Here is a 455853-nt window from a genome sequence, read left to right on the forward strand (position 1 = left end):
ACATCTGATCATCCTGCAGAAGTGCACCAGGCCCACCAGGCTCGTGGACGTGGCGGCCGAGCTGGGCCTGCCCATCGGCGTGGTCAGGGTCCTGGTCGGAGACCTGCACGCGCAGCAGCTCGTGCAGGTCGAGCACCCGCCACCCGCACCCGACGCGAAGGTGCTGCTGGAGGTCATCAGCGGGCTCAAGGCACTGTGACCGCCCTGCGGTTGAGCCGCCCGTACACGGCCGCGAACGCCGCGGCCACGGCGCCGGCCAGGGCGGCCACCGCGAACACCAGCTGGTAGCCCGCCATGCCGGGCTGGGCGGCGAGGATGGCGGCGATGGCCGCGCCCGCCGTGCTGCCGCCCACGATGCGGACGAGGGCGTTCACGCCCGCCGCGAGCGCCGTCTTGCCGGGGTCGACGTGCTCGACGGCCATGGTGCCCAGCGCCGCGTAGCCGACGCCGAGGCCGATGCCCATCAGCGAGGTCGCCACGTACACGTGGGCCGGGCTGTCGTGCTGGACCACCAGCCAGAGGCCGGACAGCCCGGTGATCGCCGAGCCCGCCGCCACCATGGACGAGGCCGCGAATCGGCGCATGATCCGGCCGGCGAACAGGGAGATCACCAGCATGAACAGGGTGCTCGGCAGCAGGTAGAGCCCGACCTCCAGGGTGGTCGCGCCGAAACCGTAGCCGGTCCGCTCCGGCACCTGGGCGAAGCTGGAGATGCCGGTCATCAGGGTGAAGAACGTGAACCCGAGCAGCATCGAGGCCACGGTGGCGCCGATCGTGCCCCGGTGCACCAGCATCGCCATCTCGACCAGCGGCTCGGCGACCCTGCGCTCGACCAGCACCCAGGCGGCCGCCAGGGCCACCGCGGCGGCGAACAGGCCGAGCACGCCCGGCGAGGTCCAGCCCCACGAGCCGCCCTCGCTGACGGCCAGCAGGAGCGCCACGAGCCAGGCTGCCAGCAGGGCCGCGCCGATCAGGTCGGGGCGGCCCCTGCCGGCCGGGGCATCGTCGCGTACGAGGAAGGCCACGATCACGAGCGCCACCAGCGAGATGCCGCCGGTGATCCAGAAGACCAGGTGGAAGTCGCCGGACGCGAGCCCGGCCAGGATCATCCCGCCACCGCTGCCGAAGCCCATCGTCGCGCTGATCACCCCGATGCCGGTCGCCAGCTGGTCCCTGGGCAGCAGGCCGCGCGCCACCCCGATGGACAGCGGCACCAGCGCGGACACCGCTCCCTGCAGCACCCTCGCCACGATCAACCAGGTCAGCGAGGTCGCCAGCGCCGCCATGACCGAGCCGACCACCAGGAGGGCCAGGGCGCCGAGGATCATGGGGCGCCTGCCGTACATGTCGCCGAAGCGGGCCAGCAACGGCGTGGCGACCGCCGCCACCAGCAGGCTCAGCGTGAGCGTCCAGGTGACGGCGGAGAGCGAGGCGTGCAGCTCGCGCTGGAGCACGGGAAGCAAGGGGACCACCGCGGTGTTCTGCAAGGCGGCGATGGATGCGGCGAAGGCCAGGGAGATCACCGCGGGCCAGGGGTTTCGAGTGGACGTCTCGCGTGGTGCGGACGCGACCACTGTCGCCATGACGGCTCCTTTAGATAACTTGGGTAAGTAAACGAGTCACGATGATACATACTTAAGTTAGGTAAGCAAATCGGATGGACGAAGATCTCCAGAGGACGGTTGTGGCGTTCCGCAGGCTGGTGACCACGCTCAACCGCGCCAAGACGCACGATCGGCTCACCGAGGCCGCGGGCGTCCGGCTCGACCGGCCGGACGTGCAGATCCTCGTCCATCTGCTGGACGCGGGCGAGCCGCGCAGGATCGGCGCGATCGCCGAAGGCCTGCAGGTGGAGAGCCCTCACGTCACCAGGCACGTCACCTCGCTGGAGCAGCGCGACCTGGTCCGGCGCGTACGCGACCCCGATGACGGCAGGGCCTGGCGGGTCACGCTCACCGAGGAGGGGGCCGAGGTCGCGGGCCGGTGCCGGCGGGTCACCACCGACTGGTTCGAGGGCGCGCTCGCCGAGTGGTCCGAAGAGGATCGAGCGGACCTGTCCAGGTTGATGGCGAAGCTGTCCGACGACCTCTGCTCACACCTTCAGCCCCTCGTCAGGTGAGGACCTCCTCCGCCCGATGGCAGGCGGCCTGACGGCCGCCCAGGTCCCGGAGCGCGGGCGGGCGCTCGCACTCCGGCGCGGCCAGCGGGCAGCGCAGCCTGTACGGGCACCCGCTCGGCGCCGGCACGGCCTCGGTCCTGCCCCTGGCCTCGGGCGGGGCGCCGCCCAGCCTCGGCACGGCGTCGCGCAGGGCCTTCGTGTACGGGTGGGCCGGCGCGGCGAGCAGGTCGGCCGTGGGGCCCGACTCCACCACGCGGCCCGCGAAGAGCACGTGCGAGGTGCGGCAGAGCCGCTCCACGACGGCGAGGTTGTGGGTGATGAGCAGGCGCTCGGTGTCGAGGGAGGCCAGCAGGTCGAGGATCCTGGCCTGGACGGTGACGTCGAGCGCGCTGGTCGGCTCGTCCAGGATGAGCAGGCGGGGGCCGACGGCCAGGGCCCTGGCGATGACGACGCGCTGGCGCTGGCCGCCGGAGAGCTGGTGCGGCCTGCGGGCGGCCAGGTCCGGGTCCAGGCCGACCTGTTCCAGCAGCTCCCCCACTCGTGATCGGGCGCTTCTGGGCAGCCCTTCCGCGATGGAGGTGCCGATGCGCATCCTGGGGTCGAGGGCCTCGGCCTGGAAGACGGGCTGGACGTCCTTCCGGAACTTCCTCAGGTCCGCCTTTTTCAGGGTTTGGTCGCCGTACCAGATATTTCCGGACATGGGGGTGAGGAGGCCCAGGAACGCGCGTGCCAGCGTCGTCTTGCCCGAGCCGCTCTCCCCGATCAGTCCGACACCGCCCTCGGTGATGTCCAGGGTCACGTCGTGCACGACCGCGCGCCGGCCGTACCCGAGCGTCACCCGCTCGGCCCTGAGCATGGTCACGGCAGCGCCTCCAGCAGCTCGCGCGTGTACGGATGGGACGGCTCGGCCAGCACCCGAGCGGCCGGCCCCGACTCCACCACCGCGCCGTCCTTCATGACCAGCACCCGGTCGGCGATCGTCGAGACCAGGGCCAGGTCATGGGAGACCAGCAGCAGCGCGAGACCGCGCTCCTCGCGCAGCCCGCGCAGCACGGCGACCACCTCGGCCTGCACGGTCACGTCGAGCGCGCTCGTGGGCTCGTCGGCCAGGATCACCTCGGCGCCCAGGGCGATGGCCAGCGCGATGGCGAAGCGCTGCGCCTGGCCGCCGGAGATCTCGTGGGGGTAGCGGCGGAGGATTTCACGGTCGAGCATGACCGCCTCCACGGCCCTGTCCATGATCTCGTCCGGCGTCCCCCCGGCTGATGGGGCGGTGCCGACGCCGTGGAGTTTGAGCGCCCGGCGCATCAGGACGCCGAGGCGGGTGGCGGGGCTGAGGGCGGCCTGGGGTGACTGCATGACGAGAGCCGCCCTGGCGCCCCTGATCTCGCGGAGGCGGCGCGGCGAGGCGGTCAGGACGTCCACCCCGCACACCCGTACATGTCCTGAAATTTCGGCATCTTGGGTGAGGCCGAGCAGGGAGAGCAGCGTGGTCGACTTGCCCGAACCGCTCTCCCCCACGATCGCGACGCACTCCCCCTCCCCCACGTCCAGCTCGGGCACGTCGGCCACGACCCGCGCGCCGTAGCGCACCTTGAGATCACGCACCTCGATCACTTGACCACCCTCGCGGCCGCTTCTGCACTCGCCGGCTCCGCCCTCTCCCGCCGAGCTCCTCCACTGCGGTGGTCGAGCGCGTTGCGCAGCCCCTCGCCCAGCACGTTGAACGCGAACGCCGTCACCATGATCGCCAGGCCGGGGAACATGGCCACCCACCAGTTCGTGGTGAAGAGCGTCTGCCCCTCCTGCACCATCAGCCCCCACTCCGCCGTCGGCTCCTGCGCCCCCAGCCCGAGGTACGACAGCGCCGCCGAGATCAGGAGCACGCCGCCCGCGTCCAGGGAGAGCTGGACCAGGACGGGGGTGAGGGAGTTCGGGAGCACGTGCCGCAGCACGATCCGCGGCGCCGGCACGCCCAGGCAGCGGGCGGCGTCCACGTAACCGCGGGTGGCGATCGAGGCGGCCGAGGCGGCGGCGAGCCGGGCGTACCAGGGCCACCACGTCACCGCGAGGGCCAGGATCACGGTGTTCACGCTGGGCTGCAGCACCATGGCCAGGGCGAGTGAGAGCAGCAGCGCGGGGAAGGCCAGGAACACGTCCGTGATCCGCATGATCACGTCCCTGACCCAGCCGCCGGCGTACCCGGCGACCACGCCGAGCGTGACCCCGACCGCCGACGACGCGGCGAGGACCGCGACCGCGATGAACAGCGAGGTGCGCCCGCCGTACAGGACCCTCGTGAGGACGTCGCGGCCGACCTGGTCGGTCCCGAACCAGTGCGCGCCGCTCGGCGGCCGCACCGCCTCCACCGGGTTGAGCTGGTCCGCCGGGTACGGGGCCAGCCACGGCGCGAAGATCGCGGCCAGGACGATGAGCACGATGAGGACCGCGCCGAGCGCGGCGAACCGGTCGGGGATCCTGGGCAGGGTGCGGCGCAGGCGGACCTCTGCCGGGGCTGCTTCGGTCATCGTGCCCTCGTTCGCGGGTCGACGAAGCCCTGGAGGATGTCCACGACCAGGTTGGCCAGCACGTACATCACGGCCACCAGCAGCGTGACGCCCGCGATGGCCGGGGTGTCCAGGGAGCGGATGGAGTCGGCGGCGTAACGGCCGAGGCCCGGCCAGTTGAAGATGGCCTCGACCAGGAAGCCGTTGACGAGGGAGTAGGCGAAGACCAGGGCGATCAGCGACAGGACCGGGTTGAGCGCGGGTCTCAGGGCGAACCTGGTCAGGATGGACGTCTCGCCGAAGCCGAGCGCGCGTTCCAGCCTGGTGTGGTCCTGGCCGCCCTCCTCGATGAGCGCGGCCCTGGTCATCTGGGCGATCACGCCCGTCGGGTACGCGGCCACGACCAGCGCGGGCAGCACCAGGTGGTGGAGGGTGCTGGTGAAGATGGGCCAGTTGCCGGTGATGAGGGCGTCGACGATGGTGATGTTGGTCCAGAGGGTGAGCGGGCTGGTGGTGTCGAGCTCGCCGTCGTACTCGCCCGCGATCGGGAACCAGTCGAGGGTGCTGGCGAAGACCAGTTGCAGGGCCAGGGCCAGCCAGAAGACCGGGATGGAGACGGCCAGCACGCTGCCGAGCCGTACCCCGATATCCGGAAATTTCGTCTTGAAGCGGGCGGCGAGCACTCCGACCGGGATGCCCACGACGACCGCGATGACCAGAGCCGTACCGACCAGCTCCAGAGAGGCGGGGAACGCGAGGTAGAGGTCGTCGCGCACCGGTTGCTTGGTGTGCAGGCTGATGCCCCAGTCCCCGGAGAGCAGGTCGCGCACGTAGTCGAGCAGCTGCACGGGGATCGGGTCGTCGAGCCCGAACCGCCGGTGCGCGGCGGCCAGCTCCTCGGGCGTGGCCTTCGGCCCCGTGAACGCGACCGCCGGATCCCCCGGCACCAGCCGCATGATGACGAACGTGAGCACCACCACGCCGGCCACGACCAGGAGGGCCTGGCCGAGCCGGCGGATCAGGTAGCGCAGCATGGGTCAGCTTTTACGCTTGAGGTCGTAGAAGAAGACCACGTTGGGATAGGCGGGATTGTCCACGTATCCCTCGACGTCCGCCGTGAGGGCGCGGGAGTATTTCTGCACGTACGGCACCGCGACCGCCGCCTGCTCCTGGATGATCTCCTTCTGCAGGTCCTGGTAGGCCTGGTCGGCCTTGAGCTGGTCGGTGGCCGTGAGCTCCGGCAGCGAGTCGATCTGCGCGTCGATGCCGGAGTCCTTCAGGTACGACAGGTTGAACTGCGGCTCGTCCTCGCTCTTGAAGACGTTGAGGAACCAGGAGTAGGCATCCGGATAGTCCGGATACCAGTACATGACGAAGATGTCCTGACCCTGCTTCTTGCCCAGGTCCCACTGCGCGCCCCACGACATGGGCTTGGCCTGCAGCGTCACGTTCACGCCCTTGAGCGCCGAGCTGAGCAGCGTGACGAGCAGCTTCTGGTCCTCGTCGCCCTGGGCGTAGGTGAGCGTGAGCTTCAGCTCGGGGTTGTCGGGGCCGTACCCGGCCTCGGCCAGCAGCTCCTGCGCCTTGGGCAGGTCCTGCTTGGGCTCCATGCCGGAGACGTGGCCGAGCAGGCCCTCCGGCACCAGGCCGCTGGCCTTCTGGCCGGAGCCCTTCAGCGCCGCCACCAGGCCGTCGTAGTCGATCGCGTACTGCAGCGCCTGCCGGATCCTGGCGTCCTTCAGCGGGCCCTTGGCGGTGTTGAACAGGACCAGCAGGTTCTGGAACGACGGCGAGGAGGCCGTCTGGACGTCGGGGGTCGCCCCGGCCTGCTCGAAGAGCTGCGGGTTCAGGCGCTGGACGAAGTTGACCTCGCCCTTCTGCAGGAGCTGCCAGGCCGTGGTGATCTCCGGGGTGACGCGGAAGGCGACCTTCTTGTACTGCTCCGGCTTCCAGCCGCCCCAGTAGTCCTCGTACGCCTTCAGCGTGAGCTCGGTCTCCTTGCCCTTCTGCCAGGAGTCGATCGTGTACGGGCCGGTGCCCGCGTCCGACTTGCCGTCCTTGTCCACGGCGTCCACGTCGTAGATGTAGGCGGCGTAGGCGGAGGAGGCGACGAGGTCGAGCGGCGTGGGGTACTTGAGGGTGAACTTCAGCGTGGACGGGTCCACCGCCTCGATCGTCTTGACCGAGTCCCAGATGTAGGCCGCGCCGCCCTTCTTGTCGATGGTCCGCTCGATGGCCTTCTTGGCGGCCTCGGCGTCGAGCTTGGCACCGGAGTGGAACGTGACGTCCTGCCGCAGCTTGAACGTCCACTCCTTGCCGCCGTCCGCCGAGGTCCACTCGGTGGCGAGGCGCGGCACGGCCTTGCGCTCCTGCGAGTCGTACCTGGTCAGGCCCTCGTAGATGTTCTGCAGGGCGACGAGTTCGTTGGAGTAGGAGGTCGCCGGGTCCCAGTCGGTGACGACGTCCAGGTTGGGGGCGTAGACGAACGTGCTGTCGTTGGCCTGCGCGGCCGGCGTGGCCGCCGGCTGACCGCCGCTGCTCGCCGCCGGTTCCGGGGTCCCGCCGGCGCCCCGCACCTGGCCGCCCGCGCACGCGGATGCGGTCAGGGCCAAGGCACCGGTGACCCCGGCGACGAGCAGACGCTTGTGCCAGCGCATGGTGGGGGGATCCTTTCGATCTTTCACCGGGCGAGGGGTCCGGCTGCTTTGACGTGTATCCGCACGGCGGGCTCGGAGAGGTAGCTCAGCGGCACCTCGATGAGGTCCACGATCTCGACGCCGGAGGGATCGGCCCCCGCCGCCACGGCCCGCGCCGCCGCCTCCTCCTTGGCCCTTTCGATCGCATCTGTCCGGCTATCTCCCGTAGGCAAGATCGTATCCACTCTGCCGCTCGCGAGTGCGATGGCGGCGCCCACGGCGTTGGCGACCTCGGCGTGCTCGGGGCGGACGACCCGGCTCGCGCCGGGGATGTCGTCGGGTAGCAGGAAGGCCCCGCCACCCACCGCGACCAGGGGCCGGTCGGTCCTGCCGAGGGCCATCCGGTCCACCGCGTCGATGACCATCTCGTCCGCGACGGCCACCGCCCTCTTCAGGGTGCTCTCCGGCACGTCGCCCGCCTCGACGGCCGTTCGCAGGCGCTCGTGCCAACCGTCCGCCTCGCGCGGGCTCCGTCCCGCCGCCACGGCGGCGTCGGTCATCGTCGCCGTGGACCCGCCGAACACGAGCGCCTCCCCGGCGATGCGGTAGCCGACCGAGTCGGGGCCGACGCCGCCGCTCCGCACCACCGTCCCGCCGCCGAGCGCGATGGCCAGGATGTCGGGCATCCGGAAGTTGGTCAGCACCCCGCCGATCTCGACCGCCGCCGCCGACTCCCTCGGGAAGCCGCCGGCCAGCACGCCGAGGTCGGTGGACGTGCCGCCCACGTCCACCACGATCGCGTCCCGCACGCCTGACAGGTACGCGGCCCCGCGCAGGGAGTTGGCCGGGCCCGAGCCGATCGTGGAGACCGGCAGGCGCGCGGCGTGCTCCAGCGTCATGAGGGTGCCGTCGTTCTGCGCCAGGTACGGCCGGGCGCCCAGGCCCCGTTCGGCCAGCGCGGTGACCAGGGCCTCGGTCACGTGGGCGGCGACGCCGTACAGGGCGGCGTTGAGTACGGTGGCGTTCTCGCGTTCGAGCAGGCCGAGCGAGCCGATCTCGTGGCTCACCGAGACCGGCAGGCCGTACTCCGCCTTGACCAGCTCTTCCACGGCCCGCTCGTGCTCGCCGCTGGCGGGGCTGAACACGCTGGTGACGGCCACGGCGTCGGCCGCGGCCGCGTTCAGGGCGGCGTCCAGGAAGCGGCGTACGGCGTCGAGCCCGGGCGGGCCGATCTCGCGGCCGTCGACGTAGTGGCCTCCGGGCACGATCGCCTCGCCCGCCGAGACGGCCGCGCGCAGGTCGTCCGGCCAGCCCGACAGCGGGGGCACGGAGGTGGTGGCGGGCGCGCCGAGCCGGAGCACGGCGACGCGGCCGAGGTTCCTGCGCTCCAGGATCGCGTTGGTGGCGTGCGTGGTGCCGAGCATGACCCGTCCGACCCGGTCCTGTCCCTGGCCCAGCTCGGCGAGCACCGCGTCGAGCGCCGCCCGCAGGCCCTCGGTCACGTCAGGGGTGGTCGGGCGCTTGGCCTTGGCGACCACCCGGCCCTCGGCGTCGAGCGCGACCGCGTCGGTGTTCGTGCCGCCGACGTCGATGCCGATCCGCAGGTCCGGCAGGTCAGCCATGGGCGATCAGCTCCTCGACGGGTACGTAGTCCAGGTCGTAGCCGAAGGCCCGCGGCCCGGCCGTCTCCAGGCCCTTGGGGGTGCGCCAGAGCGGGTCGCACGGCCAGGCGAGCACCGTGACGCGCTGGCCGTACCTGAGGGCCTCGGTCTGGATGGCGGCGGCCGTCTCGGTGTCCACGACGGTGATGAGGTCGGGAACCATGGCCCGCACCCGGCCGTCCTCCAGGGCGACGAGGTTCTCGTTCTGCAGCTCCAGGGTGAGGCGGCGGCCCCGCTCGGCCCCGGTGCCCTCGATCGTGGCCGTCCCCCTGACGAAGCCGCCCGTGGTGCGCCGTTCCACGTCCGTCAGCTTGCCGGTGATCAGGCGGGCGGCGCCGAGCCGGTCCTGGAGCGCGCCGAGCGGGTCGGCCGCGCCCTCCGTGGCCCTGCCGACCTCGATCGCGCGGGTGACCGTACCCTCGATGACCGCGCCCCTGGCCCGTGCGGCGGTGAGGACGTAGTCGGCCATCAGCGCGGACGAGCCCGCCGCCACGCACACCGCGCGGGCGAGGCGCTCCGACCAGAGGCCGTCGATCGGGCGGATGGTCACCACGTTTCCCACGATGTCCGACATGATCACCAGGTCGGCCGGGAGCCCCGCCACGTACATGGACACCATCTGGACCTCGGGGAACGCCCGGCCCATGCCGTCGGCGTCGAGCAGCGGCAACCCGAGCTGGGCGGCCCAGGCGACGGGGATCACGCCGTTCGAGCCGCCGATCTCGGAGGACATGATCGCGCTGGGGGGCCGGCCGAAGAGGCGCTCGATCTCCTCGGCGATGCGCTTGGGCTCGTCGGCGCTGTGGATCATCTCGTGGCTGACCGTCGGGGCGCCGATGCCGGACAGCGGCACGATCAGCGCGTCGTCGGACAGGTCGTCCAGGTGGACCAGCGGCACCTCGCCGTGCTCGCGGATGGCCCCGATCGCCGCCAGGGAGCCCGTACGCACGTCACCGCCGCCTCCGGTGCCCAGAACGGCACAACCCCGGGCAAGAGCGGGTATATCGCTTACATCGATGCTCATATGGCGACTCAACCAAGCACATTTCATCCCGTCTCGCCACTCCAGGACCGCTGCTGGTACACCTGGAGATCGGAACGGGAGGTCGCATGCGGATATCGGTGGCCGCCGACAGCACGGACGGCGTGGCGGCACGGGTCGTGGCGGAGCTGCGCAGGAGAGGGCACGAGGTCGTGACGCACGGGGCCCTCAGCCCCGACGAGCGCGCCGACTGGGCGTGGGCCTGCGAGCTGGCCGCCCGCGACGTGAGCGAGGGCCGGGCCGACCAGGCGGTGGTCTGCTGCTGGACCGGCACGGGAGCGTCGATCGCCGCCAACAAGGTGCCCGGCGTCCGCGCGGCGCTGTGCGTCGACGCCTACACCGCCGACGGGGCACGGAAGTGGAACGACGCCAACGTGCTGGCGCTCAGCCTCCGGCTCACGTCCGACGTGGTGCTCGACGAGATCCTCGACGCCTGGCTGGAGGGACGGCCGAGCACCGACGCCGCCGACGTGGCGAACGTCTCCCATCTCGACGAGATCTGACTACCCTGTACGGCCATGCCGAATTTACACTGCACGCACTGCGGCCAGGAGGGGTTGGAGATCGGGTTCATCATGGAGACGGGCCCGAGTTCCTCGGGGTTCGCCAGGTGGGTCGAGGGCGCGCTGGAGCGCGGGACCTTCTTCGGGGGTGCCAAGCTGGTGGGCCGGCCGAAGTGGCAAATCGACGCCTATCGCTGCCGACACTGCTACCACCTGGAGCTTTTCGCGGGCCGCCCGGCGTAGCCCCCTTCCCCAAGGCCCCCGCACCTTTCACGGGGCTTGTTACGGGCATGTGCCTTTCGCGGGGCTTGTCGCGGGCATGCGCCTTTCGCCGGGCCGCGCGCGTAACGCGTCGCCTCGGGTGAGCACGACCCATCCTCGCCGGTCAGCGGAAAACGTCGGTGCCGCCGTTTAGGGTGCTTGCCATGACCGACGTGCTGCTCCGCGGCGGGCTCCCCTGGGGGCTCGACGCCCCCGCCGACCTCCTGGTCCGCGACGGGCGGATCCACCTCGTCCGCCAGGGCATCGACGCGCCCGGCGCCCAGGTCGTCGACATCGCGGGGCAGCTCGTGCTGCCCGGCCTCGTCGAGGCGCACTGCCACCTCGACAAGACCCTCTACGGCGGCCCCTGGGTGCCCCATTCGGCCGACGACACGCTGGCCGGGCGCATCGGCAACGACCTCGGTCGCCGCGCGGAGCTGGGCGTGCCGAGCCCCGAGCGGATCCGCGCGCTGCTGGAGCGCATGAGCGCGGCGGGCACGTCCCACGTCCGCACCCACACCGACATCGACCCCGAGGTGGGGTTGCGCGGCGTGGAGGCCGTGCTCGAAGCCGCCGCGGCCGTCCCCGTCGAGGTGCGCCAGGTGGCCTTCCCCCAGCACGGCGTCCTGATCAATCCCGGCACGGCCGAGCTGCTCGAAGAGGCGCTGAAGGGCGGCGTGGAGGCGGTCGGCGGTCTCGACCCGGCGGGCATCGACCGCGACCCCGTACGCCACCTCGACCTGGTCTTCGGCCTGGCCGAGCGCTACGACGCCCATCTCGACCTGCACCTGCACGACGGCGGCACGTTAGGCGGGTGGGAGCTCGAGCTGATCACCGAGCGCACCAGGGCGCTGGGGCTGGGCGGCCGGGTGACAGTAAGCCACGCCTACGCGCTGGGCCAGCTCGACGACACCCACCAGGGCCGCCTGATCGAGGGCTTCGCCGAGGCGGGCGTCGCCATCGCGACAGCGGCCGTCTACAGCTTCCCCGTGCCGCCGATCAAGCGGCTGCGGGCGGCCGGGGTCACGGTCGCCTGCGGCCACGACGGCATCCGCGACCTGTGGGGCCCCTACGGCAGCGGCGACATGCTGGAGCGGGCGATGCACGTCGCCTACCGCAGCACGTTCCGCAGGGATGAGGACATCGAGCTGGCGCTGGAGGCCGCCACCTACGGCGGGGCCCGCGCGCTCGGGCTGGAGTCGTACGGCCTGTCCCCGGGCGACCGGGCCGACCTGGTCGTCGTGCCGTGCGGCGGCGCGGCGGAGGCGGTGGTCGTTCACCCTTCGCGGACTCTGGTCATGAAAGACGGCGTCGTCCTGCACAATTGACCGGCGGGACCATCGAAAGGCAGGCAAGTGCTCTCTATTCACCAGCGGATCGCGGCGGAGCTCGGGGTGCGCGACGGCCAGGTGCAGGCGGCGGTCGAGCTGCTCGACGGCGGCGCGACCGTGCCGTTCATCGCGCGATACCGCAAGGAGGCCACCGGCGCCCTCGACGACGCGCAGCTGCGCACGCTCGAAGAGCGCCTGCGCTACCTGCGCGAGCTGGAGGAGCGCAGGGCGGCGATCCTCGAGTCGATCGAGTCTCAGGGCAAGCTCGACGACGAGCTGCGCGAGCAGATCATGGCGGCCGAGACCAAGGCCAGGCTCGAGGACATCTACCTGCCCTACAAGCCCAAGCGGCGCACCAAGGCGCAGATCGCCCGCGAGCTCGGTCTGGAGCCGCTGGCCGACCAGCTGCTCGCCGACCCGACGCTCGACCCCGCCGCCACGGCCGAGGGCTTCGTCACCGAGGGCGTGGCCGACGCGGGCGCCGCGCTCGAGGGCGCCAGGGCGATCCTCATCGAGCGGTTCGCCGAAGACGCCGACCTGATCGGCGGGCTGCGCGAGCAGCTGTGGAACCGCGGGCGGCTGGTGTCGAAGGTCCGCGAGGGCAAGGAGGAGGCGGGGGCCAAGTTCTCCGACTACTTCGAGTTCGGCGAGCCGTTCACGAAGCTGCCCTCGCACCGGATCCTCGCGATGTTCAGGGGCGAGAAGGAGGAGGTGCTGTCGGTCACGCTGGAGCCCGACGACAGCCCCGACTACGAGCTGCGCGTCGCCTCCCGCTTCGGCATCTCCGACCAGGGCCGCCCGGCCGACAAGTGGCTGGCCGAGACCGTGCGCTGGGCCTGGCGCACCCGCATCCTCGTGCATCTCGGCATCGACCTGCGGATGCGGCTCTGGCAGGCGGCCGAGGACGAGGCGGTGCGGGTGTTCGCGGCCAACCTGCGCGACCTGCTGCTCGCCGCGCCCGCCGGCAGCCGTCCCACCATGGGCCTCGACCCGGGCCTGCGCACGGGCGTGAAGGTCGCCGTGGTCGACGCCACGGGCAAGGTCGTCGAGACCGCGACGATCTATCCCCACGAGCCCAAGCGGCAGTGGGACCAGTCGCTGGCCGTCCTCGGCGCGCTCGCACAGCGCCACGGGGTCGAGCTGATCGCCATCGGCAACGGCACCGCCTCGCGCGAGACCGACCGGCTGGCCGCCGAGCTGGTCAAGCACATGCCGTCGATCACCAAGATCGTCGTCTCGGAGGCCGGGGCGTCCGTCTACTCCGCGTCGCCGTACGCGTCGCAGGAGCTGCCCGAGCTCGACGTGTCCCTGCGCGGCGCCGTGTCCATCGCCCGCAGGCTCCAGGACCCGCTGGCCGAGCTCGTCAAGATCGACCCCAAGTCGATCGGCGTCGGCCAATACCAGCACGACCTGGCCGAGTCCAAGCTGTCCCGCTCGCTCGACGCGGTGGTCGAAGACTGCGTCAACGCCGTCGGGGTCGACGTCAACACCGCGTCGGCGCCGCTGCTCACCCGCGTGTCCGGCATCGGCTCCACGCTGGCCGAGAGCATCGTCCGCCACCGCGACGCCAACGGCCCCTTCCGGACACGGGGCGCGCTCAAGAGCGTCCCCCGGCTGGGTCCCAAGGCGTTCGAGCAGTGCGCGGGCTTCCTGCGCATCCGCGGGGGCGACGACCCGCTCGACGTGTCGAGCGTGCACCCGGAGGCCTACCCGGTGGTCCGCCGCATCCTCACGGCGGCCAAGGCCGACCTCAAGTCCCTGATCGGCAACACCGCGGCGCTGCGCGCCATGAAGCCGGAGGCCTTCACGGACGACACCTTCGGCCTGCCGACGGTCACCGACATCCTGCGGGAGCTGGAGAAGCCCGGCCGCGACCCGCGGCCCGCCTTCAAGACCGCCACCTTCAAGGAGGGGGTCGAGAAGATCTCCGACCTGAGCTCGGGCATGATCCTGGAGGGCGTGGTCACCAACGTGGCCGCCTTCGGTGCCTTCGTGGACGTCGGCGTCCACCAGGACGGCCTGGTCCACGTCTCGGCCATGTCCCGCAATTTCGTGAAGGATCCGCGCGACGTGGTCAAGCCGGGCGACATCGTCCGCGTCAAGGTCCTCGACGTCGACATCCCCCGCAAGCGCATCTCCCTGACCCTGCGCCTGGAGGACGAGACGACGGCCCGCACGCAGGGCGACGGCCCCCGGAGGGGCGCGGGCCGAGGCGACGGCCCTCGCGGCGACGGGTCCGGCAACGGCCCTCGCACCTCCGGCCGCCGCAACGGCGACGGGCGCGGCGGCGACACCCGCAGTGGCGAGGGCGGGCGCGGCGGCGAGGGCCGGCGCGGAGACGGCGGCCCGGGCGGCAACGGCCGAGGCGACGGCAACAGCCGGGGCGGCAACGGCGGTCGCGGCGGCGAGGGCCGAGGTGACGGCGGCCGCGGCGGCTACGGTCGCGGGGGCGACGGAGGCAGGGGCGGCGACGGCGGCCAGCGCGGCCGGGGCGACGGCCAGCGCGGCGGGCGCCGCCAGGACCGCCCGGCACCCACGGGCGCCATGGCCGAAGCCCTCCGCAAGGCGGGCCTGACCGGCAACAACTAGCCCCGCAACGGCCCCGTTCATCGCGGGGAGCCTTGTCGGCGCACGCTCACACGATGTGCTGGCCGCGTGACCCACCCACGCGGCCACCGCACCACCCGGGGTGCGCGCCGCAGAGGCCTCGGACAGATGCCACAGGCGCCGAGCAAGGGCCGCACGGATGCCGCGCGAGTGCTGGACGAGCACCCCGGGCGGGTGCCACGGGCGCCGGGCAAGCGCCGCACGAGCACCGGGCGAGTGTCGGACGTGCGGCCGGGCGGGTGGTGCCGGATGAGCGCGCAAGGGTGGGTGGCGGACAGGGGGCACGCGTCGGCCGGTGTCCGTGGCGGGTGGGAACGGTACGGTCGAATGGTGAGCACGACAGCGTTTACCACGGTGATCAGCCAGGCCCGTGACCTCCTCAGGTGGCGGTCGCCGCTGCGGACCGAGTTGTGGGCGGCGCGGCTCATGGCCGGCCTTGAGCAGGGCGAAGTGGAGCCGTTCCTGCGGCGACTCGCCGAGGACGGCGGCACTGAGGCACGTCTCACTCTCGCCGCCCTGGCCGCGGTCAAGGGCGCGGGCGCGGAGACGGAGGCCGGGGCGGGCGCCCATGCAGCCACCGGTGAAGGGGCGGCGCCTGGAGAGCCGGTGGATGACGCGCTCTTCGCGCGTGCCGCGGACGGCGTGCTGGAGACGCTCCCCGGGTGGGTGCGGCGCATGGGGCGGGTGACGTGCGAGGGCGCCTGGTACGGCCCCGCCGACCCGTACGGCGAGCAGACCCTCGCCGCCCTGTCCTTCCGCTACGAGAACGGCAAGGAGCCGCACCTCCTCGTCGTCGGGATCGACCAGGTGAACGGCGGGCTGGCCGTCGACGCGGTGGTCGAGGAGGTGAAGTTCCTCGACGACCTGAACCTGCGGGCCGAGGAGCCGGGGACGGTCGCGGGGCGGGTGCTGGACGCGTTCGAGCTGGGCGATCGGATCATGGGCGCGCTGGTGGCGGACACGCTGCCCGCCGTCCGGCCCATCGCGCTCTCGCGGGCCCGCGCGGTGCCCGACCTCGTACGGCCGGCGCCCGACGACGCGGTGAGCCGGTTCCAGGAGCTGCCGGAGCTGCCCGGCGCGCGGGAGGCGTTCGGGAAGCTGGTCGAGTTCGTCGGCGATCGTCCTCTGTGGTGGAGCCCGGCGAGGGCCGCCCAGTTCCTGACCTCGTGGTTGCCGAGGGAGGCCATCCTGTCGGAGGCCGGGATCGCGGCGATGCCGGAGGTGCTCCGGGCGTGGACCCGGTTCCTGGGCGGGCAGCCGGCTGTGCTCCGCCAGATCGACGCGGACGCCCCGAGCCTGCCGGCGCTCATGGCCGACGAATCCCTCGCCGGCCTGGGCAAACGCCTCGCCCAGAAGCACCCAGAATCAATGTAGAACTTGAGTTATAATAAGCGTAGTTCTATATTTGGCGAGTGTCCCTGGTCAAGCCGCCGGAAATCTTCGATCGCGAGGCCGAATGGGCCGAGTTGGTCAACTTCATCCAAGACGACTCACCGTTCCCCACACTCGGCGTCGTCTCAGGAAGGCGACGCCAAGGGAAGACGTTGTTGCTGGGTTCGCTGTGCGAGGCGACCGGCGGCGTTTACATCGAGGGCACCGAGGCCGTTCCGGCCGAGCATTTCCACCTGATCGGCGAGCTCCTGGCCGCCAGAGTCGGCAGCCCGGCGCCGCTGCGCTTCACCTCATGGCGTGCGATCATCGACGCGATTCTCGATCTGGAGACCTCAACACCCCTTCCTGTAGTGATCGACGAGTTTCCCTATCTCGTCAAAGGCTCGCGTGAGCTGCCCTCCATACTCCAGGCCGCCCTGGACTTGCGTCGGCGCAGAGGAGGATCGCCGATTCGCCTGATTCTGTGCGGTTCTGCACTGTCGTTCATGGGTTCGCTACTGTCGGGTGACGCCCCCTTGCGCGGCAGGGCGGGGCTCGAGCTGGTCGTGCCCACTCTGGACTACCAGGTGGCCGCCGAGTTCTGGCAGATCAGCGATCCCCGGCTCGCACTGCTGACACATGCCGTCGTCGGCGGCACCCCCGCATACCGTCGGGAGTACGTACGCGATGACGCTCCCCGTTCACTTGCCGACTTCGATGACTGGGTCGAGCGCGCGGTGCTGAATCCCGCACGTCCCCTCTTCCGGGAGGCCCGCTATCTCCTGGCGGAGGAGCCGGACCTACGTGACTCCGCCCTCTACCACTCCGTCCTGGCGGCGGTGGCCGAGGGCAATGCGTCACGTGGCGGCATCGCCGGCTACATCGGCCGCAAGGCCACCGAGATCAGCCACCCCTTGACCGTCCTGGAAGACGCGGGTTTGCTGGCCAAGTCCCCTGACATGCTGCGGGCGGCCCGACCGCTCTATCGCGTCACGGAACCATTGGTCACCTTTTATCACACGATCATGCGACCGGCCTGGCGAGAGCTCGAACGTAGGCGAGCGGACCGGGTGTGGGCCCGGAGCAAGGGTCGATTCATGAGTGGGGTGGTCGGCCCGCATTTCGAGGAGATCTGCCGAACATGGGCCGCGGATTTCGCCGATGCTGAGATGTTCGGCGACATTCCCGGCGAAGTCGGTCACGGCGTGGTCAATGATCAAGAGCGCCGGACCAGCCACGAGATCGACGTGGTGGTCCTGGCTCAACCCGATGGAGGGCCGCGGCGAGTGCTCTGTCTGGGAGAGGCGAAGTGGGGCGAGGTCATGGGGTCGGGGCACGTGGAACGGCTGCGCCGCGTCCGCGATCTTCTGTCGCAGCGGGGATATGACACGCGATCGACCCGTCTAGCCTGTTTCAGCACCGCGGGCTTCACCCCGGACCTCCTTGCCTCGAGCCGCGACGAGGTGATCCTGGCCGGCCCCGAGCTCCTCTACTCCTGAGCACACGACCGAACCGGCGTGGCGGATCGGAAACGCCGGCGTGACGTGGCGATCAGTAGCCCGACGGGCGGACCAGGCCCGTTTCGTAGGCGAAGACCACCGCCTGGGTACGGTCGCGCAGCCCGAGTTTGAGGAGGATCCTGCTCACGTGGGTCTTGACGGTCTGCTCGGCGATCACCAGGCCCTCGGCGATCTCCGCGTTCGACAGGCCCTGCGCGACCAGCGAAAGGACCTCGGTCTCGCGCTCCGTGAGGTCGCCCACGCGCTCCTTCAGCGGGGCGCGCGGCGCGCCGCTCATCCGGGAGAACTCGGTGATGAGGCGCTTGGTGACGTTCGGCGAGAGCAGGGCGTCCCCCGCCGCCACGACCCGGACCGCGTGGGCGAGCTCGGCCGCCGACGCGTCCTTGAGCAGGAAGCCGGACGCGCCCGCGCGCAGCGCCTCGTAGACGTAGTCGTCGAGGTCGAACGTGGTCAGGACGAGCACCCGTACGGTCGCGTCCGGCTGCCCGGTGATGCGGCGGGTCGCCTCGATGCCTCCCAGCTCGGGCATCCGCACGTCCATGAGCACCACGTCGGGGTTCAGCTCGGCGACCTTGGCGACGGCGTCGAGGCCGTTCACGGCCTGGCCGACGACCTCGATGCCGGGCTCGGCGTTGAGCAGCACGGCGAAGCCCTGGCGGACCATCACCTGGTCGTCGGCGATGAGGACGCGGACACTGGTCATGAGGTGGCTTCGATGCCTTTCTGCGAGTCGACGGGCAGGAACACGCTCACTTCGTAGCCGCCGTCCGGCGTGGGGCCGGTGGCGAGGTCGCCGCCCAGCATGGCCGCGCGTTCCCGCATCCCGAGCAGCCCGTGGCCGGCGCCGGGCGAGGGCGGCGGCGGGGCGCCGGGGGCGGCGTTGACGACCCTGATGGTGAGGGCGTCGGGCCGGTAGCGCAGCCGGACCGTCACGGGCGCGCCGGGCGCGTGGCGCATGGCGTTGCTGAGCGCCTCCTGCACGATCCTGTACGCCGACAGCTCCACTCCCGGCGACAGCGGGCGCGGCTCGCCCGCGATCTCGGCGGTGAGCGCGACGCCCGCCCCGCGCACGTTCGCGAGCAGTTCGTCGAGCCGGTCGAGCGTGGGCTGAGGCGCGTCCCCGAGCGAGTACCCGAGCGCGTCACGGCCCACGACATTCACGGCCCCGGTCCCGTTCCCGGCTCCGGGTCTCGGTCCGGCCCCGGTCCCGACTCCAGTCCCCGCCCCGGCCCTGTGAGCGTCCTCCGGGGTGTCACGGGCGCGCAGCAGGCCGAGGACGCGGCGCAGCTCGGTCAGCGCCTCCACGGCGTTCTGCCGGATGCCCGCCAGGTTCTCCCTGAGCTCGTCGGACGGGTCGTCCACCAGGTGCGGCGCGACCTGCGCCTGGATGGAGATCACCGACATGTGGTGCGCGACCACGTCGTGCAGCTCTCGGGCGATCCTGTTGCGCTCCTCCAGCACCGTACGGCGGGCCCGTTCCTCGGCGGTCAGCTCCTGCTGGGCCTCCAGCCGGGTACGGGTCGTCCTGAGCATGCGCACCCCGGCCCCGACCGCGACGGCGAACGCGTAGACCGGCAGGGCCGTCACCGGATGACCGGAGCTGTACTCCGGGAGGAACACCACGCACATGACCGCCACCAGGGTGGTGATCAGCAGTGTCTCGACGGCGACGCGGGGACGCACCCGGAGTGCCAGCAGGAAGAGCACTCCGGCCTGCAGGGCCATGCCGGAGCCCGTCCATGGGAACGCCACCACCTCGTTGATCACGTATCTCGGGTGAGGTGCCCCTGGGAGCGGCGCCTCCGGCACCATCCAGGGGAAGGTCTGGGCCTCCCCGAGATAGGTCAGCCCCGTCCTGGCGCCGATGATCATGATGACGATCGAGGCCCACCAGGCGGGCAACGGGCGGAACATCGCGATCACGAGGACGGCCGCGCTCATCATGGCCAGCATGGGGACCGTGGGATCCATGCCCTCGCTGCTCGGGAAAATACCCATGATCAGCGCGTACAGGACGACGAGGGTGTGCGGGAGCCGCGACAGCGCGCGCGGGCGCGACATGCGGGGCAGCGGGTCGGCGGCCGGGTTCCACAGGTCCGCGCGCACGGTGCGAAGGATGCTCCGGGGCCTGCCCATTCAGCCCTCGCCCTCCGTCCCGCGCGCCCTCACGCTCGTCCAGCCTAACGGCGTCATGTAACGGCCCCTGGACCGTGGCCGTCCCCGCTCGTGCACGTGGAACGTGGCGCAGCACACCAGCAGCGCCACCGCGAACGCCGGGAGCCAGGCCACCCGGGCGAGCACCCACCCGGCCCCGTCGGGTGGGGTGTGCAGGCCGGGCAGCGTCCCGCCCGCGTCCCCGGACCACGGCGGGCCCGCCACGAGCAGGCCGATCGAGGTGACCGCGATCATGGCGGTCTGGTGCCAGAGGAAGACGGTCATCGAGGCGAGGTTCACCAGGGCGACCGGGGCCCAGGCCGCCGGGCGGCGCAGCAGCCGCCGCAGCGGGCCGAGCAGCAGCAGCGCCGCGCCGCACTGGGCGAGGCCCCAGCTCACGGCGGCGAGGGAGGGCGGGTCGAGGTTCGACACCGGCGCCCCTGGCACGCCGACCATGGTGCCGGGGTAGCCGCCCCAGGTGACGAGCGCGCCGGCGGTGGCCGAGCCGCCGAGCAGCAGCGCCCAGCCGGTCGCGCGCCCCCGCAGGCGGCCACGGGCCCAGGCCGCCCCCAGGCAGTACGGCACCAGCCACCCGGCCGCCACGTTGACCAGCCGGGCCAGGTCCCCGGCCGCCACGTCCACCAGCCCGGCCACGTCTCCGACCAGATCCCAGGCCGCGTCCCCGGCCGCCTCCGCATGACCGGGCAGCACTCCCCCGCCGAACCTGACCAGGTCGGCGCAGGCGACGGCGGCGAGCGGCCACACCGGATGGAGCCTCGACACGAGCGGGGTCGCCGCCGTCAGCACCGCGAAGACCAGCAGGAACCACATCGGCGACAGCACCAGCTTGGCGAGCGCCCGCACGCTCTCCAGGCCCGCCCCGCCGGCCAGCATCGCCAGGGCCACGACGCCCCACAGCGCCACCACGGCGACCACCGGCCGGAACAGCCGGCCGGCGCGCCCCGCGATCCACCGCCCGTACGGTACGCCCTCCGCCCGTGCCCGGAGGTGCCCGCGCGTCCCCACCAGCCCGCCCACCAGGAAGAAGAGCGCGAGTGTCTGGAACACCCAGGAGAGCGGGGCCAGCTCCGGCAGGTGGCGCAGCGGGCTGGCCACCCGGAGCCTGCCGCTGTCCACCACGAGCGCCGTCACCAGCCAGTGACCGGCGACCACGCCGAGAATGGCCAGCGCGCGCAGGGCGTCCAGGGCGCGGTCACGGCCGGGCGGCGTCGCGGCGTCGAGCCGGGCAGCGAGCTGGCGAAAGCCGCGAACGGCATGAACGGTTCGCAGAACACGGGGACCACGCCGCTCACGCATCGCCGTCCGCCTGTCCTGACACGATCCGGGCGATGCTCGCCAGCGCCCTCGACCCGCTCGCCAGGTAGTCGCTGTGCCCGCCCCCGCCCGCGTCGAAGATCCGGGCCCCGAACTCCGGCGACACCGGATCCGCGCCCAGCCCCACCGTCACGGACGACAGCTCGATCGACGCGTGCGGCAGGCGCCCCACCCAGTCCCCCGCCGTGCGCCCGGCCCACACCTCGGCGGGGCCGCGCATCGCCGCGGCGTCGGCCACGCCCGCGCCGGCGCTGCCGAACAGGACGATGTCGGCGACGTCCAGCCCCGGCGCGGCCCGGCCGCACACCACGGAGCCGTACGAGTGGCACAGGAGCGTGAGGCGGGCGCCCGGCAGGACCGCGCGTAAGCGCGCCACGAAGGCCCGCAGGCGGGGTACGGCCACGTCGGCGGCGTCGGGGGTGGCCACCCGGAGGCTCACGCTGCTCGGCGTCGCGTACCCGAGCCAGGCGATCACGGCCGACCGGTCGTCCAGCGCGGCCTTCAGCCTCAGCGAGCGGCCCCGCAGGAGTCCGTACTTGTCCAGGTTGATGCCCGCGCCGGGGACGAGCACGGCGATCCGCTCGGCACGGGAGAGTTCCCCGAGGACCTCGACCGCGCGACCGCCGTCGCGCCCGTCGAAGGACAGGAAGTGCCGGGCGGGATCGGCCATCTCGTCCAGCCGCGCGGCGCGCCAGTGGTGGCCGTACCGGACCGTCACCCGCGCGGCCGCCTGGATCTCCGCGCGGCCGGCCGCGTACCGATGGGCGAGGGCGGCCGGCGTCGCGGCGGTCAGCGGCGGCACGGGGGCGGGCACGGGCGCGGGCACCGCTTCCGGCCGGGTCGTGCCCGTGACGGGCCCTGCCAGCGCGGCGGCGATGAGCGCCGCGGACAGGATGCGGTGCGGGCGGCTGCCACGCGAGCGGGTCGCCATTGACGGTGTCCTCCATAACGTGAAATGCCTGGAATCGGTGCTCAGGCATCGACGGTATGGATCACCGCCCGTAGTCCACGTCCCCCTGGGGAGCGCACGTCGTGGCGTAGCTCCGAAGTATCACGAGTCCCGGCCGAGCTGCGCGGACGCGCTCGACAGCAGCATGTCGAGGGCCGCCGGGTAGGCGCTGTCGTTCATCTGGGCGACCAGCAGCGGCGCCGTCGCGGCGATGTTCGGATGGGTACGGGCGGGCAGCCGCGCGTACGTGTCGCGCCACACCTCCTCGTCGGCCTCCCGCGCCGCCTTCGGCAGGGCCAGCGTGGCGGCGTCCAGGATGGCGAAGGCCAGGCACTGGTCGATGAAGGCGTGATAGATCCGCACCGCGTCCGGGTCGGCGAACCCGGCGCCGCGCAGGATGCCGAGGATGGTCTCATCGCCGCCCACCTCGTTGGGACGGCCGGTCACGCGGCTCGCGGTCAGCAGCGCGGCCTGCGGGTGGGCCAGGTAAGCGTGGTGGATGCGCAGGCCCAGGTCGCGCAGGTCGGCGCGCCAGTCGCCGGCGGGCCGCCAGCCGGCCATCGCGGTGCCGTACACCTCGTCGGCGATCGCCAGGATCAGGTCGTCCATGCCGCGGAAGTAGCGGTAGACCGTGCTGGCGTCGGCGCCGAGGGCGAGGCCGAGGCGGCGGGCGCTCAGCCCGGCGGCCCCGTGCTCGCGCAGCATGCGCAGCGCGGTCTCCACGATGAGGCCGTGCGTGAGGACCTGCCCCTGCTTGGTGGGACGCCGCCGCCTGCGTGCCGACTCGGGCACCACCCGCTTGGCCATCCGCGCGCCTTATGCCAACGCCATTGACGTTGACGAGTATACCGGGGTTGAATCCACCAAAACCTCCTCAAAAGGGACGTATTGTCATGCGCATCCTCCTCGTCGGAGCCGGCGGCGTGGGAACCGCCATCACCCGCATCGCCGCCCGCCGCCCGTACTTCGACCACCTCGTCGTCGCCGACTACGACCTCCCCCGCGCCGAGGCGGCCGTCGCCGCGCTGGGCGAGCGGGCCGCCAGGTTCACCGCGGCCGAAGTCGACGCCGCCGACCGGGCCGCCGTCACCGCCCTGCTGCGCGAGCACCGGTGCGACGTGCTGCTGAACGCCACCGACCCGCGTTTCGTGCTGCCGCTGTTCGACGCCGCGCTCGCGGCCGGCGCCGACTACCTCGACATGGCGATGTCGATGTCGAGGCCGCACCCGGAGCGCCCGTACGAGGAGGTGGGGGTCAAGCTGGGCGACGATCAGTTCGCCCGCGCGGAGGAGTGGACCGCGCGGGACCGGCTGGCGCTGGTCGGCATGGGCGTGGAGCCGGGCCTGGCCGACGTCTTCGCGCGGTACGCCGCCGACGAGCTGTTCGACGAGATCGAGGAGGTCGGGGTCAGGGACGGCGCCAACCTGACCGTCGAGGGGTACGATTTCGCGCCGTCGTTCTCCATCTGGACCACCATCGAGGAGTGCCTCAACCCGCCGGTCGTCTACGAGCGGGAGCGCGGCTGGTACACCACGGAGCCGTTCAGCGAGCCCGAGGTCTTCGACTTCCCCGCCGGGATCGGCCCGGTGGAGTGCGTGAACGTCGAACATGAGGAGGTGGTGCTCGTCCCGAGGTGGATCCCGGCGCGGCGGGTCACCTTCAAGTACGGCCTCGGCGAGGACTTCATCGGCAAGCTGCGGACCCTGCACGAGCTCGGCGTCGACAGCACCGAGCCGGTCTCCGTCAGGACCGAGCACGGCACCGCCCGGGTCGCCCCGCGTGACGTGGTCGCCGCCGTGCTGCCCGACCCGGCCGGCCTGGGCGAGCGCATGAGCGGCAAGACGTGCGCCGGCACCTGGGTCAAGGGCGTCAAGGACGGCCGGCCGCGCGAGGTGTACCTCTATCACGTGGTCGACAACCAGTGGTCGATGCGCGAGTACGGCTCCCAGGCCGTGCTCTGGCAGACCGCCGTGAACCCGGTCGCCGCCCTCGAACTGCTGGCGAGCGGGGTCTGGAAGGGCGCCGGCGTGCTGGGGCCCGAGGCGTTCGAGCCGCGCCCGTTCCTGGACCTGCTGGTCGAGTACGGCTCACCCTGGCAGATGCGCGAGCAGTAGGACGCGGAATCATGGTGGAGCCAACAACCGCACGACGAAGGACTGCGCCTTGAGCATCGCCGACGATCCGGACCGCGCACCGGCCCGCTCGCACCTGTACGCCATGGGCTGGTCGGAGGAGGAGATGCGCCGCCCCGTGGTCGGCATCGCCTCCACCTGGACCGGCACCATGCCCTGCAACCTCACCCACCGCGAGCTGGCCGCGCACGTCGCCGAGGGGGTGCGGGCGGCGGGCGGCACGCCGATGGAGTTCAACACGATCGCCGTCTCCGACAACCTCACCATGCACACCCCCGGCATGCGCGCCTCGCTGGTCAGCCGCGAGGTCATCGCCGACTCGATCGAGCTGATGGGCCGCGCGCACGAGTTCGACGCCCTCGTGGTCATCGTGGGCTGCGACAAGACCGTGCCCGCCGGGATCATGGCGCTGGCCCGGCTGGACGTGCCGTCCGTCGTCCTCTACAGCGGCAGCATGATGCCCGGCCGGTGGCGTGGCCGGGACGTGACCATCCAGGACATGTGGGAGGCGCTGGGCGAGCGCGCCGTCGGCCGCCTCGACCAGTCCGACCTGGACGACCTGGCCAGGCACGCCTGTCCGGGCGCGGGCACCTGCGCCGCCCAGTACACCGCCAACACCATGGGCGGCGTCGCCGACTTCCTGGGCCTGGCGCCGTTCGGCGTGGGCGACATCCCCGCGGTGGCCGAGGACAAGAACGCCGCGGCCCGGCGGGTCGGCGAGATCGCCATGCAGGCGCTGGCCCGCGACGCGCGCCCCTCGCGGGTGCTCACCGCGGACGCCCTGCACAACGCGATCGTGTCGGTCGCGGCCATGGGCGGCTCCACCAACGCCGTCCTGCACCTGCTGGCCATCGCCCGCGAGGCCGGCCTGCCCCTGGAGATCGACGAGATCGGCGAGGTCTGCCGCCGCACCCCGATCATCACCGGGCTCAAGCCGAGCGGCGGCGAGCACACCGCCCTGGATCTGTGGCGGGCCGGCGGCACGTCGCTGGTGGTGCGCCGGCTGCTGGAGGCCGGCCTGCTGCGCGAGAACGTCACGCTGGTCGACGGCCGCACGCTCGCCGACGTCGCCGCCGACGCCCAGGAGAGGCCGGGGCAGCAGGTGGTGGCGAGCGTCGAGCAGCCGTTCAAGCCGCGCGGCGCGCTGGCGATCCTGCGCGGCTCGCTCGCGCCCGACGGCTGCGTGCTCAAGCTGGGCGGCAAGGACGACTTCCGGCACGAGGGCCCGGCCAAGGTGTTCGACTCCGAGAACGACTGCTACCTCGCCATCGAGCAGGACCGCATCGTCGCCGGCGACGTCATCGTCGTGCGGTACGAGGGCCCGGCGGGCGGTCCCGGCATGCGCGAGATGCTCTCGATCACCGGCCCGCTCGTCGGGCGCGGCCTCGGCAGCTCGGTGGCGCTGGTGACCGACGGCCGGTTCAGCGGCGTCTCGCACGGCCGGGTCATCGGGCACGTGGCGCCCGAGGCGTACCACGGCGGGCCGATCGCGCTGGTCCGCGACGGCGACACGGTCATCATCGACAGCGCGGCGGGGACGATCGAGCTGGCGGTGCCGGAGGAGGAGCTGGAGCGGCGGCGGGCCGCGTGGCGGCGGCCCGAGCGGGAGGTCGAGCGCGGCGTGCTGACCAAGTACGCCGCGACCGTCGGCTCGGCCTCGGACGGAGCGGTCACGGCCTGAGCCGGTCGGGCCGGGATCCGGTCCGGACGGAGCGAGTCGCGGCCTGAGCGGATCGGGCAGGTCACCGGGGCCGCTACACTGCGCAGTGACGTCCGCCCGATCCGCAGAAGGAGACTTACGCGATGTACAAGGAGTTCGCTGTCGAGGCCGTGATGTGGCTCGTCCCGGTCGCGGTGCTGATCGGGGTGGCACTCCTCGTCACCGCGTGAGCCAGGGGCCTGCCGGGGGTCGGTCAGGCCCCTGGCGGTCACTCAGCGGTAATACCTGTACGACACGTTCGTGTGCGCGTAGCGGTTGAAGCTGGCGTATCCGTCGAGCCAGTTGTTGTACATCCTGTCCAGCGTCCTGGTGCGGACCGTGCAGGAGGCCCAGCGGGTCTTGCGGGCACGGATGGTCCCGATGTAGTCGTAGCAGGTCCCGGCCTTCCTGCCGTTGACCTTGAGACTGGCGTTGAGCTTCACGTTGTAGAGGTTCTTGTACGAGACGTTCCTGACCCTCACCTTGATCCGGCAGGTGTCCTTGCACCGGCCGAAGTAGACCTTGGTGCGGATCAGTTGCGCACTGGCCGCGGCAGCCGCGGTCGTGGACGTGCTGGTGGACGCCGACGCGCCGGCGGGCGCCGCCAGGACCGAGGTTGCGGCAGCCGCCACTAAGACCGTGCCGGCAAGGCGCTTGATCATGTTGCCCCCTGATGTGGAGAACAGTCGCTTCCCCCTGTGGCAGCGACTGGTACTTGCTTGACTACTATCAGGAAACCCGGAATCCCAACATTTCACCAAGAAGATCCGATACGAAACGGTTATCCGCTTATATCGGGCTTATCTTCGGGGTAGCCGTCGGTGTCGTTCAGTTCCGCGATGGCCAGCTCCGCCGTGGTGCGGATGTCGAAGAACTTGTCGAGGGCCGTGATCGCGAACAGGTGCTTGCACCTGCCGTTCAGCCCCGCCAGCAGCAGCCGCCCGCCCGAGGCGGTGACCGCTTTGTGCAGGTAGACCAGCACCGACAGGCCGGAGGAGTCGCAGACGCTGACGGCCTGCATGTCGATCACGAGCATCGGAGGCTGGGTCAGGTCGAGGGCCTTGGTCACCCGGTCCCGGACCTCGGCCGCTGACCCGAAGTCGAAATCCCCTGTCAGCCGCGCGATGACGCAGGGTCCCTGGAGTCCGAGGCTTATCGACAAGGCCTGCTCCGAAGTCACCCAGCTCCACCTACCTGCGTTGCTCGTCCGAGACGCTTTCCACCTGCTTGTGGACCACTTTACGAGAAGTAGCGCTTCGGGTTGAACACCAGCATCTGCTCGATCTGCTCATCCGTGACACCCGAGTCAAGCAGGGCGGCCAGGACGTCGTCGTGAATGTGATCGTAGCGCCAGTTCGGCGCGAGCGTTGAGAGGGCCTCGTCCCAGGCGCCACCGAAGTAGTCCATGAAGCAGGCCGTGTCGTGGCTGAGGACCATGCGGTCGGCGTACCCGCGCCGGCAGAGCGCCGCCACCGTGGCCACCCGCTGAACGGTCGGGTTGTAGGCGTCGAGGCCGAACCGGTCCATCCCCAGCGTCGCTCCCGTGTCGGCCAGCCGCATGAGGTAGTCGAGGTCGTTGCTGTCGCCGGCGTGCCCGACGACCACCTTCTCCAGGTTGACGCCCTCCTCGGCGAACAGGTCGAGCGCGAGCAGGCCGCTCCGCGTGAAGGAGTTCGTGTGGACGGTGATCGGCGCGCCGGTGAGCACGTGCGCCCGGGCGACGGCCCGGCAGATGCGCTCCACGCCGGGCGTCAGCCCCTTCTTCTCGACCACGCACTTCAGGAACGCCGCCTTCACCCCCGTGTCGGCGATGCCCTCGGTGAGGTCGCGCACGAAGTCGTCGATCATCGGGTCCGGCATGTCGAGGAACAGGCCGGGGCCGCGGCTCTCGTACTGGTGCGGCAGCTCCTCGAAGGCGTAGACGCCGGTGGCGGCGATGATGTTCAGCTGGGGCACCTGCTCGGCGACGCGCTGGATGCGCGGGATGTACCGGCCGAGGCCCCACACCGTCGGGTCGACGATCGTCCGCACCCCCTTCGCGGCCACCGCGCCCAGCTTGGCCACCGCGTCCGCCACGCGGTGCTCCTCGTCCCACCAGGCGCCTCTGCCGTAGTTGTCGAGGTGCTCGGTGGACAGGACGAACACGTGCTCGTGCATGAGCGTCTGCCCGAGCCGCTCCACGTCCACGGGCCCGCGGACGGTCTGGACGGTCGGCATGGGGCCTCCATACATACCGGTCGGTCAGTGGGCGCCAACCTAGGCGCCCGCCCCACCACCGTCAACCATGCGCCCCCGCCGGGGCGAGCCGTCCGAACAGGGGCTCGGGCCTCGGCAGCCGCTCCCCGCCCACCGCCGCGGCCACGCGCGCCGCCGCCGTCGGCAGGAACGGCTCCAGGTGTACGGCCAGCTCCCGGCACGCGGCCACCAGCGTCCCCAGGGACGCCTCCTGACCGGCCCGTGACTGCTTCCACGGGCGGGTGCGCTCGACGTACCGGTTGGCCTCCTCGACGATCCGCCACACCTCGCCCGCCGCCCGCCGGAAGTCGAACGCGTCCAGCGCCTCGTCCACCCGCACCTCGACCAGCCTCTCCCCCGCCGGGGGCACGTGGCCGTCGAGGAAGCGGTGCACCATGGTGGCCACCCGGTTGACCAGGTTGCCGAGCCCGTTGGCCAGGTCCTCGTCGGCCCTGGCGACCAGCCGTTCCTCGGTGAAGTCGACGTCGCCCACGCGCGGCACCTCGCGCAGCAGCCACCACCGCACCGCGTCCACGCCGTACGCGTCCACCAGCGCCACCGGGTCGGCGCCGCCGCCCGCCGACTTGCTGATCTTGCGACCGCCCGCCGTCACGTAGTCGTGCACGAAGATCTCCGTCGGCAGCGGCTCACCCGCCGACAGCAGCATCGCCGGCCAGTACACCGCGTGGAACCGGATCACGCCCTTGCCCATCACGTGCACCTTGCGCGGCTCGTCGACCCACCAGCGGTCGTAGTCGCCGCCTTCGAGCGCGGTGATGTAGTTGGCCAGCGCGTCCCACCACACGTACACCACCTGGCTCGGGTCGCCGGGCACCGGGATGCCCCACCCCCGCGCCCGGGCGGCGGACCGCGAGACGCTGATGTCCTCCAGCCCGGCCTCGACGAACGCCAGCACCTCGTTCCGCCTGGCCGCCGGCTCGATCCTGAGCCGGCCGGAGCGGATGAGGTCGCTCAAGGCGTCCTGGTACGTCGAGAGGCGGAAGAACCAGTTCTCCTCCGACACGTGCTGCAACGGCGCCGCGTGACCGTCAGGGCAGGGGCCCTGCGGGTAGAACTGCTCGCAGCCCACGCAGTACAGCCCTTCGTAGTGCCGCCGGTAGAGGTCATGACCGACGGCCTGCCAGATCCGCTCGACCCCGGCGCGGTGGCGGGGCTGGGCGCTCGTCCGGACGAACGAGTCGAACGACAGGTCCAGCGTCTCGCGCAGGCCCTCGAACGCGGCGGCGTTCCTGTCGACCAGCTCCCGCACCGGCACCCCCTCCGCCTCGGCGGCCAGCACGCTCTTCAGCGAGTTGTCGTCGGTGCCCGTCTGGAACCGCACCGGCTCGCCGCGCCGACGGTGATGCCTGGCCAGCACGTCGGCCTGCACCAGCTCCAGGGCGTAACCGAGGTGGGGGCGGGCGTTGACGTAGGCGATGGTGGTCGTGATGTACATCGGTGCCTCCAAGGGGCCCCGAACACGACGAGAGGCCCCGGGTCGCAGGGCCTCAGCAAGACGTCGCCGGTGAAACCCCCTAGGGGGCCATCATCACCGGGCACGTCGTCATGGCCGCCATGCTAACGCCCTCCGCCGGTGCTCGACCACCGAGAACCCGCCGAGCCGCCGCCGGCCCCGCGTGGCGGATCAGCCGTTTCCCGGGCGGCCGATGCGGCGGCGTACGAGCCGGATGGCCAGGCCCGCCGCGAAGACGGCCAGCCCCGCGAGGACCGACCCCAGCGGCAGCGTCGCCGCCAGCAGCGCGCACAGGAGCAGGCCGAGAACGGGGACGGGCCGCGGCGGCGCGCCCTCGTCCGGGCGGAGGGTGAGCGCGCACGCGTTGGCGATGCCGTAGTAGACCAGCACGCCGAACGACGAGAACCCGATCGCCTCCCGCAGGTCGGCGACCAGCAGCAGCACGATCACCGCGCCCCCGACCACGAGCTCGGCCCGCCGGGGCGCCTGCCGCGCCGGGTCCACGGCGGCCAGCACGCCGGGCAGGTCGCGCTCGCGCGCCATGGCCAGCACCGTGCGGGAGACGCCGAGCAGCAGCGCCAGGAGCGCTCCCAGAGCCGCCACCGCGGCCCCCGCGCGCACGACGGGCGCCAGCCACTCCGCCCCGGCCACCGTGACGACCTCGGCCAGCGGCGCCGGTGACCTGGCCAGTAAGGACGGCCCGAGCACGCGCAGCGCGGCGAGCGCGACCAGCGCGTAGACGACCAGCGTGATCGCGAGTGCCACGCCCACCGCCCTGGGGATGGTGCGGGCCGGGTCACGCACCTCCTCGCCGAGCGTCGCGATCCTGGCGTAGCCGGCGAAGGCGAAGAACAGCAGCCCGGCCGCCTGCAGCACCGCCCACCCGCCGACGGCGCCCGCCGGATCCGGCCGGCCCGCCACGAGGTGAACGGCGTCCAGAGCGGACGGCCCTCCCGCGAGCAGCGGGTGGGCGGACAGGCCAGAGGCGGGCGTGCCGTCGCTGAGCAGACCCGTGACGACCACCGCGGCCAGCACGGCCAGGACGAATGCCACGATCACCCGCGCCACCCCGGCCGTGCGGCGCACGCCGTAGACGTTGAGCGCCGTCAGCGCGGCGACCGCGCCGACGGCCAGGGGCCTGGCCAGGCCGGGGGCGACGTACGCGCCGAACGTGAGCGCCATCGCCGCGCACGAGGCGGTCTTGCCGATCGTGAAGCCCCAGCCCGCCAGGTAGCCCCACAGCGGGCCGAGCCGGCGCCGGCCGTAGACGTAGGTGCCGCCGGACTCGGGGTAGAGGGCGGCCAGCCGGGCCGAGGAGGTGGCGTTGCAGTAGGCCACGACGGCGGCGAGCGCGAGGGAGGCGACCAGCCAGTGACCGGCGGCGGCCGCGGCGGGCGCGAAGGCGGCGAACACCCCGGCGCCGATCATCGCGCTCAGCCCCACGACGATCGCGTCGATGGTGCCGAGCCGCCGCGACAGCTCCTCGGGCATGTCCGCGCCTCCCTCTTCCGCTCGGAAGGCTCACTCTGCCGTATCCCGCCGACAATCCCGGCGACCGCCGGATGAACATTCGCCCCGGCCGCCGCGCCGGCAACCGTGCCGCATCCGCAACCGCGTCAGGTGTCCTTCTCCGGGGCGGGGACCACCAGCACCGGGCGGCCCGCGTGGTGCAGCACCCGGTCGGACGTGCTGCCCAGCAGCAGCGAGCGCACCCCGCCCAGCCCCCGGGTGCCGGTCACGATGAGCTTGGCGTCGACCTCGTTCGCCACGTCGACGATGGTCGCCCAGACCGCCAGCGAGTTCGCCTCGCACCGGGGAACGGCGTCCAGCCCCGCCTCGTGGGCCAGGTCGGCGCCGTGCCTGGCGAGCTGCCTCATCGACTCCTCGATGGCCTCGTCCTCCTGCCCCGTCTGGTCGATCGTCATCATCATCCCGGCGGACGCCCGGGCCGAGGCCATGGCGAGCCGCTCCCACACCGTCAGCACGATCGCGGATTCGCCCGGCATCGCCTGCCCCACGAAGGCGATCGCCGCCTTGGCGTCGTCCGAACCGTCGTACGCGATCAAAATGGTCATCGCAGTCACTCCCTGGTGCTCGGGGCCCTACCTCTTTCCCGAGCCGCCGGTTTCACGCCTGTTCCGGGCGGGGGCGGTGACTACGCCAGGACGGCGGCGGAGCCCGCCCGGGCGTGGCGGGCCGACGGCTTCAGCATCGACAACCCGGTCAGAGCCAGCACGCCGAGCTCGGTGATGACCACCGCCCGCTGGGTCAGCCCGGCCGGGATCTGGTCGTTGGTCAGCGGGACGCCGAACATCCGCACCACGTACGGGACCACGACCAGCACCAGAGCTCCCAGCGCCAGCCCGCTGAGGACGCGCACCGCCCTGGCGTACCGGATCCTCGCCCTGGCCAGCAGCAGGCCCGCCACGGGCATCACGACAAAAGCGGCGAAGGCGGCGTACCGGTGGATGCCGCCGGACAGCGACAGCGGCACGCCGGGCCGGTCGGTGGGGAAGGCGCCGATCAGGAACATGCTCGCCCCCCACGCCAGCAGCAGCGCGACGGCCCAGCGGCTCGCCCCCGCCCGGCGCAGCGCCTCGGCGAACAGCGCCGAGCCCACCGCGAACAATGTCAGCGAGGCGGGCAGCAGCCAGCCGGCCGCCTGGAAGGCGTACTCGCTGATGACGCTGTGCATCGGGTCGAGGTCGGATTCGGCGTGGAGGGTGAGCATGGCGGCGCTCCCGGCGCCGATGGTCGCGAATCCACTGACAAGCAATCCCTTCATGCCTCCAAGCTCGTGGAACGCGCGTTCGCGGAGTATCGGAGATCGGCCCGAAGCGGCCCTGAACGATCCCCTATTGCCGCGGTCCGGACCACCCCTAGAGGCCTCCGGTCACCTGCGGGAACACGACCCTGGGTAGGGTCTGCCCCCTCAGGGTGGGTACGGGGGACATGACCCGATCTGTGGCCGGGCCCCGGCCGTCAGCGGGGGAGGTCGAAGTAGGCGCGGACGGTGGTCGCGCCCGCGCGGGTGTGGACGCGTACGAGGTCGCTCAGCAGGTTGACGATCAGCAGCCCCCGCGACCCCGAGTGGCGCGGGTCCACCGGCCGCCGACCGGCCAGCGGGTCGGTGATGTGTCCCGAGTCGCCCACCTCGCACACCATCCGCCCGTCCTCGGCCCACACCCGGATGACGCCGGAGCCGCCGCCGTGGTCGAGGCTGTTGGCCCCCAGCTCGGCCGCCGTCAGCCGGATGTCGTCGAGCCGGTCGCCGGAGAAGCCCAGCTCGGCGGCCCGCCGCGCTGCCAGCCCGCGTGCCGCGGACAGGTTGGTGCGGTCGAAGCGCAGCGAGACGAACTCGGCGGGCTCCCCGAGCGCCCGGTTGTGCCCGGAGACCACCCGTTCGGGCGCGTAGGTGGTGCTGGGCCACTCGCGGGTGGCGTCGCGCAGCACGGGGTGGGTGCGGGCCGCCTCCTCGATGACCTCGGGCGCGAGCCGCTCGACGTCGTACGGGCACAGGATGGTGGCCGGCCGCCCGGCGAAGGACAGGTTGATCAGCGCCTCGTGCTGCGCGGCGGCGCCGTACTCGGCCTCGGTGCGCCCGGGCCAGATCGGCTCGCCGACGATGCGGACGTGGCAGCCGGGATGCCGGTCGGCGAAGTCGAGCAGCACGGCGGGCAGGATGCGCCCCGGGTTGCGCCCGGCCTCCTCCATGTCGAGCAGGAGCACGGAGCCCGCGTCGGCGCCCAGCCCGGCCTCGATCAGCGCGAGTCTCGCAGCGGGGACGGCGACCGCGACGGGCTCGCCCGCGGCCAGGCCGGCCCGGACGAACGCGGTGGTGGCAGCCACGTACTCCCGGTCGCCCCGGTAGAGGAGCGCGGGGTGCACGAAGGGGTCCGCCAGCATCAGACTTCACGCTACCCAAGGTTGATGACTTCGGGGCAATCCGTTGGGTACCTAATACGGTGTGAAGAGGAGAGTGCAACTCATCCGCCGTCCCCGTCCGGCGAGCAGGCCGCTCCCGCTGGACCTTCGTACCCCTTCCGGCCGCCGTCTCCCGTTCTGAGCCCTGTCACCCTATGCTCAGGACATGTCGGAATTGCAGATGCGGGTCTCCGACCACGACCGGGAGCGCACCGCCCAACAACTGCAGCGCGCTTTCAGCGAGGGCCGCCTCAACCAGCTGGAGCTCGAAGACCGCCTCGAGATCGCCCTGACCGCCAAGACCTACGCCGACCTACTCGGGCTGATCGACGATCTCCCCGTCGAGCAGCCACAGGTCAACGACGTGGTCGAGCTCGAGTCCAAGAACGGCCACCTCAAGCGCTCCGGCGACTGGGCCGTCCCCCGGAGACTGCGGGTGACCTCCAAGTACGGCAGCGCCGAGCTCGACCTGTCCGAGGCCGTGATCGCCCACCAGGTCGTCGACATCGAGCTCGACCTGACGTACGGCTCCGCCAAGATCATCCTGCCGGAGGGCGGGGTCGCGAACATCGACGCGTTCCACAGCGACTGGGGCCACGTCACGACCGCCGACGTGCCGAGCCGGCCCCGCCCCGGCGCCGTCCACGTCGTGGTGACCGGCCGGACGAAGTACGGGAGCCTGACCGTCCGCTATCCGCGCAAGCGCTGGTTCACCCACTGATGGAAGAGCGAGATGTGGTGCTCGCTGGGCACGAGCACCCCGCCCTCGCGGTACGCGCGTGACGACATGCCGGGCTGGGTCCGCTCGCAGGCGTCGAAGTCCTGCTCGTTGACCCGGTGGAACAACTCGACCGACGCCGTCAGGTCGGCGCCGGAGGCCACCACGTCGGGGTGGTAGAGCCAGTCGCACTCGACCACGGTCCTGTCGACCGCCAGCGGGAACATCCGGTGCAGGATCACGTGGTCGGGCACCAGGTTGACGAACACCTGCGGCCGTACGGTGATGGCGTAGTAGCGGCGGTCCTGCTCGGGTGACACGTCCGGCAGCCTGCCGAAACCGGCGCTGCCGTCGACCGTGAATCCCTCCACCCGCCTGGCGAACTCCGCCCCGTGGCCCACGTAGTACTGCGCCGCGAAGCCGCCCGCGAACTCCGGCAGCACCGCCACCAGTTCGGGGTGGATGGTGGCGCAGTGGTAGCACTCCATGAAGTTCTCGACGATCAGCTTCCAGTTGGCCTTCACGTCGTAGACGATCCTGCGGCCGAGCGCGAGCTCGTCCACGTGGTAGTGCTCGATGGCGGCCGGGTCGCCGAGGCGCTCGGTGGCCGCGTACGTCACCGTCTCCTCGAACGAGGGCGGCTGCGCGGCCAGGCACACCCAGGCGTAGCCCAGCCATTCGCGCAGGTGCACGGGCACCAGGCCGTACGCGACGCGGTCGATGTCCGGCATCCTGGCCAGGTTGGGCGCGGCGGCGAGGCGGCCGTCGAGGTCGTAGGACCAGGCGTGGTACGCGCACCTGATCGTCCTCCTGACCGCCCCCTCCGGCTCCAGGCAGAGGCGGGCGCCCCGGTGCCGGCAGACGTTGAGGAAGGCGCGCAGCCGCTGGTCGCGACCGCGTACGACGATGACGTTCTCCCTGCCGACCTGGACCGTCCTGAACGCGCCCGGCGTGGCCAGATCCGCGCCCCTGACCGCGCAGAACCAGAGGCTCTCGAAGATCCTGGCCTGCTCCTCGGCGAACACCTCGGGGTCGGTGTACGAGCCACCGGGAAGCGTGGTGATCAAACTGGTCAACCGGCCACTCCTTGTTGCGCATTACGCACCGAGTTGCTCTATTTGCGACACCTAGCCGTCATCGTGAGACCGCGCCAGGAGGCTGTCAAGAGGTAGTTGCCGGCCCCGCGCAACCACGCCGTGTACATCCCGGGCCGGACGAGATCGTGCGGATCCTCCCGCACGGCTTTACGCCCGCTTGATACCTGGGGTGTTAGCGGGGTGCAAGTGACGGTCAAGGAGCTGTCCATAACGTTCACCTTCGTTCGTCAAACCTACGAAGGGTACGGAAATGACTCCCCCTCGTCGTCGCCTGGCCATCGCGGCCGCGACGCTGACCCTTGCCGTTCTCAGCACCGCCTGTGGCGCGGTGGGCCAGGCCGTCGACTGCAACACGGCCGCCAGCGAGGCAAGCAAGATCGCTTCCGAGTGGAGCTCGGCCATGAGCAGCGATCCCACGAACACCGAGGCCCTCGGCAAGGCCTCGAAGACCGCGGCGGACAAGACCAAGGACCTGGCCGCCAAGTACGACGGTGACGTGGCCGCCGCGCTGAACGACATGGCCGCGGGCTTCCAGACCATGGAGAAGGGCGACCTGAACAGCGTGACGGAGTTCAGCAGCAAGATGCAGGGCTTCACGACCAAGATCACGGCCGCCTGCTCCTGATGTGAGACGCGCGGTCGCCGTTCCGCCTGTGGGGGGCAGGTCGGGCGGCGGCCGCGTCCACGTCCGGGCGGATTCGTTCTAGTCTTGCTGCCCGTGACTGATGAGGCTGTGGCGGCGCGGCAGGGGGAGCCCGCCGCCGTCCCCTCGTGGCGCCCCCACCCGCCCGGCCATCCCGTGCGCGTGGGGGCGCTGGCGCTGGTCTCCGCGGCGGTCTACGCCCTGCTGGGGCTGGTCAAGGTGGCCACGTTCCGGGCCACCACGTTCGACCTGGTGATCATCGACCAGGCGGTGCGCAACTACGCCGCCCTCCGCCCGCCGTACGTCCCGGTGCGCGGCATGTTCTCCGACCGGGGCATGGACTACCTCCAGCTCTCCGACCACTTCTCCCCGATCTACGCGGTGCTGTCGCCGTTCTACTGGATCCACGACGGGCCGGAGACCCTGATCGTGGCGCAGGCGGCGCTGTTCGCGGCGGCGATCCCGTTCCTGTGGCGCTACACGCGGCGCGTGCTGGGCGTCGCGCCGGCCTACCTGGTGTCCGTGGCGTACGCGCTGTCGTGGCCGGTGGCGCAGGCGGTCGCGTTCGACGTGCACGAGGTGATGTTCGTCCCGCTGCTCACCGCGATCATGATCGAGCGCTACCACGCGGGCCGGATGGCGCCCGCCCTCCTCGCGACGCTCGGCCTCCTCCTCGTCAAGGAGGACATGGGGCTCATGGTGGCCGGGGCGGGGCTGTGCCTGGTCGTCATGGGCGACCGGTGGCGCGGCGCCTTCTGCGTCTTGCTGGGCCTCGGCGCGGTGCTGGTCGTGCGCGGCCTGACCGTCTCGGTCCTCGGGGGCGACGCCTCCGACTACTGGGCCTACGGACACCTCGGCGCCGACCTGCCCGGCGCGGTCCTCGGCATCCTGGGCGACCCGCTCTCGACCCTCAAGCTGCTGGTCAGCGAGGAGGCCAAGGTCGACACGCTGCTCCTGCTGGGCTGGCCGACGCTGATGGTGTGCCTGCTGTCGCCGCTGTCGCTGATCGCGCTGCCCCACGTGCTCGTGCGGCTGCTGTCCGACCGGCCCCAGTGGTGGCAGGCCGACTTCCACTACAGCGCGTTCACGGTCGTCATCCTGTTCTGCGCCGGCGTGGACGGCCTGGCCAGGCTGCTGCGCCGGGTCAGGAGCTCGCACGGCGCGGGAGACCTCGAGGCGGGCGCGTCCGCCCGCGACCACGAAACCCACGACCACGAAACCCACGACCACGAAACCCGCGGCGACGGAGCCCGCGTCCACGGGCACGCCTCGCTGAAGCTGGCGTGGGCGGCGGCGGCCTGCGCGGTCGCGCTCACCCTCGTGCCCAAGTTCCAGCTGGACCAGTTCTACCACCCGGCCTTCTACGACGAGCCCAAGGCGGCCGCCGCCGCGGCGGCCGTGAGCCAGGTACCGTCGGGTGTCACCGTCGAGGCCGTCAACTCGACCGGCCCGGCCCTGACGTCCAGGACCACCGTGCTGCTGTGGACGGCGAAGTCCCACGGCGCGCCGTGGGTGGTGGCCGACACCTCGCGCTGGGAGTTCCCCTTCGCCTCCGCCGACGACCAGCGCGCCGCCGTGGACCGGTTGCTCGCCGGCGGGTACACGCAGGTCTTCGAGCGCGACGGCTACGTGGTGCTGCGGCGGAACTGACCGCGGCCGGCCATCGTGCCCCCTCGGACCGGCTACAGGGTGCCGCCCCGCGACCGACGCGCCTCCTCGGGCGGGTTTACGCGGTGCCGCGCCGCGAACGACGGGACTCCCCGGACGGGTTACGCGGTGCCGCGCCGCGACCGACGCGCCTCCTCGTACGCCCGCTCGAACCCCGCCAGGACCGTGGGCCACGAGCCCGCCGACGGCGGCGTCGCGCGGTTGTGCGCGGCGATCGACTCGCGCAGCCCCGGGTCCACACACAGGCGCGCGACCGCGCGGGCGAGGTCGCCGAGCGTGCGCCCGAGCAGCCCCTCCGTGCCGTCGCCGACGAAGTCGGCCACCCCGCTCTGCGTCCTCGCCACCACGGGCAGCCCCGCGGCCCGCGCCTCCAGCGCCGCGATGCCGAACGACTCGCGCGGCGCGGGCGCCACGAACACGTCGGCCGACTCCAGCACCTTCGCGATCTGCTCGCGCGTGTAGCGGCCGGGCAGGGACACCCACTCGGCCATGCCGTGCCTGGCCAGGAAGCGTTCCATCTGGCCGCGAGCGGGGCCGTCGCCGACGATCGTGGCGCGCATGGGGATCCGGGCGGGCACCCGCGCCCTGGCCGCCCGCAGCAGCCTCAGCAGGCGTACGGGCTGCTTGCGCGGCGCCAGCCGACCCACGGCGACGATGTGGACGTCGGGGCGCCGGTCGGGGACGCCGGGAGGCGGCGCCCAGCCCGACAGGTCGAGGCCGTTGGAGACCACTCGCACCGGCACCTCGGGCCCGGCCACGGCCCGGATCGGGGCCGCGGCGGCGTTGCTCACCGTGGTCGCCACGAGCCGCCACCGCTGCCAGCCGAACGCCAGCCGCAGCAGCCGGTAGAGCGCCCGCGTGAGCGGATCCCACATGCTGTGCACGGTCACCACGCACGGCACCCCGGCCCGCGCGGCGGCCCGCACCCCCATCCAGGCGAACGGCGAGACCGCGCCCGCGTGCACGTGCACCACGTCGGGCCGGAGCGTGGTGATGCCGCGCGTCAGGCGCCCCACCCCGAACGGGTGCACCGGCAGGTCGAACGGCATCCTGGCGACCACCCGGTGGACGCCGGGCAGCGCCTCGCCCCGGGTCGCCGTCGCCACGGACACGTCGTGCCCGGCCTGTCGCTGCATCCGCACGAGATCGGCCACCTGGACCTCGATCCCTCCGAGTCTCGGCAGGTAACAGTCACTCACGTGAAAGATCCGCACCCCTCCCAGACTAATCTGGGCGTGTGCCTCCACGTACCGCTGTGTTCTTCCACGCCCATCCCGACGACGAGGCCCTGCTGACGGCGGGGACCATGGCGATGCTCGCGGCCGAGGGGCACCGCGTGGTGCTCGTGGTGGCCACCGCGGGCGAGCGCGGGCTGGCCGAGATGGAGCCGGGCGAGGCGCTCGGCGAGACCAGGCTCAGGGAGCTCTACGAGTCCGCGGCGCTGCTCGGCTGCGCCCGCGTGGAGTGCCTGGGCTACGGCGACTCGGGGCTGAGCCCCAAGGGCGGCATCGCCGAGGAGCGCCCCGACAACGCCTTCATCGACGCCGACACCGAGGCGGCGGCCAAGGCGCTGGCGGCGATCCTGCAGGAGGAGGAGGCCGACCTGCTGGCGATCTACGACCCGGCGGGCGGCTACGGCCATCCCGACCACGTCCAGGTGCACCGGGTGGGCAAGCGGGCGGCCAGGCTCGCCGGCACGGAGATCGTCCTGGAGGCGACGGTCAACCGCGACCCGCTGCTCAGGCTGCTGCGGCTGGCCGGGCGGTTCTACCGGTTCCCGCCGGAGTTCGACGTACGCACGTTCGAGAGCGCCTACTCGCCGGGCGAGACGATCACCCACCGGGTGAACGTCAGGAAATACGCCAGGCAGAAGCGCGCGTCCATGGCCGCGCACGCCTCGCAGGCCAGCGGCGGCGACAGCGACCGCACGCTCGCCGTCATGCTGAAGGTCCCGCGCCCTCTCTACCGCTTCGTCTTCGGCACGGAGTGGTACGTCCGCCGCGACCTGCCGCCCGGCACGAGGCTCACGCATCCCTTCGAGATGATGAGCGGGAAATAGTCCGCCAGAAGGAGAAGGCAGGTCCGGCGACCCGTCAGACTGGACCCCGATGAAGAACAAGTGGCTCCAGACCGCCCTGTCCGTGCTGTCGCTCGGGCTGGCCGTGCTGCTCGTGGTCTACCTGCCGGAGATCGTGCGCACGCTCACCGGCAAGCCCGTCTCCTGGCGCGAGATCGGGGCCGTCTTCGGCACGCTCGGGGCCGGCGAGATCGCGGGCATGAGCGTGCTGTGGCTGCTGAGCCTGCTGGCGTACACGTTCGTGCTGACCAGTTCCCTGCCCGGCCTGAACAACCTGCAGGGCCTGACCCTCAACGCGGCGGGCAGCGCGGTCAGCAACCTGCTGCCGTTCGGCGGGGCGGTCGGCGTGGCCGTGTCGTTCGCGATGACCAAGGGCTGGGGCTTCACGAGCCGGTCGTTCGTGGTGATGACGCTGGTCAGCGGCATCTGGAACACGATGTTCAGGTTCATCCTGCCGGCCGTCGGCATCATCGCGCTGCTGGCGGCGGGCGAGGCGCCCAACGCGACCGTGGCCAGGGCCGGCTGGACGGGCGCGATCTCCATCCTCGTGCTCTGCCTGGTCGTGGCCGTCGCCCTCTACTGGGACCGCGCCGCCGTCCTGCTCGGCCGGGCGCTCGACGGGCTCACCCGGCTGCTGCGGCTGAAGGTGCACGCCTCGGAGGCGTTCCACCGGCTGCGCGCCGACACCGCCGGCGTGGTGCGGACCCGCTGGCCAGGCCTGTCGCTCGGCATGGTGTTCTTCCTCGGGTTCCAGTGGGCCATCATGGCGGTGTGCCTCCAGGTGACGGGCGCCTGGCCGGGGCTCGCCCAGTCGATCGCCGTCTTCGCCCTGTCGCGGGTGCTCACCAGCGTGCTGATCACGCCCAGCGGAGCGGGGATCATGGAGGGCGGCGTGGTGCTGCTCCTCACCGAGGGATTCGGCGTCGGGGTGGCCCCGGCGACCGCCACCGCACTGCTTTTCGGCTTCTGGACTTACACTATCGAGATCCCGTTCGGCGGCCTGGCACTGGGCGCATGGGCGCTGCTGCGCAGGCGCAACGGCCGGTCCGCCGGCGCTGAGCCCCCGTCCGCGATCTCGAAGGCCCCACAGTGACAATCCCAAACCCATCAAAGACCTTGTGCGTGATTCCCAGGCCCGCATAGCGTGGCGGCTGACATGGTGGCGTTCCGAGTTCTGGGGCCAGTCGAGGCGTACGAACACGACGAACTCGACCTCGGCGGGTTGCGGCAGAGGGCCGTCCTCGCCCGGCTACTCGTGGCCAGAGGTCAGGTCGTTCCGGTTGACACGCTTCTTTACGATCTGTGGGACGACGACGCGGCCAAGGGCGCGCAGTCGGGCCTGCAGGTCTACATCTCGCGCCTGCGCCGGGTGCTGGAGCCCGGCCGCCCGCGCGGAGGGCCCAACCGGCTGCTGGTGACGGTCGCGTCCGGCTACGCGTTGCGGGTGGCCTCCGACCAGGTGGACGCGCTCAGGTTCGAGCAGCTCGTACGCGCGGCGGGCGAGCATCTCGAAGAGGGCGATCCGCAGTCCGCGCGCGGCCGCCTGGAGAAGGCGCTCGGCCTGTGGCGCGGCACCCCCTACTCCGACTTCGCCGACCAGTCGTGGGCGGAGGCCGAGGTCAACCGCCTGGCGGAGCTGCGTCTGGTGACGCGCGAGCGGCACGCCGACACGGGGCTGCGGCTCGGCCTGCACGCCGAGACCGTGCCCGACCTGGAGGCGCTGACCACCGAGCACCCGCTGCGCGAGGAGGGCTGGCGGCTGCTGGCGCTCGGCCTCTACCGCTGCGGCCGGCAGGGCGACGCGCTGGCGGCGCTGCGCCGGGCCAGGAACATCCTGGCCGACGAGCTGGGCATCGACCCGGGGCCCGCGCTGCGCAAGCTGGAGTCCGACATCCTGGCCCAGTCGCCCGAGCTGGAGCTGGCCGTCCCGGCCCGGCCCGCGCGGCCCGCGCCGGTCACCGACACCTGGCCGCCCAGGCCGGCCGCCACCGTCGAGCCGCCGCCGCTGGAGCCCGAGCCGTTCGTGGGCCGCGACGCCGAGCTGGCGAGGCTGACCACGGCCGCCTCGCGCACCGGCAGGTTCCAGGTCGCGATCGTGACCGGGGTCGCGGGCGCGGGCAAGACGACGCTGCTGCGCCAGCTGGAGGGCAGGCTCGCCACCGACGGCTGGATCACCGCGTCCGGCGCCTGCCCCGACTCCAGCGCCACCCCGCCCGGCTGGGCGTGGGTGGAGATCCTGCGCACGCTCACCGGCACGACCGGCGCGGGCGAATACGCGCAGCTGCTCGCCCCGTTGCTCGACGACTCCGCCCCCGACCCCGACGAGGACGAGGTGTCCGGCGGTTTCCGGCTGCACCGCGCGGTCGGCGGCTACCTCGCCGGCGTCGCGCGGCGCTCGCCGGTGCTGCTGACGCTCGAAGACCTCCACTGGGCCGACGACCAGACGCTCGCGCTGCTGCGCGCGCTGCCCAGCCTGCTGGCGACCAGCCGGGTGCTGCTCGTGGTGACGTGCAGGGAGAGCGAGCTCGACGACGCCCAGTCCGACGTGCTGGCCGCGCTGGCGAGGCTCGGCCCGGTCCGCGTGGGCCTGTCGGGGCTCGACCCCAAGGCCGTGGCCGAGCTGGTCAGGGCGACGTGCGTACGCGAGATCGACGAGGACGCGGTCGAGTCGATCGTCGAGCGCACGGGCGGCAACCCGTTCTTCGTCCGCGAGACCGTGCGCCTGCTCGACTCCGAGGCCGCGGCCGACCGGGCGAGCGCGACCGAGGTGCTCTCGCGGGTGCCGTCCGGCGTGCGCGACGTGCTGCGGCGGCGCATCTCCCGGCTGCCCTCGGGCGCGCAGCAGATCCTCCTCCAGGCCGCCGTGATCGGCCGCGACGTCGACCTCGACGTGCTGATCGCCGTGGCGGGCGACGAGGACGCGGTGATCGAGGCCGTCGAGGCGGCGCTGCTGGCCGGGCTGGTGACCGAGCCGGGGCCGGGGCTGCTCAGGTTCGACCACGACCTGGTGCGCGACACCATCTACTCCGACGCCTCCCGGCTGCGCCGCACCAGGCTGCACGCGGCGGTGGCGGCGGTCATCGAGCGGCGCACGCCGTCCGACGTGGCGGCGCTGGCCCACCACTACTTCCTGGCCGACGCGGCCGGCAAGGCCGTCCACTACGCCGGGCTCGCGGCCGAGCAGGCCGAGCGGCGCTTCGCCCACCGCGAGGCGGCCACGCTGTGGGAGCAGGCCATCGCCGCGTTCGACCGCTCGCGCAACGACGAGCAGAGCGGCGAGCAGTCGCCGGAGCGCGCCAAGGAGCGCCTGCGGCTCATGCTGCGCCAGATCAGGGCGCTGGCCCTGTGCGGCGACATGACGGCGGCCAGGACGCTGCGCCGCCAGGCCATGGACGCCGCGCTGCCGCTGGGCGACCTGGAGATCACCGCGAAGGTGGCGGCGTCGCTGGCCGTGCCGCACAAGGGCATCGCCCGCGACTTCACCCGCACCGCGTGGGAGATCGTGGACGTCACCGAGAAGGCGCTCATGGAGCTGCCGGAGGGCGAGCAGCGGCTGCGCGCCAGCCTGCTCACCACGCTCGCGCTGGAGCTGGAGGGCTCCTCATCGCCCGAGCGCGGGCGGCAGGCCTCGCTGGAGGCGCTGGAGCTGGCCCGGCAGAGCGGCGACCCCGCGCTGATCGCGGCGGCGCTGAGCGGGCGGCTGCGGCAGTCCTACGACATCCCCGCCGTGGACACCCGCGAGAGCATCGGCAGGGAGCTGCTGGAGGTGGCGCAGCGCTCGGGGCAGATGGCCACGCAGGCGCTGGCCCACCTGGTGCTGCTGGAGTGCGCGGCGGCCAGGGGCGAGTTCGCGGTCGCCGACCAGCACGCCGCCGCGGCCGACAAGCTGGCCAAGCAGTACGACCTGTCGGCCCCCGCCGCGGTCGTGGTGTGGTACTCCGGGCAGCGGCTGATGATCTCCGGCGACTACGCGGGCGCCGAGCGCGCTTACCGCGAGGCGGCCAGGATGACCGCGCGGGCCGGCATGCTGGAGGGCCGCCAGGACCTCCCGCTGATCACGATGTTCTGCCTGCACCTGGTCGACGGCCGGGCCGCCGAGATGGTGGACCTGCTCGGCGAGAAGCACCAGCGCGGCGCCAAGTGGACGCTCGACGCGTACGCGCTGGCCCTGGCCTCGGCCGGGCACCTCCAGGACGCCAAGGCCGTGGCCGCCACCCGCCCGCCGGTGCGGCCCGACTTCCTCTACGAGCTGGCGATGACCTGGCGGGCGCTCGCCGGGATGCTGCTCGACGACCGGGAGCGGATGGTCGACTGCTACGACAAGCTCAAGCCGTTCGCCGACCGGGTGGCGGGAGCGGGCACCGGCGTGGTGGCTCTGTGGCCGGTCGCGCTCACGCTCGGCGACCTCGCCATCCGCCTGGGTCAGCCCGACGCCGCGCGCGACCACTACGAGAAGGCGCTGGAGGTGGCCGAACGCGTCGGCGTGCCGCGCTGGGTGGAGGCGGCGCGGCGCTCGGTGGCCGACTCGCCCGGCCACGGCTGACGGGAGCGTCGCGCGAGCCCGGCCCCCGTCACCAGCCCCTTTGCCGCGCCCATAGAGTGAGGCGAGGGGGCTGAGCCCCGGCCACCGGCCGGTCTCGGGATGGCACAAGCCCGCGACCTGAACTAAGGTAAGCCTGACCTAAGGCTTGGGGAGGGGTGGGTGGATGGACGGCCTGGCCGATCCCATGAAGCCGTCCGTGTTCGGCCTGCCGTTCTGGCTGGTCGGGGCCGTGCTCATCGTCGCCCTGTTCGGAGCGTTCCAGGTCTACTACTGGGTCGGCCGCAGGCTGGGCGAGAAGCTGTACGAGTCGCGCGTGGGCGTCCGCCTCGGCCGCGAGCGGATCGCGAAGATCGAGCGGGTCGTCGAGAAATGGGGCGCCCTGGCCGTCTACGGCTGCTTCTGGGTGCCCATGTTGCGGCACACGCTGCCCTGGGTGGCGGGCGCGCTGCGGGTCTCCTATCCGTGGTACGTCGTCGCGAGCGCGCTGGGCTGCCTCACCTGGGCGCCGATCTGGTGGTTCGGCGCGGCGGCGCTCGTGTGGGGGTGGCTGGAGCTGGCCGCGCGCTCACCCGTCACGGCCGGGGTCGTGGCCGTGCTCGCCGTGGCCGCGATCGCCTGGCTCGTGGTGCGGCGCAGGAGGAAGCGGCGCGCCGCCGCGTCAGAGGCCCTGGTCTCCTAGGGTCGCGGTCTTCGTCCGGTCGTCGATGACGGCCTCCGGGGCGTTCCTGCGTACGGTCTCGATGCCGTTCACGCAGGCGACCTTGGTCGGGTAGCCGCCGCCGACCGCGAGGGTCTGCCCGTTGTTCGCCACGAGCGCGAAGCGGAAACCGCCCTGCTCGTCCTCACTGATGATGAACCTGCCCGCCACGGCCACCCCTTTCCGATCTAGCTGGGATTTACCCGCAACTGATCGGGCTTTATGGCGTAGTTCGGCAAACGAACCCTTGATCTCCTGCCAACATGATTGCCATGCGTATTGGGGGTTTCCTGGTCTCTGCCGTGCTCGCTCTGCTTCTGGGGGTGGTCGCGCCGGCGGCCCCGGCCGCCGCCGCGGCTCGCGTGCCGAAGGTCGTGGCCACGTCGGCGTACGTGGTGGACTCGACGGGAACGATCCACTACGGCAAGCGCGAGACCCGCCGGATGCCGGTGGCCAGCCTGGTCAAGGTCATGACGGCGTACGTCGTGCTGCGCGAGGCCCGGCTGAGCGACACGGTCACGATCACCTCGTCCGACATCTCGCACGCGATCCGCAACGGCGCCGCCACGGCGGGGCTGCGCAAGGGCGAGCGGCTCACGGTCAGGGACCTGCTGTACGGCCTGCTGCTGCCGTCGGGGGCGGACGCGGCCAGCGCCCTGGCCAGGCGCTACGGCCCCGGCAAGGCGGCGTTCGTCGCCAAGATGAACCGCACCGCCCGCGAGCTCGGCCTGACCCGCACCCGCTACACCAACCCCGACGGGCTGCCCACGCCCGGCAACGGCGGCTACTCGACGGCGGCCGACCAGGTCAGGCTGGCGATGTGGGCGCTGGACGACGACACCTTCGCGCGGGTCGTGGAGACCAAGGTGCACAAGGTCGCCCGGACGAAAGTGCACAACCCGCATACCTGGCGCAACCTGAACAAGCTGCTCTGGCAAGCCGGCGACGTGCTCGGCGTGAAGACCGGCTACACCAGCGCCGCCGGGCACTGCCTGCTCTTCGCCGGGGAGCGCGGCGGCCGTCAGGTGGTGGGCGCGCTGCTGCACGGCGGGAGCGAGAGCCGCTTCACGACGGCGGAGCGGCTCCTGGACTACGCGGGCGCCCAGATCTCCGCCGACGAGGGGCTGTAGCGCGGTCTCATCGGACGGCACGCACGTCACAGGTCGTAGGTGCGGCCCTCCACCCCCCACTCGCCGAACAGCGGCCGCTCGCCCCGGTCGATCGCCCGGATGGAGGGCCGTCCGATGTGGGCGAACACCAGCCGTGCCACCTGCAGGTCGCGGGCCCGCCGCGCGACCTGCAGCACGCTCGCGTGGCCGCCCACGCCACCGGCGAAGCGGATCGGTCGGTCCCAGCCCGCGGCGTCGGCGAACATCAGGTCCACGCCGGCCGCCCAGACGGGGAACGCCCAGAACTCCGGCGCCCAGGCGGCCTGCGCGCGTTCCGTCCTGATCAGGTAGCCGTACGTCGGGTGCGAGGTGTGGGTGACCGGCAGCGGCACGATCTCCACGCCCTCGGCCTCGTACGCGGCCACCCCGGCGGTCATCCCGAGCGCCCGCGCGGCGCGCCGGATCCGGGGCATCAGCTCGGCCCGCTCGTCGCTGACCAGCCACCCGTCGAGCCGCGCCCCTCCCCGGACCGCCCATCCCCCGGCCGCCCCTCCCCCGGCGGCGCCGCCGTCGCCGGATCGCGCGCCGCCCGTGGCGTCGCCGCCCCCGTCGAGCAGGACGCGATGGCCGCGCCAGCCGGCCAGCAGCCCGGCGGGGCGGTAGCGCGGGGAGTTCATCGCCCCCACCCCCACCAGGCGGAGCCGCACGCCCGTCATCCGGCGGTCCAGCTCACGCCCTCGCGCGCGCCCAGCACGTGCTCGGCCACCGGCATCGGCAGGGCCTGGGGCATCGGGTACGTCGTGCGCACCCGCGACCACTCGCCGACCTCGGCCGCGCGCCTCTGGAGTTCGGTTCCCGTGCCTCTCATGGCACCACACAGGTGCCCGCAGGACGGCCGATCTCACCTGCGCCCTCGGCCGAAGGTGCCGCCACCTCCGTCTCAGGCGGGCCGGCAGGCCGGGTCGAGGCGGTCGGCCGTCCACCTGAGCGAGTGCGCCAGGCGTACCCGAACCCTGCCCCCGACCCTGGCCCTCGGACGGTGCGGCAGGCGCGGCGCGTCCGGGAGGGCCTCACTCAGCGAGGCGCGATAGCCCATGGCCGTCTGGTGCGCGAGGACCTGCATAGCCTCCATGACATCCTCCTTAATCAATTAAGAGCTTAATTGATTAAGAACGGCCCGGCAAGCCCTTCGGTACGGTGGGACGATGGCGAGGGTGACACTGCAGACGATCGCCGACCGGCTGGGCGTGTCCCGGGCCACCGTGTCCTACGCGTTCTCCCGGCCCGACCAGCTCAGCGACGGGCTGCGGCGGCGCATCCTCGAGGTGGCCGACGAACTCGGCTACGCGGGGCCCAACCCGACGGCGCGCTCCCTGCGGCTCGGGCGGGCGGGCGCGCTCGGGATGATCTTCAGCGAGACGCTGGCGTACGCCTTCGCCGACCCGTACGCGGTCGGCTTCTTCCAGGGCCTGGCCACGGCGGCGGAGGACGCCGGGGTGGGGCTGTGCATCCTGCCCCTGCCGCACGGCGACAGGCGCAGCGAGACGGTCAGGGACGCGGTGGTCGACTCGTTCTGCGTGATGTCGCTGCCGGACGGGCATCCGGCGCTGGCCGAGGTGTTCGCGCGGAAGCTGCCCGTCGTGATGGTGGACGAGCCGTACGTGCCGGGTCACCCGTTCGTGGGGACGGACGAGCCCACCGCCGCGGCCACCGCCGCGCGTCACGTTCTGGAGCTCGGGCACCGGCGGGTGGGCGTGGCCATGGTGGGGCTGCACGACGACGGCTACACCGGCTGGGCCTCTCAGGAGCGGCAGGAGAGCGCCCTGTTCGAAGCCATGCGGCGACGGCGGGGCGGCTACCAGCGGGCCTTCGAGGAGGCGGGGGTCGACTGGTCTGGGGTGCCGTTCTACGAGGTGGCGCGCAACACGCGCGCGGCCGGCAAGAAGGCGGGCCACGCGCTCCTGGGGTGCGACCCGCGGCCCACCGCGATCCTCACCAACACGGACGTGCTGGCGCTCGGCGTGCTCGACGCCGCCTCCGACCTGGGGCTCGACGTGCCCGGCGAGCTCTCGGTGGTGGGCTTCTCCGACAGCGCGGCCGAGGACGCGGGGCTCACCACGATCAGGCAGGCCAAGCGGGAGATGGGCGAGGCGACCGGGCGGCTGCTGCTGTCGGGGGCCGCGGCGAAGCCGGAGCGCCTGATCTTCCCGCACGAGCTGATCGTCCGCACCTCCACCGCTCCCCCGCCTCGGTCCCCGCGGCGATAGCGCCCACCGGCGTCACCCAAGGAGCAGCAGCGCGAGGGCCGTGGCGACGGAGACCACGGCGGTGCCGCCGTGCATGGCGTACGAGAGGGCGGGGTGGCCGCCGCGCCTGGCCACGATGGCGGCGTCGCCGATGGGGATGACCGCCATGGCGAGGATCACCCAGCCGAGCGCCTGCGCGTCCTGAAGGGCGATCAGCACGAAGATCGCCAGAGCGGTGGCCAGGTCGCGGATGGCCTTGACGGAGAAGTACGCGCCGGTGTCGGCACCGGAGGCCGTGCCCGGCACGCCGAACGCCTTGGCGGCGGCCTCGGGAACGAAGAAGAAGCGGAGGGCGACCGTGACGAGGGCGACGCCGACCAGGGCCGCGATCACGTAAGCGGCGACAAGCATGGAGCACTCCAGGCGTGAGTCATTACTAGAACCGCTAGCAACGCTAGCCTAGCGATGGTTCTTTGTCTAGCAGCGCTAGCAGGATGGCCGCCCGCAGCACGTCCACTGATCCAGAAAGCGGTTACCCGACGGCGTCCCCTGGATAGGCTGGATCCCGCACCCTCCAGGAGGACACCTCCCATGACGGAATTCATCGAGGTCCGCACCACGGTCGAGGGCGACGAAAGGGCGGCCGCCCTGGCGCACGGGATTCTCGGCGCGGGTCTCGCGACCTCCATCGACATCGCGGAAGTGCCGTCGGAGCGTCCCGGCGAGATCGCCTGGGAGCTCACCCTCGTCACGACGGACCAGCACGCCGCCACGATCGAACGGCGACTGCGGCAGGCCGGCGCGGGAGTCGTCACCGCGCCGGTCGCCCACGACGCCGACGCCTACCCCGACTGGCTGACCGGCGAGCGCCCCTGAGGCGCTACTCCCAGTCCCAGCGGGGCACCTCGCGCAGGGGGTGGAGCTGGTCATCGGTCTCGGCGTGGGAGTTCTGGACGGCCACCTCCGTGCCGAACTCCACGTGGGAGCGGAGCGCCGCCCGGAACGGCTCGTCGTCGGGGAGCCCGGCGAGGTCGGCCGCCGCCATGTAGAGCTCGACGAAGCGCCGCCGCTGGTCCTCCCTGATGCGCAGGCCCCGGTGGGCGTCGATGAGCAGCGGGAACCCGCCCATCTCCGTGGAGAAGGTGTCGGGGCCGCCGAAGGTCTCCACCGTGAAGGCGGTCAGGTTGTCGATGTGGCTCGGCCGGCCCTCGCCGAAGAGCGGCTGGAGCAGCGGGTCGGCGAGCAGGCTGCGGTAGAAGATCTCGATGAAGGCGCGCAGGCCCTCCTCGCCGCCCGCGTGCTCGAACAAGGTCTTCACGATGGCATCACCCCTCTTCGTCCGGTCACCTCACGCGCATCAAACCATGGCAGGCGATGGCCGCCGCGGCCACCACGTTGAGCGAGTCGACCCCCGTGGCCATCGCCGCCGCGCTCATCGGGATGCAGACCGCCTCGTCGGCCTCCTCCAGCCAGTGCGACGACAGCCCGTCGCCCTCGGCTCCGAGGAGGAGTGCCACGCGGTCGCCCAGCTCGACGGAGTCCAGGGGGACGGCGCTCTGGTCGGGGGTCAGGGCGAGCGTCAGGAAGCCGGCCTCCCGCAGCCGTGCCAGCCCCTCGAACCAGTGGTCCATCCGCGCGTACGGGATCGAGAACACCGCTCCCATCGACACCTTCACGGCCCGCCGGTAGAGCGGGTCGGCGCAGCGGGGCGAGAGCAGGATGCCGTCCACGCCGAGGGCGGCGGCGCAGCGGAAGATGGCGCCGACGTTGGAGTGGTCGACCAGGTCCTCCAGGACGAGCAGCCGCCGCACGCCGCCCTTCACGAGCGTCTCGGCGGCGGGCAGGGGCAGGCGCTCCATCGAGGCGAGGGCGCCGCGGTGCACCTGGAAACCGGCGATGCCGGACATGATCTCGTCGCTCACCACGTAGACCAGCGCGTCGCCGAGGACGTCCTCCAGCGGGGCCAGCCAGCGGCGCGTGGTCAGGACCGAGCGGATCGGGTAGCCGGCGCCGATGGCCCGCCTGATGACCTTCTCCCCCTCGGCGAGGAAGAGCCCGCGCTCGGCCTCCAGGCTCTTGCGCAGCTCCACGTCCCTGAGCCGGGTGTAGTCGGACAGGCGGGGGTCGTCGGCGTCGGTGACGTACTCAAGCACCTTCTGATACTGCCATGCGCCGCCTGACCTGCCAGACCACCGCGTAACAGGTCAGCACCAGGCACAGGCCGATCACGGTGCCCGCGCCCGTCTTGGTGATCACGCTGGGCAGGCCGAGCGCCGGCGACGGCTCGTCCACGAGGGGCCACAGGAGCGCCCCCGCGACCGTGCCGGCCGCGCACAGCCCCAAGACGGCCGCCCGCACGCGCGGGGCGATCCGCAACGCGCCGGGCACGGGCACGGGCGGCATCGCGGACAGGCCGCGCCACCCCCACCACGCCACGAGGGCCAGCCCGACGACGGACGAGGTGTACTGCAGCAGCCGGAAGAGCGGGATCACGCCGAGGACCGTGACCGACAGCCACGGCCCCCACTCCACGACGCCCCTGGAGTGGGTGAAGGAGTCCCACAGGAGGTGGGAGGCGGCCCCCACGATCGCTCCAGCGACCATGGGCAGGAACGGCAGCCGCGCGGGGGCCAGCGCGGCGGCCCGGCCGGCCAGCGACTGCGGGAGCAGCGAGATCAGGGGATCCCTGAAGACCCAGTGGAAGAGCGGCAGCAGCACCAGCACGGCGAGCAGGTCGATGGTGACCACGCCGCGCCAGGAGTGCCAGTCGGTGTAGTCGGGCAGGATGGGCAGGAAGATCGGCAGGTCGGGCACCATGGCGCCCAGCGCCAGCGCCCACGGGTCGGCGAACCTGCGCACGCGCTCCGACGAGATCAGCGGCACCACCGCGGCGATGTGACTGGGCGTGAACGGCAAGCGGCTCCCCCTCCGTGGCGATCACGGTCATTATGCGGGCAACCTTGACCATTCTTTGCCACCACGAAACTGCGTTACGGTGAGTAGTGGGTACGTAACACATCGCTGTCGACGGCCGGATAGCCGGGGAGTGCGGAGGGTCATGGTGCCTGACCAGCGGATTCATGCGCATCCGGCCGCTTCAGCCGACTGGTTGCGCGCTGCCCGCGCGGCCCGTTCGCTCTCCGTGGCCACGCTGGCCTGGCTGGGCGTGGAAAGCACGCTCGGCCTGGCCGCCGGCTTCTCCTCCCATTCGCTGGCACTGATCGGGTGGGGGCTGTCGGCGTTCGTGGAGGCGGCGGCGAGCCTGATCGTGGTCTGGCGGTTCACCGGCGCGCGCACGCTCTCGCCCAGCGCGGAGAGCACCGCACGACGCGCGGTCGCGGTGAGCTTCTGGCTGCTCGCCCCCTACCTCGTCCTGCATGTGGCCTACGACCTGGACGCCGGGCAACGGGCCGCGCCGAGCGCGCTGGGGATCGTGGTGACGGCGTTCAGCCTGGTCAGCATGCCGGTGCTGGGGCTGGCCAAGCGGCGGCTCGGCGCCCGGCTGGCGTCGGGGGCCACGTCGGGCGAGGGCACGCAGAACCTCATCTGCGCGGCGATGGCGGCCGGGGTGCTGGTCAGCCTGCGGCTCAACACGCTGGGCTGGTGGTGGGTCGATCCGGTCGTCGCGGTGGTGCTGGCGGGGGTCGCCGTGCGCGAGGGCGCGCGGGCCTGGCGCGGCCACGCCTGCTGCCACTGAAGGCGCTACCAGGGTGGTACGGCGGCGGGTGCACAGCACGATTCCGTGGCAACGCTGGGTAATCATCGCACCAAAGGGGCTGTTTTCCCACAGCAACCACACCGAGTATCGTTCCCCGAGTATTGCGGAGCAACTCCCGCTAGGGTCTCCGGAAGGTCGCAAGCACACCTAAGAGGACATTGTGGGACGACACCGCACAGACGAGCTCGACGGCGGATTCCAGGCGCCCGAACCCCCACCGCGCCGGCGCTCCCGGAGCGGTCGCGGGCGCGTCCTCGTGCCGCTGGCCGGCGCCGTCGCGCTGGCCGTGCTCTTCGGTGTCGCCGCATTCGTGATCTTCAACCGCGACCACGACTGCTCGGCGGGCAAGCTGCCGCTGCGGGTCGTCGCCTCCCCCGACATCGAGCCCGCCCTGGAGAAGATCGCGGGCAACTACAACAAGGCCATGCACTCGATCGACAGCAAGTGCGTCGAGGTGACGGTGGCCAGGGAGTCCTCCGCCCGGACGGCGAACGCGGTGGCCGCCGGCAAGTCCCAGGCCGACTTCTGGGTGGCCGACTCCAGCCTGCTGATGGAGAGCCTGCGCGGCACCCCGGCCGGCAAGGCGCTGCCGCAGGTGGAGGGCTCGATCGCGACCTCGCCGGTGGTGCTGGCGGCGGGCAGGTCGTTCGCGCCGAAGCTGAGCGGCACGCTCCAGCCGAGCTGGGCGGCCATGATCTCCGCGGCGAACGTGGCGAACGTGGAGGGCCCCGGCAGGAAGGTCCGGGTGCTCGCCCTCGACCCGCAGAAGAACTCCGCCGGGCTGGCGGGGCTGCTGGCCGCCGCCGGCGTGGCGAAGGAGGCCAAGCTGGACAAGGCGCTGGTGGGCGCGCTGAAGGAGCTGTCGGGCCAGCTCGCGGCCGACCCGGCGGCGCTGCTGGCCAGCCTGACCGTGAAGTCCGGCAGCCGGGTGCCCGTCGGCGTCGCCTCCGAGCAGGCGGTCTACGCCCACAACGCCAAGAAGCCCGAGGCGCCGGTGGTCGCGCTCTATCCCAAGGAGGGCACGCTCAGCCTCGACTACCCGGTCACGATCCTCACCAAGGACCCCGAGGTGCTCAAGGCCGCCGAGGACTTCAAGCAGGACCTCGCCACGGAGAAGTCCAAGAAGACCCTGCGCAACGCGGGCTTCCGCGACACCGAGGGCAAGGCGGGCGACGTGCTGTCGAAGGACGCCGGGTTCGCGTCCGAGTCGCCGGCGGCGCTGGAGCCGCCGGACGGCGCGACCGTGTCGAGGATGGTGCAGATCTGGTCCAGGCTCAACCTGGGAACCCGCCTGCTCACGCTGCTCGACGTGTCCGGCACGATGGCGCTGCCCGTCCCCGGCACGGGCATGACCCGCATGCAGGCCATCAACAAGATCGCCACCGAGGGCCTGGGCCTCTTTCCCGCCGACTCCGAGCTGGGCCTGTGGTCGTTCTCCACGCACATGGACGGCCAGGGCAAGGACTGGAAGGAGCTCGTCTCCATCGGCCCGGTCAGCGAGTCGGTCGACGGCACGCTCCGCAAGGACCTGCTGGGCCGGGCGTTCGCCTCGATCAAGGCCAATCCCACGGGCGACACCGGGCTGAACGACACGATCAAGGCGGCCTACACGCAGCTGACGAAGTCGTACCAGGGCGACAAGATCAACACGCTGCTGATCCTCACGGACGGCGCCGGCAACGACGACCCGGACGGCGGGGTCACGAACAGCCAGATCCTGCGGTTCCTGGAGAAGACCTACAACCCGAAGCGGCCGATCAGCATCCTGCTCATCGCGTTCGGCCCGGAGGCCGAGCAGGGCAAGCAGCAGATGAACGCCCTGGCCAAGGCGACGGGCGGCGAGGCGTACATCGCCAAGGACATCCTCCAGGTGCGCGACTTCTTCCTCCAGGGCATGGAGCGCCGGATCTGCGCACCTCAGTGCGACAACAGCTGATCCGCCCCCGGAAGCCGGGCGGCCGCAATCATGCCCGTTGGGCATAGCGGGCGAACCGCCCCGAACCAGGCCGCGTCCTCTCCGCGTGGGGCCGAGCGCCCGTTCTACCCGCGGGGAGGGGATCCGTGCCTGGATGGCCGTCCGTCGATCGCGCCGAGGATCACGAGCTGGTCGAGGCTCTGCGGCGCGCGGACTCCGACGCTCCCGCCAAGCTGTACGACTCCTACGCCGAGCGGCTGCACGACTACGCCGCCTCCTTCTCCAGGGACCTGGCCGCGGACGCCGTGCACGACGCCCTGGTCACCGCGCAGGGGTGCGTGCACCGGCTGAAGGAGCCGGCCAGGCTGCGGGCCTGGCTGTACGCGCTGACCAAGTTCCAGGTACGGGCCAGGCTGGCGCACCGCGACACCTCCGTGAGCCTGCCGCCGCCGCTGCCCGAGGAGCAGGACGACCCCGAACTGGCCGACCTCGTCCACGAGGCGCTGGGCGAGCTGAAAGGGATCCGGCGCGAGATCCTGGAGCTGTCGCTGCGCCACGGCCTGACCCCGGCCGAGGTCGGCGCGGTGCTCGGGCTGACCTCGCGGCAGGCGACGAGCCGGCTGGCCAGGGCCCGCGACCACCTGGAGAACGCCGCCGCGGCGGTGGTGCTGGCCAGGATCGGGCGGGCGCACTGCCCCGACCTGTCGGCGATGCTCGACTCGTGGGAGGGGCCGCTCACCCCGCTGCTGCGGCGCCGGCTGTCGGGGCACATCGGCAGGTGCGAGGTCTGCACCGAGGGCCGGCACCGGCAGGTCTCGGCGGCTCGGCTGCTGGACATGGTGCCGGTCGCGTTCCCGCCGATCTCGCTGCGCCGCCGGGTGATCGACACGTGCGTCGACCCGGGGCTTGACCAGACCCGCACGCTGATCACCGATCGCGGGGACGACTTCGACCGGGCCGGCTTCCCCGTGGCCGCGGAGCGGGGCGCGCGGCGGCGCGGGCCGCGCCGCCTCGCGCCGGTGCTGCTGGCGGGCGCGTGCGTGCTGGCCGCGACGGGCGCGGTGGTCGCGATCAACGGCGGCGGCGCCTCCGACGACACGCCCCTGCGGGCCGCCGCCCCCTCGCCCACCCCCTCGCTGGAGGAGACCTTCCTGGAGAGCCCGGAGCCGGATCCGGAGGAGGACGAGCTCACGCCCGTCTCCACGCCCACGCCGAGCCGCACGCCGTCGCGCCGGGCCACCCCGGCGGCCGAGCGGCCGCGCGCCCGCCAGGCGCCTGAGCCGCGGACGCCCACCCGCGGGCGCGCGCCCGCGGCCCGGCTGCGCACGTCGTGCCCGAAGGCCGTCGAGGGCGCGGCCAAGGTCCGGCTCGCCGCCAGGGGCGCCACCGTCTCGTGGACGGCGACCGGCTCCACGGGGCTGGACGTGTTCCCGGCGAGCGGGTCGATCAAGGCGGGCCGGTCCGTGGCGATCTGGGTCACGGTCCTCGACCCGGGCGAGGCCGGACGGGGCCGCGTCACGTTCACCTCGAACGGCGGCGGCGGGTCCTGCGCGCTGTCGTGGGACGCTCAAACGCCGCGGCCGCAGGAGCCGACCGGCGAGCCGACGCCCCCCGCCGAGCCGACCGCGCTGCCCCCTTCCCAGAACGGCCCCGAAAACGGCCCAGGGAACGGCGCAGGGAACAGTGCCGGGAACGACGCGGGGAACGCTCCAGCTGACGCCGCCGGGTCCCGCGATGCCAATACCGACGCCAACCAGGAGTAGATCAACATTTATTGCCGACAAACCCGGATAAATCGGACCCTGGCTCGAAGTTGCCCGGCCAGATAGGGCATCCTGGTGTGCTTGGAGGTCGCTTCCGGACCGGCGCCCACTTGACCGTGTGTTGAAAGTCACACGAGAAATCTTTGCCTGCCGGTAAACCAAGGCGCACCGCCAAGCGTCGGCATTGACGTGTCCTGGCGCGGATTGGTCCCATGAACTGCGATCAATCGTGCTTTTACCAGCAAGAGCAGGAGAGACAAGGGAGATGCTCAAGCAGCACCGCAGAGCGCTGGCCTGGCTGGTGGCGCTCGCCTGCATAGCGGGAGCGGTCGTCGCGCTGTTCGACATAGAAACACCGCTGCGCCCGTTTTTGATCTCTCTGTTCCTTCTGGTCGTTCCAGGCGCGGCGGTCGTGGGACTGTTGCGTGATCGTGACCCGCTCGCCGCCCTATCAGTAGGCGCTGCGGCAAGTCTCGTACTGAACGTCCTCCTCGCCCAGGCCATGCTGCTCTTCGGCGCATGGTCACCCCGCGCAGGCGTCGCGACGGTCGCCGTGCTCGGAGGGTTCATGTACGTGCTTCGCGTGTTGTACCGGGGGAAGAGCATGCAGACCCAACAGGGGGCCAGGTGAACATCCAGGTAGTTCGGCCGCGAGAGCTCGGAGAGGCCGAGCGGACACGATGGCGGGAGTTGCAGAAGGCCGACCCGAGTCTGGACAACCCGTTCCTGTCGGTTGAGTTCGCCGTGGCGATGGACCGTTTGCGCGACTACGTGAGGGTGGCGGTCATCTCCGACGCGGGCGGCATCGCGGGGTTCTTCCCGTACGAGCGGCACAGCTTCGGCATCGGCAAGCCGCTCGGCGGCTTCCTGACCACGTGCCACGGGTTGATCGCGACCCCGGACCTGCGGCTCGACGCCAAGGCCCTGCTGCGGGCCTGCAAGCTCAGCGTGTTCGACTTCGACCACATGGTGGCGGGGCAGCCCACGTTCGCCCCTTTCGAGCAGGACGTCCGCCCCGCGCCGATCATGGACTTCACCTCCGGCTTCGACGCCTGGATCGACCAGGTCAAGTCCAACTCCCCGAAGAACCTCAAGACCGTCCGCTACAAGGAGCGCAAGCTCGGCAGGGAGCAGGGCGAGCTGCGCTTCGAGTGGGCCTCGGCCGACCCCGAGGTGCTGCGCACGCTGCTGACCTGGAAGTCCGACCAGTATCGGAGAACCGGCCGGGTGGACAGGTTCGCGCAGCCGTGGATCGTCGAATTGACGGACATGATGCATGCCGAACGGACATCGGACTTCGCGGGTGTCCTGACCATGCTCTATGCCGGAGACGTACCGGTAGCCGGTCATTTCGGCCTCCGTACGGCCACGACGCTTGTAGGGTGGTTCCCCGCCTACGACACCGAGTTCGGCCGCTACTCGCCGGGCATCGTCCACCACCTCCAGATGGCCGAGGCCGCCGCGAACGACGGGCTGCACATGGTCGACATGGGCAAGGGCGGCAAGGAGTACAAGGACTGGCTCAAGAGCGGCACTTTGTACGTCTCCGAAGGCCGGATCTCGAGACCGTCCGCGACGGCGGCCGTCCACTGGGTCGGCCGAACTCCTCTCAACAAGGCCCGAACAATCGTCATGGATCGACCGTCTCTTTATAAGGCGGCCGATCGTGTCCTGAAGGGCTTCGGTCGGGTGCGCACCTCGATGCAGCAGCAGGAGTCGTCCAACGGAGTAGCGAAAGAACCAACCGGAGCACGCTGAGCGCTCCTCATCCCAGCAGCACACCCTCACAGCACAGGACCCTTCAATGCACCGTTCACCGGCTTCGCCATTCCCTCAGCACCCGGGAGTGGCCGCGTCCGGACCGCAGCAGGGCGGGGTCCCGGAAGGATTTCCCTCGCCATGAGTCCCGAGATAGGCAAGCACAACGGCAAGCTGCAATCGTCGCCCTTGAGGTCGATGCCGCCCCCCTCGAGCTTCACGCCGGTCACGCCCCACCTGGCCATTTCCCCGACGGTGAGCGTCGTCGTACCGGCGATGAACGAGGCCGAGAACCTGCCCCACGTCTTCGCCACGATCCCGCAGTGGGTCGACGAGATCGTCCTCGTCGACGGCAACTCCGTCGACGACACCGTGGCCGTGGCCAAGCGGCTGCGGCCCAACGTGAAAGTGGTCACCCAGACCGGCAAGGGCAAGGGCGACGCCCTGTCCGCCGGCTTCGCGGCGTGCACCAGCGACATCATCGTGATGATCGACGCCGACGGCTCCACCGACGGCCGCGAGATCATCAACTTCGTGGGCGCGCTGGTGACCGGCGCCGACTTCGTCAAGGGCTCGCGCTACGCCTCCGGCGGCGGCAGCGACGACCTGACGCTCAACCGCCGGCTGGGCAACAAGGTCCTCACCGGCATGGTCAACGTGATGTACAACACCAAGTACACCGACCTGTGCTACGGCTACAACGCCTTCTGGGCCCGCCACCTCGACGTGCTCAACCTCGACTGCGACGGCTTCGAGGTGGAGACGCTGATGAACGTGCGGGCGGCCAAGGCCGGGTTGAAGGTGTACGAGGTGCCGAGCCACGAGCGCAACCGCATTCACGGCGAGAGCAACCTGCACGCCGTACGAGATGGCTTCCGCGTGCTCAAGACCATCCTGAAGGAGTGGCGTCGCCAGCCCGCTCCGCCTCAGCCTGAGCCGACCGCCACTCCCGCCGCTGACCGAGGCGTCGCATAAAGGAATCGCCCGTGAACACGTCTGTTGTCATCTGCGTCTACACCGAGGAGCGGTGGGAGGACATCAGGCAGGCAGTCGAGTCGGTCGAGAGCCAGACACGCCCGGCATACGAGCTGATCCTGGTGGTCGACTACAACCCCGACCTGCACCTCAAGCTCAAGCGTGCCTATCCGCAGGCCATTGTGGTGGAGAACACGCACGCCAAGGGGCTGTCGGGAGGCAAGAACACCGGCGTGGCCACGGCCGGCGGTGAGATTGTCGCGTTCCTCGACGACGACGCGGTCGCCGATCCCGGGTGGCTGGAGGCACTGGAGGAGGGCTTCCAGGACCAGGGTGTGGTGGGTGTCGGGGGACGCACCGAACCACTGTGGGCGTCGGGGAGGCGCCCGCGGTGGTTCCCGTACGAGTTCGACTGGACGGTCGGCTGCAGCTACCGCGGCATGCCCGAGGTGCGCGCGCCGATCCGCAACGTGATGGGCGGCAACGCCGCCTTCCTGCGCGACGTCGTGTCCGAGGTGGGCGGCTTCCACAGCGGCATCGGGCGCAGCGTGCAGGGCCGCAAGTCGCGCCCGCTGGGGTGCGAGGAGACGGAGTTCTGCATCCGGCTGAGCCAGCGCAAGCCCGGCTCGGTCATGTTGTTCGAGCCGCGCGCCGTGATCGGGCACAAGGTGTCCGATCAGCGCGAGCGGTTCGCCTACTTCAGGTCCAGGTGCTACGCGGAGGGGCTGTCGAAGGCCCTGGTGACGCGGGAGGTCGGCACCCAGGACGGGCTGGCCAGCGAGCGCGCCCACGCGCTCAAGGCGCTGCCGCTCGGCGCACTGCGCGGCGTCGGCGAGGCGCTGCGGGGCGACGCGGGCGGGCTCGGCCGCGCGGGCGCGATCGTGGTCGGGCTGGCCTGGACGACCTGGGGTTACGTGGTGGGTTCCGCACGGCTAAGGTGGGCACGCTCATGACCCGGATCCCGATCCTGATGTACCACTCGGTCACCGACGCGCCCAACGACGAGACCAGGCCGCACTCGGTGCGGCCCGGCGACCTGGCCGAGCAGCTGGCCTACCTGTCGGAGAGCGGTTTCACCCCGCTCACGCTGGGTGACCTGGTCGCCTCGCTCAACAAGAACAACGGCCGCTCGATGCCCGCCAAGCCGATCGTGGTGACCTTCGACGACGGCTACGCCGACTTCCACAGCAACGCGCTGCCGCTGCTCGAGCGCTACAACTTCCCCGCCACGGTCTTCCTGACCAGCGGCTGGGTGGCCGACGCCGGCAATGACGCGGCCGGCCGGCCTCTCGACGAGATGCTGACCTGGGGCCAGGCCCGCGAGGCCGCGCAGACCGGCATCGAGATCGGCGGCCACAGCCACAGCCACCCCCAGCTCGACCAGCTCCGCACCGACGAGTTGCGGCAGGAGCTGCGCAGGAACAAGGGCCTGCTGGAGGAGAAGATCGGCGCGCCGGTCGCCACCATGGCCTACCCCTACGGTTACTCCAGCGCCCGCGTGCGCCGCGAAGTGCGCAAGGCCGGCTATTTCGCAGCCTGCGCCGTGAGCAACACGATCGCCGCGGACCGGCACGACATGCTCGCCATCCCCCGGTTGACGGTCGGCAAGGGCACGACCATCAACATGTTCAAGCGCGCCGTCGAAGGCAACGCCGTACCCCTCATCTACCTGCGCGAACGCATCCTCACCAAGGGCTACGCGGTCGTGCGCAGGACGCGGTACGGGCTGCAGCGGGTGCGCGGCAATGTCTAGGGTCTGGGGGAGGATCCTACGCGACCTTCGTAACCCGCTGTTCCGGCAGGGTTACGCGCTGATGGCCAACACGGTCGTCACCGGCGTGCTCGGCATGGGCTACTGGCTGCTCGCCGCCCACTTCTACTCGCCCGAGGAGTTCGGCCGCGGGCAGGCGGTGATCACGGCGATGCGGCTGTTCGCGTCGCTGACGGCGCTCGGGTTCGTGGGCGCGCTGGCCCGCTTCCTGCCGGTGGCCGGCCGCCGCACGCCCGAGCTCATCCTGCGCGGGTACGGCCTGGCCGCCGCGACCGGCGGCGTCGCCGCGCTCGGCTTCCTGCTGACGCTGCCGATGTGGGGCAAGACGTACTCGGTGCTGGCCGGCTTCGGGCCGGGCCTGTTCTTCCTGGCGTCCGTGGTCGTGTGGGCCGTGTTCACCCTCCAGGACGTCGTGCTCACCGGGCTGCGCCGGGCGCCCTTCGTGCCGCTCAACAACCTGGTCTTCGGCCTGGTCAAGATGGGGCTGCTGGTCGCCCTGGCCGGCGCGCTGCCCTCCGGCGGCGTCTTCACCTCGTGGGTGATCCCGACCGCCCTCGCGCTGATCCCGGTCAACTGGCTGATCTTCGGCGTGGTCGTCCCCCGCCACCTCAAGCGGGCCACGCCCGTCGAGGACCCTCCCCGGCTGCGCGAAATTGGAAGGTTCCTGGCGGGCGACTTCCCCGGGACGCTGTCCATCCTCGCGATCGTCTACCTCGTGCCGGTGGTCATCGCCACGCAGGTCGGCGAGGCCACGTTCGGGCGCTTCTCGATGGCGCACACCCTCGCCAGCATGATCGAACTGCTGGCCATGAACATGGCGGTGTCGCTGACCGTCGAGGGTTCGATGGACCGCGCCAAACTGGCCGAGAACTGCCGGAGGGCGCTGCGGCGGGCCTTCATGATCGTCATCCCGATCATCGCGGTGGCGTTCCTCGGGGCGCCGCTGATCCTGCGTATCTTCGGCTCCCAGTTCGCCGAGGAGGGCACGACGTTGCTGCGGCTGATGTCGCTGGCGGTGTTGCCCCGGGTGCTGATCGAGGTCTACCTGAGCGCGCTGCGGGCGCAGTCGCGGGCGCGCATGCTGGCCACCGTCCAGATCGGGCTGGCCGCGCTCGTGCTGGTCTCCACCGTCACGCTGTTCCCGTACGCGGGGGTGAACGCGGTGGGGTACGGGCTGCTCTTCAGCGAGCTGCTCATGGCTCTCTTGATCTTCGGTAATCTGCGTAAAATTCTCAGGTTCGGCGATTCGAGTGCGCCGCTTGTCACCCGGGAGTCCTCTGGGGCCTCATGATGGTCAACGTGAGGCAACGGGACGGCGACGGCATTGCAAGCTCCTCGGGCGTACGCGGGGACAAGGAGGAGTCAGACGTGCCCTTCGATCCGGAGGCGACCGGGGTCATCCCGAAGCTGACGTTCGAGCCCGCTTCCTCGGAGAGCTCGGCTGCTTCTGAGGGCTCGGCTTCCTCGGAGAGCTCGGCTCCGGCCGCGAAGGGCTCCGCGGCTCCCGCCGAGGACACGGCCTCCCCTGGTACGGGCGGGGATCCGGACGCCACGGGGACGGTCGTCACGCCCGTACAGCGTGGCAACCGGGCGCAGGGCGGGACGACTCCCCGAACCGGCGCGACCCCCGGTGCCGGTTCTGGTGCGACGCCGGGCTCCGGCGCGACGGGCGGTCCGGGCGCGGCTTCACGTGCGGCGGGCAGGCCGGCGAATGCGGGCGGGCCCACGCAGGCGCCCCAGCAGGCTCAGTCCCAGCGGACCGCGCCCCCGCAGGGCGCGTCCTCGCGAGCCTCGTCCCAGCCGGGCACGCCATCACCGGCCAAGCCGGCCCAGGGCAGCCCGCCGAAGGGCGCATCGCCGCGGGGCGCATCATCGCAAGCCGCCCCAGGGCAGGGAGCGCCGTCACAGGGCGCGCCATCACAGGGGGCACCGTCTCAGGGCGGGCAGCCGCCGGGGGCGCGGTCTCGGGGGCCTGGTCCGCAGGGCGGGGCGGCTCCTGGCTCGCCCGGGTCGTCGGGACACGCATCCGCGACTGCGCCCGCGCCTTCGCAGGGACCGCACCCGCAGGTGGGCCTCCAGCAGAACGCGCCACCCCAGACGGCACCACCACAGACGGCACCAGCACAGCCAGCATCACCGCAGGCCGCACCTCCGCAGGCCGCGCCCCCGCAGGTGGCGCCTCAGGCCTCACCGGCACTGGCCCCGGGTTCCGCCGGGACGTCGAACCAGGGCAAGCCGCGCACGTTGGGTGGCCGGGTCGGCGCGCTGATCGCCAGTGCCCCCAAGTGGCTGCCCGTGCTGCTGGTCCTCGAGGGCCTGGTCATGTACATCCTCGCCCTCAAGGTCCCCCCGGGCCCGCTGCGGGGCGTGAATCCGGAGGACATCGACGGCCTGGGCCTGATCTCGGCCCTCCCGACGACGGCGTTCGTCGCCATCCTCATCATGATCGTGTCGTTCTTCGTCACGGTCGCCCAGAGCACCGACCGCAAGTTCCTGCTGCTGTTCCAGATCGCCGCCATCACGTTCGCCCTGCACGGCGCCGGATCCCTGGTGGCGTCCGAGCCGCGCTTCCCCACGGCGTACATCCACGCGGGTTTCGTCGAGTTCATCAGCAGGACCGGCGAGAGCGCCATCAGCATCGACGCCCGCATGGGCTGGCCGGGCTTCTTCGCGTTGTTCGCCTTCGTGACGAAGGCGGCGGGGATCACCGACCTGACGACGATCCTGCAGTGGACGCCGCTCGTCACGAACCTGCTCTACCTGATCCCGTTCGTGCTGATCCTGCGCCAGGTCGTGGCCACCACGCGGGCGCGGTGGTTCGCGGCGCTGCTGTTCGTGCTGGTGCAGTGGATCGGGCAGGACTACTTCTCACCACAGGGCTTCACCTTCGCGCTGTATCTGGCGTTCGTGGCGATCCTGCTCAGATGGTTCGGACGGGTGGAGCCCCGGACGAAGCCGATTCCGCCCAAGGGCCTGCGCAAGCTGATCGGCAAGCTGGGGTCGATGACGCCGGGCGAGCTGGCCAACACCGGCACGTACCGGGCCGACAAGCTGCTCATGCTGATGCTGCTGATGGCGGTGTTCATCGCGTCGGTGGCCTCGCACCAGATCACGCCGTTCATGATGCTCGGGGTGCTGACGGCGTTCCTGATCTTCAAGCGGACCTCGCTGACGTGGGCGCTGCCGTTCTTCCTCGGCCTCGCGGTGCTGGCCTGGATCAGCTACCTGACGGTGGGCTTCTGGTCCAACCAGATCGACGCGATCTTCGGCGGCCTCGGCCGCATCCTGCAGAACATCGGCAACAGCACCGGCGACCGGATCGAGGGCAGCGACCCCGCGCACGCGATGGTGCTGCAGGCGCGGCTCGGCATCCTGGTGGTCATCCTCAGCCTGGCGGCGACGGGGCTGTTCAGGCGGTTGCGGCGCGGGGTGTTCGACCGGTGCGCGCTGATCCTGCTCTGCGTGCCGGTGCTGGCGCTGGGGTTGCAGAGCTACGGCGGCGAGATCGGGCTGCGGATCTACATGTTCGCGCTGCCCGGCGCCTGCCTGCTCGCCGCGTACGCGTTCTTCCCCAACCTGCCGGCCGACAGCGCGGACGTGCGCGAGGAGACGGTGCCGCTGCGCAAGCGCAACGTGCGCTTCAACCCGCAGCTCACCAAGAAGATCTCGGTGGTGCTGGCGGCGTGCTTCGCGGTGCTGTTCGCCTTCGCGTTCCTGATGGCGAGGTACGGCAACGAGAAGTTCGAGCGGGTCACCACCGGCGAGGTGGCGGCGCTGCACTACGTCTACGAGCACGACAAGCCGAGCGCGAAGGTGCTCTACCTGGTGCCCAAGCTGGGTCCCGAGGTCACGCCGACCCTGCCGTGGGGCGAGCGGGACGTCGAACTGGTCAGCTTCAACGTGCAGGCTCTCGTGCACAAGGATCCGACGCAGGTCGCGGACGCGATCAAGGCGCTCAAGGCGGAGCCGCGCAACTCGTACCTGATGGTGAGCCGCGGGCAGGTCAGCTACCTGCAGCTCAACGAGGGCTACGCCGACGACTGGGGGGCGAAGTTCCGCGCGGCGCTGGACGCCTCGCCTGATCTGAAGCGGGTGTTCGCCAACGAGGACGCGGCGCTCTACACCTGGAAGAAGTTCGTCAGGGGCACCGAGATCCCCGAGCCGCAGCCCTACAAGGGGCGGGGTGATCCGACCTCGCCGTGGACGCCGGTGGGCATCGGCGCGCTGGGGGTGACCTGGGTGGCGCTCTTCGCGTACGAGATCATCCGCCTGAACGGCCCGAACCGGGCGCGCAAGACCCGCAAACGCCTGCTATTCCTGGCGGTCCCCGCGTTCGTGGTGGCCATAGCAGTGATCGTCGAGAGATTCATCTATATCGCGCAAATTACCTGAATTCCCAGGAAACACTCAGGTTGTGCGGGATGATGTCCTCCTTATGAGGACACAGGAGACACATCCCGCTACGCCCGGCACACAGCTCGCCGCCGCGAGGATCGCTTCTGTGGACGCCTTACGGGGCTTCGCGCTCCTCGGCATCCTCGTGGTCAACATCGCCTTCCTGGCCTCCGGCTACCGGATGGCCGGGATGGCCGAGCCCGCGTTCCAGTCGACGCTGGACTGGGGCGTGCGGTCGGCCGTGACGATGCTCGTGGAGAACAAGTTCTACCTGCTGTTCTCCTTCCTGTTCGGCTACAGCTTCACGCTCCAGGTCGACTCGTCGGTGCGGCGGGGCCTGCCGTTCGTGCCGATGTTCCTGCGCCGGCTGGCCGGGCTGCTGCTGCTCGGGCTGGCGCACGCCGTGCTGCTGTTCCCCGGGGACATCCTGACGACGTACGCCGCCGTCGGGCTGGCCCTGCTGATCTTCCGCCGGATCAGCCCCAGGACCGCGGTGGCGCTGGCCGTCGTGCTGACCTCGCTGCTGGCGCTCGGCTTCGTGCTGCTGGCCCTGCTGGCCACGGTCGGCCTCGACACGGCGGGCACGGTGGCGGACACGTCCACGCAGGCCGCCCAGTCGGACACCGCTCTGGTGGCCTCCGTGTGGCAGATCGTCTCGGAGCACCTCAGGAAGCTGTCGCTGATCATCCTGTTGCGCGTCTTCTTCCAGGGACCCGCCGTACTGGCCGCCTGCCTGATCGGCCTGGCGGTCGGCAAGCTGGGCGCCCTGCGCGACATCTCCCCCCACATAGGGACACTACGCAAGCTGCAGTGGGCGGGGTTCACGGTCGGGCTCGGCGGCGCGTTCGTCTCCACGCTGGCGGCGTGGCACGGCACGATGCACAAGTTCTGGGGCGAGGCCGTGGACCTGGTGACGGCCCCGCTGCTGGCGGCGGCGTACGCGGCGACGTTCCTGCGGCTGCTGCCGTACCTGCCGCGCCTGGCGCGCACCCTCGCGGCGCCCGGCCGCATGGCGCTGTCCAACTACCTCGCGCAGTCGCTGATCTGCGCCCTGATCTTCACGGGGTACGGGCTGGCGCTCGTGGACCGGGTCAGTCCGCTGCTCGAAGTGCTGATCGCCATCGGCGTCTTCGCCGTCCAGGTCGTCTACAGCCGCTGGTGGCTCAGGAACCATCGCTACGGGCCGGTGGAGTGGCTGCTGCGCTACCTCACGTACTGGCGCAGACCGTCCCGGGCACCTCTTTGACGGAATGCTCCGGTATGCGCCGTTAATGGGATGCTCCGGTAGACGGCGCCCAGGACAATGGCGGGTATGCGCCACTGGCCCGTACTCAACCTGCGCCTGACCACGCCCCGCCTGGAGCTGCGGCTGCCCTCCCTCGACGATCTCGACGAGCTGGCCGACCGGGCCCTGGAGGGCGTCCACGACCCGGACCTGATGCCGTTCGGAGTGCCGTGGACCGACGCCCCCGCCGACGAACTGCCCGGCAACGTCGTCCGCTACCAGCTCGGGCTCATGGCGCGGTGGCAGCCCGGCAACTGGTGCTGCAACTTCGTCGTCGTCCACGAGGGCCGGGTGATCGGCACGCAGGATTTGACCGCGCGCAGCTTCCCCGTCACCCGCGAAGTACACACGGGCTCGTGGCTGGGCCGCGCCCACCAGGGCCAGGGCCTGGGCACGGAGATGCGGGCCGCCGTCCTGCACCTCGCCTTCGAGGGTCTCGCCGCCCGCACGGCCGTCTCCAGCGCGTTCCTGGACAACCCCGCCTCGCTGGCCGTCTCACGCAAGCTCGGCTACCGTCCCGACGGTATGGAGGTCCACCAGGTACGCGGCCGGCGGGCGGTCCAGCAGCGCCTGCGCCTCGACCGGTCCGCCTTCATCGCTCCCGTCCCGGTGAAGATCCATGGCCTGGAGCCTTGCCTGCCGCACTTCGGCCTCTCCGACTCCGCGCCATCGTCGCCCGGGCCCGCCTGACCGCGCTCCTCCTCATCGCCCAGCGTGAGCTCGGCCGCCCGAGGCCGGTGTCGCGACTGCGGCTCTGCCGTGCGCTCTCCAGGTCAGGCCATGGCGGTCTCTCTCCAGGAGTCGCTGTCAGGCCAGGTCGTGGAACAGCTCCTGAAGGTTCTGGGCCGTGGCCGCTCGCGTGAGCCAGGTTTCGAGTTGCGACAGGTCGGTGCAGGCGGTGATGCGGGCACGGATGTCGTCGGGGACGTCGAAGCGGCGGGCCGCCAACACGAGCAGTACGGACTTGGCGGCTTCTTCTGCCTTGCCTTCCGCCTTGCCTTCCGCCTTCCCTTCCGCCTTTCCCTTGGTCTCGCCTCGGTTGAACTGTTCGCGCAGGAAAGGACTGTGCGGCAGCCGGGTGGTGGACGTCATGATCTCCTCCATGAGGCGGCGAATCTCGGGGGCGGCCATGCTGTATGCGTAATCATAGTAATCCGAAGCGTGGTCATCGTCAGTGACGGTCAGCGCTGTGGCGAAGGCCTCGACGACCTTGCGGTCGCGGCCGTGCGCCATGATCGACATGGCTGCCATGTCCAGGTGCTTGACGGCCTGCCGGGGATCCGTGATGGCCGGAATGGCGTCCGGACCCAGCACACAGGGCCGCAACCGGTAGCCGGTCAGCCCTGACTCGACCGGCTGCGCGTAGTAGTCGGCGACGTTGCGGTTGGGACAGATGACCAGGACGGTGACGTCGCAGCCCAGCATCAGCCACAGGGCGGCGGCGTAGCGAGCGAGTTGCCGGGGATGCTTGGACTTGTCCTGCTGGATCTCCACGATGATGGCGTGTGCGGGGTCGCGAGGTGGCCCCAGGACGAGGACCAGGTCGGCTTCGATGTCATCGGAGGGACGGGTGTTGAAGGTGCTGTCCTCCACCTGGGTCAACGCGGTGTCGGGCAGTTCCACTTCCATGAGGTCGCGCAGGATGTCGACGGCCAGTTGAGGCCGATCTTTGAACAGCCGGATGAGGGCGTCATGTCGGGGGGACGGCATGATGCTTATTGTTACAGGTACAACACGGAACGTGATGGTGATTCGCGGATCGTTTCGTGGCAGTGCGTCGGCGGGTCAGCGGCGGCGGGGCGTGTAGGGGGCCAGCGCGGTGAGGTCCACGTCCGTGTCCGGCCAGCGGCGGCGTACGGCCTCGGACAGGTGGCGGCACAGACCGGCCACGTGCGGCAGTGCCCGGTGGGTTGCGGCCGTGTGGGCGGCGGCCTCCAGGATCGCGACGAGTTGCGTACGGCTGTCGTCACCCGCAGGGCGGGTCTCCAGCGCGGGCAGGCGCCGCAGGCGGCCCAGGGCGAACAGGACGCACGCCACCGCCAGCGCACGCCCGTAACGCCGCTCGTCCTCCGCCTCCGGGACTCCGGCGGCCAGAGCGTGCCGATACGTCCCGGCCAGGTCCGGCAGTGGCGCGAAGCCGGGCGCCGCGCTCACCGTCATCCAGGCCGGGCCGGGGACGTGCAGGCAGACGGCGTCGTGCAGGGCGTGGGTGAAGCCGGCGAACTCGAAGTCGATCAGCCTCGCGTCCGGCGGGCCGCCGTCGTGGACCAGGACGTTGTTGGCCTCCGGATCGCCGTTGCTGAGGGTGAGAAAGGGCCCGGGATCGGACAGCTCCTCCGCCACCTCGGCGAGCTCGCGCTCGACCGCGCCGGTGACCGGCACCCCCAGGGTCTCGGCGTGCGGAGCGCCCTCCATACGGAGCCAGGTGACGCGCCGCAGCCGGTCAGACTCCGGATCGACCGGGCCGAGGCCGGACCGGCGCCGGTAGTACGGCTCCGCGCGGCCGGCGGTGAGCGCGCCTAACTCACCGCGAGCACGGGCGAACGCCACCAGCCGTTCCGCGTGCGCGCCGGCCCCGTCTCGGCGCAGCAGCCCGTCGAGCGCGGCCCGCGGCGCGAGGTCCTCCAGCACCACGCGGCCCGCGGGCAGGTCCTCCGCCAGCACGCGGGGAGCCAGGTCTACTCCCAGGTCCTCGGACAGGAACCGGAGCGCGGCCACCTCCGTGCGCAGCCGCCACGCCTCACTGTGCGTACGCGCGGCGTGGGGGCCCATCCACTTGACGATCATCGTCTCGTCGCGGTCGGTGCGGGCGCGAGCGACCCGCCACGGCTCGAGTCTGGTCCATTCGACCACGTTGATCACTGCCACAGCCTACGTGACGGCGTGTGGGTGATCAGGTGTCACGTCGTCGACTCCACGTCGTGGAGAAGGGGCAAGGCGTGGGTGTCGGCTCGCCAAGGCGTGGTGAGCGGGCACCCGGATCTGTCTGGTGCCGGTCGGCGAGCCACCGGCCGACGAGGTCCGCCACGATCGCGCCGCCGCGGTCGCTCAGATGGATGTGGTCGACGAGCAGGTCGCGCCCGCCCGCCCGGGCGATCTCGTCCCAGCTGCGCCCGAGAAGGTAGTGCTGGGCCGCGGTCTCCTGGATCGCGGCGTTGTACGCGGTGAGCCTGTGGTTGATCTCGGTGTTCAGGTCCTCACCGAGCGGCGGCAGGGACATCAGCGCGATCCGGGCGGTGGTACGGGCCCTGACGTGGTCCACGATGGCGCGGAGGTCGGCGCGGAACCGCGGCAGCGGGACGCCGTTGCGGACGTCGTTGGTGCCGATGAGGAGCGTGACCGCGGCCGGACCGCAGGCCACGATGTCGCTGTCGACCCGTTGCCGCAGGTCGGCCGTGGTGCTGCCGTTGACGCCCGCGTTGACGAATTCCCGGCCGTGGAACTCGGGCCGGGCGCGCAGCGTGGCCACCCGGTCCGCGCCGGGCGAGCCCTGCGTCATGCTGGCGCCGGCGGCGACCACCCGGGGCCGTTGCCCCGGTCCGTCGGTGCGGGCGTCGGCGGGCGGGTTGCCGGCCGGGCGCAGGAAGGTCAGGTAGCCGACGGCGCCGGTGAGACCGAGCGCAGCGGTCAGCAGCAGGCACAGGCCGATGACGATGCGTCTCTTCACGGTCAGTACCCCAGGGAGATGCTGTGGCCGATGGCGGCCGGGTCGGGGAGCGCCGCGAGGATGGCGTGCGCGAGGTCGGCGCGGGCGATCGTGATGCCGCCCCGGACGTTGCGGTCGATCGAGGTGCGGTACGGCCGGCGCCCGCCGTCGGTCAGCCGGGGCGGCCGCATGATCGTCCACTGCAGCCCGCTGGCGCGGACGATCTCGTCCGTACGGGCGAAGTCGGCGAACCCCTCGCGGAGGAGGCGCCGCAACAGCGGCTTGACCACCAGGCGGCTGGCCGGCCCGTCTCCCTCGTCGACGATGTGGCCGCTGGCGGTGACGACGACGAGCCGGCGGCTTCCGGCGGCGCGCATCGCGGCGATGATCGCACGGGCCCCGTCGGCGCAGACCGGCCCGCCGGCCCCGGGACGAGGGCCCAGGGCCGACACCACAGCGTCCCGGCCGGTCACGGCGGCGGCGAGCCCATCGGGATCCATCGCGTCGGCGACCACCGGTTCGAGCCGCGGGCGACGATGGGCGCCAGGGACGTGATCCTCGACGCGGCGGCGACGGTCATGGCCGAACGCGGCCTGGCCAACGTGACGACCCGCCAGATCGCGCAGGCCGCCGGGTTCACCGAGGCGGCCCTCTACAAGCACTTCGCCAACAAGGCCGACCTGCTCGTGGCCGTGATGAGGGAACGCTCACCCGGCTTCTCGCAGCTGGCGCGGGCGCTCGACGGCAGGGCCGGCACGGGAACCCTCGTGGACAACCTCACCGCCGTGGCGCGGGCCGCGATCGCCTTCTACGGCGAGGGCTTCCCGATGCTCGCCTCGATGTTCGCCGACCCGGCCACCCTCGCGGCCCACAAGGAGGAACTACGGCAGCAGGGCGCCGGCCCGCACAAGGCCAACGAGGCCGTCGCCGCGTACCTGCGGGCCGAGCAGGAGCTCGGACGGTTGCGCGCGGAAGCCGACGTCAGGGCCGCGGCGGGGCTGCTCCTCGGCGCCTGCTTCCAGTACGCGTTCCTGAGCCACATGTCACCGTCCGGCGACCGTGACGACGGCGAGGCCGCGGCGTCCTTCGCCCGCACCCTCCTGCAGGAGCTCGCCTCGTGAGGTGCGACCGGCGTCCCGCACGTCAAGCGGCGGGAACTGGGGCGCTGCCCGCCGATCCCCGTCTCAGGTGCCGCGGCCCGACCATTTGATCTCGTAGGGACGCAGGGTCACGCGGCGGCCGTCGACCGTCGCCGTGACGTCCCTGTCGGACGTGTTCACCATGACCACCTGGCGTTCCTGGGCGAGCGCCTTGACCTTGGCGTCCGAGGTGTTCACCTGCTCCACCCGCACCCCCGAGGGGAACCACTTCGTGAAGCCGCTCAGCAGACCGGCCATGGGCATCTCCCCGCCCACCTTCGGGGCCCACAGGCAGCCGGTGCATTCGCCCGCGTCCTTGAGTTGCGGGTTCCAGTAGAGGGCCGTCGTGACGCCGCTCCTCGCGAACTCCATCAGCGCCGTGGCCTGCACCGCCGTGCGCTTGGCCTCCGTCCAGCCGGAGTTCTCCGGCTCGACGTACCACTCCGCCCACCACACCGGCAGGTCGTCGCTCTTCTGCCGCAGCCACGTCGTGATGGCGCCGAACTTGGCCTGGGCCGCGAAGTCGTTGGGGACGTTCCCGCGGTCGTTCGTCATGGAGGCACCGTCCACGACGATGAAGTCGGCGCCCTTCTTGTGGGCCAGCCAGTACTCGATCGCGTCGAGTGCCCGCTGGTCGATGGTGCCCCAGGGGCCGCTCAGCTCGGACGGGCCGCCGCGGGCGTTGCTCTCGATGGGGACGTACGGGCCGCCGATCTTGATGTTCTTGTCGACCTTCTTCAGCGCCGTGTAGACCTTGTTGTACATCTCGGTGTACGCCTCGGCGTCCCAGCGGTTGGTGCTCGGGTCCCAGAAGCCCTTGAACTCGTTCCACACCATGTAGTGCTTGACCGTCGGGTACTGCCTGGCCACCCGGACGGCCAGCTCGGCGAAGTCGTCGAAGTGCTCGCGTTTGGGGGCGACCGTGTGGTTCTTGTTCCAGTCCGTACGCCCCGCCTGCCCGCCCTTCATCCAGTCGGGCGCGCAGCACAGCGTGATCACCGGCACCGCCCGCGACGACGCCATGAACTTCAGCCGCCGGTCCAGGTCGCGGAAGTTGTACTGCCCGGGGCTGGGCTCGGGGTTGCCGACGCCCCAGCCCATGATGTGCTGGTTCTGGAGCATCGGGACCCGGCCGAGCACGCCTCTGGCCTGGTCGGCGACCTGCTGCGGCTCGTTGTCGGCGCTGTACTGGGTGTGGGTGATGCCCCAGCGCGGCCAGTTGTCGAGCGCCGGCGGCTCCTCCAGCTCGGGCGCGGGCTCGGTGGGCACGACCGTGGCGACGTCGCCGCCCTTGAAGACGCTGCGGGCCTGGCCGCGGAGCGAGGCGTACACCATGATGCCCGCCACCAGCACGACGGCGAGAATGCCTGCTCCGAGGGCGATCGGCCATGGCGATCGCCGGCGCGCATGCCGGCCGTCGGTCGGAATCACTGGACGCTCCTCATGCCGGGGGCAAACTACAAGGACTCACGAACCTACAAGGGTTCCGGCGCATGAAGGTTCGCGAATGGACGCAACGAACGAGGGCCGGGGATCGTCCCCGGCCCTGATTACGTTAATCGCCCCGCTTGCAAGCCGCTTGCCCCCCGGCTGTTCAGAGCTCGGGCGGGCGCTGCCCGGTCGCCGGGCCGGGCACCCCGGCGTAGCGGTACGGCACCGGCTGCCGGCCGGGCTGCACGATCAGCAGCGTGCCGGGAGTGTCGGCGTAGAAGGCGGTCTCGACGGCGGCGGCCACGTCGTCCGCGGTGAGGAGGGGGAATCCGGCGTTGACGAACATCTCCCGCGCGTCGGCCACCAGCGGCGTGTCGGTGAAGCCCGGGCAGACGGCGCTGATCCGGATGTTCCGCGCGGCCAGCGGCTCGGCGAGCGCCCTGACCAGGCCGACCACGGCGTGCTTGGTCATGGTGTAGACGGGGTCGCCGGAGAAGCCCACGAGCCCGGCCAGCGACGAGGTCGCCACGATGGCGCCCCCGCCGGAGCGGGCGAGCAGCGGCACGCTGGCCCGCACCCCGAACACGACGCCGTCCATGTTGACCCCGACCACCTGGCGGTATCGCGCGAGGTCGAAGTCGGCGAGGTCCACCCCGCCCGAGATGCCGGCGTTGAGGTGGACCAGGTCGAGCCGGCCGTAGCGCCGCTCGGCCAGCGCCACCGCCTCCTGGGAGGCTTCGGGGTTGCTGACGTCGGCGGCCAGCCACGCGCCGTTGAGCTCCTTGGCCAGCCGCTCGACGCCTTCGCCGTCGAGGTCGACGAGGACGCATTTGACGCCGCCCGCCGACAGCCGCCGTGCGACGGCGGCCCCGATGCCGCTGGCGGCTCCGGTGATGAGTGCGACAGTGCTCATGGCGCTCCTTGAGGGCTGAGGTCGGGGGATGCCCGGGTCGGGGACGTCCGGTCAAGCGCCCCGTACGGTCAGGGCTGGTCGAGCAGGCGGTGCGCGCGGGAGATCAGCGTGGGCACCGCGAAGCCGATGCGGTCGAATCCCTCCCCAACCGTCTTACCTTGCCGGAATCGCGCATGAATACCCTCAATGATGACCGCGAGCTTGAAGGTGCCGAAAGCGACGTAGAACCCGAGATCCGAAATATCGCGGCCTGACACCTTGGCGTAGTGCGCCGCGAACTCCGCCGCGTTCATGAACCCCGGCGCCGCCGTCACGTCCCCCGCCACCGGGAGTGCCGCCCGCTCCGCGTCCCCCCGGTCGTGCCAGTACGTCAACGTCATCCCCAGGTCGGCCAGCGGGTCGCCCAGCGTGGACATCTCCCAGTCGACCACCGCCATGATCTCCAGCGAGTCCCCGAGCCGCAGCAGCGTGTTGTCCAGCCGGTAGTCGCCGTGCACCAGCGTGCTGCCGGACGACGCGGGCAGCCGCTCCCGCAGCCGCTCGACCAGCCGGTCGTAGTCGGGCAGCTCCGCCGTCTTCGACCGCTCCCACTGCTGCCCCCACCGCTCCAGCTGCCTGGCCATGTATCCCTCGGGCCGCCCGAAGTCGCCGAGCCCCACCTCGCGGTAGTCCACCGCGTGGATGGCCGCCAGCACCTCGGCCAGCCGCTCCGACAGCCGGCGCGTCCGCTCGGGCGAAGGGCAAGGGGAGCCCAGATCCTCCTGGTTCCGTACGGCGGCGCCCTCCACGTACCCCATGAGATAGAACGGCGCCCCGATGACCGACTCGTCCCCGCAGAAGGCGACCGGCTCGGGCACCGGCACGGGCGTGGGCGCGAGGGCCGAGATCACCCGCCACTCGCGTCGCATGTCGTGGGCGGTGGGCAGGACGTGACCGAGCGGCGGCCGGCGCAGCACCAGGCGGCGGTCGCGGGCCTCGACCAGATAGGTCAGGTTGGACCTGCCGCCCGCGATCAGCGAGACGGACTGCGGCTCGCCCGCGTCGGGCACGTTCCGGCCCATCCACGCAACCAGAGCGGGCTGGTCAATGCCAGGTACGGTCATGAGAACACATTAGAACTCTATTCGGTCCTGAACACCAGCTGGGAGTTCTGTAACGTTCCGGACCTGCGATAACGACGGAACCGGTAACAGCCTTTACCCTGGCCGTAGAGGTTCCGCTCAAGCCGGAACTTCAGTGGCATGCCGACGGTAGGAGCCCATGCGCGTCACCCTTGCCCTGCCCCGCGAGCTGGGGCAGCCCGAACTGAGCCGTTGGCGCGAGCTGCAGGAGGCCGACCCCTCGCTCGACAGTCCCTTCCTGTCGCCGGAGTTCACCGTCACGGTGGGCGAGCTGCGCGATGTCGTACGCGTCGCCGTCATCCACGACGGCCCCGACATCGTCGGCTTCTTCCCCTTCGAGCGCCATCCCCTGGGCATCGGCAAGCCGGTCGCCGCCGGGCTGACCGACGCGCAGGGGCTGATCCGGGCCAAGGACTTCGAGCTCGACCCCCGCGCCCTGATCAGGGCCTGCGGGCTGGCGGTGTACGAGTTCGACCATCTGGTGGCGGGCCAGCCCCTGCTGGACGAGCGGCACGAGCGGCACCCGTCGCCGATCATCGACCTGCGCGACGGCTGGGACCACTACACCGAGGAGCTCAGGAAACACTCCGGCAAGACGTACAAGTCCACCCTGGCCAAGTCCCGCAAGCTCCAGCGTGAGGCCGGGACGGTCCGCCACGACTACGCCACCACCGACCTGGAGCCGCTCCGCGCCCTGCTGGGCTGGAAGACCGACCAGTACCGCCGCACGGGGCGCACCGACAGGTTCGCGCAGCGGTGGATCGTGGAGCTGGTCGAGCGCCTGCTCGCGACCCGGTCGGAGAGCTTCGCCGGGGTGCTGGACATGGTCTACGCGGACGAGCGGCCGGTGGCCGGGCATTTCGGTCTGCGCACGCGTACGACGCTCGCCGGGTGGTTCCCCGCCTACGACCCGCACTTCGCCAAGTACTCCCCCGGCCTCATCCACCACCTGGCGATGGCCGAGCGGGCCGCCGAGCAGGGCATCCAGGTGATCGACATGGGCCGGGGCGAGAAGGAGTACAAGGACAAGCTGAAGACGGGCCAGCTGGAGGTGGCCGAGGGGCGGGTGGCCAGGATCGGCCCCGCGGCGGCCGTCCACTGGGTGATGCGGGTGCCGGCGCGCAAGACCCGCGCCACGGTGCTGGCCAACCCGCTGCTGCACAAGACCGCCGACAAGGCACTGAAGACGTACGGACGGCTCCGCACCGTCCTCCAGGGGTGAGGCCGATCCAGGAGCGCACGGGCCGGCTGTGCCTGCCGCTCCCCTCCAACCGGCTGGGCCTCTACCTGGCGCTGCGCCACTGGTGCGAGCCGGGCGGGCGGCTGCTGATGTCGCCGATCTCGGCCGACGAGATCCTGTTCCTGGTGCTCGCGGCCGGTCTGCGCCCGGTGATCGCGCCGCTCTCGCCGCGCGACGGCAACATCGACGTCTCGCGGGTCGACCTCTCCGCGGTGGACGCCGTCCTGACCACCAACCTGTACGGGCTCCCTGACGACGCACCCAGCTTGTCCGGAAAAATCCTGATCGAGGATGTGGCGCACGCCATGGAGACCGACCTCGGCGGCCGGCCGCTGGGGACGTTCGGCCAGGCCGGGGTGTTCAGCCTGTCCAAGCACCCGGCGGCGGGCTCCGGCGGCGTCCTGGCGGTGGAGCGCGAGTCCGACCTGCGCGCGCTCCAAAGCGCCCGCGACGCCCTCCTGGCCCCCGGCTCGCCGCTGGCCGACCTGGTGGGCGTGGCCACCTCGATGGCCCGCCAGGCGGCTCTCAGGCTCGATCTCGTACGCCCGGCGCTGCGGCTCATGCGCGCCCTCGGCATGCAGGAGGAGCGCGAGGGCTACCGCATCCCGCTCGACGTGGAGGCCCTGAAGCAGGCGCTCGACCAGGTCCCCGAGCTGCCGCCCTTCGACCCGTGGGTCCGCGCCGACCTGCACGACTACCGCGCGCGCCGCGGCCCGGTCGCCCGCTGGTACCAGTCCAGGCGCCTGGCCAGGGTGCCCGCCGACCGCGAACGGCGGCTGGCGGGGGTCGCGGTCCTCGCCGAGCTGCCCTCGGTCGCCCCCGCCGTGCGCGACGACGTGCGCAGGCCGCTGTTCCGCGTGCCGCTGCTGGTGCGCGACCGCGACGCGGCCATCGCCGAGCTGGAGCGGCGGGGGGTGGCCACAGGCTACCTGTACGACCCGCCGTACGACGACTACGCGCCCGCCTTCACCGAGCCGTCGCCCGACCCGGCACCGGCGCGCTGGTGGGCGCGGCACGTGCTGCCGGTCGACCCGCTGTACGCCTCCCGCGCCCTGCCGATCCTGCGCACCCTGGAACCCGCGACCGCCCTCTGACAGGGCTGAGGCCGGCCTCCGGCACGCCGTGCTCGGCGCGGGTCCTCTGAGAGAGGACGGCGAGGTGGCACCGCCAATGTGTTGACGTGCCACGCTCAAATGATTACGGTCGGGACCAATATCGAGCATTATTGAGCACCCCGGAGGTGCAGCGTGCCTCGTAAGCTTCTGGCACTGCTAACGGTCCTGACCGCTTTATCGCTCCCCGGCCTGTCCACCCCCGCGGCCGCGCAGGTGACATCCGCGCCCCGCTGCGACACCCCGGCCGTCACCACGTACGGCCCCGCCACCGTCACCGGCGCGATCGTCGGCGCCGCCGTCCACGACGGCCATGCCTACGTGGTCTCCCGCGGGCCGAAGCCGCCGGTCGTCGCCGAGATCGACCTGGCCACCCGCAAGGTGACGCGTACCGCGACCCTGCCGGACGGCCCCTCGGCGGGCGAGCCGGAGGGCGGCTGGGCCACCGCCGTCGCCGGCGGCAAGCTGTACATCGGCACCTACCCCGTCCCCGACCTCTACAGCTACGACCTGGCCACGGGCCAGGTGGCGCACCTGCACTCCTTCGGCGCGAGCAACACCTTCGTGTGGAGCATGGCCGCCGCGCCCGACGGCACCCTCTACCTCGGCACCTCCTCCGACGGCAGGCTCTGGGAGTACGTCCCCTCGACCGGCGCCGTCCGCAGGTACGACGTGCTGGTGAAGGGCGAGCACTACGTCCGGGCGGTCGCCGTCGACGAGACCACCGTCTACGCCGGCCTGCTGGAGAAGGCCAAGCTGATGGCCGTCGACCGGGTCAGCGGCGCCGTCAGGGAGCTGGCCCAGGGACCCATGGCCGTGGGCACGGTCTCGCTCTACGGCGACCGGGTGCTCGCGGCGAGCGGGAGCACGCTGATCGACGTGCGCAAGGACGGCACGGACCTGCGGCAGTTCGAGGCCGGCGTGGGCATCATCGACGCGTTCGAGGTGGCTCCCGACGGCACGGTCTACCTCACCTCGCGCCCCGACGGCGCCGTCTACAGCTACCGCATCGGGCAGGACGCGGTGACCAAGGTCGCCGACCCGCCCTCGCCGGGCGAGGAGACCCGGGCGCTGAAGCTGATCGGGCAGCAGCTCGTCGGCTTCGCCGGCAGCGGCGGAATCTGGTGGCTGGACCTCGCGAGCAGGACCGCCGAGTTCGTCGACCTCATCGACGCGGGCTTCCCGGCCGGCGCCGAGCGCACCCAGAGCATGCTCCTCGTGCCGAACCGGGCCCTGTACATCGGCGGCCACTTCGCCGTGCAGGTGCGTGACCTGCGGACCGGGAAGCAGCGCAGGATCCGCGTGGTAGGTGAGCCGAAGGCCATGGTGCGGCGGGGGAACCAGATCTACGCCGCGCTGTACCCGAGCGGGCAGATCATCTCCATCGACATGCGCACCGACGAGGTACGCAGCTACGGCTACATCGGGCACGACCAATCACGGCCGTGGGACATCGAGCACGACCCCGTCACCGACACCATCCTGGTGGCCTCCGCACCGACCGGCGCGAAGCTGCAGGGAGCCCTGACGGTCCTCGACCCCGACACCGGGAAGATGGACGTCTACGCGGGCGTCATCCCCGACCAGAGCCTGATGAGCCTGAGCGTCCACCCCGGGCGCGGCCTCGTCTACCTGGGCGGCGACGTGCTCGGCGGAGGCGGCACCCCGCCGACCAGGACGACGGCCTCGATCGCCGCCTTCGACCTCAGGAAGCGCGAGGTGGTGTGGCAGATCGACCCGCTGCCGGACCATCGCACCTTCCAGGACCTCAAAGTGCACGACGGCCTGCTGTACGCGGTGTACAAGCGCGTGCTGGGCGCCTGGATCGCCCTGGACCTCGACACCCGCACCATCACGTACCAGGGCGTGCTGTCAGGACACGGCGAGCTGCAGGTCCACCGGGGCCGGGTGTTCACCTCCACCTTCTTCGGCGGCGGCAACGCCTACGAGCTGGGGTCGGAGGCCAAGCTGCTGGCGACCGGGCTGGGCGACGAGTGGCACACCAATCCGCAGCTGCAGTTCGAGCCCGGCTCCTTCGACGCCTGGACGATCGTCGGCCGGGACCTGGCGAAGGTGCGGCTCGACCCCCGCTGCCCGCCCGTGACGATCCCGGCGCCGGAGAGCTAGGAGGGCCCTGAGGGCGGGCGGGTCTCCCGGATCAGGTCGGCCAGGATGCGGCAGCCGCGCCGGACGTCCGCCAGCGACGCCGACCCGTACCCGATCACCAGCCCGTGCAGGTGCTCCCTGCCGTGGTGGTGGCGGGCGGTGGAGTCGAGCAGGACGCCGCGCTCCCCCGCCCGCGCCACCACGTCAGGCGCGACGGAGGCCGGCAGCTCGGCCAGGACGTGCAGCCCGGCCGTGTCGCCGCGCAGGCGGCAGACCGGGCCCAGGATGTCGACGACCACGGCGCGGCGGCGCGCGTACTCCAGGCGCATCCTGCGCAGGTGCCTGTCGAGGTCGCCGCCCTCCAGCAGGGTGATGACGGCCTGCTGGACGGGGCCGCTGGTGCGGTCGCCGACGTCGCGGCGCAGGCCGCCGATCGTGGCGACCAGCTCCGGGTCGCCGACCAGCCAGCCGACGCCCACGTCGGGCGCGAGGCTCTTGGACAGCGTGCCGAGGAGCACCACGCGCGCGGGGTCCAGGCCGTAGAGGGCGGGCAGCGGCGCCACGTCGTAACGGAACTCGGCGTCGTAGTCGTCCTCGACGATCGTCGCGCCCGTGCTCCGCGCCCAGGCCAGCAGCCGCTCCCTGCGCGGGATGGGCAGCCGGCCGCCCAGCGGGTACTGGTGCGCGGGGGTCGTGTAGAGCACGCGGAGGTCTTCGGGGAGCCCGTCCACGATCACGCCGTCCTCGTCCACGGGGCACGGCACCACCTCGGCGCCCCGCGCCGCGAACACCGTGCGCGCCACGTGGTAGCCCGGGTCCTCGACGCCGGCCCGCACGACGCCGCCGGACCCGCCGCCATGCCCGCCGCCGCCTCCGCTGCCAGGCCCACCGTCGCGCCCACCACGGGGCCCGCCGCCGAGCAGCGCCAGGGCGCACAGGTCGAGGCCGTTGCCGGTGCCCCGGGTGACGAGGATGTTCTCCGGGCCGACGGCCACGCCCCTGGCCCGCCTGAGGTGGTCGGCCAGCAGCTCCCTGAGCCGGGGCAGCCCGTACGGGTCGGGCGAGGCGCCCGGCGGCAGGTCGGCGGCCTTGCGCCAGGCCCGCCTCCAGGCCGCCCGGTCGTAGTCGCGCACCCAGGGCTGCCCCGGCGTGAGGTCGATCGCGCCGGGCGGGTGCGGCGGGGGCTGGGGCGCGCGGGCCGGCTTCGGAGGCCGCGGCCTGGACACCTCCATCTCCGCCACGAACGTCCCTGATCCGTGCCGGCCGTCCAGCCAGCCCTCGGCGTACAGCTGCTGGTACGCCTCCGTGACCACGGTCCTGCTCACCGCGAGCTGCGCCGCCAGGGACCGCGTGGACGGCAGCCGCTCGCCGGGGGCGAGCGCGCCGTCCAGCATGGCCCGCCGCAGCCACTCTGCGAGCTGGACGGTCAGGGGCGCGCCCGAGTCGCGCGTGAGGGAGACGGGCAGGTCAACATGGGTACGCACGCAAGTGGTCTCCGGGAAGGGCTCGATAGTGGCCCTACAGGATAGGTCCACTTCGTGCTTACGGTCGAATCATGCTCTCCACCACCGCACGCACCACGCTCGGCCGCTCGAAGGAGCGGGGCAGCACCGACAGGAACGACCTGTACGACGTGCTCGACACCGGGCTCATCTGCCACCTCGGCGTGGTCGTGAACGGCCATCCCATGGTCGTCCCCACGGGGTACGGCCGCATCGGCGACACCCTCTACCTGCACGGCTCCACCGGCGCCACGTCCCTGCGCGGCGGCGGCGAGAGCGAGGTGTGCGTCACGGTCACGCACCTGGACGGCATCGTGCTGGCCCGCTCGATCTTCCACCACTCCGTCAACTACCGTTCGGCGATCATCTACGGGCGCGCCCGGCCGGTGACGGACCCGGAGGAGCGGCTGGCGGGGCTGCGGGCGGTGTCCGAGCAGCTCGCGCCCGGCCAGTGGGACTACGTCAGGCCGCCCTCGCGCAAGGAGCTGGCCGCCACGGCGGTGGTGGCGCTGTCGCTGGAGGAGGCCTCGGTCAAGATCAGGCGCGGGGCGCCCAAGGACGAGGAGGAGGACTACGGGCTGCCGGTGTGGGCCGGCGTGTTGCCGCTGGTCACGTCGTGGGGCGCGCCCGAGCCGGATCCGTTGCTCCCAGAAGGTATCGATCCGCCCGTTCACATCCTCCGTCGGGAGTAGTTCCATAGCAGGCACCACCTGCTCCTGATGGGAGACGGCGATGGAGTGGAGCGCTCCCGGATACACCGAGATCAGGCAGCTCGGGGCGGGCGCCAGCGGGCGCGTGACGCTGGCCGTGCACGACGAGACCGGCGTCAAGGTCGCGATCAAGTACCTGTCCGCCCGGCTGCGGCGCGACCCCGCGGCGCTGGCCCGCTTCCAGTCGGAGGCGCGGCTGCTGACCACGCTCCGCGATCCGAACATCGCCACGATCTGGGAGTACATCCAGGACGCCGACGGTGCCTGCATCGTGATGGAGCTGGTCGACGGCGTGTCGCTGCGGGCGCTGCTGCGCGAGAACGGCGCCACGGAGCCCGAGGCGGCGCTGGTCGTGCTGAAGGGCTCGCTGCTCGGGCTGGCCAGGGCGCACGACGCCGGGCTGGTGCACAAGGACTACAAGCCGGAGAACGTGCTCGTCCGGGGTGACGGGGTCAGCAAGCTGGTCGACTTCGGCATCGCGGTACGCCAGGGCACGGTGGCGCGGCCCGAGGGCACGCCGCCGTACATGGCGCCCGAGCTGTGGGAGGGCCTGCCCGCCTCCCCCGCCACCGACGTGTACGCGGCCACAGCGGTCTTCTTCGAGTGCCTGACCGGGCACCGGCCGTACCGGTCGACCGAGCCGAGCGTGCTCGGATACCAGCACCTGCACGCGCCCGTGCCGGTCCACGACGCGCCGGTTCCGGTGCGCGGGCTGATCGAGCGCGGCCTGGCCAAGGACCCCGCGCGGCGGCCGGCCGGGGCGCGGGCTTTCGTGGCGGAGCTGGAGGCCACGGCCAGGGCGGCGTACGGGGAGGACTGGGAGGAACGGGGCAGGCGGCGGCTGGCGGCGCTCGTGGCCCTGCTCGCGTTCCTGCTGCCGTCGGCCGAGGCGCCGCCTCCCGAGGCGACGACCTCGCTGGCCAGGACGGTGTTCCGCGGCCTGCACGCGAACGCGCGGCGCGTGGCCATGGGCGGCGCGCTGGCCACGGCGGCGGCCGTGGCGGTGGTGGTGGTCGTGCTGGCCGCCCGGCAGTCGCCGCCGCCCGCGGAGCCCATCGGCGCCGCGGCGGCCGTCCCGCCGTCGCAGGCCGTCACGCCGGGCACCCCGGACACGCCGGCTCCCTCCGGCACGCCCGGCACGCCGACCGCACCCGAGGAGACGCCGGCGCAGACGCCCGCGAACACGCGGGAGGCGGCGGCCACGCCACCGGTGACGCCCCTGCGGACACCCCTGAGGACACCCCTGAGGACGCCGCTCAAGACGCCCGTGAAGACCCCGAGCAGGAGCCCGGCGACAACGCCCGCGAGAACGCCGGGGAAGACACCCGTGAAGACCCCGGCGAAAACGCCCGTGAAGACGCCGGCGAAGACTCCGGGGCAGAGCCCGAGGCCGACCGTGGAGGTCACGCCGACCCCCACCCCCACGACCGCGCCCGTGACCCGGGTGCTCGGGGTGAGCGTGGGCGGCCTCACGGTGGGCGAGAGCGGCGTCGCCAGGGCCACGGTCACCGTGCGCACCAGCGGCACCGCCGCCGTCACCGCCACCGCCTCCTGGACCGTGACCGGCGCGGACGGCCGCACCGAGCGCCTGCGCCTGTCCGGCGCCCGGTCCTACACCCGCGCTCTCACCTGGTCCATGCGCGAGCGCCCGTGCGGCGCCACGGTCACGCTGACCGTCACCACCTCCCCGGCCGCCCCGGGCGGCGCGCGGTCGGCCTCGCTCGCCGTGCCGCCCTGCCCCACGCGCGTCACCGGGCTCCGCGTCTCGCTGAGTCTGCCGGACGCGCCGGGCCGTACGGCCACCGCCCAGGTCAGGGTGGCCACGAGCGGCACCGGCGAGGTTCCCGTCCAGGCGCGGTTCGCGGTCGGCGGCGACGCGGTCGGCACCCGTACCGCGAGCCTGTCGGGCCGCACCTCCTACGCGCGGTCGTTCACCCACACGTTCAGGTCCCGTCCCTGCGGCGCGACGGTGTCGGTCCGGGTGACGGCGGGCGGCAGGACCGCCACCGCGCGGGCCTCGGTGCCGTGCCCGCCGCGCGTGCGGCAGGTCTCGATCGTCAGGGCCGCGTACGGCGACGGCGTGATCGTCGCGACGGTGGCGGTGACCACGTCGGACACCCGGCCGGTACGGCTCGTCGTGTCGTTCGCGGCCGGGGAAGGCGGGGGTTCGGAGTCGGTCACGCTGTCCGGGCGCACCTCGTACACCACGACCCTGCGGCAGGCCGTCAAGGCGTCGTGCGGCGCCCGGTGGTCCGTGACGGCCGCCACCGATCCGGCGGCGGCGGGCGGGAGCGACAGCGCGGGGGGCCGTACCGAGGAGTGTCCGAAGGCGGAGGAGCCGGACAGGACACCGAGTCCTCGCTCAGATGACACCATCAGGTGACATTAGCGACTAATAGTGATTCCAGTAGCGGGAAAGCGGTTCCCTCTGGTTAAGCTACGGCCGATTGATGAGGGTGGGGGCCCGGAGTTCTCAGAGGGGAACCGTTATGTACGGTGATGGGCAGTGGGGGGTCCCCGGCTACACCGAGGTCCGCGAGCTGGGCTCGGGAGCCGCCGGCCGGGTGGTCCTGGCCACGCGCGACTACGACGGCGTCGAGGTCGCCATCAAATACCTCAGTGACGAGTTACGGTCCGACGTGGGGTTCGTCGCCCGCTTCCGGCACGAGGCGAGGCTGCTCGGCACGCTCCAGAGCCAGTACCACGCCCGGCTGATCGACTACGTCGAGAGCGGCCAGGGCGCGGCCATCGTCATGGAGCTGATCAACGGGGTGTCGCTGCGCGAGATCCTCAGGTCCGAGGGCCCGACGGGTCCCGAGGCGGCGCTGACCGTGCTCAAGGGCTCGCTCCAGGGTCTGGCCTCGGCGCACGCGATCGGCGTCGTGCACCGCGACTTCAAGCCCGAGAACGTGATGGTCGAGGGCGACGGCACCAGCAAGCTCGTGGACTTCGGCATCGCGGTCAGGACGGGCGAGGGGGCGAGCGTCGCCGGCACGCCGCCGTACATGGCGCCCGAGCAGTGGTCGGGCGAGCGCCCGTCGCCCGCGACCGACGTGTACGCGGCCACCGTCGTGTTCTTCGAGTGCCTGACCGGCACCCGGCCCTTCCGCGCGTCGAACCTCGCGGCGCTGGCCCGCCAGCACCAGAGCGCGCAACCCCCGGTGGACGAGGTGCCGGAGCCGCTCCAGGGCCTGGTCGAGCGCGGCCTGGCCAAGGACCCCGCCGACCGGCCGCCGACCGCGGAGGCGTTCCTGACGGAGCTGGAGGCGGTCGCAGCCGAGGCGTACGGGGACGACTGGGAGGAGCGCGGGCGCCGCCGCCTGGCCGCGCTGGCGGGCCTGCTGGTCCTGCTCTTCCCCAGCTCGCTCAGTGAGCCCGCCCAGGTGCAGACCTCGCTCGCCGAGACCCGCTTCCACGAGCCGGTCCGCGCTCTCAGCAGGCTGCCCGCCAAGCTCGCGCTCGGTGCCGGCGCCGTCGGCGTGCTGGTCGCCGTGGCCGTGGTCATCGCCAACGTCGCGGCCGACAAGCCGGCGCTGCGGGCGCAGACCAGCACGGTCGCGCCCACCACGGCCGTCCCCGCCACGCCGGAGCCGGCGGAGCTTGAGGAGACGGAGGAGCCCGAGGAGCCGACGCCGGCCCCCGAGGAGAGCACGCCGGAGGAGAGCACGCCGGAGCCGGCGCCCACGGAGAGCGCCGCGCCGCCGCCGGTCCGGCCGACCGCGAGCGCGCGGCCCACCCGGAACCGGACGCCCACGCCCACGCCGGTGAAGACGCCCGTGAAAACGCCGGCGAAGACCCCGGTGAAGACCCCGACGCCTCCCCCGGACCAGCCCAAGGTCCTCCACTCGGCCGACGTGCCCAGGGGCAACCGGCCGCCGTCCTCGTCCGCTCCCGCGCCGACGCCCACGCGCACGGTGCCCACGACCCGGCCCACCCGCCCCACGACCCGGCCCACCGAGCCGACGACCGAGCCGACCAAGCCCACGCAGCAGCCGAGCGAGACCTCCGGCACCGGTGAGGACCCCCGCACGGGCGAACCGACGGGAGACGTACCGGGAGACCCTGAGCAGCCGCCGCGCATCAACCGCGCGAACGAGCCCAGCGCCGCCGCTCTGATCGCCTTCGGGCTGATGACGTCCGGCGCGGTTCCGGTCACACTGGCGGTGAGACGCCGCAGGGCGGGACGCCACAGAAGCCAGCGCTGACACGCACCGGGGGGGACGGCGATGAGCAACCCTGGACACGGTATCGCCGGATTCCGGCTCACCGAGCACACCTGGGTGACCGAGCTCGGCAACTGGATCGACGCCATCTCACCCGACGGCCGCAGGGCGGGCGCGCTGCTGTTCGATCCGCAGATCATCGGCCTGCCCGGCGTGCGCGACCGCGTGGTGCACGCGGTCATGACCGACCAGCGGCTCGTGCTGGGCGGGCTGACCGGGCTGATCCCGGTGGCGGACGTGGTGGCGGCGGGCGATCAGGTGTGGCTGCTCACCGGGCAGGCGGTCAGCCCGACCCTGTCCGAGGTGCTGGCCGCCGGGCCGATCGACCCGGCCGGCGCGGTCTCCGTGCTGCTGCAGACCGCTCAGACGCTGCTCGCGCTGCACGCGTCCGGGGTGACGCACGGCTCCGTGCATCCGGGCACGGTGGTGATCACGGCGGAGGGGGCCGCGCTGCTGTCCGAGCGCGGGCTGTCCGACGCCATCCGCGGCCGCTCCTCGCCGCGCGAGCGGGACGCGGCCGGCTGGGCCTCCCTGGCACGCGGCCTGGCCGCCTCCTTCGGGCACGAGCAGCGCGGGCGGGCCGAGGTGCTGGAACGCGCCGCGGCCATGTCCGGGACCCTGGGGCTCGCCGCGGCCCGTGACCTGCTGGCCGGCGAGCCGGCCGCGCGCGACGGGCTGGCGCGGGCCGCCCGGGGACGCTCGGCGTTCGCGCAGGCGCGGGCGCACGCGCAGCCGTCCGTGCCCCCGCCCAGGGACGAGGGCGACATCGTCACGCTGCTGCACGTCCCCGGCCACTCCTCGCAGCCCGGGCCGCCCGTGCAGTTCGGGCCCGGGATCGGCACGCGGGAGCAGCAACCGGAGACCACGGCCGAGCGGATCTGGCGCTCCGGGCGCGACCAGGCCGCCACCGCCCACCGCCCCGGCGACAGGCTGGTCAAGGCGGCCCGGTCGCGGCGGCGGCGCACCATCCTGTCGTCGGTCGTCTTCGCCGCCGTCATGGCGGGGGCGGTCCTGGCCTGGCTCTACGCGGGCGACTCCCCGGACCTGGCGGTCATGTCGGTCGACGTGGCGGCGCCCAAGAAGACCCAGGGGTGCGGCAAGTCCGTCCTGATCACCGGCACCGTCGTCACCAACGGGGCGCCCGGCCAGATCACGTACGAGTGGCGCAAGAACCTGGACAAGGGTGTCATCAAGGGCACTCTTCGCACGAAGCCGGACCAGACGACGTACCAGGTGCCGTTCCGGTGGACGTTGCAGGGCAAGAGCAGCGTCAAGGCGACCGCCACGCTGCGGATCCTCACGCCGGGCCCGGCACGCTCGGCCAAGGCGAGCTTCACGTACAAGTGTTGATGCCTGCCCAGCAATGCATAACAAAGCGGTTCTTACTAATCTGGCGAGCATGAGCACGCAGACCCCCGCGGGCTGGTACCCGGACCCCTACGGAGAGCCCCAGCTCCGCTGGTGGGACGGCGACCAGTGGACCGACGCCGTGCACGCGCAGCAGCCGGGCTCCGCTCCCCAGCCCCAGCAACCGGGCTCCGGCCCGCAGCCGCAGTCGAGCCCCGACTGGTCGGCGACGCCCGCGAACCCCACGCTCCAGTACGGCCAGCCGACGTTCGGCCAGCCGGCCTACGGCCCGCCCGGAGCGTCCGGACAGCAGGGGCCGTCCTCGCCGCAGGGGCCGTCCCCCCAGTGGGGCGGTCCGGGCGGTCCTGGCCAGGGCTTCGGCGCACCGCCGCCGCCCAAGCAGGGCAACCCGCTGCCGTGGGTGTTCGGCGGGCTGGCCGCGCTGGTGGTGATCGCGCTCATCGTGGTCGGCGGGATCTTCGTGGTCAACAGGTCCGGCTCCGGCACCGCCGCGCAGCCGACGGACACGTACGAGGAGCAGCAGCCGCCTGGCAACGACCCGCCGACGGACCAGCCGCCCGGCCAGAGCACGTTCAAGCCGCCGCAGCCGGTGGACGGCCGCCTCACCGACGCGCGGGCCGGGGTCTCGTTCGAGGTGCCCAACGGCTGGACGGTGGCGCCGCCCGGCGACATGTACGGCTCGAGCCCGGTCCAGCAGCTGTGGTCGGGCGGGGTGCAGGCCACCGCGCAGGAGAACTACAACGGCCAGGGCGACTGGATAGGCAACGTCTACACCGGCGTGCTCAGCGAGCTCTATCCCTATGCGGGCGCCTCGGGGCTGGGAGAGACGGCCAAGACGGTCCTCGTCGACTTCTCCACCAAGTACTACCAGCTCGCCCACACGACCAAGGTCGTGCAGGACAAGGCGATGAAGCTCGGCGACAAGGACGCCTGGGTGCTGCAGTTCGAGCTCGACTTCTCGAAGGTCTCGGAGGAGAAGGGCTACAAGTGGAAGAAGGAGAACGGCGCGGTCGTGCTCATCGATCGTGGTGAGGGCCGGCGGCCGGCCATCGTGTACGCCTCCGTACCCGACAATCTGGGCACAGACGTGCTGAGCAAGGTTCTCAGCTCGCTCAAGCCCGCCTGATCGGTGGCACTAGGCTGGTGGAGTAACAAGCGGGCGGATTGCTCCGAGCCGCTGGGCGAGGAGATCGTATGAGTGATTTGCTGGTCTGGATCGACTGCGAGATGACCGGGCTCGACCTGAGCCGCGACGCGCTCGTCGAGGTGGCGTGCGTCATCACCGACAGCGAGCTCCATCAGCTGGACGAGGGCGTCGACGTGGTCATCAAGCCCCCGCCGGAGTCGGTGGAGCAGATGTCCGACGTGGTGCGCGAGATGCACACCGCCTCGGGGCTGCTGCCAGAGCTGGCCGGGGGGGTGACGCTGGCGGAGGCCGAGTCGCTGGTGCTCGACTACATCCGCCGGCACATCCCCGAGGCGAAGAAGGCGCCGCTGTGCGGCAACTCGATCGGCACCGACCGCACCTTCATCGCGCGCGACATGCCCGGGGTCGACGGCTATCTGCATTACCGCATGGTCGACGTGTCGTCGATCAAGGAGCTGGTCCGCCGCTGGTATCCCCGGGTCTACTTCGCCGCGCCCGAGAAGCAGGGCGGGCACCGGGCTCTGGCGGACATCACGGAGAGCATCAGGGAGCTGCGCTACTACCGCGCGGCCGTGTTCGTGGAGCAGCCGGGGCCCGATTCGGCGACCGCGAGATCGCTCGCCGAGCGTGTCAGCGGCTAAAGGAGTGGCGTAAAGACTCCCGAACCCCGCTACACTTTTCCTGTGCCGTCACGCGGGGGCGGCTCATGGTGGGTGTAGCTCAGTTGGCAGAGCGCCAGGTTGTGGTCCTGGATGTCGAGGGTTCAAGTCCCTTCACTCACCCCAAGGCGAACGGCCGGTCCTTCTGGACCGGCCGTTGTCGTTTCTCTCGACGATCGCCGCAAACACTTCTCCCGACAACCGCCCCAAAACACGACATTGCGGGTTATGCTCGCTGTCTACCGCTAACGCCGGAAGCACGGGGGCCATCGGCGATCTGACCGTCTGCGCGCCCCCGGAGGCCGGATGAGAGTCGACGACGCAGCGTTCGATAGCGTGTTCACGTCGCTGAGCAAGCGAGAAGCCGAGGTCATGGACCTGATAGCGACCGGCCAGTCCAACGGCCAGATCGCGCGGCGGCTGTTTCTCAGCGAGAAGACCGTCAAGAACCACGTCAACCGCATCTACGCCAAGCTGGGCGTGGACTCGCGGGTGACGGCGATCGGGCTGTGGCTGTCGCGCCAGGAGTGAGCCGGGTCAGCCGAACCAGCGTTCCAGGGCCGCCTGGAGGGCCTTGAGCTCGTCGGGGCCGGGCCGGGGCGAGGACGACGCCCAGGCCACGTAGGAGTCGGGCCGCAGGAGCAGGGCGGTGGCCGCGGGAGCCGGCGACTCGGGGCAGGCCGTGACGAGGTCCACCGCGGACGCGTGCCGTCCCGCGAGCGCGCCGGTCAGGGCCGCGTCCTCGGTCAGGTCCAGGAGCAGGGGGCGCGCGGTCCGCGTCAGCTCGGCCAGCCGTACGGGCCCGTCCGGCGTCCGCAACGTCAGGTCCGGCGCGAACAGGCCGGCCAGCGGGTGGGCGCCTGGCTCGCCCATGTCGTAGCGGACGTCGGCGCCCGCGACGAGGCCGGCGAGGTGCCGCACGGTGTCCGGGTAGCCGAGCAGCTCGGCGAACAGCTCGCGCAGCGCGGTGACGTCCTCGCCCGGCCCGATCAGCGCGGCCTGCGCCTGGGAGCTGACGATCACGCGGCGGGCGGCCTGCCGGCGCTCGGTCTCGTAGCTGTCCAGGAGCCCCGCCGGTGCGTCGCCCCGCAGCTCGGCGGCGAGCTTCCAGCCGAGGTTGACGGCGTCCTGCAGCCCGAGGTTGAGTCCAGGCCCGCCGGAGGACGCGCCGTACACGTGGGCGGCGTCCCCGACCAGGAACACGCGCCCGGCGGAGAACCGGTCGGCCACCCGGGTGTTGCCGCCGGTCAGCCGGCGCAGCACGTGGGGCCCCTCGCCGGGCGGCGGGCCGAGCGGCACGTCGGCGCCGAGCACCCGGGCGGCGCTCTCGCGCAGCTCGTCCAGGCTCATCGGGGCGTCGATCGGGGGCTGGTCCCACTCGGTGGTGCTGATCAGCGGCGGCCGGCCGGGGAAGGGGGCGTACGCGAACCCGCCCCGGTCGGTGCGGTGCGGCAGGAACGGCGGGACGGCGCCGTAGCCGGGCACGTCCAGCGCGCCGCTGACCGGATCCACCCACTCCTCCGGAACGGTCGCGTGCGCGCTCCGCACGGTCGTCCGGTCGTACGTGGTGCCGGGGAAGCCGATGCCGCACGCCTTGCGGGTGACGCTGTGCGCCCCGTCCGCGCCGACGAGGTAGCGGGCACGCAGCCGGTACGCCCCGTCCGGGCCGGCGACGTCCACGCCGACCGACTCGTCGTCCTGGGCCAGGCCGGTCACCTCGTGCCCGCGCCGGATCTCCACGCCCAGCTCGCGGGCGCGCTCCTCCAGCACCTCCACGATGCGGGCCTGCGGCACCGCCAGGCCGTGGACCGGGCTGTCCTCCAGGAGGCTCAGGTCCATGCTCATCGCGGCGAACATGAAGTACGCGGAGTTGGGGCGCGGCGGCTCCGGGCTGCCGGACAGGCGCTCGTGCAGGCCCCGGTGGTCGGCCATCCGCACGACCTGGCCGAGCAGGCCGTTCGCCTTGGGCTCGGCGCTGGGCGCGGCCAGGCGCTCCAGCACGACGGCGCGGACCCCGGCCAGGCTCAGCTCGCAGGCCAGCATGAGCCCGTTGGGGCCGCCGCCGGAGATGACGACGTCAATGACCACTGTTCTCTCCTGATTCGGTGGGAAGGGGAAGGCCCGCCGCGAGCCGCCCGAACACCTCGCGCAGCACCGGGCCGAGCGGGGTGGGCGACTCGGCGTGCAGGCAGTGCTCGATGGCCACGGTGCTGCCGGCGCCGATCACCGCGGCGACCAGTTTGGGGTAGATGTCGTGCTCGGGATCGGTGCCCGTGCGGTCGGCGACGGCCCTGGCCAGCTCGTCCTGGGCGGACGCGTTGGCCTTGAGCAGCTCGCCCTGGAGCGCCGGCTCGGCGAAGAGCAGCCGCACGCCGTCCCGCCAGCGCCCGAACTCCTCCTCCCCGGCGTCGGCGCTCCCGGCAGGGGCGAAGTTGGCCTGCACCGCGTGCACGATCGACGTCCACAGGGGCTCGCCGGCCGGGGCGGCACGGATGTCGTCCGCGATCCGCAGCGTGCGCTCGACGTGGCCGGCGGCGATGGCCTCGGCCTTGCCGGCGAAGTAGTTGCGGAACGTGCGCACGGACACGTTGGCCGCGGCGGCGATGTCCTCGATGGTGACGTTGTCCCAGCCGCGTTCGAGGCACAGGCCGATCGTGGCGAGGCTGAGCGCGGCGCGCGTCTGCCGCTTCTTGCGTTCGCGCAGCCCTGAGCTGTTCGGCATGGCAGCACCGTAGCAAATTCTGCCGAAAAGGCAAAAATACCTTTCCGGCAAGAAAGTCGGGCTGTGGTTTAAGTGCCGCCGCCGGGGCCAGGGACCTGACATGGTGCAGAGACCGCGAGTCGTGGTGGTGGGGGCCGGGTTCGCCGGGCTGGCCGCCACCAAGGAGCTGGCCAGGACGGGGGCGCTGGTGGCCCTCGTCGACCGCAACCCGTACGCGACGTTCCAGCCGCTCCTCTACCAGGTGGCCACCGCCGGGATGGGCACGGCCGACGTGTCGTACCCCATCCGGACGTTCGCCGCCAGGTGGCCCAACGTGCGGGCCCGCCGGGCCACGCTGAGCAAGATCCTGCCGGCCGAGCGGCGGGTGGTGTTCGACGACGGCAGCGGGCTCGACTACGACTACCTCGTGCTGGCCACCGGCGTCACCACCAACTGGCTCGGCATCGACGGCGCGCGGGACAACGCGCTGCCGATCTACTCGCTCGCCGACGCGGCGGCGCTGCGCCGCCGGCTCCAGCACCACCTGGAGGACACCGCGGCGGGCCGTCGCAAGAGCACGCACGTCGTGGTGGTCGGCGCGGGGGCGACCGGCGTCGAGATGGCGGGGACGCTGGCCGAGCTGCGCCGGCGCACGCTGCCGCTGACGCATCCCGAGATCACGGCGGGGCAGACCAGCGTGACGCTGGTGGAGCGGTTCGACTTCGTGCTCTCGCCGTACAAGCCGAGGTTGCGGGACGCGGCGGCGCGGGCGCTGCGCAAGAGAGGCGTGCAGCTGCGGCTCGGCGCCACGGTGGCCTCCGTCGAGCCGGACGCGGTGGTGCTGACGGACGGCACGCGGCTGCCGAGCGACATGACCGTGTGGGCGCTCGGCGTCACCGCGCCCGACCAGGTGGGCGACTGGGGGCTGCCGCAGGGCAGGGGCGGCCGGATCACGCTCACCGAGGCGCTCAACGTGCCAGGACATCCCGAGATCTTCGTGGCCGGGGACCTGGCGGGGCAGCCCGACGCGCTGCCCCAGCTCGCCCAGCCGGCGATCCAGATGGGCGAGCACGTGGCCAGGCAGATCATCGCCGCCGCGCAGGGCAGGCCGGCGGAGGCGTTCTCGTACCACGACCCGGGCATCATGGCCACCGTCGGCAAGGCGGAGGCCGTGCTCCAGCTGTCCAACGGGCTGACCATGCGCGGGCTGCCCGCCTGGCTGGTGTGGATCTTCGTGCACGTGGCCTACCTGCTGGGCGGGCGCAACCGCGTGAGCGTGCTGCTCAACTTCTTCTGGCGCTACATCGGCCCGCGCCGCACGGCGACCAGCGTCACGCAGTAAGCGCCTCCGACAGCGCCTGGAGGCCGTGCTCGACATCGGCCTCCGGGATGTTCAGGGCCGGGCGCAGGCGTACGGAGCGCGGGCCGCAGGGCAGCACCAGCACGCCGTGCTCCTCCCGCAGCCGGGTCACCAGCGCGTCGCGGGCGGCCTGGTCGGGCAGGTCGAACGCGCACATCAGGCCCCTGCCGCGGACGTTGGCCATGGTCTCGGGACGCTCGGCCTCCAGCTTGGTGAGGCCTTCGAGCAGCGCGTCGCCGACCACGCCGGCGCGCGCGATCAGGCCGTCACGCTCGACGATCTCCAGAATGCCGCGGCTGCGCACCATGTCGACCAGCCCGCCGCCCCACGTGGAGTTGATGCGGCCGCTCTGCTGGAACACGTTGTCGGTCACGAGGTCGACCCTGCGCCCCGCCATGATGCCGCCCACCTGGACCTTCTTCGCGAAGGCCACCACGTCGGGGGCCAGGCCGAGCTGCTGGTACGCCCACGGCGTGCCGGTCGTGCCGCCGCCGGTCTGCACCTCGTCGAGGATGAACAGGGCGTCGTACTCGTGGCACATGGCCTGCATCGCCCGCAGGAACTCGGGCCGCATGTGGTTGTCGCCGCCCTCGCCCTGGATGGGCTCGGCGATGAAGCACGCGATGTCGTACGGGTGCCGCTCGAACGCCTCGCGCGCCTGCGCCAGCGCCCGCTCCTCGGCCGCCTCCACGTCGCCGAAGTGGATGGCCGGCACGTCGATCCGCGGCCAGTCGAACTTCGGGAAGCGGTCCGTCTTGCCCGGCTCGGTATTGGTCAGGCTCAGGGTGTAGCCGCTGCGGCCGTGGAAGGCCCTGGTCAGGTGCATGACCTGGGTGCCGAGGTCGCGGGAGCGCCCGGCGGCCTCGTTGCGGCGGCTCTTCCAGTCGAAGGCGGTCTTGAGCGCGTTCTCGACGGCCAGGGCGCCGCCCTCGACGAAGAACAGGTGCGGCAGGTCCGGGTCGCCGAGCACCCGGGCGAAGGTGTCGACGAAGTCGGCCAGGTGCTCGGTGTAGATGTCGGGGTTGGCGGGCTTGTTCCTCGCGACCTGGCCGAGCAGCTCCGCGAAGTCGGGGTCGAAGGGCGGGTTGACGCCGAGCGGCGCGGAGGCGAAGAACGTGTAGAAGTCCAGGTAGCGGCGGCCGTTTCGGGCGTCGACGAGCCACGAGCCGCGGCTGAGCTCGAGATCGAGCACGAGGCGGTATCCGTCGACGAGCAGGTGGCGGGCAAGGCGGGCGTGTACGTCCATGGAGGCTCCACGTGCGTCGGCTGGCGTAGGTTCCTTTGTCTGAGGTGGGCATCTACAAAAAATTTACGGGATACCTACCCCGGAAGTGAAGTTCTTCACGTGGAACGCCGGACCGATCTCAGCGAAGTCACCCATGCCGGTCTCTTTCCGCTCAGCGCCCGGAAAGAGACCAGCGCGCGGTCAAATGTGCGAATAGACCACGATCGACACCGCGATGTACTGCACCAGGTACGCGGCGACGGTGAACGCGTGGAAGACCTCGTGGAAGCCGAACCAGCGGGGCGACGGGTCCGGGCGGCGCAGGCCGTACACGACGGCTCCGGTCGAGTAGAAGACGCCGCCGACGGCCACCAGCACGACGGCGGCCACGCCGGCGCCCGCGAGCAGTTGCGGCATCACGAAGATCGCCGTCCAGCCCAGCGCCAGGTAGAGCACGGTGTAGAGCCAGCGCGGCGCGCCCATCCAGAACACCCGGAACAGCACCCCGGCCAGCGCCCCGCCCCAGATGACCGACAGCACCGCGACCCGGGCCGCCCCGTCGAGCGCCAGCAGGGCGAACGGGGTGTAGGTGCCGGCGATGATCAAGTAGATGTTGGCGTGGTCGAACCTGCGCAGGGCCTCCGCCAGCCGCGGCCCCAGCGTGCCCCGGTGGTAGGTGGCCGAGATCCCGAACAACAGGCCCGAGGTGACGGCGTAGACGGCGGCGGCCAGGCGCGCCTGCAGGGTCGGGCCGAGCGCCACGAGCACGAACCCGGCGACCAGGGCCACGGGCAGCGCTCCGGTGTGCAACCAGCCGCGCAATCTGGGCTTCACGGTGATGGCTGTCATGAAACCTACGGTACCGTAGGTTAGCGACGAGCCCCTTGCGGCGGGGGGTCAGAGGCCGTTGAGCAGGCGTTCCGCGATGGGCACCGCCGCCTGGCGGCCCGAGCCGCCATGCCGGACGAACACGCAGAAGGCGAGGTCGTCGCGGTAGCCGATGAACCACGCGTGCGACTGCTCGCCCTCCACCTCGGCCGTGCCCGTCTTGCCGGCCACGCCCGCCGGCAGCCCCATGTCCGCCGCCGTGCCATGGTCCACCACGGCGGCCATCATGCCCCTGAGCGCCTCCACGACCTGCGCGTCCATCGGCACGTCCTTGAACGGGAGGCCGTCGATGCGGCGTACCTCCGCCTCCGACAGCAGCCTGGGCGAGCGCCACGTGCCGCTCTGCACGGCGGCGGCGACCGCGGCCATGCACAGCGGCGTGGCGACGACCTGCCCCTGGCCGATGGCGTCCGCGCCGAACATGTCCGGATCGTCCGTGTCGGGCATGGTGCCGCAGGAGCCGCCGATACCGGTCGTGATCGGGCGGCCGAAGCCCCACGTGTCTGCCGTCTCCCGCAGCTGGTCCGCGGTGAGCCTGGTGGTGGCCTGCTCGACGAACGTCGTGTTGCAGGAGTAGGCGTACGCGTCGGCGAAGCTGACCAGGCCGCGGTCCACCTCGCCGTCGTTGTGGAAGGGCCGGTGGAAGGGGATCGTGTACGTCCCGGGGCACCGCACCTGCGCCGCCGGGTCGAGCCCGTTGCGCAGCAGCGCCGCCGCCGTGATCGTCTTGAAGACGGACCCGGGCGGGAAGACGTCGCGCACGGCGCTGTAGTTGTCCTCGAGGCGGTCGGCCAGCGCGAGGATCTCGCCGGTGCTCGGCCGGATGACGACGACCGCGGAGTCCTCGACCCCGTCCAGCGCCCTGGCGGCGGCGGCCTGCACGTGGCGTGAGAGCGTCGTGCGCTCGACGTTGGCCTCCGGCCGGTGGACCAGCAGCTGCCTGGCGGGCTGCCCCGGCACCTTCGAGACCAGCTCCCAGCCGTGGCGGACCCGCGCGAACTCGGGTTCGAGCGCTTTGAGATAGGACTCCGCGTAGCTGTCGTGGGGGATCTTGTCACCCTCGCTGGTGACCAGCTCGGCCCCCGAGACGTCGACCTCGTCCAGCTCCAGCGTGCCGCCGTCCTTGAGCAGCGGGTGCAGCGTCTCGGGCGCCCATAACACCTTCCAGGCCCGGTCCCGCACGCCGAGCCGCAACGTGCCGGCGAACGGCCAGTCCCCCAGCTCGGTGAGCCGGCGCACCCCCGCGAACGGCACCTCGGCGGCCTCCTCCCCCGTGCTCCGCAACCGTCCGGGGGTCAGCGTGACGGACTCGACGTGCAGCTCCTCCGTCAGCCCGTGGTGCCTGGCGGCGAAGTCGTGCGGCGGCCGGTAGACCAGGCGCGCCATGCCCCCCACGTCGCCCCTGCGCCACGCCTCGAAATACGCCGCGGCCGTCCCGGACGCGCTGCCCTTGACCCGGTAGGACACCAGAACGGCGAAAGCGCCCGCCCCAACTACCGCGACAAGTGCGATAACGAGCACAATCAGCCTTCGTCGTCGCATACGGTTTCTCCCAGGAGGGGATCAGCGTGGCACGTGGACAGCGGGAACCGATGCCCGGCCGGTACCCGGTGACGTTCGGCGAGGTCGAGCTGCTCCGGGACCTGGACCGGCAGGACGGCTGGGTGCTGTCCAAGGATGGCGTACCTCAGTCGTACGTTGATCTACAAGACCCGACATTTCTGGAATTTGAGTATGTACGACTCATGGCGGATGTGATCGACCTTCTGCCGGAAGGGCCGCTCAGCTGTGTCCACGTCGGCGGGGGCGCCTGCACCATCCCCCGCTACGTCGCCGCCACCCGCCCAGGCTCCCGCCACATCGTCATCGAGCCCGACGGCCTCCTGGTCAACCTGATACGCGAGCAGCTCGACCTGCGCTCGGTGCCCAAGCTGAAGGTCATCGTGGCGGGCGGCAGGGAGGGCACCGCCAGGGTCTGGGACGCCTCGGCCGACCTGGTGGTGCTGGACGCCTTCACCGGGGCCACGATGCCCGTCGAACTGGCCACGGCCGAGTACATGGGAGACCTCGCCAGGGTCCTCCGGCCGTCCGGCACCCTGCTGATCAACCTGGCCGACGGCAAGGGCCTCGCCTTCGCCAGGCGCCTGCTCGCCACCGTGACGGGGACGTTCGGACACGTGGCCCTGCTCGCGGAGCCGGGTGTGATGCGCGGCCGCCGCTTCGGCAACCTCATCGTGGCGGCCTCCCGTACGAGCCTGCCCGTGGACCTGCTGACGCGGCGCGCGGCGGGCGGCCTCACGCAGGCCAGGTGCGTGCACGGAGAGGCGCTGACGAACTTCGTCGCGGGCGCCACCCCCATCAGCGACGGCGACCCCGTCCTCGCCCCGGTCCCCCCGCCGGCCGTCTTCGGCTGATCCGGGATCCCCTCGCGGTCCTCACCTCTTCCCGCTGTGCGCAAAAAGTGATATCACTTTGCTAGCACACCATATCGGGGAGAGAGGACGAAGCCATGACGGAGACATCGGGCGGGGTCGCGTTCGAGGGGACCGTCGTTGACATGCCCGCGCCGCACACCAGCGAGCGGCCCATCAGGGCCGCCAACGGGTGGGCCATGCTGGGGATCGCGACGGTGCTGGTCCTGGGCGGTCTCGCGGTGCTCGTCTGGGGCATCGCCGGGCAGGGCCTCTGGGTGGTCGCGCTGGGCTGCCTGGCGATCCTCGTCGGGCTGGCGCTGCTGCCGGGGCTCACGGCGGTGGCGCCGGGCGAGGCGCGGGTGGCGCAGCTGCTCGGCCGGTACGTCGGCACCCTGCGCACCCCCGGCTTCCAGTGGGTCAACCCGATCACCGCGCGGCGGCGGGTCTCCACGAGGATCCGCAACCACGAGACGGACGTGACGAAGGTCAACGACGCGGACGGCAACCCCATCCAGATCGCGACCGTGGTGGTCTGGCAGGTGCGGGACACCGCGCAGGCGGTGTTCGAGGTGGACGACTTCGTGGAGTTCGTGGCCATCCAGGCGGAGACCGCCGTGCGGCACATCGCGGGCAGCTATCCGTACGACGCGCACGGCGAGCCGAGGCTGTCGCTGCGGGACAACGCCGACGAGATCAACGAGCGGCTCTCGGCGGAGATCGGGGCGCGGGTGGCTCCCGCCGGGGTGAAGGTGATCGAGTCCCGCATCGTCCACCTGGCGTACGCGCCGGAGATCGCCCAGGCGATGCTGCGCCGCCAGCAGGCCGGAGCAGTGGTCGCGGCCCGGCAGCGGATCGTCGAGGGCGCGGTCGGGATGGTCGAGTCGGCCCTGGCCAAGCTCGCCGAGGACGACGTGGTCGAGCTGGACGAGGAGCGCAAGGCGGCCATGGTCAGCAACCTGCTCGTGGTGCTGGTCGGCGACCGCGACACCCAGCCGGTGATCAACGCCGGCACCCTTTACCAGTAACAGCCGTGGAGCGGAAGAAGATCCTGCTGCGGCTCGACCCGGTGGTCCATGACGCGCTCGCCAGGTGGGCGTCCGACGAGCTGCGCAGCACGAACTCGCAGATCGAGTTCCTGCTGCGCAGGGCGCTCTCCGAGGCCGGCCGCCTGCCCGACGGCGTGGGGCGGATGCGCCCGCGCGGGCGGCCGAGGAAGGAGCCCGGCGAATCAGCCGGGAACGGCGGCGACGAAGAGGAGGCGACAGGTGAATCCGGATGAGTCCCTGCCGAGGGCGGCCTTCCTGCTGGCCTTCGACCTGCGTAAAGAGCGGCTGACCGACCGCGGCGGGCTGGGCTGCCTGCTGCGGGCGGCGGCGCTCGCCGAGCTGGTGATGCGTGGCAACCTGGCCGACCAGGCCGGCTGCCCGCGGGCGCTCCACCCACCGGCCGATCCCGGCCCGCTGCAGGCGGCCCTGTGGGAGCAGGTCGCCGGCTCGCCGCCGCGGTCGTGGCGGCACTGGATCCGCAAGGACCGCTCGCGCGCGTTCCGCCTGGTCCGTGACGAGCTGGAGGCGGCCCACCTGATCCGCGTGGAGCGGCGGCGGCTGCTGCTGTTCACGGTCGAGCGGATCACGCCGTGCCGGCCGTACCTGTCGCGCAGGCTCGCCGAACGGGTCGGGCGGGCGGTCAGTGGCGGGCGGCCCGGGGGCCGTCTGGGCGAGGACGTGCGCGTCCTGGCCGCGCTGGCCACGGCGGCCCGGCTCGACGTGGCCATGCCCAAGCCGGAGTGGCACGACCACCCGCGCGGGGCCGCGGCGCTGACCGAGCCGGTCGAGCCGGTCGCCACGTCGCTGCGCAGGAACCTCGACGCCGCCGCGATGGCCGCCACCGAGGGCTTACGGCCGCCCTACAGGTCCTTGGCGTAGCAGCGGACCAGCGGCTGCCCGACGTACCTGCCGTAGGGCTCGGTCAGCTGGTAGCCGGAGCTCTCGTAGAGGGCGATGGCCTCGGGCTGGCGCAGGCCGGTGGCCAGCCGCATCCGTTCGTACCCGAGCCCGGCCGCGAACTCCTCCAATGCCTTCAGCAGCGACCTCGCGACGCCGCGCCCCCGGTGCCCCGGGAGCACGAACATGCGCTTGAGCTCGCTGGTCCCGCCCTCGCCCGGCTGCACGGCGGCGCAGCCGGCGGCGACCTCGTCGATCACGGCCACCAGGAACCTGGCGTCGGGGTGCACGCTGGAGCGGCCATCGGGGCCGTACCTGGCGACCAGTTCGGCGAAGGCCGCGTCGAGCAGGGCGGCGAGCTCGGCGTCGGCAGGGGCGCGTTCGACAATCAGCATGGCGGCAAGCGTAGAACGCCGCCTGGATCAGGGTCCGTCCGGGCCGAGGTAGGCGAGGACGGCGGCCACCCGCCGGTGCACGTCCCCGCTGTTCTCCAGGCTGAGCTTGGTGAAGATGGAGTTGACGTTCTTCTCCACCGACGAGATCGACAGGTGCAGGGCCCTGGCGATGGCCGAGTTGGAGCGGCCGTGCGCCATCTCCCTGAGCACGTCGCGCTCGCGTCCGGTCAGCTCCTCCCGCTGTCCCCGCACGTCGCGCCGGGCCAGCAGCCCCTCCACCACCTTGGGGTCGATGACCGAGCCGCCCGAGGCGACCGCCCTGATCGCGCCCAGCAGCTCGTCCAGGTCGCCCACGCGGTCCTTGAGCAGGTACGCGTACCCCTCGGTGCCGTGCTTGAACAGCTCGAACGCGAACAGCGCGTCCGAGAACTGCGACAGGACGACGACCCCGACCGCCGGGTGGGCGGCGCGGATGCGGTGGGCCGCGTCGATGCCCTCGAAGCCGGGCCGCCAGTCGCCGCCGGGCATGCGGATGTCGGTGATCACGACGTCGGGTGCGAGGCGGCGTACGGCGTCGAGCAGCTCGTCGGCGTCGCCCACCGCGCCCACGACGCTCACCTCGCCCGACGTGTCGAGCAGCCGGCGGGTGCCCTCGCGGACGAGGTAGTGGTCGTCCGCCACCACTGTGCGGATCGGTGGGCGAATGGGCGCGTGCTCAGGCATCGGCCGGCACCCACGCGGTCACGCGCGTCCCGTTCCCCGGCGAGCTGTCCACGGCCAGGCCGCCGCCGAGGGCGCTCAGCCGGTCGGACAGCATCGCCAGCCCCCTGCGGCCCGTGACGGCCGGGTCGAAGCCCTTGCCGTCGTCGGCGACGGTGGCGCGCAGGCGGCCGCCGTCCTGCGCCAGGCGCACGTCGATGGCGGCGGCGCCCGCGTGCTTGAGCGCGTTGGCGACCGCCTCGCTCACGGTGAAGTACATGGCTCCTTCGATCTCGTCGGGGAAGCGCGTGGACCGCAGGGCGGCGGGAGCGCTCACCGTGGTGTGGACGGGCAGGCGGGAGCAGCGCTCCTCCACGGCCTCCACCAGGCCGCCCTGGCTCAGTACGGACGGGTGGATGCCGGCCGCCAGCTCGCGCAGGTCGGCGAGCGTCTGGCGGGCCTGGTCGCGCAGCTGGGCGAGCGCGTCGGGGCCGGCGCCCGTGGCGCGGGCCAGCTCCAGCCCGGCGATGAGGGCGACGAGCTGCTGCTGCACGCCGTCGTGGAGGTTGCGTTCGAGGCGGCGGCGCTCGGCCTCCTGGGCGTTGACCAGGCGGGTGACCAGGCCGGCGCTCTGGATGGCCAGCCCGGCGGGCACGGCCAGGGCTTCGAGGAGCCGCCGGTCCTCGTTGGTCAGCGAGCGGGTCAGGGAGCGAGCCGGCGAGCCGGCGGCCAGCGGCGGGCCGCACTCGATCCGGCCGAGGCCGCCGCGTACCGGCACCTCCAGCACCGCCGCGCCCTCCTCCCGGCCGGCGACCACGCGCCGGCCGTCGGCCAGCGCCACCGCCGCCCACCTGACCTCCAGCCCGGCGCGTACGGCCGCAGCCAGCCGCCCGAGCAGCTCGACGGGCTCGGGGCCGTCGTCGAGCGCCGTGCCGAGGTCGGACAGCACCTCGTCGACCGTCGGCCGCACGTCGAACACCAGGAGCAGCCGCGACCCCCGGATTCCGACCCTGACGTCGAACAGGCGATGCCGCACCACCGCCACCGCGATGGCCGTCGGCAGCGACCCGATCATCGCCAGCCCGCCCAGACCTCCGACGGCCGTGGGGAGCGGCCCGGCCGTCGCCAGGCTCCCGCTCGTCATCCCCGCGCCGATGAGCGCGAGGATCATCACGCCTCCCGCGCCGGACGCGGCCACGCCCCCGACCATCCAGGCGTACTGGCCGCGCTGCGCCGGAGCGCTGCGCCGCCACCGGACCACGAGCCCGGCGAACACGATCAACGCCATGATCCAGGTGGTGAGCTGCCCGACGGCGGACATGAGCATGCCCGGCAGCGAGGTGAACCGCAGGTCGTACATGCTGCCGGTGATCGTGGCGCTCCCGGCGGCGTGCAGGGCGACGGCGACGCCCGAGATCCACGCGACGGGCCGCCAGCGGCGCGAGGGCAGGTGCCCGTCGGGGAAGAGCAGCGGCACGAAGATCCAGCTCAGGCCGTAGAACACGGCGAGGACGGGCGCGACGCAGGCGATCAGGAACTCCGGGAGGTCGGTCAGCGAGAGCCCCGCCCCCAGCGTGCTGAGACCGAGGCACAGCCCGTTGACCAGCAGCAGCCAGGCGTAGCGGTCTCCAGGGCGGCGCACCGCCAGCAGCCCGCCCAGCACGGGCAGGATCAGGCAGAGCGCGATGAACACCCACTGCCCGGCCGGGGTCGACCCTCCGCCGATCAGCACCGTGCCGGCCACGGTGCCCGCGATCGCCGCCGTCGCCAGCAGGCCGGCCACCAGCCTGGAACTCATAGACCCCCATCGTCGCGACCGTTCCGGAGAGCGTCTATGAGGTTATCCGCATATTTCCGGCGGTCTTCCTCACCTGCGAGAACGGTGGCCCGCTTGGTGGTGGGCGCCCCCTGGAGAGCGGTTCGCTTGGGGGACCAGAAGCCGAGTTCAGGAGGAATCTTCCATGTCGAAGCCCGCCCGCCTGCTGGCCGCGGCCCCGCTGGCGGTCACGGTGGCGGTCACCATGACGGCCTGCGTGAGCCGGCCAGGTACGGCCGAGGCCGCCGCCACGCCCGCCCCCGCGGCCACGTCCGCCGCCGCATCCGCCACCCCCACGCAGGTCGCCCCCACCCGCACCGCTGCCGCGCCCGAGATCCCCGACACGCCCGCGGGCCGGCAGCTGCGCTGGCTGCTCGACGCCCTCACCCGCGCGCCCGTCCCGGACAGCGAGCTGGCCGGGCACTTCACCGCCACCTTCCTGGAGAACATCCCGCCCGAGCAGATGAACCAGGTGCTGGTGGCCTTCAAGGGCCTGCGGCTGGAGCAGATCACGAAGTCGCAGGATCGGGAACTCGTGGCCCTGGGCACCGCGGGCGGCGCGCCGTACGAGATCTCGCTCTCCGTGGACGCCACCGGCCTGATCGACTACCTGCGCTTCGGCACGCCGAAGGCGCCGGCGCCCACGAGCTGGGCCGAGCTGGACGAGCGGCTGGCCAAGGTGGCGCCGGAGACCGGTTTCCTGGCGGCCGAGGTGACCGGGCACGGCACCTGCCGCCCGGTGCACGGCGTCGCCCGCCGCACGGCCCGCCCGCTCGGGTCGATGTTCAAGCTGTACGTGCTGGGCGCCGTGGCCGAGCGCATCCGCGGGGGCGCGTTCGGCTGGGACACCGAGCTCACGATCACGCCCGAGCTGAAGAGCCTGCCGTCCGGGGAGCTCCAGGACCGCCCGGACGGCAGCAAGGTCACCGTCCTGGAGGCCGCCAAGCTGATGATCTCCATCAGCGACAACACCGCCACCGACCTGCTGATCCACAAGGTGGGCCGCAGGGCGGTCGAGCGCACGATGCGGGCGTGGGGCGGGCACGACAGGCGCAACGTGCCCTTCCTGACGACGAGGGAGCTGTTCGTGCTCAAGGGCGCCGACTACCCCCGTTACGCCAAGCGCTACCTGTCCATGAGGACGCCGCAGCGCCGCGCGTATCTGGACAAGGTCGTCGGCAAGGTGCCGCTCTCCGACATCACGCCCTGGACCTCGCCGCGCGCGCTGGACACGCTCGAATGGTACGGCTCCCCCACCGACGTCTGCGAGGCGTACGCCCACCTCGCCAAGCTGCCCGACGAGCACGTCGGCGAGGTGCTGTCCATCAACGACGCCGGGCTCGGGCTGGACAGGGGCCAGTGGCCGGCGGTCTGGCACAAGGGCGGCTCGGAGCCGGGCGTGTTCGACATGAGCTTCCTCGCCCGCTCCTCGAACGGCAGGACGTACGTCGTCACGGCGATGGCCGGCGACCCGGCCAAGCCGCTGGACCAGACGCGTCTGGGCCCGGAGCTGCTCGGCCTGGTCCGCGGCGCGTTCACCCTCGTCAAGACGCGCTGACCCGCGGCGGGAGCTACGACGCCTTCTTCAGCGTCAGACAGGCCACCCTGGCCCCGGCCTCGCCCACCTGCGGCCCCGCGGTCTTGGTGGCCTTGGCGTGGATGACGAGCGAGCGGGGCAGCTCGCCCGGGTCGAGCGCCCAGTCGTTGCGCGCGGTCGCGCGGCCCGCCCCCTCGCCGTTGGTGGTGAGGTCGAGCCAGACCTCGCTCTTCGGGCTGACCTCGCCGGGAACGTGCTGGTAGTGCGGGCCGGCCGCGTCGGGCTTCGTGCCGCAGGGCTTCTTGTGGAGATGGGCGCCGTAGTGGTGGTTGGGGAGCATGCCCTCGACCACCAGGGAGGTGCGGGTCGTGTTGTCGGACGACTCGACGGTGGCGCTGGCCTGGGCGCCCTTCGGGGCCAGCTTGCGGTCGTAGACGATGGCGGAGGTGTCGGAGGTGGTGAACTCCCCCGAGCCGGACAGCTTGATCCCCCCGGTCGGCGGGGCCTCGCTGGGGTCGGCGGCGAAGCCCTGCGGCGAGGCGGGCGGGCCGCCCGCGCAGGCCGCGGTGAGCATGATGAGCAGGAGTGCGGGCACGCGCATGAAACCCTCCATGGTTCGAGCCCCTACGGCATGCGGGCTCAGGAAGGCCACCCACTCTAACGAGTAACCGTGCTACTACGCTGCGTATTCGGAACTCAGGCGCCGTGTCTCGCGGCGATGTCGTCGATGACGGCCGCCAGCGTGAAGTCGAGGTCGGTCAGGCCGCCCGCGTCGTGCGTGGTGAGGGTCAGGTGCAGCGTGCGCCAGCGGATGTCGATGTCGGGATGGTGGTTGAGCTCCTCGGCCCGTACCGCGATCTCGTCGACGATGCGGATGGCGGTGGGGAAGTCGGGCGCGGTGACCGTGCGCCGGAGCTCGTCGCCCTCCCGCCGCCACTCGGGCAGATTGGTGTCCATGACGTCACGCTACTTCAGCGCCCCCGCGCCGAGCCCCGACTGGATCTGGCGCTGGAAGATGATGTAGACGACCATGACCGGCAGGATCGTCATGCTCAGCGCCGCGAACAATCCCGGCCAGTCGGCCTCGTATCCCGCCAGCGTGGAGATGCGGGCGATGCCCTGGGTGAGCACCCACTTGTCCGGGTCGCCGGCCAGGAGCACCAGCGGCAGGAGGTACTGGTTCCACTGGCCGAGCACGTTGAAGATCGTGATGCTGACCAGGCCCGGCTTGGCCATGGGGACCATGATCTGGAAGAACGTGCGGGTGTGCGAGGCGCCGTCGATCCGGGCGGCCTCGGCCACCGTCTCCGGCAGTGTCCGGAAAAATGCTGCTAAGAAGAACACCGTGAACGGGAGCGAATAGGCGATGTAGACGAGGATGAGGCCGATGTGCGAGTCGAGCAGCCCGAACTGCTTGACCACGAAGAAGAGCGGCCCGAGCGCCAGGAACACCGGGAAGGCCAGCCCGGCCACGAAGTAGTAGTAGATCAGCCGGTTCCCGGCGAACCGGTAGCGCGCCAGCACGTACGCCGCCATCGACCCGAACACCATCGTGCCCGCCGTCCCGAAGAAGACCACGATGACGGTGTTGAACATGTAGCGGCCGATGTGCGCCTTGTCCCAGGCCCTCCCCCAGGAGTCCAGCCGCAGCGCGCCGGGCAGCTGCAGCGGGTCGCCGAAGATCTCGGTGTTGCTCTTGAACGACGCCAGGAACGTCCACAGCAGCGGCAGGATGATCAGCAGCGCCCAGACGGCCAGCGCGATGTGCGAGAGCCCGGCCAGCACGCTCCGGCGCGGGGGGTCGTTTCTGGCCATCTCTACAGCTCAACCCTCTCACGCCTGGTCGTACGCAAGGTCAGCACGGCGAACGTCACGGTCAGGAAGAACAGCGCCACGCCCATCGCGCAGGCGTACCCGACCTTGTTGTAGGCGAAGGCCGTCTTGTAGATGGTGACGGGCAGGATGGTCGTCGCGCCGTCGGGCTCGCCCTTGTCGCCGGCCAGCACCTGCACCAGCGCGAACCCGTCGAAGGCGGCGATCCCCAGGTAGATCCAGCCGACCTGCACGGTGTCGCGCAGCAGCGGCAGCGTGATCGCGAAGAACAGCCGCACCCGCCCGGCACCGTCCAGCGCCGCGGCCTCGAAGTAGTCCTTGGGGATGGCCGCCATGCCCGCCGAGAACAGCACCACGTAGAAGCCGACGCCCTGCCAGATCATCACCGCGATGAGCGACCAGAGCGCCAGGCCCGGCTCGGTGAGCCAGCCGACCGGCTCGACGCCGAACCGGGCGAGCACGCCGTTGATGACGCCGTCCGCGTCGGGCCGGTAGACCGCCTGGAAGAGCACGCCCACCACGGCGACGGCCAGGACCTGGGGGAAGAAGAACACCACCCGGTAGAAGGTGGACCCCCAGACCCCGCGCATGCCCGCGCCGCGCGGGCCGCCGCCCAGGTTCAGCAGGAACGACAGGAACAGCGCGATGGCGATCGTCACGATCGGCAGCACGAGCAGGATGACCCCGTGGTTGCGCAGCGCCTGCCAGAACACCTCGTCGCCGAAGAGCCGGCCGAAGTTGTCCAGCCCCACGTACTGGACGATCGAGCTGTATCCGTTCCAGCTCGTCAGGGAGAGCTGGAACGCCTGGACGTACGGGCTGATGACGAAGACCGAGTAGAGGACGAGCGGGACGGCGAGGAAGCCGGCGACGAACCCGTACTTGCGCAGCCGCTCCATCGGCTCACTGGCTCCGCGTCTGCTTGGCGACGGCGTCGTCCTTCTTGACGGCGTCGGCCTTCTTCTGCATCTTCGCGCAGAAATCCTCCGGCGTGATCCGCCCGGCCATCACCACGTTGATCTGCTGGGTGCCGTAGTCGAACAGCTCCTTGTACCAGCCCTCGAAGCGCGCGTCGGTGATGATGTTCTCGCCGGCCGCGTCCTGGGCCCTGGCGGCGCTGCGCAGCCCGGCGGGCAGGTCGAGGCCCTCGGCGGCGCCGTTCACCACCGTGAGGTTCTCGGTCTTCTCGGTGAAGCCGCGCGCGCCCTCCTTGGAGAGCATGATGCGCAGGTATTCGAGGCCGCCCTGGGGGTTCTTGCCCTTGGCCGCGACCACGAAGTTCTCGCCGACGCCGACCTGGATGGCGCCGTACGGCATCGCGTCGGCGGCGGTGACGTCGGGGATGGGGGCGATGGCGTACTCGAAGTCGTCGGGGATCTCCTTGGCCATCTCGTTCTCGATCCAGGAGCCGACCGGGTAGAAGAGCAGCTTGTTCTGGAGCTGCTTGATCTGGGTCTGGGTGTGGTCGAGGCCGAAGTACGCTTTGTCGCCATATTTCGCCTGGACATCCACCCAGGCCGTGACCGCCTGCTTCATCGGCTCGGCGTTCCAGGCGTTGTCGACCAGGTTGTCGATGTCGATGAGGACCTGGTTCCCACCGATCTTGGCGGCCGTGTAGAGGACGTTCCAGAGCTGGTAGTACGGGCCCTTCTGCCCCGGGTACGCGAACAGCAGGATGTCCTCCTGCTTGGCCGTGTCGCCCAGCGCAGTGAACTCGGCCCAGGTCTTCGGCAGCTGCCATCCCCTGGCCGCGAACAGCTTGGCGTTGTACCAGAGCGCCCGGTGCGAGACCGTGTAGTTGAGCACCAGGTCCTTGCCGTCGATCTTGGCGTTGTCGAGCACGGCGGGCGTGACGGTGTCGCGCACCTTCTTGGCCGGGTCGTCGATGGACGGCGCGTCGAACAGCACGCTCAGGTCGGCCAGGTGCCCCTCGGCGGCCAGCGCGGCCAGGTCCATCGACTCGGGGCCGGAGTTGTTGAGCACGTCGGGCACGTCGCCGCTGATGAAGCGGGGGCGCAGCTGGGTGCCGATCGCCTGCGTGGCGTTGTGCTTGACCGTGACACCGGGGAACTCCTTCTTGTAGAGCTCCTCGTGCAGGTCCTTGGCGTACGCGTCGCCGTACCCGCCGCTGAAGATGACCACTTCGAGCGGCTTCTTCGGATCGACGCCGAACGGGTTCTTCGCGTCGGCGGAGGCGCTGATGGTCGGCGCGGCCGACGGCTCCCCTCCTCCGCCGCCGGTGGCGCAGGCGCTCAGGAGGCCCGCGCCGGGGCCGGCGACGAACGCGGTCATGCCGATGCGGCGCAGCAGCTGGCGCCGAGTGATCTCGCCCGGGTAAGTCATGGGGGGCTCCCGTGGGGAATTAGGAAAGTTTCCTAAACGTTCCCGCAACGTACGAACGGCCCCCGACACCCGTCAAGGGGGCGCAATCGATACGTGACCTTGCCGTGATCCCCCCGCCTGCGAGGTCAGACCGGTTCGTCCGGGAGGAGCGCCCTCTCGTCGGGCTTGTGCACGAGCACGTTGTTCACGTACGACTTGACCGCCTCCGCCAGCCCCACGTCGGCGCCGCCCTCCTCCGACAGGAACCAGCGGTGGTCGAGGATCTCGTGGAAGAGCTGCGCGGGCTCCAGCTTGCCGCGCAGCTCGGCGGGGATGGCCTCCACCGTCGGCTGGAACACCTCCGCCAGCCAGCGGTGCGCCACGATGGCCTCGTCCTCGTGCCGCAGCCCCTTGGCCACCCGGAACCCGTCGAGGTCGTTGAGCAGCCTGCGCGCCTGGTTCTCCTCGACGTCGAGGCCGGTCAGCCGGAGCAGCCGCCGCTGGTGGTGGCCGGCGTCCACGACCTTGGGCCGGACGATGAGCCGCCCGGTGCCGACCTTGCGCCGCACCATCATCTCGGCCACGTCGAAGCCGAGCTGGTTCAGCCGCCGGATGCGCTGCTCGACCCGGTGCCAGTCGACCTCGTCGATGATCTCGCTCTGGTTGATCTCGTCCCACAGGCGGTGGTAGCGGACGACGACGTCCTCGGCGGTGTCCATGGGGTCGATGGACGGATGCAGCAGCCCGCCGGCCTCCAGGTCGAGCATCTCGCCGAAGATGTTCGTGTGGGCGGCGTCGATGTCGGCCAGCCGCTGGCCCTCGCTGATCATGGGGTGCATCTCGCCGGTCTCGGCGTCCACCAGGTAGGCCGCGAACGCCCCCGCGTCCCTGCGGAACAGCGTGTTGGACAGCGAGCAGTCGCCCCAGTAGAAGCCGTTCAGGTGCAGCCGCACCAGCAGCACCGCCAGCGCGTCCAGCAGCCGGGTGAGGGTGTCGGGCCGCAGCGTGCCCGACATGACCGCCCGGTAGGGCAGGGAGAACTGCAGGTGCCGGGTGATCAGCGCGGCGTCCAGCCCCTCGTCGCGGCCGGTGACGTACGCGACCGGCTCCACGGCGGGGGCGTCCAGCCGGGCGAGGTCCCACAGCAGCTGGTATTCGCGCTTGGCGTACCGCTCGCTGATCTCCTTGATCGCGTACACCTTGCCGGAGAGCCTTGCGAACCGCACCACGTGCCGCGATATGCCGCGCGGGAGATCGACGAGGTGGTGCTGGGGCCAGTCTTGCAGCGGCACCTCCCAGGGGAGGCGAATCAGGTCAGGGTCACCTAGCGCGCCAGTGATCTGCAGGGGCATTTGCTCAGGATAAGGTGCACCGGTGGACGAGTTTCTCAAGTGGTACTTTTCCGACCGTCCCGTCGTGGCCAGCTCGCTGGGGGCCGACGGTTACGATCACACCCTCGGTGACTTCACCGCCTCCGCCTGGGCCGCCCGCGAGCGCGAGGAGGCCCGCTGGCTCGAACGCCTGTCAGCCGCCGAGACCGCTTCCCCCGACGACGCGATCGACCGCGACCTGGTCGTCTCCCAGCTGAGAGGATCGATCGCCCTCGCGTCCTGGCCGGAGTGGCGGCGCGACCCCGCCGTCTACCTCGGGCCGATCTTCACCTCGATGTACGCGCCGTTCCAGCGGCGGCTCAAGCCCGAGCCCGAACTGGTCGCGTCGGCGATCCTCCGGCTGGCCGAGGTGCCCGGCGTGCTGGCCGCCTGCCAGGCCAACCTCGACCCGGGCCTCGCCGCGCCGCTGCTGGTCAAGCGCGGGCTCGGCCAGGCGCGCACCGGCCGCAACTTCCTCACCCGGACGATCCCGTCGATGGTCGAGGACCCCGCGCTCGCCGCCAAGCTCGCGGAGGCCGCCGAGCCGGCCGCGCGGGCGTTCGACGAGCTCGTCACGTTCCTCGAGGGGTTCGAGTGCGGCGGCACGTGGCGGATGGGCGAGCGGCTCTACTCCACGCTGCTGCGCGAGAAGGAGATGCTCGGGTACGGCGCCGCCGAGCTGCACGAGAAGGGCAGGGCCGCCTGGGCCGAGCTGGACGCGCGGATGCGCGAGGTGGCGGTCCGGGTCAACGGCGGCGACGACTGGCGGGCGGCGATGGAGTTCCTCATGGACGACCATCCGCCGACCCTGGCCGACATGCGCGCCGAGTACGCGGCCGAGACCGCGCGGGCCAGGGAGTTCGTACGCGAGCGCGACCTGGTCACGTTCGCCGACGGCGAGGAGTGCGACGTGCTCCCCTCGGCGGAGTACACCCGTCCCGTCCTGTCCGTCGCCCACTATCTCGCGCCCCCGCCGCTCAGCAGCTCGCGCAAGGGCATCTTCTTCGTGCCGTACACGCCTGACGACTTCACCCCCGAGCAGGTGCGGCAGCGGCTGCGGACGAACTCGCGGGCCCAGATGCCGTCGATCGCCGTGCACGAGGCCTATCCGGGGCATCACTGGCACCTGTCGTACATGGCGGGCAACCCGCGTACCGTTCGGAAGGTCTTCCGCACCCCGTACTTCACCGAGGGGTGGGCCCTGTACGTCGAGAAGATGCTGCACGAGCAGGGCTACTTCGACACCCCGGCGACCGAGCTGGCGCACCTCGACTGCCGGATCTTCCGCGCCGCCCGGATCGTCGTGGACACCGCGCTGCACTGCGAGGACATGTCGATCGAGGAGGCGGAGACGTTCATGGCGACCAAGGCGTCGCTGTCGCCCGGCACCGCGCAGGGCGAGGTGAACCGCTACTGCGCCTGGCCGACGCAGGCGCCGTCCTATCTCACGGGCGCGATCGAGATCGACCGGATCCGGGAGTCGTTCCAGGGCTCGCTCAAGGAGTTCCACGACCGGATCGCCGGGTCGGGCGGGCTGCCCCTGGGGCTGGCGGAGCAGGTGGCCCTGTCCTGAGCCGCGGGCTCATGGGCGGCGGGCTCAGGGGCGCCGGGCTCAGGGGCGGCGAGGTCAGGGGCGGCGAGGTCAGGGGCGGCGGGGGAACTCGGGCGGGTTGAACGAGCGCTCGACCACCGCGGCGAGCTGCTCGTCCGTGAGGACGGTGGGCTTGCCGACGCCGAGCCCCCGCACGTAGACCTCGCACAGCCACTCCAGGAGCCGGGTGGCCTCGAACGCCTCCTCCAGCGTCGCCCCGATGGTCACCCCGCCGTGGTTGGCCATCAGGGCGGCGCGCTTGCCCTCCATCGCCGCCCGCACGTTGGCCGCCAGCTCGGGGGTGCCGTAGGTGGCGTAGGGCGCCACCTTCACGGTGCCGCCGAGCAGCAGCGCGTTGTAGTGGACGGGCGGCAGCTCGGTCATCGTGGTGGCCACGACCGTCCCGAACACCGAGTGCGTGTGCACGATGGCCCTGGCGTCCGTGGCCTGGTAGACGGCCAGGTGCATGGGGGTCTCGCTGGACGGCTGGAGCTCCCCCTCCACGAGGTGGCCCTCGACGTCGACGACCGGGCAGGTCTCCGGGGTCAGCCTGTCGAGCGCGACCCCGGAGGGCGTGACCGCGACGAGCTCTCCCTCGCGCACGCTCAGGTTGCCCGACGTGCCGATGACCAGGCCCAGCTCGACGGCGCGGCGGCCGTACTCGCACAACTGCTCGCGCAGGCTCCTCATGGGTGGCGAATCTAGTCGGTCGTCCGAATAACGGCAATCAGCTCGCTCGCAGGCGGTCGAGCGCCTGGAGCATGAGGCGCTCGACGTCGACGCGGCTGAGCCGCCCCGGGTAGAGGAGCAGGTGCAGGCTGAGGCCGTCGACCAGGGCGAGGAGGTGCTCGGCCAGGTCGTCCAGGTTGTCGTCCGCGCCCAGCTCGCCCGCCGCGCGGGCCTGCCCCAGCAGGTCGCGTACGGCGGCGCGCAGCTCGGCGGCCTCCGCGCGCTGCACCTCGGCCAGGCGCTCCGAGGCGAGGCTGCGGCTCCAGAAGCTGACCTCCAGCCGGGTCTCCTGGGTGCGCTCTGCGTCCAGCGGCAGGTTGTCCAGCAGCAGCTCGCGCAGCGCGGCGAGGCCGCTGACGCCCTCGACCTTGCGGGTGAGCCGGTCGCGGATGCGCTGGTGCGACTGTCGCAGCGCGGAGAGCAGGATCTCGTCCTTGTCGGCGAAGTAGTGGGCGAGCACCCCGTTGGAGTAGCCGGCCTCCTTGGCGATGGCCCGGGTGGTGGCGGCGTCGATGCCGTCCCTGACGATCACCCGGCGGGCGGCTGCCAGGACCTCGCGCCGGCGCTCGTCGTGATCGACGATCTTGGGCATCGGCTCCTCCATTGACTTTTTATTCGGACGTCTGTCTATTTAGACTATGACCGTCGCCACCGTCGGCGTCCACATCGTCGACATCCTCGCCAGGCCCGTCGATCACATCCCCGAGGGCCAGGACACCGTGCTGGTGGACCAGATCCGCCTCACCGCCGCGGGCGCCGCCGCAGGGACGGCGGTGGACCTCGTCAAGCTGGGCAACCCCGTGGTCACCATGGGGGCCGTCGGCGACGACGAGCTGGGCGACTTCCTGCTGGCGGTGCTGACCAGGCACGGCGTGGACGTCTCGCGCCTGGTCCGCAGGGCCGGGGAGCAGACGGCCGCCTCGATCCTGCCCATCAGGCCGGACGGCGGGCGGCCCAGCTTCCACGTGCCGGGGGCGAACCTCTCGGTGACGTACGCCGACCTCGACGCCGACGCGCTGCGCGCGGCGCGGGGCATCCACCTGGGCGGGATGGACGTCACGTTCGGCCTGGGAGACCCGTCCTTCTTCGCCCTGCTGGACGCGGTGCGCGCGAACGGCACCGTCGTCACCATGGACCTCCTCTCCGAGATGCCGGACCTGCTGGGAATGGCCCGCGCGTTCCTGCCGCACGTCGACTACGTGCTGCCGAACGAGTCGCAGGCGCTCCTCATGACCGGCTGCTCCGACGTCCGCGAGGCGGCGCGGGCCCTGCTCGCGGACGGGCCGCGCGGCGTGATCGTCACGCTCGGCGCCTCCGGCAGCCTCGTGGCCACCAAGGACGGGCTTGAGGAGGTGCCCGCCCTCAAGGTGGACGTCTCGGACACGACCGGCTGCGGGGACGCGTACTGCGCCGGATTCCTGACCGGGCTCCTGCATGGGCAGGACGTGCCCGTCGCGGCCCGCTGGGGCACGGCCGCCGCCGCCCGCGTGGCCACGGGGCTCGGCTCGGACGCCGGCCTCACCGACCTCGACTCGACTCTAAGGATGCTCGCATGACCGACGCAGAACTCCGCCAGAGGGCCTTGAAGGTCGTGCCCGGCGGCATGTACGGGCACCTCAACGCCGCGCTCTTCGCCCCCGGCTTCCCGCAGTTCTTCGCCAGGGGCGAGGGCTGCCGCCAGTGGGACGTGGACGGGCGCGCGTACATCGACTTCATGTGCAGCTGGGGCCCGGTCGTGCTCGGGCACCGGCACCCGCGCGTGGAGGAGGCCGTCGCCCGGCAGTCCGCGCTCGGCGACTGCCTCAACGGCCCCGGGCCGATCATGGTGGAGCTGGCCGAGCTGCTCGTGGACACCGTGCCCAGCGCCGACTGGGCGATGTTCTCCAAGAACGGCACCGACGCCACCACCCAGGCGCTCATGGTGGCCAGGGCCGCCACCGGCCGGACCAAGGTCCTGATGGCCCACGGCGCCTACCACGGCGCGGACCCCTGGTGCACGCCGTCGCTGTCCGGCACGACGCCGAACGAGCGGGCGGACCTGGTGGAGTTCACCTACAACTCCCTGGAGTCGCTGGAGGCCGCGGCGGCGACCGTGGAGGGGGACGTGGCGGCGATCATCGTGACGCCGTTCCGGCACGACTCGTTCGAGGACCAGGAGCTGGTGGAGCCCGCGTTCGCGCGGGGCGCCCGCGCGCTGGCCGACCGGCTCGGGGCGGCGCTGGTGATCGACGACGTGCGGGCCGGGTTCCGGATCGACCTGCGCGGGTCCTGGGAGCCGTACGGCGTGCGGCCCGACCTGACGGCCTGGTCGAAGGCCATGGCCAACGGCTATCCGATCGCGGCCGTCACCGGCACGGACGCGCTGCGCGGCCCGGCGCAGACGCTCTACTCCACGGGCTCGTTCTGGTTCTCGGCGATCGCCATGGCGGCGGCCAAGGCCACCATCGAGACGCTGCGCGACACCGACGGCATCGCCGCCATGGAGCGGGCCGGGACGCACCTGCGCGAGGGGCTGTACGCGCAGGCCAAGTCCCACGGGTTCGTGGTGAACCAGACGGGACCGGTGACGATCCCGTGGCTCAGCTTCGACGGCGACGCCGACCTCTCGGTCGCGATGTGGTGGAGTGACGCCTGCCTGCGCCACGGCGTCTATCTGCATCCGTGGCACAACTGGTTCATGTCGGCCGCCCACACCGAGGCCGACGTGGCCGCCGCCCTGGAGGGCACGGACCAGGCGTTCGCCGAGACCCGTGCCCACTTCGGCTAGCCGGTCGTGAGCTTGGCGATCTCCTCCACGAACGACGGCCAGAGCTCGCGCGGCAGGTCGTGCCCCATGCCGGGGTAGGTGACGAGGCGGGCGCCGGGGACGGCCGCTGCCGTGGCCCGGCCACCCTCGATCGGGACGAGCGGGTCCGCCTCGCCGTGCAGCACCAGGGTGGGCACCCGCACCCCGGCGAGCAGTTCCGTACGGTCGCCCGAGGCCATGATCGCGGCGAGCTGCCGGGCGGTGCCGTCGGGGTCGAAGCACCGGTCGTACGCCAGCGCGGCCCGCTCGGCGATCTTCTCCGGGTCCGGCGCGAAGCCGGGCGAGCCGATGATCGACCAGTTCCGCACCGCCTGGGCCAGCGCGGCCTCGCGGTCGGGCGCGGCCCTCGTCATGAGCACGGCCAGGGCGGCCTCCGTCGGCGGCGCCACGGACGGCCCGGGCGTGGACATGATCGAGGTGAGGGTCAGCACCCGATCGGGGTGGCGGATGGCCAGGGCCTGGGCGATCATGCCGCCCATCGAGGCGCCGACCACGTGGGCGGCTTGCCAGCCGAGGGCGTCCATGAGCCCGGCCGTGTCGTCGGCCAGGTCGTCCAGCAGGTACGCCGAGGGCGCCCCCCTCGCGGGAACGCCCTGGTCGTGGAGGTGCGTGGACAGGCCCGAGTCGCGGTTGTCGAACCGTACGACGTGGTGTCCCTGCTCGGCCAGCAGTTGGCAGAACTCCTCGTCCCACTGGATGAGCTGCGCGCCCAGCCCCATGATCAGGAGGAGGGGACGGCCCTCGTGCGAGCCGAAGCTGTCATAGGCGATGTGGATGCCGTTCGCGGCTACGCGGGTGGTCACGATGACCAGAATGTCATTCTGTTCACGGGTCGTAAAGCCGCCATCCGGCTTCTCGTGGCCGCGGGCTCAGCGCCCGGTGTCGGCCACGGCACTGGCCACGACGGCGCCCGTGGTGAGCGTGCTGCCCGTCTCGTTCACGACCGGTGCGGGCACGGCCTTCCCCGCCGCCGGAGGCTCGGCCGGGTTGTTGTCCCGCTCGCCCCACGCGCCGGTCGAGAACGGCACCGGGTGGTTCTTCTTGCCCGGCCCGTCGCCCCACTTGGTGATGACGTAGTCGACCTTGATGTGCCCCTGGCCGCCGACGCCGTCGACGCCCAGCGTGTCGGAGTTGAACGTGCCGCCGGTGAGCTCGGCGAAGGTCTTGGCGTCCAGGTCCAGCATGACCCCGCGACTGGAGGGCTCTCCCGGCCCGCGGTCGCCGACGAAGAAGGGCATCTTCTTGCCCTTGTAGATGACGTAGCCCTCGGTCAGGAGCGGCCAGCTGGGGCTGGCGACCATGCCCTTCTGCATGGGCCTGCCACTGGCCGGCATGCCGGTGTCACCGGCGCGGCCCGAGCCGTCGTCCCAGAAGTACGAGGCCGTGGTGGAGCCCTTGAGCAGGATCTTCTCGTCGGAGGGGGAGTCGGCGTGCGCAGCGGTGCCGGCGATGGTGATCGCGCCGAGCGTGCAGGCGGTGAGCACAGCGAGGGAACGCAGGCCAGAACATGCAGACATGAAAGTAAAGTCCTTCGCGAGGGGGCGGGGAGCGCGCGCTCACGTGCATGCGCAGCAGGGCATGAACACCTGACGGGGGGCGGGCTACGCGGAGCGCGAAACGAACCTGGGGAAGGGTCCGCTCAGGATGCGGCGGCCATCATGCTGCCGGGGGGTGCGACACGATCATCAGGTCGGTCATATGTCCTCTCCATCTCGCCTACCGGGTTAGCTGACGGGTTCGGGCGTGGAGATGCCCTACCGACACGCGGTCGGATTCACCCCATTTGGGTGGGTCCCCGGTTCCCGATCGCTCGGGATTCGGCGCCAGCCGGCTGTTCCTCCTGGATGAGGTCCACGCCACCGGCTGTGAATTGGGCAACACTCTAACCACGTATTCCGGACATACGCAAACACTTCACCATGAAACGGGCAGAAGATCTACCTACCCTCACAAAGCAAAAGGGGGCCCGGCAATGCCGTGCCCCCCGGGGGAAGGAACCTGGTCTCAGCCGCCGCTCTTGCGCCTGAACGATCTCTTGTTCGCAGCCGGACCGTGCGTCCCGTGGATCTTCGACGGGTCGCCGCCCCTGCCACCGGCGCCCGAGCCCGCATGCTGGTTGCGCTTGCGCTCCAGCGCCTCGCGGAACTTGCGCTTCATCTCGTCCTCGGGAGTCTCGCTGACTTCCGGCTCCGGTGTTTCCGCCATGAGGACCTCCATGGTGTTGGGGACAGTCCCAGCTTCGCATGACGCCGCTTACGACGCGAAACCGGCTTCGGCCTGTTCGCGAGGAGCGTTGCGGGTGACAGCGGTGAACGGGTCACCGGCGAGTGAACGCCACCAGGCGGAAGACCGGGTTCGAGCCGACCGGACCCGGACCGGTCGGACGGCTCGGGACGCCCTCCCGGGCCGTGCGCGGCACGCTTGTCGACCGTCGTGACGAACACTCCCCCTCGCCGCAGCACCCGCGCGGCCTCGGCGATCATCGGGCGGGCGTCGTCGAGCAGGTGCAGCAGCCAGATCGTGCTCACCGCGTCCACCGAGCCGTCCCGTACGGGCAGCGCCCGGCCGTCGCCCAGCACCACGTCCACGCGCCCGGCGGCGATTCGCGCCATCCCCGCGGAGGCGTCCACGCCCAGCACCCGCAGCCCGCGCCCGGCCAGCTCCCCCGTCACCAGCCCGGTGCCGCACGCGACGTCGAGCAGCGTGCCGCCGCCGGGCACGAGGCGGCACACGGCGTCGGCGGCCGCCCTGGCACGCGGCAGCCCGCCCCTGGTCTCGTCGTAGTGTCCGGCCTCAAGGTCGTAGTCCAGCACGGCGTGCCTCCCTAAGGACGAATGCCGCAGATCAACATACCTGGGTAAAAGTGAACCGTTCGGATCGTGGTGTTGGCTTGGAGCGGCTCCGGAAATAGACCCGACCATGAGTCTCCTGGGCCGCGACCTGGCGATCGACCTCGGAGGCGCGAGCACGCGGATCTACGCCAGGGGCAGGGGCATCGTGCTCGACGAGCCCTCGGCGGTCACCCTCGACGACCGGACCGGCAAGGTCATCGCGTACGGCGCCGACGTGACGTCCGGGCCGACGTGCCGGCCGGTCAGCGGCGGCCTGCCCGCCGACGGCGAGCTCACCCGGCTCATGGTCAGGCACTTCCTGGGCAAGGTGCACCGGGTCCCGCTCGCCCGGCCACGCCTGGTCATGGCCCTGCCCGACGGCTCCAGCCCGATCGAGCGCACCGCGCTGAGCGACGTGGCGTTCGAGGCGGACGCCCGGCGGATCGAGCTGATCCCGCACTCGTTCGCCGCCGCGCTCGGGGCGGGCCTGCCGCTCGGCGACTGCGCCGGCCACATGGTGATCGACGTCGGACGCGACTCGACCAGGATCGCCGTGCTCTCGTCCGGGGCCGCCGTGAGCACGACCGCCGTGCCGGGCGGCGGCGAGGCCGTCAACCGGTGCATCGTGCGCCTGGTCGACCGCGAGCACGGCCTCGTCCTCGACGAGAGCGAGGCGGAGGCGGCCAAGCGCGCGGCGGGCACCGAGTGGAAACCGCTGAACCGGCACGTGACCGTGCGCGCCCGCGACCCCGGGACCGGCCGCGAGCACGAGGTGCGGCTCCCCGTGCAGGAGATGTACGAGGCGTCCAGGCAGCCGATCGAGGCGATCGTCCGGGCCGCGATGGAGGCCGTCGAGCAGTGCCCGGCCGAGCTCGCCGCGGACCTCGGGGAGCGCGGCGCGGTGCTGATGGGCGGCGGCGCGCTGCTGCGGGGGCTCGCGCGGCGGTTGCGGGCGTCGCTCGGCATGCCGGTGCGGCGGGTGGAGCGGCCGCTGGAGTGCGTGGCCCTCGGCCTGGGGCGGTGCGTGGACGATCTCGGCCTCGTCTCCCGGCTCCGCGTCACAGCAGGCCCGTAGGGGTGCTTGCCGGGCGGCCTGGACGATTCCGGATGGCGTACGGAACGTCCGCACCCGCCCACCACCACCGTCGCCCGCGCCGCGCGCATGAGGCGCATGGCGGGCGAGGGTGGTGGCGGCACGGCGCCTCGGCCCCGGGACCATCGGCACGCGCCGAGACCCTGGAGCCCTCCGGCACGCGCGGAGGTCAGGGCGCGGACAGGGCCTCCGTCGGCGACAGGCGGGAGGCGCGGATGGCCGGGTAGAGCCCCGCCGCGGCGCCGATGACCAGGGTCGCCACCAGGCCGCCGACCGTGGCCCAGGCGGGCACGACCGAGGGCCAGCCGCTGTAGAGCGCGTACCCCATCGTGACGCCCGTCCCCAGCAGGATCCCCCCGCCCCCGCCGAGGGCCGACAGCAGCAGCGACTCGGCGAGGAACTGGGTGCGGATCTGCCCGCGCGTGGCCCCGAGCGAGCGGCGCAGACCGATCTCCGCGCGCCGCTCCAGCACCGAGATGACCATCGTGTTGGCCACCCCGACCCCGCCCACGAGCAGCGCCACCGCGCCGACCCCCAGCAGCAGGTTGGCGAACGCCTGGCTCGTCGCCTGCTTGGCGGCCAGGGCGTCGGACGGCCGGGAGACGTCGACCTCGTTGGGCGCCTCCGGGTTGGCGGTCGCGGCCAGCACCTGGCGTACGGACTCCAGCCTGGCCTCGTCCGAGCGGGTGTAGAGCGTGGTGGGGTGCCCGTCGAAGCCGAGCCTCGACTCCGCGACCGGCCAGCCCACCAGGACGCCCGCGTCGAGGTCGGTGGCCAGCGCCACCGGGTTCAGTACGCCGACGACCGTGAACCGCATGCCCCCGACGACGACCTGCGTGTCGGGCGAGACCGCGCCCACGCCGAGCCGCTGGGCGGCGGAGGAGCCGAGCACGGCGGCCGGGTAGCGCTCGGTGGCGGCGTTGAGCCAGGTGCCGTCGCGCAGGGTCGCGCCCACGGTGGCGGGCAGGTCGAGGCGGGCGGCGTACGTGGCGATGCCGCCGGTCTGGGCCTCGGGGATCTGCTCCGACCGGTAGACCTTGACGTCTCCCATGCGCCCGATCGACGAGACCGCCTCGACGGGGCCGATGCGCTCGATCATCGCCTCGGCGTCCTTCGGCATCTGCGCGGCCTCGCCCATGAGCGTGGTGCCGGACGAGACCGTGAGCAGGTTGGTGCCGAGCGCGGAGAGCGTACGGTCGAGTTCGGCGCCCGACGAGGACGACAGCCCGACCACGCCCACCATGGCGGCGATGCCGATGGCGATGCCCAGCGCCGACAGGAACGCCCGCAGCGGCCGGGTGCGCAGGCCCACCGCCCCGACGCGCATCACGTCGCGCGGCCGCATCCTGGCGGGTGACAGCTTCGGCCGCGCCACCTCCACGAGGCTCATCCCGGCACCCCCACCTCCGCTCCTGGCACTCGCGGCTCCGTCCATCCCGGCACCTCTGCCGCTCATCCCGGCACTCCCGTCTCGGCGGGCCAGGACGGCTCGGGTGCCACGGCGGTGGTGTCGGAGATGATCGTGCCGTCGCGCATCCGTACCTGCCTGGGCAGGCCGGCGGCGATCTCCCGGTCGTGCGTGATGATCACGATGGTGGTGCCGCTCGCGTTCAGCTCGCGCAGCAGCTCCATCACGCCCGCCCCGGACACCGAGTCCAGCGCCCCGGTCGGCTCGTCGGCCAGGAGCAGGCGCGGGTCGCCCGCCACCGCCCTGGCGATGGCCACGCGCTGGCGCTCGCCGCCGGACAGCTCGTGCGGCTCGTGGTCCATGCGGTGCCCGAGCCCGACCCGTTCGAGGGCCCCGGCCGCGCGGCGGCGGCGCTCCGCCCTGCCGAGGCCGGTGTAGATGAGGCCGTCGGCGACGTTGTCCAGCGCGGGGACCTTCGGGGCGAGGTGGAACGACTGGAACACGAACCCGATCGTGGTGGCCCGCAGCGCCGACAGCCGGTTGTCCGACAGCTTCGACACGTCGTACCCGTCGATGTGGATGGTCCCGGACGTGGGGCGGTCGAGGGTGCCGACGACGTTCAGCATCGTCGACTTGCCCGACCCGGACGGGCCGACGATGGCGACCAGCTCGCCGTGCTCGATCCGCAGCGACACCGACGCCAGCGCCGCCACGCCACCCGGGTACGTCCTGGACACGTCCGTCAGGGCGATCATGGGGTACGTCAACTCGGCACCCCCACGGTCATGCCCTCGGTGAGCCCGTCCCCGCTGACCTCGACCCGGCCCCCGGCGAACAGACCCGTCTCAACACCTATATATCGGGACTTGCCGCCTTCGATGACCTCCAGGCCGAACCCGCCCTCACGCAGCGCCACCAGCGCCGCCACCGGCACGGTCAGCACGTCCTCACGCTTCGAGGCCGTGAACGTCACGTCCACCGCCGCCTTGTCGAGCCCCTTGGCCGACGCGGAGCTCCCGATCGAGACGAGCGCCTCGACGCGGGTCTGCGGCTCGGAGTCCTGGCCCTCCCCCGGCTCGATGACCGTGGCCACCTCGGTCACCTTGCCCTTCACGCTCTTGCCGTCGGGCAGCGTGACCTCGACCTTGGCCCCCTTCTTGGCCATGCGCTGGTCCTCGGTCTCCAGGGTGACCGTGACGACCTTGGACGTGCCGGTATAGGTCAGGACGCCCTTGCCCGGGGCGGTCGGCTGGCCCTCCTCGGTCTGCGTGCTCTCCACCCGCACCTTGCCGGGCGCGAACACGACCCGGCCCAGCTCCACCACGCCCGTCTCGTCCAGCCCGCGGTCGTCCTGCCACTCCCTGACCGCCTCGGCCGTGGCATAGGTGTACTCGTCGTCGACCGTGAACCCGTCGTAGCCGAGCTTGCTGAGGTTGCGCTCCAGGCTCTCGACGTCCTTGCCCTCCACCCCGACCTTGAGATCGCGGTACGCGGGCGTCGTGCCGTACATGAGCATGACCGGCTGGTTGTCCACCCGGTACAGCGACCTGCCGCGGGTGATCTGCGCGCCGCTGTCGGGCAGCCAGGTGATCGTGCCGGGCTTCCTGCTCACCGCCGTGGTCACCGGCCCGTAGCCGAGCTCGCCGTCGGCGTCCATGGTGTCGTTCAGGGTCTGCCTGGTCACCGTGGTCGTCGCCGGGGGCAGCACCGCGGCCGACCGCGTCGGGGCGGCGCCGCCTTCGAGCAGGCCCGCGCTGTTGACCGCGACGAACCCGCCGCCGGCCACCGCCACCACGACCAGCAGCACGGCGGCCGCCCTGCCCCGGCGGCGGCGGCGCGGGCGGGAGGGCGTCGCGTCCGGCTCCGCCTTTCCGTCAAGCGTGGCCATCCCGCTCATCCCATGCCCGCCTCGGCCATCTCCTTCTGGCACTTCTCCTGGGCGGACTTGAAGTCGGGGTCCTGGCCCACCTCGGGGGTGATGCGGATCATGTTGCCCTCGGGGTCCGGGTACTTCTCCACGCCGTTGTCACGCATGCACTGCGCGACCTTGCGGATCGCCTCCGCCCGCTTGGGGTCGCCCTGACCGCCCTGCTCGCCGCTCGGGGCGTACTGCTTGCACGCCTCCTGCGCCTTCTCGACCTTCTCCCTCGGTACGCTCCCGTCGAACTTCATCCTGATGCCCTTGCCCGGCTCCGGGTCGTCCATCTGCACGCCGTTCTCGCGCATGCACTGGGCGAACTTGAGCATCTTCTGCTGCGGATCCTCACTCGGCGCCGCACTGGCCGCGGCCTGGCCGCCGGTGCCGCTGACCGACGCCACGTCGGCTCCGCCGCCGTCGTCCGCGCCGCATCCCGTCAGGAACAGCGCGGAAGCCGCCAGCACGCCGAGGACTCGTCCTCGCATGAGATCTCTCCTCTGTTGGAAGAACACCGTTGAACGGACACCACCGGACGGGCACCGCCGCACAGATGTCGTTTCGAGGGGAGATGCAATAGCGGCGCGTGTTTCCTCAGCGTTTCCATCCACCGCTTATCTCGAGCAAATGCCGGCTCCTCCACACTCAGCTCTGTAAGCGGACGAAAGGTACGCCATGCGGGTGCTGGTGGTGGAGGACGAGCGGCTGCTCGCCGACGCGATCGCCGAGTGGCTGCGTGAAGAGACCCACGCGGTCGACCTGGCGCACGACGGCGAGGCCGCGCTGGAACGCATCGCGGTCAACGACTACGACGTGGTCGTGCTGGACCGCGACCTGCCACGCGTGCACGGCGACGAGGTGTGCAGGGAACTGGTCGAGTCGGAACGGGACGCGCGGGTGCTGATGCTGACCGCCGCCGCCCAGCTCGACGACCGGGTGACCGGGCTGTCCATGGGGGCCGACGACTACCTGACCAAGCCGTTCGCGTTCCCCGAGCTGGCCGCCCGCGTGCTCGCCCTGGGGCGGCGCTCGCGCCCGGCCGCGCCGCCCGTGCTGCGGCGGGCCGGGATCACGCTGGATCCGGCACGCAGGGAGGTGTTCCGGAACGGGCGGTTCGTACCGCTGTCGAAGAAGGAGTTCGCGGTGCTGGCCGAGCTGATGCGGGCCGACGGGAACGTCGTCTCGGCCGAGCAGCTGCTGGAGAAGGCGTGGGACGAGAACGCCGACCCCTTCACCGGCGCGGTCCGGCTCACCGTGCTCAAGCTGCGCCGCAAGCTCGCCGACCCGCCGGTCGTGGAGACCGTGCCGGGGGTCGGGTACCGGATCGCATGAGCCTCCGGTTGCGGCTCACGCTGATGTACGGAGCCGTCTTCCTGGTCGCCGGGCTGACCTTGCTCGGCGTCACGTACCTGCTGTTCGACCAGCAGCTCAACCAGTCGTTCGAGAACCGGGTGGCGCCCGAGCCCGGCCGGGTGAAGAACCTGTTCTTCGCGAAGGACGGCGTCGTGCTCTCCGGCGACGCCGCCGTGGAGTGGCTGCGGCAGCAGGAGGCGGAGCTGCGCGGCGCGGCCGTCACGTCACTGATCACGCAGGGCGTCATCGCGCTCATCGTGGTCGGCGGCGCGGCCGTCGGGCTCGGCTGGATCGTCGCCGGCCGCGCCCTCGCCCCGCTGAACCGGGTCACCGACACGGCCGCCAGGATCGCCGCCGCCCCCATGGCCGAGCGCGGCCTGCACGAGCGGATCGCCCTGGAGGGGCCGTCGGACGAGGTCAAGCGGCTGGCCGACACGTTCGACACCATGGTGGAGCGGCTGGACCACTCCTTCGACGGGCAGCGCCGGTTCGTCGCCAACGCCTCGCACGAGCTGCGCACACCGCTGACCCTTAACCGGGCGCTGGTCGAGCTGGCCATGCACCGCCGCGCCGCCCCGCCCGAGGTCAAGGAGCTGGGCGAGAGCCTGCTGGAGATCAACGCCCGCCACGAACGGCTCATCTCCGGCCTGCTCCTGCTGGCCAGGTCCGACCAGGAGATCACCGACCGGTCGCCGGTGGACCTGGCGGACGTGGTCACCCACGTCGTCGCCCAGACGGCCGGGGACGCCCACGAGGCCAAGGTCACGGTGTACGAGGTCGTCGCGCCGGCTCCCACCACCGGGGACGCGCTGCTCCTCGAACGGCTCGTGCACAACCTGGTCGAGAACGGCATCCGGCACAACCTGGCCGACGGGAGCGGGTGGGTACGGGTGGTGAGCCGCACCGTGTCCGGCACCTCCTCCTCTGGCAAGGTGGAGGTCGAGGTCAGCAACACCGGGCCGAGCGTGCCGCCGTACGACATCCCCCTGCTGTTCAAGCCGTTCCACCGGCACGGGGCCGAACGCACGGTCACGGCCCGGAGCGCCGGCCTCGGGCTGTCGATCGTGCGGTCGGTGGCGGTGGCGCACGGCGGGGACGTCAGGGCACGCCCGCGCGAGGACGGCGGGCTCGTCGTGACGGCCTGGCTACCTCGCGCCTGACCTCCTCCGGGGCCCGTCGCCTCCTCCGAGGGTCCATGGCCTCCTCCGGGGTCAGGCGCGGAGAGCGTCGCGGCCTCCTCCCGGGGGCAGGTGCGGAGAGCGTCACGCCCTCCTCCCAAAGGCAGGTCCGCGGAGCGTCGTGGCCTCCTTCGGATGTCAGCGCCGGGAGTGAGTTGCGGAGCCCGTCACGAGACCGGCGCTGCCGATCGAGGGGGTAAGTGCGGCGCGTCAGGAGTCGAGGTGGGGTCGGTGCCGGCTCGGATGCGCCACACCGCCGGCACCAGCAGGGTGCCCGCCGTGACGAGCACCGCAACCACCGCGCCCAGCACGAGCACCGGACGGGTGCCCAGCCAGCCCGCCGCAGGACCCGCCAGCCCCATGCCGATCGGGGCCGCCACGAGAGCGCCGAGCATCGTGACGGAGGTGGCCCGCGCGACGAACGGCTCAGGCAGGTTGCGCTGGATCGCGGTGGTCTGGAGGACGTTGTACACGACCAGTTGCATGCCGGCCGCCACTCCCGCGGGCGCGAGCAGCCAGACCCCGGCGGGGATCGCCAGCAGCGCCGGCAGCGGGGCCATCAGGAGGAAGAAGAGCAGCGCGGCGACCATGGGCCGCGACGGTCTCCAGCGGGCGCTGACGAAACCTCCGGCGAGGCCGCCGACCGCGTAACCGATGCCGATCGCCGACCAGGCCGGCGCGCCGCCGAGATGCTCGTCCGCGACGTACGGCCCCAGCACCATGATCGGGGAGATCACGACCGCGTTCGTGAGCGCGACGTGGATGGTCCACGTCCACAGCCAGGGCCGCCGGGCCACCTCCGCCATCCCCCCGGTGATGCCGGCCGGCAGCCCACCGCCCGGCCGCGGCGGTGCCGTGGTGGCGGGCAGCCGGCGCAGAAAGGCCGCGCTCGCCAGGAACGTCAGCGCGTCGATCGCGACGGCCCATCCTGGCCCGACCAGCGCCACGAGGGCCCCGGCGGTGCCGAGAGCCAGCATCGACGCGGCGCTCCTGGACAGCGAGACCAGGGAGTTGGCCGCTTGCAGGTGCTCCCTGCCCGCCAGCGAGGCGACCAGGCCCACGGCGGTCGGGTTGAAGAAGGCGGACCCGGCGCCCGCGACGAGCTGCAGGACCACCAGCGCCCAGAGGCTCGCGGTGCCGGTGAGCAGCAGCACCGCCGTCGCGCCGTGCGCCGCGAACCGGACGAGGTCGGCGAGCAGCATCACCGTCCTGCGGGGGAAGCGGTCGCCGACCGCGCCGCCCACCAGGGTCAGGACGATGACGGGCAGCCTGGTGCTCAGCACCACGATCCCGAGGTCCACGGGTGATCCGGTGAGATGCAGCACGGCGAACGCCATCGCCAGCGGGGTCAGGGAGTCTCCGAACGCGGATGTGGTCTGGCCCAGGTAATAACGTCTGAAGCCCTTGATGGCCAACGGCGCGAACATCGACCGAGTGCGAGACTGTGTCACGGCGCTTGCGGGGTCGGCGCGCGTGGATGTGGCGGCGCCCGTCTCGCCCTCGGCGGCGCTCCGGATGGTGCGATCGGACAACGTGCCCCCCAACGGTCCCGTGACGTCGGCCCCCGAACGGGCCGGTGCGGGCCGAAGATCCGTGGATACCTTGCCAGGCGCCACCGACAATTCAGGGACAGGCTCGGGACGGAGGGCGTCCGACCGTGGCGGTGGGAGCGGTGATCGGTCGGCGGCCGGAAGGTTTTCGACAGCTCCGGAACATCACTACAAATCCGAACTTAAGTCGCTATGGTACGTAAAGATCGCTCGCCCCCGTCTCAGGAGTCGCTTCTCTCATGGCGCATGTCGAACCGCTGCGAGAGGACGACCCGGCGGCGGTAGGCCCGTACCGCCTGCTCGGCCGGCTGGGCGCGGGCGGCCAGGGGACGGTCTACCTCGGGCAGGCGCCCGAGGGCCCGCACGTGGCGGTCAAGGTGCTGCGCGAGGGCGCGGGCCACGACGACAGGCTGGCGAAGGAGATCGCGGCGGCGCGGCGGGTGGAGCCGTTCTGCATCGCGCAGGTGCTGGACGTCTCGCTGGGCGCGCGGCCGTACATCGTCACCGAGTACGTCGAAGGCCCCTCCCTCCAGCAGGCGGGTCGCCACAGCGGGGCCGACCTGCAACGGCTGGCGGTCGCGACGGCCACCGCGCTGGCCGCCATCCACCAGGCCGGCATCGTGCACCGGGACTTCAAGCCCGCCAACGTGCTCCTCGGACCCGGCGGGCCGCGCGTCATCGACTTCGGCATCGCCCGTGCCATGGACGACGCCCTCACCCACACCAGCAGCATCGTGGGCACGCCCGCGTACATGGCGCCCGAGCAGCTGGCGGGGCAGCCGGTCGGGCCGCCCGCGGACGTGTTCGCCTGGGCGTCGGTGATGGCGTGGGCGGCCAACGGGACGCCGCCGTTCGGGCAGGACACGCTGCCTGCCATCGTCAACCGGATCCTGCACAACGAGCCGCAGCTCGGCGAGCTTCCCCATGTGTTGCGGTCGATCGTGTACGACTGCCTGGCCAAGGACCCGCTTGCCCGGCCGACCATGCGGGACGTGATCCTGCGGCTGTTGAGCGGCCAGAACGCGTCGACGGCCCCGGAGCCGCGCCGGCCGGACGACGTTCACGCGCAGGCCCAGGACTGGAGGCAGGGTCCGGGGCCGGTGCTTGGCCACGGGCCGATGCCCACGCCCGGGTCTGGTCACGGGCCGATGCCGGCGCCGGGACACGGACCTGTGTCAGGGCAGGGGTATGAGCCGATGCCAGGCCATGGGCCAGTGCCAGGCCATGGGCCGGTGCCAGCGCACGGGCCGATGCCTGGGCACGGGGCGGCGCAAGGGCCGATGGCGGGGTACGGGCCGGGGCAAGGGCAAGGGCATGGGGCCGGGCACGGGCCGGGGCCGAGGGGGCGGAGGGCGGCGGGGCGGCGGATCGGGGTGCCGGTGGCCGTGGGCGTGTCGGGTGTCATGGTGGCGGCGCTCGTCGGCGGTGTCCTCTGGCTCGCCCCCGGATCCGACACCCCCATCTCGGCATCCCTGGTCACCGCGTCCTCGAGCCCTTCCCTGACCCCGTCCCCGAGCCAGAGCCAGAGCAAGAAGCGCCCGGCCACGACGCCGCCCCCGCGGAAAACCCGCAGGACCACTCATAAGCCCGCCACACCGAAGCAGACCACGGCGGCGCCCACCACGGCCTCCTCCAAGACGGCGCCGCCGACGAGGACCCCGACGCCCACCCGCAGCACCAAGAAGCCGGCCGGGAGCGCCAGGGTCAGCATCCTGGCGATCGACCTGTCCGGCGGCCCCGGTCAGAGCGACGCGGGCGGCTGTTACATGCCGCCGGTGCACTTCCAGAGCAAGGTGGAGGCGACCCGGTCGGAGGTGTGGGTCTCGTACGCGTGGCTGGTCGACGGCAAGTCGGTCCTGCGTACCAGGTCGTGGGTGTCGGAGGGCGAATACACCGCGTTCGTGACCTCCGGCCAGTACATGCTCCCGGCCGGACGCCACACCGTCACCCTCAAGGTCACCTCGCCTTCCGCGACGCAGAAGAGCGTCTCGTTCGGCGTCTGCGCGCTGGAAACCTGGTGACGCCGGAGTTCGTCGGCCCGTACCGGGTCGTCAGGCAGCTCGGCGAGGGCGGCCAGGGCATGGTCTACCTGGCGACCGCCCCGGACGGTACGCCGGTCGCGGTCAAGGTGCTGCGCGAGGGGGTGCCCGGTGACGGCCGGTTCGCGAAGGAGATCGCGGCGGCGCGGCGGGTGGAGCCGTTCTGCATCGCGCAGGTGCTGGACGCGTCGCTGGGCGCGCGGCCGTACATCGTCACCGAGTACGTGGACGGCCCGTCGCTCCAGCAGGCCGGCCTGCACGCCGGGGCGGACCTGCAACGGCTGGCGGTCGCGACGGCCACCGCGCTGGCCGCCATCCACCGCGCCGGGGTCGTGCACCGGGACTTCAAGCCCGCCAACGTCCTGCTCGGGCGGGACGGGCCGCGCGTCATCGACTTCGGCATCGCGCGGGCCATGGACGCCGCGCTGACCCGTACCAGCAGCATCGTGGGGACGCCCGCGTACATGGCGCCCGAGCAGTTCATGGGCGCGCCGGCCGGCCCGGCCGTGGACGTGTTCGCGTGGGGCTCGGTCATGGTGTACGCGGCCACGGGCGCCCCGCCGTTCGGCAACGACTCCCTGCCGGCGGTGCTCAGGAGGATCCAGTACGAGGAGCCGCGCCTGGACGGGGTGCCCGAGCCGCTGCGCTCCATCGTGTACGCGTGCCTGGCCAAGAACCCCGCCGCCCGCCCGGCCATGCAGGACGTTCTCTTCAGGCTCATCGGCGGTCAGGCACCGGCGCCCGCCCCCGCCCCGCCCCAGGCGGCACCCCCGGCACCGGGCGCCCCAGCGCAGACCGGGTTCCCGGGGCAGCCGCCGGGCCGGCCGGTCGCCCACCTCCACACCGTGCCCCCGAAAGCGGGCTCGGGGCGGGTGACGGCGCTCCTGGCCGCGGGTACGGCGGTGGTCGTGGCCGGGGTGGGGACGGCGGCGTGGCTCTGGCTGCCCATCTGGCCCGGCCGGACCACCACCGCCACCGCCGTCACGGCCCCGACCCCCGCGGCCGGCTCGAAGGAGACCGCCGGCACCCGACATCCCACCGACCCTCCGCCGCGGAAGACCCGCAAGGCCACCAAGAGCCGCCGGCCCGCCACGTCCGGCCCGACCGGGCGCCCCACGACGAGCCCTACAACGAGGCCCACGACGGGGTCCACGGGCGGAACCGGGAAGCCGAGCACGAGGCCCACCACGAAACCCACGACCGCGAAGCCCACGACGAAGGCCCCCACCTCCACGGTCCGGTCGGTGTCCTTCAGCTACGAGGGCTACCAGGTGGGCGACTGCTGGCGCAACGACACGAACATCTGGGCCAAGGTCTCGGCCACGGGCACCTACAGCTACCGGTGGCTGGTCAACGGCCAGAACCAGGGCAGGCAGCAGGGCACGCCGACGTCGAAGCCGCTGCTCCCGTCCATCACGTGGAAGGGCGGCGGCACGTACGCCGTCGTCTTCGAGGTGATCACCCCCACGAGCCTCAGGAAGAGCGCCAGCGTCAAGATCTGCAGCAACAGCGAGAGCTGGGGCGAGGGCTGGTAGGGCCGGGCCCGAATGGGTAATGATCACCCAAAACGGACGGGAGCAAAAACCGACATGTCAGCATCACCACCCTCGATCCCCCGGTTCCACCTGGCCATGCCCGTCGACGACCTGGACGCGGCCCGCCGCTTCTACGGCGACCTCATCGGCTGCGCCCAGGGCCGCAGCTCCGACACCTGGATCGACTGGAACCTGCACGGCCACCAGTTCGTCACCCACCTCGCGCCCGCCCCCTCGAAGCGGGTGCACAACCCCGTGGACGGCCACGACGTCCCTGTGCCCCACTTCGGGCTCATCCTCTCGATCCCCGAGTTCCACAAGCTGGCGGACCGCTTCCGCGAGGCGGACACGGAGTTCGTCATCGAGCCGTACCTCCGCTTCGAGGGGCTGCCGGGCGAGCAGTGGACGATGTTCCTGCTCGACCCGGCGGGCAACGCCCTGGAGTTCAAGGCGTTCGCCGACGACTCGCAGGTGTTCGCCGTCTGATCCGCGGCACTGTCAACCCGACTCCGCGGCACTGTCAACCCGGTGTCCGGGTGCCACGTCTCCTCATGTGCCACATTCGTAGCAAAGGAGGCGCCGTGCGCGTTCTGCTGCTCGTCCCAGCCGCCGCCCTGCTGCTCCAGCCCGCCGCCGCCCAGGCCGAGGTCGTGGAGTACGCGTGCACCGTCACGGCCACGGGCGAGGTGCAGGACGTCAAGGTCGAGGTGGAGCTGACGGTGCCCACGGACGCCGAGGTGGACGTGCAGATGTCCATCGGCTGGCGCGGCTCGTACGTCGAGGGCTCGGAGTTACGCGCCCCCGCCACCGGGCTGGCGGGCGAGGTCAAGCTGTACGCCTACGCGGGCATCAGCGGCATCACGGGGCTGACGTCGGCCACCGGGGTCGCCCCTATCTCCACGATCGTCGCGGGAGAGCCCATCCCGCTCCCCACGACGACGGTCGAGATCAAGACGACGCCCAACCGGGAGGGCAGCGGGACCGTACGCGCGGCCTCTCTCAACTTCGGGACCAGCCCCAGCGACCGCCTGATCGAGTGCGAGCCCAAGAACGAGAACGCCTTGACGAAGCACCCGCTCACGATCCCCGGAGCGGGCGGGACGACGACCAGCCCGAGCCCCACCCCGGAGCCGAGCACAGAGCCCACCACAGAGCCCACCTCGGAGCCGACCACCGAGCCCACCACCGAGCCCACCACGAAGGCCCCCACGAAGACCCCGTCGGGAGCCGCCGACACGGGCGGTGGCGGGGCGGCCGGGCCCGACGGGCGGGTGCTGGTGGGAGCCGGCTCCCTGCTCGTCCTCGCCGCCACCACCGGCCTCTTCCTGCGCCGCCGCGGGCGCGTGCCCACGCTGTAGCCGCTGCGCGGGACCGCGAGGAGTACATCCCTTGCCGATCGTTTGGGCAACCGCCGACCATGCCCGGTCTAGGTTGATGTCATGGGATATCTGCCGATCGGCGAGCACGGGCTGATCGGTGACCTGCGTACGGTCGCCCTGGTGGGCACGGACGGCACGATCGACTGGTACTGCTGTCCGCGCTTCGACGCGCCCAGCGTCTTCGGCTCGATCCTCGACGACGAGCAGGGCGGGGCATGGGAGCTGGCCGCCGACCTGCCCGTGCGGACCAAGCAGTTCTACGTCCCCGACACGAACGTGCTCGTCACCCGGTTCTTCGCCGACGAGGGCGTGGCCGAGGTGCAGGACTTCATGCCGATCGCCGAGGAGGACTCGCTGGAGGCCGACCGGCACCGGCTGATCAGGCGGGTGCTGTGCGTACGGGGCGAGCTGCCGTTCCGCGTGCTGGTCGCGCCCCGGTTCTGCTACGGCGCGCAGCCGCACACCGTCCACGTGGGCGACGGCCACGCCACGTTCACGTCGGCCGACTTCGCGCTGACCCTGACCTCCACCGTGCCGCTGGAGAGCGACGGGCGGGACGTGCGGTCGTTCTTCACGCTGGGTGAGGGCGAGCAGGCCGTCTTCGCCCTGGACCGGGCGGCCGAGGGGATCGTGCCGCGCTCGTGCGCGCTGGCCGAGGCCGAGCAGGCGTACGGCGACACGGTGCGCTACTGGCGCCGGTGGCTGTCCGCCTCCCGCTACCGCGGCCGCTGGCGGGAGATGGTGCACCGCTCGGCGCTGACGCTGAAGCTGCTCACGTACGCGCCGACCGGCGGCATCGTCGCGGCGCCCACCACGAGCCTGCCGGAGCAGATCGGCGGCGGCCGCAACTGGGACTACCGCTACGTGTGGGTGCGCGACGCGGCGTTCTGCGTGTACGCGCTGCTGCGGCTGGGCTTCACCGAGGAGGCCGAGGCGTTCATGAGCTTCCTGTCGGAGCACGTCACGCTCGGCCGCAGCCAGCCGTCGGGGCCGCTGCAGATCATGTACGGCATCGACGGCCGTACCGAGTTCCCCGAGCAGGAGCTCACGCACCTCGAGGGCTACCGCGGGTCGGCTCCCGTACGGGTCGGCAACGCCGCCGCCGGGCAGCTGCAGCTGGACATCTACGGCGCGCTCATCGACTCCATCTACCTGTACAACAAATGGGGCAAGCCGATCTCCAGCGAGCGCTGGGACGAGCTGTGCGTGCTGGTCGAATGGGTCTGCGACAACTGGGACCAGCCCGACGAGGGCATCTGGGAGACCAGGGGCGGACGCAAGAAGTTCGTCTACTCGCGGCTCATGTGCTGGGTCGCCGTGGAACGCGCCATGCGCGTGGCCATCCAGCGCGGGCTGCCGGCCGACCTGGCCCACTGGCGGGAGGCCCGCGACGCGATCTACCGCGAGATCATGCGGCACGGCTGGTCGCCCCGGCTGCAGGCGTTCATCCAGCACTTCGACGACGACGTGCTGGACGCGTCGGTGCTGATGATGCCGCTGGCCAAGTTCGTCTCGCCCACCGACCCCAAGTGGCTGACCACGCTGGACGCCCTGGCCGAGGGGCTGGTCTCCGACACGCTGGTCTACCGCTACGACCCCAAGCTGAGCCCCGACGGGATGCAGGGCGAGGAGGGCACGTTCTCGATCTGCACCTTCTGGTACGTCGAGGCGCTGGCCAGGGCGGGCCGCGTGGAGGAGGCCCGCCGGGTCTTCGACAACATCCTCAGCTACGCCAACCACGTGGGCCTGTACGCCGAGGAGATCGGGCGCTCCGGCGAGCAGATCGGCAACTTCCCGCAGGCCTTCACCCACCTGGCGCTGATCAGTGCCGCCTTCAATCTCGACCACGCCCTGGGCTGACGAGCGCCCCACAAGCCGCCCTGAGAAGCGGCGGTCAAACGATTGATTTCCGACGGATACGGGGTTACGGTCCCTTGTAATATTTTATCGATTTAAGTCACAGATGAGGGACATGATGCGACTCCACAGCGTGATGATCGCCTCCCTGGTCGCGGCCCTGCCTGCGACCGCCGCCACAGAGGCGTCCGCGTTATCCGCCGCCCCCACCGTGTACGTGTCACAGGACGGCAGAGCCGATGCCACCGGCACCGAGCAGGACCCGTTCGCGACCGTCGAGCAGGCCCGTGACGCCCTGGCCGGACGGACCGGCGCTCACAAGCGGGGCACCGTCTACATCAGGGGCGGCGTCTACCAGGCCGCCACGGGCATCCGGCTGAGCGGCGCGCGGAACTCGTACGTCACCTACGCCGCCTACCCGGGCGAGCAGGTCGAGTTCGCCGGGGTCACCACGCTCGACCCGGGCAAGTTCCGCAGGCTGAGCGACGTGCCGGCGGACGACGCCAAATGGTCGTCGAAGTCGCGGATCCAGGAGGCCGCGGCCGGCCACGTCTACGTCTACGACCTGGCCGCCGAGGGCATCCCCACCGGGCAGATCTACAAGAACGGCTTCAACTGGAAGCCGCAACCGTACGCGCCCGAGCTGATCACCGACGACGTGGCGCAGACGCTGGCGCAGTACCCGAACGGCACCGAGAAGCTGGACCGCACCCACATCACCGTCAAGGAGGCGCCCAAGGGCGCCCGCGACTACTTCTCGGACAAGACCGCCGACGGCACTACCATGCCGTACGAGGACATGCTGGAACTGCCCGGCCCGGTCTACACCGCCGTCGACCCCGCGCTCAAGGAGCGCGCCGCCACGTGGGCGCCGGCCGATGGGACCGCCGACAACACCCGGTACGAGACCGACGGCTGGCTGTCCGGCTACTTCGGCAACAACTACGCCAACGACCGCGTCCGCATCGACGCCGTCAGCGGGGACGAGCTCAGGACCCGCTACCCCACGATGTACGCCGCCACGGACAAGTGGACCTCGTTCGTGGCCCAGAACGTGCTGAGCGAGCTGGACGCCGAGGGCGAATACTACATCGACCGCCACGACGGCGCAGGCACGCTCTACTACTACCCGCCGGGCGGGACGGTCGAGGGCAAGGAGATCAGCCTCACCTCGTTCGACGAGCCGTTCTTCACGCTGGAGAACGTCAGGGGCGTGACGCTCAAGGGCCTGAAGCTGAACGGCAGCACGGGCACCGGCGTGCGCCTGCTCGACGCGGAGTCGTGCACCCTCGACGGCCTGGAGATCCTCAACGTCAGCATGGACGCGGTCGCCATCGGCGAGGCCAACGACGCGATCACGGCGATCGCCGAGTACCGCACGAGCCGGGGCGGGCACCGCAACAAGGTGATCAACAGCAGGCTGCACGACCTGGGCGGCGGCGGGGTCTTCACGGCCGGCGGCGACCGCGACTCGCTGGAGCGCGGCGACCACGTGGTCGAGCACAACGAGATCTACGACTTCTCGAAGCTGGCCACCTACACCCCCGCCGGCTACATGTACGGGGTCGGCAACACGTTCCGCTACAACCACGTCCACGACGCCCCGCACATGGCGATCCAGATCATGGGCAACGACATGGAGATCAGCCACAACAGGTTCGAGAACCTCGTGACGCACGCCTCCGACCAGGGGGTCATCTACGCGGGCCGCGACTACACGTACCTGAACAACGTGATCGCCTACAACCTCTTCAAGGACGTCGGCCCGGACGGCAACCAGGCCGTCTACATGGACGACGGGATGTCGGGGATGGTGATCCACCACAACGTCTTCGACACCGCCCAGCACGGCCTGTTCTACCAGTCGGGGCACAGCAACGTCGCGCGGGACAACGTGTTCGTGGACGTGACGTACGTCGGCCACGACAAGCTCTACCACGAGGGCGGCCAGCGGCTCCCGGTGCCCAACTCGAAGGTCGTGGTCGAGCGCTTCAACGACATGCTGAAGGTCGGTGACGGCACCGGCTTCACCAACACGGCCGGGAACGTCGAGAAGTGGTACCGCCACTACGGCCGGCAGTACCCCAACATCCGCTCGTGGTACGTCCCCGTCGACTCCGGCGGGGCGATCTGCACCCAGGTCGGCACCACGGAGTGCACGGAGGAGTACGTGTGGCGCGACCCCGACTCGCTGTACGTGCCCTCCCACAACGTGCTGACCCGGTCGGTGAGCATCGCCTCGGGCGGCTTCGCCTACACCGACGACGCCGGCGGGCTGAGCGTCAAGACGTTCAACCCGGACTTCGACTCCTTCGACGTCAAGGCGGGCACCGCCGCCGAGATCGGCTTCGACCCCGCCACCGGCACGTTCGACGCGGCCACCACGCCGCTGAACACCGCCGATGGATTCGGGCGCAAGTGGGTAAAGGACTGGAACAGACACTTCTCCCTGGAGGGCATCGGGCCTGAGTGAGTCGTAACACGGTGTGGATGGCCGCCGCGGGGTGCCTGATCGCCACCCCGGTGGCCGTCTGGTGGCTGGTGGGCGACCTGAGCGCGGCGGCGCGCCCGGGCACCGCGCTCGACCGGGCGATCCGCCCGCCGGCCATCGACCCGTGGGCCGAGCGCGCCGCCGGCATCGCGGCCGTGCTGGTGGTGGCCGGCACGGCGGCGCTGCTCGTCCGGGCCTCCCACCGCCGCCGCTTCGACCGCCGCTGGTGGGCGGCGCTCCTGCCGGCGCTGGCCGCGGGCGCCCTCGCCGGGGCCGGCTGGCGGGTGATGACGGCGGGCACCCTCGGCGCCAACATCGGCGCCGGGCTGACGATCATCCTGGGCGGCCCGCTCGTGGCCCTGCTCCTGCTCTGGTCACTGGGCTGGTCCGCCCATCTCCTGCGGTCGCGCTGACTTCGCCCGCTTACAGAAAGCCGGGCGGTTGTAAAGACCGATCCTGCGCCAAGCCTGCGTTGGGAATTGAGCAACATGTGCTTCCTGCGCTCGCCGCCGATTCGGGTCATCGTGAGGACGTGCACCCGACCCCCCAGCGCTAGGAGCAGGTTCTCATGGCCAGACGATCCCGAGCCGCACTCGCCTCCGTCGCCCTCGCCCTGATCGCCGTACTCGGGCTGGCTTTACCGGCCCACGCGGTCACGCTGGAGCAGAAACTCGCCGCGCTCTCCGCGTTCTCGCAGCCCACCTCCACCAGCGCCGCCTCGTGGCGCTCCGCCTGGGAGAACCAGGGGGCGTGGGCCGACTACGCCTTCGACTGGTCGACCGACCTGTGCTCCAGCAGCCCCGACAAGCCGCTCGGCTTCGACTTCAGGATGCCGTGCAGGCGGCACGACTTCGGCTACCGCAACTACAAGGACGTGAGCCAGTTCCCGGCGAACAAGTCACGCATCGACGACTCGTTCTACTTCGACCTGAAGCAGGTGTGCAGGCAGTATTCGGGGATCTCCAAGTCGACCTGTGACGGGCTGGCCTGGACGTACTACCAGGCGGTCAAGGAGTTCGGGAACCTGGTGGTGACGGACGACCAGATCCAGCAGGTGCAGCAGCAGGCGCTCAGCGCCGCCGCGACCACCGACGCCTGAAAGCGCGCTGGGCGGGGCCGCCACGGCGGACCCCGCCCGGCGACGCCGGTTCGACGAGCGAGTGGTGAGTTGGGCGAGCATGCGGATCGTACGCGAGGGTGCGGTATCGGGCGGCATCTAATTAGCATGGGCCGGTTGCAGAGTCTGCTGTGGGATGGAGATAGTGGAGCTACCGTCGCAGTTGGTGAGCGTGCACAAGCTCGTGAAGGACGTGGCGCCGTTCGGCCTGCCGGACGAGCAGGAGCGCCTGCAGTCTGCTCGTTCCTTGGTTGATTTCGGTCTTGAGCTGCGTACGGCTTCCGGCGAGATCGAGCCGGCCGCGCGGCATGTGTTCGCGGCCAACAAGGGCAGTGACGTCGCGGCATTCCAGGTCCAGTGGGAAGGGGAGAAAGGACCGAGACGTCAACTTGTGGCGGGTAGCGACGGCGCGCTGCTCACCGGCCTGGGAACCATGGCGATCGTGGTCGTCCGGATCGCGTGGAAAGCATTCGTCATCTATGTCCTCGCCTACCTGGCGGTCTGCCTGCTTGCGGCTCTCATGGCCGGTCCGGCCAGGGAATTCGTCCGGCTCGCGCGGATCATGGGGGCGCGTCGCGCGCTGGCGTTGATGCGGAAAAAGCTTTCACGACTGGTTGAGACAGTCATTCGCGACTCGCTCCACAGAGCCAGGAAGTTGTCCGGTGTATCTGCTGCTCTGTACGCGATACCCATGGCGACGTGGGCTGGTGGGCTGTCTACTGATTTCCGGACGTTCCGGTCGGACGAGGAGGCACGGCGAATCACCGAGGACGTGCTTCGCGAGACGCCTGCGGGCAGGCAAGCACTCGCCTGGGCGAAGGAGCACAGAATCACTGTGCTGTACCAGCAGGGCTCCCCTGATGACGTCTCAGGGGCGTACTACGACGACATGAACGTGTTGCGCATCTTTGTGGGAGGCCAGACAGCCGAGGAGCTCGCCGCGACCTTCGTCCATGAGGTGAACCATGCACGCAACGAAGGCAAACCGAATCCTCTGTCGATGGGACGTGAGGAGTACATCAGGGCGGCCATCGAGGAAGAGGTCGATGGCGAGGTCAAGGCACACGAGATGCGGGTACAGCTAGCAGCCGCCCGCGGTGTGGACTGGGGGTGGGCCAGTACCTATGGAATGGCGTACAGGGACGCCGTCAGCATGGAGGCCGACAGGCGGCGGCAGCAGGGCCTGCCCGAACTGTCGGCGAACGAGATACGGCGGATCGGGGACGAAGCCGGTCGCGACGCACTCCGCGAGCATCGGTTTCTCGGCTACCCGGAAAGATTCGAGCAGGAATGGATCAGCAGTCGATCGCTCCCGTCGCGGGTCATGAACACCGTCCTGCCCGGTCAGTGATCTACGCTCGCGCGCCCATGTGACGATCGCCAGTGTCATCCGCCTGAAACTCGTCGGCAGTATCTTGCGAGGGATTCGAGGATGTTGCGGATGAGCCGGTCGGTCAGGTAGCCGAACCCAGGCGGATGACACTAGCCTTCACGGGTGACTCATGTGCAGGGGAATCCGTATGGGGAGCGGCAGGAGGTCGATCACACAAGCCTCCGATCCGCCTCGGACGATATCCACAGGGTGGCCGGGCACCTCGACGATCTCGCCAAGCAGACGTTCATGAGTGCCGGCAGACACCCCTTGAGCAACGCCGGAGAACCGGGTGCCGAGTTCGACGCCGAGTACGCGGACCTGATGCGCGTGATGCCGCAGGCGTACGCGTCGCGCATCGAGCAGCTGTACCGCGTGGCCAACGGCGTCATCGAACACTCGGGCAACCACCAACATGCTGAGCAGGCCAATGAAACGGTTGTCAACCCGACCGGCAGCTGAGCAACACGCCGAGAACAATTGCGGCCAGAGCCACTCGAAAACCAAGAAGCCCCAGCTCAATGCTCTGAGCTGGGGCTTCTACGCGGTGCGCCGCCAGGGACTCGAACCCCGGACCCGCTGATTAAGAGTCAGCTGCTCTGACCAACTGAGCTAGCGGCGCTTGCAGAGAGGAATATACCGGTGATCCGCATCCTGGTCGAATCGGTATCAAGCGCTTCCGTCTGGCTAGAATAAAGTTCGGCCAGCAGACAGGAGCATCGATGTTCGACTCGCCCGCCGACGTGACGGAGCGGCTCGCCGCCGTGGACTATCTCTCCGACGACGCCATCTCCACCTCGGTGTTCCTGGCCGCGGCGCTGGGCAAGCCGCTGCTGGTCGAGGGCCCCGCCGGGGTGGGCAAGACGCAGCTCGCCAAGGCGGTGGCCCTGGCGACCGGGGCCGACCTGGTCAGGCTGCAGTGTTACGAGGGGCTCGACGAGGCCAGGGCCCTGTACGAGTGGAACTACAAGAAGCAGCTGCTCAGGATCCAGGCCACGAGCGCCGACGACGACATCTTCTCCGAGGAGTTCCTGCTGGAGCGGCCGCTGCTCAAGGCGATCAGGGCCGCCGGGCCGACCGTGCTGCTCATCGACGAGACCGACAAGGCCGACGTCGAGGTCGAGGGGCTGCTGCTGGAGCTGCTGTCCGACTTCCAGATCACGATCCCGGAGCTGGGCACGATCGCCGCCACGCGCCGGCCGTACGTGGTGCTGACCTCCAACGCCACCCGCGAGCTGTCGGAGGCGCTCAAGCGGCGCTGCCTCTACCTGCACCTCGAATACCCCACCCCCGAGCGGGAGCGCGACATCGTGCTCAGCCAGGTGCCGGGCATCCGGGCCGACCTGGCCGAGCGGCTGGCCGCGACGGTGGCGACGCTGCGGGCGCTGGAGCTGAAGAAGGCGCCGTCGGTCGCCGAGACCGTCGACTGGGCGAACACGCTGCTGGCGCTCGGGCGCGAGGACCTCGACGAGGCCACCGTGGCGGGCACGCTCGGCGTGGTGCTCAAGCACGCCTCCGACCAGGCGCGGGCGGTCAAGGAGCTGGGGCTGCCGGATGTCGCTGGTCGATAGGCACGTCGGGTTCGTCCAGGCGCTTCGTGAGGCGGGCATCCCGGTCTCGGTCGCCGAGGGGCTGGACGCCGCGCAGGCGCTGCGGGTGATCGAGCTGGGCGACCGGGAGTCGCTGCGGGCCGCTTACGCGGCCACGCTGGTCAAGAAGCCGGCGTACCGGCCGGGGTTCGACGTGCTGTTCGACCTCTGGTTCCCGGCGTCGACCACCGGCCGGTACGCCGAGCGCCCCCGGACCCGGATGGACCCGGACACGGCGACGGTCGAGCAGCTCCGCGACCACCTCGCCCACCTCCTGACCGGCGGCACGGACCAGGAGATCCGCGAGTTCGCCCAGGCCATGGTCGGCCGCTTCGGCCGCCAGCCCACGACGAGCCCCGGCCGCCAGAACTGGTTCTCCTACAGCGTCATGCGCGCCCTGTCCCCCGAGACGCTGATGGCCCGCATCCTCCAGAACGTCCTGGCCGGGCAGGAGCGCGGCGGCCTGGCCGAGCGGAACGCCCGCCGGCGCGTCCACGACAACACCAGGCGCTTCGAGGAGGCGGTGGCCACCGACGTGCGCCGCCGCATCGCCGAGGACTCCGGCATCGAGCGCATCGCCCGCTCCGCCGTACGCCCGCCGCTCGACCAGATCGACTTCCTGCGCATCACCAAGGCGGATCTGGCCCGGCTGCGCCGCGAGGTCCATCCGCTGGCCAGGCGCCTGGCCACGCGTCTGACGATCAAGCAGCGCAAGGGCAGGAGGGGCCGGCTCGACTTCCGCAGGACGGTGCGGGGCTCGCTGCAGAGCGGCGGCGTGCCGCTGACCACGCACTTCCGGCCGCCGCGCCCCCACAAGCCCGAGCTGGTCATCCTCTGCGACACCAGCGACTCGGTCTCGTCGTTCGCCCACTTCACGCTGCTGCTCACGTACGCGCTGAGGGAGCAGTTCACCAAGGTGCGGGCGTTCGGGTTCGTGGACACGGTGGACGAGATCACCCGCTTCTTCGTGCCCGGCGCCGACGTGGTGGAGGCCATGACGAAGCTGGCGAACGAGGCCGACATGGTGCGTTTCGGGCGCACCAACTACGGGCACGCGCTGGAGCGCTTCGCCGAGCGGTACGGTGACGCCATCGGCCCCAAGACCTCGCTGCTGATCCTGGGCGACGCCCGCTCCAACTACCAGCCGCCCGCCCTCGACGTGCTCAGGTCGCTGGCGGCGGGGGCGCGGCACGCGTACTGGCTCAATCCGGAGCCCAGGGCGCAGTGGGACACGGGCGACTCGCTCGCGGGCGACTACGGAGCGGTCGTGCCCATGCACGAGTGCCGCAACGTCGCCCAGCTCACGGCCTTCATCGAGACGCTCGCCTGAATCGCGCCCGTCGAGGCCCCCGGCCCGAGCCTCAGGTGCGCTGGAGCTCCCTCGCCGCGGTGCGGGCGATCAGCTCGATCTGCTCGTCGCTCAGCACGACGTCCTCGGCCGCCCTGATCACCTTGGCCGCGAGCCGCGGCTTGAGCAGCGTGACGCCCTCGGCGACCACGATGCCGCCCTTGGGCAGCAGCCCGCAGTGCACGGCGAGCATGGGCGCGATCGTCACCGGGACGCGCGTCTCGCGGCTGAGCAGCTCGGCGAACTTCTCGGCGGTCTCGACCAGCGCCTTGGCGGTCTTGCTGCCGTACTTCTCGCCGAAGAACAGCCGCCCGCCGTAGCAGGCGACCTCGGTGTCGGGGCTCCAGGACTCGTTGTCGATGATCCACACGCCGCCCGGGCCGATCACCAGGTGGTCGATGGAGGCCTGCCCGCGGATGGCGCGGCCGTCCAGCACGTGGTAGCCGAGCCGGCCCAGCGACTTGCGCAGCATCCTGCCGGTGATCGCCTCACCGCGCCGCGCGCCGCGCCAGACCGCCGTCGCGTGGAAGGAGCGCCAGTCGAGATACCAGTCGACCCCGGCCACGATGCCGCCCAGGAGCAGGCCGCAGAACGGGGAGGCGGTGGTGAGCCCGAACCGGAGCGCCAGGGCGACCCCGATCACGAACCCCACGCCGGCCTTGACGTACCTCATCCTGCGCCGGTTGGGGGCGTCCTCGCGCCAGAACTTCTCGTACCACCACTGCGGAGAAGACCCTGTGTACTTCTCGTTGGGTTGTACGTAGATAGATCCACCGGGCACGGCAATCTCCCCGAGTGCGTAGATGTGTTGCAGGATCTGCCACGCCGAAGATCCCTCGCCGATCAAGAGATACCCGGCTGCCAACCAAGGCGAGCCTAAGGTGACGTAATTAGTACCCGCAAGACCAGCAAATGACCTCGACCGACCAGTCGGTATGCTAATGAGGGTGACAAAGGGGGACCATGTGAAAGAAGAACCGGTCAGACGGCGGCTGCTCGCCGAGGCGACCCGCCTGTTCGCCGAGCGCGGCTTCGAGGGCACCTCCGTCCAGGAGATCGTGGTGGCGGCCGGCGTCACCAAGGGAGCGATGTACCACTACTTCGACTCCAAGGACGACCTGCTGCACGAGATCTACGCGCGGGTCCTCCGCATGCAGATGGACCGGCTGACGCGGATCGCCGACGGCCCCGGCGACGTACGGCAGCGCCTGCACGGCGCCGCGGCCGACGTCGTGGAGACGACGGCCGCGAACCTGGACGACTCCAAGATCTTCTTCAGGTCGATGCACCTGCTGGCCCCGGAGACGCAGAAGACCGTGCGCGCCGAGCGCCGCCGCTACCACGAGCGCTTCCGCGCGCTGGTGGCCGAGGGCCAGCGCCAGGGCGTGTTCAGCGACCGCGTCCCGGCCGAGCTGGTCGTCGACTTCTTCTTCGGCTCGGTGCACCACCTGGGCACGTGGTTCCACGCGGAGGGGCCGCTGACCGGCGCCCAGGTGGGCAGGCACTTCGCCGACCTGCTGCTCACCTCACTCGGGGCCGGGCACGTCGACGAGTGAGGCCAGCGCCGCGCGGTGGTCGCCCGGCGTGCCGAGGGCGATCTCGGAGGCTTTCGCGCGCTTGAGATAGAGGTGTACGGGGTGCTCCCAGGTCATCCCGATCCCTCCGTGCAGTTGCAGCGCCTCCTCGGCCGCGTGCACGGCCACGCCGGCGTTCCACGACTGCGCCACGGCCACGGAGACGGGGGAACCGTCGGTCGCGGCGCTCCTGGCGGCGGCCCTGGCCCTGACCACGTCCAGCCACAGGTCGGCCAGCCGGTGCTTGATCGCCTGGAAGGACCCGACGGGCCGAGCGAACTGGTGGCGCTCCTTGACGTAGGCGAGCGTCGTGTCGAGGCACCATCCGGCCACCCCGAGCTGCTCGGAGGCCAGCAGCCCCGCCCCGAACGCGAGCACCTCCCCCAGGTCGCACGCCCCCACCTCCCTGGCCGGGACCCCGTCGAACGTGACGGTCGCGACCGGCCTGGTCAGGTCGAGCGACGGCACCACCTGGACGGCCGCCCCCTCTTCCACGGCGTGGAGCCTGCCGCCGGCCGGCACCAGCAGCACGTCGGCCACGTCGGCCCCGGCCACGCCGGTGACGGTCCCGGTCAGCCGCCCGCCCTCGGCGCGTACCCCGTCGGCGGGTCTGTACGGGTTCGCCGCGAACGGCACGACGAGCGCGGCGGTCCTCCTGCCCTCGGCCAGCTCGCCCAGCAGCGCGTCGCCGGTCGGCAGCAGCGCCCGCGTGGCCAGCACGGCGCTGGTGAGGAACGGCACCGGCGCCACTCCCCTGCCGAGCTCCTCCAGCACGACCGCCGCCTCGCTGGCCGACGCGCCCGCGCCACCGTGCTCCTCGGGCACGAGCAGCCCGGCCACGCCGATCTCGCCGGCCAGCGTCTTCCACAGGTCCAGGTCGTAGGGCTCGGACTCGATCCGCTTCAGCACGGCGGCGGGCGGGCAGCGGTCGGCGAGCAGCCCGCGCACCGCGGCCCGCAGCTCCTCCTCGACCTCGGAATAGAGCAGCGTCATCGCGGCAGGTCCTTCCAGGGCACGTCCTTGTCGACACGGGGCTCCGAGGGCAGGCCGAGCACCCGTTCGGAGATGATGTTGCGCAGGATCTCGGACGTGCCGCCCTCGATCGAGTTGCCCTTGGCCCGCAGGTAGCGATAGCCGGGGCCGCGGCCGTAGAAGTCGACGTCCTCAGAGCGGCGGAACGTCCAGTCGTCGTAGCCCAGCTCGCGCCCGAACTCCATCTCGAAGCCCGTCAGCGCCTGGTTGAGCCGGGCGAACGACAGCTTCAGCCCGGACCCCTCGGGCCCGGGCTGGCCCGCGGCGAGCTGCTCGCGCAGCCGCGCCCCCGACAGGCGGGTGACCTCGGACTCGACCCACAGCGACAGCAGCCGCTGGTGCAGGTCGTGGGTGCGCAGCTCGGGCCGGGCGCGCCAGGCGTCGAGCACCACCCCGACCATGCCGCCGCCCCGCCGTACGGGGGCGCCGCCGATGGCGACCCGCTCGTTCATCAGCGTGGTCTGCGCGACCCGCCAGCCGTCGCCGACCTCGCCGAGCCGCAGGTCGTCGGGGAGCCGCACGCCGGTCAGGAAGACCTCGTTGAACTCGGCCTCGCCGGTGATCTGCCGCAGCGGCCGCACCTCGACGCCCGGCGCGTGCATGTCGCACACGAAGTACGTCAGGCCGCGGTGTTTCGGCACGTCAGGGTCGGTACGCGCGACGAGGATGGCCCATCTGGCGTGATGGGCGCCGGACGTCCACACCTTCTGCCCGTCGACGACCCATTCGTCCCCGTCCCTGACAGCGCGGGTGGCGAGCGTGGCCAGGTCGGAGCCCGCGCCCGGCTCGCTGAAGAGCTGGCACCAGATCTCCTCCCCCGTCCACAGCGGCCGGAGGAAGCGGCGTTTCTGGTCCTCCGTACCGAACGTCAGGATCGTCGGGGCGGCCATCCCCAGCCCGATCCCCTGGACGCCGGAGTTGATCTGCGGCGTGCCGGCCAGCTCCCGCTCCACGACCTGCTGCAGCTCACGCGGCGCGCCCAGCCCGCCGAGCCCCTGGGGGAACCACACCCAGGCCAGCCCGGCGTCGAACCTCGCCCGCAGGAACTCCAGGCGGTCCCCGTCCGGGTCGTGCTCCGCGAGGAACGCGGCGACCCGCTCCTTGATGGTCACATCCACTTCTTCAGCTCCCGGTGGGCAAGAGACCGCTTGTGCACCTCGTCGGGGCCGTCCGCCAGGCGCAGCGAGCGCGCGCCCGCCCAGAGCCCCGCGAGGGGGAAGTCCTGGGAGACGCCGCCCGCGCCGTGCACCTGGATGGCCTTGTCGAGGATCCACTCCACGGTCTGGGGGGTGGAGATCTTGATGGCCTGGATCTCGGTGTGGGCGCCCTGGTTGCCCACGGTGTCCATGAGCCAGGCGGTCTTGAGCACGAGCAGGCGCGACTGCTCGATCCTGATGCGCGACTCGGCGATCCAGTCCTGGACGACGCCCTGCTGCGCGACGGGCTTGCCGAACGTGGTCCTGTCCAGCGCGCGCCGGCACATGAGCTCCACCGCGCGCTCGGCCATGCCGATCAGGCGCATGCAGTGGTGGATGCGGCCGGGGCCGAGCCTGGCCTGCGCGATGGCGAACCCCCCGCCCTCCTCGCCGATCAGGTTCTCCACCGGCACGCGGACGTCCTCGAACACGATCTCCGCGTGGCCGCCGTGGTGGGCGTCGCTGTAGCCGAAGACGTGCATGCCGCGCTTGATGTGCAGCCCCGGCGTGTCGCGCGGCACCAGGATCATGCTCTGCTGGCGGTGCTTGGGTGCGTCGGGGTTGGTCTTGCCCATGACGATGAAGATCTTGCAGCCGGGGTTCATCGCGCCGGAGGTGAACCACTTGCGGCCGTTGATCACGTACTCGGCGCCGTCGCGGACGATGGACGTGGCGATGTTCGTGGCGTCGGAGGAGGCCACCTCGGGCTCGGTCATCGCGAACGCCGACCGGATCTCCCCGTCGAGCAGCGGGCGCAGCCACTCCTTGCGCTGCCACTCGCTGCCGAACATGGACAGGACCTCCATGTTGCCGGTGTCCGGCGCGGCGCAGTTGGTGGCCGTCGGGGCGATGCTGGGGCTCCTGCCCATGATCTCGGCCAGCGGCGCGTACTGGAGGTTGGTCAGCCCGGCGCCGTGCTCGTTCGGGAGGAACAGGTTCCACAGGCCGCGCTTCCTGGCCTCGTCCTTCAGGTCGGCCATCAGCGGCGGCGGGCTCCAGCCGCTGCTCGCCACCTGCTCCTCGAAGGCCGGCTCGGCGGGGTAGACGCATTCGTCCATGAAGGTCAGCAGTCGTTCGCGCAGGTCCTCGGTGACCGTGTCGAAGGCGAAGTCCATGCCAGCGAGCCTACCGACCGGCCGGTATGAGTGTCGACAGGTGGTTCCCGTAAAGCAGGTGGTTCCCCGTAAAAAGCGCCAGGTGGCCATCATCGTGACCGCGCGCCGCTCCTAGAGTTGCCGCCATGACCGCGAAGCTGCCCTCACCTGTGGTGCTCGAGAACGACGCCGTACGGCTCGAGCCCCTCTCCCTCGACCACGTCCCCGACCTGTTCGCCGCCGCCGGTGGCGACGACGACGTCTGGCGCTGGATGCCCGTCGCCACGCCGGCGTCGGAGGCGGAGCTGGCGAAGGTGGCCGCGCGGCTGATCTCCGATGACGTGCACGTGCCGTTCGCCGTGGTCGCCGGCGGGCGGGCCGTCGGCTGGACCACGTACGCCGACGTGCCGGGCTTCGACGAGAGCGTCGAGATCGGCTGGACGTGGTACGGCCGCGCGATGTGGCGTACGGCGGTGAACACCGCCTGCAAGGTGCTGCTCATCGACCACGCCTTCGGGCTCGGTCACAACCGGGTCCTGCTCAAGACCGACTGCCTCAACCTCAGGTCGCAGAACGCGATCAAGCGCATCGGCGGGGTGCACGAGGGCACGCTGCGGCGCCACCGCAGGCGGCCGGACGGCACCTGGCGCGACACGGTCTACTTCGGCATCCTCGACGACGAGTGGCCGGCCCACCGGAGCCGCCTGACCTCCCCGCGCGCTCAGCTCCCGGGGCCGGCCGGAGCCTGAGGCGGGCGCAGCATCCCGGCGAGCAGATCCCTGACCGCCTCGGCCAGCTCGTCCCGGGTGGGCATGGCCCCCGCCCCCGCGATGGCGTCGAACATGAGCCCCTCCCCGAACGCCACCAGCTGGCGCGCGTGGCGTGCCGGGTCGCGCGAGCCCGCGGCCGCCAGCAGCGCGACGGAGGGGTCGCGGAAGCGGCGGCCGGCCCGGTCGTAGATCTCCCGCAGCTCCGGCCGCCGCGTGGCCTCCAGCGCGAGCTCGTATCGGGCCAGCGTCCGCCGCCGGTCCATGAGCTGGACGTGCAGCGCCTCCGCGATCCGGGCGGGCATGTCCTCCGGCCGGGACGGGTCGATCTCGTACGCCGGCGCCAGGGCGCGCATCTCCAGCTCCGAGAGCCGTGACAGCGTCAGCTCCAGCAGGGCGGCGCGGGTGCGCGCCAAGTTGGACGTGGAGCCGGGCGGCAGGCCGGCCGCCTCGTCGACGGCCCGGTGGGTGAGGCCGCGCATGCCGCGTTCGGCCAGCAGGGTGATGGCCGCGTCCGCGACGGTCTCCGAGCGTTTCACGGCACCCGATCCTACAGCAGGCTCACTACAGGCGTAGTATGGTGAAACTACAGGCGTAGTGACAGGAGGTGGCGTCATGCCGCGAGCGGTAGTGATCGGTGGCGGGATCGGCGGGCTGACCAGCGGGATCGCCCTGCGCCGCGCGGGATGGGAGGTGACCGTGCTGGAACGGGCCCCCAGGATCGACCCCGTCGGCTCGGGCCTCGCCATCGCGGCCAACGCCCTCAAGGCGCTCGACACGATCGACCTCGGCGACTCCGTGCGCAAGCTCTCCCGGCTGCAGGGGGAGGCGGGCATCCGCAGGCCGGACGGACGGTGGCTGGCGCGCACCTCCTCGGACGACGCGGAGGCCCGCTTCGGGGACTCCGTGGTGGTCATGTTGCGCTCGACCCTGATGGACCTGCTCGCGGACGCCCTCGGCGCCGACCGGCTGCGGCCGGGCACGGAGGTCGCCGGGGTGGACGCCGAGCGCGGCGTGGTACGCACAAGCGACGGCGAGCTGGAGGCCGACCTGGTGGTGGCCGCCGACGGCATCCGTTCCAGGACGCGGCAGGCGCTCTTCCCGGACCACCCCGGCCCGGCGTACGCGGGGGTGACGGCCTGGCGCGGCCTCATCCCGCGGGGCGAGCTGGCGATCCGGAGCTCGGAGAGCTGGGGCAGGGGTCTCGTGTTCGGCATCCACCTGGTGGCCGACGACCTGGTGTACGTGTACGCGACCGACGCGATGCCGGCGGGCACGGTGTCCGGGAACGAACTGGAGGAGCTGAAGCGGCGTTTCGGGCACTGGCACGAGCCCATCCCCGCCCTGCTGCGCGCGGCCGACCCGGCGTCGATCATCCGGAACGACGTCCACCACCTCGCCACGCCGCTGCCCGCGTACCACCAGGGAAGGGTGGCGCTCGTGGGCGACGCCGCCCACGCGATGACCCCCAACCTGGGCCAGGGCGCCTGCCAGGCGATCGAGGACGCGGTCACCCTCGCCCACCACGCCGGCGGCGACCTCGCCGCCTACACCGCCGCCCGCCTCGACCGCACCACGAAGGTGGTGCGGCGCTCGATGTCGATGTGCAGGCTGACCCGGCTGCGCAACCCGGCGGCGGTGTGGCTGCGCGACACGGCGATGTCGCTGGCGGACCGGCTGGGCCCCGACCTCGTGCTGCGCTCCATGGACGACCTGCTGAGCTGGGAGCCTCCGGCCCGTCCCGCCTGATCGAGCCGGGCAGGAGAACCGCGCCGCGTACCTGACAGAAGATGACAGGCATGGCTGGAAGGCTGGTCCGCATGACGACGAAAGCGCGGCTCCTGGCGGTCACCCTCGACTGTGCCGAGCCCAAGAAGCTGGCCGAGTTCTACCACGAGATCACGGGATGGGACGTCCAATACGCGGAGGACGAGTACGCGGCCGTCGGCGACGGCACGACGAGCATCTACTTCGGGCGGGTCCCCGAGCGCAGGCCGGCGGCGTGGCCTGGCCCGGACAAGCAGTTCCACCTGGACTTCCGGGTGCCGGACGTCGAGAAGGCGGTGGAGGAGTACATCGCGCTGGGGGCGGTCAAGCCCGAGTTCCAGCCCGGGATCACGGAGGAGGGCGTCGGCTGGGTGGTCATGCAGGATCCCGAGGGGCACCTCTTCTGCGTCTGTCCTGAACGTTCCTGATCTCGTCTCTGGGCAGGTTAGGTACGGCGTTCCGCCTAAAGGATGATTCGCCCCACCTGGCAGGCCCCATAAGCTAGAGCAATGCTCTTGGAAGGATCCATGCCCCTGCGCGGGCCGCGATGACCTGGGCCGGCCTGGCAGTCGCCCTCGTGGGAGCGCTCGGATACGCGCTCGGCGCGGCCCTGCAACAGTACGAGGCCGTGGCCGAGGGCGCCTCCCTCAAGCTGGTCAGGCGGCCTCGCTGGTGGATCGGCGGCGTCATCGGTTTCACCGGCGCGTGCCTGCACGCCGTGGCGCTCAGCCTCGCCCCGCTGGTGGTCGTCCAGCCGATCAGCGTCGCGACGCTGGTGTTCGCCGTGCCGCTGGCCGCGTTCATGTACGGGCGCAGGCCGTACAAGGCCGAGATCCTCGGCTCCATCGCGGTGGCCGTGGGCCTGCTCTGGCTCATGCTCCTGGTCCCGCAGCACAACGTGACGCCCAGGCTGGGCGACGGCGCGGCGATCGGGTTCGTGGCCGTGATCGGGGTGATCGTCCTGGTCACCCAGCTGGCCGCGGCCCGCGCGCGGGGCCCGAACCGGGCGCTGCTGCTGGCGGTCGGCGCGGGCGTGGTGACGGCGAGCGTGTCCACGTTCGTCCGGGTGGTCGGCGGCGGCATGCAGGGCGACTGGGGGCGGCTGGTGCACTGGTTCACGCTGGCCGTGCCGGTGCTGCTGGTCTGCGCGGTGGTGCTGCTGCAGCGCTCGTACGCCGTGGGCTACTTCGGCATCGCGTACGCCGGCGTCCAGGTCATCGACCCCATCACCTCGGTCCTCGCGGGCGCGATCCTGCTCGGCGAGCCCCTGCCGGCCAGCCCCTCCACCGCGATCCCGGCGGTCCTCGCCGCCGCGCTCACCATCGGCGGCACGATCACCCTCGGGCGCCTCACCCCCGACCACTCCCGCCCGGCCCCGGCGCCGGTCGAGCAGCCGCAGCAACCGGTCCCGGCGACCACCGCCGAGTGAGGAAGGTCAGCCGCGCCGGGTGGCCGTCTTGACCCGCTTGAGGATGCGGTCCCACTCCGTGCCGAACGGGTTGTCCTGCACCAGGTAGGTCCACGTCGCCGTCGGCCGCCGCAGGTCCGGCTCCGGCGCCTCGAACGACTCCAGCGAGCGCCGCTCCACCTCCGCCAGCAGCGATTTGTACTCCGCCACCGCCTCCCGGTGGAACTCGTCGATCGGGCTCATCCGGCCCAGCGCCCGCAGGTGGATGCCCTCGCGCAGGTCCGTCAGGAACGCCAGGTGCTCGGTCCAGCAGCGGTCGATGGCGTGCAGGACGATCTGGCGGGCCGTCTCGTCGCGGGTGTCCTCCGGCAGGGCCTCCCAGCGCTCGGGGTCGGCGGCGGCCAGGGCCTTGCCGGCGGCGTCGCCGTGCAGGACCTTGTCGCGCCACTCCAGGATGAGCTCCCGCTGGTGCTCCAGCAGGCGGGTGTAGCGCCAGGTGTTGCGGTGGATCTCCAGGTTGACGCCCTCGGCGACGCGCTGGGCGTGGCCGACGATGTACGCGCCGCGCCGGTGGCGGACGACGCCGTCGGCGTCGGCGGCGGGAGGCCGCTCGTCCGGCACGAACTGGGTGATCAGGTCGTCCTGCATGCTGACGAAGAAGACCGAGCCGCCGGGGTCGCCCTGGCGGCCGGCGCGGCCCCGGAGCTGGTCGTCGAGGCGGCTGCTGGCGTGGCGGCCGGAGCCGATCACGTACAGGCCGCCCAGCTCGGCGACGCCCTCCCCGAGGCGGATGTCGGTGCCGCGCCCGGCCATCTGGGTGGAGACGGTGATCGCGTCGCGCTCGCCGGCCCTGGCGATGATCGCGGCCTCTTCCGCGTCGTTCTTGGCGTTGAGCACGACCGGCTCCAGGCCGCGGCGCTGGAGGAGCTTGGCGAGGTTCTCCGATTCGGCGACGTCGAGCGTGCCGATGAGCAGGGGCCGGCCGGTGGTGTGGATCTCCTGGATCTCCTCGACGAGGGCGGCGTCCTTGTCGGGCACGGTCGGGTAGACGCGGTCGGGCTCGTCCTCGCGCACGCAGGGCCGGTTGGGCGGGATGACGGCGACCTTGAGGCCGTAGAACTCGCCCAGCTGCTCGCTGACGGCCACGGCGGTGCCGGTCATGCCGCAGATCTGCGGGTAGCGGCGGATCAGCCCCTGAACGGTGATCGAGTCGAGGATCTCGCCCTTCTCGCTGGGCGGCAGCGCCTCCTTGGCCTCCACGGCCGCCTGCAGCCCGTCGGGCCAGCGCTGGAGCAGCGCCACCCGGCCCCGCGACGGGTTGATCAGCTGGACCTTGCCGTCGCGCACGATGTAGTCGACGTCGCGGGTGAGCAGCGCGTGGGCGTGCAGGGCCAGGTTGAGCTCGATGAGCGTGCCCGGCTCGTGCTCGTCGTAGAGCTCGACGCCGAGAAGGTTCTCGACGCTGTCGGCGCCCTTGGGGGTGAGGTAGACGTTGCGGGCCTGCTCGTCGATCTCGTAGTGGTAGCCCCGGACGAGCTGCCTGACCAGCGCCGCCATCTCCGGCACGGCGCTGCCGGGGTCGGTCGACCCGGCCATCACGAGCGGCACGCGGGCCTCGTCGACCAGCACGGAGTCGGCTTCGTCGACCAGGGCGACCTCAGGCGCGGGCACGATGATCTCGGCGGCGTCGGTGCGCAGCCGGTCGCGCAGCACGTCGAACCCGATCTCGCTGACCGGCCCGTACGTGACGTCCTTGGCGTACGCCTCGCGCCGCTCGTCGGGTGAGGAGTTCTGGCCGACCCAGCCCACGCTGACGCCGAGCGCCTCGTAGAACGGCCCCATCCACTCGGCGTCGCGCCTGGCCAGATAGTCGTTGACGGAGATCACGTGGACCCGCTTGCCCTGCAACGCGTAGCCGGCCGCCGCCATGGCGCCGGAGAGCGTCTTGCCCTCGCCGGTGGCCATCTCGGCGACCTTCCCGTCGAGGAGGGCGAGCGTCCCTAGCAACTGCACGTCGTACGGCCGCAGGCTCAGCGTCCTGTCGGCGGCCTCCCGCGCGACGGCGCAGAACTCGGCCAGGTCGTCCATCGCGGGCCTCGGCAGCTCGTCGAGCCCGCGGATGCGCTCGGCCCGGTCACCGGCCGCCTTGACGATCTTCAGGTAGGGAGTCAGCGGCACCCCACCTGGACGATCCAGGAGGTTCCTGAGAATTCCCTTGAGTGAGGCCACAGTTCCTCCAACGCACGCTCCGCCGACACCGTTCCCCTCTCGCCCTCTGCCAGGCCCGGGGAGCGGAGCGACGATACGGCAAGCGTCGCCGTACGGACCCTAACCCATCCGGCGTGCTGCGCCGTCACATCGCTCCGCGCCCGCGTCACCCCGATTCGGCCCGCACGGCGAGCACCGCGACGGCGGCCAGCAGCAGCGCGCACCCCGCCCACGCGAGAGGCGTGAGCCGCTCGCCGAACAGCGCCACGCCGAGCAGCGCCGCGCCCACGGCCTCGCCGAGCGAGATGATCGACACCGTGGTGGCGCGCAGCGCGGTCAGCGCGCTGAAGAACAGCCCGTAGGCCAGGGCGGTCGGCACCGCGCCCAGGTAGAGCAGCAGCGACACCGAGGCCGCGCTCACGTCCGGCACGACGCCTTCCACCAGCGCGAACGGTGCCAGGCAGGCCGCGCCGACGACGAACCCGCCGATGGCCGTGGCGCGCGGGTCGCCGCCCTTGTGCCGCCGGGACAGCAGCGTGACCCCGGCGTACCCCGCCGCCGAGGCCAGCGCGAAGCCGATGCCCGCGACGGAGGCGCCGGACGACCGCAGCGCGGTCTCGCCGGTGAGCAGGACCAGCCCGGCCAGGGCGGCGGCCAGAGCCGTGAGCGAAGCGCGGCCGAGCGGCTCGCGGATCAGGAAGCGGCTGCCGAGGGCGGTGAAGACGGGGGTGGCGCCCATCGTCACCACGGTCGCGACGGCCACGCCGGACTGGGCGATCGCGGCGAAGTACGCGGCCTGGTAGACGGCCATCCCGGCGCCGACCAGCAGGATCCGCCCGCTCACCGCGACCGGGCCGCGGGCGAGGACGAGGAGGAAGGCGGCGCCGAGGAGGTAGCGCCACAGGGAGACGCCGGCGGGGCCGAGGCCGCCGATCAGGAAGAGCAGCGAGCCGGCGGCGCCGCCGGTGCCCCAGGCGGTCGCGGCCACGGACACGTAGAGGGCGCCCCGCCGGGCGGAGACATGGGTCATGACAGGAGTTCCCCGGATGGAGTGGTTGGAATGGGCCCGTCAGGCGGGCAGCAACCACCCCCGGATCGGTCAGACCCGGAATGTCATGAATCGCCGCCCGCTACAGGGCGGCGGGCGGGGAACAGATCAACCGTCGCGGCACGCGACCCACCCTAACGCGGCCAGGCCCCCACCGGCTCGAGGTTTACGGCACCGTACCGGGGTAGCGGTGATCTGCCCGAGGAAGACGGAAGAAGAGAGGGAGAGAGCCCCCATGGAGCTCTGGAACTATCGACCTGACGTCTACGACCGCGGTCATCCCCTGGACCTTCAGGGCTACCACGTCCAGGCGACCGACGGGAAGATCGGGTCCGTCGACGAGGCGACGTACGAGGTCGGCGAGAGCTATCTGATCGTCGACACCGGTCCCTGGATCTTCGGCAAGCGGGTCCTGCTCCCGGCACAGGTCATCACGAGCATCGATCCGCAGGAGCGCAACGTGTACGTGGCGCGCACCAAGGCCGAGATCAAGGACGCGCCCGAGTTCGACGAGGGCACGTTCAAGGAGCCCGAGTACCGGTCGCGGCTGGGCGACTACTACGGCCGCCTCCCCCGGTAATCCCCCTCGTGCCCGAGAAGGAGGGCCGCGCTCCGCCGGGAGCCCGGCCCTTCCCCTTCTCGCGGGCGCGTCTCAGGGCCACTTCGGGTCGCCCAGCGGCTCGACCGGCCCTTTCAGGACGTGCAGCCGTTCCAGGAGCGTGATGAACGTCATCGCGTACGGCGAGTCCTGGAGCACCGCGGCCACCCGCGGCCAGTCGACCTGCTCGCGCAGCGCGCGCACCTGAGCCAGCAGCGCCCCGTAGTCGCAGGCGTGCTCCGACAGCGGCAGCAGCCACGAGATGACCAGGTCGGTGGCCTCCAGCACGGGCACGATCACCGCGGACGCCTTCAGCGGCTCGGCCCGGTCGAGCAGCTCGTCGGTGATCGGCAGGTCGGACACCCGGTAGATGAGGTCGACCAGTCGCCCCTCGTCGTACGCCTTGACCAGCCAGTCCTCAGGCGGCTTGGCCGTCTGGAAGCCGATGGCGCGCAGCGCCTCCAGCGCGGCGGGCACGTCGTGCTCCGTGAGCACGAAGTCCACGTCGTGCAGGGACGGCGCGGCCCCTCTGGCGTACGCGGCGCACCCGCCGGCCAGCGCGAACTTCACGCCGGCATCCTTCAGCCCGGAGCTGGCACGCTTGAGCGTGTCGAGGATGGCGTCGGTGACCGCGTGGCCGTGACTGGTCATGTTCTCGGGCTACCCAAACGATCGTCAACTAGACGTTGGACCACGGTGCTCGGGGGTAGCGCCAGGAGCTATGACCGAAATCCTCGACAAGACCGAACAGAACTACGAGGGCGGGCAGGACCGGCCGCTCGGCGGGTACGTCCGGATCCTCGCGGCCTACGGCGGCACGGTCGCGGTGGCCGCCGCCGCGACGATGCTCGCCGGGCGGCGCGTCCCCGAGCGCGTCGGGGTGATGGACATCCTGCTCATGGCGGCGTGCACGCACAAGATGTCGCGGCGGCTGTCCAAGGACCCCGTCACCAGCCCGCTGCGCGCGCCGTTCACCCGGTACGAGGGCAACGGCGGCCCCGCCGAGGTGAAGGAGGAGCCGCGCGGCGCGGTCGGCGAGCTGCTCGCCTGCCCGTTCTGCCTGTCCCAGTGGGTGGCCACCGGGTACGCGGCGGGACTCGTACTGGCCCCCCGGGTCACCCGGCTGGTGGGCGCGACGATGACCGCGGTGGCGATCTCGGACTGGCTGCAGCTCGCCTACGCCAAGCTGATGAAGTCGGCCGGCTAGCGGACCCTCGGCAGGACCTCGCGCTCGTAGAAGGTGAAGAACGCGTCCTGCTCCTCCCCGATCTGGTTCACGTAGACCTCGTCGAAGCCGGCGTCCACGTACTGCCGGATGGCCTGGGCGTGGACCTCGGGGTCGGGGCCGACCGGACTGCCGTTCACCGCCTCGTCCTCGCTCACCATCTGCGCGAGCTGCTCGAAGTGGCGCGGCAGCGGCAGCAGTTGCGAGGCCTCCCCCTTGATGCCCTGCGTGGGCCAGAGCCGGTGCACGGTCTTGCGGGCCGACTGCTCGTCGGCCGCGTAACAGGCCTTGAGCCCGCCGAGCACCGGTTTGCCCGCCCCGCCGGCGGCGCGGAAGGCGCTGACGGCGTCGGCGTCCGGCATGGTCGTGACGTACCCGTCCGCGATGCGCGCGGCCAGGTCGATCGACTTCCGGCCGAACCCCGACATGTAGATGGGCGCGGGCTCCCGGGGCAGCGTGTAGAGCCGGGCGGTGTCCACGGTGTAGTGGCGGCCCCGGTGCGTGACGAGTTTGCCGGTGAACAGCTCGCGGATCACCCCGACCGCCTCTTCCAGCATCTCCAGCCGCTCGCTGACCGGCGGCCAGCGCGGGTCGACGACGTGCTCGTTGAGCGCCTCGCCGGTGCCCACGCCGAGCCGGAAGCGCCCGTCGCTCAGCGCGGCCGTGGTGGCCGCGGCCTGGGCGACGACCGCGGGATGGGTGCGGACCAGCGGGCACGTCACGGCGGTGGTGATCGGCAGGGACGTGGCCTCGGCCAGGGCCCCGATGACGGACCAGACGAACGGGGCCTGGCCCTGCTCGTCGAGCCACGGGTGGAAGTGGTCGGATATCCAGAGGGCCTCGAAGCCGGCGCGCTCGGCGGCCCTGGCCTGGCGGACCAGCTCTTTCGGGCCGTGCTCCTCGCAGGAGAGGAAATAGCCGAAGGTCGTCATGATAAATCCCCTGCGGGGAAAAACATGTTATGGAACTGCCCCTGAGGGCAGTTGTCGGCTCATGGCTACTTTGCTCTGGATCATCGCGGTAATACTCGTCATCGCCGGGATCTACGTGATCCTGGCCAGGCGCGAGCTCCTTTGGGGCATCGTGCTCATCGTCCTCGGATTCCTGGTCGGCCCCGGAGGTGTCAGCATCTTCAATGTGTAGGGTCGCCGCTTCCCGGCGTGGGGAGCGTGCGAGCGAACAATCGCCGTTCAGCCGCTACGAATCGGGCGCGGCCTCGGCGGGAGAACAGAAAAGACTGGCGTAGCACAGCTGTGGACTTCCGCGTCCTGGCCGCCGACCGGCCGGCCAGGACCGTCCCGGCGTTCCAGGACCGTCCCGGCGTTCGTTGTCTAGAGCCCGCCCTCGCAGTCGAGGCAGTAGACGGCGTAGGCCCGCCCCAGCACCGGCAGCGCCACGTTGCGCACCCTGATGCCACCCGGCGTCATGCCCTTCTCACTGCCCTTGTGCGCGTGCCCGTGCAGGATCAGGTCGGCCCCGGCCGTGTCGACGGCCTCCGCCAGCAGGTAGCTGCCGAGGAAGGGGTAGATCTCGGGCGGCTCGCCCTCCAGCGTCTCCTTGATGGGGGAGTAGTGCGACAGCACCACGCGCTCCTCGGCCACGATCTCCTTGAGCGCCACCTTCCACGACTCGGCGATGTAGCGGGTGTGGGCCACGAAGTTCTTGATCTCTCGCTCGCCGAACTCGCTGGCGCACTTGCCCGCGAAGCCGCCGCCGAACCCCTTCCCGCCGACCACGCCCAGTTTCCTGTCGCCGCACTGGATGACGGTGCCGTCGTCGTCCAGCACGACGACGCCGGCGTCACGTAGCTCGCCGGCGATCTCGTACTGCAGGTCGGAGTGGTAATCATGATTGCCGAGCACCGCGACGACGGGGATCGGCAGGCCGCGTAGCTCGTCGGCCACCACCTGCCCCTCCTCCATGGTGCCGTGCCTGGTCAGGTCGCCCGCCACCATCAGCACGTCCGCGCGGTCCTCGATGCCCTCCAGCTTCTTGCGGTACCGGCCTCTGTCGTCCTCCCCCAGGTGGATGTCGCCGACGGCCGCTATGCGCAAGTCAGTCAAGATGCTCATCCTCCCCCGGCTCGCCGGCCTCGACGACCTGGATCTCGTTGTGCAGGTGCAGCTCGGGCGCGGCCTCGTGCGCCACCTGGCCGAGCCGCTCGCGCTGTCCTGGCCCGCTCACCTGGCCGCGCAGGAACAACTGGTCACCTCGGATGTCGACGCGGATGCCGAGCTCGTGCGTTCGTCCGTCCTCGGCCATCGCCTGCTGGACGCGGGCCGCGACGTACTGCGGAGCTTCCATCGCTCGCCTCCTTCTCCTGTCGCCGCATGCCCATGGCATAACGGCTCAAACGGCCCGGATGACCTCAATGACCGCCCGCTCCACCGTGCCCGCCGTGGCCAGCTGCCCGAAGTCGACGTCCGCGCCCAGCTCGGTCAGCACGGGCGCGATGGTCCTGCCCTGGTCGTACGCCTCGACCACGCGCGGGTCCACGTACGAGGCCCTGGCCACGGTGGGGGTGTTGCCCAGGTACTCGGAGACCTCGCGCATGACCCGGGCGACCGCCCGCTTCTTCTGCCCGGCCGGCTTGGACACCGCGAGGCCCACGGCGGCCAGGACGGTGGCGTGCCAGGTGCGGAAGTCCTTGGCGGTGACCTCGTACCCGATGGTCTCCCGCAGGTAGCCGTTGATGTCCTCGCTCCTGATGTCGGCCCAGCCGTCGCGGCCGCGGTATCTCAGCAGCTCGCCGTCCACGCCGAGCCCCTTGAGCGCCCTGAGCACCCTGCACGCCCCCGGGTCGGCCACCTCGACCTCCCGCAGGACGTCGCCCTTGGCCTGGTAGCAGCAGGTGACGGTGCCGCGGGCGCAGGTGACGTGCTCCATCCTGAGCGTGGCGAGACCGTACGTGTCGTAGCTCTCCCCGCCGATGCGGAAGAAGCCGATGTCGAGCAGCCGGGCGGCGGCGGCCAGCACCCGTTCCCTGGTCAGGCCGCGCCCTTCCAGCTGGTCGTCCACGGCCTTGCGGAACGCCGGCAGCCGCTCGGCCACCTCCAGCACCCGGTCGAACTTGGCCTGGTCCTGCTGCTCGCGCCACAGGTCGTGGTAGCGGTACTGCCTGCGCCCCGCCGCGTCCGTGCCCACGGCCTGCAGATGGCCGCGGGGTGAGCGGCAGATCCACACGTCGGTCCAGGCCGGAGGGATGGCGAGGGCCCTGATCCGCTCCAGCGTGGCGCGGTCGCGCACGGGACGCCCGTCAGGCCCCTGGTAGCCGAACCCCCGCCCGCGACGCCTGCGCACGATCCCCGGCTCGCTCTGGTCACTGGGATGCAGCTTGGGCACGGGACCGCCGCTACCCCCGACGTTAGGCGGCAAACAGCACGGGCAGGTGAGGCGCATGCATGAGAAGCCGGACAGGGAGCCGGACCACGGAGAGTGGCACGAGGAGGGAGATGCCAGGGGGCACCCCATGGTGCCCGCGACGCCGCGCGACGTGGTGCACATCAGAGTGGGCTCGTTCCTGCTGGTGTTCCTCTTCGCGTTCGCGGTGCTCGGGCTCATCGCCCGGGCACCGGTCATGACGGGGATCGCGATCGTGCTGGCCATCGTCACGGTGATCGACATCGTGCTGGCCGTACGGCGCCAGAAGGCACGACACAACGGAGAGGCGGGCTGATTTCGGCATGGCACCACTACACGGGCGGGTCGTCGTGGTGACGGGCGCGAGCGGCGGCGTCGGGCGCGCGGTCGTCCGCCGGCTCGGGCAGCAAGGGGCCAGGGTGGCGCTGATCGCCAGGGGCACGGCCGGGCTGGGCGCGGCGGCCGTGGACGTCGGCGTGGAAGGAGGCACGGCGCAGGTCTTCGAGGCCGACATGGCCGACTACGACCAGGTGCGGCGGGCCGCCGAACGCGTCGAGCAGGAGATGGGGCCGATCTCGGTCTGGATCAACACCGCGTTCTCCTCCGTCTTCGCCAGATTCACCGACATCTCCCCCGACGAGTACGAACGCACCACCGCGGTGACGTACCTCGGCTTCGTCTGGGGCACCAGGGTGGCGCTGGACCTCATGAGGCCGCGCGGCGAGGGCACCATCGTCCAGACCGGCTCGGCTCTGTCGCAGCGCGGCATCCCCCTGCAGTCGGCGTACTGCGGCGCCAAGCACGCGATCAAGGGCTTCACGGAGTCCGTGCGCACCGAGCTGCTGGCCGACCGGAGCGGCATCCACATCACCATGGTGCAGTTGCCGGCCGTCAACACCCCGCAGTTCGACTGGGTGCTGTCCAAGCTCCGCCGCCACCCCCAGCCCGTCCCCCCGATCTACCAGCCGGAGGTGGCGGCCCGCGCCATCGTGCACGCGGCCGAGCACCCCGAGCGCAAGGAGTACTGGGCGGGCACCAGCACGGTCGCCACCCTCCTGGCGCAGCGCGTGGCCCCGGCGCTGGTGGACCGCTACCTCGCGAGGACCGGCGTGAAGTCCCAGCTGACGGACGAGAAGCCGCCGACCGGCGTGTCCAACCTGTGGGAGCCGGCCGACGAGAAGGAGGACCACGGCGCGCACGGCTCGTTCGACCGCCGGGCCCACGCCCACAGCCCCCAGCTCTGGATGTCGCAGCACCGCCGCCCGGTCCTGATCGCCCTGGCAGGAGGCGCCGCCACCGCCGCCGCCCTCACCGCCCTGGCCCGCCGAGGGGGTTAACCGGGCCTGGCCGGGTAGGCGGCGGGAAATCCTTTCCGAGGGAGGCCATGATGCCCGAGCGCGATCTTCAGTACCTGACCGAACTGGCCGCGCAACTCCGTGTCGACTCCGTACGGGCGGCCGCGGAGGCCGGGTCCGGCCACCCCACCTCCTCCATGTCGGCGGCCGACCTGATGGCCGTGCTCTTCGCCTGCCATCTGCGCTACGACTTCGAGCACCCCGGCAACCCCGCCAACGACCACTTGATCTTCTCGAAGGGGCACGCGTCCCCCCTCCTCTACGCGCTTCTCAAGGCGGCGGGGGCCATCGACGACAAGGAGCTGCTGACGTTCAGGAAGCGCGGCAGCCGGTTGGAGGGCCATCCGACGCCCCGCCTGCCCTGGGTGGACGTGGCGACCGGGTCGCTGGGCCAGGGGTTGCCCGTGGGCGTGGGGGTGGCCATGGCCGGACGGCTCGAACGGCTGCCGTACCGGGTGTGGGTGCTCTGCGGCGACAGCGAGCTGGCCGAGGGGTCGATCTGGGAGGCGGCCGAGCACGCCGGCTCCGAGGGGCTGGCCAACCTGACCGCCATCGTGGACGTGAACCGGCTCGGGCAGCGCGGCCCCACCCGGCACGGCTGGGACACCGGCGCGTACGCGCGCAGGTTCGGCGCGTTCGGATGGCACACCATCGAGATCGACGGGCATGACCCCGGGCAGATCGACTACGCGCTGGGCGACGCCCGCAACACGCGAAGACGGCCGACCGTGATCCTGGCCAAGACGCGCAAGGGCGAGGGCGCGCTGGAGGTCGAGAACCGCGAGGGCGCCCACGGCAAGCCGCTGAAGGAGCCCGACAAGGCCGTCGAGGAGCTGGGCGGCTACCGCGAGGCGCGGGTCGAGGTGCACGAGCCGGACGAGGCCCCCGCGCCGTACCGGTTCGAGGGCGGGCCGATGAGCCTGCCCGCGTACGAGGTGGGCGACAAGGTGGCCACGCGGGCGGCCTTCGGCGAGGCGCTGGCGGCACTCGGCGCGGCGCGCGGCGACGTCGTCGCGCTGGACGGCGAGGTGGCCGACTCGACCAAGGCCGAGGCGTTCGCCAAGGAGTTCCCCGAGCGGTTCTTCGAGATGTACATCGCCGAGCAGCAGCTCGTCGCCGCCGCCGTCGGGCTGCAGGTGCGCGGCTGGGTGCCGTACGCGGCCACGTTCGCGGCGTTCCTCACCAGGGCGTACGACTTCATCAGGATGGCGGGCGTGAGCCGGGCGTCCATCCGGCTGGTCGGATCCCACGCGGGGGTCTCGATCGGCGAGGACGGGCCGTCGCAGATGGGCCTGGAGGACCTGGCGATGCTGCGGGCCGTCTACGGCAGCACCGTGCTCTACCCGTGCGACGCCAACCAGGCCGCCGCGCTGACCGCCGAGATGGCCGACATCGACGGCGTGTCCTACCTGCGCACCACGCGCGGGTCCACGCCGGTGATCTACCCGCCCGGCGAGCGGTTCCCCGTGGGCGGCTCACGCGTGCTGCGGCAGTCGCACGAGGACCGGGCCACGATCGTGGCGGCCGGCGTGACCGTGCACGAGGCGCTGGCGGCGGCCGACGAGCTGCGCGACGCCGGGGTGCCGGTGGGGGTGATCGACCTGTACTCGGTCAAGCCCGTCGACATCGCGGCCCTCGCCGAGGCGGCCACCACCACGGGCAACCTGATCACGGTGGAGGACCACCGGATGGAGGGCGGGCTCGGCGACGCGGTGATGGACGCGGTCAGCGAGCTGGGGCCGCGGGTGGTGAAGCTGGCCGTGACCGGTCTGCCCGCGTCGGCGACCCCGGAGGAGCAGCTGGCCCTGGCCCGTATCGACCGCCACGCGATCGCCGACGCGGTCAAGCGGCTGCTGTGACTCTCGTCCCCCGGGGACCCGTCAATGCGTGAGGGCCGGTGGCGTGTGCGCCACCGGCCCTCCGCTGGACGGCCCCCGATCAGCGGGCCTTCGCCGTCGCCCGCCTGTTGGCCTTCTTGATGGCATTGACCAGCTCCTGCTTGGTCATCTTGGACCGGCCGTGCACGTCCAGCTCGGCCGCCACCTTCTGCAGGTGCTCCTTGCTGGCGTTGGCGTTGACGCCCTCGGCCGTCCTGCCGGACCGGTCCGTCGCGCCCTTGTCGGAAGGGCCCTTCTGCGACTTCGGCTCCCAGTGGTCGCCGACCTTCTCGAAGGAGTGCTTCAGCGCGGCGAACGCGGTCATGTGAGCACGCCTGCCCTCGCCGTACTCCTTCACGGCGTTGTCGTGCGCCTTGATCCACGTGTTCTGGGCCTTCTTCGGCGAACGTCTGATGGTCGACGGCAGCTCTTCGACGGCTGGCATGTCGATTCACCTCCTACAGCGGTGGTTCGTCGTAGTTGCGGCGTTCCTCGTACACGGTGGTCCTGCGAGCCTCGGGCTCCTCGTAGATTTCGTGGCGGTGCACCGGCTCGTCGATCGGTCCGACCGCCCGCCGTGTGACGCTGATCCGGTACAGACCGAACCCGAGTCCGACGAGGCCTCCGAGCATGAGGATGACCCCGACGACGTTGATGTCGAGGCCGGCGAGGTCGAACTCGACGGCCCAGGTGAGGATCGCCCCGAGCATGATGAGGATGATGCTTCCGGCGATGGTCATCAGATTTACCTCCTTGACACGAAGGAACTTCTATCCACATGTCGAAAAACAAACCAGTCGTAGTGATAGGGCTCATGGGGTCTGGCAAGACGACGGCCGGCCTGCTGATCGCCGAGGCGCTGGGGCTGCCGTTCAGCGACAGCGACCTGTTCCTCGAGGCTCGGCACGGCGGGACGGCGGCGCAGATCGCCGAGCGTGAGGGCGCCGACGCCCTGCACCGGTACGAATCCGAGCACGTGCTGAAGGAGCTGGACGGTGAGCCCGAGGTGATCGCGGCGGCGGCCAGCACGGTCGAGGACCCGGAGGTGCGCGCCGCGCTCGCGAGGGCGCTCGTGGTCTGGGTGGACGCCTCCGACGAGGTGCTGGCCGAGCGCATGAAGTCGAGCGACCACCGTCCCGGCTTCGACCCGGCCGAGATGCGGGCCCGGCGCGAGCCGTACTTCCGTGCCGTCGCGGACTTGCGATGCGACGTCGGCGAGCTCCGCCCCGACCAGGTCAGGGACGCGACGCTGCGGGCGTTGGGGTTGCCCGCGGTGCCGCGTGACTGACGGCCGCGCGCGGATGCCCGCGAGCATGTTCGCCGAGAAACCCACACTGGCCGGCGAGCGGGTGACGCTCCGCCCGGTGGGCCCCGAGCACGTCGACGACCTCGTCGCGCTGGTCTCCGACCCGGAGGTGCGCCGGCTGACGGGCTCCCGCGGCACGATCGGCCTCGAACCGGCCCGGCGGTGGTGCGCCACCAGGAAGGACCACTCCGACCGGCTCGACCTGGCCATCCACGCGGAGCCCGGCGAGGACTACGTGGGCGAGATCGTGCTCAACGAGCTCGACCCGTACAACCTCTCGTGCAACCTGCGCATAGCGCTCGCCGGCGAGCGGGCGGTCGGCAGGGGCTACGGCACCGAGGCGATCAGGCTGGTCCTCGACCACGCCTTCGCCACGACGCCGCTGCACCGGATCGGGCTCGGCGTCTACGCCTTCAACGAGCGGGCCCGCCACGTGTACAAGAAGGTCGGATTCGTGGAGGAGGGCGTGCGGCGTGACGCCCTGCTGTGGGACGGTGAGCGGCACGACGAGGTGCTCATGTCCGTGCTCCGTCACGAGTGGCGTGCAAGATCCGGAAGCCTGGCATAATGATCATGACGCATGGGTCCCCCGAGGCGCGCGGGGGACCTGTGGCGTCGTCAGGGCAACCATTGGGCGGTGTCGTGCATCTAAGCATCAGTGACGATGCGCTTGGTGCCTGGTGACCCCGAGAGGCTCGGCGGCTTCTGGCTGGCGGCCAGGCTCGGCGCGGGCGGGCGCGGCGTCGTCTACGACGCGTACGACGACGAGGGGCGCCGCTTCGCCGTCACGGTGCCGCGAGGCTCGCTGAAGCGGAACGGGCACGGGTTCGAGCGCGTGGGCTGTCCCCATCTGGCCGAGGTGGTGGCCGTGGGGACCGACGCGGGCGTTCCGTACGTGGTGAGCGAATACGTCGACGGGCCCGACCTGCGGCGGGCGGTGGAGCTGCACGGGCCGTACACGGGTGACGAGCTGATGGCGCTGGCCGGGGCGCTGGCGTCCGCGCTGGCCGCGCTGCACGAGGCGGGGCTGACGCATCGGGGCTTCGACCCCGAGTGCGTGCTGCTGGCCACCGGCGGCCCGAAGGTGATCGAGCTGGGCGTGCCCGCCGGCGGGGCGTACACGTACACCGCTCCCGAGGTCCTGACCGGGAAGGAGGCCGGCGCGGCGGCCGACGTGTTCGCGTGGGGCGCGGTCGTGCTGTTCGCCGCCACCGGGCACGATCCGTTCAGCGGCGAGAGCCTGGGCGGGGTCATGCACCGGCTGCTGACCCTCGACCCCGACCTCGGCGCGCTGCCGGAGCCGCTGCGCGAGCAGGTCGGGCGGGCGCTGGCCAAGGATCCCGCCGACCGGCCCGCCGCGGGTGAGCTGAGCGTCGAGAGCACGGTCCGGATACACCGGCCGGAGGGCCACGCGGGGCCGCGGGCGCTCGGCGAGGTGGCCGAGGAGGCGTACCTGGCGCTCACGCCCCGGCAGCAGTCGGAGGTGCCGGGGCTGCTGCTGCGGCTGCTCGACGGCGACAGCCCGCACGACGAGGGCGAGGTGCTCGGCCCGCTCATGGACGCCGGCCTCGTGGTGCGCCGCAGCGTGCGCGTGCCGCCGGCCGAGACGCCCGTGGGCAAGCTGGTCGCCGTCAGCGACCACCGGGTCGCCCCCGCGAGCGCCGCCCTCTACCGGGCCTGGCCCCGCCTTCGCGACTGGGTGGCCGACGAGCGCGACAGCCTGCCCGTGCACCGCACGATCCGCGAGTCCGCCCAGCGCTGGTCGGAGCACCGGCGCGGCAGGGGCCACCTCCTGCGCGGCCCGGCGCTCGGCACCGCGCTCGCCTGGGCCGCGACCAAGCGCCGCCATATACGGCTCAACCAGCTCGAACGCGACTTCATCAACGACAGCGTGGCCCTGTCCAGGCAGCGCGGGAAACTTCTCACGCCCGCGCTGACGGCGGTCTGCGTGGTGCTGGCCGTCGCGGTGACCCTGTCGGTGGTGTCCGTGCACGGGCAGAGCCGGCTGCGCGGCGAGCTCATGGAGGCCAACGCGCGGGCCGTGGCCGCCAGGGCGGAGGCGCTGCGCTCGTCCGACCCGCGCACGGCGATGCGGCTGAGCGTGGCGGCCTGGAACCTGTCGCCGGTGTTCGAGGCGCGGGCGGCGCTGCAGGCCTCGCTCGTGCAGCCGGAGCTCGGGGTGTTCACCGACCCGGCCGCCGACCTGCGGGCCCGCTACCTGCTCCATGGGGACGAGCTGGTCAAATGGGGCGCCGGCTCGGTCACCGTCTGGGACGTCGAGCGCGAGCGGATGCTGGCCTCGTACCCGCTGGCGGCGGGCGGGGTGGTGAGCGACGACGGGCGGTTCGCGGAGGGGGCCGACGGCAGGCCCTTCGAGGTGGCCACGGGCCGGCCGCCCGCGACCGACGCCACGTACACGGTCACGCAGGGGAACGTGACGCGGGTGTACCGGGGCGGGCGGCTGCTGTTCGACGTCGCCGACCGCCGGGTGGCGATCTCCCCGGACGGGAGCGCGGCGGCGCTGTCCGGCCTGGACGGGCGGGTGGAGGTCCGCTCGCTCGTCGGACTGGACGAGCGGGCCGCGCGGGCCGGAACGGACGACCGGGCCGGGTCGGACGATCAGGCCGGCCGGACCGGAGCGAACGACCGGACCGGGCAGGACGAGTCGGCCGGACGAGGCGAGCGGACCGGACAGGACGAAAAGACCGGCCAGGACGGCAAGACCGATCAGGACGGCCGGGCCGGACAGGACGGCCGGGCCGGACAGGACGGCAAGACCGGCCAGGACGAGTCGGCCGGGCAAGCGGGACGGGCCGAGAACGGGCGGGCCGAGCACGGGCGGGCCGGGCAGGACGAGCCGGCCACGGTGGGCGGCCGGGCCGGTCGGAAGACGCTGGCGGTCGAGGTCCGGCCGCTGACGGGCGCCGACGCCGCCGCGCCGGCGGTGGCGTTCAGCCCGGACGGGGCGACGCTGGCGGTGGCGGGCCGCGACGGGGTCACGCTGGTGCCGACCAAGCAGGAGGGCACCGTACGAGGGCAGAACCCCCAGCCGTCCGCCCCCAGCACCTCGGGCCCGGCGACCCCCGCCCCGGACCGGCGATCGGCGACCGCGATCCCGGCCCCAGGGTCGGCCCCACCCACCGCCACCACCCCCTCCAGCGGCCCCGCGAACACGGCGTCCCCCGGCCGGCCCGCCGACGCGGCATCGCCCAGCCACCCCGTGAACGCCGCCTCTCCCAGCCGGCCGGCGGACGCCACATCCCCCGGCCCGACGCCCCCTGGCGCCACCGCACTTGACCGGCCGCTGAGCGCCACGGCACCCGGCCGCCCCGCCGCCGCGAACCCTCCGGACCGCACGGCACCCGGCCGCCCCGTGGCCGCGGCCCCTCCCGGCCCCACGGCACCCGCCCAACCACCCCCTGCCGCGACCGTCCCCGGGACATCAGGCCCCACGCCACCCGATCGGTCTGCAAGAGCAGGGGTACCCGGCGATCCCACGGAGGCCGCGTCACCGGCCCCGTCCTCCAGCCGTCACCCGGACGTGCGCTCGGACGTGCGCCCGGACGTGCGCTCCGACGGCCAGGACACCCGGCAGGCAGGCCAGGACGGCGCGGCCGCCACCACGAAGTCGTCCACCTCCACCCCGCGCGGCACGGACGTCCTCGGGCCTGACGTCCTGGGAGCGAACACGCTCGGGGTGAACGCGTTCGGCGTCGACGAGAGCTGGCACGTCTCCGCGGACCCGCCCGCCTTCAGCCCCGACGGCCGGCTCCTCGCCCTGCCCGGCGACGGCGAGGTGCGGATCTGGAACGTGGCCGAGCACCGCCTCACGGGCGCCTACCCGCTCAGGAACCCGGAGCGCGGCCTGGCCTTCTCCGCCGACGGGCGCGCGCTGCGCTACCTCAGCGGCACCGGCTCGGTCGTCACGCTCGACGTCTCGGGCTTGCCCGTACCGTCGAAGGAGAGCCAGAGCGCCGCCTTCTCCGGCAACGGCCGGGTCGCCGCCAAGGAAGTGGGCGACTCGATCGAGCTCACCGACGCCGTGGAACGCAGGCCGCTCGGCCGCATCGCCGCCGCCGGCGACCTGGCCTTCGACGCGGACGGCCGGCTGCTCGCCGTCGCGGGCGACCCGGTGACGGTGTGGGAGGTGGCCGGTGGGCGGCAGCTGACCACCATCGACGCGGGCGGGGACGTACCCGCCGTCGCCCTCTCCCCCACCGGCGACACGCTGGCCACCGCGCGCGGCAGGACGCTGGAGACGTGGGACGTGCGCGCGGGGCGGCGGATCAGGGTGTACGAGGGGGCGGGGGACCTGGCGCTGGCCTTCAGCCCCGACGGCTCCAGGCTGGCCGCCGGCGCCAAGCTCCTCGACCTGGAGACCGGCGAGATCACCCCCCTCCGCCTCACCCGGTCGGCTGGCGGCTCCCCGGCCCCGACCGCGCTCGCCTTCTCCCCCGACGGGCGCACGCTGGCCTTCGGGCTGGAGGGCGGCCGGGTGCTGCTCTGGGACGTCCGTGAGGAGCGATCGAGGGGCACGCTCCAGACCGGCCCCGCTCCGGTGGACGAGCTGCGCTTCTCCCCCGACGGCGCGCTGCTGGCGATCGACACCACCCGCACCTCGCTCTGGGACGCGACCACGATGCGCGAGGTCGGCCAGGCGGGCTCGTGGGCCGCGGGGCCTGCCTTCACCCAGGACGGGAAGCTGCTGCGCGGGGTGGCGCTGGACGGCACCGTACGCGAGAGCCCGGTCGATCCCGCGCTGGCGGCCAAGGAGGTGTGCGCCAGGGCGAGCGGGCCGTTGAGCAGGGCGGAGTGGGGCCGGCTGATCCCGGAGAGCGGCTACCAGACCGGCTGCTGACGTCGGGAGGCACCTCGCCGAGTCAGGCGCTCCTGGCCAGTTCCTCCGCCTCGACCCCGTGCAGGAACGGCACACCCTGCGCGTACCTGGCGAGCTCGTCGACGGCCAGGTGGGCGATGCGCGGCAGCTCGCCACCGAGCGATCCGGCGATGTGCGGGGTGAGCAGGACGTTCGGCAGGTCGTAGAGGGGCGAGTCGGCGGGCAGCAGGTCGGGCTCCGTCACGTCGATCACCGCGTACAGCCGCCCCCGTGCCAGCTCGGCGATGAGCGCGTCCTGGTCGACGAGCGCGCCACGCGCCGTGTTGATCAGCGTCGCGCCGTCACGCATGCGCGCGAGGCGGCCCGCGTCCACGAGGTGCCTGGTCTCGGGGAGCGACGGCGCGTGCAGGCTGATCACGTCGCACCGCTCGAACAGCTCGTCCAGCTCGACGTGCGGCACCCCCAGGTCATCCGTCAGGTACGGGTCCGCGACGAGGACGTCCAGCTCGAACGGCCGCAGCAACTCGATCACCCGCCGGCCGATCCTCGACGCGCCGACGATGCCCACCGTACGCCGGTAGTTCCCGAACCCGGGGAAGCGCACGTCCAGCTCCAGGGGCGCCCGGTGCTCGCGGTAGAGGCGGGCGATGTCGAGCACCCGCTTGTTCGCGAAGAGGATGGAGGCCAGCGTGTACTCGGCGACCGGTTCGGCGTTGGCCGCCGCGGCCGAGGAGACGAGGATGCCGCGCTGCCAGCACGCCTCGGTGATGTGGTGCTTCACGGAACCGGCCGCGTGCACGACCGCGCGCAGTCCGGGCGCCTTGTCCAGCACGTCGTGGGTGATGGGCGGGCACCACCAGCTCGTGTAGAGCACCTCCGCCCCGGCCAGCGCCTCGGCCACGGCCGGGCCGGCGAAGTCGTCGATCACCAGGTCGGGGTCGATGTCGGCGACGGCGACCAGCCGTTCGCGTACGTCGTCGGTGACGAGCCGCTTCGCCACCGCCCGCCCCATGGCGAGCAGGGTCTTCGGCCGTGGCTTGGTCATGTGGCTCCCCCGCAGTCAATTCGATCGAATCGATCATAACGAAAGGGTCATGCACGACTCGGAGGCCCCCAGCGGCAAGCCGCACGCCGAAGCACGCAGGCGGAACTCACCGGACCGGAACGCCGGACGGGCGACACGGCGGCGAGGAAGAACCCGCGGCCCCGCCCCGGGCAGGGACGCCGCGCGCCGGCCGGATCACGGCGAGGGTGGCGCGGTGGACTCGCGGGCTCTCAGCTCGGGCAGCAGCGCCAGGTGCCGGCCGGGTGCGGTGGAGCCGCGGGTGAGGCGGGTGATCAGCAGGTCCACCGCGCAGCGCCCCACCTCCTCCTTGGGCGGCGCCACGGCCGTGAGCGAGGGCGAGCAGAACGCGGCCACCTCGTCGTCGTACGCCACCAGCGACACCTCGCCCGGGATGTCGACGCCCTCCGCGCTCAGCTGCCCCACCAGCGACAGCGCGTCCTCGTCGTTGTGCACGAGCAGCCCCGTCACGCCCTCGTCGCGGACCAGCCGCAGCACGCCGGACACGAGCTCGTCCGTCCGCCCCCGGTCGATGACGATCTCCTCGGCGACCGTCACGGCCGACGAGGAGGCGGCCGCCACCAGCCCCACCCGGACCCTGGGCGTGGTCGGGCTGGGGGAGGCCACGAGCGCGAGCCTGCGGTGGCCGAGTTCGGCGAGGTGGCGTACGGCGAGGTAGGCGCCGTGGGCGTGGTCGGAGGCGACCGCGTCGGCCATGGACGCCGGGCTCGCCAGGTCGGCCCTGCGCTCCACGAGCACCGCCGGGACGCGCAGCCCCGCCAGCCACTCCTCGTGGGAGTCGCCGAGCTGCCTGCTCGGCGTGAGCAGCAGGCCGTCGGCCCCGCCCTCGACGAGCCGGCGCACCTGCGCGCGGTCCTCCGCCTCGTCGTACCGGGAGATGCCCAGCACCAGGCGCGCCCCCGCGCCGGCCGCCCGCTCCTGGGCGCCCTTGATCACGGCCGGATAGTAGTAGTGGGCCGTGGGGACCAGCATGCCGATGGTCAGGCCCGAGGCGGGCGGGACGGGGGCGGCGGGGTCGCGCGGGAGCGTGACGCCGCCGTGCACCCTGGTGAGCAGGCCGCGGGTGGCCAGCTGCTCGACGTCCCTGCGCAGGGTGACGGCCGAGACGCCCAGCGCCTCGGCCAGGTCGGCCACGCGCGCTGAGCCCCGGTCGCGGACCTGCCGGAGGATGAGCCTGTGGCGCTGCTCGACGGACACGGCGACTCCTTCACGGACGAGGTCTCGATCCTATTGGCTTTCGTTATGAGCGTTCGAGTTTCGTACGATCGTGCCTGTTCGGCTGCTGGAGTTCCTGGACGCAAGGCGACGACGCGAAGGGGCGCTCTCCGACGGTCCCTCCAGACCGTGACACTAGGCTTCATCCATGCACGAACTGGTGACCTTCGGTGAGACCATGGCGCTCTTCGCCGCCCGCCGCACCGGCCCCCTGCGCTTCGCCCGCGACTTCGACCTGGGCCTGGGCGGCGCAGAGTCGAACGTCGCGATCGGCGTCGCCCGGCTGGGCCACCGCGTGGTCTGGGTCGGCAGGGTGGGGGCCGACGAGTTCGGCGACCTCATCCGTGCCACGCTGGCGGGCGAGGGCGTGGACGCGCGGGCCATCCCCGACCCGGACGCGCCGACCGGGCTGATGATCAAGGGCCGGCGCACGGCCGACCTCATCGACGTGCGCTACTACCGCAAGGGCAGCGCGGGCTCCCGCCTGTGCGCCGCCGACCTCGACCCGGAGCTCATCAGGTCCGCCAGGGTGCTGCACGTCTCCGCGATCACGCCCGCGCTGTCGGAGGAGGCCCGCGAGGCCGTACGGCATGCCGTCGCCGTGGCCCGGGGCGCCGGGGTGCTGGTCTCGCTGGACGTCAACTACCGCAGGGCGCTGTGGACGCCGGAGGAGGCGGGCGCGTGGCTGCGGGACATGGCGGCGGACGTGGACGTGCTGTTCGCGACGGAGGAGGAGGGCCGGCTGATCGCCGACGTGGAGGGCGCCGAGAAGCTGGCCAGCGCGCTGGCGGAGCTCGGCCCGCGGCACGTGCTGATCAAGCTGGGCGCCCGGGGCGCGATGGAGCTGTCCGACGGGGTGTTGCTGCGGTCGGAGCCGTACCGGGTGACGGAGGTCGACTCCGTGGGGGCCGGTGACGCGTTCGCGGCCGGCTGGCTGGCCGACTGGCTGGCCGGGGCGGACCCCGCGGAACGCCTCAGCACGGCGTGCGCGGCGGGGGCGTTCGCGGTGACCTCCCAGGGCGACTGGGAGAGCCTGCCGCGCCGCTCCGACCTGGGCCTGCTGCGGCACTCCGGCGACGGCGTGAGCAGGTGACCCCTCGGCGGCCGGCGAGCAGGTGACCCCCGCTGGACGTCCGGGGTCGTGAGGAGAGACCCTCGAAGGTAGGGAGGTGGTCCTCCATGGATTACAAGCAGTGGAACGTCCAGATATGGATCAGTGAGGACGATGACGACGCCGTGACCACGGCCACGGCGGTGCTGTTCACGGCTGACGGCAAACGGCACGAGAGCGTGGCCCACGCCCGGCGCAATCCCAGCGACCGGCCGATCCCCGGCATCGGGGACGAGCTGGCCGCCGGGCGGGCGCTGTCGAACCTGGCCTCGAAGTTGATCGAGGACGGTGCGGAGGACGTGGCCCAGCTCGCCGGGACCGCCTAGCTCAGAGCAGCCCGGCGGCGGCCAGCAGCTTGCCGATCCGCCCGACCTCGTCGTCGTTGAGCGGGATCTGCGGGAGCGCCGTGATCGAGCAGTCGATGACGCCGCGCAGGTGGAGTGCGGCCTTGAAGGCTCCGAGGCCGGACGAGCTGCCGCCCATGCGGGTGCCGCCCACGCGGACGATCTCGAACAGCCTGACCAGGCGCTCCTGCTGTGCCCTGGCCGCCTCCCAGTCGCCTCGGACGGCGCAGCGGTAGAGCTCGGCGTACCCCTCCGGGTCCACGTTGCCGAGCCCGGGGACCACGCCGTCGGCGCCCATCCACAGCGCCGAGTCGACGGTCACCTCCGAGCCGGTGAGCACGCTGAACGGCGCCTCGCGGCCCAGGATGACCGCGCGCAGCCCGCCGTCGTCGCCGCTGGAGTCCTTCACGCCGGCCAGCGCCCCTTCGGCCGCGAGCCCGAGGAGCAGGTCGGCGCCGAGCTTGGTGTGCACGGAGACCGGCAGGTCATAGGCGTAGACGGGCAGCCCGCCGCGCGCGGCGACGGTCCGGAAGTGGCGGCGGATCTCGTCCGGATGCGTACGGGTGTAGAACGGCGCGGTCGCCACCACCCCCGACACCCCGGCCTCGACGGCGACCCGCACGTGTTCCAGCACGCGCGGCGTCGTCATGTCGATCACCCCCGCCAGCACCGGCACCTGCCCGCCCACGTGGCCGGTCACGGTGTCGAGCACCACCCGCCGCTGCGCGTCCGTCAGGTACGCCACCTCGGAGGTCGAGCCGAGCACGAACAGCCCGTCGACGCCTCCTCCCAGCAGGTGGTCGACCAGCCGGACGAGCGAGGTGGCATCCACCTCGCCGTCAGGGGTCAACGGGGTGCAGACCGGGGGAATGACGCCTTTCAACCTCATGCACGCTCCTGGTTGTAGAACATGGGACATCCTACGTCCCATGTCTAGCGTACGATGGACGGTAGGTGCTGTCAGGGATTGGGGTCAACTGAAGAATTCTGGAATGTTGCCTGCGACGAAAGGACTTCTCATGGCCACAGTCCCGCGCCCGGCGCGGCCCAGCCGTGCCGCCGAGGCCCAGGAGGGCGTCAAGGACCTGATCGTCCGGCGCGGGCTGGTGGCGGGCGACCCGCTGCCCACGGAGTCGGAGCTCATGGAGGAGCTGCGGGTCAGCCGCAACTCGATCAGGGAGGCGCTCAAGGCCCTGCAGGCGGTCGGCATCGTGGACATCCGCCACGGTTTCGGGATGTTCGTGGGCCGGATGTCGCTGGCGGGCCTGGTGGACGAGCTGGCCTTCCACAGCCGCATCACCCTGCAGGACGGCAAGAGCCACCTGGCGCACCTCGTCGAGATCCGCGAGATCCTGGAGTGCGGCCTCGTGGAGCGCCTCATCGAGCTGGGGCCGGAGGCCGACCCGGCGCCGGTCGCCGACGTCATCGCCAGGATGGAGGCCGAGGCGCAGGCCGGCCCCGTCTCCCCCGAGACCGACCGCCTCTTCCACGACCTCCTCTACCGGCCGCTCGGCAACCCCCTGGTGAGCCAGCTCCTCGGCGCGTTCTGGGACGTCTACTACCAGCTCCGCGACGAGCTGGGGGCGCCCGACGAGCCGCCGGGCGACGTGGTCAGGCGCCACCGCGACATCTCCACCGCCGTGCTGGCCGGCGACCGGGCCGCCGCCGTCGCCGCCGTGCACGCCCACTTCGAGGGGGTTCGCAACCGCGTGGCCAGGATCGGCGAGTGAAAAGGACCTAAGCTGGCGGCATGACCGAGATCGCCGTTCCTGACGGTTCGTGGACGTTCGACGGCGAGCTCCTGCGCATCGTCCCGGGCGGCGACAAGGACGTGCACGAGCTGCGCAGGACGCTGGGCGAGGTGATCGTGCCGCTGGAGGCGATCGCGAGCGTGGCGTTCGAGCGGTCGCGCAAGGGCGGCCACGTCCGGCTGCGCCTGCGCGAAGGGGCCGATCCGCTGTCCGACGCGGTGGCCGGGTCGCTGGGGCCGCCCGCCGACCCGTACCGGCTGGCCGTCCCGAAGAACCGCGCGGGCGCGGCCGAGTACTTCGCCGACGAGGTCCGCGACACGCTGCTCATCTCGCAGACGCCGAGCACCCCGTGCGACGGCTACCTCCTGCCCGGCCCGTCCGTGCCCATCTCGGCCACGGCCGGAGACGGCACGGCGCACTTCGACGGTGAGCGGGTGCGCCTGGAGTGGACGGGGTTCGCCAATTCCGACAAGGAGCGGGCGGGGCCGCAGGAGTTCCCGCTGTCCGAGGTGGCCGGGGTGGAGTGGAAGCCGCAGTCGGGCCTCGGCTACGGCACGCTGCGCTTCCGCGTCAAGGGCGACGGGCCCGCGCCGCCGCCGCAGAAGGACCGTCGCTGCGTGTCGTGGGGCATCCAGCGCTTCGGCGGCGCCACCGCCCTGGTCGCCGCGGCGGTGCTGGCCCGGCTGCCCCGGGAGCCCGAGCTGCCGCCCGCGCCGCCCGCCTCCGACGACGTGCACGACGCGGTGCTGCGCCGCCTGGCCGAGCTCGGGGAGCTGCACCGGTCTGGCGTGCTGACCGGCGAGGAGTTCGCGGCGGCCAAGCAGGCCATGATCCGCCGCCTCCAGGAGTCCTGACGCGCCTCCGGGGGGAAACCCATAGGGGACCATCCGCACATCGGAGGAGTGAGCGTGACCCGCGACGAAGAGAGACTTCTGCGCCGCGCCATCGAGCTGGCCGCGCAGGCCCGCGCCGGCGGCAACCCGCCGTTCGGCTCGCTGCTGGCGGCCCAGGACGGCACGGTCCTGGCCGAGGAGCGCAACAGCACGCTCACCGACCGCGACATCACCGCGCATCCCGAGCTGAAGCTCGCCCGCTGGGCGGCCCGCGAGCTCGACCCGGCCACGGCCGCCGCGACCACGATGTACACGAGCTGCCAGCCGTGCGGGATGTGCGCGGAGGCGATCGCCCGCTCGGGGCTGGGGCGCGTCGTCTACGCGCTGTCCGGGGCGCAGCTCGACGGCCTCAAGCCGCCGGGCAGCGCCTTCGTGGCCCCTCCCGCCGAAGGCCCGGCCCTGTACGACGAGGCCAGCCTCCCGGTCAAGGGCTACTACACCTGACCCGCGGCGGTTGACGGCCCATCAACCGTTCGGGGGATGCCGGTGGACTCGGGCATGCATGACTCTCGATACATGACAGTCATCGAGATCGACGGCATGACGAAGAGCTACCGAGGCAACCAGGTCCTGAACGGCGTGTCGCTCACGGTCGAGCGGGGCGAGATCTTCGGGATCGCCGGCCCCAACGGCGCCGGCAAGACCACCACCGTGGAGTGCGCCTCCGGCCTGCGCGAGCGCGACGGCGGCGTCCTGCGCGTGCTCGGCCTCGACCCGCGGGCCGACCGGCGCAGGCTGCTCCCCCGCATCGGCGTCCAGTTACAGGAGGCGGCGCTGCCGGACGCGATCAAGGTGGGCGAGGCGCTGAAGCTGTACGCGTCCTTCTACGACGCGCCGGCCGACTGGCGGGCGCTCATGGAGGAGTGGGGGCTCGCGGAGCGGCGGCGCATCAGCTACTCCAGCCTGTCGGGCGGCTGGAAGCAGCGCCTGTTCATCGCCCTGGCCCTGGTCGGCAACCCGGAAGTGGTCTTCCTCGACGAGCTGACCACCGGGCTCGACCCCTCCGCCCGCCGCATGACGTGGAGCCTGATCCGCGACATCCGCGACCGCGGCGTGACGGTCGTGCTGGTCACCCACTTCATGGACGAGGCCGAGGCGCTGTGCGACCGCATCGCGATCGTCGACCACGGCCGGGTCGTCACGCACGGCACGCCGGGCGAGCTGATCGCCCAGGCGCACACCGATTCGCTGGAGGACGCGTACTTCGCGCTCACGGGAGGGCAGGCGGCATGAAGGGCATCACCCAGGTCATCGCGGTCGAACTCAAGCTCGTCGTACGGGATCCGATGTCGGCGTTCTTCGCCCTGGCCTTCCCCCTGATCATGCTCTGGGTCAAGCTGCGCAGCGGCAAGCCCCTCCCCGGCGGGCTGCCGGCGGTGGACGCCACGGTGCCGATGCTGAGCGTCTTCGTCATCGGCCTGGCCGCCCTGGTCGTCCTGCCGGCCACCATGGCGGGCTACCGGGAGCGCCGGGTGCTCAAGCGGATGCGCGCCACCCCCGCCGCCCCCGGCATGCTGTTCGGCGCCCAGTGGGCCGCCCACATGCTGCTGGCCGTGCTCGGCACCGTGCTGCTGGTCGCACTGGGCCTGGTCGCGTACGACCTGTCGGCCCCCGCCCAGCCGGGCGTCGTGGTCCTGGCCTGGCTGCTGGCCGCGCTGAGCCTCAGCGCCATCGGCCTGCTGCTCGGGGCCGTCGTGCCCTCCGGCCGCACCGCGACGGTGTTCGGGCTGAGCCTGTTCTTCCCGATGGTCTTCATCTCGGGCGCGGTGATCCCGCGCGAGACCATGGGTCAGGGGATGCGGGCGCTCGGCGACCTGATGCCCATGGCCCCGGCCGTCCAGGCGATCCGCGGCGGCTGGGAGGGCCACGCGGTCTCCCCGGTGTCGCTGCTCGTCCTGGTCGCGATCACGCTGGTCGCCGGCGGCCTGGCCGTGAAGGCCTTCCGGTGGTGAGCAGGACCGGCCGCGAGGGGCCGGGACCGGTGGCGGGCGCCGCCGGTCCCGGCTCCTCGCGCTGGGACCGGGTCGCGCCCGTCCTGCCCTACCTGTTCATCGTGCTCCCGGCCGGCGCGTCCCTGCTGCAGGGCTGGCGGGCGGACACGTTCGCGCTGTCGCTGTTCGCGGTGGCCTGGCACTGGTTCATGGTCAGCGCCCATCCGGAGTGGACCCGGCGCCCCGTGGTGGCGCTCGCGTACTTCGTGGTCCTGCTGGCCGCCCTGGGGGCGCTGGTCAGCATCGACTCGCTCTTCACGGTGGCCGGGCCGGCGGCGTTCATCCAGGCGTTCGCGCTGCTGCCCCGCTGGTGGGCCTACGCGGGGGTGGCCGCGACCGCCGGGGTGCTGGTCTCCATGCGGCCCGACCCGGGGCGCTCCGCGGGCCAGATGCTCTTCTCCTTCCTGGTCGCGGCGCTGATCGCGTCCGCGATCGGCCTGGTCGTCCAGACCATCTCCGACCAGAACGAGGGCCGCAAGGTGATGATCGCCCAGCTCCAGGAGAGCGGCGCGAAGCTGGCCGCGCTCGCCGAAGAGAACGCGAACCTGCAGGCCCAGCTGCTGAGCCGGGCCCGCGAGGCGGGGGTGCTCGGGGAGCGGCAGCGGATGGCCAGGGAGATCCACGACACGATCGCGCAGGGGCTGGCTGCCATCGTCACCCAGGTCGAGGCAGCCGACGAGGCGCTCGACGACGTCACCGCCGCCCGCGCCAGGCTCGACACCGTGCGCACCCTGGCCAGGGACAGCCTCAAGGAGGCCCGCAGGTCCGTACGCGCCCTGCGCCCGGCGCCGCTGGCCGAGTCGCAGCTGCCGGCCGCCCTCCAGGAGGTCGCCGCCAAGTGGTCGGAGGCCGCCGGCGTCCCCTGCTCGGTGGAGGTCACGGGCGAGGCCGGGCCGCTGCACGCGGAGGTGGAGATCACGCTGCTGCGGGTGGCGCAGGAGGCGCTGGCCAACGTCGCCAAGCACGCCGGGGCCGGGCGGGTTGCCCTGACCCTGTCGTACATGGAGGATGTCGTGGTGCTGGACGTACGTGACGACGGAGCCGGGTTCGTGCCCGCGCCACCCGGCCTCGCGCCCGCGCCCGGCTCCGAGGCGGGCGGTTTCGGCCTGCTGTCCATGCGCCAGCGCGTGACCAGGCTGGCCGGCGACTTCCAGATCGAGTCGGCCCCCGGCGAGGGCGCCGGCATCTCCGCCACCGTGCCCGCCATCCCCGCCGACACCCTCGATGCCGTCGACACCGTCAACACCGTCGCCGAGCCGTCCGGCGACCGCCCGGGAAGCGCGGAGTGAGCCATGCCGATCCGGCTGATCATCGTGGACGACCATCCGATCGTGCGCGACGGGCTGCGCGGGATCTTCACCGACGACGAGTTCGAGGTGGTCGGGGAGGCGGGCGACGGGCTGGAGGCGCTGGCCGTGGTCGGGCGCACCAGGCCCGACGTCGTGCTGACCGACCTGCGCATGCCGAGGATGGCCGGCGCCGAGCTCATCCGGCGGCTGCGCGAGCAGGCGCCCGGCGTCCGCGTGCTGGTGCTGACCACGTTCGACAACGACGCCGACGTGCTGCCCGCCATCGAGGAGGGCGCGACCGGCTACCTGCTCAAGGACACCCCGCGCGTGGAGCTGCGCCGGGCCGTGCGGGCGGCGGCCCGCGGCGAGACCGTGCTGTCGCCGTCCGTGGCGGGCCTGCTGACGCAGCGCATCCGCGCCCCGCGCCCGCAGCGCCTCAGCCGCCGCGAGCTGGAGGTCCTCTCGCTCATCTCCCGGGGCGCCACCAACCGTGAGGTCGCCAGGAAGCTGTTCATCACCGAGGCCACCGTGAAGACGCACCTGCTGCACGTCTTCGCCAAGCTCGACGTGAAGGACCGCGCCGCCGCCGTGGCCGCCGCCTACGAGTCGGGCCTGCTGCGCCCCGGCACCGACGACTGACCCGGGATCAGTCGCTCCGCACGGTGCCCTGGCCGCTGCAGCGCCGGCATGCCTCCCACACCCGCCGCTGCTCCTCCGTGCCGTCCTTCTTCTTCAACGTGATCGTCTTGTGCCGGCCGCACGTCCCGTTGCACTTCGGGCAGACCATGGTCGGCATGCGGGCTCCTGGAGCGGGATCACAGGTGGAGGTGGATCGCGGTCAGAGCAGGATCACGGTCCCCTGCCCGTGGCAGCGGCGGCACTTGGCCCACTGCCCGTCGACGTACGCGCCGCAGGTGCTCGTGCACTGCGGGCACGTGCCGTGCGCCAGCTGCCGCACCTCGAACTCCGTCGGAGGGCGGAAGGTGTGGCCACGGGCCGTCTCGATGTGACCGAGCATCGCGGCGACCTCGGGGGCCAGATCACCGGGCACGGGATCGGGCAGGGTGGTGAACCGGTCGATCGTGATGGTGACCCCGCCGGGGGCGGGAAGGGTGAGCGTTTCCCCTCGGCTGAGCCGGAAGGCGATGATCCGCTGCAAGCAGTCAACACGAGAGGCAGTCATGCGAGCGATCCTAGGGGCGCCCGCCGACCGCTGTCAGGAGAAGTCAGGGGAGGCGGGAACGCCACAGGGCGCCCACCGTGACCGGTGGACGCCCTGCTCATCGAGGTGCGCCGCCAGGGACTCGAACCCCGGACCCGCTGATTAAGAGTCAGCTGCTCTGACCAACTGAGCTAGCGGCGCAACAGAGGTAACTGTATCAGCCGCCGAGCACTGCCCGCACACCATCATCCGAGCCGCTGGGCCAGCCGTTCGTACGCTCCCAGCACCAGGTCCCAGAACCCCTTGACGTCCATCGCCGTGGCCACCAGCGCGTTCGCCTCCGCCGGGTCCACCCGGAAGTCCGTCACCGTCATGCCCCGCGTGAACTGCCCGGCGGTCTCCACGTTCACCACGGCCGGCACGCAGGTGAACAGGGCGGGATCGAGCACGTACGCCACCGCGCACGCGTCGTGGATGGCCGGCCCGCCCTCGGCCGTCACCACCCCGTAGAACTGCGCGGCCGGCACCAGCAGGTCGGCCAGCCGGCCGAGGGGCCGCATGCGGTCCAGCACGCCGGAGGTGATCGTGGCGGTCAGCGTCACGTCCAGGCCGAGCATCCGCACCGTCCACCCGGCGCCGAACACGATGGCGGCCGCCTCGGGGTCGGCCAGCATGTTGAACTCGGCCGCCGGGTTGTGGTTGCCGCGCGTGTAGGAGCCGCCCATGATGACCAGCTCGCGGGCCCACTCGACGACGCGCGGTTCGCGGCGTACGGCGAGGGCGATGTTGGTCAGGGGGCCGACGGCGACCAGCGTGATCTCGCCCGGGGCGGACTTCAGCGCGTCCACGATGAAGTCGACCGCGTGCCCGTCGGCGGGGCCGAGGACCGGCGCGGGCAGGACCACGTCGCCGAGCCCTGTCGTGCCGTGCACGCGGGTGGCGCGCACGGTCTCGCGCATCAGGGCCCCGGCGCTGCCGGGCGTCACGGGCACGTCGCCCAGCTCCAGGAACTCGCGCAGCGCCAGCGCATTGGCCGTGGTCAGGGGGAGATCGACGTTGCCGCCCACCGTGGTCACGCCCACGATGTCGAGGGAGGGGGATCCGGCGGCCAGCGCCAGGGCGAGCGCGTCATCGATGCCGGGGTCGCAGTCAATGAGAACTTTCTTCACGAAACCGGAGGATACGCATAGATCGGGCCGGGCAGTTCCCCCAAAGCTGCCCGGCCCGATCGGCGGCGGTCCAGGCCGGTGTCTTCCCCCAAAAACACCGGCGGTCCCGCACTGGCGAACCGCGGTCCCCCTCCGCGTCCGCTTCGGTGAAGGTTCGCTGGTCTCTTGACCTGCTACAACGCTACCGAGACGAATGCAACGGTCGCGTCATAACGGGGTCGAATATCTGTTTAATCCGACTCCGGAACCTCCAGCCGAACCTCTGTTCCTTCCTGCAACGATCTGCTCACCGTGCAGTACTTCTCGTGAACCCGCTCCGCGACCGCCCTGAACACCTCCCCGGCGTCCTCCGAGGGCAGCTCCACGTCGTACGTCACGGTCACCGGACCGAGCTTGCTCGGCTCCACCTTCTCCGCCTGCACCGTCATCGCCAGGCGCACCAAGCGGTGACCGCGCTTGGCGGTCAGCGGCTCGACGGTCACGATGTTGCACCCGCCCACGGCGGCCAGCAGCAACTCGACGGGGGTGAACACCCCGTCCTCGGCGCCGCCTATCCTCACCTCGGCGCCGCGGGCGTTGGTGGCCCGGAATCCGCCGTCCTCTGTTCGCTCGACACGCACGTTAGCCATGTCTCAGACCCTACTCAGAAACCTTTAATGTTCATTCAGCATGGTGAAGGCATGGCTAGCGAGGCGAATGCGAACCACGGTCCCGTCCTCTTCTGGTGCGGTGTCGCGGTAGCCGAGTTCGGCGCGATCCAGCCCGGTTTCGGCTACCCGTGGCGGCCCACCGCGTACGCCGCGGCGGCGCTGCTCGTCGCGCTCGGCTTCCTCACCGTCAAGGCCGCCGACTACCTCCGCACCGAGGAGGCCAGGCAGCGGCTGCGGCTCGGCGGCTATCTGGCCGGCGCGCTGCTGGTGGCCCATCAGTTCAGCTCCACGGCGTACGTGACCGGGCTCAGCCGCGCCGGCTCGCTCATCCTGTACGCGATGGCGGCCGTCATGGCGATCCAGAGCCACCACGTCGCCGGCGCGCCCAGGCCGAGCCTGCTGATCGCCACGGGTCTCGACCCGTCCGCCCTGCGGGCCCGCCTGGAGGGCGCGGGCGACACCGTGGCCGTCTACCGGACCGAGCGCGCCACCGACGAGCTGCGCGACCTGGCCGCCCGCCACGGTGTCATCCTGGTCGAGGGAGCCGAGCACGATCCGCGCGCCAAGGAGCGCCTGAGCGCCTCCGGGCTCGGCCGGGAGATCCCCGACATCGCCGAGCGCGAGGTGGTGGTGGCCGGTCCGAGGCCGTTCAAGCGGTACGTCAGCGGGGCGTTGTCACGCCTCGCGGTGCCAAGATCACAGATCCATTTCAAATCCCAGCAAAGGGTTTAACCTCGCATTACGCGCCATGTGCGACGGTGGCTGCGGACAAGGAGGCAAAGGTGACGACTTTCCCCGGAAGCGCCCGTACTGAGATGGTCATGGGCCTGCCCGTCAGCGTTGACATCCGCACCGCCCTCCCGGCACGCGAGATGGTGCCCCTGCTGGACAACGCGTTCGCCTGGCTGAGATGGGTGGCCGACACCTTCAGCCCCGCCAGGGAGGACAGCCAGATCTCCCGGCTCAACCGCGGCCTGACGCTCAGGCAGGTCCCCGAACTCGTCGAGGTCCTCCACCGCTGCGACGAGCTCAGCGAGGCCACCGGCGGCTACTTCGAGACCCGCATGGACGGGGTCGTCGACCCGTCCGGCTACATCAAGGGCTGGGCCCTGGAGCGGCTCTCGCGCGCCCTGGTCAACGCCGGCGCCGGTGACCACCGCATCAGCGCGGGCGGCGACATCCGGGTCCGCGGCTCGGCCGCCCCCGGCAAGCGCTGGCGTATCGGCGTGCGCGACCCGCGCAGGGACATCGTGCGCAAGGTCGTCTTCGCCCACGATCTCGGCATCGCCACCTCGGGCGGCTCGCCCGTCGTCAACCCGCGCACGGGGAAGGTCGAGGAGGGCCTGGGCTCCGTCACCGTGCTGGGCCCCGACCTCGGCGTGGCCGACGCGTACGCCACCGCCATCTACGCCATGGGCCCCATCCTGGCCAGGCGCTACGCGGCCGACCTGGCGGCGGCCGGGCCGTACCAGACGATGATCGTCACCCGCGACGGGCAGGAGGTCACCACGCCCGGCTTCGCCGCCTACAGCGGCGCGGACGCCCGCCTGGCCGGCTGAGCCCCCGGGTCAGGCGTCGGGGTGCTTGCGCAGATACTCGATGTAGATCGGGCGCAGCGCCTCGCCCAGCCGCCCCTCGCCGGAGGCGATGGCGTCGCTGAGCAGCGCCGAGACCCTGCTGAGGTCGTTGGCGGTAGCCGTGTCGTGACCGCTCGCGGCCTCGGCGGCCGGGATGATCTTCAGCAGGTCCCAGAGAAACGCCAGGTCTCCGTGGCGTACGGCGTAGCGCACCGCACGATCGTGCAACTCGTCGGCCGGCAACGACTCGAGCCCGTTCGCGTCCATCTCGCTCCCTCCCCCGACGCCCTCTGCCCGAGTTGGGCCGCCGATAACCGGTGACTACGCCCGGTAGCCGCGCACAATCGGGGAGCCTGCGCCACTATCGAAGTGCCGAGACCAAGTGGGAGGATCAAGCAGCGTGAGATTCATCATCAGAACCATTGCGGCGGCGGTGGCCCTCTGGGTCGCCGTCCAGCTCGTGCCCGGCATCGAGGTCGGCACCGCCACCAACTCGGCCAAGTACTGGGGCGTCCTGCTGATCGTGGCGCTGATCTTCGGCCTCGTGAACGCGATCGTCAAGCCGATCGTCAAGGCGCTCGGGTGCGCGATCATCGTCTTGACCCTCGGCCTGTTCCTCCTCGTCATCAACGCGGCCATGCTGCTGCTGACCAGCTGGATCGCGGGCCAGGTGGACATCCCCTTCCACGTCGACAACTTCTACCCGGCCGCCTTCTGGGGCGCGATCATCGTCAGCGTCGTGAGCTGGCTGCTGGGCCTGGTCATCCCCGACGGCGACTGAACCCTCCATGGAGCTCGACGGTGCCGGCCTGACCTGCGCGCAGGTCCACGAGGCCGCGTACGGCGGGGTCCGGGTCACGATCGCCTCCCTCGATCGGGCCCGGGCCGCCTGGGCCACCGCCCAGGAGCTGAAAGGCCCCGTGTACGGCCGCAGCACCGGCGTCGGCGCCAACCGCGGCGTCGTCGTCAAGGAGCCGGGGCTCGACCTGCTCCGCAGCCACGCGTGCGGCGCCGGCCCGCTCGTCCCTCCCGCCCGCGCCCGGGCCATGCTCGTGGTCCGGCTCAACCAGCTCCTGGCGGGCGGCTCCGGCGTCGACCCGGCCGTGCTGCCGGTGCTGGCCGAGGCGATCAACGGCGGCTTCACCCCGCCGGTCCGCACGTACGGCGCCATCGGCACCGGCGACCTCACCGCCCTCGCCACCACCGCGCTGTGCCTGCTGGGCGAGCTCCCCTGGCGCCACGACCACCCACTCCCCGCGGGGGCGGGCCCCCGCCATCCCCTCACCTCCGGCGACTCCCTGCCGTTCATCAGCTCCGGTGCCGCCACGCTGGCCGACGCCGCCATCGCCTGCCACCGCGTGCGCCTGCTCCTGGAGGCGGCCGTGGACGCCGCCGCCCTGTCGTTCGCCGCCGTGGACGCCTCCGCCGAGCCGCTGGCCGCCGCCGTGCAGGAGGCCCGGCCGCACCCCGGTCAGGCCGCCGTGGCGGCGCGCCTGCGCGGCCTGCTCACCCACGAACTGGCGACCCGCGTGCAGGACCCGTACGCCTACCGCGCCTTCGCCCAGGTGCACGGCGCCGCCATGGACGTGCTCGACCGGGCGGCCGCGGCCGTCGAGACCGACCTCAACGCCGCCGCCGAGAACCCCCTCATCTCCGGCTCCCTGGCCTGGCACAACGGCAACTTCCACTCGGCCCCCGTGGCGCTGGCGCTCGACGCGCTGCGGGCCGCGCTCGTGCAGACGGCCCAGCTCAGCGCCGCCCGCCTGGCCACCCTCATGGACCCCGCCTACACCGGCCACCACCCGTTCCTCGCCGACCGGCCGGGCGCCTCGGGGGCGCTGATCCTCGAGTACGTGGCCCAGGACGCCCTGGCCGAGCTCCGCCACCTCGCCGGCCCGGTGACGACGGGCACGGCGGTGATCTCGCTGGGGACGGAGGACCACGCGGGCTTCGCCACCCAGGCCGCCCGCCACACCCTGCGCTGCCTGGAGCCGCTGGAGATCGTCCTGGCCTGCGAGCACGCCGCCGCCGGCCGCGCGCTCCGGGGCCCCGGCCCCGACCGTCCCCTCACCGACGACCTCGACGCCTCCCGCCGCGCGATCAACCCCCACCCAGTGTGATCGTGATCTGGTCCGGCGCCGCGTCCAGGAGGATCAGCACTCCGGCGATCCCGACGATCCACCGCAGCGCGCCGCGCGACCCGGAGGAGAACCTGGCCCGCCATCGCTCGAACCGCTCGCGCGTCCGCTCGCCCAGCGCGGCCCAGGCGGCGAGGAGCAGGAGGCCGGGCAGCACCATGATCGTCACGTAGCCGCCGAGGAGCGGCGCCCACTGGATGGCGGACAGGCCGGCCGAGGTCATGATGCCGATCGCGGCGAAGTACGGAACGGCGGTGGCGAACTCGAACAGCCACGTCCCCAGCCCCAGCAGCAGCATCGCGCGCACGGTGAAGGACCGCGCCTCGACGGACGCGCGCTCGGGATCCTTGTCGGGGATGAAGTAGCTGCCCACGATGAGCGCCAGGCCGAAGGCGGCCTGCGCCCAGGCCCACACGGTGTCGTCGACGGCGGGCACGAGAGCGCCCAGGCCGAGCATGAGCAGCACGCCCAGGGCGAAGTACGCGACCGCGACCGACCCGAGGTAGACGCCGAGCAGCCCGCCCATCCGGCGGGGCCTGGCCAGCAGCAGGTAGAGGCTCACCCCGATCACGGTGGGACTCAGCGTGTCGAGCAGGGCCAGGCCGAACACCGCCCCGATCGTCGCGATCGACATGCCCGTCCCTTCCGGAGGCCAAGGAGCCGTAATAACACGCCCGTGTTAGTTATGCTAGCACAGGCGTGTTAGCATGTGGGCGTGCCGCGACTCGTTGACCATGACCAGCGACGAGCCGAGCTGGGCGAGGCCGCCATCCGGGTGATCCTGCGCGAAGGGCTCGCCGGCGTGACCGTCCGCGGGGTCGCCGCCGAGGCCGGCTGGTCCACCGGGTCACTGCGCCACTACTTCGGCAACCAGCACGAGCTGCAGGCCTACGTCGTCAGGGCCACCACCGACGCCCTCCGCCGGCGGGTCCTCCCGCGCGTCCAGCGGCCCCGCACCGAGGGATCGGTGGTCGAGCAGGTCGCCTCGATCGTGGAGGAGCTGCTGCCGCTCGATGCCGAGCGGCGCGAGGAGTACGCGCTGTGGTCGGCGATCGTGGCCTGGGAGCGCCGGCACCCGCCGGAAGGCGGCTCCGTGACGTGGAACGACCAGCGGGCGCTGCACCGCCAATGCGTCGCCGCCCTGCTCGGGCACGAGCCGGTCCGCGACGCGGGGCAGGCCACGGCCCCGCATCCCGACGCCGAGGTGGAGGTCTGGGCCGCGCTGCTGCACACGTTCGTCGACGGGCTCGCCTCCCAGCTCACGAACACGCCCGGCGAGGTGTCTCCCGCCACCGCCGGGCGGCTGCTGCGCTCGCTGCTGCACGCCGTGCCTCGCGGGCCCTCGGATCAGCGGGCCCCCGACCACCGGACGTGAAGCCCGGCACTCCCCCTCAACCGAGCAAGACCACCGGGCCCCTTCAGCCGGGCAAGGCCACTGGACGCGAGGCTCCGAGCCCTTCAGCCGGGCGAGGCCGCCGGACGCCCAGTCGCGAGCCCCCTGCCCGGCATGGCCACCGGACGGGAAGCCCCGTGCGGCCGGTCAGCTGAGCCGGGCCACCGAGCCGCGCTCGCGGAGGGTCGGGGCCTGGACGACGCGCCGGCGGCGGGTGCCGCCGTCCGTGGCCGCCGAGATGAGCCGCACCGCCGCCCGCACGATCCCGTCGATGTCCCAGTCGACGGTGGTGAGCCCCGGCGAGAGCAGCCCCGACATCGGGTGGTCGTCATATCCCATGACCGACACGTCGCCGGGAACGGACAGCCCGAGCTCCTGCGCGGCGGCGTAGACCCCGTAGGCGATGGAGTCGGCGAAGCAGAACACCGCGGTCGGCCGGCGGCCGGCCAGGACGTCGCGGGCGGCCGAGGTGGCGCCGGCCAGCCCGTGGGGCGCGGTGACGACCTCGATGTCGAGCCCGAGCCGGTCGGCCTCGGCCGTGACGTGGACGTCGGCGGGCCGGTCGGGCGTGCTGGCCCGGGTGGAGGTGAGGACGGCGAGGCGCCGGTGGCCGAGGTCGCGCAGGTGCTCAAGGGCCATGGTGACGCCGCGCCGGTTGTCGAAGACGACCTCGCCGGCCGTGCCCGCGATGGAGTCGCCGATCGCGACCACCGGCAGCGACTCGCACAGCTCGGCCCAGAACGCCGCCGCCGGGTCGATCGGCTGGACGATCAGGCCGTCGACCCGCTGGTCGCGCAGGCGCTGGGCGAAGGCCCGCTCGCGGGCGGGGTCGCCGACGGCGTCGAGGATCAGGGCGTAGCGGTCTTTCTCCCGCAGACCCCTGCTGATGCCGACCGCCAGGGACTGCTGCCACAGATCCTCCAGCGAGCCGCACAGCAGGCCGATCATGCCGGTGCGCCCGCTGGCCAGGGCCCTGGCGATGGGGTCGGCCTCGTAGCCGAGCTCGGCCGCCGCGGCGCGCACCCGCTCCATGGTCTCCTCGGACACCTGCAGTCCGCGCAGCGCGTAGGAGACCGCCGCGGGCGAGAGTCCTGTCGCCTGGGCGACCTCACGGATCGTGGCTCTCTTTCGAGGCATTCAGCCAGCCTATTGGGTGGCGGCGACAGAACCCATCTTCCGCCGCCGGGTCGCTCGCGCGCGCCCCTGCGGAACGGGCTTCGCGACCGTTGACAAGGGGTCTGTGAAGCGGTTCACTGAACCGTATCACTGAAACGCTTCACGAGTGTCGCGCCGCAGCACAGCCGGATTTACATGTAATGTGGGTAGGGAATTAGGGGAGGAGGAGCCGTGAGCGTCGACGTGCACCTGCATGTGTGGACGCATGCGTTCGTCGACGCGCTGCGCGCCCGCACCTCGCCGCCGCGCGTCGACGGCTGGACGCTGCTCCTCGACGGCGAGCCGCCGTACGAGATCGACCCCGAGGACCGCAGGGACACCACCGGGCTGGAGCTGGCGCTGGTGTCCATGTCGAGCCCGCTCGGCGTCGAGCTGCTGCCGCCCGAGGAGGCCTGGCCGCTGATCGACGCCTATCACGAGGGCGCGCTCGCGCTCGGCGAGCCGTTCGGCGCCTGGGCCTCCACGTGCCTCGGCGAGCCCGACCCCGATCGCCTGGCCAAGGACCTCGACCGGGGGCTCGCCGGGTTGCAGGTCCCCGCGACCGTCCTGCCCGACGACCGGCTGCTGGAGGTGCTGACGGCCAGGGATCTCCCCCTGTTCGTCCACCCCGGCCCCGCCGTCCAGCACCCGGGCGCCCCACCGTGGTGGGCCGCCGTGGTGCCGTACGTGCAGCAGCTGCACGCCGCCTGGCACCACTTCCACGCCGTGGTCCGCCCCCGGCACCCCGATCTGCGCGTCTGCTTCGCGGCGCTCGCCGGCCTGGCCCCGCTGCACTCCGAGCGCCTGATCGCCCGGGGCGGCGGCAGCCGCGGCCTCGTCGACCCCGGCTGCTTCGTGGAGACCTCCTCCTACGGCCCGCGCGCGATCGACGCCATCGTCCGCGAGCTGGGCATCGACGTCGTCGTCAACGGCTCCGACGCCCCCTACGCCAAGGCTCCCGAACCCGGCCTGGGCGCGGCCGCCGGCCACGCCATCCGGGTCGTCAACCCCCGTCGTCTGCTGAACAGAAAGGAGACTCGTACGTGAGCACCAACCAGATCCAGGACGGGGGCACCTGTGCCCGGCTCCCCGAGCGCGCGCTCGACCGCCGAGAGCTGCGCGAGCTGGTGGACGAGCTGGCCTCCCGCCCTGAGGAGTGGCGCGACCAGGTGGCCTTCCCCGAAGGGGGCGGCAGGCACTACGCCTCGCTCTACCGCGACGCGTACGTGGACGTCTGGCTGCTCTGCTGGCGCCCGGAGGACGACACGGGCTGGCACGACCACGACACCTCCTCGGGAGCCGTCCACGTGGTGCGCGGGGTGCTGCTGGAGTGCAACCCGCGCATCGGCGGCGAGCACCTGGAGACCGTGGTGTCGGAGGGGCAGTCGTTCTCGTTCGGCCCCGACCACATCCACCGGCTCAGCGGCGCGATCGACACCAGCGTCTCCATCCACGCCTACTCGCCGCCGCTGTGGCGGCTCGGCCAGTACTCGATCGACGGCACCGGCGTCATGCGCCGGGTGTCGGTGAGCTACGCCGACGAGCTCAGGCCGCTGGACGGCGCTGTCGTGGCCTGAGCACGCAGCAGCTTCCGCAGGGCTCGGCATCGGGCAGTGCGATCCACAGGCAGCAGGTCCTGCGGAAGTAGCCGTCGCCGGCGGGCTCGACCAGCCCGTCGACCGGCGCGCCGATCTCCGCCAGCAGGCGCAGGTAGTCGCCGGGCACGATCGAGGTCAGCGGGTGGGCGAACGCCTCCGCCGTGGAGCCCCACAGCGTGCGCTCGCCCACCTTCGCGATGGAGCCGATCACCCGCACCAGCGGCGCCTGCGACTCGGCGAGCGCCTCGCGGATCGCCCCGGCGCCGGCGGACCAGCTCACGCGCGTCGCCGCGACGCTCACGCCCGCCTCCGACGCCTTCACGTACGTCTCCGGCAGCCGCATGACCGGCACCCGTCCGTCGAGTGCCCACCCGAGCGCCATGGGCAGCGTGTGCCAGTAGGTGTAGGTCTTCCAGAACAGCGCGGCGCCGACGTGGCGTGGCGCGTTCCAGCGCGCCGCCGTCGCGTCGATCAGCTCGACGAGCGGCGCGTACGGCTCCCGCAGCAGCTCCGTGACCGGTGTCCAGCTCGCGTCGGGCTCGATGACCAGGCCGGGCTCGACCCCGAGCACCCCGCCGCGCCCGTCGGCGACCCGCTGGAGCGTCTCGGTGAGCATGCCGGCCCCTTCCCTATAGGTTAGCCTTACCTAATGTAGCAGGCCGTCCGGCGAACCAGCCGGCCACGAGCTGCACCACCAGCACCCCCAGCCCCGCGGCCAGCGGCACCGTCCAGCCCCCGGAAACCTGCCGGAGCAGCCCGAACAGCAGCGGCCCGAGCGCCGCGATCACGTATCCCACCGACTGGGCCACGGCCGACAGCGCGGTCACGGCGTCCGGATCGGCGGGCCGCAGCGCGATGATCAGCAGCGCCAGCGCGAACGAGGCGCCCTGGCCGATCCCGAGCACGATCATCGACGCCCACGGCGCGGTCGCCGGCGCCAGCAGCACGCCGAGGTAGCCGAGCACGGTCAGCACGCCGGCCCCCATCACGTACGGCACCTGCGACTCCCGCCTGCCGGCCAGCACGGGGACGGCGAGCGAGGTGGCCACCTGGACCAGGTTCGTCAGGCTCAGCAGGTATCCGGCCTGGTCGGCGGGGAGGCCGGCCTCCAGGAAGATGGTCGGCAGCCAGGCCAGCATGACGTAGAAGGTGAGCGACTGCAGGCCCATGAGGGCGGTGACGTACCAGGTCACGCGGCTCCTGAGCACCGCGGCGAACGGCCGGGGACCGTTGGCCGCCGCGCCCCGCCCGCGCAGCGCCTGGGGCAGCCAGAACAGCGCGGCCAGCAGCGCCGGCACGGCGAGCAGCGCGGAGACGCCGCGCCAGCCGTACCCGGTGGCGCGCTCGACGGGGATGACCACGGCGGAGGCGAGGGTCGCGCCGGCCACCACCGCGGAGACGTACACGCCGGTCATGAGGTTGACCCGGCCGGGGAAGTGCTGCTTGACGACGGCGGGCATGGAGACGTTCATGACCGCGATCGCGATGGCGGCCAGGGCCGAGCCGAGGTAGAGCACGGGCGCGCCGTCGAGGCCGCGCAGCGTCACGCCCGCCGCGATGACGAGCAGGCCGGCCAGCAGCGTGCGGTCGAGCCCGATGCGCCGGGCGAGCACCGGGGTGAGCGGGCCGAACACGCCCAGGCAGACCACCATGACCGTGGTGACCGCCCCGCCGCCGGCGGGTGAGAGCCCCACGTCGCTCATGATCTCATCGAGCAGCGGGGAGACGCCCGCGATGGCGGGACGCAGGTTGAGCGCGGCCAGCACGAACCCGGCGACCAGCACGGCAGATCTCAACGACATAGGGGACCACTCTCGCATAAGCCCTTGACAACGTTGTCTACCAGGCCGGGTTGAGCAATGATCCTGGCGTGAGACCGACGATGAAGGACGTCGCCTCGGCCGCGGGCGTGGCGCTCAAGACCGTCTCGCGGGTCGTGAACGGCGAGCCCGGCGTCCACCCGGTCACGGCCGAGCGGGTGCGGGCGGCCATCGACCGGCTGGGCTACAGCCGCAACGAGAGCGCGCGCATGCTGCGCAGGGGCAGGACCGCCACGATCGGGCTGGTCATCGGGGACGTCGCAGACCCGTTCTACTCGGGCCTGAGCCGGGCGGTGGAGGACATCGTCATCGAGCACGGGTGCCTGCTGCTGAGCGGCTCGTCCGGCGAGGAGCCCGGCAGGGAACGGGAGCTGGTCGAGACGTTCTGCGCGCGGCGGGTGGACGGGCTGATCGTGGTGCCGGCCGGGGAGGACCACACCTACCTGCGGCCGGAGCTGGAGGCGGGCACGCCCGTGATCTTCGCGGACCGGCCGCCCGGCGCGGGGATCGACGTCGACACGGTGCTGGCCGACAACGTGGGCGGCGCGGTGCGAGCGGTCCGCCACCTCATGGGCCACGGCCACCACAGGATCGCCTTCCTCGGGGACGCCCCGGAGATCTTCACCGCCGCCGAGCGGCTGAAGGGCTACCGGGAGGCGATGGGCGGGCTGTACGACGAGCGGCTGGTGTCGATGCGGCCGCCCTCGCTGGAGGGGGTGCGCGCGGCCCTCGCCCGCATGGCCGCGCTGGACGGCCCGCCGTCGGCGCTGTTCACCGGCAACGGCCGCTACACCGTGACCGCGCTGCGGGCGCTGGCGGGGCGGCGGGTGGCCCTGGTGGGGTTCGACGACTTCGAGCTGGCCGATCTGCTCGACCCGAAGGTGAGCGTGGTGGCGCAGGACCCGGCGTCGATGGGGCGGGTGGCGGCCGAGCTGCTCTTCCGCCGCCTGCGCGGCGACGCGGGCCCGCCGCAGCACGTCGAACTGCCCGTACGGCTGGTCGCCCGCGGCTCGGGCGAGCTCCCCCCGCCCGCCTGACCGCTCGCAGACGACGAGCGCCGGACCTCTCAGGCGCGCCGCTCCTCCACGTCGACGCCGCCCACGCCGCCGGTGACGGTGCCGCCGCAGCGCCCCTGGGACATGCCCTGCGCGCCGGGCGGCAGCGTCACCCAGTCGCCCCGCACGTCGAGCGCCCGCCCGCAGACCACCACGGCGCGGAACTGCCAGGTCTCGTCCGTGGGGTTGGTGCACGCCGCGATGCCCAGCTCGCGATCGCGCAGGTGCACGAGGCCGTCGCAGGTGAGGACGGTGGACTCCGCGGGAGTGGACGGCGCCGTGCCCGCGACCACGAGACCGAAGGCAGCCGCGATCAGGATCCCCCTCGACATTGCCCCTCCCACACCGGCGCCTGGGCACTACTTTACGCATCCGATCATACGCGGAGCGTGGTCGTCACGCCCAGGGAATGCTCCCGGACGGCCCGGCCGACCGCTAGCCTTGCCAACTGGACCGCCGGACACGGCCCCGCCTATAGTCGTTGGCGCATCGGTTCAGAAAAAATGTTCACAGGAGCGTCCGCATGAATGCCGCCGACGTCGCACCCGAGACGCAGGGCAGGTTCCCTCTCGAGCTGATGTACGCGGCGGCGCAGCAGTACTACGTCGAGGAGGCCACCCAGGGCGACATCGCCCAGCGGCTCGGCGTCTCCAGGGCGACGGTGAGCCGGCTGCTCACCGAGGCGCGCAGGCAGGGCATCGTCGAGATCAGGGTGCACCGGCCCGCCACGCTGGAGGACGGCCCGCTGGCCGCCGAGGTGGCGCGGGCGCTGCGGTTGCGGCACGTCTACCTGGTGCCCAAGGTCAGCGGGCCGGCGCTCGGCCCGTGGCTGGCACCGGCCGTGACCCGCGCGCTGGCCGCCGTCGGGCTGGAGTCCGGCGACGTCGTGCTGGTCTCGTCGGGCACCACGGTCTACGAGTGCGCCCGCGAGGGCCTCGGCCACTACCCGGGGGTCACGATCGCGCCGGCGGTGGGCGGCCAGGAGGAGCCGCAGCCCTGGTTCCAGACCAACGAGACCACCCGCATCCTGGCCGAACGCGTCGGCGGCGTGCCCGCCTACCTCTACGCGCCCGCGCTGCCCGGCCCCGAGCTGTTCTACTCGCTCCAGCACGAGCCGTCCGTGCGCCGCGTCATGGACCTGTGGGCACACGCCAAGTGCGCCGTCGTCGGCGTCGGCTCGGCCCCGCTGATGCGGCAGATGACGCCCTCCCTCATGCCGCGCGACGCCGAGAGCCTGCGCCGGGCCGTGGGCGACGTGTGCATGCGGGTCTACGACCGCGACGGGGAGCCGGTCACGTACCCGGGCAGCGAGCGCCTGGTCGCCCCCGGCCCTGAGGAGCTGCGCCGCATCCCGGCCACCATCGCGGTCGCGGTGGGCGCCGAGAAGGTGCTGTCCATCGTCGCGGGCGCCAGGGGCGGCTACTTCAACCGGCTCGTCACGGACGTCCCCACGGCGGAGGGCCTGGTCGCCGCCGCCCGCCAGCTCTGAACATTGTTGCTGGACAAAGTTTCAGGCCGCACGCTACCGTGAGCCGCACCACAGGATGCGCCCTGTTGTGAGGGCTTGTCCTGTTTCGGGGGAAATGCGGCATTATTCCCGGTAGCAAGTGAGGAACGAACCCGTGAACAGAGCGAAGACGCGGATCTCCGCGGCGGCGGTGGCAGTGCTCGCAGGCTCGGTGCTGGCCGCGTGCGGCTCCGGCTCCGGCGGCGGGGACGCCGGTGGCGGCAGCGGCGGCGGCACCGAGAACGCCAAGGTGGCCTTCCTCATGCCCGACCTCGCCTCCACCCGGTACGAGCTGCAGGACAAGCCGCTCTTCGAGGCCAAGATGAAGCAGCTCTGCCCGACCTGCGAGGTCATCTACCAGAACGCCGACTCCGACGCCGCCAAGCAGCAGCAGCAGGTCAACTCCGCGCTCGCCCAGGGCGTCAAGGCCATCGTGATCGACCCGGTCGACTCCGCCGCCGCGGCCACGTTCGTCAAGTCGGCCCAGTCGCAGCAGGTGCCGATCATCGCCTACGACCGGCCGATCCCGGCCACGCCCGCCGACTACTACATCTCGTTCGACAACGAGAAGATCGGCCAGATGATCGCCCAGTCCCTCGTCGACCACCTCAAGAAGGAGAACGCCGAGGGCGGGATCCTCCAGGTCAACGGCTCGCCCACGGACGCGGCGGCCGGGCTGATCAAGAAGGGCATCCACAGCGCGGTCGACCCGAGCGGGTTCAAGCTGCTGGCCGAGTACGACACGCCCGACTGGCAGCCGGAGAAGGCGCAGACCTGGGTGAGCGGCCAGATCACGCAGTTCAAGGACCAGATCGTGGGCGTCGTCGCGGCCAACGACGGCACCGGCGGCGGGTCGATCGCCGCGTTCAAGGCCGCAGGAGTGAAGGTGCCCCCGGTCACCGGCAACGACGCCGAGATCGCCGCCGCACAGCGGATCATCGCGGGCGACCAGTACAACACCATCTCCAAGCCGATCAAGATCGTGGCCGAGGCCGCGGCGAACACGGCCTGGGAGTTCATGCAGGGCAAGAAGCCCGCCGGCAAGGCCACGCTCTACGACACGCCGTCCGAGCTGTTCGTCCCCACGGTCGTGACCAAGGAGAACATCAAGGAAGTGCTGTTCGACAGCGGCATCATGAAGGCGGCCGACGTCTGCTCCGGCGAGTACGCCAAGGGCTGCGAAGAGCTCGGCATCAAGTAGGAGAGCGCCGATGACCGTCCTGTCCCTGCGCGGGATCAGCAAGACCTTCGGCGCGGTCGCCGCGCTCACCGACATCGAGCTCGACGTGGCCGCCGGCCAGGTGGTCGCCGTCGTGGGAGACAACGGCGCGGGCAAGTCGACGCTGGTCAAGATCCTCTCCGGCGTGCACCCGCCGGACGCGGGCACGATCACGTTCGGCGGGAACGCGGTCGAGATCCCCACCCCTGCCGCCGCCCACCGGCTCGGCATCGCCACGGTCTTCCAGGACCTGGCGCTCTGCGAGAACCTCAACGTGATCCAGAACCTGTTCCTCGGCCAGGAGATCCGCCCGCTGCGCCTCAACGACGTGGCCATGGAGACCCGCTCGTGGGAGCTGCTCCGCCAGCTCTCCGCCAAGATCCCGAGCGTGCGGGTGCCGGTCGCGGCGCTGTCGGGCGGCCAGCGGCAGACGGTGGCCATCGCCAGGTCGCTGCTCGGGGACCCGAAGGTGATCATCCTGGACGAGCCCACCGCCGCGCTCGGGGTGGCGCAGACGGCCGAGGTGCTCAACCTGGTCGAGCGGCTGCGCGAGAACGGCCTGGGCGTCATCATGATCAGCCACAACATGGCGGACGTGAAGGCGGTCGCCGACACCGTCGCGGTGCTGCGGCTCGGCCGCAACAACGGAGTGTTCGACGTGGACCAGGTCTCCACCGAGGACATCATCGCCGCCATCACCGGCGCCACCGACAACGCCGTGTCCCGACGTGTTCAAAAAGGAGCCAGGTCGTGAGCACCTTGACGACGGATCGCCAGGACGAGCGGCTCCAGAACCGCGACGGGCTGCGCGGCGTGCTCGCCGACGTGCTCGAACGGGCCCGCGGCGGCGACCTCGGCGTCATCCCGGTCGTGGTCGGCCTCGTGGTCATCTGGACGGTCCTGCAGATCCTCAACCCGATCTTCCTGTCCAGCGCGAACCTGGTGAACCTCACCTTGGAGTCCGCCGCCGTCGGCATCATCGCGCTCGGCATCGTGTGCGTGCTGCTCGTCGGCGAGATCGACCTGTCCGTCGGCTCGGTCAGCGGCCTGTCGGGCGCGGTGCTCGCGGTCCTGTTCGTGGGCCAGGGGCTGCCGGTCTGGCTGGCCATCGCGGCCTCCGTGATCATGGGCGCGGTCGTCGGCTGGCTGTACGGGCAGCTGTTCAACAGGTTCGGGGTGCCGAGCTTCGTGATCACGCTGGCCGGCCTGCTGGCCTTCCTCGGGCTCCAGCTGTACGTGCTGGGCACCAAGGGCTCGATCAACCTGCCGTTCGACTCGGGCCTGGTGAACTTCGCGCAGCTCGACTTCGTACCGGCGTGGTTGTCGTACACGTTCGCGGTGGTCGCGGCCGCGTGGCTGTTCGCCAGCGGCTACCTGCACGCCCGGGAGCGGCGCAGGGCCGGACTGTCGGCGAAGGGCGTGCCGATGCTGGCCGCGCGGAGCGTGGCGCTGCTGGCGGTGCTGGCGTTCGTCGTCTGGTATCTCGGCCAGACGCGCGGCGTGGGCTGGATGTTCGTCTTCTTCGTCGCGCTGGTGCTGGTCATGCACTACCTGCTGTCGCGGACGAAGTGGGGCAGGTCCGTCTACGCCGTGGGCGGCAACGTGGAGGCCGCGCGCCGGGCCGGCATCAACGTCAGGGCCGTCTACACCTCGGTGTTCGTGCTCTGCTCGACGTTCGCGGCGGTCGGCGGCATCCTGGCCGCTGCCAGGCTCGCGGCGGCCAACCAGTCCAGCGGCGCGGGCGACGTCAACCTCAACGCCATCGCGGCGGCCGTGATCGGCGGCACGAGCCTGTTCGGCGGGCGCGGCACGGCGTTCGGCGCGCTGCTCGGCATCATCGTGATCCAGTCCATCTCCAGCGGCCTGACCCTGCTCAACCTCGACTCGTCGATCAGATTCGTCGTCACCGGAGCGGTGCTGCTGCTCGCGGTGGTCGTCGACTCCGTGTCGCGCCGGTCGAGGACCTCCCACGGCAGGGCCTGATGGCGATCATCTGCGTGGACGCGGGCACCACGGTCATCAAGGCGGTCGCGTACGACGACGAGGGCGCGGAGGCGTTCGTCGCCCGGCGCGAGACCACCGTCCTCCGGCCCGCACCCGGCCACGCCGAGCAGGACATGGACGCCGTCTGGGACGCGGTCGCCGCCACCGTGCGGGAGGTCGCCGCCCGGACCGGCGAGGTGGACCTCGTGGCCGTGACGGCACAGGGCGACGGCTGCTGGCTGGTCGACGCGGAGGGCGAGCCGACCGGGCCCGCGATCCTGTGGAACGACGCCAGGGCCGCCGCCACCGTGGACGCCTGGACCCGATCGGGGACGGCGGCCGAGGCCTTCCGGCTGAACGGCTCCTCGGCCGCCTCCGGGCTGCCGCACGCGATCCTGACCTGGCTGGTCGCGAACGACCCCGACCGGCTGGACCGGTCGGCCGCCCTGCTCACCTGCGGCGGCTGGATCTTCTCCAGGATGACCGGGGAGCTGGTCGCCGACGAGTCCGACGCCTCGGCGCCGTTCATGGACCTGCGGGAGCGGGCGTACTCACCGGCGCTCATGAGCCTGTTCGGGCTGGAGCAGGCCGAACGGCTGCTGCCGCCGATCCGGCCCTGCCCGGTCGCCGGACTCGCCTCCGGCGCCGCGCGGGCGCTCGGCCTGCGCGCCGGGATCCCGGTCGTGATGGCCCCGTACGACATCGCCGCCACGGCGCTGGGCGCGGGCGCGGTCACCGCCGAGCAGGCGTGCGCCATCCTCGGCACCACGCTGTGCACCGAGGTCATCGTGGACTCCCCCGCGCTCGACGGCGACCCGACCGGCATCACGATCGCGCTGCCCGGCGGCTACCTGCGGGCCTTCCCCACGTTCGCGGGCACGGAGGTGGTGCAGTGGACGTGCCGCCTGCTGGGCCTGCGCGGCCCCGACGAGCTGGGCGAGCTGGCCGGGCGGAGCGGGCCGGGCGCGGGCGGGCTGGCGTTCCTGCCGTACCTGTCGCCCGCCGGCGAGCGGGCGCCCTTCTCCGACCCCCTGGCCCGCGGCGCGCTGCTGGGCCTGTCGTTCGAGCACGGCCGGGAGGACGTGGCCAGGGCCGCGCTCGAAGGGCTGACCATGGTCATCAAGGACTGCCTGGCCGCCACCGGGGCGGCGCCGACGGAGCTGCGCGTGTGCGGGGGCGGCTCGAACAGCGTCACCTGGCTGGGCCTGATCGCCGACATCACCGGGCTGCCCGTGCGCCGCTCGGCCGACGCCGAGGTGGGGGCGCGCGGCGCGTACCTGGTGGGGCTGGCCGCCACCGGCGCCGCGCCGTCCATCGCCGCCGCCGCTGACCGGCACGTACGGCTGCGCGACGCGGTCGAGCCCGACCCGGCCCGGCAGGCGGCGTACGCGCGGCTGTTCGGCGACTTCCTGACGCTGCGCGGCACGAACGCGGCGTCGTGGCCGCTGCTGGGCGAGCTGCGGTCGAGGGGGCGTACGGCGTGAGCGTGTGGATCGGCATCGACCTCGGGACGCAGAGCGTGCGCGCGCTGGCCGTCACCGGCGACGGCGAGGTGCTCGGCTCGGCGAGCCGCCCGCTGACCAGCCGCCGCGACGGGCCCCGGCACGAGCAGGACCCCGAGCAGTGGTGGCGCGAGCTGGCCGCCGCCACCCGGGAGGCGCTGCGCGACGTGCCGCCCGCGCTGGTCGCCGGGGTGGCGGTGGACGCGACCTCTGGAACGATCCTGCTCGCCGACGCCGGAGGGCGGGCGCTGACCCCCGCCCTCATGTACGACGACCGGCGCGCCTCGGCCGACCGGGTCAACGAGGCGGGCGCGGCCGTGTGGGATCGGCTCGGCTACCGGCGCATGCAGCCCAACTGGGGGCTGCCGAAGCTGCTGTGGCTGCTGAAGGACGCCCCGGCCGGAGCCCGCCTGGCCCACCAGAGCGACTTCGTGAACCGCCGGCTCGTCGGGCACGACGTGGCCACCGACCTCAGCAACGCGCTCAAGACCGGCGTGGACCTCATCGAGGAGCGCTGGCCTTCCGAGGTGATGGACGCGCTGGGGGTGCCCCCGGAGGCCCTGCCCGGGGTCGTCCGGCCCGGCACCCGGCTGGGCGTGGTCTGCGCGGCGGCCGCCGAGGAGACGGGCCTGCCGGCCGGCACGCCCGTGATCGCCGGCACCACCGACGGGTGCGCCGCCCAGCTCGGCGCCGGCGCCCTGCGGGCCGGGAGCTGGAACTCGGTGCTGGGCACCACGCTGGTGCTCAAAGGCGTGACGGAGGAGCTGATCCACGACCCGCTCGGCGTGGTCTACTCCCACCGGGCCCCCGACGGATCGTGGCTGCCCGGCGGCGCGTCGAGCACCGGCGCCGGCACGCTCACCCGCGACCTGCCCGGCCGTGATCTCGACGCGCTCAGCGCCCGGGCCGAGGCGCGCTACGCCGGGCACCTGCCGGGCGCCGGGGCCGGACGCCTGCCGCCCGCGGTCACCTATCCGCTGGTCTCGCGCGGCGAGCGGTTCCCGTTCGCCGCTCCCGAGGCCGAGAGCTTCACCCTCGGCGACCCGGCCGACGACGTGGAGCGCTACGCGGCGATCCTGCTGGGCGCGGCCTTCGTCGAGCGCCTCTGCTTCGACTACCTCGACCTGCTCGGCGCCCCCGTGGACGGCGAGATCGTGCTGACCGGCGGCGCCACCCGCAGCGCGTACTGGACCCGGTTGCGGGCGGACGTCCTGGGACGTCCCGTGACGCTGCGCGAGAACGCCGAGCCCGCGCTCGGCATGGCCGTGCTGGCGGGCGGCGACCCCGACCGGATGATCAGGACCCGCGCCGTGGTCGAGCCGTCGGGAGCCGGCTCGCGCGAGGCGTACCTGCGCTTCGTGGCCGAGCTGGAAGGCCGCGGCTGGCTCGACGCGAGCGCCGCACGACACGCCCGCGAGAGGACAGGAGCCTCATGACCGACCTCGTGCTCGTCCGCCACGGCGAGACCGTCTGGCACGCCGAGAACCGCTACGCGGGCCTCAGCGACGTGGAGCTGACCCCGCGCGGGCACGACCAGGCCGCCCTGCTGGCCGGCTGGGCGGTGGGGGCGGGCCTCGACGGCGTCTGGGCCTCCACGCTGGGCCGCGCCCGTGTCACGGCCGCGGCCGCCGCCGGGAAGGCGGGCCTCGACCTGCGCACCGACGCCCGGCTGCGCGAGCTGGACTTCGGCCAGGGCGAGGGCCTGACCTCGGCCGAGATGGCGGCCCGCTTCCCCGAGGCGCGGGCCGCGTTCGAGTCCGACCCGGCCGCGCACCCGCTGCCCGGGGGCGAGGACCCGCGCGAGGCCGCCGAGCGGTTCGTGGCCGCGCTCCACGACATCGCCGCCGCCCATGAGGGCCGGGTGCTGGTGGTCGCCCACACGACCGCCATCAGGCTCGCGCTGTGCCGGCTGATCGGCGTGCCGCTCGGCGAGTACCGGCGGCTGTTCCCGCGCCTGGACAACTGCGCGCTGACCGAACTGCGCCTTCGCGAGGGGCGGCGGGCCGCGCTGCTGCAGTACAACTCCCCGATTGGAGCCGTTCGTTGACCATCCGAGTCCTTGCCGCAGGCGACCACTTCGTCCAGAACCGCCTGCTCGTCGACGCGCTCAGGCGCGAGGTCCCCGGCGAGGTGGACATCCGCGAGCTGACGCTGCCCTGGCCGGTCGAGCCGTTCGGCCGGGTGGGCGAGGTGGACGAGGCCTCGGACGTGGAGGAGGAGCTGATCGAGGCGCTGCGCGGCGTGGAGGTGTGCGTGACGCAGATGGCGCCCCTGACCAAGCGGGTCCTGGACGCCTCCCCCGACCTGCGGCTGTTCTGCGTGAGCCGGGGCGGCCCCGTCAACGCCAACCTGGAGGCGGCGGCGCGGGCGGGGGTGGCGGTGACCTACGCGCCGGGCCGCAACGCGGTGGCCACCGCCGAGCACACCCTGGCCATGCTGCTGGCCGCCACCCGCAGGATCCCCCAGACGCACGCCGACCTGGCCGGTGGCGTGTGGCGCGGCGACTACTACACCTACGACCGGGTCGGACCGGAGCTGGAGGGCAACACGGTCGGCCTGGTCGGCTACGGCGCCATCGGCCGCCGCGTGGCCCGCATGCTGGAGGGCTTCGGCGCCACCGTGCTCGTGCACGACCCGTACGTGGACGTGCCAGGAAAGGTGCCGCTCGACGAGCTGCTGGGCCGCTCCTCCTTCGTCTCGCTGCACGCCCGCGCCACCCCCGAGACCGCCGGCATGATCGGCGCGGCCGAGATCGCCGCCATGCCCCGGGGCTCGGTGCTGGTCAACTGCGCCAGGGGCGCGCTGCTCGACTACGACGCCGTGTGCGACGCGCTGGAGTCGGGCCACCTGTTCGGGGCGGCGATGGACGTCTTCCCCGAGGAGCCCATCCCGCCCGGCTCGCGCCTGCTCACCACGCCCAACCTGATCATGACGCCGCACCTGGCCGGGGCCAGCAAGCAGACGGCCATGAAGGCGGCCTCGATCGTGGCCGCCGACGTGGCCCGCTACGTGCGCGGCGAGCCGCTGGCCCACGTCGCCACGCCGTGAGCGCTATCCCTTGAGCGCCCCCGCCATCAGCCCGCGCATGAAGAACCGGCCCAGCAGCACGTAGATCAGCATGGTCGGGATCGAGGCCAGGATCGCCGCCGCCATCTGCTGGCTGTACGGGGTGGCCTGCGCGCCCGCGATGTTGTTCAGCATCACGGTCGTGGGCCAGCTCGTCGGCCCGGTCAGGAACACGGCGAACAGGAAGTCGTTCCAGAGCGAGGTGAACTGCCAGATGATGACGACAGCGATCGCGGGCCCCGACACCGGCAGCACCACCGACCAGTACGCCCGCAGCATCCCGGCCCCGTCCACCCGCGACGCCTCGATCAGCTCGTCGGGGATCGTGACGTAGTAGTTGCGGAAGATCAGCGTGCAGATCGGGATGCCGTACACGACGTGGGCCAGCACCAGCCCCGGGATGCCGCCGTAGAAGACGCCCTGCAGCCCGGTCAGCTCGTTGAGCCCGACGAGCAGCTGCACCAGCGGGATCATCACCCCCTGGTACGGGATGAACATGCCGAACAGGAACAGCGTGAACAGCACGTCCGCCCCGGGGAAGCGCCACTTGGACAGCACGTAGCCGTTCATGGAGCCCAGCGCGCACGACAGCAGCGAGCCGGGCACGGCCAGCAGCACGCTGTTCCACAGGCCGGGGGCGAGCTTCTCCCAGGCCACCCGCCACGCCTCGGTCGTCCACGTGCGCGGCAGGTTCCACGCCTGTCCCGGATCGGCCTCCGTGAGCGGCTTGAAGCTGGTGGCCAGCAGGACGTAGATCGGGATGAGCACGATCAGCACGAAGAAGACCAGCAGCCCGAACCGCACCCAGGTCGCGCCCGCCCGGCGCCCGGCGACCGCCGTCATGAACGCCGCTCCTTACGAACCGACCAGATGAGGTACGGGATCACGAAGATCGCCACGCTGACCACGATGTACGACGCGATCGTGGCCCCCTTGGCCGGATCGTGCGAGTCGAACACCGCCACCCACATGAACACGGCGGGCACGTCGGTGATGATCTGCTTGCCCGACACCGCCACGATCAGGTCGAACACCTTGAGCGATATGTGCCCCAGGATGATCAGCGCCGACAGGGTGACCGGCCGCAGCAGGGGCAGCACCACGTACCGGTAGACGCCCCACTCGTTGCAGCCGTCCACCCGCGCCGCCTCGCGCAGCTCCTCGGGGACGCCCCGGAAACCCGCCAAGAACAAAGCCATGACATATCCGGACATCTGCCAGATGGCCGGGAGCGCCATCGCGGCCATCCCCCAGTCCGGATCCCTGAACCACTGCCACTGGGGCAGCCCGATCCAGTCGAAGAGCCGGTTCAGGCCGACCGCCCGCTCCTCCGTCCCCGAGTTCATCAGCCACCGCCACACGATGCCGGTCGCGACGAACGAGATGGCCATCGGGAACAGGTAGATCGCCCGGAACGTCCCCTCGCCCTTAATCCCCTTCTCCATGAGGAACGCCAGCAGCCAGCCCAGCAGCAGCGCCCCCAGCACGAACACGACCGTGAAGACGATCGCGTGGTTCACCGACAGATGCCAGCGCGGCTGGTCCCAGATGTCGACGAAGTTCTGCAGCCCCACGAACTCCCCCTCGGACACCTCGTCGTGCTTGTCGGTCATGGCCAGCCGGACGTTCCAGCCGAGCATGCCGTACACGAAGACGCCGATCAGGATGATCGACGGAGTGACGAGGAGGAGGCCGGGCAGCCACGTGCGTGCCCGCCTCACAAGCATTCCCTCCCGGGGGCGCGGCGGGCGGCCTCCCGCCCGCCGCGCCTCATAAGTGCTCCTTGAGTGTTGGACCTACTGGGCGTTGGACGTGGCGGCGTCGGCCAGCCCCTGCTGCAGGGCCTTGACGTCCTTGCCGGCGATGTAGAGGCCGACCGCCTCGTTGATCGCCGCCAGCCACGGCTGGTTCACCGAGACGCCGTGCTGGATGGAGCCGGCGAGCTTGTTGCTCGACCAGTCCTTCAGCGCGTCGGCCAGGTAGTCCTTGTAGAGCGACTGGTCGGCGTCCTTGCGGGCCGGGATGGAGCCCTTCAACGGGTTGAAGGCGTCCTGGCCCTCCTTGCCGGCCGCGACCTTGAGCCAGGCGATGGCCCCGTCACGGTTCTTCGCGCCCTTGGGGAGGGTGAAGCTGTCGGACAGCCAGAGGTACGTGCCCTCGGTCCCGGGAGCGGGCGCCCAGTCGAAGTCCTTCTTCGACGTCTTGCCCAGGCCGCCCTCCGGCGGGTTGTGGAAGTACCCGTACGCCCAGTCGCCCATGATGTTGAACGCGGCCTCGCCGTCGGCCACCTGCTTGGCGGCCGGCTGCCAGTCGTCCTGCGGGTCGCCCGCGTACGTCATGATCTTGGCGAAGTTCTGCAGGGCGGTGGTCACCTGCGGGCTGTTCCAGTCGGCGCCCGGCTTGAACAGCGCGTTGTAGGCGTCGGTGCCGAGCGTGCCGAGCAGCACGTTCTCCAGCAGGTGGGTGGCGGTCCACTCCGAGCCGATGGACAGCGGGATCTTGCCCGTGGCCTTGACCTTCTCCAGGTCCGCGATGAACTCCTCGACGGTCTTGGGCGCGGCGGCCACGCCCGCCTCCTTCAGCACGGCCGGGTTGTACCACAGCACGTTGGACCTGTGGATGTTCACCGGCACGGAGTAGATCTTGCCGTCGACGCTGATCTGGTCGATGAGCTGGGAGGGGAAGACGTCCTTCAGCTTCAGCTCGTCGTACAGGAAGGTCAGGTCCTCCAGGTCGCCGGCCTTGATGTAGCCCTGCAACTCGGCGCCCGCGTGGCCCTGGAAGGTGTCGGGCGGGGTGTCGGCCTGGAGCTTCGACGCGAGCAGCGCCTTGGCCTTGTCGCCGGAGCCGCCCGCCACGGCGGCGTCGAAGAACGTGTAGTCGGGATTCTGCTGTTCGAAGATCTTCTTCATTGCCTGGAGGCCGTCGGCCTCGCCGGGGCCGGTCCACCAGGAGAAGACCTCAACCTGTTTCTTGCCGCCGTCGGCGGCCGGCGCCTGTGACGCCTGCCCGTCGCCGCCGCCACCGCAGGCCACCAGGCCGAGCACACTCACGATCGAGATCGAGACGGTCGCTAACCACCGTCGCATCGCACACCATCCCTTCGAAGCCCCCCGAAGTAGGTGATTTGACAACGTTGTCAATCAACCCACTTCCCGGCGCGCGCCGTCAAGGGATGGTCAGATAACAGCTCCGCATATTCAGCGGACCCGCTCCAGCGCGCCTTTCGGCCCCGTCACCACCGTGACGCTGAAGTCGTAGCTGGTGCCCTGGTGGTCACCGCCCGCGGCGACCACCAGGGCCCCTTTCGACAGCACCAGCCCGACCAGCGCGACCAGGTCGGCGCCGCCGTCGGGCGGCCACGTGCTGAGCACCACGTCGGACTCGGCCAGGCGCACCGGCAGGTCCAGCTCGGCCATCCTGGCGAGCAGGCCGGCGTGGGAGAGCCGGCCGCCGTCCGCCGTCACCAGCGCGTCCTGGCGCTTGGCGTCGAGCGCGGGCAGCGCGGTGGGCTCCAGCGTGAGCAGGCCGCGGAAGTCGATCGTGTCGAGCGCCGCGCCCAGCGAGACGACCTGGCGCACCCGGGACTCGTCGGCCGCCCGCACCGCGCGCTCCGCCAGGTCGGGCGTGGTGATCAGGGTGCGCGCGTCGCACTTCCGCAGCCACTCGGCCATCTCGCCGCCGTCGAGCCTGGGGTCGATCGGCGCCGCCACCCCGCCCGCCGCCAGGACCGTGTGCACGGCCAGCGTCTGCGCGCCGGCCGTCGAGACGTGCACCCCCACGACCTGATCGCGCCGCGCCCCCCTGCGTACGAGCCCGGAGGCCGCCCGGGTCACCTCGGTCACCAGCCTGCGGTAGCCGTAGACGTGACCGCCGCGCAGATCGACGAGGGCCGGCCGCTCGCCGCGCTCGTAAGCCCGGCGGAACACCTCGTGGATCACGGTGCCGGTGGTCGAGGCGGTGGGCTTCATATGCGCCAACGTACGACTGGCCGGGTGTGACCGGCATCCACCGATCTATGTAAGCAGATGTGCATTCGTGTGGGCGGGCCCGAGCCCTGCGCGGCTCGAGCCCGCTGTCACGCGCCCGGAGCCGGGCCCCCACCCCTCCAGGGAGGCCCAGCCCCGTACGGGACGCGTGACGTCCCCGCCGACCGGCCCTTGTCCGAGCGGCCGATCACACATGGCAACGGTAGGCGTGCGCACCGGCGTGGCACATGCGCTGACATGGCCATAAGGAGGTGTAAGCGGGAAGCCCTCGGGATGTGTAGAGACGTGTGCGGATCAGCGGCTCTCGATCACCCATGCGGCGATCTGTGTACGCGTGGAGAAGCCCAGCTTGGACAGGATGTTGGCCACGTGCCGGGCGGCGGTCGCGGGGCTGATCACCAGCTCGTCGGCGATGCCGCGGTTGCTCAGCCCTCTCGCGATCAGCTCGGCGATCTCGCGCTCCCTGGCCGTGAGCCGGCTGTCCTGGCACGTCGGGACGGCCGGCTGGGCGGGCCGCTCCGGCAGCGCCCCGTCGAGCGCGCAGGACACGGCCTGCTCGACGGTCATGCCCCAGCCCGCGGTCCAGAGCAGGTCCACCTTCACCTCGCCCAGGGCCGAGCGGGCTGGCCGCAGGATGTCCTCGGTACGCGCGTCGGGCTGGCGGTCGCGCAGCGCCACCGAGGCGGCGACCAGCTGGACCGCGAATGTGTGGTCACCCTCGGCGGCGAGCAGGGCCGCCCACTCCTCCAGCCGCCTGGCGATGCCGGCGCGCAGCCCCGCGTCGCGGCTGAGCACCATCGCCTCGGTCAGCCTGGCCCTGGCCTCCGCCAGGTCACCGCGGTCGAGCGCCACCTTGCCCAGACCGGCCAGGCAGCTGACCACCTGCTGACGGGCGTCGACGTGCCGCACCAGGGCCAGCCCCGACTCGAAGTGCTCCTTGGCCGCCTCGAGATCGCCCGAGCGCCTGGCCACCTGGGCCAGCCCGATGTGGGCGAAGGACCGGCCGACGTGGTTGTCGAGCTCCACGCCGATCTTCAGCACCGCCTCGAACCCGCGCCGCGCCTCGCGCAGGCGGCCGTGCTGCAGCCCGTAGTGCGCCCCGACACCGTGGGCCAGCGCCTGCAGGATGAGGTCGCCGGCCTGCTCGGCCAGCTCCAGTGCCCGCGCCAGGCCGTCGTGCTCGCCGGTGGCCTGGGCCAGCACGATGAGGCCGATGGCCTCGCCGAAGCCGTCGTCCGCCGATCGGCAGAGCTCGAGACCGGCGCGGGTGCAGCTGGTGGCCAGCTCCCGGTCGCCCGCGGCCAGCGCCAGCTCTCCGCGCAGGATCGTGGCCTGCCCGCGCAGCGCCGGCCCCACCTGCGGGCCGTCCAGCTCCAGCAGCCGGTCCAGGCGCTCGGCCATGTCGAGCTTCCTGCCGCTGCCGACCAGCAGGAAGCGCACGTCGGTCAGCAGGCGGAGCGCGGTCTCCGGCTGCCCGGTGGTGACCGCCCAGTCGCAGGCCGAGCCGAACTCCACCTTGAGCGCGTCGAAGAGGTTGACGTGGCGCTCCATCACCGGCCACGGCGTGTGCCTGCCCGGCGCGATCGTCTCCCTGAACCTGTCGCCCATCGCGGCCAGCGCCGCCAGGTGCCGGTGCCGCAGCTCGCGTTCCTCGCCGGACTCGGCCAGCTGCTCCAGCGCGTAGTCGCGCACCGTCTCCAGCAGGCGGTAGCGGGCCTGCCCGGCGATCTCGCCGTCGAGCACGATCAGCGACTTGTCGACCAGGTCGCAGAGCCTGAGCAGCACCTCCTCCTCCGCCAGCCCCTCACCGGCGCAGACGCCCTCGGCCAGGTCGAGCGTCCACGAGGAGCGGAAGACGGCCGCGCGGCGCAGCAGCAGCCGCTCCTGCGGGGTGAGCAGCCGGTAGCTCCAGTCGACGGTGGCCCGGAGCGTGCGGTGCCGGGCCGGAGCCGTACGGGCTCCTCCGGCCAGCAGCCTGAACCGGTCGTCGAGCCGCTCGACGAGCTGGGCGACCGAGAGCACCCTGACCATCGCCGCGGCCAGCTCGATCGCCAGCGGCAGCCCGTCGAGCGCCTGGCACAGCTCCACGACCTGCGGCCGGGTCTCGTCGGTCAGCTCGAAGTCCGGCCTGGCCGCGGTGGCCCTGGCGACGAACAGCCGCACGGCCTCGCTCTGGTCGCCGGTCACCGCCAGCGGCGGCACCCGCCACACCGTCTCGCCGGGCACGCGCAGCGGCTCCCTGCTGGTGGCCAGCACCGACAGCCCCGGGCAGCCGCCGAGCAGGTCGCGGCAGAGCTCCGCGCACTCGCCGATCACCGGCTCGCAGTTGTCGAGCAGCAGGAGCGCGCGCCGGCCGCCGATCGTCGCGGCCAGGTCGCCCGCGATGCCGAGCGAGGCGGCCACATAGCCCCTCAGCTCGCCCTTCTCCAGGTCGGCCAGCTCGATCAGCCACACGCCGCCCGGGTGGTCGCGGGCGATCCGCTCCGCCAGCCGCAGGGCCAGGCGGGTCTTCCCGATGCCGCCGGCGCCGCACAGGGTCACGGCCCGCGAGACGCGCATCAGGTGAGTGAGCTCGTCAACGTCTGACTCCCGGCCAACGAACGCGTTGGGCTCGGCCGGCAGCTTGCTGAAGTCGGCAGATCGCAGCATCACTGTGAGTGTGTCACCAACTACGCCGCGCGCCCAGACGTAATCGCAGACGTAATCACGGATAACTTTTTACGGAGAGGTTCCCCGGGGGAGCGATCAGGGCGAGAGCCTGGTCGTTCACTCCAGCGCCGCCAGGATGACCTGGTGGACGATCGCGCTCACCGCGTCGGCCCGCGATCCCGGACGCTCCAGCACCACCCCCACCGCCACCTCGGGCGCGTCCGCCGGCGCGAAGGCGGTGATGAGCGCGTGGTCGTCGATGCCCGGGGCGACCTTCGAGTCGGCGGTGCGCGCGGCCTCCGGAACGAACGGCGAGCCGCCGGAGGACCCGGGGCGCGGCACCGCCGTCATCATGGTCGCCAGGTCCTTGGCCACGGCGGGCGAGAGCGCCTTGCGGTAGACGACCGGGTCGGCGCGGTCGACCACCGACCCGTCCGGCAGCCGCACCTCCGCCACCAGGTACGGCCGCATCAGCACCCCGCTGTCGGCCACCGCCGCCGACAGCATGGCGACCATCAGCGGCGTCACCCGGCTGTCGTGGTGCCCGATCGCCGACAGGGCGGTCTGCGGCCTGTCCATGGTGCGCGGATAGCGGCTCGCGGTCGCGACCAGCGGGATCGCCAGGTCCGGCGCGTTGAACCCGAACGCCTCCGCCTGGTCCCTGAGCAGGTCCTGCCCGAGCTGGAGCCCGATGTTGGCGAACGCCGTGTTGCACGACACCTGGAACGCGTACGTCAGCGTCGGCCGCGCGTCCCCGCACCCCAGGCCGCCCGCGTTCCGCAGCACCGTACGGGTCCCGGGCAGGCGCAGCCGGGTGGGGGCGTCCACCAGCGCGGACGGGGTGTACTCGCCGGAGGCCAGCGCCGCCGCCGCCGTCACCAGCTTGAACGTGGACCCGGGCGGATACAGCTGGTTCAGCGCCCGGTTCAGCAGGGGCTGCGAGGGGTCACGCGCGAGCCGCTCCGAGGTCTCGGCGAGCTGCTCGGCGTCGAAGGTGGTCAGGGCGTTCGGGTCGTACGACGGATAGCTGGCCAGCGCCAGGACCGCCCCCGTCGCCGGGTCGATCGCGACCACCGCACCCGCCAGCCCGGTGGCCCTGAGCGCCTCGTACGCGGCCCGCTGCACCCGGTCCCTGATCGTCAGCCGGACGTCCGCGCCCTCCACCTCGCCGTCCCTGACCAGCGACCGCACCTTGACCTTGGGGTCCTCGCCGGACAGCACCGCGTCGCGCGCCTGCTCGATCCCGGTGGAGCGGTGGAGCGACATGTGCCCGGTGACGGCCGCGTACACCTCGCCGTCCGGGTAGACCCGCCGGTACAGGTACGGGCCCCCGCCGGTCGGGCGGCTGGTGGCGATCGGCGTGCCGTCGTAGGTCAGGATGTCGCCGCGCTGATGGTCGAACCTGGTGATCAGCCGGCGCTCGTTCCTGCGGTCGGCGTTCAGGGTCTGCGAGCCGAACGCCTGGACGAGCGTGATGTGCCCCAGCACCAGGAACAGCATCGCCGCGCACAGCCTGGAGACCCGGCGCAGCGGCCCGTCGATCCGCTCCGCCCTCGATCCGGCCATGGATCTTGGTTTAACAGCCGGACCGCAAAGCCGGGGCTACAGGAGGCTGCGGTAGTAGGAAATCTTGTTGTGGATGTAGCGCTGCCGCTCCGCGAGGTTGTCGATCTGCCCGCGGACCTGGTGGTCGTGCTCCTCCAGCAGCTTGATCCGGTCGGGGATCGTGTGGTCCCCGGCGCGGACGAGCTCGGCGAAGCGGAGCATCTGGGCGATGGGCATGCCCGTGTCGCGCAGGCACCGGACCATGCCGAGCCAGCCGATGTCCTCCTCGCTGAACCTGCGCTGCCCGGCCGCGTTGCGGTCGACGCGCTCCAGGAGGCCGATCTTCTCGTAGTAACGCAGGGTGTCGAGGCTGAAGCCGGTCTCCTCGACCACTTCCGCCGGCGTGTAGACGCTCATGCGACCTCCCTCGTCGGTCGCATGAGCGTCAGACGGCTGTGTTCATTGGTTCGCTCGCTGCGCTCACTCACGGCCCCTAGCATCCCACCTGGAGTCCACTCCAGGTCAACGGGCTTGACATGGAGTGCGCTCCAGCTCGCACAGTCGGGCTCATGAACATCGCACTCGGCACTATTCCGTTCGGCACGACCGTCGACCTGCGGGACACCTTCGCCATCCTCGACCGGTTCCACGAGGCCGGCGGCACGATGCTCGACACGGCCAACAACTACCCGTTCTGGGTGGAGGGCCGGTCGGGCGACGAGAGCGAGCTGGCCATCGGCGCCTGGCTGGCCGCGCGCGGCAACCGCGACGAGATCTTCATCAGCACCAAGGGCGGCGCCCGGCCCACCGTCCCCGGCGACACGACGCTGGGCTCGGCCGAGGGCCTGTCCGCGGCCGCCGTCGCCAGGGCCGCCGAGGGCAGCCTGAAGCGGCTGGGGACCGACCGCATCGACCTGTACTGGTCGCACATCGAGGACCGTTCCGTCCCGCTGGAGGAGACCCTGGGGGCGCTGGACGAGCTCGCCCGGCAGGGCACGATCCGCCGCGCCGGGGCCAGCAACATGGCGGCCTGGCGGCTCGAACGGGCCAGGAACGTCTCGGCCGCGCACGGCTGGATCGCGTACACCCACCTGCAGCTGCGCCACACCTACCTGCGGCCGCGGCCGCACACCCGGCTCGCGGAGTCGGGGCACACGCTGGCCTCCGACGAGACCCTCGACTACCTGGCCGCCGAGCCGGACCTGACGCTGTGGGCGTACAACACGCTGATGTTCGGCGCGTACACGCGGGCCGACCGGCCGATGCCCGAGATCTACGACCACCCGGGGACCGAGCGCCGGCTGGCGGTGCTGCGCGAGGTCGCCGGCGAGCTGGGCGCGACCCCGAACCAGGTGGTGCTGGCCTGGCTGGTGGCCGGGGGCGTCGTGCCGATCGTGGGCGTCTCGACGCTCGCCCAGCTGGAGGAGGCCATCGGCGCGGCCGAGCTCACGCTCGACCCGGAGCTCCGCGCCCGCCTCGACTCCGCCGCCTGACCCGCCCCACCGGCCCGGCGGGGCTCGACCGCGGGCGGGTCAGGGGAGGTGGTCGGCGAGGTAGCGGCGGACGAGCTGCTTGCACTCGGCGATCAGCGCCGCGTCGCCCAGGGGATCGGCGCGGAAGGCCAGCTTGAGCACCGCGTCCGTCGCCTCCACCGCCACCAGCAGCGCCCGGTCGAGCCCCGGCCCCACGGGCGCGCCCAGGAGCTCCAGGGTGAGGCCGCGCAGCCGCTCGGCCACCACCGCGTTGTTGTCGTGCGCCCCGTCGAGCGACTGCCTGCTGCCCTCGACGGCGGGGCCGCCGGGCCGCAGGAGGATCTCGCCGAAGTCCACCACCGCGAACCCCGGGGTGGTGCGCTTCATGTCGACGAACTCGTCGATGGCCAGGTCGACCAGCTCCGTCCAGTGCGCGAGGTCGGCCTCGGGGATGCGCTCGGTGATCCGGGCGAGGAACGCCTCGAGGTTGCGCATCGCCAGCGCCCGCACCAGGCCCTGCTTGTCGTGGAAGAACTGGTAGAAGGTGCCGATGGGAACCTGGGCCCGGCGGGCCACTTCCTTGGTCGTCAGCGCCTCGTAGCCGACCTCGTCGAGCAGGATCGCGCACTCGTCGAGCATCCGCCCCACCCGCTCCATACTCCGGCGCTGGGCGGGACGGCGGCGCAAGGTACTCGTCATGCCCCCATCCTGATCCATTACCCATAGGTAGAGTTCCGCTCCAAGAGGCGAAAAGGGAGGAGCAGGGATGTTCCTGTGGGGTACGGCCACGGCCGCGTACCAGATCGAGGGGGCCGTCAAGGAGGACGGCAGGGGCGCCTCCATCTGGGACACCTTCGCCCACGAGCCCGGCCGCACCAGGGACGGGCACACCGGGGACGTGGCGTGCGACCACTACCACCGCTGGCGCGAGGACGTCGAGCTGATGTCCGGCCTCGGGGTGAACGCCTACCGCTTCTCGATCTCCTGGCCGCGCGTGCGGCCCGAGGGAGACGGTCCGGTCAACGCGAAGGGGCTCGACTTCTACGAACGGCTCGTGGACGGCCTGCTGGAGCGCGGCATCCGGCCGGCGCCGACGCTCTTCCACTGGGACCTGCCGCAGGCGCTGCAGGACCGCGGCGGGTGGATGAATCGCGATATTTCCGAGATTTTCGCGGAGTACGCCGCCACGGTGGCCGAAAGGCTGGCCGACCGCATCCCGCTCTGGATCACCTTGAACGAGCCGTTCGTCCACATGGCCTACGGCCACGCCCTGGGCGTGCACGCCCCCGGCCAGGCGCTGCTCACCGGCGCCCTCCCGGTCGCGCACCACCAGCTCCTCGCCCACGGCCTGGCCACCCGGGCGCTGCGAGCGGCGGGGGCGCGCCAGGTGGCGATCACCAACAACTGCACCCCGGTCTGGCCCGCCTCGGAGCGGGAGGCCGACCTCAAGGCGGCGGACGCGTACGACATCCTGCACAACCGCCTGTTCAACGACCCCGTGCTCCTCGGCCGGTATCCGGACCTGTCGGCGTACACCACCGGCCTGGACGCCGTCCGGGACGGCGACCTCGACATCATCGCCACGCCCCTCGACGCCCTGGGCGTCAACTACTACAACCCCACCCGCATAGCCGCCCCGGTGGACGACGCGCTGCCGTTCTCGGACGCGGGCGTCACCGGCCACCCGACCACCGCGTTCGGCTGGCCGGTCGTCCCCGACGGCCTGCGCGAGCTGCTGACCGGCCTCAAGGCCAGGTACGGCGCGGCACTCCCGCCCGTCCTCATCACCGAGAACGGCTGCTCCACCGAGGACACGCTCGACGACGGCGACCGCGTCGCGTTCCTGGAGGGGCACATCGCGGCGATGCGCCGGGCCATGGCCGAGGGCGTGGACGTGCGGGGCTACTTCGTCTGGTCGCTGCTGGACAACTTCGAGTGGGCGGAGGGCTACCACCAGCGCTTCGGCCTCGTGCGGGTGGACTTCGAGACGCGGAGCCGCACCCCGAGGGCGTCCTACCGGTGGCTGCGCGACTTCCTGCGGGCCGAGAAGCGGGCCCAGAAGCAAACCCAGAAGCAGGCCCGGAAGCAGGCCCAGGAGCAGGCTCAGAACACCGAGACGTGAACGTGGTCGTAGTGGTTGGCCGTGACGCCGCCGCGGTCGGACATGGGGTCCCAGCCGCCCCCTGAGCGGATGTCGTAGTAGCGCTGCTTCCAGATGATGTACATGACGCCGAGCCGGGCGCCGTTCTTGATCAGGTAGTCGGCCAGGGCGTCGCCGCGGGCCTCGTCTGACCCGGCGGCCATGGTGCCGCCCCTTGACATCATGAAGTCGCAGGCCCGGCCCTTGCCGTGCTCGCCGGGGTCGCCGGGGCGCAGGCAGCCGACGCCGTACTTCATGGGGAAGTTGCGCATGATGTCGGCGCGTACCGAGATCATGCGCGGCGTCAGGCCCTCGGAGCCGCCGGGCTGCTGGAAGCCGTACTTGGCGAGCAGGCGCTCGACGTCGCGCTGCTTGCTCTGGAGCTTCTTGATCTCCTTCTTCAGCTTCTCGATCTTGTCGTTGGCGGCGATCTTCGCCTGCTTCGACTTCTCGATCAGCTTCTGGACGTTCTCGACGCGCTTGGTCCGCTCGTCGGCCATGTAGGTCATGTTGGCCGCCTGCCCGAGCAGGACGTACGGCTCGATGTCGGGCGCGAGGAGCTGGACGGTGGTCAGCGGACCCACCATGTAGGAGGTCTGGGCGATGCGCGCCGCCTCCGCCTGGGCCGTTCGCAGCTGGGCCTGCAGGGTGCTGGACGTGGTGGTCGCCCGCTTCACCTGGAGCTTGATGTCCTCCAGGCTCTGGATCTGGCCGCGGTAGCGCTTCTCCAGTTCCTCGGCCTGCTTGGTGAGCTTGCGCAGAGAGGCGGGGCTGGGATCGGCCGCGGCGGGCGGTGGCACGGGGAGTCCGAGCAGTCCGGCGAGGACGGCGACGAGAACGGCGGTCCGCCAGATTGTCACACCCGTCCCCTCCCCTCGCAGACGGACCGAAACTATAGAAGATGATCTTGATCTCTGTCACCCGAACGCCCGAACTGCCGCACCTTTGGCGAAGTTTCTGGTGATTTGGAGGGAGTTGCCGGAGTTAAGGTCGGGCTAAAGATTGGGCCTTGTCGGCATCGCTCCGACGATCTGAGATGGCGATCGAACTCGTCTCTGCGAAGGGGCAGGCCGTGTCTCGATCATTGACCCTCGCCGCCGCCGTCATCCTCGGCTTAGGCACCTCCATCGTGGCCACGACCGCGCAGGCGTCCGTGGACCCGTTACCCGCCGGCGACCGCATCGAGCTCTACCAGCTCGACAGCCCGCCGGGCACCGCCCAGAAGCTCAGGGAGAAGGGCTTCGACGTCGTCCAGCAGCAGGTCGCGGGCGGCAAGGAGCACATCGAGGTGACCGCCGCCCAGACGGAGCTGGCGGCGCTGCGCAAGCTCGGTCACGAACCCGAGCCCGTACGCAACCCGCAGGGCCAGACCCAGCTCGAGGCCGCGAAGGCACAGGCGGCGGGCGGCTACGCGGTCTACCGGTCCTACTCCGAGCCCGGCGGCATCGCCGACCAGCTCAGGGACATCGCTGAAGAGAACAGGGACATCGTCAAGCTGGAGTCGATCGGCAAGACCCTGAAGGGCCAGGACATCCTGGCCGTCAAGGTCACCACGGGGGCCCGGCTGCTGCCCGACGGCATCAAGCCTTCGACGCTCTACTCCGCCACGCAGCACGCCCGCGAGTGGATCGCCACCGAGGTGGACATGCGGCTGCTGAAGTACGTGATCGCGAACAGGGCCGGGCTGCGGGACCTGCTCAACAGGACCGAGCTGTGGTTCGTGCCGGTGGCCAACCCCGACGGGTACGACTTCACGTTCACCGAGGGCAACCGCCTGTGGCGCAAGAACCTGCGCGACAACGACGGCGACGGCGCGATCGCGAACGGCGACGGCGTCGACATCAACCGGAACTTCCCCACGAACTTCCACTACGACGAGGAGGGCTCGTCCAGCATCCCGAGCAGCGAGACCTACCGCGGCGCCGGCCCGGCCAGCGAGCCGGAGACGAAGGCCATGGTCGGCCTGATGCGCCGGGTCAGGTTCGAGATGCAGCTCAACTACCACTCGTTCGGCCCGCTGCTGCTCTACCCGATGGGCGTCCAGATCGCCACGGAGACGGCCGACAACCCGATCTACGAAGCGATCACGGGGAACGACGCCGAGCCCGCCATCCCCGGCTTCGACCCCGATCTCGGCGCCGAGCTGTACACCACCAACGGCGACACCAACGACCACGCCCACGCCGAGTACGGCACGCTGTCCTGGACGCCCGAGCTGGACGAGGGCTGCGACGGCTGCGGGTTCGTCTTCCCCGACGACGAGGCGCTGGTGCAGGCGGAGTTCGAGAAGGGCCTGCCGTTCGCGCTCGACGTCGCCAGGTCCGCGGTCAACCCCGTCGAGCCGGTGAACCACCTGGGCAACACGACTCCCGACTTCGAGATCGACCCGTTCGAGGTCAGCTACGGCAGGACCCAGGTCGTCCAGGTCAACGCCAAGCGCAAGCTCGGCCCGGTCCTGCTGCGCTACCAGGTCAACGGCGGCCGTACGAGGACGGCGCCGACCTCCGAGTGGAAGGGCGGCGAGCGCTACGGCAGGGGCTACGACCGCTACTACCACCGCCTGCGCGGCAAGATCACCGGCACCGGGCCGGGTGACGAGGTGAAGGTCTGGTTCGCCTCGCTCGGCAGGAAGAGCGCCGACTTCACCTACACCGTCGCCGACGACATCGGCGGCAAGGTGCTCATCCTGGCCGCCGAGGACGTCACCGGCCTCAGCCCCTCGCAGGGCGTCACCGAGGCGAAGTACGCCGACGAGTACGCCGCCGCGCTCAAGGCGGCCGGCTACAGCTCGGACGTGTACGACATGGACGCGATGGGCCGCAGGGCGCCGCACCCGCTCGGCGTGCTGAGCCACTACAAGGCCGTGGTCTGGGAGACGGGCGACGACATCATCCCGAGGTCGGACGGCCAGGTGGCGGGCACGACCTCCAAGGGCGGCGTGGACACCGAGCTGGCGATCCGCGACTACCTGAACGAGGGCGGCAAGCTGCTGCACGCCGGCAAGTTCCCCTCGTACGCGGCCAACGCCAACGGCGCCTACTACTACCAGCCCGACCAGCCGGCGCAGCCCGAGTGCACGGTCCCGGACGACCCGCCGTGCATCCCGGTGTTCAACGACTTCCAGCAGTACTGGCTGGGCGCGTACGTCTACTTCGACGACACGGGCACCGACCAGGGCACGGGGCAGCCGTTCCCGCTGCGCGGCCAGGGAGGCGCGTTCGAGGGCCTCGACGCCGTGATCGAGCCTGGCCACACCAACTCGTTCGTGGCCACCTCCGCCATCCTGCCCGCCGACCGCTTCCCGATGTTCGCGAGCTCGGCGCAGGTCAAGTGGGCCCGTCCGGGCGGCCCGTTCGACCCGCACACGGGGGCGTGGGACGTCTACAGCGGCATCAGTGACGTCTCGTGGAAGCGGCTGACGAGGACGATCGACCTGACCGGGAAGAGCGGCGGCGACCTGTCGTTCTGGACGTCGTACGACACCGAGGGGTCGTGGGACTTCCTGACGGTCGAGGCGCACACGGTGGGCGGCGACGACTGGACCACGCTTCCGGACGCCAACGGGCACACCACGCAGGAGACCGGCAGCAGCTGCGACCCGCCGAGCGGCGGCGCGGGCTGGCGCGAGATCCACCCGTTCACGCAGCACTACCAGGGGCCGGACTGCGAGCCGACCGGCACCACCGGCGCGTGGCACGCGGCCTCCGGCAACTCGGGCGGCTGGCAGCAGTGGAAGGTCGACCTGACCCCGTACGCCGGCAAACAGGTCGAGGTGTCGGTCTCCTACATCAGCGACTGGGGCACCCAGGGCGCCGGCGTCTTCCTCGACGACTTCGCGGTCACGCTGGACGGCGCGGCGGCCGGGCAGACCTCGTTCGAGGAGGACCTGGGCGGCTGGAGCGCCGGGCCGCCGCCCGAGGGCACCCCGCCCTCGATCAACACCTGGTTCAGGACGGACCAGGTGTTCGAGGAGGGCGCGGGGATCGTCACCGAGGACACGGTCTACCTCGGCTTCGGCGTCGAGAGCGTGACCGACCCGGCCACGCGCGCCGACCTGGTCAAGCGCTCGATGCGGCACCTGCTCGGCTAGCGGTTCCGCCGGTGACGTGAGGGGCGCGGCGGCACGTGCCGCGCCCCTCTTGCGCGTCCGGACAGAACATGGTTCGGTCGCCTTGAGGCGTCACTGAAGCAAGCAAGCATTCGGTCAAGCGGGAGGCTCACGACATGCGCCAGCACGACACGCTGTTCATCGGGGGCGAATGGGTGGCCCCGGCGGGCACCGGCACCATAGACGTCGTCTCCCCGCACACCGAGGAGGTGGTCGGCCGGGTTCCCGACGGCACGGCCGCCGACATGGACCGCGCGGTCGCGGCGGCCAGGCAGGCGTTCGACCACGGGCCGTGGCCGCGGATGACGTTCGCCGAGCGGGCCGAGGTGATCGGGCGGCTGGCCGCGATCTACAACGAGCGGCAGGGCGAGATGGCCGCCCTGATCACGGAGGAGATGGGCTCGCCCATCACCTTCTCCAACCTGGCGCAGGCGCCCCAGCCGCTGGGCATGCTGCAGTTCTACGCCGAGCTGGGCAGGACGTTCGAGCAGGAGGAGCAGCGGCCGGGGCTGTTCGGCCCGCTGACCGTGCGCAGGGAGCCCGTGGGCGTGGTGGCGGCCGTGGTGCCGTGGAACGTGCCGCAGTTCGTCACGATGACCAAGCTCGCGCCCGCGCTGCTGGCCGGCTGCGCCGTGGTGCTCAAGCCGGCGCCCGAGACGCCGCTGGACGCGTACCTGCTGGCCGAGTGGGCGGCCGAGGCGGGCGTCCCGGCCGGCGTGCTCAACATCGTGGCCGCGGGCCGCGAGGCCGGCGAGCACCTGGTCTCCCACCCCGGCGTGGACAAGGTGGCCTTCACCGGATCGACGGCCGCCGGCCGGCGCATCGCGTCCATCTGCGGCGAGCAGCTCAAGCGGGTCAGCCTGGAGCTGGGCGGCAAGTCCGCCGCCATCGTCCTCGACGACGCCGACCTGGCCGCGAGCATGGGCTTCCTGTCCATGGCCGCCCTCATGAACAACGGCCAGGCGTGCGTGGCCCAGACCCGCATCCTGGCCTCGCGCAACCGCTACGACGAGGTCGTGGAGGCCGTCGCGGCCATGGTCAACGCCCAGCCCGTCGGCGACCCCGCCGACCCGTCGACCGGCATCGGCCCGCTGGTGGCCAGGCGGCAGCAGGACCGCGTGGAGGGCTACATCAGGATCGGCATGGAGGAGGGCGCCAAGGTCGTCACCGGCGGCCTCGACCGGCCCTACGACCGCGGCTGGTACGTCTCCCCCACCGTCTTCGCCGGCGTCAGCAACGACATGCGCATCGCCCGCGAGGAGATCTTCGGCCCGGTCCTGGCGGTGATCCCGTACGAGGACGAGGCGGACGCCGTACGCATCGCCAACGACAGCGACTACGGCCTGGCCGGCACCGTCTGGACGGCCGACACCGAGCACGGCATGGACGTGGCCCGCCAGGTCCGCACCGGCACGTACGGCGTCAACTGCTTCATGCTGGAGACCAACGCGCCGTTCGGCGGGTACAAGGCCAGCGGCATCGGCAGGGAGCTGGGCCCCGAGGGGCTCAACAGCTACCTGGAGTACAAGACGATCGCGCGGCTCGGCTGAAAGGTTCCCGTGACTGCGAAGGGCCTCGTGGCGGTGCCACGAGGCCCTTCCGGTGCAGGACGTGCACCCAGCGCGCCCCCGCGACGCTGGGACACCGCCTGACTACAAGAAGTATGTCCCACGTCCACCGCGTCGGCGGTTTCCTTCCCCAGGGACTTTCTCCCGGCGGTTTCCTTCCATCCGCCCTAGGTAGACGCATTTAACTCAGGAAAAGTTCGAAGAGATCCATTTGCCGATTTTTCGGACCAGTTCGGGGGTGGCGGCGGACTCGGCGTGGCCGTACCCCGGCTCGATCCAGAGCTCCTTGGGCTCGCGCGCCCCCTCGTACAGCTGGTGCGCGTGGTCGAGCGGGAAGAACGGGTCGGCGTCGCCGTGCACGACCAGCAGCGGCACCGGCGCGATCAGCCCGGCGGCCTCGTGCGGCGGCATCGGGACCGGGTCCCACCGGCCGCTGGAGATCCTCGTGCGCTTGCCCACCCGGGCCGCCCAGCGGCCGAGCGGGCGCTCGATGGCCCAGTGGACCTGCCGCATCGGCCTGGTGCCCCGGTAGTACCAGCGGGCCGGGCCGCTCACCGCCACCACCGCGTCCACGCCACCGACCAGCCCCGCGTGCCGCACGGCCACCGCCGCGCCCATAGAGAAGCCCACGACCGCGATCTTCGAGTAGCCGGTCACGCGGGCGTGCCCGACGGCGGCCGCCACGTCGAGGATCTCCAGGTCGCCGACCGTCGTCCGGCCGCCGGAGCGCCCGTGGCCGCGGAAGTCGAAGGCGAGCACGCCGCCGTACGCGCTGAGCACGTGCACGATGCGGCGCGCCGCCCGCTCCCGCCACGACCCGGTGAAGCCGTGCGCGACCACGATCCCCGTGTCGGAGGAGGTCGTGCCGGGAGTGTGGGCGGCGTCGATGCGGACCCCGTCGTCGGTCCTGAGCATGACGGGGAAGCTGGGCGCGAAAGGCATGGATCCGAGCTTATGTCGGCCCCTTCGCGCCCTCGCGGTCAGAGCGCCAGCGAGCTCACGATCGCCCGCTCGTCCACGACCCGCAGGACGGGATCGCCCAGCAGCCGCTTGGCCAGGTCGTACGGGGCCACCACCATGGTGGCCCGGCGCTCGGCGGCCAGCACGCGGCAGCCCACCAGGCTCGGCCCGTGGGCGACGACGACGTGGGCGCCCGCCGTCATCGCCAGGTCGATCAGCCTGAGCCCCCTGAACGGCTCGCTCACCGCGCTGATCACCACGTCGTCCTTGCCGATCACCAGACGGGAGGCGATCTTGCGCAGGTCGTTGGCGAGCGTGTCGTGGTCGAACGTGCGACCGTTGAAGGTGATCGCGCTGCCCGCCAGCGGGCCGAACTCGACGCCGCGCTCCCCGATCAGCTCGTGGAACGGCTTGGCGCCCGGGGCCGGCTCGAACGAGAAGACCTGCTCGACCTTCACCGCGGCCGGGTCGTAGTGGCGTTGTGTGATCATGAAGCGGGCCTGGCCCGAGGCCGCCAGCACCGCGGTGCCGCCCGCCCAGGCCACGGCGTGCACCGCCACGGGCAGCTTCGCGCCGAGGGGCACGTTGACGATGACGCGATCGCCGAACCGCAGCCCTTGGCGGAGAAGGCCGAGCGCGGCACGGGTCACGCGTTTCGCAAAGGCGGCATAGGTCAGCACCTCACCGGTCCTGATGTCGGTCACCGCCGGCTGGTCCCCCCGGGTCGGCACTGCCGCCAGCACCAGCTCTGTCCACGTCATGCCGACAATCTAGGGATACGCAGCCCGCTTGCCATGAGCACAAATGTGCAACCAGCTATGTATGTTTGGTTGTCCTGTGTAGTCCGGAGCCCGGGTTATGTACGCCATCCCCGGGTCGCGCTCGCATCAGAGGGGATCAACTAGACTTATATGGCCGCGAATTCGCGCGGCCGCCCTCACCACACACAGAGCGAGACGTCATCATGCCTTTGAACAGCCGCGACGACCTGCGGAACATCGCGATCATCGCGCACGTCGACCACGGCAAGACCACTCTGGTCGATGCGATGCTCTGGCAGTCCGGGGCCTTCCGCGCGAACCAGGACGTCGACGACCGCGTCATGGACTCCAACGACCTCGAACGCGAGAAGGGCATCACCATTCTCGCGAAGAACACCGCCGTCAAGCACGGCGGGATGACCATCAACATCATCGACACGCCCGGCCACGCCGACTTCGGCGGCGAGGTCGAGCGCGGCCTGTCGATGGTCGACGGCGTCGTGCTGCTGGTCGACGCCTCCGAGGGGCCGCTGCCGCAGACCCGTTTCGTGCTGCGCAAGGCGCTGGCCGCCAAGATGCCGGTCATCCTCTGCATCAACAAGGTCGACCGGCCCGACGCCCGCATCAAGGACGTCGTGGACGAGGTCTACGAGCTCTTCATGGACCTCGACGCCACCGAGGAGCAGATCGACTTCCCGATCGTCTACGCCTCCGCCAAGGCCGGCCGGGCCTCCATGGAGCGCCCCGACGACGGCGGCATGCCCGACTCGCCCGACCTGGAGCCGCTGTTCGACATCATCAAGTCGACCATCCCGGCGCCGACCTACGACCCCAACGCGCCGCTCCAGGCCCACGTCACCAACCTCGACGCCTCCTCCTACCTCGGCCGCATCGCGCTCTGCCGGATCCACCAGGGCGTCATGCGCAAGGGCCAGCAGGTGGCCTGGTGCCGCACCGACGGCACGATCCAGCGGGTCAAGGTGACCGAGCTGCTCATGACCGAGGCCCTTGAGCGCAAGCCGGCCGAGGAGGCCGGGCCCGGCGACATCATCGCCCTCGCCGGCATCCCCGAGATCATGATCGGCGAGACGCTCGCCGACCCCGACGACCCCCGCCCGCTGCCGCTGATCACGGTGGACGAGCCGGCCATCTCCATGACCATCGGCACCAACACCTCGCCGCTGGTCGGCAAGGTCAAGGGCTCGAAGGTCACCGCCCGCATGGTCAAGGACCGCCTCGACAAGGAGCTGGTCGGCAACGTGTCGCTGCGCGTGCTGCCGACCGACCGGCCCGACTCCTGGGAGGTGCAGGGCCGCGGCGAGCTGGCGCTGGCCATCCTGGTCGAGCAGATGCGCCGCGAGGGCTACGAGCTGACCGTGGGCAAGCCGCAGGTGGTCACCAAGACCATCGACGGCAAGGTGCACGAGCCGGTCGAGCGCCTCACGGTCGACTGCCCCGAGGAATACCTCGGCGCCGTCACCCAGCTCCTGGCCGTGCGCAAGGGCCGCATGGAGCACATGACCAACCACGGCACCGGCTGGATCCGGATGGAGTTCGTGGTCCCGGCGCGCGGCCTGATCGGGTTCCGCACGGAGTTCCTGACCGAGACCCGCGGCACCGGCCTGGTCCACCACGTGTTCGACGCCTACGAGCCCTGGTTCGGCGAGCTGCGCACCCGCAACAACGGCTCGCTCGTGGCCGACCGGTCCGGCCCCGTGACCGCGTTCGCGATGCTCAACCTGCAGGAGCGCGGCACCCTGTTCGTCTCGCCCGGCACCGAGGTCTACGAAGGCATGATCATCGGCGAGAACTCCCGGTCCGACGACATGGACGTGAACATCACCAAGGAGAAGAAGCTCACCAACATGCGCTCCTCCACCAGCGAGGAGACGGAGAAGGTGATCCCGCCGCGGGTGCTCTCGCTGGAGCAGGCGCTCGAGTTCATCCGCGAGGACGAGTGCGTGGAGATCACGCCGGACGCCGTGCGCATCCGCAAGGTCGTGCTCGACGCGCCCACGCGCGGCCGGGCCGCCGCCCGCGCCAAGCGCGCCTGAGCACGGGGCGCTGCCGGGGCGGCCGGTGGCTCGTCAGGCCCGTGGCTTGTCAGGCCCGTGGCTTGTCAGGCCGGCGCCCCGCGTCCTCAGCGCCGGGGCAGTTCGCTGCCCCGGACGTGGGTGCACAGCCAGTCGACCAGCGGGCCGTAGGCGCGCCACGTGCGCGCCACCCGCGTCAGCACCTCCGCCGTGTGCACCCACGGCTCCGGCTCGAAGCTCGTGCCCGCGTAGAGCGACCGGTGTCGCAGCAGCGAGATGCGCGGGTGGTCCTCGGAGAAGCCGCGCGGTCTGGTCTTGAGCCGGTCGCCGTGCAGCGTGTAGCCGTCGGCCTCGAGCGCGGACGTGATCGACTCCAGGGGCTTGCCCGACAGGTCCTCGTCCACGGCCTCCCGGTAGCGGGCCACCTGGTCGGAGGCGTGCGTGTAGCAGCCGCCCGCCGTGAACACCCCCGCCGCGCTCACCTCCACGTAGAGCCCGATGCCGGGCTGGAAGTCGATGAAGGCTCCCTGATGGGTCTTGTACGGCGACTTGTCCTTGGCGAAGCGCACGTCCCGGTAGGGCCGGAAGAGCTGCGCCGCCCCGAACTCGGGGGCCAGCTCGTCCGTGAGCGCGAGCATCGGCTCGCGCACCGCCTGCTCGTAGAGGTGCTTGTGCCGGGTGAAGTACGTCTTGGAGTTGTCCGCCTCGAGCCCCTCGTAGAACAGGAACGCGTCGTCGGGGAAGCCGCTGAAACCCATCCTCCCAGGGTGCCACGGCCCACCGGCGCCTCAGCGCTCGGTGTAGGTCCGGCCGGGCACCGGCGGCGCCTTCTTGCCGTACAGCTCCGAGACGGTGACGAACGTGTAGCCCTTCTTGGCGAAGGTGTCGAGCACGGCGGGCACGGCCTTGATGGTGGTCGGGTGGATGTCGTGCATCAGGACGATCGCGCCGGGTTTGGCGGCGCAGGCGCGTTTGATCACGAGGGCGGGCACCCGGTCGCGCCAGTCGAGCGTGTCGACGCTCCAGAGGATCTGCGCCAGGCCCTCGCGGCGCGTCTCGGCGGCGACCTCGGCGTCCGTCGACCCGTACGGCGGCCGCATCACCCTCATCCGCACCCCGGTCAGCTTCTCCACCAGGTCCTCCGTCCGCCCCAGCTGCCGCTGGACCTGCTCGCGCGACAGCCCGGCGAGCGGCGGATGGCTCCACGAGTGGTTGCCGATCTCGTGGCCCTCCTCCACGATGCGCCGCGTGAGCAGGCCGCCCTTGTCGGCCGCCACCATCTCACCGAGGACGAAGAACGTGGCCCTGACGCCGCGGTCACGCAGCAGGTCGAGCAGCCGGCCGGTGTACTCGCCCGGCCCGTCGTCGAAGGTCAGGGCCACGCACTTCAGCTTCGAGCAGTCGAAGTTGCGGCTGCGCGGCCAGCCGGCCTGGATCGACGCCAGCCGCTTGGCCAGGGCCGCCGGATCGACGACGGCCGGCTTGTACGGCGCGATCGGCGTGACGGTCTGCTGGCGGCGCGCCACCGAGTAGGTCACGCACGCGCCCACGACGAGCAGGGCCAGCGGCAAAGCCCATCCGCGCATGGTCCCCCCCGAAACGCCGCGCGCGGGGGCTCACCTCATGGATAGTCCTGGACCGGTTTCCCCCGCAGTTCCCTGGCCAGGTCGTCCCACCAGAGTGGGATATCTGCCTGCAGTTCCTTGTAGCGGCGCGCCACACGCATGGCGCATCCAACCGGATCCGTACCCAAATGCCGACGTTTCACCGACCCTTCCTGCCATCGGTAGAAACCGTCCCGATAACGGACGACCAGCCCTATCCACACCGAGATGGTCATCCCATCGCAGACCTCGTACGCGCTGGTGACGCCCAGACCATGGAGCTCCGCGTGGAGCTTCTCCGCCGCCGCTCGGGCCTCAGTCACCCGCCACCCCCTGCCGACGTTCGCCGCACACCAGGGATGTACCCAGCCACGCGCGTGAAGCGTCGTCATCCGTGCGCCATCGGTATGGCCGTGGCCATGCGAGTGGCGGGTCAGTGGTCCTGGGTGTCACGGGGCTCGGCGACGACCATCACGAACCTGAGCTCCTCCGTGCCGCCGTTGGCGTAGCGGTGGGGCCTGTCGGCGGTGAACAGCACCGCGTCGTCCTTGCCGATCAGGTGGCTCCTGCCGTACACGGTGAGGGTCAGCTCGCCGTCGAGCACGGTCAGCATCTCGCGCGTGCCGGGCGGGTGGGCGTCGCCGTCGTGGTGCTCGCCGGGCGCCAGCCGCCAGTCCCACAGCTCCAGGATCATCGGCACGTCCGCCCCGACCAGCAGCCGCGCCCGCACGTCCCCCTGGTCGAACGTGACCACGTCGGCCTTGCTCACGATCCGCACCGTGGGCACCTCGGAGACCTCGACCAGCCTGGCCACGGTGACGCCCAGGGCCGAGGCGATCCTGGTCAGCGTGGAGACGCTGGGGTTGGTCCTGCCCTGCTCCACCTGGACGAGCATGCCCCTGCTCACCCCCGACCTGGCGGCCAGCGCGTCCAGCGTCAGCCCGCGGTGGGCGCGCTGGGCGCGCACGTTGTTGGCGATGGCCTGGGTGATGAGCTCCGGGTCTTCCACGCGGTGCAGTCTAGTGAATGCTCCGTACACCTTGATGTACCCTTTATGTTGTACTACGAGTGCAATCCATTGGACTGGAGGGACCGGTGACGGTGATCCTGGCGACCGCCTGCGCGGTGGTCTACGGCACGGCCGACTTCTTCGGCGGCCTGGCCACCAAGCGCTCCCAGGTGTTCTCGGTCGTGGTGCTGTCGCAGCTCGCCGGCATGGCACTGGTCCTCGTCCTGCTGCCGCTGCTGCCCGGCACCGTGAGCGTGGCGGCGCTGGCGTGGGGCCTGGCGGCGGGCCTGTCCGGCGCGGCCGGCCTGGTGCTGTTCTACCGGGCGCTGGCCACGGGCGTCATGTCGGTGGTGGCCCCGACCACGGCCGTCACCTCGGCCGCGCTCCCCGTGATGTTCGGCCTCGCCACGGGCGAGCGGCCGGCGGCGTGGGCGCTGGTGGGCGTGGCGCTGGCGCTGGGCGCGGTGCTGCTGGTCAGCCAGGACAGGTCGGCGGGGCGCGGCGGCTCGCTCGCCTCCGTGCCGGCCGCGCTGGCGGCGGGCGCCGGGTTCGGCGGCTTCTTCATCCTGCTGGCGATGGCGCCGGACGACGGCGGCCTGTGGCCGCTGCTGGGCGCCCGCCTGTCGTCGGTGGCGTCCGTGGCGCTGCTGGCCCTGGCCATGCGGCGGACGCTGCGGCCGGGCCCCGGCTCGCTGCGCATCATCGTGGCGGCGGGCGTGCTCGACATGGCGGCGAACGTGCTCTACCTGCTGGCGCAGCAGGACGGCCTGCTCAGCCTGGTCGCCGTGCTGGTGTCGCTGTATCCCGCGAGCACCCTGCTGCTGGCCAGGCAGGTGCTCGGAGAGCGGCTGCGGGGCATCCAGGTGGCCGGTGTGGCCTGCGCGCTCGGCGCGGTGGCCCTGATAGCCGTTGCGCAGCCCCACTAGCGCTTGTTACGTTTCGCCCGTGCGCCCTGGCCGGGCACGTTCCGATGGAGAGTCGCTGCGGCACGTCGCGGTGCCGTACGACTCGGATGAGGCATACCTCCGCCTGACGGCGCCGCGCGTGCGCGCGGCCCTCGCCGACGGCCGGGGGGTGCTGGTGATCACCTCCGCGGCCCGGCTCTCCCTGCTGCGCGACGCCCTGGGCCCCGACGCGGCCCGCATCGAGGCCCGCGACCCCGCCGGCTGGTACACCCACCCGTACCGCACGCTGGCCGCCTACCACGAGTACACGCGGGGCCGCCGCACCCTCGTCGTCGCCGAGCCCCGCTGGGAGGGCAGGGGCGAGCGCGACACCAGGGAGCTGATCCGCTCGGAGTCCGTGCTGAACGCCGCGCTCGGCGCGGCGGCGGCCGTCATCCTGTGCCTGTACGACGTGCGCCGCGTGCCCGCGACGGCGCTCGACTCGTGCCCGGTCAGCCACCCCCTCCTGCTGGGCCCGGACGGCGAGTCGGCGAGCGCCCGCTTCGTCGAGCCCCACGAGCTGGTGCTGAACGGCGACCGCGCGCCCCTGCCCGAGCCCGGCCGGGACGCCGAGACGATCCCCTTCACCGGCCGCGAGCTGAGGGGGCTGCGGCGCGAGGTCAGCGACTACGCCAGGGCGGCCGGGATGGATCCCGACCTGATCACCTCGCTGATGATCAGCGTCTCCGAGATCGCCGCGAACAGCATCGAGCACGGCGCCGGGCACGGCACGATCACGATGTGGTCCGAGGACGGCGAACTGGTCTGCGAGGTCGCCGATCCGGGCGGCGCCCTGGACGACCCCCTACCGGGCTACATACCACCTGAGCCCGAATCCCCCAGGGGATACGGGCTCTGGATCAGCAGGCAGCTCTGCGATCTCGTGGAGCTGCGCAACGAGGACGGCGTGCTCCGCGTCCGCCTTCATCTCACGATGGGGTCGTAGAACCCCAGGGGGTCAGAGGGGACGCGGCTCAGGCCGCGCGCTGGGCGGGGAGGCGCACGGCGCCCTCCTCGCGGGCGTACTCCTCCAGCATGCCGCGCAGCTGGCGACGGCCCCGGTGGAGGCGGGACATCACGGTCCCGATGGGCGTGCCCATGCGCTCGGCGATCTCCTTGTACGGGAACCCCTCGACGTCGGCCAGGTAGACGGCCACGCGGAAGTCCTCGGGGAGCGCCCGCAGGGCGTTCATGACGACGTTGTCGGGGAGCCGGTCGAGCGCCTCGGTCTCGGCCGAGCGCAGGCCGCTCGAGCTGTGCGACTCGGCGGCGTGCAGCTGCCAGTCCTCGATGTCCTCGGCGGCGGACAGCTTCGGCGAGCGCTGCTTCTTGCGGTAGTCGTTGATGAAGTTGTTGGTCAGGATCCGGTGAAGCCACGCCTTGAGGTTGGTGCCCTCGCGGAACTGGTGGTACGACGTGTAGGCCTTCGCCACGGTCTCCTGGACCAGGTCCTCCGCGTCGGCGGCGTTACGGGTCAGGCGCATGGCGGAGGCGAACAGCTGCGACGTCACGGGCACGACATCGCGCTCGAACCAGTCCAGACGCTGCTCATCGGTCATAGTGATCAATTCATTCCCCCTTGCTATCCCCCGTTCCGGCAAAAGCCGCCTGAGGGCGGTTTCCATCATGGCAAGTCCCAGGTAAGGGACGCGTTAGAGGGTCCGCCTTGGTCAGAGGGGGTATCCGTCCATCTGCTCGCGGCGTGCGTCATCACGTCCACGGCCGGACAAGTCTCATAATCATAACACTACTCACCCAATTTTCCGGAAAGAGTGGCGAGAGTCACATGAGATAGCGTATGAGCATGAGTTTCGTGGACCGTCACGACCCGGGAACACGCCGCTGGGTGGCGGAGGCCATTCGCAAGGTCGAGGCCGACGCCAACCGTAGCTGCGACACACATCTGCACGTCTTTCCGCTGCCCTCGCATTGGGGTGTAAACCTCTACTTGAAAGACGAGTCGGTGCACCCCACTGGTTCACTGAAACACCGGCTCGCCCGGTCTCTCTTCCTGTACGGCCTGGCCAACGGCTGGATCGGACCCACCACGACGATCGTGGAGGCGTCCAGCGGATCCACGGCCGTGAGCGAGGCGTACTTCGCCCGCCTGCTCGGCCTGCCGTTCATCGCGGTCATGCCGGCGTCCACGTCGCCGGAGAAGTGTCACCTCATCGAGTTCTACGGCGGGAAATGTCACCTCGTCACGGACCCCCGCGCGATCTATGACGAATCTCACCGTCTGGCCGCCGAGGCGGGCGGCCACTTCATGGATCAGTTCACCTACGCCGAACGGGCCACCGACTGGCGCGGGAACAACAACATCGCCGAGTCCATCTATTCCCAGATGTCCATGGAGCCTCATCCGGAGCCGTCGTGGATCGTGGTGGGCGCCGGCACCGGCGGCACCTCGTCCACGATCGGCCGCTACATCCGCTACCGGTGCCACGCCACCCGCCTGGCCGTCGTCGACCCGGAGGGCTCGGCCTTCTACCCGAGCTGGGTCTCCGGCGACACCTCGGTGACCGCGCCAGGCTCGCGCATCGAGGGCATCGGCCGGCCGCGCGTGGAGCCCTCGTTCCAGCCGTCCGTCATCGACCGCATGATCGCCGTGCCCGACGCCCGCTCGATCGCCGCCATGCACTGGACGCGCGAGGTCACGGGCCTGGACGTGGGCGGCTCCACGGGCACGAACGTGGCGGCCTGCGTGGACCTGATCGGCGAGATGCGCGCGGCGGGCGAGCAGGGCAGCATCGTCACGCTGGTCTGCGACAGCGGCGACCGCTACTGCGGCACGTACGGCGACCCGGGGTGGCTGGCCGGCCAGGGCCTCGACGTCGCGCCGCACCTGGAGGAGCTGCGCGCCTTCCTCAACGCCTCGTGAAACCGGGGTGGTCAGACCTTCGCCGGATCCACGGAGAAGAACTCCGCCACGTCGTCCAGCATCGCGTGCGCCCCCTGGATGCCCACCGCGCTCATCCACGTCAGGTCGTCCACCTCGTGCTTCTCGCCCTTGAGCCTGCCCCAGAGCGGGTTGCCGACGAACTTCTCCTTGGGGCCCTCGCTCGACGGGTCCGGGTAGGTGGCGACGAAGATCTGGTCGGCGTCCAGGTCGGAGATGCGCTCCTGGCTGACGTCCACCGCGATGGCGTCCTGCGCGGTCGGCTGGTCCTCGGGGCGCGGGAAGCCGATGTCCTTCATGACCACGCCGGAGTAGGAGTTCTCCACGTAGAGGCGGGTCGTCGGCTCGCCGGCGAAGCGCACGATCGAGATCGTCGGCATCGAGCCCCGCTTCTCCTTGATCTCGGTGCCGATCGTGGCCGCCCGCTCCTCGTACGCCTTGATCTTGGTCTCCGCCAGCGACTCCTTGCCCAGGGCCTGCCCCATGAGCCGCAGGTTCTCCTTCCAGATGGCCCCGGTGGTCTCGCTGAACACGGTCGGCGCGATCTTCGACAGCTTGTCGTAGAGGGCCTCGTGCCGCACCTTCGCCGAGACGATCAGGTCGGGCTTGAGCGCGATGATCTTCTCCAGGCTGGGCTGCTCCAGCGTGCCGACGGGGGTCGCCTCCTTGCCGTACTGCTCGACCACGGGCCCGAGGTAGTCGGGCAGCGCCGACTCGATCGACCGGTACGTCGTGAAGCCCACCACCGGCGTCTCCAGCGTGAGCACCGCGTCGACGAAGCTCTGGTCGAGCGCGACCACCCGCTTGGGCTGGGTGGGGATCACGGTGTCGCCCATCGCGTGATGTACCGTCCTGAACGGCGCGGCGGAGGATGGGGAGGTCGCGGGCGTCTCCGAGGAGCCGCAGGCCGCGAGCCCCGCCATGAGGAGGGCACACGCCAGCACGCGCAACGGTCTCATCAGATCCCTTTCCGGAGTCCATCAAGTAAGGCAACCCTAAATTAGGTTAGCCCTGCCTAAGCTGGCATACTTCACCAGCATCGGGCAAACGCTGAGGAGGCATGGGTGAGTGCGACCGCCGTGGCACCGCGCCTCCACGGCCTCGGGCCCCGGCGGATCACCGTCCTGCTCGCCCTGGTCGCGGCCGTGCTCGCCGCGATCGTGCTGAGCATCACGATCGGCTCCAAGTCGGTGCCGCTCCCCGACGTCTGGCACGCGCTCACCGCGCCCACCGGGACCGAGAACGACATCGTCATCCGCTCGCTGCGCCTGCCGAGGACCGCCTTAGGGGTGCTCGCCGGGGTCGCGCTCGGCGTGGCCGGCGCGCTCATGCAGGGCCACACCCGCAACCCGCTGGCCGACCCGGGGCTGCTCGGCGTCACGCAGGGGGCGGCGTTCGCGATGGTGTCCTCGATCATCCTGCTCGGCGCCTCCAGCCTGCTCGCCTACATCTGGTTCGGCCTGGCGGGCGCGCTGGTCGCCAGCGTCGCGGTGTTCGCGCTCGGCATGGTGGGCGGCAGGGGCGGCCCCACGCCGGTCACGCTGGCGCTCGCGGGCACCGCCGTCAGCGCCCTGCTGTACGCGCTGACCTCGGCCATCGTGCTGCTGGACGAGCAGGCGATGGACGTCTTCCGCTTCTGGCAGGCCGGCTCGATCGCGGCCAGGGGCGCGGACGTGGTGTGGCAGGTGCTGCCGTTCATCCTCGCCGGCCTGGTGCTCGCGATGCTCAACGCCCCCGGGCTGAACGCGCTGTCCCTCGGCGAGGACGTGGCGAGGAGCCTCGGCCAGAACATCCCGAGGACCCGGGCCGTCGGCGTGGCCGCGGTGACCCTGCTGTCGGGCGCCGCGGTGGCCGCCTGCGGGTCCCTGGCGTTCGTGGGGCTGATCGTGCCCCACCTGGCCCGCTCGCTGTCGGGCACCGACCACCGGTGGCTGCTGCCGTACTCCGGGCTGGTCGGGGCGGCGCTGCTGCTGCTCGCCGACGTGATCGGGCGCGTGGTGGCGCCGCCGGGAGAGCTGGAGGTGGGCGTGGTGCTGGCGCTGCTGGGCGCGCCGTTCTTCGTCGCGCTGGTACGGCGCAGGAAGCCCGTGCGCCTGTGATGAGCACTCTCGCCCTGCGCGTCGGCGGCATGTCCTGGCGGGTACGCCCGCGCGCGCTCGCCGTCTCGCTGACGGGGCTCGTCGTCCTCGCCCTGCTGATGGCCCTGAGCATGCGGCTCGGCGAGCTCCGGATGAGCCTGGCGGACGTGGTCGCGGGCACGTTCGACGCCGACAGCCCCGCCCACTTCGTCATCATGGAGCTGCGCCTGCCGCGCGCCCTCACCGGCGCCCTGGTCGGCGCCGCGCTCGCGCTCTCCGGCGCGATCATCCAGTCCATCGCCCGCAACCCCCTCGCGAGCCCCGAGATCCTGGGCGTCACCACCGGCGCCTCCGTCACGGTCGTGGCCGGCGTCGTCGCCAGCGGCAGCGTGTACGGCGGCACCAGCGGCCTGCTGGCCACCCTCGGCATCCCCGCGCTGGCCCTGCTCGGCGGCCTGATCGGCGCCGCCGTCGTCTACGGGCTGGCCTGGCGGCGCGGCCTGGACGGCTACCGCCTGGTGCTGGTCGGCATCGGCGTGGCCGCCGTGTTCACCAACATCAAGTTCTGGCTCCTGACCGTCGGCGACGTCAACGACACCGGCCGCGCCATGGTCTGGATCAGCGGCTCGCTCAACGGCCGGGGCTGGGAGCACGTGACGCCCACCGCGCTGGCTCTGGTCGTGCTGGTGCCGCTGACCCTGCTCGGCACCCGCTCGCTCGACGCCCTGCGCTTCGGCGACGACACGATCGCCGCCCTCGGCGTCCGCACGAACGTGGCCCGCGCCCTGATGATCCTGGCCGCCGTGCTGCTGGCGGCCGTCGCCACCGCCTCCGCCGGGCCGATCGCGTTCGTGGCGCTCTCCTCGCCGCAGATCGCGCTCAGGCTCACCCGCTCCGCTCAGCCGCCGCTGCTGTGCTCGGCGGTCGTCGGCGCCGTGCTGACCTCCGCCGCCGACCTGATCGCCAGGACCGCGTTCTCGCCGCTGGAGCTGCCCGTCGGCATCGTCACCGCCGTGCTCGGAGCGCCGTATCTGATCCACCTGATCTGGAGGTCACGCAAATGAGGCTGAAGGCCGCCGGGGTCAAGCTCGGGTACGGCGAGCGCCTGGTGGTCGACGGGCTCGACCTCGGCATCGAGGCGGGCACCGTGACCACGATCATCGGCCCGAACGGCTGCGGCAAGTCCACGCTGCTGCGCGCGCTCGGCCGCCTGCTCAAGCCCCAGGGGGGCGAGGTGCTGCTGGACGGCAAGCGCATCGACAGGATCCCCACCCGCGAGGTCGCCAAGATCCTCGGCGTGCTCCCCCAGGCGCCCACCGCGCCCGAGGGGCTGACCGTGGCCGACCTGGTGGCGAGGGGCCGGCACCCGCACCAGACGTGGTACCGGCATTGGTCGTCGGACGACGAGGGCGCGGTCGCGTCCGCGCTGGACATGACGGGCCTGGCCGACCTGGCGGAGCGCCCGCTGGACGAGCTGTCGGGCGGCCAGCGGCAGCGGGCGTGGATCTCCATGGCCCTGGCCCAGGGCACGGACCTGCTGCTGCTCGACGAGCCCACCACGTTCCTGGACCTGGCGCACCAGGTGGAGGTGCTGGAGCTCGTACGGCACCTGCACCGGCAGGCGGGCCGCACGGTCGTCATGGTCCTGCACGACCTCAACCTGGCCGCCCGCTACGCCGACCGGCTGGTGGCCATGCGCGCGGGCAAGGTGATCGCCGCCGGCACCCCGCACGAGGTGCTGACCGAGGAGCTGCTGCGCGAGGTGTTCGACCTGGACGCCAAGGTCATCGAGGATCCGGTCGCGGGGACTCCTCTGGTGGTTCCAATCGGGCCGCGCTCTCACTCCGCAGCCCCGCCAGCCTGACCCAGCGCAGCGGCGACCAGGCCACGGCCGCCGCGATGGCGAGCCAGCTCACCCCGGCGAAGGCCATCAGCGCGTACGCGTTGCGCGCGAACGACTCGAACACCCCGGTCGCCAGCGAGGCCAGCGGGATGGACAGGAAGGCGATCATCCTGGCCGTGCCCAGCACCCGGCCGAGCAGCTCGTTGGGCACGAGGAGCTGGCGTACGGTCGCGGTGGCCACGATCGAGGTGCCGGCCGCGGCGAACTGCCCCAGCCACGCCAGGCCGATCGGCACGGGACCGCGGGCCGGGATCATCAGCAGCATCGCCAGGCCGCCCGCGCAGACCGCCCAGCAGATCACCGGACCGGGCGGGAACCTGCGGATCAGCCGGCTGCCGAGCACCGCGCCCAGCACCGCCCCCACCCCCTGGAAGGCGTAGACGACGCCGATCTGCTCCGGCGTGAACCCGTGGTAGGAGCTGAGGTAGTACACCATGCCCGCCAGCAGCAGCCAGACGCCGAAGTTGCAGGCCAGCGAGGTGAGCGCGGTGGTGAGCACGATCCTGTCGCCGCGCAGCAGGAAGCGCAGGCCCTCGTGGAGGTCCGCCCGCACCGAGCGGCCCGCCGCGACCACGGCGGGAGCCGTCCTGATGAGCCAGATGAGCAGCGCCGACACCAGGAAGGTGCCGGCGTCGGCGTAGATGGCGACCTCGTAGCCGAAGCTCACGACGAGCGCGCCGCCCACCACCGGGCCGGCCATGTTCACCGCGTGCTCGCCCATGTGGATGCGGGCGTTGGCCTGCGGCAGCCGGTCCACCGGGACCAGCGAGGGCAGGATCGACCTGAACGCCGGCTGGTAGAGCGGGTCGGCGCAGGACAGCAGGAACGCCACCCCGTAGACCGGCCACAGCCGCGTCTCCCCCACGCTGATCATGACCGCCAGCACGGTCGTGATCACCCCGGAGACCAGGTCGCCGAGCACCAGCACGCGCCTGCGGTCCACCCGGTCCGCCAGCACGCCGCCGAACACGCCCAGCGCCAGGTACGGCAGGTACTCCATCACGTAGACCAGCCCGGTGCCCAGCGCCGACCCGGTCAGGTCGTACACCAGCAGCGGCAGCGCGAGCCGGTAGACCCACGTGCCGAACGACGAGGCGAGGAAAGCGCTCAGCAGGAGCCAGTAGCGCCGTCCCATGGATCACACCTCGGCGAGCGCCCGTCCGACGTCCTCGTCCTCAGGATCCAGCTGCGCGGCTCTCAGCAGGTCGTCACGGGCCTTTCCGGCCAGCCCGGCGGCCCGGTAGACCACGGACCTGTTGAACAGCAGCTCGGCCGTCTCGGCCAGCTCCAGGGCCCGCGTCAGGTCGGCCAGCGCCGCGTCGTGCTCGCCGCGCCCGAACGCCAGCTCCGCCCGGCCCGCCCAGGCCGCCACCAAGGCCGGGTCGGCCTCCAGCGCCGCGTCGAACGCCGTGCGCGCCTCCGCGGGGCGGCCCTCGGCCAGCTCGACCTGCCCGAGCACGCACAGCAGGTGGGGGTCGCGCGGCGCGAGGGCCAGGCCGCGCACCACGTCGCGCCTGGCCTGCTCGTGCTCGCCGAGCCCCGCCATGATGCCGGAGCGGTTCACGTACGCGGCGGCGAACTCGGGGTCCAGCTCCAGCGTGTGGTCCAGGTCGGCGCGGGCGCCGTCGAGGTCGCCGGCGGCGAAGCGCAGCTCGGCCCGGTTGTAGTAGGCCTCGGGGAAGGGCGGGCTGAGCCGCATGACCGCCTCGTAGTCGGCCAGCGCCTCGTCCGTGCGGCCGAGCCGGAGCAGCAGGTTGCCGCGCTCCAGGTAGTAGTCGGGGTAGCCGGGGTCGGCCTCCACGGCGCGCGTGTAGTCGGCCAGCGCCTCCTCCGTGCGGCCGGCCATGGCGAGCAGCTGCGCCCTGTTGCCGTACAGCACCAGCCGGTGGATCGGGTGCTGGTCGGCCAGGTCCGTCTCGGCCAGCTCGATGGCCTGGCGTACGAGGTCCATCGCCGCGTCGAAACGGCCCCTGCGCACCTCGACCAGGGCCTTGCCGTTGAGGTCGAACCCGAGGTGGAAGGCGCGGTCGGCGCGGTCGGGCAGCAGCGAGGTGATCGTGATCGCCTCGTTGATCCAGGCCAGGGCCTGCTCGGGGTCGCGCCGGGCGGGGTCGTGGTGGCGTACGAGGATCATGGCGGTGGCGTAGGCGACGGTGGCGCGGTGCCTGGGGTCCGTGCTCTCGCGCCTGGACCTGTCATACAGCTCGCGGGCATCGTCCTCGCGCTCGATGGCCTCCAGCGAGGCCGCGGTCCGCTGCAGCAGGTGCCGCCACCTCTGGGGATCCTCCTCGTACGCCAGCCCGGCCAGCGCGTGCAGGCCCGACTCCGCCATGGCGTGGTGGAAGCCCTCGTCGCGGAAGCGGTCGAAGTCCGCGCACAGCGGGCCGTCGCTCGGGGCCGACGGGCCCTCCTCGATGGTGAGCAGCCCCGGGTCGACCCTGCGCCGCAGCACGGCGATCAGCTCGGTGTCGGTGGGGTCGGCCTCGCCCAGGTTCGTGACGGTCACGGCGAGCGGGCCGGCGTCGCGCAGGTGGTCGCGGACGAACTCGGCCAGCCCGTTCGCCACCCTCAGGCTGCGCCGGGCACCGGGCACCAGCACCCGCTGGCCGATGGGCAGGCTCGCGGCCAGGGATCTCCTGCGCTCGGCCACGACCTCGCGTAAGCGCGGTGCGGCGGCGCGGATCTCGATGTCATGTGCGGCGACCAGGCCGGGCACGCGCTCCAGCGCCTGGGGGACGAGGCGGCCGAGCAGCGCGGCCGCGAAGGTGTAGGGGCCGTCGATCCGGCGATCGGCGTCGAGGGTGATCGTGTCCACAGGAGCCCTTTTCCGTCGTGGCCGGCGCTCCGCGCGAGCGGCGCGCCGGCCGGGCGGCTCAGCCGTTGTGCCTGGGCGAGGCCGCGGCGGTCGGCTTCAACGTCCCTGGTCTGTGTACGACGATCTTCTTCATGGGCGCCCTCTCGCGCGGAATCGAGCGATCATTGATGACCGATACATGTCAGCACACCCGAACGACACCCATCAATATTTTTTCTGGTAATGGGCATTTCACCAATAATTACCGTGTGCCCGGAATGACCCCTATTCCCCCAGAATCGCGTCCACGAACACCTCGGGGTCGAACGGCGCCAGGTCGTCCGGACCCTCTCCCAGCCCCGCCAGCTTGACCGGCACGCCCAGCTCCCGCTGCACCGAGATCACGATGCCGCCCTTGGCGGTGCCGTCGAGCTTGGTCAGCGCGATGCCCGTGATATTGACCACCTCGGCGAACACCTGCGCCTGGCGCATGCCGTTCTGGCCGGTGGTGGCGTCGAGGACCAGCAGCACCTCGTCGACGGTGGCCTTCTTCTCGATGACCCGCTTGACCTTGCCCAGCTCGTCCATCAGGCCGGTCTTGGTGTGCAGGCGGCCCGCGGTGTCGACGATGACGACGTCGGCCTTCTCCTCGATGCCCTTGGCGGCCGCGTCGAACGCCACCGACGCCGGGTCGCCGCCCTCGGGGCCGCGCACCACGTCGGCGCCCACCCGCTCGCCCCACGTCTGGAGCTGGTCGGCCGCCGCCGCCCGGAACGTGTCGGCCGCGCCCAGCACGACCTTCTTCCCGTCGCCGATGAGCGAGCGGGCAAGCTTGCCCGTGGTGGTGGTCTTGCCGGTGCCGTTGACGCCCACGACGAGCACCACGGCGGGCCGCTCGCCGTGCCGCTGGACCTGGAGCGTGCGGTCCAGGTCGGGGTTGACCTGGGCGAGCAGCTCCTCCTTCAGCAGCCCCCTGACCTCCTCGGGGCTGCGGCTGCCCAGCACCTTGACCTTGGTGCGCAGGTCCTCGACCATGACCCGGGTCGGCGCCACACCCACGTCGGCGGTGATCAGGCGCTCCTCGATCTCGTCCCACACCTCGTCGTCGAGCCGGTCGCGGGACAGCAGCTCCAGCAGCCCGCGCCCGAGCGCGCTCTGCGAGCGCGCCAGCCGCGAGCGCAGCCGCACCATCCGGCCCGCGGACGGCGGCGGCACCTCGATCTCGGGGACGACGACCGCCGGCTCGGCGGGCTTGACCGGGGGCGGGAGCGTGGTGGTCGCGCCTTCGGCCTCCTCGCCCGGCTTGGCCGCCTGCTCCTCCCTCTCGGGAAGCACGGGGGCCTCCGGCGGCGGCTTGACCGGCGGGGCCGCTTTACGCCCCGGCCGGAAGTACAACAGCAGGCCGCCGGCCGCCAGCAGGGCGATCAGGGCCACGATCACTATGACGCCGAGGTAACCATCCACAAGATGTCAGTTTTCCAGATCGACCGGCATGGTCATGCCCAAGGCCACACCGACCCGCCCTTCTTTCCCGGCGGGCGGCGTTTCAGGCGGATTCGCGCTCGCGCAGCCGCTGGCTGACCACCTGGGTCACGCCGTCGCCCCGCATCGACACGCCGTACAGCGCGTCGGCGATCTCCATCGTGCGCTTGTTGTGCGTGATGACGATCAGCTGCGAGCTCTGCCGCAACTCCTCGAACAGCGTCAGCAGCCGCTGCGTGTTCGTGTCGTCCAGCGCCGCCTCGACCTCGTCCATCACGTAGAACGGCGAGGGCCGCGCCTTGAAGATGGAGATCAGGAACGCCACCGCCGTCAGCGACCGCTCGCCGCCCGACAGCAGCGACAGCCGCTTGACCTTCTTGCCCGGCGGCCGGGCCTCGACCTCGATGCCGGTGGTCAGCATGTCGGCCGGCTCGGTCAGCACCAGCCGCCCCTCGCCGCCGGGGAACACCCTGGTGAAGATCTGCTCGAACTCCCTGGCCACGTCCTCGTACGCCGAGGCGAACATCTGCTCCACCCGGTCGTCGACCTCCTTGACCACGGTCAGCAGGTCGCGCCTGGTCTTCTTGAGGTCCTCGAGCTGCGAGGTGAGGAACGCGTGCCGCTCCTCCAGCGCCGCGAACTCCTCCAGCGCGAGCGGGTTGACCTTGCCGAGCTGGTTCATCTGCCGCTCGGCGGTCCTGGCCCGCTTCTCCTGCTCCTCGCGCACGTACGGCACGGGCGGATCACCCGGGACCGGGACCTCGGGGCCGTACTCGGAGATCAGGGCCTCCACCTCGACCCCGAACTCCTCCAGCGCCCGCTCCTCCATCTGCTCCAGCCGCAGCCGCTGCTCGGTGCGGGCGACCTCGCTGCCGTGCACCCGGTTGACCAGCTTGTCCAGCTCCTGGCCCAGCCCGCGGACGCGCAGGCGCACCTGCTTGAGCTCGGCGTCGACGGCGACCCGGGCGAGGTCGGCCTCGTCGCGCTCCCTGGCGGCCAGCTCGATGGACGACTCCAGCGCCCTGAGCACCTGCCTGGCGCCCTTGCTGACGGCCTCGGCCACCGTCGCCTGGCGGCGCCGCCTGGCGCGCTGCGCGGCCGCCTGGGCGCGCTCCTGGCGCTCGCGCTGGGCCGCCCGCATGAGGCCGTCGGCACGGCCCTCGATGCCCTTGACGCGCTCCTCGGCCGTGCGGACCTGAAGGCGGGTGTCCATCTCACGCTGTCTGGCCGCCTCGCAGGCGCTCGCCAGGTCGTCGCGGGCGTCGGTGGTGGGCTCGGTCTCCAGCTCCTGGGCGTATTCGGCCTCGGCCAGGCGGATCTCCAGCTCGGCCAGCTCCTCCAGGCCCTCCGTACGCGACCCCTCGGCCCTGGTGACGCTCGCGGCCAGCCGCTCGGCCTCGTCGTGGGCCGCCCCCGCGGCGGCCTCCAACTGGGCCAGCCGCCTGGCGGCCGCGGCCGTGCGCTGGTCGGCCTCCCGCTGGCGGCCCCTGATTTGGTCGAGACCGCCCTGGGCGGCGCTCACCCCGGCCTGCGCGGTGGTGACGGCGGTCTGCGCCTCGCTGGCCCTCGCCTGCGCGGCCTCCAGCGCCGCCTGAGCGGCCTGCTCGCCCTCGATCGCCTGCTCCAGCGCCTCGGCCGTCTGCTCCGCCGTGCGCTCGGCCTCCTCCAGGTCCGCCACGGCCTCGTCGAGCGCGGCCCGCACCTGGAGCACGGACGTGCCGTCCTCGGCGCCGCCGGAGGCCAGGTGCGCGCCCACCAGGTCGCCCGTCCTGGTGACCGCCCTCAGCTCGGGGTGGCGGTCGACCAGCTCGCGGGCGGTGGCGAGGTCGTCCACGACCACGACGTTCGCGAGCACGTGGTCGAGCGCGGGCCGCAGGTGGTCGGGCACGGTGACGAGGTCGGCCACCCACCGCCCGCCACCCGGAGCCGCCTCCTTACCGCGCCCTGACCCGTCGTGGGAGCTGCCGTTGGGCGCGCCCTTCGAGCCGTTGCGCGAGCCGCCGTGGGGGCCGTCGTGGGGGCCGTCGTCCGAGCCGCCGGGCAGGGCGACCAGGAGGGTGGCGTGCCCGGAGCCCCGGGTGTGCAGGAGGTCGAGTGCCTCGACGGCCGTGTCGAGGGTCTTGACCGCGATCGCCTCCGCCACGGGCCCGAGCACGGCCGCCACCGCCGGCTCGGCGCCCGGCGTGACCTGCATCGAGGCCGCCAGCGGGCCCAGCACCCCGGCCAGGTCCGCGTCCAGCAGGGCCGCGCCGCCGTCGCCCTTGGCCAGCCCCAGCTCCAGCGCGTCGCGGCGGGCGGCCAGCGCGGCCACGGACCGCTGAGCCTCCTGATCGGCGGCGCGCGCGGTGGCCACTCCCGACGTCGCGGCGCGCACGGCGGCGCGCGGCGCGTCGAGACCCGCCTTGGCCTCGTCGGCCGCGGCCCTCGCCTCGTCGGCGACGGCCTTGGCCTCCTCCACCAGGGCCTGCGCCGTGGCCAGCTCCTCGGCGAGCGCGGGATCGACGGCGGGCTCCTCCAGGCGCCCTGCCTCCAGGTCCGCCCTGGCCTGCCGCTCGCGCTCGGCGGCGTCGGCCACGGCCTGCTGGAGCCGCCCGATCTCCTCCTCGGCGGCGCGCGCCCGGCTCCGTACGGAATCGACCTGGCCGCGCAGCTTGGCCAGCCCCTCGCGGCGGTCGGCGGCGGCCCGCGCGGCCAGGGCGAGCCGCTGCTCCTCGGCGCTCAGCCCGGCCTCGGCCTCGGCCCGCCGCTGGACGGCCTCCTCCAGCAGCTCCTGCGCCTGCTCCAGCTCGGCCCTGAGGATCAGCTCCTGCTCGCGCACCTCGGCCGCCTCGCGTTCGAGGTCTTCGGGGTCGCGGCCGCGGCGCTCGATGGCGGCGGCGTCAAGCGCGTGGCGGTGGCGCTCGGCGGCGAGGCGGGCGAGGCCGGTGATGCGCTCGCGCAGCGACGAGAGCCGGAAGTACGTCTCCTGCGCGGCGGCCAGCCGGGGCTGCGTCTCGGCCTCGGCGGCCTCCAGCGCCGCCTCGCGCTGCTGGCCCTCGGCCAGCTCGGCCTCGACCTGGGCGCGCCTTGCCATGATCGCGGCCTCGTCGGCGGCCTCGCGCTCCAGTGTCGTCCGCAGGATGCACATGTCGTCGGCCAGCAGCCGCAGCCGGGCGTCGCGCAGGTCGGCCTGGATGACGGCGGCCTTGCGGGCGATCTCCGCCTGGCGGCCCAGCGGCTTGAGCTGGCGGCGCAGCTCGGTGGCGAGGTCCTGCACGCGGGTCAGGTTGGCCTGCATGGCGTCGAGCTTGCGCAGCGCCTTCTCCTTGCGCTTGCGGTGCTTGAGCACGCCGGCGGCCTCTTCGATGAACGCCCGCCGGTCCTCGGGCCCCGCGTGCAGCACCGCGTCGAGCTGGCCCTGCCCGACGATCACGTGCATCTCCCTGCCGATGCCGGAGTCGGACAGCAGCTCCTGGATGTCGAGCAGGCGGCAGGTGTCGCCGTTGATCGCGTATTCGCTCTGCCCCGACCTGAACATCAGCCGGCTGATCGTGACCTCGGTGTAGTCGATGGGCAGCGCGCCGTCGGTGTTGTCGATGGTCAGCGTCACCTCGGCGCGCCCGAGCGGCGGCCTGGAGGAGGTGCCGGCGAAGATGACGTCCTCCATCTTGCCGCCGCGCAGCGACTTGGCGCTGTGCTCGCCCATGACCCAGGCCAGGGCATCGACGACGTTGGACTTGCCGGAGCCGTTGGGGCCGACGACGCAGGTGATGCCGGGCTCGAAACGCAGGGCGGTCGCGGAGGCGAAGGACTTGAAGCCGCGCAGGGTGAGGGTCTTCAAATACAAGCGCGACCCCCTTCACCTGATGCGGACTCGGGAAAGCCTACTGGCCCTTACTGCCCCACGTGGGCACGTACAGTCTGGACCGGCTCGGCCCGGGCAAAGGAAGCTTTCCGAAAACGCGCAAATAACAAGGGACGCCTCTCCGAGACGTCCCTGGGGTCTTGCGCTCCGATCACTCTCAGGTGAGTGCCGGCTCGCGCTCTTGCATGCGGCTTAGTGCCTCATCACGGGTTTGCGCCGCAAGAGCGTCATTAGTGGCCTGAAGTCGGATGAGTTCTGCCTCCAGATCCCGGATACGCTGCTGCAGGCGGCGCATCTCCGAGACCATCCGAGGGTCAGGACCGCCGACGTGGCCGAGTAGAGCCTTCGCCATGGTAAAGGGTCCTCCACGCTGAGTGACCAGACTGGTTCGCGCACTTCTTATTCCGCGGGAGGGGTGCGCGTGGTACCTAACAAGAGTCGCACCGGCAGTGTGGGCGGTCAAGTCGAACGAACCGCTGAGCCCTACTGATGGGCACTCCCGACATACAACTATACCCTATTTGGGCGGTTTAACGGAAGGCACTACCGCTCCACAAACCCGCCCAAACTACCTCGGGGTTCGCTCCAGCGTTCCACTACTCCATCGACCCTGCCCGGCGTGTCGCAACCTCTGAGCAGCTCCAGCAGCTTGACGCACGACTGCCTCGAACCCTGCGCGACCACCTCCACCCGGCCGTCCTCCATGTTGCGTGCCCAGCCCGCGAGCCCCAGCTCGAGCGCACGGGCACGGGTCCACCAGCGGAACCCCACACCCTGCACCCTGCCCCGAACCCAGGCGGTCAGCCGTGCGTCCTCGCCGTCGTCCTGCATGTCCTCTCCCCTCAGGCCACCAGGGACTCCACCCCGAGTGCGTGCCCGGCCGCCGTCTCGGCGAACGCCCTGATCGCCGCCGTCTCCGCGGCCTTGACCCAGGCCAGGCCCATGACGGACGGAGGCAGCCCCGTGACCGTGACAAAACTCACGTCGGGCCGCCGGTGGTGATCCGCCGTCGGCGCGCAGAACAGCATGCCGCCCCGGCCGAGCGCCACCCGGGTCAGGCCCTCCTGGCTGGTGGCCACCGTACCGGCGCGGGGAATCGGCCGTCCGTAAGGGGTCACGGAGGGTGCCGCCCGCTCCTGCCAGGCGCGCGGCGCCGGGCCGTCCAGCCCGATCAGCGGCACCTCCGCCAGCTCCTCGGCCGAGACGGCGGCGCGGCCCGCCAGCGGGTGGCGCACGGAGACGCCCAGCTGGTACGGCACCTCGTTCAGCCCCTCCCCGGTCGCCAGGTCGGGCTCGTCCACCGGCAGCAGCGTGAACGCGAGATCCACCTGCCCGGCCCGCACCTTGCTGAAAGGATCCGAGAGCGGGATCTCGACCAGCTCCACCGCGCATTCGGGATGGCGCCGCTCGAAGGCCCGCACGCTGCCCGTGACGACCTCGGTGGGCGTGGCCAGGAAGCCGACCCGCAGCACGCCGGTCACCTCGCGGGCGGCCGCCTTGGCCCGGCTCACCGCGCTCGCCAGGCCGTCGTAGGCGGGGCGCAGGTCGGCCAGGAACCGCTCGCCCAGCGGCGTGAGGCGCACCCTGCGGCTCGTCCGCTGGAACAGCCGGCCGCCGATCCTCGTCTCCAGCGAGCGCATGAGCTGGCTCACCCGGCCCGGCGACAGGTAGAGCCGCTCCGCCGTACGGGCGAAGTGCAGCTCCTCGCTGAGCACGACGAAGCACTCCAGCTCCCTGAACTCCACGGCCACCACCTCCGGATCGCTTAGCCTGCCTAAACCAAGCCTTCGGACTTCGCCATTGTTCCCCCCGGCGCGCGGGCGAAGGCTGGGGCGCATGACCATGACTGATGTTCCTCCCGCGACGAGGGCGCGCTGGGCGGCCGTCTCGGCGGTCGCGGCCGGCACGTTCACCATCGTGACCAGCGAGATGCTGCCCGTCGGCCTGCTGACCTCGATCTCCTCCTCCTTGGGCGTGTCCGACGGGACCGCCGGGCTGACGATGACCGCGCCGGGGCTGGTCGCCGCCGTGTCGGCGCCGGTGCTGGCGCTCGCCACCCGCGGGCTCGACCGGCGGATCACGTTGCTCGGGCTGATGGCGGTGCTGGCGGTGGCCGACCTGGTGGGCGCGTTCGCGCCGAACCTGCCCGTGATGCTGGCGGCCCGGGTGCTCACGGGGGTGAGCATCGGCGGGTTCTGGGCCTTCGCGGCCGGCCTCGGGGCGCGCCTCGTGCCCGAACGCTCCGTCGGGCGGGCCACGTCGATCATCCTGGGCGGGGTGTCCGTGGCGTCGGTGCTGGGGGTGCCCGCGGCCACGCTGGTCTCGTCGTTCCTGGGGTGGCGCAGCGCGTTCGCCGCGATGGGGGTGGTGGCGCTGATCCTGATGGCGGTCCTGTACGCGACGCTGCCGCCCCTGCCGGGCCAGGCCCCCGCCCGCGCGCCGGGAGCCCGCCGGGGAGGGGTCTCCTGGCGGCTCACGACCCTGTTGGCGATCACCGTTCTCGTCGTGTCCGGCCACTTCGCGGCCTACACCTACCTGCGGCCCTTCCTGGAGCAGGTCTCGCACGCCGGTCCCGCCCTCGTCGGCGCCGTCCTCCTGCTGTACGGGGCCGCGGGCGTGGCGGGCAACTTCGCGGCCGGCGCCCGGGCCGCCAGAAACCCCAGGCCGGTGCTGATCACCCTGGTCGCCCTCATGACGCTGGGCATGGCGGCGCTGCCCACGATCGGCCTGCCCCTGGCCGTGCTCGTGGTGTGGGGCCTCGGCTACGGCGGCGTCGGGGTGACGCTGCAGCTGTGGATCATGCGGGAGGGCGGCGGCGAGTTCGGCACGGCGCTGTTCGTCAGCGCCTTCAACGTCTCCATCGCGCTCGGCGCGCTCGCCGGAGGCCGGGTCGTGGACGGGTTCTCGATCTCCGCGGTGATGTGGCTGGGCGCCGGGCTGGCCGTGCTCAGCGCGGCCGTCGCTGGCATCTGGGGCAGGAGTAGGACGAGCGGTTCATGAACGGCTCGCGCCTGATCGCGGTGCCGCAGCGCGAGCACGGCAGGTCGCGCCGGCCGTACACCTCCAGGGAGCGCTCGAAGTAGCCGCTCTCGCCGTTGACGTTCACGTACAGGCTGTCGAACGAGGTGCCGCCCTGCCGCAACGCGGCCGTCATCACCGCGCGCACGCCGGCCAGCAGCTCGTCGACCTTGGGGCGGGTGAGCGTCCGCGTGGACCTGGCCCAGTGCAGCCGCGCGATCCACAGGGCCTCGTCGGCGTAGATGTTGCCGACGCCGCTGATCAGCGACTGGTCGAGCAGCGCCCGCTTGATCTCGGTCTGCCTGGCCCTGAGCCTGCGGGCGAACTCGGCGTCGTCGAACGCCGCCTCGAACGGGTCGGGGGCGATGTGGGCGATCGGCGCCGGCACGCCCCCGGCCAGCGGGGTCACCATGACGTGCCCGAACGTGCGCTGGTCGACGAAGCGCAGGTCAGGGCCGCCGTCCTCGAAGCGGACCCGTACGCGGAGATGCTTCTCCAGCGGCGAGTCCTGGTCGGCCACCAGCAGCTGGCCGCTCATGCCCAGGTGGGCCATGAGCGCCTCCTCGCCGCCGGACAGCGGGAGCCACAGGTATTTGCCGCGCCGCTCGGCCGACACGACCGCGCGGCCCTTGAGCCGCGCGGCGAACTCGTCGGCGCCGGGCACGTGCCGCCTGATCGCGCGGGGGTGCAGCACCTCCGCCGCGGCGATCTCGCGCCCCGTGACCCACTGCGCGAGGCCGCGCCTGACGACCTCGACCTCCGGTAGCTCAGGCACCTCACACCCCTAACCGCTCGACCACCACATGGGAACCGTTCCGCCACCACACCCGAACCGTGTGGCATCACACCGCTCGGCCACCACATCCGAACCGTATGGCATCACACCGCTCGGCCATCACACCTGAACCGGCTGGCACCACGCCGCTCAGCCGCCACGTCCGACCGCCTCGAGGACCTCACATCAGCCCTCGGGAACTCCAACCGCCGCTCGGTGCGCCTCACCCTCGGCTGTGCGAGACCTCCGGGCCGGTGGGTCGCGAACCATCCTCGCGGCAACCGCATTATGGCCTTCCGGACAGCTCCGGAGGGCGGCTCAACCGGCGGGCTGGCTCTCGCGCTGCTCGCGCCTGGCCTTGATCCGGGTCCAGGCCGACTCGGCCGCCTGCTGCTCGGCCTCCTTCTTGCTGCGCCCGTAACCCGTGCCGTAGGACTCGCCGCCGACCCGCACCATCGCCGTGAACGACTTGGCGTGGTCAGGGCCGCTCTCCTCGACGTGGTACTCGGGCACTCCGAGCGCCTCGGACGCCGTCAGCTCCTGCAGCGAGGTCTTCCAGTCGAGCCCGGCGCCCAGCGAGGCCGAGCGGACGATCAGCGGGTCGAACAGCAGGTGCACCACCCGGAACGCCTCGTCGAGCCCCTTGTCGACGTAGATCGCGCCGATCAGGGCCTCGAGGGTGTCGGCCAGGATGGACGACTTGTCGCGCCCGCCGGTGCCCTCCTCGCCCCTGCCGAGCCGCAGGAACCGGCCCAGGCCCAGGTTGCGGGCCACGTCGGCCAGCGCGCGCATGTTGACCACCGCGGCGCGCAGCTTCGCCAGCTGGCCCTCGGGCAGGTCGGGATGGTTGCGGTAGAGGGTGTCGGTGACCACCAGGCCCAGCACCGAGTCGCCCAGGAACTCCAGGCGCTCGTTGGTGGGCAGGCCGCCGTTCTCGTACGCGTAGGAGCGGTGGGTCAGCGCCCGCTCCAGGATGTCGGCGTCGATGCCGACCACCAGGACCCGCTGCAGCTCGTCTCTGGCGACCTCCACGGCCACCGGCTTAGGACCTGCGCCCACGTGCTTCCTCCTCGGACATCTTCGCATGGCGCGCCGACTGCGGAGGATGCCCGAAAACGTGGTGGGCGTCGGGGTAGCACGTAGCCCCGGCGTCCACCACGACCGCGGGCGAGCCGCCGCCGCACGCATCTGAGACGGTAACGCCGACCGAGGCACAATTGCACCCGGTCGGCATCACGTCAACTGGCGGATCAGGCGGACGGCTCGATGACCTGACGACGGTTGTAGGTGCCGCAGGTGGGGCAGGCGATGTGCGGCTGCTTGGGCGAACGGCACTGCGGGCAGCTCACCAGGGCGACAGCAGTCGTCTTCCACTGGGAGCGACGGTGGCGGGTGTTACTCCGCGACATCTTTCGCTTCGGGACGGCCACGTCACTTCTCCTGATCGTTATCTTTGTCGGTAATCAGACCTTGCAACGACGCCCAGCGGGCATCGATCTTCTCGTGCCGGTGATCCGCGCCGGCCTCGGCCAGCTTGACCCCGCACTCCGCGCAGAGCCCCTCGCAGTCCTCGCGGCACACGGGGCTCAGCGGCAGTGCGAGCACCACCGCATCACGGAACGTCGGCTCGAGATCGAGCAGCTCGCCGTCGAGCAGTGAATCCTCCTCCGAGGCGTCCTCGTCGGAGTAGAAGAACAGCTCCTGCAGGCTCACCTCGATCTCCGAGGTGAGCGGGTCGAGACAGCGTGCGCACTCCCCGGCGAGCGGGGCCTGCGCCGTGCCTGACACGAGCACGCCTTCCATCACTGCTTCGAGCCGGAGATCCAGCTCGACCTCGGCGTCCTTGGGGACACCGATCATGTCGACGCCGAGATCCACCGGTGCCGGGAGGGTCAGAGTCATCCGCCGCATCGTGCCCGGCCGCTTTCCCAGGTCATGAGTGGAGATCACCCACGGGGAGCGGGGGTCGAGGTGCTGAGTCATCCTGCTCTCGCTAGGCATGGCGAGACGATCGCCGTCGTACAAGGCCGAAATGAAAGGATAGCAGGTCGCACTCAGCCCCTGAGCCGCTCGATCAGCAGCTTGTGCACGAGGTCCGGCACGAGGCCCGAGACGTCCCCGCCGTACCGGGCGATCTCCTTCACCCTGCTGGAGGACAGGAACGAGTATTCGGGGTTGGTGGGCATGAAAAGCGTCTCGACCCCCGACAGGCGGTAGTTGAGCTGCGCCATCTGCAGCTCGTAGTCGAAGTCGCTGACCACCCTGATGCCCTTGACGATGGCGGGGATGTCGTTCTGCCGGCAGAAGTCGACCAGCAGCCCGTGAAACTTGCGGACCTTGACGTTCGGGAAGTCCTTGGTCACGGTCTGCAGGATGTCTATTCGTTCGTCCACCGTGAACAGGCTGCTTTTCTCGACGTTGATGAGGACCGCCACGGTCACCTCGTCATAGAGACGGGCGGAGCGGCCGATGATGTCGAGGTGGCCATTGGTGATGGGGTCGAACGACCCCGGGCAGACTACGCGGCGCAAGACGCCTCCCAGGTCTACGGGTTCCCGGCGGCGCGACCGTACCAAACGGATGCTTCGCCATAACGACGGACCCTCTCCTCAACGTAGCCTTCTGGCCACATAAGGGCCTTTCCCCGGCTTTCCCTCTCGAACGCCACCAAAGCCTCATCTGCCAGCCAGCCGTTGTCCCGCAGCAGCGCCAGCGTCCGCTGGACCTCGTCGTCGGCCATGGCGTAGGGCGGATCCGCGAACACGATGTCGTAACGCTCGCCCGGCGCCCTGCCCAGCACCCGCTCCACCTTGTCCGCGACCACGCGGGCGCCGTCGAGGCCGAGCGCCTGCACGTTCGCCTTGATCGTGCGCACCGCCCTCGGGTCCGACTCGACCAGCACGGCCTCCTTCGCGCCTCTGGACAGCGCCTCCAGGCCGACCGCCCCCGAGCCGGCGTACAAGTCGAGCAGGCGCGCGCCGCCGAGCCCGTGCAGCGAGTCGAGCGTCAAGAAGAGCCCTTCTCTGGCCCTGTCGCTGGTCGGCCTCGTGCCGCGCCCCGGCGGCACCGCCAGCCGCCTCCCACCCGCGATGCCTGCGATGATCCGCGTCATGTGACCCATTGTTCCGCATGTTCGCGCAGGTCAAGAGTGGACAAGTGTCTGCCTCAAGTGCGCAAGGGTGATTCACATCCGGGAGTCGGGCACGCAAGATGAGTTCTGCGGCCTTCAAGGTGACCCACATGGAGGCCGACCGGCGTGATCGTGAGCCCTTCCGCACGCCGGTTCCCTCGGCACCTGACCCGAGGGTGGGCCCAGCCGGGGACGGCATTCGGGGGGAGGCCGTCCCCGCGGCTGGGCCTTTTTTCTTTCTCCATTTGTTACGGCAGGCCTGGTCGGCGCCTCCCGCCGCACATGGCCGGTGGCCTCCAGGGCGACGCTCGCTGACCCGCACATGGCCGGTCGCCGTTACGGCGGGATCGTTGGCCGGCTCCGTGGTTCCCGGCTTGGCCGCCGCACGCGACCTCCCGACCTCTTTGGGCGGCCTCTTCCGGTCGGGCGTCACACGGTCCTGCCCGCCCTCTTGGGCGGTCCCTTCCGGTCGGGCGCCGGCCTACGGTGGGCCGTTCCCGTGATGCGCCGCGCACTCCGTCGGGTGCTCGCCTTGAACGCCGGCCGCCGGGGTGCGCGTTACGTCTTCTCCAAGTACTCGGCGCGTTCGTCGGCCAGGAGGCGGGTGATCTCGGCGCGGAGGGCCTCGTGGGTCGTCAGGTCGGGGTCGTGGGTCAGGAGGGTGGCGGCCTCGTCGCGGGCCGTGGCGATCACGTCCTCGTCGCGCAGCAGTTGCAGCAGCTTCAGCGACGAGCGCTTGCCGGACTGCGCCTCACCCAGCACGTCGCCCTCCCGCCGCTGCTCCAGGTCCACGCGCGACAGCTCGAAGCCGTCGAGTGTGGCGGCCACCGCGTCGAGGCGGGCGCGGGCGGGAGTGCCTTCAGGGAAGTCGGAGACCAGCAGGCACAGGCCCGGCAGGCCCCCGCGGCCGACGCGGCCGCGGAGCTGGTGGAGCTGGGAGACGCCGAAGCGGTCGGCATCCATGATGATCATGACGGAGGAGTTGGGGACGTCGACGCCCACCTCGATCACCGTGGTGGCGATGAGCACGTCGAGCTCGCCCCGCGTGAACGAGCGCATGACGGCGTCCTTCTCCTCCGGCGGCAGCTTGCCGTGGAGAGTGCCGACGCGCAGGTCGTGGAAGGGGCCCTCGCGCAGCAGCTCGGCCACGTCCAGCACGGCGAGCGGCGGGCGGCGCTCCTCCCCGGTGGCCGCCGCCAGGTCGCCCTCGTCGCCCTCCAGGTCGCCGATGCGCGGGCACACGATGTACGCCTGGCGCCCGAGCGCCACCTCCTCCCGCACCCGCTCCCAGGTGCGTTCGAGATAGTGGGGCTTCTCGGCGGCCGGGACGACGTGGGTGGTGATGGGGGCGCGGCCGGACGGCAGCTGCGACAGCGTCGAGACCTCGAGGTCGCCGAAGACGGTCATGGCGACCGTGCGCGGGATCGGGGTGGCCGTCATGACCAGGACGTGCGGCCGCCCGTCCCCCGCCTTCTCGCGCAGCGCGTCGCGCTGCTCCACCCCGAACCGGTGCTGCTCGTCCACCACGACCAGCCCCAGGTCGGCGAACTGCACGTGCTCCTGCAGCAGCGCGTGCGTGCCCACGACGATGCCCGCGGTGCCCGAGGCGGCGTCGAGCAGGGCCGAGCGCCGGGCGGCGGCGCTCATCGAGCCGGTCAGCAGCGTGACGGCCGTGCCCCCGAACATGCCGCCCTGCGCCAGGTCGCCCAGCATGGCGGTGATCGAGCGGTGGTGCTGCTGGGCCAGCACCTCGGTGGGCGCAAGCAGCGCCGCCTGACCGCCCGCGTCGACCACCTGGAGCATCGCCCGCAGCGCCACCACCGTCTTGCCCGCGCCGACCTCGCCCTGCAGCAGCCGGTGCATCGGGTGCTCGCGCGCCAGATCGGCGGCGATCTCCTCGCCGACCTGGGCCTGCCCCTCCGTCAGCGAGAACGGCAGCCGCGCGTCGAAGTCGGACAGCATGCCGCCGGAACGCCTCGGCCGTGCCTTGGCGGGCAGCGCGGTGGCGGCCTGGCGCCGCCGCAGCAGCACGGCCTGCAGCACGAACGCCTCGTCGAACTTCAGCCGCTTTCGCGCCCGCCCCACCTCGGCGAAGTCCTTCGGCCGGTGGATGGCCACCAGCGCCTCGCCCAGCCCCTGCAGCCCGTGGCGGGCCCGCAGGTCGGCGGGCAGCGGGTCGTCGAGCGGGCCGAGGGTGTCGAGCACGACGCCGACGGCGCGCCTGATCGCCCACGGCGTGAGATCCTTGCCCGCCGGATAGATCGGCACCGGCGCCGCCGCGAACTCCTCCGCGCTCGCCTCGCTCTCCTCGAACAGCTCGAACTCGGGGTGCGAGAGCTGCCAGCGCGGGTTCGTACGCGACCCGAACAGCCCCACCTTGCCGGCGAACATGCCGCGCCGCCCCGCCTTCAGCCGCGACTCCGCCACGTGGGAGCCCTTGCCGAAGAAGGAGAGATAGATCTTGTTGCGGTTTCCGTCGACGACCTCGACCTCCAGCCAGGTGCCGCCGCGGTTGCGCATGGGCTTGCGCATGAGCCTGGTGACCTCGCCGACCACGGTGACGTGCTCGTCGACCTCCAGGGCGTCGAGCGAGGTCAGCTCGCCGCGCTCGGCGTAACGCCGGGGGTAGTGGCGCAGCAGGTCGCCGACCGTCTCCAGGTCGAGCACGCTGTGCAGGAGCTTGGCGGTCTTCGGGTCGAGCGCCTTCGTCAGAGGCTCGTCGAAACGGCTCACGGCAATAAGTTCTACCGCCTGCGCCCGACAGGAATCCCGCCCCTCGCCCGCGAACCCGGCCGCGCCGTCACTCCGCGCCGTCACTCCGCGCCGTCACCCCGCGCCGTCACTCCGCGCCGTCACCCCGCGCCGTCACCCCGGCCGGTCATTCCACGCCGATCAGGAGCGGGTAGCCGCCCTGCTCGCCGTCGTACGCGGCCAGATCCACGCCGGGCCGCGTGCGTACCAGGTGCTCCTCCAGCCGCTCCGCGAGCCCGGGCGGCGCCTGCGAGCCCGTGACCAGCGTCACCAGCTCGCCGCCGCCCGCCACCATCCGGTCCACGACCAGGGTGGCCACGCGGTCGAGCGAGTCGCCGATCACCGCGACGTCCCCGTCGATCAGGCCCAGCACGTCGCCGGGGCGGCACAGCCCGGCGCTCGTGACCGCCTCCCGGTCGGCCACCGTCACGTGCCCGTACCTCGTGTGCCCCGCGGCGTCGGCCATCGCCACCACGTCGTCGTCGAAGCGGCGCAGCGGGTCGTGCACGGCCAGCGCCGCCAGCCCCTGCACGGTCGCCTCCGTGGGCAGCACGCTGACCGTGACCCCGTCCTCGCGGGCGATCTCCGCGGCCGCGGCGGCGACGGACCTGACGCCCTCGTCGTTCGGCAGGACCGCGACCTCGTCGCCCGCCTGCCTGATCGCGGCCAGCACGGCGGGCAGCGTGGGCCGCGTGCCGGGCGCGCGGCGTACCACGACCGCGCCGCACTCCTCGAACAGCGCCGCGATCCCGTCGCCCGCCGCCACCGCCACCACGCCCCTGCCCGCGCTGCCGCGGTGCGTGCGCTCGGCCAGGTACGTGATCCTGATCCGGTGCGGCCGGCCCGCCCGCACGCCGGCCTCCACCGCGGGCCCGGCCTCGGGCACGTGGACGTGCACGTTCCACAGGCCCTCGCCCCCGACGACGACCAGCGAGTCGCCCATGGCGTCGAGCTCCTCGCGCAGCGCGGCCACCGCGGCGTCGTCGGCGTCCAGGAGGTACATCACCTCGTATCCCGCCCCCACCTCGGCCATCGGCGCGACCCGCGAGCTCGGCGCCGGCACCTCGTAGTGGCCGGGGGCGGAGCCGGTGATCACGGAGGCCAGGGTCTCCAGCACGATCGCCGCCCCCACGCCGCCCGCGTCCACCACGCCGCTTCGGGCCAGCACCTCCAGCTGGCCCGGCGTGCGGCCCAGCGCCACCCGCGCCTCGCCGGCCGCCTGCCGCGCCACCTCGCGCAGGTCGCCCCCGTCCACGTCCTGGACGGCGCGCGCGGCGGACTCCAGCACGCTCAGCACCGTGCCCTCGACCGGCCTGGCCACCGCCTCCCTGGCCAGCACGGCGGCCCTGAGCAGCCCGGCCCGCAGGTCGGGGCCGTCCTTCAGCACCTCCGCCAGGCCGCGCAGGGCCTGGCTGACGATCACCCCGGAGTTGCCGCGCGCCCCCACCAGGGCGCCGTACGCGAGCGTCTGCCACACCACGGCCGCGTCCACCTCGTCGGGCAGCGACTCGACGGCCTCGGCCGCGGACAGCATCGTCAGGTGCAGGTTGGTGCCGGTGTCGCCGTCGGCGACCGGGAAGACGTTGAGCGCGTCGATCTCCGTCCTTGCCCGGCCGAGCACGTCGGCGGCCAGGCGGGCCCAGCGCCGCACCGCGGGCGGGTCGAGGATCTCCATCTGCGCCCTCCGGCTTCTTCCCCCGACCCGAGCGCCCCCGGCCGACCTCCCGGCCGGGATGCGCTACCGTTGCCGATGGAGGATATCGCCGCCGGACCACCGGTCCAGCGTTCCGGTTCGCGCCCACCGGTGCGGATCGGATATTCTCGTCTGGCTAGCCGGTTGTCCCGGCATGCCCTCCGCCCGGAAAGCATCAGCGGACAGGGCTACATCGACTGTTTTAAGGAGCGAACCGTGGCTTCCGTCTGCGATGTCTGCCGCAAGGGCCCGACCTTCGGCAACAACGTGTCCCACTCGCACCGCCGCACCCGCCGTCGCTGGAACCCCAACATCCAGACGGTCCGCGCGGTCATCGGCGGCACGCCGAAGAAGCTCAACGTGTGCACCTCGTGCATCAAGGCGGGTAAGGTCACCCGCTGACCACGCCTTTCCGCAAGCCCGTCGCTCCACCGGAGCGGCGGGCTTGCGCGTTCTCCCCAGGCTGATCCGCGACGGCGGCGCCCCAGGCCCAGGCCCAGGCCCAGGCACAGCCCAGGCGTCAGGTCAGCGCCAGCGCCAGGCGTGGTCCACCGGGCCGATGCCGGCGCCCAGAGGGAAGCCGCGGGCGATGGCGCCCGTCACGTACTCCTTCGCCTGCCTCACCGCCTCCGACACCTCGTCCCCGAGCGCCAGCCGGGAGGCAATAGCGGAGGCCAGGGTGCAGCCCGTGCCGTGGGTGTGGCGGTTGTCGTGGCGTTCGGCGGTGAAGCGGTACTCGCTGGTGCCGTCCGTGAGCAGGTCCACGGGCGCCCCGGGCAGGTGGCCGCCCTTGATCAGCGCCCAGGCGGGGCCCAGTTCGAGGATGGCGTCGGCGGCCCGGCGCAGCCCGCTCTCGTCCTCGACCTTCACCGAGGTGAGCTGCTCCACCTCCCACAGGTTCGGCGTCACCACGGTGGCCACGGGCAGCAGCAGGGCCCGCACCGTCTCGACGGCCTCGGGCGCGAGCAGCGAGTCGCCGTGCTTGGACACCCCGACCGGGTCCACGACCACCGGGGCGGGGTACGGGCCGAGCGCCCCGGCCACCGTCTCGACGAGGACGGGAGAGGCCAGCATGCCGGTCTTGACCGCCTGCGCGCCGATGTCGCCGAGGACCGAGTCCAGCTGAGCCCGTACGGCCTCAGGCGGCAGCTCCCAGTAACCCTGGACGCCCAGGGAGTTCTGGGCCGTCACCGCGGCGATGACGCTCATGCCGTGGACGCCCAGGGCCATCATGGTCTTCAGGTCGGCCTGGATGCCCGCGCCGCCGCCGGAGTCGGAGCCGGCGACGGTGAGGACGCGAGGAGGGGTCGAATCCGTCATGTCCCCTATCCAACCACTCAGCTGACGGCGCACTCCCCGCTGACCATCCCGCAGTTCGCGGCCTTCTCGCCCCGGCCGGTGGCGGTGAACGCCACCTTGACCGAGTCGCCCGCCGACAGGGTCGCCGACAGGTCGAGGATCAGCAGATCACCGTCCTGCGTCCAGTCGGCGCCGCTCACGCTCATGACCCTGCCCTCGACCGGGACGGAGACGGTCGGGCTGTCGAGCGTCCTCGCCGAGGTGTTCTTGAGCGTCATCTCGGCCTGGTAGGTGAGCACGCGCTGCTTGATGGACTGCTGGACGGCCATCGAGCCCACGCCGGCCCCGGAGCCGCCGGTGCCGGCGGTTCCCGAGTTCGTGGGGGCCGGAGTCGCGCCGCTGGTGGGCGCGCCTCCCGTGTCGGAGTCGTCCAGCGTGGACGGCTCGTCGAACGGGGACTCGGACGGGCTCTCCTCGACCGGCGGCGCTGGATCGTCCGTCGGCTCCTCCTCCGGCGCCTTGGACGCCTTCTTCACCCTGGTCTTGGTCGGCGTAGGCGTCGAGGACTGGGTACGGCGCGGCGTGCGGGCGCCGTAGGTGGCCGTGGGAGTCGGGGTGCGGGAGGGCTTGGTCTCCTCCTCCGGCTCCTCGGTCGGCTCCTCCTCGGGCTCGCTCGCCTCCTCGCTCGGCTGACTGACCTCGGGGCCCGGCTGGTTGGTCGCCTGGGCCACGGCGCAGGACGTACCGGTGCACTCGGACGGGCCGCCCGACTTGCTCATGAACTTGACGCCCGCCACGGTGCCGCCGAGCACGACGGCCACGGCCGCGACCGACAGCAGCGCGACGCGGCCCTTGCCGCCGCCGGAGGTGGGCGCGGAGAGCACGTCGTCCTGGCCGCCCTTGCGGCGGCGGCGCTTGGGCTCGTCCGGCTCGTCGAACCCGGAGTCGGACGACCAGCCGGAGCCGAGGAAGGCGGTCTCGGTGTTCGCCCAGGCGGGCGCGTGCGCGGCGGTCGGCTCCCCGGCCACCTTGACGTCCCCGGGCTCGGGCGGTCCCGGCGACATGGGGACGTCGAACCTGCCGGTACGGTCACCGGGCCCCGCGGGGTCACCGGGCGCGCCGCCGAAGGCGCCACCGGGCATGTCACGCCCGTCAGGGCCGCCGAACACGCCACCGGGCGCGTCGGGGCCGTCGAAGAACGCCGTGCGCTCGGCGGGGCGGTCGAAGAAGGCGGTGCGCTCAGCCGGTGCGTCGAACCGCCCCGGCGCGTCGAACCGGCCGGGCTCCTCGAAGGGTCCGGGCCGGTCGAACGGCCCGTCCGGCTGCTCGAAAGGTCCGTTCGCCTGGTTGAAAGGGCCGGAAGGCGGTCCTGAGCGGTCGCTGGGGGCGCCCCACTCCGGAGGACGGGCGAAGGCGCCCGTCGTCTCGAACGGCCCCGCCTCCTCTCCCGGGACGGACGGCGGAAAGACGCGCGCGGAGTCGCGGGGGAAGCCTCCGGCGGGGTCGCCGGGCACCGCGAAGGCCCCGGTGGTCTCGAACGGCTCGGACTGAGGCCGGTTGGGCGGTGGTCCGTCGGGGCGCCGGGGCATGGGAGCCCACTGGCCCGTCACCTCGGGCGCGTCCGGCAAGGAAGGCCAGCCCGGCGGCTCTACCTCCTCGTCAGGACCCCAGAATGCGCTGTGGTTCCCCCGTTCATCCCCATCGTCGGATCCACCTGTGCCGTGGCGGCCCATGGCTGCCCTCCCTCGCGGTTACAGTGGCCGCCAATCTTCATAACACCTTCACTACGCCGTTGTCACAGTAATCCCCGTAGTCCCACCCTAAAACGGGAAAAGTTAACGCAAATCGGGACATCTTGTCACCGAAAGTGATCCCATCCTCGCCGCCCGATCTCGCGCCCGTGGACCACGACGCCCTCGCCCTCGACCACCCGGCCCACGACCTGCCACGACGGCGGCAACCGCACGTCCGGAGGGAAGACCGCGGCGAGCGCGTGATCCTCACCGCCGGTGAGCACCCACTCCAGCGGGTCGGCCCCCAACTCCTTGGCCGCCACCGCCACGGGCTCCCCCACCGTGAAGGCCCGCGGATCCAGCTCGACGCGCACGCCGCTGGCCTCCGCGATGTGGCCGAGGTCCTGCAGCAGCCCGTCGCTGACGTCCAGCATCGCGCTCGCGCCCAGCTCGGCCGCCTCAGGCCCCATCGCGTACGGCGGGGCGGGACGCCGGTGCGCTGCCACCGCCTCCTCCAGGACAGGACCGATCGGCACGCCGGACTCCAGCAGCGCCCACCCGGCGGCGGCGTACCCCAGCCGGCCGGCCACCGCCACCACCTGCCCCGGCCGGGCCCCCGACCGCTTCACGGGCGCCCGTCCGCGCAGGTCGCCCAGCGCGGTCACCCCGATGACGACCAGGTCGCACTTGGTGACGTCGCCTCCCGCCACGCTCGCCCCGACCACCGCGCACTCGTCGCGGAACCCGTCCGTCAGGTCGTCCAGCCAGGCCAGGGGCAGGTCGGCCGGGATCCCGAGCCCGACCACGACGGCGGTCGGCACGGCGCCCATGGCGGCCACGTCGGACAGGTTCTGGGCAGCGGCCTTGCGTCCCACGTCATAGCCGCTGGACCAATCGCGGCGGAAGTGCCTACGCTCGATCAGCACATCCGTTGAGACCACGACACGGCCGTCGGACGCGCCGATGACGGCGGCGTCGTCACCCGGGCCGAGCATCACCGCCGCACCCTGGGGCAGACGTCCGGTAATACGATTTACCACTCCGAACTCGCCGAGATCTCCGACTGTGATGACGCACCTCCTGACGCACACAGGGTACGGTGGCCCTTCGGCGTGATCCAATCGCCTGGGAGGACGTGATGGTGCAGGCCTACATCCTTATTCAGACCGAGGTCGGCAAGGCCGCTGCCGTGGCTCAGGAGATCTCCGGGATCCCCGGCGTCACTCAGGCGGAAGACGTGACGGGGCCTTACGACGTGATCGTGCGCGCGGAGGCCAACAACGTCGACGAGCTGGGCAAGCTCGTGGTGGCGCAGATTCAGGGCGTGGAGGGAATCACACGTACTCTGACGTGTCCGATCGTCCACATCTGAAGGTAGTCGTTCGATGCGTGCCGCCGCCGTCCTGCTCGTTCTCCTCGTGCTCGCCGGGTGCTCCGGCACCGTACGGGTGGATCCGCCCAAGCCGGAGGGCGAGGCGGTGGCGGCCTGCGACAAGCTGGCGACGCTGCTGCCGCAGACGCTCGACGGCGGGCGGCGCGGCACGTCCACGCCCGAGTCGCCGTACGTTGCCGTCTGGGGCGACGCGAGCATCGCGCTGCGCTGCGGCGTGCCCAGGCCCGCCAGGATGGCCCCGACCGACCGGCTCCAGGAGGTCGGCGGGGTGGGCTGGTTCGCCGATCCGGACAGGCCCACCCTGTTCACCGCGGTGACGGACACGGCCTACGTGGAGGTCACGATCGGCGGCGAGCACGTGCCCGGCGCCGTGCTCACGGACCTGTCGAAGCCGATCGCCCAGATCTCGACGCCGGCGCGCTGAGCGGTCAACGCAGCCCGGCCTGGCGTGACAGCGCGAGCTGGATGAGCCGGTCGACCAGCGCCGGGTAGTCGAGGCCGGACGCGGCCCACAGCTGCGGCGCCACCGACAGCGAGGTGAACCCGGGCATGGTGTTGATCTCGTTGAAGATCAGCTTTCCGTCGGGCGTGTAGAAGAAGTCGACCCGCGCCAGACCCTCGCAGTCGAGCGACTCGAACGCGCGCACGGCCATCGCCCGCAGCTCCGCCGTCGTCTCCTCGGGCAGGTCCGCGGGCACGGTGAGCGACATCTGGTCGGGGTAGTACTTCGCCTCGAAGTCGAAGAACTCCTGGCCGCCCTCGACCCGCACCTCGCCGGGCAGCGAGGCCACCGCCGGGTCGTCGCCGAGCGACTCCAGCACCGCGCACTCGATCTCGCGGCCCGCGATCGCCGCCTCGACGATCACTTTGGGGTCGTGCTGCCGGGCGAACTCGACGGCCGCCTCCAGCTCCCCCAGGTCGTGGGCCTTGGAGATGCCCTGCGACGAGCCGGCCCTGGCGGGCTTGACGAACACCGGCCAGCCGAGCGCCTCCGCCTCCTTGAGCACGCGGGCGCGGTCGACCCGCCAGTCGCGGTCGCGCACGACGACGTAGCGGCCCGTCGGCAGGCCCGCGGCGGCCATCACGGTCTTCATGTGGGCCTTGTCCATGCCCACGGCGCTGGCCAGCACGCCGGAGCCGACATAGCGGACCCCCGCCATCTCCAGCAGCCCCTGGATCGTGCCGTCCTCGGCGAACGGCCCGTGCATCACGGGGAAGACCACGTCCACCGTGCCGAGCTCCACGGGGATGCTGCCGGGGTCGTACGCCACCAGCGAGGTCCCGCCGGAGGGCAGCGCCAGCGCCGCGCCCGAGGTGTCGACGACCGGCAGCTCGCCCGACTCGATGGCGTACCGCTGGTCGGAGGCCGCCAGCACCCACCTGCCGTCCTGGGCGATCCCGATGGGGATCACCTCGTACTTGCTCCTGTCGATCGCACCCAGCACGCTGCCCGCGCCCATCAGGGACACGGCGTGCTCGGAATTGCGGCCTCCGAAAACGACGGCGACGCGTGGCTTGCTCATGGTGTCCGAATCTACCGGGGTGTCCGGGGCACAGCGAGCCGAGCACGCCGTAATCAGGTCATTCTTGGCCGTCGTGGCGCTTTCAGACGCCGTAGCGCTCGGGCTTGGGCGATCGGGACATCAGCAGCATGCCCGCCTCGGCCGGTGACAGGCCGTCGTGGACGACGCCGACCACGACCTCGGTGATCGGCATCTCGACGTCGTGCTTCCTGGCCAGCTCCAGCACGGACTCGCAGGACTTGACGCCCTCCGCGGTCTGCTTGGTGGCGGCCACGGCCTCGGCGAGGGTCATGCCCCTGCCGAGGTTCTCGCCGAAGGTGCGGTTGCGTGACAGCGGCGAGGTGCAGGTGGCGACGAGATCACCCATGCCTGCGAGCCCGGCGAACGTGTGAGGGTCGGCCCCGAGCGCGGCCCCGAGGCGGGAGATCTCGGCCAGCCCCCTGGTGATGAGCATGGCGCTGACGTTGTCGCCCATGCCCATGCCCGCCGAGACGCCCACGGCCAGGGCGATCACGTTCTTCACCGCGCCGCCCAGCTCGACGCCGACCACGTCGGGGTTGGTGTACGGGCGGAACCACGGCGGCAGGTGGCAGATCGCCTGGAGCCGGGCGGCGACCGACTCGTCGGTGCACGCCACGACCGTGGCGGCGGGCTGGCGTTCGGCGATCTCCGGGGCCAGGTTGGGGCCCGAGACCACCGCGACCCGCTCCTCCGGAACCTCGGCGACCTCGCGGATCACCTCGCTCATCCGCTTGGTCGTGCCCAGCTCGATGCCCTTCATGAGGCTCACCAGGACCGCGTCGCGCGGGATGTGCTCGCGCCAGGCGGCCAGGTTGGGCCGCAACTGCTGCGCCGGGACGGCCAGCACCACGAACTCGGCCCCGGCGAGCGCCCGCGCCGGGTCGGTCGTGGCGCGCAGGGTGGCGGGCAGGGGGATGCCCGGCAGGTAGTCGGGGTTGGCGTGGTCGCGGTCGATCGCCTCGACCAGCTCCCGCCTGCGGCCCCACAGCGTGACCTCGTTGCCGGCCTCCGCCAGGATCATCGCGAACGTGGTGCCCCACGAACCCGTGCCGAAAACGGCCACCTTCGTCATGCCATCACCGCCCGGCCGGGTCGTAGGGAGTCTCGGGCGCCTGCTCGCCGCGCAGCTCGGCCAGCTGCGCGGTGATGGCCGCCATGATGTCGGCCGTCGCATCGCGCAACACGCTCGCGTGCGGCGGCATGCCCGCGTACTTCGACAGGTCCACCGGCGGCCCCACCGTCACGCGGAACGTCTTGCGCGGGAACAGCCTCGGCTTCTTCTCCCCGTACGGCAGCAGCTCATGCGCGCCCCAGTGGGCCACCGGGATGACCTGCGCGCCGCTCTCCAGGGCGAGCCGGGCCGCGCCCGTCTTGCCCACCATGGGCCACAGGTCCGGATCGCGGGTGCACGTGCCCTCCGGGTAGAACAGGATCGCGCCACCGTCCTTGAGCCGCTGCGCCGACACCTGCAGCGACCTGGCGGCCTCGCTGCTGCCCCGGTAGACCGGGATGGCGAGCAGCTCCGACACGGCCCGGCCGAGGAGCGGCACCTTGAACAGCGCGGACTTGGCCAGGATGACCGGCCAGCGGCCGTTGTTGTAGAGAAAGTGGGACAGCAGGACCGGGTCGGCCCAGGAGAGGTGATTGGCCGCGATGATCACACCGCCGGTGCGCGGGATGCGGTCCCCACGCCGCCAGTCTCTCTTGACCAGGAGCCGGGACAGGGGCTTCACGACGACTACCGCCAGGGTTTCCCAGAAACGCGATGGTCTCGTGGGGCCGCTCATGGTCTCCTCCAACACGTACGGGATGCGCCCCAAGTCTCCCGGTTGGGCGCGCGGGATGTCGAGGCGGGATCCTTAAGACTATGAGCATCCGCTGGTCGCTGGTGATCCCGGTGAAAACGCTGGTCGCCGCGAAGACAAGACTGGCCGCGGCGACGGGGCCGCACCGCACCCGGCTGGCCGTGGCCGTGGCCGGCGACACCGTGGCGGCGGCGCTCTCGTGCGCCGAGGTCGCCCGGGTCATCGTGGTGACGGCCGACCCCGCCGCCGCGGGGCCGCTGGGCGCGCTGGGCGCCGAGGTGGTGCCCGATCCCGACCGCGGCCTGAACACCGCCCTGCGCACCGGCGCCGCCCATGCCGTACGCGTCGCGCCCGGCGACCCGGTGGGGGCACTCCAGGCCGACCTGCCCGCCCTGCGCCCGGCGGAGCTGGGGCTGGCGCTGGCGGCGGCGGCCGAGTTCGACCAGGCGTTCGTGCCGGACGCGCTCGACGTCGGGACGACCTTCTACGGGGTGCGCGCGGGGCTGCCGTTCACGCCGAGGTTCGGCGGGGAGTCGCGGGCCAAGCACCTGGCGGGCGGGGCCAAGGAGCTGTGCGTGCCGGGCATCGAGTCCGTACGGCGGGACGTGGACACCCCCGACGACCTGCGCGCGGCCATGGCGCTGGGGCTCGGGCCGCGCACGGCGGCGGTGGTCGCCGAGCTGTGGCCCTCTTCATGAGCCCGACCCATGGGCTCGCCTCATGAGACGGGCGTCGTGCCTTCGTCAACGGTGGTCCGTGCCTTGAGGAGGGCCGGGAAGGTCACCACCGCCAGGTGGGAGAGGCCCATCAGGGTCACGCCCGCGGCGAAGACCGCGTAGCCGCCGAGCCACTCCCCCAGCGCGCCGCCGGCCAGCCCGCCCAGCGGGAAGGCGCCCCACATCAGGAAGCGCATGCTGGCGTTGACCCGGCCGAGCAGACGGGCGGGCGTGATGCGCTGGCGGTAGCTGAGCTGGGCGACGCCGAAGACTGAGCTCGCCACCCCGAACAGCGACGAGGCCAGCGGCAGGAGCAGCAGCCGCCAGCCGGGGCCCGTCGCCAGCGCGGGCAGGTAGAGCACGCTCGCCAGGACGGCGGCCCCGTACAGGGTGCGGCCGGTGCCGAAGCGGGCCGTGAGAGGGGCCACCAGCGCGGCGCCCACGAGCGAGCCGACGGCCGCGGCCGACAGCAGCAGCCCGTACTGGGCGGAGCTGACGCCGAGCTGTTCTACCAGGTAGAGCGGGAGGCCGACGGTGGAGATGCTGTTGGCGACCATGACGAGCGCGCCGCAGACCGCGATCCTGCGCAGCACCGGCTCCCCCGCCACGAACCTGACGCCCTCCGCCACCTCGGCGCGCACCCTCCGCGCGCCGGGGCGGGGCGCTGCGGGCTCCTCGGCCCGCGACTCCTGCTCACCGGGGGGCCGCGGGCGCTCCTCGGCCCGCGACTCCTGCTCACCGGGGGGCCGCGGGCGCTCCTCGGCCCGCGACTCCTGGCCGCCGGGGCGCCGCGGGCGCTCCTCGGCGCGGACACGGGACAGCAGGAGCGCGGAGGCGAGGTAGCTGACGGCGTCGGCGAGCAGCGCGATCGGGGCGGTCAACGCGGCCACCAGCCAGCCGCCGAGGCCCGGCCCCGCGAGCAGCGAGGCGTTCCTGGTGGCCTCCAGAACGCTGTTGCCCCGTTCGAGGCGCTCCTTCGGGACGATGGCGGGCAGGAAGCTCATGTGGGCGATGTCGAAGAAGACCGTGCCCACTCCCAGCACGAGGGCGACGGCGTAGAGATGCGGCAGCGTCAGGATGTCGAGCCAGGCCGCCACCGGGACCGACAGCAGCGCCACGCCGCGCACGACGTCCGACCAGATGAGGATCGGGCGGCGCCGCGACCGGTCCACCCACACCCCGGCGGGGAGCCCGATCAGCAGGAAGGCGAGCATCTGCGCCGCCGACAGCAGGCCGAGCTGGAAGGCTCCGGCGTCCAGCGTGAGCAGCGCCGCCAGCGGCAGGGCCACGACCGTGACCTGGGTGCCCGTCTGCGTGATGCCGTTCGCCCAGGCGAAACGCCCGAAGTCCCCCAACCGACCCATGACCCGCGATCCTCGCGGTCTCGCCGGGCGGGGGCAAACCAATTACGCTGATCTGCGTGCAGGGGACGGTACGCAGCTTCGACGAGGCCACACGGTCGGGCACGGTGTTCCTCGACGACGGGACGGTGCTGGAGTTCGGCACGCCCGCCTTCGACGCGGGGCCGCTGCGCCTGTTGCGCACCGGGCAGCGGGTCAACCTCGCCGTGTCGGGCGGGCAGGTCACCTACATCACGCTCTCGACCTTCCCGGTGCCGGACGCCCAGGAGTGACGTCCGGCGCGCGCGCCGCACTCCGCAGGAAGCGGGAGTCCGCCGGAAGCCGGGAAACCGCGCTCCGGTTCCGTCCGGCCGTGGCGCGTGACCGGAAAATGCGAACGCCCGGGCCGGCGGCCCGGGCGTGCAGCGCTCTGGGTTTACTTCTTCTTACCGATTTTCTTGCCGCCCGCGTTCACCAGCTCCTTGAAGTCGGATCCAGGACGGAACTTCGGCCCCCAGCTCTCGGCGACGTTGATTTCCGCGCCGGTCGACGGGTTCCTGGCCGTGCGCGCGGGCTTGTTCACCATCTCGAACGCGCCGAAGCCCGTGATCGAGACCTTGTCACCGCTCGCCACGGCTTTCTGGATGGTGTCGATGACCGCGTTTACGGCCTCGGTGGCCGTCTTCCTGTCGCCCACCCGATCCGCGATGGCCTCGACGAGTTCTCGCTTGTTCATGAAAGTCCTGCTCCCCCAGTTACGGCTCGGGGTTCCAGCTCACGAGTTCGACGTAGAAACCCCTTACGCGCTCGAAAGTAGGCGGGATCGCGAGGGAACTCAATCACCACACGTGTTTTCATCACTACGTGGCGTGTCGAGAGCCGCCAGAAAGGCATCGAGGCGGGCGGCGGCTCTTTCCCGGTCACGCTTGGCGAGATCGCAGATCGCGAGGTATCGGCGTCCCAGCCGGGCCTTGTCGGCGGATGGGAGCATGCGGACGCGGCGGTGCGCCTCGCGCAACCGCCGCGCCAGTTCGTCTTCTTGGAGGTCGTCTTCTAGACGGTCGTCGGCAGCCATGGCTGCCGACCATTCTCGTACGCCGCCACCTCGTCGGAGTGACGCAGGGTCAGCCCGATGTCGTCGAGCCCCTCCATCAGGCGCCAGCGGGTGTAGTCGTCGATCTCGAACGGGACGGCCTCGCCGGCCCAGCGGACCTGGCGTCCGGCCAGGTCGACGGTGACCTCGAGCTTGGGGTCGGCCTCGACGGCGGCCTGCAGGGCCTCGACCTTGTCGCCCGGCAGGACGACCGGGAGCAGGCCCATCTTCGTGGAGTTGTTGCGGAAGATGTCGCCGAAGCGGGCGGCGATCACGACGCGGAACCCGTACTGCTGCAGCGCCCAGACCGCGTGCTCGCGTGAGGAGCCGGTGCCGAAGTCGGGGCCGGAGACGAGGATGGAGCCGCCCTCGTAGGCCGGGTCGTTCAGCACGAAGGTCGGGTCCTCGCGCCAGGCCGAGAACAGGCCCTTCTCGAACCCGGTGCGGCTGACCTGCTTGAGCCAGACGGCCGGGATGATCTGGTCGGTGTCGATGTTGCTGCGGCGCAGCGGCACCGCCGTACCGGTGTGGGTGGTGAATGCGTCCATCAGGGTTTCTCCTTACAGGTCGGCGGGGGCGGTGAGGCGGCCGGTGACGGCGGTCGCGGCGGCGACCTGCGGCGACACCAGATGGGTGCGGCCACCCTTGCCCTGGCGGCCCTCGAAGTTGCGGTTGGAGGTGGAGGCGCTGCGCTCGCCGGGCTTGAGCGTGTCGGGGTTCATGCCCAGGCACATCGAGCAGCCGGCCTCGCGCCATTCGGCGCCGGCGGCCTTGAACACCTCGTGCAGGCCCTCCTGCTCGGCCTGGAGCTTGACCAGCATCGAGCCGGGCACGATGAGCGTGCGGGTCTTCACGGTGCGGCCGCGCAGGATCTCGGCGGCCGAGCGCAGGTCCTCGATGCGGCCGTTGGTGCACGAGCCGACGAACACCGTGTCGACCTCGATCTCGCGCAGCGGCGTGCCGGCGGTCAGGCCCATGTACTCGAGGGCCCGCTCGGCGGCCGAGCGCGCGACGGGGTCGGAGAACGTCTCGGGGGACGGCACGGAGTCGCCGAGCGGCAGGCCCTGCCCCGGGTTGGTGCCCCACGTGACGTAGGGGGTCAGCGTCGAGGCGTCGATCTCCACCACCTTGTCGAACACGGCGTCGTCGTCGGTGCGCAGCGACTTCCAGTATTCGACGGCCTGGTCCCACGCCTCGCCCTCGGGCGCGTGGGGGCGGCCTTTCAGGTACGCGAACGTGGTCTCGTCCGGCGCGATCATGCCGGCGCGGGCGCCCGCCTCGATCGACATGTTGCAGACCGTCATGCGGCCCTCCATGGAGAGCTTGCGGACGGCCTCGCCGCGGTACTCGACGATGTAGCCCTGCCCGCCGCCGGTGCCGATCTTGGCGATGATGGCCAGGATCAGGTCCTTGGCCGTGACGCCGGTGGGCAGCTCGCCCGAGACCTCGATGGCCATCGTCTTCGGCCGGTAGGCGGGCAGCGTCTGGGTGGCGAGCACGTGCTCGACCTCGGAGGTGCCGATGCCGAACGCGATGGCGCCGAACGCGCCGTGCGTCGAGGTGTGGGAGTCGCCGCAGACGATCGTCATGCCCGGCTGCGTCAGCCCGAACTGCGGGCCGATGATGTGCACCACGCCCTGACCGGCGTCGCCCATCGGATGGAGGCGGATGCCGAACTCGGCGGCGTTCTTGCGCAGCGTCTCGACCTGCGTCTTGGACACCGGGTCGGAGATCGGCCCCAGCACGGTCGGCACGTTGTGGTCCTCGGTGGCGATCGTGAGCTCGGGACGCCGCACCTTCCGGCCGGCGAGACGGAGCCCGTCGAACGCCTGCGGGCTGGTCACCTCGTGAATGAGGTGCAGGTCGATGTAGAGCAGGTCCGGCTCGCCCTCCGCGCGCCGGACTACGTGTCGCTCCCAGACCTTCTCGGCCAGTGTGCGGCCCATGATCTCCTCCTGGTTGTTCGATGCACCGTCGCATCGCTCTCGTGGAGTTTGCCTCCGACTTGCCTTCTCATATGTCGAGACGGCAGTATCGGTGTATGGACAACTCTAGCGGAGTCGGAGTACTCGACAAGGCGGTTCTTGTACTCAATGCCCTCGAAGCGGGACCCGCTTCACTGGCGCAGCTCGTCCAGGCCACCGGTCTGGCCCGTCCCACGGCCCATCGGCTGGCCGTCGCACTTGAGCACCACCGCATTGTGAGTCGTGACACACAGGGCAGATTCGTGCTGGGCCCCCGCCTTTCCGAGTTGTCCACCGCGGCCGGCGAGGACCGATTGCTGGCGGTGGCCGCGCCCGTGTTGATGCAGCTCAGGGATCTCACCGGGGAGAGCGCGCAACTCTACCGCCGCCAGGGCGACGAGCGCGTCTGCGTGGCCGCCGCCGAGCGCGCCAGCGGCCTGCGCGACACCGTGCCGGTGGGCTCGGCGCTGCCCATGACGGCGGGCTCCGCGGCGCAGATCCTGCTCGCCTGGGAGGAGCCCGACCGCCTCCACCGCGGGCTGCGCGGCGCCAAGTTCAGCGCCGCCACCCTCGCCTCCGTGCGCCGCCGCGGCTGGGCCCACAGCGTCGGCGAACGCGAGCAGGGCGTGGCCAGCGTCTCCGCCCCCATAAGGGGCAGTGGCGGCAAGGTGATCGCGGCCGTCTCGGTCTCCGGACCCATCGAGCGGCTCACCCGCGCGCCGGGCCGGCTCCACGCGGTGCCCGTCATGGCGGCCGCCGAGCGTATAACGGAGGCAATGCGCCGCACGTCATGATCGGCGAAAGCAGGTATTTGGGGAGCCGACTGCCTCCTCGGCGCACTAGCCTGAGTGCGTGACAGATCGCATCGAGGTAGCCGCCACTGAGCTGCGACCCCTGCTCGAAGAGTTCATCATGTGGGCGCGTACGAACGCGCCCGGAAGCGACCCCGAGCTCGTGGGGCCCGCCGCACTGTGGCACCGTCTCGCCTTCTCGCAGGATCTCGGCACGTGGAAGCGGGCCGACCTGCGTAACCTGCTGCTCGATCGCATGCCCAAGGTCGTGGAGGATCCCGACGCCGCCGCCGACGGGATGCTCCCGGCCGTGGACGCGTACCTGACGTTCCTCTCCCAGACCGGCAGGCTGGCCAAGGGCTCCGACTCCCTCGCCGATCTGCAGGCCGAGCTGGACGACGTCGAGGACGAGTTCGTCGACCTCATGGAGGAGCTGCTCGACGACGCCGACGGCGACGAGGACGCGGAGGACGAGGTCGGAGACCTGGGCGATTTCGAGCCGTTCGCGGACGAGCTCGCCGACCTCGACACGATCCGGCTGCGGCCCGACTCCGAGCTGGCCGAGGCCGCCCGGCAGGCGCCGCTCGTCGCCAAGGCCCGCGACCTCGCCCTCTGGGTGGGCTCGGGCCGCCGGGTGGGCGAGGACACTTTGCTCACCGACGCCGAGGTGGCGGAGGCGCTGGAGGCCGTCGGGCTGCCCAAGCCAGAGACCGACGGCCCGATCGCCGAGGCCGTCCCGCAGCTGTGGAACATCTGGAACCTCGCCGTCGACCTGGAGTTCCTCCAGCCGGGCGACGGCAACACGGTGGCGGTGCAGGACGACACCTCCGAGTGGCCGTTCGACGACGACGAGGACGTGCTCGACGCCTGGATGCTCGGCCTCCACTCGGTCGACTACGGCGACCCCGAGCTGGACGACGAGGACCTCACGATGGCGCTGGCCGGCCTGACGCGCGGCCTGCTGGTCCGGCTGCTGCTGGCGGGCGGCTCGCGCGACCGCGACGAGCTGGCGCGCGAGCTGGCCGAGGCCGCCGCCGACCTCGACGAGCTGGGCGCCGACGCGTGGGAGGCGGCGGACGACCCGCTGGCGTCCGCGATCGACTGGCTGACCGGCTACGGCATGGTCGAGGCCGACGACGACACCGTGCGCCTGACCCCGCTCGGCACCGAAGGCGTCGTGCACCTGGTGGACGACTCCGACATCGAGGTGGACGCGCGGCCCGCGATCGAGTCCATGAGCGCCCACGAGCTGCTGGCGCTCAGCGCCGAGCTGCCCGAGGAGGAGGCCGACGCGGAGTTCGCGGCCTGGATGCGCCTGCGCGAGCCCGGCAAGGCGGCCGAGGAGCTGCTGGACGCCGCGGCCGAGGACGAGAGCGACGCGCTGATCAGGGTGCAGGCGGCCAGCGTCGTCGGCACGCTGGGCGAGGCCGCCGTCCCGGCCTGGCAGGCCGCGCTCAAGCAGCCCTCGCTGCGCCCGTACGCGGCCACCCACCTGAGCCAGCTGGAGGTGGAAGGCGCCCCCGAACCCACCCAGGACGACACCCACTGGCTGATCCTGGACATGTGGACGATCTCCGCCGGTCTGGGGCGGTCGGAGTTCGTGAGCAGCCTGCGCGACATCGGGCCCGAGATGGTCAACGACCTGCTGGAGGTGATCTGGCGGATCCCGCACGCGCACGTGGAGGAGCTGCTCGACCTGATCTCCCAGGTCCACCCGGACAAACAGGTCGCCAAGGCCGCCCGCCGCGCCCTCTTCAAAGCCCGCTCCGCGTAGCCGCAGATCCCGCCGAATTTTGCCAGTGCCCGGTGCCGGGCCCGTCGATCTTGACGTCTGCTCGGCACGTGGCGCTCGTCCTTCTTACATTTACGCTCCGTACGGCCAGCCCACCGCCGCACGTGGCGCTCTCGCTTCCCTCTTTACGCTCCGTGCGGCCGGCCCACCCGCCGCACATGGCCGGGCTCTGTCCAGGGAGACGGTCGTGTGGTGTGCGGGGCCGGGCGCCGTTACGGGCCGGCTCCGTGAGAGTCGTCAACCGAGGCGCGAGACGACATCCCTGCACCGCCGACTCAGCCGACCTTCGGAGAAATGAAAACGCCCCGGGGCCCAGGGGCGCCGGAGCGAAGTGTGTAGACGTAGTCCCGACCGGATTCGAACCGGCGCTACCGCCTTGAGAGGGCGGCGTCCTGGGCCACTAGACGACGGGACCTTCGCGGGCTTGTGACAAGTGGTAGTCCCGACCGGATTCGAACCGGCGCTACCGCCTTGAGAGGGCGGCGTCCTGGGCCACTAGACGACGGGACCCTGTCCACAAGCTGCTGCGCCGGGCCTCCCCGGCAACGGAGGTAACTCTACCGCACCCCGGAGACCACAACCAAACCACTATCGGGCCATCAGATCGGGCCTGTGACGGCGAACCCGGTCACCTCCATCGGCCCTCCTTCCCGCGGCGGATCAACCTCCGCGAGCGGGATCGCCGCCGCCGGACGACCTGTCAGTGGGGAAGGAGGCCGCGGCGGTAGGCCTCGGCCACGGCGGACGCGCGGTCACGGACGTCGAGTTTGGCGTAGATGTGCAGGAGGTGCGTCTTGACGCTGGCCTCGCTGATGAACAGGTCGGCCGCCGCCTCCTTGTTCGTCGCCCCCTCCGCCACGAGCCGGAGCACGTCCAGCTCGCGTTTGCTGAGCCGGCCCCTGGACGGCTTGCGGAGGTGGTCGGCGAGGCGGCCGGCCGCGGCGGGCGCGAGGACGGTCTCGCCCCGGTGGACGGCCCGGACGGCGCGTACCAACTCCTCCGGTGGCGCGTCCTTGAGCAGGTAGCCGGTGGCACCCGCCTCCAGGACGGGCAGCACGTCGGTGTCGAACGTCGTGAGCACCAGCACCCGAGGGCCCGTGCCGCTGAGGCGGCGGATGGCGGTGACGCCGTCCATGCCCGGCATGCGCAGGTCCATGAGCACGACGTCGGGCCGTAGTTCATCGGCCAGGCGAACGGCCGTGGCCCCGTCGGCCGCCTCACCGATGATCTCGAAGTCGGGCTCCCCGCCGAGCGCCGCACGCAGCCCGTCGCGCACGATGGGGTGGTCGTCCACGATCAACAACCTCACCAGCGTCCGTCCCTTCCCCAAGTGACCGTCCACGATCAGCGCATCCATCGGCGTTCGCCCCGCCCCTGGCGAGACGATCGCGTGCTGTCAGCCTCTCATTCCGGCTGGCCCGGCGGCGTCCAGCCGCGGTCACCCACCAGCCGTCCCCTCCACCACCCATCACGGGCCATCCTCCGTCCCCCGCCACCGGCCCTCCCTCCACCGCCAGTTACCGGGTCCCCATCGCGAGCCATCGGCCCTCCCTCATCACCTGTTGCCAATCTCCCGTCCGTCGCCGTTTCCGACCTCCCCACCCGACGCAACCGCGATCAACCGCGACCGCCCGCCCCACGCCCCTGCACCGCCCGTTGCCGACATCCCGTCCCCGGAACCGACCGTTACCCAGCGCACGCCCTTTCCTGGAGCCTCAGCATCCAAGAGGGACGTCCGGGGATGCGGACTTTGGGGGCGGATTCGTCAGGTGCCCTCGGCGGGGATGGATGGGACAGCGGCGGCCACGGCTGTGCCTCCGCCCGGTTCCGACTCGATGTCGAGGGTGCCGCCGACGCCGCGTACGCGCTGCCGCATCCCGTCCAGGCCGAAGCCGTCACCGGGCTCCTGCGGCGTGAAGCCCGTGCCGTTGTCGCGAATGTCGAGCAGGATGGTTTCGTCCGTGTACGACAGCGTGAGGCCCGTTCTCGTGGCTCTGGCGTGCTTCGCGACATTGGCCAGAGCCTCCTGGGCGACGCGGAACAGGGCGGCCTCCACATCGGCGGCCAGGGCGACCGGGGTGCCGGTGATCTCGAGCGTCAGGTCGACCCCGGACGACTTCGACCACGACTCGGCCATGCGGGTGACCGCCTCCGGGAGCCTCGCGTCCTCCAGCTGCTCCGGATGCAGGGCGCGGACGGATCTGCGGGCCTCGGACAGGCTCCGGCGGGCCAGCTCGGCGGCCTGGTCGAGGTGACGGCGGCGGGCGGGATCGTCGCGTACGCGCTCGGCGGCGTCGAGCTGGCCGATCAGGGCGACGAGGTCCTGCGCGACCGTGTCGTGGATCTCGCCCGCCACCCGGTGCCGCTCGTCGAGCATCCCCGCCCTCCGGGCCTGGCCGAGGAGCCTGGCGTTCAGGTCGGCGTTCTCCGCCATGGCGGCACGGAGGCGCCCGACCAGGCGGCGGCGCTTGTCGTGCTCGCCCGCGACGTACCAGCCGGCGATGACGAGCGGCAGTGCCACGCCCGCGAGCACGGTGGGCAGCGTGGCTCCGCCGCCCCGGCCCGCCTGGGCGGCCACGTTGACGACGGCCGTGAGCGTCACGCCCGCCATGACCAGCCGCGCCGGGAGCATGGCGATGGCCAGGGGATAGCCGATGGCGGCGAACAGGATGAACGCCGGGCTCGCGACGATCAGCGCACCGGCGAGGAGGACCAGGACGAGGTAATGGGCCAGGACGAGCACGCGGCGTCGATCGCGGCGCGGGTGGAGCCACGCGACCGGCGCCACCCATACCGCCGCCACCAGGGCGACTATTGGCCAGGCAGGCATGGACCAGCCGGTCGGCAGCCAGCCGGGCACAGACTGGTCGGGCACGAGCCGGTCCGGCACGGGCCAGCCGGGGGGCGGCGACACCGTGGAGGGCGATACCGGGGCTCCTGGGGCGGCTGTTTCGGAGAGCCAGGTCACAAGGGGGCCGGCCAGCCAACGCACGGCGGGCCAGGGAGCCACGTCGGCGGGGGCGTGCGCGAGGGCCGCCGCGGTCGCGGAGATGGCTAGCAGCGTGTACGCGAGCCCCAGGAACGCCCAGCGCTCCCGGCCGGGAGAACGGCTCATGGTCTCAACCCCGGCCCGTCATCCACCGATCGGTGGATGACGGGCATCGACCGCACGATGAGCCGGGCGGGCGATGCAGGCCTGCGCTGACCTGGGCGAACATCGAGTCATGAGTTTTCCGAACCGTAGGAAGATGTTCCAGTACGCGGCCGTCGCGGGAGCCGGGGCCGCCGCTGCCGCTGCCGGGGCCGCCGGAGCTGGATCCGGGGCTGCCGGCGCTGGGACCGGGATTGCTGGGATCGGGGCCGCCAGGACCGGGGCCGCCGGGGCCACCGGGACCGAGAGTGGGGCCGTTGGGGCCGGAGGCGTTCCGGGCGTTCAGGGTGGCCGAGGGGGTGACGGCCGGCGGCGCGGCAAGGAGGTGGCGACGTATGTCTTCGTCACCGGGGCGAACGGGGTGGCCGCGGCCGATCCGGAGCTGACGTTGCGCGGTCACCGCACCGTGGGCGTGAGCCTGCCGGGGCACGGCCCCGAAGAGCAGTTTCACCGCGCCTACCAGGCGCCGCAGGACCTGGCGGAGCTGGCCACGCGGCCCTCGCCGATGGCGGGGGTCACGCTGGACGACTATGTCGAGGCCACGGTGGACGCCGTGCGCCGCGTCTCCGGGCACGGCCCGGTGATCCTGGTGGGCGGCAGCCTGGGTGGCGCGACGATCACGAAGGCGGCGGACGTGGTGCCGGACCTGATCGACCTGCTCGTCTACGACACCGCGTTCTGCTGCACGCGGCTGCGCTCGCCCAACGACTATCTGTCGACGCCGGAGGGCAAGGAGAGCCTCGCGGCGAACGTGGTGGCGGGCATCGTGGCCGACCCCGCGGTGATCGGGGCGCTGCGGGTGAACTGGCGCACGAACGACGGGGAGTTTCTGCGCGCGGTGAAGGCGGCGTTCATGGCCGAGGCGAGCGAGGGCGAGCTGCTGGCCATGCTCAACACGTTGCTGCCGGATGAGAGTCTCCAGGTGGGAAGCGCCGACGCCAGGGGGCACAAGGAGGCGTGGGGACGGGTGCCGCGCGTCTACATCAGGCACACGCGGGACAGGATGATCCCGCTCGCACTGCAGGACCGGATGATCAAGGATGCGGACGCGACTACGCCGGACAACACGTTCAAGGTCTTCTCGGTGGAGGCATCGCATGCGCCGACGGCGGAGACATATCGGCAGATAACCGAAATCCTGCATAAACTGGCGCGATAAGAAGAGCTGGGGTACCAGGACTCGAACCTAGACTAACTGAACCAGAATCAGTCGTGCTGCCAATTACACCATACCCCACCGTCCGCAGCTCCTCCCTTGGAGAGGCGCGCTCGGCGACGTCCGAAAGAATAGCCCAGCTGAGGGCCTAAGGCCAAAACGATTGATCGGGGCGCCCTCCCGCACTCACGGCACGGGCCCGGTCGTGCCAAGCTGATGGGGACGAAACCCCATGTGGAGGAGCCTCACCGTTGGCCGGTAACCCGTTCTTCGCCCCTAGCAACCTGCCGTACGAGCTGCCGCCCTTCGCCGACATCCGCGAGGAGCACTACCTGCCCGCGTTCGAGCGCGGCATGGCGGAGCAACTGGCCGAGGTCGACGCGATCGCGAGCAACCCCGAGCCCGCCACCTTCGACAACACCATCGCGGCGCTCGAGCGTTCCGGGCGGATCCTCGACCGCACGGCCACGGCCTTCTTCACCGTCTGCGGCTCCAACTCCACCGACCGCACCATGGAGATCGAGAAGGAGATCTCTCCGCAGCTGACCCGCCACAGCGACGCGATCCTGCTCAACCGGGCGCTGTGGGCGCGCATCAAGCAGGTGACCACGGAGGATCCCGAGGAGTCCTGGCTGCTGGAGAAGTACCGCGACGACTTCGTCAGGGCCGGGGCCGACCTGTCGGAGCCGGAGCAGGAGCGGCTGCGCGAGCTCAACGAGGCGCTGTCGAAGCTCTCGACGGAGTTCGCGCAGAGCCTGCTGAAGGCCTCGACGGACTCGGCGCTGGTCGTGACGGACCCGAAGGAGCTCGACGGGTTCGACGAGGCGAGGATCGAGTCGCTGCGCAAGGACGACACGTACGTCCTGCCGCTGCTCAACTTCACCGCCCAGCCGGCCCTGTCCCAGCTCACCGACCGCGACGTGCGCCGCAGGCTCTACGAGCTGAGCGTGGGCCGCGCGCCGGGCAACTTCGAGCTGGCGGCGAGGATGGCGGCGCTGCGGGCCGAGCGGGCGGCGCTGCTGGGCTTCCCCGACCACGCCTCGTACGTGGTGGCCGACCAGACGGCCAAGACCGTCGAGGCAGTCGAGGAGATGCTCGGCCAGCTCGTCGGCCCCGCCGTGCGCAACGCGCGCAGGGAGGCCGAGGCGCTGGCGGAGCAGGCCGGGTTCGAGATCGAGCCGTGGGACTGGCCGTACTACTCGGAGAAGGTGCGCCAGGCCCGTTACGACTTCGACGCCGCCGCCATGCGGCCGTACTTCGAGCTCGGCCGGGTCTACCGCGACGGCATCTTCTTCGCGGCCGGCAAGCTCTACGGCGTCACCTTCACCGAGCGGCCCGATCTGGGCGGATACCACCCTGACGTGACGGTGTTCGAGGTGTTCGACGAGGACGGGAGCCGGTTGGGGCTGTTCGCGCTCGATCCGTACGCGCGCCCGACCAAGCGCGGTGGGGCGTGGATGAACAACCTGGTGGACCAGTCGTTCCTGATCGGCCAGCTGCCCGTGGTGATCAACAACCTCAACGTCACCAAGCCCGCCTCCGGGCCGACCCTGCTGACGTACGACGAGGTCAGCACCGCCTTCCACGAGTTCGGCCACGCGCTGCACGGGCTCTTCTCGCAGGTGCGGTTCCCCCGCGTGTCGGGCACCCGCGTGCCGCGCGACTTCGTCGAGTACCCGTCACAGGTCAACGAGATGTGGGTGACCTGGCCCGAGGTGCTGGCCAACTACGCCAGGCACCACGAGACGGGCGAGCCGATGCCGGCCGAGCTGGTGGAGAAGCTGAAGGCGGCGCAGAAGTTCAACCAGGGCTTCAAGACCGTCGAATATCTGGCCGCCACGCTGCTCGACTGGGCCTGGCACAGGCTGGCGCCCGGGGAGACGGTGGCGGACCCCGAGGCGTTCGAGGCCGCGGCCCTGGAAGCCGCCCAGATCGCCGTCCCGCAGGTGCGGCCGCGCTACCGGACCAACTACTTCGCGCACATCTTCTCCGGCGGCTACAGCGCCGGCTACTACTCCTACATCTGGAGCGAGGTGCTCGACGCGGAGAGCGTGGAGTGGTTCAAGGAGAACGGCGGGCTCACCAGGGCCAACGGCGACCACTTCCGCCGGGAGCTGCTGTCCCGGGGCGGCAGCCTCGACCCACTGACGGCGTTCAGGAACTTCCGTGGGAGGGAGCCCGGCATCCAGCCGCTGCTCGCTCGCCGCGGGCTCGACTGAGCCGCCGGGCAACGGTCTTTTCGCACGTCGCCACGTCTTGTCCGCGGCCCCTCCACCCCACCGCACTTCGGTGGAGGTCTTGGGAGGAGGGGCTTCGGCGGAGGTCCCGCGAAAGCGGAGGTCCCTCGAAAGATGATGAGGTCGCCGTAGTACTCGCCGTAAATCAGGCGGATATGGCGCAGCGGAGCGATGACGCTATGTCACCGCGTGGAGCGAGGTGGGACGAAAGGGCCGTCACCATCTCTGCTCCGGAGTCAGGACGTGTCGGGTCCGGTCCCCGGTCCAGGCCGCTTCGAGGATCGCGGTCAGGCTGGCGGTGTCGGTCGGGCCTGGATGGTTCTGGATCAGGCGGGTGACGCCACTGGCCATCTCCGCGAAGCGCGGGAGGTCGGCGCGTGCCACGCCGATGTCCGCCAAGGTAGTAGGGATGCCGATGTCGGCAAGGAGCCCGTCGAGCCAGGCGAGGAACGTGTCTGCGGCCTCGGCATCCGAGGCGTCGGTCACGTCGAGCCCGCACACCCCGGCGAGGATGGTCAACCGGTCGCCGATGGCATCCCTGGCCGCGCCCAGCGCGTAGGGCAGCAGCAGCCCGACGCCCAGGCCGTGCGGCGTGTGGGTGGCTGCGCCGATGGGGTACTGGAGGGCGTGCGGAGCCGCGGTGCCCGCGTGGGCGAATGCGAGCCCGGCCAGCATGGACCCATAGGACATGTCCGCGCGCGCGTCCTTGTCGCCTCCGTCCCTGACGACATGGGGCAAGCTGCGGGCGATCCGCTCCGCGGCCAGGAGCGCGTAGTGATCGGTGATCGGGTTGCGGCCGAGGAAGACCTGCTCCACCGGGTCGCGCGGTCCGTGGGCCCGGGGTCGCGCGGTGTAGCTCTCCACCGCGTGACAGAACGCGTCGATGCCGGAGTGGGCAGTGACGGTCGCAGGGCAGGTGTAGGTGAGCTCGGGGTCGACGATGGCGAAGTCGGGCACGATGTGGACGCTGGAGACCCCCACCTTCAGCTCGCGGTCCGGGTCGGTCAGCACCGAGACGGGCGTGAGCTCGGAGCCGGTGCCTGACGTCGTCGGGACCGCGACGAGAGGAATCGTCGGCCCCGGCACCTTCGACTCGCCGTAGAAGTCGCGCGGCGTCCCACCGTGGCGCCGGATGACACCGACGATTTTGGCGAGGTCGATCACCGTGCCACCCCCGATGGCGAGGATCACGTCGGCGTCCACGTCTGCGGCGACCGAGACGGCCAGGGCGACATCGGCGAGTGGCACGTCCGGAGTCGCGTCGGCGAACACCCCGACGGCTGCGGCCTTCTCCCGCACGCCGGCCACGATCTCGGCCACGCCAGGCTTTCCCAGGAGAACCCGGTCGGTCACGATGAGGACTCGCGAACCACACTCGGCCACCACTCGTGGGATGTTCTGCGCGACCCCTTCGCCCACGATCAGCTGGCGTGGTCCGCGGACGGTCTCAAGCATGTCAGTGCCTCTCTGGAACGTCGGCGGTGATTTGCTGGGCGGACGTCCGGGTCACCTGCGAGACCGGGACGGCGTCGGCAAGGGCGGCGTCCCCGGGTGCCGGCGGATGCGTGCCGGCCATGGCCCGGGTCCCGCCCCACGGGTGGAGGCCGGTCAGGTCACGTGTGCACAGGGCGCGGTGATCCTCGGCGGGCACCCGGAGCGGCAGGCCGGTCACGGTAGGTCGATCGCCGCGTAGGTGACGTCGAGGTACTCAAGGATGCCCTCGTGCGACCCCTCCTTGCCGATCCCGGACTGCTTCACGCCTCCGAACGGCGCCGACGGGTCCGAGATCAGACCACGGTTGATGCCGACCATCCCCGTCTCCAACCCCTCGGTGAACCGGAGCGCCCGCTGGAGGTCACGGGTGAAGACGTATCCGACCAGGCCGTGCTCGGTGTCGTTGGCCTTCGCCATGACCTCGTCGTCGGACGTGAACGAGATGATCGGCGCCACCGGGCCGAAGATTTCCGCCTCCAGCATCCGCGCGTCTTCGGGCACGTCGACGAGGACCGTAGGCGGGTAGAAGTGGCCCGGCCCATCCGGACGCTCGCCGCCCACCAAGACACGGGCGCCGCGATCGACCGCGTCGGCGACGAGCTCGTCGATCTTGGCGACCGAGGCCTCGTCGATCAACGCCCCGACGTCCACGCCGTCGTCGAGACCATGGCCCACCGAGAGCGCGCCCATCCGCTCGGCGAAGCGCGCCGTGAACTCCTCGCGCACCGGCTCCTCGACGTAGATCCGGTTGGCCGCGATGCAGGACTCCCCGATGTTGCGCATCTTGGCCACCATGGCACCGTCGAGCGCGACGTCCAGGTCCGCGTCGGCACACACGATCAAGGCCGCGTTGCCGCCCAGTTCCATGGAGGTGCGCAGCACGTTGTCCGCCGCCTGTCGTAGCAGCACGCGCCCGACCTCGGTCGACCCGGTGAACGAAAGCTTGCGGGTCCGGCGGTCGGCCAGCAGCGCTGAGACCACCTCGCCGGCACGCTTGGTCGTCACGACGTTGACGACGCCCGGGGGAACGCCGACCTCCTCCATGATGCGGGCCAGGAACAGCATGGTGAGCGGCGTCTGGGCGGCCGGCTTGGTGATCGTCGTGCAGCCCGCCGCCAGCGCTGGAGCGATCTTGCGGGCGCCCATGGCCAGCGGAAAGTTCCAGGGCGTCACGAAGACGCACGGTCCGACCGGCTTCGGCACGGTGAGGATGCGATATCCACCAGCGGGAGCGGTGTTGTAGCGCCCCTCGACGCGCACCGCCTCCTCGGCGAACCAGCGGAAGAACTCGGCGCCGTAGGCCACCTCTCCCCGAGCCTCGGCGAGCGGCTTGCCCATCTCGAGCGTTATCAGCCGGGCGACCTCCTCGGATCGCTCGGTCAGTGCCCGGTACGTCGCGGCCAACAACTCCGACCGTTTTCGCGGCGGGGTCGCCGCCCACTCCGCCAGTGCCTTGCTCGCCACGTCCAGAGCGGCGAGCCCGTCGACGACACCGGCGTCCGCCACCTCGGCGATGGTCTTGCCGGTGGCCGGGTCCTCGACGACAAAGGTGGCTCCGCTGGCGGCGTCGCGCCAGGCGTCGCCGATCCGGAGCCGCCGGTGCTCGGGGGCCAGGACGTTCATCGGGTCACTCATTGCGTCGCCTCCTGTGATGTTCTTGGTGATGTCCAGCGTGACCTCAGCGATCGCGCCGCACGCGTTGACGAACGCCGCCCCGCGCCTGGCTGCAGCGTCGTCAGGCCGTGCTCACCGGTGACCGTCCGCCGAGGCTCGATCGCCACGTACGGGCGCATGTCGACGTCGCCGCCGGGCGCGGCTACCTCCCGGCCTCGGACAGCGCCAGTCCGGTGCCCGCGTCGAACAGGTGCGCACGGTCCAGGTCGACCGTGACAAGCAGCCGCTCGCCCGGCGTACCGGTGACGGTGGGTCGTGCCTTGACCTTGACGATCTCCGTCCCCACTCGGACGTCGACCACCGTTCGGTCACCGAGCGGCTCGAGGCCGTAGAGCTCACCCGGCAACGACGCGTTCCCACGCTGCTCGACGGACAGGTCCTCCGCGCGCAGGCCCAGCAGCAGCGGACGACCGTCTTCGGCCGTGGTCCAGCGGGGCCGCGGCAGCGTCCAGCCGTCCGCCCCGACCAGACGATCTCCCTCGGCGTGGCAGGCGAGCAGGCTGATCGGCGGGCTCCCGACGAAGCCTGCGACCCACTGGTTGGCTGGACGCTCGTACACCTCGGTCGGCGTTCCGACCTGTTGCACCTTCCCCTCCTTGAGGACCGCGACCTGGTCGGCCATGGACAGGGCCTCGACCTGGTCGTTGGTCACGTAGACGAAGGTTCCCCCGAGGCTCCGGTGGATGCGGGTGAGCTCGGTGCGCATCTCGACGCGGAGCTTGAGGTCGAGGTTCGTCAGCGGCTCGTCCATGAGAAACGCGCGCGGGTGACGGACCAGCGCCCGGGCCAGGGCGACACGCTGCATCTCACCGCCCGACAACTGCGCGGGACGACGCTGCAGCAGACGTTCGATGTGCAGCAGGCTCGACATCTGCTCGACGGCAGTGGCGATCTCGCTCGAAGAGCAGCGGCGTGCCCGCAGCGGCGAAGCGATGTTCTCGTACGCCGTGTGTCGCGGGTAGAGGGCGTAGCTCTGGAAGACCATGGCCAGGTCGCGTGCGGCCGGGGGGTCACCGGTCGCGTCCCTCCCGTCCAGATGCACCGACCCGGCGTCAAGCTTCTCAAGGCCGGCGATCGCTCGCAGGGTCGTCGTCTTGCCTGCCCCGGATGGCCCGAGCACGACGAAGAACGAGCCGTCGGGCACGTCCAGCGTCACCCCGTCCAGGGCCTGGACTTTGCCGAAGGACTTGCACAGCCCGCGCACTGCCACGGTTCCCATCAGGCCACCAGCTCTTCCGTGCTCACGTCGTAGACCGCCGGGGTCCCGCCGGTGTGCCGCAGCCCGACCGGTGCGTCAGCAGCGAAACGGACCGTTGGTGGCATCCGAACCCGTACGTCGCGCCGGCCGCCGTGGTCGACCACGTAGATGATTTCGTCGCCCAGCCACTCCGCCGAGACCACGCGGGCCGGGACCGAACGTTCCGCCCCTGGTTCGGTGACTTCCAGCGCCTCCGGCCGGACGCCTGCGACCAGGCGACGCCCGCGCGGCACGCTTGGCGGTGGCGCGAGGACCAGTCCGCCCTGACTGCGCAGCTTCCCGTCGGCCACGTCCACCTCGATCAGGTTCATCGGCGGGGAGCCGATGAATGCGGCGCAGAAAAGACTCGCCGGACGGTCGTAGACCTCCAGCGGCGTGCCGATCTGCTCGACGCGGCCCTTGTTGAGAATGGCGATTCTGTGACCGAGCGACATCGCCTCGACCTGGTCGTGGGTGACGTAGACCATCGTCGTCCCCAGCTCCCCCTGCAGGTGCTTGATCTCCGTGCGCATGTCCGCCCTCAGCTCCGCGTCCAGATTGGTGAGAGGTTCGTCCATGAGGAATGCGCGCGGTCGTCGCACCAGGGCGCGGGCGAGCGCGACGCGCTGCTGCTCCCCGCCGGACAGCCGGTGCGGTCGCCGGTCCAGGAGCGGACCGAGCCGCATCAGCCGGGCCGCCTCGTCGACCCGCTCGTGCACCTCCGACTTGGGCAGTCCCTCGGCCCTCAGTGGAAACGCCAGGTTGTCGCGGGTCTTCAGATGCGGGTAGAGAGCGTAGAACTGGAACACCATGGCGATGTCGCGCTCGGCGGGCGGCAGGTCGTTGACCAGCGTGTCGCCGATGCGGATGTCGCCCGTCGTCTGCCTCTCCAGGCCGGCTATGGCCCGCAGCGTGGTCGTCTTGCCGCAGCCCGAAGGGCCGAGCATCACGAACAGCTCGCCGTCGCCGATGGACAGGTCCACGTGATCAACTGCGACCGTCCCGTCCGGGTAGCGCTTGTGCAGGGCGGTCACCTCGATGCCCGCCATCAGCGTCGCACCGCCCCGAGCGTCACACCGGCGATGAGGTGCTTGCGCACCAGGTAGGCGAAGACGAGCACCGGTAGGGCGAACACCACGGAGGCGGCGGCCACGAGACCCCAGTCCACAGTGGTTCCACCGATGAGGCCGGCGATGGCGGGTGGGGCCGTACGCACGTTGTCGCTGGAGGTGAGGAAGATGGCGAACACGAACTCGTTCCAGGAGAAGATGAGGGCGAAGACCGCCGTCGCGGCGATGCCGGGCAGGAGCAGGGGAAGGGTGAATCGCCAGAACGCCTGCAAGCGGGTGTAGCCGTCGAGCATGGCGGCATCCTCGTACTCTGCGGGCACCTCGTCGACGAACCCCTTCATCATCCAGATCGTGAACGGGACGTTGAACGCGGCGTAGATGAGGATCAGGCCGAGCTTGGTGTCGATGAGTCCGGCTTGGCGGTACATGAGGAAGATCGGGATCACGACCACCACGGGCGGCATGAAGCGGGTGGACAGGATGAAGAACAGCTGGTCCTTCTTGGCCTTCACGGAGAAGCGTGAGTAGGCCCAGGCCGCCGGGACGCCCAGCACGGTGGCCAGCACCGTGGAGACCCCGGCGACCACGACGGAGTTGAGGAACGAGACGGACAAGGTCGAGCGACCGCCGCCGGAGGCGGCGAACACGTCCTTGAAATGGTCCAGGGTGACCTTGAAGTCGAAGAACTTGGCCGGGATGGCGTAGACGTCCCGGTTCTCCTTGATGGACGTCTCGATCATCCACAGCACCGGAAAGAGCATCACGACGGCCAGCACGGTCAGCAGCGCGACCTCCAGCACGGAGCGGCCCCGGCCGCCAAGGCGGCGCGCGGGAGGCGTGTGATCGCGGACAGGACCTGTGGACGCGGCCTCGTCGACGGAGACGGCCATCAGTCCTCCTTGAGCTTGTTCAAGTAGCGCAGGTAGAGCTGCGTGAGGACGATGACGACGAGGACCATGAGGATCCCGTACGCGGAGGCGGTTCCGGTGTTGAAGCCCAGGAACGCGACCTTGTAGACGTGGAACGACAAAGTCTCGGTGGAGACTCCCGGGCCTCCGCTGGTGAGGATGTAGACGAGGTCGAACAGCCGGAAGGCCTCGATGGCCCTGAACAACACGGCGATGAGGAGCAGCGGCCACACCAGCGGAAGAGTGATGGTGCGGAACCGGAACCACTCGGATGCCCGGTCGATCGCGGCGGCCTCGTACAAGTACTTGGGGACCGCGGTAAGGCCCGCGAGTGCGATGAGCATGATGAACGGCGTCCATTGCCAGGTGTCGACCACGATCAGGGAGAACAATGCCGTTCGCTGCCGGGTGAGCCACTCCACCTGCCCCAGGCCGAGCGAGCCGAACATGCTGTTGATCACGCCGAACTGCGCGTCGAGCATGAAACGCCAGAACAGCCCGACCACGACCGGCGACAGCATCATCGGAACCAGGAACAGCGTGGTCAGCAGTCCTCGCCCGTGCGTGCGCCGTGAGATCAGGTAGGCGATGGTGAAACCGAGCACGATCTGCAGGGAGACCGCGCCGACCACGTAGATCAACGTCGTCAGGGCCCTCAGGTGGACCTGCGCCGAAGCCAGGATGGCGGTGTAGTTCCCGAACCAGATGAAATGGGCGGGCCCCCCGCGGGTGGCCGAGTAGTCGGTGAAAGACAGGTACAACGCCCACAGCAACGGGAACACCGACATGGCGAGCAACAGCAGCAACGCTGGGGAGATGAAGGCCACGGCGAGCCAGCGGTCGCTCAAGCGGCGGGACCGACCCGGTGCGGGCGGCGTCGCAGACGCCACCCGCACCGGGTGGTCGGTCGTCAGAGGGACGGGGTCACTCACAGTCCGCCGCCGCCCTTGCGGCCGCTGGAGTCGAGCACGCCCTGCTGCTCCTTGGCGATGTCGTCGAGCGCGTCCTTCGGCTTCTTCGCACCGTTGAGAGCCGCGTTCACGTTGGTGTTCTCGATGTCGACGAGGCGCGCGTACTCGGGGACGTTCCACATGTCCCGCATCCGCGGCACCGAGTCGGTGTACACCTTGTTGAACGGCTGGGCATTGAGGAACTCGGGCGACTCCAGGGCGTCCGTACGCGATGGCACGCCACCAGCGGCGGCCCACTTCTTCTGGATGTCAGCCTGCTCGAACCACTTCATGAAGTTCAGGGCCTCCGCCTGGTTCGTCTCGGAGGAGTAGGCCGACACGTGCATCCCCATGCCGCCGAGAGGCACCAGGTTCGTCTTCTGGCTCGGCAGGGTGGCAAAACCCAGCTTGTCGAGAATCTGCTCCCGCGTGGTGCCGAGCGTCGACTGCTTCGGGTCGAGCAGGCCGCCGCTCGCGGCGATCCAGTTGAACGCGATGCATGCCTTGCCCTGGGCGACCGCCGCGTTCACCTCGTCGATGAACCAGTTGCCGGAGCCCTTGGCGGTCAGCGGCTTCATCTTGTTGACCAGGACGTCCATCGCCTCCTGACCCGCGGCGTCGTTGAGGACGCCCTCGATCTTGCGCGTCTTGGAGTCCCACAGGTTGCCGCCGTAGACGCCGTTGACCGTGTTGTAGGTGACGGCCGCGGCGTCGGAGCCGTTGGCCTGGTGGAAAGCCAGCCCGCTGACGCCAGGGTTGTCCGCCTGGCACTTCTCGGCGACTGAGATCATCTCGTCCCAGGTCTGCGGTGGCTTGTCGCCGATCAGGTCCTTGCGGTAGATCATCGTCCAGGTGTCGCCGAGCAGCGGCAGTCCGTACAGGCTGGCGTTTTCGTCACGCTTCCCGGTCTCCGCCTGGGGGAACTGGCCGTAGGCCGCCAGGAGGTACGGGTTGTAGGCTTTGACGTCGATGTTCTTCTTGACGAAGTCGGTGATGTCGAGGATGTTGCCGTTCGTCACCGCCTCGCCGATGTGTTGCGAGTCCAGGATCGGGATGTCGAAGTCGGTCTTGTGCGCTGCGAACTGGGTGAACATCGCGTCGTGCCAGTTCGCGTTCGGCACGGTTTTGACCTTGACGGTCACGTTCGGCCGCTCCTTGGCGTACTCCGCGTTCGCGAAGGCTTCCAGCGCGTGGGCGGGGGGCCAGTCGAACCAGATGAAGCTGAGGGTGAGCGGGTCCTTGGTGAGCTCCGGGATGGTCGCCGGCGCCTTGGGGGCGCTCGCCCCCGCGCCGCCGTCCTGGCCGCAAGCCGCCATGGTCGTGGCCACCAACATGGCCGCGGCCGCCAGCTGCACCTTTCGACGGGGAACGGACAGTCGTCCTAATCGCGTGGGATACCGCATCTTCTTGCCTGCTTTCTGGGTGGGGACCCCTGCTGCGTGCTTCGCCGAGCAGTTGCTGGGTTGTTCAGGCGTGTTGCCGGCTGTCGCAGGGGCTGACCCGCAGACCGGCGTCACGAGTACGCCGCGACGTAATGGGGCTTCGAGCAGTCGAGAAGTCCTTCGGCCCTTGTGCGGCCCGGTGGCGAACCGAGGAGGACGTCGAGCATGCTCATGGGAGCTCCAACTGATCGAAGCGGAGCGATGGCGGGCGGTTCCGAGATGGGTGACGGATGGCTGACATCCGCCACCTTTCCTATACGATCCGATTGGGGGCGTCAACATCCCGCAGCGTTGCGATTGATGTCAACAGGTTCCCGAAGACGCAAGAAAGGACCTCACGTCACGATGGACGACGAAGCGATGATCGCGCGGCGCCGTGGGGCCATGACGGGCGGAACGTCGCCGGGAAGATCTCGCGGCCGGCTTGCCGACGAGGTGTACGACACGCTGCTCGGACAGCTGATGTCGCTACGGATCGAGCCTGGCTCCCGCGTCACGATCGACGCCCTGGCGCGAGAGCTGGGGGTCTCGCAGACGCCGATCCGTGACGCTCTGAACCGCATGGAGGCCGAGGGCCTGGTCGTGCGTGTGCCCCATGCCGGCTATCGGATTCCCCCCCAGATCACCCGTCAGCGATTCGAGGACATGCTTGAGCTCCGCCTGCTCCTGGAGCCGGCAGCGGCGCGCAGATCCGCCGAACGCGCGTCATCAGAGCAGGTGGCCGATCTGCGACGAATGCTGGAGGAGATGGCGGAGCTGGACGGGGGCGACGGGCTCATGGCCTATGGCGCCTTCGGGCTGCGCGACGCCGCTTTTCACGATCTCGTCGCCCTGAGCGCGGAGAACCAGGTCATCCGCGAAGCCCTCGCTCGCCTGCACACGCACGTGCACCTGTTCCGGCTTCTCCACGACACCCAGGTCACTCACCTGGCCATGGCCGAGCACGAAGAAGTGCTGGCCGCGATCGCCGCGCGTGACCCCGACGCCGCCGCCTACGCCATGCGCCGGCACATCCTGCTGTCCGGCGAGCGGTTCCGGCGATTGTTCGACGAGGTCAAGGACGCGGACGAATGGCGGTAAAGGCTTGACGGGCGGGCTGGGCCGAGGAATGCTAACTCAATCAGATCGGATCGGATCGGATCCACCTCACCCGCCTCAGATGCGAGGAGAAGCAGGTGCCCAGAGCGCTGCTCCTGACCGGCGACGCCGCCGAGGAGCTCGACACCATGTATCCCTACTATCGCGTGCAGGAGGGCGGCTGGGACGTTGACGTCTCGTCACGGACGATGCGTGACGTTCAGCTGGTCATCCACGAGTTCGATCCCAACTCCGACGCCTACGTGGAGAAGAACGGCCGAAAGTTGCCGGTCGACGTGCCCTGGGCCGAGGTCGACGTCGAGCGCTATGACGCCCTCATCATCCCTGGGGGACGCGCCCCCGAGTGGATCCGGGTCGACGCCGACGTCAGGCGCATCACCGAGCACTTCTTCGCGCGCAACCTCCCGATCGCGCTGGTGTGCCACGGCGCGCAGGTGCCGGCTGTGTACGGGCTGCTGAAGGGTCGAAAGACGGCGTGCTTCCCGCCCATCACCGGTGACATGGAGAACGCGGGCGCGACGGTCATCGACGCTCCCGACGTCGTGGACGGCAACCTCGTCTCCTGCCGGGGGTGGCCCGACATGCCGCAATTCGGCAGGGCGATGATGGAGGTCTTCTCGAAGTCCATCAGCTCCACATCGGCATGAGCGCACCTGGCCTGTCCCGGTGACGGCACTTCGGACCGTCACAGTCGACGGCTCCCCCGTCCACGTCCTGGAGAGCGGCACCGGACCCGCGGTGCTGATGCTGCACGGCTCCGGACCCGGTACGACCGGATCCGGCGCCTGGGCGACGACGGCACGGGCGCTGGGCACGTCCTGGCACCTGGTGGCTCCTGACCAGGCGGGGTTCGGCCGTACACCGATCCCGGCGGGCTCCAGGGGTGGGCTCCGGCTGTGGACGGAGCAGGCCGCGGGCCTGATGGATGCTCTCGGTGTCGAGCACTACGCCGTGGTGGGTCACTCCATGGGCGGTGCCGTGGCGCTGGCGTTGGCGGCCGCGCGTCCCCAGCAGGTCACCCGTGTCGTGGCGGTCTCGACGATGGGCGCCCCCGGGGCGCCGCTGTCCGCCGACCTCGACGCGGTCTGGGCCGCCCCCGCCGGCCCGCTCGGGGCACGGGACATGTTGAGTCGCCTCGTCCTCGACCAAGCGCTCGTGACCGAGTCGGCCGTTGCCGCCCGTGCGGCTGCGATGCGAGCGGGGGCGGCCGCATTTGCGTCGTTGTTCCCTCCGCCTAGGGCACGTTGGGCCGACGAGCTCACCCTCTCGGCGCAGACGCTGGCAGGGATCCGCGCGCCCGTGCTGCTCGTCCACGGCGCCGAGGACCGAGTCACCCCGCTCGGGACGGCAGCCCTGCCCCTGCTGGAGCACCTGGCCGATGTCCGTCTGCACGTGCTCGGCCGATGCGGGCACGTGCCGGCGCTCGAGCACCCGCACGACTTCAGGCGACTCCTGACGTGCTTCCTCGGCCGGGACCGAGGTCACTGATCGCTGCCCTTCCCCACCTGCGGGCACGGCGGTCCCGCGCCGGCAGCCGGAAGCAGAGCGCCCGGCGACCGTCTCGGGGTCGCCGGGCGTCGGCGTTCAGGCGCCAAGGCGCGTTCAGGCGTTCAGGCGGGACAGGGCGGCGCGCAGGCGGTCCTGGGTGCGTGAGCGGCCGAGCACCTCGATCGACTCGAACAGCGGCAGCCCCACCGTGCGGCCGGTGACCGCCACGCGGACCGGCGCCTGGGCCTTGCCGAGCTTGAGCCCGTGGACCGCCCCGACCTCCTCCAGCGCCTCCTTGAGCGACTCGGGGTCCCAGCTGACCGTCTCCAGCCGCGCCAGGTAGTCGGTGAGGATCTCCACCGGGGAGTTCTTCATCGCCTTGTCCCAGGACGCCTGGTCGAAGACGGGCTCCCCGAGGAAGAGGAAGTCGACGTTCTGCCGGATCTCCGACAGCACGGCGATGCGGGTCTGGGCCAGCGCCGCGACCTTGCTGAACAGCTCGCGGTCCCAGGAGGGGTCGAGGTAGGGCGCGCAGCGCTCCTCGAACGTCTCCAGCGGCAGCGCCCGGATGTACTCGCCGTTGAACGCCCGCAGCTTCTTCTCGTCGAAGAACGCGTTGGACGCGTTGACGTCCTCGAGCCGGAACAGCGGCACCATCTCCGACCACGGCATGATCTCGCGGTCCTCACCGGGCCCCCAGCCGAGCAGCATGAGGTAGTTGACCATGGCCTCGGGGAGGTAGCCCTCCTGGCGGTAGTCCTCCAGGGCGACCTTGTCGCGGCGCTTGGACAGCTTCTTGCGCTGCTCGTTGACGATCACCGGCAGGTGGGCCCAGACCGGGGGCGTCGCGCCCAGGGCGGGCCAGAGCAGCTCCTGCCTGGCCGCGTTGGGCAGGTGCTCCTCGCCGCGCGCCACGTGGGTGATGGCCTGCGTGATGTCGTCGACGGCGTTGGCCAGCACGTAGAGGGGCGAGCCGTCGGAGCGAGCGATCACGAAGTCCTCCTGCGCGTTGTTGGGGAACTCCACCCGCCCGCGCACCAGGTCGTCCACGACCGTGACGCCCTCGTCGGGCGTGCGGAAGCGCACCGCGCCCGCGGAGAGGCCGCGCTCGCGGCAGTGGCCGTCGTAGCCCTTGTCCTTGGAGCCGGTGCGCTCCTGGACCTGCTCGCGCGTGCAGTCGCAGTAGTAGGCCTTGCCGTCGGCCAGCAGCTTCGCCACGGCCTCGCGGTGCTGCGGCTCGTACGCCGACTGGAAGTAGGGGCCCTCGAACGCCGGGTTGGTGCCGTTGATGCCGATCCAGTCGAGCGCCGAGATGATGCCCTCGGTCCACTCGGGACGGTTGCGAGTGGCGTCGGTGTCCTCGACGCGCAGGATGAAGCGCCCGCCGGACCGCAGGGCGACGGCCCAGTTGAACAGCGCGGCGCGGGCACTGCCCACGTGGAACATGCCGGTTGGAGACGGGGCGAACCGCACCCGTACGTCAGTCACGGGAGACCACCTTGTTCGTGAGTGTGCCGATGCCTTCGATGCCGACGCTGACCTCGTCGCCCACTTCGAGCGGGCCGACGCCCGCGGGGGTGCCGGTCAGGATGACGTCGCCGGGGATGAGGGTCATGACCGCGCTGACGTAGGCCACCAGCGCGGGGATGTCGTTGATGAGCTGGCTCGTGCGTCCGCTCTGCCGGATCTCGCCGTTGACCGTGGTCGTCAGGGCGAGGTCGCTCGCGTCGAGGTCGGTCTGGATCCACGGCCCGAGCGGGCAGAACGTGTCGAACCCCTTGGCCCGGGTGAACTGCACGTCCTTCTTCTGCAGGTCGCGGGCGGTGACGTCGTTGGCGCACGTGTAGCCGAAGATGACGTCCTTGACCCGCTCGACCGGCACCTCCCGGCACAGCCTGCCGATCACCACCGCCAGCTCGCCCTCGTAGTCGACGCGGTCGGACAGCGTCGTGGGGTAGGCGATGTGCTCGCCGTGGCCGATCACGGTGGTGGACGGCTTCAGGAAGATGAGGGGCTCCTCGGGCACCTCGTTGCCCAGCTCGGCCGCGTGCTCGGCGTAGTTTCTGCCGATGGCGATCACCTTGCTCGGCAGCATCGGGGCCAGCAGCTTCGCCTGCGAGAGCGGTAGCCGCTCGCCGGTGAACTGCACCTGGGAGAACGGGTGACCGGAGATCGCGGACACGAACTCCTCGCCCGGGCCGCCCTCGACCACGCCGAACGACACGCCTTCGCCTGTGGAGAACCTCGCTATACGCACCCGACAAGGCTATCGCCGCCGCCACGGGGCTCCGCCCAGCGCACGCCGCCCGCACCCCGCTTGACGTTCGACGGGTCAGGAATTGTCGATAAATGTCCCCAAAGTCTGTTTTGTTGGGTATCGAGAGGTTCGTGGCGGTTACCTGTGCCTAATAGTGAGGACCAAACAAGGGGGTGACGGGTCGTGTCGGACACAGTGTCTAACCGGGCCACGTCCAACCGGGGCACGGACACCGGCCAGGCCACGACCGTACCGAGGGCCAGGACGGCCGAGGGCGGTCCTGCGACCAAGCTGATCACCGAGAAGGGCACCACCAGCATCGCCGACGGCGTCGTCGCCAAGATCTCCGGGCTGGCGGCCCGGGAGGTGTCCGGCGTGTACGCCATGGGCGGAGGCGCGGCACGCGCGCTCGGCAGCGTACGCGGCATGGTCGGCGCCGAGGAGCGGGTCACGCAGGGCGTGACCGTGGAGGTGGGCGAGCGGCAGGCCGCCATCGACCTCGACCTCGTGACGGAGTACGGGACGGCGATCCCCGACCTCGCGGCCTCGGTGCGCAAGAACGTCATCAACGCGGTCGAGCGGATGTGCGGGCTCGAGGTGACCGAGGTCAACATCAGGGTCGACGACGTCCACATGCCGGGTCAGGAGCGTGACCGCGAGTCCGAGAGGGAGCGCGGCGAGGCGACCGAGACGGAGCCGCGAGTCCGATGACCGGCAGGGCTCCGGACCCTGAAGCCGGCCCCGGCGCGGGAACGGGCGGTCTCCGGACGGCCACCACCGACCCCGGTGCGGCGTCCCCCGGCGAAACGTCTCCGGATGACGGCACGGGCGAGGTGTGGGCGATCGCCGAGCGGGTGCGGTCGTGCCGGGGCGTGGCGGGGCTGTCCGGCGGCCCGTTCGGGACGGTGGCCACGTACCTTCCGGGCAGGCGGCTCACGGGCGTCTCCGTGGACGACCGGGAGGTGCGGATCGCCGTCGTCGTCACGGCGGGCCGCCCGCTCCCGGAGACCGCCGACGAGGTGCGGCGGGCCCTGGCGGACCTCGTCGGCGAGCGCCGGGTGAACGTACGTATCGACGACATCGTGGAGGAACCATGAGTGACATCCAGTGGACGCCGGTAATCGGCCTGGCCTTCGGCATCATCCTCGGTGTCGTGGCATCGTTCGGCGGGTGGGGTCCGTTCCTGATCGTGCTGGTGCTCGGCGTGGCCGGCTTCCTCATCGGGCGGATCGCCGAGTCCGGCGAGGTCAACCTGTCCGGCCTGTCCATGAGACGCAAATGAGCGCGTGAGGCGTCCATGAGCACCCCGACCGCGAGCACCACCGGCGGCACCGTGACTGTGCCCGCGCAGCGTCCCACCCCCCAGCCGCCACCGGAGCTGCGCGGGCGCACCCGGGTCGAATCCGTGGTGGTGACCAAGATCGCCTGCTCGGCCGCCGCGGAGATCCCCGAGATACAGGAGGTGTACTTCGCGGGGCTGCCGTGGACCCGCTCGTCGGGCGCGGAGGTCCGCGGCGACCAGGCCACGATCCGGCTGAACGTGAGCGTCGCGTACCCGTCGCGGCTGCGTGCCGTGGCGGCGCGGCTCAGGGAGCACGTGATCGGCCGGGTCGCCGAACAGACCGGCCTGAACGTCTCCCGGCTGGACGTCAACATGATCGACCTTGAGGGCGGGTAGCCATGAGCGAGCAGAGCCCGAGGCAGGAGACCTGCGCCGTGCCTGACCAGGACGCGGAGGCCGCGCCTTCCCGGGACACGGACACGGTGCCTTTCGAGGCCGCGGACCCCGGGGACGCGCCGCCCGAAGCGCCCTCCGGAGCGGTAGTGGGGCGGGTGCCGCGCGACCGGGGCGCCGACCGGGCGGCCGTGCGGGCGTTCCGTCCGCACCGGAGGATCCCCGCCCTGGTGGTGGCCGCGCTGATGACGCTCCTGGCCCTGCTCATCGCCGCCGAGACGATCTCCGCGCTGGCCGGCGTCCCGCTGCGCCTCGTCCCGTACGACGGGATGCTGAGCTGGGCCACCTCCACCCCGTGGACCGACCCGCTGTTCCTGGCGGGCTCGGCGATCGTGGCGCTGGTCGGGCTCGGGCTGCTGGCCGCCGCGCTGGTGCCCGGCCGGCCGGGCATGGTGCCCGTACGCAGCGGCGACCCCGATGTGATTATCGGCCTGCGCACCAGGAGCGTCACCAGGGCGCTGGCGCACGCGGCCGAGGAGGTGCCCGGCGTGCACTCGGCCCGCGCCAGGATTCGGGGCCGCACGATCGCCGTGAAGTCCGCGACGTCCGGGTGGGACAAGGAGAGATTCACCCAGGAGGTACGGGCCGCCGTGCTCACCAGGCTGGCCGGGATGGACCCGGTGCGGCCGTACCGGGTGGACGTGCACGTCAAGGAGCGCAAGTGAGCAGGAAGACCAGCCACGGCAACCGGTGGGGACTGGCGCTCGTCGGGCTGGTGCTGATCGTCCTGGGGGGCGGCGCGCTGTCCCGCGGGGCGGCCGCCGCCTGGGGATCGTCGGGGACGCCCATCGTGGACGGCGACGTACGCGGCTTCTTCACGGGCGCCTCCCCGTGGATCTGGTGGCTCGTGGCGGCCCTGTCGCTGCTGGTGGCGCTGCTGGGCCTGCGGTGGCTGTTCGTCCAGGCGCGCAGGGACACGACGCGCGGCAGCCTGCGGCTGGAGCGGTCGCCGAGCGGCGCCACGGAGGTGTCGGCGGACGGGATGGCCCGCGCGGTCGCCGCCGACGTCGAGACGAGCCCGGCCGTGCTGAGCGCCGACGCCGACCTGGCGGGCACGCACAACCGTCCCGAAGTGCGGCTTCGCGTCGTGGCCGACGAGACGGCGCCCATCGGCGAGCTCAGCCGGCACCTGTCCACGGTGGCGCTGCCGCACATGCGCGACGCGCTGGAGCGCGACCGTGTTCCGGCGGTGGCGCGCGTTAGCCTGGAGCCCGCACCGGCCTCGCAACGGATGGTGCGCTGACGAGAGGGGTTCCCGTTGTCCGTCGTGAAGATCAACGTGCTGAGCGTGCCCGCCGACATGCGCGAGGAGCTCGAACGCCGCTTCTCCAACCGCGCGGGGATGGTGGAATCGGCCGACGGGTTCGAGTGGTTCGAGCTGCTCAGGCCGGTCGAGGGCACCGAGCGCTACCTGGTCTACACGCGCTGGCGCAGCGAGGAGGACTTCCAGAAGTGGCAGCAGGGCGAGGCGTTCCAGCGCGGCCACGCCCAGGCGCAGGCCGCCCGGGGCGAGGCGCCCGGGGGCCACGGCCATGGCCACGGCCCCGCGGCGGCCGGCTCTGAGGTGTGGTCCTTCGAGGTCGCCGAGAGCGCCGGCCCCAAGGGCTAGTCGCCGGGAGCGCCCGCTCGAAAGGTCAGGAGTCCAGCGGGTTGCGCGCGATGCGGTCGAGGATGCCGCCGCGTACGAATCCGCCGGCCAGGCTCGACGGCTTGCGCGCGCCCTGCTCGGAGACGCACGCGGCGAACTCCTTGGCGATCTCCAGCCGGGGGTGGCGCTCCAGCACCTCCTGCCGGATCCCGGCCGGGATCTCGTCCGTGCGGCGGCCCGAGATGTCCATGCCGGTCGACAGCTCCAGCAGGTGACCCTCCGGGTCGTCCTCCACCGGCACCTCGTCCCACATGTGCCGGATGATCACCTCGCTGACGCGGACGCGCCGCTCGGGCGACCAGCCGGCCCCGGCGCAGAACGCCCACGCCACGTGCCCGCCGGCCTCCTCGTAGGGGACGGTGTGGCTGTCGAACTCGGCGGCCAGCCCGATGTCGTGCAGCATGGCCGCCACGTACAGCAGCTCCGCGTCGAACGCGATGCCGTGCTCCCGCGCGTACGCGGCCGCCCAGAGGTAGGCGCGGATCGAGTGGTTGAGCAGCGAGGGCGTGTGGTAGCGGGCGGCCACTTCGAGGGCGCCGCGGCTGGCGGGCGTGTCAGGGATCACGAGGTCGTCGAATGTCACCCGTCCAGCATGTCCTGACCTGTACGGTCTCCGCCATCCGGGACACCCGCATGTCGCCACCGCGCCCCCCGCTCGACGGCGAGGACGCATCGAGCGTCTAACGAATCCGACACTCGGCTTGACCAGTTGATCACAATTCGGACAGCATGTTCCGCCCTCACTTTTTGTCTCGAAGTACTGTCCCGAAAGGAACTGGCGTGCGCCGGCTCGCGATACCCCTTGCTCTCATGCTGGCACTCGGCGGGTCACTGACTCCCGCGCACGCCGACAAGGTCACGCGCACCGCGGAGTGCCAGGGCGACTGGCTGCCCGGTACGCCGACCGCCGAGGACGTCATGAAGGGTGAGATCTCGCTGGTCGGGCTGCCGCCGTACAAGCTGGGCAGGAAGATCGACTGGGGGGCGAGCCCGTACAAGAACCGCTCCTGGGAGTACGTGTTCCAGTCGCTGCGCTGGATGGGCACGCTCGTGGTCGCGTACGAGAACAGCGGCGAGGAGGCGTACCTGGATCGTGCCACCGAGATCGCCAAGGACTGGGTCGCGCACAACAAGCGCGGCGCGCGCGGCACGAAGTCGTACGTGTGGAAGGACCACCCCGTCTCCCTGCGCACGCAGCCGCTGCTCTGCCTGAGCAGGCACGTCAACGAGAGCTGGCTCAAGGACAGCCTGGCCGAGCACGCCAAGCTCCTGGCGGACCCGCGGCTGTACAAGAAGGGCCACAACCACGGCATGGACCAGGACATCGCGCTGATGGGCATCGGCTGCCGGTACGGCCGCAAGGACTGGTCCAACCTGGCCTCCAGCCGCCTGACCGGCACGGTGAAGCTCGACGTCGACTCGCAGGGCGCGCTCATGGAGCAGGCGCCCCGGTACGCGGTCTACGTGTACGGGCGGCTGCAGGTCGCGATCACGAACATGAAGGCGTGCGGCAGGAAGGTGCCGAGCGAGATCGGCAAGCGGGCCGAGGCGCTGAAGGACTTCATCGCCCACTCCACCATGCCCAACGGCTACATGGTGCCCATCGGCGACGGCAGCGCCGAGACCGAGCCCAAGATGGAGACGGGCACGCCGAAGCACGAGGTCAAGACCTACCGCGCCGGCTACGTCTTCGGCCGCACCGCCTGGGGCAAGCCGGAGTCGGCCTACTACTCGATCAGGTTCGGCCCCGGGCTGAAGTTCCACGGCCACGAGGACCACCTGGGCGTCACGTACTACGCGCAGGGCCGCGACATCCTGGTCGACGCCGGCTTCCACTCCTACGAGAAGAGCTCGTACCGCTACTGGACGCTCTCGCCGGAGGCGCACAACGTCCCCACCGTGGTCGGCGCCCGCTTCCGCCCGCGCACCGCCTCCAAGCTCGTCGCCACCAGGTACGGCGACGACCGGCAGTCGTTCAAGCTCACGGACAAGGCGTACGGGGTGAGCCGTACCAGGTCGGTGCTGGTGAACCACGGCGATGACCTGATGGCCGTGCGGGACACCGCGTCCGGCGGCAAGAAGATCAGGAACCTGTGGCGCTTCGACCACTCGCTCAAGCTGATCTCCAAGGGCGGCGGCAAGGTGGTGCTCGGGGACGGCAAGTTCAAGGTCACGCTGCTGCAGTTCGGCGCGTCGTGCGACCGGGTCGGGGGGCAGCAGGTGCAGCGCGGCGGGAAGCTGGGATGGGTCTCGCCCACGTACCTGTCGAAGCAGCCGACCAACGTGGTGGTGTCGCCGGCGGCGAAGTCGCTGCTGACGGTGATCGTGCCGGGCACCGACTCGCCCAAGGTGTCGTGCTCGGGTAAGAAACTCACGGTCGACGGCATCTCCATCCCGACCACCGCCTTCTGACCTGGTTCAGGCGGGAGAACCGCACGGTCCTTCGGCGGCCGCCGGCGCCCTAGCCGCTCTTGACCTTGACGCCCAGGTCAGCCTTTAGCCTCGCGTTCACTCACCTGCGAGAAAGAGGAGAACGCTCATGAGCGATATTTCAGGCGGCCTGAAAGACAAGGGTGTGGTCATCACCGGAGGTGGCACGGGGATCGGCCGGGCCACGGCTCACCGGTTCGCCGCCGAGGGGGCGCAGGTGCTCGTGGTCGGTCGCACCGCCGCGCGCCTGGAGGAGACCGCCGCCGCACACCCCTCGATCAGCACCTTCGCGACGGACGGTGCGGCTGCCGACGGGCCCGGACGGATCGTCGAGGCGGCGGTGCGGCGGCTGGGCGGGATCGATGTCCTGGTCAACAACGCCGCCATCACTCGCCCCGCCGCGCTCGGGACGATCGACCGCCGTACCGCCGAAGAGCAGATCGCCACCAACCTCCTCGCCCCTCTCTTCCTGGCCCAGGCCGCTCTGCCACACCTGGTCCCCGCGAGGGGGACGATCGTGAACGTGTCCTCCAACCCGCCCTCGTACGGTTGGCCGGGCAACTCGGTCTACGGCTCGACCAAGGTCGCCCTCGACTTCCTGACGGCCACCTGGGCGGTCGAGCTCGCGCCGAAGGGCGTGCGTGTCGTGTCCGTGGCGCCCGGCATCACCGCCACACCCGTGTTGGCGCACGCCGGGTTCACCCCGGAGCAGATCGCCGCCCTGGGCGAGGGACTCACCGAACGCATTCCGCTCGGCCGCATCGCCCAGCCGGACGAGATCGCCTGGTGGATCGTGAACGTGGCGCGCCCTGAGGCCGCCTACCTCACCGGCACGGTCGTCCGCGTCGACGGCGGCCTCTCCGTGGCGGCGGGGCAGAAGGCATAAACTCGGACAATGCTGATCGGGGAGCTGGCGCGAGCGAGCGGCGTCACCATCCGGGCCCTGCGCTATTACGAGCAGCAGAATCTGCTCCAGCCGGAACGGACCCCCAACGGGTACCGGCGGTACGACAGCAGCGCGGTGACCAAGGTCCGCAACATCCGGCTGCTGCTGTCGAACGGCTTCACCGCCCAGGACGTACAAGGCTTCCTGCCCTGCCTGGACGATGGCGACGTCTTGCTGGGGCCGGCCTGCCCGCCCAGCGTGGAAGCGGTGAGCAGGAAGGTCGCGGCGCTGGAGGAGCGGATCGCCGAGCTGAGCGCCGTACGGGACCGGCTCGTGGAGGCCCTGGCCGGCAACGCGACGCCGCAGCGACCCGGTGTGGCCGGGCAGCAGAAGTTCAGGGCCGATCTTCGACCTTGACGAAGTCTCCCGGCCGGTACCGGTTGTCGAAGAACGGTCACCGACCAGAACAGGTCGGCGGGCGGGTCGGGCGGCAGGTCGAGACGGTAGATGTTCTCGCCCCTCAGGTGGTCGCCGGTGCTGTCCTTGTAGGCGTTGCCGTACTTGGCGCCCATCCCGGCGACCGAGGAGATCATGCCGGTGCTGATGGAGTAGTGGTTGATGAACATGTGGGCCTTGGCGTCCACGTCGGTGTGCCCGGTGGCGCGCACCCTCCACTGCTCGTCGAGCAGGGTGTGCAGGAAATCGCCGGGCCAGGTCTTGACGTGCGCGACCCAACGGCGATCCGGCCACCATCGGGCGTCGTCCTGGGCGTCGAAGTTCGCCGCGATGTTCTTGGCCATTCTCCACGCCGTGCGGGCGGCGAGATCCAGCAGTTCCCGCCGCCGGGGCGGCGGAGTGAAGGTCTTGCCTTTGCCGATGCCCACGGCAGCCAGCATCCCGTGCATGTAGGGGTCGACGGCGTCGTCGGGTTCGCCCTGGACGAACCGGTCCAGCAGGTCGAAGTACGTCGCGTCCGCGGGGAACAACGCGTTCACGGGGATGTCGGAGACGTGCCGGAACGTCATCGGCTCGGCGTCCCCCTCGAGTGGGCGGATCGTGATGGACTCGACCGATGCCACCGCCGGCTCAAGGTCGTCGACCGAGGAGAAAAAGCCGCGTACGAAGATGAAAATCCCGTTGGTCGGGCTCGTGAACACGAAATACTCCTGTGCGTCCACCTCACCCTGGTATCCCTGGGGCACGACGAGGTACCGGCCGCCCTTTCCTCGGTCAGGGCCGGGGATGCCGACGTCACCGAGATAGCGCACGCCGTCGATGTCGGGTCCGGTGAGCGGCCGATGCCAGAAGTCGTCCATCAGCGCCTGAAGTCGCGCAGGCACGTCGACCACCAGGGGACCTGTCTCGCTCAGGTCGGCGAAGGTCAGCCCGTAAATCACATCGGAGTTCGGTGTGGTGATCAACGTGTTCGGCTTCAGTCGCTTCTCGAACACCGACATCACGTTGTAGCCGTACCCCGAAAGGTCGCCCAGCGCCGTCCTCATCGCGTACATGTTCATGGCCGGCAGGGCCCACAGATACGTCTGAGTGGCGCGCTGGAAGAACAGTTCCTCGTCCAGAGCGACGGCGGTCTCCTCGGTGGGATAGCCGCCTTCCAACGGCAGCCTGGCCAGAGCCTCGTATCGATCGATCGTCATCGCCCCGGACGTTCCTTCCATTACCGCTGTCACGCCTTGGCCTCTACCCGCCGCCTCCCCAAACGCCGCTCATCGCGGGGTCGGCAAACGCCTCGTCTCCGCAGGAGATGACGTTGAGCTCCCCCCGGGCGTCAGGCCAGCAGGCCGCGCAGGCCCTTGGCGAGGAACAGCACGCCGAATACCAGGATCATGAGCAGGGTGAGGGCGCCGTTGTGCTGGATCAGCCAGCCGCGCATGCGCTGGAGTCGCCGTTCACCGCCTCCGCTGAGCGCGGTGACATAGGGAGCGAGCACTCCGGTGCTGCCGATGACGACGAACACGGCCGCGAGGATGAGGTACCCGCCAGGGGGCAGCGGTTCGTGGGCGGCGGCGATGGCGCCGCCGGCCACGGAGGCGAGGTTGACGGGGTTGGCGACGATGAGCATGGCGGCCACACCGATGATCTTGGGCTTGGTCATGTGGTCCATGGCGGCGATCCAGCGAGGCACCTCCGCGGCCTTCCCCTCCTTGCGGCGGGCGGCCCGGCGGATGCCGGCGAAAGCCATCACGAGCAGGAGCACTCCGATGATCACGCTGATCCAGCCGAGCCAGGCGGGTTTGGCCTGTCCGGTGGTATCGACGGCGCCCAGCAGGGCGATGAGGACGAGCAGGACGACCCAGCTCATGATCAGCCAGGTGACCTCGAACAGCAGCGCCTTCGTCCGGCCGTTCGCACTGATGAGCAGGGCGACGACGGCCACGACGGGGAAGGGCGAGACGACCAGGCCCAGCGTGTAGGGAAGCATGTCGGCGAACGCCTTACCCATGATCGCTCTCCTGGTCGGCCATGGCCGCGCTCCACATCACTCTGCTCCCGCACAGGCCGGCGATCAATGACGGACAGTGACAGGCCGGCTGCCGTCGAGCATGGTGATGTTCACGATGATTGTCCAGGTACGCGCTGGGCATTCGCGGCACTTGTGGCTCTCGGCTGGGACAACCTTGCCGAAACCCGGCGGACGGCCGCCCCAGTCCGACACGCCTGAGGCAGGCAACCATCAAGGCGCTCGATCAGCGCCCATAAACTCCGAGGTAGGGGCAAGATCGACCTCCAGGGGGACGGGCGATGACGGGTTCGACCGCGCTGGGCGGCCTGAGGATGACCCAGAGGTACGCGGCGACCGTGGGACATGCGGCCTACCTGTGGGGTTGGCCGCTGGTGAACATGCACAACCGGCGCGTGTCCATGGAGCAACTGCCTGGACCGGGCCTCCTGGCGGGCATCGTGCCGGCGGGCCCTCCCGGGACGATCGGGATGCTCCGCGACTACATCAGGCCCGAGGAGCGGATAGTCGCCTGCCCGAACCAGGATGTGGCCTACGGCTTCGGGACGCTCGACGCCGAGCGCGGACCCTCCGTGGTGCAGGTCCCCGACTTCGGCGACCGGTTATGGGTCTACCAGGCGGTGGACCAGCGGACCGATTCGTTCGCCGAACCGGGGGCGATGTACGGCACCAAGCCCGGCCACTACCTGCTCGCGCCGACCCGCTGGGACGGCGATGTGCCCGAAGGCATCGCCGGTGTGTTCCGCTACGACACGCGGGGCGCGGTCGTGATCCCCCGGGTCTTCCTCGACGACACGGCGGAGGATCGGGCGGCGGTGCGGCCGCTGGTCGACCGGATCAGCATGTATCCGCTGGCGGAGTACGACGGCACGATGAAGGTGGTCGACTGGGGCAAGGCCCCCTCGTACGGCCAGGCAGGTGCGACGGGGGACGGGGGCGAGACCCGATGGGTCGATCCGGCCACGTTCTTCGACGTCCTCGGTGAGGTCCTCGACGAGGTCCCGCCGCTGCCCGGCGAGCAGGCGACGTACGACTGGTTCCGTTCCGTGCTCCGGTCAGCGGCACATGACCCGAAGATCGCCGCGGCCTTGAAGCAGGCGGCGGCCGACGCCGATGCCGTGGTCGGCGACCTGTTCGAATTCCGCAACTACGGCATCCCGGTCGCCCGGAACTGGACCACGCAGCGCTCCGGCACGGCGTTCGGCACCGATTACCTGATGCGGACCGCGGTCGCGAAGTCGAACATCTTCGTCAACACGGCCAACGAGACGGCCTACTTCTACCAGGACCTCGACGACCGGGGCGAACGCCTCAACGGTTCGCACACCTACACCGTGCGGTTCGAGGCCGGGCAGGTGCCTCCGGTGCGCGGATTCTGGTCACTGACGATTTACAACAAGCACCACTTCTTCCACCCGAACGAGCTCAACCGCTTCTCCCTCGGCACGAAGAACAAGCACCTCGCCTACGGCGACGGCGGCTCGCTCACCCTGACCGTGGGCGGCGACGAACCGAGGGCCCCGGAACGCCACGCCAACTGGCTCCCCGCACCGGCTGAGGAATTCACCCTCTACCTGCGCGCGTACTGGCCCGACGCAAGCATCATCGACGGCTCCTGGCAGCCCCCGGCCGTCGTACGGGCCTGATCACGCGGACGCTCCCGAGACGCCGGGCCCGTACTTCCAGACGAATTCCAGCCACGGCGGGGCCACCGTCGCGAAGTGCGCCCAACTGCCCGGCTCCGCATCGGGGTGGTCGCTCCGGACTTCGGACAGGTGCGTCAGCGTGAAGCCTTCACCGATCAGGCTGTTGACGATCCGGCCCAGTGTCTGCCGGTACTCCCTGGGTTCGCTGATCTGGCGGCCGTCCGGCTCGCGGCCGTAGACCCAGTCCTGGTCGGGATAGCTGGTCGCGGCCTCGTCCGTGTAGGGCTGCCGCAGCGTGTAGCCCTCTCCGTTGTACGAGTCGTGAGTGAGGCCGGAGAAGAACGGGTTGGCGCACATCAGGTAGTAGTGGCCGCCTGTTCTGACGACCCGCGCGACCTCGCGGAAGACGATCCGGGAGTCGGGGACGAACGTCAGCGAGTACGGATGCCAGACCAGGTCGAACGACGAGTCGTCGAGCGCCGACAGGTCCCGCATGTCTCCCTGGATCGTGCGGATGCCCACGCCGTAGTGCTCGGCGGCCAGGCGGTCGCGCTCCAGCTGCCCCGGCGAGATGTCGAAGACCGTCACGTCGGCTCCGAGCAGGGCGAAGGCGGCGGACTGCTGCCCGCCTCCTCCCGCCAGGCAGAGCACCTTTCGGCCCGCCAGGTCGTCCGGGATGCCCAGCCTTGTCAGGCCCAGATAGGCCTGGGCCTTCCCCGTGTCCAGGTCGAGCATGGGGCGGGTGAACAACGCGTCCGCCGCCACCAGGGCTTCCCAGCGTTCCACGTTGTAGCGGTAGACCTCGTCCTGCACGGCAGAACACCCTATCTGTCGCCTGACGGCCGGGACGAGCCATTAAGTTGCGAGGTTCAGGGCTGCCTTCGACATCACGCTCGAAGTGATCACCGTCGAGGCCTCATCCTCTCCGAGGCCGCGACGATCGTCTGACGGCGATGATCAGCGGGAACCACCTGTGCGCGCCACTCGAAGGGAAGGGGTACCGGTGAGCAAGCCGCTGACGCTCATTGAGCTGTCGCTGGACCAGGACGAGGACACGTCTCATGAGACGAGATCGAAGAGGTTGTTCACAACCTGCCCGAGGTACGGCAGTCGCGCGGCAGCGGAGAGTCGAACCCCGCCCACCGGGCCAGAACGTCGGCCTGAATTCGGCCCAACGGGCAGCGCTGTTCTTCACGCCATTCCGGACCGAAGCCCCTGGCCCGGCAGCTGAGCGTCGGCAAGAACCGCTCGGGGCGGGCTCCAGCAGGCCCAGCCGGTAACCGGGCAACGGGTGGGGATGGCGAGCGGAGCGAGCGGGGCTTCGGGGGGTCGAAGGGGGCGGAGCCCCCTGGGAGGCGCTGCCCGGAGCTTTCTCGCGCGCAGCGCGTCCCGTTGCGGAGGACCTTGCGGTTCTCCCCGGAGTTCTAGTCGGTTTCGTGGCCGGCTTTGAGGAGGCCGTACGTGACCGCCTGCTCCAACGCCTGCCAGGAGGCGTCGATGATGTTCTCGGCCACCCCCACCGTGGCCCAGTCGGAGGTGTCGTCGCTGGAGGTGATGAGGACGCGGGTGACGGCGTCCGTGCCGTGGGTGCCCTCCAGTATGCGGACCTTGTAGTCCACCAGCTCCAGCCTCGCCAGGTCGGGGTAGAGCTGCTCCAGCGCCAGCCGGACCGCCTTGTCGAGGGCGTTCACGGGGCCGTTGCCCTCGCCGGTGGCGACGATGCGCTCGCCCTTGGCGTGGAGCTTGACGGTGGCCTCGCTGACCAGCTCGCCGCCCTTCGTGCGCTCGACGATGACGCGCCAGGACTCGACCTCGAAGTGGCGGCGGCGCTGCCCGTGCAGGGTGTCGCGGAGCAGCAGCTCGAACGAGGCGTCCGCGGCCTCGAAGGTGAAGCCCCGCGACTCCAGGTCCTTGACCCGCTCCACCAGGGCCTTGGTGTTGTCGGGGGTGAGGTCGTAGCCGAGTTCGCGGCCCTTGAGCTCGACCGAGGCGCGGCCGGCCATGTCGGAGACGAGCATGCGCATGTCGTTGCCGACGGCGGCCGGGTCGATGTGCTGGTAGAGGTTGGGGTCGACCTTGATGGCGCTGGCGTGCAGGCCGGCCTTGTGGGCGAAGGCGGAGGCGCCGACGTAGGGGGCGTGGGAGTTGGGGGTGACGTTGGTGACTTCGGTGATGGCGTGGGCGATGCGCGTCATGTCGGCGAGGGCGCCCGGCGGCACGAGGTCGAAGCCGCGCTTGAGCTGGAGGTTGGCGACGACGGTGAAGAGGTTGGCGTTGCCGGAGCGCTCGCCGTAGCCGTTGGCGCAGCCCTGGACGTGGGTGGCGCCGGCCTTGACGGCGGCCAGGGTGTTGGCGACGGCGCAGCCGGTGTCGTCGTGGCAGTGGATGCCGAGCCGGGCACCTGACTGGACGGCCTCGTGGACGATGTCGGCCAGCTCGTCGGGCAGCATGCCGCCGTTGGTGTCGCACAGGGCGATGACGTCGGCCCCGGCTTCGGCGGCGGTTCTGAGGACCTCCAGCGCGTAGGCTGGGTTGGACCTGTAGCCGTCGAAGAAGTGCTCGGCGTCGAGGAAGACTCGCTGGCCCTCCGCACGGAGGTGGGAGACCGTGTCGCGGATCATCGCGAGGTTCTCCTGGAGAGTCGTGCGGAGAGCCAGCTCCACGTGCCGGTCGTGGCTCTTGGCGACAAGGGTCACGACCGGCGCGCCGGATTCGCGCAACGCGGCCACCAATGGGTCGTCGGCTGCCTTGACGCCGGCCCGGCGGGTCGCACCGAACGCGGCGAGTTGCGCGTGCTTCAGGTCGAGCTCTGTTCGGGCCCGCCTGAAGAACTCTGTGTCCTTGGGGTTGGCGCCGGGCCAGCCCCCTTCGATGAAGCCGACGCCCAGGCCGTCCAGGTGGCGCGCGACGGCGATCTTGTCGGCGACAGTGAGGTTGAGCCCCTCCTGCTGGGCGCCGTCTCGCAATGTCGTGTCGTATACGTGGAAGCGGTCGTCGGCCATCAGTCTCTTCTCTCGAACGAACGTGCTCTGGAAAGCAAAAAGACCCCTCACGGACGTGAGAGGTCTGCGCGCTGGCGGTGTCCCTTTGTCAGCCAGCGCGCCTGCCGATAATGAGCAGACCGTAGAACATGATGCCGCCCAGTCTGCCATATCGATTCACCATCTGGCACATCGATCTCATGTCGTGGGACGGTGTCACACCGCGACGCCGTCGCCGCCGGTGATGGCCCGCTCCAGCAGCGTCGCATCGAACGCCTCGTTGCCCAGCATCCGCCCGTCGAGCAGCACCGTGGGCGTGCCCTGGAGGCGGATCTTCGCGGTCTCGGCCAGGTGGGCCTCCGCGTACGACTGCGACCTGACGCACTGGTCCACCGACGCGCCCGCCTGCCTGGCCGCTTTGACGAGGTCCTCGACGTCGAACCCGGACGCCTGGCCGTGCGGCGCGGGCTGCATGGCGTACAGCTCGTCCCTGAAGGCGAGCCAGTTCTCCTCGGGGACGCAGCGCGCGGCAGCGGCGGCGCGGATGGAGTTGGAGCGCATGGGCTCGTCCTTGAAGATCGTCACCGGGTGGTAGACGACCTTGACCAAGCCCTCCATGGCGAGCTTCCTGATCGTCGCGTCTACCCTTGAGTGCAGCTCCTTGCAGACGGGACAGTCGAAGTCCTCGTACAGGTCGAGCACGGGAGCGTGACTCGACCTGTCGGCCAGCACCATCGACCCGTCCACCTGCCGGGCCAGCCGCACCCCGCCCGACGACTCGCTCGGCTCAGAGAACGCCAGCACCCCGAGTACGACAATGGCCGCGCACGCGAGCGCGACGGCCAGCAACCGCTTCATCATCAGCCCACTCTCACCTCATTGATCGCGCAGACACTACCTGATCCGGAAAGAAGGGCCGCATGAAGGCTTATCTCCTCGACCCCGCCGTCGCCCGGTACGTCTTCGACCACTCCACCCCGCCCGACGCCCTGCTGGAGAAGCTGGCGGAGGAGACGGCCGAGGCCACCGGCGACGCCGCGGGCATGCAGATCTCCCCCGACCAGGGGACCTTCCTCACCATGATCACCCAGTTGGTGGCGCCGCAGGTGGTCGTGGAGGTGGGCACGTTCACCGGCTACTCGTCCGTGTGCATCGCCAGGGGGCTGTCGGGCGGGCGGCTGTACTGCTTCGACGTGAGCGAGGAGTGGACGTCCGTCGCCCGCCGCTACTGGGGCGAGGCGGGGGTGGCGGACCGGGTGACGCTCACGCTCGGGCCCGCGCTGGAGACGCTGGCCGGCTTCGACCAGCCCGTCGACCTGGCCTTCCTCGACGCCGACAAGGGCAACTACCCCGGCTACTACGAGCTGATCATGGAGCGGTTGCGGCCCGGCGGGCTGATCGTGGCCGACAACACGCTGCGCAGGGGCTACGTGGCCGACCCGGCGCACGAGGAGGAGACGACCGTGCAGATCAGGCAGTTCAACGACCTGGTGAGGGAGGATCCGCGGGTGACCGTGCTCATGCTGCCGGTCGCTGACGGGATGACCCTGATCAGGAAGAACTAGCCGGGCCCCCGCGGAGACCCGGCCGGTGCCGGCTAGGCGATCTTGTGAACCCAGCCGTGCTGGTCGGGGCGGGAGCCGTACTGGATGCCCACCAGCTCTTCACGCACCCGCATCGTCACGGGGCCGGGCGCGCCGTCGGCGACGGACCAGGAGCGGTCGGTGCCCTTGACGGAGCCGACCGGCGTCACGACGGCCGCCGTCCCGCACGCGAACACCTCGGTGAGCTCTCCCGACTCGCACCCCGCCTGCCACTCCTCGGTCGAGATGAGGCGCTCCTCGGTCTCCAGGCCGAGGTCGCCGGCCAACTCCAGGATCGAGTCCCTGGTGATGCCGGGCAGCAGGGTGCCGGTCAGGGCGGGCGTGACGAGCTTGTCGCCGAAGACGAAGAACAGGTTCATCCCGCCCATCTCCTCGACGTACTTGTGCTCGTGGGCGTCCAGCCAGACCACCTGGTCGCAGCCGTTGGCCACGGCCTGCCGCTGCGCCACGAAGGCGGCCGCGTAGTTGCCGCCGCACTTGGCGAAGCCCGTGCCGCCCGGGGCGGCCCGGGTGTACTCGGTGGACAGCCACACCGAGACGGGCTTGACGCCGCCGGTGAAGTACGAGGCCGCCGGGGAGGCGATGACCATGTACTTGTACGACTTGGACGGGTAGTTGACGCCCAGCCCCGCCTGGGTCGCGATCATGAAGGGCCGCAGGTAGAGGCTGTGGCCCTCGGTCGTGGGCACCCACTCCCTGTCGGTGTCGACGAGGAGCTCCAGCGACTCCACGAACGTCTCCTCGGGCAGCTCGGGCATGGCCATCCGGGCGGCCGAGCGGTTGAACCGGGCGGCGTTCGCGTACGGGCGGAACGTCACGATCGACCCGTTGGCCTGGCGATACGCCTTGAGCCCCTCGAACAGCTCCTGCGCGTAGTGGAAGACCGAGGTGGCCGGATCGAGCGAGAGCGGTCCGTACGGCATGAGCCTGGCGTCGTGCCACCCCTCCCCCTCGGTGTAGTCGATCGAGATCATGTGATCCGTGAAGATCTGCCCGAATCCGGGGTTCGCCAGTACCTGCTCCCGCTCGGCCGCGGTGCGAGCGTGGTCGGATAGCTGCACGTCGAAGCTGAGCTTCTGAGCGATGGCCATGACGGAGGTCCTTTTCTCTACGCTGTGGTGGGCGGCGCTGCCTCGGGAGACAGCCCGCGTACTTCTTATTGTCTCGCTATATGGGATGACAAGCGGCCGATGGGGTGGTTTGGCCGTTCGGACACCAAAAAGCGCCTGGCGGTCCTCTCCGGACCACCAGGCGCGTACGGGGCTGGGCGGTCCCTAGCCGGATACTCGCGCGGTGATGTCGTCACCGACCTCGTGGGTGGTGCGACCGGCCCAGCCGGTCAGCCGCTCGAGGATGTCGTCGGCGACCGCCTGCTCGACCCTGGCCGCCTCGGCGTGCAGGCCGAGGTGGTCGAGCAGCATGGCGACGGACAGGATCGTCGCCGTCGGGTCGGCCTTGCCCTGGCCGGCGATGTCGGGCGCGCTGCCGTGCACCGGCTCGAACATGCTGGGCGCGCTGCGCTCGGGGTTGATGTTGCCGCTGGCGGCCAGGCCGATGCCGCCGGCGATGGCCGCGCCGAGGTCGGTGATGATGTCGCCGAACAGGTTGTCGGTGACGACCACGTCGAACCTCTCGGGCTGGCTCACGAAGAACATGGAGGCCGCGTCGATGTGGCAGTAGTCGGTGGCGACCTCGGGGAACTCCTGCGCCACCCGGTTGACCGTGCGCTGCCACAGGTCGCCGGCGTAGGTGAGGACGTTGGTCTTGTGGACGAGCGTCAGCTTCTTGCGGGGACGCGACTGCGCCTTCTCGAACGCGTAGCGCACGACGCGCTCGACGCCGTGGGCGGTGTTGAGCGACTCCTGGGTGGCGATCTCGTGCGGGGTGCCGCGCCGCATGACGCCGCCCGTGCCCGCGTAGAGCCCCTCGGTGCCCTCGCGGATGACGATCATGTCGATGTCCTCGGCGGCCGTGTCGGCCAGCGGGGTCTCCACGCCGGGGAACAGCTTGACGGGGCGCAGGTTGACGTAGTGGTCGAACTCGAAGCGCAACCTGAGCAGCAGGTCGCGCTCGAGGATGCCGGGCGGCACGCTGGGGTCGCCCACGGCGCCGAGGAGGATCGCGTCGTAGCCGCGCAGCTCCTCCAGCACCGCGTCGGGCAGGGTCTCGCCGGTGCGGTGATAGCGTGCGGCTCCCAGGTCGTAGTGGGTGGGCTCGATCTTGGTGCCCACGGCCTCCAGGACCTTCAGGCCCTCGGCCACGACCTCGGTGCCGATGCCGTCACCAGGGATGACTGCCAGACGGATGTTACGCGACTCCATGGGCCGTACCTTACCGCCTTGTCTCGACTGACGAACACATCATCTCAATTTTTGGGACAGTCGTCTCACGCTCTTCGCCGTCCCATGACCCGCTCCGGCGCGCGCTCTGCTACCGGCCAAAGCCCTGCGGGGCGCCGCCGTTGTCCCTGCGGTCCAACGCGGTCTGCAGGGCCTGCGCGGCCTCGTCCTCGTGCTCTTCCGAAGAGTTCCAGGCATACATCTCGTACATGTGTGACTCATCTCGATTCGCGAGCGATCCAGGGAAGGGACTTAACGGTCGACACGTCGCCACTCACCGCGGCGGGTCGTCGACCTGCCCTAACAGGCCCCGCCGCGGCAGGTAATAAGTACGAGCACCTGGCGCATTACGTGCAACAGTACCTCAGCAATCTCGTTGGATGTCCTAGTATCTCGTATGCTGAGACGGCAAAGGGGCCGCCCTCCGGTCGATCCGGAAGGCGGCCCCAGAGCCGAGCCCAGCGTACGAGCAGGGTGGCGGTCAGTCCTCCAGGTCCACCGAACGGCCGCTCTCGGCGCCGATCTCGGCCACGATCTGGTCGGCCACCTCGGCCGGGATCGCGGAGTCGACGGTCAGCGCGATGAGCGCCTTGCCGCCCTTGGTGGAGCGGGCCACCTGCATCGAGGCGATGTTGACGTTGTGCTCCCCGAGGAGGCGGCCGACCACGCCGACGATGCCGGGACGGTCGGTGTAGGTGAAGAAGCACAGGTGCGCCGTCGGCTCGATCTCCATCTCGTAGCCGTTGACCTCGACGATCTTGGTGATCTGCCGGGGGCCGGACAGTGTACCGGACACCGAGACCTGGCGGCCGTCGGCGAGCAGGCCGCGCACGGTCACCACGTTGCGCCAGTCGGGGCTGTCCGAGCTGGTGACCAGCTCGACGGTGAGGCCACGGTCCTTGGCCAGCAGCGGCGCGTTGACGTACGTGACCTGCTCCTCGATCACGTCGGCGAACACGCCCTTGAGGGCGGCCAGCTCGATCACCCTGACGTCCTCGGACGCGATCTCGCCGCGCACCTCGATGTCGAGCTTGGTGGCCACCTCGCCGGCCAGCGCGGTGAACACCCGGCCCAGCTTCTCGGCCAGCGGGAGGCCCGGCTTGACGTCCTCGGCCACCACGCCGCCCTGGACGTTGACGGCGTCGGGCACGAACTCGCCCGCGAGCGCCAGCTTCACGCTCCGCGCGACCTGGGTGCCGGCCTTCTCCTGGGCCTCGTGCGTGGAGGCGCCCAGGTGCGGCGTGACGACGACCTGGTCGAGCTCGAACAGCGGGCTGTCGGTGCACGGCTCCTTGGCGAACACGTCGAGCCCGGCGCCGGCGACGCGGCCCTCCTTGATCGCGGAGTAGAGGGCACCCTCGTCCACGATGCCGCCACGGGCGACGTTGATGATCCGCACCGACGGCTTGACCTGGTGCAGCTCCCTGTCACCGATGAGGCCGAGGGTCTCCTTGGACTTGGGCAGGTGGACGGTGATGAAGTCGGCCTGCTTGAGCACCTCTTCGAGGCTGAGGAGCTTGACGCCCATCTGCGCGGCGCGGGCCGGCGGCAGGTAGGGGTCGTACGCGATCAGCTCGACGCCGAAGGGCTGGAGCCGCTGCGCGACGAGCTGGCCGATCTTGCCCAGGCCCAGGATGCCGACGACCTTCTCGTCGAGCTCGACACCGGTGTACTTGGAGCGCTTCCACTCCCCGTTCTTCAGCGCGGCGTGGGCCTGGGCCGTGTTGCGCGCGCTGGCCAGGATGAGCGCGACGGTCTGCTCGGCGGCGCTGGTGATGTTGGAGGTCGGCGCGTTGACGACCATGACCCCGGCCTTGGTGGCGGCTTCGACGTCGACGTTGTCGAGACCGACCCCGGCGCGGGCCACCACGCGCAGCTTGGGCGCCGCGGCGATGGCCTCGGCGTCGACCTGCGTGGCGGAGCGGACGATCAGGGCGTCCACGTCGGCGAGGGCGGGCAGCAACTGGGAACGGTCGGCGCCGTCGGTGTGGCGGACCTCGAAATCAGCCCCGAGTACGGCGAGGCCTGCCGCGGACAGCTCTTCTGCGACCAGAACGACGGGCTTGTTCACTGGTGTGGATCCTTAAACGGCACGGCGGGCTTCGGGGGACACGTCCACGGATCCCCCGGCGGTCCCACAGAGTGTATCCGCCGCTTGTGAACGCGTTCACGAGACACCCAGCATGTGAGACGGCTGGGCCGTACCCACCGGGACGGAAAGTCACCCATCCAGCACACATCTTTGTCTTGATCGGGAGATTTATTGGCCATTAGCCTGATAAGCCGTGGCCGAGTACCTAGGGTTCGTCTTATGAGCATCGGGAATCCTGCGCTTGCCGACGTGCTCGCACAGCATGGCACCCCACACCGCCTGCTGGGCGCTCTAGCCGACGGTGGAGTCCTGGTGGCAGTGCGTCGTGATCGCTCAGTCGTCCTCGGGACGACACAGGCCGGTGACCGGGTGTTGCTCGGTTACACCGGCCCTGCCACCTACGCCAGGCACCGTGGCAGTCATTCCCTGTCGGCGTGCGACGCCGACACCATCCTGGACATCCAGCGCGTCACCGGCGTGCGGGAGATCGTGATCGACGCGGCCGGACCAGCCGCCGCGGCCGTGCCCATCGACGACCTCCAGCGCTTCCTCACCTCGACGCGCACGGGGCCCACGCCCGTCCTCTCGGGGGCGGCGCCGGCCGCGTACGCGACGGGCGCGATGGCGACCGTGTCACGCCGTGCCGCGCTGGCCCAGGTGGCGCCGCCCTCCCCCGACGCGCCGTCGCTGCCCTGGGTGCCCGCGCCCCGCCCGCACCTGTCGGGTCCCATGCAGCAGGTCGACCCCGGCTACCGGCGCTGCACCCACCCGATCCTGCCCGCCCTGCGCCAGGCCATCGCGCAGTTGCTCATGGACTTCCCCCTCGTGCACCACGTCTGGATCTCCGAGGCGCGCACGGCGTCCGGGGCGCCCGGGATCATGCTGCACGTCAAGGTGCACATGTCGGCCGCCGAGGACGTCGTACGCGACCTGCACCGCCTGGTACGCGCCCGCCTGCCGCAGTTCGCGGCCTCCGGTGCGCCGATCCTCATGGCCCGGGTGGCGGACACGCGCAGCGAGCGCCGGATGATCGAGATCGGCGCGCACGTGGTGTGCGCGAGCGTCACGGACTGACCCGTGGGGCCCGCGAACGTCGGGCCCCACGACCTGCTCAGGCCATCCGGCGGGCGAGCGCCGGCCGGGTCCGCGCGCAGAGCCCGGCCACCAGCGCCGCCAGCGCGGGCAGTCCCACCACGACCCAGGCCAGGAGCGCCCACGGGATCGCGATCACCGTGGGCCCGGGGTCGAGGAGCTCCGCGCCGCTCGACCGGGTCAGCGGCCAGGTCAGCGCGATGCCGCTGACGGTCCCCCCGGCCAGGCCGACCAGGGCGCCGAGGCCGGAGACGCAGGCTGCCTGGGCGGCCACCACCAGCCGGCGGACCAGCGGCGGCCCGCCGACGGCCGACAGGGTGTCGAGGTCCTGGCGCATGTCGGCGGCGGCCAGCCCGGTGGCCGCGAACGTGCCGCCGAGCACCAGGACCAGCGCTGCCGCCAGCAGGATCAGCATGACCATGAGATGGGACCGGTCGAGCCCCTCCTGCACCACGGAGAAGACCCGATCCCCGAACGTGGCCCTCACCTTGGTGTCCAGGCGCGATGGGTCGGCGGGGACCTCGTCGGCGTAGAGGACGCGCTCCACCGCCTTGAGCCCCGCCCGCGCCAGCACCGGCTCCGGCACCAGCGCACCGCCCTGCGCGGCGCTCCCCGCCCGCGCCACGACGGCGGGCACCCGCAACGTCCTGGCGGGCGTCGTGCCGTCGTCCCAGCTCGCCCGCAGCTCCACCGTGCCGTCGCGCACCAGGCTCGGATCGAACACCACGACCTGGCCGGCCGCCAGCGCCGCCGCGGCCCGCGCGTCATGGCCGCCCTGGAGGAAGGCGAGCAGCCGTGCGTCGCCGACAGGCATGGGGACGTAGTAGCGGTGCTGCGCGGGATCATCCGCGAGGACGGTCTGATAGGCGACGCTCACGGTCACGCTGTTGCCCTGCGCGTCCGTCGCGGCCAGCCCGCTGACCAGGTTCGCCCCGCGCAGCTCCGCCCGCGCGAACTCCCGCAGCGCGGCCCACTTCTGCTCGTCCAGGGTCCCGGCGGTGATGGTCGTGGTGCCCGCCGGAACGGCCAGGGGACGCTCGGCCTCGCGCTGGGCGTAGAGGCTCTGGAAGCCGATGCCGACCGCCACCACTCCCATGGTGGCCGCCATGACCGCCGCGGTGGCGGAGGACGTACGGACCCGGTGGCGGGCCGCGTCGCGTACGGACAGGCGCAGCGGGAGCGGCAGCCGCCCGGCGAGCCGCCCGGTGACCTGGACCAGCCACGGCACCAGCGCCACCAGGCCGAACACCAGGGGCACCGCGGCCACCAGCACGGACAGCGTGCCCCTGTGCAGGGCGAACGCGTTCGCGGCCAGGCCCAGCAGCACCAGCGCGGCGCCGAGCACGGGCCGGCCCGCGCGGCCGGGCAGGTCCACGGCGGCGCGTCCGGACAGCACCTGCACGGGGCTCTGCCGGCTCGCCTGGATCGCGGGCACGACGGCCGCGGTCAGCCCGCTGACCACGCCCAGGGCGGCCACGCCGAGCACCGGTCCCCACGGCACCTCCGCGGGACCGTGCGTCCAATCGGACCAGCGGGCCGCGTACGACTCCGTCAGCAGCCCGGCGCCGATCCCGAGCGCCCCCCGAGCAGGGCCGCCGCGCCGCCCAGCACCAGGCCGTCGGCCAGCACGATCGCCTTGAGCTGCCGCGCCGAGGCGCCTTGAGCGGCGATCACGGCGAGCTCCCTGCGCCTGCGCCGCAGCCCGACGGCGAACGCCGGCCCCGCGAGCAGGACCGTCTCGGTCACGACGAGCAGCACGGAGACGCCGACCTGGACCAGCCGGTGCATGTCCATGGGCCCGGACGAGACGGCGTCGGAGCTCTCGATCACCGCCCGGGACTGGACGGCCAGACCCGCCTTGTTGAGCCTCCGCACGTCGGACCACTGGACGGGGGCCGCGGTGTCGATGAGCCAGCCGCTGTCGTTGCCGTCGTTCTGGTGCGGGAGCAGCCCTTCCGGCAGCGCGACCATCTCGAGGACGCCCGGCCGGTTCGGGTGCTCGGCGACGCCGACCACCCGCACGGTGCGGTCCGGCCGCCACACCGTGATCGTGTCGCCGATCCGCACGCCCCGGTCGACCAGCTCGGGTGACACCGTGACCTCGCCGGGTGCGGTGGCGAACCTGCCCTCGACCAGGCGGCGCATCCCGCCGGTCATGGGGTCGCGCAGATCGGCCTCCATCACGTCCACCCGGTCGAAGCCGTCGGCCAGGCGGGCCTCCACGACGTTGGCCTGGTAGCGGAGCAGGCGGCCCGGGAGCAGGGCTCCGATCTCGCCGGGCGTCCACGGCCGCTCCCGGCGCTTTGCGGACGGCTGGCCGATGCCCGTTCCGTCCGGGTTCTGCTCGACGCGGGTGCGGAACGGGCGGGTGACGATGCGGGCGTCGGCCGCGCCCAGGACGGAGCCGAGCTTCTCGCGCATGGTGACGTTCGTGGTGGCGGAGCCGGTGAACATCGCCGTGATGACGAGGACCGGCAGGCCGATCATCACCATGATCAGCGCGGTACGGCCCTTGGCGCGCAGGGCGTCCCTGCGGGAGATGCGCAGCGCGGCGCGGAACGCGCTCATCTGGCGCTCTCCATCCGCACGGCGCCCGACTCCACGATCCGGCCGTCGCGCAGGTAGATCACCCGGTCGGCCCAGCCGGCGTAGCGCGGCTCGTGGGTGACGAGCAGCACGGCCGCCCCCTCGTCGCAGCGGGTGCGCAGCAACTGGAGGATCTCGTCGCCCGTGGCCGTGTCGAGCGCGCCGGTCGGCTCGTCGGCCAGCAGCAGCCGCCGCTCGCCGGTCAGCGCCCTGGCGATGGCCACCCGCTGGCGCTGCCCGCCGGACAGCTCCTCGGGGAAGCGGTCGGCGACCTCCGCCGCGCCCACCTCGGCGAGGACGGCCAGCGCCTCGTCACGTGCCCGGCCGGTGCGCACGCCGTCGAGCTCTCTCGGCAGCATCACGTTCTCGGCCGCGGTCAGGGACGGGATCAGGTTGAGGTCCTGGAAGACGTACCCGACGCTGGTGCGCCTGAGCGCGGCGAGGTCCTTGACCGCCGCCAGGTCCTCGCCCTCGATCGTCACCGTCCCGGACGTGGGCCGGTCGAGGCCGCCCGCCACGTTGAGCAGCGTCGACTTGCCCGAGCCGGACGGCCCCATGACCGCGACGAGCTCACCCGCCGACACGTCCAGGCTCACGCCTCCCAGGGCGCGCACCTCACCGTGCTCGCGGGTCACGTCCCGCAAACTCACCACCGTCATGACGTCTTCTCCTTGGATACGGCCTCGCAGTGGTCCAGCCAGCGCTGCTCCGCCTCGGCCTTGAATATCTGAGCGTCGAGGACCAGCCGCCGCGCCAGCCCGGCGGTCGCGGCGCGCTTGGCCCTGGTGAGCTCCTGAAGGGCGCGCATGGTGGCGACGCGCTGGGTCTGGATGACCTCCGCCACGTCCACGTCACCGGCGACCGCCATCGCGATCTTGATGGCCAGCTCGTCCCGAGGCCGGTCGGTCTGGGCGACGGGGGTGCTGAACCATCGCTCCAGCTCCTCCCGGCCGGCCTCGGTGATCGTGTAGACCGCGCGGCCCTGCTCGTCGGCGCCCCCTGGCGCCACCAGGCCGTCGCGCTCCAAGCGGGACAGCGTCGTGTAGACCTGGCCGATGTTCAGCGGCCAGGTCGCCCCGGTGGACGCCTCGAACTCCACCCGCAACTGGTAGCCGTAACGGGGTCCTCCGCTCAGCAGTGCGAGCAGCCCGTGCCTGATCGACATAGATACTGAGTATGCATACTGAGTATGCCCATCGCAACCGATCCGGGTTTTCTGGACACGGAGCGTCCTTCGGTCGGATACTCGCTACATGAGTTCCACGCTTCCGCCCTTTCGCGCGTCCGACGGGGAACGCGACCGCGCGATCGAGGAGCTCAGAGACCGCGCCGTCGAGGGCCGGATCTCGCATGACACCTTCGTGGGACGGGTGGACCAGGCGCTGCGCGCGCAGAACCGGCAGGAGCTCGACGAGCTCGTCGCGGACCTGCCGCGGCGGCCGTCACTGCGGCAGCGGCTGACCGACGCCGTGGCCTCGGTCTCCGAGTTCACCACCCGGCTGCAGTCGGCGTGGCGACGGCCCCGGCTGCCCCGGCTGGCGCTGCCCGACGACGACCGGCCGCGTTACGTGGTGGGGCGGGGCTCGGCGTGCGACCTCGTGCTGTCGGACCTGACCGTCTCCCGCGTCCACGCGGAGCTGCGGCGCGAGGGCGACGGCGAGTGGATGCTGGTGGACCTGGGCTCGCTCAACGGCACCCGGCTCAACGGGTGGCGGCTCGTCGGCCCGGCGCGGGTGCGGTCGGGCGACGAGATCTCGTTCGGCGACTGCGGTTTCCTGCTCACCTCGGGCCAGCCGTCCGCCTGACGCCGGGGCCGGGCCGGGCGGCCCGATGAGCTCGCCAGGCGACTCGATGGGCCCGCCGGGCGGCCCGGCGAGCCACGGCCGTGCGGCCCGATAAATACGGAGATTTGCGGATTACACCGGGGCTGCGGTGATCCATGCTCACAGGCGATCCTCCCAGTCACTTGGAGACCCCATGCGGCGCACCTCAGCCTCCCTCGTCGCGGGCGCGCTCGTCGCGGCCCTCGCGTGGGCGTCCAGCCCCTCCTCACCGGCCGTCGCCCATGATCCCACCACGGGCGTGGCCGACCTGACCCAGGACATCAACCAGATCCTCAGCGACTCCCGGCTCACGATCGCCAGGGCGGGCGTCGTCGTCAAGAGCGCCGCCACCGGCGAGGAGCTGTACGCCACCGACGCCGGCAAGCTCCTCACCCCCGCCTCGAACACCAAGCTCTTCACCTCCGCCGCCGCCGCCGACACGCTCGGGCTCGACTACCGCTTCCCCACCACGGTCCTGGGCACGGGCCGCAGGATCGGCTCGGCGCTGACCGGCGACCTGGTGCTGCGCGGCACCGGCGACCCGACCATGCTGGCCGAGGACTACGACGCGCTGGCCGCCAAGGTGGCCGGCGCGGGCGTCAAGGTCGTCACCGGCCGGCTGGTGGCCGACGACACCTGGTTCGACTCGCAGCGGCTCGGCAACGACTGGGCCTGGGACGATGAGACCGCCTACTACGCGGCCCCCATCTCCGCCCTGACCGCCTCGCCCGACCGCGACTACGACGCCGGCTCGGTCATCGTCGCCGTCGAGGCGGACGGCGGCAAGGTCAAGGTCTCCACGACGCCGGAGACCGACTACCTGAAGATCGTCAACAAGGCCACCGTGGGCTCCGAGACCGACGTGCTCATCGAGCGGCAGCACAGCTCGCGCACGGTCGTGATCACCGGGACGGTGAAGGACCCGTACCAGGAGTGGGTGGCCGTGGACGATCCCACGGCGTACGTCTCGTCGCTGTTCCGCCGCGCGCTGAGCAGGCACGGCGTCAAGGTGCTCGGGCGGACCGTCACGGGCGCGGCCCCGGAGGGGGCCAAGGAGCTGGCCAGGCACGAGTCGATGACGCTGGGCGAGCTGCTGGTGCCGTTCCTGAAGCTGAGCAACAACATCCACGCCGAGATCCTCACCAAGGCCATGGGACGCAAGGTCGCCGATCAGGGCACGTGGTCCGCCGGGCTCAAGGTCAGCACCGACTTCGCCAAGGCCAACGGCGTCCAGGTGATCAACATGCGGGACGGCTCGGGGCTGTCGCGCCGTGACGGCTTCTCGCCCGCCTCGATCGTGCAGCTGCTCACGGCGGTGCGCGCCAAGCCCTGGTTCACGACGTGGTACGAGGCCCTGCCCATCGCGGGCAACGCCGAGCGCTTCGTCGGCGGCACCCTGCGCAGCCGGATGCGTGACACGCCGGCCGCGAACAACGTGCACGCCAAGACCGGCTCGCTGACCGGGGTCACCGCGCTGTCCGGGTACGTCACGAGCGCGGACGGCGAGCCGCTGATCTTCTCGATCATGCTCAACCAGTACCTGTCGGGCTCGCCCAAGGACATCGAGGACAAGATCGCCGTCCGGCTCGCCCAGTTCTCGCGGGACAACGCGACCGCGGAGGCGGTGCAGCTGCGCGCCACCGACCAGGGCGCGGCGGGCGACCTCGAGTGCTCCTGGCTGAAGCCGGTCCAGTGCTAGCCGTCTGGTGAGATCGCGGCGGCCCTCTGACGTCCGGGCGGCCGCCGCGGTTTACCGGGCACCCTACTTGGAGCACCAGGTTTCGCCCGAAATTTCCGTACAAAGACGATCGTGGACCGCCAGAATGCCGTTTCGACGCGCCCGATAAAGCCATGGGAGCGCTGGGCTTTCACCGGCCACACCCGTTGTCGATGGGGGAGCCGGTTACCCACCGCACGCCCGCGCGCTCCCTTCCGGGCGGGCCCGGCCGCGCCTCCCCCCGCACTCAGGACCGCGGCCGGGCCCGCATCACCCCGACCTCACGAACGGTCGGAGAAGCGGGCCAGCACGAGCGACTCCACCACGCCCACCACCGCGTACGCCAGGATGGACACGGCGGTGACCACCACGATGTCCGCCCACACCTCGTCGTAGCGGAACCCGCCGATGGAGCGCAGGATCTCGGCGCCGATCCCCTGCCCCGTGGCCAGCCACTCGGCGATGAGCGCCCCGATGATCGAGGCGGGCACGGAGATGCGCGCGGAGGCGAAGACCGAGGGCATCGCCGTCGGCACGGCCACCTTGCGCAGCACGGTCACGCGGCTCCCGCCGTACGCCCTGACCAGGTCGGTGGCCTGCGGCGAGGCGGAGCGCAGCCCGAAGGCGATGTTGACCAGCGCGGGGAAGAACACCACGATGCCGCCGATGACGGCAACGCCCAGCACGTCACGGCCGAAGATCAGCGTGATCAGCGGCGTCATGACCACGAGCGGCACCGACCGCAGCAGCATCGCGACCGGCATGAACGTCTGCTCGACGGTCCTGAACAGCACGAACGCGACCGCCACCGCCATGGCCGCGATCATGCCGCTGGCGAACCCGATGGCGGCGTCCCTGACCGTGATGCCCAGCGCGCCGAACACGGCGTCGCGGTGGGCGGCCGACGAGGTGAGGTACTCCCAGACCTGCGGCGGCCGCTTGCCCACGAGCGGGCTGATCCCGAACGCCTCCAGCGCCAGCCACCACGCGGCCACGACGATGACCACGGAGGGCGCGAGGGGGCCGACGATCCTCAGCACGGTGCGGCCGATCACTGTGACTCGCCTCTCGACCAGGGGGTGACCACGCGCGCCACGAGCGCGACGATCGCGTACCCGAGCCCGGCCACCAGTCCGGACACGAGCGCGAGCCCCCACGTGCGCGGCACCTGGAACTGCTGCTGGGAGATCATCAGGGAGACGCCGAGCCCCGCGTCGTTGCTGCCGAGGTATTCGCCGATGATGGCGCCGAGCAGCGCCGACGGCGCGGAGATCTTCAGGCCGGCGAACGTGCCGGGCAGGGCGGAGACGATCTGGACGTATCGGAGCCTGGCCAGGCGGCCGCCGCCGTACACGGTGACGACGTCGAGGCTCGCCCGGTCGGCGGAGCGCAGCCCGAGCAGCGCGCCGATGAGCGTGGTGAAGAAGACGGAGATGGCGGCGAGGAACACCACGGTGGCGTCGCCGCCGAAGACCACCAGCACGATCGGCCCGATGGCGAGCAGCGGGATGCAGTAGCTGATCACGGCGAGCTGCGTGGCGACGGCCTCCAGGCGCGGCACGAGCAGCACCACCAGCGCCACGGCGATGGCCAGCCCGTTGCCCCACAGGAAGCCCTGGACCGCCGCGCCCAGGGTGGCGGTGAGGTTCGGGCCGTAGAAGGCCCAGCCGTCGTCGCCCATGCCGGTCAGCACCGCCCACGGGGTCGGCACAGCGCCGCCGCCGGCGAACACGGTCGCGGCGAGCAGCCACCAGAGCGCGACGAGCGCGACGACGCCGAGCAGCCCCTGCAGGCGCCTCATGAGCCGTGCCCGAACAGCAGGTCGCTGAGGTGGTCGTGGATCGCGTGGAACTCGGGCGTCCGCATCATCTCGGGGGTGCGGGGCCGCGGCAGGTCGATCTCCACCATCTCGACGACCCGCCCGGGGCGCGGGCTCATGACGGCGACCACGTCCGACAGGAAGACGGCCTCGCCGATGCCGTGGGTGACCATGAGCGTGGTGGCCGGCTTCTCGGTCCAGATGCGCAGCAGCTCCAGGTTGAGCCGCTGCCTGGTCATGTCGTCGAGCGCGCCGAACGGCTCGTCGAGCAGCAGCACGCTGGGCCTCACCACGAGCGCGCGGGCGATCGAGACGCGCTGCCGCATGCCGCCGGACAGCTCGGCGGGCCTGGCCTTGTCGAACCCGTCGAGGCCGACCAGCTTGATCAGGTCCTCGACCTGGCCCGGCTCCGGCTTGATGCCCGCGACCTCCAGCGGCAGCCGGATGTTGGCCGCCACGCTGCGCCAGGCCAGCAGCGCCGAGTCCTGGAACGCGATGCCGAGGTGGTGGCTCCTGCGCAGCTCCTCCGGCGTCTCGCCGTTCACCCTGATCTCGCCGGAGGTGGGCTCCTCCAGCCCGGCCAGGATGCGCAGCACCGTGGACTTGCCGCAGCCGGAGGGGCCGAGCAGCGACAGGAACGAGCCCTTCGGCGTCCGGATGTCCACCCCGTCGAGGGCGGTCACTCCCTTGCCGAACGTCTTGCTCAGCCCCGAGATCGCGATGCCCGTCATGACAGCTTCAGGCTCGGGTCGGCCTTGTAGACCTCGTCCAGGACCGTCATGTCGAAGAGCTGCTCGGCCGTGATGGTCAGGCCGGCCTTGGCCAGGGAGGCGATGTTCTGCTCGATCAGCTCCGGCGTGATCGTGAACAGCCCGTTGGCCTTGACGTCGGGAGTCACGACCAGCTCGTTCTGCATCTTGGCCTCCTCCGTCTGCTCCTTGACGTCGAGGTTCTGGTCCTTGCCGTAGACGGTGGCGGCCAGCTCGGCCGACTTGGCCGGGTCGGCCACGGCGTCCTTCCAGCCCTTGATCTCGGCGGCCAGGAACGCCTTGAGCTTGTCGCGCTCCTTCTCGATGGTCTCCTGCCGGACCGTGAGCGTCTCGGCGACCAGGGGCAGGCCGGCGTCGGCGAACAGCAGGTAGGCGGGGTCGTGGCCCTCCATCCGCAGCCGTACGGGGCCGCTGGTGACGTAGCCGACGTAACCGTCGAGCTGCCCGGAGGTGAGCATCGACGGGTCCGACTGGAACGGCACCCTCGTCACGCTCGACGCGTCGAGGCCGTTGGCCTTGAGCAGCGCGTTCCACACCAGCTCGTTGGAGTCCTGGACGCCGATCCTCTTGCCCGCGAGGTCCGCGGCCGACTCGATCGGGTTCTTCTTGAGCGAGACGATCGCGAAGGGGTTCTTCTGGAAGGTCGCGCCGACGATCTTCAGCTGGGCGCCCTGGAGGACGGCCGGCGCGGTGATCGTGGGCGCGGACAGGCCGGCCCAGCAGCGGCCCGTGGCCAGGCCCGACTCGACCGAGGTGCCGGAGCCGCCGCCCGAGAGCAGCTCGACCTGGGAGAACCCGGCGGCCTTGAAGTAGCCGTTGGTGTCCGCGAAGTACTCGCCGGCGAACTCGACGTTCTTCTTCCAGGACAGCTGGAGCTTGACGGAGCCGAACCCACCGCCGGAGGAGGCGGCCGGTGCGCCGTCGTCGCCGCAGGCGGCCAGACCGAGCGCGAGACCGGCCAGACCCGTCGTCCGCAGGAACGCGCGACGGTCGAGGGAAATAGCCATGATTCTTCCTTGAGCGGCGGTGAACGTGCAGGTCAGGACGGTATCTCTCGATTATTACCATCGTGTGACGGTGGTTTTGGACGGCCGCGGCACTCAGGCGGCCCCGGGCGGGTAATCCGGGAAAACCGCTGGCGACCCCTGTAGGTCCCTACGAGAGCGCCGGAGAAGGACCGTAGATCCCTCCAGCCGCCCGGCCGCTCGGGTAACGTCGGCCGTGAAATGAGACTCGACGGAATCCCCCTTTGGGACGGTACCGAATATCGCGGCCCGGTCGATCTGAGCTGGGAGCCCGACCGCATCACCAGCGTGCAGCCGGACGCCGAGCCGCGCCACGACGGCCTGTGCGTGCTGCCCGGCCTGGTGGACACGCACGTGCACCTGGTCGGGTACGCGGGCCCCGGCGACCCGCCCGACTTCTCGACCTGGCCGCTGGTCACCACCCGCGACGAGCAGGTGCTGCACGGCGCCGCCCACGCGCAGCGGGCCATGCGGCACGGCGTGACGACGCTGCGCGACCTGGCGGGCGACGAGGCCCAGGTCGCGCTGCGCCGGGTGTTCGACGCGGGGGTGCTGCCTGGGCCGCGCATCCAGGTGCACGGCGTGGTGGGGATGACGGCCGGGCACAACGACCTGTTCGTGCCGCCCGCCGTGCCGTCGCGCAAGCCCACGGCCGACGGCCCCGACGAGTGCCGCAAGCTCGTACGCACCTGGGCCCGCGCCGGCATGGACGGCATCAAGCTGACCACCAGCGGCGGCGTGCTCTCGATCGGCGACAGGAACGCCTGGCGCAACTACACCCGCGACGAGATCAGGGCCGTCGTGGACGAGGCCCACGCGCTCGGCATGCTGGTGGCCTCGCACGCCCACTCCGAGGAGGGCATCCGGGTGGCCGTCGAGGAGGGCGTCGACTCGATCGAGCACGGCACGCTCATGAGCAAGGACCTGGCCGAGACGCTGGCCGCCGAGGGCACGCCCGTCGCGCCCACGCTGCTCATCAACGAGGCCATCGCCCAGGGCCGCGTGCCCGTCACGCCCGAGGCCATGGCCAAGGCAGCCGAGCTGGTCGCCACCCGCGACGTGCTGCTGGCCCAGGCCGCCGCGCTGGGCGTGCGTTTCGTGCTCGGCACCGACGCCAACGGCCACCACGTGCAGTTCGGCGACCAGTTCGCCGAGGTCGTGCACATGACGCGGGTGCTCGGGATGGACGCCGAGTCGGCACTGCGCGCGGCCACCTCCGACGCGGCCGACTCGATCGGCGTGCCGGTGGGCCGGATCGCGCCGGGGCTGGGCGCCGACCTGATCGTGCTGCGCGGGCGGCCGTGGGAGCGCATCGAGGACCTGGCGATCGAGAACATCGTGGCCGTGGTCTCGCGGGGCCACGTCGTCGCGGGCCGCCTGCCCTGACCTTTACGCCCCTCGCTCCGACCGCAGCGCCAGATACAGGTCCGTACGGTCGCGCATCGACGACATGCGCCGCCCGGTCAGCTCCTCGATGCGCTGCATCCGGTACCGCAAGGTGTTGACGTGCACGTACAGCTCGTCGGCGGTGCGCTGCCACGAGCCGCACGTCTCCAGGAAGATGTCGAGCGTGCGCAGCAGCTCGGAGCCGTGCCGCGCGTCGTACTCCTCGACCGGCCCCAGCAGGTGGTCGCGGAAGGTGCGGCGCACGCTGCCCGGCAGCGCGGCCAGCAGCAGGTCGAAGCTGTCGATGTCGGCCACCGACATGATCGACACGGGCCCCGGCCCGTGCCGGGCGGACTCCAGGCCGCGCCTGGCCGTCTCCAGCGCCTCGCCGAGCTGCGACACGCTGGCCGCCATCTCGCTGATCCCCGCCGCGATGCTCATCCCCGGCCGCTCGGCGACCAGCCCGCGCAGCTCGTCGGCCAGGCTCTTGCGCGAGGCCCGGCCGTTGACCAGCACGACCGCCTCGCCAGGCGTGCCGCCGACGATCAGGTGCCGCCCCTTCCTGGCCAGGCCCTCGTGCAGCACCTCGGGCAGGTCGTAGCCGGCCGGCCCCGTCAGCGTGACCGCCATGGCCGCGGTCGGCAGGCCCGGGTCTGCGCCCAGCAGCCGCAGGTGCGCGGAGACCTCACCCGGCGGGATCCGGCCCAGCACGTCGAGCAGCGTCTGCGCCCTGACCCGCTCCGCCCTGCGCTGCTCGGCCTCGAACCCTTCGGCGGTCACGACCTCGGTGATCGCCCCGAACGACTGGTCGGGAGCGGCGAGGAGCAGCGGGAGCCGGTGCCGTTCGCACGCCTTGACCAGCTCGTCGGGCAGCTCGCCGAGCACGATCAGGCCCACGACCAGGCCCGCGGCGTCGCTGGCCCACAGCGCCTCGGCGAAGCGCTCGCAGTCGGACGGCTCGCCGTACCAGACGCCGCTGGTGAGGACGAGGTCGCCGGGCCGCAGGTAGCGCCGGGGGTCGGGCAGGTCCGTCGGGTACGCGCGCCGGATCTCGCGCCCGAGCTCCTCGTGACCCGTGACCGGCGTCAGCCGCAGGTCGTCACGCGCGAGCAGGTCGGCCAGCCTCATGAAATCTGATGTTATGCCAGCTCACCACGTGAGACTTCAGAGGTTCGCACGATACCTCCCACCAGGCACGGTCCTGTTTACTCGATGCCATGCGTCCCAAAGCAGAGCTCCATCTGCACATCGAAGGCACCCTCGAGCCCGACCTCGTCGTCGAGCTGGCCCGGCGGAACCGGATCGACCTGCCGACCTTCGACGTGGACGCCATCCGCGCGCGCTACTCCTTCACGGACCTGCAGTCGTTCCTCGACCTCTACTACGAGCACATGGCGGTCCTGCGCACCGAGGAGGACTTCTACGACCTCGCCACGGCCTACCTGCGGCGGGCCGGCGCGCAGGGGGTGCGGCACGCGGAGATCTTCTTCGACCCGCAGGCGCACCTGAGCAGGGGCGTGCCGCTGGAGGTGGTGTTCGGCGGGTTGTCGGCGGCGCTGAAGGACGGCGACGTCTCGGCCGCGCTGATTCTCTGCTTCCTCCGTGACAGGGGCGCGGACGAGGCGGAGCAGGTGCTGCGGGCGGCGCTGCCGTACCGGGACTCCTTCATCGGGGTGGGGCTGGACTCGGCGGAGGTGGGCTACCCGCCGTCGCTGTTCCGGCGCGTGTTCGAGATCGCGGGCGCCGAGGGCCTCCGGAGGGTGGCGCACGCGGGTGAGGAGGGCGGCCCCGACTACGTCTGGGAGGCGCTGGACGTGCTGCGCGTGGAGCGGGTGGACCACGGGATCAGGGCCATGGAGGACCCGCAGCTCGTGGCCAGGCTGAGGGCGGAGCGGATCCCGCTGACCGTCTGCCCGCTGTCGAACGTGCGGCTGCGGGCGGTGCCGTCCCTGCGCGACCACATCCTGCCCGCGATGCTGGACGAGGGCCTGGTCGTGACCGTCAACTCGGACGATCCCGCGTACTTCGGCGGATACGTGGAGGACAACTACGTGGCGCTCCAGCGGGAGCTGGGGATGACGGACGAGCAACTCGACCGGATCGCGCGCAACTCCTTCGAGGCGTCGTTCGCGTACGAGGGCTGACCCGCGCGGGCGAGGCTTCGCGGGCAAGACTTAGGGGCCCACCCGCGGGCAGGCCCCTTCGTACGTTGTCGTCAGCCGCTCAGGACCCTCGACAGGAGCTGGTTCAGGAGGTCGAGGTCGACCACGTCGTCGTCGTGACCGAAGTTGTTCCACTCACCGAAGTCCCACGTGGGCGGCGCGTCGCTGCTGGGGCCGGGCAGGATGCCCGTGTACGCCGGCGCGGCGGTGACGCTGGGCGTGGCGGCGAGCGCGGAGCCGCCGAACATGACCATCCCGCCGACCAGACCGGCCAGGATGAGCCCTGATCTGTACATTTGGATTCCCCTCTGATACCTATCGACTACTCTCCGTAGCTATCGCATGATGATCTGCCCTCCCCCCAAGTTCGACAAACGCCTATAATTTTGCTCTTGACCTGGGCGAATACAGCGTCTGGACGAACAGGAACGGAAGGGCCGGGCGCTTGACCGAGAGGGAAGATCCGGCGGGGCGGCCCTGTCGTCTCTCTTGACCACCTCATGACCGGCACTCGCGCGCTTTTCCGCGCCCTTCCTACGGCAGCGTGAGCACGACCGGGCCGTCGGCCGTGATGGCGACCGTGTGTTCGACGTGCACGCTCCTGCTGCCGTCGCCCGAGCACACCGACCAGCCGTCGTCGGCCATGTAGTAGTCGTCGTCGCCACCGGCCATCAGGCTCGGCTCGATCGCGATCACCAGCCCCGGCCGCAGCCGCAGCCCGCGCCCCCGGGCGGCCTCGTTGGGCACGAAGGGCGACTCGTGCATGGCCCGCCCGATGCCGTGGCCGCCGAAGTCGTTCTGCATGCCGTACCCGGCGCCGCGGCCGACCGTGGACATGGCGTGGCCGATGTCGCCCATCCGGCCGCCGGGCACGGCCGCCTGGATGCCCGCCGCCAGCGTCTCCTCGGCCACCCTGATGAGCTTCAGGTCCTCCTCGCGCGCCCGCCCGACGGCGAAGCTCACGGTGCCGTCGGCGTGCCACCCGTCGACGATCGCGCCGCAGTCGACGCTGATCAGGTCGCCGTCACGCAGCCGGTACGGGCTCGGCAGGCCGTGCAGCATGACCCCGTTGACCGAGGTGCAGATCACCCCCGGGTACGGCGTCGCGCCGAACGACGGGTGGTAGCCCAGGAACGAAGCCCCCGCACCCGCCTCCTCGATGACCGTCCTGGCCACCTCGTCGAGCTGCTTCAACGACACCCCGACCGCGGCCCGCTCCCGCACCGCGGCGTGGACCGCGGAGACGACCCTGCCCGCCTCGCGCATCGCGGCGATCTCACCGGCTGACTTGAGCTCGATCACGGCTCCTCCTTAAGCTCGCTGATCGAATAACTATACCGGTATTATTATCGCCGATGGCGGTCGGGTGTCAGTCGAGACCCTTCCTGCCGGGGGTCCAGAACGGCTTCGTGCGCACGTCCCTGCGCTGCCAGCCGCGCTCCCGCACGAGATGGGCGCGTACGGACTGGATCGTGCGCGCCTCGCCGGCGAGGTAGGCGACGCCCGGCCCTTCGGGCAGGTCCAGCGCGCGCACCGCGTCGACCTGGACCTTCGACCCGGCCGCCGAGGCGCCGGAGCGGCACACGCGCACCAGGTCCCCGGGCAGGTCGAGGTGGTCGGCAGGCGTGTCGGCCTCGACCACGCCGAAGATCCGCCGGCCCGGCGGCACCGCCCGCAGCATCGCGCCGAACGCCACCGACGCCGTCTCGTCGCCCGCGAACACGTGGTACGGCGCGTCCTCCTTCACCACGAAACCGCCCTCCGGCCTGGTGAAGGCGATCTCCATGCCGGGCTTGGCGGTCCGCATCCAGGAGGCGCCCGGCGAGTCGCCGCCGTGGTCGTAGCCGATCAGGTCGAGCGACTCCCAGGTGGGGTCGTGCCGCCAGACCGAGTACGTGCGCAGGACCCCGCCCAGCAGGCCGCCGTCGCCGACCAGGAGGCGTACGTGCTGGCCGGGCCTGCACGTGAGCCCCGCCAGCGCCTCTCCCCCGATCCTGACCCGCCGCATGCGCGCGGACAGTTGCTCGGCTTCGACCACCTCTCCCGTGACGAAGATCCGGTCGAGCAGCCTGAGGGCCATCGTCCGCCTCATCGCTCCTCCGCCCGCCGCCGGCTCCTGGGATCCAGCCGCTCGATCCTGCGCCGGGCCTCGACGAAGATCTCCTGGATCTCCTCGACCACGCGGGGGTCGCCGTGGGCGTGCGCGAGCGTCTTCACCGCGGCCTTGACCAGGCGCAGCGCCGGGCCGACGATCTCGGCGGCCTCGGGCTCGCGGAACATGCCCCACTCGCCCCTGCTGGCCGCGCGGCCCCAGAGCCGCTCGATCTCCTCGGCCTGCTCGTCCACCGCGCGCCTGCCCGCGTCGGTGACGTGGTGGACCTTGCGGCCGTCGGCGGCCTCGACGCGGACCAGGCCCTCGTCCTCCAGCAGTTGCAGGGTGGGGTAGATGGAGCCGGCGCTCGGCTCGTAGGTGCCGTTGAAGCGGTCGGCGAGCCGGTTCATCACGTCGTAACCGTGGCCGGGCCGTTCGGCAATGAGAGCGAGGACGGCCAGGCGGAGCTCGCCCGGCCCGAAGAAGCGCCCCGTCGGACCTGACCCGGGGGCGCGGCGCGCGTTCATCATGAGTCGGATGCTATATCGAACGATATAGCATCCGCTACATCTACACGGTGACGACGATCTTGCCGAACTGGGCGTTGGACTCCATGTGCCGGTGCGCCTCCGCGATCTCCTCCAGCGGGAACACGCGGTCCACCACCGCGCGGAAGGCTCCGGCGCGCAGACCCGACGCGACGAACGCCGCCGCCCGTCGCATGCGGACCGGGTCACGGGTGATCTCGTGCACCGTGTACGTCCGCAGGTTCAGCGCGGGCATGCCCAGCTCGAACCCCGGATAGGGCGTCGGCAGCCCGCTCTGCGCGCCCCACAGGAGCAGCGTCCCGCCCGCCGCCACGGCCCTGGCCAGCTCCGTCACGCCCGGCCCCGCGACGGCGTCGAAGACGTACTCGGCGCCCCTGCCGCCGGTCAGTTCCAGCACGCGCTCCGCCACGTCCTCCTCGTCGGAGACGATCACCTCGGCCGCGCCCTCCTCGACCAGCCGCAGCCTCTTGGCACGGGTGCGGGTGACGGCGACCGGCGTGGCGCCCAGCCTGCCGGCGGTGTGGATCGCGGCCAGCCCGACGCTGCTTGAGGCCGCGTTCACCACGGCGACGTCGCCCGCCCGCATCCCGCCCACCTCCACCATCGCGCCGTAGGCCGTGAGGTAGGGCATCCACACCGCCGCACCCGAGATCGCGTCCACCCCGTCGGGGCGGTGCAGGAGCGCGGACGCGGGCGCGATCGCGCGCTCGGCGTACATCCCATAGTCGTTGTACGAGAAGGCCGGCACGACGCTGACCGCCTGCCCCGCCTCGAACCCGGCCACCTCCGGCCCGACCGCCTCGATCACCCCGGCCGCCTCGGAGCCGAGCCCGGACGGCAGGCGCCTGACCGGCTCGATGTACCGGCCGCTCCTGAACAGCACCTCGGCCCGGTTGACCCCGATCGCCTCCACCCGGATCCGCACCTCGCCGGGCCCCGGCTCGCCCGGGTCCACGTCCTCCAGCCGCAACACCTCTGGCCCACCGACCTCGTGGAACCGCACAGTTCTCGTCATGCCGCTCACTGAAGCGCAAAAGTACGATCGCTGTCAAACTTCGACGAATGTCGTACTATGTGACCATGGGACGCACTCCGCCGCACCCCGAGGTGTCGCAGTTCGACCTCCAGCAGGTGCTGGAGGCCCTCGTCGATCCGGTACGCCGGAGCATCGTCACGCAACTCGACAGCGCCGGCGAGGACATCAAGTGCGGCGACTTCGACATGCCGGTCACCAAGTCCACCGCCACCCACCACTTCAAGGTGCTCCGCGAGGCGGGCCTGATCAGGCAGTACTACGTGGGGACGGCCCGCATGAACGCCCTGCGCCGGGCCGAGATGGACGAGGCGTTCCCCGGCCTCCTCGACGCACTGACCACCCCGGCCCGGCAGCCGGCGTAACGGATCAGCGCTGAGGGCTCTGCCAGGCGGCCTCGCCGGTCAGAGCGTCGCCTTGCGCATGCGGTTGAACGCGACCGTGGAGGCGAGCGTGATGCCGCCGCTCTCGTGCACCCGCCGCAGCCCGGCGAGCTACAACCGGGCGATGATCGCGTAGCGCTCGTCCTCGACGGGGCGGCCCCAAAGGTCGGCGTCGTCGCTGAGCGGCTCGATGCGCAGCCCGGAGACGAGCGGGCGCACAGCGGAGGCCAGGGTGGGGGCATCGACGCCGCCGTCCCACGGCAGCGACTCGCCTCCCGGCACGTAGGGCGAGCCCGCCTCGCCCCAGCGCCCCTCGACCAGCACCAGCCGGCCGGACGGGCGCAGCCGGGCGACCCATGCGCGCAGCGCCGCCTCCGGGTCGGGCAGGGTCCACACCAGGTGCCGGCAGAGCACCATGTCGAACCGGTCGTCACCCGTCGGCGGGGCGGCCGCGTCGCCGACCAGGAAGCTCCCGGCGAGCCCGGCGGCCGCCAGCTTGGCGCGCGCCTGGCCGATCATGCGCGGCGCCACGTCCACCCCGGTCACCCGGTGCCCGGCAGCGGCCAGCAGCAGGGACAGGGAGCCGGTGCCGCAGCCGGCGTCGAGCACGTCGGCCGGGGCGGCGGGCGCCCAGGCCCGCAGGCGGCGCTCCCACGCGGCCCGTGTGCGCTCGGCCCGCAGCCCGTGATCGGGCTCCTCGTCGAACGCCGGCGCGGCGGCGTCCCAGTAGTCGGTGATCGCGGAGGTGAGGTCGCTCATGCCGCCGATCCTCTCAACCGCCACCGACAATCCCGCCGGGAACGGGAACGGGTGGGCCGGAGCCCACCCGTTGCGCGCGTGTTACGCCTTGAGCCAGCTCATCATCGGACGGAGCTTGGCGCCCGTCTTCTCGATGGCGTCGTCGGCCAGCTCCTTGCGGTAGCGCTGGAACTCCTTCTGCCCGCTGTCGAACTCCTCGACGAGCTGCCGGGCGAAGGTGCCGTCCTGAACCTCGCCGAGGATCCGGCGCATCTCCTGGCGGGTCTCGTCGGTGATGACGCGCGGCCCGCGGGTGTAGCCGCCGTACTCGGCCGTGTCGGAGACCGACCAGTACATCTTGGAGATGCCGCCCTCGTACATCAGGTCGACGATCAGCTTCATCTCGTGCAGGCACTCGAAGTACGCGACCTCGGGCTGGTAGCCGGCCTCGATCAGCGTGTCGAAGCCCGCCTTGATGAGCTCGGAGACGCCGCCGCACAGCACGGCCTGCTCGCCGAACAGGTCGGTCTCCGTCTCCTCCTTGAACGTCGTGCGCAGCGCGCCGGCGCGGGTGCCGCCGATGCCCTTGGCGTACGACAGCGCCAGGTCGAGCGCCTTGCCGGAGGCGTCCTTCTCGACGGCCACGAGGACGGGCACGCCGCGCCCGGCCTCGAACTGGCGGCGGACGAGGTGCCCGGGGCCCTTGGGGGCGACCATGCACACGTCGACGCCCTCGGGCGCCTCGATGAGGCCGTAGCGGATGTTCAGGCCGTGGCCGAAGAAGAGCGCGTCGCCCTCGACGAGGTTGGGGGCGACGTGCTCGGAGTAGAGGTGGCGCTGGATGTGGTCCGGCGCGAGGATCATGGTGAGGTTGGCCTCCTCCACCGCCTCCGCCGGGGTGACGACCCGCAGCCCGTCGTTCTCCGCCTTCTCGCGGCTCTTGGAGCCCTCGGGCAGGCCGACGCGCACGTCCACGCCGGAGTCACGCAGGGAGAGCGCGTGGGCGTGGCCCTGGCTGCCGTACCCCAGCACGGCCACGTGGCGTCCCTGGATGATCGACAGGTCGGCCTGGTCGTCGTAGTAGATCTCGGTCACTTGCTCAAAACCTTTCAGGCGGTACGGTCCAGTGCCCTGAGGGACCGGTCGGTGATGGAACGGGCACCGCGGCCGATGGCCACCATGCCCGACTGGACGAGTTCTTTGATCCCGAACGGCTCGAGGACCTTGATGAACGCCTCGAGCTTGTCGGGAGTGCCGGTGACCTCGATGGTCACCGCGTCGGCGGCCACGTCGATGCAGCGGGCGCGGAAGAGGCTGACCAGCTCCAGCACGTGGGAGCGGCTCTCGGCGTCGGCCTTGACCTTGATCAGCATCAGCTCGCGCTGAACCGACTGCGACGGGTCGAGCTCGACGATCTTCAGCACGTTCACCAGCTTGTTGAGCTGCTTGGTGACCTGCTCGAGCGGCAGCTCCTCGACGCTGACCACGATGGTCATGCGGGAGATGTCGTCGTGCTCGGTCGGCCCCACCGCGAGCGAGTCTATGTTGAAGCCTCGCCTGCTGAACAACGCGGACACGCGCGCCAGGACGCCGGGCTTGTTCTCGACAAGCACAGAGAGGGTGTGTCTACTCATCCTCGTTCTCCCAGTTGGGCGCCATGTCACGGGCGATCTTGATGTCGTCGTTGCTGGTGCCAGCCGCGACCATGGGCCAGACCATGGCGTCCTGGTGGACGACGAAGTCGACCACGACGGGCACGTCGTTGATCTCCATGGCCTTCTTGATCACGGCGTCGACGTCCTCGGGACGCTCGCACCGCAGACCCACACAACCATAGGCCTCGGCCAGCTTGACGAAGTCCGGGATGCGGCGCGTCGTCTGCAGGTCGGTGTTGGAGTAACGCTCGTCGTAGAAGAGCGTCTGCCACTGGCGGACCATGCCGAGATTACCGTTGTTGATGACGGCTATCTTGACCGGCACGCCTTCCAGGGCGCAGGTGGCCAGCTCCTGGTTGGTCATCTGGAAGCAGCCGTCGCCGTCGATGGCCCACACCGTGGAGTCGGGGCGGCCCATCTTGGCGCCCATCGCGGCCGGGACGGCGAAGCCCATGGTGCCGAGGCCGCCGGAGTTGATGAACGTGCCGGGCTTCTCGTAGCCGATGAACTGCGAGGCCCACATCTGGTGCTGCCCGACCCCGGCCACGTAGTACGTCTCGGGCCCCGCGATGGCGCTCAGCCGCTCCATCACGTACTGGGGCGCCAGCGAGCCGTCCTCGTACGTCTCGTAGCCCAGCGGGTACGTCTCCTTGTAGCCGTTGAGCGTCGTCCACCAGGCGGTGTAGTCGCCCTTCTGGCCCGACGCCTCGATCGCGGCGACCAGGTCGCCGATGACCTCCTTGCAGTCGCCCACGATCGGCACGTCGGCGTGGCGGTTCTTGGAGATCTCCGCCGGGTCGATGTCGGCGTGCACGATCTTGGCGCGCGGCGCGAACGACGACAGCTGGCCGGTCACCCGGTCGTCGAAGCGCACGCCCAGGCCGACGATCAGGTCGGACTGCTGGAGCGCGGCCACGGCCGACACGCTGCCGTGCATCCCCGGCATGCCCATGTGCTGCGGGTGACTGTCGGGGAAGGTGCCCCGCGCCATCAGGGTGGTGACGACGGGGATGTTGGTCAGCTCGGCCAGCTGGAACAGCTCGGGCGCGGCGCCGGCCTTGTGGACGCCGCCGCCGACGTACAGGACGGGCCTCCTGGACTCGGCGATCAGCTTGGCGGCCTCGCGGATCTGCTTGGAGTGCGGCCTCGTGACCGGGCGGTAGCCGGGCAGTTGCATGGTCGGCGGCCAACTGAAGGTGGTCTCAGATTGCAGCGCGTCCTTGGAGATGTCCACGAGGACCGGGCCGGGGCGGCCGGTGGAGGCGATGTGGAAGGCCTCCATGATCGTGCGGGCGATCTCACCGGGGTCCGTGATCAGGAAGTTGTGCTTCGTGATCGGCATGGTGATGCCGGAGATGTCGGCTTCCTGGAACGCGTCCGTGCCGATGGCGGCACTGGCCACCTGGCCGGTGATCGCCACGATCGGCACGGAGTCCATGTACGCGTCGGCGATCGGCGTCACGAGGTTGGTGGCGCCGGGGCCGCTGGTCGCCATGCAGACCCCGACCTTGCCGGTGGCCTGCGCGTAGCCTTCGGCCGCGTGACCCGCGCCCTGCTCGTGGCGTACGAGCACGTGCCGGACCTTGGTCGAGTCGTAGAGGGGATCGTAGGCCGGCAGAATGGCACCGCCCGGGATCCCGAACACTGTGTCGACTCCCACGTGCTCCAGCGCCCTCACCAGGGCCTGTGCACCTGTCATCCGTTCGGTCATCGGCTCGTTCCTTGCGTGGCTACTCGCTTAAGGACATAAAAAATGCCCCTTCCCACCGGGCGGCGGGTCTGGGGCGGCGCGCAGGTCGTCGTGCTTCGCTATCGGCCTGCGCGCCGGCGAAGTACTACGAGAATCTCACTGCGAAGCATGGCCTACACGATAGCCGCTCCGAACGCCCTAGTGTCAACTTCGTGGACACATGTCTCAAACAGTGAGACTCGTACGCATCAGCGAATCCACGCCGCGCGCCGCCATCGGCCGCGCCACCAGGAACCCCTGCCCCTTGGTACACCCCATCTGCTTCAGCAGCTCCAGCTGCTCGGGGCGCTCGATGCCCTCGGCCACCACGACGAGCCCGAGGTCGTGGCCGAGCCGCACGATCGTCCGGGTGAGCAGGGTCAGCGTGTCGTCGTTGCCCAGGCCCGACACGAACGACGGATCGATCTTGATCAGGTCGACGGGCAACTGCCGCAGGAACGCCAGCGAGGCGTAGCCCGTGCCGAAGTCGTCGATGGCCAGCCGCACGCCGAGCGCCCGCAGCTCCGACAGCCGCTTGACCGTCTCCTCGGCGTCCTCGACCAGCATCTCCTCGATCACTTCGAGGGTGAGCGCGGAGGCCGGCAGCCCGCTCTCGGCCAGCGCCTCCTCGACCGTCTCGACGAAGCGCGGCGCGGTGATCTGGCGCGCCGACAGGTTGAGCGACAGGCCGATGTCCCAGGAGGAGGCCCGCCAGGCGGCCACCTCGCGGCACGCCTCGCGCAGGATCCACTCCCCCAGCGGCACGATCAGCCCGGTGTCCTCCGCCGGGCCGAGGAACTGCTCGGGCGGCACGAACACCGAGCCGCGCCACCACCGCACCAGCGCCTCGACCGCGGTCACCCGCGACGTGGCCAGGTCGACGATGGGCTGGTACTCGATCGCGAACTGCTGCTCGATCAGCGCCCGCTGCAGGTCGGCCGCCAGCTCCAGCCGCCGCACCACGTCGGCGTGCATCTGCGCGGCGAACACCTCCACGCGCCGCCCGCCCAGCTCCTTGGCGCGTGCCATGGCGACGTCGGCGTTGCGGAGCAGGTCGCCGGCCGGCATGTCGTCCTCGCTGAAGGCCACCCCCACGCTCGCGGTCAGCGCCACGTCGCGGTCGGCGACGCGGAACGGCTCCTGCGAGACCGCGCGGACGAGCCGCTCGGCCAGGTCGACGGCCAGCTGCGCGTCGCCGCCCGTCTCCACGAGCACCGCGAACTCGTCGCCGCCCCACCGGGCGAGCGTGTCGTCGGCGCGTACGGCGCCGCGCAGCCGGCGGGCCGCCTGGCCGAGGAGGTAGTCGCCGCTGGCGTGCCCCACCGAGTCGTTGACGGAGGTGAACCCGTCGAGGTCGAGGAAGATGACGGCGACGCTCGTCGCCCCGGGGCCGGTGGTGCGCCCGGTGAGCACCTCGCGGGTGCGCTCCTCGAAGTAGGCGCGGTTGGGCAGGCCGGTCACGCCGTCGTGGAAGGTCAGGTGGGCGACCTGGTTGCGCAGCGCCTCCTGGTCGCTGACGTCTCTGGTGGTCACCAGCATCAGCTCGTCGCCGCCGACGCGGCGGGTGGCGACCGACTCGGTGGGCCGCCACGTGCCGTCGGCCGCCCGCACCCGGCAGGCGATCAGGCAGGCACCCGGCGCGGCGTTGTCCTCGTCGAGGTGCATCGCGCGCAGCGCCACCTGGATGCCGGGGACGTCCTCGGGGTGGAGGTAGTCGAAGATCGACCCGCCGACCACCTCGTCGGGGCGGTAGCCGTACGTGACCTCGACGCCGGGGCCGATCTCGCGCACCACGCCCTCGTAGTCGCAGGTGAAGACCACGTCGCCGGTGCTCTCCGCGAGCTCCCTGAGCTGCCGGTCGCCGAGCTTGACCAGGTTGCGCAGGCGCACGCTGGTCGCCGAGACCACGAACAGCCGCAGCAGCAGGAGCAGCACCACGGAGACCGCGACCACGACGACCCCCGTCACGGGCCGCTCGGGGCGCCCGCCCGCCAGGTGGGCGAGCCAGGTGCAGGCGGCCACGGCGACCAGCGCCATCGGCACGAGCGCGACCACGGTGCCGACGGCCGAGCCGCTCGACTCGCGCGCACGCGGCCCCCACGGGACGGCGGCGAGCAGCAGGAACGCGACGGGCACCAGCATGACGCTCCACAGCTGCGGCTGGCCGCCGTCGAGCCGGGCCACCGCGGCCGCCAGGCCCGCCACGGTCATGGTGGCCAGCACGCCGACGCCGGCCAGCCCGAGCAGCCAGGACGAGGCCCGGCCGGAGAGAACCGACGGGACCACGGCGCACGTCACCAGCAGCGCGATCATCGGCGGCAGCATCACCAGCGTGAACGTGGCCGGGTCGGCCGTGTCGTCGTAGACCTGGCGCAGCGCCACCACCCAGCCGATCAGGAAGAGCGAGGCGGCGCACAGGTAGGCGTCGGTGACATGCCGTAACACGACCCACGCCGGGAACCTGCGGTCGGCGGCGATCAGCGCGCCGCCGGCCGTGACCACGGTGCCGAGCAACATGAACAGATCGGCGAAGCTGACCACGAAGCTCTCGGCGAACGGGCGCAGCGCCACGCCGGCGGCCCAGATGACGGCCCCGCCGCTCATCCAGCGCGCCCCCAGCGCCGTCGGCCGGTGCCCGGCCGACCGCACCGACGCGAGCAGCAGGGAGCCGGCGGCGGCCAGCGCCGCCAGCCCACCGGCGACCGCGCCGGTGATCAAGGCCTGACCGCCCGCGAGGAGCGCGGCGGCGAACGCCACCGCCCCTGCCGCCGCCGCGGCGGTCAGCGGCACCCGTGGATCACGCCAGCGGATCACAGTCGTTGCCCATCCCGTCTCGAACTCTGCACCTGCGATCGCCGAGGCCCGGCGCATCACTTCGCCAGTGTGTGCGGTCGCGGGTGCGCGGGTGGTGACAACGCCGATGTCGTCACCGATCTGATAACCACACAGACCAATTTCCGCCAAGAGTTCCTTGACAGCGAGTCAGGAACTCCCTGCAAGTGCCACCGTACGCACCGAAGGTCACGGACCAGCCACGTTCCGGGATCCTCTCAGTACGCGTCCGTTATGACGTTGACCAGCGGCTCGTCTGCGAGGTGGCGCAGAAGCTGGGCTCTGATCAGCCGCAACGTGCGCCGCCCGGACGCGGGTGTGCTCCCCGCGATGTGCGGGGTGATCAGCACGCCAGGGGCGCTCCAGAGGGGGTGGCCCTCCGGCAGCGGCTCGGGCGCGGTCACATCGAGCGCGGCGCGTATCCTACCCGTTTTGAGCTCGGCGATCAGCGCCTCCGTGTCGACGACCCCGCCCCTGGCGGCGTTGACGAGCACGGCGCCGTCCTTCATCCGCGCGAGGAACGCCGCGTCCACCATGCCCGCGGTGGCCGTGGTGGCGGGCACCAGCAGCACGACGACGTCCGCCTCCGGGAGCAGCTTGGGCAGGTCATCCATGGCGTGCACGCCGTCGCGGGCGCTCCTGGCCACCCGTACGGCCTCCACCTCGAACCCGTCGAGCCGCCTCTCCAGCGCCGCCCCGATGGAGCCGTAGCCGACGATGAGCACGGTCGAGTCGGCCAGCACGCCGGTGTGGTGGTAGGTCCACGCGCCCTGGCGCTGCGCGTCCACGAACCCGGGGAACTCCCGCAGCACCGCGATCATCGCCCCGACCGCCCACTCGGCGGTCCCGGCGTCGTGCACGCCGCGCGCGTTGCACAGCACCACGCCCTGGGGAATGTGCGGAAGGTACGGTTCCACGCCCGCCGTGACGGTCTGAAGGAGCCGCAGCGAGCGCATCCGCGCCAGCGTGCCCGGCACGTCAGGCACGGTCGCGAGCGGCGGGACCCAGACCTCCACGTCCTCGATGCCCTCCGGCATCGGGGACGTGCCATCGTAAACAGCACACTCAACCCCGGGCAGGTCGGAAAGAACATCAGCCACCGAATCGGACGGAACCCAGGTCTTCATGCCGAGAACCTTACGGCTCGCGGGGAAGTATGGGACACATGAAGAAGCTCTGGACGATCATGCTCATGGCCGCGGTCACCGCGTGTTCCGGCGGGGCGGCGGGCGGCGGGGAGGCGGTCCCGACGGCCGCCGCGGCGACCACCGGGCCGGCCCCCACGCCCGCCGCGGGCGGGCTCGGGCAGCCGAAGGACGTGGTGACGGGGCTGGCGGTGCCTTGGGCGATCGCGTTCCTGCCCGGGGGCGACGCGCTGGTCACCGAGCGCGACTCGGCCCGCCTGCTGCGGGTGGGCCAGGACGGGAAGGTCACGTCGCTGGGCAAGATCTCCGGCGCGCGGCCCGAGGGCGAGGGCGGGCTGCTGGGCGTGGCGGCCAAGGACGAGCAGGTGTTCGTCTACTACACGGCGGCCGGCGACAACCGGATCGTGCGCTACCGGCTCTCCGGCGACCGGCTCAGCGACGAGCGGGTGCTCGTCCAGGGCATCCCGAAGGGCGGGATCCACAACGGCGGGCGGCTGGCGTTCGGCCCTGACGGCTACCTGTACGCCTCCACCGGGGAGACCGGGGAGGGCGGCCTCTCCCAGCGGCGCGACTCGCTGGCCGGCAAGATCCTGCGCATGACCGTGGACGGCGAGCCCGCCCCCGGCAACCCGTTCGGCACGCTCGTCTACAGCTACGGGCACCGCAACGTGCAGGGCCTCGCCTGGGACCCGTCCGGCCGGATGTACGCCACCGAGTTCGGCCAGAACACCTACGACGAGGTGAACCTCATCAAGGCGGGCGGCAACTACGGGTGGCCGGAGGTCGAGGGGCGCGGCGACGATCCCCGTTACGTGAACCCGCTCATCACGTGGTCCACCGACGAGGCGTCACCGTCGGGGATGGCGTACGCGAAGGGCTCGCTGTGGGTGGCGGCGCTGCGGGGGCAGCGGCTGTGGCAGGTGCCGCTGCGCTCGGACGGGTCGGTGGGCAAGCCCGTCGCCCACTTCACGGACCGCTTCGGCCGGCTGCGGGCCATCACGGCCGCGCCCGGCGGGTCGCTGTGGGTGGGCACCAGCAACAAGGACGGGCGCGGCTCGCCCCGGCCGGGCGACGACCGGATCTTCTCGGTCACCCCGTCCTGACCGTGCCACGCCCTTCGGGCGGGGACCCGTCCGAAGGGCGTTCTTCAGCCGCAGGTGATCTGCGGCCGGGCGCGGTACTCGGTGGTGACCTTCTTGTCCTTCTTGAGCGCCTTGCCGTCCTGGTGGAACACGCGGGTGACGTCGATCGTGAACCCCTGCTGCCCGGCTGTGGCCACGCAGCCGGGCGCGGAGCTGGTCTGGCTGCGGAACGGCACGATGTCGCGCCGATCCGACTCCACCGCCTCGATCTCGTCGTAGCGCTTGGTGCTCCACAACGTGACCGTCACCGACGTGTTCGTGAAGGCCGTCTTGATCAGCACCCCGTACTCGGAGTCGTTGTGCCACTTCAGGTCCGTGTCGGGATACACCAGCGCCGCGTCGCGCCCCGCCGGGTACTGGGAGTCGAAGTAGTCCATCGCCGTGCGCTCGACGAGCTCGAACCCGCCGAAGTACGCCGCGTTGTACATGGCCGTGGCGAACTGCGACGCGCCGCCGCCCACGATGTTCGCCATCCGCCCGCCGACGAACTGCCCCGCCTCGACGTATCCGTCCCCGACCGTGGGCTCCCCCACGACGTCGTAGATCGAGAACGTCTCCCCCGGCTTGACGATGTGGCCGTCGAGCTCCTGCGCCATCCGCTGGATGTTCTTGACCCGCGGCTCGCAGCAGTCGAACGTCGTGTTGAACGAGCTCAGGCTCTCCTTGATGCCGAGGTCGCGTACCTCGTCGGTGGTGACGGCGGGGGCGACGGCGCCCAGCCGCACGGGGATGGTGCGGTCGCCGCCCTGGTCGAACACCTTTTCGGCGTCCCTGGCCAGCAGCTTGTCGTTGACGCCGCGGCCCGTGCGGGAGGGCACCAGCACCGGCTGGCCGTTGACGATGTCGTACGTGGCGTCGCGCGGCTGCTGGGCGGCGTCCACCAGGGTGCGCTCGACGGTGGCGAGCACCGCCTTGGCGTCGAAGTCGGGCGCGAGCTCGCCGGAGCCGTCGGAGTTGTAGGTCAGGTTGGCGGCGATCATGGCCGGGGGGATCTGCGCCTGCTTGCCGTCGAGCGTCAGGACGACGGGCGCGGAGACGGCCTTCCTGGCCTTGTTCAGCGCCGCCTCGACGGCCTCCGGGGTGGTGGCGGCCTTGGAGGGCCTCAGCGTGAGCGAGACGCCGCCGCCGCCCCGCAGGAAGGCGTCGCCGATCCTGCGGATGGCGTCGTCGCGGTCGAGCAGCACGCCATCCTGCGGCTGGCGGACCTTCGGAACGAGGCCGGCGAAGTACACCCGGCCCTCGTGCCCCTTCTTGTCGACGGACTCGGCGATGCCCTCGACCGTCCTGGCGAGCTGGGAGGAGTCGAGGCTGATCTTCGGCTCCAGCTCGGTCCGGCCGGTCAGGCCCCGCCACACCTCCTCGGGGGAGGGGAACCCGCTGGGCGCCTGCCCGATCGTGGCCACCACGTCGAGGTCCAGCCCGGCCTCGTCCGGCTGGATGGTCTCCTTCTTGCCGCCGATGTCGACCACGACCGGCTCGCTCAGCCTGGGGCCGAGCTCGTTGCGGAGCTTGTCGGCCGCCTGGGTGACGGTGAGCCCGCCGATGTCCACGCCGGAGACGTGGGTGCCGCGCAGCACGGAGCCCGACATGAGCACGGCCGGTACGACGTACGCGAGCGCCACGAGCACCACGACGAGCACCAGCAGGCCGGGCAGGATGCGGCGGCGCCTGGGCGGTTCGGGCTCGGGCTCGTAGGCGGGCGGGCGCTCGACGGGGCCCGCCGCGCCGAACACCGGGCGCGGCTGGGGCGGCGGCTCCTTGCCGTTCACCGGCCACGGCTGCGCCGGCGGCGCCACAGGAGGCAGCGCGCCGCCCGATTGACCGCCCGGGTTGCTCGGGCCCTGCGCCGGCCGGGGCTCCTGCCGGTCCTGCGGACCGAAGATGTCGCGGGAGACGCCCGGGGGCAGCCCCTCGATCCGCGGCTTCCTGGACACGCCCGACGTGGGTAACGGCACCGAGGCGAACGGGTCGGTCGGTGATTCGATCGGTCCGGCGTTCGGCACGCCTCAATCTCCTCCCGGTCCGCAGCCAAGTCTCAGGCAACAGTAAGGCACGACGATCCACATATGTCACGGGAAATGGCTACGGAAATGTGTCAACCTAGCCACCGGTAGCGATGTTCGGGCCGGCCCGCCGTGCCGTAGCGGGGCCGGAGTTCGGCCTGCCCCGCGGCGCACAGGTGTTCGAGATAGCGGCGCACGCTCACCCGGGACAGGCCCGTGAGCTGGGCCGCCTCGGCCGCCGACAGGTCGTGCCCGGCCTCCCGCAGCGTGTCCGCGACCAGCGCGCAGGTGGCCGCGGAGAGCCCCTTCGGCATGGGGGCGGCGCTTTTGGGAGTGCCGAAAAGGCGGTCGACGTCGTCCTGGCGGGCCTCCGCGCCGATGGCGGTCAGCCGCCTGTGGGTGTCGGCGTACTGCTGGAGCCGCTCGGTCAGGGCGGCGGCCGTGAACGGCTTGATGAGGTAGTTGACGGCGCCGCCACGCATGGCCTCCCGGACCGTGGGCACGTCGCGGGCGGCGCTGATCATGAGGACGTCCACGTGGTGGAGCCGCTTCAACACCTCAAGTCCCGACATGTCGGGCAGGTAGATGTCGAGCAGCACGAGATCGGGGTCGAACTCCTCGACCGCGGCGAGCGCGTCCGCCCCGGTGTGGGCCACGGAGACCACCCGGAAGCCCGGCACGCGGGCCACGTAGCCGCTGTGGATGCGGGCGACCATGAAGTCGTCGTCCACCACCAGCACCCGCATCTCGCTCATGAGCGGGCCTTCGCCGGGAGGAGGGCGGTGAAGACGGCGCCGCCCGAGTTGCGCACGCGTACCCAGCCGCCCCTTCGCAGGCACGCCTGCCGGGTCAGCGCCAGCCCGAGCCCGCGCGGCCCCGACCGGGCGGCCTTGGTGGTGAACCCCTCCCTGAACACCTCTTCCACCAGGTCGGGCGCGATGCCCGGCCCCGAGTCGCCCACCCGCACGCGCAGCCCGCCGGCGTCGGCCTGCACCGACACCTCGATCGTGCCCTCGGCGCCGTCGAGCGCGTCGATGGCGTTGGCGACCAGGTTGCCGACCACGAGGACGGCGTCGTGCGGGTCGCCCAGCAGGCCCTCCGGCACGCTGGAGTCCTCCGACAGCACCAGCCGGGCGCCGCGCTCGGCCGCCTCGGCGGACTTGGCCAGCAGCAGGGCGGCCAGCGTCGGCTCCTGGACCCGCTCGCGCAGGCCGGTGGCGTACGGGCCGCGAGCCGTCCTGGTGATGTAGCCGATGGCCGCCTCGTGCTCGCCCAGCTCCAGCAGCCCGACGACGGTGTGCATCCGGTTGGCGAACTCGTGCGCCTGGGCGCGCAGCGCCTCCGTCGCGCTGCTGGTGTCGTGGAGCTCGCGGGCCAGCTGGATCAGCTGGGTGCGGTCCCGCAGGGTGACCACCCAGCCGCGGTGCTGGCCGCGTACCGACACCGGGGTGCGGTTGAGCACCAGCACCCGCTCGCCGTGCAGCACGACGCGGTCCTCGCCCGGGTCGGCGCCCCCGAGCACGTCGCGCATGCGCCCTGACAGGGTGATCCGGCTCAGCTCCTCGCCCTCCTGGATGCGCACGTCGCCGAGCAGGTCACGGGCGGCGTCGTTGACCAGCGTGACGCGCCCGCCGAGGTCGAGCGCGAGCACGCCCTCCTTGACGCCGTGCAGCACGCCCTCGCGCTGCTCCAGCAGCGCGGCGATCTCGCGCGGCTCCAGCCCGAACGTCTGCCTGCGCACCCGCGCGGTGATCAGCGCGGCCAGCGTGAGCCCGGCCAGCAGCACGGCCAGCGCCGTCCAGACCAGCGGCGGCAGCGTGTCGCCGAGCTTGTCGACGACCGTGGTCTCCAGGATGCCGACCGAGACCAGGCCGATCACGTTGCCGTACTCGTCGCGGATAGGGGTCTTGCCCCTGACCGTCGTGCCGATCGTGCCGGTCTGGGTGCCGACCCAGCTCCTGCCCGTCCTCAGCACGACGGTGCCGTCGGTGGACAGCTGCTTGCCGATCAGCGAGCTGTTCGGGTGGGCGTAGCGCTTCTGCTGCTCGTTGGCGACCACGACGTAGTCGGCGCCGGTCTCGTGCTGCACGCTCATGGCCAGCGGCTGCAGCACCGTCTCGGGGTGGGGAAGCTTGAAGGCCTCCCTGACCTGCGGAAGCCCGGCCACGGACTGGGCGATGGCCAGGGCGCGCTGCTGGTGCAGGGCGTCGAGCTGCTCGCGCATCCGCTCGGCCCACACGCCCGCGGTGGCCCCGACGGCGAGGATCACGATCACCATCTGGAGCACGAACAGCTGGGTGCCGAGGGAGGCGTCACGGACCCGTCTCACGCTGCACATGGAAACAAACGCAGGTCACGGGCAGGTCGCGACCAATACGACCACTATGACGGCAAGCGTGCAAAGGCTCGACGGCGGGCCGGGGGTGCTTCACCATCCCAGTTTTACAACCGTGAAAACACCCCCTGGAGTGATCATGCGCTTGCGCGTATTCGCCGCCCTCGCGGCACTCTCCCTTGCCGCGCTCACCGGCTGCGGCGAGTCCGGCTCCGGCGGCGCCTCCGCCGCCGGACCGCTGCGGATCATGGCTCCCGCCGCGCCCGGCGGCGGCTGGGACCAGACCTCCCGCATCGCGGAACAGGCCGTCAAGGCCGCCGACCCCAAGCGCAAGGTCGAGGTGTACAACGTGCCGGGCGCGGGCGGCACGATCGGGCTGGCGCAGCTGGCCGGCGAGAAGGGCAACGGCAACCTGCTGATGACCATGGGCCTGGTCATGGTGGGCGCCATCGAGCAGAACAAGTCCAAGGTCACGCTGGCCGAGACGACGCCCATCGCCAAGCTGACCGAGGAGTACGAGATCGTCGTCGTCCCGGCCGAGTCCCCGTACAAGACGCTGGCCGACATGGTGGCGGCCTGGAAGGCCGACCCGGCGAAGGTGTCGATCTCGGGCGGCTCCGCGGGCGGCACCGACCACATCGTGGCCGGGCTGATGGCCAAGGCCGCGGGCGTGGATCCCAAGCAGGTCAACTACATCGCCCACTCGGGCGGCGGCGAGGCGCTCAACGAGCTGCTCGGCAACAAGGTCAGCGCGGGCATCTCCGGCGTGGCCGAGTTCGCCGAGCACGTGAAGTCGGGCAAGCTGCGCGCCCTCGGCGTGACCTCCGGTGAGCGGATCGAGGGCCTGGACGCGCCCACGCTGAAGGAGGCCGGCCTCGAGGTCGAGCTGTCCAACTGGCGCGGTTTCGTGGCCCCCGCCGGGCTCTCCGAGGCCGACAAGACGGCGCTGACCGACCTGGTCACCAAGATGCACGACTCGCAGCCGTGGAAGGACGCGGTCGCCAAGAACGGCTGGATCGACTCCTTCCAGACCGGGCAGCAGTTCGCCGACTTCCTCGCCTCCGAGCAGACCCGGGTCAAGGGCATCATCGCCGAGATGGGGCTCGTGTCCTGATGGCCGGCCGGTGGCGGCCCGAGCTCGGGCTGGCGGTCGTGGTGCTGGCGCTGGGCGTGCTCGTCGTGATCGGGACGCTCGACGTCTCGGCGGCGGCCTCCCAGCTCGGCCTCGGGCCGCGCTTCTTCCCCATGCTGGTGGGCGGCGCCATGGTGCTCATCGGCCTCTTCTACGTGGTGGACGTCCTGCGCGGGGGACATGGCGACCCCGAGGAGAGCGAGGACGTCGACGTGGACGCCCCCGCAGACTGGCGGGGCGTCGGGCTGGTCAGCGGCATCTTCCTGGCGTTCGCGGCGCTCCTGAACGTGCTCGGCTGGATCATCGGCGCGAGCCTGCTGTTCTTCGGCCTGTCGGTGGTGCTGGGGGCCGAGCACAAGCTGCGCGCGGCCGTGGTCTCGGTCGTCATGGGGCTGGCCACGTACCTGCTGTTCGTCGAGGTCCTCGGCGTGACGCTGCCGGCCGGGCCGCTGGCGGGGGTGATCTAGGTGGAGTCGCTGCAGCTCCTGCTCGACGGCTTCGCCGCCGCGCTCACCCCCGTCAACCTCATGTACGCGCTCGTCGGCGTCACGCTCGGCACCCTCGTCGGCGTGCTGCCCGGCATCGGGCCCGCGATGACCGTGGCGCTGCTGCTGCCGATCACCTTCACGGTGCCGCCGGCCAGCGCGTTCATCATGTTCGCCGGCATCTACTACGGCGGCATGTACGGCGGCTCGACCACCTCCATCCTGCTCAACACGCCGGGCGAGTCCGCCTCCATGATCACGGCGCTGGAGGGCAACAAGATGGCCAGGCGCGGCCGGGCTGCGCAGGCCCTCGCCACGGCCGCCATCGGCTCCTTCGTGGCGGGCAGCATCGCGACCGCGCTGCTGGTCGTGGCCGCGCCCGCCGTGGTGAGCTTCGCCATCGCGTTCGGCCCCGAGGACTACTTCGCGCTTGCCGTCATGGCCTTCACCGCCGTGTCGTCCGTGCTGTCCCGCTCGGTCGTGCGCGGCCTGGCGTCCCTCGGGCTGGGGCTCGTGATCGGGCTCGTCGGCATCGACCAGCAGACCGGGCAGGCCCGGCTCACGCTCGGCATCCCGCAACTGCTCGACGGCATCGACGTGGTGATCGTCGCGGTCGGCCTCTTCGCCCTGGGCGAGGCGCTCTACGTCGCCTCGCGGCTGCGCCACGCGCCGCCCGAGGTGGTGCCCGTCGGCCGCGCCTGGATGGGGCGCGCCGACTGGCGGCGCTCGTGGGCGCCGTGGCTGCGCGGCACCGCGCTGGGCTTCCCGTTCGGCGCCCTCCCCGGCGGCGGGGCGGAGATCCCCACGTTCCTGTCGTACGCCGCCGAGCGGCGCCTGGCCCGCGGGACCGCGCGCGAGGAGTTCGGCAAGGGCGCCATCGAGGGCGTGGCCGGGCCCGAGGCCGCCAACAACGCCTCGGCGGCCGGCACGCTGGTGCCGCTGCTCACGCTGGGCCTGCCCACGTCGGCGACGGCCGCGATCATGCTGGCCGCCTTCCAGCAGTACGGGCTCCAGCCCGGCCCGCAGTTGTTCGACCACAACCCGGCGCTGGTGTGGGGCATGATCGCGTCGCTGTTCATCGGCAACACCATGCTGCTGGTGCTGAACCTGCCGCTCGCGCCCCTGTGGGCCCGCGTCCTGCGCGTCCCCCGGCCGTACCTGTATGCCGGGATCGTCCTGTTCGCCGCCCTCGGCGTCTACGCCCTGAACGGCACCGTCGTCGACCTGTTCGTGCTGTACGTGCTCGGCCTGCTCGGGTATGCCATGCGCCGCTTCGGCCTGCCCGTCGCGCCCGCGGTGATCGGCATGATCCTCGGGCCGATGGCGGAGATCCAGCTCCGCCGGGCCCTGGCCATCGGGGCGGGCGACGTGACCGTGCTGGTGAAGAGCCCGGTGGCGGTCGTGCTGCTGGTCCTGTCGCTGCTGGCGCTGCTCATGCCGCTGTTCAGGAAGCTGTCGGCCCGCCGGAAGCCGCCGGCCCGCAGCACCTCCGAGCAGGAGTCCCGATGACCCGGCCCCTCGCCCGGATCGCTACCGCGGCACCTCGGGCCAGATCGCGGACCTGGGGGTCACGCTAGATCGCGATCCCGGCACCTGACGCCGGGCCGCCTCCGGAGCCCCGACACCTCCGGAGCCCCGCCGCCGCCTTGGCCTCGCCGCCTTCGGAGGCTCGCCGCCTTCGGGACCTCGCCGCCGCCGTGTCGCGGTGGCGGCGAGGTCTCAGGCGCCGGCCTCTCAGGACCACCGAGCAGGCCAGAAGCGCCACACGCGCCAGGACCGCCGAGCAGGCCAGGATGGCCTCGCGCGCCAGGACCGCCGTGCGGGCCCGGCGCGCGCGGGTTTACTCGGAGACGCCCAGCTTCTCCAGGATCAGCTGGCGGGCGCGGGCCGCGTCGGCCTTGCCCTTGCTGGCCCTCATGACACCGCCCACCAGGGCGCCCGCTGCGGCGATCTTGCCGGATCTGACCTTCTCGGCCGCGTCGGCGTTGTCGGCCAGCACCTGGTCGATGATCGCCAGCAGCTCGCCCTCGTCGCTGACGATCTGGAGCCCGCGCTTCTCGACAACCTCGTCGGGCGTGCCCTCACCGGCCAGAACGCCTTCGAGTACCTCCCGCGCCAGCTTGTCGTTGAGCGCGCCCGAGGCCACCAGCTCGGTCACCCGGGCGATCTGGGCGGGCGTGATGGGCAGCTCGGCCAGCGTGGTGCCGGTCTCGTTGGCCCGCCTGGCCAGCTCGCCCATCCACCACTTGCGCGCGTCGGCCGCCGGGGCGCCCGCCGCGACCGTGGCCTCGACCAGGTCGATCGCGTCGGCGTTGTGCATGGCCTGCATGTCGAGGTCGGACAGCCCCCACTCGGCCTGCAGCCGCTTGCGCCTGACCGACGGCAGCTCGGGCAGGGCCGCCTTCAGCTCGCTCACCCACGCCGGGTCGGGCGCGATCGGCACCAGGTCGGGCTCGGGGAAGTAGCGGTAGTCCTGCGCCTCCTCCTTGGACCGGCCGGACGTGGTGGTGCCGGTGTCCTCGTGGAAGTGCCGGGTCTCCTGAATGATCTTGCCGCCGTCGGACAGGATGCCCGCCTGCCGCTCGATCTCGCTCCGCACGGCCCGCTCGACGCTGCGCAGCGAGTTGACGTTCTTGGTCTCCGTACGGGTGCCCCACTCGGCGGCGCTGCGCGGCATGAGCGAGACGTTGACGTCGCAGCGCAGCGAGCCCTCCTCCATGCGCACGTCGGAGACGCCGAGCGAGCGCATGATCTCCCGCAGCTCGGTGACGTAGGCCTTGGCCACCTCTGGCGCGAGCCGGTCGGTGCCGGGGATGGGCTTGGTCACGATCTCGACCAGCGGGATGCCGGCGCGGTTGTAGTCGACGATCGAGTAGTCGGCGCCCTGGATGCGCCCGGTCGCGCCGCCCACGTGGGTGGACTTTCCGGTGTCCTCCTCCAGGTGCACCCGCTCGATCTCGATCCGCACGGGCTTGCCGTCGACCTCGACGTCGACGTAGCCGTCGAAGCAGAGTGGCTCGTCGTACTGCGAGATCTGGTAGTTCTTCGGCATGTCCGGATAAAAGTAGTTTTTCCGGGCAAAGCGGCACCACTCGGCGATCGAGCAGTTCAGCGCGAGGCCGATGCGGATCGTCGACTCGATGGCCGCGGCGTTGGCCACCGGCAGCGCGCCGGGCAGCGCGAGGCAGGTCGGGCAGACCTGCGTGTTGGGCGGGGCGCCGAAGGTGGTCTTGCAGCCGCAGAACATCTTCGACCTGGTGCCCAGCTCGACGTGCGTCTCCAGCCCGAGCACCGGCTCGAACCGCTCGAGCGCTTCGTCATAGACCATGGTCATAGCGACGGGGCCTCCTTCAGCAACGGGCCGCCCCAGCGGCTCTCCAGGGCCTTCTCGACGGCGGCGCCGACGCGGTAGCAGCGGTCGTCGGCCAGCACGGGCGCCATGATCTGCAGGCCGACCGGCAGGTTGTCCTCGTCGGCCAGGCCGCACGGCACCGACATGGCCGCGTTGCCCGCCAGGTTGGACGGGATGGTGCACAGGTCGGCGAGGTACATCGCGATCGGGTCGTCCGCGCGCTCGCCGATCCCGAACGCCGTGGTCGGCGTGGTCGGCGACACCAGCACGTCGACCTGCTGGTAGGCGGCCTCGAACTCGCGCGAGATGACCGTGCGGACCTTCTGCGCCTGGCCGTAGTAGGCGTCGTAGTAGCCGCTCGACAGCGCGTACGTGCCGAGCATGATGCGCCGCTTGACCTCGTCGCCGAACCCGGCGGCCCTGGTCAGCGCCATGACCTCCTCGGCGCTGCGGGTGCCGTCGTCGCCGACGCGCAGGCCGTAGCGCATGGCGTCGAAGCGCGCCAGGTTGGACGAGCACTCCGACGGCGCGATCAGGTAGTAGGCGGGCAGCGCCGTCGTGAACGACGGGCAGGAGACCTCGACGACCTTGGCCCCGAGCGACTCCAGGAGCTGCACGGCCTCGTGGTAGCGGGCCAGCACGCCGGCCTGGTAGCCCTCGCCGGCGAACTCCTTGACCACGCCGACCCGCATGCCGGCGATGTCGGGGTTTCTCGCGGCCTCGACCACGCTAGGCACGGGCCGGTCGATCGAGGTGGAGTCCATCGGGTCGTGCCCGGAGAACGCCTCGTGCAGCAGCGCGGCGTCGAGCACGTTGCGGGCGAACGGCCCCGGCGTGTCGAGCGAGCTGGCGAACGCGATGAGCCCGTAACGGGACGAGCCACCGTAGGTCGGCTTCATCCCCACGATGCCGGTCACCGAGGCCGGCTGCCGGATCGAGCCTCCCGTGTCGGTGCCCGTGGACAGCGGCGCCTCGTACGCGGCCACGGCGGCGCTGGAGCCGCCCGACGAGCCGCCCGGCACCTTGGACAGGTCCCACGGGTTGTGGGTGACGTGGTACGCGGAGTTCTCCGTGGAGGAGCCCATCGCGAACTCGTCCAGGTTGGTCTTGCCGAGAATGACCAGCCCGGCCTCGCGCAGCCGCGCCGTGACGGTCGCGTCGTACGGCGGCCGCCAACCCTCGAGGATCTTGGACGCGGCCGTGGTCGGCATGTCGCGCGTGGCGAAGATGTCCTTGTGCGCGACCGGCACGCCCGCCAGCGGCCCGAGCTTCTCGCCCGCCCTGAGCCTGGCGTCGACGGCCCGCGCCTGCTCCAGCGTCGTCTCACGGTCGACGTGGAGGAACGCCTGGACCTTGGGCTCCACCTCGGCCATGCGGTCGAGGTGCGCCTCGGCCACCTCGGCGGCCGACACCTCGCCTGCGGCGATCAGCGCGCCCAGCTCGGCGGCGGTCTTGCGGATCAAGTCGCTCATGCCTCCTCCCCGAGGATGCGCGGCACCCGGAAGCGGTCGTCCTCGACGGCGGGCGCGCCGGAGAGCGCCTGCTCGGGCGTCAGGGACTGTCGCACCTCGTCGGCACGGAAGACATTGGTCAGCGGAAGCGCGTGCGACGAAGGCGGCACATCCTCGGCGGCGACCTCTGCCACCTTCGCGACCGCTTCGATGATGGCATCGAGCTGGGTGGCGTAGTGGTCGAGCTCGTCGTCGGTGAGCGCCAGCCTGGACAACCGGGCCAGGTGTGCGACCTCGTCGCGGGTTATGGCGGACATGAGTCGTTGAACCCGTTTCGTGGATGGAGTCTTTGGACACTGCCATCCTAGGGGGCTTGACGTAGCACGCCCGAACCATTAACCGCGCTGGACGGTCAGGCCGAGCGGCTGACCTCGGGCTGGTAGCCGTAGTCGATCCCGGGGCCCGCGCCCGCGTGCTCCCTCAGCCACACCGTGGCGTCCGCGGCGGGCATGGGCCGCCCGAACAGCCACCCCTGCCCCATGTCGCACCCCATCTCCGCCAGGCGCATCGCCACCTCGTCCGACTCCACGCCCTCCGCGACCGCGCGCAGGCCGAGCGAGTGGACCAGGTCCACGATCGAGCGCACGATCCGGTCGTCGTCCTCCGAATCGGCGATCCGGTGCACGAACGAGGCGTCGATCTTCACCTCCGACACCGCCAGGCGCTGGAGCCTGATGAGCGAGGAGTAGCCGGTGCCGAAGTCGTCGATCGCCAGCGGCACGCCCAGCGTGGCCAGCGCCTTGATCGTCTCCTGGAGGTAGGCCTGGTCGCCCGTCAGGATGCGCTCCGTCACCTCCAGCTGGATCGCGCCGGGCGGGAGACCGTACTGGGACAGGCCCTCCTCCAGCCGCTCCGGCAGGGCCGAGTCGAGCAGGTCGCGGGCCGAGATGTTGAGGGAGATCTGCACCCGCATCCCCGTGTGCCACCAGCGGGCGGCCTGCTCCAGCGCCGCCTCGATGACGTACGCGGTGAGGGTGCGCATCAGGTAGGACTGCTCGGCCAGCGGCACGAAGTCCGACGGCGCGATCGGCCCGTGCACCGGGTGCCGCCAGCGCAGCAGCGCCTCGACCCCCTGGACGGCGCCGGTGCCGAGGCTGACCTTGGGCTGGTAGTGCAGGCGCAGCTCGCGGTTGTCGATGGCGCGGCGCAGGTCGCCGAGCAGGCTGAGGCGTTCGGGCGAGTTACGGTCCTTGTCGGCCTGGTAGAGCTCCACACCGGTACGGCCCTCCTTCGCCAGGTACATGGCGACATCCGCCCGTTGCAGGAGCAGCTCGAAGTCGGGGGCGTGGTCGGGGTAGAGCGCGATGCCGACGGAGCCGTCGACGTCGAACGTCATGCCCTCCAGCCGGACCGGCTCGGTCAGCGCCGCGCGCAGCCGCGCCGCGACCTCCCTGGCCGCGTGGGCGTCCCTGATCGAGGGCAGCAGCACGGCGAACTCGTCGCCGCCCAGCCGCGCCACGACGTCGCCCGGCCGTACGGAATGGGTGAGGCGGTGCGCGACCGTCTGCAGCAGCCGGTCGCCCACCGGATGCCCCATCGTGTCGTTGACCTCCTTGAACCGGTCGAGGTCGAGCAGGAACAGGCCCACCCGCTCGTCCTGCCGGGCCTCGGCCAGCGCCTCCTCCGTGCTGACGATGAGCATCTTGCGGTTGGGCAGGCCGGTCAGCTCGTCGTGCATGGCCTGGTGGTCGCGGCGCATGGAGAGGGAGGCGGTGAAGTAGACGGCGGCGAGCGGGGCCACGAAGAGCGGCACCATGCCGGGCGCGTGCTCCATGACCACGACGACCAGGGGCGCCAGGCCGAGCAGCCCCGCGTACACGAGGCCCTGCGGCAGCGCCGTGGCCCTGAGCACCCGCGTGATCGAGCGCCGCTCGTGCAGCGCGACCGCGCCGCACACGAGCGTGGCCCTGGTGGCGAAGTACGCGACCCCGGCCAACGCGATCGCCGGCAGGTCCGCGCCGCCCGGCACGAACGGCACGGTGGGGTTCGGCGCGATGCCGAACAGGCCCAGCACCACGGCCGCCGCGGTGAACGCGAGGGTCGACTGCGCGATGTTGAACATGACCCGGTGCCACGACCTGCGCGTCACCACGCCGTTCATGACGACGGCGACGGCCTGCATCAGCACCGCGACGGGCAACCCGAAGTGCAGCAGCACGGCGAAGGTGAACATCGTGGACGGGTACGTGCCGCCCACGACGGTGGCCGAGGACACCATCACGGGCCGCAGCTCGCCCAGGATCACCAGCACCGCCAGCACCCAGAACAGCGACGTGCGGGCGAGGTCGAGCAGCGCGGAGGCGTCCAGCCTCAGCATGGCCACCACGAGCGCGGTGAAGCCGATCACGGTGATGCCCGTGAGGAACGCCCACAGCGGCGTGCCGACCCGTGGTCCGGTGTCGCGGGTGTCGGTTGGGTCAGTCATCGGTAACAGAACCCCCATTAGGTCACTATGGGAGGGTACGACCTTCACCCCACTTCGCGAAACCAAGCGCGTACGTTCCGTCACTTCTCCTTTCCGACATATACCCAAAAACCACCCTCAGTAGCAAACCGCACACACTCCCCGCACGCCCGTGATCCCGGCGCCTCTCCCCCGCCCTCCAGACGCCGGACCAGGCACCGGCCGCTCCCCTGACCGATCCGCCCCGCACCCCCGGCCGAGCACCGCGACCCAGAGCACCACATCCCGCAACGTGGCGCCCCAGGTCCACCCATCTCAGAGGCCACCCGGCTCAGCGACCCGCCCACCTGGCGACCGCCAGGCTCCGAGACCACCAAGATCGCCAGACTCGGAAGCCCTCAGGCTCGGAGGGCACTGAGCTCCGAGGCCCGCCGAGCTCTGAGGCCCGCCCGGGCTCGGACGCCGCGCCGCTCGAAAGCCGCCGCACTCGGATGCCGCCGCCGCACCCACCGGACACGGCCGAGCACCGTGCGGCCGGGAGGGGGCTCAGGCGTCCGGGGTGACCGCCGCCGCAGCCGCCGCCTCCGGGCCTTCCTTCAGCAGGACCTCGAACCCCGCCCCGTCCAGGATCGGCACCCCGAGGCTCACCGCCTTGTCGTACTTCGACCCCGCGTTCTCCCCCGCCACCAGGAACGCCGTCTTCTTCGACACCGACCCCGACACCTTCCCGCCCCGCTCCGTGAGCGCGTCGGAGGCCGAGTCTCGCGTGTAGCCCTCCAGCGTGCCCGTCACCACGAACGTCAGCCCCGCCAGCGTCTGCGGCCCCTTCTCTGGCGCCGGCTCGTCCTCCATCCGCACCCCGGCCGCGCGCCACCGCTCGATGATCTCCCGGTGCCAGTCGACCGAGAACCACTCCCGGATCGTGGCGGCCACCCGGGGCCCGATGCCCTCGACGGCGGCGAGCTCCTCCTCCGAGGCGTTCATGACGCGCTCGATGGAGCGCATCTCGTCGGCCAGCGCGCGGGCGGTGGGCGGGCCGATGTGCCGGATGGACAGGGCGACCAGCACCTGCGCGAGCGGCACCTGCTTGGCCCGCTCCAGCTCCTCGATGAGCTGGAGGGCGTTCTGGCTGGGTTTGCCGTCGATGTTGGAGAAGAAGGTGACGACCTTCTCCTCACCGGTCTTGGGATCGATCTTGGGCAGGCCGGTGTCCTGGTCGCGGACCACCGACTTGATGGGCAGCAGCTGCTCCAGCGTCAGGTCGAACAGGTCGGCCTCGGTGCGCACGACCGGCTCCTGCGGGGGCAGCGGCTGGGTGAGCGCGGTGGCCGCGACGTAGCCGAGCCCGTCGATGTCGAGCGCGCGCCGCCCGGCCGCGAAGAAGATGCGCTCGCGGATCTGCGCCGGGCAGCCGCGCGCGTTGGGGCAGCGCAGGTCGGCGTCGCCCTCCTTCTCGTATGCCAGCTCGGTGCCGCACTCCGGGCAGTGCGTCGGCATGACGAACTCCCGCTCGGACCCGTCGCGCAGCGCCGTCACCGGCCCGACGATCTCGGGGATGACGTCGCCCGCCTTGCGCAGCACCACGGTGTCGCCGATGAGCACGCCCTTCTTGACCACGATGGCGGCGTTGTGGAGGGTGGCCCGCTCGACGGTCGAGCCCGACACCACGATGGGCTCCATCACCGCGTACGGCGTGACGCGCCCCGTGCGGCCGACCCCCACCTGGATGTCGAGCAGCTTGGTGTTGACCTCTTCCGGCGGGTATTTGTACGCGATCGCCCAGCGCGGCGCCCGCGACGTGGAGCCCAGCTCCCGCTGCGTGCGGAAGTCGTCGACCTTGACGACCACGCCGTCGATCTCGTAGGCCGGGTCGTGCCGGTGCACGCCGTAGTGCTCGATGAACTCGTTGATCTCGGTGAGCCCCGGGAGCACCTGGTAGAGGTCGCTGACCGGCAGCCCGAACGCCCGCAGCCGGTCGTAGACCTCCGACTGCGCGCGCGGCACCGGCGAGCCCTCCCAGATGCCGATGCCGTGAACCAACATGCGCAGCGGCCGCTGCGCGGTGATGCGCGGGTCCTTCTGCCGCAGCGTGCCGGCCGCGGAGTTGCGCGGGTTGGCGAACGGCGTCTTGCCCTGCTCGACGAGCTGCTCGTTGAGCTTCGCGAAGTCCTCGACCGGGATGTAGACCTCGCCGCGCACCTCGACCAGGCTCGGGACTCCCTCGCCCTTGAGCCGGTGTGGCACGCCCTTGATGGTGCGGACGTTGTCGGTCACGTCGTCGCCCGTGCGCCCGTCGCCGCGGGTCGCGGCCCGCTCAAGCCTGCCGTCTCGGTAGACCAGCGCGATCGCCAGCCCGTCGATCTTGAGCTCGCAGAGGTAGGGGCCCGGGTCGCCCTCGGCCAGCCGCTCGGCCCGTTGCATCCAGGCGGCCATGTCGGCCTCGTTGAAGGCGTTGTCGAGGCTCTCCATCCGGTTGAGGTGCTGCACCTTGGCGAAATCGCCGGACACCGGCGCGCCCACCTTCTGCGTGGGCGAGTCGGGCGTCTGGAGCGTCGGATGCGCCTCCTCCAGCGCCAGCAGCTCCCTGAACCACCCGTCGAACTGGGCGTCGCTGACCGTGGGCTGGTCGAGCACGTAATAGCGCCAGCGGGCGTCCTCGACCAGCTCGCTCAGCTCGGCATGCCGCTTGAGCGCGGCCACGGGCACGCCCGCGACCTCGGCGCCTGGCTCACTCACCGGAGTCTCCTCTCGTCCAACACCCTGAGGAAACGCTACCGCCGGGCACCGACAAGAAGCACGGACGGGAACCCCTCTCAGCCGCCCTGGGCCCCGACCTTTTTCCAGGTCGAGCACCTGCCGGTGGCCTTGGCGCCGGTGCCGCGGCAGAGCCTGCCGTCGATCGACACCACATATCCGACTTTGAGGGAGAACGCCAACGGCTTCGTCCCCGAGCAGTTGTGGTACGTCTTGTGCTTCTTGACGCCCTTGTCGGTGACCCACCGGAACGTCAGCCAGGAGCACCCTTCACGCCCGGGAAAGTCGTACAGCTTCCCGTTGACGACGGACCCCGGCCGGTCGCGTACCACCTTCCCCTTCGCCTTGCCCGCCCGGTCCGCGGAGTAGATCGGACCCCAGCTCGACACCAGGGGATTCGCCAGGGCGGGCGAGGAGGAGACCATCAGGACGGCGGCGGCCACCGCAACGGTGCGAAGAATCATGAACGGCACGCTACTCGCCGGAGGGATCATCTCTGAGCACCTGCGCCGCCTTGCGGCAGGCGGCCAGCGCCGCGCGGGCGTACGCCGGCGACGCCCCGGCCAGACCGCAGGCGGGCGTCAGCACGACCTGCCCGGCCAGCCGGTCGGGCGCGAACCCGAGCCGCCGCCACAGGTCCAGCGCGGGCCTGGCGATCGCCCCCGCGTCGGGCAGCCGGGTGTCGGTGCCGGGCACCACCCCCAGCAGGAACGTCAGCCCCGCCTCGACGCACTCGCCGACGGCGTCCTCGTCCCGGCGCCGCAGCAGCGAGGCGTCCACCGAGATCCCCCGCACGCCGGCCCGGCGCAGCAGGGCAAAAGGCACGGACGGCGCGCAGCAGTGCACGATCGGGCTCTCGAAGGCGCGCAGCGCCTCCTCGGCGCGCCACTCCTCGACGGCGGCCAGCCGCCCGAACCCCGACGCGGTGCGCACGGTCCCCGCCAGCACCCCGGGCAGGCCCGGCTCGTCGAGCTGGAGCACGATCTCGGTCACGCCGGGCAGCCGCCGCCGCACCTCCGCGCAGTGGTCGGCCACGCCCTGCGCCAGCGAGGCGGTCAGATCGCGCACGGCGCCCGCGTCGGAGAGCGCCTTGTCACCGTGCTTCAGCTCGATCGACCCGGCCAGCGTCCACGGCCCGCAGACCTGCAGCTTCAGCGGCCCGGAGTAGTCGTGGCCGACCTCCTCCAGCGCGTCGAGGTCGCGCCTCAGGTGGTCGACGGCCCGCTGGTGGTCGCGCCCCGGCCGGTCGGTCAGCCGCCACCCGGAGGGCTGCACCTCGACGGGCAGCTCGACGAGCAGCCCGGCCGTCCTGCCGATCATGTCGGCGCCGACGCCCCTGGCCGGCAGCTCGGGAAGGTACGGCAGGCCGGGCACCTCGCCGAACACGACCCTGACCGCCTCGACATGATCTTGACCCGGATGCGACCCGACCCCGGTGGCTTCCCACGTTGACATGGGCACAAGCGTAGGCTCTGCCTGGTGAAGCTGACGAAACACGAGCACGCCTGCGTACGCCTGGAGAAGAACGGCCGGGTCCTGGTCATCGACCCGGGACTGTTCACCACGGGTCCGGTGCTGGAGGGCGCCGACGCGGTGCTGATCACCCATGAGCACTCCGACCACGTCGACGTCGACAAACTGCTGGAGGCCGCCTCTCCGTCCCTCGACATCTACACCTGCGAGGGCGTCGCCGCCGACCTGGCGGACGTCCGGGGGAAGGTCCATGTGGTACGGCACGGCGACGCGTTCGAGGCGGCCGGGTTCCGGGTCAGGGCGTTCGGCGAGTGGCACGCCAAGAACCACCCCGACGTGCCCGTCGTGCAGAATGTCGGCTTTCTCCTCGACGACGAGCTCTTCTACCCGGGCGACGCCCTGACGGTGCCCGGCGTGGAGGTGCCGACGCTGCTGGTCCCGACCGGCGCGCCGTGGCTGATCCTCGGCGACATGATCAGGTATCTCCGCGAGGTGCGCCCTGCACGGGCGTTCTCCACCCATGACGGGCTGTACAACGACGTCGGCCTCGCCCTGGTGGACAACTGGCTGAGGATGGAGGCGGAGAAGCAGAAGGCCGACATCCGCCGCCTGCCGGTCGGCGACTCGGTCACCCTCGGCTAGCCGGACGGACCACGGAGAGGGCGGGCGAGCCGCGCGCTCAGGCGGCGGAGACGATCGTCGCCGAGCCGATCACCGTGTCGCCGGAGTAGAGCACCGCCGCCTGGCCCGCCGCGACCCCGGTGGCCGGGCGGTCGAGCTCGACCCGGAGCCCGCCGCCGACCTCCTCGAAGCGGCACGCGTACACCTCGCCGTGGGCCCGCAGCTGCACGGTCAGGTCGCCGGACGCGGACGGCCCGTTCCACACCGGCCGGCCGCACGTGATCGAGGTGACCTGGAGCGCCGAGCGCGGCCCGACCGTGACCGTGTTGGAGACCGGCTCGATCGACAGCACGTAGCGCGGCCTGCCGTCGGGCGCCGGGCGGTCGATGCGCAGGCCCTTGCGCTGGCCCACCGTGTAGCCGTGGGCGCCCTGGTGGCTGCCGACGACCGCGCCGCTCTGGTCGACGATGGGGCCCTCGGCCGAGCCGAGCCGCCCGGCCAGGAAGCCGCGGGTGTCGCCGTCGGCGATGAAGCAGATGTCGTGGCTGTCGGGCTTGTCGGCGACGGTCAGGCCGCGCCTGGCGGCCTCCTCGCGCACCTCGGCCTTGGTCGAGCCGCCCAGCGGGAAGATCGCGTGGCTGAGCTGCTCGCGGGTGAGCACGCCCAGCACATAGGACTGGTCCTTGCCCTGGTCGACGCTCCTCGACAGCACCCCGTCGACCAGCTTGGCGTGGTGGCCGGTGGCCACCGCGTCGAAGCCCAGCGCCAGCGCCCGGTCGAGCACCGCCGAGAACTTGATCTTCTCGTTGCAGCGCAGGCAGGGGTTGGGTGTGCGGCCCGCGGCGTATTCGGCCACGAAGTCCTCGATCACGTCGCGCTGGAACCGCTCGGCCATGTCCCAGATGTAGAACGGGATGCCGATCACGTCGGCGGCACGGCGGGCGTCACGCGAGTCCTCGATCGTGCAGCAGCCCCGCGCGCCCGTGCGATGGGATTGGGGGTTGGCCGACAGAGCGAGATGCACACCGGTGACGTCGTGACCGGCCTCGGCGATCCGAGCGGCGGCCACGGCGGAGTCGACGCCGCCCGACATGGCGGCAAGCACACGCAGTCCCATGACCGTTCCAGCGTACTGTCCTGGCGGGAGTGCGCGACCATGGGTGAGATCTGCGAGGATTCTGACCATGCGACTGTTCGGGCGCAAGGGCGCGGACGAAGAGGCCGGTGACGGGATCCCCGCGTTCTGGGCGTGGTGGCAGGAGGCCAGGCCGGGGCTCGACTCCCTGGTCGCGGCCGGGGACGACGAGGGGTTGCGGGAGCGGCTCGCCCCGGTGGTCGCCGCGATCCACCCCGACCTGGTCTGCGAGGTGGCTCCGGGCAGGAGCGCCGCGCACGCCCTCGTGGTGACCGCGGCCGGCGACGCCGAGCTGCGCTCGCTCGCGCACCGCTGGGTCAGGGCCGCGCCGCCGTCCGACCTGCTGTGGGAGTTCCACCCGTCGCGCCAGGCCAACCCGCGGGCGCTGGAGCTGACCCTCGACCTGGGCGGCCACGAGTTCGCGCTCGACAAGCTGGTGCTGGGGCTGCGGGTGCCGAGAGGCCGGCCGCGCGTCGACGTGTCGGCGTACCACCCGATCTTCGGCGAGCTCGACGAGGACACCAGGATGGAGGCCACGCTGCTGGCCCTCGACTGGCTGCTCGGCGAGGACGACGTGGCCCGATGGGTGGGCGAGATCACGCCCGCCACGTTCCAGCCGATCGACTCCGTGGCCGCCGTCCACCTGCCCGCCGTGGTCGCCGACCTGGCCTCGGGCTACACCGACGAGGAGTGGGTGCTGCTCGAAGGGCAGACCGCGAGCGGCGCCGCGCTCGTCGCCACGGCCCGCCTCCCGCTGCGTCCCGTCGACCATCCGCTGTTCGACCAGCACATCGCGATCACGCTGCCGTACGCGCACCGCGACGAGAACGGCCTGCCCGCCGACGACTCGCTGGCGGCGCTGCGCGACTTCGAGGAGCGCCTGGCCGCGCGGCTGCTCAAGCCGCGCGACGACGCCGTGCTGGCGGCCCACCTGAGCGCCGAGGGGCACCGGATCATCCACCTGTACGCCGACCCGGCCGGCGACGCGGCCTCCCAGGCGAAGGAGCTGGCCGGGAGCTGGAAGGAGGGCAGGTCCCGCGTGGACGTGTCCTCCGACCCGGCCTGGGCCGCCGTGGTGGCCTTCCTCAGCTGAGGCCGGCCCGGCGGGCGCGCTCGACGGCGGCGGGCAGCACCTCGATCAGCCGGTCGATGTCGTCGCGGGTCGAGGTGTGGCCCAGCGTGAACCTGAGCGAGCCCCGCGCCGCCGCCGCGTCGGCCCCCATGGCCAGCAGCACGTGGGACGGCTGCGCCACCCCCGCCGAGCAGGCCGAGCCCGTCGAGCACTCCACGCCCTTGGCGTCGAGCAGCATGAGCAGCGCGTCTCCCTCGCACCCGGGGAAGGAGAAGTGGGCGTTGCCGGGCAGCCGGCCGGGCGAACCGGGCGCGAGGCCCTGCCGCCCGTCCGGAAGGTCCGCCTCCCGCAGGTCAGGGCCGCCGTCGAGCACCACGCCAGGGCCGCCGTCGAGCGCCACGTCGGGGTCGCCGTTGAGCACCACGTCGGGCACGGCGTCGCGGACCCGCCGGATGAGCTCGTCGCGCAGCGACGTCAGGCGGCGGCTGAGGGCCTCCTGCTCCTTGACGGCGGTGGTGACGGCGGCGGCGAGCCCCGCGATGGCGGGCGCGTCGAGCGTGCCGGAGCGCACGTCGCGCTCCTGGCCCCCGCCGTGCTGGACGGAGACCGGTGTCAGCCCCTTGGCCAGCAGCAGCGCGCCGGCCCCCATCGGGCCGCCGATCTTGTGGCCGGTCATCGTCAGCGCGTCGACCCCCGAGGCGGAGAACGACACAGGCAGCTGCCCGATCGCCTGGACCGCGTCGGTGTGGAACGGGATGCCGTGGTCGTGGGCGACGGCGGCCAGCACGTGGACGGGCTGGACGGTGCCGACCTCGTTGTTGGCCCACATGACGCTGACCATGGCCACGTCATCGGGGTCGCGCTCGATGGCCGCGCGCAGCGTGTCAGGATGGACCCGGCCGTGGGCATCGACCTGGAGCAGCTCGACCTCGGCGCCCTGGCTGCCGGCCAGCCAGTGGGCGGGGTCGAGCGCGGCGTGGTGCTCCACGGCGCTGATCAGGACGCGCCGGCGCGGGCGGCGCGACCAGTAGAGGCCCTTGATGGCGAGGTTGTCGGCCTCGGTGCCGCCCGAGGTGAACACCACCTCGCTGGGGCGCGCGCCGAGCGCGTCGGCGATCGCCTCACGTGACTCCTCGACCACCCTGCGTGCCCGCCGGCCGGTCGCGTGCAGCGACGAGGCGTTGCCGGCGTGCCGGAGTTGCTCCGTCATGGCCTCGATCGCCTCGGGAAGCATGGGCGTGGTCGCCGCGTGATCAAGATAGGCCGACGGTCTGGTCACCCGATCAGAGTATCTTGTTTGCGACTGTACCGTCCGGACGGTACAGTTGAGGCATGCGACGAGACGAGCTTCTGGATGCGGCGGAGGAGCTTCTCCGCGACCAGGGCTCCGACGCGCTCACCCTGGCCGCCGTGGCGGAGCGGGCCGGGGTCAGCAAGGGTGGCCTCCTCTATCACTACGGCTCCAAGGACGCCCTGATCAAGGGCATGGTGGAGCGCCTGATCGAGGATTTCGACGACCTCATGGCCGCCGAGCCAGGCGAGACCTACACCGAGCGCTATCTCGGCGCCACGCTGACCGCCATCCGCTCGGGCCGGCTGCGACGATACGCCGTGGTCACGGGCGCCTCCGGCAACCTCTTCCTGCTCGCGCCGCTGCGCGACGCGATGGCCCGCTGGCACCGCGAGGGGCTGGACCAGGAGCCCGACCCGCTGGCGTCGCAGATCGTCCGCCTGGCGTGTGAGGGGCTCTGGGACGTGGCCAGCCACGACCCGGAGCTCAACTCCGACGAGGAGCTCCAGGCCCTCGAAGCCCGGCTGAAAGCGCTGCTCGAACCGCCTTCCTGAGGCGTGACCGGCAGGCCGTCGCGCCGCCGCACGCCCCCTTCTTCCAGCCACACGGCCCTGCCCCTCTCTGCCGTCGGGGGTGCGGGCCTTTTCACGAGCCGTCACAGGGCCTGAGGCCGCAGCGCGGGCGGACGGCCTGACGAACCACGGCGTAATGGTGACTTCTTGTGAGGTGTTGTTGATGAGTCCTGCCCTGAGGAATGCCCGTTACGGGGCGATTCTGACGTTTGTCCTCGCCGGCCTGATGGTGGGCACCATGACGGTCCGCATTCCCGCGATGACCGACAAACTGGGCCTCTCCGAGTCGACCGTCGGCGCCGTCCTGCTCGTGTGGGGCCTGGGCGCGCTGGTGACCATGCAGTCCATGCGCAAGATCATGGCCCGTGCGGGCAGCAGGGCGGTGCTGCGCATCGGCGGGCCGCTCACCGCGCTCGGACTGGTGGCCGTGGCGTTCGCCCCGAACCTGCCCTCGCTCCTGGTGGCCGTGACGTTCTTCGGCATGGCGTTCGGCACCATCGACGTGGCCATGAACGCCCAGGGCTCCACGGTCGAGCAGGCGTACGGGCGCCCGCTGATGAACGGCATGCACGCGGGCTGGTGCGTCGGCGCCATCTCGGCGGGCGGGCTGGGCAGCCTCGCGATCGCCGTGGGGCTGCCGTTCACGGCCAACGTGGCGCTGGTCGGGCTGGTCTCGCTGCCCGTCATGGTGCTGCTCGGCCGTACGTACCTGCCGGAGTCCCAGGCGGCCGGGGCCGGGACGGCGGCGCGCCGGCGCATGCCGCCGATCGTCTACCTGCTCGGCGCGATCATGTTCTTCGCGTTCATGGTGGAGGGCACCGTCGCCGACTGGAACGGCCTCTACATGCGCGACGAGCTGGGCGCGCCCGAGGCGGTGGCGGCGCTCGGCTACCCCGTGTTCGAGGTCGGCATGCTGGTCGCGCGGCTCACCGGTGACCGGCTGCGCGTGCGGTTCGGCGTCCGGGGCATGCTGACCGTCTCAGGGGCGGCGACGGCCGGGTTCTTCTCGGTGGTGCTGCTCGCCCCTGCGGCGCTGGTGGCGGTGTTCGCGATGTTCTTCGTCGGGCTCGGCGTGGCGACGATCTCGCCGCTGACGCTGTCGCTGGCGGGCACCGCGACCGACGCGCCGGGGCCGGCGATCGCCCAGGCGGGCGCCATGGGGTACGCCGGGCTGCTGCTCGGGCCCGTGACCATCGGGTTCCTGTCGGACGTCACCTCGCTGCGCACGGCACTCGGCATCGGGGTCGCCCTGGGCGTGCTGATCGCGCTCGCCTCCCGCCTGCTGCCGCACCGCGAGCCCGCCGCGCTCGTCCCGGTCCCGTCCCTCGACCGCGAGCCCGAGGAGATCGCGGCCTGAGCACCCCGAGCAGGCAGCAGGCCGAACGGCCCGGCGCGGCGCCGACGCAGGGCCGACGCAGGGCCGGGCGAGGTCGACGCGGGCCCGAACGGCCGCGGCCCGTGACATTTGTCACCGTTCGACCTGTTAGGTCCGGCACTCCCCGGATCGGCGCACCCGTGCGAGGCTGACGGCGTGTTCAAGCCCTACGCCACCGCCACCGCCTTCGCCGTCACCGCCGTCCCCAGCCTGCTCCAGTTCGCCCTCCCCGGCCTGCAGCCGGCCCTGATGCGGGACCCGGCCGCGATCCGCGGCGGCGAGTGGTGGCGGCTGGGGACGGCGCTGGTCGTGCAGGACGGCGGCCTGCTGGGCACCCTGTTCAACCTGGCGTTCCTCGCGGTGCTCGGCTACCTCGCCGAGCGGTCGTTCGGCCCGGCCCGCTGGCTCGCCCTGTACGCGGCCGGCGCCGTGACCGGCGAGGCCGCCGGGTACCTCCTGGACGACCAGGGCGCTGGCAACTCGATCGCCCTGTGCGGCCTGGCCGCCGGCCTCGCCCTGGCCGCGGAGGAGAGGACGGCCCGCTCGCTGGGTGCGTTCTACGCGATCGTGTCGGGCGTCTGGCTCCTCGCCGCCCTGGGCACGTGGGGCGTGGTCGCCATGGTCGCCGTCGCCGCCGCCGGTTTCCAGCTCGTCGCGCAGCGCGAGCGCGTGCCCGCCGCCCTCTTCACCGCCGTCCCGATCGCCGTCGCCGCCGTGCTGGTCGCCCTGCGCGACCTCCACGGGTTCGCGCTCGTGGGTGGCATGATCGTGGCATGGATCTTGAGAGGAACGTCCCCTTCGACATCCAGGAGTACGAGGCCCGCGTGAGGTCGGGCCCCTGCTTCATCTGCGCCATCGTCGCAGGCGACCCGGCGTACGCCGACGAGCAGATCGTCTACGAGGACGACCGCCACCTCGCGTTCCTCTCCCGCTACCCCACCCTGCCCGGCTACCTGCTGGTGAGCCCCAAGCAGCACGTCGAGCACGTCGTGCGCGACCTCGCCGAGGACGCCTACCTCGCCCTGATGGGCGTGGTCAGGAAGGTGGCGCTGGCCGTGGAGTCGGTCGTGCCGTCGGAGCGCACGTACCTGCTGTCGCTCGGCAGCCAGCAGGGCAACGCCCACCTGCACTGGCACGTGGCGCCGCTGCCGCCCGGCACCCCGTACGCGAAGCAGCAGTATCACGCGCTCATGTCCGAGAACGGCCTGATTCCCTGGAGCCGGTCTCAGGCCGAGGACCTGGCCGCCCGCCTCAGGGCGGCGCTGGCCTGACGGTCTCTGGGAGTTCCCTGTGGATCGGCGCGGCCGGCGCCGCGCGCCCCCACGTGGCGGCGTGCCGTTCACAGAGAACTCACAGAACCGCTCAGAACGCCTCCAATCCGCCGCTCCACGCTGGACCTCATGATTCAGCTCAGCGGACTGACCAAGCGCTACGGCGACAAGGTCGCTGTGGACGATCTCTCCTTCACGGTGCCTCCGGGCCTCGTCACCGGCTTCCTGGGGCCGAACGGCGCGGGCAAGACCACGGCGATGCGCATGATCCTCGGCCTCGACGTGCCCACCGCCGGCACGGCCACCGTCAACGGCCGGGCCCACCACGAGCTGGTGCGCCCGCTGCGCGTGATCGGCTCGATGCTGGACGCGCGGGCCGTACATCCGCAGCGCACGGCGTACAAGCACCTGCTCTACCTGGCCCAGACGAACGGCCTGCCGGTCTCCCGCGTCCATGAGGTGCTCGACGTGGTGGGGCTGTCGGAGGCGGCGGGCAGGAAGGCGGGCGGGTTCTCGCTGGGGATGAGCCAGCGGCTCGGCATCGCCGCCGCGCTGCTGGGGGATCCGCCGGTGCTGCTGCTGGACGAGCCGGTCAACGGGCTGGACCCGGAGGGCGTCCTGTGGATCCGCACGCTCATGCGGGGGCTGGCCGCCGAGGGCCGGACGGTGCTGGTCTCCAGCCACCTGATGAGCGAGGTGGCGCTCACGGCGGACCGGCTCGTGATCATCGGCAAGGGCCGGCTCATCGCCCAGGGCGAGATCGGCGAGTTCACCGGGACGGGGGCGGACGTGGTCGTCCGCACGCCCGACGCCGCCGCCTTCGCCCGTCGGCTGGAGCTGTCCGGCGCGCACGTGCGCCCAGGAGGAGGCGACGAGCTGCTGGTGCACGGCATGAGCGCCCCCGACGTGGGGCGGCTGGCGGCGGCCGAGGGCGTGACGCTGTACGAGCTGACCACGCGGCACGCCTCGCTGGAGGAGGCGTTCATGGAACTGACCCGCGACGCCGTCGAGTACGGATCGGCCCGATGATCGACGCGGGCGCGCTCAGGGCCGAGTGGACCAAGTTCACCAGCATCAGGGCCACCATGGTGCTGTCGCTGGCGACCGTCGTGGTGTCGGCGACGTTCGGGTGGCTGTTCGCCAACGCGGCGGCCGGTGAGTACGCCACCGCCACGGCGCAGGAGCGCCTGGACTTCCAGCCGCTGGACATGGGCACGCGCGGGCTGTTCATCGTCCAGCTGCTGATCTCGGCGCTGGGGGTGCTGGTGGCCTCCTCCGAGTACGGCTCGGGCACGATGCACGCGAGCCTGGCCGCCGTGGGCAGGCGCGGCCGGCTGGTGGCCGCCAAGACGTTGATCACCGCGCTGACCGCCCTGCCGGTGAGCGTGGCAGGCGTGTGGCTGATGTACACGATCGGCCAGAGCACGCTCGCCGCGAACGGAGCGCCGTACGTCTCGCCGGGCGACCCGGCCGCGGTGCGGCTGCTGCTGCTCGCGCCCGTCGTGCTCACGCTGCTGTCGCTGTTCGGGCTGGCGCTGGCGTTCCTGCTGCGGAGCACGGCCGCCGCCGTCAACGTCAGCACCGGCTTCCTGCTGGTGCCCGTCCTGGCCTCGGCCTCGCCGGGATTCCTGCGAAACCTCCTCCACACCTACTGGCCGAACATGGCCGCCTTCCAGACGGTCTCCGGTGCGTCCGAGCTGCCGCCCCTGCTGGCGTACGGGCTGTTCGCCGGGTTCATCGTGGTCATGCAGCTCGCCGCGTTCGCCCAGTTCAAGAACCGCGACGCCTGACTACGCTGAACGTCCGGGAGGTGGCTCACTTGGGCGAGCGGCTGCTGGTCGTGGACGACGAGCCCACGGTCAGGGAACTGCTGTCGGCGACGCTGCGGTTCGCGGGTTTCACCGTGAGCTCGGCCGACAGCGGCGCCGAGGCGCTGGAGGCGGCCCGCCGCGACCCGCCCGACCTGGTGCTGCTCGACGTCATGCTGCCCGACCTGGACGGCTTCGAGGTGCTGCGCCGCCTGCGCGGCCTGCCCCGGCCGGGCGGCCGGCCGGGGCCGGTGCCGGTGCTGTTCCTGACCGCCCGCGACGCCAGGGCCGACAAGGTCAACGGGCTCAGGCTGGGCGGCGACGACTACGTGACCAAGCCGTTCGACCTGGAGGAGCTGCTGGCCCGCATCAGAGCCATCCTGCGGCGCACCGGCGCGGTCCCCGACGACCAGACGCTCGTCGTCGGGGATCTGGAGGTCGATCCCGACGGCCACCAGGTGACCAGGGCCGGCCGCCCGGTGCGCCTGTCGCCCACCGAGTTCCGGCTCCTGCTGCACCTGGTGCTCAACGCCGGGCGGGTGCTGCCGAAGACGCAGATCCTCGAGCACGTGTGGCGCTACGACTTCGCCGGTGACACGAGCATCGTCGACACGTACGTGAGCTACCTGCGGCGAAAGCTCGACACCGGCGAGTCGCCCCGCCTGATCCACACGGTCCACGGCGTCGGCTACGTGCTGCGCAGGCCCAGACCGTGATCGCCCGGCTCTCCCTGCGCGCCCGGCTGCTGGCGATCACGGTCGCGCTGCTCGTCGTCGGCCTCGTCCTGATCAGTTCGTTCGTCGTACGACAGCTCGAGACCCAGCTCATGACCCGCGTGGACGGGCAGCTCGCCCCCATGGGGGCGGCGCTGTCGGTGGTGCCGCCCGAGGTGGCGACCGCGCTGCGGGACAAGGCCGGCTCGGCCCCGCTCGTGATGGGCGACCTCGACCTGATCACGACGGGGTACGCGGCCTACCTGGCGGACGACGGCACCGTGCTGCGCGCGTACGGCGACGTGCCGGGCCCCCGCCTGCCCCGCCTCGACACCGCCGCCATCGCCGCCCGCGCCGGGAAGCCGTTCACGGTGAGCGGCGCGGACGGTGGGGAGTGGCGCGCGGTGGCCCTGCCCGCCAGGCGCACGAGCACGACGATCGGCCACTCGGGCGTCGTGGCGGCGGTGTCGCTGGAGGGCATGTACTCCACGGTCCGCCGGACGGGGCTGGCCTGCCTCCTGGCCGGATCGGTGCTGCTGGCCGTGCTCGCGCTGGCGGGCGGGCCGGCGATCAGGGCGGGCCTGGCCCCGCTGCGCCGCGTCGAGGAGACGGCGGCGGCCATCGCGGACGGCGACCTCACCAGGCGGGTGCCCGGCGTGGCCGGCCCGGGCACGGAGGTCGGGCGGCTGGCGGACTCGATCAACAGGATGCTCGCCCAGATCGAGCAGGGGGTCGCGGCGAAGGTGGAGTCGGAGACGCGCATGCGCGGGTTCGTCGCCGACGTCAGCCACGAGCTCCGCACGCCGCTGTTCGGGATCAAGGGCTTCTCGGAGCTGTACCGCATGGGAGGCACGGAGGCCGGGGCCGCCCTGGCCCGCATCGAGAGCGAGTCGGGGCGGCTGGCCAAGCTGGTGGACGACCTGCTGCTGCTCGCCGGCCTGGACGAGAGCGACGGCCCGGGGCTGGACCTGTCGCCCATGGACCTGCGTACGCTCGCCGCCGACGCCCGGCACGACTTCGCCGCCCTCGACCCCACCCGCCCCGTCGCCTTCACCGGCCCGACCGGCGGCCCCGCCGCCAGCGCCCCGGTGCTGGGCGACGAGGCGCGGCTCCGGCAGGTCGTCACGAACCTCGTGGGCAACGCCGTCACCCACACGCCCGCCGGCACCCCGGTCAGGATCGGCGTGGGCACCGACGGCGGGGAGTCGGTCCTGGTGATCGCCGACGAGGGGCCCGGGCTGGGGGTGGAGGAGGCGTCGCGGGCGTTCGACCGCTTCTACCGCGCGGACGGCTCCCGCGCCCGGGCCACCGGCGGGGCGGGGCTGGGGCTCGCGATCGTACGGTCGATCGTGGTGGCGCATGGGGGGCGGGTGGAGCTGCACTCCGCGCCGGGCCGCGGCGCCTCCTTCGAGATCCGCCTCCCGTCCGCCGACCCCCCATGAACCCCTGCCCACGGCCGGCGCGAAGCGCTGTCCGGAGAGGACCGCGCCCTCCGCGCCCTCACTTGCGCTTGTTGATCTCCTCAGTGAGCTGGGGGACGACCTGGTGCAGGTCGCCCACCACGCCGTAGTCGGCCAGCTCGAAGATGGGCGCCTCCGGGTCCTTGTTGATCGCCACGATCGTCTTGGCGGTCTGCATGCCGGCCCGGTGCTGGATCGCCCCGGAGATCCCGGCCGCGATGTACAGCTGCGGCGACACGGTCTTGCCCGTCTGCCCCACCTGGAACTGGTGCGGGTACCAGCCGGCGTCCGTGGCGGCGCGGGAGGCTCCCACGGCGGCGCCGAGGGAGTCGGCCAGGCCCTCGATGACCGCGAAGTTCTCGGCGGAGCCGACGCCGCGCCCGCCCGAGACCACGATCGCGGCCTCCGTCAGCTCGGGACGCGCGCCCTTCTCCTGCTTGACCCGCTCGACGACGCGCACCGCCCTGGCCGCGTCGGACAGCGTGAGCGAGACCTCCTCCTCGGCCCCGGCGCCGGCCGCGGCCTCGGGGGCGGTCGAGTTGGGGCGCACGGCGACGATGGGCGTGCCCCTGACGACCTTGGACCGCACGTTGATGCCGCCGCCGAAGATGGACTGGTCGGCCACGAAGCCCTCGCCCAGGCCCACGGCGTCGGTGATGACCCCGGAGTCGGTCTTGACGGCCAGGCGCCCGGCGATCTCCTTGCCCTCGGCCGTGGCGGCGACGAGCACGGCGGCCGGCGCCTTGTCGGCCACGAGCCGGGCGAGCAGCTCGGCCTTGGGGGCGACGACGTAGTCGACGAGGTCGCCGGAGGGGGCGACGTAGATCTTGTCGGCGCCGTACTCGGCGAGCCTGGCCTTGGCCTCGGCGGTGATGCCGGGACCGGCCCAGACTGCGGCCGGGGTGCCGAGCGAGCGGGCCAGGGTCAGCAGCTCCAGCGTGACCTTCTTGACCTCGCCTTCGACCTGTTCGACGAGAACGAGAATCTCCGACATTTCAGTAAGTACTCCCGTTTCTCAGATGAACTTCTTGGACGCGAGGAAGTCGGCGGCCTTCGTACCGCCGTCGCCCTCGTCCTTGACGATCGTGCCGGCCGCGCGCGGCGGGGCGGCGGCGAAGTCGACGACCGAGGACCAGGCGGCGGCCAGGCCGACCTGGGCGGGGTCGATGGACGCGTCGCCGATGGCGAGGGTCTCGACCGGCTTCTTCTTGGCCGCCATGATGCCCTTGAAGGACGGGTAGCGCGGCTCGTTGATCTTCTCCACCACGGAGACGACGGCCGGCAGGGTGGCCTCGACCTTGTCGAAGCCGTAGTCGGTGATGCGCTGGACGGAGATCGAGGTGCCCTCGACGTCGACCTTGTTGGCCAGCGTGAGCTGCGGCGCGCCGAGCCGCTCGGCCAGCATCGCGGCCAGCACGCCGGTGCGCGCGTCGGTGGACTCCGAGCCCAGGATGACCAGGTCGAACCCGATCTTCTTGAGCACCTGCGCCATCGCGTAGGAGGTGGACAGCGCGTCGGAACCGTGCAGCGCGTCGTCGCTGAGGTGGACGGCCTTGTCGGCCCCCATGGCCAGCGCCTTGCGGATGGTCTCGGTGGCCTTGCCGGGGCCCATGGTGAGAACGGTCACCTCACCACCGTGGGCCTCCTTGAGCCGCAGCGCCTCCTCGACCGCGTACTCGTCAAGCTCGTTGACCACGCCGTCGACAGCGTCGCGGTCGAGCGTCTTGTCATCGGACCGCAGCTTGCGCTCGGTCGCAGTGTCGGGGACCTGCTTCACGCAGACGACGATGTTCATGGCCGGTGGCCGACCTCCCGTGCTCGCGTGCGCCACCGCCTCGCTGCGATGGACGCCGAATGCAATGCTGTCCAGACTGCCAGGTGCCTTCCGGGCCTCCGACAGAGGGTGTGTTCCCGTTCTTCGCGTGTCATGTTACCCATGAGTAGCTTAGCCGCAAACCTTCAGCCACCCACTATACAGAACTATGTTCGGTCCCAGCCGGGAGACCTACGCCGACAGCAGGAACACGATGCCCACCACCAGCGCCGTGCCGGCGAACAACGCCAGCGTGAACGGGCTGAACACGGCCGCGAGACCGAAGCAGAGTCCGGCGCACCCCGCCACGCTCGCCAGGTCCAGGATCATCCGGCCACGCCGGTACGGGCTCCGCGAGAACAGCGCCACCCCGGCGTCGCCGATCACGCCCAGCGCGTACGCCGCCAGCAGGAAGAGCGCCACCTCCGGCAGCGGCGCCCGGGCCGCGGCGGCCAGCAGCGACACGAACAGCCCCGAGCCGATCAGCCAGCGCCGGCGCACCTTCTCCCGATGCCTGGCCCTCGACTCCTCCACCGAGCGCCTGGGCCGCTCCCTGCGCCCCGGCCGCCACTCCCTGGTCGTCAGGTCGTCGCCGCCGCGCTGCACCCGGGGCGGCGGCACGCGCAGGGCGGGCTCGACACCGAGCCGGGCACACAACTGCGCGGCCGTGGGCCGCGCGGACGGGTCGGTGGCCAGGCATTCGCGTAACAGCGGCGCCAGCCACTCGGGCACGCCGTCCAGGTCGGGCGGGTGGTGCACGACCCGGTACGCGACCGCCGAGGCGGGCCCCTGCCCGTACGGCTGCCGCCCGGTCGTCGCGTAGGCCAGCGTCGCGCCGAAGGCGAACACGTCGGCCTCCGTGCCGGCCGCCTTGCCCTCCAGCACCTCGGGCGCCAGGTAGCCCGGCGTGCCCACCACCGCGCCGGAGGCCGTGACCGACAGCGAGTCGAGCGCGCTGGCGATGCCGAAGTCGATGACGACCGGCTCCCCCTCGGCCATCATCACGTTGGCCGGCTTGAGATCGCGGTGCACCACCCCGGCCTCATGCATGGCGAGCAGCGCGTCGGCCAGCCCGGCGGCCAGCCTGCGCAGGTCGGCGACGGGCACGGGCACGGCGCTGAGCGGGCGGCCCTGGACGTAGCGGGTCACGAGGTAGGGCCGGGAGCCGTCCAGCGAGGCGTCGAGCACCTCGGCCACGTGCGGCCCGCCGACCCTGCGCATGGTCTCGACCTCGCGGGCCAGCCGCGCCAGCGCCCCGCCGTCGGCGGCGACGTGGGGGTGGAGCACCTTGACCGCGACCGTACGGCCCTCGGGATCGAGCGCGAGGTGCACCTCGCCGAACCCTCCGGCTCCCAGCCGGGAAAGGAGCTCATATGGGCCGAGACGCTCGCTCATACCCTCATCTCTCCCCCCGAGAGCCCGTGGGGACACTCAGGACCAGAAGGTCAGGAACCCCAGCCCCAGGTCGCCGAGCAGGCTGTCGATCAGGCCGGTGATCAGGCCGATCGTGCTCTGCCTCGCGTCGCTCGCCAGGTCGTCGATCACCGCTTCGGGCGCCCGCCACGGATACCACACCGGGTCCTGCCCCAGGGCGAACATCACCGCGAACAGCGCGGCCGTGCCCACCAGCACGACCGCGACCAGCGCGGCGCCCGGGCTGCGCAGCACGCTGGTGAGCGAGCGCGTCACGGCCTGGCGCGGTGCCCCGCCGCCCGGCAGCACGAACAGGCCCGCCGCGAACGCGCCCGCCGCGTAGGAGGCGGCCTCGTTGACGCTCATCCGGCCCGCCCAGTAGAGCAGGCCCCAGACGCACACGCCGAACAGCAGCGACAGGGGCACCTGCACGGCCGTCACGAGCGCGGACTTCACCAGCGCCCACGGCGTGCCGACCACGGCGAGCAGCGGGTCGGCCGAGCTGGAGCCGCGCATCTGGCGCCGCTTGACCAGGTCGCCGAAGAGGTAGGCGCCGATGCGCAGCACCAGGGCCAGCGCGACGGCGATCGCCCCGACCATGACCGGCATCATCACGGTCAGCGCCACCAGCGTGACCAGCAGGAGCAGGCCCACGAACTGGCTGCCGAACAGGTATTTCTTCCGCTCGGCCGGCGGCTGGTAGCGCGGCGGCGGCGTGTGGGGCCTGGCCTGCGAGGGCGCCGTGGACGGCGGCGCCGGGTAGCCGGCGACCCGCTGGTCGGGGTACGGCGCGGGCGGCCTCGCCGCGACCGGCGCGGGCACGTAGGGGGGCGGCTGCTGCGCCGGGCTCGGCGGCTGCTGCCGGGTGGGTGGCGACTGCCGGGCAGGGGGCGGCGTGCCGTACTCGACCGGCGGCAGCAGGTCGGAGAAGGTGTCCATGCTCCGGGTGCGGTCGGTCATGCGCTTGGTGCCCGTCGGCCCCTCGAAGGAGGCCTCGTTGAACGTGGTCACCGCGGGATCGAGCGCCCTGGCCATCCGCAGCAGCTCGTGCGCGCCGGGCCGGGCCGCCGGATCGACCTGGAGCGCCCGGCTGAGCCAGCCGCGCAGCCACGCGGGCGCCTTGTCGAGCTGCGCCCGCCCCTCCATGATGTTGAAGCAGACCGCCTCGAACGTCCCCGTGCCGAACGGCGGGACGCCCGTGGCCGCGAAGAACACCGTCGAGGCCAGCGCGTGCACGTCGGCCGCCTGGGTGATGTCGGTGTCGCGGATGATCTCCGGCGCCAGGTAGCCCGGCGTGCCCACGAACATGCCCGTCTGGGTCAGCCTGGTGGCGTTCACCAGGTGGGCGATGCCGAAGTCAATGACCAGAGGCTCGCCGTCGACCAGCATGACGTTGGACGGCTTGAAGTCGCGGTGGATCACGTCGGCCGCGTGGATGGCCACCAGCGCCTGGCACAGCCCCTGCGTGAGCCTGATCAGCTCGCGCGCCTCCAGGGGGCCCTCGGCGAGGACGGTGTCCTCCAGCGTGCGGCCGGGCGCGAACCGGGTCACGACGTACGGCTGGCCGCCCACGAGCTCGGCGTCGATCACCTCGGCGACGTGCGGGCTGCGCACCCGGCGCATGGTCTCGACCTCGCGGGTCAGCCGGTCGCGTGCCTTGAGGTCGGCGGCCACGTGCGGGTGGAGCACCTTGATGGCGACCTCGCGGCCCTCGCCGTCGAGGCCGAGGTGGACGACCCCCATGCCGCCTTCGCCGATCTTCCTGATCAGGCGGTAGGGGCCAAGACGTTCTGGTGCCTGGGTGTTCATCGCCACCTTCCCCGCGTCATCCCCCGGAATCCCCCCTCAGACCATCTAGCTGATAGACCACTGGATCGACGTTCAGCGGAGTCCACACGGCCCTCCTTGGCTCTACCCCGAACGTGCCGATGGCAAGGATGAGCGAGAGCGCGGCCCCCGCCGCGAGGACTCCCGCCATCACCATGGCCGCTGTTGTCGAGGGTACGAGCGATGAGAGCGTTCTGCGCATCTGTTTGCCGGGACCCTCCACTCCGGGCCCGGCGCACACCGTCCACAGCGCGACCGCGGCGCCCCAGGAAAGGGCGTTGTACGGGTCCATCTTGGCCACGACCGTGAGCAGCAGCGTCACCGGCAGGCCGAGGATGAGCGCGTAGAGCACCAGCGCCAGCGTGATGCCCGCCGACTTGGCCAGCTCCTGCGGGAAGGAGAACACCTTGACCACGTCGAGCCAGGCCGCCCCAGCCGCCCGGCGTGCCGTGAACCGGGGCTGGGCGAGGTCGGCCGCGCGCAGCAGGATCGCGACCGGCAGCGCCACCACCATGACGACCACGGGCAGCAGCACGGCGGCCACGATCATGAGCACGAGCAGCATCGCGCTCGCCAGCCCGTACGCCTTGGTCCGCTGCGCCCCCGGGACCTGCGGCGCGTAGGGCTGCTGGTCGGCGAGCGGGTCGGTCCGCGGATACTGCGGCGGGATGTACGGGGGCGGCCGGAGCGGGCTCGGCGCGGGCCTGCCGTAGTCGGGCGACTCGGGGCCCTGCCCGTGGGGCGCGTTCGGCACCGGGGTGTGCAGCCTGCCGTAGTCGGGCGACTCGGGACGCACCCGCCGGGTCGGCACGTCGCCGTCGCCGGGCGGGGCCGCGAGGCCGTGGCGGTTGAGCGGCTGCGGCCAGGACGGGGCCGCGGCGCCGCCCTCCCGCTGGATGCGGCGCAGCTCCTCGGGCGTCACCCTGCGGGTCGGCCACGGGTCGGGCTGGTCGGGCAGGAGCGAGACGTACTGCTGGTCCTGCGGCGGCGCGGTGGGCTGCTCCTCCTGCTCGATGAGGGACTTCGGCGTCACCGGCGGCGTGGGGATGTCGTACGGGCGGCTGTCCTGCCGGCTGTCCTGCCGACTGTCCGGGCGGCTGTCGCGCGCCGGCTCGACGGCGGGCTCCACGGGACGCGGCGAGGTCGGGATCTCGTCGGGCGAGCCCGCCCGGGGCTGCTGCGGCAGCATCCTGGCGGCCTGCTCGGCCAGCTCGGCGGCCCTGGGCCGCTTGCTCGGGTTGCGCTGGAAGGCCGCCTTGAGCAGCGGCTGCAGCGTGGCGGGCGCGGCGCCCACGTCGGCCTTGCCCGCCGTGATGTTGTAGAAGACCATCTCCAGCGTGCCCTTGCCGAAGGGCGGGTGGCCGGTCGCGGCGAACAGCAGCGTGCCCGCCCACGCGTGGATGTCGACCTCGGGCCCGGCCTCCTGGCCCTCGATGATCTCGGGCGCGAGGTAGCCGGGCGTGCCGATGAACATGCCGGTCTGCGTCAGCCGCGTGGCGTCCACCGCCTGCGCGATGCCGAAGTCGATCAGGACCGGCTCGCCGTCGAGGATCAGCACGTTGCCCGGCTTGAGGTCGCGGTGGATCACGCCCACCGAGTGCACGGAGGCCAGCGCGGACGCCACCCCGTGCGCGACCCTGGCCAGCGCCGGCAGGTCGAGCGGCCCGTCGTCCTTGACGATCTCGTCGAGGGGACGGCCGGGGACGTAGCGGGTCACGATGTAGGGGCGATGGCCGGTGACGTCGGCGTCGAGCACCTCGGCGATGTACTTGCTGCGCACCCGCCGCATCGTCTCGACCTCGCGCGAAAGCCGTCGCCTGGCGACCTCGTCACCGGCGACCTCCGCGCGCAGGACCTTGACCGCCACCTGCCGGCCCTGGGGGTCGACAGCGAGGTGGACAACGCCCATCCCGCCTTCACCGAGCCGCCTGAGCAGCCGGTAAGGGCCGAGTCGGTCATCGTTCATGGCATGAAGCACCATACCGGCTTAATCCCCGCCCACGAGATGAACCATGAGGCCACATTCCCACTCGTACAACGTCCAGAAAGGCCCCATGGGTTTCCCATCCAACGGTCTCGAATCGGCTTCAGTTTTCCCGTCAGCCGGCCAGCGGCAGCACCTCGGCGTTCTTCAGACCGGCCAGCGCGGCGCCCGACACGGCCAGCTTCGACCGGCGCACGCCGCTGCCGATCACCACCCTCGGGTGCCCGGCGACATGGGTGTCGACCAGGATCGGCCAGTCGCCCGGCAGGCCGAGCGGGGTGATGCCGCCGTACTCCATGCCGGTCAGCTCCACCGCGTCGGCCATCGGCGCGAAGCTCGCCTTGCGGGCCTCCAGGTGCTTGCGCACCACGCCGTTGACGTCGACGCGCATCGTGGCCAGCACCATGCAGGCGGCGTAGCGCGTCTCGCCGCCCCTCCTGGCCGCCACGACCACGCAGTTGGCGGACTCGTCGAGGGTCACGGCGTACTGCTCGCAGAACGCCGCCGTGTCGGCCAGCCCGGGATCGATCTCGGCCACCTCGACGCCCTCGACGTCCGCCACGGCCTGCGCCACCGGATCGGCCAGCAGGTCGGTCCGCTCGGTCGCGGGCACCCAGTCCAACGCCATTCCAACTCCTCGATCCCGTCCTTCGGCTTCTCCCGAAAACCCTAACCCCGGGCCGAGGGAGCAGCGTGCGGCCTCACGCCGACTGCAGCACGCGCTGGTGCAGCCGGGTGACGACGCCGCGGGCGGACTCCATGGCCCCCGCCTGCCAGGCGATCAGATGGGTGAGCCAGTCCCCCGCGAAGTAGACCCTTCCGGCGGGGCGTTGCAGAAAAGTGAAGGACGAATCAAAGTCGGGCCAGCGCACCCAGCCTCCCTGGATGTGCGGCCGGCGCTCCCAGGCGATGGAGACGCTGGACAGGACGTTCTGGCGGTACTTCTCGCCGTGGATCTTCTTGCCCTGGGTGAGCGCCCTGCGCCTTCTGTCCTCCGGACTGAGGGCTCCGTACAGCTCGGCGTCCCTCTCGTGGTTGTAGTAGCCGACGAGGAGGCCGCGTTCGGCGTGGTAGTCGTGGGACGGGTACCAGATGTGCGCGATGTCCAGGTCGGTCTCGGTCACGCCGCCGTAGATGCGGTCCTCCAGCTCCCACCAGCGCGTGCCGTACTCTAAGCCGATCTTGCCGGCGGCGACCGGGACCGGGGCCCTGAGCGCGGTGGTGACCTGGGCGCCGAGGTTGTGCGGGATCTTGGCGAGGATGTGGGGCGGGAGGGCGGCGATGCAGTAGTCGGCCTTGACGCTGCCGCCCTCGTGGACGACCTCCACGCCGTCGTGCAGATTCGTGATCTTGGTGACCCTGGCGCCGGTCTTGATCCGCTCCTGGCCGACCGCCTCCGTGAGCCTGGCGACGATGGCGTCCATGCCGCCGACGGGCTGGAACATGGGGGTGGCCTGGTCGTAGCCGAAGTTGTTGGTGATGGCGCGGCCGGTGCCGGCGGCGAGGACCTGGTGGAGGGAGCCGGGGAGGTCGAGCGGGGTGCCCAGGTCGACTGCCGGATATTTCGTGAAACCGCGGCGCATGGACCCTTCGTACTCGAGCTTGGGGCCCAGGTCGCCGAACCTTCTCAGGAAGTCGAGCAGCGTCTCCTGGTCGGCCTTGGTGATGGTCCTGTTCAGCGCTCCGATATTTGTCGCTTTGGCCAGCAGCTCCGCGACATATCCGTACATGTCGGCTCGGGCAGTGCGCGACCGCACCGTCCTGCCGTTGGTGTGCACGTAGGCGGCGGCGTTGTCGTTGATGAACGTCTCGATGGGGATGCCCAGCTCGCGGCAGTAGTCGAGGGTCACCATCCAGGGGGCGATCCTGGCCGGACCGGCGTTGAAGTACACGCCCTGCCCGAACGTCACGTCCTGGGTGGGGCCGTTCAGCTCGTCCAGCCGGTCGCCGCCGCGCAGCGTCAGGTTCCGCCCGCCCGCCCGGTCCGCCGCTTCGAGCAGCGTGCAGTCGTAGCCGGCCTTGCCCAGCTCGTACGCGGCCGTCAGCCCCGCCACCCCTGCGCCGAGGATCACGACCGTGGCCGCCCCCTTGCCGCGCAGGCTGAAGTCGCCCGCCCTGGGCGCGACGAACTTCTTGTCCTGCTCGGACGGCGCCAGGCCCAGCGCGCCCATGGCGGCGTACATGGCTCCCGCGCCGCCCACCGCGCCGATCCCGACCAGCAGCCCCCGCCGGGTCAGCGCCGCCCCTTCCACCTCACGCTCTCCTTGCTCTCGCGGCCTCAGCCGTACGGACCGCTGCCGCAGGCGACCTGGCCGCCGATGGTGGCGAAGATGCCGAACAGCGCCATGATCTGGGTGAAGTCGTCCGTCGTGAACTCCGTGTGGCGCGACCCCACCTGCTTCACCCCCGGCACGAGGGCCACGGCGGCGGCGATGGCGGTGGAGTTCCACTCCACCCCCAAGGTGTACGGCGCCGGCACCTCGTACGGCGTGAAGTCGCTCAACCGGCGCAGTGCCCGCGCCGTGGCCTCACGGATCCGGGCCTGCGCGACGGCGGGCGGCAGCAGCTCGGCCGAGAACCTGTCGATGCCCTTCTTGACCGCCACCGTCTCGACGTCGCCCAGCACCGCGCGCGCCTCCTCGCCGACGGCCTCGTCGCCGGTCACGACCGCGACCGGCACCCCGTGGAACCCGGCGCACGCCGCCACGAGCCGCGTCTCGCCGCACAGCTCGCCGTTGAGGTAGACGTTCTGGATCTCCTTGCCCATCCAGGTGTGGTTGAGCACGCCGTCCTGGACGCCCGCGCGGGCGTGGTAGCCGACGAAGCACGCGGCCTGGAACGACCCGTCGAGGCCCTGGGCCATGCGCTGGGCCTTCCCCGGGCCGCGGATGAGGCTCGCCCTGGGGTCCAGCAGGTCGATCCGGAGGTTCTTCGTGGACCCGTGCGCGTCGTTGACCAGCACGGCCGACGCCCCGGCCTCGAACGCCCCCTCCACGGCGGCGTTGGCGTCGGCGGTCATCAGCTCGCAGCCGCGCTCGTAGCCGCGCTTGCCGGCGTGCATCTCCTCGGGGTCGGTGAGGCCGGTCACGCCCTCCATGTCGACCGACAGATAAACCTTCACGCGTCCTCACTCCTCACCTGCGGGGTCAGGAGCCCCATGTTTCCACCTTGCGGATCTCGTCCTCCGCCATCAGCCCGACGTGCTCCTTCATGAACGCCGTCGCCTCGCCGCGCCACGGCTCGGGGATCTCGCCGAGCGCCCGCGGGTAGCAGTGGTCGAGCCAGCGCGTCGACTCCTCCGTGACGTCGAAGTAGTCGAGCGTGCCCGCGAACAGCGTCTTCTCGATGCCGGGCACGCGGGCCAGCCCGTACTGGACCATCTCCATCCCGCCGTACGGCGGCTTCTTGAGCCACTTGCGCGCGACCGGCTGGTCGGCGGTGATCGGGGTGTCGAGCGGGCGGCGCTCGACGGCGGCCTGGATGAGCTCCTTGTACAGGCACTTCCCGCACGTACGGCACGGGCCGTTCGTTCCGCGCAGGCACCAGCGGACGTAGTCCTTGAGGCCGGAGCCGAGCGCCAGGCGCATCGTGGTCGCCTCGCTCACCCCGCCGACGGGCAGCACGATGTGCACCCCGACGGCCGCGAACAGCCGGCCCCACCGTCCGTGCGGCGACCACATGGGGTTGTCGGGGGTGTAGCGCCACAGGTAGCGGCCCCCGCCGAGCCAGCGCGAGCCGAGCTCGTAGCCGAAGCCCAGCCCGCCGAGGTCCAGCTGGTCGGCCAGCAGCAGCGCGCCCGCCGCGACGGCGTGGTGCTCCGGGTAGCCGGGGCGCGGCTCGGCCAGCGTGAACTCCAGGTCCGACGTGACCGTGCTCAGCTCCCGCCCGGTCCTCGCGGCGAGCTTGGCCAGCACGTCGGAGCGGTAGTGCGACCAGCGGTTGGGCACCCTCGGGTGGGGCACGCGGCGGAAGTGCACGAACGGCGCCTCGGGGTGGATGGCCGCCGCCGCCACGGAGTCGGCGCCGCCGCTGTACGAGATCGCGAGCCTGCTCCCCGCCCGGCGCGGCTCCGCGCCCACCGGGCCGGCCTTGACGCCCCACCCGGCGTACAGCTCCTCGGCCACCTCGGCGGAGATGGCGCGGTCGAACACGATCCGCTTCCTGGTCCACGGCGCCACGACCGTCCAGGCGGCGAGGGCGAAGAGGTCAGGGTGGGCGTCGTCGGGGACGCCGCCGATGGAGCAGGAGTTGATGGCGAGCTTGATCGGATGATCGTCGGACGCCTTGCCCGTGATCTCGTCCTCGGCGTCGAGGCGGAAGGTCAGAGCGGTGCCCGTCCAGGTCACGCGCACGGCTGCTCCCCCGGCCTGCCGGAGCCCGTGCCCGACGCGCTGCCGGCGCGCAGGTCGTCGATGGCCTGCCAGACCAGGACCTCGTTCTGGAGCACGCCGTCCAGCGCCTTGGCGGTCTCCTGGGCCAGCCGGTGCGCCTCGTCGATCTTCCTGGTGTCAGGCTTGGGCGCGGCCGGCGGGCGGGCGTTCCTGAGGCGCTCGACCTCGCCCTGGAGGGTCGCCACCTCCCGCCGCAGCGTCTGGACCTCCCACAGCGCGTCCCTGATGTCCTGACGGTGATCGGAGATCGAGATGTAGCGGGAGTCGAACCACGTACGCACGGCCTTCCGGAGCCGGGCTGGGACGAGGACGCGCATCATGAAACGCCACCATACTGGCAAACCAGCGCCTGAAAGGACGAGCTATCCGAACGGGTCGGGCGTCCCGCTCAACGACCTGTGAATTTGGGCTTGGCCTTCTCCGCGAACGCCCGCATGCCGGCCCTCGCGTCGTCCGTGGCGAACAGTCCGGAGAACTGCAGGCGCTCCACCTCGAGGCCCGTGTCGAGATCGACCTCCAGGCCCTGGTCGACGGCCTGCTTGGCGGCGCGGAGCGCGACCGTGGGGCCGCCGACGAACGTGGCGGCCCACTCCAGGGCGGCCGTGTAGACCTGCTCGTCGGGCACCACCCGGTCCACCAGGCCCATCGCGAGCGCCTCGGAGGCGGCGACGTGCCGGCCCGTGAAGATCAGGTCCTTGGCCCTGGCCGGGCCGATCAGGCGGGGCAGGCGCTGCGTGCCTCCGGCGCCGGGGATGATGCCGAGCGTGATCTCCGGCTGGCCCAGCTTGGCCGACTCGCCCGCGACCCTGAAGTCGGCGCAGAGGGCGAGCTCGCAGCCGCCGCCCAGGGCGTAGCCGGTGATGGCGGCGATGACCGGCTTGCCGATCCTCGCGACCTCGGTGAAGCAGGCCTGGAGCGTGCGGGAGTGGGCAGCCATGTCGGCGTACGACATGTCGGCCATCTCCTTGATGTCGGCGCCCGCCGCGAAGACCTTCCCGCCGCCGTAGAGGATCACCGCCTGCGCCTGCGGGTCGGCGTCGACCTCGCGCGCGGCCTCGGCGATCTCGCGCTGGACCTGGCCGTTGAGTGCGTTCATCTTCGGACGGTCAAGACGGATCGTGGCGATCTGGTCGGCCACCTCGACGCTCACAAACTCACCCATGAGGCGAACCTAACAGAGCGGCCGTGACTGCGGCCGTGAGCGCGGCCGTGAGCGCGGCCGTGAGCGCGGGCCCGCCGCGGCGCGTCAGCGGGCCGCCGCCGACATCACCTCGTCCACCGTCTTCTTGCTGCGCGACACGCGTACGAGCGCGGCCGACAGCCGGGCCAGCTCGTCGTTCGAGTGGGCCAGCCCCGCCAGCCGGCGCTCCTGGCGCGGCAGCCCCAGCTTCTCCGCCCCGTCCAGGACCTTCTGATCCAGGTGCGGCGCGACCTGCGGCCACACGGCCTGCACCTCGCGCAGGAAGATGTCGGCCCCGGTCGGCCCGATGCCCGGGAACTCCATCAGCAGCTGCCTGATCCTGCGGTCCTCCCCGCCGGCCTCCTCGCGCAGCCGGCGCAGGTCGCCCTTCCAGCGCTCCATCAGCAGCTCGGCGCCCTCGCCCAGCATGGTCGAGGTGCGCTCGTCGTAGCGGCGGTAGTGGCCGCGGCCCAGGGCGTCCACCCGGTCCTGCCAGCTCGCCTCGCGCATGGCCTTCGGCGTGCCGTACCCGGCCTTGAACAGCTCCACGGCCGCCGCCACCGCGACGTCGGCCGAGATGCGGGCGCTCAGCAGGGTGGCCAGGACCAGCAGCTGGTACAGCGGCTTGGGCTGGTCGGCGAGCTTGATGCCGCTCTCCTTGGCGAACGTCCGGCCGTAGCGGTCGAGCAGGACGTCCACGACGGCTTCGTTCTTCCCCATGCCGCCACCGCTACCCGGGACCAGTCGTGACATGCCGGATTTCGGGCAGGGGTCGGGAGGAGGCGGCCCGTCCTGAGGGTTCGCCGACGAGAAAGCCGATGACGAAGGAGTTCGCCGTGCTGACCTTGACCGACAACGCCGTGGAGGCGATCCGCGATCTGATGGTCGGCGAGGACGTGCCCGCCGACGCCGGCCTGCGCATCTCACCCAAGCCCGACGAGGCGGGAACGCTCGAACTGTCGCTCGCGAGCACGCCGCAGGCGGGTGACCAGGTCGTCCAGAAGGAGGACGTGCGGGTCTTCGTCGCGGAGGACGTGGCGCCCATCCTCGACGACAAGTCGCTCGACGCGCAGCCGGGCTCGCCGGGGCAGCCCGCGTTCCGCCTGAACCGGGCATAGCCACTCCCGGACCATCCCGCGGCCGTCCCGGGGCCGTCCCGGCGGCTCCGGGGCCGGCCCGAAATCAGCCCGGGGTCAGCCCAGGTCGGACTCTGATTCGGGCGGGCGCACGTCGCCCAGCCCGAACAGGCCGACGAGCCTGCCGTTCGCCTGGGTGACGACGACGTGGTCCACCTTGGCCCGGTCCATGCGCTGGACCAGCGGTCCCAGCTCCTCGCTCGGCCGCACGGTCGTCACGCCGACGCGCATGACCCGCTCGGCGGTGCCGCCCGTGCCGGCGCCCTTAAGCTCGCGCGACCCGACCACGCCCTGAACCACGTCGTCCTCGTCCACCACGACGGCCACCCCGGCCGGGTCGCCGATGATGCGCTCGGTGAGCTCGTCCAGCGGGTCGGCCGGGGCGGCCGTCACGGGGTCACGGCGCGTGTTCCGCGACACCAGCTCGGCGCTCCCCTCGTACGGCAGGTCCGCCGCCAGCCAGTCCATCTTGCCCGCCACGTAGTCGTGCACCTCGGGGAACCCGAGCCGGTCGAGCCTGCGCGCGGCCCGCGGGCTCAGGTCGCACAGCCAGTCGTGGCAGTAGACGATGACCGGCCGCTCCTTGTCCAGTTCGCCCGCCGCCGAGTCGAGGGAGCCCAGCGGCAGGTTCACCGCCTTGGGCAGGTGCGCCCACGCGTACTCCTCCGCCGGAAGCACCTCGACGAGCTGCGCCTCCCCGGTGGCGACGAGGTCCTGGACGGCTTCGCGATCGATGATGTCCCTCATGTCATCCCCCTGCCCCCAGACGGCGATTCGTGTCACTATGGCGACGCGTCCGATCCAGGGAGTGTCCGATGAGTGACGATCCGCTGTTTCCCGCCCCCGTGGCCCGCGCGCTGGCCGACTACCGTGCGCTGCGTGACGCCCACGGTCCGTGCTGGGGCGAGCCGCCCATCTCCTATGTCGCCCAGGCCTGGGCCACCGTGTTCCTCGACCGCCGCTACACCTACTGGAACGCCGCGCGACGGCAGCTCGCCGAACGCTATTCGCCGGAGGAGATCGAGCAGCATCTCCACGAGGTGGATCCCGAGCGGGTGGTGCGCGACGCGCTCGCGGGCGACGTGCTGGACAACCTGGCGGCGCTGCGATTGACGCCCGGCGGGGTCGCGCTGGAGGCCGACCGGCAGGTGGTGCTGGGCGCGGAGCCGTTCCGCACCTCGCTGCTGCTGGACTCCGCCACGGACGAGCCCGTGACGGTCGTCGTGGACGGCACGCCGTACGATGTGCCCCCGCGCGGCGCCCGGATCGTCCCGCTGGAGCGGGAGGTCAGCGTGGACGGGCGCGAGGTCGACCTGTCGCCGCTGTGCAGGCGGGCGGAGGCGGCCACGATCAGGGTGCGGGCGGGCTTCCCGTGCCGGTGGAGCGTGACGGGCGCGAACGGGCAGGGCTGGTACCCCGAGGGCGCCCCGCCCAAGAGGGACGCCCACCGCAACCCGTACTTCCACGGCGACGACCTCGTGGTCGCGGTGCCCGCCGAGCCGATCACGGTCACGGTGACCAGGGGCATGGAGTACACCACGTCCGAGGTGACCCTCACCCCGAAGGCGGGCACCGAGACGCTGGTCGAGCTGGCGCCCGAGCGCCTCTACGACGCGGCGGCCCGCGGCTGGTACGGCGGCGACCTGCACGTCCACCTCAACTGGATGGGCGAGGAGCCCGCCGCACCCGCGCTGGCCGCGGCGGCTCAGCACGGCGAGGACCTGCACGTGCTCAACCTCGTGGCGGGCAACGTCGCGAGCGGTCGCGTCTACGACGCCGAGGCGCTGGCGCACTGGGCGGGCGAGGACCTGCCGTGGTCCGACGAGCGCCACCTGGCCAGGATCGGCGTCGAGTACCGCAACGACGTCGTCGGGCACGTCAGCGCGTTCGGCCTGCGGCAGCCGCCGCGGCGCTACCACACGGGGTTCGAGGGCACGGCCGACTGGCCGCCCAACACGGTCGCGCTGGAGGAGCTGCGGGCGCTCGGCGGGCTGACGGGGTACGGGCACCCGTTCCACACCGCGTTCGCCGACGACGACCCGCCGGACGTCGTGCTGGACAGCGGGCGCGACTGCGCGGCCAGGGAGATCGTCGCGGACGCCGCGCTCGGCCTGATCGACACCCTCGACGTGCTCAACCACTCCTCGGTGCAGGCCACGGCGAGCGTCTACCGCCGCCTCATCGGCGCGGGCAACCGGCTCGCGGTGACCGCGGGCACCGACGCCGTGCTGTCCTTCTGCCGCCGCGGCACCGCGTCCAGCCCGCCCGGCTGGGAGCGCGTGTACGCGAACGTCGCCGGCCCGCTCACCGCCGAGTCGTACGCCGAGGCGATCCTGCTCGGCCGCACCTTCGCCACCACCGGCCCGTGGCTGGAGCTCGCCGTGAACGGCCACGGGCCCGGCGACACGCTGGAGCTCGCGCCGGGGCAGTGGGTGGAGATCGTGCTCACCTCGGTCGGGCCCGAGGTGGAGTCGCTGGAGATCCGCACCGCCGACGGCGTGCTGGCCCAGGGGCCGCCCGGGCGGCTGACCGCCACGATGGAGGCGGGCGAGCCGACGTACGTGGTGGGGGTCGCCTCGGGCGGGCCGCATCCGCGCGCCCTGCACGGGGCCGGCGCGTACGCCCACACGAGTCCGGTGTACGTGGACGTCGCGGGCGCGCACGTGGCCAGGGAGGCGGACGTGCGGTGGTGCCTGGCGTGGCTGGACCGGCTGGAGGTCGTGCTGCGGGAGTTCGGCACGTTCGAGAGCGCGGCGCAGCTGGACGACCATCTGGAGGTCTACGAGCGCGCCAGGGACGTCTACCGCGCCCGGCTGCCCTGATGGTCTCCTCCGTGACGGCCTCGTCCCTCATAGTCACCGGTCCCGATGGAAGCGATCACTCCTGACGCGGCGCCCGCCGTCAAGAAGCCGATCAAGTTTCCCGGAAGTTGACATCAAGCAAGGTTGAGGTTGCAGCCTCGGAGGCGAATCGATCGCCGTATCCGGGAGAGCACCATGCACGCCGTCGTCCTGCACGCCTTCGGCCCCGCCACGAACCTGAGCTACGAGACCGTGCCCGATCCCGTGCCCGGCCCCGGGCAGGTGCGCATCGCCGTGAAGGCGGCCGGCGTGCACCTGGTCGAGACGGTGCTGCGGTCGGGCCGCGCCGGAGAGTCGCTGCCGCCGCAGCCCGAGCTCCCGACGATCTTCGGTGGCGAGGTGGCGGGGCGGGTGGACGAGGTGGGCCCCGGAGTGGATCCGTCCTGGATCGGGCGGGACGTGGTGACCGCGTCCGGCCGGCCCGGGGGCTACGCGGAGCTGGCGGTGGCGGACGTGGCGTCGGTCCACCCGATCACGATCGGCCACGAGACGGCGGTCGCCATGATCGTCACCGGGGTGACGGCGCTGCAGTTCCTGGACGTGGCCGAGCTGACCCCGTCCGACGTCGTGCTGGTCACCTCGGCGGCCGGCGGCATCGGCCGCCTGGTCGTCCAGTACGCGCGCGACCTCGGGGCCAAGGTGATCGGCGCGGCGGGCGGCCCCGCCAAGGTGGCGGCCGTGCGCGAGCTCGGCGCGGACCTCGCCGTCGACTACGACCGGCCCTCCTGGGCGGAAAGCGTCGCGGCGGAGCTGGGCGGCCGCGAGGTCACGGCCCTGCTCGACGGGGTCGGGGGCGACAAGGCGCGCGCCGCGTTCGAACTGCTGGCCGACGGCGGCCGGTACGTGACCATCGGCAACGCCTCGTCCCAGGTCTTCCGCCCGGACCCCGAGACGGTCGAAAAGCGCGGCCTCACGGTGACGAACGCGCTGATGACGCTGCTCAGCGAGCCGGACACCAGGCCCCGCTACGAGGTGCGCGCGCTCGCGGCGGCCACCGACGGCACGCTCACACCCGCGGTGCAGGCGTTCCCGCTCGCCGAGGCCGCGGCCGCCCACGCCGCCCTGGAATCCCGGGCCACCACGGGTAAGGTCGTCCTCATCCCGTAGCCCTTAACAGGTGAAGAATTCTTTCGTAAAGATCTCGCCTAAGAAGGAAAATGTTGAGACGCTGAACTGCACTACGTGACCCCCCAGCCCAAGGAGTGGTTCATGCGCCGACTACTGGCGATCTCCGTGGTCGCCCTCCTGCCCTTAGCCCTCACCCCCGCCGCCCACGCCGACGAGCCGGCCGACCGCCAGGAGGCCTTCGCGGCGGCCGCGCGGGAGTTCAAGGTGCCGGAGAGCGTCCTGCTCGGTGTGTCGTACCTGGAGTCCCGCTGGGACGCCCACGCCGGGCAGCCGTCCAACAGCGCCGGGTTCGGGCCCATGCACCTGACCGACGCCGCCTCCTTCGCCGCGTCCAACCACCACGGCCAGGGCGAGGAGGACGCGCGCGGCGACGAGAGCCGCCCGCTGCCCGCGCCCACGACCTCGGCGGCCCCCGCCGACATTCCCGCCGCGCTGCGCACCATGGACAAGGCCGCGGAGCTGACCGGCGAGAGCCGCGAGCGCCTGCGCTCCGACGCCGCCGCCAACATCCGCGGCGGCGCCGCGCTGCTCGCCGACTACCAGAAGTCGCTCGGCGCGCCGCTGAGCGACGACCCGGGCCAGTGGTACGGCGCGGTCGCGAAGTACAGCGGGGCCGAGGAGACGGGCGCGGCGAAGTTCTTCGCCGACGAGGTGTTCGCGACGATCAAGAACGGCGCCGCGCGGACCACCGACGACGGGCAGAAGGTCGCCCTGCCGGCGGTGCCGGGCCTGGAGAAGATCGAGAAGTGGCTGGAGAAGCTCGGTCTGCGCCCGTCCAGGACCGACGGCGTGGAGTGCCCCGCCTCGGTCTCCTGCGAGTGGATCCCGTCCGCGTACCAGGAACTGCCCCCTGACGACTACGGTCACTACGACCTGGCGAACCGGCCGTCCAGCCAGAAGATCGACTACATCGTCATCCACGACATGGAGGGGTACTTCGAGCCGTCCATCCGGCTCAACCAGGACCCGAACTACGGCGCGAGCTGGCAGTACTCCATCCGCTCCACCGACGGCCACATCGCCCAGCACATCAAGGCCAAGGACGTCGGCTGGCAGGCCGGCAACTGGTACATCAACGCCAAGTCCATCGGCATCGAGCACGAGGGCTTCCTGGCCGAGGGCGCCACGTGGTACACCGAGGCGATGTACCGGTCGAGCGCGCGACTGGTCCGCTACCTGGCCCTCCGCTACGCCGTGCCGCTCGACCGGGCCCACATCCTGGGCCACGACAACGTGCCCGGCACGCTGCCGACGACCGTGCAGGGCATGCACGAGGACCCCGGGCCGTTCTGGGACTGGGCGCACTACTTCCAGCTGATGGGCGCGCCGCTGCACCGCTTCGGCGGCCCCAACGCCGGATCAATCATGATCAAGCCGGACTTCGCGACGAACAAGCCGTACTTCTACGGATGCGACCGCGCGAACCCCGAAGCCGACTGCCCGCCCCTCCCCGCGAGCACCGTCTGGCTCCGCACCGAGCCCAGGGACGACGCGCCGCTGGTCAAGGACATCGGCAAGCACCCGACCGGCGGCTCCCTCTACAGCGTGTACGACCACAGCGCCCGCGCCACCACCGGCCAGCGCTTCGCCGTGGCCGACCGCCAGGGCGACTGGACCGCCATCTGGTACCTCGGCCAGAAGGCGTGGTTCCACAACCCGGCGAGCGCGCCGACAGCCGTCCCGTCGGCGGGCCTCGTGGTCACGCCGAAGCCCGGCAAGGCCACGGTCCCGGTGTACGGCAGGGCCTACCCGGAGCAGGAGGCCTACCCGGCGGACATCCCGTACCAGGCGGTGACGCCGCTGCAGTACACGTTCTCGGCGGGCGAGAAGTACACCCTGGCGGGCCCCGCCGCCACGGAGTATTACCGCGCGGTCACCTTCGACCTGGCGGACCACAAGGTGGTGCGGGGCAGGACGAAGTATCTGGAGATCCAGTTCGGCCACCGCGTGATGTTCGTCAAGGCTGACGACGTGCGGGTGTCGTTCGCCTGGTGAACTCCTTGACGGCGCGCCTGGTGCTCGCGAGCGCCTCCTGGGAGGAGTCGTAGGTGCGCTGGGCGACGCCGACGAACACGCAGTCGACGACGAGGAGCTGGCTGATCCTGCTGGCCAGGGCGCCGGGACGGAACTCCGTCTCGCGCCCGGCGGAGATCAGCACGTGTTCGGCCAGCTCTGCGATGGACGAGCGCGGGTTGTTGGTGATGGCGACCGTGGTGGCCCCGGCCTCGCCGGCCCGGGTGAGCGGCTCGATCACGTCGGGCGTCTCTCCCGAGGTGCTGATGCCGATCGCCACATCGCCCTCCCTGAGCAGCACCGCGCTGGTCAGCGCCAGGTGCGCGTCCTGGAAGGCGTGGCTGGACAGCCCGATGCGCAGCAGCTTCTGGGCGACGTCCTCGGCCACCAGGCCGGAGGCGCCCACGCCGTAGGCGTCGATCCGCCGGGCGCCCGCGATGGCGTCGACGACCAGCCCCAGCCGCTCGGAGGTCAGCTGGGCGACCGTGTCGTTGATCGCCTCCGACTCGGCCCGCGCCACCTTCTGGATCACCTCCGACAGCGGGTCGTCGGGCGCGAGGTCGCCGGGCACGAGCCGGTCGGGCTGCGCCGCGGCGGCGGCTAAGGCCAGCCGCAGCTGCGGATAGCCCGCGAACCCGAGCAGCCTGGCGGTGCGCACGATCGTGGCCTCGCTGGTGCCCGAGGCGGCCGAGAGCTCCGTGATGGTGCTCCTCGCCACCGTGGCGGGATCTTCGAGGATGAGCCGGGCGACGGTCTGCGCGGCCGGCGTCAGGGACGGCAGCACACCGCGGACCGTGGCCACCAGAGTGTCGGCCCGCAGGCCGTTGCCGCTGTCGTCCACGTCCCGATTATGCCGCCCGTTTTACCTGAGCGTGCCGTTGGTCATGCCCACGGGTTCCTCGGGCACGGCGATGAGCCCGAGCTCCGCCGGGGTGGCCGCGAGCGGGTGGTACGGCACGACCCGGACCGTGTAGCCGAACGCCCCCGTACGGTCGAGCGGGATCTCACCGGTGTAGTGGGCGCGCCGGTCGTCGTCCATCGACGCGACGGAGAGCCTGGCGTAGGTGGGGCTCGCCAGCTCGTCGTGCGGGCCGACCTTGCCGTAGGCCGCCTCGACCAGCACGTCCTCGGGCTCCAGGTCGCCGAGCGCGACCGTGGCGCGCAGCTCGACGCGGGCGCCCACCTCCGGCGCCTCGCCGACGCCCGAGGCCTCGACGTGCTCCACCCGCACGCCGGGCCAGGCCTGGGCGACCCGGACCTTCCAGGCGGCGAACGCCTTCGCCGGGGCGTACGACTCGGCCGACAGCGCCCTGGCCGAGGCGGCGGCCGGGGTGTACAGGCCGACGACGTAGTCGCGCAGCATGCGCCCGGCCAGCACCTTCGGCCCCAGCGAGGCGAGGGTGTGCTTGACCATCTCCATCCAGCGGCGCGGCAGCCCGTCGAAGGCCCGGTCGTAGAACCGGTCGGACACCTCGTGCGCGATCAGGTCGTAGAGGGCGGCGGCCTCCAGCGCGTCGCGCCGGTCGGGGTCGGTCACGCCGTCGGCGGTCGGGATCGCCCAGCCGTTGGTGCCGTCGTACCACTCGTCCCACCAGCCGTCGCGGATCGACAGGTTGAGCCCGCCGTTCAGGGCGGACTTCATCCCGGACGTGCCGGACGCCTCCAGCGGGCGCAGCGGGTTGTTCAGCCACACGTCGCAGCCCTGGGTCATGAGCTGGCCGAGCGCCATGTCGTAGTCGGGCAGGAAGACGATGCGGTGGCGCACGGTCGGCTGGTCGGCGAACTTGACGATCTGCTGGATGAGCTTTTTACCGCCCTCGTCGGCGGGGTGCGCCTTGCCGGCGATGACGATCTGCACTGGTCTGTCCGGGTCGAGCAGCAGCTCGGTCAGCCGCTTGGGGTCGCGCAGCATCAGCGTGAGCCGCTTGTACGACGGCACGCGCCGGGCGAAGCCGATGGTCAGCACCTCGGGGTCGAGCGCGTCGTCGATCCACCCGAGCTCGGCGTCGGAGGCGCCCCGCTCGCGCCACGACTTGCGCAGCCGCACCCGGGCGCCCTCGACCAGCCGCCTGCGCAGCGTGCCCCTGATCTGCCAGATGTCGCCGTCGGCGATCTTCTGGATGCCCTCCCAGCCGCGGGCCCGCTCCAGCAGCGCGGGCAACTCCCGCCCGGCCAGCTCCATGAACTCCCGGCCGACCCAGGTGGAGGCGTGCACGCCGTTGGTGATCGAGCCGATCGGGACCTCGTCCACGTCGAACCCGGGCCACAGGTCCTTGAACATCTCCCGGCTGACCCGGCCGTGCAGCTCCGACACGCCGTTGACCCGCTGGGCCAGCCGCATGCCCATGACCGCCATGTTGAACCGGCCGGGATCGGCCTCGGCGCCGAGCGCCAGGATGCGCCCGACGGGAACGGTCGGCCAGGCGTTGGAGCCGCCGAAGTGGCGCTCGATCATGTCGACGGGGAAGCGGTCGATGCCCGCCGGGACGGGCGTGTGCGTGGTGAACACCGTGCCCGCACGCACGGCCTCCAGCGCCTCGTCGAACGAGAGCCGCGACTCGGTCAGCTCGCGGATGCGCTCGAGGCCGAGGAACCCGGCGTGGCCCTCGTTCGTGTGGAACACCTCGGGCTCGGCGTGCCCGGTGATCTGGCAGTACGCCCTGATCGCGCGCACGCCGCCGACGCCGAGCAGCAGCTCCTGCATGAGCCGGTGGTCGGTGCCGCCGCCGTAGAGGCGGTCGGTGACGTCGCGGGCGGCGGTGTCGTTGTCGGCCACGTCGGAGTCGAGCAGCAGCAGCGGCACCCGGCCCACCTGCGCCACCCACACCTGGGCGTGCAGCTCGCGCTCGCCCGGCAGGCCGATGCGGATCTTGACCGGCTCGCCCCCGGCCTCCTTGAGCAGGGTGAGCGGCAGGCCGCCCGCGTCGAGCGACGGATAGTGCTCCAGCTGCCAGCCCTCGGGCGACAGCGACTGCGTGAAGTAGCCGTGCCGGTAGAGCAGGCCGACCGCGAGGATCGGCACGCCCAGGTCACTGGCCGCCTTGAGGTGGTCGCCGGCCAGGATGCCGAGGCCGCCCGAATACTGCGGGAGCGCGGCGGCGATGCCGTATTCGGGCGAGAAGTAGGCGATGGCCCGCGCGCCGTCGGGCAGCGTCTGGTACCAGCGCGGCGAGGTCATGTATTCGCGCAGGTCGTCGGCCGCGTCCGCGAGGCGGCGCAGGAAGCGGCGGTCGGCGGCCAGCTCTCTGAGCCGGGCCGGGGTGACGGCGCCGAGCAGGGCCACGGGGTCGTGCCCGACCTGCTCCCAGAGGCCGGGATCGACCTCGGCGAAGAGGTCCATCGTCTCCGGGTGCCATGACCAGCGGAGATTGTGCACGAGCTCGCCGAGGGCGGCCAGCTCCGCGGGCAGGACGGTGCGGACGGTAAACCGGCGGATAGCTCTCACGTTTCTGCACCCTACGGGCTAGGAGGGACCTCGTCAGTCCTTCACCCCGGCGAGGGCCGTTCAAACCCCTGCCAGGAGCAAGCATGAAGAGGGACTATTGGGGCAACTTTCCTCAATGTTGGCTCTCCCGCGGACACACTCGGGAGGTCTATCCACTGCTGTCCACAATTTACATGCGAGGATCGTTGTCATGGCCGGATACGGTCGGCGACCCACCACCGGTCGCCGGGCCCGCACCGGCACCCGTCTGGACCCGACACGAACGCCTGCACCCGTACGGAAAGCCTCCGGTGGCGCCGAGCGCGCCTCCGCAAACCCTTGAATGCGATGATCGGACGAATTCCCATCACGGACATCTCCCCCGTCGTCGACTGCGGGCAGTGGCCCGCCAAGGCGGTCGCCGGCGAGACCTTCCAGGTCTCGGCCACCGTCTTCCGAGAGGGCCACGACGCCGTGGCCGCAGGAGTGGTGCTCACCTCGCCCGACGGGCAGCGCGGGCGGCTGAGACGGATGCGCGAGCTCGCGCCCGGCACCGACCGCTGGGGCGTGGACGTGAGCCTGCCCGCCGAGGGTGACTGGCTGTTCCGGGTGGAGGCGTGGAGCGACCCGATCAGCACGTGGTTGCACGACGCCGAGATCAAGATCCCGCGTGGCATGGACGTCGACCTCATGTGCGAGGAGGGGGCCCGGCTGTTCGAGCGGGCGGCCAGGGCCGTGCGGGCGGCAGACTGCCCCAACGAGCGGCCGAAGGGCCAGAGCCCCAACGGCTCGAAGAACGGGAGCGGCGGCGAGAGCGCCTGCGGGCACCGGGCGGCCCTGCTGGGGGTCTCCGCCACGCTGCGTGACGAGGACCTGGACCCGAGGGCCCGGCTGTCGATCGCGCAGCTGCCGGAGACGGCCGCGCTGCTGGACTCGCACCCGCTGCGGGAGCTGGTGACCAGGTCGAAGTCGCACCGGGTCAGGGTGGACCGGCGCAGGGCGCTGTACGGCTCGTGGTACGAGTTCTTCCCCAGGTCGGAAGGCGCGGTGGTCAACGAGGCCGGCATCTCCAAGTCCGGAAATTTCCAGACTGCTGCCAAGCGGCTGCCGGCCATCGCCAAGATGGGCTTCGACGTCGTCTACCTGCCGCCCGTCCACCCCATCGGGACGACGTTCCGCAAGGGCCGCAACAACACGCTCAGCCCCGAGCCCGACGAGCCCGGCTCGCCCTGGGCCATCGGCTCCGAGGACGGCGGCCACGACGCCGTCCACCCCGACCTGGGCACGATCGAGGACTTCGACGTCTTCGTGGGCCGGGCCAGGGAGCTGGGCATGGAGGTCGCGCTCGACTTCGCGCTCCAGTGCTCGCCGGACCACCCGTGGGTGAAGGAGCACCCCGAGTGGTTCACGATCAGGGCCGACGGCTCCATCGCCTACGCCGAGAACCCGCCGAAGAAATATCAGGACATCTACCCGATCAACTTCGACAAGGACCCCGAGGGCATCTACGCCGAGGTCAGGCGGGTGCTGCGGCACTGGATGGACCACGGCGTGCGGATCTTCCGGGTCGACAACCCGCACACCAAGCCGGTCGCGTTCTGGGAGCGGCTGCTCGCCGACATCCACACCACCGACCCGGACGTGATCTTCCTGGCGGAGGCGTTCACCCGTCCCGCGATGCTCCGCACGCTGGCCAAGGTCGGCTACCACCAGTCGTACACGTACTTCACGTGGCGCAACGCCAAGGGCGAGGTGGAGGACTACCTGTCGGAGCTCTCCCACGAGACCTCCGCCTACCTGCGGCCGAACCTGTTCGTGAACACGCCGGACATCCTGCACGAGTACCTGCAGCACGGCGGGGTCCCGGCGTTCAAGATCAGGGCGGTGCTGGCCGCGCTCGGCGCCCCCACCTGGGGGGTTTATTCCGGATATGAACTCATAGAGAACATCCCGGTACGCCCAGGCAGCGAGGAATACCTAGATAGCGAGAAATATCAGTACAAACCTCGTGATTGGGTTACGGCCGAACGCGAGGGGTGGAGCCTGGCCCCCTTCATCACTCACCTGAATTTGTTCCGAAGAGCGCATCCGGCACTGCAGGAATTGCGTAATCTACGGATCCACAGGGTCGACCAACCGGACATCGTCTGCTTCTCGAAGCGGCTGCCCGGCGCCTATGACCCGGCCACACGACGGCACGGGCTGGGCGACGTGGTTCTGGCGGTCATCAACCTGGACCCGTACCACACCCACGAGGCGACCGTTGATCTTGACCTACCTGCCATCGGGCTCGACTGGAACGCGGAGTTCGTCGTGGACGACGAGCTGTCGGGCGAGTCGTACCGCTGGCGGCAGAGCAACTACGTGCGCCTCGACCCCCACATCCAGCCTGCCCATATTCTCACCGTACGAGCCGCGCCACGGTAGAACTGAATTCAGCGGGGAGTCTTCAACGTGTGTGAAAGCGCCTCCGTCATGAGCCCCTCACGGAGTGGCTCATGAGCTCCACCACGCCCATTCCCAACACCTTCGACGAGGAAAAGCCGCGCGATCCCTACTGGTACAAACGCGCGCTCTTCTACGAGGTCCTGATCCGGGGTTTCGCCGATTCCAACGGCGACGGCACCGGCGACATCAGGGGGCTCATCAGCAAGCTCGACTATCTCCAGTGGCTCGGCGTCGACTGCCTGTGGCTGCTGCCGCTGTACGAGTCGCCGCTGCGTGACGGCGGTTACGACATCGCGGACTTCATGAAGATCCTCCCCGAGTTCGGGGATCTCGGAGACTTCGTGAAGCTCGTGGACGAAGCACACAAGCGCGGCATGCGCGTCATCGCCGACCTGGTCATGAACCACACCAGCGACGCCCACCCGTGGTTCCAGGCCTCCCGGCACGACCCCGAGGGCCCGTACGGCGACTTCTACGTGTGGTCCGACACCGACGAGCGCTACCAGGACGCCCGGGTCATCTTCATCGACACCGAGACCTCCAACTGGACCTACGACCCGGTGCGCGGCCAGTACTACTGGCACCGCTTCTTCCACCACCAGCCGGACCTCAACTACGAGAACCCCGACGTGCAGGAGGCCATGCTGGAGGTGCTGCGCTTCTGGCTCGACCTCGGCATCGACGGGTTCCGGCTGGACGCGGTGCCGTACCTCTTCGAGGAGGAGGGCACCAACTGCGAGAACCTCCCGAGGACGCACGAGTACCTCAAGCGGATCAGGTCCGAGGTGGACCGGCTCTATCCCGACCGCGTGCTGCTCGCCGAGGCCAACCAGTGGCCGTCGGACGTGGTGGAATACTTCGGCGATCCAGTGGGTGGCGGGGACGAATGCCACATGGCCTTCCATTTCCCGCTGATGCCCCGCATTTTCATGGCCGTCCGCCGGGAATCCCGTTACCCCATTTCCGAAATTCTGGCTCAAACGCCGAAAATTCCGGAAAATTGCCAGTGGGGGATCTTCCTCCGCAACCACGACGAGCTGACGCTCGAAATGGTCACGGACGAAGAACGCGACTACATGTACACCGAATACGCCAAGGACCCCCGTATGCGGGCGAACGTCGGCATCCGCCGCCGCCTGGCACCCCTGCTGGAGAACGACCGCAACCAGATCGAGCTGTTCACCGCCCTGCTCCTGTCTCTGCCCGGCTCGCCCGTGCTCTACTACGGCGACGAGATCGGCATGGGCGACAACATCTGGCTCGGCGACCGCGACGGCGTGCGCACCCCCATGCAGTGGGACCCCGACCGCAACGCCGGCTTCTCCGACTGCGACCCCGGCCGGCTCTACCTGCCGGTCATCATGGACCCGATCTACGGCTACCAGGGCCTCAACGTCGAGGCCCAGCAGAAGAACGCCGGTTCGCTGCTGCACTGGACCAAGCGCATGATCGAGATCCGTAAACGCCACCCGGTGTTCGGTCTCGGCGGCTACGCGGAGCTCAACTCCTCCAACCCCAGCGTGCTCGCGTTCGTCAGGGAACTGGGCGACGACCGGATGCTCTGCGTGAACAACTTGTCACGCTTCCCCCAGCCGGTCGAGCTGGACCTGCGGAGATTCGTGGGGGTCTCTCCCGTGGAGACCATGGGCGGAGTTCCATTCCCGGCAATTGGCGAACTTCCGTATCTTTTGACGCTGCCTGGGCATGGGTTCTACTGGTTCACACTCCCGCCGGCCGTCACCCAGGAGGAGTAGGACGTGCTCGACGAGCTCCTTGCCGCATGGATCGGCCGCCAGCGTTGGTTCGGTGGCAAGGGGCGCGCGATCGACCAGCTCTCCGTCGAGTCGGACGTCGAGCTGACACCCGGCCTGAGACATCTGATCGTCGCCGTGTGGCAGGAGGGCTCGCGCGACCGCTACCAGCTCCTGCTCGGGGAGCGTTCCTCGCTCCCCGACCGCCTGGGGCACGCGCTCATCGGCATGGTGGGCGACACCTACCTCTACGACGCCGTCCACGACTTCGAGCGGACCGGCTGGCTGCTCGAGGGCATGGCCCACGACCAGACCCACAACGGCCTGCGCCTGCGGCACGTGCCCGGCGTCACCATCGACACCTCACCGCGCAGCCTGGTGCTGGGGGCGGAGCAGTCCAACACCTCGCTCGTCTTCGGTGACGCGTACATCTGCAAGCTCTTCCGCCGCCTCATCCCCGGCGTCAACCCCGAGCTGGAGATCGTCACCGCGCTGGCCGCCAGGGACGCGCCGCACATCGCGCAGCCGTACGGGTGGATCGAGACCGACCTGGACGGCACGGACACCACGCTCGCCATCATGCAGGAGTTCCTGTGCAACGCGAACGACGGCTGGGACCTCGCCCTGGCCAGCGTGCGGGACCTGTACGCGTCACTGCCCGAGGTGACGGCCGCCGACGCGGGCGGCGACTTCGCGGCCGAGTCGCTGCGGCTCGGCGCCGCCACCGCCCGCGTGCACCACGAGCTGGCCGCCGCCTTCCCCACGGACGTCATCGAGACGCACGAGGTCAAGCGGATGGCGGAATCCTTCAGGCGCCGGCTGGGCCGGGCCGTGGCGGAGGTGCCCGAGCTGCGCGGGCATGTGAGCGTTATCGAGGAGGCCTACCACCAGGTGGACCTGCTCACGCACGAGGTGCCCGTGCAGCGCGTTCACGGCGACTACCACCTGGGCCAGGTCATGCGCACGCCGACCGACTGGGTGGTGCTGGACTTCGAGGGCGAGCCGGGGCAACCGCTGGCCGAGCGGCGCGCGTTGTACTCGCCGCTGCGGGACGTGGCGGGCATGCTGCGCTCCTTCGACTACGCGGCCCGCCACCTGCTCGCCGGACACTCCCAGGCCGCGGAGCTGGAGCCCCGGGCGCAGGAGTGGGCGGACCGCAACCGCGAGGCATTCCTGGAGGGCTACGGCGAGGGCGGCGGCATGATCACGCGCGGGGACGCGGCGCTGCTGCGGGCGTTCGAGCTGTCGAAGGCGGTGTACGAGGTCGTGTACGAGGCCCGCAACCGGCCCACCTGGATCCGCATCCCGCTGGCGGCGTTCACCCCGCGAGCCGCGCCCTAGAGCCGCACCGGGGTTTTGGGGCAGGCTTGACGCCGGGTGGCGCGGCGGAACTGGGGCGACGGAAACAGGCCAGGGCCAAGGCAGGTTAAACCCAGGATTTCGCACTTTCGGTGATTGTCCCGGTGAAAGCGGGCAGTGCCTGGGGTGGACGGCCATCATAGGGCAGGGTTGGGAGCATGCCGATGAGGACAGAGCTCGACCGCCTCGCGGGAGGGGCGCACCACGATCCGCACTCCGTGCTCGGAGCGCACCCCGTGTCCGGCGGGGTGGTCTTCCGCGCGCTGCGCCCGCTGGCCGAACGGGTGCGGGTGGTGCTCGCGGACGGGACGGCCCATGACATGAAGCACCAGGCCCACGGGGTGTTCGAGGTCACGGTCCCCGGCCTGGACAAGGTGCCCGACTACACGCTGAGCGTCAGATACGCCGGCCACGACCCGTACGAGGTGCGCGACCCGTACCGGCACTGGCCCACGCTCGGCGAGGTGGACCTGCACCTCATCGGCGAGGGGCGGCACGAGCGGCTGTGGGAGGCGCTCGGCGCCCGCGTGATGAGGCACGAGGACGTCGAGGGCACCGCGTTCGCCGTCTGGGCGCCCAACGCGCGCGGCATCAGGGTCGTCGGCGACTTCAACCACTGGGACGGCACCGCCTACCCGATGCGCTCGCTGGGCCGCTCCGGGGTGTGGGAGCTGTTCATCCCCGGCCTGGGCGCGGGCGAGCGGTACAAGTTCCAGATCCTGGGCGCCGACGGCGTGTGGCGCGACAAGGCCGACCCGATGGCCAGGCGCACCGAGGTGCCCCCGATGACGGCGTCGGTGGTCGAGAAGTCCGCCTACGCCTGGGGCGACGACGACTGGCTGGCCGAGCGGCGCGAGAGCGGGCCGCAGAGCGGGCCGATGAGCATCTACGAGGTGCACCTGGGGTCGTGGCGGCCCGGCCTGTCGTACGTCGAGCTGGCCGAGCAGCTGTCGTCGTACGTGGCGGACCTGGGTTTCACCCACGTGGAGCTGCTGCCGGTGGCCGAGCACCCGTTCGGCGGGTCGTGGGGCTACCAGGTGACCTCCTACTACGCGCCGACGGCCAGGTTCGGCACGCCCGACGAGTTCCGCCACTTCGTGGACCTGCTGCACCGGCGCGGCATCGGCGTGCTGCTGGACTGGGTGCCCGCGCACTTCCCGATGGACGACTGGGCGCTGGCGCGCTTCGACGGCACCCCGCTCTACGAGCACGCCGACCCGGCGAGGGGCGAGCACCCCGACTGGGGCACGTACGTGTTCGACTTCGGCCGCAGGGAGGTGCGCAACTTCCTGGTGGCCAACGCCCTCTACTGGCTCAAGGAGTTCCACATCGACGGGCTGCGGGTGGACGCGGTGGCCTCGATGCTCTACCTCGACTACTCGCGGCGCGAGGGCGAGTGGACGCCGAACGTCTACGGCGGCCGCGAGAACCTCGACGCGGTCGAGTTCCTCAAGGAGATGAACTCCGTCGCCTACCGCGACGCGCCCGGCATCTCGACCGTCGCCGAGGAGTCGACGGCCTGGCCGGGCGTCTCGCGCCCGGTGCACCTGGGCGGGCTCGGGTTCGGGTTCAAGTGGAACATGGGGTGGATGCACGACACGCTCGAATACCTGCGCCACGAGCCGATCTTCCGCCAGTACCACCACCACCAGATGACGTTCTCGCTGCTGTACGCGTACTCGGAGAACTACGTGCTGCCGCTGTCGCACGACGAGGTGGTGCACGGCAAGGGCTCGCTGCTCGGCAAGATGCCGGGCGACGAGTGGCAGCGGTTCGCGCAGCTGCGGGCGTTGCTGGCGTTCATGTGGGCGCATCCGGGCAAGCAGCTGCTGTTCATGGGCGGCGAGTTCGGCCAGGGGTCGGAGTGGTCGGAGGAGCGCGGGCTGGACTGGTGGGTGCTGGAGTTCGACGGGCACCAGGGCGTGCAGCGGCTGGTCCGCGACCTGAACACGATCTACCGCGAGACCCCGGCGCTGTGGGAGCAGGACTCCAGTCCCGAGGGGTTCCGGTGGATCGACGCCGACGACGCCTCCGGTAACACGTTCTCGTTCGTCCGCTACGCGCGCGACGGGTCCGCGGTGGCGTGCGTGGTGAACTTCAGCGGCGGGCCGCACGAAAGCTACCGGCTCGGGCTGCCGTACGCGGGCCAGTGGTCGGAGGTGGTCAACACCGACGCCTACGACTACTGGGGCAGCGGCGTGGGCAACATGGGGACGGTCGAGGCCGACGGGGAGCCCTGGCACGGGCTGCCGTACTCGACCACGCTGCGGGTGCCGCCGCTCGGCGCGGTGTGGCTCGCCCACCACCCAGGCGACGCGTCCAACCCTTGAGACACGCTGAGGATTTGAGGGGTACGCGCTGAAAGTTCGGTGAGAAACGGCCGGAAGGTCTGTGCCTGTCCGGCAAATCACCCTAAACTCCGAGATCATCCCCTCTCGGAGGACGCGTGCGACTTCGCCCCCTGATCGTGAGCACGATCGCGCTGGCCCTGCTGCCGCTTTCCGGCCCTGCCTACGCCGAGGACCCCACGTCCACCCCCACAGCCCCAGTCACAAGCCCGGTCACAAGCCCGGTCACCGCTGAGCCCACGCCCGGCGCCCCCTCCGGCGAGGGCCCCGCTGAGGCGCCCACTGAGGCGCCCGCTGAGGCTCCAAGCGAGGGCCCCGCTGAAGGCAAGGTCGAGGAGGGGTTAGGCGTCGACGGCGGCACCGTGCGGGCCATCGTCGAGCTGACCGAGCCCGCGCAGAACGCGCCCGTGGCGACCCAGGCGGCCGCCGAGAGCGTGGACGTGGTGCTCCAGCCGCCGAGCCAGTCGTTCATGGTCGTCGAGGGCACCTCGGAGGAGCTGGCCCAGCTGGCCGAGGACCCGCGGGTCACCTCCATCCACCGCGACAGGACGTACTCGCCGCTGGACCTCGGCCCCAACCTCACGCTCATCGGCGCCGACCAGGCGCACGCCAAGGGCTTCACCGGGGCCGGCCAGGCGGTGGCCGTGCTGGACACCGGGATCGACCGGGACCACCCGTGGTTCCAGAACCGGATCGTGGACGAGGCGTGCTTCTCCGCCGTGCAGGCCGGCGTCGAGTCGCTCTGCCCGAACGGGCAGACCTCCCAGACGGGCCTCGGCTCGGCGGACGCCATGACGCCGAGGTGCCTGGCGGGCGGCATGAACCTGTGCGAGCACGGCAGCCACGTCGCGGGCATCGCGGCCGGCACCGGAGGGGTGGCGCCGGGCGCGAACATCATCGCGGTGCAGGTGTTCAGCCGGGTCGACGACGAGGACATCTGCGGCGAGCCGTCGTGCCTGCTGGCGTTCGAGTCGTCGCTGCGGCAGGCCATGGACTACGTGGCCGCCTCGACCCAGCCGATCGCCGCCGTCAACCTGAGCCTGGGCGGCGAGCTGTCGGAGACCGACTGCGACGGCACCGAGGAAGGCTCGATCTTCAAGCCGAAGATCGACGCCCTGCTCGCCAAGGGCATCGCGACCGTGGTGGCGGCCGGGAACGAGTACTTCGAGGGGGCGTCCTACCCGGCGTGCATCTCCTCCGCGGTGGCCGTCGGCGCGAACGACAACAGCGACGCCATCGCCGACTTCTCCAACCGCGGCGCCGTGGTCGACCTGTTCGCGCCCGGCGTGGACGTCGAGTCGGCCATCCCCGACAACCAGACGACCGTCTTCAGCGGCACCTCGATGGCCAGCCCGCACGTGGCCGGCGCGCTGGCGCTGATGAAGGCGGCCTCGCCGGACACGCCGATGACCGACCTGATCAACACGCTGAAGAGCACCGGCAGGCCGTACGCGTACGAGGCGAACGGCACGCAGGTCACCACGCCGCGCCTGGACCTGGCGGCGGCCCTCGCCGGGGCGGCCCCGCAGCCGACCGTCTCGCAGTCGCCGCCGACCGCCCCCACCGAGGACCCCGCGCCCGAGCCTGACCCGTCGGACAGCAGCGGCCCCAGCCCCGAGCCGGAGGATCCGGGCGTCCCCGAGCCGGAGCCGACCTCCTCCAGCGAGCCGATCCCGCTGCCGACGGTCACCGTCACCGTGACGGTCACGGAGACGGCCAAGGCGCCCGCGCAGGTGTGCACGCGGGGGACGGCCAAGAAGAAGCTGACGGCCGCGAAGTGGGCCGTGGAGATCCACCGCAGCAGCGGCACGATCCCGGACGCCACGCTCACCTGCTACCTGAAGCTGATCGGCAAGTCCAGCAAGGTCTTCCCCGAGGTGACCAAGGCGTCGTCGCTCGGCACGGCGTACCGGGTGCTGAAGAACACCAAGACCAGCAAGGCCGCGCTGGACAGCGCCCTGCTGACGGCCTGGCTCAACTGGGCGCACGGCACGAACGGCACCACGAAGCTGACCGCCGCCGAGAAGGTGCGGCTGAGCGCCAAGGCGTCGGCGTCGGCGCGGAGGAAGGCGGCGAAGAACGTCGCGTAGCCAGGGTCGCCGGCAAGATCGCCGGTGACCCTGCCGGCGACTCTAACGCCTCATCAAGGCAAAAAGGCCTCCAACGTTTCTCTGGGCTACATACGTCACCGACATCACGGTTGTCGCAGGTGGGGATGTAAGCGGCACACGCGAGCCGGGAGCCAGGGAGCTTCACGGTGATGACGTTCGGAGGACCTTGTGAGGCTACGACCCCTGCTGTCCGGTGCCCTGGCGCTGGCCGCGACATCCGCCGTGCTCTGTACGGCGCCGAAGCTCCTGGCGGACACCGGCGTCCCGGCACCTCTGGCGGCCGGCGCCCCGGCGGCCCTGGCCGCAGGCGTCACGGCGCCCCTGGCGGCCGCCACTCCGACGCCGGGAACCGGCACCCCCGACGACGAGCCGTTCATCAGCCCCGCGCTCGTCGAGGAGATCCAGGCCAAGTCCAGGGTGCGCTCCATCATCGAGCTCAAGCCGGGACAGAGTGTCAAGGCCGTCGCGAACGACCTGGCCAAGTCCTCCGAGGGCAGCCGGATCCTGGAGGCCGCGTCCTCTCCGCACTTCTTCGTGGCCGAGGTGGACAGCGCCATGCTCGCGCGGCTCAAGAAGGACCGCCGTGTCAAGTGCGTCTACCGGGACCAGCTGAGCACGGCCTCCCTCGACGTCAGCACCGCCCTCATCCGCTCGAACCGGGCGAACCAGGCCGGATGGACCGGCAAGGGCACCACCGTCGCCGTCCTCGACACGGGGATCGACCGCGACCACCCCTTCTTCACCGGGCGGATCGTGGACGAGGCGTGCTTCTCCTCCTCCGACGCCGGTGACGGCACCGTCTCGCTCTGCCCCAACAGCCAGCCGTCCCAGAGCGGTCCCGGCGCGGCGGACGCCGAGACCGCCCAGTGCGTCGTCCGGGGGGCGAACGCCTGCTCCCACGGCACCCACGTGGCCGGCATCGCCGCCGGCCGGCTCGCCTCGGGCGCGCCGTCCAACGGGGTCGCCCCCGAGGCGGGCATCCTGCCGATCCAGGTGTTCAGCCGCGTCGACAGCGCGAGCACCTGCATGAGCGGTGGCACCACCGCGCCGTGCTTCCTGAGCTACACCTCCGACCAGAAGCTGGCGCTCGAATACGTGGCGCGGGTGGCCAGGACGCTCAACGTCGCCTCCGTGAACATGAGCCTGGGCGGCGGCGGCCCGTACACCCAGGCGTGCGACACGGACCCGACCGCCGCCGCGGTCAAGTCGGACTTCGACGCGCTGGTGGCGGTCGGCGTGGCGCCCGTGGTGGCGGCGGGCAACAACGGCTTCACGAACGGCGTCTCCGCCCCCGCCTGCATCTCCACCGCCGTCACGGTGGGCGCGACCGACGACTCCGACCAGCTGGCCTCCTTCACCAACCGCGGGCCGCTGCTCGACCTGTTCGCTCCGGGCGTGAACATCAACTCCTCCGTGCCCGACAACACCTACGGGGAGAAGAGCGGCACCTCGATGGCCGCGCCGCACGTGGCGGGGATGTTCGCGCTGATGAAGCAGGCGTACCCGGCGTTCACGGTGGCGCAGAGCCTTGAGCGGCTGAAGACGACGGGCACGCCCATCCGGTACGACGCGGCGGGCACCTCCGTGAGCACGACCCGCATCGACGCGGAACGCGCCACGGCCGGCGCCAGCGCCTGACACCTCACCTGGCGGGTGGACGTCCAGGAGGACCGTACGGCCGGGGGGCCGTACGCCTTGGCCGCATATCCCTGGGCCCATTTCCATTTAGGTCGCTTAGGGTGTTTTCATGGACGCAGGCAAGGCGATCTTCGAAACCGTGGACAAGCTTCGCCAACGGCGCACGGCACCGCTGGTCCTGGAGCTCGATCTCACCGAGGGGCTCGCCGAGGGCCCACCGACGGACCCGCTCGCGGCCCTGCTGACCATGCGCAAGACGCGCCTGTCCGACGCCCTGTCCGGGCTCAAGCGGGCCAGGCAGGACCCCAGGGTCAAGGCGCTGGTGGTGAAGATCGGGGCCAACCCGCTCGGGCTGGCCATGGTGCAGGAGCTGCGTCAGGCCGTGATCCACTTCAGGTCGTCGGGCAAGCTGACGGTGGCGTTCGCCGAGACGTTCGGGGAGTTCGGCGGCGGCACGGTGCCCTACTACCTGGCCACCGCGTTCGAGCGCGTCTACCTGCAGCCCAGCGGCGACGTCGGGCTGACCGGGGTGGCGCTGGAGCAGCGCTTCCTCAAGGGCACGCTGGCCAAGCTCGGGGTGGGGTACGAGGCCGGCCAGCGGCACGAGTACAAGACGGCCGTCAACACCTTCACCCAGGACCACATGACCGACCCGCACCGCGAGTCGGTGAGCCGTATCGTCGAGTCGGTCACCGACACCCTCGTCGCGGGCATCGCCGACGGGCGCAGGCTCGACCCGGGCAAGGTGCGCGAGCTGATCGACCGGGGTCCGTTCACCGCCGAGGAGGCTCGCGAGGCCGGGCTGGTCGACGGGCTGGCGTACCGGGACGAGGTGTACGACGAGGTCAAGAAGGCGGGCGGCGACGAAGCGCACCTGCTCTACGTGTCCCGGTACGCCAGGGGCGCGGCCGTCAAGAAGCTGCCGCAGCCGATGGCGGACGGGATCGCGCTCATCCACGGCTCCGGCATGATCAGGACCGGCCGCAGCGGGCGCAGCCCGCTCGGCGGGGGCGGGGCGATGGGCTCCGACACGATCAGCGCCGCGTTCCGGGCGGCCAGGCGGGACGAGCACGTCAAGGCCGTGGTGTTCCGGGTGGACAGCCCCGGCGGCTCGTACGTGGCCTCCGACACGGTGTGGCGCGAGGTGACCCTGACGCGCAAGGTCAAGCCGGTGATCGTCTCCATGGGGGACGTGGCGGCGTCCGGCGGCTACTTCGTCTCGATGGCGGCCGACGTGATCATGGCCCAGCCGGGGACGCTGACGGGGTCGATCGGCGTGTACGGCGGCAAGCCCGTCGTTTCCGAGATGCTCGAAAAAATCGGGATAAGTTCGGAAATGGTGGCTGAAGGGGCCAACGCCGGGATGTTCTCCACGTCCCGTGGATTCTCCCCCGAGCAGTGGGAGCGCGTGAACGCCTGGCTCGACCGGATCTACGACGACTTCGTGGGCAAGGTGGCCGCGAGCCGCGACCTCACCCGGGAGCGCGCGCACGAGCTGGCCAGGGGCCGCGTGTGGACCGGCGCAGACGCTCACGCGCGCGGGCTGGTGGACGAGCTCGGCGGCCTCGAAGACGCGCTGGCCGTGGCCAGGAGGCGCACCCACCTCGCCGACGACGCCCCCGTACGCACCTACCCCCGGCTCAACCCGCTGGAGCGGCTGCGCGGGCCCGACTCCAGCGAGGATAAGTCGGCCGCCCTGGCCCGGATCCGGCTGGACGCCTGGGGACCGCTGGCCCGCCTCTCGGCCGAGCTGGGACTGCCGGGGGCCGGGCCGCTCCTTCTTCCGGTCTGGTACACGATCCGCTGACCGGGAGCCTGCCATAGAGCAGGTTCAGGTCATCGGGCGGTAGCGGGAGCGGAGCCGTACCAAGGGCTGGAGCGAGGAGTTGACGTAGGGGATCGCGAGCACCGACGCGATGAACAGCGTGTGGTCCCCCGCCGGGACCACCGTGGTGGTCTCGGCCTCCAGCGCGGCCACCCCGCCCTCGACCACCAGCGCGTCCGTGAGCGCCCCCCGGTGGTGCGGGGTGCCGGCCACCAGCAGCCGGGCGCTGGGCCGCCCCGCGGCGGCGAAGCGGCTGGCGACCGCGGCCTGGCCGGACGACAGGAGGGAAGCCGCCCAGCGGTCCTGCCGGAGCATGACCTCGTTGAGGTAGCCGCCGGCGGCCAGGCTCACCAGCACGAGCGGCGGATCCAGCGAGACCGACATCAGCGCCGACACCGTGACGCCCAGATCGTCGCGCCCGTCGCGGACGGTCACCACCGCCACCCCGGCGGCCAGCTGCGCCATCGCCTCCGTGAACTCACTCACAGGGCCAGTCTCCAGGACCCGGGAGACCGCACGGCGAGGGCCCCCGCCTGGCGGGGGCCCGCACTCGTCAGCCCAGGCCGTTGGTGGTGAGCCATTCCTTGGCCACCGTGGCGGGCTCGTCCTTGTTGACGGAGATCTTCTGCATCATCTCCAGGAGGGACTGGGTGGTCAGCTTCGCCGAGATGGAGTTCAGCGTGGTCCTGATCGTGTCGGTCGCGCCCGCCTTGTAGAGCAGCGGCGTCACGTTCTGGGCGGGGAAGATGTTCTTGGTGTCCTCCAGCGGCACGAGGTTGTTGGCCGTCATCTTGGGGTCGGTGCTGAAGACGTTGCCGACCTGGATCGTGCCGTCCTTGAGCGCGTCGGCGGTGGTCGGCCCCGTGGGCTTCCACTCCTTGAACTCGATCCCGTAGACCTCCTTGAAGCGGTCCTGCCACCGCTTCTTGAACTCGGGCGGAGCGCCCAGAACCATGTCCTTGGAGACCTTGGCCAGGTCCTCCATGGTGTTCAGCGACTGCTTGGTCTGGGTGTCCTTGGTGACCGAGAGGGTGTCCTTGTCCTCGGCGGCCGAGGCGTCGAGCACCTCCAGCTCGGGCGGCAGCTTCTCCTTCAGCGCGGCGTTGACGTCTTCGGTGGTCGCGGCCGTGTTCTCCAGGTCGATGAAGGCCAGCAGGTTGCCGTTGTACTCCGGCACGATGGTCAGCCCGCCGCTCTTGACCTGGTCGTAGACGACCTCGCGGCTGCCGATGCGCGGCTTCTCCTCCACCTGCACGCCCTGGGCCTCCAGCGCCTGGGCGTAGATCGACGCGAGCAGCACGCTCTCGTCGAAGTCGAACGATCCGATGACGGCCTTGCCCCCGCCCCCGCCAGAAGCCGAACCGCTGGGGGCCGCGCTCGACGCGTCGAGCGGGTTCCCTCCGGTGCTGCCGCCGCCTCCGCAGGCGGCCAGCGCGAACATCGCCGATATGAGGACTCCGGCGATGCCGTACTTGCGTCTCATCTTGAGTTTTCCCTTCTAAAGCGGGAGGTAAATATGGGAGACTACCGAACCTTTACCCGCCGACTCACCCCCGGGGAGACCGTCACCCTCTGGGCGAGCGCGAACAGTGCCTGCACAACAAGGGCGAACAGCACAATCAGTACTGAACCCCCCACAACGCTCGAGTAATCCTTCGTCGCGAAACCGTCGATCACGAATCTCCCGAGACCGCCCAGCCCGGTGTACGCGGCGACGGTGGTGGTGGCCACGACCTGGATCGCCGCCAGGCGGCAGCCCAGCAGGATCAGCGGCAGCGCCACCGGCACCGACACCCGTCCGAGCACCTGCGGGCCGCGCAGCCCCATACCGAACGCGGCGTCGCGCAGGTCGGGATCGACTCCCTTGATGCCCTCGAAGGTGTTCACGAGGATCGGCGGGACCGCCAGCAGCACCAGCGGGATGATCACCGGCAGGCTCGAAGCCGTGCCCATCAGCAGCACGAACATGACCAGCAGGCCCAGCGTGGGCAGCGCCCTGGCCAGGTTCGCGGAGATGACGACGATCACGCCGCCCCGGCCCGTGTGGCCGATCAGCAGGCCGAGCGGGATCGCGATCAGCACCGCCAGCGCCAGCGCCAGCGCCGAGAACTCCAGGTGCTCCAGCAGGCGCATGGGGATGCCGGAGGGGCCGGACCAGTTCTCGCCGTTGCCGAAGAAGCCGGCCAGCCAGTCGAAGAACGAGAACAGCAGGTTCACGATCCCGTCCCCCTCCGCGCCCGTACCCGGGGAGCGCCGTTCATGAGCCCGCCCCCTTCCGCGCCCGCACCCACGGGGTCAGCAGCCGCTGCGCCAGCACCAGCAGCCCGTCGGCGACCAGCGCCAGCGCCACGATCAGCACGATCCCGACGATCACCGGTGGCATGAACGGGTTCTGGTACGCCCGCGTGAACAGCCCCCCGAGCCCGCCCTGCCCGATCAGCGCCCCGACGCTGACCAGGCTGATGCTGGAGACCGCCACCACCCGCAGCCCCGCGAGCACCACCGGGACGGCGATCGGCAGCTCCACCGAGATGAGCCTGCGCAGCGGTGTGAACCCCATCGCGACGGCCGACTGCCGCACGTGGTCGGGCACCGAGGCCAGCCCGTCCACGACGGCCGGGATCAGCACGGCCATGCCGTAGAAGGTCAGCGGGATGATCACGGTGGTCTGCGACAGCCCGGTCACCGAGATCAGCAACATGAAGACCGGCAGCGAGGGCAGCGCGTAGACGACGTTCATGAGGCCCGAGGTGGGCTGGTAGAGCCAGCGCCAGCGCACGCAGGCCAGCCCGAGCGGCAGCGCCACGACGAGCGCGAGCACGATCGGCACGAGGGACATGGTCAGGTGGTCGAGGAGCAGGTTCTTGATGCTGCCGACGCGACCCGTGTCCCAGTTACGCGCGATCCACTCCCAGATGGAAGGGGGACCGTCACCCATCCGCCGCCTCCGCCAGCGCCTCGTCGAGCGTCTCCCTGGTGGCCACGCCGACGACCTTGCCGTCCTCGTCCACGGCCACCGCGCAGCCGGACGGCGACAGCAGCGCCGCGTCGAGCGCCGAGCGCATGGGGTCGCGCCCCCGCACGAACGTCCCGTACGGCTCCAGCTCGTCCGGCCGCTCCCGCGAGACCCAGCCGGTCGGCCGGCCGTCCGCGTCCACCACCAGCCGCCACGGCCCGGCCGCGTCGCCGGTCATGTCGGTACGCAGCCGCAGCCCCTCGGTCGAGATGAACTGCAACCGCCTGATCCCCCTGTCACGACCCAGGAACTCCCGTACGAAGTCGTCGGCCGGGTCGGACAGCAGCGTCTTCGGGTCGGCCACCTGCGCCAGCTTGCCGCCCACCCGCAGCACCGCCACCCGGTCGCCGAGCTTGATGGCCTCGTCGATGTCGTGGGTGACGAACACGATGGTCTTGTTCAGCTCGGCCTGGAGCCTCAGCAACTCGTCCTGCAGGCTCGTCCGCACGATCGGGTCGACCGCGCTGAACGGCTCGTCCATGAGCAGCACGGGCGGGTCGGCGGCCAGCGCCCTGGCCACGCCCACGCGCTGCTGCTGGCCGCCCGAGAGCTGGAACGGGTAGCGCCCGGCGAGCCCGGGGTCCAGGCCGACGCGTTCGAGCAGCTCCATGGCTCTGGCGCGGGCCTTCTTCTTGTCCCAGCCGAGGAGGTGGGGGACGGTGGCGATGTTGTCGACGATCTTCCGGTGCGGGAACAGCCCGGCCTGCTGGATGACGTACCCGATGCCGCGCCGGAGCGTCGGCGGGTCGATGTCCTGCACGGGCGCGCCGTCGAGGAGGATCCGGCCCTCCGTGGCGTCGATCATGCGATTGATCATCCGGAGGGACGTCGTCTTGCCGCAGCCCGAAGGGCCGACCAGCACGGTGATCTCGCCTGTGGGCGCCTCGAGGTCAAGGCGGTCAACGGCGACCGTTCCGTCTGGATAGCGTTTCGTGACAGCGTCGAATGTGATCACGCGCGAACTCTCGCTTCGGGCTTCTGGGGCAGGGGTCGCAGCCCCCTGCCACGACCGCCGCATGATCTCGTGGACCCCAGACTACGGGGGTTCGGAGTGCCCTGTCCTCCCCGGTACGGCGTGAAGCGTTTCAGTTGACCTGGATATTTACCCCAAATCTGGATCTGATAGTGCGCGGACCGTGGTGTGTTGGCATGATTACCCCACGAACTTCACCTTTTTTCGTCCTTCGTTCCCTTCCTTCAGCTCACAGCCGCTCACAGCAAGAGGAACCGGCCCGTGTCACAGCCGCTCACCGATCAGCGCCAACGCGCCGAGTTGCTCGCGGAGCTCTACGACCGCCATGCCGCCGGCCTGTTCGCGTACGTCTCCGACCAGCTCGGCGATCTCGGCTCCGCCTCCGACGTCCTGGTCGCCCTGTTCTCCAGCGTCGCCGGGCTGCCCTCCCCGGCCGAGGCGCCCCGCGCCGCTCTCTACGCCTTCGCCCGCCGCGAGATCCACCGGCGGGACATCGTCTACGCGCCCCACACCGTCGACCCGCTGATCGACCCGGCCACCGCCCTCGTCGAGCGCACCCTTCGCGAGCTGCGCCCCCACCAGCGCGAGGTGCTGGTGCTGTGCGGGGTGTGCGGGCTGAGCGCGTCGGAGCTGGCCTGGGTGCTCGACGTCGCGCCGGACACCGCCGAGGAGCTGACCGTCGGCGCCGGCCACCACTTCAGGCAGGCGCTCGGCACGGCCCTGGCCTCGACGGGGCTCCGCGTGCCCAAGCCGGTCGCCGACGTGTACGGCGCGCTCGGGGTCGCCCCGCTCCGCGACGTCCTCGGCCGCCTGCCCTGGCCGCAGCCGCCGGGCGCGCTCCGCATCCACTTCGCCGGCTCCCGCAGCGCCGCGCCTGGGCCGCTGTTCGTCAAGCCCCGCTGGCCCAGCCCGCCGATCTGGCCCCAGCCGCCCGCGGACGCCGACCCGGCGACCAGCACGGTCCTCTTCCCCGCCGAGCTGCTGACGCCTCCCGCGGCATCCCAGGTGTCCCGGCACGAGGCCACCACGGCGCCGATGCCCAAGCTCCGCGACCCCCTCGACTCCTCCACCCCGGCCCTGCGAGACCCGCTGGCGCTGCGCGACTCCGTGCCGTTACGGGACCCTTCAGCCTTACCGGACCCTCTGGGTTTCAGAGATCCCCTGACTTCGAGGGATCCCCTGGCGCTGAGAGATCCCCTGGGCGCCCTGGAGGGCAGCCGCGCGCCCGGCTCCCCGCCCCACGAGCAGCCGTTCTTCCTGGCAAAACCCGAACCCACGGGCCTCGAACCGTTCGCGACGGGCGACGTGATCCTGCCCAGGGACACCAAGGAGCCCTTCGCCACCGGCGACGTGCTCCTGCCGCCCAGGCCGTCGGCCCGCGCCCCTCTCACCTCGCGGGACCCCCACGTCGACGTCCTGGTCCACAAGGGCCCGGCCCGGCAGGTTCCCGCGGTGGAGGACGAGCCGCGACTCGACGCCGCCCCGCTGTTCCGCCCCCGCCCGAAGTCCGCGGGCCGCCCCGAACCGTCGCGGCCCGCCGACCCGCCCCGCTCCACCGAGCCACCGCGTACCGCTGAGCCGCCGCGTTTCCCCGAGCCGGTCCGAGCCGCCCGACCGGCCCCGGCCACCGAGTCCGTCGCGCCGGCCGAGCCGATCTACCGGCTCCCCTCCCACGGTGCGACCCCCTCGACCGGGCCCGCCACCGCGGCCGAACGCAAGGACTCGCCCCGGACCAGCACCGCACCAGCCGAATCGTCGCTCCTGGCGCCCCGCCCGGTGCGCACCCGGCCCACGTCCAAGAAGCGCCCGGAGTACCGGGCCCGGCCCGAGAAGGCACGGCGCCGGAACGACCGGCATCACGACTGGATCTGGGAGGCCGTCGGGTTCCTGATCTGCGTGGCCATCGCGATGATCGTCTTCTTCTCGGTGCCGATGTTCGTGCACCCGTGAGAACGCCCGGGCTCAACCGGCCTCCCGGGTCACCCGTTGCCTACTCGGCCGAGAGGATCAGGCCGCTCGTCGGCACGCCGGTGCCGGCCGTGACCAGGACGTTCCTGACGTCCCTGAGCTGGTTCGCCGCCGTGCCCCTGATCTGGCGTACGGCTTCCGCGATGCCGTTCATGCCGTGAATGTAGGCCTCCCCGAGCTGGCCCCCGTGCGGGTTGATCGGAAGGGCGCCGTCCAGCTCAATGGAGCCGTCCTTGAGGAAGTCCGGGGCCTCGCCTCGGCCGCAGAAGCCGAGCTCTTCGAGCTGGGTCAGGACGAACGGGGTGAAGTGGTCGTACAGGATGGCCGTCTGGATGTCCTCGGGGGACAGGCCGGAGGTGGCCCAGAGGTGGCGGGCCACGGTCGACATTTCGGGGAGTGTCGTCATGTCGTCCCGGTAGTAGCTGGTCATCATCATCTGGCCCGCGCCCGAGCCCTGCGCGGCGGCCGTGATCACGGCCGGCGAGGTGCGCAGGTCTCTGGCGCGTTCGGCTGACGTGACGACCAGGGCCACCGCGCCATCGCTCTCCTGGCAGCAGTCCAGCAGGTGCAGCGGCTCCGCGATCCACCGCGACGCCTGGTGGTCCTCCAGGGTGATGGGGCGCCCGTGGAACCAGGCGGCCGGGTTGGTGGCCGCGTGCCTGCGCATGGCCACCGCGACCCGGCCGAAGTCCTCCGACGTCGCGTTGTACACGTGCATGTAGCGGCGCGCGAACATCGCCACCCACGCGGCCGGCGTCATCAGGCCGAAGGGCACGTGCCAGCTCATCTCCAGGCCCTGCGAGGTGGGCTCGCCGGTCAGGCGGCTGTCCGGGCGGCCGAAGCGGCGTCCGGAACGCTCGTTGAAGGCGCGGTAGCACACGACCGTGTGGGCCATGCCCGTCGCCACGGCCATGGCGGCGTGCACCACGGTGCCGCAGGCCGCGCCGCCCCCGTACTCGACCCGCGAGAAGAACGTCAGCTCCCCGATCCCCGTCTCCCTCGCCACGGCGATCTCCTGGTTGGCGTCCTGGGTGTAGGTCACCATGCCGTCCACGTCGCGGGGCGACAGGCCCGCGTCGTCCAGGGCCGACAGCACGGCCTCCGCGGCGAGCCGCAGCTCCGAGCGTCCCGACCGCTTGCTGAACTCGGTGGCGCCGATGCCCGCGATGGCCGCCCGCCCGCCGAGCCCCGCGCCGCCACCCGGCCGCCCGTGCCCGCCCAGTCCCGCGCCATCTCCTGACGGCCCGTGCCCGCTCATCGACCTGTGCCCTCCTCCGTCAGGGTGACGGTGGCCGTGGCGTGGTCGCCGAGGCTCACCCGGCCGCGCACCTCCACCGCCGTGCGGCCCTCCGCCCGCGACACCACCGTTCCGCTGAAGCGCAGGCGATCCCCCGCGTACGCCGGCACGCCCAGCTTGACCGCGATGCCCTGGATGACCGCCGCCGGGCCCGCCCAGTCGGTGACGTACCGCTCGACCAGGCCCATGGTGGTCAGGATGTTGAGGAAGATGTCCTTCGAGCCCTGCGCCCTGGCCACCTCGACGTCGTGGTGCACCGGCGTGAAGTCCATGGTCGCCAGGGCCGTGGAGACGACCACGGTGGGCGTGAGGTCGATGGACAGCTCCGGCAGCGCCGCTCCGATCTCCATCACGCCTCCCCCGGTGCCCACATCGGCAGGACCAGCCGGTCGTCCATCCGCCGGTACGTGACGCGCAGCGGCATGCCGATCGCCACCTCCTCGATCGGGCAGTCCACGACGTTCCCGACGATCCGTACACCTTCCGGCAGTTCCACCACCCCCACCACGAACGGCGTCTCTCTGCCAGGCACCGGCGGGTGGTGGTGGACGACGTAGCTGTAGAGGATGCCGTGGCCGGACGCCACCCGGTAGGAGCGGTCGGCCGAGCGGCACGCCGGGCACAGCGGGCCGGGCGGGTGGCGGTGCAGGCCGCAGTCGGCGCAGGTCTGGATGCGGAGCTCGCCCTGCTGGACGCCTTCCCAGAAGTACGCGGTGTCCTGGTTGATCGCGGGCTGCAGCGGATACGCCGCGCGCTCCTGGGACGCCTGCTCCCTGGCCGCCGGGCGGAATTTCAGGACGCGGAACAGCATGCCGGCGACCGGCTCGTCCGCCTCGTCGTACCAGGTGACCTGCCAGGTGGCGAAGTAGCCCACGCCCAGCGCGGTGCGCTTGGGCCCGGCCAGGTCCGTGAGCCGGGTGGCCGGGGTGAGCCGCTCGCCGATCCGTACGTACCGGTGATAGGTCTGCTCGCAGTTGGTCGCCACCACGCCCGGGTAGCCGCTCGCGTCGAGCGCACCCATGAGGTCGTTCACCGGCGAGCGCTCGTTCGCCGGCCCGCGCGCCCCCGGCATGGTCCACACCTGCGCCATCGCGGGCGGCGCGACCCCCTTCTCCAGGTACGCCGGATTGGTGTCGCCCATGGCGTCCAGCCAGTGCCTGATCATGGGTTCGTTCACGGGGTCGCGCGCCGGGGTCCCGCGCACCTCCCCCAGCGCGGCGAGCTTGCCCGCCAGCTCGTGCAGCTCCTGATCGCTCATGGGAGGGACGCTCATCGCGGCGGCCTGGGCAGGCTCAGCCCGAGCATGGCGATCAGCTCCCGCTGCACCTCGTTCACCCCGCCGCCGAACGTCAGCACCACCGCCCCCTTCACCCCGTGGTCCGTGCGCTCGATCAGCTCGGCCGTCTCCGGGTCCGACGGGTCGCCGTACCTGGCCAGGATGTCGCCGACGAGCCTGCCGGCCTCCTGCATCCGCTCGGAGCCGTAGATCTTGGTGGCGGAGGCGTCGGGCGCGCCCAGCCAGCCGAGGTCCATGTTCGCGGCGACCTGCCAGTTCAGGAGCTCGTTGGTGCGGAAGGCCGCCCACACCTCGGCGAGCGCGCGCCGTACGTCCGGATGCGAGACCAGCCCCGTGCGGCGGGCCCAGGCCAGGAAGCGGTCGTAGGTCTGGCCGAGGTTGCCCGCCGGGCCGAGGGTGACGCGCTCGTGGTTGAGCTGGTTGACGATCAGGTCCCAGCCCCGGTCCACCTCGCCGACCACCCGGTCGAGGGGGACGCGGACGTCGCTGTAGTAGGTGGCGTTGGTGTGGTGGCGGCCGTCCATGGTGACGATCGGCGTCCACGAGAAGCCCGGGTCGTCCGTGGAGACGACCATCATGGTGATGCCCTTGTGCTTCTTGGCGTCGGGGTTCGTGCGGGCGGCCAGCCAGATGTACTGGGCGTGGTGGGCGCCGCTGGTGAAGACCTTCTGGCCGTTGACGACGTAGTGGTCGCCGTCGAGCACCGCCGTCGTGCGCAGGGAGGCCAGGTCGGTGCCCGCCTCGGGCTCGGTGTAGCCGATCGCGAAGTGGCACTCGCCGGCGAGGATGCGCGGCAGGAAGAACTCCTTCTGCTCCTCGGTGCCGTACTGCATGAGCGTCGGCCCCACCGTCTGCACCGTGATGATCGGGTACGGGACGCCCGCCCGGGCGATCTCGTTGGCGAAGATCTGCTGCTCCAGGGGGCCGTAACCGCCTCCGCCGTATTCCTTGGGCCAGCCGAGGCCCAGCTTGCCGTCGCGGCCGAGGCGGCGGCAGTGCTCCATGTACGCCGCGCCGAACGGGTCGCTCGCGATCTTCCCGCGCTCCTCGTCCGTGAGGCAGCCCCGGAAGTACGCGCGGAGCTCGTCGCGCAGGGCGCGCTGGGCGGGGGTCAGGTCGATCAGCATCAGAGGAGCGCTCCGATCAGGTCGAGCTGGGCGTCGGTGCCGCCGAGCAGGTGGGACAGGTGCTTGGCCTGGGCGAAGTACCGGTGCAGCGGGTACGTCACGTCCAGGCCCAGGCCGCCGTGCAGGTGCTGGCAGGTGTGGAGGGCCTGGACCCCCTGGACGGCGTGGTACGCGGCCAGCGCCAGGTCCCGGTCCGCCGGCAGGCCCTCGCCGAGGCGCCAGACCGCCGACCACATGGCCACGTCCAGGGCGCGGGCCGCGATGTAGACGTCGGCGATCTGCACCGTGACGGCCTGGAACTCGGCCAGCGCCCGCCCGAACTGCTTCCTCGTCCTGATGTGCCCGGTGGTCAGCTCCAGGGCGCCGGCCAGCACGCCACTGGCCTGGGCCGCCACGGCCGCCATGAACAGCCGCCCGGCGTCCGCGACCGCCTCGGGGCCGGCGATCCGCTCGGCCGGGGTGCCGTCCAGGACGACCGTGGCGGCGGGCTCGCCGGTGGAGGTGTACTCGGGGGTGGTGGGTGGCGACTCGGTCAGGAACAGGCCCTCGGCGGCGGTGACCAGCACGGCGGGCGCGGGATGCACCACGCCGACCTTCCGCCCGCTCAGCGCCCATCCGCCGGGATGCGCCGTCTCGCCCGGGGCGCCCTGGCTCCCCACCGTCGCCGCGCCCGCGTCGAGGAGGCGCTCGGTCGTCCGGGGCGGGTCGAGGAGGCGCGCGGTGGTCCGGGGCGGGTCGGCGAGGGCTGCGCCGGGCTCGCGGATCGCGACCGCCACCTCGCCGCGCTGCTGCTCAGGCGTGCCGTGGCGGGCCAGGGTCAGGGTGCCCACGAGCGTGGGCAGCAGGGGCACCGAGGCCGCGCGGGCGCCCACCTCGCGGAGCACCACGGCCAGCTCCACCGGCCCGAGCCCGGCCCCGCCCGCCTCCTCCGGCGCGCACACGCTCATGAGCCCGGCCTGCCGAAGCCGCTCCCCGTCCCTGGCCCCGCCATGGGTGGCCGGCACCTCGCCGCCCCTGGCCTCGCCGTCCCTGGCCAGCACCTCGGCCGCCAGCTTCCGCAGGTCCTGCTGGGTTTCGTCCAGGTCGAAGTCCATCGCGTCTCCACCAAGCGCTCGGTCAACAACCCGCAAACTAGAACACATTCTAAAATCTGTCCAGGCACCATCAATGCCGAGAAGTCTGGACATATGCCTGTAACGCCATAGACATGCGGCTATAGCGCGTCTTTGTGACCCGCGAGTAACAAGCCGCGTTATCGAGAAATCAGATAACGTGTTCTTATGCGTACCACGCCCGCGTCCATCGCCGCGCCCCCCAGCGACACCGAGGGCACCATGGACAGCCACCCCGCGCCAGGCGGCGGCCACAGCGTCCGTACGCGCAGCCAGCACCAACGCCGCAAGCGCATCGTCCAGGCGGCCGCCGCGCTGGCCTCGCGCGGCGGGGTCGAGGCCATGCAGATGCGCACGGTGGCCGAGCGCGCCGGCGTGGCGCTCGGCACCCTCTACCGCTACTTCCCGTCCAAGATGGACCTGGTGGTGGCGGTGGTGGGCGAGGAGATCGACCTCCTGGAGAGCAGCATCGAGCGCCGCCCGCCCGGGGCCACCACCCCGGCGAGCCGCGCGGTCGACGTGCTGATGCGGGCCACGCGCGGGCTGATGCGCGAGCCCGAGCTGGCCGACGCGCTCATCCGCTCGCTGATCATGGCGGAGGTGGAGACGCCGTTCGGGGAGCGCATGACGGGGCTGCTGCTGCGCGTCTCGGCCGACGGGCTGACCGTCGACGAGGCGAGCGAGGAACAGCTCGACCTCGCGGGGTCGCTGGCCAGCGTGTGGGTGCAGGAGCTCCTCGAGATGCTCCGCGGCCGCCGCACCTACGACCAGATCCAGCGCCGCATCGAAACCGCCGCCGCGCGGCTCTTCTCCGACATTCGGTGACCATCCCACCGTTACGGTCCAGGGCTCATCCATCCGTTACGGCCAGGGCTCAGCCATCCGTTACGGCTGCGCACGGGCAGGCCACCCGCCGTCCCGGGCTCGCGACCTTCCAGGGAAACGCCCTCTGACCCTTCAGTGGCGCGCCGCCGTCACGGAGCGCACAGTGGGCCGCCTCAGTGGTGTCTGCTGGCCTGACCCGCCTTCGTCACGCGCGACCCGCAGCGGCAAGCGTTCATGAACCCCGTGCCCGATCGTCGAAGAGCCGGCCGCCGCAGAGCCGGTCCTCGACAAGCCGACCGTCGAGGAGCCTGTCGGCACGCAGGTCCGCATCCGGTCGTCCGGGTCAGGGGGTGCGTGGGGTGACCAGGCCCGATTCGTAGGCGAGGACCACGAGCTGGGCGCGGTCGCGGGCCTGGAGCTTGCTCATGGCGCGGTTGACGTGGGTTTTCGCGGTCAGCGCGCTGATCGCCATCCGGCCGGCGATCTGGTCGTTGGACAGGCCCTGCGCCACCAGGGCGACGGCCTCGCGCTCGCGGTTGGTCAGCTCCTCCAGGCTCGTGCCGGCACCGACGTGGGGCGGCTGGGTGGTGACGTAGCGGTTGATCAGCTTGCGGGTGATCGACGGCGCGAGCAGGGCGTCACCGCGCGCGGCGACGCGTACGGCGTGGAGGAAGTCCTCCGGCACGATGTCCTTGACGAGGAACCCGGCCGCGCCGGCGCGCAACGCGTCGAAGACGTATTCGTCCAGGCCGTAGTTGGTGAGGATGACGACGTGCACCCCGTCCAGGGCGGGGTCGGCGGCGATGCGGCGGGTCGTCTCGATGCCGTCGAGGACCGGCATCCGGATGTCGATGAGCACGACGTCGGGCCGGTGCTCCCTGGTCAGGGCCAGGCCCTCCGCCCCGTCGGCGGCCTCGGCCACCACCTCGATGTCGTCCTCGAGGTCGAGCAGCGCGCGGAACCCGCTGCGGAGGAGCGGCTGGTCGTCGACCAGCAGGACGCGGATCATGACGTGCGCTCCACGGGAAGCTCGGCCTGGACGGTGAAGCCGCCCTCGCCGCGCGGGGCCGCCCGCAGGTGGCCGCCGAGGGCGGTGACCCGTTCGCGCATCCCGAGCAGCCCGACGCCGGGCACCGGCGGCGTGCCGGGCGTGGCCCTGCCGTCGTCGTCGACGCGGATCGCGAGGCCGTCGGGGCGGTAGTCGATCCGGACCGACGCCGTCTCGGCGGCGGCGTGGCGGGCGATGTTGGTGAGGGACTCCTGGACGATCCGGTAGACGGTCCGATCCACCGCGGCGGGCACTTCATGGCGCTGCCCCCCGATCGTCAGCGTCGCGTCCAGGCCGGCCGTGCGGGCGCGTTCCACCAGGTCCGCGACGTGGTCGAGGCCGCGCGGCGGGGCGGTGTCGTCGTCGCGGAGCGCCTCCAGGGTCGCGCGCAGCTCCCGGGTCGCCTCGCGTCCCGCCTCCTGGATGGCCAGCAGGGCCTCGGGCACCTGTTCGCCCCGCTTGCGTGCCACGTGGACGGCGACCTCGGCCTGCACCTTGATGATCGAGATCTGGTGGGTGAGCGAATCGTGCAGTTCGCGGGCGATGTGCAGCCGTTCCTCGTCGGCACGGCGCCGCGCGGTCTCCTCCCGCGTGCGCTCGGCTTCGTCCGCCCGCCGCTCGGCCTGCCGGAGCGCCTCCCCCGCCGCGCCGGCCGCGATCAGCCAGGCCAGCTCCAGGGCGCCCCGGGCCTGCGCGAACGCCTCGCCCGTGTCGTGCAGGCCGGAGGCCAGGGCGGCGAGGGGCAGCAGGGCCAGCATGGCGACGCTCGCCGCCACCGTGATGGCGCGGTGTCCCGTCCGTACGGAGGTGTAGACGGCGAAGAGGTACGCGACGGCGGGCACGTCGAACCCGGCGGCCTGGTAGCCCACCGCGCACAGCCCCGTGAGTGCCAGGACCGGCACCGGAGCGCGGCGGCGCGCGGCCAGCGCCAGCCCGCCGGCCGCCAGCAGCGCGTAGCCGAGCAGGTCGAGAGGGGCGGCGGAGTGCTGCCCTGACAGCCCGGTGACCAGCAGCGCCGCCGCCACGCCGACGGCTATCGCCCCGTCCATGACGCCTGACCGGACGCCGGACCATCGTGTGCTCATGCGCGCACCATAGCCGCATGCGCGCGCGGGCGACTCCTGCGCACGGACGACCGTGCGCTACCGCGCCCGCGGTACTTCCGCGGCCCCTGCGGCGTTCGCGGCAGCCGGCTACGGCGCCGGCGGCAGCGCGCATCGCCCCCGCTCGCCCGACGACCGGCGGCGGGTCCGGCGGACATCATCAGGCGACGTCCCGTAGGAGAAGGAGAGTCTCATGTCCATCCGTCTGCTGCTCGCCGCGCCGGCGACCGTCCGGCTCCTGGTCCAGCAGGACCCCGTCAGCGCCTACACCCTGACCACCGGGCGCCTCTGGTCCGTGGTGGCCGCGCTGCTGGGGCTGGCCGGCGTGGTCGTCGCCGGACTCGCTCTCGCCCGCGCGGCCGGTCGTATCGGGAACGGCAGCGGAAGGCGTGGAGCCGTGGTGGCCCTGGCGGCGGGGCTGGCCGGCGCGGTCATCGGCGGTTGGGTCGTGGCCGCCGCAGAGGGAGGCCCCGGCACCGGCTACGGAATAGTCGGCGGCTACGTCGCCCTGGTGGTGGGCGTGGCCGCCATGGTGCTCGGCTGGCTGGCGCTGGCCCGCTCCCGCCGTGCGGGTGGCCACGGCTCGGAGCGGGCCGGCGCGGGGAAGCGGTGAGAGAACGTGCGGCGATAGGCGTTCGGCGAGACCCCCACGGCGGCCAGCAGGTGCTGACGCAGCGAGGCGGCCGTCCCGAAGCCGGCGCGGTCCGCGATGCGGTCCACCGGCAGGTCGCTGCTCTCCAGCAGGTGCCTGGCCAGCGCCACGCGCTGCTGCGTCAGCCACTGCCCGGGGCTCATGCCCACCTCCTGCCGGAAGTGCCGGGTGAACGTGCGCCTGCTCATCCCCGCGTGGCCCGCCAGGTCGTCCAGCCGGAGCGGGGCGCCCAGCCGTTCCATGGCCCAGGCCCTGGTTGGGGCGGTGCCGGTGGCGGACGGCTCGGGCACCGGGTGCTCGACGTACTGGGCCTGGCCGCCGTCCCGCCACGGCGGCACCACGCACAGCCGGGCGACCTGGTTGGCGATCCGGCTGCCGTGGTCGCGGCGGACGAGGTGCAGGCAGAGGTCCACCCCGGCCGACGCGCCCGCGGAGGTGAGCACGTCGCCGTCGTCGACGAACAGCACGTCCGCGTTCATCCGGACCCGCGGGAACGCGGCGGCGAAGCGCTCGGCGTGCCGCCAGTGCGTGGTCGCCGGGCGGCCGTCGAGCAGCCCCGCGGCCGCCAGCGCGAACGTGCCGACGCAGATCGACACGATCCGGGCTCCCGGCCGGATCCGGGCCAGCGCCCCGGCGAGCCCGGCGGGCAGCGCGCCCGCGCCCGCGATCCCGGAGAACCACTCCGCGGCGGGCACCACCACCGTGTCGGCGCTCTCCAGCACGCTCGCGTCGTGCTCCACCGCGACCGAGTAGTCGGCGGCGGTGGCGACGGGCCTGCCGTCGGGCGTGCAGGTCACCACGTCGTAGAGCGGCTCGCCGCCCGGCCCCGCGGCGACGTGGAAGATCCGGGACGGCACGCTCAGCTCGAAGGGGATGACTCCCTCGACGGCCAGGACGGCGACACGATGCATGGCCCGATCTTTACACATCATGACCTGCGGGCCACTCGCGAGCTCGGCGCCCGTCCTAGCAGGCTGGGGTCATGAAGATGAAAGCGATCAGCCAGGACGCCCTGGGCGGCCCGGACGTGCTGAAGATGGTCGAGGTGGACAGGCCGGTGCCCGGCCCGACCGAGGTGCTGGTGCGGGTGGAGGCCGCCGGGCTCAACCCGACCGACTGGAAGACCCGCGCGACCGGCGGCTTCCTGACGGAGGGACCGCCGTTCGTGCTCGGCTGGGACGTCTCCGGCGTGGTCGAGGGCTCCGGCGTCGGGCAGGCCCTCTACAAGCCGGGCGACGAGGTGTTCGGCATGCTGAAGTACCCGCAGGGGCACGGCTCCTTCGCCCAGTACGTCACCGCGCCGTCCCGCTACTTCGTGCGCAAGCCCGCCACCATCGACCACGTGCAGGCGGCCGCGATCCCGCTCGCCGCGCTGACCGCCTGGCAGGCGCTCGTGGACGTCGCCGGGCTCACGTCCGGCCGCCGGGTGCTCGTCCACGCCGCCGCCGGCGGGGTGGGGCACCTGGCCGTCCAGATCGCCAAGGCGCGCGGCGCGTACGTGATCGGCACGGCCAGTGCCAGCAAGCACGAGTTCCTGCGCGAGCTGGGCGCGGACGAGCTGGTCGACTACCGGAACCAGGACTTCGCCGAGGCGGTGCGGGACGTGGACGTGGTGGTCGACACCATCGGCGGCGACTACGGGCCGCGCTCGCTGCGCACCATGCGCGAGGGCGGCACGATCGTCTCGCTGGCGCTCGGCACCCTGGATCCCGGCCTCCACGCGCGCGCCGCCGAGCTGGGCATCCGCTCGGAGGCCATGCTGGTGGAGCCTGACCAGGCCGCGATGCGCGCGCTCGCCGCGCTGATCGAGGCGGAGCGGCTGCGGGCGGAGATCGCCGCCACCCTGCCGCTCGCGGAGGCGGCCAAGGCCCACGAGCTCGGTGAGACGAACCGGACCACCGGCAAGATCGTCCTCACCGTCCCCCACTGATCGAACGCCGGGGCCGCCGCGGGCCGAGACGGCACCAGGCACGAAGAGACGCCGCCCCCGGTCGAGGGCGGCGTCCCCGGCGACGCCGGTCAAATGCCGACGGCGACGGGGAGGTCGTCGTGGGCCTCATGGATGTCGTGGGCGCCCTCGTCCTGCGCCGCGTCGCGCCGTTCCGGCCTGATGACGGTCAGCGCGATGACGAACGACACCGCCACGAGCGCGGCCCCCACCAGGAACGCGAGCTGGAACCCCCCGATCAGCGCCTCCATCTCGGGCCGCCCCTCCGCGGCGAGCTGCCCGGTGCGGGTGGCCGACAGCGTGGCGAGGACGGCCAGGCCCAGGGCGGCGCCCACCTGGGCGGTCGTGTTGACCAGGCCGGAGGCCAGCCCGGCGTCGTCCCGCGTGGCGCCCGACATGGCGAGGGCGGCCAGCGCCGGGAAGCCGCCGCCGATCCCCACCCCGAGCAGCAGCGTCGCGGGCAGCACGTCCACCAGGTAGCTCCCGCCCGCGGGCACCCGGGCGAACAGCGCCAGCCCGAGGGCGATCAGCACGAGGCCGCCCAGCAGGGTGGACTTGGCGCCGAAGCGGGTGACCAGCCGCTCGGAGTACCGCAGCGACAGCGCGCCCATCACGATGCTCTGCGGCAGGAACGCCAGCCCCGTGCCGAGGGCGTCGTACCCGAGCACCCGCTGCAGGTACAGCACCCCGAGGAAGAACATCCCGAACATGCCGGCCACGGTGAGGGCCTGGACGGCGTTCGCGCCGGAGACGTTCGCGGAGCGGAAAACGCGCAGCGGGACGAGCGGGCGGCGGGCCCTGGCCTCGCGGAGCACGAACAGCGCGAGCAGGGCGGCGGACACGGCGAGCAGCGACAGCGTCTGCGCCGAGCCCCAGCCGAGCTCGGCGGCGGGCTGGACGATCGTGTAGACCCCGAGCATCAGGGCCGCGGTGATGAGCACGGCGCCGGGCAGGTCGGCGCCCCCGCGAAGGCCCAGACCCCGGTCCCTGGGGAGCAGCCGCATGGCCGCCACCCCGGTGGCCAGCCCGATGGGGACGTTCACGAAGAAGATCCAGTGCCAGTTGATGCCCTGCGTGAGCACGCCGCCCGCCAGCAGGCCGATCGAGCCGCCCGCCGAGGCGACGAAGCTGTAGAAGCCGATGGCCCTGGCGCGCTCGCGCGGCTCGGGGAACATGGTGACGATCACGCCCAGGATGACGGCCGAGGTCATCGCGCCGCCGACGCCCTGCACGAACCGCGCCGCGATCAGCACCTCCTGGCTGCCCGCCAGCCCGCACGCCGCCGAGGCCAGCACGAACACCGTAAGCCCCGCCAGGAAGACGCCCCGGCGCGAGAGCAGGTCGCCCAGCCGTCCCGCCAGGAGCAGCAGCCCGCCGAAGGCGATGAGGTACGCGTTCACCACCCAGGCCAGGCTGGACTGGGTGAAGCCCAGATCCGTCTGGATGGCGGGCAGCGCGACGTTCACCACGGTGACGTCGAGGACGATCATCAACATTCCCGTGCACAACACGGCGAGCGCGACCCAGCGCGAACGTTCCGAATTCATGGTCATTCCTTTGGATCCGTAAATGGTTCGCATTAATCGACCGGCGAGGGCATGAAAACTCATCGGTCTGTCGGTGGCGCCGTCTATACAAGGCTTATGACCGACAAGCCGACGAACGAGGAGTTCCTCCAGCAGGCTGATCCGATGCGGCGCGAGTTGCTGGCGCACTGCTATCGGATGATGGGCTCGGTGCACGACGCGGAGGACCTCGTCCAGGAGACGTACCTTCGCGCGTGGCGCGCCTACGACGGCTTCGAAGGGCGTTCCTCGCTGCGCACCTGGCTCTACCGCATCGCCACGAGCGCCTGCCTGACCGCGCTCGACAGCCGCTCCAGGCGGCCGCTCCCCACCGGTCTCGGCGCCCCCAGCACCGAGCCGTCCGCTCCCCTGGTGCAGGACAACGAGGTGCCGTGGCTGGAGCCGGTGCCCGACGTGCTGGCCGGTGCGGAGAGCACCGATCCGGCCGCGATCGTCACCTCGCGCGAGAGCATCAGGCTGGCGCTCATCGCCGCGCTGCAGCACCTGCCGCCCCGGCAGCGCGCGGTCCTGGTCCTGCGCGACGTGCTCCGGTGGAAGGCCGCGGAGGTGGCCGAGGCGCTTGAAACCTCCACCGCCGCCGTCAACAGCATCCTCCAGCGGGCCCGCGCCCAGCTCAACGAGGTGCGCCCGAGCCTCGACGACCCGGTCGAGCCGCTCTCGCCGGAGCAGCGGGCCCAGCTCGACCGTTACGTGGCGGCGTTCGAGAACTACGACATCGACGGCGTGGTGAAGCTGTTCACCGAGGACGCGGTCTGGGAGATGCCGCCCTTCGTCGGCTGGTACCAGGGTCCCGGCGCGATCATGGAGCTCATCAGGACGCGGTGCCCCGCCCAGGGTCCCGGCGATCTCAAGCTGGTGCCGACCGCCGCCAACGGGCAGCCGGCCTTCGCCATGTATCTGCGCGAGGACGGCGTCTACCGGCGGTTCTCCATCATGGTGCTGACGTTCGCCGGCGACCGGCTCAGCCACGTCGGCTCGTTCTTCGAGGAGAGCCTGTTCGAGGTCTTCGGCCTTCCTGAGGTGCTGGAGGCTTCCGCGACAAAGTAGAACGCGTTACAGTCACGCCAGAGCATCGTTCTGGAGGGCTGTTGTGGGCACACCGGTGATCGTCGAGGCCGTACGCACTCCCATCGGCAAGCGGGCGGGCCGGCTGTCCGGGATCAAGCCGCAGCAGGTCCTGGCGACCACCCTGAACGCGCTCGTCCAGCGTGCCGGGATCGATCCGGCGATCGTCGGTCAGGTGTTCGCCGGGTGCGTGACGCAGGCGGGCGAGCAGGGCGGGCACGTCGGGCGGCACGCCTGGCTGTATGCCGGGCTGCCGCACGAGACCGGCGTGACGACGGTGGACGCGCAGTGCGGGTCGTCCCAGCAGGCGGTGCACCTCGTGGCGGCGCTGGTCAGCGCGGGCGTGATCGAGGCGGGCATCGGGTGCGGCGTCGAGGTGATGAGCCGGGCGCCGCTCGGCAGCAACGTGCTGCCGGCCTCGCCCAGGCCGGACGACTGGAGCATCGATCTGCCCGACCAGTTCACCGCCGCCGAGCGGATCGCGCGGCGGCGCGGGCTGACGCGGGAGCGGCTCGACTGGTACGGAGCGCGCTCGCAGCGCCTGGCGGGCAAGGCGTGGGCGGACGGGCGCTTCGACCGGGAGGTCGTGCCGGTCGGCGACGTGCGCAGGGACGAGGGGTTACGCGAGACCACGGAGGAGACGCTGGCGAGGCTCAGGCCGGTCGCCGAGGGAGCCCTGCACACCGCGGGCACGTCGTCGCAGATCTCCGACGGCGCGGCGGCCGTGCTGGTGATGAGCGAGGAGGCGGCCCGGCGGCACGGGCTGCGGCCCAGGGCGCGGATCCTGGCGCAGGCGCTCGTGGGGGCGGAGCCGTACTACCACCTGGACGGGCCGGTGCAGGCGACGGCCAGGGTGCTCGCGGCGGCCGGGATGGCGCTGGGCGACATCGACAGGTTCGAAGTCAATGAGGCGTTCGCGTCCATCGTGCTGTCATGGGCGAGCGTGCACGAGCCCGACCTCGACCGGGTCAACGTCAACGGCGGCGCCATCGCGCTCGGCCATCCGGTCGGCGCCACCGGCGCGCGGCTGATCACCACGGCCCTGCACGAGCTGGAGCGGTCCGACTCGGCCACCGCCCTGGTCACGATGTGCGCCGGCGGCGCGCTGGCCACGGCCACCATCCTGGAGCGGGCCGCTTGAGCAGGGCGAGCAGGCGCAGGCCGTACTCCGAGCAGCGGCCGCAGGACCTCGGCGGCGGGGTGTGGAGCGTGCCGGTGCCGATCCCCGGCAACCCGCTCGGCTACACGCTGGTCTATGCCGTCGAGTCGCCCCAGGGTCCCGTGCTGGTGGACGCCGGGTGGAACCATCCGGACGCCTGGGAGGCGCTCAGCGGCGGCCTCGCGGCGCTCGGGTTCGACGTGGGCGCGGTGAAGGGGGTGGTCGTCACCCATTTCCATCCCGACCACGCCGGGCTCGCGGGGCAGGTCAGGGAGCGCTCCGGCGCCTGGGTCGCCATGCACGAGGCCGACGCGGCGCTGGTCCGGCTCATGCACGACCATCCCGCCGACGACCAGCGCAGCTTCCAGGCCGAGATGCTCAGGCGGGCCGGGGCCGATCCTGGTGAGGTGCGGCAGGCGGTGAGCCGGCCGGCGCCGCCCGCCCGGCCCGACCGCGAGCTGCGCGACGGCGACCTGGTGGACCTGCCGGGGCGCAAGCTGCGGGCGGTGCACACGCCCGGCCACACGCCGGGGCACATCTGCCTGCACCTGGAGGACGCCGACCGGCTGTTCACCGGCGACCACGTCCTTCCCGACATCACCCCGCATATCGGGATTTATCCATATGACCGGGATGATGTCGATCCGCTGGGCGATTTCCTGGACTCCTTGGACCGGGTCGGGGAACTCGGGTCCCTGGACGCCCTCCCCGCCCATGAATGGATATTTCCGGATGTGGCAGCGCGGGCGGCCGAGATCCGCCACCATCACGAGGAGAAGCTCGTACGGCTGCGCGCCCTCCTGGCCCGGCGGCCGCACCCGCAGACCATCTGGGAGGTCGCCGCGATGATGACGTGGAACAGGCCATGGGCGGACCTGTCCCCCATGCTGCGAGGCATGGCGGCCGGGGAGGCGGCGGCGCATCTGCGCGCGCTGGAGGCCCGGGGAGAAGTTCGGCGGGTCCCCGGTGTCGATCTGGTCCGCTTCCAGGCTCTAGACTCCTAGACATCCGATGTCTAGGGAGAAAAGCGTGGCGGTCACCGACGCGGCCATCGACAAGATCAAGCAGATGATCGTCTCAGGCGAGCTGGCTCCCGGCGACCGGCTGCCCAAGGAGGCCGACCTCGCCGAGCGGCTCGGCCTGTCACGTAACTCGCTGCGCGAGGCCGTGCGCGCCCTGTCCCTCATCAACGTGCTCGACGTGCGCCAGGGCGACGGCACGTACGTCACCAGCCTGGAGCCGCGCCTGCTGCTCGACACCATGTCGTTCGTGCTCGACCTGCACCGCGACGACACGGTCCTGCAGTTCTTCGAGGTCCGGCGCATCCTGGAGCCGGCCGCGACGGCGATGGCGACGAAGCTGATGACGGAGGAGGACATCGCGGAGCTGCGGGTGATCCTCGAGTCCCTGCCCGACGAGCCCACGATCGAGGAGCTGGTGGCCAACGACCTGCTCTTCCACCAGCGGATCGCGCGGGGCTCGGGCAACAGCGTGCTGGCCTCGTTCATCGAGAGCCTGTCAGGTCCGACCACTCGGGCCAGGATCTGGCGCGGCCTCACCCAGTCGGGCGCGATGGACAAGACCCGCGAGCAGCACACCGCGATCTACGACGCCATCGCCGCGCGCCAGGCCGACGTGGCCCGCTCCTGGGCGACCGTGCACGTGGCGGGCGTGGAGTCGTGGCTGCGCAAGGCGCTCGACCTCGACTGAGAGACCGTCACGGGCGCGTGCCGCGCCTCATGAGGCCTTGACCACGTTGAAGGAGAGCGGCGGGAGCACCGCGTTCAGCCGGTCGCCGTCGATGGTCGCCCCCTGGACCGCGCGGGGCTCGACGCGGCGCGGCTCGCGCTCGGTGTTGCGCGCGGCCGGGTCGGCGTCGGCGACCGTGACGTGCGAGATCGTCCCGGCCCTGGGGAGGCCGCGCAGGTCGACGGCCAGCGGCAGCGAGGTCTCGCCCCGGTTCACCGCGAAGACCGACAGCTCGCCCTCGTCCAGGGTGGCGGCGGCGGCCAGCACGGGCACCTCGCCGTACTTCTCGGTCGGCATGGAGGGCGCCGTGACCTGCGCGCGCAGCACCCGCCCCCGGGCGTTGGCGGCGGTCAGCGCGAACGGGTGGAAGATCGTCTGCCGCCACGCGGGGCCGCCCGGCTCGGTGCGGATGGGGGCGATCACGTTGGCGAGCTGGGCCTGGCAGGCGAGGCCGACCCGGTCGGCGTGGTTGAGCAGGGTGATGAGCAGGCTGCCGACCACGGCGGCGGCGGCCACGTCGTACTCCTCCTCGATGATGCGCGGCGCGTGCGCCCAGTCGAGGCCGCTCTCGCCGCCGAACAGGCTCTGCGACCACACGTTCCACTCGTCGAAGGAGACCTTGAGCCGCTTGCGGCTGCCGAGCTTGGCGGCCACGTGGTCGGCCGTGGCGATCACGTCCTCGATCTGCCGCTCCATCTCCACCGCCGAGGCCAGGTAGCTCGCCCGGTCGCCGGCCACCGCGTCGTAGTAGGCGTGCGTGGAGATGTAGTCGACCTCGTGGTAGCAGTGCTCCAGCACCGTGGCCTCCCACGAGCCGAACGTGGGCATCCGGGGGTTGGAGCTGCCGCAGGCGACCAGCTCGATGTCCGGATCGACCCGGCGCATCGCCTTGGCGGTCTCGAGCGCGAGCCGGCCGTACTCCTCGGCGGTCTTCCCGCCGATCTGCCAGGGGCCGTCCATCTCGTTGCCCAGGCACCACACCCTGATCCCGTACGGCTCGCGCACGCCGTGCTTGACCCGCAGGTCGGACCAGCGGGTGCCACCCGGGTAGTTGGCGTATTCGAGCAGGTCCCGGGCCTCGCGCACCCCTCTGGTGCCCAGGTTGACGGCCATCACCGGCTCGACGCCCACCTCCCCCGCCCAGCTCATGAACTCGCCCAGCCCGAAGGCGTTCGTCTCGATCTGCCGCCACGCCAGGTCGAGCCTTGTAGGCCGCTCCGACGCCGGCCCGACGCCGTCCTCCCATTCGTAGTTGGACACGAAGTTGCCACCCGGATAGCGGACGGCCGTCACGCCCATCTCCCGCGCCAGCTCGATCACGTCACGCCGCAGGCCGTCGTCGTCGGCACTCTCGTGCCCGGGCTCGAACACGCCCGTGTACACGCAGCGTCCCATGTGCTCGACGAACGATCCGAACAGCCGCCGTTCAACCGGACCGACCTCGAAAGCCGGGTCCAGCGTGAGCTTGGCGGGGTCCATGGGCTGCTCCTCCTTCGTAGGCTCCGCCCCATCTATACATCGTTGTATTCAACGTTGTAAAGAAGTGCGTACACTTTCGTCCATGGACAGAGCTCGCGTCGGCCTCAAGGATGTGGCCCGCCTGGCCGGGGTCTCGGTGAAGACCGTCTCCAACGTGGTCAACGGCTACATACACGTCACCCCGGCCACCAGGACCCGGGTCGAGGCGGCCATCAAGGAGCTCAACTACCGGCCCAACCTGTCGGCCAGGAACCTGCGGCAGGGCCGCACCGGGATCATCGCGCTCGCGGTGCCCGAGCTGGACACCCCCTACTTCGCGGAGCTGGCCAAGTTCGTGGTGGCGGCGGCGGAGGAGCGGGGGCTGACGGTGCTGATCGACCACACAGGCGCCTCGCGGGAGCGCGAGCAGCTCGTCGCCGAGGGCTTCCGCGCCCGGCTGATCGACGGCCTGATCCTCAGCCCGCTGGCGCTGACGCCCGAGGACCTCTCGGCCCGCATGGACGACACGCCCATGGTGCTGCTGGGCGAGCGCGTCTACGAGGGTCCCGCCGATCACATCGTGGTGGACAACGTGGCGGCGGCCAAGGAGGCGACCCTGCACCTGGCCTCGCTCGGGCGCACCCGCATCGCGGCCATCGGGTCTCAAGACACCGTGGCGGCCGAGAGCTCCCGGCTGCGCCTTGAGGGCTACCGCCGGGCGCTGAAGGAGGCCGGGCTGCCGCTGGACGACCGGCTGGTGGTGCCGGCGGAGGAGTACCACCGGGCCGACGGGGCGCGGGCCATGGCCGAGCTGCTCGACTCCGGCGCCGCGCCCGACGCGGTCTTCTGCTTCAACGACCTGCTCGCCCTTGGCGCCCTCCGGACGCTGCTGGAGCGGGGCCTCGCCGTGCCGGGCGACGTGGCGCTGGCCGGCTTCGACGACATCGAGGACGGCCGGTACGGCACGCCCACCCTGACCACGATCTCCCCCGACAAGCGCGCGATCGCCCGCCAGGCCGTCGGCCTGCTGGCCGGGCGCATGGCGGGGACGTCCGGGCAGGCACGCGAGTTCCGGGTGCCGTACCAGCTGATGATCCGGGAGAGCAGCGGCGGGTAGTACCCCTGTCGTGGCCGACAAACTGGAGCGATACCGGAGTAAACGCGACGCCAGCCGCACCCCCGAACCCGTCCCCCCGTCGCCGCCCGCCACCGGGAACGGCCCAGGACATGAGCACGCCTTCGTCATCCAGGAGCACCACGCCCGCTCCCTCCACTGGGACCTGCGCCTGGAACGTGACGGCGTGCTCGTGTCCTGGGCCGTCCCCAAGGGCCTGCCCGGCGACCCCGGCACGAACCACCTGGCCGTGCACACGGAGGACCACCCGATGGAGTACCTCACGTTCCACGGCGAGATCCCCAAGGGCGAGTACGGCGGCGGCACGATGACCGTCTGGGACACCGGCACGTACGAGACGGAGAAGTGGTCCGACCGCGAGGTCAAGTTCGTCCTGCACGGCGAGCGGGCCTCCGGCCGGTTCGTGCTGTTCAGGACCCGCGGCAAGAACTGGATGATCCACCGCATGGACGCCGCCGCCCGCGACCCGTTTCCGCAGGCCGAGCCCATGCTGCCCGCCGAGCGTGCCAGGCCGCCCAAGGACACCTCGGCCTACGCCTTCGAGTTCGCGTGGGGCGGGCGGCGGCTGCTCGTCCCGATCGAGGGCGGGCGCACCACGGCTGCGCGCGAGCACCCCTGGCTGCGGGGGCTGGCCGAGTCGTTCGGCAGCCGCACGGCGATGCTGGACGGGGAGCTCGCCACGCTCAAGGGCGCGGAGCTCCTCGTCTTCTACGACCTGCTGTACGACGACGGCCACTCGCTGGTCGACCGGCCGTACACGGTGCGGCGGGCGGCGCTGGAGGCACTGGAGCTGGGGGGCGGCCACTGGCAGACCGCCCCTTCGTGGCCCGGCGAGGCCGAGCCGGTCCGCCGGGCCGCCCGCGAGCAGGGGCTGCCCGGGATCGTGGCCAAGCGCCTGGACTCGGCGTACGAGCCGGGACCCTCCACGTCCTGGCTGTTCGTCCCGTCCTGACCCGCCGGGCCGCCGCTCACTCCGCCCGAACGGCGGGCTCTTCGGAGCCTTCCGCCAGCAGGCCCTCCGAGGCCAGGTCCGCCCACACCGCGTCCGGGACCGGCCGCGACAGCAGGGCGGCGTTCGTGGCGACCTCCTCGGCCGAGCGGGCGCCCAGGACGACCGAGGCGACGGCCGGGTGGCGCAGCGGGAACGCCATGGCCGCCTGCGGCAGCGTGACGCCGTGCCGTTCGCAGACCTCCGCGATCCTCGCCGCCTTCTCCAGCAGCGGCGCCGGCGCGGGCAGGTAGTCGTACGTGCTGCCCGGCGTGGGCGTGGCCAGGATGCCGCTGTTGAAGACGCCGGCGGCCAGCACGCGGACCCCGCGCCGCACGCACTCCTCCAGGAGCGGCAGGCCCGACTGGTCGAGCAGGGTGTAGCGGCCGGCGAGCATGACGACGTCGACGGCGGTCTCCTGGACGAAGCGCAGCGGCGCCTGCCACTGGTTCATCCCGACGCCGATCGCCCTGACCACGCCCTGCTCCCGCAGCTCGGCCAGCGCCGGGTACGCCTCGGCCAGCGCCTGCTCCAGGTGGTCGTCGGGATCGTGGATGAGCGCGATGTCGACGGACGGGATCCCGAGGCGGGCCAGGGACTCCTCCAGTGACCTGCGCACCCCGTCGCCGGAGAAGTCCCACTCGCGCGTGAGCTCCGCGGAGACGTCGAAGCCCTCGTCGTCGCGTCCGGTCCGCGGCCGCGGCACCAGCAGGCGTCCGACCTTCGTGGACAGGACGTAGCCGGAGCGGCCCTTGAGCGCGGCCCCGAGGCGGCGCTCGGAGAGGCCGAGCCCGTAGTGGGGCGCGGTGTCGAACAGGCGCACCCCGCTGTCCCAGGCGGCGTCGACGGCGGCGCGCGCCTGCTCCTCGGTGACCTCCTCGAACAGGTTGCCGATGGGCGCCCCGCCGAAGCCGTAGCGCGACACCTCCAGCCCGGTCCCTCCGACCGCCGTCGTCACGGGTTCGTCGATCCCGCTCAATCCTGTGCCTTTCCGCCGGCGATCCGGCTGATCATCAGTGCGATGAGGATGATCCCGCCGTAGATCACCGGCTGCCAGAAGCCCGAGACGCCGATGAGCGTCAGGATGTTCTGCACGAGACCGATCACCAGCACGCCGGTGAGCGCGCCCAGGATCGTGCCCTTGCCGCCGTCCATGCTCACGCCGCCGATGACCGCCGCCGCGAACACCATGAAGATCCACCCGACGCCCTGGTTGTTGCCGATCGCCCCGAGGCGGCCGGTCTCCAGGATCCCGGCCAGCGCCGCCAGCGTCCCGCCCAGGATGAACACCCCGTACAGCACCCGGTCCACCCGGATGCCGGCGGCGCGGGCGGCGTCGGCGTTGCCGCCGATCGCGTAGAGGGCGCGGCCGAGCCGCAGGTAGCCGAGGCCGAAGATGCCGGCCGCGAACAGCGCGCCGGCGATCCAGATGGCGGCCGGCAGGCCGAGCCACGTGGCGCTGCCCAGGTAGAGGATCGAGTCGGGGAGCTGGAAGAGCGTCTTGCCCTCGGTCGGCCCCTGCAGGAAGCCGTGCACGATGATCAGCATGGCCAGCGTGACGATGAACGCCGACAGCTTGAACCTGACGATCAGGAAGCCGTTGAACGCGCCGATGGCCGCGCCGACCAGCAGCGCGAGCGGGATCACCAGCGCCCCCGGCAGCCCGAGGCCGAAGCCGCCGGCCGTCACCGGGATCACCAGCATCACCGCGATGGCCGGGGCGGTGCCGACCGTCGACTCCAGCGACAGGTCGAACTTGCCGGCGATGAGGATCATCGCCTCCGCCAGCACGAGGAGCGAGATCGCCGCCTGCTGCTGGAGCACGTTCGTGAGGTTGCCGGCCGTCATGAACGTCGGATCCAGGAACGCGCCCACGACGAGCAGGATCACGATCACCGGCACCAGCGTCAGGTCACGGAACCTGGCCAGCCGCACCCGCGGAACCGGCGCTGTCAAAGTGGTCACTCTTCTATGCCTTCCATCACGGCCACGAGCTCGTGGTCCGTCCAGCCACGTGGCACGTCCTTGACGATCCTGCCGTGGAACATCACCAACACCCGGTCGCAGATGCGCAGGTCGTCGAGCTCGTCGGAGACCACCACGGCCCCCGCGCCCCGCTCGACCGCGTCCTCGACGGCGCCGAGCAGGGCCTGCTTGGCCTTGACGTCGACGCCGGCGGTCGGGTTGATCACGACCAGCGCCGCCGGGTCGTCCACGAGTGCCCGCGCGAAGACGACCTTCTGCGCGTTGCCCCCGGACAGGTCTCCGACCGGCTGGTCAGGCCCTTCGGTCTTGATGTCGAGGTTCTTGATCAGCTCGTCGGCCTTGGCCCGGCGGCGGGCCGGGGACACGATGCCGTAGCGCCCGAGCTTGCGGGCGATCGGGAACGTGGCGTTCTCGCCCACCGAGAGCAGCGGGACGAACCCCTCGTGGTGGCGGTCCTCCGGGACGAACCCGAGACCGGCCCGCAGGGCGGCGGGCACGTCGCCCGGCTTGACCGGGGCGCCCTTGACCATGACCGTGCCGGAGTCGGCCCTGCGCAGCCCGACCAGCGTCTCGGCCAGGCCGACCTTGCCGCTGCTCGCGGATCCGGCCAGACCGACCACTTCGCCGGATTTGACCGATATATCGATATCTTGGTAGCGGCCGCCGAGCGTGAGGCCCTGGCCTGACAGCACCACCGTCTCGGCGGGAGTGTGCGGGCGGGCCTCGTAGGCGACCGTGGCCTCCCCCGTCATCGCGGCGACCAGCTCGTCGTGCGGGAGGTCGGCGACGGACCTGGTCACGATGTGCCGCGCGTCGCGGAAGACCGTCACGCTCTGGCAGATCTCGTAGACCTCGTCGAGGTGGTGGGAGATGTACATCATCGTGACGCCCTGCTCGCGCAGCGAGCGCATGCGGCCGAACAGCCGCTCGATGGCCGCGCCGTCGAGCCGCGCGGTCGGCTCGTCGAGGATGATGAACCGGGCGCCGAACGACAGCGCGCGGGCGATCTCCACGAGCTGGCGCTGCTCGACGGTCAGGTCGCCGGCCAGCGCCCGCACGTCGACGTCCACCTCGTACGTGTCCAGCAGCTCGCGCGCCTCGGCCCGGAGCCCCCGCCAGTTGATCTTGAGGCCCTTGGTCGCCTGGCGGTTGAGGAAGAGGTTCTCCGCGACCGTGAGCGCCGGGATGATCGTGGACTTCTGGTAGACGCAGGCCACGCGCTGCCGCCAGGCGTCACGGTCGGCGAGGACGGGCGCCGGCTCTCCCGAGAACAGCACCTCGCCCTCGTCGGCCGGCTGGAGCCCGGTGAGGATCGACACCAGGGTGGACTTGCCCGCGCCGTTCCTGCCGACGAGCGCGTGGGTCTCGCCCTCGGCGATCGCGATCCCCGCGCCGTTGAGCGCGACGGTCGGGCCGAAGCGCTTAACGACATTGCGGGCTTCAACGTGATTTTTCATCACTTGACCTGATTACCCCAGAGGCTCTTGTCATCCACGTTGTCCTTGGTGACCAGCGGCGCGGGCAGCTGGTCCTCCAGGCCGTTCGGGAGCTGGATGATCGTGCTGTCGTGGTCGGTCGGGCCGGGCTTGAACGTCTTGCCCTCCATCGCGGCCTTGGCGTAGAAGAGCGCGTACTTCGCGTAGAGGTCGGCCGGCTGCGACACCGTGGCGTCGATGTCGCCCTTGCGGATCGCCTCGAACTCCTGCGGGATGCCGTCGTTCGAGACCACGAAGATGTGCTTGGGATCGCTCGGCGGGACGAGCAGCCCCTTCTGCTTGAGCACCTGCAGCGTCGGGGCCAGGTGGACGCCACCGGCGTGCATGTAGATGCCCTTGATGTCGGGGTTCTGCTCCAGGCGGGTCTGCAGCATGGACGCGGCCTTGCTGCCCTCCCACTCGGTCGGCTCGCTGAACACCGTGATGCCGGGGTACTTGCTCTTCATGCACTCCAGGAACGCCTCGGACCTGTCGCGGCCGTTGATCGAGCCGAGCGAGCCCTGCAGCTGCACGACCTTGCCCTTGCCCCCCAGCTTCTCGCCGAGGAACTCGCAGGCCTTGGTCCCGTACGCGCGGTTGTCGGCGCGTACGACCATGTAGACCTTGCCCTTGTCCGGCCGGGTGTCGACGGTCACGACGGGGATCTTCTTGTTCTCCAGTTGCTGGAGGGTGTTGGCGATGGCACCGGTGTCCTGCGGGGCCATGACGATCACCTTGGCGCCCTTGCCGACCAGCGCCTGCACGTTGTTGACGAGTTTCGCCACGTCGTTCTGCGAGTTCGTGGGTGGCATGAGGTCCACCTTGAGCTCACTGGCCATCTGCGGGACGTACTTGATGTACGAGTTCCAGAAGTCGGAGTCGGCCCGCGGGTGGTCGATGCCGACCTTCCCGCCGCCTTCTCCCGCTGCTGTGGTCGTGCCGGAGCCACACGCCGTGACGACCGCCAAGAGGGCCGCTGCCGCGACCGCCGAACCGAACTTCATCAGGGGGGTACCTTCCTTAGTTGGATGCCCTCAGCCGGAGCCCCTGCATTCCCCCGTCGACCGCGAGCGCGGTCCCGGTGGTCGCGCCGGCTTCCGGGCTGGCGAGGTAGGCGATCGCCGCGGCGACCTCCTCCGCGCTGACCAGGCGGCCCATCGGCTGCCTGGCGTTGAGTGCGGCCCGCTCCGCCTCGGGATCGACGGCCGAGTCGAGAAGCCGCCCGACCCACGGGGTGTCCGCGGTGCCCGGGTTGACGCAGTTGACCCGGATGCCGTCACGGATGTGGTCCGCGGCCATCGCGAGCGTCAGCGACAGCACCGCGCCCTTGGTGGCGCTGTAGAGCGCCCGCTGCGGCAGCCCCGCGGTGGCCGCGACCGAGCACGTGTTGACGATGGAGGCGCTGCCGGACCTCCTGAGGTACGGCAGCGCCGCCCGCGCGACCCGGACCATGCCGAGCACGTTGACGTCGAACACCTGCTGCCACTCGCTGTCCGGGTTGTCCTCGATGGTCCCTTGCGCGCCGATGCCCGCGTTGTTCACGAGCACGTCGATGCCGCCGAGGCGGTCAGCGGCCTCCGCCACCGCCGCGCGTACCGAGGCGTCGTCCGTCACGTCCGCCTTGATGCCGATGAACGGCTCGCCCGGCGGGACGAGGTCGAGACAGGCCACCCGCATGCCGCGCTCGGCGAGCAGCGTGGCCGTGGCCAGGCCGATGCCCGAGCCGCCGCCGGTCACGATCGCTTTCAGGCTCACGCGTCCCTCCAGATCTCGCCGCCGGGGAACGTGTGGGCGGCTATCGACACTGCGTGCATCTCCGCGCCGGAGCCGGGCTCGGACGGCGCGACGTATCTTCCGTTGCGGATGACGACCGGGGCCGTGAAGTGCTCGTGGAGGTGGTCGACGTACTCGATCACGCGGTTCTCCATGGTGCCGGTGACCGCGACGTAGTCGAACATCGACAGGTGCTGCACCATCTCGCAGAGCCCCACCCCGCCCGCGTGCGGGCACACCGGCACGCCGAACTTGGCCGCCAGCAGCAGGATCGCCAGGTTCTCGTTGACGCCGCCGACCCTGGCCGCGTCGATCTGCACGTAGGACAGGGCGTTCGCCTGGAGGAGCTGCTTGAACACGATGCGGTTCTGCACGTGCTCGCCGGTCGCCACGGGGATGGGTTCGATGCCCCTGGCGATGGCGGCGTGGCCGAGCACGTCGTCGGGGCTGGTCGGCTCCTCGACCCAGTGGGGGTTGAACTCGCTCAGCGCGCCGACCCACTCGATGGCCGCGCCGACGTCCCAGCGCTGGTTGGCGTCGATCGCGATGGGGAAGCCGGGGCCGCAGACCTCGCGCGCCACCCTGAAGCGGCGCCGGTCGTCGTCGAGATCGGCGCCGACCTTGAGCTTGATCTGCCCGAAGCCCTGCTCGAGCGCCTCCTTGCAGAGCCTGCGCAGCTTGTCGTCGTCGTAGCCCAGCCAGCCGGGGGACGTCGTGTACGCGGGGTAGCCGTCCTCGATGAGCCGGTTGATCCGCTCTTCCTTGCCCTCCTCCATGCCGCGCAGGATCTGGAGGGCTTCGTCGGGGGTCAGCGCGTCACTGAGATAGCGGAAGTCGATGAGGTCGACGATCTCCTCGGGCGACATGTCCGACAGCAGCCGCCACAGCGGCTTGCCCGCCCGCTTCGCCTTCAGGTCCCACAGGGCGTTGACCACGGCGGAGATCGCCATGTGCATGACGCCCTTCTCCGGCCCGAGCCAGCGCAGCTGCGAGTCGTAGACCATCTCCTTGGAGAGCGCGCCCAGGTCCTCGACATCCCTGCCGATCACGTACGGCTCCAGCGCGCTGATGGCGGCGGTCTGGATGTCGTTGCCGCGCCCGATCGTGAACGCGAACCCGTGCCCCTCGAACCCGTCATCGGTGGTGAGCACGACATAGGCCGCGGAGTAGTCGGGATCCGGATTCATCGCGTCGGAGCCGTCGAGCTCCCGCGAGGTCGGGAACCGCACGTCGTGCGTCTCCATCCCGACGATCCGGTACGCCCCCGTCATGCCTGTCCCACCGTCTGGCGCTGCCGCCCGAGCCCCGCGATCTCCAGCTCCATCACGTCACCCGCGCGAAGGTACGGCTGCCCCGGCATGCCCATCGCCACCCCGGCGGGCGTGCCCGTGTTGATCACGTCGCCCGGCTCCAGCACCATGAACTGGCTCAGGTAGCGCACGATCTCGGCCACGTCGAAGATCATGTTCTTGGTGTCGCCGTCCTGGCGCGCCTCGCCGTTCACCCACAGGCGCAGCGCGAGGCTCTGCGGGTCGGCCACCTCGTCGGCCGTCACCAGCCAGGGGCCGAGCGGGTTGAACGTCTCGCACGACTTACCCTTGTCCCACTGGCCGCCGCGTTCGAGCTGGAACTCGCGCTCGGAGACGTCGTTGGAGATCGCGTAGCCGGCGATCACGCCCAGGGCCTCCTCACGGCTGCCCAGGTAGCGGGCCTCCTGGCCGATGACGATCGCCAGCTCCACCTCCCAGTCGGTCTTCACGCTGCCCCGCGGGACCAGCACCTCGTCATACGGGCCGACCATGGTGTTGGCGGCCTTCATGAACACGACCGGCTCGGCCGGCACGTCCTGGCCCGACTCGGCGGCGTGGTCGCTGTAGTTGAGGCCGATACAGACGATCTTGCCTGGACGCGCGATCGGCGCTCCGATCCGCAGCCCCTCGGCGTCGACGACCGGCAGGGCGTCACGCTCGAGCGCGTCCCGGACGCGCGCCACTCCCCCGGAAGCGAGGAAAGCCCCGTCGATCTCGGGCTCTCCGATGTCGCGCAGGTTACCGGCGCCATCCATGACCACCGGGCGTTCCTGGCCGACAGGTCCTACTCGCAGCAGCTTCACACCGCATCCTTCACATATACATCGGATGTCTCGTTTCATGATGCTCGTGTGACCAGGCGGAGCATGTCAAGGGCGTCAAGACGGATACATCCGATCCGTGACCTCCAAAGACACCTCAGAGAGCCATGTGACGCCTGTGAATCGACTTTACCGCTCCGATGGCTCCGTTCACATACACGAATGTACGCGCCCCAAAACATCGGAGGTGCACCTAGCACGCCGGGGGGCATGCTCACCGTGACGGCCTCGCCCGGGGAACCGCACCGTGGGCTCCCTTGACGGCCGTACAGGGACGTAATAGAACACGTTCCAGTGCGACCTATTACCAAGCGCTTGACCAAGAGGGTGACTCGGGTGCAGATCGACCTCGTCGACAGGGACGTCTACGCGACCACCGGACCGCCGCACGAGCAGTTGGCCTGGCTCCGCGCCAACTCCCCCGTGCACTGGCACGAGGGCGAGCCCGGCTTCTGGGCCGTCACCCGGTACGACGACGTCGTCCACGTGTCGCGGCACTCCGACCGCTACTCGTCGTACCGAAAGCTCGCCCTGTTCGACGAGATGAGCCAGGACCAGATCGACCTCCAGCGGCTCATGATGCTCAACCAGGACCCGCCCGAGCACACGAGACGGCGTTCCCTGGTCAACCGCGGCTTCACCCCGCGCACGATCGGCGCCCTCGAACAACACATCCGCGACATCTGCGACGACCTCCTCGACAAGTGCACCGGCGAGGTCGACTTCGTCACCGAGGTCGCCGCGCCCCTCCCCCTGTACGTGATCTGCGAACTGCTCGGCGCGCCCGTGGCCGACCGCGACAAGATCTTCACCTGGTCCAACCGCATGATCGGCAGCCAGGACCCCGACTACTCCCCTTCTCCCGAGGAGGGCTCGGCGGCCGCCATGGAGGTCTACGCCTACGCCAACCAGCTCGCGGAGCGGCGCAGATCCCATCCCAAGGACGACATCGTCACCAAGCTCCTCCAGCCCGACGAGCACGGCGAAACGCTCGACGAGAACGAGTTCGACCTCTTCGTCCTCCTCCTGGTGGTCGCCGGCAACGAGACCACCCGCAACGCGGCCTCCGGCGGCATGCTCGCCCTCTTCGAGCACCCCGACCAGTGGAGCCGCCTCGCCGCCGACCCCACCCTCGCCAGAACCGCCGCCGACGAGATCGTCCGCTGGGTCTCCCCCGTGAACCTCTTCCGCCGCACCTCCACCGCCGACCAGGTGCTCGGCGGGCAGGAGATCAAGGCCGACGACAAGGTCGTGGTCTTCTACGCCTCCGCCAACCGCGACACCGCCGTCTTCCCCGACGCCGAGACCTTCGACATCGGCCGCGACCCGAACCCCCACATCGGCTTCGGCGGCGGTGGCGCCCACTTCTGCCTGGGCAACCACCTGGCCAAGCTGGAACTCCGCGTCCTCTTCGAACAACTCGCCCGCCGCCGCCCCAACCTCCGCCAGACGGGCCCGGCCCGGCGGTTGCGCTCGAACTTCATCAACGGCATCAAGGAGCTTCCCGTCACCTTCGGCTGACCACCCACCCCTCGCACGGCACCCGCCGGCCCCGCCCCGGCAGACGCAGGTCCGACAAACGCACGTCCGATGGTCGGACAGACGCACGCCACAGCAGACGCACGTCCGGCGAGCGCACGTCACGGCAGACGCACGTTGAACGGGCGCGCGTCCAACGGGCGCACATCCGATGACTTTGCCGAGCGATCCGTTGGCGGCTCGGTCTCCGGTGTTGCCAGGGCGGGCGTGCCAAGCGGTCGGCAACCGACGGCGGTCAGAAACGCGCGGCCGGTGGCTCATCGGTAGCGCGAGCGGGAGCGGCGGCGGGCGGCGCGGATGCGGCGGAGGATCCGGTCGGTGCGCTCCGGCCCCGGCTGCCAGCCGCGCTCGATCAAGGCGTTGGCCACGTGCTCCAGCAGGCCGGCGATCTGGCCGGGGATGACGTCCATCCGGACGGCGATCACGCGCCACCCCCGCCGCCTCAGCTCCTCCCGGCGGTCTGCGTCGCGCAGCTGGTCGACGGCCGAGGTGTGGTGCTCGCGCCCGTCGTACTCCACAGCGACCTTGAACTCCTCCCACCCCAGGTCAAGGTAGGCGGACCGGTCGTCGTCGAGCTCGACCCGGATCTGGGTGACGGGCCGGGGCAGGCCGCCCTCCACAAGGATGACCCGGAGCCAGCTCTCCCTGGGTGAGGCGGCTCCCCGGTCGGCCAGGCCCAGGGTGTCGCGCAGTTGCCAGGAGTTGAGCGGGCGGTGCCACAACGCGTCGAGGTCGACGCCTCTGCGCGCGAACTGGTCGAGGATCGCCACCGCGTCCATGCGGGGCAGCCAGCGGGCGCAGTCGAGGGCCGTGCGCTCCATGGTGGTGAGCCGGGCGGCCCGGTGGACGGTGACGTCTTCTGGCGGGAGCGGCGCCAGGTAGGTGACGCAGCCCGGGAGCGCCAGGTGGCCGGGGGCGATCAGTTCCACGGGCCAGTCGGCCTCCTCCGTCGCCGGCAGGGCGCTCAGGCCCCAGATGTGCGCGGCCGTCTGCCGGCAGGCGACGGCCTGCGGCACGGCTCGCGTCACGCGAACGGCCCGGTCGATCAGGGAGAGTGAAGGAGCGCCCTTGGGCGGATCGGTGACGGGCGATCCTGTGGGAGAGCCCGCGGGGGTGGGAGTGCCGCCGGCGAGGGTGGTGGCCCAGGGCAGGGCTGAGGGGTGTGGGTGGTGCATGGCGCCAAGGGTGCCCGACCGGGAACGGGTGGCGAGGGGCCGAATGGTGTTCTGTGGATAGAGCGGGTCATCCCCAGGGTGGCGGACCCATTTGGTGGAGAGAAATCGATTAAAGGTGGGTCAGGGGTGCGGATAGTGGCCAGGGTGGCGGTCGCGGATGGGGACAGCCGTCAGAGTGGCGGTCACGGGTGGGGACAGCGGTCGGAGTGCAGGGAGCGGGTCAGGGGTGGAGGGGGAGGCCTTTCAGGACCTTGTCCACGCCGTTCCGCGCCCCGTACACAGCCACCCCCACCAGCGCCAGCTCACCGGCCTCCACCGCCCGCACCGCCGCCCGGTTGTCCGCGTCGTTCCCCGTCTTGAACATCTCCTCGATGTAGACGGCCACGTCCATCCCCCGCCCCATCGCCTTCTCCCTGACGCCCCGCAACCCGGCCAGGTCCGCCGTGTAGACGAGCACGGGCTGCCGCAGCATCGGCAGGTACGCGTTGCCGGACCCGTCCTCGTACGGCTCCCCCATGAGCCCCGGCACCCCGCCCGCCACCGCGCTGGACAGGAAGGCGGTGACGTTGAGCTTCTGCCATGCGGCCAGATCCGCGCGGACCACGATGCCGATCTTGGTGTCGAAACGCATGGCCACGAGTCTCCCCGCCCCGCCTCCGCCACGTCTTGAACGCTGGTGCGGAAGGTGAACGCCGCTGCCGAGGACTAGTCGATGAAGATCGGCTGCCAGTCCGGCACCTCGTGGTAGCGCCGCAGCTCCGCGACGCCCGACAGGATCCCGCCCCACGCCGCGTACGGCGGGCGCGAGGTGTCGAAGCCGCTCTGCACGAGCGTCAGCCGGGTCTTGCCGCCGGAGCCCTCCAGCTCCCACGCCCCGACCCCGGGGCCGCCCCAGTCCAGCGAGAACTTGCGGCCGGGCTCGAGCTCCAGCACCTTGGCCGGGCTGGGGTCGTTGGCCAGCCCGCCCATCGCGAAGCGGCCGCCCACGAACGGCTCGATCTCGATCGGGAACCCGAACCACCGCGTCACCGTCTCCGAGTCGATCAGCGAGTCGAACACGTCGGACGGCGACGCGTCGATCGTGACCTCCGCCCGCAGCTCCGGCGAGGTGTAGTCGGCCCTGGGGGTGAGCTCGCGGCCCTCGAAGTGCTCGGCCAGGTTGGCGAGCGCCTGGGCCCAGTACGTCTGCAGCACGCCCCTGATGCTCTTGCCGGTGATGACGTCCTGGAAGTCGAAGTGGGTTTGCGACAGCGTCACGATGGTCGTGTCGCCGTCCTCCTCCAGCCCGATCTCGGTGGTCGTCTCCTCGCCGTCCAGCAGCCAGGCGAAGCGCACCGTGCGGTCGTCGGCGTGCAGCAGCCGCTGGTGCGGCGCGTCGCCCTCGGGCGTCGTGCGCCCCCAGAACCCGAAGCGGTCCGGCAGCGACACCTCCGCGTGCTCGGCCAGCCAGATCCGCAGCAGGGCCGGGTCGGTGAGCGCCTGACGCACCTCCTTGAGAGGCGCCTGGACGCGGGCACGGATGATCATGGGCTCGGTCATGACAACTTTCCCCTCTAACGACTCTCGTGACTCTCTGACTTCTCCGGCTGATCGCCGCCGGTCTCCGATGCGGAGCCGCCGGCCTTCGGGTAGCAGGCGACCGCGAGCTTGAACGCGTCCCCCTCCGACCCGCCGTACCGAGTGAAAAGCTCCTGCAGCAGCGTCTGCAGGTCGTTCAGGAACTCCTGGCGCCTGTCAGGTCGCACGTGGATCTCTCCTGACAATCCGATCGACGGGAGCTCGGGCGCGCTCCTGTCGAGTGCCGCGATGTCCTCCTGGACCTCCTCCATGAGGTCCAGCAGGTAGCCGAGGCTCAGCTCGTCCTGCGCCCTGCGCAGGCCGATCCGGCCCACGAGCCGGGGCGACAGCCAGTACGAGCGCGCGCCGGCCTGGTAGATGCCCTCGTGGATCCCGCGCACCTTGCGCTCGGACACCTGGTCCACCAGGCCCGCCTCGACCAGCCGCTTGACGTGGTAGTAGACCCGCTGCGGCGTCTGACCGAGCCGTTCGGCCACTTCCGAGCACGTACGCGGCTCGGCCAGCTGCCGCAGCACCTCCACGCGCTGCGGCTTGAGCAGTGCCTCGGCCTGCTCGATCTCTTCCAGGTACAGGACGTCTCTCATCGCAAAAACAATCCTTTACGTAAAAATGTAATTTGTCAATAGGGGCGCGACAATGGAGGCATGGCGCAGGACTGGTCGCGCTACTGGCGCTCGCCCCACCGGCCGCTGGAGGCCATGTACGCCCACTTCGAGCGGCACGTCTACCACCGGCACAGCCACGAGACCTACTCGTTCGGGGTCACGGAGACCGGCGCGCAGTCGTTCACCTGCCGGGGCTCGGCCCACACGAGCGCGGCCGGCATGGTCATGGCCTTCAACCCGGAGGACCCCCACGACGGCCATGCCACGGACGCGCTCGGCTTCACCTACCGAATGGTCCACATCGGACCCGATCTCCTGTCCGACGCCCTCACCGACGCGACGGGTCGCCGCAGGGGCCTGCCGCTCTTCACGGCGCCCGTGGTCGACGACCCCGCCCTGGCCAGGGCGCTGCGCGAGCTGCACGCCGCTCTCCTGAGCCGCCACGCGACGGCGCTGCGCCGTGACGAGCTGCTCGCGGCGACGGTCGCGGCGATCGTACGGCGGGCGGCGACGGCCCCGCTCCGCCCGCCAGGCCCGCTCGGCCCGTCCGCGAGGATCGCCCGCCAGGTCAGGCAGGTCCTCCACGACCGGCCGGCGGACGATCTCACGGCCGACGACCTGGCGCGGGCGACGGGCGCCAGCCGCTACGCGGTCTACCGGGCCTTCCGCGCCGAGTACGGGCTGCCCCCGAGCGACTACCAGCGCCAGCTGCGGCTCAGGACGGCCCGCACGCTGATCGCGGACGGCACCCCGATCAGCGAGGCGGCCGCCGCCACGGGCTTCGCCGACCAGAGCCACCTGACCCGCTGGTTCACCCGCTACTTCGGCCTCACCCCTGGCACGTACCGCGCGGCCATCACGCCCGGATAGGCGTGGGGGTCAGCAGGAACCACGGAGCCGGTGAAGCATGCGCGCCGTAACGGCGGCGCGCCACTGACCGGTCAGCGGGCGTTTCCCTGGACAGACGCGAGCCCGCGACGGCGGTCGGCAAGCCACGGCAGCGCCGTAACGAAAGAAGAGAGCCGCACGGACCGGCGGGCGCTCCCAAGAAAGCCACGCGAGCCACAAGAGAGATCACGGCCAGGAAGCATCATCAGGGTCGGCGCCGTCGGAGAGGAGGCGGAGGTCGGATTCGACCATCATCGCGACCAGCTCGTCGAACGACACCCCCGGCTCCCACCCCAGCTGCGCCCGCGCCTTCTTCGGGTCGGCGCACAGCAGGTCCACCTCGGCCGGCCGGTGCAGCGCCTGGTCCGTCACCACGTACCGCTCCCAGTCCAGCCCCGCCGCCGCGAACGCCGCCTCCACCAGCTCCCTGACCGACTTCATGCGGCCTGTCCCGATCACGTAGTCCTCGGGGCGCGGCGCCCGCATCATCAGGTGCATGGCCTTGACGTAGTCGCCGGCGTACCCCCAGTCGCGGCGCGCCTCCAGGTTGCCGAGCCGCAGCTCCGTGGCGAGCCCCAGCTTGATCCGCGCCACCCCCAGCGACACCTTCCTGGTGACGAACTCGGTGCCCCGGCGCGGCGACTCGTGGTTGAACAGGATCCCCGAGACGGCGAACATCCCGTACGACTCTCGGTAGTTCTGCGTGAGGAAGTGCCCGTAGGCCTTGGCTACCCCGTACGGCGAGCGCGGGTGGAAGCCGGTGCGCTCGGTCTGCGGCGTCTCGCTGACCTGGCCGAACATCTCGGAGGACGAAGCCTGATAAAAGCGGATCTGTCCGGAGGCGGCCGAGCCTCGGGACGCCCCCGAACACACCCGGATCGCCTCGAGCATGCGCAGCACGCCCATCCCGGTCACCTCGGCCGTGAGCTCCGCCTGCTCCCACGACATCGGCACGAACGAGATCGCCCCGAGGTTGTACACCTCGTCCGGCTGAACCCGTTCCACCGCCGAGATCAGCGAGCCCTGGTCAAGCAGATCACCCCGCACCACCTGCACGTCCGAGAGCAATCGGCGCATCCGGGACACGCGCGGGTTCGCCTGGCCCCGGACCAGCCCCCACACCTCATACCCCTGCTCCAGCAGGTGCTCCGCCAAGTAGGAACCATCCTGGCCGGTGATGCCGGTGATCAGAGCGCGCCTGGCCAAGGGTCCTCCAACGATCGCGAACCGCATCCCTTTGGGACGGGAATGTACAGGTAAGCGCCCCAACAGGGCATCCAGCCACCTAGAACCTGTTCCACAGAACGACGTTCGGTAACCGCAACGTCGCAGCTCGCACGACGTATGCCCGCGAATGTGAACAATTCCAGGTGACCTACCGGATGGTAGCCTTCTCGGACTAAGGTCATCTTCACGGTACACGCCCGTCTCAGGGCCCAACCGGCGGGGAAAGGGGTGTCCGTGCAGGAGCCAACGCGGGTGTCCGGTCACAAGCTGACGCAGGGAATTCGCAAGGGGAGGCTTCGGGTTGCGCTGCTGTCGTACCGGAGCAAGCCCACCTGCGGCGGCCAGGGCGTCTACCTGCGCCACCTCAGCCGCGAGCTGGTCGCGCTCGGCCACCACGTCGAGGTGTTCTCCGGCCAGCCCTACCCCGAGCTCGACGAGGGCGTCATCCTGCGCGAGGTGCCCAGCCTCGACCTCTACCGCGACGAGGACCCGTTCAGAACCCCCAAGCTGCACGAATACCGCGACTGGATCGACTGGCTAGAGGTCGGGACGATGTGGACGGCCGGGTTCCCCGAGCCGCTGACGTTCACGTTGCGCGCCTACCGCGAGCTGAGGAAGCGCCTCGGCGACTTCGACGTCGTGCAGGACAACCAGACCCTCGGCTACGGCCTGCTGGGCATCCAGCGGATGTTCCCGGTCGTCGGGACCATCCACCACCCGATCAGCGTCGACCGCCGCATCGAGCTGGAGGCCGCCACGGGCGGCAAGCGGCTGAGCCTGCGCCGCTGGTACGCGTTCGTGAAGATGCAGGCGCGGGTCGCGCCCCGGCTGAGCCCGATCCTGACCGTCAGCGAGTCGTCGCTGGCCGACATCCACCGCGACTTCAACGTCCCCCAGGCGAACATGCGCCTGATCCCCCTCGGCGTCGACACCCGCTACTTCCACCCGCGCCCGGACAAACCCCGGCGCAAGGGGTCGATCGTGGCGGTGGCCAGCGCCGACTCGCCCATGAAGGGCGTCGCGACCCTGCTGCGCGCGGTCGCGAAGCTGGCGACCGAGCGCGACGTGCACCTCACCGTCGTCAGCCGCCCCACCCCCGGCGGCCCCACCGAGCAGCTCGTCCAGGAGCTCTCGCTGGAGGACCGCGTACGGTTCGTGCACGGCATCTCCGACGACGAGCTGGGCGAGCTGATCGCCACCTCCGAGATCTCGGTCGTCCCCTCCCTCTATGAGGGCTTCTCGCTGCCCGCCGTCGAGCACATGGCCTGCGCCACGCCGCTGGTGGCCAGCCGTACGGGGGCGCTGCCCGAGGTCGTGGGCGACGCGGCCGTGCAGGTGCCGCCGGGCGACCCCGAGGAGCTGGCCGCCGCGCTGCGCCGCCTGCACGACTCCCCCGAGGAGCGCGAGCGGGTGGGCCAGGCCGGATACGAGCGCGTGATGGAGCGCTACACCTGGCACGTCGTGGCCAAGAAGACCGTCGAGGCGTACCACGAGGCCATCGAGAACCACAAGAGGAGAGGCTGACCAGTGCTGACCGTGGACTTCGCCCGGCTACCCGTCGGCCCCGGCGTGCGCGTGCTCGACCTGGGCTGCGGCGGCGGGCGGCACGCCTTCGAGGTGCTGCGGCGCGGGGCGGACGTGATCGCGTTCGACATGGACCAGTCGGAGCTGGACGGCGTGGCCGGCATGTTCGCGGCGATGGACAAGGCGGGCGAGGTGCCGCCGGGCGCGAGCGGGCAGATCGTCCAGGGCACGGCGCTGGACATGCCGTTCGAGGACGGCGCCTTCGACCGGGTCATCGCGGCCGAGGTCCTGGAGCACATCCCCGACGACATGGCGGCCATGCGGGAGATCTTCCGCGTGCTCCGGCCGGGCGGCACGGCGGCCGTGACGGTGCCGAGCTTCCTGCCCGAGCGCATCTGCTGGGCCCTGGACGAGGCGTATCACACGGCCCCCGGGGGACATGTCCGGATTTATACGTTGGCTGAGCTGTCGGCCAAGCTAAAGGCCACCGGGTTCGAGATCGGCCCGCACCACCACGCCCACGGCCTGCACGCGCCGTACTGGTGGATCAAGTGCGCCGTCGGTGTCAACAACGACGACCACCCGCTCGCCAAGGCGTACCACGAGCTGCTGGTCTGGGACATCATGAAACGTCCCGCCGCCACCAGGATCGCCGAGGCCGTGCTCAACCCGATCATCGGCAAGAGCGTGGTCCTCTACGTCAGGAAGCCATGATCTCCCACGCGGAGGTCGTCCGGACGGCCGGCAGCATCGCGGCGATACAGCAGGACGACGGCGGCGTGCCATGGCCCGAAGGGCACGTCGACGCGTGGAACCACGTCGAGTGCCTCATGGCGATGTCCGTCGCCGGCCTCGACGGGCCCGTACGGCGCGGTTACGCCTGGCTGGCCCGCCACCAGCGCCCCGACGGTTCCTGGCCGATGAAGCTGGTCGGCGGCGCCGCCACGGAGCTGGGCGGCGAGACCAACCACGCCGCCTACGTCGCCGCCGGGCTCTGGCACCACCACCTCGTCACCGGCGACCGGGGCTTCACCGAGGAGCACTGGCCCATGGTCAAGGCCGCGCTCGACTACGTGGCCGGGCTGCAGACCGACCGGGGCGAGATCGTCTGGGAGCGCGACGCGCGGGGCAGGCCGTCGACGTACGCGCTGCTCACCGGGTGCTCCTCCATCCACCAGGGACTGCGCTGCGGCGTGCTCCTCGCGGAGCTGCTGGGCGACCCGCAACCCCACTGGGAGCTGGCCGCCGACCGGCTGGCCCACGTGCTCGCGGCGCATCCCGAGGCGTTCGCGGACAAGAGCCGCTTCTCCATGGACTGGTACTACCCGGTGCTCGGCGGCGCGGTGCGCGGGCGGCAGGCGTTCGAGCTGCTGGAGCGGGAGTGGGCGACGTTCGTGGTGCCCGGCCTGGGGATCCGGTGCGTGTCCGACGAGCCGTGGGTGACCGGGGCGGAGACGTGCGAGCTGGTGCTGGCGCTCGACGCGATGGGCGACCGGGCGCGGGCGGTGGCGCTGTTCGCCGACGTGCAGCATCTGCGGCACCCGGACGGTTCGTACTGGACCGGATGGCAGTTCGCGAACCGCAAGCACTTCCCCCACGAGCGGTCCGCGTACACCGCCGCCGCGGCCGTCCTGGCGGCCGACGCGCTGCTGGAGCTGACGCCCGGCTCCGGGCTGTTCCGGGACGTCGTGGGCACGCCGGTCTCCGACCCCGAGAGCTGCGGATGCGCCTCAAGGACCTCTGACCTGGCCTGATGTGCCAGGCACAAGCGCTTTTACAGGTTCTTTGCCGCGGAAATCCGGTGCGCCGCCGGTGATCGCCGCAATGGGCTTACTAGCTTCGGAGTGACTCGTACGAGGCGTCTTCGGGGGAAGCGTGGGCGACACGGGCACAACATCGTTCTTGGACCAGGTCAGGACCGAGCCGACACTGTCCCGGGCGAGCGGGCTGCGGAGGTTCCTGGCCAAGGATCCGCTGGAGTCCGATCTGGGTCGGCGACGGTTCCACCTCAGAGAGGGAGCCTCCCGGACGGCATTCACCAACGCCGAAAGATCCTACGTCTTCGGCTTCAACGCGGTGATGTCCCGGGAAGTCGAGAAGGTCGAGGAAATACCGGCTGAGCAGCGGCCCTTCGGCTACGAAGGAGCGGCTGCCGCCTGCACCCTGCTCGACCTGCTCACGCTGACGCGGGGCCGGCGCCTTCACGAGCTACTCACCGGCCCCGCTCAGCATCACCGTCACGCCGCCTATCTGGGGGCCGGACGGGCGTACGCGCTGCTGCGGCTGCGGCCCGTGTGGGGCGCCCGCCGGGCCCACCCGCTGCTGCGGTGGCTGGCGGTGGACGGGTTCGGCTTCCAGTGGAGCCTGACCAGGGCCGATCGCATGGTGGGCGAGCGCACGATGCCGGGCCTGCTCACCAGGGCGCACTGCGCGGTGTTCGACCAGGGGCTGGGGCGGCTGCTCTGGTATCACGACGGCGCCTCTCCCGACGACGTGGCCGCCCGGATCGGCGCGTACTCCCCGGGACGGCGGGCCGACCTGTGGAGCGGGATCGGGTTCGCGGCCGCGTACACCGGCGGGGCCGAGACCGACGAGCTGTGGTGCCTGGCCGAGCACGCCGGGGCCGACGGGTTCCGCGCCCACGTGGCGCAGGGCTGCGCGTTCGCCGTGGCCGCCCTGCTGCGGTCGGGCACGCTGCCCGAGCACTCGGCGCGGGCCGTGCCGATCCTGGCGGGGACCTGCGCGGAGGAGGCGGCCTCGTGGACGGACCAGGCGCTCATCGCGCTCGGACACGAGGCGCACACGCACGAGGACTTCCGCCGCTGGCAGTCACAGACCCGCCGCTCCTGGGCCCGCCGCTGAGCCACATCGGCTAGATGCCGGGATTCACCCGTTCCAGCACCCGGAGCGAGCCCTGCACCGACGTCTCGCGGAACGCCCCGGACCGGACCGCCCGCTGATACACCCGGTACGGCCCCTGCCCCCCGTCGGCGGGGTCGGGGTAGATGTCGTGGAAGACCAGCGCCCCGCCCGCCATCACGTGCGGCGCCCAGCCCTCGTAGTCGCGCGTCACCGGCTCCTCGGAGTGCGCGCCGTCGATGAAGAGCATGCCCAGCGGCGTGTTCCACAGCGCGGCGACCCGCTCCGACCGGCCCACGACGGCGATCACCTCGTCCTCCAGCCCGGCCGCCGCGATCGTCGCCCTGAATGTCGGCAGCGAGTCCATCTTCCCGAACCGGGGATCCATCAGCGTCGGATCGTGATGGGCCCACCCGGGCTGGATCTCCTCCGAGCCCCGGTGGTGGTCCACGGTGACGACCACGGAGCCGGTCTCGCGGGCCGCCGCGCCGAGGTAGACGGCGGACTTGCCGCAGTAGGTGCCGATCTCGCAGATGGGCCCCAGCTCGCCGTACCGGCGGGCCGCCTCGAACAGGGCCAGGCCCTCGTCGGGCGGCATGAATCCCTTGGCGAGTTCGGCGGCGTGGAGCAGCTCGGACGGCATGGTCATAGCGTTGCACCCTAGCCGAACCGAACAACATTCCAGCAGCCTCTTGCCGGGCTCTTCTGCAACCTGTTCTACTTGCAGCGTGAATCAGCGCGCTCGCATCGCGATGCCGGACGACGAGGTCGCCGCCTTCATCGAGGGCTCCCGCAAGATGCAGCTGGCCACCATCAACCCGGACGGCACGCCGCACCTGGTGACGATGTTCTACGGACTGGACGAAGGGCGCGTGGCCTTCTGGACCTACGCGAAGTCCCAGAAGGCCCGCAATCTGGCGCGCGATCCCCGCGTGAGCTGCCTCGTCGAGGCCGGCGACGACTACGGCGAGCTGCGTGGCGTCCTGGTGTACGGGAAGGCGGAGCTGGTGGACGACCGCGACCGCGTCACGGCCGTCGGCCTGCTGGTCGCCCGCCGCATGACGCCGGGCGTCCCCGACGAGCTGCTGCTCCCGTACGTGGAGACGACCGGGCGCAAGCGGGTCGCGTACGTCGTCGAGCGCACCAAAGTGGTCTCATGGGATCACAGGAGGCTCACATGAAGGTCAAATTCGACGAGCTGGTCTGCGAGGCCAACGCCGTGTGCATGGGACTCGCGCCGGAGGTGTTCGAGGTGGACGACGACGACCAGCTCCACATCCTGCTGCCCGAACCACCACCCGAGATGTGGGACCGCGTCCGCCACGCGGTCAGGTCCTGCCCGAAAGCCGCGCTTTCCCTCGAGGAACAGCCCTCGCCTGATTCCCCCGCCTGATTTCCCTGCCTGAGTCCCGCACCTGAGTCCTAGGGAGGACCCCATGCGCGCCGCCATCCTGCATGCCGTGGGCAACGACAAGCTCGACATCCGCGACGACGTGACCCTGGCGCCCGTCGGGCCGGCCGACGTACGCGTACGGATCAGAGCCACCGGCGTCTGCCACTCCGACCTGTCGGCCATGTCCGGCGTGCTGCCGCAGCCCGTGCCGCTCGTCCCCGGCCACGAGGGCGCGGGCGAGGTGGTGGAGGTCGGCGAGCACGTCACCTCGCTCAAGCCCGGCGACCACGTCGTGATCAGCTGGCGTCCGGCGTGCCAGGAGTGCGACCTGTGCGTGGGCGGCCAGCCGTACCTGTGCATGAAGTACGTCATCGAGTCCTTCAGCAAGGGCAACTTCCGCTTCGGCGGCGACGCGGCGACGGCGTTCGGCATGGCCGGGTGCGGCACCTGGGCCGAGGAGATCATCGTGCCGTCGCACGGCGCGATCAAGATCGATGACGACGTGTCCTGGGAGGCGGCCGCCCTGATCGGCTGCGGCATCACGACCGGTGTCGGCGCCGCGATCAACACCGCGAAGGTGCGCCCCGGCTCGACGGTCGCCGTGATCGGCTGCGGCGGCGTCGGCCTGTCCGTCATCCAGGGCGCCCGCGTCTCCGGCGCCAGGACGATCCTCGCGGTGGACCCGCTGGAGTCCAAGCACGAGCTCGCCAAGAAGGTCGGGGCCACGCACGCCGTCACCCCGGAGCAGGTCCCCGACGCCGTGAACGAGCTCACCGGCGGCGCGGGCTTCGACTACGGCTTCGAGGTGGTCGGCAAGTCGGCCACCATCCAGAGCGCCTGGCAGATCACCCGCGCCGGCGGCGACGTCGTCGTGGTCGGGGCCGGCGCGGTGGACGACATGGTGTCGATCTCGGCGTTCAGCCTGCTCTTCGAGGGCAAGAACCTGCTGTCCAGCCTGTACGGCGAGGCGGACGTGCGGCACGACTTCCCCTACTTCGCCAAGCTCCACAAGGCCGGCAAGCTGGACCTGGAGTCGCTGATCAGCGCCCGCATCCGCCTGGGCGACCTGAACGACGCGGTGGCCGCCCTGCGCAACGGCGAGGTCCTCCGCCAGATCGTCCTCATGGACTGACCGCCTCCGCCCGGGAAGCCTCGTCAGAAGGTCCTGCCGAACATCTGGCCGGCGATCCTGAGCGAGTGGTCCACGGTGTCGAAGCCGCGTGGGAGCATGACGCGCTCGTACGCGGCGACCGCGTCGACGAGCGACCGCTCGCCCCGCGCGGCGGAGAGCAGCTCGCCGGCCAGCGCCGCGGAGTCCTGCAGGGCGGTGTTCGCACCGACGCCACCGGTCGGCGGCATGAGGTGGACGGCGTCGCCCAGCAGCGTGACCGGGCCGGGCCGCCACGCCTCGACGCGCTCCCCGGCCCTGATCGCGATCGGCAGGAACGCGTCCGCGTCGGCGTGCAGGAAGAGCTCCCTGACGGCCGGATGCCAGTCAGCGGTGAGCTCGGCCGAGAGCTTCCGCAGCTCCTTCGGCGAGAGTCCGAACAGTTCCTCGTCGGTGATCCCGAGACGTTCCGGAGTCGCCACGAGAGTGGTCATCAGGTAGTCCGACGCGTCCTCGGGCCGGGACCTGAACCGCATAGGCCCGAAGGCGGCGCCGCACCCGGTCTCGTCGGCGACCCAGCAGAAGCCTCGGTCGAAGTCCTCGGGCATGAGGGCGCCGGTGACCTCGTCGATCGCCATCCGGCCGTAGAGGCACCGTAGGCCGAGGTCCTTGACGGTGGCGTGCGGAAGCAGCCCCCGGCGCACCGCCGACCCGACGCCGTCGGCGCCGACCAGCAGATCGCCCTCGTCGCTCCCGCCCTCGGCGAACCGCACCCGCACCCGGCCCGACTCGGTGACCTGGTAGCCGGCCACCGTCCGCCCGAAGTGCACGGCATCGCCGAGACCGCTGAGCAGGCCGCGCCGGAACGTGTTCCGGTCCACATGGGTGATCTCGTCGGGGTCCGCGGGGAAGGTCTGCGCCATCACCCGCTCCAGCCGGTGCGTGTACGAGGCCACCAGATCGTTGGTGACCCCGCTGGTGCGGAGGACCAGGTCGAACACGTCGGGCGGCAGGCAGGCCCGCAGCGCGGCGTTGCCGTCCGGGTTGATGTGGATGCGATAGCCCTGGTTGCGGATCTCCGGCGTGGGGTCTCGCTCGTACACGGCGACGTCCAGGCCGCCCTGGCGCAGCGCCTGCGCCAACGCCAGCCCGCCGAGGCCGCCACCGGCAATGAGGATCCGTGGTCCAGCTGACATCTCGTCGCCTCTCTTCGTGGGGATCGGGCCGCTGACGCGGCGCCACACTGACATGGTCAACCGGGCGACGGACTTTGTCAAACAGTTGCTTGATTAAGTTGTGTGCATACTTGGCATTGCTTGTTGCGGGTAGAATGCCGCTGTGCCGCCCAAACCCCGTAGGTCACCGAAGCCGCATGAGCGCCAACGCGACCCTGAGCGCACCCGCAAGCTGATCCTGGACGCGGCGGCGGCCGAGTTCAGCGCGCACGGTTACGTGGGCGCCCGGATCAGAGCGATCGCCGCCAGGGCAGGGGTCAACCAGCAGCTGGTCTCCTACTACTTCGACGGCAAAGAGGGCCTGTACCAGGCCATGTCGGAGCGGTGGCGGGAGCGGCAGCGCGACCTGGTGCCGCCGGGCACGCCGTTTCCTGAGCAGGTGCGCCGCTATGCCCTGGAGGCGCTGCGCGACCCGGAGGGCCCCCGCCTGATGGCCTGGAGCGGCCTCGAGTACACCGGGCCGACCGGCGACCCCGACCACACGGCCCGCTCCCAGCAGCTCGCAGACAGCGTCGACGAGCTGCGCGCGCTGCAGGAGTCCGGACGGCTTCCCGCCGACCTCGATCCCGCCTGCCTCCTGGTCATGCTGATGGCCGCCGCCATGGCGCCCACCACGCTGCCGCACGTCATCGAAGGCGTCTGCGGCACCGATCCCCGATCCCCCGAGTTCATCGAGCACTTCGCCGATCAGGTAGCCCTCCTCGCCCGCCACATCGGGCTCGATCCCACCTGACCTCCGCCGGGTGATGACAGGCGGCGGATCCGGTGAGGAAGTCACCCGTACGAGCGGATGACGACGTCGGCCAGGCCCTCTCGCCGCGGCCATCCGTAACCGCGGATCCAGCGCCTCCCGTCGTCCAGAGGCGCGCGCGGTGGTGACCTCTCGCCGGCCGGCCGCGACGGTGCCGCCTGCTCGCCGTTGCCGGAGACGGGCCACGGGCCGCTTTCCGTGGCGGCGACATGGTGGCGCAGGCCCCCGGTCAGGAAGCCCGATCCGTCACCGGTTCATGCGGCGGCGGCCCAGCGAGCCACGCCGGCGAGCGCGCGCTCGCGCCGCTCGGCGGGGCACGAACTGAAGCGGAGCGAGGTCTCGGCGATGCGGGCCAGGGCGGCCCGGTCCAGCCCGAACCGGTCGCGCGCCAGCTCGTACTCCCGCACCGCGCTGGTGTCGCAGAACAGCGGGCAGTCACTGTTGAGCGTCACCGGCACGCCGGCCGACAGCAGTTCGGGCAGCGGATGCTCCGCCGTCGAGGGGGTGATCCGCAGCGCCACGTTGGACGACGGGCACACGTCCAGGCACACCTGCCGTTCGGCGAGCTCCCGCAGCAGCCCGGGATCCTCCGCCGCCCGGATGCCGTGGTTCACCCGGTGCGCGCCGAGCACCTCCACGCAGGCGCGCACGCTGTCCGCCCCCGCTCCTTCGCCTCCGTGTGGCACGGCGGGCAGGCCGGCCTCGCGGGCCCGGGCGAAGACGTCCGCGAACAGCTCCGCCCGGTGGTTCGCCTCGTCGCCGGCCAGCCCGAACCCGACCACTCCCGCGTCGCGGTAGGCGAGCGCCAGCGCCAGGGAGCGTTCGGCGGACGGGGGCGGCAGCCCCCGGTTCACGCCGACGATCACCCCCGCCGACGACTCCTCCGTGGTCCCGGCCGCGAACCCGTCGAGCACCGCCTCGAGCACGGCCTCGTCGGGTCCCAGCCGTCCGGCGTAGGTGGGCGGGACGACGTGTACCTCGCTCCACACCACGCCCTGCGCGGCGGCGTCCTCGACCAGCTCGCGGGCGACGCGCCGCAGGTCGTCGAGGCTGCCGACGAGGTCACGGGCCCGCTCGTAGGCCGTCACGAACGCGCCCAGCCCGTCGAACGGGCCCTGCGGCGGGACCGGCAGGCCGTGGCGATCGGCCAGCTCCGCCGCGGTGGAGGCGCGGATCGCGCCCTCCAGATGCAGGTGCAGCTCGGCCAGCGGCAGCCTCATCAGTGCCCCAGGTAGACGGTCTTGCTCCAGGTGTAGAAGTCGAGGGCGGCCGTGCCCTGCTCCCTGAAGGTGTTGGACGAGGAGTCCTTCACGCCGCCGAACGGCACGTTGAGGTCGAGCCCGGTGGTCGGCCGGTTCACCTTGACGACGCCGACCTGGGCGTGCGCGGCGAAGTGGTGCGCGGTGGCCAGGTTCGTGGTGCACACGCCCGCGGTCAGCCCGTACGGCGAGTCGTTGACCCTGGCCAGGCCCTCCTCGTAGGAGTCCACGCCGATCACGGCGACGACGGGACCGAAGATCTCCTCCTTGGCCACGCCCGACTCGTGCGCGACGTCGGCCAGCACGGTCGGCCCGAGCAGCTGCCCGTCGGGGTCGGCGCCGCCGGCGACCACGGTGGCGCCATCCGCGCGGGCCTGCCGGATCGCGGTCACGTCGGTGTCGAGCTGCTGCTCGCTGAGCACCGGTCCCATCGTCGTGCCCTCGCGCAGCCCGTCACCGGGAACGAACGCCTCGCTCTCCTTGGCCAGTGCCTCGACGAAGGCGGGCAGCACGCCAGGGGTGCAGTAGACCCGCGAGGTGGCGGTGCACGCCTGCCCGGTGAGGCCGAACGCGCCCGCGGCGACGATCCTGGCCGCCGCCGCCACGTCGGCGTCGTCGACCACCAGGTAGGCGTTCTTGCCGCCCATCTCCAGCTGCACCCGGGCGCGGCGCTCGCTCAACGTCCGGTGCAGGCCGAGCCCGACCGCCGTGGAGCCGGTGAAGGAGAGCGCGGCCACCCGCCGGTCGCGGGCCAGCGCGTCGCCGGCGACCGCGCCGCTGCCGTGCACGACGTTCAGCACCCCGGCGGGCAGTCCGGCCTCTGCCAGCGCCGAGGCGAGATGGGTGGCGGAGAGCGGGGTCAGCTCGGCCGGCTTGAGCACGACCGCGTTGCCGCTGACCAGGGCGGGCGCCGCCTTCCACGCCGGGATGGCGATGGGGAAGTTCCAGGGGGTGATCAGCGCCGCGACGCCCACGGGCTCGTGCCTGGTGAAGATCGTGGTGGCGGGCAGGCCGCTGGGCAGCACCTCCCCGGAGCTCTTCCAGGCCAGGGAGCCGAAGAAGCGCAGCACGTCGATCGCCCGCCGGACCTCCCCCTTGGCCTCGGCCAGCGTCTTGCCCTCCTCGCGTACGAGGTCGGCGGCGACGTCGGCGTGCCGGGCGCGCAGCAGGTCGGCCGCGTCGAGGAGGATCGCGCCGCGGGCCGGCGCGGGCAGCGCGGCCCAGGCGGGCTGCGCCTCCTGGGCCGCGGTCAGCGCCGCGTCGACGTCCGCGGGCGTGGCGGACGGCGACAGCGCCACCTCCTCGCCGGGACGCGCGGGATTGCGCCGTACGGTCACCGGGTCGCCCGTCCACCGTCCGCCGATGAGGTTCTGCACTGTCGTGGTCACTGAAACTCCAATCAGAGGGTTCGGACGAGACCGCCGTCGCAGCGCAGCGCGACACCGGTGACGTACGCGGCCGGCTCCCCGCAGAGGAAGGCGGCGACCGCGCCGAACTCGTCCGGCCTCCCGTACCTGCCGGCCGGGATGGCCTCGCGCGAGCGCCGTTCGGCCTCGGCCACGGACGTGCCGGCCCGCTCGGCGGCGGCCGCGTCGAGCGCGGCCACCCGCTCGGTGGCGATGCGCCCGGGCAGCAGCAGGTTGACGGTGACGCCGTCGGCGGCGACCTCGGCCGCGAGGGTCTTGAGGTAGCCGGCCAGCGCCGCCCGGCCCAGGTTGGACATGGCGAGGTTCGGCAGCGGGGAGACGACGCCGCTGGACCCGATGGCCAGGATGCGGCCCCAGCCGCGCGCCCGCATGCCGGGCAGGGCCAGGGACACGAGCCGCTGCTGCGGCCTGACCAGCGTGTCCACGGCGGCGCTCACGTCGTCGGCGGTCGTGCCCGCGGCGGTGCCCGGCTTGGGGCCCGGCCCGTTGAGCACCAGGATGTCGATGTCGCCGGCGGTGGCGGCGAGGCTCTCCGGCCCGCCGTCGGCGAGCAGGTCGGCCTCGACGCCCATCGCGCCGGGCAGCTCGGAGGCGATCCGGCGCGCCCGGTCGCCACGGCGGCCGGAGACGATCACCTTCGCGCCCTCGGCGGCCAGCGCGCGGGCGGTGGCCTCGCCCAGCCCGCCCGTGGAGGCGCACACCAGCGCGGTCCTGCCGGAGAGTCCGAGGTTCACCGGGCCACCTCCGCCAGGTGGCGCTTGAGCTGTTCCGACAGCGACTCGGGCAGCGACGCGGCGGGCGGCCGGACCGACGACTCCAGCAGCAGCCCACGCTGCCGCAGGCACTCCTTGCGGATGGCCAGCGCGATCCTGGCCTGCTGCTCGAAGTTCACCAGCGGCAGGTACGGCAGCCACGCCTTCCTGGCGGCCGCGTAACCTCCCTCCCGCCAGGCCTCGACGCAGGCGATGAGGCCCTCGGGGAAGGAGAACCCGGTCATCGCCCCCGCGGCCCCGCAGGCCAGCTCGTCGAGCAGCCCGATGCCGCCGAGCCCGCCGAAGACCGGCACGTCCAGCCCCGCGGTGAGTGTGGCGATCGCGGGCGGGGTGGGCGGCGCCTCGGCCTTCACCGCGACCACGAACGGCAGGTCACGCAGCGCCGCCACGAGCGCGCCGGGTGCGATGGAGACGCCACTGACCAGCGGGTAGTCCTGGACGACCAGCCCGGCGCCGGTGGCCTCGTGCACGGCGCGCAGGTGCCTGGCGAGCGTGCCGGGGTCGGCCGAGTTCGCCTGCACCATGGCTCCCGCCAGCCGGTCGCCCGCGACCTCCTGGGCCAGCCGCACCTCCTCGATGACCGGCGCGGTGCCGAGCGAGGTCGCGCCCACGACCAGCGGCAGGTCGACCGTGTCCGCGACCGTCTCCAGCACGGCGCGGCGCTCGGCGCCCGACAGCTGAGCCGCCTCGCCGAACACGCCGAGCACGGTCAGCCCGGTGACACCGGCTTGCTCGTAGTGCTCGACGAGCCTGGCCAGGCTCGTCTCGTCGACGTCGAACGTGGAGCCGGAGAAGGGCGTCGCCACGACGCCCCACACCCCGGCCTTCAGCAGAACGGGTGACATCTCTACCTTTCTCGGTGGGTCAGTGGCCGGGCCAGACGGGCGGGCGCTTCTCCTGGAAGGCCCGTACGCCCTCCCTGCTGTCCTCGCTGTCGAGCGCCGCCATCAGCGCGGGCAGCCGTACGGCCCGCGCCTCGCGGCTGGTCAGGTGCGCGGTGCGCTGCACCATCTGCTTGACCGCGCGCAGCGAGGTGGGCGCGCAGGCCAGCACGTCGGCCACCCACCGGTCGACGGCGGCGTCCAGCTGATCGGCCGGCACCACCTCGTTGACCAGGCCCATGCGCTCCATCTCGGCCGCCGGAGCGCGCCGGCCGGTCAGCAGCAGGCCCATCGCCTGGTTGTACGGCAGCCGCCGCACGAGCTGGGTCACGCCTCCGTCGAGCGCGATGCGGCCGACGCGCGGCTCGGTCAGCCCGAACTGCGCGTGCTCGGCGGCCACCACGATGTCGCAGCCGAGCACCATCTCCATGCCGCCGCCGAGCGCGTAGCCGTTGACGCGGGCGATCACCGGGACGTCCAGCGTGGTGCGCAGGGACAGGCCGCCGAAGCCGTCGGGATCGAGGTCGGCCCAGTACTCCAGGCCGGTCTTGCCGATGGCCGCCGCGGACATGTCGGCGCCCACGCAGAAGGCCCGCTCCCCCGCCCCGGTGAGCACCACGACGCGCACGTCGCGGTCGGCCTCGATGCGTTCCCAGATGTCGCGGAGCGCGCGGTGCGTCTTCTCGTCGACGGCGTTCAGCACTTTGGGGCGGTCGATGGTGACGCGGGCGACGTGGTCCGCGACCTCCAGCCGTACCTCGCCGCTCATCGCAGCACCCCCGACGCGACGAGGCGGGCGATCTCCTGGTCGTCGTAGCCGTGCTCGGCGAGGATCTCGGCGTTGTGCTCGCCCAGGCGCGGCGGGACGTGCCGGACGGCGGGCCGCCGGGCGGACAGCCGGATCGGCGCGGCCAGCGTCTTCACCGTCCCGGCGCTCGGGTGCTCCATCTCCATGATCATCTCGTTGACCGCGGTCTGCTCGTCCGCCAGGGCCTCCTCCAGGGTGTGGACGGGCGCGCAGAGGATGTCCTGACCCTCCAGCCGCTTGATCCAGTAGGCGGTGGTGTTGGAGGCGAAGCGCTCCTTGAAGATGGCCTGGAGCCGGGGCCTGGCGGCGAACTGCGCCTCCTGCGTGGCGAACTCCTCGCGCTGGGAGAGGTCCTCGTCGAGTTCGAGCGCCACGGAGACGTCGCGCAGCGGGTTCTCCTTGAACGCGCCCACCATGCAGACGGCGCCGTCGGTCGTCTCGAACACGCCGCTCAGCGGCATGGCCGCCCAGTTGATCTCGTAGCCCCTGTTGAGCTGCATGGACGCCTCCTGCATCTGCATGTGCAGCATGGAGTCGTACATCGAGACCTCGACCTTCTGCCCCTCCCCCGTCCTGTCGCGCTCGATCAGCGCCAGCAGGATGCCCTGCAGCAGGTGCATGCCGGTGGTGTAGTCGCAGAGCGTCGTGGGATAGACCGACAGCGGCAGGTCGGGCGACTCGCGCCGCCACATTACGCCGGAGAACGCCTGCGCGATCACGTCCTGCCCGCCCTTGTGGCTGTACGGGCCCTCGGTGCCGAAGCCGGTGCCCGAGGCCCAGACCAGTCGCGGGTTGATCGCGCTCAGCTCCTCGTAGCCGAACCCGAGCCGCTCCATCACGCCGGACCTGAAGTTGCTCACCACGACGTCGGCGTCCCTGACCAGCCGGTGGATCACCTCCTTGCCCTCGGCGCTGCGCGTGTTCACGCTGACGCTGCGCTTGTTGCGGTTGATGGACAGGAAGATGGGGTTGTCCAGGCCGTCCCGGTCGGGGATCGAGGTCCTGGACAGGTCTCCGGAGCCGGGACGCTCGATCTTGATGACGTCGGCGCCGTAGTCACCGAGCAGTTGCGTGCAGCTCGGCCCCATGTACACCTGCGTGAAGTCGATGACGGTGATCCCCGCCAGCGGGCCGTTCATGCGAAGACCTCCGTAGTCGCGTTGGCCGCCGGAACGTCACCGGGATCGGCCCCCTGCTCGCGCATCCTGCGCTGGACGTCCGCAGGATCCACCTCTCGCACATTAATCCCCAGGTCAACGGCCTGCGCCGCGGCCACCCCCGCCGCCTGTCCCATCGCCATGCAGGGCGGGATCTCCCGGGAGATCCGCTGCGCCTCCGGGGTCGCCGAGTAGTGACGGCCGGCGACGAGCAGCCCGTCGATCTCGCGGGGCAGCAGCGCCCGGTAGGGCGTGTAGTAGTCGCGGCCCCTCGCCACCGAGTCGGCGAAGTGCCGCCGCGAGGTGATGTCGTCCTTCGTCACGACGTACTCGCCGCGCAGCAGCCGGGTCTGGCGTACGCCCATCTGCTCGGCGACGTCGAGCAGGTAGCAGTTCTCGAAGCCCGGCAGGCTCTGCTTGATCTCGTCGACGGCCGTGGCGATGCGGGCCCTGGCCTCGAACTCGGCCTGCGTGAGCGACTCGGGGTCGGCGCCGTCGAAACCGGTCATGTGCGGGCAGTTGCACCAGACCACGCCCGGCACCGGCGTCTTGAGCCACCACAGCTCCCAGGCGCCGCCGAGCAGCCGCTTGATCTTGCGGTTGATGGCCCGCGCCTCCCGGGGATTCTCCTGCTCGAAGCGCTGCGCGGCGTCGGTGTCGACGCCGCCGAGCCGGAAGACCAGCGTCGTGAGGTAGCTGTCATGCGTGAACCCGGCCCCGGCGCGCGAGGCCACGTCGATGTCACCGGTGGTGTCGATGACGACGTCGCCCAGCACGGCCTGGGGCCCCGCCTTGGTCTCGGCGATGACGCCGCGCACCCGGCCGTCGTCCACGATCGGCCGCGAGAACCAGGAGTGCAGGCGCAGGTTCACTCCCGACTCGCGGACCAGGTCGTTGGAGACCCGCTTCCAGCCGTCGGGGTCGAAGGCGACCGCGTAGCAGATCGGCTTCGGCGAGGAGTGCGAGTGGAAGTCGAAGGTGCCCCACCGCCCCCACTGGTTCCAGGCCTCCGTCGAGGAGATCCGGTCCTGCTCCGGCGGGTAGACGGCAAGGCCGAGCTTGGCCATCCGCTCCACGTACTCGGACACGATGCCCGTGACGCTGATCTCCTGGCCGTTGGCCATGTCGTCGAGGACCAGCACCATGCCGCCGGAGGCGAGCCCGCCCAGCGCGGGGTAGCGCTCCAGCAGCGTGACGTCGGCCCCGGCGCGGGCCGCCGCGACGGCGGCGCTGACCCCTGCGGGGCCGCCGCCGACCACGACGACGTCCGAGCGCGCGACCACGGGGGCCCGCAACTCGTCGGAGGACACTTTCAGATCGGATGGCTGCATGCGGGTGTTTCCTCATTCACCGGCGAAGGTGCCACTGGACCGGCGGGCGGCCAGGTAGAGCACGACACTGACAAGGGAGAGCACGGCCGTGTAGACCGGGAAGAGCCACGTCGCCCCCTGTTCCTGAAGCCAGAGCATCAGGTACGACGCGGTGCCGCCGAACAGGGCGACCGCGATGCCGTACCCGAGCGCCACGCCGGTGGCGCGGCAGTACTTCGGCATCAGGGAGGTGGCGACGACGTTGTAGAGGGTCATGTTGAGCACCAGCACCACCGACCCGCCGAGCAGCACGCCCAGGAACCCGCCCATGCCGGGCTGGGCGTAGAGCAGCATCACGAACACCGACGGGACGGCCAGCACCCTGGTCACGGTGAAGGCGCGGGAGAGTTTGAACCGGTCGGCGAGCCAGCCCGTGATGGGCGAGCCGACGAGCAGCACGACGCCGAGCGCGGTGGAGGCGGCGAAGACGCCGGTCGGGTCCTCCTGGAAGGTGCTGCGTGCCAGGTTGGGCAGGCCGACGGTCCAGGCGTAGTTGTAGGCCTGCGCGGCGCCCACCACGAAGATCATGGCGAGCAGGCCGAGCCAG

430 protein-coding genes, 6 tRNA genes, 1 pseudogene and 1 riboswitch (1 of these 438 only partly in view) are annotated in these 455853 nt (G+C 71.5%); of the genes and pseudogenes, 194 read left to right on the forward strand and 243 right to left on the reverse strand.

Annotated features, from left to right (window positions below):
• The coding region (locus FH608_RS19355; protein WP_139631961.1) for a DUF742 domain-containing protein at positions 1-199 on the forward strand (199 nt) is incomplete at its 5' end.
• Here FH608_RS19355 and FH608_RS19360 read toward each other — a convergent pair.
• Positions 186-1583, reverse strand: a complete 1398-nt coding sequence (locus FH608_RS19360; RefSeq protein WP_139631962.1) for an MFS transporter — start codon at positions 1581-1583, stop codon at positions 186-188. The two genes, FH608_RS19355 and FH608_RS19360, sit on opposite strands and share 14 nt — an antisense overlap.
• 74 nt (positions 1584-1657) lie before the next feature.
• On the opposite strand from FH608_RS19360, the gene FH608_RS19365 reads away from it, so the two are divergent.
• Positions 1658-2119 (forward strand): MarR family winged helix-turn-helix transcriptional regulator, encoded by a 462-nt coding sequence (locus tag FH608_RS19365; protein WP_139631963.1) that lies wholly within the window; start codon positions 1658-1660, stop codon positions 2117-2119.
• Here FH608_RS19365 and FH608_RS19370 read toward each other — a convergent pair.
• The 7 genes from FH608_RS19370 to FH608_RS19400 are packed head-to-tail and all read right to left on the reverse strand — an operon-like array spanning position 2112 to position 9974.
• Positions 2112-2975 carry an ABC transporter ATP-binding protein gene (locus FH608_RS19370; protein ID WP_226899751.1) on the reverse strand — a complete coding sequence of 288 codons (864 nt, stop codon included), beginning with the start codon at positions 2973-2975 and terminating at the stop codon, positions 2112-2114. The two genes, FH608_RS19365 and FH608_RS19370, sit on opposite strands and share 8 nt — an antisense overlap.
• 2 nt (positions 2976-2977) lie before the next feature.
• Positions 2978-3736, reverse strand: a complete 759-nt coding sequence (locus FH608_RS19375) for an ATP-binding cassette domain-containing protein (protein ID WP_139631965.1) — start codon at positions 3734-3736, stop codon at positions 2978-2980.
• Positions 3733-4647 carry an ABC transporter permease gene (locus FH608_RS19380; protein ID WP_139631966.1) on the reverse strand — a complete coding sequence of 305 codons (915 nt, stop codon included), beginning with the start codon at positions 4645-4647 and terminating at the stop codon, positions 3733-3735. The genes FH608_RS19375 and FH608_RS19380 overlap by 4 nt, the downstream gene beginning before the upstream one ends.
• Complete coding sequence (locus tag FH608_RS19385; RefSeq protein WP_139631967.1) at positions 4644-5660, reverse strand: ABC transporter permease; 1017 nt, start codon at positions 5658-5660, stop codon at positions 4644-4646. The genes FH608_RS19380 and FH608_RS19385 overlap by 4 nt, the downstream gene beginning before the upstream one ends.
• Positions 5661-5663: 3 nt before the next feature.
• Positions 5664-7283 (reverse strand): ABC transporter substrate-binding protein, encoded by a 1620-nt coding sequence (locus FH608_RS19390; protein ID WP_139631968.1) that lies wholly within the window; start codon positions 7281-7283, stop codon positions 5664-5666.
• 23 nt (positions 7284-7306) lie between these two features.
• A complete protein-coding gene (locus tag FH608_RS19395; protein WP_226899698.1) occupies positions 7307-8884 on the reverse strand; it encodes a hydantoinase/oxoprolinase family protein in 1578 nt (525 codons plus the stop codon).
• Positions 8877-9974 (reverse strand): DUF917 domain-containing protein, encoded by a 1098-nt coding sequence (locus tag FH608_RS19400; protein ID WP_317135570.1) that lies wholly within the window; start codon positions 9972-9974, stop codon positions 8877-8879. The genes FH608_RS19395 and FH608_RS19400 overlap by 8 nt, the downstream gene beginning before the upstream one ends.
• Positions 9975-10033: 59 nt before the next feature.
• On the opposite strand from FH608_RS19400, the gene FH608_RS19405 reads away from it, so the two are divergent.
• The 6 genes from FH608_RS19405 (at position 10034) to FH608_RS19430 (ending at position 17537) form a co-directional block, all read left to right on the forward strand.
• Positions 10034-10468, forward strand: coding sequence for an RpiB/LacA/LacB family sugar-phosphate isomerase (locus FH608_RS19405; protein WP_139631970.1), 435 nt, complete (start codon positions 10034-10036; stop codon positions 10466-10468).
• Between the two features lie 15 nt (positions 10469-10483).
• Positions 10484-10711: a hypothetical protein gene (locus tag FH608_RS19410; RefSeq protein WP_139631971.1), complete on the forward strand. Its 228-nt coding sequence runs from the start codon at positions 10484-10486 to the stop codon at positions 10709-10711.
• A gap of 182 nt (positions 10712-10893) precedes the next feature.
• Positions 10894-12057, forward strand: coding sequence for an amidohydrolase (locus FH608_RS19415; protein WP_139631972.1), 1164 nt, complete (start codon positions 10894-10896; stop codon positions 12055-12057).
• Between the two features lie 27 nt (positions 12058-12084).
• Entirely contained in the window at positions 12085-14649 is a 2565-nt protein-coding gene (locus tag FH608_RS19420; protein ID WP_139631973.1) for a Tex family protein, read from the forward strand.
• Positions 14650-14997: 348 nt separating this feature from the next.
• Complete coding sequence (locus tag FH608_RS19425; protein ID WP_139631974.1) at positions 14998-16041, forward strand: hypothetical protein; 1044 nt, start codon at positions 14998-15000, stop codon at positions 16039-16041.
• Positions 16042-16079: 38 nt separating this feature from the next.
• Positions 16080-17537, forward strand: a complete 1458-nt coding sequence (locus tag FH608_RS19430; RefSeq protein WP_226899699.1) for an ATP-binding protein — start codon at positions 16080-16082, stop codon at positions 17535-17537.
• A 52-nt stretch (positions 17538-17589) separates the two neighbouring features.
• Here FH608_RS19430 and FH608_RS19435 read toward each other — a convergent pair whose 3' ends face one another.
• The 5 genes from FH608_RS19435 to FH608_RS19455 form a co-directional block, all read right to left on the reverse strand.
• Positions 17590-18261, reverse strand: a complete 672-nt coding sequence (locus tag FH608_RS19435) for a response regulator (RefSeq protein WP_139631975.1) — start codon at positions 18259-18261, stop codon at positions 17590-17592.
• The gene (locus FH608_RS19440) at positions 18258-19664 is read right to left on the reverse strand and encodes a sensor histidine kinase (protein WP_226899700.1); all 1407 of its coding nucleotides are present in this window, start codon (positions 19662-19664) and stop codon (positions 18258-18260) included. The genes FH608_RS19435 and FH608_RS19440 overlap by 4 nt, the downstream gene beginning before the upstream one ends.
• A 30-nt stretch (positions 19665-19694) precedes the next feature.
• Positions 19695-21029, reverse strand: coding sequence for an acyltransferase family protein (locus tag FH608_RS19445; protein ID WP_139631977.1), 1335 nt, complete (start codon positions 21027-21029; stop codon positions 19695-19697).
• Positions 21022-21978, reverse strand: a complete 957-nt coding sequence (locus FH608_RS19450) for an alpha/beta hydrolase (protein ID WP_139631978.1) — start codon at positions 21976-21978, stop codon at positions 21022-21024. Before FH608_RS19450 ends, FH608_RS19445 begins: the two co-directional genes overlap by 8 nt.
• A 120-nt stretch (positions 21979-22098) precedes the next feature.
• Positions 22099-22803 (reverse strand): TetR/AcrR family transcriptional regulator, encoded by a 705-nt coding sequence (locus tag FH608_RS19455; RefSeq protein WP_139631979.1) that lies wholly within the window; start codon positions 22801-22803, stop codon positions 22099-22101.
• Between the two features lie 86 nt (positions 22804-22889).
• Between FH608_RS19455 and FH608_RS19460 the strand changes: the two genes are divergently transcribed.
• Entirely contained in the window at positions 22890-24110 is a 1221-nt protein-coding gene (locus FH608_RS19460) for a saccharopine dehydrogenase family protein (protein WP_139631980.1), read from the forward strand.
• Between the two features lie 49 nt (positions 24111-24159).
• On the forward strand, positions 24160-25809 hold the full coding sequence (ilvD, locus tag FH608_RS19465; protein ID WP_139631981.1) for a dihydroxy-acid dehydratase: 1650 nt from the start codon (positions 24160-24162) through the stop codon (positions 25807-25809).
• 251 nt (positions 25810-26060) lie between these two features.
• Here ilvD and FH608_RS19470 read toward each other — a convergent pair whose 3' ends face one another.
• The 8 genes from FH608_RS19470 to FH608_RS19505 all read right to left on the reverse strand — a co-directional run bounded on the left by FH608_RS19470 (position 26061) and on the right by FH608_RS19505 (position 33442).
• Positions 26061-26489, reverse strand: coding sequence for a hypothetical protein (locus FH608_RS19470; protein WP_139631982.1), 429 nt, complete (start codon positions 26487-26489; stop codon positions 26061-26063).
• A gap of 119 nt (positions 26490-26608) precedes the next feature.
• Complete coding sequence (locus FH608_RS19475) at positions 26609-27007, reverse strand: STAS domain-containing protein (protein ID WP_139631983.1); 399 nt, start codon at positions 27005-27007, stop codon at positions 26609-26611.
• 59 nt (positions 27008-27066) lie between these two features.
• The gene (locus tag FH608_RS19480) at positions 27067-28044 is read right to left on the reverse strand and encodes a phosphotriesterase family protein (protein ID WP_139631984.1); all 978 of its coding nucleotides are present in this window, start codon (positions 28042-28044) and stop codon (positions 27067-27069) included.
• Positions 28045-28105: 61 nt separating this feature from the next.
• A complete protein-coding gene (gene metG, locus FH608_RS19485) occupies positions 28106-29518 on the reverse strand; it encodes a methionine--tRNA ligase (protein WP_139631985.1) in 1413 nt (470 codons plus the stop codon).
• A gap of 189 nt (positions 29519-29707) precedes the next feature.
• Positions 29708-31027: an APC family permease gene (locus tag FH608_RS19490; protein WP_139631986.1), complete on the reverse strand. Its 1320-nt coding sequence runs from the start codon at positions 31025-31027 to the stop codon at positions 29708-29710.
• A 125-nt stretch (positions 31028-31152) separates the two neighbouring features.
• Positions 31153-31611: a universal stress protein gene (locus FH608_RS19495; RefSeq protein WP_139631987.1), complete on the reverse strand. Its 459-nt coding sequence runs from the start codon at positions 31609-31611 to the stop codon at positions 31153-31155.
• An 80-nt stretch (positions 31612-31691) separates the two neighbouring features.
• The gene (locus tag FH608_RS19500) at positions 31692-32321 is read right to left on the reverse strand and encodes a DUF998 domain-containing protein (RefSeq protein WP_139631988.1); all 630 of its coding nucleotides are present in this window, start codon (positions 32319-32321) and stop codon (positions 31692-31694) included.
• Between the two features lie 197 nt (positions 32322-32518).
• On the reverse strand, positions 32519-33442 hold the full coding sequence (locus FH608_RS19505) for an anti-sigma factor RsbA family regulatory protein (RefSeq protein ID WP_139631989.1): 924 nt from the start codon (positions 33440-33442) through the stop codon (positions 32519-32521).
• A gap of 184 nt (positions 33443-33626) precedes the next feature.
• On the opposite strand from FH608_RS19505, the gene FH608_RS19510 reads away from it, so the two are divergent.
• Entirely contained in the window at positions 33627-34181 is a 555-nt protein-coding gene (locus FH608_RS19510; RefSeq protein ID WP_226899701.1) for a DUF1707 SHOCT-like domain-containing protein, read from the forward strand.
• Here the strand turns inward: FH608_RS19510 and FH608_RS19515 are convergent.
• Entirely contained in the window at positions 34151-35254 is a 1104-nt protein-coding gene (locus tag FH608_RS19515) for an aromatic ring-hydroxylating oxygenase subunit alpha (RefSeq protein ID WP_139631990.1), read from the reverse strand. The genes FH608_RS19510 and FH608_RS19515 overlap by 31 nt on opposite strands.
• A 271-nt stretch (positions 35255-35525) precedes the next feature.
• Here FH608_RS19515 and FH608_RS19520 point away from each other — a divergent pair, with 271 nt between their 5' ends.
• Together FH608_RS19520 and FH608_RS19525 are read left to right on the forward strand one after the other, a co-directional pair.
• Positions 35526-35900: a hypothetical protein gene (locus FH608_RS19520; protein ID WP_139631991.1), complete on the forward strand. Its 375-nt coding sequence runs from the start codon at positions 35526-35528 to the stop codon at positions 35898-35900.
• Between the two features lie 93 nt (positions 35901-35993).
• Positions 35994-37568, forward strand: a complete 1575-nt coding sequence (locus tag FH608_RS19525; RefSeq protein ID WP_193318515.1) for a DUF2079 domain-containing protein — start codon at positions 35994-35996, stop codon at positions 37566-37568.
• A gap of 119 nt (positions 37569-37687) precedes the next feature.
• Here the strand turns inward: FH608_RS19525 and FH608_RS19530 are convergent, their stop codons facing one another.
• The gene (locus tag FH608_RS19530) at positions 37688-38785 is read right to left on the reverse strand and encodes a glycosyltransferase (protein ID WP_139631993.1); all 1098 of its coding nucleotides are present in this window, start codon (positions 38783-38785) and stop codon (positions 37688-37690) included.
• Between the two features lie 38 nt (positions 38786-38823).
• Here FH608_RS19530 and FH608_RS19535 point away from each other — a divergent pair, with 38 nt between their 5' ends.
• The 4 genes from FH608_RS19535 to FH608_RS19550 all read left to right on the forward strand — a co-directional run bounded on the left by FH608_RS19535 (position 38824) and on the right by FH608_RS19550 (position 44885).
• On the forward strand, positions 38824-39645 hold the full coding sequence (locus FH608_RS19535; RefSeq protein WP_226899702.1) for a PIG-L deacetylase family protein: 822 nt from the start codon (positions 38824-38826) through the stop codon (positions 39643-39645).
• A gap of 49 nt (positions 39646-39694) precedes the next feature.
• Positions 39695-40756, forward strand: coding sequence for a lysylphosphatidylglycerol synthase domain-containing protein (locus FH608_RS19540; protein WP_139631994.1), 1062 nt, complete (start codon positions 39695-39697; stop codon positions 40754-40756).
• A 63-nt stretch (positions 40757-40819) separates the two neighbouring features.
• Positions 40820-44206 (forward strand): BTAD domain-containing putative transcriptional regulator, encoded by a 3387-nt coding sequence (locus FH608_RS19545; protein WP_139631995.1) that lies wholly within the window; start codon positions 40820-40822, stop codon positions 44204-44206.
• 163 nt (positions 44207-44369) lie between these two features.
• On the forward strand, positions 44370-44885 hold the full coding sequence (locus FH608_RS19550; RefSeq protein WP_139631996.1) for a DedA family protein: 516 nt from the start codon (positions 44370-44372) through the stop codon (positions 44883-44885).
• Here the strand turns inward: FH608_RS19550 and FH608_RS19555 are convergent.
• On the reverse strand, positions 44865-45074 hold the full coding sequence (locus tag FH608_RS19555) for a YegP family protein (RefSeq protein WP_139631997.1): 210 nt from the start codon (positions 45072-45074) through the stop codon (positions 44865-44867). The genes FH608_RS19550 and FH608_RS19555 overlap by 21 nt on opposite strands.
• Positions 45075-45175: 101 nt before the next feature.
• On the opposite strand from FH608_RS19555, the gene FH608_RS19560 reads away from it, so the two are divergent.
• A complete protein-coding gene (locus tag FH608_RS19560; protein ID WP_226899703.1) occupies positions 45176-46033 on the forward strand; it encodes a D-alanyl-D-alanine carboxypeptidase family protein in 858 nt (285 codons plus the stop codon).
• A 26-nt stretch (positions 46034-46059) separates the two neighbouring features.
• Here the strand turns inward: FH608_RS19560 and FH608_RS19565 are convergent, their stop codons facing one another.
• The 3 genes from FH608_RS19565 to FH608_RS19570 form a co-directional block, all read right to left on the reverse strand.
• Positions 46060-46728, reverse strand: coding sequence for an MBL fold metallo-hydrolase (locus FH608_RS19565; protein WP_226899704.1), 669 nt, complete (start codon positions 46726-46728; stop codon positions 46060-46062).
• Positions 46725-46880 carry a hypothetical protein gene (locus tag FH608_RS51565; protein ID WP_153264681.1) on the reverse strand — a complete coding sequence of 52 codons (156 nt, stop codon included), beginning with the start codon at positions 46878-46880 and terminating at the stop codon, positions 46725-46727. The genes FH608_RS19565 and FH608_RS51565 overlap by 4 nt, the downstream gene beginning before the upstream one ends.
• 72 nt (positions 46881-46952) lie before the next feature.
• Positions 46953-47144 (reverse strand): hypothetical protein, encoded by a 192-nt coding sequence (locus FH608_RS19570; RefSeq protein ID WP_139631998.1) that lies wholly within the window; start codon positions 47142-47144, stop codon positions 46953-46955.
• A 73-nt stretch (positions 47145-47217) separates the two neighbouring features.
• Here FH608_RS19570 and FH608_RS19575 point away from each other — a divergent pair, with 73 nt between their 5' ends.
• Positions 47218-48279 (forward strand): LacI family DNA-binding transcriptional regulator, encoded by a 1062-nt coding sequence (locus FH608_RS19575; RefSeq protein ID WP_139631999.1) that lies wholly within the window; start codon positions 47218-47220, stop codon positions 48277-48279.
• Positions 48280-48291: 12 nt separating this feature from the next.
• Here the strand turns inward: FH608_RS19575 and FH608_RS19580 are convergent, their stop codons facing one another.
• The gene (locus FH608_RS19580; RefSeq protein WP_139632000.1) at positions 48292-48669 is read right to left on the reverse strand and encodes a DUF4267 domain-containing protein; all 378 of its coding nucleotides are present in this window, start codon (positions 48667-48669) and stop codon (positions 48292-48294) included.
• Positions 48670-48849: 180 nt separating this feature from the next.
• Here FH608_RS19580 and FH608_RS19585 point away from each other — a divergent pair, with 180 nt between their 5' ends.
• Positions 48850-49134 (forward strand): hypothetical protein, encoded by a 285-nt coding sequence (locus FH608_RS19585; protein WP_139632001.1) that lies wholly within the window; start codon positions 48850-48852, stop codon positions 49132-49134.
• A 4-nt stretch (positions 49135-49138) separates the two neighbouring features.
• Here the strand turns inward: FH608_RS19585 and FH608_RS19590 are convergent, their stop codons facing one another.
• Genes FH608_RS19590 through FH608_RS19600 form a run of 3 tightly spaced genes read right to left on the reverse strand, consistent with a single transcriptional unit; the run spans position 49139 to position 51174 of the window.
• Positions 49139-49576, reverse strand: a complete 438-nt coding sequence (locus tag FH608_RS19590; RefSeq protein WP_139632002.1) for a group II truncated hemoglobin — start codon at positions 49574-49576, stop codon at positions 49139-49141.
• 25 nt (positions 49577-49601) lie between these two features.
• Entirely contained in the window at positions 49602-50411 is an 810-nt protein-coding gene (locus FH608_RS19595) for a TrmH family RNA methyltransferase (RefSeq protein WP_139632003.1), read from the reverse strand.
• Positions 50404-51174 carry a DUF4184 family protein gene (locus FH608_RS19600; RefSeq protein ID WP_139632004.1) on the reverse strand — a complete coding sequence of 257 codons (771 nt, stop codon included), beginning with the start codon at positions 51172-51174 and terminating at the stop codon, positions 50404-50406. Before FH608_RS19600 ends, FH608_RS19595 begins: the two co-directional genes overlap by 8 nt.
• 193 nt (positions 51175-51367) lie before the next feature.
• Between FH608_RS19600 and FH608_RS19605 the strand changes: the two genes are divergently transcribed.
• The 12 genes from FH608_RS19605 to FH608_RS19660 all read left to right on the forward strand — a co-directional run bounded on the left by FH608_RS19605 (position 51368) and on the right by FH608_RS19660 (position 66528).
• Positions 51368-51955 carry a cation diffusion facilitator family transporter gene (locus FH608_RS19605; RefSeq protein WP_226899705.1) on the forward strand — a complete coding sequence of 196 codons (588 nt, stop codon included), beginning with the start codon at positions 51368-51370 and terminating at the stop codon, positions 51953-51955.
• A gap of 181 nt (positions 51956-52136) precedes the next feature.
• Entirely contained in the window at positions 52137-53912 is a 1776-nt protein-coding gene (locus tag FH608_RS19610; RefSeq protein WP_139632006.1) for a substrate-binding domain-containing protein, read from the forward strand.
• A 125-nt stretch (positions 53913-54037) separates the two neighbouring features.
• Complete coding sequence (locus tag FH608_RS19615) at positions 54038-55654, forward strand: RNA polymerase sigma factor (protein ID WP_139632007.1); 1617 nt, start codon at positions 54038-54040, stop codon at positions 55652-55654.
• 265 nt (positions 55655-55919) lie between these two features.
• The gene (locus FH608_RS19620; RefSeq protein ID WP_139632008.1) at positions 55920-56285 is read left to right on the forward strand and encodes a hypothetical protein; all 366 of its coding nucleotides are present in this window, start codon (positions 55920-55922) and stop codon (positions 56283-56285) included.
• Positions 56282-57412: a GNAT family N-acetyltransferase gene (locus FH608_RS19625; RefSeq protein WP_139632009.1), complete on the forward strand. Its 1131-nt coding sequence runs from the start codon at positions 56282-56284 to the stop codon at positions 57410-57412. The genes FH608_RS19620 and FH608_RS19625 overlap by 4 nt, the downstream gene beginning before the upstream one ends.
• 141 nt (positions 57413-57553) lie before the next feature.
• Positions 57554-58387 carry a glycosyltransferase family 2 protein gene (locus FH608_RS19630; RefSeq protein ID WP_139632010.1) on the forward strand — a complete coding sequence of 278 codons (834 nt, stop codon included), beginning with the start codon at positions 57554-57556 and terminating at the stop codon, positions 58385-58387.
• A gap of 11 nt (positions 58388-58398) precedes the next feature.
• Positions 58399-59340 (forward strand): glycosyltransferase family 2 protein, encoded by a 942-nt coding sequence (locus FH608_RS19635; protein WP_139632011.1) that lies wholly within the window; start codon positions 58399-58401, stop codon positions 59338-59340.
• On the forward strand, positions 59337-60140 hold the full coding sequence (locus tag FH608_RS19640; protein WP_139632012.1) for a polysaccharide deacetylase family protein: 804 nt from the start codon (positions 59337-59339) through the stop codon (positions 60138-60140). Before FH608_RS19635 ends, FH608_RS19640 begins: the two co-directional genes overlap by 4 nt.
• Positions 60133-61449, forward strand: coding sequence for a lipopolysaccharide biosynthesis protein (locus FH608_RS19645; protein WP_139632013.1), 1317 nt, complete (start codon positions 60133-60135; stop codon positions 61447-61449). The genes FH608_RS19640 and FH608_RS19645 overlap by 8 nt, the downstream gene beginning before the upstream one ends.
• Before the next feature lie 953 nt (positions 61450-62402).
• Positions 62403-64550: a hypothetical protein gene (locus FH608_RS19650; protein ID WP_139632014.1), complete on the forward strand. Its 2148-nt coding sequence runs from the start codon at positions 62403-62405 to the stop codon at positions 64548-64550.
• A gap of 109 nt (positions 64551-64659) precedes the next feature.
• The gene (locus FH608_RS19655) at positions 64660-65799 is read left to right on the forward strand and encodes a DUF418 domain-containing protein (protein WP_226899706.1); all 1140 of its coding nucleotides are present in this window, start codon (positions 64660-64662) and stop codon (positions 65797-65799) included.
• A gap of 66 nt (positions 65800-65865) precedes the next feature.
• Positions 65866-66528 (forward strand): GNAT family N-acetyltransferase, encoded by a 663-nt coding sequence (locus FH608_RS19660; protein ID WP_139632016.1) that lies wholly within the window; start codon positions 65866-65868, stop codon positions 66526-66528.
• Positions 66529-66645: 117 nt separating this feature from the next.
• On the opposite strand, the gene FH608_RS19665 is transcribed toward FH608_RS19660, so the two are convergent.
• The 4 genes from FH608_RS19665 to FH608_RS19680 form a co-directional block, all read right to left on the reverse strand.
• Complete coding sequence (locus FH608_RS19665; RefSeq protein ID WP_226899707.1) at positions 66646-67548, reverse strand: RpnC/YadD family protein; 903 nt, start codon at positions 67546-67548, stop codon at positions 66646-66648.
• A 75-nt stretch (positions 67549-67623) separates the two neighbouring features.
• On the reverse strand, positions 67624-68700 hold the full coding sequence (locus tag FH608_RS19670; RefSeq protein WP_226899708.1) for an aminoglycoside phosphotransferase family protein: 1077 nt from the start codon (positions 68698-68700) through the stop codon (positions 67624-67626).
• Between the two features lie 31 nt (positions 68701-68731).
• Positions 68732-69505 (reverse strand): SGNH/GDSL hydrolase family protein, encoded by a 774-nt coding sequence (locus FH608_RS19675; RefSeq protein ID WP_139632017.1) that lies wholly within the window; start codon positions 69503-69505, stop codon positions 68732-68734.
• Positions 69506-69507: 2 nt separating this feature from the next.
• Positions 69508-69999, reverse strand: a complete 492-nt coding sequence (locus FH608_RS19680) for an NAD(P)-dependent oxidoreductase (protein ID WP_263008698.1) — start codon at positions 69997-69999, stop codon at positions 69508-69510.
• A gap of 21 nt (positions 70000-70020) precedes the next feature.
• Here FH608_RS19680 and FH608_RS19685 point away from each other — a divergent pair, with 21 nt between their 5' ends.
• Positions 70021-70605: a TetR/AcrR family transcriptional regulator gene (locus tag FH608_RS19685; RefSeq protein ID WP_139632018.1), complete on the forward strand. Its 585-nt coding sequence runs from the start codon at positions 70021-70023 to the stop codon at positions 70603-70605.
• A gap of 63 nt (positions 70606-70668) precedes the next feature.
• On the opposite strand, the gene FH608_RS19690 is transcribed toward FH608_RS19685, so the two are convergent.
• The 3 genes from FH608_RS19690 to FH608_RS19700 all read right to left on the reverse strand — a co-directional run bounded on the left by FH608_RS19690 (position 70669) and on the right by FH608_RS19700 (position 74070).
• Complete coding sequence (locus tag FH608_RS19690) at positions 70669-72054, reverse strand: GH39 family glycosyl hydrolase (RefSeq protein ID WP_226899709.1); 1386 nt, start codon at positions 72052-72054, stop codon at positions 70669-70671.
• Positions 72055-72217: 163 nt separating this feature from the next.
• Positions 72218-72967, reverse strand: a complete 750-nt coding sequence (locus tag FH608_RS19695) for an SDR family oxidoreductase (protein ID WP_139632019.1) — start codon at positions 72965-72967, stop codon at positions 72218-72220.
• A 68-nt stretch (positions 72968-73035) separates the two neighbouring features.
• Positions 73036-74070 carry a phosphotransferase family protein gene (locus FH608_RS19700; protein WP_139632020.1) on the reverse strand — a complete coding sequence of 345 codons (1035 nt, stop codon included), beginning with the start codon at positions 74068-74070 and terminating at the stop codon, positions 73036-73038.
• Between the two features lie 157 nt (positions 74071-74227).
• Between FH608_RS19700 and FH608_RS19705 the strand changes: the two genes are divergently transcribed.
• The 3 genes from FH608_RS19705 to FH608_RS19715 all read left to right on the forward strand — a co-directional run bounded on the left by FH608_RS19705 (position 74228) and on the right by FH608_RS19715 (position 78567).
• Positions 74228-75310: a GNAT family N-acetyltransferase gene (locus FH608_RS19705; RefSeq protein ID WP_193318518.1), complete on the forward strand. Its 1083-nt coding sequence runs from the start codon at positions 74228-74230 to the stop codon at positions 75308-75310.
• Complete coding sequence (locus tag FH608_RS19710) at positions 75307-76422, forward strand: DegT/DnrJ/EryC1/StrS family aminotransferase (RefSeq protein ID WP_226899710.1); 1116 nt, start codon at positions 75307-75309, stop codon at positions 76420-76422. The genes FH608_RS19705 and FH608_RS19710 overlap by 4 nt, the downstream gene beginning before the upstream one ends.
• Positions 76423-76575: 153 nt before the next feature.
• Positions 76576-78567 carry a PQQ-binding-like beta-propeller repeat protein gene (locus FH608_RS19715; RefSeq protein WP_139632021.1) on the forward strand — a complete coding sequence of 664 codons (1992 nt, stop codon included), beginning with the start codon at positions 76576-76578 and terminating at the stop codon, positions 78565-78567.
• On the opposite strand, the gene pdxR is transcribed toward FH608_RS19715, so the two are convergent.
• The gene (pdxR, locus tag FH608_RS19720) at positions 78564-80030 is read right to left on the reverse strand and encodes a MocR-like pyridoxine biosynthesis transcription factor PdxR (RefSeq protein ID WP_139632022.1); all 1467 of its coding nucleotides are present in this window, start codon (positions 80028-80030) and stop codon (positions 78564-78566) included. The two genes, FH608_RS19715 and pdxR, sit on opposite strands and share 4 nt — an antisense overlap.
• Positions 80031-80101: 71 nt before the next feature.
• On the opposite strand from pdxR, the gene FH608_RS19725 reads away from it, so the two are divergent.
• The 8 genes from FH608_RS19725 (at position 80102) to FH608_RS19760 (ending at position 88686) form a co-directional block, all read left to right on the forward strand.
• Positions 80102-80740, forward strand: coding sequence for a pyridoxamine 5'-phosphate oxidase family protein (locus FH608_RS19725; protein ID WP_139632023.1), 639 nt, complete (start codon positions 80102-80104; stop codon positions 80738-80740).
• Between the two features lie 40 nt (positions 80741-80780).
• A complete protein-coding gene (locus tag FH608_RS52810) occupies positions 80781-83141 on the forward strand; it encodes a serine/threonine-protein kinase (protein ID WP_226899711.1) in 2361 nt (786 codons plus the stop codon).
• A gap of 106 nt (positions 83142-83247) precedes the next feature.
• A complete protein-coding gene (locus FH608_RS19735) occupies positions 83248-84963 on the forward strand; it encodes a serine/threonine-protein kinase (protein ID WP_139632024.1) in 1716 nt (571 codons plus the stop codon).
• Positions 84964-84984: 21 nt separating this feature from the next.
• Positions 84985-86331 (forward strand): protein kinase family protein, encoded by a 1347-nt coding sequence (locus FH608_RS19740; protein WP_139632025.1) that lies wholly within the window; start codon positions 84985-84987, stop codon positions 86329-86331.
• 49 nt (positions 86332-86380) lie between these two features.
• Positions 86381-87475 (forward strand): DUF2510 domain-containing protein, encoded by a 1095-nt coding sequence (locus FH608_RS19745; protein WP_193318519.1) that lies wholly within the window; start codon positions 86381-86383, stop codon positions 87473-87475.
• A 68-nt stretch (positions 87476-87543) separates the two neighbouring features.
• Positions 87544-88137, forward strand: coding sequence for an oligoribonuclease (gene orn / locus FH608_RS19750; RefSeq protein WP_139632027.1), 594 nt, complete (start codon positions 87544-87546; stop codon positions 88135-88137).
• A 68-nt stretch (positions 88138-88205) separates the two neighbouring features.
• Positions 88206-88281 (forward strand) — tRNA-His (locus FH608_RS19755).
• A gap of 180 nt (positions 88282-88461) precedes the next feature.
• Positions 88462-88686 carry a helix-turn-helix domain-containing protein gene (locus FH608_RS19760; protein ID WP_139632028.1) on the forward strand — a complete coding sequence of 75 codons (225 nt, stop codon included), beginning with the start codon at positions 88462-88464 and terminating at the stop codon, positions 88684-88686.
• A gap of 6 nt (positions 88687-88692) precedes the next feature.
• Here FH608_RS19760 and FH608_RS19765 read toward each other — a convergent pair whose 3' ends face one another.
• Both FH608_RS19765 and FH608_RS19770 read right to left on the reverse strand, forming a co-directional pair.
• Positions 88693-90243, reverse strand: a complete 1551-nt coding sequence (locus FH608_RS19765) for an FAD-dependent monooxygenase (protein WP_139632029.1) — start codon at positions 90241-90243, stop codon at positions 88693-88695.
• On the reverse strand, positions 90233-90877 hold the full coding sequence (locus tag FH608_RS19770) for an acyl-CoA-like ligand-binding transcription factor (RefSeq protein WP_139632030.1): 645 nt from the start codon (positions 90875-90877) through the stop codon (positions 90233-90235). The genes FH608_RS19765 and FH608_RS19770 overlap by 11 nt, the downstream gene beginning before the upstream one ends.
• A 100-nt stretch (positions 90878-90977) precedes the next feature.
• On the opposite strand from FH608_RS19770, the gene FH608_RS19775 reads away from it, so the two are divergent.
• The gene (locus FH608_RS19775; protein WP_139632031.1) at positions 90978-92198 is read left to right on the forward strand and encodes an NAD(P)/FAD-dependent oxidoreductase; all 1221 of its coding nucleotides are present in this window, start codon (positions 90978-90980) and stop codon (positions 92196-92198) included.
• Here the strand turns inward: FH608_RS19775 and lat are convergent.
• The 3 genes from lat to FH608_RS19790 form a co-directional block, all read right to left on the reverse strand.
• Positions 92188-93462 carry an L-lysine 6-transaminase gene (gene lat / locus FH608_RS19780; RefSeq protein ID WP_139632032.1) on the reverse strand — a complete coding sequence of 425 codons (1275 nt, stop codon included), beginning with the start codon at positions 93460-93462 and terminating at the stop codon, positions 92188-92190. The two genes, FH608_RS19775 and lat, sit on opposite strands and share 11 nt — an antisense overlap.
• A 180-nt stretch (positions 93463-93642) precedes the next feature.
• Complete coding sequence (gene trhA / locus FH608_RS19785; RefSeq protein WP_139632033.1) at positions 93643-94290, reverse strand: PAQR family membrane homeostasis protein TrhA; 648 nt, start codon at positions 94288-94290, stop codon at positions 93643-93645.
• A 48-nt stretch (positions 94291-94338) separates the two neighbouring features.
• Positions 94339-95850 (reverse strand): penicillin-binding transpeptidase domain-containing protein, encoded by a 1512-nt coding sequence (locus FH608_RS19790; protein ID WP_193318520.1) that lies wholly within the window; start codon positions 95848-95850, stop codon positions 94339-94341.
• A 71-nt stretch (positions 95851-95921) separates the two neighbouring features.
• On the opposite strand from FH608_RS19790, the gene FH608_RS19795 reads away from it, so the two are divergent.
• From FH608_RS19795 to FH608_RS19810, 4 genes are all read left to right on the forward strand, one after another.
• Positions 95922-96743 carry a spermidine synthase gene (locus FH608_RS19795; RefSeq protein ID WP_139632376.1) on the forward strand — a complete coding sequence of 274 codons (822 nt, stop codon included), beginning with the start codon at positions 95922-95924 and terminating at the stop codon, positions 96741-96743.
• 95 nt (positions 96744-96838) lie between these two features.
• On the forward strand, positions 96839-97768 hold the full coding sequence (locus FH608_RS19800) for an SPFH domain-containing protein (protein ID WP_139632035.1): 930 nt from the start codon (positions 96839-96841) through the stop codon (positions 97766-97768).
• Positions 97769-97773: 5 nt separating this feature from the next.
• On the forward strand, positions 97774-98022 hold the full coding sequence (locus FH608_RS19805) for a hypothetical protein (protein WP_139632036.1): 249 nt from the start codon (positions 97774-97776) through the stop codon (positions 98020-98022).
• Positions 98009-98668: a GPP34 family phosphoprotein gene (locus tag FH608_RS19810; RefSeq protein ID WP_139632037.1), complete on the forward strand. Its 660-nt coding sequence runs from the start codon at positions 98009-98011 to the stop codon at positions 98666-98668. Before FH608_RS19805 ends, FH608_RS19810 begins: the two co-directional genes overlap by 14 nt.
• Here the strand turns inward: FH608_RS19810 and FH608_RS19815 are convergent.
• The 3 genes from FH608_RS19815 to FH608_RS19825 are packed head-to-tail and all read right to left on the reverse strand — an operon-like array spanning position 98650 to position 101578.
• Positions 98650-99081 (reverse strand): GNAT family N-acetyltransferase, encoded by a 432-nt coding sequence (locus FH608_RS19815; RefSeq protein ID WP_139632038.1) that lies wholly within the window; start codon positions 99079-99081, stop codon positions 98650-98652. The genes FH608_RS19810 and FH608_RS19815 overlap by 19 nt on opposite strands.
• 27 nt (positions 99082-99108) lie before the next feature.
• Positions 99109-99804, reverse strand: a complete 696-nt coding sequence (locus FH608_RS19820) for a response regulator transcription factor (RefSeq protein ID WP_139632039.1) — start codon at positions 99802-99804, stop codon at positions 99109-99111.
• Entirely contained in the window at positions 99797-101578 is a 1782-nt protein-coding gene (locus FH608_RS19825) for a sensor histidine kinase (RefSeq protein ID WP_139632040.1), read from the reverse strand. The genes FH608_RS19820 and FH608_RS19825 overlap by 8 nt, the downstream gene beginning before the upstream one ends.
• 163 nt (positions 101579-101741) lie before the next feature.
• On the opposite strand from FH608_RS19825, the gene FH608_RS19830 reads away from it, so the two are divergent.
• Entirely contained in the window at positions 101742-103154 is a 1413-nt protein-coding gene (locus tag FH608_RS19830) for a serine hydrolase (RefSeq protein WP_139632041.1), read from the forward strand.
• A gap of 13 nt (positions 103155-103167) precedes the next feature.
• Here the strand turns inward: FH608_RS19830 and FH608_RS19835 are convergent, their stop codons facing one another.
• The 6 genes from FH608_RS19835 to FH608_RS19860 all read right to left on the reverse strand — a co-directional run bounded on the left by FH608_RS19835 (position 103168) and on the right by FH608_RS19860 (position 108640).
• On the reverse strand, positions 103168-103734 hold the full coding sequence (locus tag FH608_RS19835) for a superoxide dismutase family protein (protein ID WP_193318521.1): 567 nt from the start codon (positions 103732-103734) through the stop codon (positions 103168-103170).
• A 95-nt stretch (positions 103735-103829) separates the two neighbouring features.
• On the reverse strand, positions 103830-104090 hold the full coding sequence (locus tag FH608_RS19840) for a 4a-hydroxytetrahydrobiopterin dehydratase (RefSeq protein WP_139632043.1): 261 nt from the start codon (positions 104088-104090) through the stop codon (positions 103830-103832).
• A gap of 9 nt (positions 104091-104099) precedes the next feature.
• Complete coding sequence (locus FH608_RS19845; RefSeq protein WP_139632044.1) at positions 104100-104948, reverse strand: carbohydrate ABC transporter permease; 849 nt, start codon at positions 104946-104948, stop codon at positions 104100-104102.
• Between the two features lie 2 nt (positions 104949-104950).
• Positions 104951-105865 (reverse strand): carbohydrate ABC transporter permease, encoded by a 915-nt coding sequence (locus FH608_RS19850; protein ID WP_139632045.1) that lies wholly within the window; start codon positions 105863-105865, stop codon positions 104951-104953.
• A gap of 4 nt (positions 105866-105869) precedes the next feature.
• The gene (ngcE, locus tag FH608_RS19855) at positions 105870-107309 is read right to left on the reverse strand and encodes an N-acetylglucosamine/diacetylchitobiose ABC transporter substrate-binding protein (RefSeq protein WP_139632046.1); all 1440 of its coding nucleotides are present in this window, start codon (positions 107307-107309) and stop codon (positions 105870-105872) included.
• A 125-nt stretch (positions 107310-107434) separates the two neighbouring features.
• Positions 107435-108640: a DUF4032 domain-containing protein gene (locus tag FH608_RS19860; RefSeq protein ID WP_193318522.1), complete on the reverse strand. Its 1206-nt coding sequence runs from the start codon at positions 108638-108640 to the stop codon at positions 107435-107437.
• Between the two features lie 22 nt (positions 108641-108662).
• Here FH608_RS19860 and FH608_RS19865 point away from each other — a divergent pair, with 22 nt between their 5' ends.
• Positions 108663-110231: a DUF885 domain-containing protein gene (locus FH608_RS19865; protein WP_139632047.1), complete on the forward strand. Its 1569-nt coding sequence runs from the start codon at positions 108663-108665 to the stop codon at positions 110229-110231.
• 69 nt (positions 110232-110300) lie between these two features.
• Here the strand turns inward: FH608_RS19865 and FH608_RS19875 are convergent, their stop codons facing one another.
• Both FH608_RS19875 and FH608_RS19880 read right to left on the reverse strand, forming a co-directional pair.
• On the reverse strand, positions 110301-110939 hold the full coding sequence (locus FH608_RS19875) for a class II aldolase/adducin family protein (RefSeq protein WP_139632048.1): 639 nt from the start codon (positions 110937-110939) through the stop codon (positions 110301-110303).
• A gap of 37 nt (positions 110940-110976) precedes the next feature.
• Complete coding sequence (locus tag FH608_RS19880; protein ID WP_139632049.1) at positions 110977-111570, reverse strand: TetR/AcrR family transcriptional regulator; 594 nt, start codon at positions 111568-111570, stop codon at positions 110977-110979.
• Between the two features lie 46 nt (positions 111571-111616).
• On the opposite strand from FH608_RS19880, the gene FH608_RS19885 reads away from it, so the two are divergent.
• Both FH608_RS19885 and FH608_RS19890 read left to right on the forward strand, forming a co-directional pair.
• Positions 111617-112534, forward strand: a complete 918-nt coding sequence (locus FH608_RS19885) for a carbohydrate kinase family protein (protein ID WP_139632050.1) — start codon at positions 111617-111619, stop codon at positions 112532-112534.
• Positions 112531-113745, forward strand: coding sequence for an aminotransferase class III-fold pyridoxal phosphate-dependent enzyme (locus tag FH608_RS19890; RefSeq protein WP_139632051.1), 1215 nt, complete (start codon positions 112531-112533; stop codon positions 113743-113745). Before FH608_RS19885 ends, FH608_RS19890 begins: the two co-directional genes overlap by 4 nt.
• On the opposite strand, the gene FH608_RS19895 is transcribed toward FH608_RS19890, so the two are convergent.
• The 4 genes from FH608_RS19895 to FH608_RS19910 form a co-directional block, all read right to left on the reverse strand.
• Entirely contained in the window at positions 113742-114587 is an 846-nt protein-coding gene (locus FH608_RS19895; protein ID WP_226899712.1) for an alpha/beta fold hydrolase, read from the reverse strand. The two genes, FH608_RS19890 and FH608_RS19895, sit on opposite strands and share 4 nt — an antisense overlap.
• 66 nt (positions 114588-114653) lie before the next feature.
• The gene (locus FH608_RS54170) at positions 114654-115301 is read right to left on the reverse strand and encodes a hypothetical protein (protein WP_317135571.1); all 648 of its coding nucleotides are present in this window, start codon (positions 115299-115301) and stop codon (positions 114654-114656) included.
• A 181-nt stretch (positions 115302-115482) separates the two neighbouring features.
• Positions 115483-115617, reverse strand: a riboswitch (cyclic di-AMP (ydaO/yuaA leader).
• Positions 115618-115788: 171 nt separating this feature from the next.
• On the reverse strand, positions 115789-115941 hold the full coding sequence (locus tag FH608_RS19905) for a DUF5302 domain-containing protein (RefSeq protein ID WP_263008699.1): 153 nt from the start codon (positions 115939-115941) through the stop codon (positions 115789-115791).
• A complete protein-coding gene (locus FH608_RS19910) occupies positions 115938-116597 on the reverse strand; it encodes a class I SAM-dependent methyltransferase (protein ID WP_139632053.1) in 660 nt (219 codons plus the stop codon). The genes FH608_RS19905 and FH608_RS19910 overlap by 4 nt, the downstream gene beginning before the upstream one ends.
• A gap of 106 nt (positions 116598-116703) precedes the next feature.
• On the opposite strand from FH608_RS19910, the gene FH608_RS19915 reads away from it, so the two are divergent.
• Positions 116704-117690 (forward strand): rod shape-determining protein, encoded by a 987-nt coding sequence (locus FH608_RS19915; RefSeq protein WP_139632054.1) that lies wholly within the window; start codon positions 116704-116706, stop codon positions 117688-117690.
• Positions 117691-117877: 187 nt separating this feature from the next.
• On the opposite strand, the gene FH608_RS19920 is transcribed toward FH608_RS19915, so the two are convergent.
• The 4 genes from FH608_RS19920 to FH608_RS19935 form a co-directional block, all read right to left on the reverse strand.
• On the reverse strand, positions 117878-119098 hold the full coding sequence (locus tag FH608_RS19920) for an ABC transporter permease (protein ID WP_193318523.1): 1221 nt from the start codon (positions 119096-119098) through the stop codon (positions 117878-117880).
• Between the two features lie 62 nt (positions 119099-119160).
• A complete protein-coding gene (locus FH608_RS19925) occupies positions 119161-119883 on the reverse strand; it encodes an ABC transporter ATP-binding protein (RefSeq protein WP_394367688.1) in 723 nt (240 codons plus the stop codon).
• Positions 119880-121004, reverse strand: coding sequence for a peptidoglycan-binding protein (locus FH608_RS19930; protein WP_226899713.1), 1125 nt, complete (start codon positions 121002-121004; stop codon positions 119880-119882). The genes FH608_RS19925 and FH608_RS19930 overlap by 4 nt, the downstream gene beginning before the upstream one ends.
• Positions 121005-121009: 5 nt before the next feature.
• The gene (locus FH608_RS19935) at positions 121010-121519 is read right to left on the reverse strand and encodes a hypothetical protein (protein ID WP_139632056.1); all 510 of its coding nucleotides are present in this window, start codon (positions 121517-121519) and stop codon (positions 121010-121012) included.
• Positions 121520-121706: 187 nt separating this feature from the next.
• On the opposite strand from FH608_RS19935, the gene FH608_RS19940 reads away from it, so the two are divergent.
• Positions 121707-122363 carry a response regulator transcription factor gene (locus FH608_RS19940; RefSeq protein WP_139632057.1) on the forward strand — a complete coding sequence of 219 codons (657 nt, stop codon included), beginning with the start codon at positions 121707-121709 and terminating at the stop codon, positions 122361-122363.
• Complete coding sequence (locus tag FH608_RS19945) at positions 122360-123544, forward strand: sensor histidine kinase (RefSeq protein ID WP_139632058.1); 1185 nt, start codon at positions 122360-122362, stop codon at positions 123542-123544. Before FH608_RS19940 ends, FH608_RS19945 begins: the two co-directional genes overlap by 4 nt.
• Positions 123545-123729: 185 nt before the next feature.
• Here FH608_RS19945 and FH608_RS19950 read toward each other — a convergent pair whose 3' ends face one another.
• Positions 123730-124989, reverse strand: coding sequence for an MFS transporter (locus FH608_RS19950; protein ID WP_139632059.1), 1260 nt, complete (start codon positions 124987-124989; stop codon positions 123730-123732).
• A gap of 362 nt (positions 124990-125351) precedes the next feature.
• Between FH608_RS19950 and FH608_RS19955 the strand changes: the two genes are divergently transcribed.
• The 10 genes from FH608_RS19955 (at position 125352) to FH608_RS20000 (ending at position 137364) form a co-directional block, all read left to right on the forward strand.
• On the forward strand, positions 125352-127133 hold the full coding sequence (locus FH608_RS19955; RefSeq protein ID WP_139632060.1) for a serine/threonine-protein kinase: 1782 nt from the start codon (positions 125352-125354) through the stop codon (positions 127131-127133).
• Complete coding sequence (locus FH608_RS19960; RefSeq protein WP_226899714.1) at positions 127130-128686, forward strand: serine/threonine protein kinase; 1557 nt, start codon at positions 127130-127132, stop codon at positions 128684-128686. The genes FH608_RS19955 and FH608_RS19960 overlap by 4 nt, the downstream gene beginning before the upstream one ends.
• Positions 128687-128740: 54 nt before the next feature.
• Positions 128741-129172 (forward strand): VOC family protein, encoded by a 432-nt coding sequence (locus FH608_RS19965; protein ID WP_139632061.1) that lies wholly within the window; start codon positions 128741-128743, stop codon positions 129170-129172.
• 95 nt (positions 129173-129267) lie between these two features.
• Positions 129268-130044, forward strand: coding sequence for a hypothetical protein (locus FH608_RS51570; protein WP_193318524.1), 777 nt, complete (start codon positions 129268-129270; stop codon positions 130042-130044).
• 81 nt (positions 130045-130125) lie between these two features.
• Positions 130126-131925, forward strand: a complete 1800-nt coding sequence (locus FH608_RS19975; protein ID WP_139632062.1) for a glycoside hydrolase family 15 protein — start codon at positions 130126-130128, stop codon at positions 131923-131925.
• A 112-nt stretch (positions 131926-132037) separates the two neighbouring features.
• Positions 132038-134395, forward strand: a complete 2358-nt coding sequence (locus FH608_RS19980) for a right-handed parallel beta-helix repeat-containing protein (RefSeq protein ID WP_193318525.1) — start codon at positions 132038-132040, stop codon at positions 134393-134395.
• A gap of 17 nt (positions 134396-134412) precedes the next feature.
• Positions 134413-134826, forward strand: a complete 414-nt coding sequence (locus FH608_RS19985) for a hypothetical protein (protein WP_139632064.1) — start codon at positions 134413-134415, stop codon at positions 134824-134826.
• Positions 134827-134981: 155 nt separating this feature from the next.
• Positions 134982-135512 (forward strand): phospholipase, encoded by a 531-nt coding sequence (locus FH608_RS19990; RefSeq protein WP_139632065.1) that lies wholly within the window; start codon positions 134982-134984, stop codon positions 135510-135512.
• A 184-nt stretch (positions 135513-135696) separates the two neighbouring features.
• Positions 135697-136881 carry a hypothetical protein gene (locus tag FH608_RS19995; protein ID WP_139632066.1) on the forward strand — a complete coding sequence of 395 codons (1185 nt, stop codon included), beginning with the start codon at positions 135697-135699 and terminating at the stop codon, positions 136879-136881.
• Between the two features lie 144 nt (positions 136882-137025).
• Positions 137026-137364, forward strand: coding sequence for a hypothetical protein (locus FH608_RS20000; protein ID WP_139632067.1), 339 nt, complete (start codon positions 137026-137028; stop codon positions 137362-137364).
• Between the two features lie 86 nt (positions 137365-137450).
• On the opposite strand, the gene FH608_RS20005 is transcribed toward FH608_RS20000, so the two are convergent.
• Positions 137451-137524: transfer RNA gene (locus tag FH608_RS20005), tRNA-Lys, on the reverse strand.
• Between the two features lie 100 nt (positions 137525-137624).
• Between FH608_RS20005 and FH608_RS20010 the strand changes: the two genes are divergently transcribed.
• Positions 137625-138473, forward strand: coding sequence for an AAA family ATPase (locus FH608_RS20010; protein ID WP_139632068.1), 849 nt, complete (start codon positions 137625-137627; stop codon positions 138471-138473).
• Positions 138457-139821, forward strand: a complete 1365-nt coding sequence (locus FH608_RS20015) for a vWA domain-containing protein (RefSeq protein WP_139632069.1) — start codon at positions 138457-138459, stop codon at positions 139819-139821. The genes FH608_RS20010 and FH608_RS20015 overlap by 17 nt, the downstream gene beginning before the upstream one ends.
• 31 nt (positions 139822-139852) lie before the next feature.
• Here the strand turns inward: FH608_RS20015 and FH608_RS20020 are convergent, their stop codons facing one another.
• On the reverse strand, positions 139853-140620 hold the full coding sequence (locus tag FH608_RS20020) for a nuclease-related domain-containing protein (protein ID WP_139632070.1): 768 nt from the start codon (positions 140618-140620) through the stop codon (positions 139853-139855).
• Positions 140621-140780: 160 nt separating this feature from the next.
• Between FH608_RS20020 and FH608_RS20025 the strand changes: the two genes are divergently transcribed.
• Entirely contained in the window at positions 140781-141395 is a 615-nt protein-coding gene (locus FH608_RS20025; protein ID WP_139632071.1) for a TetR/AcrR family transcriptional regulator, read from the forward strand.
• On the opposite strand, the gene FH608_RS20030 is transcribed toward FH608_RS20025, so the two are convergent.
• Genes FH608_RS20030 through FH608_RS20040 form a run of 3 tightly spaced genes read right to left on the reverse strand, consistent with a single transcriptional unit; the run spans position 141366 to position 144756 of the window.
• The gene (locus FH608_RS20030; RefSeq protein WP_139632072.1) at positions 141366-142406 is read right to left on the reverse strand and encodes an acyl-CoA dehydrogenase family protein; all 1041 of its coding nucleotides are present in this window, start codon (positions 142404-142406) and stop codon (positions 141366-141368) included. The two genes, FH608_RS20025 and FH608_RS20030, sit on opposite strands and share 30 nt — an antisense overlap.
• The gene (locus tag FH608_RS20035; RefSeq protein WP_139632073.1) at positions 142403-143563 is read right to left on the reverse strand and encodes an acyl-CoA dehydrogenase family protein; all 1161 of its coding nucleotides are present in this window, start codon (positions 143561-143563) and stop codon (positions 142403-142405) included. Before FH608_RS20035 ends, FH608_RS20030 begins: the two co-directional genes overlap by 4 nt.
• The gene (locus FH608_RS20040; RefSeq protein ID WP_139632074.1) at positions 143554-144756 is read right to left on the reverse strand and encodes an acyl-CoA dehydrogenase family protein; all 1203 of its coding nucleotides are present in this window, start codon (positions 144754-144756) and stop codon (positions 143554-143556) included. The genes FH608_RS20035 and FH608_RS20040 overlap by 10 nt, the downstream gene beginning before the upstream one ends.
• Positions 144757-144881: 125 nt before the next feature.
• On the opposite strand from FH608_RS20040, the gene FH608_RS20045 reads away from it, so the two are divergent.
• Positions 144882-145484, forward strand: a complete 603-nt coding sequence (locus FH608_RS20045; protein WP_139632075.1) for a GNAT family N-acetyltransferase — start codon at positions 144882-144884, stop codon at positions 145482-145484.
• Here the strand turns inward: FH608_RS20045 and FH608_RS20050 are convergent.
• Entirely contained in the window at positions 145457-146041 is a 585-nt protein-coding gene (locus FH608_RS20050) for a TetR/AcrR family transcriptional regulator (RefSeq protein WP_226899715.1), read from the reverse strand. The genes FH608_RS20045 and FH608_RS20050 overlap by 28 nt on opposite strands.
• Positions 146042-146117: 76 nt before the next feature.
• Here FH608_RS20050 and FH608_RS20055 point away from each other — a divergent pair, with 76 nt between their 5' ends.
• The 3 genes from FH608_RS20055 to FH608_RS20065 all read left to right on the forward strand — a co-directional run bounded on the left by FH608_RS20055 (position 146118) and on the right by FH608_RS20065 (position 148698).
• Positions 146118-147251, forward strand: a complete 1134-nt coding sequence (locus tag FH608_RS20055; RefSeq protein WP_139632077.1) for an FAD-dependent monooxygenase — start codon at positions 146118-146120, stop codon at positions 147249-147251.
• A 71-nt stretch (positions 147252-147322) separates the two neighbouring features.
• Complete coding sequence (locus tag FH608_RS20060) at positions 147323-147697, forward strand: VOC family protein (protein ID WP_139632078.1); 375 nt, start codon at positions 147323-147325, stop codon at positions 147695-147697.
• Between the two features lie 119 nt (positions 147698-147816).
• On the forward strand, positions 147817-148698 hold the full coding sequence (locus tag FH608_RS20065) for a DMT family transporter (RefSeq protein WP_139632079.1): 882 nt from the start codon (positions 147817-147819) through the stop codon (positions 148696-148698).
• Positions 148699-148704: 6 nt separating this feature from the next.
• Here FH608_RS20065 and secA2 read toward each other — a convergent pair whose 3' ends face one another.
• Positions 148705-150855, reverse strand: coding sequence for an accessory Sec system translocase SecA2 (gene secA2 / locus FH608_RS20070; protein ID WP_226899716.1), 2151 nt, complete (start codon positions 150853-150855; stop codon positions 148705-148707).
• Between the two features lie 196 nt (positions 150856-151051).
• Positions 151052-151915: a DMT family transporter gene (locus tag FH608_RS20075; protein ID WP_139632081.1), complete on the reverse strand. Its 864-nt coding sequence runs from the start codon at positions 151913-151915 to the stop codon at positions 151052-151054.
• Between the two features lie 253 nt (positions 151916-152168).
• Here FH608_RS20075 and FH608_RS20080 point away from each other — a divergent pair, with 253 nt between their 5' ends.
• Complete coding sequence (locus FH608_RS20080) at positions 152169-152513, forward strand: PRC-barrel domain-containing protein (protein ID WP_139632082.1); 345 nt, start codon at positions 152169-152171, stop codon at positions 152511-152513.
• 72 nt (positions 152514-152585) lie between these two features.
• On the opposite strand, the gene FH608_RS20085 is transcribed toward FH608_RS20080, so the two are convergent.
• Positions 152586-153182 carry a nucleotidyltransferase gene (locus FH608_RS20085; RefSeq protein WP_139632083.1) on the reverse strand — a complete coding sequence of 199 codons (597 nt, stop codon included), beginning with the start codon at positions 153180-153182 and terminating at the stop codon, positions 152586-152588.
• Between the two features lie 70 nt (positions 153183-153252).
• Here FH608_RS20085 and FH608_RS20090 point away from each other — a divergent pair, with 70 nt between their 5' ends.
• A complete protein-coding gene (locus FH608_RS20090) occupies positions 153253-153738 on the forward strand; it encodes a DUF1360 domain-containing protein (RefSeq protein WP_139632084.1) in 486 nt (161 codons plus the stop codon).
• Here FH608_RS20090 and FH608_RS20095 read toward each other — a convergent pair.
• Positions 153735-154688 (reverse strand): TIGR03557 family F420-dependent LLM class oxidoreductase, encoded by a 954-nt coding sequence (locus FH608_RS20095; RefSeq protein WP_139632085.1) that lies wholly within the window; start codon positions 154686-154688, stop codon positions 153735-153737. The genes FH608_RS20090 and FH608_RS20095 overlap by 4 nt on opposite strands.
• A 61-nt stretch (positions 154689-154749) precedes the next feature.
• Between FH608_RS20095 and FH608_RS51575 the strand changes: the two genes are divergently transcribed.
• Complete coding sequence (locus tag FH608_RS51575; RefSeq protein ID WP_193318526.1) at positions 154750-154899, forward strand: GPGG-motif small membrane protein; 150 nt, start codon at positions 154750-154752, stop codon at positions 154897-154899.
• Positions 154900-155087: 188 nt separating this feature from the next.
• On the opposite strand, the gene FH608_RS20100 is transcribed toward FH608_RS51575, so the two are convergent.
• The 3 genes from FH608_RS20100 to FH608_RS20110 are packed head-to-tail and all read right to left on the reverse strand — an operon-like array spanning position 155088 to position 157098.
• Positions 155088-155819 (reverse strand): metallophosphoesterase family protein, encoded by a 732-nt coding sequence (locus tag FH608_RS20100; protein WP_226899717.1) that lies wholly within the window; start codon positions 155817-155819, stop codon positions 155088-155090.
• Positions 155812-156060, reverse strand: coding sequence for a BON domain-containing protein (locus FH608_RS20105; protein ID WP_139632087.1), 249 nt, complete (start codon positions 156058-156060; stop codon positions 155812-155814). Before FH608_RS20105 ends, FH608_RS20100 begins: the two co-directional genes overlap by 8 nt.
• Positions 156061-156105: 45 nt before the next feature.
• Positions 156106-157098 (reverse strand): DNA topoisomerase IB, encoded by a 993-nt coding sequence (locus tag FH608_RS20110; RefSeq protein WP_226899718.1) that lies wholly within the window; start codon positions 157096-157098, stop codon positions 156106-156108.
• Positions 157099-157153: 55 nt separating this feature from the next.
• Between FH608_RS20110 and FH608_RS20115 the strand changes: the two genes are divergently transcribed.
• From FH608_RS20115 to FH608_RS20125, 3 genes are read left to right on the forward strand one after another with little or no spacing between them, the layout of a single operon-like run.
• The gene (locus FH608_RS20115) at positions 157154-157432 is read left to right on the forward strand and encodes a hypothetical protein (protein WP_139632089.1); all 279 of its coding nucleotides are present in this window, start codon (positions 157154-157156) and stop codon (positions 157430-157432) included.
• A 7-nt stretch (positions 157433-157439) separates the two neighbouring features.
• Positions 157440-158453, forward strand: a complete 1014-nt coding sequence (locus FH608_RS20120) for an SDR family oxidoreductase (protein ID WP_139632090.1) — start codon at positions 157440-157442, stop codon at positions 158451-158453.
• Positions 158454-158503: 50 nt separating this feature from the next.
• Entirely contained in the window at positions 158504-160330 is a 1827-nt protein-coding gene (locus FH608_RS20125; RefSeq protein WP_139632091.1) for a transketolase, read from the forward strand.
• A 79-nt stretch (positions 160331-160409) separates the two neighbouring features.
• Here the strand turns inward: FH608_RS20125 and FH608_RS20130 are convergent, their stop codons facing one another.
• Both FH608_RS20130 and FH608_RS20135 read right to left on the reverse strand, forming a co-directional pair.
• Positions 160410-160793, reverse strand: coding sequence for a ChaB family protein (locus FH608_RS20130; protein WP_139632092.1), 384 nt, complete (start codon positions 160791-160793; stop codon positions 160410-160412).
• 13 nt (positions 160794-160806) lie between these two features.
• Entirely contained in the window at positions 160807-161088 is a 282-nt protein-coding gene (locus tag FH608_RS20135) for a hypothetical protein (RefSeq protein WP_139632093.1), read from the reverse strand.
• A gap of 38 nt (positions 161089-161126) precedes the next feature.
• On the opposite strand from FH608_RS20135, the gene FH608_RS20140 reads away from it, so the two are divergent.
• The 3 genes from FH608_RS20140 to FH608_RS20150 all read left to right on the forward strand — a co-directional run bounded on the left by FH608_RS20140 (position 161127) and on the right by FH608_RS20150 (position 166512).
• Complete coding sequence (locus FH608_RS20140) at positions 161127-161636, forward strand: shikimate kinase (protein WP_394367689.1); 510 nt, start codon at positions 161127-161129, stop codon at positions 161634-161636.
• Positions 161629-162222, forward strand: coding sequence for a GNAT family N-acetyltransferase (locus FH608_RS20145; RefSeq protein WP_317135572.1), 594 nt, complete (start codon positions 161629-161631; stop codon positions 162220-162222). Before FH608_RS20140 ends, FH608_RS20145 begins: the two co-directional genes overlap by 8 nt.
• 105 nt (positions 162223-162327) lie before the next feature.
• Entirely contained in the window at positions 162328-166512 is a 4185-nt protein-coding gene (locus FH608_RS20150) for a protein kinase domain-containing protein (protein ID WP_193318527.1), read from the forward strand.
• 22 nt (positions 166513-166534) lie between these two features.
• Here FH608_RS20150 and FH608_RS20155 read toward each other — a convergent pair whose 3' ends face one another.
• Positions 166535-167536, reverse strand: a complete 1002-nt coding sequence (locus FH608_RS20155) for a hydroxyacid dehydrogenase (RefSeq protein WP_139632096.1) — start codon at positions 167534-167536, stop codon at positions 166535-166537.
• A gap of 195 nt (positions 167537-167731) precedes the next feature.
• Positions 167732-168772, reverse strand: a complete 1041-nt coding sequence (locus tag FH608_RS20160; RefSeq protein WP_139632097.1) for a substrate-binding domain-containing protein — start codon at positions 168770-168772, stop codon at positions 167732-167734.
• A gap of 166 nt (positions 168773-168938) precedes the next feature.
• On the opposite strand from FH608_RS20160, the gene FH608_RS20165 reads away from it, so the two are divergent.
• The gene (locus FH608_RS20165; protein WP_139632098.1) at positions 168939-169883 is read left to right on the forward strand and encodes a sugar kinase; all 945 of its coding nucleotides are present in this window, start codon (positions 168939-168941) and stop codon (positions 169881-169883) included.
• A gap of 86 nt (positions 169884-169969) precedes the next feature.
• Positions 169970-170227, forward strand: coding sequence for a DUF1876 domain-containing protein (locus tag FH608_RS20170; RefSeq protein WP_139632099.1), 258 nt, complete (start codon positions 169970-169972; stop codon positions 170225-170227).
• Position 170228: 1 nt separating this feature from the next.
• On the opposite strand, the gene FH608_RS20175 is transcribed toward FH608_RS20170, so the two are convergent.
• Positions 170229-171134, reverse strand: coding sequence for a dihydrodipicolinate synthase family protein (locus tag FH608_RS20175; protein ID WP_139632100.1), 906 nt, complete (start codon positions 171132-171134; stop codon positions 170229-170231).
• Positions 171135-171264: 130 nt separating this feature from the next.
• Here FH608_RS20175 and FH608_RS20180 point away from each other — a divergent pair, with 130 nt between their 5' ends.
• The 7 genes from FH608_RS20180 to FH608_RS20210 all read left to right on the forward strand — a co-directional run bounded on the left by FH608_RS20180 (position 171265) and on the right by FH608_RS20210 (position 176808).
• Positions 171265-171975 carry a FadR/GntR family transcriptional regulator gene (locus FH608_RS20180; protein WP_139632101.1) on the forward strand — a complete coding sequence of 237 codons (711 nt, stop codon included), beginning with the start codon at positions 171265-171267 and terminating at the stop codon, positions 171973-171975.
• 20 nt (positions 171976-171995) lie between these two features.
• The gene (locus tag FH608_RS20185; RefSeq protein WP_139632102.1) at positions 171996-172850 is read left to right on the forward strand and encodes a DUF4429 domain-containing protein; all 855 of its coding nucleotides are present in this window, start codon (positions 171996-171998) and stop codon (positions 172848-172850) included.
• A 54-nt stretch (positions 172851-172904) separates the two neighbouring features.
• Positions 172905-173333, forward strand: coding sequence for a nucleoside deaminase (locus FH608_RS20190; RefSeq protein ID WP_139632103.1), 429 nt, complete (start codon positions 172905-172907; stop codon positions 173331-173333).
• A gap of 72 nt (positions 173334-173405) precedes the next feature.
• Entirely contained in the window at positions 173406-174122 is a 717-nt protein-coding gene (locus FH608_RS20195; protein WP_139632104.1) for an ABC transporter ATP-binding protein, read from the forward strand.
• Positions 174119-174841, forward strand: a complete 723-nt coding sequence (locus tag FH608_RS20200; RefSeq protein ID WP_139632105.1) for an ABC transporter permease — start codon at positions 174119-174121, stop codon at positions 174839-174841. The genes FH608_RS20195 and FH608_RS20200 overlap by 4 nt, the downstream gene beginning before the upstream one ends.
• A complete protein-coding gene (locus FH608_RS20205) occupies positions 174838-176169 on the forward strand; it encodes a sensor histidine kinase (RefSeq protein WP_152315446.1) in 1332 nt (443 codons plus the stop codon). The genes FH608_RS20200 and FH608_RS20205 overlap by 4 nt, the downstream gene beginning before the upstream one ends.
• 3 nt (positions 176170-176172) lie before the next feature.
• Positions 176173-176808, forward strand: coding sequence for a response regulator (locus FH608_RS20210; protein ID WP_139632107.1), 636 nt, complete (start codon positions 176173-176175; stop codon positions 176806-176808).
• Positions 176809-176815: 7 nt separating this feature from the next.
• Here FH608_RS20210 and FH608_RS51580 read toward each other — a convergent pair whose 3' ends face one another.
• From FH608_RS51580 to FH608_RS20230, 5 genes are all read right to left on the reverse strand, one after another.
• A complete protein-coding gene (locus FH608_RS51580) occupies positions 176816-176965 on the reverse strand; it encodes a hypothetical protein (RefSeq protein WP_153264721.1) in 150 nt (49 codons plus the stop codon).
• A 42-nt stretch (positions 176966-177007) separates the two neighbouring features.
• On the reverse strand, positions 177008-177352 hold the full coding sequence (locus tag FH608_RS20215) for a hypothetical protein (protein ID WP_139632108.1): 345 nt from the start codon (positions 177350-177352) through the stop codon (positions 177008-177010).
• Between the two features lie 106 nt (positions 177353-177458).
• Positions 177459-177532, reverse strand: a tRNA-Lys gene (locus FH608_RS20220).
• A 44-nt stretch (positions 177533-177576) separates the two neighbouring features.
• Positions 177577-178500 carry a nucleoside hydrolase gene (locus FH608_RS20225; protein ID WP_139632109.1) on the reverse strand — a complete coding sequence of 308 codons (924 nt, stop codon included), beginning with the start codon at positions 178498-178500 and terminating at the stop codon, positions 177577-177579.
• Positions 178501-178730: 230 nt separating this feature from the next.
• Complete coding sequence (locus FH608_RS20230) at positions 178731-179129, reverse strand: OsmC family protein (RefSeq protein WP_139632110.1); 399 nt, start codon at positions 179127-179129, stop codon at positions 178731-178733.
• 51 nt (positions 179130-179180) lie between these two features.
• Between FH608_RS20230 and FH608_RS20235 the strand changes: the two genes are divergently transcribed.
• A complete protein-coding gene (locus FH608_RS20235) occupies positions 179181-179882 on the forward strand; it encodes a ferredoxin reductase domain-containing protein (RefSeq protein WP_139632111.1) in 702 nt (233 codons plus the stop codon).
• A gap of 50 nt (positions 179883-179932) precedes the next feature.
• The gene (locus FH608_RS20240; RefSeq protein WP_139632112.1) at positions 179933-180709 is read left to right on the forward strand and encodes an FAD:protein FMN transferase; all 777 of its coding nucleotides are present in this window, start codon (positions 179933-179935) and stop codon (positions 180707-180709) included.
• A 9-nt stretch (positions 180710-180718) separates the two neighbouring features.
• On the opposite strand, the gene FH608_RS20245 is transcribed toward FH608_RS20240, so the two are convergent.
• Positions 180719-180994: a hypothetical protein gene (locus FH608_RS20245; RefSeq protein ID WP_139632113.1), complete on the reverse strand. Its 276-nt coding sequence runs from the start codon at positions 180992-180994 to the stop codon at positions 180719-180721.
• A 133-nt stretch (positions 180995-181127) separates the two neighbouring features.
• Here FH608_RS20245 and FH608_RS20250 point away from each other — a divergent pair, with 133 nt between their 5' ends.
• Both FH608_RS20250 and FH608_RS20255 read left to right on the forward strand, forming a co-directional pair.
• Positions 181128-181508, forward strand: coding sequence for a phage holin family protein (locus FH608_RS20250; RefSeq protein ID WP_139632114.1), 381 nt, complete (start codon positions 181128-181130; stop codon positions 181506-181508).
• Between the two features lie 7 nt (positions 181509-181515).
• Complete coding sequence (locus FH608_RS20255; protein WP_139632115.1) at positions 181516-182847, forward strand: aromatic amino acid lyase; 1332 nt, start codon at positions 181516-181518, stop codon at positions 182845-182847.
• On the opposite strand, the gene FH608_RS20260 is transcribed toward FH608_RS20255, so the two are convergent.
• Entirely contained in the window at positions 182828-183499 is a 672-nt protein-coding gene (locus FH608_RS20260) for a GAP family protein (RefSeq protein WP_139632116.1), read from the reverse strand. The two genes, FH608_RS20255 and FH608_RS20260, sit on opposite strands and share 20 nt — an antisense overlap.
• An 81-nt stretch (positions 183500-183580) precedes the next feature.
• Between FH608_RS20260 and FH608_RS20265 the strand changes: the two genes are divergently transcribed.
• The gene (locus FH608_RS20265) at positions 183581-184240 is read left to right on the forward strand and encodes a TetR/AcrR family transcriptional regulator (protein WP_193318528.1); all 660 of its coding nucleotides are present in this window, start codon (positions 183581-183583) and stop codon (positions 184238-184240) included.
• A gap of 165 nt (positions 184241-184405) precedes the next feature.
• On the opposite strand, the gene FH608_RS20270 is transcribed toward FH608_RS20265, so the two are convergent.
• Positions 184406-185395 (reverse strand): LacI family DNA-binding transcriptional regulator, encoded by a 990-nt coding sequence (locus FH608_RS20270; RefSeq protein ID WP_139632118.1) that lies wholly within the window; start codon positions 185393-185395, stop codon positions 184406-184408.
• Positions 185396-185605: 210 nt separating this feature from the next.
• Here FH608_RS20270 and FH608_RS20275 point away from each other — a divergent pair, with 210 nt between their 5' ends.
• Together FH608_RS20275 and FH608_RS20280 are read left to right on the forward strand one after the other, a co-directional pair.
• Positions 185606-186460: an amidohydrolase family protein gene (locus FH608_RS20275; protein ID WP_139632119.1), complete on the forward strand. Its 855-nt coding sequence runs from the start codon at positions 185606-185608 to the stop codon at positions 186458-186460.
• Positions 186457-186990 (forward strand): cysteine dioxygenase, encoded by a 534-nt coding sequence (locus tag FH608_RS20280; RefSeq protein WP_139632120.1) that lies wholly within the window; start codon positions 186457-186459, stop codon positions 186988-186990. Before FH608_RS20275 ends, FH608_RS20280 begins: the two co-directional genes overlap by 4 nt.
• On the opposite strand, the gene FH608_RS20285 is transcribed toward FH608_RS20280, so the two are convergent.
• Together FH608_RS20285 and FH608_RS20290 are read right to left on the reverse strand one after the other, a co-directional pair.
• Positions 186959-187627: a (2Fe-2S)-binding protein gene (locus tag FH608_RS20285; RefSeq protein ID WP_139632121.1), complete on the reverse strand. Its 669-nt coding sequence runs from the start codon at positions 187625-187627 to the stop codon at positions 186959-186961. The two genes, FH608_RS20280 and FH608_RS20285, sit on opposite strands and share 32 nt — an antisense overlap.
• Positions 187628-187640: 13 nt before the next feature.
• A complete protein-coding gene (locus tag FH608_RS20290; protein ID WP_139632122.1) occupies positions 187641-188813 on the reverse strand; it encodes a CynX/NimT family MFS transporter in 1173 nt (390 codons plus the stop codon).
• A gap of 68 nt (positions 188814-188881) precedes the next feature.
• On the opposite strand from FH608_RS20290, the gene FH608_RS20295 reads away from it, so the two are divergent.
• Complete coding sequence (locus tag FH608_RS20295; RefSeq protein ID WP_394367690.1) at positions 188882-189868, forward strand: LacI family DNA-binding transcriptional regulator; 987 nt, start codon at positions 188882-188884, stop codon at positions 189866-189868.
• Between the two features lie 29 nt (positions 189869-189897).
• Here the strand turns inward: FH608_RS20295 and FH608_RS20300 are convergent, their stop codons facing one another.
• Positions 189898-190218 carry a hypothetical protein gene (locus FH608_RS20300; protein ID WP_139632123.1) on the reverse strand — a complete coding sequence of 107 codons (321 nt, stop codon included), beginning with the start codon at positions 190216-190218 and terminating at the stop codon, positions 189898-189900.
• A gap of 191 nt (positions 190219-190409) precedes the next feature.
• On the opposite strand from FH608_RS20300, the gene FH608_RS20305 reads away from it, so the two are divergent.
• The 8 genes from FH608_RS20305 to FH608_RS20340 all read left to right on the forward strand — a co-directional run bounded on the left by FH608_RS20305 (position 190410) and on the right by FH608_RS20340 (position 199145).
• A complete protein-coding gene (locus FH608_RS20305; protein ID WP_139632124.1) occupies positions 190410-191375 on the forward strand; it encodes a sugar-binding transcriptional regulator in 966 nt (321 codons plus the stop codon).
• Positions 191376-191508: 133 nt separating this feature from the next.
• Positions 191509-192594: an ABC transporter substrate-binding protein gene (locus tag FH608_RS20310; RefSeq protein WP_139632125.1), complete on the forward strand. Its 1086-nt coding sequence runs from the start codon at positions 191509-191511 to the stop codon at positions 192592-192594.
• Between the two features lie 10 nt (positions 192595-192604).
• The gene (locus tag FH608_RS20315) at positions 192605-193366 is read left to right on the forward strand and encodes an ATP-binding cassette domain-containing protein (RefSeq protein WP_139632126.1); all 762 of its coding nucleotides are present in this window, start codon (positions 192605-192607) and stop codon (positions 193364-193366) included.
• On the forward strand, positions 193363-194595 hold the full coding sequence (locus tag FH608_RS20320) for a sugar ABC transporter permease (RefSeq protein WP_139632127.1): 1233 nt from the start codon (positions 193363-193365) through the stop codon (positions 194593-194595). Before FH608_RS20315 ends, FH608_RS20320 begins: the two co-directional genes overlap by 4 nt.
• A complete protein-coding gene (locus FH608_RS20325) occupies positions 194595-196079 on the forward strand; it encodes an FGGY-family carbohydrate kinase (RefSeq protein ID WP_139632128.1) in 1485 nt (494 codons plus the stop codon). The genes FH608_RS20320 and FH608_RS20325 overlap by 1 nt, the downstream gene beginning before the upstream one ends.
• Complete coding sequence (locus FH608_RS20330) at positions 196076-197533, forward strand: FGGY-family carbohydrate kinase (protein ID WP_226899719.1); 1458 nt, start codon at positions 196076-196078, stop codon at positions 197531-197533. Before FH608_RS20325 ends, FH608_RS20330 begins: the two co-directional genes overlap by 4 nt.
• Entirely contained in the window at positions 197530-198144 is a 615-nt protein-coding gene (locus tag FH608_RS20335) for a histidine phosphatase family protein (RefSeq protein ID WP_139632129.1), read from the forward strand. The genes FH608_RS20330 and FH608_RS20335 overlap by 4 nt, the downstream gene beginning before the upstream one ends.
• Positions 198141-199145, forward strand: coding sequence for a 2-hydroxyacid dehydrogenase (locus FH608_RS20340; RefSeq protein WP_139632130.1), 1005 nt, complete (start codon positions 198141-198143; stop codon positions 199143-199145). The genes FH608_RS20335 and FH608_RS20340 overlap by 4 nt, the downstream gene beginning before the upstream one ends.
• Positions 199146-199148: 3 nt before the next feature.
• Here FH608_RS20340 and FH608_RS20345 read toward each other — a convergent pair whose 3' ends face one another.
• The 7 genes from FH608_RS20345 to FH608_RS20375 all read right to left on the reverse strand — a co-directional run bounded on the left by FH608_RS20345 (position 199149) and on the right by FH608_RS20375 (position 207763).
• Positions 199149-200006, reverse strand: a complete 858-nt coding sequence (locus tag FH608_RS20345) for a carbohydrate ABC transporter permease (protein ID WP_139632131.1) — start codon at positions 200004-200006, stop codon at positions 199149-199151.
• Entirely contained in the window at positions 200003-200890 is an 888-nt protein-coding gene (locus tag FH608_RS20350) for a carbohydrate ABC transporter permease (protein ID WP_139632132.1), read from the reverse strand. Before FH608_RS20350 ends, FH608_RS20345 begins: the two co-directional genes overlap by 4 nt.
• A gap of 69 nt (positions 200891-200959) precedes the next feature.
• Entirely contained in the window at positions 200960-202252 is a 1293-nt protein-coding gene (locus FH608_RS20355; protein ID WP_139632133.1) for an ABC transporter substrate-binding protein, read from the reverse strand.
• A 111-nt stretch (positions 202253-202363) separates the two neighbouring features.
• A complete protein-coding gene (locus FH608_RS20360) occupies positions 202364-203134 on the reverse strand; it encodes an AMP-binding protein (RefSeq protein ID WP_139632134.1) in 771 nt (256 codons plus the stop codon).
• Positions 203135-203446: 312 nt separating this feature from the next.
• Positions 203447-205801: an ATP-binding protein gene (locus tag FH608_RS20365; RefSeq protein ID WP_139632135.1), complete on the reverse strand. Its 2355-nt coding sequence runs from the start codon at positions 205799-205801 to the stop codon at positions 203447-203449.
• 117 nt (positions 205802-205918) lie between these two features.
• Positions 205919-207367, reverse strand: coding sequence for a penicillin-binding transpeptidase domain-containing protein (locus FH608_RS20370; RefSeq protein WP_139632136.1), 1449 nt, complete (start codon positions 207365-207367; stop codon positions 205919-205921).
• 36 nt (positions 207368-207403) lie between these two features.
• Positions 207404-207763, reverse strand: coding sequence for a MerR family transcriptional regulator (locus FH608_RS20375; protein WP_139632137.1), 360 nt, complete (start codon positions 207761-207763; stop codon positions 207404-207406).
• A gap of 152 nt (positions 207764-207915) precedes the next feature.
• On the opposite strand from FH608_RS20375, the gene FH608_RS20380 reads away from it, so the two are divergent.
• Positions 207916-208839, forward strand: coding sequence for an aldo/keto reductase (locus tag FH608_RS20380; protein WP_139632138.1), 924 nt, complete (start codon positions 207916-207918; stop codon positions 208837-208839).
• A gap of 39 nt (positions 208840-208878) precedes the next feature.
• Here the strand turns inward: FH608_RS20380 and FH608_RS20385 are convergent, their stop codons facing one another.
• Complete coding sequence (locus FH608_RS20385) at positions 208879-209517, reverse strand: TetR family transcriptional regulator (RefSeq protein WP_139632139.1); 639 nt, start codon at positions 209515-209517, stop codon at positions 208879-208881.
• 67 nt (positions 209518-209584) lie between these two features.
• On the opposite strand from FH608_RS20385, the gene FH608_RS20390 reads away from it, so the two are divergent.
• Complete coding sequence (locus FH608_RS20390) at positions 209585-210940, forward strand: GH1 family beta-glucosidase (RefSeq protein WP_139632140.1); 1356 nt, start codon at positions 209585-209587, stop codon at positions 210938-210940.
• Here FH608_RS20390 and FH608_RS20395 read toward each other — a convergent pair.
• Positions 210922-211818 (reverse strand): coiled-coil domain-containing protein, encoded by an 897-nt coding sequence (locus tag FH608_RS20395; protein WP_139632141.1) that lies wholly within the window; start codon positions 211816-211818, stop codon positions 210922-210924. The genes FH608_RS20390 and FH608_RS20395 overlap by 19 nt on opposite strands.
• A 212-nt stretch (positions 211819-212030) precedes the next feature.
• Here FH608_RS20395 and FH608_RS20400 point away from each other — a divergent pair, with 212 nt between their 5' ends.
• Positions 212031-215048: a M14 family metallopeptidase gene (locus FH608_RS20400; protein ID WP_226899720.1), complete on the forward strand. Its 3018-nt coding sequence runs from the start codon at positions 212031-212033 to the stop codon at positions 215046-215048.
• Between the two features lie 134 nt (positions 215049-215182).
• Positions 215183-216616, forward strand: coding sequence for an aldehyde dehydrogenase (locus tag FH608_RS20405; protein WP_139632143.1), 1434 nt, complete (start codon positions 215183-215185; stop codon positions 216614-216616).
• Between the two features lie 204 nt (positions 216617-216820).
• On the opposite strand, the gene FH608_RS20410 is transcribed toward FH608_RS20405, so the two are convergent.
• Entirely contained in the window at positions 216821-217576 is a 756-nt protein-coding gene (locus tag FH608_RS20410) for an alpha/beta hydrolase (protein ID WP_226899721.1), read from the reverse strand.
• A gap of 38 nt (positions 217577-217614) precedes the next feature.
• The gene (locus FH608_RS20415) at positions 217615-218355 is read right to left on the reverse strand and encodes an AMP-binding protein (RefSeq protein ID WP_139632144.1); all 741 of its coding nucleotides are present in this window, start codon (positions 218353-218355) and stop codon (positions 217615-217617) included.
• Between the two features lie 203 nt (positions 218356-218558).
• Between FH608_RS20415 and typA the strand changes: the two genes are divergently transcribed.
• On the forward strand, positions 218559-220409 hold the full coding sequence (gene typA / locus FH608_RS20420) for a translational GTPase TypA (protein ID WP_139632145.1): 1851 nt from the start codon (positions 218559-218561) through the stop codon (positions 220407-220409).
• An 86-nt stretch (positions 220410-220495) separates the two neighbouring features.
• On the opposite strand, the gene FH608_RS20425 is transcribed toward typA, so the two are convergent.
• The 4 genes from FH608_RS20425 to FH608_RS20440 all read right to left on the reverse strand — a co-directional run bounded on the left by FH608_RS20425 (position 220496) and on the right by FH608_RS20440 (position 223001).
• Complete coding sequence (locus FH608_RS20425) at positions 220496-221146, reverse strand: DUF2461 domain-containing protein (protein ID WP_139632146.1); 651 nt, start codon at positions 221144-221146, stop codon at positions 220496-220498.
• 30 nt (positions 221147-221176) lie between these two features.
• Entirely contained in the window at positions 221177-221974 is a 798-nt protein-coding gene (locus tag FH608_RS20430) for a polysaccharide deacetylase family protein (RefSeq protein WP_139632147.1), read from the reverse strand.
• A 35-nt stretch (positions 221975-222009) separates the two neighbouring features.
• Complete coding sequence (locus FH608_RS20435; RefSeq protein WP_139632148.1) at positions 222010-222315, reverse strand: C-type lectin domain-containing protein; 306 nt, start codon at positions 222313-222315, stop codon at positions 222010-222012.
• A 110-nt stretch (positions 222316-222425) separates the two neighbouring features.
• Complete coding sequence (locus FH608_RS20440; protein WP_139632149.1) at positions 222426-223001, reverse strand: helix-turn-helix domain-containing protein; 576 nt, start codon at positions 222999-223001, stop codon at positions 222426-222428.
• 86 nt (positions 223002-223087) lie between these two features.
• Between FH608_RS20440 and FH608_RS20445 the strand changes: the two genes are divergently transcribed.
• Together FH608_RS20445 and FH608_RS20450 are read left to right on the forward strand one after the other, a co-directional pair.
• Positions 223088-223927: a DMT family transporter gene (locus FH608_RS20445; RefSeq protein WP_139632150.1), complete on the forward strand. Its 840-nt coding sequence runs from the start codon at positions 223088-223090 to the stop codon at positions 223925-223927.
• Between the two features lie 19 nt (positions 223928-223946).
• Positions 223947-224891: a sensor histidine kinase gene (locus FH608_RS20450; protein WP_193318529.1), complete on the forward strand. Its 945-nt coding sequence runs from the start codon at positions 223947-223949 to the stop codon at positions 224889-224891.
• A gap of 28 nt (positions 224892-224919) precedes the next feature.
• On the opposite strand, the gene FH608_RS20455 is transcribed toward FH608_RS20450, so the two are convergent.
• Positions 224920-225504: a sigma-70 family RNA polymerase sigma factor gene (locus tag FH608_RS20455; RefSeq protein WP_193318530.1), complete on the reverse strand. Its 585-nt coding sequence runs from the start codon at positions 225502-225504 to the stop codon at positions 224920-224922.
• A gap of 245 nt (positions 225505-225749) precedes the next feature.
• Here FH608_RS20455 and FH608_RS20460 point away from each other — a divergent pair, with 245 nt between their 5' ends.
• Positions 225750-226826: a PLP-dependent cysteine synthase family protein gene (locus FH608_RS20460; RefSeq protein WP_139632153.1), complete on the forward strand. Its 1077-nt coding sequence runs from the start codon at positions 225750-225752 to the stop codon at positions 226824-226826.
• Positions 226827-226837: 11 nt separating this feature from the next.
• Here the strand turns inward: FH608_RS20460 and FH608_RS20465 are convergent, their stop codons facing one another.
• Positions 226838-227803, reverse strand: coding sequence for an ABC transporter substrate-binding protein (locus FH608_RS20465; protein ID WP_139632154.1), 966 nt, complete (start codon positions 227801-227803; stop codon positions 226838-226840).
• A 105-nt stretch (positions 227804-227908) separates the two neighbouring features.
• Between FH608_RS20465 and FH608_RS20470 the strand changes: the two genes are divergently transcribed.
• Genes FH608_RS20470 through FH608_RS20480 form a run of 3 tightly spaced genes read left to right on the forward strand, consistent with a single transcriptional unit; the run spans position 227909 to position 230786 of the window.
• On the forward strand, positions 227909-228943 hold the full coding sequence (locus FH608_RS20470; RefSeq protein ID WP_139632155.1) for a FecCD family ABC transporter permease: 1035 nt from the start codon (positions 227909-227911) through the stop codon (positions 228941-228943).
• Complete coding sequence (locus tag FH608_RS20475) at positions 228943-229986, forward strand: FecCD family ABC transporter permease (RefSeq protein ID WP_139632156.1); 1044 nt, start codon at positions 228943-228945, stop codon at positions 229984-229986. The genes FH608_RS20470 and FH608_RS20475 overlap by 1 nt, the downstream gene beginning before the upstream one ends.
• Positions 229983-230786 (forward strand): ABC transporter ATP-binding protein, encoded by an 804-nt coding sequence (locus tag FH608_RS20480; RefSeq protein WP_139632157.1) that lies wholly within the window; start codon positions 229983-229985, stop codon positions 230784-230786. Before FH608_RS20475 ends, FH608_RS20480 begins: the two co-directional genes overlap by 4 nt.
• On the opposite strand, the gene FH608_RS20485 is transcribed toward FH608_RS20480, so the two are convergent.
• From FH608_RS20485 to FH608_RS20515, 7 genes are all read right to left on the reverse strand, one after another.
• Positions 230707-231960, reverse strand: a complete 1254-nt coding sequence (locus FH608_RS20485; protein WP_139632158.1) for an MFS transporter — start codon at positions 231958-231960, stop codon at positions 230707-230709. The two genes, FH608_RS20480 and FH608_RS20485, sit on opposite strands and share 80 nt — an antisense overlap.
• A gap of 3 nt (positions 231961-231963) precedes the next feature.
• Complete coding sequence (locus FH608_RS20490; RefSeq protein ID WP_139632159.1) at positions 231964-233640, reverse strand: tetratricopeptide repeat protein; 1677 nt, start codon at positions 233638-233640, stop codon at positions 231964-231966.
• 264 nt (positions 233641-233904) lie between these two features.
• Positions 233905-235083 (reverse strand): signal recognition particle-docking protein FtsY, encoded by a 1179-nt coding sequence (ftsY, locus tag FH608_RS20495; RefSeq protein WP_139632160.1) that lies wholly within the window; start codon positions 235081-235083, stop codon positions 233905-233907.
• An 82-nt stretch (positions 235084-235165) separates the two neighbouring features.
• Positions 235166-238927, reverse strand: a complete 3762-nt coding sequence (gene smc, locus FH608_RS20500; protein ID WP_139632161.1) for a chromosome segregation protein SMC — start codon at positions 238925-238927, stop codon at positions 235166-235168.
• A gap of 175 nt (positions 238928-239102) precedes the next feature.
• Positions 239103-239297 carry a hypothetical protein gene (locus FH608_RS52820; protein ID WP_090938435.1) on the reverse strand — a complete coding sequence of 65 codons (195 nt, stop codon included), beginning with the start codon at positions 239295-239297 and terminating at the stop codon, positions 239103-239105.
• A 191-nt stretch (positions 239298-239488) separates the two neighbouring features.
• Positions 239489-239776, reverse strand: coding sequence for an acylphosphatase (locus FH608_RS20510; protein WP_139632162.1), 288 nt, complete (start codon positions 239774-239776; stop codon positions 239489-239491).
• An 11-nt stretch (positions 239777-239787) separates the two neighbouring features.
• Entirely contained in the window at positions 239788-240690 is a 903-nt protein-coding gene (locus tag FH608_RS20515; protein WP_193318531.1) for a LysR family transcriptional regulator, read from the reverse strand.
• Positions 240691-240781: 91 nt separating this feature from the next.
• On the opposite strand from FH608_RS20515, the gene FH608_RS20520 reads away from it, so the two are divergent.
• Positions 240782-241945 (forward strand): MFS transporter, encoded by a 1164-nt coding sequence (locus FH608_RS20520; protein ID WP_139632164.1) that lies wholly within the window; start codon positions 240782-240784, stop codon positions 241943-241945.
• Here the strand turns inward: FH608_RS20520 and mutM are convergent.
• The 8 genes from mutM to FH608_RS20560 all read right to left on the reverse strand — a co-directional run bounded on the left by mutM (position 241893) and on the right by FH608_RS20560 (position 250294).
• The gene (gene mutM / locus FH608_RS20525; protein WP_139632165.1) at positions 241893-242738 is read right to left on the reverse strand and encodes a bifunctional DNA-formamidopyrimidine glycosylase/DNA-(apurinic or apyrimidinic site) lyase; all 846 of its coding nucleotides are present in this window, start codon (positions 242736-242738) and stop codon (positions 241893-241895) included. The two genes, FH608_RS20520 and mutM, sit on opposite strands and share 53 nt — an antisense overlap.
• Positions 242739-243056: 318 nt before the next feature.
• Positions 243057-243776: a ribonuclease III gene (rnc, locus tag FH608_RS20530; RefSeq protein WP_139632387.1), complete on the reverse strand. Its 720-nt coding sequence runs from the start codon at positions 243774-243776 to the stop codon at positions 243057-243059.
• Positions 243777-243988: 212 nt separating this feature from the next.
• Entirely contained in the window at positions 243989-244168 is a 180-nt protein-coding gene (gene rpmF, locus FH608_RS20535) for a 50S ribosomal protein L32 (protein WP_139632166.1), read from the reverse strand.
• Between the two features lies 1 nt (position 244169).
• The gene (locus FH608_RS20540; protein ID WP_139632388.1) at positions 244170-244739 is read right to left on the reverse strand and encodes a YceD family protein; all 570 of its coding nucleotides are present in this window, start codon (positions 244737-244739) and stop codon (positions 244170-244172) included.
• Positions 244740-244792: 53 nt separating this feature from the next.
• A complete protein-coding gene (gene coaD / locus FH608_RS20545) occupies positions 244793-245269 on the reverse strand; it encodes a pantetheine-phosphate adenylyltransferase (protein ID WP_139632167.1) in 477 nt (158 codons plus the stop codon).
• Positions 245270-245283: 14 nt separating this feature from the next.
• Positions 245284-245850, reverse strand: coding sequence for a 16S rRNA (guanine(966)-N(2))-methyltransferase RsmD (gene rsmD / locus FH608_RS20550; RefSeq protein WP_139632168.1), 567 nt, complete (start codon positions 245848-245850; stop codon positions 245284-245286).
• 576 nt (positions 245851-246426) lie between these two features.
• Positions 246427-248601 carry an ATP-dependent DNA helicase RecG gene (recG, locus tag FH608_RS20555; protein ID WP_139632169.1) on the reverse strand — a complete coding sequence of 725 codons (2175 nt, stop codon included), beginning with the start codon at positions 248599-248601 and terminating at the stop codon, positions 246427-246429.
• A gap of 145 nt (positions 248602-248746) precedes the next feature.
• Complete coding sequence (locus FH608_RS20560) at positions 248747-250294, reverse strand: DAK2 domain-containing protein (protein WP_139632170.1); 1548 nt, start codon at positions 250292-250294, stop codon at positions 248747-248749.
• Positions 250295-250528: 234 nt separating this feature from the next.
• On the opposite strand from FH608_RS20560, the gene rpmB reads away from it, so the two are divergent.
• Positions 250529-250714: a 50S ribosomal protein L28 gene (gene rpmB, locus FH608_RS20565; protein ID WP_049556934.1), complete on the forward strand. Its 186-nt coding sequence runs from the start codon at positions 250529-250531 to the stop codon at positions 250712-250714.
• A gap of 123 nt (positions 250715-250837) precedes the next feature.
• On the opposite strand, the gene thiD is transcribed toward rpmB, so the two are convergent.
• From thiD to FH608_RS20580, 3 genes are all read right to left on the reverse strand, one after another.
• Entirely contained in the window at positions 250838-251632 is a 795-nt protein-coding gene (gene thiD / locus FH608_RS20570; RefSeq protein WP_139632171.1) for a bifunctional hydroxymethylpyrimidine kinase/phosphomethylpyrimidine kinase, read from the reverse strand.
• Positions 251633-251649: 17 nt separating this feature from the next.
• The gene (locus FH608_RS20575) at positions 251650-253200 is read right to left on the reverse strand and encodes a hypothetical protein (protein ID WP_139632172.1); all 1551 of its coding nucleotides are present in this window, start codon (positions 253198-253200) and stop codon (positions 251650-251652) included.
• Between the two features lie 269 nt (positions 253201-253469).
• A complete protein-coding gene (locus FH608_RS20580; RefSeq protein WP_226899722.1) occupies positions 253470-254435 on the reverse strand; it encodes a thiamine-phosphate kinase in 966 nt (321 codons plus the stop codon).
• Between the two features lie 47 nt (positions 254436-254482).
• On the opposite strand from FH608_RS20580, the gene FH608_RS20585 reads away from it, so the two are divergent.
• Both FH608_RS20585 and FH608_RS20590 read left to right on the forward strand, forming a co-directional pair.
• The gene (locus FH608_RS20585) at positions 254483-254716 is read left to right on the forward strand and encodes an Lrp/AsnC family transcriptional regulator (RefSeq protein ID WP_090760425.1); all 234 of its coding nucleotides are present in this window, start codon (positions 254483-254485) and stop codon (positions 254714-254716) included.
• Positions 254717-254729: 13 nt separating this feature from the next.
• Positions 254730-255161 (forward strand): DUF3515 domain-containing protein, encoded by a 432-nt coding sequence (locus FH608_RS20590; RefSeq protein WP_139632173.1) that lies wholly within the window; start codon positions 254730-254732, stop codon positions 255159-255161.
• A gap of 4 nt (positions 255162-255165) precedes the next feature.
• Here FH608_RS20590 and FH608_RS20595 read toward each other — a convergent pair whose 3' ends face one another.
• The 3 genes from FH608_RS20595 to FH608_RS20605 form a co-directional block, all read right to left on the reverse strand.
• Positions 255166-256260 (reverse strand): D-alanine--D-alanine ligase family protein, encoded by a 1095-nt coding sequence (locus FH608_RS20595; RefSeq protein WP_139632174.1) that lies wholly within the window; start codon positions 256258-256260, stop codon positions 255166-255168.
• A gap of 82 nt (positions 256261-256342) precedes the next feature.
• Positions 256343-257353 carry an NAD(P)H-dependent glycerol-3-phosphate dehydrogenase gene (locus FH608_RS20600; RefSeq protein WP_139632175.1) on the reverse strand — a complete coding sequence of 337 codons (1011 nt, stop codon included), beginning with the start codon at positions 257351-257353 and terminating at the stop codon, positions 256343-256345.
• A 4-nt stretch (positions 257354-257357) separates the two neighbouring features.
• Entirely contained in the window at positions 257358-258014 is a 657-nt protein-coding gene (locus FH608_RS20605; RefSeq protein ID WP_226899723.1) for a lysophospholipid acyltransferase family protein, read from the reverse strand.
• A gap of 134 nt (positions 258015-258148) precedes the next feature.
• Here FH608_RS20605 and cofC point away from each other — a divergent pair, with 134 nt between their 5' ends.
• Entirely contained in the window at positions 258149-258784 is a 636-nt protein-coding gene (gene cofC, locus FH608_RS20610; RefSeq protein WP_139632177.1) for a 2-phospho-L-lactate guanylyltransferase, read from the forward strand.
• Between the two features lie 20 nt (positions 258785-258804).
• On the opposite strand, the gene FH608_RS20615 is transcribed toward cofC, so the two are convergent.
• Positions 258805-260166 carry an MFS transporter gene (locus FH608_RS20615; protein ID WP_139632178.1) on the reverse strand — a complete coding sequence of 454 codons (1362 nt, stop codon included), beginning with the start codon at positions 260164-260166 and terminating at the stop codon, positions 258805-258807.
• Positions 260167-260222: 56 nt separating this feature from the next.
• On the opposite strand from FH608_RS20615, the gene FH608_RS20620 reads away from it, so the two are divergent.
• Entirely contained in the window at positions 260223-260435 is a 213-nt protein-coding gene (locus FH608_RS20620) for a hypothetical protein (RefSeq protein ID WP_139632179.1), read from the forward strand.
• A gap of 143 nt (positions 260436-260578) precedes the next feature.
• On the opposite strand, the gene FH608_RS20625 is transcribed toward FH608_RS20620, so the two are convergent.
• The 4 genes from FH608_RS20625 to leuC form a co-directional block, all read right to left on the reverse strand.
• The gene (locus tag FH608_RS20625; RefSeq protein ID WP_139632180.1) at positions 260579-260878 is read right to left on the reverse strand and encodes an HU family DNA-binding protein; all 300 of its coding nucleotides are present in this window, start codon (positions 260876-260878) and stop codon (positions 260579-260581) included.
• Positions 260879-260977: 99 nt separating this feature from the next.
• The gene (locus FH608_RS20630; protein WP_139632181.1) at positions 260978-261217 is read right to left on the reverse strand and encodes an SCO5555 family protein; all 240 of its coding nucleotides are present in this window, start codon (positions 261215-261217) and stop codon (positions 260978-260980) included.
• Positions 261196-261783 carry a 3-isopropylmalate dehydratase small subunit gene (gene leuD, locus FH608_RS20635; RefSeq protein ID WP_139632182.1) on the reverse strand — a complete coding sequence of 196 codons (588 nt, stop codon included), beginning with the start codon at positions 261781-261783 and terminating at the stop codon, positions 261196-261198. Before leuD ends, FH608_RS20630 begins: the two co-directional genes overlap by 22 nt.
• Before the next feature lie 12 nt (positions 261784-261795).
• Positions 261796-263181, reverse strand: a complete 1386-nt coding sequence (gene leuC / locus FH608_RS20640; RefSeq protein ID WP_139632183.1) for a 3-isopropylmalate dehydratase large subunit — start codon at positions 263179-263181, stop codon at positions 261796-261798.
• A 95-nt stretch (positions 263182-263276) separates the two neighbouring features.
• Here leuC and FH608_RS20645 point away from each other — a divergent pair, with 95 nt between their 5' ends.
• Entirely contained in the window at positions 263277-263993 is a 717-nt protein-coding gene (locus tag FH608_RS20645) for an IclR family transcriptional regulator (RefSeq protein ID WP_139632184.1), read from the forward strand.
• 58 nt (positions 263994-264051) lie between these two features.
• A complete protein-coding gene (locus FH608_RS20650; RefSeq protein WP_139632185.1) occupies positions 264052-265764 on the forward strand; it encodes a hypothetical protein in 1713 nt (570 codons plus the stop codon).
• A gap of 360 nt (positions 265765-266124) precedes the next feature.
• On the opposite strand, the gene FH608_RS20655 is transcribed toward FH608_RS20650, so the two are convergent.
• The 4 genes from FH608_RS20655 to FH608_RS20670 form a co-directional block, all read right to left on the reverse strand.
• Positions 266125-266197 (reverse strand) — tRNA-Glu (locus FH608_RS20655).
• 19 nt (positions 266198-266216) lie between these two features.
• A tRNA-Glu gene (locus FH608_RS20660) sits at positions 266217-266292 on the reverse strand.
• A gap of 190 nt (positions 266293-266482) precedes the next feature.
• Positions 266483-267094 carry a response regulator gene (locus FH608_RS20665; protein ID WP_193318546.1) on the reverse strand — a complete coding sequence of 204 codons (612 nt, stop codon included), beginning with the start codon at positions 267092-267094 and terminating at the stop codon, positions 266483-266485.
• A gap of 453 nt (positions 267095-267547) precedes the next feature.
• Entirely contained in the window at positions 267548-268897 is a 1350-nt protein-coding gene (locus tag FH608_RS20670; RefSeq protein WP_139632187.1) for a sensor histidine kinase, read from the reverse strand.
• 361 nt (positions 268898-269258) lie between these two features.
• Here FH608_RS20670 and FH608_RS20675 point away from each other — a divergent pair, with 361 nt between their 5' ends.
• Positions 269259-270092, forward strand: a complete 834-nt coding sequence (locus FH608_RS20675) for an alpha/beta fold hydrolase (RefSeq protein WP_226899724.1) — start codon at positions 269259-269261, stop codon at positions 270090-270092.
• A 6-nt stretch (positions 270093-270098) separates the two neighbouring features.
• Here FH608_RS20675 and FH608_RS20680 read toward each other — a convergent pair.
• Positions 270099-270170 (reverse strand) — tRNA-Gln (locus FH608_RS20680).
• Between the two features lie 170 nt (positions 270171-270340).
• On the opposite strand from FH608_RS20680, the gene FH608_RS20685 reads away from it, so the two are divergent.
• Positions 270341-272308: a M3 family metallopeptidase gene (locus FH608_RS20685; protein ID WP_139632188.1), complete on the forward strand. Its 1968-nt coding sequence runs from the start codon at positions 270341-270343 to the stop codon at positions 272306-272308.
• A gap of 234 nt (positions 272309-272542) precedes the next feature.
• Here the strand turns inward: FH608_RS20685 and FH608_RS20690 are convergent, their stop codons facing one another.
• From FH608_RS20690 to FH608_RS20720, 7 genes are all read right to left on the reverse strand, one after another.
• Positions 272543-273781 (reverse strand): iron-containing alcohol dehydrogenase, encoded by a 1239-nt coding sequence (locus FH608_RS20690; RefSeq protein ID WP_139632189.1) that lies wholly within the window; start codon positions 273779-273781, stop codon positions 272543-272545.
• Between the two features lie 213 nt (positions 273782-273994).
• Positions 273995-275455, reverse strand: coding sequence for an NAD-dependent succinate-semialdehyde dehydrogenase (locus FH608_RS20695; RefSeq protein ID WP_139632190.1), 1461 nt, complete (start codon positions 275453-275455; stop codon positions 273995-273997).
• A 181-nt stretch (positions 275456-275636) separates the two neighbouring features.
• On the reverse strand, positions 275637-276704 hold the full coding sequence (locus tag FH608_RS20700) for an ABC transporter ATP-binding protein (RefSeq protein ID WP_226899725.1): 1068 nt from the start codon (positions 276702-276704) through the stop codon (positions 275637-275639).
• A gap of 8 nt (positions 276705-276712) precedes the next feature.
• A complete protein-coding gene (locus FH608_RS20705) occupies positions 276713-277780 on the reverse strand; it encodes an ABC transporter ATP-binding protein (RefSeq protein ID WP_139632192.1) in 1068 nt (355 codons plus the stop codon).
• Positions 277780-278691 carry a carbohydrate ABC transporter permease gene (locus FH608_RS20710; RefSeq protein ID WP_139632193.1) on the reverse strand — a complete coding sequence of 304 codons (912 nt, stop codon included), beginning with the start codon at positions 278689-278691 and terminating at the stop codon, positions 277780-277782. The genes FH608_RS20705 and FH608_RS20710 overlap by 1 nt, the downstream gene beginning before the upstream one ends.
• A complete protein-coding gene (locus FH608_RS20715; RefSeq protein ID WP_226899726.1) occupies positions 278691-279557 on the reverse strand; it encodes a carbohydrate ABC transporter permease in 867 nt (288 codons plus the stop codon). The genes FH608_RS20710 and FH608_RS20715 overlap by 1 nt, the downstream gene beginning before the upstream one ends.
• 80 nt (positions 279558-279637) lie before the next feature.
• On the reverse strand, positions 279638-281014 hold the full coding sequence (locus tag FH608_RS20720) for an extracellular solute-binding protein (protein ID WP_226899727.1): 1377 nt from the start codon (positions 281012-281014) through the stop codon (positions 279638-279640).
• A 432-nt stretch (positions 281015-281446) separates the two neighbouring features.
• Here FH608_RS20720 and FH608_RS20725 point away from each other — a divergent pair, with 432 nt between their 5' ends.
• From FH608_RS20725 to FH608_RS20735, 3 genes are all read left to right on the forward strand, one after another.
• Entirely contained in the window at positions 281447-282181 is a 735-nt protein-coding gene (locus FH608_RS20725; RefSeq protein WP_139632196.1) for a GntR family transcriptional regulator, read from the forward strand.
• Between the two features lie 95 nt (positions 282182-282276).
• Complete coding sequence (locus FH608_RS20730) at positions 282277-282846, forward strand: DJ-1/PfpI family protein (protein WP_139632197.1); 570 nt, start codon at positions 282277-282279, stop codon at positions 282844-282846.
• A 19-nt stretch (positions 282847-282865) separates the two neighbouring features.
• Positions 282866-283687: an alpha/beta fold hydrolase gene (locus FH608_RS20735; protein WP_139632198.1), complete on the forward strand. Its 822-nt coding sequence runs from the start codon at positions 282866-282868 to the stop codon at positions 283685-283687.
• A 114-nt stretch (positions 283688-283801) separates the two neighbouring features.
• Here the strand turns inward: FH608_RS20735 and gltX are convergent, their stop codons facing one another.
• Positions 283802-285175 carry a glutamate--tRNA ligase gene (gltX, locus tag FH608_RS20740; RefSeq protein ID WP_139632199.1) on the reverse strand — a complete coding sequence of 458 codons (1374 nt, stop codon included), beginning with the start codon at positions 285173-285175 and terminating at the stop codon, positions 283802-283804.
• Entirely contained in the window at positions 285168-285944 is a 777-nt protein-coding gene (locus tag FH608_RS20745; RefSeq protein WP_139632200.1) for a fumarylacetoacetate hydrolase family protein, read from the reverse strand. The genes gltX and FH608_RS20745 overlap by 8 nt, the downstream gene beginning before the upstream one ends.
• A gap of 183 nt (positions 285945-286127) precedes the next feature.
• Here FH608_RS20745 and FH608_RS20750 point away from each other — a divergent pair, with 183 nt between their 5' ends.
• Genes FH608_RS20750 through FH608_RS20780 form a run of 7 tightly spaced genes read left to right on the forward strand, consistent with a single transcriptional unit; the run spans position 286128 to position 289288 of the window.
• The gene (locus tag FH608_RS20750) at positions 286128-286655 is read left to right on the forward strand and encodes an Asp23/Gls24 family envelope stress response protein (RefSeq protein WP_394367691.1); all 528 of its coding nucleotides are present in this window, start codon (positions 286128-286130) and stop codon (positions 286653-286655) included.
• Positions 286652-287041 (forward strand): hypothetical protein, encoded by a 390-nt coding sequence (locus tag FH608_RS20755; RefSeq protein WP_226899728.1) that lies wholly within the window; start codon positions 286652-286654, stop codon positions 287039-287041. Before FH608_RS20750 ends, FH608_RS20755 begins: the two co-directional genes overlap by 4 nt.
• Positions 287038-287226, forward strand: coding sequence for a hypothetical protein (locus tag FH608_RS20760; RefSeq protein ID WP_139632201.1), 189 nt, complete (start codon positions 287038-287040; stop codon positions 287224-287226). Before FH608_RS20755 ends, FH608_RS20760 begins: the two co-directional genes overlap by 4 nt.
• Positions 287227-287241: 15 nt before the next feature.
• Positions 287242-287622, forward strand: a complete 381-nt coding sequence (locus FH608_RS20765; protein ID WP_139632202.1) for an Asp23/Gls24 family envelope stress response protein — start codon at positions 287242-287244, stop codon at positions 287620-287622.
• Between the two features lie 2 nt (positions 287623-287624).
• Entirely contained in the window at positions 287625-288344 is a 720-nt protein-coding gene (locus FH608_RS20770) for a DUF6286 domain-containing protein (protein WP_139632203.1), read from the forward strand.
• Positions 288341-288922: an Asp23/Gls24 family envelope stress response protein gene (locus tag FH608_RS20775; RefSeq protein ID WP_139632204.1), complete on the forward strand. Its 582-nt coding sequence runs from the start codon at positions 288341-288343 to the stop codon at positions 288920-288922. The genes FH608_RS20770 and FH608_RS20775 overlap by 4 nt, the downstream gene beginning before the upstream one ends.
• 15 nt (positions 288923-288937) lie before the next feature.
• Positions 288938-289288: an antibiotic biosynthesis monooxygenase family protein gene (locus tag FH608_RS20780; RefSeq protein ID WP_139632205.1), complete on the forward strand. Its 351-nt coding sequence runs from the start codon at positions 288938-288940 to the stop codon at positions 289286-289288.
• Between the two features lie 25 nt (positions 289289-289313).
• Here the strand turns inward: FH608_RS20780 and FH608_RS20785 are convergent, their stop codons facing one another.
• Positions 289314-289910, reverse strand: coding sequence for an HD domain-containing protein (locus tag FH608_RS20785; RefSeq protein WP_139632206.1), 597 nt, complete (start codon positions 289908-289910; stop codon positions 289314-289316).
• 227 nt (positions 289911-290137) lie between these two features.
• On the opposite strand from FH608_RS20785, the gene FH608_RS20790 reads away from it, so the two are divergent.
• The 3 genes from FH608_RS20790 to FH608_RS52825 all read left to right on the forward strand — a co-directional run bounded on the left by FH608_RS20790 (position 290138) and on the right by FH608_RS52825 (position 293060).
• Positions 290138-291739: a heparinase II/III family protein gene (locus FH608_RS20790; protein WP_139632207.1), complete on the forward strand. Its 1602-nt coding sequence runs from the start codon at positions 290138-290140 to the stop codon at positions 291737-291739.
• A gap of 127 nt (positions 291740-291866) precedes the next feature.
• Positions 291867-292643: an SDR family NAD(P)-dependent oxidoreductase gene (locus tag FH608_RS20795; protein ID WP_226899729.1), complete on the forward strand. Its 777-nt coding sequence runs from the start codon at positions 291867-291869 to the stop codon at positions 292641-292643.
• A 9-nt stretch (positions 292644-292652) separates the two neighbouring features.
• On the forward strand, positions 292653-293060 hold the full coding sequence (locus tag FH608_RS52825; RefSeq protein WP_226899753.1) for a MerR family transcriptional regulator: 408 nt from the start codon (positions 292653-292655) through the stop codon (positions 293058-293060).
• A gap of 41 nt (positions 293061-293101) precedes the next feature.
• On the opposite strand, the pseudogene FH608_RS20800 reads toward FH608_RS52825, so the two are convergent.
• Positions 293102-294319: pseudogene (locus FH608_RS20800) on the reverse strand (DUF1254 domain-containing protein); the annotation flags it as partial.
• Positions 294320-294429: 110 nt separating this feature from the next.
• Complete coding sequence (locus FH608_RS20805) at positions 294430-295104, reverse strand: GAP family protein (RefSeq protein WP_139632209.1); 675 nt, start codon at positions 295102-295104, stop codon at positions 294430-294432.
• 299 nt (positions 295105-295403) lie between these two features.
• Here FH608_RS20805 and FH608_RS20810 point away from each other — a divergent pair, with 299 nt between their 5' ends.
• Positions 295404-296768 (forward strand): DUF1254 domain-containing protein, encoded by a 1365-nt coding sequence (locus tag FH608_RS20810; RefSeq protein WP_139632210.1) that lies wholly within the window; start codon positions 295404-295406, stop codon positions 296766-296768.
• Here the strand turns inward: FH608_RS20810 and FH608_RS20815 are convergent, their stop codons facing one another.
• The 3 genes from FH608_RS20815 to FH608_RS20825 all read right to left on the reverse strand — a co-directional run bounded on the left by FH608_RS20815 (position 296769) and on the right by FH608_RS20825 (position 300610).
• Positions 296769-297581 carry a class I SAM-dependent methyltransferase gene (locus tag FH608_RS20815; RefSeq protein ID WP_139632211.1) on the reverse strand — a complete coding sequence of 271 codons (813 nt, stop codon included), beginning with the start codon at positions 297579-297581 and terminating at the stop codon, positions 296769-296771.
• Positions 297582-298192: 611 nt separating this feature from the next.
• Positions 298193-299770, reverse strand: a complete 1578-nt coding sequence (cimA, locus tag FH608_RS20820; RefSeq protein ID WP_139632212.1) for a citramalate synthase — start codon at positions 299768-299770, stop codon at positions 298193-298195.
• A 195-nt stretch (positions 299771-299965) separates the two neighbouring features.
• On the reverse strand, positions 299966-300610 hold the full coding sequence (locus FH608_RS20825; protein WP_139632213.1) for a DsbA family protein: 645 nt from the start codon (positions 300608-300610) through the stop codon (positions 299966-299968).
• A 59-nt stretch (positions 300611-300669) separates the two neighbouring features.
• On the opposite strand from FH608_RS20825, the gene FH608_RS20830 reads away from it, so the two are divergent.
• Positions 300670-301314, forward strand: a complete 645-nt coding sequence (locus FH608_RS20830) for an O-methyltransferase (protein ID WP_139632214.1) — start codon at positions 300670-300672, stop codon at positions 301312-301314.
• A 32-nt stretch (positions 301315-301346) separates the two neighbouring features.
• Here the strand turns inward: FH608_RS20830 and FH608_RS20835 are convergent, their stop codons facing one another.
• The 3 genes from FH608_RS20835 to serA form a co-directional block, all read right to left on the reverse strand.
• Positions 301347-302444, reverse strand: coding sequence for a branched-chain amino acid aminotransferase (locus tag FH608_RS20835; RefSeq protein WP_139632215.1), 1098 nt, complete (start codon positions 302442-302444; stop codon positions 301347-301349).
• A gap of 183 nt (positions 302445-302627) precedes the next feature.
• On the reverse strand, positions 302628-303674 hold the full coding sequence (locus FH608_RS20840) for a 3-isopropylmalate dehydrogenase (RefSeq protein WP_139632216.1): 1047 nt from the start codon (positions 303672-303674) through the stop codon (positions 302628-302630).
• 499 nt (positions 303675-304173) lie between these two features.
• The gene (gene serA, locus FH608_RS20845) at positions 304174-305763 is read right to left on the reverse strand and encodes a phosphoglycerate dehydrogenase (RefSeq protein ID WP_139632217.1); all 1590 of its coding nucleotides are present in this window, start codon (positions 305761-305763) and stop codon (positions 304174-304176) included.
• A 333-nt stretch (positions 305764-306096) separates the two neighbouring features.
• Between serA and FH608_RS20850 the strand changes: the two genes are divergently transcribed.
• Positions 306097-306858 carry a hypothetical protein gene (locus FH608_RS20850; RefSeq protein ID WP_226899730.1) on the forward strand — a complete coding sequence of 254 codons (762 nt, stop codon included), beginning with the start codon at positions 306097-306099 and terminating at the stop codon, positions 306856-306858.
• A 37-nt stretch (positions 306859-306895) separates the two neighbouring features.
• Here FH608_RS20850 and FH608_RS20855 read toward each other — a convergent pair whose 3' ends face one another.
• From FH608_RS20855 to FH608_RS20870, 4 genes are read right to left on the reverse strand one after another with little or no spacing between them, the layout of a single operon-like run.
• Positions 306896-308377 (reverse strand): hypothetical protein, encoded by a 1482-nt coding sequence (locus FH608_RS20855; RefSeq protein WP_139632219.1) that lies wholly within the window; start codon positions 308375-308377, stop codon positions 306896-306898.
• 50 nt (positions 308378-308427) lie between these two features.
• The gene (locus FH608_RS20860) at positions 308428-309444 is read right to left on the reverse strand and encodes an ABC transporter permease family protein (protein ID WP_139632220.1); all 1017 of its coding nucleotides are present in this window, start codon (positions 309442-309444) and stop codon (positions 308428-308430) included.
• Positions 309441-310121 (reverse strand): ABC transporter ATP-binding protein, encoded by a 681-nt coding sequence (locus FH608_RS20865; RefSeq protein WP_139632221.1) that lies wholly within the window; start codon positions 310119-310121, stop codon positions 309441-309443. Before FH608_RS20865 ends, FH608_RS20860 begins: the two co-directional genes overlap by 4 nt.
• A complete protein-coding gene (locus FH608_RS20870; RefSeq protein ID WP_139632222.1) occupies positions 310118-310627 on the reverse strand; it encodes a PadR family transcriptional regulator in 510 nt (169 codons plus the stop codon). Before FH608_RS20870 ends, FH608_RS20865 begins: the two co-directional genes overlap by 4 nt.
• Before the next feature lie 88 nt (positions 310628-310715).
• On the opposite strand from FH608_RS20870, the gene FH608_RS20875 reads away from it, so the two are divergent.
• Both FH608_RS20875 and dacB read left to right on the forward strand, forming a co-directional pair.
• A complete protein-coding gene (locus tag FH608_RS20875; RefSeq protein ID WP_139632223.1) occupies positions 310716-311267 on the forward strand; it encodes a DUF1707 and FHA domain-containing protein in 552 nt (183 codons plus the stop codon).
• Positions 311268-311439: 172 nt separating this feature from the next.
• Complete coding sequence (gene dacB, locus FH608_RS20880; protein WP_139632224.1) at positions 311440-312984, forward strand: D-alanyl-D-alanine carboxypeptidase/D-alanyl-D-alanine endopeptidase; 1545 nt, start codon at positions 311440-311442, stop codon at positions 312982-312984.
• A 299-nt stretch (positions 312985-313283) separates the two neighbouring features.
• On the opposite strand, the gene FH608_RS20885 is transcribed toward dacB, so the two are convergent.
• The 4 genes from FH608_RS20885 to FH608_RS20900 are packed head-to-tail and all read right to left on the reverse strand — an operon-like array spanning position 313284 to position 316598.
• Positions 313284-314057 (reverse strand): ABC transporter permease, encoded by a 774-nt coding sequence (locus FH608_RS20885; protein ID WP_226899731.1) that lies wholly within the window; start codon positions 314055-314057, stop codon positions 313284-313286.
• Positions 314054-314803 (reverse strand): ABC transporter permease, encoded by a 750-nt coding sequence (locus FH608_RS20890; RefSeq protein ID WP_139632225.1) that lies wholly within the window; start codon positions 314801-314803, stop codon positions 314054-314056. Before FH608_RS20890 ends, FH608_RS20885 begins: the two co-directional genes overlap by 4 nt.
• Entirely contained in the window at positions 314800-315552 is a 753-nt protein-coding gene (locus FH608_RS20895; protein ID WP_139632226.1) for an ABC transporter ATP-binding protein, read from the reverse strand. Before FH608_RS20895 ends, FH608_RS20890 begins: the two co-directional genes overlap by 4 nt.
• Positions 315549-316598, reverse strand: a complete 1050-nt coding sequence (locus FH608_RS20900; protein ID WP_139632227.1) for an ABC transporter substrate-binding protein — start codon at positions 316596-316598, stop codon at positions 315549-315551. The genes FH608_RS20895 and FH608_RS20900 overlap by 4 nt, the downstream gene beginning before the upstream one ends.
• A gap of 219 nt (positions 316599-316817) precedes the next feature.
• On the opposite strand from FH608_RS20900, the gene FH608_RS20905 reads away from it, so the two are divergent.
• Complete coding sequence (locus FH608_RS20905) at positions 316818-318002, forward strand: metal-dependent hydrolase family protein (protein WP_139632228.1); 1185 nt, start codon at positions 316818-316820, stop codon at positions 318000-318002.
• 3 nt (positions 318003-318005) lie between these two features.
• On the opposite strand, the gene FH608_RS20910 is transcribed toward FH608_RS20905, so the two are convergent.
• The gene (locus tag FH608_RS20910; RefSeq protein ID WP_139632229.1) at positions 318006-319130 is read right to left on the reverse strand and encodes a PucR family transcriptional regulator; all 1125 of its coding nucleotides are present in this window, start codon (positions 319128-319130) and stop codon (positions 318006-318008) included.
• A gap of 89 nt (positions 319131-319219) precedes the next feature.
• On the opposite strand from FH608_RS20910, the gene FH608_RS20915 reads away from it, so the two are divergent.
• Entirely contained in the window at positions 319220-320146 is a 927-nt protein-coding gene (locus tag FH608_RS20915; RefSeq protein WP_139632230.1) for an adenosine deaminase, read from the forward strand.
• A 71-nt stretch (positions 320147-320217) separates the two neighbouring features.
• Here FH608_RS20915 and FH608_RS20920 read toward each other — a convergent pair whose 3' ends face one another.
• From FH608_RS20920 to FH608_RS20940, 5 genes are all read right to left on the reverse strand, one after another.
• A complete protein-coding gene (locus tag FH608_RS20920; protein WP_139632231.1) occupies positions 320218-320460 on the reverse strand; it encodes a hypothetical protein in 243 nt (80 codons plus the stop codon).
• Between the two features lie 238 nt (positions 320461-320698).
• Positions 320699-321466, reverse strand: a complete 768-nt coding sequence (gene map, locus FH608_RS20925) for a type I methionyl aminopeptidase (protein ID WP_139632232.1) — start codon at positions 321464-321466, stop codon at positions 320699-320701.
• 67 nt (positions 321467-321533) lie between these two features.
• A complete protein-coding gene (locus tag FH608_RS20930; protein ID WP_139632233.1) occupies positions 321534-322256 on the reverse strand; it encodes a siderophore-interacting protein in 723 nt (240 codons plus the stop codon).
• Entirely contained in the window at positions 322253-322786 is a 534-nt protein-coding gene (locus tag FH608_RS20935; RefSeq protein ID WP_139632234.1) for a PadR family transcriptional regulator, read from the reverse strand. Before FH608_RS20935 ends, FH608_RS20930 begins: the two co-directional genes overlap by 4 nt.
• A 40-nt stretch (positions 322787-322826) precedes the next feature.
• Positions 322827-323819 (reverse strand): zinc-dependent alcohol dehydrogenase family protein, encoded by a 993-nt coding sequence (locus FH608_RS20940; RefSeq protein ID WP_139632235.1) that lies wholly within the window; start codon positions 323817-323819, stop codon positions 322827-322829.
• Positions 323820-323884: 65 nt separating this feature from the next.
• Here FH608_RS20940 and FH608_RS20945 point away from each other — a divergent pair, with 65 nt between their 5' ends.
• A complete protein-coding gene (locus FH608_RS20945) occupies positions 323885-324202 on the forward strand; it encodes an ArsR/SmtB family transcription factor (protein WP_139632236.1) in 318 nt (105 codons plus the stop codon).
• 129 nt (positions 324203-324331) lie between these two features.
• On the opposite strand, the gene FH608_RS20950 is transcribed toward FH608_RS20945, so the two are convergent.
• The 6 genes from FH608_RS20950 to FH608_RS20975 all read right to left on the reverse strand — a co-directional run bounded on the left by FH608_RS20950 (position 324332) and on the right by FH608_RS20975 (position 332211).
• Positions 324332-324979, reverse strand: coding sequence for a class I SAM-dependent methyltransferase (locus tag FH608_RS20950; RefSeq protein WP_139632237.1), 648 nt, complete (start codon positions 324977-324979; stop codon positions 324332-324334).
• 81 nt (positions 324980-325060) lie between these two features.
• Positions 325061-326044 carry a ketol-acid reductoisomerase gene (gene ilvC / locus FH608_RS20955; RefSeq protein ID WP_139632395.1) on the reverse strand — a complete coding sequence of 328 codons (984 nt, stop codon included), beginning with the start codon at positions 326042-326044 and terminating at the stop codon, positions 325061-325063.
• Positions 326045-326067: 23 nt separating this feature from the next.
• Complete coding sequence (ilvN, locus tag FH608_RS20960; protein WP_139632238.1) at positions 326068-326592, reverse strand: acetolactate synthase small subunit; 525 nt, start codon at positions 326590-326592, stop codon at positions 326068-326070.
• Positions 326585-328324, reverse strand: coding sequence for an acetolactate synthase large subunit (locus FH608_RS20965; protein WP_139632239.1), 1740 nt, complete (start codon positions 328322-328324; stop codon positions 326585-326587). Before FH608_RS20965 ends, ilvN begins: the two co-directional genes overlap by 8 nt.
• 204 nt (positions 328325-328528) lie before the next feature.
• Entirely contained in the window at positions 328529-331099 is a 2571-nt protein-coding gene (locus FH608_RS20970; protein WP_139632396.1) for a putative bifunctional diguanylate cyclase/phosphodiesterase, read from the reverse strand.
• A gap of 293 nt (positions 331100-331392) precedes the next feature.
• Complete coding sequence (locus tag FH608_RS20975; RefSeq protein ID WP_226899733.1) at positions 331393-332211, reverse strand: 2-hydroxyacid dehydrogenase; 819 nt, start codon at positions 332209-332211, stop codon at positions 331393-331395.
• A 119-nt stretch (positions 332212-332330) separates the two neighbouring features.
• Here FH608_RS20975 and FH608_RS20980 point away from each other — a divergent pair, with 119 nt between their 5' ends.
• Positions 332331-333422, forward strand: coding sequence for a PQQ-dependent sugar dehydrogenase (locus FH608_RS20980; protein ID WP_394367692.1), 1092 nt, complete (start codon positions 332331-332333; stop codon positions 333420-333422).
• Positions 333423-333466: 44 nt separating this feature from the next.
• Here the strand turns inward: FH608_RS20980 and FH608_RS20985 are convergent, their stop codons facing one another.
• From FH608_RS20985 to FH608_RS20995, 3 genes are all read right to left on the reverse strand, one after another.
• Positions 333467-335464, reverse strand: coding sequence for a VanW family protein (locus tag FH608_RS20985; protein ID WP_139632242.1), 1998 nt, complete (start codon positions 335462-335464; stop codon positions 333467-333469).
• Positions 335465-335556: 92 nt separating this feature from the next.
• Complete coding sequence (locus FH608_RS20990) at positions 335557-336219, reverse strand: response regulator (protein ID WP_139632243.1); 663 nt, start codon at positions 336217-336219, stop codon at positions 335557-335559.
• Positions 336216-337802: an ATP-binding protein gene (locus FH608_RS20995; protein ID WP_139632244.1), complete on the reverse strand. Its 1587-nt coding sequence runs from the start codon at positions 337800-337802 to the stop codon at positions 336216-336218. The genes FH608_RS20990 and FH608_RS20995 overlap by 4 nt, the downstream gene beginning before the upstream one ends.
• A 136-nt stretch (positions 337803-337938) precedes the next feature.
• Here FH608_RS20995 and FH608_RS21000 point away from each other — a divergent pair, with 136 nt between their 5' ends.
• The 3 genes from FH608_RS21000 to FH608_RS21010 are packed head-to-tail and all read left to right on the forward strand — an operon-like array spanning position 337939 to position 340925.
• Complete coding sequence (locus tag FH608_RS21000) at positions 337939-338913, forward strand: tripartite tricarboxylate transporter substrate binding protein (protein ID WP_139632245.1); 975 nt, start codon at positions 337939-337941, stop codon at positions 338911-338913.
• Entirely contained in the window at positions 338913-339398 is a 486-nt protein-coding gene (locus tag FH608_RS21005; RefSeq protein ID WP_139632246.1) for a tripartite tricarboxylate transporter TctB family protein, read from the forward strand. The genes FH608_RS21000 and FH608_RS21005 overlap by 1 nt, the downstream gene beginning before the upstream one ends.
• Positions 339399-340925, forward strand: coding sequence for a tripartite tricarboxylate transporter permease (locus FH608_RS21010; protein ID WP_139632247.1), 1527 nt, complete (start codon positions 339399-339401; stop codon positions 340923-340925).
• A 331-nt stretch (positions 340926-341256) separates the two neighbouring features.
• Here FH608_RS21010 and gatB read toward each other — a convergent pair whose 3' ends face one another.
• From gatB to FH608_RS21045, 7 genes are all read right to left on the reverse strand, one after another.
• A complete protein-coding gene (gene gatB / locus FH608_RS21015) occupies positions 341257-342744 on the reverse strand; it encodes an Asp-tRNA(Asn)/Glu-tRNA(Gln) amidotransferase subunit GatB (RefSeq protein WP_139632397.1) in 1488 nt (495 codons plus the stop codon).
• A gap of 2 nt (positions 342745-342746) precedes the next feature.
• Entirely contained in the window at positions 342747-344240 is a 1494-nt protein-coding gene (gene gatA, locus FH608_RS21020) for an Asp-tRNA(Asn)/Glu-tRNA(Gln) amidotransferase subunit GatA (protein ID WP_139632248.1), read from the reverse strand.
• On the reverse strand, positions 344237-344536 hold the full coding sequence (gatC, locus tag FH608_RS21025; protein WP_139632249.1) for an Asp-tRNA(Asn)/Glu-tRNA(Gln) amidotransferase subunit GatC: 300 nt from the start codon (positions 344534-344536) through the stop codon (positions 344237-344239). Before gatC ends, gatA begins: the two co-directional genes overlap by 4 nt.
• Positions 344537-344631: 95 nt before the next feature.
• Positions 344632-346704: a putative bifunctional diguanylate cyclase/phosphodiesterase gene (locus FH608_RS21030; protein WP_139632250.1), complete on the reverse strand. Its 2073-nt coding sequence runs from the start codon at positions 346702-346704 to the stop codon at positions 344632-344634.
• A 525-nt stretch (positions 346705-347229) separates the two neighbouring features.
• Positions 347230-349419 (reverse strand): NAD-dependent DNA ligase LigA, encoded by a 2190-nt coding sequence (ligA, locus tag FH608_RS21035; RefSeq protein WP_139632251.1) that lies wholly within the window; start codon positions 349417-349419, stop codon positions 347230-347232.
• A gap of 77 nt (positions 349420-349496) precedes the next feature.
• Positions 349497-349901: a hypothetical protein gene (locus FH608_RS21040; protein WP_139632252.1), complete on the reverse strand. Its 405-nt coding sequence runs from the start codon at positions 349899-349901 to the stop codon at positions 349497-349499.
• Positions 349902-349911: 10 nt separating this feature from the next.
• Positions 349912-350892 (reverse strand): methionine synthase, encoded by a 981-nt coding sequence (locus tag FH608_RS21045; RefSeq protein WP_139632253.1) that lies wholly within the window; start codon positions 350890-350892, stop codon positions 349912-349914.
• Positions 350893-350916: 24 nt separating this feature from the next.
• Here FH608_RS21045 and FH608_RS21050 point away from each other — a divergent pair, with 24 nt between their 5' ends.
• Positions 350917-351552 carry an MBL fold metallo-hydrolase gene (locus tag FH608_RS21050; protein ID WP_139632254.1) on the forward strand — a complete coding sequence of 212 codons (636 nt, stop codon included), beginning with the start codon at positions 350917-350919 and terminating at the stop codon, positions 351550-351552.
• 37 nt (positions 351553-351589) lie between these two features.
• Here the strand turns inward: FH608_RS21050 and mnmA are convergent, their stop codons facing one another.
• Positions 351590-352648, reverse strand: a complete 1059-nt coding sequence (mnmA, locus tag FH608_RS21055; RefSeq protein ID WP_193318533.1) for a tRNA 2-thiouridine(34) synthase MnmA — start codon at positions 352646-352648, stop codon at positions 351590-351592.
• 67 nt (positions 352649-352715) lie between these two features.
• Here mnmA and FH608_RS21060 point away from each other — a divergent pair, with 67 nt between their 5' ends.
• Positions 352716-353759: a DUF695 domain-containing protein gene (locus FH608_RS21060; protein WP_139632255.1), complete on the forward strand. Its 1044-nt coding sequence runs from the start codon at positions 352716-352718 to the stop codon at positions 353757-353759.
• Here FH608_RS21060 and FH608_RS21065 read toward each other — a convergent pair.
• Positions 353752-355017 (reverse strand): cysteine desulfurase family protein, encoded by a 1266-nt coding sequence (locus tag FH608_RS21065; protein ID WP_139632256.1) that lies wholly within the window; start codon positions 355015-355017, stop codon positions 353752-353754. The two genes, FH608_RS21060 and FH608_RS21065, sit on opposite strands and share 8 nt — an antisense overlap.
• 53 nt (positions 355018-355070) lie before the next feature.
• On the opposite strand from FH608_RS21065, the gene FH608_RS21070 reads away from it, so the two are divergent.
• The 8 genes from FH608_RS21070 (at position 355071) to FH608_RS21105 (ending at position 362210) form a co-directional block, all read left to right on the forward strand.
• Positions 355071-355583: a TetR/AcrR family transcriptional regulator gene (locus FH608_RS21070; protein ID WP_139632257.1), complete on the forward strand. Its 513-nt coding sequence runs from the start codon at positions 355071-355073 to the stop codon at positions 355581-355583.
• Between the two features lie 256 nt (positions 355584-355839).
• Entirely contained in the window at positions 355840-356958 is a 1119-nt protein-coding gene (locus FH608_RS21075; protein ID WP_394367693.1) for an MFS transporter, read from the forward strand.
• Between the two features lie 174 nt (positions 356959-357132).
• Positions 357133-357804, forward strand: coding sequence for a rhomboid family intramembrane serine protease (locus FH608_RS21080; RefSeq protein WP_139632259.1), 672 nt, complete (start codon positions 357133-357135; stop codon positions 357802-357804).
• Positions 357750-358247, forward strand: a complete 498-nt coding sequence (locus FH608_RS21085; RefSeq protein ID WP_139632260.1) for an HIT family protein — start codon at positions 357750-357752, stop codon at positions 358245-358247. Before FH608_RS21080 ends, FH608_RS21085 begins: the two co-directional genes overlap by 55 nt.
• A 129-nt stretch (positions 358248-358376) precedes the next feature.
• Positions 358377-359276 carry an ABC transporter ATP-binding protein gene (locus FH608_RS21090; protein WP_139632261.1) on the forward strand — a complete coding sequence of 300 codons (900 nt, stop codon included), beginning with the start codon at positions 358377-358379 and terminating at the stop codon, positions 359274-359276.
• On the forward strand, positions 359273-360037 hold the full coding sequence (locus FH608_RS21095; protein ID WP_139632262.1) for a hypothetical protein: 765 nt from the start codon (positions 359273-359275) through the stop codon (positions 360035-360037). Before FH608_RS21090 ends, FH608_RS21095 begins: the two co-directional genes overlap by 4 nt.
• A 20-nt stretch (positions 360038-360057) precedes the next feature.
• Entirely contained in the window at positions 360058-360771 is a 714-nt protein-coding gene (locus FH608_RS21100; RefSeq protein WP_317135573.1) for a response regulator transcription factor, read from the forward strand.
• Positions 360768-362210 (forward strand): sensor histidine kinase, encoded by a 1443-nt coding sequence (locus tag FH608_RS21105; RefSeq protein ID WP_226899734.1) that lies wholly within the window; start codon positions 360768-360770, stop codon positions 362208-362210. Before FH608_RS21100 ends, FH608_RS21105 begins: the two co-directional genes overlap by 4 nt.
• Positions 362211-362268: 58 nt before the next feature.
• Here the strand turns inward: FH608_RS21105 and FH608_RS21110 are convergent, their stop codons facing one another.
• The 12 genes from FH608_RS21110 to FH608_RS21165 form a co-directional block, all read right to left on the reverse strand.
• Complete coding sequence (locus FH608_RS21110; RefSeq protein WP_139632263.1) at positions 362269-363222, reverse strand: electron transfer flavoprotein subunit alpha/FixB family protein; 954 nt, start codon at positions 363220-363222, stop codon at positions 362269-362271.
• 21 nt (positions 363223-363243) lie between these two features.
• Positions 363244-364023, reverse strand: a complete 780-nt coding sequence (locus tag FH608_RS21115; protein ID WP_139632264.1) for an electron transfer flavoprotein subunit beta/FixA family protein — start codon at positions 364021-364023, stop codon at positions 363244-363246.
• Positions 364024-364233: 210 nt separating this feature from the next.
• Complete coding sequence (locus tag FH608_RS21120) at positions 364234-365436, reverse strand: serine/threonine-protein kinase (RefSeq protein WP_139632265.1); 1203 nt, start codon at positions 365434-365436, stop codon at positions 364234-364236.
• Between the two features lie 36 nt (positions 365437-365472).
• Positions 365473-367263, reverse strand: a complete 1791-nt coding sequence (locus FH608_RS53845; protein WP_139632266.1) for a serine/threonine-protein kinase — start codon at positions 367261-367263, stop codon at positions 365473-365475.
• Between the two features lie 16 nt (positions 367264-367279).
• Positions 367280-369247 carry a serine/threonine-protein kinase gene (locus tag FH608_RS21130; RefSeq protein WP_139632267.1) on the reverse strand — a complete coding sequence of 656 codons (1968 nt, stop codon included), beginning with the start codon at positions 369245-369247 and terminating at the stop codon, positions 367280-367282.
• A gap of 133 nt (positions 369248-369380) precedes the next feature.
• On the reverse strand, positions 369381-369893 hold the full coding sequence (locus FH608_RS21135) for a YbaK/EbsC family protein (RefSeq protein WP_139632268.1): 513 nt from the start codon (positions 369891-369893) through the stop codon (positions 369381-369383).
• Positions 369894-369966: 73 nt separating this feature from the next.
• Positions 369967-371517: a flavin monoamine oxidase family protein gene (locus tag FH608_RS21140; protein WP_226899735.1), complete on the reverse strand. Its 1551-nt coding sequence runs from the start codon at positions 371515-371517 to the stop codon at positions 369967-369969.
• 26 nt (positions 371518-371543) lie between these two features.
• The gene (locus FH608_RS21145; protein WP_139632269.1) at positions 371544-372386 is read right to left on the reverse strand and encodes a M55 family metallopeptidase; all 843 of its coding nucleotides are present in this window, start codon (positions 372384-372386) and stop codon (positions 371544-371546) included.
• 25 nt (positions 372387-372411) lie between these two features.
• Positions 372412-373617 carry a DUF6395 domain-containing protein gene (locus tag FH608_RS21150; protein ID WP_139632270.1) on the reverse strand — a complete coding sequence of 402 codons (1206 nt, stop codon included), beginning with the start codon at positions 373615-373617 and terminating at the stop codon, positions 372412-372414.
• On the reverse strand, positions 373608-373976 hold the full coding sequence (locus FH608_RS21155; RefSeq protein ID WP_139632271.1) for a hypothetical protein: 369 nt from the start codon (positions 373974-373976) through the stop codon (positions 373608-373610). The genes FH608_RS21150 and FH608_RS21155 overlap by 10 nt, the downstream gene beginning before the upstream one ends.
• Before the next feature lie 68 nt (positions 373977-374044).
• Complete coding sequence (locus FH608_RS21160; RefSeq protein WP_139632272.1) at positions 374045-374818, reverse strand: enoyl-CoA hydratase/isomerase family protein; 774 nt, start codon at positions 374816-374818, stop codon at positions 374045-374047.
• Positions 374819-374902: 84 nt separating this feature from the next.
• Positions 374903-375556 (reverse strand): hypothetical protein, encoded by a 654-nt coding sequence (locus tag FH608_RS21165; RefSeq protein WP_139632273.1) that lies wholly within the window; start codon positions 375554-375556, stop codon positions 374903-374905.
• A 98-nt stretch (positions 375557-375654) separates the two neighbouring features.
• On the opposite strand from FH608_RS21165, the gene FH608_RS21170 reads away from it, so the two are divergent.
• Positions 375655-375954 (forward strand): Fe-S cluster assembly protein HesB, encoded by a 300-nt coding sequence (locus FH608_RS21170; protein ID WP_226899736.1) that lies wholly within the window; start codon positions 375655-375657, stop codon positions 375952-375954.
• A 75-nt stretch (positions 375955-376029) separates the two neighbouring features.
• Here the strand turns inward: FH608_RS21170 and FH608_RS21175 are convergent, their stop codons facing one another.
• Entirely contained in the window at positions 376030-376719 is a 690-nt protein-coding gene (locus tag FH608_RS21175; RefSeq protein ID WP_139632274.1) for a rhodanese-like domain-containing protein, read from the reverse strand.
• A 68-nt stretch (positions 376720-376787) separates the two neighbouring features.
• On the opposite strand from FH608_RS21175, the gene FH608_RS21180 reads away from it, so the two are divergent.
• The 3 genes from FH608_RS21180 to FH608_RS21190 all read left to right on the forward strand — a co-directional run bounded on the left by FH608_RS21180 (position 376788) and on the right by FH608_RS21190 (position 381956).
• Positions 376788-378794: a CehA/McbA family metallohydrolase gene (locus FH608_RS21180; RefSeq protein WP_193318534.1), complete on the forward strand. Its 2007-nt coding sequence runs from the start codon at positions 376788-376790 to the stop codon at positions 378792-378794.
• Positions 378795-378968: 174 nt separating this feature from the next.
• Complete coding sequence (locus FH608_RS21185; protein WP_139632275.1) at positions 378969-379940, forward strand: zinc-binding dehydrogenase; 972 nt, start codon at positions 378969-378971, stop codon at positions 379938-379940.
• A gap of 102 nt (positions 379941-380042) precedes the next feature.
• A complete protein-coding gene (locus tag FH608_RS21190; RefSeq protein ID WP_139632276.1) occupies positions 380043-381956 on the forward strand; it encodes an N-acetylmuramoyl-L-alanine amidase in 1914 nt (637 codons plus the stop codon).
• Here FH608_RS21190 and FH608_RS21195 read toward each other — a convergent pair.
• Positions 381919-382815, reverse strand: a complete 897-nt coding sequence (locus FH608_RS21195) for a MurR/RpiR family transcriptional regulator (protein WP_139632277.1) — start codon at positions 382813-382815, stop codon at positions 381919-381921. The genes FH608_RS21190 and FH608_RS21195 overlap by 38 nt on opposite strands.
• A gap of 21 nt (positions 382816-382836) precedes the next feature.
• Positions 382837-385419 (reverse strand): alpha-glucan family phosphorylase, encoded by a 2583-nt coding sequence (glgP, locus tag FH608_RS21200; RefSeq protein ID WP_139632278.1) that lies wholly within the window; start codon positions 385417-385419, stop codon positions 382837-382839.
• Positions 385420-385746: 327 nt separating this feature from the next.
• Here glgP and FH608_RS21205 point away from each other — a divergent pair, with 327 nt between their 5' ends.
• The 7 genes from FH608_RS21205 (at position 385747) to sppA (ending at position 398860) form a co-directional block, all read left to right on the forward strand.
• Complete coding sequence (locus FH608_RS21205; RefSeq protein WP_139632279.1) at positions 385747-387825, forward strand: alpha-1,4-glucan--maltose-1-phosphate maltosyltransferase; 2079 nt, start codon at positions 385747-385749, stop codon at positions 387823-387825.
• A gap of 71 nt (positions 387826-387896) precedes the next feature.
• A complete protein-coding gene (gene treS / locus FH608_RS21210) occupies positions 387897-389600 on the forward strand; it encodes a maltose alpha-D-glucosyltransferase (protein ID WP_139632280.1) in 1704 nt (567 codons plus the stop codon).
• 3 nt (positions 389601-389603) lie between these two features.
• Positions 389604-390938 carry a maltokinase N-terminal cap-like domain-containing protein gene (locus FH608_RS21215; protein ID WP_139632281.1) on the forward strand — a complete coding sequence of 445 codons (1335 nt, stop codon included), beginning with the start codon at positions 389604-389606 and terminating at the stop codon, positions 390936-390938.
• Between the two features lie 182 nt (positions 390939-391120).
• Complete coding sequence (glgB, locus tag FH608_RS21220) at positions 391121-393286, forward strand: 1,4-alpha-glucan branching protein GlgB (RefSeq protein ID WP_139632404.1); 2166 nt, start codon at positions 391121-391123, stop codon at positions 393284-393286.
• 116 nt (positions 393287-393402) lie between these two features.
• Positions 393403-395394 (forward strand): S8 family peptidase, encoded by a 1992-nt coding sequence (locus tag FH608_RS21225; protein ID WP_139632282.1) that lies wholly within the window; start codon positions 393403-393405, stop codon positions 395392-395394.
• Between the two features lie 189 nt (positions 395395-395583).
• Positions 395584-397053: a S8 family peptidase gene (locus tag FH608_RS21230; RefSeq protein WP_139632283.1), complete on the forward strand. Its 1470-nt coding sequence runs from the start codon at positions 395584-395586 to the stop codon at positions 397051-397053.
• 109 nt (positions 397054-397162) lie between these two features.
• Positions 397163-398860 (forward strand): signal peptide peptidase SppA, encoded by a 1698-nt coding sequence (sppA, locus tag FH608_RS21235; protein WP_139632284.1) that lies wholly within the window; start codon positions 397163-397165, stop codon positions 398858-398860.
• A 24-nt stretch (positions 398861-398884) separates the two neighbouring features.
• Here sppA and FH608_RS21240 read toward each other — a convergent pair whose 3' ends face one another.
• The 5 genes from FH608_RS21240 to FH608_RS21260 all read right to left on the reverse strand — a co-directional run bounded on the left by FH608_RS21240 (position 398885) and on the right by FH608_RS21260 (position 402849).
• The gene (locus tag FH608_RS21240; RefSeq protein ID WP_226899737.1) at positions 398885-399364 is read right to left on the reverse strand and encodes a flavin reductase family protein; all 480 of its coding nucleotides are present in this window, start codon (positions 399362-399364) and stop codon (positions 398885-398887) included.
• Positions 399365-399431: 67 nt separating this feature from the next.
• A complete protein-coding gene (locus tag FH608_RS21245) occupies positions 399432-400361 on the reverse strand; it encodes an ABC transporter substrate-binding protein (RefSeq protein WP_139632285.1) in 930 nt (309 codons plus the stop codon).
• Between the two features lie 41 nt (positions 400362-400402).
• A complete protein-coding gene (locus FH608_RS21250; RefSeq protein WP_226899738.1) occupies positions 400403-401095 on the reverse strand; it encodes an ABC transporter permease in 693 nt (230 codons plus the stop codon).
• A 40-nt stretch (positions 401096-401135) separates the two neighbouring features.
• Positions 401136-401816, reverse strand: coding sequence for an ABC transporter permease (locus tag FH608_RS21255; RefSeq protein ID WP_139632286.1), 681 nt, complete (start codon positions 401814-401816; stop codon positions 401136-401138).
• The gene (locus FH608_RS21260) at positions 401809-402849 is read right to left on the reverse strand and encodes an ABC transporter ATP-binding protein (RefSeq protein ID WP_139632287.1); all 1041 of its coding nucleotides are present in this window, start codon (positions 402847-402849) and stop codon (positions 401809-401811) included. Before FH608_RS21260 ends, FH608_RS21255 begins: the two co-directional genes overlap by 8 nt.
• A gap of 279 nt (positions 402850-403128) precedes the next feature.
• On the opposite strand from FH608_RS21260, the gene FH608_RS21265 reads away from it, so the two are divergent.
• Entirely contained in the window at positions 403129-404817 is a 1689-nt protein-coding gene (locus tag FH608_RS21265) for an RNA polymerase sigma factor (RefSeq protein ID WP_139632288.1), read from the forward strand.
• 40 nt (positions 404818-404857) lie between these two features.
• On the opposite strand, the gene FH608_RS21270 is transcribed toward FH608_RS21265, so the two are convergent.
• From FH608_RS21270 to FH608_RS21290, 5 genes are read right to left on the reverse strand one after another with little or no spacing between them, the layout of a single operon-like run.
• On the reverse strand, positions 404858-406093 hold the full coding sequence (locus FH608_RS21270; protein ID WP_139632289.1) for a lipid-transfer protein: 1236 nt from the start codon (positions 406091-406093) through the stop codon (positions 404858-404860).
• On the reverse strand, positions 406090-406482 hold the full coding sequence (locus FH608_RS21275) for a MaoC/PaaZ C-terminal domain-containing protein (RefSeq protein ID WP_139632290.1): 393 nt from the start codon (positions 406480-406482) through the stop codon (positions 406090-406092). The genes FH608_RS21270 and FH608_RS21275 overlap by 4 nt, the downstream gene beginning before the upstream one ends.
• On the reverse strand, positions 406482-407390 hold the full coding sequence (locus FH608_RS21280; RefSeq protein ID WP_226899739.1) for a bifunctional MaoC family dehydratase N-terminal/OB-fold nucleic acid binding domain-containing protein: 909 nt from the start codon (positions 407388-407390) through the stop codon (positions 406482-406484). The genes FH608_RS21275 and FH608_RS21280 overlap by 1 nt, the downstream gene beginning before the upstream one ends.
• Positions 407391-407401: 11 nt before the next feature.
• On the reverse strand, positions 407402-408556 hold the full coding sequence (locus FH608_RS21285; RefSeq protein ID WP_139632292.1) for an acyl-CoA dehydrogenase family protein: 1155 nt from the start codon (positions 408554-408556) through the stop codon (positions 407402-407404).
• On the reverse strand, positions 408556-409650 hold the full coding sequence (locus FH608_RS21290) for an acyl-CoA dehydrogenase family protein (RefSeq protein WP_139632293.1): 1095 nt from the start codon (positions 409648-409650) through the stop codon (positions 408556-408558). Before FH608_RS21290 ends, FH608_RS21285 begins: the two co-directional genes overlap by 1 nt.
• Positions 409651-409890: 240 nt before the next feature.
• Between FH608_RS21290 and FH608_RS21295 the strand changes: the two genes are divergently transcribed.
• The gene (locus FH608_RS21295; RefSeq protein ID WP_226899754.1) at positions 409891-410493 is read left to right on the forward strand and encodes a TetR family transcriptional regulator; all 603 of its coding nucleotides are present in this window, start codon (positions 409891-409893) and stop codon (positions 410491-410493) included.
• Between the two features lie 343 nt (positions 410494-410836).
• Here FH608_RS21295 and FH608_RS21300 read toward each other — a convergent pair whose 3' ends face one another.
• The gene (locus FH608_RS21300; protein ID WP_139632295.1) at positions 410837-411502 is read right to left on the reverse strand and encodes a response regulator; all 666 of its coding nucleotides are present in this window, start codon (positions 411500-411502) and stop codon (positions 410837-410839) included.
• The gene (locus tag FH608_RS21305; protein ID WP_139632296.1) at positions 411499-412626 is read right to left on the reverse strand and encodes a sensor histidine kinase; all 1128 of its coding nucleotides are present in this window, start codon (positions 412624-412626) and stop codon (positions 411499-411501) included. The genes FH608_RS21300 and FH608_RS21305 overlap by 4 nt, the downstream gene beginning before the upstream one ends.
• A gap of 211 nt (positions 412627-412837) precedes the next feature.
• Between FH608_RS21305 and FH608_RS21310 the strand changes: the two genes are divergently transcribed.
• On the forward strand, positions 412838-413257 hold the full coding sequence (locus FH608_RS21310; protein ID WP_226899740.1) for a DUF6223 family protein: 420 nt from the start codon (positions 412838-412840) through the stop codon (positions 413255-413257).
• On the opposite strand, the gene FH608_RS21315 is transcribed toward FH608_RS21310, so the two are convergent.
• A complete protein-coding gene (locus tag FH608_RS21315) occupies positions 413143-414207 on the reverse strand; it encodes a GlxA family transcriptional regulator (protein ID WP_139632297.1) in 1065 nt (354 codons plus the stop codon). The two genes, FH608_RS21310 and FH608_RS21315, sit on opposite strands and share 115 nt — an antisense overlap.
• A 77-nt stretch (positions 414208-414284) precedes the next feature.
• Between FH608_RS21315 and FH608_RS21320 the strand changes: the two genes are divergently transcribed.
• Positions 414285-415226 carry an NADP-dependent oxidoreductase gene (locus FH608_RS21320; RefSeq protein ID WP_139632408.1) on the forward strand — a complete coding sequence of 314 codons (942 nt, stop codon included), beginning with the start codon at positions 414285-414287 and terminating at the stop codon, positions 415224-415226.
• A gap of 89 nt (positions 415227-415315) precedes the next feature.
• Here FH608_RS21320 and FH608_RS21325 read toward each other — a convergent pair whose 3' ends face one another.
• Positions 415316-416791 carry an MFS transporter gene (locus tag FH608_RS21325; protein ID WP_226899741.1) on the reverse strand — a complete coding sequence of 492 codons (1476 nt, stop codon included), beginning with the start codon at positions 416789-416791 and terminating at the stop codon, positions 415316-415318.
• 96 nt (positions 416792-416887) lie between these two features.
• Here FH608_RS21325 and FH608_RS21330 point away from each other — a divergent pair, with 96 nt between their 5' ends.
• The 4 genes from FH608_RS21330 to FH608_RS21345 are packed head-to-tail and all read left to right on the forward strand — an operon-like array spanning position 416888 to position 420764.
• On the forward strand, positions 416888-417877 hold the full coding sequence (locus tag FH608_RS21330; RefSeq protein ID WP_139632298.1) for a sigma-70 family RNA polymerase sigma factor: 990 nt from the start codon (positions 416888-416890) through the stop codon (positions 417875-417877).
• 43 nt (positions 417878-417920) lie between these two features.
• Positions 417921-419036, forward strand: a complete 1116-nt coding sequence (locus tag FH608_RS21335) for a steroid 3-ketoacyl-CoA thiolase (protein WP_139632299.1) — start codon at positions 417921-417923, stop codon at positions 419034-419036.
• Entirely contained in the window at positions 419033-420058 is a 1026-nt protein-coding gene (locus tag FH608_RS21340; RefSeq protein ID WP_139632300.1) for an MBL fold metallo-hydrolase, read from the forward strand. Before FH608_RS21335 ends, FH608_RS21340 begins: the two co-directional genes overlap by 4 nt.
• 25 nt (positions 420059-420083) lie before the next feature.
• Complete coding sequence (locus FH608_RS21345) at positions 420084-420764, forward strand: FadR/GntR family transcriptional regulator (RefSeq protein ID WP_139632301.1); 681 nt, start codon at positions 420084-420086, stop codon at positions 420762-420764.
• Positions 420765-420791: 27 nt separating this feature from the next.
• Here the strand turns inward: FH608_RS21345 and arfA are convergent, their stop codons facing one another.
• A complete protein-coding gene (arfA, locus tag FH608_RS21350) occupies positions 420792-422282 on the reverse strand; it encodes an arabinosylfuranosidase ArfA (protein ID WP_139632302.1) in 1491 nt (496 codons plus the stop codon).
• 82 nt (positions 422283-422364) lie between these two features.
• On the opposite strand from arfA, the gene FH608_RS21355 reads away from it, so the two are divergent.
• Both FH608_RS21355 and FH608_RS21360 read left to right on the forward strand, forming a co-directional pair.
• Positions 422365-423378, forward strand: coding sequence for a LacI family DNA-binding transcriptional regulator (locus FH608_RS21355; RefSeq protein ID WP_139632303.1), 1014 nt, complete (start codon positions 422365-422367; stop codon positions 423376-423378).
• 10 nt (positions 423379-423388) lie between these two features.
• Positions 423389-424348, forward strand: coding sequence for a DNA polymerase ligase N-terminal domain-containing protein (locus tag FH608_RS21360; RefSeq protein ID WP_139632304.1), 960 nt, complete (start codon positions 423389-423391; stop codon positions 424346-424348).
• A gap of 16 nt (positions 424349-424364) precedes the next feature.
• Here the strand turns inward: FH608_RS21360 and FH608_RS21365 are convergent, their stop codons facing one another.
• The 7 genes from FH608_RS21365 to FH608_RS21395 are packed head-to-tail and all read right to left on the reverse strand — an operon-like array spanning position 424365 to position 431731.
• Positions 424365-425342 (reverse strand): aldo/keto reductase, encoded by a 978-nt coding sequence (locus FH608_RS21365; RefSeq protein ID WP_139632305.1) that lies wholly within the window; start codon positions 425340-425342, stop codon positions 424365-424367.
• A gap of 17 nt (positions 425343-425359) precedes the next feature.
• Positions 425360-426349 (reverse strand): ABC transporter permease, encoded by a 990-nt coding sequence (locus FH608_RS21370; protein ID WP_226899742.1) that lies wholly within the window; start codon positions 426347-426349, stop codon positions 425360-425362.
• Complete coding sequence (locus FH608_RS21375) at positions 426346-427827, reverse strand: sugar ABC transporter ATP-binding protein (protein WP_139632306.1); 1482 nt, start codon at positions 427825-427827, stop codon at positions 426346-426348. The genes FH608_RS21370 and FH608_RS21375 overlap by 4 nt, the downstream gene beginning before the upstream one ends.
• Positions 427827-428849: a sugar ABC transporter substrate-binding protein gene (locus tag FH608_RS21380; RefSeq protein WP_139632307.1), complete on the reverse strand. Its 1023-nt coding sequence runs from the start codon at positions 428847-428849 to the stop codon at positions 427827-427829. Before FH608_RS21380 ends, FH608_RS21375 begins: the two co-directional genes overlap by 1 nt.
• Before the next feature lie 16 nt (positions 428850-428865).
• Positions 428866-429600 (reverse strand): SDR family NAD(P)-dependent oxidoreductase, encoded by a 735-nt coding sequence (locus FH608_RS21385; protein ID WP_226899743.1) that lies wholly within the window; start codon positions 429598-429600, stop codon positions 428866-428868.
• On the reverse strand, positions 429597-430889 hold the full coding sequence (locus tag FH608_RS21390) for an enolase C-terminal domain-like protein (RefSeq protein ID WP_139632308.1): 1293 nt from the start codon (positions 430887-430889) through the stop codon (positions 429597-429599). The genes FH608_RS21385 and FH608_RS21390 overlap by 4 nt, the downstream gene beginning before the upstream one ends.
• A complete protein-coding gene (locus tag FH608_RS21395) occupies positions 430886-431731 on the reverse strand; it encodes a fumarylacetoacetate hydrolase family protein (RefSeq protein WP_139632309.1) in 846 nt (281 codons plus the stop codon). The genes FH608_RS21390 and FH608_RS21395 overlap by 4 nt, the downstream gene beginning before the upstream one ends.
• 333 nt (positions 431732-432064) lie before the next feature.
• Here FH608_RS21395 and FH608_RS21400 point away from each other — a divergent pair, with 333 nt between their 5' ends.
• Positions 432065-433270 carry a cytochrome P450 gene (locus FH608_RS21400; protein ID WP_226899744.1) on the forward strand — a complete coding sequence of 402 codons (1206 nt, stop codon included), beginning with the start codon at positions 432065-432067 and terminating at the stop codon, positions 433268-433270.
• Between the two features lie 275 nt (positions 433271-433545).
• On the opposite strand, the gene FH608_RS21405 is transcribed toward FH608_RS21400, so the two are convergent.
• The 4 genes from FH608_RS21405 to FH608_RS21420 all read right to left on the reverse strand — a co-directional run bounded on the left by FH608_RS21405 (position 433546) and on the right by FH608_RS21420 (position 436625).
• Complete coding sequence (locus tag FH608_RS21405) at positions 433546-434463, reverse strand: DUF559 domain-containing protein (RefSeq protein WP_139632310.1); 918 nt, start codon at positions 434461-434463, stop codon at positions 433546-433548.
• 220 nt (positions 434464-434683) lie between these two features.
• Positions 434684-435094, reverse strand: a complete 411-nt coding sequence (locus FH608_RS21410) for a DUF2000 domain-containing protein (protein ID WP_139632311.1) — start codon at positions 435092-435094, stop codon at positions 434684-434686.
• A 74-nt stretch (positions 435095-435168) separates the two neighbouring features.
• The gene (locus FH608_RS21415) at positions 435169-436002 is read right to left on the reverse strand and encodes an SRPBCC family protein (protein ID WP_139632312.1); all 834 of its coding nucleotides are present in this window, start codon (positions 436000-436002) and stop codon (positions 435169-435171) included.
• 14 nt (positions 436003-436016) lie between these two features.
• A complete protein-coding gene (locus tag FH608_RS21420) occupies positions 436017-436625 on the reverse strand; it encodes a transcriptional regulator (protein WP_139632313.1) in 609 nt (202 codons plus the stop codon).
• A 60-nt stretch (positions 436626-436685) separates the two neighbouring features.
• Between FH608_RS21420 and FH608_RS21425 the strand changes: the two genes are divergently transcribed.
• The gene (locus FH608_RS21425) at positions 436686-437516 is read left to right on the forward strand and encodes an AraC family transcriptional regulator (RefSeq protein ID WP_139632314.1); all 831 of its coding nucleotides are present in this window, start codon (positions 436686-436688) and stop codon (positions 437514-437516) included.
• A 204-nt stretch (positions 437517-437720) separates the two neighbouring features.
• Here FH608_RS21425 and FH608_RS21430 read toward each other — a convergent pair whose 3' ends face one another.
• Positions 437721-438740 carry a GDP-mannose 4,6-dehydratase gene (locus FH608_RS21430; RefSeq protein ID WP_139632315.1) on the reverse strand — a complete coding sequence of 340 codons (1020 nt, stop codon included), beginning with the start codon at positions 438738-438740 and terminating at the stop codon, positions 437721-437723.
• A gap of 255 nt (positions 438741-438995) precedes the next feature.
• Between FH608_RS21430 and FH608_RS21435 the strand changes: the two genes are divergently transcribed.
• The 4 genes from FH608_RS21435 (at position 438996) to FH608_RS21450 (ending at position 443147) form a co-directional block, all read left to right on the forward strand.
• A complete protein-coding gene (locus tag FH608_RS21435; RefSeq protein WP_226899745.1) occupies positions 438996-440285 on the forward strand; it encodes a glycosyltransferase family 4 protein in 1290 nt (429 codons plus the stop codon).
• A 3-nt stretch (positions 440286-440288) separates the two neighbouring features.
• Positions 440289-440999, forward strand: a complete 711-nt coding sequence (locus tag FH608_RS21440) for a class I SAM-dependent methyltransferase (protein ID WP_193318537.1) — start codon at positions 440289-440291, stop codon at positions 440997-440999.
• On the forward strand, positions 440996-442039 hold the full coding sequence (locus FH608_RS21445) for a glycoside hydrolase family 15 protein (protein ID WP_139632316.1): 1044 nt from the start codon (positions 440996-440998) through the stop codon (positions 442037-442039). Before FH608_RS21440 ends, FH608_RS21445 begins: the two co-directional genes overlap by 4 nt.
• 148 nt (positions 442040-442187) lie before the next feature.
• Complete coding sequence (locus FH608_RS21450; protein WP_193318538.1) at positions 442188-443147, forward strand: DUF1702 family protein; 960 nt, start codon at positions 442188-442190, stop codon at positions 443145-443147.
• 10 nt (positions 443148-443157) lie between these two features.
• Here FH608_RS21450 and FH608_RS21455 read toward each other — a convergent pair whose 3' ends face one another.
• Positions 443158-443787, reverse strand: coding sequence for a class I SAM-dependent methyltransferase (locus tag FH608_RS21455; RefSeq protein ID WP_193318550.1), 630 nt, complete (start codon positions 443785-443787; stop codon positions 443158-443160).
• Between the two features lie 85 nt (positions 443788-443872).
• On the opposite strand from FH608_RS21455, the gene FH608_RS21460 reads away from it, so the two are divergent.
• The 3 genes from FH608_RS21460 to FH608_RS21470 are packed head-to-tail and all read left to right on the forward strand — an operon-like array spanning position 443873 to position 445669.
• Positions 443873-444325, forward strand: coding sequence for a pyridoxamine 5'-phosphate oxidase family protein (locus tag FH608_RS21460; RefSeq protein WP_139632319.1), 453 nt, complete (start codon positions 443873-443875; stop codon positions 444323-444325).
• Positions 444322-444537, forward strand: coding sequence for a ferredoxin (locus FH608_RS21465; protein WP_139632320.1), 216 nt, complete (start codon positions 444322-444324; stop codon positions 444535-444537). The genes FH608_RS21460 and FH608_RS21465 overlap by 4 nt, the downstream gene beginning before the upstream one ends.
• A gap of 43 nt (positions 444538-444580) precedes the next feature.
• Positions 444581-445669: a Zn-dependent alcohol dehydrogenase gene (locus FH608_RS21470; RefSeq protein WP_139632321.1), complete on the forward strand. Its 1089-nt coding sequence runs from the start codon at positions 444581-444583 to the stop codon at positions 445667-445669.
• Between the two features lie 23 nt (positions 445670-445692).
• Here FH608_RS21470 and FH608_RS21475 read toward each other — a convergent pair whose 3' ends face one another.
• Complete coding sequence (locus FH608_RS21475) at positions 445693-446841, reverse strand: FAD-dependent oxidoreductase (RefSeq protein ID WP_193318551.1); 1149 nt, start codon at positions 446839-446841, stop codon at positions 445693-445695.
• 142 nt (positions 446842-446983) lie between these two features.
• Between FH608_RS21475 and FH608_RS21480 the strand changes: the two genes are divergently transcribed.
• Positions 446984-447613, forward strand: a complete 630-nt coding sequence (locus FH608_RS21480) for a TetR/AcrR family transcriptional regulator (protein WP_139632323.1) — start codon at positions 446984-446986, stop codon at positions 447611-447613.
• 272 nt (positions 447614-447885) lie between these two features.
• On the opposite strand, the gene add is transcribed toward FH608_RS21480, so the two are convergent.
• The 8 genes in view from add to FH608_RS21520 are tightly spaced (at most 19 nt apart) and all read right to left on the reverse strand, a layout consistent with a single transcriptional unit that may run on beyond the window.
• On the reverse strand, positions 447886-448851 hold the full coding sequence (gene add, locus FH608_RS21485; RefSeq protein WP_139632324.1) for an adenosine deaminase: 966 nt from the start codon (positions 448849-448851) through the stop codon (positions 447886-447888).
• On the reverse strand, positions 448851-450278 hold the full coding sequence (locus FH608_RS21490) for an aldehyde dehydrogenase family protein (protein ID WP_139632325.1): 1428 nt from the start codon (positions 450276-450278) through the stop codon (positions 448851-448853). The genes add and FH608_RS21490 overlap by 1 nt, the downstream gene beginning before the upstream one ends.
• A gap of 11 nt (positions 450279-450289) precedes the next feature.
• Positions 450290-451051, reverse strand: coding sequence for an SDR family oxidoreductase (locus FH608_RS21495; protein WP_139632326.1), 762 nt, complete (start codon positions 451049-451051; stop codon positions 450290-450292).
• Positions 451048-451935 carry a dihydrodipicolinate synthase family protein gene (locus FH608_RS21500; RefSeq protein ID WP_139632327.1) on the reverse strand — a complete coding sequence of 296 codons (888 nt, stop codon included), beginning with the start codon at positions 451933-451935 and terminating at the stop codon, positions 451048-451050. Before FH608_RS21500 ends, FH608_RS21495 begins: the two co-directional genes overlap by 4 nt.
• Before the next feature lie 19 nt (positions 451936-451954).
• Positions 451955-452740 (reverse strand): enoyl-CoA hydratase-related protein, encoded by a 786-nt coding sequence (locus FH608_RS21505; protein ID WP_139632328.1) that lies wholly within the window; start codon positions 452738-452740, stop codon positions 451955-451957.
• The gene (locus FH608_RS21510; protein ID WP_139632329.1) at positions 452737-453918 is read right to left on the reverse strand and encodes a CaiB/BaiF CoA transferase family protein; all 1182 of its coding nucleotides are present in this window, start codon (positions 453916-453918) and stop codon (positions 452737-452739) included. Before FH608_RS21510 ends, FH608_RS21505 begins: the two co-directional genes overlap by 4 nt.
• On the reverse strand, positions 453915-455267 hold the full coding sequence (locus tag FH608_RS21515) for an FAD-dependent oxidoreductase (RefSeq protein WP_139632330.1): 1353 nt from the start codon (positions 455265-455267) through the stop codon (positions 453915-453917). Before FH608_RS21515 ends, FH608_RS21510 begins: the two co-directional genes overlap by 4 nt.
• A gap of 12 nt (positions 455268-455279) precedes the next feature.
• Positions 455280-455853, reverse strand: partial view of an MFS transporter gene (locus tag FH608_RS21520; protein WP_139632331.1) — the 3' end only. The gene runs 716 nt beyond the window's last position; only the last 574 of its 1290 coding nucleotides appear in the window; its start codon lies beyond the right edge, outside the window; it ends in the stop codon at positions 455280-455282.

The organism is Nonomuraea phyllanthi, from assembly GCF_006334985.2.
In the GTDB taxonomy this organism is placed as follows: Bacteria; Actinomycetota; Actinomycetes; order Streptosporangiales; family Streptosporangiaceae; genus Nonomuraea; species Nonomuraea phyllanthi.

Coding starts and splice junctions, on each gene's coding strand:
- FH608_RS19360 (WP_139631962.1), bottom strand. CDS start 1,583: ATGGCGACAGTGGTCGCGTCCGCACCACGCGAGACGTCCACTCGAAAC.
- FH608_RS19365 (WP_139631963.1), top strand. CDS start 1,658: ATGGACGAAGATCTCCAGAGGACGGTTGTGGCGTTCCGCAGGCTGGTG.
- FH608_RS19370 (WP_226899751.1), bottom strand. CDS start 2,975: ATGCTCAGGGCCGAGCGGGTGACGCTCGGGTACGGCCGGCGCGCGGTC.
- FH608_RS19380 (WP_139631966.1), bottom strand. CDS start 4,647: ATGACCGAAGCAGCCCCGGCAGAGGTCCGCCTGCGCCGCACCCTGCCC.
- FH608_RS19385 (WP_139631967.1), bottom strand. CDS start 5,660: ATGCTGCGCTACCTGATCCGCCGGCTCGGCCAGGCCCTCCTGGTCGTG.
- FH608_RS19390 (WP_139631968.1), bottom strand. CDS start 7,283: ATGCGCTGGCACAAGCGTCTGCTCGTCGCCGGGGTCACCGGTGCCTTG.
- FH608_RS19395 (WP_226899698.1), bottom strand. CDS start 8,884: ATGGCTGACCTGCCGGACCTGCGGATCGGCATCGACGTCGGCGGCACG.
- FH608_RS19400 (WP_317135570.1), bottom strand. CDS start 9,974: ATGAAATGTGCTTGGTTGAGTCGCCATATGAGCATCGATGTAAGCGAT.
- FH608_RS19405 (WP_139631970.1), top strand. CDS start 10,034: ATGCGGATATCGGTGGCCGCCGACAGCACGGACGGCGTGGCGGCACGG.
- FH608_RS19410 (WP_139631971.1), top strand. CDS start 10,484: ATGCCGAATTTACACTGCACGCACTGCGGCCAGGAGGGGTTGGAGATC.
- FH608_RS19415 (WP_139631972.1), top strand. CDS start 10,894: ATGACCGACGTGCTGCTCCGCGGCGGGCTCCCCTGGGGGCTCGACGCC.
- FH608_RS19435 (WP_139631975.1), bottom strand. CDS start 18,261: ATGACCAGTGTCCGCGTCCTCATCGCCGACGACCAGGTGATGGTCCGC.
- FH608_RS19445 (WP_139631977.1), bottom strand. CDS start 21,029: ATGCGTGAGCGGCGTGGTCCCCGTGTTCTGCGAACCGTTCATGCCGTT.
- FH608_RS19450 (WP_139631978.1), bottom strand. CDS start 21,978: ATGGCGACCCGCTCGCGTGGCAGCCGCCCGCACCGCATCCTGTCCGCG.
- FH608_RS19455 (WP_139631979.1), bottom strand. CDS start 22,803: ATGGCCAAGCGGGTGGTGCCCGAGTCGGCACGCAGGCGGCGGCGTCCC.
- FH608_RS19460 (WP_139631980.1), top strand. CDS start 22,890: ATGCGCATCCTCCTCGTCGGAGCCGGCGGCGTGGGAACCGCCATCACC.
- FH608_RS19470 (WP_139631982.1), bottom strand. CDS start 26,489: ATGATCAAGCGCCTTGCCGGCACGGTCTTAGTGGCGGCTGCCGCAACC.
- FH608_RS19480 (WP_139631984.1), bottom strand. CDS start 28,044: ATGCCGACCGTCCAGACCGTCCGCGGGCCCGTGGACGTGGAGCGGCTC.
- metG (WP_139631985.1), bottom strand. CDS start 29,518: ATGTACATCACGACCACCATCGCCTACGTCAACGCCCGCCCCCACCTC.
- FH608_RS19490 (WP_139631986.1), bottom strand. CDS start 31,027: ATGCCCGAGGAGCTGTCGCGGCGGCTCGGCACCATCGACGCGATCGTC.
- FH608_RS19495 (WP_139631987.1), bottom strand. CDS start 31,611: ATGACCATTTTGATCGCGTACGACGGTTCGGACGACGCCAAGGCGGCG.
- FH608_RS19500 (WP_139631988.1), bottom strand. CDS start 32,321: ATGAAGGGATTGCTTGTCAGTGGATTCGCGACCATCGGCGCCGGGAGC.
- FH608_RS19505 (WP_139631989.1), bottom strand. CDS start 33,442: ATGCTGGCGGACCCCTTCGTGCACCCCGCGCTCCTCTACCGGGGCGAC.
- FH608_RS19510 (WP_226899701.1), top strand. CDS start 33,627: ATGTCGGAATTGCAGATGCGGGTCTCCGACCACGACCGGGAGCGCACC.
- FH608_RS19520 (WP_139631991.1), top strand. CDS start 35,526: ATGACTCCCCCTCGTCGTCGCCTGGCCATCGCGGCCGCGACGCTGACC.
- FH608_RS19540 (WP_139631994.1), top strand. CDS start 39,695: ATGAAGAACAAGTGGCTCCAGACCGCCCTGTCCGTGCTGTCGCTCGGG.
- FH608_RS19545 (WP_139631995.1), top strand. CDS start 40,820: ATGGTGGCGTTCCGAGTTCTGGGGCCAGTCGAGGCGTACGAACACGAC.
- FH608_RS19550 (WP_139631996.1), top strand. CDS start 44,370: ATGGACGGCCTGGCCGATCCCATGAAGCCGTCCGTGTTCGGCCTGCCG.
- FH608_RS19560 (WP_226899703.1), top strand. CDS start 45,176: ATGCGTATTGGGGGTTTCCTGGTCTCTGCCGTGCTCGCTCTGCTTCTG.
- FH608_RS19565 (WP_226899704.1), bottom strand. CDS start 46,728: ATGACGGGCGTGCGGCTCCGCCTGGTGGGGGTGGGGGCGATGAACTCC.
- FH608_RS51565 (WP_153264681.1), bottom strand. CDS start 46,880: ATGAGAGGCACGGGAACCGAACTCCAGAGGCGCGCGGCCGAGGTCGGC.
- FH608_RS19570 (WP_139631998.1), bottom strand. CDS start 47,144: ATGGAGGCTATGCAGGTCCTCGCGCACCAGACGGCCATGGGCTATCGC.
- FH608_RS19575 (WP_139631999.1), top strand. CDS start 47,218: ATGGCGAGGGTGACACTGCAGACGATCGCCGACCGGCTGGGCGTGTCC.
- FH608_RS19580 (WP_139632000.1), bottom strand. CDS start 48,669: ATGCTTGTCGCCGCTTACGTGATCGCGGCCCTGGTCGGCGTCGCCCTC.
- FH608_RS19585 (WP_139632001.1), top strand. CDS start 48,850: ATGACGGAATTCATCGAGGTCCGCACCACGGTCGAGGGCGACGAAAGG.
- FH608_RS19620 (WP_139632008.1), top strand. CDS start 55,920: ATGCTCAAGCAGCACCGCAGAGCGCTGGCCTGGCTGGTGGCGCTCGCC.
- FH608_RS19630 (WP_139632010.1), top strand. CDS start 57,554: ATGAGTCCCGAGATAGGCAAGCACAACGGCAAGCTGCAATCGTCGCCC.
- FH608_RS19640 (WP_139632012.1), top strand. CDS start 59,337: ATGACCCGGATCCCGATCCTGATGTACCACTCGGTCACCGACGCGCCC.
- FH608_RS19645 (WP_139632013.1), top strand. CDS start 60,133: ATGTCTAGGGTCTGGGGGAGGATCCTACGCGACCTTCGTAACCCGCTG.
- FH608_RS19660 (WP_139632016.1), top strand. CDS start 65,866: ATGCGCCACTGGCCCGTACTCAACCTGCGCCTGACCACGCCCCGCCTG.
- FH608_RS19665 (WP_226899707.1), bottom strand. CDS start 67,548: ATGCCGTCCCCCCGACATGACGCCCTCATCCGGCTGTTCAAAGATCGG.
- FH608_RS19685 (WP_139632018.1), top strand. CDS start 70,021: ATGGGCGCCAGGGACGTGATCCTCGACGCGGCGGCGACGGTCATGGCC.
- FH608_RS19695 (WP_139632019.1), bottom strand. CDS start 72,967: ATGAGCACTGTCGCACTCATCACCGGAGCCGCCAGCGGCATCGGGGCC.
- FH608_RS19700 (WP_139632020.1), bottom strand. CDS start 74,070: ATGACCGTACCTGGCATTGACCAGCCCGCTCTGGTTGCGTGGATGGGC.
- FH608_RS19705 (WP_193318518.1), top strand. CDS start 74,228: ATGCGCGTCACCCTTGCCCTGCCCCGCGAGCTGGGGCAGCCCGAACTG.
- FH608_RS19725 (WP_139632023.1), top strand. CDS start 80,102: ATGCTCTCCACCACCGCACGCACCACGCTCGGCCGCTCGAAGGAGCGG.
- FH608_RS52810 (WP_226899711.1), top strand. CDS start 80,781: ATGGAGTGGAGCGCTCCCGGATACACCGAGATCAGGCAGCTCGGGGCG.
- FH608_RS19735 (WP_139632024.1), top strand. CDS start 83,248: ATGTACGGTGATGGGCAGTGGGGGGTCCCCGGCTACACCGAGGTCCGC.
- FH608_RS19740 (WP_139632025.1), top strand. CDS start 84,985: ATGAGCAACCCTGGACACGGTATCGCCGGATTCCGGCTCACCGAGCAC.
- FH608_RS19745 (WP_193318519.1), top strand. CDS start 86,381: ATGAGCACGCAGACCCCCGCGGGCTGGTACCCGGACCCCTACGGAGAG.
- orn (WP_139632027.1), top strand. CDS start 87,544: ATGAGTGATTTGCTGGTCTGGATCGACTGCGAGATGACCGGGCTCGAC.
- FH608_RS19760 (WP_139632028.1), top strand. CDS start 88,462: ATGAGAGTCGACGACGCAGCGTTCGATAGCGTGTTCACGTCGCTGAGC.
- FH608_RS19770 (WP_139632030.1), bottom strand. CDS start 90,877: ATGCCGAACAGCTCAGGGCTGCGCGAACGCAAGAAGCGGCAGACGCGC.
- FH608_RS19775 (WP_139632031.1), top strand. CDS start 90,978: ATGGTGCAGAGACCGCGAGTCGTGGTGGTGGGGGCCGGGTTCGCCGGG.
- lat (WP_139632032.1), bottom strand. CDS start 93,462: ATGGACGTACACGCCCGCCTTGCCCGCCACCTGCTCGTCGACGGATAC.
- trhA (WP_139632033.1), bottom strand. CDS start 94,290: ATGACAGCCATCACCGTGAAGCCCAGATTGCGCGGCTGGTTGCACACC.
- FH608_RS19795 (WP_139632376.1), top strand. CDS start 95,922: ATGCCCGGCCGGTACCCGGTGACGTTCGGCGAGGTCGAGCTGCTCCGG.
- FH608_RS19800 (WP_139632035.1), top strand. CDS start 96,839: ATGACGGAGACATCGGGCGGGGTCGCGTTCGAGGGGACCGTCGTTGAC.
- FH608_RS19815 (WP_139632038.1), bottom strand. CDS start 99,081: ATGCTGATTGTCGAACGCGCCCCTGCCGACGCCGAGCTCGCCGCCCTG.
- FH608_RS19820 (WP_139632039.1), bottom strand. CDS start 99,804: ATGCCTGAGCACGCGCCCATTCGCCCACCGATCCGCACAGTGGTGGCG.
- FH608_RS19825 (WP_139632040.1), bottom strand. CDS start 101,578: ATGAGTTCCAGGCTGGTGGCCGGCCTGCTGGCGACGGCGGCGATCGCG.
- FH608_RS19830 (WP_139632041.1), top strand. CDS start 101,742: ATGTCGAAGCCCGCCCGCCTGCTGGCCGCGGCCCCGCTGGCGGTCACG.
- FH608_RS19835 (WP_193318521.1), bottom strand. CDS start 103,734: ATGCGCGTGCCCGCACTCCTGCTCATCATGCTCACCGCGGCCTGCGCG.
- FH608_RS19840 (WP_139632043.1), bottom strand. CDS start 104,090: ATGGACACCAATCTGCCCGAGTGGCGGCGGGAGGGCGACGAGCTCCGG.
- FH608_RS19845 (WP_139632044.1), bottom strand. CDS start 104,948: ATGGCCAGAAACGACCCCCCGCGCCGGAGCGTGCTGGCCGGGCTCTCG.
- FH608_RS19850 (WP_139632045.1), bottom strand. CDS start 105,865: ATGGAGCGGCTGCGCAAGTACGGGTTCGTCGCCGGCTTCCTCGCCGTC.
- ngcE (WP_139632046.1), bottom strand. CDS start 107,309: ATGACTTACCCGGGCGAGATCACTCGGCGCCAGCTGCTGCGCCGCATC.
- FH608_RS19860 (WP_193318522.1), bottom strand. CDS start 108,640: ATGCCCCTGCAGATCACTGGCGCGCTAGGTGACCCTGACCTGATTCGC.
- FH608_RS19875 (WP_139632048.1), bottom strand. CDS start 110,939: ATGAGGAGCCTGCGCGAGCAGTTGTGCGAGTACGGCCGCCGCGCCGTC.
- FH608_RS19880 (WP_139632049.1), bottom strand. CDS start 111,570: ATGCCCAAGATCGTCGATCACGACGAGCGCCGGCGCGAGGTCCTGGCA.
- FH608_RS19885 (WP_139632050.1), top strand. CDS start 111,617: ATGACCGTCGCCACCGTCGGCGTCCACATCGTCGACATCCTCGCCAGG.
- FH608_RS19890 (WP_139632051.1), top strand. CDS start 112,531: ATGACCGACGCAGAACTCCGCCAGAGGGCCTTGAAGGTCGTGCCCGGC.
- FH608_RS54170 (WP_317135571.1), bottom strand. CDS start 115,301: ATGTCTGCATGTTCTGGCCTGCGTTCCCTCGCTGTGCTCACCGCCTGC.
- FH608_RS19905 (WP_263008699.1), bottom strand. CDS start 115,941: ATGAAGCGCAAGTTCCGCGAGGCGCTGGAGCGCAAGCGCAACCAGCAT.
- FH608_RS19915 (WP_139632054.1), top strand. CDS start 116,704: ATGAGTCTCCTGGGCCGCGACCTGGCGATCGACCTCGGAGGCGCGAGC.
- FH608_RS19920 (WP_193318523.1), bottom strand. CDS start 119,098: ATGAGCCTCGTGGAGGTGGCGCGGCCGAAGCTGTCACCCGCCAGGATG.
- FH608_RS19930 (WP_226899713.1), bottom strand. CDS start 121,004: ATGGCCACGCTTGACGGAAAGGCGGAGCCGGACGCGACGCCCTCCCGC.
- FH608_RS19935 (WP_139632056.1), bottom strand. CDS start 121,519: ATGCGAGGACGAGTCCTCGGCGTGCTGGCGGCTTCCGCGCTGTTCCTG.
- FH608_RS19940 (WP_139632057.1), top strand. CDS start 121,707: ATGCGGGTGCTGGTGGTGGAGGACGAGCGGCTGCTCGCCGACGCGATC.
- FH608_RS19945 (WP_139632058.1), top strand. CDS start 122,360: ATGAGCCTCCGGTTGCGGCTCACGCTGATGTACGGAGCCGTCTTCCTG.
- FH608_RS19950 (WP_139632059.1), bottom strand. CDS start 124,989: ATGTTCGCGCCGTTGGCCATCAAGGGCTTCAGACGTTATTACCTGGGC.
- FH608_RS19955 (WP_139632060.1), top strand. CDS start 125,352: ATGGCGCATGTCGAACCGCTGCGAGAGGACGACCCGGCGGCGGTAGGC.
- FH608_RS19965 (WP_139632061.1), top strand. CDS start 128,741: ATGTCAGCATCACCACCCTCGATCCCCCGGTTCCACCTGGCCATGCCC.
- FH608_RS19975 (WP_139632062.1), top strand. CDS start 130,126: ATGGGATATCTGCCGATCGGCGAGCACGGGCTGATCGGTGACCTGCGT.
- FH608_RS19980 (WP_193318525.1), top strand. CDS start 132,038: ATGATGCGACTCCACAGCGTGATGATCGCCTCCCTGGTCGCGGCCCTG.
- FH608_RS19985 (WP_139632064.1), top strand. CDS start 134,413: ATGGCCGCCGCGGGGTGCCTGATCGCCACCCCGGTGGCCGTCTGGTGG.
- FH608_RS19990 (WP_139632065.1), top strand. CDS start 134,982: ATGGCCAGACGATCCCGAGCCGCACTCGCCTCCGTCGCCCTCGCCCTG.
- FH608_RS20010 (WP_139632068.1), top strand. CDS start 137,625: ATGTTCGACTCGCCCGCCGACGTGACGGAGCGGCTCGCCGCCGTGGAC.
- FH608_RS20015 (WP_139632069.1), top strand. CDS start 138,457: ATGTCGCTGGTCGATAGGCACGTCGGGTTCGTCCAGGCGCTTCGTGAG.
- FH608_RS20025 (WP_139632071.1), top strand. CDS start 140,781: ATGAGGGTGACAAAGGGGGACCATGTGAAAGAAGAACCGGTCAGACGG.
- FH608_RS20030 (WP_139632072.1), bottom strand. CDS start 142,406: ATGACGCTGCTCTATTCCGAGGTCGAGGAGGAGCTGCGGGCCGCGGTG.
- FH608_RS20040 (WP_139632074.1), bottom strand. CDS start 144,756: ATGGACTTCGCCTTCGACACGGTCACCGAGGACCTGCGCGAACGACTG.
- FH608_RS20045 (WP_139632075.1), top strand. CDS start 144,882: ATGACCGCGAAGCTGCCCTCACCTGTGGTGCTCGAGAACGACGCCGTA.
- FH608_RS20055 (WP_139632077.1), top strand. CDS start 146,118: ATGCCGCGAGCGGTAGTGATCGGTGGCGGGATCGGCGGGCTGACCAGC.
- FH608_RS20060 (WP_139632078.1), top strand. CDS start 147,323: ATGACGACGAAAGCGCGGCTCCTGGCGGTCACCCTCGACTGTGCCGAG.
- FH608_RS20065 (WP_139632079.1), top strand. CDS start 147,817: ATGACCTGGGCCGGCCTGGCAGTCGCCCTCGTGGGAGCGCTCGGATAC.
- FH608_RS20075 (WP_139632081.1), bottom strand. CDS start 151,915: ATGACCCATGTCTCCGCCCGGCGGGGCGCCCTCTACGTGTCCGTGGCC.
- FH608_RS20080 (WP_139632082.1), top strand. CDS start 152,169: ATGGAGCTCTGGAACTATCGACCTGACGTCTACGACCGCGGTCATCCC.
- FH608_RS20085 (WP_139632083.1), bottom strand. CDS start 153,182: ATGACCAGTCACGGCCACGCGGTCACCGACGCCATCCTCGACACGCTC.
- FH608_RS20090 (WP_139632084.1), top strand. CDS start 153,253: ATGACCGAAATCCTCGACAAGACCGAACAGAACTACGAGGGCGGGCAG.
- FH608_RS20095 (WP_139632085.1), bottom strand. CDS start 154,688: ATGACGACCTTCGGCTATTTCCTCTCCTGCGAGGAGCACGGCCCGAAA.
- FH608_RS51575 (WP_193318526.1), top strand. CDS start 154,750: ATGGCTACTTTGCTCTGGATCATCGCGGTAATACTCGTCATCGCCGGG.
- FH608_RS20105 (WP_139632087.1), bottom strand. CDS start 156,060: ATGGAAGCTCCGCAGTACGTCGCGGCCCGCGTCCAGCAGGCGATGGCC.
- FH608_RS20115 (WP_139632089.1), top strand. CDS start 157,154: ATGCATGAGAAGCCGGACAGGGAGCCGGACCACGGAGAGTGGCACGAG.
- FH608_RS20120 (WP_139632090.1), top strand. CDS start 157,440: ATGGCACCACTACACGGGCGGGTCGTCGTGGTGACGGGCGCGAGCGGC.
- FH608_RS20125 (WP_139632091.1), top strand. CDS start 158,504: ATGCCCGAGCGCGATCTTCAGTACCTGACCGAACTGGCCGCGCAACTC.
- FH608_RS20130 (WP_139632092.1), bottom strand. CDS start 160,793: ATGCCAGCCGTCGAAGAGCTGCCGTCGACCATCAGACGTTCGCCGAAG.
- FH608_RS20135 (WP_139632093.1), bottom strand. CDS start 161,088: ATGACCATCGCCGGAAGCATCATCCTCATCATGCTCGGGGCGATCCTC.
- FH608_RS20140 (WP_394367689.1), top strand. CDS start 161,127: ATGTCGAAAAACAAACCAGTCGTAGTGATAGGGCTCATGGGGTCTGGC.
- FH608_RS20155 (WP_139632096.1), bottom strand. CDS start 167,536: ATGACCAAGCCACGGCCGAAGACCCTGCTCGCCATGGGGCGGGCGGTG.
- FH608_RS20165 (WP_139632098.1), top strand. CDS start 168,939: ATGCACGAACTGGTGACCTTCGGTGAGACCATGGCGCTCTTCGCCGCC.
- FH608_RS20170 (WP_139632099.1), top strand. CDS start 169,970: ATGGATTACAAGCAGTGGAACGTCCAGATATGGATCAGTGAGGACGAT.
- FH608_RS20175 (WP_139632100.1), bottom strand. CDS start 171,134: ATGAGGTTGAAAGGCGTCATTCCCCCGGTCTGCACCCCGTTGACCCCT.
- FH608_RS20180 (WP_139632101.1), top strand. CDS start 171,265: ATGGCCACAGTCCCGCGCCCGGCGCGGCCCAGCCGTGCCGCCGAGGCC.
- FH608_RS20185 (WP_139632102.1), top strand. CDS start 171,996: ATGACCGAGATCGCCGTTCCTGACGGTTCGTGGACGTTCGACGGCGAG.
- FH608_RS20195 (WP_139632104.1), top strand. CDS start 173,406: ATGACAGTCATCGAGATCGACGGCATGACGAAGAGCTACCGAGGCAAC.
- FH608_RS20200 (WP_139632105.1), top strand. CDS start 174,119: ATGAAGGGCATCACCCAGGTCATCGCGGTCGAACTCAAGCTCGTCGTA.
- FH608_RS20210 (WP_139632107.1), top strand. CDS start 176,173: ATGCCGATCCGGCTGATCATCGTGGACGACCATCCGATCGTGCGCGAC.
- FH608_RS51580 (WP_153264721.1), bottom strand. CDS start 176,965: ATGCCGACCATGGTCTGCCCGAAGTGCAACGGGACGTGCGGCCGGCAC.
- FH608_RS20215 (WP_139632108.1), bottom strand. CDS start 177,352: ATGACTGCCTCTCGTGTTGACTGCTTGCAGCGGATCATCGCCTTCCGG.
- FH608_RS20230 (WP_139632110.1), bottom strand. CDS start 179,129: ATGGCTAACGTGCGTGTCGAGCGAACAGAGGACGGCGGATTCCGGGCC.
- FH608_RS20235 (WP_139632111.1), top strand. CDS start 179,181: ATGGCTAGCGAGGCGAATGCGAACCACGGTCCCGTCCTCTTCTGGTGC.
- FH608_RS20245 (WP_139632113.1), bottom strand. CDS start 180,994: ATGGACGCGAACGGGCTCGAGTCGTTGCCGGCCGACGAGTTGCACGAT.
- FH608_RS20255 (WP_139632115.1), top strand. CDS start 181,516: ATGGAGCTCGACGGTGCCGGCCTGACCTGCGCGCAGGTCCACGAGGCC.
- FH608_RS20260 (WP_139632116.1), bottom strand. CDS start 183,499: ATGTCGATCGCGACGATCGGGGCGGTGTTCGGCCTGGCCCTGCTCGAC.
- FH608_RS20270 (WP_139632118.1), bottom strand. CDS start 185,395: ATGCCTCGAAAGAGAGCCACGATCCGTGAGGTCGCCCAGGCGACAGGA.
- FH608_RS20285 (WP_139632121.1), bottom strand. CDS start 187,627: ATGCTCACCGAGACGCTCCAGCGGGTCGCCGACGGGCGCGGCGGGGTG.
- FH608_RS20290 (WP_139632122.1), bottom strand. CDS start 188,813: ATGTCGTTGAGATCTGCCGTGCTGGTCGCCGGGTTCGTGCTGGCCGCG.
- FH608_RS20300 (WP_139632123.1), bottom strand. CDS start 190,218: ATGTCGAGGGGGATCCTGATCGCGGCTGCCTTCGGTCTCGTGGTCGCG.
- FH608_RS20305 (WP_139632124.1), top strand. CDS start 190,410: ATGAATGCCGCCGACGTCGCACCCGAGACGCAGGGCAGGTTCCCTCTC.
- FH608_RS20315 (WP_139632126.1), top strand. CDS start 192,605: ATGACCGTCCTGTCCCTGCGCGGGATCAGCAAGACCTTCGGCGCGGTC.
- FH608_RS20325 (WP_139632128.1), top strand. CDS start 194,595: ATGGCGATCATCTGCGTGGACGCGGGCACCACGGTCATCAAGGCGGTC.
- FH608_RS20335 (WP_139632129.1), top strand. CDS start 197,530: ATGACCGACCTCGTGCTCGTCCGCCACGGCGAGACCGTCTGGCACGCC.
- FH608_RS20345 (WP_139632131.1), bottom strand. CDS start 200,006: ATGACGGCGGTCGCCGGGCGCCGGGCGGGCGCGACCTGGGTGCGGTTC.
- FH608_RS20350 (WP_139632132.1), bottom strand. CDS start 200,890: ATGCTTGTGAGGCGGGCACGCACGTGGCTGCCCGGCCTCCTCCTCGTC.
- FH608_RS20355 (WP_139632133.1), bottom strand. CDS start 202,252: ATGCGACGGTGGTTAGCGACCGTCTCGATCTCGATCGTGAGTGTGCTC.
- FH608_RS20360 (WP_139632134.1), bottom strand. CDS start 203,134: ATGAAGCCCACCGCCTCGACCACCGGCACCGTGATCCACGAGGTGTTC.
- FH608_RS20365 (WP_139632135.1), bottom strand. CDS start 205,801: ATGCTGCGATCTGCCGACTTCAGCAAGCTGCCGGCCGAGCCCAACGCG.
- FH608_RS20370 (WP_139632136.1), bottom strand. CDS start 207,367: ATGGCCGGATCGAGGGCGGAGCGGATCGACGGGCCGCTGCGCCGGGTC.
- FH608_RS20375 (WP_139632137.1), bottom strand. CDS start 207,763: ATGAGCGTCTACACGCCGGCGGAAGTGGTCGAGGAGACCGGCTTCAGC.
- FH608_RS20380 (WP_139632138.1), top strand. CDS start 207,916: ATGAACATCGCACTCGGCACTATTCCGTTCGGCACGACCGTCGACCTG.
- FH608_RS20385 (WP_139632139.1), bottom strand. CDS start 209,517: ATGACGAGTACCTTGCGCCGCCGTCCCGCCCAGCGCCGGAGTATGGAG.
- FH608_RS20390 (WP_139632140.1), top strand. CDS start 209,585: ATGTTCCTGTGGGGTACGGCCACGGCCGCGTACCAGATCGAGGGGGCC.
- FH608_RS20405 (WP_139632143.1), top strand. CDS start 215,183: ATGCGCCAGCACGACACGCTGTTCATCGGGGGCGAATGGGTGGCCCCG.
- FH608_RS20410 (WP_226899721.1), bottom strand. CDS start 217,576: ATGCCTTTCGCGCCCAGCTTCCCCGTCATGCTCAGGACCGACGACGGG.
- FH608_RS20415 (WP_139632144.1), bottom strand. CDS start 218,355: ATGACGTGGACAGAGCTGGTGCTGGCGGCAGTGCCGACCCGGGGGGAC.
- typA (WP_139632145.1), top strand. CDS start 218,559: ATGCCTTTGAACAGCCGCGACGACCTGCGGAACATCGCGATCATCGCG.
- FH608_RS20425 (WP_139632146.1), bottom strand. CDS start 221,146: ATGGGTTTCAGCGGCTTCCCCGACGACGCGTTCCTGTTCTACGAGGGG.
- FH608_RS20430 (WP_139632147.1), bottom strand. CDS start 221,974: ATGCGCGGATGGGCTTTGCCGCTGGCCCTGCTCGTCGTGGGCGCGTGC.
- FH608_RS20455 (WP_193318530.1), bottom strand. CDS start 225,504: ATGACCGATGAGCAGCGTCTGGACTGGTTCGAGCGCGATGTCGTGCCC.
- FH608_RS20460 (WP_139632153.1), top strand. CDS start 225,750: ATGAGTTTCGTGGACCGTCACGACCCGGGAACACGCCGCTGGGTGGCG.
- FH608_RS20465 (WP_139632154.1), bottom strand. CDS start 227,803: ATGAGACCGTTGCGCGTGCTGGCGTGTGCCCTCCTCATGGCGGGGCTC.
- FH608_RS20475 (WP_139632156.1), top strand. CDS start 228,943: ATGAGCACTCTCGCCCTGCGCGTCGGCGGCATGTCCTGGCGGGTACGC.
- FH608_RS20480 (WP_139632157.1), top strand. CDS start 229,983: ATGAGGCTGAAGGCCGCCGGGGTCAAGCTCGGGTACGGCGAGCGCCTG.
- FH608_RS20485 (WP_139632158.1), bottom strand. CDS start 231,960: ATGGGACGGCGCTACTGGCTCCTGCTGAGCGCTTTCCTCGCCTCGTCG.
- FH608_RS52820 (WP_090938435.1), bottom strand. CDS start 239,297: ATGGCGAAGGCTCTACTCGGCCACGTCGGCGGTCCTGACCCTCGGATG.
- FH608_RS20510 (WP_139632162.1), bottom strand. CDS start 239,776: ATGCAGGACGACGGCGAGGACGCACGGCTGACCGCCTGGGTTCGGGGC.
- FH608_RS20520 (WP_139632164.1), top strand. CDS start 240,782: ATGACCATGACTGATGTTCCTCCCGCGACGAGGGCGCGCTGGGCGGCC.
- FH608_RS20540 (WP_139632388.1), bottom strand. CDS start 244,739: ATGCCTAGCGAGAGCAGGATGACTCAGCACCTCGACCCCCGCTCCCCG.
- rsmD (WP_139632168.1), bottom strand. CDS start 245,850: ATGACGCGGATCATCGCAGGCATCGCGGGTGGGAGGCGGCTGGCGGTG.
- FH608_RS20560 (WP_139632170.1), bottom strand. CDS start 250,294: ATGGAGATCCTCGACCCGCCCGCGGTGCGGCGCTGGGCCCGCCTGGCC.
- thiD (WP_139632171.1), bottom strand. CDS start 251,632: ATGACGGATTCGACCCCTCCTCGCGTCCTCACCGTCGCCGGCTCCGAC.
- FH608_RS20575 (WP_139632172.1), bottom strand. CDS start 253,200: ATGCCCCGGCGCCCCGACGGACCACCGCCCAACCGGCCTCAGTCCGAG.
- FH608_RS20585 (WP_090760425.1), top strand. CDS start 254,483: ATGGTGCAGGCCTACATCCTTATTCAGACCGAGGTCGGCAAGGCCGCT.
- FH608_RS20590 (WP_139632173.1), top strand. CDS start 254,730: ATGCGTGCCGCCGCCGTCCTGCTCGTTCTCCTCGTGCTCGCCGGGTGC.
- FH608_RS20595 (WP_139632174.1), bottom strand. CDS start 256,260: ATGAGCAAGCCACGCGTCGCCGTCGTTTTCGGAGGCCGCAATTCCGAG.
- FH608_RS20600 (WP_139632175.1), bottom strand. CDS start 257,353: ATGACGAAGGTGGCCGTTTTCGGCACGGGTTCGTGGGGCACCACGTTC.
- cofC (WP_139632177.1), top strand. CDS start 258,149: ATGAGCATCCGCTGGTCGCTGGTGATCCCGGTGAAAACGCTGGTCGCC.
- FH608_RS20615 (WP_139632178.1), bottom strand. CDS start 260,166: ATGGGTCGGTTGGGGGACTTCGGGCGTTTCGCCTGGGCGAACGGCATC.
- FH608_RS20625 (WP_139632180.1), bottom strand. CDS start 260,878: ATGAACAAGCGAGAACTCGTCGAGGCCATCGCGGATCGGGTGGGCGAC.
- FH608_RS20630 (WP_139632181.1), bottom strand. CDS start 261,217: ATGGCTGCCGACGACCGTCTAGAAGACGACCTCCAAGAAGACGAACTG.
- leuD (WP_139632182.1), bottom strand. CDS start 261,783: ATGGACGCATTCACCACCCACACCGGTACGGCGGTGCCGCTGCGCCGC.
- leuC (WP_139632183.1), bottom strand. CDS start 263,181: ATGGGCCGCACACTGGCCGAGAAGGTCTGGGAGCGACACGTAGTCCGG.
- FH608_RS20645 (WP_139632184.1), top strand. CDS start 263,277: ATGGACAACTCTAGCGGAGTCGGAGTACTCGACAAGGCGGTTCTTGTA.
- FH608_RS20670 (WP_139632187.1), bottom strand. CDS start 268,897: ATGAGCCGTTCTCCCGGCCGGGAGCGCTGGGCGTTCCTGGGGCTCGCG.
- FH608_RS20690 (WP_139632189.1), bottom strand. CDS start 273,781: ATGCTTGAGACCGTCCGCGGACCACGCCAGCTGATCGTGGGCGAAGGG.
- FH608_RS20695 (WP_139632190.1), bottom strand. CDS start 275,455: ATGAGTGACCCGATGAACGTCCTGGCCCCCGAGCACCGGCGGCTCCGG.
- FH608_RS20705 (WP_139632192.1), bottom strand. CDS start 277,780: ATGGCGGGCATCGAGGTGACCGCCCTGCACAAGCGCTACCCGGACGGG.
- FH608_RS20710 (WP_139632193.1), bottom strand. CDS start 278,691: ATGGCCGTCTCCGTCGACGAGGCCGCGTCCACAGGTCCTGTCCGCGAT.
- FH608_RS20725 (WP_139632196.1), top strand. CDS start 281,447: ATGGACGACGAAGCGATGATCGCGCGGCGCCGTGGGGCCATGACGGGC.
- FH608_RS20755 (WP_226899728.1), top strand. CDS start 286,652: ATGACCGGCAGGGCTCCGGACCCTGAAGCCGGCCCCGGCGCGGGAACG.
- FH608_RS20760 (WP_139632201.1), top strand. CDS start 287,038: ATGAGTGACATCCAGTGGACGCCGGTAATCGGCCTGGCCTTCGGCATC.
- FH608_RS20765 (WP_139632202.1), top strand. CDS start 287,242: ATGAGCACCCCGACCGCGAGCACCACCGGCGGCACCGTGACTGTGCCC.
- FH608_RS20770 (WP_139632203.1), top strand. CDS start 287,625: ATGAGCGAGCAGAGCCCGAGGCAGGAGACCTGCGCCGTGCCTGACCAG.
- FH608_RS20790 (WP_139632207.1), top strand. CDS start 290,138: ATGCTGGCACTCGGCGGGTCACTGACTCCCGCGCACGCCGACAAGGTC.
- FH608_RS20795 (WP_226899729.1), top strand. CDS start 291,867: ATGAGCGATATTTCAGGCGGCCTGAAAGACAAGGGTGTGGTCATCACC.
- FH608_RS52825 (WP_226899753.1), top strand. CDS start 292,653: ATGCTGATCGGGGAGCTGGCGCGAGCGAGCGGCGTCACCATCCGGGCC.
- FH608_RS20805 (WP_139632209.1), bottom strand. CDS start 295,104: ATGGGTAAGGCGTTCGCCGACATGCTTCCCTACACGCTGGGCCTGGTC.
- FH608_RS20810 (WP_139632210.1), top strand. CDS start 295,404: ATGACGGGTTCGACCGCGCTGGGCGGCCTGAGGATGACCCAGAGGTAC.
- cimA (WP_139632212.1), bottom strand. CDS start 299,770: ATGGCCGACGACCGCTTCCACGTATACGACACGACATTGCGAGACGGC.
- FH608_RS20825 (WP_139632213.1), bottom strand. CDS start 300,610: ATGATGAAGCGGTTGCTGGCCGTCGCGCTCGCGTGCGCGGCCATTGTC.
- FH608_RS20830 (WP_139632214.1), top strand. CDS start 300,670: ATGAAGGCTTATCTCCTCGACCCCGCCGTCGCCCGGTACGTCTTCGAC.
- FH608_RS20835 (WP_139632215.1), bottom strand. CDS start 302,444: ATGGCCATCGCTCAGAAGCTCAGCTTCGACGTGCAGCTATCCGACCAC.
- FH608_RS20840 (WP_139632216.1), bottom strand. CDS start 303,674: ATGGAGTCGCGTAACATCCGTCTGGCAGTCATCCCTGGTGACGGCATC.
- FH608_RS20860 (WP_139632220.1), bottom strand. CDS start 309,444: ATGAGCGCGTTCCGCGCCGCGCTGCGCATCTCCCGCAGGGACGCCCTG.
- FH608_RS20865 (WP_139632221.1), bottom strand. CDS start 310,121: ATGACGGTGGTGAGTTTGCGGGACGTGACCCGCGAGCACGGTGAGGTG.
- FH608_RS20870 (WP_139632222.1), bottom strand. CDS start 310,627: ATGTCGATCAGGCACGGGCTGCTCGCACTGCTGAGCGGAGGACCCCGT.
- FH608_RS20875 (WP_139632223.1), top strand. CDS start 310,716: ATGAGTTCCACGCTTCCGCCCTTTCGCGCGTCCGACGGGGAACGCGAC.
- dacB (WP_139632224.1), top strand. CDS start 311,440: ATGCGGCGCACCTCAGCCTCCCTCGTCGCGGGCGCGCTCGTCGCGGCC.
- FH608_RS20890 (WP_139632225.1), bottom strand. CDS start 314,803: ATGAGGCGCCTGCAGGGGCTGCTCGGCGTCGTCGCGCTCGTCGCGCTC.
- FH608_RS20895 (WP_139632226.1), bottom strand. CDS start 315,552: ATGACGGGCATCGCGATCTCGGGGCTGAGCAAGACGTTCGGCAAGGGA.
- FH608_RS20900 (WP_139632227.1), bottom strand. CDS start 316,598: ATGGCTATTTCCCTCGACCGTCGCGCGTTCCTGCGGACGACGGGTCTG.
- FH608_RS20905 (WP_139632228.1), top strand. CDS start 316,818: ATGAGACTCGACGGAATCCCCCTTTGGGACGGTACCGAATATCGCGGC.
- FH608_RS20910 (WP_139632229.1), bottom strand. CDS start 319,130: ATGAGGCTGGCCGACCTGCTCGCGCGTGACGACCTGCGGCTGACGCCG.
- FH608_RS20915 (WP_139632230.1), top strand. CDS start 319,220: ATGCGTCCCAAAGCAGAGCTCCATCTGCACATCGAAGGCACCCTCGAG.
- FH608_RS20920 (WP_139632231.1), bottom strand. CDS start 320,460: ATGTACAGATCAGGGCTCATCCTGGCCGGTCTGGTCGGCGGGATGGTC.
- FH608_RS20930 (WP_139632233.1), bottom strand. CDS start 322,256: ATGAGGCGGACGATGGCCCTCAGGCTGCTCGACCGGATCTTCGTCACG.
- FH608_RS20935 (WP_139632234.1), bottom strand. CDS start 322,786: ATGATGAACGCGCGCCGCGCCCCCGGGTCAGGTCCGACGGGGCGCTTC.
- FH608_RS20940 (WP_139632235.1), bottom strand. CDS start 323,819: ATGACGAGAACTGTGCGGTTCCACGAGGTCGGTGGGCCAGAGGTGTTG.
- FH608_RS20945 (WP_139632236.1), top strand. CDS start 323,885: ATGGGACGCACTCCGCCGCACCCCGAGGTGTCGCAGTTCGACCTCCAG.
- FH608_RS20950 (WP_139632237.1), bottom strand. CDS start 324,979: ATGAGCGACCTCACCTCCGCGATCACCGACTACTGGGACGCCGCCGCG.
- ilvN (WP_139632238.1), bottom strand. CDS start 326,592: ATGAGTAGACACACCCTCTCTGTGCTTGTCGAGAACAAGCCCGGCGTC.
- FH608_RS20965 (WP_139632239.1), bottom strand. CDS start 328,324: ATGACCGAACGGATGACAGGTGCACAGGCCCTGGTGAGGGCGCTGGAG.
- FH608_RS20975 (WP_226899733.1), bottom strand. CDS start 332,211: ATGCCGGAGGGCATCGAGGACGTGGAGGTCTGGGTCCCGCCGCTCGCG.
- FH608_RS20980 (WP_394367692.1), top strand. CDS start 332,331: ATGGGACACATGAAGAAGCTCTGGACGATCATGCTCATGGCCGCGGTC.
- FH608_RS20990 (WP_139632243.1), bottom strand. CDS start 336,219: ATGAGCGAGATGCGGGTGCTGGTGGTGGACGACGACTTCATGGTCGCC.
- FH608_RS20995 (WP_139632244.1), bottom strand. CDS start 337,802: ATGTGCAGCGTGAGACGGGTCCGTGACGCCTCCCTCGGCACCCAGCTG.
- FH608_RS21000 (WP_139632245.1), top strand. CDS start 337,939: ATGCGCTTGCGCGTATTCGCCGCCCTCGCGGCACTCTCCCTTGCCGCG.
- FH608_RS21005 (WP_139632246.1), top strand. CDS start 338,913: ATGGCCGGCCGGTGGCGGCCCGAGCTCGGGCTGGCGGTCGTGGTGCTG.
- gatB (WP_139632397.1), bottom strand. CDS start 342,744: ATGGTCTATGACGAAGCGCTCGAGCGGTTCGAGCCGGTGCTCGGGCTG.
- gatA (WP_139632248.1), bottom strand. CDS start 344,240: ATGAGCGACTTGATCCGCAAGACCGCCGCCGAGCTGGGCGCGCTGATC.
- gatC (WP_139632249.1), bottom strand. CDS start 344,536: ATGTCCGCCATAACCCGCGACGAGGTCGCACACCTGGCCCGGTTGTCC.
- FH608_RS21030 (WP_139632250.1), bottom strand. CDS start 346,704: ATGACTGACCCAACCGACACCCGCGACACCGGACCACGGGTCGGCACG.
- FH608_RS21040 (WP_139632252.1), bottom strand. CDS start 349,901: ATGATTCTTCGCACCGTTGCGGTGGCCGCCGCCGTCCTGATGGTCTCC.
- FH608_RS21045 (WP_139632253.1), bottom strand. CDS start 350,892: ATGTCAACGTGGGAAGCCACCGGGGTCGGGTCGCATCCGGGTCAAGAT.
- mnmA (WP_193318533.1), bottom strand. CDS start 352,648: ATGGGACTGCGTGTGCTTGCCGCCATGTCGGGCGGCGTCGACTCCGCC.
- FH608_RS21060 (WP_139632255.1), top strand. CDS start 352,716: ATGCGACTGTTCGGGCGCAAGGGCGCGGACGAAGAGGCCGGTGACGGG.
- FH608_RS21070 (WP_139632257.1), top strand. CDS start 355,071: ATGCGACGAGACGAGCTTCTGGATGCGGCGGAGGAGCTTCTCCGCGAC.
- FH608_RS21075 (WP_394367693.1), top strand. CDS start 355,840: ATGACGGTCCGCATTCCCGCGATGACCGACAAACTGGGCCTCTCCGAG.
- FH608_RS21085 (WP_139632260.1), top strand. CDS start 357,750: ATGGATCTTGAGAGGAACGTCCCCTTCGACATCCAGGAGTACGAGGCC.
- FH608_RS21090 (WP_139632261.1), top strand. CDS start 358,377: ATGATTCAGCTCAGCGGACTGACCAAGCGCTACGGCGACAAGGTCGCT.
- FH608_RS21095 (WP_139632262.1), top strand. CDS start 359,273: ATGATCGACGCGGGCGCGCTCAGGGCCGAGTGGACCAAGTTCACCAGC.
- FH608_RS21110 (WP_139632263.1), bottom strand. CDS start 363,222: ATGTCGGAGATTCTCGTTCTCGTCGAACAGGTCGAAGGCGAGGTCAAG.
- FH608_RS21115 (WP_139632264.1), bottom strand. CDS start 364,023: ATGAACATCGTCGTCTGCGTGAAGCAGGTCCCCGACACTGCGACCGAG.
- FH608_RS21120 (WP_139632265.1), bottom strand. CDS start 365,436: ATGAGCGAGCGTCTCGGCCCATATGAGCTCCTTTCCCGGCTGGGAGCC.
- FH608_RS53845 (WP_139632266.1), bottom strand. CDS start 367,263: ATGAACACCCAGGCACCAGAACGTCTTGGCCCCTACCGCCTGATCAGG.
- FH608_RS21130 (WP_139632267.1), bottom strand. CDS start 369,247: ATGAACGATGACCGACTCGGCCCTTACCGGCTGCTCAGGCGGCTCGGT.
- FH608_RS21135 (WP_139632268.1), bottom strand. CDS start 369,893: ATGGCGTTGGACTGGGTGCCCGCGACCGAGCGGACCGACCTGCTGGCC.
- FH608_RS21155 (WP_139632271.1), bottom strand. CDS start 373,976: ATGATGCGCGTCCTCGTCCCAGCCCGGCTCCGGAAGGCCGTGCGTACG.
- FH608_RS21160 (WP_139632272.1), bottom strand. CDS start 374,818: ATGGGTGAGTTTGTGAGCGTCGAGGTGGCCGACCAGATCGCCACGATC.
- FH608_RS21165 (WP_139632273.1), bottom strand. CDS start 375,556: ATGGGGAAGAACGAAGCCGTCGTGGACGTCCTGCTCGACCGCTACGGC.
- FH608_RS21170 (WP_226899736.1), top strand. CDS start 375,655: ATGACGAAGGAGTTCGCCGTGCTGACCTTGACCGACAACGCCGTGGAG.
- FH608_RS21175 (WP_139632274.1), bottom strand. CDS start 376,719: ATGAGGGACATCATCGATCGCGAAGCCGTCCAGGACCTCGTCGCCACC.
- FH608_RS21180 (WP_193318534.1), top strand. CDS start 376,788: ATGAGTGACGATCCGCTGTTTCCCGCCCCCGTGGCCCGCGCGCTGGCC.
- FH608_RS21185 (WP_139632275.1), top strand. CDS start 378,969: ATGCACGCCGTCGTCCTGCACGCCTTCGGCCCCGCCACGAACCTGAGC.
- FH608_RS21190 (WP_139632276.1), top strand. CDS start 380,043: ATGCGCCGACTACTGGCGATCTCCGTGGTCGCCCTCCTGCCCTTAGCC.
- FH608_RS21205 (WP_139632279.1), top strand. CDS start 385,747: ATGATCGGACGAATTCCCATCACGGACATCTCCCCCGTCGTCGACTGC.
- treS (WP_139632280.1), top strand. CDS start 387,897: ATGAGCTCCACCACGCCCATTCCCAACACCTTCGACGAGGAAAAGCCG.
- glgB (WP_139632404.1), top strand. CDS start 391,121: ATGAGGACAGAGCTCGACCGCCTCGCGGGAGGGGCGCACCACGATCCG.
- sppA (WP_139632284.1), top strand. CDS start 397,163: ATGGACGCAGGCAAGGCGATCTTCGAAACCGTGGACAAGCTTCGCCAA.
- FH608_RS21245 (WP_139632285.1), bottom strand. CDS start 400,361: ATGAGACGCAAGTACGGCATCGCCGGAGTCCTCATATCGGCGATGTTC.
- FH608_RS21255 (WP_139632286.1), bottom strand. CDS start 401,816: ATGGGTGACGGTCCCCCTTCCATCTGGGAGTGGATCGCGCGTAACTGG.
- FH608_RS21270 (WP_139632289.1), bottom strand. CDS start 406,093: ATGAGCGGGCACGGGCCGTCAGGAGATGGCGCGGGACTGGGCGGGCAC.
- FH608_RS21275 (WP_139632290.1), bottom strand. CDS start 406,482: ATGGAGATCGGAGCGGCGCTGCCGGAGCTGTCCATCGACCTCACGCCC.
- FH608_RS21280 (WP_226899739.1), bottom strand. CDS start 407,390: ATGAGCGATCAGGAGCTGCACGAGCTGGCGGGCAAGCTCGCCGCGCTG.
- FH608_RS21285 (WP_139632292.1), bottom strand. CDS start 408,556: ATGCTGATCGACCTGACCCCCGCCCAGCGCGCCCTGCGCGACGAGCTC.
- FH608_RS21290 (WP_139632293.1), bottom strand. CDS start 409,650: ATGGACTTCGACCTGGACGAAACCCAGCAGGACCTGCGGAAGCTGGCG.
- FH608_RS21295 (WP_226899754.1), top strand. CDS start 409,891: ATGGACAGCCACCCCGCGCCAGGCGGCGGCCACAGCGTCCGTACGCGC.
- FH608_RS21300 (WP_139632295.1), bottom strand. CDS start 411,502: ATGATCCGCGTCCTGCTGGTCGACGACCAGCCGCTCCTCCGCAGCGGG.
- FH608_RS21305 (WP_139632296.1), bottom strand. CDS start 412,626: ATGAGCACACGATGGTCCGGCGTCCGGTCAGGCGTCATGGACGGGGCG.
- FH608_RS21310 (WP_226899740.1), top strand. CDS start 412,838: ATGTCCATCCGTCTGCTGCTCGCCGCGCCGGCGACCGTCCGGCTCCTG.
- FH608_RS21315 (WP_139632297.1), bottom strand. CDS start 414,207: ATGCATCGTGTCGCCGTCCTGGCCGTCGAGGGAGTCATCCCCTTCGAG.
- FH608_RS21320 (WP_139632408.1), top strand. CDS start 414,285: ATGAAAGCGATCAGCCAGGACGCCCTGGGCGGCCCGGACGTGCTGAAG.
- FH608_RS21325 (WP_226899741.1), bottom strand. CDS start 416,791: ATGAATTCGGAACGTTCGCGCTGGGTCGCGCTCGCCGTGTTGTGCACG.
- FH608_RS21330 (WP_139632298.1), top strand. CDS start 416,888: ATGACCGACAAGCCGACGAACGAGGAGTTCCTCCAGCAGGCTGATCCG.
- arfA (WP_139632302.1), bottom strand. CDS start 422,282: ATGGACCCCGCCAAGCTCACGCTGGACCCGGCTTTCGAGGTCGGTCCG.
- FH608_RS21355 (WP_139632303.1), top strand. CDS start 422,365: ATGGACAGAGCTCGCGTCGGCCTCAAGGATGTGGCCCGCCTGGCCGGG.
- FH608_RS21375 (WP_139632306.1), bottom strand. CDS start 427,827: ATGAAAAATCACGTTGAAGCCCGCAATGTCGTTAAGCGCTTCGGCCCG.
- FH608_RS21380 (WP_139632307.1), bottom strand. CDS start 428,849: ATGAAGTTCGGTTCGGCGGTCGCGGCAGCGGCCCTCTTGGCGGTCGTC.
- FH608_RS21390 (WP_139632308.1), bottom strand. CDS start 430,889: ATGACGGGGGCGTACCGGATCGTCGGGATGGAGACGCACGACGTGCGG.
- FH608_RS21405 (WP_139632310.1), bottom strand. CDS start 434,463: ATGCACCACCCACACCCCTCAGCCCTGCCCTGGGCCACCACCCTCGCC.
- FH608_RS21410 (WP_139632311.1), bottom strand. CDS start 435,094: ATGCGTTTCGACACCAAGATCGGCATCGTGGTCCGCGCGGATCTGGCC.
- FH608_RS21415 (WP_139632312.1), bottom strand. CDS start 436,002: ATGACCGAGCCCATGATCATCCGTGCCCGCGTCCAGGCGCCTCTCAAG.
- FH608_RS21420 (WP_139632313.1), bottom strand. CDS start 436,625: ATGAGAGACGTCCTGTACCTGGAAGAGATCGAGCAGGCCGAGGCACTG.
- FH608_RS21425 (WP_139632314.1), top strand. CDS start 436,686: ATGGCGCAGGACTGGTCGCGCTACTGGCGCTCGCCCCACCGGCCGCTG.
- FH608_RS21445 (WP_139632316.1), top strand. CDS start 440,996: ATGATCTCCCACGCGGAGGTCGTCCGGACGGCCGGCAGCATCGCGGCG.
- FH608_RS21455 (WP_193318550.1), bottom strand. CDS start 443,787: ATGCCGTCCGAGCTGCTCCACGCCGCCGAACTCGCCAAGGGATTCATG.
- FH608_RS21465 (WP_139632320.1), top strand. CDS start 444,322: ATGAAGGTCAAATTCGACGAGCTGGTCTGCGAGGCCAACGCCGTGTGC.
- FH608_RS21470 (WP_139632321.1), top strand. CDS start 444,581: ATGCGCGCCGCCATCCTGCATGCCGTGGGCAACGACAAGCTCGACATC.
- FH608_RS21475 (WP_193318551.1), bottom strand. CDS start 446,841: ATGTCAGCTGGACCACGGATCCTCATTGCCGGTGGCGGCCTCGGCGGG.
- add (WP_139632324.1), bottom strand. CDS start 448,851: ATGAGGCTGCCGCTGGCCGAGCTGCACCTGCATCTGGAGGGCGCGATC.
- FH608_RS21500 (WP_139632327.1), bottom strand. CDS start 451,935: ATGTCACCCGTTCTGCTGAAGGCCGGGGTGTGGGGCGTCGTGGCGACG.
- FH608_RS21505 (WP_139632328.1), bottom strand. CDS start 452,740: ATGAGCGGCGAGGTACGGCTGGAGGTCGCGGACCACGTCGCCCGCGTC.
- FH608_RS21510 (WP_139632329.1), bottom strand. CDS start 453,918: ATGAACGGCCCGCTGGCGGGGATCACCGTCATCGACTTCACGCAGGTG.
- FH608_RS21515 (WP_139632330.1), bottom strand. CDS start 455,267: ATGCAGCCATCCGATCTGAAAGTGTCCTCCGACGAGTTGCGGGCCCCC.